At 71.3% G+C, this 461,373-nt stretch carries 333 protein-coding genes and 10 pseudogenes (2 of these 343 only partly in view); 184 read left to right on the top strand and 159 right to left on the bottom strand.

The annotated features are described in order from the left end of the window. Positions 1–156: the start of a hypothetical protein gene (locus tag AC4BEG_RS35285; RefSeq protein WP_490703748.1), read on the bottom strand. It extends 1,026 nt beyond the left edge of the window; only the first 156 of its 1,182 coding nucleotides appear in the window; the start codon lies at positions 154–156; the stop codon falls past the left edge of the window. Positions 157–173: 17 nt separating this feature from the next. Continuing rightward, complete coding sequence (locus tag AC4BEG_RS35280) at positions 174–734, bottom strand: hypothetical protein (protein ID WP_490703747.1); 561 nt, start codon at positions 732–734, stop codon at positions 174–176. Positions 735–937: 203 nt separating this feature from the next. Between AC4BEG_RS35280 and AC4BEG_RS35275 the strand changes: the two genes are divergently transcribed. Then, positions 938–1,510, top strand: coding sequence for a YceI family protein (locus tag AC4BEG_RS35275; RefSeq protein ID WP_490703746.1), 573 nt, complete (start codon positions 938–940; stop codon positions 1,508–1,510). 12 nt (positions 1,511–1,522) lie between these two features. On the opposite strand, the gene AC4BEG_RS35270 is transcribed toward AC4BEG_RS35275, so the two are convergent. Genes AC4BEG_RS35270 through AC4BEG_RS35260 form a run of 3 tightly spaced genes read right to left on the bottom strand, consistent with a single transcriptional unit; the run spans position 1,523 to position 5,705 of the window. Further along, positions 1,523–2,596 (bottom strand): PHP domain-containing protein, encoded by a 1,074-nt coding sequence (locus AC4BEG_RS35270; protein WP_490703745.1) that lies wholly within the window; start codon positions 2,594–2,596, stop codon positions 1,523–1,525. A 20-nt stretch (positions 2,597–2,616) separates the two neighbouring features. After that, the gene (locus AC4BEG_RS35265) at positions 2,617–4,962 is read right to left on the bottom strand and encodes a glycoside hydrolase family 65 protein (RefSeq protein WP_490703744.1); all 2,346 of its coding nucleotides are present in this window, start codon (positions 4,960–4,962) and stop codon (positions 2,617–2,619) included. Next, positions 4,959–5,705 carry an HAD family hydrolase gene (locus AC4BEG_RS35260; RefSeq protein WP_490703743.1) on the bottom strand — a complete coding sequence of 249 codons (747 nt, stop codon included), beginning with the start codon at positions 5,703–5,705 and terminating at the stop codon, positions 4,959–4,961. Before AC4BEG_RS35260 ends, AC4BEG_RS35265 begins: the two co-directional genes overlap by 4 nt. A 258-nt stretch (positions 5,706–5,963) precedes the next feature. On the opposite strand from AC4BEG_RS35260, the gene AC4BEG_RS35255 reads away from it, so the two are divergent. The 3 genes from AC4BEG_RS35255 (at position 5,964) to AC4BEG_RS35245 (ending at position 9,146) form a co-directional block, all read left to right on the top strand. Next, positions 5,964–7,193 carry a YncE family protein gene (locus AC4BEG_RS35255; RefSeq protein WP_490703742.1) on the top strand — a complete coding sequence of 410 codons (1,230 nt, stop codon included), beginning with the start codon at positions 5,964–5,966 and terminating at the stop codon, positions 7,191–7,193. Positions 7,194–7,240: 47 nt separating this feature from the next. Beyond that, on the top strand, positions 7,241–7,744 hold the full coding sequence (locus AC4BEG_RS35250) for a MarR family winged helix-turn-helix transcriptional regulator (protein WP_490703741.1): 504 nt from the start codon (positions 7,241–7,243) through the stop codon (positions 7,742–7,744). A gap of 91 nt (positions 7,745–7,835) precedes the next feature. Beyond that, on the top strand, positions 7,836–9,146 hold the full coding sequence (locus AC4BEG_RS35245; RefSeq protein ID WP_490707307.1) for an MFS transporter: 1,311 nt from the start codon (positions 7,836–7,838) through the stop codon (positions 9,144–9,146). A 118-nt stretch (positions 9,147–9,264) separates the two neighbouring features. On the opposite strand, the gene AC4BEG_RS35240 is transcribed toward AC4BEG_RS35245, so the two are convergent. The 5 genes from AC4BEG_RS35240 to AC4BEG_RS35220 all read right to left on the bottom strand — a co-directional run bounded on the left by AC4BEG_RS35240 (position 9,265) and on the right by AC4BEG_RS35220 (position 12,375). Further along, positions 9,265–9,408, bottom strand: coding sequence for a hypothetical protein (locus AC4BEG_RS35240; RefSeq protein ID WP_490703740.1), 144 nt, complete (start codon positions 9,406–9,408; stop codon positions 9,265–9,267). A gap of 178 nt (positions 9,409–9,586) precedes the next feature. Next, complete coding sequence (locus AC4BEG_RS35235; RefSeq protein WP_490703739.1) at positions 9,587–10,177, bottom strand: hypothetical protein; 591 nt, start codon at positions 10,175–10,177, stop codon at positions 9,587–9,589. 103 nt (positions 10,178–10,280) lie between these two features. Beyond that, positions 10,281–11,486, bottom strand: a complete 1,206-nt coding sequence (locus AC4BEG_RS35230) for a helix-turn-helix domain-containing protein (protein ID WP_490703738.1) — start codon at positions 11,484–11,486, stop codon at positions 10,281–10,283. A 268-nt stretch (positions 11,487–11,754) separates the two neighbouring features. After that, complete coding sequence (locus tag AC4BEG_RS35225; RefSeq protein WP_490703737.1) at positions 11,755–12,132, bottom strand: toxin Doc; 378 nt, start codon at positions 12,130–12,132, stop codon at positions 11,755–11,757. Between the two features lie 3 nt (positions 12,133–12,135). Then, complete coding sequence (locus AC4BEG_RS35220; protein WP_490703736.1) at positions 12,136–12,375, bottom strand: hypothetical protein; 240 nt, start codon at positions 12,373–12,375, stop codon at positions 12,136–12,138. 489 nt (positions 12,376–12,864) lie between these two features. Between AC4BEG_RS35220 and AC4BEG_RS35215 the strand changes: the two genes are divergently transcribed. From AC4BEG_RS35215 to AC4BEG_RS35200, 4 genes are all read left to right on the top strand, one after another. Next, complete coding sequence (locus AC4BEG_RS35215) at positions 12,865–15,117, top strand: MMPL family transporter (RefSeq protein WP_490707306.1); 2,253 nt, start codon at positions 12,865–12,867, stop codon at positions 15,115–15,117. 31 nt (positions 15,118–15,148) lie between these two features. After that, entirely contained in the window at positions 15,149–16,666 is a 1,518-nt protein-coding gene (locus AC4BEG_RS35210) for a streptophobe family protein (protein WP_490703735.1), read from the top strand. A gap of 62 nt (positions 16,667–16,728) precedes the next feature. After that, the gene (locus AC4BEG_RS35205) at positions 16,729–17,487 is read left to right on the top strand and encodes a response regulator transcription factor (protein ID WP_490703734.1); all 759 of its coding nucleotides are present in this window, start codon (positions 16,729–16,731) and stop codon (positions 17,485–17,487) included. Positions 17,488–17,492: 5 nt separating this feature from the next. Continuing rightward, positions 17,493–19,064 (top strand): sensor histidine kinase, encoded by a 1,572-nt coding sequence (locus tag AC4BEG_RS35200; RefSeq protein ID WP_490707305.1) that lies wholly within the window; start codon positions 17,493–17,495, stop codon positions 19,062–19,064. 18 nt (positions 19,065–19,082) lie between these two features. On the opposite strand, the gene AC4BEG_RS35195 is transcribed toward AC4BEG_RS35200, so the two are convergent. From AC4BEG_RS35195 to AC4BEG_RS35170, 6 genes and pseudogenes are all read right to left on the bottom strand, one after another. Next, positions 19,083–20,537 carry an FG-GAP-like repeat-containing protein gene (locus tag AC4BEG_RS35195; protein ID WP_490703733.1) on the bottom strand — a complete coding sequence of 485 codons (1,455 nt, stop codon included), beginning with the start codon at positions 20,535–20,537 and terminating at the stop codon, positions 19,083–19,085. A gap of 95 nt (positions 20,538–20,632) precedes the next feature. Next, on the bottom strand, positions 20,633–21,736 hold the full coding sequence (locus tag AC4BEG_RS35190; RefSeq protein WP_490707304.1) for a CobW family GTP-binding protein: 1,104 nt from the start codon (positions 21,734–21,736) through the stop codon (positions 20,633–20,635). Positions 21,737–21,812: 76 nt separating this feature from the next. Then, positions 21,813–23,883: pseudogene (locus tag AC4BEG_RS35185) on the bottom strand (HelD family protein). 159 nt (positions 23,884–24,042) lie between these two features. Further along, positions 24,043–24,687, bottom strand: coding sequence for a TetR/AcrR family transcriptional regulator (locus AC4BEG_RS35180; protein WP_490703732.1), 645 nt, complete (start codon positions 24,685–24,687; stop codon positions 24,043–24,045). Positions 24,688–24,750: 63 nt separating this feature from the next. Then, a complete protein-coding gene (locus AC4BEG_RS35175) occupies positions 24,751–25,758 on the bottom strand; it encodes an aldo/keto reductase (protein ID WP_490703731.1) in 1,008 nt (335 codons plus the stop codon). 265 nt (positions 25,759–26,023) lie between these two features. Beyond that, a complete protein-coding gene (locus tag AC4BEG_RS35170) occupies positions 26,024–27,055 on the bottom strand; it encodes a PLL family lectin (RefSeq protein ID WP_490703730.1) in 1,032 nt (343 codons plus the stop codon). A 245-nt stretch (positions 27,056–27,300) separates the two neighbouring features. Between AC4BEG_RS35170 and AC4BEG_RS35165 the strand changes: the two genes are divergently transcribed. The 8 genes from AC4BEG_RS35165 (at position 27,301) to AC4BEG_RS35130 (ending at position 35,294) form a co-directional block, all read left to right on the top strand. Further along, positions 27,301–28,305 (top strand): hydroxyacid dehydrogenase, encoded by a 1,005-nt coding sequence (locus AC4BEG_RS35165; RefSeq protein WP_490703729.1) that lies wholly within the window; start codon positions 27,301–27,303, stop codon positions 28,303–28,305. Between the two features lie 90 nt (positions 28,306–28,395). Beyond that, positions 28,396–29,481: a MerR family transcriptional regulator gene (locus tag AC4BEG_RS35160; protein ID WP_490703728.1), complete on the top strand. Its 1,086-nt coding sequence runs from the start codon at positions 28,396–28,398 to the stop codon at positions 29,479–29,481. 240 nt (positions 29,482–29,721) lie between these two features. Beyond that, positions 29,722–29,982 carry an SGM_3592 family protein gene (locus AC4BEG_RS35155; RefSeq protein WP_490703727.1) on the top strand — a complete coding sequence of 87 codons (261 nt, stop codon included), beginning with the start codon at positions 29,722–29,724 and terminating at the stop codon, positions 29,980–29,982. A 128-nt stretch (positions 29,983–30,110) separates the two neighbouring features. Continuing rightward, positions 30,111–30,914 (top strand): ABC transporter substrate-binding protein, encoded by an 804-nt coding sequence (locus AC4BEG_RS35150; RefSeq protein ID WP_490703726.1) that lies wholly within the window; start codon positions 30,111–30,113, stop codon positions 30,912–30,914. A 62-nt stretch (positions 30,915–30,976) separates the two neighbouring features. Next, positions 30,977–31,762, top strand: coding sequence for an amino acid ABC transporter permease (locus AC4BEG_RS35145; RefSeq protein WP_490703725.1), 786 nt, complete (start codon positions 30,977–30,979; stop codon positions 31,760–31,762). Positions 31,763–31,767: 5 nt separating this feature from the next. Further along, complete coding sequence (locus tag AC4BEG_RS35140) at positions 31,768–32,613, top strand: amino acid ABC transporter ATP-binding protein (protein ID WP_490703724.1); 846 nt, start codon at positions 31,768–31,770, stop codon at positions 32,611–32,613. Positions 32,614–33,094: 481 nt separating this feature from the next. Beyond that, entirely contained in the window at positions 33,095–34,063 is a 969-nt protein-coding gene (locus AC4BEG_RS35135; RefSeq protein ID WP_490703723.1) for an acetylxylan esterase, read from the top strand. A gap of 91 nt (positions 34,064–34,154) precedes the next feature. Beyond that, positions 34,155–35,294, top strand: coding sequence for a CaiB/BaiF CoA transferase family protein (locus AC4BEG_RS35130; RefSeq protein WP_490703722.1), 1,140 nt, complete (start codon positions 34,155–34,157; stop codon positions 35,292–35,294). Between the two features lie 23 nt (positions 35,295–35,317). On the opposite strand, the gene AC4BEG_RS35125 is transcribed toward AC4BEG_RS35130, so the two are convergent. Then, positions 35,318–37,135: an ABC transporter ATP-binding protein gene (locus tag AC4BEG_RS35125; protein WP_490703721.1), complete on the bottom strand. Its 1,818-nt coding sequence runs from the start codon at positions 37,133–37,135 to the stop codon at positions 35,318–35,320. 138 nt (positions 37,136–37,273) lie between these two features. On the opposite strand from AC4BEG_RS35125, the gene AC4BEG_RS35120 reads away from it, so the two are divergent. Continuing rightward, the gene (locus AC4BEG_RS35120) at positions 37,274–37,714 is read left to right on the top strand and encodes a MarR family winged helix-turn-helix transcriptional regulator (protein ID WP_490703720.1); all 441 of its coding nucleotides are present in this window, start codon (positions 37,274–37,276) and stop codon (positions 37,712–37,714) included. A 123-nt stretch (positions 37,715–37,837) separates the two neighbouring features. Here AC4BEG_RS35120 and AC4BEG_RS35115 read toward each other — a convergent pair whose 3' ends face one another. Next, on the bottom strand, positions 37,838–39,235 hold the full coding sequence (locus AC4BEG_RS35115; RefSeq protein ID WP_490703719.1) for an alpha-amylase: 1,398 nt from the start codon (positions 39,233–39,235) through the stop codon (positions 37,838–37,840). 260 nt (positions 39,236–39,495) lie between these two features. Continuing rightward, positions 39,496–40,236, bottom strand: a complete 741-nt coding sequence (locus AC4BEG_RS35110; RefSeq protein WP_490703718.1) for a hypothetical protein — start codon at positions 40,234–40,236, stop codon at positions 39,496–39,498. Positions 40,237–40,390: 154 nt separating this feature from the next. Between AC4BEG_RS35110 and AC4BEG_RS35105 the strand changes: the two genes are divergently transcribed. Next, the gene (locus AC4BEG_RS35105) at positions 40,391–42,370 is read left to right on the top strand and encodes an ABC transporter transmembrane domain-containing protein (RefSeq protein ID WP_490703717.1); all 1,980 of its coding nucleotides are present in this window, start codon (positions 40,391–40,393) and stop codon (positions 42,368–42,370) included. Then, the gene (locus AC4BEG_RS35100) at positions 42,367–44,148 is read left to right on the top strand and encodes an ABC transporter ATP-binding protein (RefSeq protein WP_490703716.1); all 1,782 of its coding nucleotides are present in this window, start codon (positions 42,367–42,369) and stop codon (positions 44,146–44,148) included. Before AC4BEG_RS35105 ends, AC4BEG_RS35100 begins: the two co-directional genes overlap by 4 nt. Positions 44,149–44,296: 148 nt before the next feature. Here the strand turns inward: AC4BEG_RS35100 and AC4BEG_RS35095 are convergent, their stop codons facing one another. Further along, on the bottom strand, positions 44,297–45,088 hold the full coding sequence (locus tag AC4BEG_RS35095; RefSeq protein WP_490703715.1) for a metal-dependent hydrolase: 792 nt from the start codon (positions 45,086–45,088) through the stop codon (positions 44,297–44,299). A 136-nt stretch (positions 45,089–45,224) separates the two neighbouring features. Here AC4BEG_RS35095 and AC4BEG_RS35090 point away from each other — a divergent pair, with 136 nt between their 5' ends. Further along, the gene (locus AC4BEG_RS35090) at positions 45,225–47,738 is read left to right on the top strand and encodes a DEAD/DEAH box helicase (RefSeq protein ID WP_490703714.1); all 2,514 of its coding nucleotides are present in this window, start codon (positions 45,225–45,227) and stop codon (positions 47,736–47,738) included. Positions 47,739–47,811: 73 nt separating this feature from the next. After that, positions 47,812–48,672, top strand: a complete 861-nt coding sequence (locus AC4BEG_RS35085) for an acyl-CoA thioesterase (RefSeq protein ID WP_490703713.1) — start codon at positions 47,812–47,814, stop codon at positions 48,670–48,672. A 75-nt stretch (positions 48,673–48,747) separates the two neighbouring features. Here AC4BEG_RS35085 and AC4BEG_RS35080 read toward each other — a convergent pair whose 3' ends face one another. Further along, entirely contained in the window at positions 48,748–49,680 is a 933-nt protein-coding gene (locus AC4BEG_RS35080; protein WP_490703712.1) for a DUF6397 family protein, read from the bottom strand. Between the two features lie 146 nt (positions 49,681–49,826). Further along, positions 49,827–50,231, bottom strand: coding sequence for a roadblock/LC7 domain-containing protein (locus tag AC4BEG_RS35075; protein WP_490703711.1), 405 nt, complete (start codon positions 50,229–50,231; stop codon positions 49,827–49,829). A 117-nt stretch (positions 50,232–50,348) separates the two neighbouring features. Here AC4BEG_RS35075 and AC4BEG_RS35070 point away from each other — a divergent pair, with 117 nt between their 5' ends. Then, positions 50,349–50,777 (top strand): PPOX class F420-dependent oxidoreductase, encoded by a 429-nt coding sequence (locus AC4BEG_RS35070; RefSeq protein WP_490703710.1) that lies wholly within the window; start codon positions 50,349–50,351, stop codon positions 50,775–50,777. 63 nt (positions 50,778–50,840) lie between these two features. On the opposite strand, the gene AC4BEG_RS35065 is transcribed toward AC4BEG_RS35070, so the two are convergent. Further along, on the bottom strand, positions 50,841–52,031 hold the full coding sequence (locus AC4BEG_RS35065; RefSeq protein ID WP_490703709.1) for a zinc-dependent alcohol dehydrogenase: 1,191 nt from the start codon (positions 52,029–52,031) through the stop codon (positions 50,841–50,843). Beyond that, positions 52,000–52,518 (bottom strand): roadblock/LC7 domain-containing protein, encoded by a 519-nt coding sequence (locus tag AC4BEG_RS35060; RefSeq protein WP_490703708.1) that lies wholly within the window; start codon positions 52,516–52,518, stop codon positions 52,000–52,002. The genes AC4BEG_RS35065 and AC4BEG_RS35060 overlap by 32 nt, the downstream gene beginning before the upstream one ends. Positions 52,519–52,832: 314 nt before the next feature. On the opposite strand from AC4BEG_RS35060, the gene AC4BEG_RS35055 reads away from it, so the two are divergent. From AC4BEG_RS35055 to AC4BEG_RS35040, 4 genes are all read left to right on the top strand, one after another. Beyond that, on the top strand, positions 52,833–53,471 hold the full coding sequence (locus AC4BEG_RS35055) for a class I SAM-dependent methyltransferase (protein ID WP_490703707.1): 639 nt from the start codon (positions 52,833–52,835) through the stop codon (positions 53,469–53,471). A 77-nt stretch (positions 53,472–53,548) separates the two neighbouring features. Then, complete coding sequence (locus AC4BEG_RS35050; RefSeq protein WP_490703706.1) at positions 53,549–53,713, top strand: hypothetical protein; 165 nt, start codon at positions 53,549–53,551, stop codon at positions 53,711–53,713. 97 nt (positions 53,714–53,810) lie between these two features. Beyond that, the gene (locus tag AC4BEG_RS35045; RefSeq protein ID WP_490703705.1) at positions 53,811–54,605 is read left to right on the top strand and encodes a hypothetical protein; all 795 of its coding nucleotides are present in this window, start codon (positions 53,811–53,813) and stop codon (positions 54,603–54,605) included. Between the two features lie 456 nt (positions 54,606–55,061). Further along, positions 55,062–55,373, top strand: coding sequence for an immunity protein CdiI family protein (locus AC4BEG_RS35040; RefSeq protein WP_490703704.1), 312 nt, complete (start codon positions 55,062–55,064; stop codon positions 55,371–55,373). A 203-nt stretch (positions 55,374–55,576) separates the two neighbouring features. Here the strand turns inward: AC4BEG_RS35040 and AC4BEG_RS35035 are convergent, their stop codons facing one another. Then, a complete protein-coding gene (locus AC4BEG_RS35035) occupies positions 55,577–55,759 on the bottom strand; it encodes a tail-anchor membrane protein (RefSeq protein WP_490703703.1) in 183 nt (60 codons plus the stop codon). 163 nt (positions 55,760–55,922) lie between these two features. Here AC4BEG_RS35035 and AC4BEG_RS35030 point away from each other — a divergent pair, with 163 nt between their 5' ends. Together AC4BEG_RS35030 and AC4BEG_RS35025 are read left to right on the top strand one after the other, a co-directional pair. Further along, positions 55,923–58,895 (top strand): SCO1167/SCO6262 family helicase, encoded by a 2,973-nt coding sequence (locus tag AC4BEG_RS35030; RefSeq protein WP_490703702.1) that lies wholly within the window; start codon positions 55,923–55,925, stop codon positions 58,893–58,895. Further along, positions 58,892–60,226, top strand: a complete 1,335-nt coding sequence (locus AC4BEG_RS35025) for an SWIM zinc finger family protein (RefSeq protein WP_490703701.1) — start codon at positions 58,892–58,894, stop codon at positions 60,224–60,226. The genes AC4BEG_RS35030 and AC4BEG_RS35025 overlap by 4 nt, the downstream gene beginning before the upstream one ends. A gap of 66 nt (positions 60,227–60,292) precedes the next feature. Here the strand turns inward: AC4BEG_RS35025 and xylA are convergent, their stop codons facing one another. Continuing rightward, positions 60,293–61,465 carry a xylose isomerase gene (xylA, locus tag AC4BEG_RS35020; protein WP_490703700.1) on the bottom strand — a complete coding sequence of 391 codons (1,173 nt, stop codon included), beginning with the start codon at positions 61,463–61,465 and terminating at the stop codon, positions 60,293–60,295. A gap of 135 nt (positions 61,466–61,600) precedes the next feature. Between xylA and xylB the strand changes: the two genes are divergently transcribed. Continuing rightward, complete coding sequence (xylB, locus tag AC4BEG_RS35015) at positions 61,601–63,043, top strand: xylulokinase (RefSeq protein WP_490707303.1); 1,443 nt, start codon at positions 61,601–61,603, stop codon at positions 63,041–63,043. A 58-nt stretch (positions 63,044–63,101) separates the two neighbouring features. After that, positions 63,102–64,349: an ROK family protein gene (locus tag AC4BEG_RS35010; protein WP_490707302.1), complete on the top strand. Its 1,248-nt coding sequence runs from the start codon at positions 63,102–63,104 to the stop codon at positions 64,347–64,349. A 76-nt stretch (positions 64,350–64,425) separates the two neighbouring features. On the opposite strand, the gene AC4BEG_RS35005 is transcribed toward AC4BEG_RS35010, so the two are convergent. Both AC4BEG_RS35005 and AC4BEG_RS35000 read right to left on the bottom strand, forming a co-directional pair. Further along, positions 64,426–64,914, bottom strand: coding sequence for a GNAT family N-acetyltransferase (locus tag AC4BEG_RS35005; RefSeq protein ID WP_490703699.1), 489 nt, complete (start codon positions 64,912–64,914; stop codon positions 64,426–64,428). Positions 64,915–64,994: 80 nt separating this feature from the next. Next, positions 64,995–65,858 carry a phosphatidylinositol-specific phospholipase C/glycerophosphodiester phosphodiesterase family protein gene (locus AC4BEG_RS35000; RefSeq protein ID WP_490703698.1) on the bottom strand — a complete coding sequence of 288 codons (864 nt, stop codon included), beginning with the start codon at positions 65,856–65,858 and terminating at the stop codon, positions 64,995–64,997. Positions 65,859–66,279: 421 nt separating this feature from the next. Here AC4BEG_RS35000 and AC4BEG_RS34995 point away from each other — a divergent pair, with 421 nt between their 5' ends. Both AC4BEG_RS34995 and AC4BEG_RS34990 read left to right on the top strand, forming a co-directional pair. Continuing rightward, entirely contained in the window at positions 66,280–67,692 is a 1,413-nt protein-coding gene (locus AC4BEG_RS34995; protein WP_490703697.1) for a family 2B encapsulin nanocompartment shell protein, read from the top strand. A 71-nt stretch (positions 67,693–67,763) separates the two neighbouring features. Continuing rightward, complete coding sequence (locus AC4BEG_RS34990) at positions 67,764–69,152, top strand: family 2B encapsulin nanocompartment shell protein (RefSeq protein WP_490703696.1); 1,389 nt, start codon at positions 67,764–67,766, stop codon at positions 69,150–69,152. 28 nt (positions 69,153–69,180) lie between these two features. Here AC4BEG_RS34990 and AC4BEG_RS34985 read toward each other — a convergent pair whose 3' ends face one another. The 4 genes from AC4BEG_RS34985 to AC4BEG_RS34970 form a co-directional block, all read right to left on the bottom strand. Beyond that, positions 69,181–69,375: a hypothetical protein gene (locus tag AC4BEG_RS34985; RefSeq protein ID WP_069860708.1), complete on the bottom strand. Its 195-nt coding sequence runs from the start codon at positions 69,373–69,375 to the stop codon at positions 69,181–69,183. Between the two features lie 219 nt (positions 69,376–69,594). After that, positions 69,595–70,731 (bottom strand): acyl-CoA dehydrogenase family protein, encoded by a 1,137-nt coding sequence (locus tag AC4BEG_RS34980; protein WP_490703695.1) that lies wholly within the window; start codon positions 70,729–70,731, stop codon positions 69,595–69,597. Next, entirely contained in the window at positions 70,728–71,933 is a 1,206-nt protein-coding gene (locus AC4BEG_RS34975; protein WP_490703694.1) for an acyl-CoA dehydrogenase family protein, read from the bottom strand. The genes AC4BEG_RS34980 and AC4BEG_RS34975 overlap by 4 nt, the downstream gene beginning before the upstream one ends. Then, positions 71,930–72,934: an NADPH:quinone oxidoreductase family protein gene (locus AC4BEG_RS34970; protein ID WP_490703693.1), complete on the bottom strand. Its 1,005-nt coding sequence runs from the start codon at positions 72,932–72,934 to the stop codon at positions 71,930–71,932. The genes AC4BEG_RS34975 and AC4BEG_RS34970 overlap by 4 nt, the downstream gene beginning before the upstream one ends. 248 nt (positions 72,935–73,182) lie before the next feature. Between AC4BEG_RS34970 and egtA the strand changes: the two genes are divergently transcribed. From egtA to AC4BEG_RS34945, 5 genes are all read left to right on the top strand, one after another. Next, entirely contained in the window at positions 73,183–74,448 is a 1,266-nt protein-coding gene (gene egtA / locus AC4BEG_RS34965) for an ergothioneine biosynthesis glutamate--cysteine ligase EgtA (protein WP_490703692.1), read from the top strand. After that, complete coding sequence (egtB, locus tag AC4BEG_RS34960; protein WP_490703691.1) at positions 74,445–75,788, top strand: ergothioneine biosynthesis protein EgtB; 1,344 nt, start codon at positions 74,445–74,447, stop codon at positions 75,786–75,788. The genes egtA and egtB overlap by 4 nt, the downstream gene beginning before the upstream one ends. Before the next feature lie 46 nt (positions 75,789–75,834). Then, on the top strand, positions 75,835–76,590 hold the full coding sequence (gene egtC, locus AC4BEG_RS34955) for an ergothioneine biosynthesis protein EgtC (protein ID WP_490703690.1): 756 nt from the start codon (positions 75,835–75,837) through the stop codon (positions 76,588–76,590). Then, positions 76,587–77,552, top strand: a complete 966-nt coding sequence (gene egtD, locus AC4BEG_RS34950; RefSeq protein ID WP_490703689.1) for an L-histidine N(alpha)-methyltransferase — start codon at positions 76,587–76,589, stop codon at positions 77,550–77,552. The genes egtC and egtD overlap by 4 nt, the downstream gene beginning before the upstream one ends. Before the next feature lie 132 nt (positions 77,553–77,684). Then, positions 77,685–78,209 carry a GNAT family N-acetyltransferase gene (locus tag AC4BEG_RS34945; protein WP_490703688.1) on the top strand — a complete coding sequence of 175 codons (525 nt, stop codon included), beginning with the start codon at positions 77,685–77,687 and terminating at the stop codon, positions 78,207–78,209. A 3-nt stretch (positions 78,210–78,212) separates the two neighbouring features. Here the strand turns inward: AC4BEG_RS34945 and AC4BEG_RS34940 are convergent. Next, a pseudogene (locus AC4BEG_RS34940) lies at positions 78,213–78,883 on the bottom strand (substrate-binding domain-containing protein). Here AC4BEG_RS34940 and AC4BEG_RS34935 point away from each other — a divergent pair. From AC4BEG_RS34935 to AC4BEG_RS34905, 7 genes are all read left to right on the top strand, one after another. After that, positions 78,874–80,169, top strand: a complete 1,296-nt coding sequence (locus AC4BEG_RS34935; protein ID WP_490703687.1) for an ABC transporter substrate-binding protein — start codon at positions 78,874–78,876, stop codon at positions 80,167–80,169. The pseudogene AC4BEG_RS34940 and the gene AC4BEG_RS34935 sit on opposite strands and share 10 nt — an antisense overlap. Positions 80,170–80,177: 8 nt before the next feature. Next, complete coding sequence (locus tag AC4BEG_RS34930) at positions 80,178–81,077, top strand: carbohydrate ABC transporter permease (protein WP_490703686.1); 900 nt, start codon at positions 80,178–80,180, stop codon at positions 81,075–81,077. A 5-nt stretch (positions 81,078–81,082) separates the two neighbouring features. Continuing rightward, on the top strand, positions 81,083–81,904 hold the full coding sequence (locus AC4BEG_RS34925) for a carbohydrate ABC transporter permease (RefSeq protein ID WP_490707301.1): 822 nt from the start codon (positions 81,083–81,085) through the stop codon (positions 81,902–81,904). A 15-nt stretch (positions 81,905–81,919) separates the two neighbouring features. Then, positions 81,920–83,149, top strand: coding sequence for a glycoside hydrolase 5 family protein (locus AC4BEG_RS34920; protein WP_490703685.1), 1,230 nt, complete (start codon positions 81,920–81,922; stop codon positions 83,147–83,149). Between the two features lie 41 nt (positions 83,150–83,190). Beyond that, complete coding sequence (locus AC4BEG_RS34915) at positions 83,191–85,314, top strand: endo-beta-N-acetylglucosaminidase (RefSeq protein WP_490703684.1); 2,124 nt, start codon at positions 83,191–83,193, stop codon at positions 85,312–85,314. Between the two features lie 64 nt (positions 85,315–85,378). Then, positions 85,379–85,540, top strand: a complete 162-nt coding sequence (locus AC4BEG_RS34910) for a hypothetical protein (RefSeq protein WP_490703683.1) — start codon at positions 85,379–85,381, stop codon at positions 85,538–85,540. A gap of 158 nt (positions 85,541–85,698) precedes the next feature. Beyond that, positions 85,699–86,919 (top strand): transglycosylase family protein, encoded by a 1,221-nt coding sequence (locus AC4BEG_RS34905; RefSeq protein ID WP_490703682.1) that lies wholly within the window; start codon positions 85,699–85,701, stop codon positions 86,917–86,919. 77 nt (positions 86,920–86,996) lie between these two features. On the opposite strand, the gene AC4BEG_RS34900 is transcribed toward AC4BEG_RS34905, so the two are convergent. Both AC4BEG_RS34900 and AC4BEG_RS34895 read right to left on the bottom strand, forming a co-directional pair. Then, the gene (locus AC4BEG_RS34900; protein ID WP_490703681.1) at positions 86,997–87,911 is read right to left on the bottom strand and encodes an SDR family oxidoreductase; all 915 of its coding nucleotides are present in this window, start codon (positions 87,909–87,911) and stop codon (positions 86,997–86,999) included. Further along, a complete protein-coding gene (locus AC4BEG_RS34895; RefSeq protein WP_490703680.1) occupies positions 87,908–88,741 on the bottom strand; it encodes an SDR family oxidoreductase in 834 nt (277 codons plus the stop codon). Before AC4BEG_RS34895 ends, AC4BEG_RS34900 begins: the two co-directional genes overlap by 4 nt. 86 nt (positions 88,742–88,827) lie before the next feature. Between AC4BEG_RS34895 and AC4BEG_RS34890 the strand changes: the two genes are divergently transcribed. The 6 genes from AC4BEG_RS34890 to AC4BEG_RS34865 all read left to right on the top strand — a co-directional run bounded on the left by AC4BEG_RS34890 (position 88,828) and on the right by AC4BEG_RS34865 (position 95,065). After that, entirely contained in the window at positions 88,828–89,583 is a 756-nt protein-coding gene (locus AC4BEG_RS34890) for an enoyl-CoA hydratase family protein (protein WP_490703679.1), read from the top strand. A gap of 8 nt (positions 89,584–89,591) precedes the next feature. After that, on the top strand, positions 89,592–90,452 hold the full coding sequence (locus AC4BEG_RS34885; protein WP_490703678.1) for a CoA transferase subunit A: 861 nt from the start codon (positions 89,592–89,594) through the stop codon (positions 90,450–90,452). Continuing rightward, complete coding sequence (locus tag AC4BEG_RS34880) at positions 90,449–91,189, top strand: CoA-transferase subunit beta (RefSeq protein WP_490703677.1); 741 nt, start codon at positions 90,449–90,451, stop codon at positions 91,187–91,189. The genes AC4BEG_RS34885 and AC4BEG_RS34880 overlap by 4 nt, the downstream gene beginning before the upstream one ends. After that, positions 91,189–92,235 (top strand): NAD(P)H-dependent flavin oxidoreductase, encoded by a 1,047-nt coding sequence (locus AC4BEG_RS34875; protein WP_490703676.1) that lies wholly within the window; start codon positions 91,189–91,191, stop codon positions 92,233–92,235. The genes AC4BEG_RS34880 and AC4BEG_RS34875 overlap by 1 nt, the downstream gene beginning before the upstream one ends. Before the next feature lie 220 nt (positions 92,236–92,455). Continuing rightward, entirely contained in the window at positions 92,456–93,955 is a 1,500-nt protein-coding gene (locus AC4BEG_RS34870; RefSeq protein ID WP_490703675.1) for a glutamate synthase subunit beta, read from the top strand. A gap of 117 nt (positions 93,956–94,072) precedes the next feature. Further along, positions 94,073–95,065 carry an MBL fold metallo-hydrolase gene (locus AC4BEG_RS34865; RefSeq protein ID WP_490703674.1) on the top strand — a complete coding sequence of 331 codons (993 nt, stop codon included), beginning with the start codon at positions 94,073–94,075 and terminating at the stop codon, positions 95,063–95,065. Positions 95,066–95,093: 28 nt separating this feature from the next. Here AC4BEG_RS34865 and AC4BEG_RS34860 read toward each other — a convergent pair whose 3' ends face one another. Further along, positions 95,094–95,402 (bottom strand): DUF7677 family protein, encoded by a 309-nt coding sequence (locus AC4BEG_RS34860; protein WP_490703673.1) that lies wholly within the window; start codon positions 95,400–95,402, stop codon positions 95,094–95,096. Between the two features lie 7 nt (positions 95,403–95,409). After that, the gene (locus AC4BEG_RS34855) at positions 95,410–95,799 is read right to left on the bottom strand and encodes a MerR family transcriptional regulator (RefSeq protein ID WP_490703672.1); all 390 of its coding nucleotides are present in this window, start codon (positions 95,797–95,799) and stop codon (positions 95,410–95,412) included. Between the two features lie 66 nt (positions 95,800–95,865). On the opposite strand from AC4BEG_RS34855, the gene AC4BEG_RS34850 reads away from it, so the two are divergent. The 6 genes from AC4BEG_RS34850 (at position 95,866) to AC4BEG_RS34825 (ending at position 106,214) form a co-directional block, all read left to right on the top strand. Then, on the top strand, positions 95,866–96,969 hold the full coding sequence (locus AC4BEG_RS34850) for an alkene reductase (RefSeq protein ID WP_490703671.1): 1,104 nt from the start codon (positions 95,866–95,868) through the stop codon (positions 96,967–96,969). 189 nt (positions 96,970–97,158) lie between these two features. Next, on the top strand, positions 97,159–97,422 hold the full coding sequence (locus AC4BEG_RS34845) for a GlsB/YeaQ/YmgE family stress response membrane protein (protein WP_490703670.1): 264 nt from the start codon (positions 97,159–97,161) through the stop codon (positions 97,420–97,422). A gap of 186 nt (positions 97,423–97,608) precedes the next feature. Further along, on the top strand, positions 97,609–100,197 hold the full coding sequence (locus AC4BEG_RS34840; protein ID WP_490703669.1) for a hypothetical protein: 2,589 nt from the start codon (positions 97,609–97,611) through the stop codon (positions 100,195–100,197). Next, positions 100,194–101,648, top strand: a complete 1,455-nt coding sequence (locus tag AC4BEG_RS34835; RefSeq protein WP_490703668.1) for a DUF2201 family putative metallopeptidase — start codon at positions 100,194–100,196, stop codon at positions 101,646–101,648. The genes AC4BEG_RS34840 and AC4BEG_RS34835 overlap by 4 nt, the downstream gene beginning before the upstream one ends. A 77-nt stretch (positions 101,649–101,725) precedes the next feature. Next, complete coding sequence (locus AC4BEG_RS34830; protein ID WP_490703667.1) at positions 101,726–103,759, top strand: ATP-binding protein; 2,034 nt, start codon at positions 101,726–101,728, stop codon at positions 103,757–103,759. 73 nt (positions 103,760–103,832) lie between these two features. Continuing rightward, positions 103,833–106,214, top strand: a complete 2,382-nt coding sequence (locus AC4BEG_RS34825) for a hypothetical protein (RefSeq protein ID WP_490703666.1) — start codon at positions 103,833–103,835, stop codon at positions 106,212–106,214. A gap of 123 nt (positions 106,215–106,337) precedes the next feature. Here AC4BEG_RS34825 and lpdA read toward each other — a convergent pair whose 3' ends face one another. After that, a complete protein-coding gene (gene lpdA, locus AC4BEG_RS34820; protein ID WP_490703665.1) occupies positions 106,338–107,738 on the bottom strand; it encodes a dihydrolipoyl dehydrogenase in 1,401 nt (466 codons plus the stop codon). Positions 107,739–107,768: 30 nt separating this feature from the next. On the opposite strand from lpdA, the gene AC4BEG_RS34815 reads away from it, so the two are divergent. Then, a complete protein-coding gene (locus AC4BEG_RS34815; RefSeq protein ID WP_490703664.1) occupies positions 107,769–108,143 on the top strand; it encodes an RNA-binding S4 domain-containing protein in 375 nt (124 codons plus the stop codon). Positions 108,144–108,203: 60 nt separating this feature from the next. On the opposite strand, the gene AC4BEG_RS34810 is transcribed toward AC4BEG_RS34815, so the two are convergent. The 3 genes from AC4BEG_RS34810 to AC4BEG_RS34800 form a co-directional block, all read right to left on the bottom strand. Continuing rightward, complete coding sequence (locus AC4BEG_RS34810; RefSeq protein ID WP_490703663.1) at positions 108,204–109,481, bottom strand: NAD(P)/FAD-dependent oxidoreductase; 1,278 nt, start codon at positions 109,479–109,481, stop codon at positions 108,204–108,206. Next, positions 109,478–110,926 carry an NAD(P)/FAD-dependent oxidoreductase gene (locus AC4BEG_RS34805; protein ID WP_490703662.1) on the bottom strand — a complete coding sequence of 483 codons (1,449 nt, stop codon included), beginning with the start codon at positions 110,924–110,926 and terminating at the stop codon, positions 109,478–109,480. Before AC4BEG_RS34805 ends, AC4BEG_RS34810 begins: the two co-directional genes overlap by 4 nt. 241 nt (positions 110,927–111,167) lie before the next feature. Then, positions 111,168–112,658, bottom strand: coding sequence for an FGGY family carbohydrate kinase (locus tag AC4BEG_RS34800; RefSeq protein ID WP_490703661.1), 1,491 nt, complete (start codon positions 112,656–112,658; stop codon positions 111,168–111,170). 349 nt (positions 112,659–113,007) lie between these two features. Between AC4BEG_RS34800 and AC4BEG_RS34795 the strand changes: the two genes are divergently transcribed. Together AC4BEG_RS34795 and AC4BEG_RS34790 are read left to right on the top strand one after the other, a co-directional pair. Continuing rightward, on the top strand, positions 113,008–114,015 hold the full coding sequence (locus AC4BEG_RS34795) for a hypothetical protein (RefSeq protein ID WP_490703660.1): 1,008 nt from the start codon (positions 113,008–113,010) through the stop codon (positions 114,013–114,015). 130 nt (positions 114,016–114,145) lie between these two features. Then, the gene (locus tag AC4BEG_RS34790; RefSeq protein ID WP_490703659.1) at positions 114,146–115,666 is read left to right on the top strand and encodes an amino acid permease; all 1,521 of its coding nucleotides are present in this window, start codon (positions 114,146–114,148) and stop codon (positions 115,664–115,666) included. 52 nt (positions 115,667–115,718) lie between these two features. On the opposite strand, the gene AC4BEG_RS34785 is transcribed toward AC4BEG_RS34790, so the two are convergent. Continuing rightward, on the bottom strand, positions 115,719–116,966 hold the full coding sequence (locus AC4BEG_RS34785; RefSeq protein WP_490703658.1) for an FAD-dependent oxidoreductase: 1,248 nt from the start codon (positions 116,964–116,966) through the stop codon (positions 115,719–115,721). A gap of 208 nt (positions 116,967–117,174) precedes the next feature. Here AC4BEG_RS34785 and AC4BEG_RS34780 point away from each other — a divergent pair, with 208 nt between their 5' ends. Further along, on the top strand, positions 117,175–117,951 hold the full coding sequence (locus AC4BEG_RS34780; RefSeq protein WP_490703657.1) for a peptidoglycan-binding domain-containing protein: 777 nt from the start codon (positions 117,175–117,177) through the stop codon (positions 117,949–117,951). 11 nt (positions 117,952–117,962) lie between these two features. On the opposite strand, the gene AC4BEG_RS34775 is transcribed toward AC4BEG_RS34780, so the two are convergent. From AC4BEG_RS34775 to AC4BEG_RS34765, 3 genes are all read right to left on the bottom strand, one after another. Beyond that, the gene (locus tag AC4BEG_RS34775) at positions 117,963–119,276 is read right to left on the bottom strand and encodes a CAP domain-containing protein (protein ID WP_490703656.1); all 1,314 of its coding nucleotides are present in this window, start codon (positions 119,274–119,276) and stop codon (positions 117,963–117,965) included. A gap of 125 nt (positions 119,277–119,401) precedes the next feature. Next, the gene (locus AC4BEG_RS34770; protein ID WP_490703655.1) at positions 119,402–120,874 is read right to left on the bottom strand and encodes an NAD-dependent succinate-semialdehyde dehydrogenase; all 1,473 of its coding nucleotides are present in this window, start codon (positions 120,872–120,874) and stop codon (positions 119,402–119,404) included. A 31-nt stretch (positions 120,875–120,905) separates the two neighbouring features. Continuing rightward, complete coding sequence (locus AC4BEG_RS34765; RefSeq protein WP_490703654.1) at positions 120,906–122,165, bottom strand: aspartate aminotransferase family protein; 1,260 nt, start codon at positions 122,163–122,165, stop codon at positions 120,906–120,908. A gap of 191 nt (positions 122,166–122,356) precedes the next feature. Between AC4BEG_RS34765 and AC4BEG_RS34760 the strand changes: the two genes are divergently transcribed. Then, on the top strand, positions 122,357–124,006 hold the full coding sequence (locus tag AC4BEG_RS34760; RefSeq protein WP_490703653.1) for a PucR family transcriptional regulator: 1,650 nt from the start codon (positions 122,357–122,359) through the stop codon (positions 124,004–124,006). A 70-nt stretch (positions 124,007–124,076) separates the two neighbouring features. Here AC4BEG_RS34760 and AC4BEG_RS34755 read toward each other — a convergent pair whose 3' ends face one another. The 6 genes from AC4BEG_RS34755 to AC4BEG_RS34730 all read right to left on the bottom strand — a co-directional run bounded on the left by AC4BEG_RS34755 (position 124,077) and on the right by AC4BEG_RS34730 (position 134,579). Continuing rightward, the gene (locus AC4BEG_RS34755) at positions 124,077–124,754 is read right to left on the bottom strand and encodes a helix-turn-helix transcriptional regulator (protein ID WP_490703652.1); all 678 of its coding nucleotides are present in this window, start codon (positions 124,752–124,754) and stop codon (positions 124,077–124,079) included. A 257-nt stretch (positions 124,755–125,011) separates the two neighbouring features. Next, a complete protein-coding gene (locus tag AC4BEG_RS34750) occupies positions 125,012–127,831 on the bottom strand; it encodes an ATP-binding protein (RefSeq protein ID WP_490703651.1) in 2,820 nt (939 codons plus the stop codon). Then, the gene (locus AC4BEG_RS34745) at positions 127,821–130,628 is read right to left on the bottom strand and encodes an ATP-binding protein (protein WP_490703650.1); all 2,808 of its coding nucleotides are present in this window, start codon (positions 130,626–130,628) and stop codon (positions 127,821–127,823) included. The genes AC4BEG_RS34750 and AC4BEG_RS34745 overlap by 11 nt, the downstream gene beginning before the upstream one ends. Positions 130,629–130,635: 7 nt before the next feature. Next, on the bottom strand, positions 130,636–133,539 hold the full coding sequence (locus AC4BEG_RS34740; protein ID WP_490703649.1) for a helix-turn-helix transcriptional regulator: 2,904 nt from the start codon (positions 133,537–133,539) through the stop codon (positions 130,636–130,638). 360 nt (positions 133,540–133,899) lie between these two features. Next, positions 133,900–134,388, bottom strand: a complete 489-nt coding sequence (locus tag AC4BEG_RS34735; protein ID WP_490703648.1) for an ATP-binding protein — start codon at positions 134,386–134,388, stop codon at positions 133,900–133,902. Further along, positions 134,385–134,579 carry a DUF5999 family protein gene (locus AC4BEG_RS34730; protein WP_490703647.1) on the bottom strand — a complete coding sequence of 65 codons (195 nt, stop codon included), beginning with the start codon at positions 134,577–134,579 and terminating at the stop codon, positions 134,385–134,387. The genes AC4BEG_RS34735 and AC4BEG_RS34730 overlap by 4 nt, the downstream gene beginning before the upstream one ends. A gap of 394 nt (positions 134,580–134,973) precedes the next feature. Here AC4BEG_RS34730 and AC4BEG_RS34725 point away from each other — a divergent pair, with 394 nt between their 5' ends. Further along, positions 134,974–137,277 (top strand): ATP-binding protein, encoded by a 2,304-nt coding sequence (locus AC4BEG_RS34725; protein WP_490703646.1) that lies wholly within the window; start codon positions 134,974–134,976, stop codon positions 137,275–137,277. Between the two features lie 235 nt (positions 137,278–137,512). After that, entirely contained in the window at positions 137,513–139,405 is a 1,893-nt protein-coding gene (locus tag AC4BEG_RS34720; protein ID WP_490703645.1) for a pyridoxal phosphate-dependent aminotransferase, read from the top strand. A gap of 57 nt (positions 139,406–139,462) precedes the next feature. Here AC4BEG_RS34720 and AC4BEG_RS34715 read toward each other — a convergent pair whose 3' ends face one another. After that, positions 139,463–139,927 carry a hypothetical protein gene (locus tag AC4BEG_RS34715; protein ID WP_490703644.1) on the bottom strand — a complete coding sequence of 155 codons (465 nt, stop codon included), beginning with the start codon at positions 139,925–139,927 and terminating at the stop codon, positions 139,463–139,465. A gap of 238 nt (positions 139,928–140,165) precedes the next feature. Between AC4BEG_RS34715 and AC4BEG_RS34710 the strand changes: the two genes are divergently transcribed. The 3 genes from AC4BEG_RS34710 to AC4BEG_RS34700 are packed head-to-tail and all read left to right on the top strand — an operon-like array spanning position 140,166 to position 142,138. After that, positions 140,166–141,026 carry a Sco1979 family transcriptional regulator gene (locus tag AC4BEG_RS34710; RefSeq protein WP_490703643.1) on the top strand — a complete coding sequence of 287 codons (861 nt, stop codon included), beginning with the start codon at positions 140,166–140,168 and terminating at the stop codon, positions 141,024–141,026. A gap of 5 nt (positions 141,027–141,031) precedes the next feature. Beyond that, positions 141,032–141,268 (top strand): DUF397 domain-containing protein, encoded by a 237-nt coding sequence (locus AC4BEG_RS34705; RefSeq protein WP_201871079.1) that lies wholly within the window; start codon positions 141,032–141,034, stop codon positions 141,266–141,268. Between the two features lie 60 nt (positions 141,269–141,328). Continuing rightward, positions 141,329–142,138 carry an SAM-dependent methyltransferase gene (locus AC4BEG_RS34700; protein WP_490703642.1) on the top strand — a complete coding sequence of 270 codons (810 nt, stop codon included), beginning with the start codon at positions 141,329–141,331 and terminating at the stop codon, positions 142,136–142,138. Positions 142,139–142,259: 121 nt separating this feature from the next. Here AC4BEG_RS34700 and AC4BEG_RS34695 read toward each other — a convergent pair whose 3' ends face one another. After that, complete coding sequence (locus tag AC4BEG_RS34695) at positions 142,260–143,423, bottom strand: M20 family metallopeptidase (RefSeq protein WP_490703641.1); 1,164 nt, start codon at positions 143,421–143,423, stop codon at positions 142,260–142,262. 317 nt (positions 143,424–143,740) lie between these two features. Next, positions 143,741–144,577 (bottom strand): MOSC domain-containing protein, encoded by an 837-nt coding sequence (locus tag AC4BEG_RS34690; protein ID WP_490703640.1) that lies wholly within the window; start codon positions 144,575–144,577, stop codon positions 143,741–143,743. Between the two features lie 1,416 nt (positions 144,578–145,993). On the opposite strand from AC4BEG_RS34690, the gene AC4BEG_RS34685 reads away from it, so the two are divergent. Beyond that, complete coding sequence (locus AC4BEG_RS34685; RefSeq protein WP_490703639.1) at positions 145,994–147,229, top strand: transglycosylase family protein; 1,236 nt, start codon at positions 145,994–145,996, stop codon at positions 147,227–147,229. A gap of 134 nt (positions 147,230–147,363) precedes the next feature. Here the strand turns inward: AC4BEG_RS34685 and AC4BEG_RS34680 are convergent, their stop codons facing one another. Further along, positions 147,364–148,098, bottom strand: a complete 735-nt coding sequence (locus tag AC4BEG_RS34680; protein WP_490703638.1) for a DUF429 domain-containing protein — start codon at positions 148,096–148,098, stop codon at positions 147,364–147,366. Positions 148,099–148,212: 114 nt separating this feature from the next. Between AC4BEG_RS34680 and AC4BEG_RS34675 the strand changes: the two genes are divergently transcribed. Next, on the top strand, positions 148,213–148,845 hold the full coding sequence (locus AC4BEG_RS34675; RefSeq protein WP_490703637.1) for a DUF4291 domain-containing protein: 633 nt from the start codon (positions 148,213–148,215) through the stop codon (positions 148,843–148,845). Here AC4BEG_RS34675 and AC4BEG_RS34670 read toward each other — a convergent pair. Then, positions 148,842–149,822, bottom strand: coding sequence for an ArsR/SmtB family transcription factor (locus AC4BEG_RS34670; RefSeq protein WP_490703636.1), 981 nt, complete (start codon positions 149,820–149,822; stop codon positions 148,842–148,844). The genes AC4BEG_RS34675 and AC4BEG_RS34670 overlap by 4 nt on opposite strands. Before the next feature lie 152 nt (positions 149,823–149,974). On the opposite strand from AC4BEG_RS34670, the gene AC4BEG_RS34665 reads away from it, so the two are divergent. The 3 genes from AC4BEG_RS34665 to AC4BEG_RS34655 all read left to right on the top strand — a co-directional run bounded on the left by AC4BEG_RS34665 (position 149,975) and on the right by AC4BEG_RS34655 (position 155,500). Further along, on the top strand, positions 149,975–151,252 hold the full coding sequence (locus AC4BEG_RS34665) for an alpha/beta hydrolase family protein (RefSeq protein ID WP_490703635.1): 1,278 nt from the start codon (positions 149,975–149,977) through the stop codon (positions 151,250–151,252). A gap of 140 nt (positions 151,253–151,392) precedes the next feature. Further along, positions 151,393–151,818: a YchJ family protein gene (locus AC4BEG_RS34660; RefSeq protein ID WP_490703634.1), complete on the top strand. Its 426-nt coding sequence runs from the start codon at positions 151,393–151,395 to the stop codon at positions 151,816–151,818. 148 nt (positions 151,819–151,966) lie between these two features. After that, positions 151,967–155,500 (top strand): phosphodiester glycosidase family protein, encoded by a 3,534-nt coding sequence (locus AC4BEG_RS34655; protein WP_490703633.1) that lies wholly within the window; start codon positions 151,967–151,969, stop codon positions 155,498–155,500. Positions 155,501–155,555: 55 nt separating this feature from the next. Here AC4BEG_RS34655 and AC4BEG_RS34650 read toward each other — a convergent pair whose 3' ends face one another. Beyond that, positions 155,556–156,095, bottom strand: a complete 540-nt coding sequence (locus tag AC4BEG_RS34650) for a tyrosine-type recombinase/integrase (protein WP_490703632.1) — start codon at positions 156,093–156,095, stop codon at positions 155,556–155,558. A gap of 84 nt (positions 156,096–156,179) precedes the next feature. Between AC4BEG_RS34650 and AC4BEG_RS34645 the strand changes: the two genes are divergently transcribed. The 5 genes from AC4BEG_RS34645 to gnd all read left to right on the top strand — a co-directional run bounded on the left by AC4BEG_RS34645 (position 156,180) and on the right by gnd (position 161,153). After that, positions 156,180–156,686, top strand: a complete 507-nt coding sequence (locus tag AC4BEG_RS34645; RefSeq protein ID WP_490703631.1) for a metallophosphoesterase family protein — start codon at positions 156,180–156,182, stop codon at positions 156,684–156,686. Positions 156,687–156,797: 111 nt separating this feature from the next. After that, complete coding sequence (locus tag AC4BEG_RS34640) at positions 156,798–158,243, top strand: MFS transporter (RefSeq protein WP_490703630.1); 1,446 nt, start codon at positions 156,798–156,800, stop codon at positions 158,241–158,243. Between the two features lie 91 nt (positions 158,244–158,334). Beyond that, complete coding sequence (locus AC4BEG_RS34635; protein WP_490703629.1) at positions 158,335–158,907, top strand: DoxX family protein; 573 nt, start codon at positions 158,335–158,337, stop codon at positions 158,905–158,907. 116 nt (positions 158,908–159,023) lie between these two features. Then, positions 159,024–159,506, top strand: coding sequence for a hypothetical protein (locus tag AC4BEG_RS34630; RefSeq protein ID WP_490703628.1), 483 nt, complete (start codon positions 159,024–159,026; stop codon positions 159,504–159,506). 210 nt (positions 159,507–159,716) lie between these two features. Next, positions 159,717–161,153, top strand: coding sequence for an NADP-dependent phosphogluconate dehydrogenase (gnd, locus tag AC4BEG_RS34625; RefSeq protein ID WP_490703627.1), 1,437 nt, complete (start codon positions 159,717–159,719; stop codon positions 161,151–161,153). Positions 161,154–161,248: 95 nt separating this feature from the next. Here the strand turns inward: gnd and AC4BEG_RS34620 are convergent, their stop codons facing one another. Both AC4BEG_RS34620 and AC4BEG_RS34615 read right to left on the bottom strand, forming a co-directional pair. After that, positions 161,249–162,613, bottom strand: a complete 1,365-nt coding sequence (locus tag AC4BEG_RS34620; RefSeq protein ID WP_490703626.1) for an MFS transporter — start codon at positions 162,611–162,613, stop codon at positions 161,249–161,251. Between the two features lie 56 nt (positions 162,614–162,669). Next, positions 162,670–163,821, bottom strand: a complete 1,152-nt coding sequence (locus tag AC4BEG_RS34615) for an XdhC family protein (RefSeq protein ID WP_490703625.1) — start codon at positions 163,819–163,821, stop codon at positions 162,670–162,672. Between the two features lie 51 nt (positions 163,822–163,872). Here AC4BEG_RS34615 and AC4BEG_RS34610 point away from each other — a divergent pair, with 51 nt between their 5' ends. From AC4BEG_RS34610 to AC4BEG_RS34590, 5 genes are all read left to right on the top strand, one after another. Next, on the top strand, positions 163,873–164,466 hold the full coding sequence (locus AC4BEG_RS34610; protein ID WP_490703624.1) for a 2Fe-2S iron-sulfur cluster-binding protein: 594 nt from the start codon (positions 163,873–163,875) through the stop codon (positions 164,464–164,466). Beyond that, complete coding sequence (locus tag AC4BEG_RS34605; protein ID WP_490703623.1) at positions 164,463–165,464, top strand: FAD binding domain-containing protein; 1,002 nt, start codon at positions 164,463–164,465, stop codon at positions 165,462–165,464. The genes AC4BEG_RS34610 and AC4BEG_RS34605 overlap by 4 nt, the downstream gene beginning before the upstream one ends. Then, complete coding sequence (locus tag AC4BEG_RS34600; RefSeq protein ID WP_490703622.1) at positions 165,461–167,626, top strand: xanthine dehydrogenase family protein molybdopterin-binding subunit; 2,166 nt, start codon at positions 165,461–165,463, stop codon at positions 167,624–167,626. The genes AC4BEG_RS34605 and AC4BEG_RS34600 overlap by 4 nt, the downstream gene beginning before the upstream one ends. A 10-nt stretch (positions 167,627–167,636) precedes the next feature. After that, positions 167,637–168,284 carry a TetR/AcrR family transcriptional regulator gene (locus AC4BEG_RS34595; RefSeq protein WP_490703621.1) on the top strand — a complete coding sequence of 216 codons (648 nt, stop codon included), beginning with the start codon at positions 167,637–167,639 and terminating at the stop codon, positions 168,282–168,284. A gap of 248 nt (positions 168,285–168,532) precedes the next feature. Then, the gene (locus tag AC4BEG_RS34590; RefSeq protein ID WP_490703620.1) at positions 168,533–169,426 is read left to right on the top strand and encodes a lysozyme; all 894 of its coding nucleotides are present in this window, start codon (positions 168,533–168,535) and stop codon (positions 169,424–169,426) included. A 193-nt stretch (positions 169,427–169,619) separates the two neighbouring features. Here the strand turns inward: AC4BEG_RS34590 and AC4BEG_RS34585 are convergent, their stop codons facing one another. The 3 genes from AC4BEG_RS34585 to AC4BEG_RS34575 all read right to left on the bottom strand — a co-directional run bounded on the left by AC4BEG_RS34585 (position 169,620) and on the right by AC4BEG_RS34575 (position 174,000). Further along, positions 169,620–170,237 carry an extensin gene (locus tag AC4BEG_RS34585; RefSeq protein ID WP_490703619.1) on the bottom strand — a complete coding sequence of 206 codons (618 nt, stop codon included), beginning with the start codon at positions 170,235–170,237 and terminating at the stop codon, positions 169,620–169,622. 227 nt (positions 170,238–170,464) lie between these two features. Beyond that, positions 170,465–171,709, bottom strand: a complete 1,245-nt coding sequence (locus tag AC4BEG_RS34580) for an acyltransferase family protein (RefSeq protein ID WP_490703618.1) — start codon at positions 171,707–171,709, stop codon at positions 170,465–170,467. Beyond that, positions 171,706–174,000, bottom strand: a complete 2,295-nt coding sequence (locus AC4BEG_RS34575) for a glycosyltransferase (protein WP_490703617.1) — start codon at positions 173,998–174,000, stop codon at positions 171,706–171,708. The genes AC4BEG_RS34580 and AC4BEG_RS34575 overlap by 4 nt, the downstream gene beginning before the upstream one ends. Positions 174,001–174,764: 764 nt before the next feature. On the opposite strand from AC4BEG_RS34575, the gene AC4BEG_RS34570 reads away from it, so the two are divergent. Beyond that, positions 174,765–175,949, top strand: coding sequence for an FAD-dependent monooxygenase (locus AC4BEG_RS34570; protein WP_490703616.1), 1,185 nt, complete (start codon positions 174,765–174,767; stop codon positions 175,947–175,949). 73 nt (positions 175,950–176,022) lie between these two features. On the opposite strand, the gene AC4BEG_RS34565 is transcribed toward AC4BEG_RS34570, so the two are convergent. Both AC4BEG_RS34565 and AC4BEG_RS34560 read right to left on the bottom strand, forming a co-directional pair. Beyond that, positions 176,023–176,877: an ABC transporter permease gene (locus AC4BEG_RS34565; protein ID WP_490703615.1), complete on the bottom strand. Its 855-nt coding sequence runs from the start codon at positions 176,875–176,877 to the stop codon at positions 176,023–176,025. Further along, positions 176,874–179,657, bottom strand: coding sequence for an alpha/beta fold hydrolase (locus tag AC4BEG_RS34560; RefSeq protein WP_490703614.1), 2,784 nt, complete (start codon positions 179,655–179,657; stop codon positions 176,874–176,876). The genes AC4BEG_RS34565 and AC4BEG_RS34560 overlap by 4 nt, the downstream gene beginning before the upstream one ends. Before the next feature lie 175 nt (positions 179,658–179,832). Here AC4BEG_RS34560 and AC4BEG_RS34555 point away from each other — a divergent pair, with 175 nt between their 5' ends. Next, a complete protein-coding gene (locus AC4BEG_RS34555; protein WP_490703613.1) occupies positions 179,833–181,101 on the top strand; it encodes a VWA domain-containing protein in 1,269 nt (422 codons plus the stop codon). Continuing rightward, on the top strand, positions 181,101–181,991 hold the full coding sequence (locus tag AC4BEG_RS34550; protein ID WP_490703612.1) for a hypothetical protein: 891 nt from the start codon (positions 181,101–181,103) through the stop codon (positions 181,989–181,991). Before AC4BEG_RS34555 ends, AC4BEG_RS34550 begins: the two co-directional genes overlap by 1 nt. A gap of 173 nt (positions 181,992–182,164) precedes the next feature. On the opposite strand, the gene AC4BEG_RS34545 is transcribed toward AC4BEG_RS34550, so the two are convergent. After that, positions 182,165–182,695, bottom strand: a complete 531-nt coding sequence (locus tag AC4BEG_RS34545) for a TerD family protein (RefSeq protein ID WP_490703611.1) — start codon at positions 182,693–182,695, stop codon at positions 182,165–182,167. A 160-nt stretch (positions 182,696–182,855) separates the two neighbouring features. On the opposite strand from AC4BEG_RS34545, the gene AC4BEG_RS34540 reads away from it, so the two are divergent. Next, a complete protein-coding gene (locus AC4BEG_RS34540) occupies positions 182,856–183,224 on the top strand; it encodes a BlaI/MecI/CopY family transcriptional regulator (protein ID WP_490703610.1) in 369 nt (122 codons plus the stop codon). Beyond that, on the top strand, positions 183,221–184,126 hold the full coding sequence (locus AC4BEG_RS34535; RefSeq protein WP_490703609.1) for a M56 family metallopeptidase: 906 nt from the start codon (positions 183,221–183,223) through the stop codon (positions 184,124–184,126). Before AC4BEG_RS34540 ends, AC4BEG_RS34535 begins: the two co-directional genes overlap by 4 nt. 69 nt (positions 184,127–184,195) lie before the next feature. On the opposite strand, the gene AC4BEG_RS34530 is transcribed toward AC4BEG_RS34535, so the two are convergent. The 3 genes from AC4BEG_RS34530 to AC4BEG_RS34520 all read right to left on the bottom strand — a co-directional run bounded on the left by AC4BEG_RS34530 (position 184,196) and on the right by AC4BEG_RS34520 (position 185,988). Then, positions 184,196–184,855, bottom strand: coding sequence for a DUF305 domain-containing protein (locus tag AC4BEG_RS34530; protein ID WP_490703608.1), 660 nt, complete (start codon positions 184,853–184,855; stop codon positions 184,196–184,198). A gap of 68 nt (positions 184,856–184,923) precedes the next feature. Further along, entirely contained in the window at positions 184,924–185,406 is a 483-nt protein-coding gene (locus AC4BEG_RS34525; RefSeq protein ID WP_490703607.1) for a DUF6153 family protein, read from the bottom strand. 102 nt (positions 185,407–185,508) lie between these two features. After that, a complete protein-coding gene (locus AC4BEG_RS34520; RefSeq protein ID WP_490703606.1) occupies positions 185,509–185,988 on the bottom strand; it encodes a YflT domain-containing protein in 480 nt (159 codons plus the stop codon). A gap of 381 nt (positions 185,989–186,369) precedes the next feature. On the opposite strand from AC4BEG_RS34520, the gene murJ reads away from it, so the two are divergent. Beyond that, on the top strand, positions 186,370–187,938 hold the full coding sequence (gene murJ / locus AC4BEG_RS34515) for a murein biosynthesis integral membrane protein MurJ (protein WP_490707300.1): 1,569 nt from the start codon (positions 186,370–186,372) through the stop codon (positions 187,936–187,938). 62 nt (positions 187,939–188,000) lie between these two features. Here murJ and AC4BEG_RS34510 read toward each other — a convergent pair whose 3' ends face one another. Then, positions 188,001–188,279, bottom strand: a complete 279-nt coding sequence (locus tag AC4BEG_RS34510; RefSeq protein ID WP_490703605.1) for a hypothetical protein — start codon at positions 188,277–188,279, stop codon at positions 188,001–188,003. A 119-nt stretch (positions 188,280–188,398) separates the two neighbouring features. Between AC4BEG_RS34510 and AC4BEG_RS34505 the strand changes: the two genes are divergently transcribed. Beyond that, positions 188,399–188,767 (top strand): arsenate reductase family protein, encoded by a 369-nt coding sequence (locus AC4BEG_RS34505; RefSeq protein ID WP_490703604.1) that lies wholly within the window; start codon positions 188,399–188,401, stop codon positions 188,765–188,767. 86 nt (positions 188,768–188,853) lie between these two features. Here the strand turns inward: AC4BEG_RS34505 and AC4BEG_RS34500 are convergent, their stop codons facing one another. Then, the gene (locus AC4BEG_RS34500) at positions 188,854–190,491 is read right to left on the bottom strand and encodes an AMP-binding protein (RefSeq protein WP_490703603.1); all 1,638 of its coding nucleotides are present in this window, start codon (positions 190,489–190,491) and stop codon (positions 188,854–188,856) included. Between the two features lie 327 nt (positions 190,492–190,818). Here AC4BEG_RS34500 and AC4BEG_RS34495 point away from each other — a divergent pair, with 327 nt between their 5' ends. Together AC4BEG_RS34495 and AC4BEG_RS34490 are read left to right on the top strand one after the other, a co-directional pair. Beyond that, positions 190,819–191,640 carry a hypothetical protein gene (locus AC4BEG_RS34495; protein WP_490703602.1) on the top strand — a complete coding sequence of 274 codons (822 nt, stop codon included), beginning with the start codon at positions 190,819–190,821 and terminating at the stop codon, positions 191,638–191,640. A 142-nt stretch (positions 191,641–191,782) separates the two neighbouring features. After that, positions 191,783–193,828 carry a M6 family metalloprotease domain-containing protein gene (locus AC4BEG_RS34490; RefSeq protein ID WP_490703601.1) on the top strand — a complete coding sequence of 682 codons (2,046 nt, stop codon included), beginning with the start codon at positions 191,783–191,785 and terminating at the stop codon, positions 193,826–193,828. A 65-nt stretch (positions 193,829–193,893) separates the two neighbouring features. Here the strand turns inward: AC4BEG_RS34490 and AC4BEG_RS34485 are convergent, their stop codons facing one another. Further along, positions 193,894–195,363: a M28 family peptidase gene (locus AC4BEG_RS34485; RefSeq protein ID WP_490703600.1), complete on the bottom strand. Its 1,470-nt coding sequence runs from the start codon at positions 195,361–195,363 to the stop codon at positions 193,894–193,896. Between the two features lie 292 nt (positions 195,364–195,655). Here AC4BEG_RS34485 and AC4BEG_RS34480 point away from each other — a divergent pair, with 292 nt between their 5' ends. From AC4BEG_RS34480 to AC4BEG_RS34440, 9 genes and pseudogenes are all read left to right on the top strand, one after another. Continuing rightward, on the top strand, positions 195,656–196,207 hold the full coding sequence (locus AC4BEG_RS34480; protein WP_490703599.1) for a hypothetical protein: 552 nt from the start codon (positions 195,656–195,658) through the stop codon (positions 196,205–196,207). Between the two features lie 115 nt (positions 196,208–196,322). Then, a complete protein-coding gene (locus AC4BEG_RS34475) occupies positions 196,323–210,605 on the top strand; it encodes a type I polyketide synthase (RefSeq protein ID WP_490703598.1) in 14,283 nt (4,760 codons plus the stop codon). A 47-nt stretch (positions 210,606–210,652) separates the two neighbouring features. Then, complete coding sequence (locus AC4BEG_RS34470; protein ID WP_490703597.1) at positions 210,653–217,297, top strand: SDR family NAD(P)-dependent oxidoreductase; 6,645 nt, start codon at positions 210,653–210,655, stop codon at positions 217,295–217,297. A gap of 34 nt (positions 217,298–217,331) precedes the next feature. Further along, the gene (locus AC4BEG_RS34465) at positions 217,332–223,073 is read left to right on the top strand and encodes a type I polyketide synthase (protein ID WP_490703596.1); all 5,742 of its coding nucleotides are present in this window, start codon (positions 217,332–217,334) and stop codon (positions 223,071–223,073) included. Next, positions 223,066–223,503 (top strand): nuclear transport factor 2 family protein, encoded by a 438-nt coding sequence (locus AC4BEG_RS34460; RefSeq protein ID WP_490703595.1) that lies wholly within the window; start codon positions 223,066–223,068, stop codon positions 223,501–223,503. The genes AC4BEG_RS34465 and AC4BEG_RS34460 overlap by 8 nt, the downstream gene beginning before the upstream one ends. Before the next feature lie 47 nt (positions 223,504–223,550). Further along, positions 223,551–224,018 carry a nuclear transport factor 2 family protein gene (locus AC4BEG_RS34455; RefSeq protein WP_490703594.1) on the top strand — a complete coding sequence of 156 codons (468 nt, stop codon included), beginning with the start codon at positions 223,551–223,553 and terminating at the stop codon, positions 224,016–224,018. Between the two features lie 35 nt (positions 224,019–224,053). Continuing rightward, a complete protein-coding gene (locus AC4BEG_RS34450) occupies positions 224,054–225,484 on the top strand; it encodes an NAD(P)/FAD-dependent oxidoreductase (protein ID WP_490703593.1) in 1,431 nt (476 codons plus the stop codon). A 2-nt stretch (positions 225,485–225,486) separates the two neighbouring features. Further along, positions 225,487–229,527: pseudogene (locus AC4BEG_RS34445) on the top strand (type I polyketide synthase); the annotation flags it as partial. Positions 229,528–229,576: 49 nt separating this feature from the next. Next, positions 229,577–229,915, top strand: coding sequence for an acyl carrier protein (locus tag AC4BEG_RS34440; protein ID WP_490703592.1), 339 nt, complete (start codon positions 229,577–229,579; stop codon positions 229,913–229,915). A gap of 139 nt (positions 229,916–230,054) precedes the next feature. On the opposite strand, the gene AC4BEG_RS34435 is transcribed toward AC4BEG_RS34440, so the two are convergent. After that, positions 230,055–231,314 carry a cytochrome P450 gene (locus AC4BEG_RS34435; RefSeq protein ID WP_490703591.1) on the bottom strand — a complete coding sequence of 420 codons (1,260 nt, stop codon included), beginning with the start codon at positions 231,312–231,314 and terminating at the stop codon, positions 230,055–230,057. A gap of 278 nt (positions 231,315–231,592) precedes the next feature. Here AC4BEG_RS34435 and AC4BEG_RS34430 point away from each other — a divergent pair, with 278 nt between their 5' ends. Beyond that, positions 231,593–232,369 carry an alpha/beta fold hydrolase gene (locus tag AC4BEG_RS34430; protein WP_490703590.1) on the top strand — a complete coding sequence of 259 codons (777 nt, stop codon included), beginning with the start codon at positions 231,593–231,595 and terminating at the stop codon, positions 232,367–232,369. Positions 232,370–232,443: 74 nt separating this feature from the next. Here the strand turns inward: AC4BEG_RS34430 and AC4BEG_RS34425 are convergent, their stop codons facing one another. The 6 genes from AC4BEG_RS34425 to AC4BEG_RS34400 are packed head-to-tail and all read right to left on the bottom strand — an operon-like array spanning position 232,444 to position 287,773. Next, complete coding sequence (locus AC4BEG_RS34425; protein WP_490703589.1) at positions 232,444–237,441, bottom strand: type I polyketide synthase; 4,998 nt, start codon at positions 237,439–237,441, stop codon at positions 232,444–232,446. A gap of 16 nt (positions 237,442–237,457) precedes the next feature. Beyond that, a complete protein-coding gene (locus AC4BEG_RS34420; RefSeq protein ID WP_490703588.1) occupies positions 237,458–249,607 on the bottom strand; it encodes an SDR family NAD(P)-dependent oxidoreductase in 12,150 nt (4,049 codons plus the stop codon). Between the two features lie 42 nt (positions 249,608–249,649). After that, positions 249,650–261,724 (bottom strand): SDR family NAD(P)-dependent oxidoreductase, encoded by a 12,075-nt coding sequence (locus AC4BEG_RS34415; RefSeq protein ID WP_490703587.1) that lies wholly within the window; start codon positions 261,722–261,724, stop codon positions 249,650–249,652. Positions 261,725–261,740: 16 nt separating this feature from the next. After that, entirely contained in the window at positions 261,741–273,803 is a 12,063-nt protein-coding gene (locus AC4BEG_RS34410) for an SDR family NAD(P)-dependent oxidoreductase (protein WP_490703586.1), read from the bottom strand. Between the two features lie 42 nt (positions 273,804–273,845). Further along, positions 273,846–280,505 carry a beta-ketoacyl synthase N-terminal-like domain-containing protein gene (locus tag AC4BEG_RS34405; RefSeq protein ID WP_490703585.1) on the bottom strand — a complete coding sequence of 2,220 codons (6,660 nt, stop codon included), beginning with the start codon at positions 280,503–280,505 and terminating at the stop codon, positions 273,846–273,848. Positions 280,506–280,546: 41 nt separating this feature from the next. Continuing rightward, the gene (locus AC4BEG_RS34400) at positions 280,547–287,773 is read right to left on the bottom strand and encodes a type I polyketide synthase (protein WP_490703584.1); all 7,227 of its coding nucleotides are present in this window, start codon (positions 287,771–287,773) and stop codon (positions 280,547–280,549) included. Positions 287,774–288,019: 246 nt separating this feature from the next. On the opposite strand from AC4BEG_RS34400, the gene AC4BEG_RS34395 reads away from it, so the two are divergent. The 5 genes from AC4BEG_RS34395 (at position 288,020) to AC4BEG_RS34375 (ending at position 293,914) form a co-directional block, all read left to right on the top strand. Next, positions 288,020–288,832, top strand: coding sequence for an SAM-dependent methyltransferase (locus tag AC4BEG_RS34395; protein ID WP_490703583.1), 813 nt, complete (start codon positions 288,020–288,022; stop codon positions 288,830–288,832). Positions 288,833–289,553: 721 nt separating this feature from the next. Beyond that, positions 289,554–290,324 carry an AfsR/SARP family transcriptional regulator gene (locus AC4BEG_RS34390; RefSeq protein ID WP_490703582.1) on the top strand — a complete coding sequence of 257 codons (771 nt, stop codon included), beginning with the start codon at positions 289,554–289,556 and terminating at the stop codon, positions 290,322–290,324. Positions 290,325–290,353: 29 nt separating this feature from the next. Next, positions 290,354–290,584, top strand: a complete 231-nt coding sequence (locus AC4BEG_RS34385) for a DUF5988 family protein (RefSeq protein WP_490703581.1) — start codon at positions 290,354–290,356, stop codon at positions 290,582–290,584. A gap of 81 nt (positions 290,585–290,665) precedes the next feature. Further along, positions 290,666–292,561 carry a Xaa-Pro dipeptidyl-peptidase gene (locus AC4BEG_RS34380; RefSeq protein WP_490703580.1) on the top strand — a complete coding sequence of 632 codons (1,896 nt, stop codon included), beginning with the start codon at positions 290,666–290,668 and terminating at the stop codon, positions 292,559–292,561. A 96-nt stretch (positions 292,562–292,657) separates the two neighbouring features. After that, the gene (locus AC4BEG_RS34375; RefSeq protein WP_490703579.1) at positions 292,658–293,914 is read left to right on the top strand and encodes an IS30 family transposase; all 1,257 of its coding nucleotides are present in this window, start codon (positions 292,658–292,660) and stop codon (positions 293,912–293,914) included. A gap of 265 nt (positions 293,915–294,179) precedes the next feature. Here the strand turns inward: AC4BEG_RS34375 and AC4BEG_RS34370 are convergent, their stop codons facing one another. Beyond that, on the bottom strand, positions 294,180–295,043 hold the full coding sequence (locus tag AC4BEG_RS34370) for a class I SAM-dependent methyltransferase (RefSeq protein WP_490703578.1): 864 nt from the start codon (positions 295,041–295,043) through the stop codon (positions 294,180–294,182). 281 nt (positions 295,044–295,324) lie between these two features. Between AC4BEG_RS34370 and AC4BEG_RS34365 the strand changes: the two genes are divergently transcribed. Next, positions 295,325–296,494 (top strand): CapA family protein, encoded by a 1,170-nt coding sequence (locus AC4BEG_RS34365; RefSeq protein WP_490703577.1) that lies wholly within the window; start codon positions 295,325–295,327, stop codon positions 296,492–296,494. 142 nt (positions 296,495–296,636) lie between these two features. On the opposite strand, the gene AC4BEG_RS34360 is transcribed toward AC4BEG_RS34365, so the two are convergent. Together AC4BEG_RS34360 and AC4BEG_RS34355 are read right to left on the bottom strand one after the other, a co-directional pair. Further along, positions 296,637–299,165 carry an ATP-dependent Clp protease ATP-binding subunit gene (locus AC4BEG_RS34360; protein WP_490703576.1) on the bottom strand — a complete coding sequence of 843 codons (2,529 nt, stop codon included), beginning with the start codon at positions 299,163–299,165 and terminating at the stop codon, positions 296,637–296,639. Between the two features lie 26 nt (positions 299,166–299,191). Beyond that, on the bottom strand, positions 299,192–299,521 hold the full coding sequence (locus AC4BEG_RS34355) for a hypothetical protein (RefSeq protein WP_490703575.1): 330 nt from the start codon (positions 299,519–299,521) through the stop codon (positions 299,192–299,194). A gap of 5 nt (positions 299,522–299,526) precedes the next feature. Between AC4BEG_RS34355 and AC4BEG_RS34350 the strand changes: the two genes are divergently transcribed. Both AC4BEG_RS34350 and AC4BEG_RS34345 read left to right on the top strand, forming a co-directional pair. Beyond that, the gene (locus tag AC4BEG_RS34350; protein WP_490703574.1) at positions 299,527–299,718 is read left to right on the top strand and encodes a hypothetical protein; all 192 of its coding nucleotides are present in this window, start codon (positions 299,527–299,529) and stop codon (positions 299,716–299,718) included. A 280-nt stretch (positions 299,719–299,998) separates the two neighbouring features. Then, a complete protein-coding gene (locus AC4BEG_RS34345) occupies positions 299,999–300,775 on the top strand; it encodes an FHA domain-containing protein (protein ID WP_490703573.1) in 777 nt (258 codons plus the stop codon). 48 nt (positions 300,776–300,823) lie between these two features. Here AC4BEG_RS34345 and AC4BEG_RS34340 read toward each other — a convergent pair whose 3' ends face one another. Beyond that, entirely contained in the window at positions 300,824–301,405 is a 582-nt protein-coding gene (locus tag AC4BEG_RS34340) for a helix-turn-helix domain-containing protein (protein WP_490703572.1), read from the bottom strand. A gap of 66 nt (positions 301,406–301,471) precedes the next feature. On the opposite strand from AC4BEG_RS34340, the gene AC4BEG_RS34335 reads away from it, so the two are divergent. Then, on the top strand, positions 301,472–302,140 hold the full coding sequence (locus tag AC4BEG_RS34335; protein WP_490703571.1) for an AzlC family ABC transporter permease: 669 nt from the start codon (positions 301,472–301,474) through the stop codon (positions 302,138–302,140). Next, complete coding sequence (locus AC4BEG_RS34330; RefSeq protein ID WP_490703570.1) at positions 302,137–302,445, top strand: AzlD domain-containing protein; 309 nt, start codon at positions 302,137–302,139, stop codon at positions 302,443–302,445. Before AC4BEG_RS34335 ends, AC4BEG_RS34330 begins: the two co-directional genes overlap by 4 nt. A 360-nt stretch (positions 302,446–302,805) precedes the next feature. Here AC4BEG_RS34330 and AC4BEG_RS34325 read toward each other — a convergent pair whose 3' ends face one another. From AC4BEG_RS34325 to AC4BEG_RS34310, 4 genes are all read right to left on the bottom strand, one after another. Beyond that, a complete protein-coding gene (locus tag AC4BEG_RS34325) occupies positions 302,806–303,105 on the bottom strand; it encodes a hypothetical protein (protein WP_490703569.1) in 300 nt (99 codons plus the stop codon). Between the two features lie 109 nt (positions 303,106–303,214). Then, a complete protein-coding gene (locus tag AC4BEG_RS34320; protein WP_490703568.1) occupies positions 303,215–303,691 on the bottom strand; it encodes a hypothetical protein in 477 nt (158 codons plus the stop codon). A gap of 186 nt (positions 303,692–303,877) precedes the next feature. Continuing rightward, the gene (locus tag AC4BEG_RS34315; protein ID WP_490703567.1) at positions 303,878–304,204 is read right to left on the bottom strand and encodes an MmcQ/YjbR family DNA-binding protein; all 327 of its coding nucleotides are present in this window, start codon (positions 304,202–304,204) and stop codon (positions 303,878–303,880) included. A 227-nt stretch (positions 304,205–304,431) separates the two neighbouring features. Further along, entirely contained in the window at positions 304,432–305,934 is a 1,503-nt protein-coding gene (locus AC4BEG_RS34310) for an ArnT family glycosyltransferase (protein WP_490703566.1), read from the bottom strand. A gap of 592 nt (positions 305,935–306,526) precedes the next feature. Here AC4BEG_RS34310 and AC4BEG_RS34305 point away from each other — a divergent pair. Continuing rightward, positions 306,527–307,186 carry a PhzF family phenazine biosynthesis protein gene (locus tag AC4BEG_RS34305; protein ID WP_490703565.1) on the top strand — a complete coding sequence of 220 codons (660 nt, stop codon included), beginning with the start codon at positions 306,527–306,529 and terminating at the stop codon, positions 307,184–307,186. Between the two features lie 23 nt (positions 307,187–307,209). Here the strand turns inward: AC4BEG_RS34305 and AC4BEG_RS34300 are convergent, their stop codons facing one another. Together AC4BEG_RS34300 and AC4BEG_RS34295 are read right to left on the bottom strand one after the other, a co-directional pair. Beyond that, positions 307,210–308,145 (bottom strand): pseudouridine-5'-phosphate glycosidase, encoded by a 936-nt coding sequence (locus tag AC4BEG_RS34300; protein ID WP_490703564.1) that lies wholly within the window; start codon positions 308,143–308,145, stop codon positions 307,210–307,212. After that, complete coding sequence (locus tag AC4BEG_RS34295) at positions 308,142–309,266, bottom strand: carbohydrate kinase family protein (protein ID WP_490703563.1); 1,125 nt, start codon at positions 309,264–309,266, stop codon at positions 308,142–308,144. Before AC4BEG_RS34295 ends, AC4BEG_RS34300 begins: the two co-directional genes overlap by 4 nt. A gap of 168 nt (positions 309,267–309,434) precedes the next feature. On the opposite strand from AC4BEG_RS34295, the gene AC4BEG_RS34290 reads away from it, so the two are divergent. The 3 genes from AC4BEG_RS34290 to AC4BEG_RS34280 all read left to right on the top strand — a co-directional run bounded on the left by AC4BEG_RS34290 (position 309,435) and on the right by AC4BEG_RS34280 (position 312,169). Then, the gene (locus AC4BEG_RS34290) at positions 309,435–310,343 is read left to right on the top strand and encodes an ATP-grasp domain-containing protein (RefSeq protein WP_490703562.1); all 909 of its coding nucleotides are present in this window, start codon (positions 309,435–309,437) and stop codon (positions 310,341–310,343) included. Continuing rightward, the gene (locus tag AC4BEG_RS34285) at positions 310,343–311,257 is read left to right on the top strand and encodes an ATP-grasp domain-containing protein (RefSeq protein ID WP_490703561.1); all 915 of its coding nucleotides are present in this window, start codon (positions 310,343–310,345) and stop codon (positions 311,255–311,257) included. Before AC4BEG_RS34290 ends, AC4BEG_RS34285 begins: the two co-directional genes overlap by 1 nt. A 153-nt stretch (positions 311,258–311,410) precedes the next feature. Then, positions 311,411–312,169 (top strand): thioesterase II family protein, encoded by a 759-nt coding sequence (locus AC4BEG_RS34280; RefSeq protein ID WP_490703560.1) that lies wholly within the window; start codon positions 311,411–311,413, stop codon positions 312,167–312,169. Positions 312,170–312,231: 62 nt separating this feature from the next. Here AC4BEG_RS34280 and AC4BEG_RS34275 read toward each other — a convergent pair whose 3' ends face one another. After that, complete coding sequence (locus AC4BEG_RS34275; protein WP_490703559.1) at positions 312,232–313,446, bottom strand: DUF4032 domain-containing protein; 1,215 nt, start codon at positions 313,444–313,446, stop codon at positions 312,232–312,234. A 201-nt stretch (positions 313,447–313,647) separates the two neighbouring features. On the opposite strand from AC4BEG_RS34275, the gene AC4BEG_RS34270 reads away from it, so the two are divergent. Further along, positions 313,648–314,424 carry an SDR family NAD(P)-dependent oxidoreductase gene (locus AC4BEG_RS34270; RefSeq protein WP_490703558.1) on the top strand — a complete coding sequence of 259 codons (777 nt, stop codon included), beginning with the start codon at positions 313,648–313,650 and terminating at the stop codon, positions 314,422–314,424. Positions 314,425–314,499: 75 nt separating this feature from the next. On the opposite strand, the gene AC4BEG_RS34265 is transcribed toward AC4BEG_RS34270, so the two are convergent. Continuing rightward, positions 314,500–316,848, bottom strand: coding sequence for a thiamine pyrophosphate-binding protein (locus tag AC4BEG_RS34265; RefSeq protein WP_490703557.1), 2,349 nt, complete (start codon positions 316,846–316,848; stop codon positions 314,500–314,502). Positions 316,849–317,180: 332 nt separating this feature from the next. On the opposite strand from AC4BEG_RS34265, the gene AC4BEG_RS34260 reads away from it, so the two are divergent. The 6 genes from AC4BEG_RS34260 (at position 317,181) to AC4BEG_RS34235 (ending at position 322,507) form a co-directional block, all read left to right on the top strand. Beyond that, positions 317,181–318,248, top strand: coding sequence for a DMT family transporter (locus AC4BEG_RS34260; protein WP_490703556.1), 1,068 nt, complete (start codon positions 317,181–317,183; stop codon positions 318,246–318,248). 74 nt (positions 318,249–318,322) lie between these two features. Then, complete coding sequence (locus AC4BEG_RS34255; RefSeq protein ID WP_490707299.1) at positions 318,323–319,837, top strand: AlkA N-terminal domain-containing protein; 1,515 nt, start codon at positions 318,323–318,325, stop codon at positions 319,835–319,837. 109 nt (positions 319,838–319,946) lie between these two features. Beyond that, the gene (locus tag AC4BEG_RS34250) at positions 319,947–320,453 is read left to right on the top strand and encodes a methylated-DNA--[protein]-cysteine S-methyltransferase (protein WP_490703555.1); all 507 of its coding nucleotides are present in this window, start codon (positions 319,947–319,949) and stop codon (positions 320,451–320,453) included. Beyond that, positions 320,450–321,178 carry a 2OG-Fe(II) oxygenase gene (locus tag AC4BEG_RS34245; protein WP_490703554.1) on the top strand — a complete coding sequence of 243 codons (729 nt, stop codon included), beginning with the start codon at positions 320,450–320,452 and terminating at the stop codon, positions 321,176–321,178. The genes AC4BEG_RS34250 and AC4BEG_RS34245 overlap by 4 nt, the downstream gene beginning before the upstream one ends. Positions 321,179–321,272: 94 nt before the next feature. Next, positions 321,273–321,854, top strand: a complete 582-nt coding sequence (locus AC4BEG_RS34240) for a hypothetical protein (RefSeq protein ID WP_490703553.1) — start codon at positions 321,273–321,275, stop codon at positions 321,852–321,854. Further along, positions 321,842–322,507 (top strand): alpha-ketoglutarate-dependent dioxygenase AlkB family protein, encoded by a 666-nt coding sequence (locus tag AC4BEG_RS34235; RefSeq protein ID WP_490703552.1) that lies wholly within the window; start codon positions 321,842–321,844, stop codon positions 322,505–322,507. Before AC4BEG_RS34240 ends, AC4BEG_RS34235 begins: the two co-directional genes overlap by 13 nt. Before the next feature lie 85 nt (positions 322,508–322,592). On the opposite strand, the gene AC4BEG_RS34230 is transcribed toward AC4BEG_RS34235, so the two are convergent. After that, a complete protein-coding gene (locus AC4BEG_RS34230) occupies positions 322,593–324,530 on the bottom strand; it encodes an FUSC family protein (protein WP_490703551.1) in 1,938 nt (645 codons plus the stop codon). Between the two features lie 515 nt (positions 324,531–325,045). Here AC4BEG_RS34230 and AC4BEG_RS34225 point away from each other — a divergent pair. The 6 genes from AC4BEG_RS34225 to AC4BEG_RS34200 all read left to right on the top strand — a co-directional run bounded on the left by AC4BEG_RS34225 (position 325,046) and on the right by AC4BEG_RS34200 (position 331,725). Continuing rightward, on the top strand, positions 325,046–326,281 hold the full coding sequence (locus AC4BEG_RS34225) for a cytochrome P450 (protein ID WP_490703550.1): 1,236 nt from the start codon (positions 325,046–325,048) through the stop codon (positions 326,279–326,281). 73 nt (positions 326,282–326,354) lie between these two features. Continuing rightward, positions 326,355–326,552, top strand: a complete 198-nt coding sequence (locus AC4BEG_RS34220; RefSeq protein WP_201874998.1) for a ferredoxin — start codon at positions 326,355–326,357, stop codon at positions 326,550–326,552. Next, entirely contained in the window at positions 326,549–327,757 is a 1,209-nt protein-coding gene (locus AC4BEG_RS34215; protein WP_490703549.1) for an NAD(P)/FAD-dependent oxidoreductase, read from the top strand. The genes AC4BEG_RS34220 and AC4BEG_RS34215 overlap by 4 nt, the downstream gene beginning before the upstream one ends. A gap of 157 nt (positions 327,758–327,914) precedes the next feature. After that, positions 327,915–329,381, top strand: a complete 1,467-nt coding sequence (gene mptB, locus AC4BEG_RS34210; protein ID WP_490703548.1) for a polyprenol phosphomannose-dependent alpha 1,6 mannosyltransferase MptB — start codon at positions 327,915–327,917, stop codon at positions 329,379–329,381. 14 nt (positions 329,382–329,395) lie between these two features. Then, entirely contained in the window at positions 329,396–330,631 is a 1,236-nt protein-coding gene (locus AC4BEG_RS34205) for a glycosyltransferase 87 family protein (RefSeq protein ID WP_490707298.1), read from the top strand. 74 nt (positions 330,632–330,705) lie between these two features. Then, positions 330,706–331,725 (top strand): lysylphosphatidylglycerol synthase transmembrane domain-containing protein, encoded by a 1,020-nt coding sequence (locus tag AC4BEG_RS34200; RefSeq protein ID WP_490703547.1) that lies wholly within the window; start codon positions 330,706–330,708, stop codon positions 331,723–331,725. 10 nt (positions 331,726–331,735) lie between these two features. Here AC4BEG_RS34200 and AC4BEG_RS34195 read toward each other — a convergent pair whose 3' ends face one another. Both AC4BEG_RS34195 and AC4BEG_RS34190 read right to left on the bottom strand, forming a co-directional pair. Further along, positions 331,736–332,365 carry a class I SAM-dependent methyltransferase gene (locus AC4BEG_RS34195; protein WP_490703546.1) on the bottom strand — a complete coding sequence of 210 codons (630 nt, stop codon included), beginning with the start codon at positions 332,363–332,365 and terminating at the stop codon, positions 331,736–331,738. 14 nt (positions 332,366–332,379) lie between these two features. After that, positions 332,380–333,501, bottom strand: coding sequence for a CapA family protein (locus tag AC4BEG_RS34190; protein ID WP_490703545.1), 1,122 nt, complete (start codon positions 333,499–333,501; stop codon positions 332,380–332,382). A gap of 238 nt (positions 333,502–333,739) precedes the next feature. On the opposite strand from AC4BEG_RS34190, the gene AC4BEG_RS34185 reads away from it, so the two are divergent. The 3 genes from AC4BEG_RS34185 (at position 333,740) to AC4BEG_RS34175 (ending at position 337,660) form a co-directional block, all read left to right on the top strand. After that, entirely contained in the window at positions 333,740–335,791 is a 2,052-nt protein-coding gene (locus AC4BEG_RS34185; RefSeq protein ID WP_490703544.1) for a phosphocholine-specific phospholipase C, read from the top strand. Positions 335,792–335,975: 184 nt separating this feature from the next. Beyond that, positions 335,976–336,971, top strand: a complete 996-nt coding sequence (locus tag AC4BEG_RS34180) for an ArsR/SmtB family transcription factor (RefSeq protein WP_490703543.1) — start codon at positions 335,976–335,978, stop codon at positions 336,969–336,971. A gap of 116 nt (positions 336,972–337,087) precedes the next feature. Beyond that, complete coding sequence (locus AC4BEG_RS34175) at positions 337,088–337,660, top strand: MarR family winged helix-turn-helix transcriptional regulator (RefSeq protein ID WP_490703542.1); 573 nt, start codon at positions 337,088–337,090, stop codon at positions 337,658–337,660. A 36-nt stretch (positions 337,661–337,696) separates the two neighbouring features. Here AC4BEG_RS34175 and AC4BEG_RS34170 read toward each other — a convergent pair whose 3' ends face one another. From AC4BEG_RS34170 to AC4BEG_RS34155, 4 genes are all read right to left on the bottom strand, one after another. Continuing rightward, positions 337,697–338,545: a fumarylacetoacetate hydrolase family protein gene (locus AC4BEG_RS34170; protein WP_490703541.1), complete on the bottom strand. Its 849-nt coding sequence runs from the start codon at positions 338,543–338,545 to the stop codon at positions 337,697–337,699. Beyond that, a complete protein-coding gene (locus AC4BEG_RS34165; protein ID WP_490703540.1) occupies positions 338,538–339,458 on the bottom strand; it encodes a 3,4-dihydroxyphenylacetate 2,3-dioxygenase in 921 nt (306 codons plus the stop codon). The genes AC4BEG_RS34170 and AC4BEG_RS34165 overlap by 8 nt, the downstream gene beginning before the upstream one ends. Beyond that, the gene (locus AC4BEG_RS34160; RefSeq protein ID WP_490703539.1) at positions 339,451–340,926 is read right to left on the bottom strand and encodes an aldehyde dehydrogenase; all 1,476 of its coding nucleotides are present in this window, start codon (positions 340,924–340,926) and stop codon (positions 339,451–339,453) included. The genes AC4BEG_RS34165 and AC4BEG_RS34160 overlap by 8 nt, the downstream gene beginning before the upstream one ends. A 69-nt stretch (positions 340,927–340,995) precedes the next feature. Beyond that, positions 340,996–341,799, bottom strand: a complete 804-nt coding sequence (locus AC4BEG_RS34155; RefSeq protein WP_490703538.1) for an acetoacetate decarboxylase family protein — start codon at positions 341,797–341,799, stop codon at positions 340,996–340,998. A 247-nt stretch (positions 341,800–342,046) separates the two neighbouring features. Between AC4BEG_RS34155 and AC4BEG_RS34150 the strand changes: the two genes are divergently transcribed. Together AC4BEG_RS34150 and AC4BEG_RS34145 are read left to right on the top strand one after the other, a co-directional pair. Further along, entirely contained in the window at positions 342,047–343,366 is a 1,320-nt protein-coding gene (locus tag AC4BEG_RS34150) for a glutamine synthetase family protein (RefSeq protein ID WP_490707297.1), read from the top strand. A gap of 332 nt (positions 343,367–343,698) precedes the next feature. Further along, complete coding sequence (locus tag AC4BEG_RS34145) at positions 343,699–344,205, top strand: mycothiol transferase (protein ID WP_490703537.1); 507 nt, start codon at positions 343,699–343,701, stop codon at positions 344,203–344,205. On the opposite strand, the gene AC4BEG_RS34140 is transcribed toward AC4BEG_RS34145, so the two are convergent. The 9 genes from AC4BEG_RS34140 to AC4BEG_RS34100 all read right to left on the bottom strand — a co-directional run bounded on the left by AC4BEG_RS34140 (position 344,202) and on the right by AC4BEG_RS34100 (position 351,903). After that, complete coding sequence (locus AC4BEG_RS34140; protein ID WP_490703536.1) at positions 344,202–344,645, bottom strand: tautomerase family protein; 444 nt, start codon at positions 344,643–344,645, stop codon at positions 344,202–344,204. The two genes, AC4BEG_RS34145 and AC4BEG_RS34140, sit on opposite strands and share 4 nt — an antisense overlap. A gap of 172 nt (positions 344,646–344,817) precedes the next feature. Beyond that, positions 344,818–345,924: a diaminopropionate ammonia-lyase gene (locus AC4BEG_RS34135; RefSeq protein WP_490703535.1), complete on the bottom strand. Its 1,107-nt coding sequence runs from the start codon at positions 345,922–345,924 to the stop codon at positions 344,818–344,820. A gap of 92 nt (positions 345,925–346,016) precedes the next feature. Continuing rightward, complete coding sequence (locus AC4BEG_RS34130; RefSeq protein ID WP_490703534.1) at positions 346,017–346,718, bottom strand: pentapeptide repeat-containing protein; 702 nt, start codon at positions 346,716–346,718, stop codon at positions 346,017–346,019. 130 nt (positions 346,719–346,848) lie between these two features. Continuing rightward, on the bottom strand, positions 346,849–347,439 hold the full coding sequence (locus AC4BEG_RS34125) for a GNAT family N-acetyltransferase (protein ID WP_490703533.1): 591 nt from the start codon (positions 347,437–347,439) through the stop codon (positions 346,849–346,851). Positions 347,440–347,530: 91 nt separating this feature from the next. Beyond that, a complete protein-coding gene (locus AC4BEG_RS34120; RefSeq protein WP_490703532.1) occupies positions 347,531–348,724 on the bottom strand; it encodes a damage-control phosphatase ARMT1 family protein in 1,194 nt (397 codons plus the stop codon). A 38-nt stretch (positions 348,725–348,762) separates the two neighbouring features. Further along, on the bottom strand, positions 348,763–349,596 hold the full coding sequence (locus AC4BEG_RS34115; protein ID WP_490703531.1) for a pentapeptide repeat-containing protein: 834 nt from the start codon (positions 349,594–349,596) through the stop codon (positions 348,763–348,765). A 68-nt stretch (positions 349,597–349,664) separates the two neighbouring features. Next, the gene (locus AC4BEG_RS34110; protein WP_490703530.1) at positions 349,665–349,919 is read right to left on the bottom strand and encodes a hypothetical protein; all 255 of its coding nucleotides are present in this window, start codon (positions 349,917–349,919) and stop codon (positions 349,665–349,667) included. Between the two features lie 69 nt (positions 349,920–349,988). Beyond that, complete coding sequence (locus AC4BEG_RS34105; RefSeq protein ID WP_490703529.1) at positions 349,989–351,131, bottom strand: inorganic phosphate transporter; 1,143 nt, start codon at positions 351,129–351,131, stop codon at positions 349,989–349,991. A gap of 391 nt (positions 351,132–351,522) precedes the next feature. Further along, entirely contained in the window at positions 351,523–351,903 is a 381-nt protein-coding gene (locus AC4BEG_RS34100) for a YybH family protein (protein WP_490703528.1), read from the bottom strand. An 88-nt stretch (positions 351,904–351,991) separates the two neighbouring features. Between AC4BEG_RS34100 and AC4BEG_RS34095 the strand changes: the two genes are divergently transcribed. Beyond that, complete coding sequence (locus AC4BEG_RS34095; RefSeq protein ID WP_490703527.1) at positions 351,992–352,876, top strand: LysR family transcriptional regulator; 885 nt, start codon at positions 351,992–351,994, stop codon at positions 352,874–352,876. Positions 352,877–352,944: 68 nt separating this feature from the next. On the opposite strand, the gene AC4BEG_RS34090 is transcribed toward AC4BEG_RS34095, so the two are convergent. Beyond that, complete coding sequence (locus tag AC4BEG_RS34090; protein ID WP_490703526.1) at positions 352,945–353,637, bottom strand: GNAT family N-acetyltransferase; 693 nt, start codon at positions 353,635–353,637, stop codon at positions 352,945–352,947. A 205-nt stretch (positions 353,638–353,842) separates the two neighbouring features. Between AC4BEG_RS34090 and AC4BEG_RS34085 the strand changes: the two genes are divergently transcribed. Next, positions 353,843–355,309, top strand: a complete 1,467-nt coding sequence (locus AC4BEG_RS34085) for a class II fumarate hydratase (protein WP_490703525.1) — start codon at positions 353,843–353,845, stop codon at positions 355,307–355,309. A gap of 41 nt (positions 355,310–355,350) precedes the next feature. On the opposite strand, the gene AC4BEG_RS34080 is transcribed toward AC4BEG_RS34085, so the two are convergent. Genes AC4BEG_RS34080 through AC4BEG_RS34070 form a run of 3 tightly spaced genes read right to left on the bottom strand, consistent with a single transcriptional unit; the run spans position 355,351 to position 357,878 of the window. Next, the gene (locus tag AC4BEG_RS34080) at positions 355,351–356,091 is read right to left on the bottom strand and encodes a polysaccharide deacetylase family protein (RefSeq protein WP_490703524.1); all 741 of its coding nucleotides are present in this window, start codon (positions 356,089–356,091) and stop codon (positions 355,351–355,353) included. Further along, on the bottom strand, positions 356,088–357,053 hold the full coding sequence (locus tag AC4BEG_RS34075; RefSeq protein WP_490703523.1) for a DMT family transporter: 966 nt from the start codon (positions 357,051–357,053) through the stop codon (positions 356,088–356,090). Before AC4BEG_RS34075 ends, AC4BEG_RS34080 begins: the two co-directional genes overlap by 4 nt. Positions 357,054–357,059: 6 nt before the next feature. Further along, positions 357,060–357,878 carry an SDR family NAD(P)-dependent oxidoreductase gene (locus tag AC4BEG_RS34070; protein WP_490703522.1) on the bottom strand — a complete coding sequence of 273 codons (819 nt, stop codon included), beginning with the start codon at positions 357,876–357,878 and terminating at the stop codon, positions 357,060–357,062. Positions 357,879–358,011: 133 nt separating this feature from the next. Between AC4BEG_RS34070 and AC4BEG_RS34065 the strand changes: the two genes are divergently transcribed. Then, positions 358,012–359,148, top strand: a complete 1,137-nt coding sequence (locus AC4BEG_RS34065) for an MGDG synthase family glycosyltransferase (RefSeq protein ID WP_490703521.1) — start codon at positions 358,012–358,014, stop codon at positions 359,146–359,148. Between the two features lie 378 nt (positions 359,149–359,526). Here the strand turns inward: AC4BEG_RS34065 and AC4BEG_RS34060 are convergent, their stop codons facing one another. After that, positions 359,527–360,282, bottom strand: a complete 756-nt coding sequence (locus AC4BEG_RS34060; RefSeq protein WP_490703520.1) for a prephenate dehydrogenase — start codon at positions 360,280–360,282, stop codon at positions 359,527–359,529. A gap of 383 nt (positions 360,283–360,665) precedes the next feature. Between AC4BEG_RS34060 and AC4BEG_RS34055 the strand changes: the two genes are divergently transcribed. The 3 genes from AC4BEG_RS34055 to AC4BEG_RS34045 all read left to right on the top strand — a co-directional run bounded on the left by AC4BEG_RS34055 (position 360,666) and on the right by AC4BEG_RS34045 (position 363,204). Beyond that, positions 360,666–361,268 carry a TetR/AcrR family transcriptional regulator gene (locus tag AC4BEG_RS34055; protein ID WP_490703519.1) on the top strand — a complete coding sequence of 201 codons (603 nt, stop codon included), beginning with the start codon at positions 360,666–360,668 and terminating at the stop codon, positions 361,266–361,268. After that, on the top strand, positions 361,265–362,137 hold the full coding sequence (locus AC4BEG_RS34050) for an alpha/beta fold hydrolase (RefSeq protein ID WP_490703518.1): 873 nt from the start codon (positions 361,265–361,267) through the stop codon (positions 362,135–362,137). Before AC4BEG_RS34055 ends, AC4BEG_RS34050 begins: the two co-directional genes overlap by 4 nt. A gap of 101 nt (positions 362,138–362,238) precedes the next feature. Next, entirely contained in the window at positions 362,239–363,204 is a 966-nt protein-coding gene (locus AC4BEG_RS34045) for a D-2-hydroxyacid dehydrogenase family protein (RefSeq protein WP_490703517.1), read from the top strand. 18 nt (positions 363,205–363,222) lie between these two features. Here the strand turns inward: AC4BEG_RS34045 and AC4BEG_RS34040 are convergent, their stop codons facing one another. After that, positions 363,223–363,873 (bottom strand): hypothetical protein, encoded by a 651-nt coding sequence (locus AC4BEG_RS34040; protein ID WP_490703516.1) that lies wholly within the window; start codon positions 363,871–363,873, stop codon positions 363,223–363,225. A 51-nt stretch (positions 363,874–363,924) separates the two neighbouring features. Then, positions 363,925–365,430, bottom strand: coding sequence for an FGGY-family carbohydrate kinase (locus tag AC4BEG_RS34035; RefSeq protein ID WP_490703515.1), 1,506 nt, complete (start codon positions 365,428–365,430; stop codon positions 363,925–363,927). Positions 365,431–365,717: 287 nt separating this feature from the next. Between AC4BEG_RS34035 and AC4BEG_RS34030 the strand changes: the two genes are divergently transcribed. After that, on the top strand, positions 365,718–366,830 hold the full coding sequence (locus tag AC4BEG_RS34030) for a hypothetical protein (RefSeq protein WP_490703514.1): 1,113 nt from the start codon (positions 365,718–365,720) through the stop codon (positions 366,828–366,830). A 106-nt stretch (positions 366,831–366,936) separates the two neighbouring features. Here the strand turns inward: AC4BEG_RS34030 and AC4BEG_RS34025 are convergent, their stop codons facing one another. Together AC4BEG_RS34025 and AC4BEG_RS34020 are read right to left on the bottom strand one after the other, a co-directional pair. Next, positions 366,937–368,955, bottom strand: a complete 2,019-nt coding sequence (locus tag AC4BEG_RS34025; protein WP_490703513.1) for a spermine/spermidine synthase domain-containing protein — start codon at positions 368,953–368,955, stop codon at positions 366,937–366,939. Between the two features lie 457 nt (positions 368,956–369,412). Next, complete coding sequence (locus AC4BEG_RS34020) at positions 369,413–370,210, bottom strand: SDR family oxidoreductase (RefSeq protein WP_490703512.1); 798 nt, start codon at positions 370,208–370,210, stop codon at positions 369,413–369,415. Between the two features lie 333 nt (positions 370,211–370,543). Between AC4BEG_RS34020 and AC4BEG_RS34015 the strand changes: the two genes are divergently transcribed. The 3 genes from AC4BEG_RS34015 (at position 370,544) to AC4BEG_RS34005 (ending at position 373,468) form a co-directional block, all read left to right on the top strand. Continuing rightward, positions 370,544–371,542 carry a dihydroxyacetone kinase subunit DhaK gene (locus tag AC4BEG_RS34015; RefSeq protein WP_490703511.1) on the top strand — a complete coding sequence of 333 codons (999 nt, stop codon included), beginning with the start codon at positions 370,544–370,546 and terminating at the stop codon, positions 371,540–371,542. A 74-nt stretch (positions 371,543–371,616) separates the two neighbouring features. Further along, the gene (dhaL, locus tag AC4BEG_RS34010) at positions 371,617–372,312 is read left to right on the top strand and encodes a dihydroxyacetone kinase subunit DhaL (RefSeq protein ID WP_490703510.1); all 696 of its coding nucleotides are present in this window, start codon (positions 371,617–371,619) and stop codon (positions 372,310–372,312) included. Between the two features lie 76 nt (positions 372,313–372,388). Further along, positions 372,389–373,468: an acyltransferase family protein gene (locus AC4BEG_RS34005; RefSeq protein ID WP_490703509.1), complete on the top strand. Its 1,080-nt coding sequence runs from the start codon at positions 372,389–372,391 to the stop codon at positions 373,466–373,468. Positions 373,469–373,501: 33 nt separating this feature from the next. Here the strand turns inward: AC4BEG_RS34005 and AC4BEG_RS34000 are convergent. Next, positions 373,502–374,550, bottom strand: a pseudogene (locus tag AC4BEG_RS34000) (NAD(P)/FAD-dependent oxidoreductase). Positions 374,551–374,635: 85 nt separating this feature from the next. Between AC4BEG_RS34000 and AC4BEG_RS33995 the strand changes: the two are divergent. Continuing rightward, complete coding sequence (locus tag AC4BEG_RS33995; protein ID WP_490703508.1) at positions 374,636–375,229, top strand: helix-turn-helix domain-containing protein; 594 nt, start codon at positions 374,636–374,638, stop codon at positions 375,227–375,229. 27 nt (positions 375,230–375,256) lie between these two features. On the opposite strand, the gene AC4BEG_RS33990 is transcribed toward AC4BEG_RS33995, so the two are convergent. The 3 genes and pseudogenes from AC4BEG_RS33990 to AC4BEG_RS33980 all read right to left on the bottom strand — a co-directional run. Then, on the bottom strand, positions 375,257–375,496 hold the full coding sequence (locus tag AC4BEG_RS33990) for a hypothetical protein (protein ID WP_490703507.1): 240 nt from the start codon (positions 375,494–375,496) through the stop codon (positions 375,257–375,259). Between the two features lie 157 nt (positions 375,497–375,653). Beyond that, complete coding sequence (locus AC4BEG_RS33985; RefSeq protein WP_490703506.1) at positions 375,654–376,640, bottom strand: asparaginase; 987 nt, start codon at positions 376,638–376,640, stop codon at positions 375,654–375,656. A 59-nt stretch (positions 376,641–376,699) separates the two neighbouring features. Continuing rightward, positions 376,700–376,831 (bottom strand): annotated as a pseudogene (locus AC4BEG_RS33980) (MFS transporter); the annotation flags it as partial. A gap of 135 nt (positions 376,832–376,966) precedes the next feature. On the opposite strand from AC4BEG_RS33980, the gene AC4BEG_RS33975 reads away from it, so the two are divergent. Further along, the gene (locus AC4BEG_RS33975) at positions 376,967–378,271 is read left to right on the top strand and encodes a S1 family peptidase (RefSeq protein WP_490703505.1); all 1,305 of its coding nucleotides are present in this window, start codon (positions 376,967–376,969) and stop codon (positions 378,269–378,271) included. A gap of 87 nt (positions 378,272–378,358) precedes the next feature. Here the strand turns inward: AC4BEG_RS33975 and AC4BEG_RS33970 are convergent, their stop codons facing one another. Genes AC4BEG_RS33970 through AC4BEG_RS33955 form a run of 4 tightly spaced genes read right to left on the bottom strand, consistent with a single transcriptional unit; the run spans position 378,359 to position 383,147 of the window. Continuing rightward, positions 378,359–380,458 (bottom strand): xanthine dehydrogenase family protein molybdopterin-binding subunit, encoded by a 2,100-nt coding sequence (locus AC4BEG_RS33970; RefSeq protein ID WP_490703504.1) that lies wholly within the window; start codon positions 380,456–380,458, stop codon positions 378,359–378,361. Further along, the gene (locus AC4BEG_RS33965; protein ID WP_490703503.1) at positions 380,455–381,453 is read right to left on the bottom strand and encodes an FAD binding domain-containing protein; all 999 of its coding nucleotides are present in this window, start codon (positions 381,451–381,453) and stop codon (positions 380,455–380,457) included. The genes AC4BEG_RS33970 and AC4BEG_RS33965 overlap by 4 nt, the downstream gene beginning before the upstream one ends. Next, positions 381,450–382,073 (bottom strand): 2Fe-2S iron-sulfur cluster-binding protein, encoded by a 624-nt coding sequence (locus AC4BEG_RS33960; protein ID WP_490703502.1) that lies wholly within the window; start codon positions 382,071–382,073, stop codon positions 381,450–381,452. The genes AC4BEG_RS33965 and AC4BEG_RS33960 overlap by 4 nt, the downstream gene beginning before the upstream one ends. 21 nt (positions 382,074–382,094) lie before the next feature. After that, positions 382,095–383,147 (bottom strand): NAD(+)/NADH kinase, encoded by a 1,053-nt coding sequence (locus tag AC4BEG_RS33955; protein ID WP_490703501.1) that lies wholly within the window; start codon positions 383,145–383,147, stop codon positions 382,095–382,097. A gap of 211 nt (positions 383,148–383,358) precedes the next feature. On the opposite strand from AC4BEG_RS33955, the gene AC4BEG_RS33950 reads away from it, so the two are divergent. Further along, positions 383,359–384,702: a radical SAM protein gene (locus AC4BEG_RS33950; RefSeq protein WP_490703500.1), complete on the top strand. Its 1,344-nt coding sequence runs from the start codon at positions 383,359–383,361 to the stop codon at positions 384,700–384,702. Between the two features lie 61 nt (positions 384,703–384,763). Here the strand turns inward: AC4BEG_RS33950 and AC4BEG_RS33945 are convergent, their stop codons facing one another. Together AC4BEG_RS33945 and AC4BEG_RS33940 are read right to left on the bottom strand one after the other, a co-directional pair. After that, complete coding sequence (locus tag AC4BEG_RS33945) at positions 384,764–385,330, bottom strand: hypothetical protein (protein ID WP_490703499.1); 567 nt, start codon at positions 385,328–385,330, stop codon at positions 384,764–384,766. 91 nt (positions 385,331–385,421) lie between these two features. Next, complete coding sequence (locus tag AC4BEG_RS33940) at positions 385,422–387,392, bottom strand: APC family permease (protein WP_490703498.1); 1,971 nt, start codon at positions 387,390–387,392, stop codon at positions 385,422–385,424. Positions 387,393–387,557: 165 nt separating this feature from the next. On the opposite strand from AC4BEG_RS33940, the gene AC4BEG_RS33935 reads away from it, so the two are divergent. The 3 genes from AC4BEG_RS33935 to AC4BEG_RS33925 all read left to right on the top strand — a co-directional run bounded on the left by AC4BEG_RS33935 (position 387,558) and on the right by AC4BEG_RS33925 (position 389,710). After that, complete coding sequence (locus AC4BEG_RS33935) at positions 387,558–388,217, top strand: hypothetical protein (protein ID WP_490703497.1); 660 nt, start codon at positions 387,558–387,560, stop codon at positions 388,215–388,217. A 162-nt stretch (positions 388,218–388,379) separates the two neighbouring features. Further along, entirely contained in the window at positions 388,380–388,613 is a 234-nt protein-coding gene (locus tag AC4BEG_RS33930) for a hypothetical protein (RefSeq protein WP_490703496.1), read from the top strand. A gap of 89 nt (positions 388,614–388,702) precedes the next feature. Beyond that, a complete protein-coding gene (locus AC4BEG_RS33925) occupies positions 388,703–389,710 on the top strand; it encodes an SMP-30/gluconolactonase/LRE family protein (RefSeq protein ID WP_490703495.1) in 1,008 nt (335 codons plus the stop codon). A 270-nt stretch (positions 389,711–389,980) separates the two neighbouring features. Here AC4BEG_RS33925 and AC4BEG_RS33920 read toward each other — a convergent pair whose 3' ends face one another. Together AC4BEG_RS33920 and AC4BEG_RS33915 are read right to left on the bottom strand one after the other, a co-directional pair. Next, on the bottom strand, positions 389,981–391,321 hold the full coding sequence (locus AC4BEG_RS33920; RefSeq protein ID WP_490707296.1) for a S1 family peptidase: 1,341 nt from the start codon (positions 391,319–391,321) through the stop codon (positions 389,981–389,983). A 104-nt stretch (positions 391,322–391,425) separates the two neighbouring features. Further along, complete coding sequence (locus tag AC4BEG_RS33915) at positions 391,426–391,935, bottom strand: GNAT family N-acetyltransferase (RefSeq protein WP_490703494.1); 510 nt, start codon at positions 391,933–391,935, stop codon at positions 391,426–391,428. A 318-nt stretch (positions 391,936–392,253) separates the two neighbouring features. Here AC4BEG_RS33915 and AC4BEG_RS33910 point away from each other — a divergent pair. Together AC4BEG_RS33910 and AC4BEG_RS33905 are read left to right on the top strand one after the other, a co-directional pair. Then, positions 392,254–392,301: pseudogene (locus AC4BEG_RS33910) on the top strand (hypothetical protein); the annotation flags it as partial. A gap of 29 nt (positions 392,302–392,330) precedes the next feature. After that, positions 392,331–392,528 (top strand): annotated as a pseudogene (locus AC4BEG_RS33905) (hypothetical protein); the annotation flags it as partial. A gap of 9 nt (positions 392,529–392,537) precedes the next feature. Here the strand turns inward: AC4BEG_RS33905 and AC4BEG_RS33900 are convergent. Then, positions 392,538–393,107: a histidine phosphatase family protein gene (locus AC4BEG_RS33900; RefSeq protein ID WP_490703493.1), complete on the bottom strand. Its 570-nt coding sequence runs from the start codon at positions 393,105–393,107 to the stop codon at positions 392,538–392,540. A 261-nt stretch (positions 393,108–393,368) separates the two neighbouring features. Here AC4BEG_RS33900 and AC4BEG_RS33895 point away from each other — a divergent pair, with 261 nt between their 5' ends. The 4 genes from AC4BEG_RS33895 to AC4BEG_RS33880 all read left to right on the top strand — a co-directional run bounded on the left by AC4BEG_RS33895 (position 393,369) and on the right by AC4BEG_RS33880 (position 396,795). Further along, entirely contained in the window at positions 393,369–393,590 is a 222-nt protein-coding gene (locus AC4BEG_RS33895; protein WP_490703492.1) for a CbtB domain-containing protein, read from the top strand. Positions 393,591–393,639: 49 nt separating this feature from the next. Further along, complete coding sequence (locus tag AC4BEG_RS33890) at positions 393,640–394,422, top strand: CbtA family protein (protein ID WP_490703491.1); 783 nt, start codon at positions 393,640–393,642, stop codon at positions 394,420–394,422. Positions 394,423–394,655: 233 nt separating this feature from the next. Further along, positions 394,656–396,194 (top strand): Rieske 2Fe-2S domain-containing protein, encoded by a 1,539-nt coding sequence (locus tag AC4BEG_RS33885; protein WP_490703490.1) that lies wholly within the window; start codon positions 394,656–394,658, stop codon positions 396,192–396,194. A gap of 133 nt (positions 396,195–396,327) precedes the next feature. Then, positions 396,328–396,795 carry a molybdopterin-binding protein gene (locus AC4BEG_RS33880; protein ID WP_490703489.1) on the top strand — a complete coding sequence of 156 codons (468 nt, stop codon included), beginning with the start codon at positions 396,328–396,330 and terminating at the stop codon, positions 396,793–396,795. Positions 396,796–396,822: 27 nt separating this feature from the next. On the opposite strand, the gene AC4BEG_RS33875 is transcribed toward AC4BEG_RS33880, so the two are convergent. The 14 genes from AC4BEG_RS33875 to AC4BEG_RS33810 all read right to left on the bottom strand — a co-directional run bounded on the left by AC4BEG_RS33875 (position 396,823) and on the right by AC4BEG_RS33810 (position 411,882). Continuing rightward, positions 396,823–398,151, bottom strand: a complete 1,329-nt coding sequence (locus AC4BEG_RS33875) for an MFS transporter (RefSeq protein ID WP_490703488.1) — start codon at positions 398,149–398,151, stop codon at positions 396,823–396,825. 41 nt (positions 398,152–398,192) lie between these two features. After that, complete coding sequence (locus AC4BEG_RS33870; protein WP_490703487.1) at positions 398,193–398,741, bottom strand: glycine-rich domain-containing protein; 549 nt, start codon at positions 398,739–398,741, stop codon at positions 398,193–398,195. A gap of 59 nt (positions 398,742–398,800) precedes the next feature. Further along, positions 398,801–400,039, bottom strand: a complete 1,239-nt coding sequence (locus AC4BEG_RS33865) for a hypothetical protein (protein ID WP_490703486.1) — start codon at positions 400,037–400,039, stop codon at positions 398,801–398,803. A 121-nt stretch (positions 400,040–400,160) separates the two neighbouring features. Then, complete coding sequence (locus AC4BEG_RS33860; RefSeq protein WP_490703485.1) at positions 400,161–400,316, bottom strand: hypothetical protein; 156 nt, start codon at positions 400,314–400,316, stop codon at positions 400,161–400,163. Between the two features lie 185 nt (positions 400,317–400,501). Continuing rightward, on the bottom strand, positions 400,502–401,560 hold the full coding sequence (locus AC4BEG_RS33855) for a 2-aminoethylphosphonate ABC transporter substrate-binding protein (RefSeq protein ID WP_490703484.1): 1,059 nt from the start codon (positions 401,558–401,560) through the stop codon (positions 400,502–400,504). Positions 401,561–401,575: 15 nt separating this feature from the next. Further along, positions 401,576–402,373 (bottom strand): ABC transporter permease, encoded by a 798-nt coding sequence (locus AC4BEG_RS33850; RefSeq protein WP_490703483.1) that lies wholly within the window; start codon positions 402,371–402,373, stop codon positions 401,576–401,578. After that, complete coding sequence (locus AC4BEG_RS33845) at positions 402,360–403,202, bottom strand: 2-aminoethylphosphonate ABC transporter permease subunit (RefSeq protein WP_490707295.1); 843 nt, start codon at positions 403,200–403,202, stop codon at positions 402,360–402,362. The genes AC4BEG_RS33850 and AC4BEG_RS33845 overlap by 14 nt, the downstream gene beginning before the upstream one ends. Positions 403,203–403,221: 19 nt before the next feature. Continuing rightward, complete coding sequence (locus AC4BEG_RS33840) at positions 403,222–404,358, bottom strand: ABC transporter ATP-binding protein (protein WP_490703482.1); 1,137 nt, start codon at positions 404,356–404,358, stop codon at positions 403,222–403,224. A 13-nt stretch (positions 404,359–404,371) separates the two neighbouring features. Continuing rightward, positions 404,372–405,073, bottom strand: a complete 702-nt coding sequence (locus tag AC4BEG_RS33835) for a phosphonatase-like hydrolase (protein WP_490703481.1) — start codon at positions 405,071–405,073, stop codon at positions 404,372–404,374. Positions 405,074–405,078: 5 nt separating this feature from the next. Continuing rightward, the gene (locus tag AC4BEG_RS33830; RefSeq protein WP_490703480.1) at positions 405,079–406,209 is read right to left on the bottom strand and encodes a TIGR03364 family FAD-dependent oxidoreductase; all 1,131 of its coding nucleotides are present in this window, start codon (positions 406,207–406,209) and stop codon (positions 405,079–405,081) included. A 157-nt stretch (positions 406,210–406,366) separates the two neighbouring features. Then, a complete protein-coding gene (locus AC4BEG_RS33825) occupies positions 406,367–407,170 on the bottom strand; it encodes a GntR family transcriptional regulator (protein WP_490703479.1) in 804 nt (267 codons plus the stop codon). Positions 407,171–407,228: 58 nt separating this feature from the next. After that, positions 407,229–407,846: a DUF4352 domain-containing protein gene (locus AC4BEG_RS33820; protein ID WP_490703478.1), complete on the bottom strand. Its 618-nt coding sequence runs from the start codon at positions 407,844–407,846 to the stop codon at positions 407,229–407,231. Between the two features lie 101 nt (positions 407,847–407,947). After that, positions 407,948–408,625 carry a hypothetical protein gene (locus AC4BEG_RS33815; RefSeq protein ID WP_490703477.1) on the bottom strand — a complete coding sequence of 226 codons (678 nt, stop codon included), beginning with the start codon at positions 408,623–408,625 and terminating at the stop codon, positions 407,948–407,950. 437 nt (positions 408,626–409,062) lie between these two features. Continuing rightward, the gene (locus AC4BEG_RS33810; RefSeq protein ID WP_490703476.1) at positions 409,063–411,882 is read right to left on the bottom strand and encodes a SpoIIE family protein phosphatase; all 2,820 of its coding nucleotides are present in this window, start codon (positions 411,880–411,882) and stop codon (positions 409,063–409,065) included. A gap of 431 nt (positions 411,883–412,313) precedes the next feature. Between AC4BEG_RS33810 and AC4BEG_RS33805 the strand changes: the two genes are divergently transcribed. From AC4BEG_RS33805 to AC4BEG_RS33785, 5 genes are all read left to right on the top strand, one after another. Further along, positions 412,314–413,039, top strand: a complete 726-nt coding sequence (locus AC4BEG_RS33805) for a hypothetical protein (RefSeq protein ID WP_490703475.1) — start codon at positions 412,314–412,316, stop codon at positions 413,037–413,039. 104 nt (positions 413,040–413,143) lie between these two features. Next, entirely contained in the window at positions 413,144–413,395 is a 252-nt protein-coding gene (locus AC4BEG_RS33800; RefSeq protein WP_490703474.1) for a hypothetical protein, read from the top strand. A gap of 57 nt (positions 413,396–413,452) precedes the next feature. Then, positions 413,453–413,938 carry an Lrp/AsnC family transcriptional regulator gene (locus AC4BEG_RS33795; RefSeq protein ID WP_490703473.1) on the top strand — a complete coding sequence of 162 codons (486 nt, stop codon included), beginning with the start codon at positions 413,453–413,455 and terminating at the stop codon, positions 413,936–413,938. 62 nt (positions 413,939–414,000) lie between these two features. Further along, entirely contained in the window at positions 414,001–414,969 is a 969-nt protein-coding gene (locus AC4BEG_RS33790) for a DMT family transporter (RefSeq protein WP_490703472.1), read from the top strand. A gap of 167 nt (positions 414,970–415,136) precedes the next feature. After that, complete coding sequence (locus AC4BEG_RS33785; RefSeq protein ID WP_490703471.1) at positions 415,137–415,328, top strand: hypothetical protein; 192 nt, start codon at positions 415,137–415,139, stop codon at positions 415,326–415,328. A 33-nt stretch (positions 415,329–415,361) separates the two neighbouring features. Here the strand turns inward: AC4BEG_RS33785 and AC4BEG_RS33780 are convergent, their stop codons facing one another. After that, positions 415,362–416,645, bottom strand: a complete 1,284-nt coding sequence (locus tag AC4BEG_RS33780) for an APC family permease (RefSeq protein ID WP_490703470.1) — start codon at positions 416,643–416,645, stop codon at positions 415,362–415,364. A 2-nt stretch (positions 416,646–416,647) separates the two neighbouring features. After that, positions 416,648–418,117: a cytochrome P450 gene (locus AC4BEG_RS33775; protein WP_490703469.1), complete on the bottom strand. Its 1,470-nt coding sequence runs from the start codon at positions 418,115–418,117 to the stop codon at positions 416,648–416,650. Between the two features lie 121 nt (positions 418,118–418,238). Between AC4BEG_RS33775 and AC4BEG_RS33770 the strand changes: the two genes are divergently transcribed. Both AC4BEG_RS33770 and AC4BEG_RS33765 read left to right on the top strand, forming a co-directional pair. Next, on the top strand, positions 418,239–418,853 hold the full coding sequence (locus AC4BEG_RS33770; protein WP_490703468.1) for a TetR/AcrR family transcriptional regulator: 615 nt from the start codon (positions 418,239–418,241) through the stop codon (positions 418,851–418,853). 143 nt (positions 418,854–418,996) lie between these two features. Next, positions 418,997–419,443 (top strand): nitroreductase family deazaflavin-dependent oxidoreductase, encoded by a 447-nt coding sequence (locus tag AC4BEG_RS33765; RefSeq protein WP_490703467.1) that lies wholly within the window; start codon positions 418,997–418,999, stop codon positions 419,441–419,443. Positions 419,444–419,495: 52 nt separating this feature from the next. Here AC4BEG_RS33765 and AC4BEG_RS33760 read toward each other — a convergent pair whose 3' ends face one another. Continuing rightward, complete coding sequence (locus AC4BEG_RS33760) at positions 419,496–420,491, bottom strand: ornithine cyclodeaminase family protein (RefSeq protein ID WP_490703466.1); 996 nt, start codon at positions 420,489–420,491, stop codon at positions 419,496–419,498. Between the two features lie 140 nt (positions 420,492–420,631). On the opposite strand from AC4BEG_RS33760, the gene AC4BEG_RS33755 reads away from it, so the two are divergent. The 6 genes from AC4BEG_RS33755 (at position 420,632) to AC4BEG_RS33730 (ending at position 427,402) form a co-directional block, all read left to right on the top strand. Continuing rightward, positions 420,632–420,787, top strand: coding sequence for a hypothetical protein (locus AC4BEG_RS33755; RefSeq protein WP_490703465.1), 156 nt, complete (start codon positions 420,632–420,634; stop codon positions 420,785–420,787). Positions 420,788–420,984: 197 nt separating this feature from the next. Further along, positions 420,985–422,880 carry a molecular chaperone HtpG gene (gene htpG / locus AC4BEG_RS33750; protein WP_490707294.1) on the top strand — a complete coding sequence of 632 codons (1,896 nt, stop codon included), beginning with the start codon at positions 420,985–420,987 and terminating at the stop codon, positions 422,878–422,880. Positions 422,881–423,088: 208 nt separating this feature from the next. Further along, complete coding sequence (locus tag AC4BEG_RS33745; protein WP_490703464.1) at positions 423,089–424,561, top strand: extracellular solute-binding protein; 1,473 nt, start codon at positions 423,089–423,091, stop codon at positions 424,559–424,561. A gap of 2 nt (positions 424,562–424,563) precedes the next feature. Next, positions 424,564–425,490, top strand: a complete 927-nt coding sequence (locus AC4BEG_RS33740; RefSeq protein WP_490703463.1) for a carbohydrate ABC transporter permease — start codon at positions 424,564–424,566, stop codon at positions 425,488–425,490. Then, the gene (locus AC4BEG_RS33735; RefSeq protein ID WP_490703462.1) at positions 425,487–426,350 is read left to right on the top strand and encodes a carbohydrate ABC transporter permease; all 864 of its coding nucleotides are present in this window, start codon (positions 425,487–425,489) and stop codon (positions 426,348–426,350) included. Before AC4BEG_RS33740 ends, AC4BEG_RS33735 begins: the two co-directional genes overlap by 4 nt. Further along, positions 426,347–427,402 (top strand): NAD(P)-dependent alcohol dehydrogenase, encoded by a 1,056-nt coding sequence (locus AC4BEG_RS33730; protein WP_490703461.1) that lies wholly within the window; start codon positions 426,347–426,349, stop codon positions 427,400–427,402. The genes AC4BEG_RS33735 and AC4BEG_RS33730 overlap by 4 nt, the downstream gene beginning before the upstream one ends. Before the next feature lie 232 nt (positions 427,403–427,634). Here the strand turns inward: AC4BEG_RS33730 and AC4BEG_RS33725 are convergent, their stop codons facing one another. Further along, complete coding sequence (locus tag AC4BEG_RS33725; RefSeq protein ID WP_490703460.1) at positions 427,635–428,288, bottom strand: TetR/AcrR family transcriptional regulator; 654 nt, start codon at positions 428,286–428,288, stop codon at positions 427,635–427,637. Between the two features lie 72 nt (positions 428,289–428,360). Between AC4BEG_RS33725 and AC4BEG_RS33720 the strand changes: the two genes are divergently transcribed. Beyond that, positions 428,361–429,323, top strand: coding sequence for a serine/threonine dehydratase (locus tag AC4BEG_RS33720; RefSeq protein ID WP_490703459.1), 963 nt, complete (start codon positions 428,361–428,363; stop codon positions 429,321–429,323). A gap of 239 nt (positions 429,324–429,562) precedes the next feature. Here AC4BEG_RS33720 and AC4BEG_RS33715 read toward each other — a convergent pair whose 3' ends face one another. Together AC4BEG_RS33715 and AC4BEG_RS33710 are read right to left on the bottom strand one after the other, a co-directional pair. Further along, the gene (locus AC4BEG_RS33715) at positions 429,563–430,045 is read right to left on the bottom strand and encodes a VOC family protein (RefSeq protein WP_490703458.1); all 483 of its coding nucleotides are present in this window, start codon (positions 430,043–430,045) and stop codon (positions 429,563–429,565) included. 77 nt (positions 430,046–430,122) lie between these two features. Further along, on the bottom strand, positions 430,123–430,845 hold the full coding sequence (locus tag AC4BEG_RS33710; protein ID WP_490703457.1) for a MerR family transcriptional regulator: 723 nt from the start codon (positions 430,843–430,845) through the stop codon (positions 430,123–430,125). 136 nt (positions 430,846–430,981) lie between these two features. Here AC4BEG_RS33710 and AC4BEG_RS33705 point away from each other — a divergent pair, with 136 nt between their 5' ends. Further along, positions 430,982–433,324, top strand: coding sequence for an ATP-binding cassette domain-containing protein (locus AC4BEG_RS33705; protein ID WP_490703456.1), 2,343 nt, complete (start codon positions 430,982–430,984; stop codon positions 433,322–433,324). Here AC4BEG_RS33705 and AC4BEG_RS33700 read toward each other — a convergent pair. After that, positions 433,287–434,645, bottom strand: coding sequence for an MFS transporter (locus tag AC4BEG_RS33700; protein ID WP_490703455.1), 1,359 nt, complete (start codon positions 434,643–434,645; stop codon positions 433,287–433,289). The genes AC4BEG_RS33705 and AC4BEG_RS33700 overlap by 38 nt on opposite strands. Positions 434,646–434,701: 56 nt before the next feature. On the opposite strand from AC4BEG_RS33700, the gene AC4BEG_RS33695 reads away from it, so the two are divergent. The 5 genes and pseudogenes from AC4BEG_RS33695 to AC4BEG_RS33675 form a co-directional block, all read left to right on the top strand. Next, a complete protein-coding gene (locus AC4BEG_RS33695) occupies positions 434,702–435,256 on the top strand; it encodes a CGNR zinc finger domain-containing protein (RefSeq protein WP_490703454.1) in 555 nt (184 codons plus the stop codon). 503 nt (positions 435,257–435,759) lie between these two features. Continuing rightward, the gene (locus AC4BEG_RS33690; RefSeq protein ID WP_490703453.1) at positions 435,760–435,906 is read left to right on the top strand and encodes a hypothetical protein; all 147 of its coding nucleotides are present in this window, start codon (positions 435,760–435,762) and stop codon (positions 435,904–435,906) included. Further along, positions 435,900–436,109: a thioesterase family protein gene (locus tag AC4BEG_RS33685; RefSeq protein ID WP_490703452.1), complete on the top strand. Its 210-nt coding sequence runs from the start codon at positions 435,900–435,902 to the stop codon at positions 436,107–436,109. The genes AC4BEG_RS33690 and AC4BEG_RS33685 overlap by 7 nt, the downstream gene beginning before the upstream one ends. Positions 436,110–436,377: 268 nt before the next feature. Next, complete coding sequence (locus AC4BEG_RS33680; protein WP_490703451.1) at positions 436,378–437,610, top strand: acyl-CoA dehydrogenase family protein; 1,233 nt, start codon at positions 436,378–436,380, stop codon at positions 437,608–437,610. Between the two features lie 142 nt (positions 437,611–437,752). Continuing rightward, a pseudogene (locus tag AC4BEG_RS33675) lies at positions 437,753–437,851 on the top strand (hypothetical protein); the annotation flags it as partial. 157 nt (positions 437,852–438,008) lie between these two features. On the opposite strand, the pseudogene AC4BEG_RS33670 reads toward AC4BEG_RS33675, so the two are convergent. Then, positions 438,009–438,716 (bottom strand): annotated as a pseudogene (locus AC4BEG_RS33670) (CaiB/BaiF CoA transferase family protein); the annotation flags it as partial. 493 nt (positions 438,717–439,209) lie between these two features. On the opposite strand from AC4BEG_RS33670, the pseudogene fabG reads away from it, so the two are divergent. Then, a pseudogene (gene fabG / locus AC4BEG_RS33665) lies at positions 439,210–439,973 on the top strand (3-oxoacyl-ACP reductase FabG). A 58-nt stretch (positions 439,974–440,031) separates the two neighbouring features. Beyond that, entirely contained in the window at positions 440,032–441,966 is a 1,935-nt protein-coding gene (locus tag AC4BEG_RS33660) for an AMP-dependent synthetase/ligase (RefSeq protein ID WP_490703450.1), read from the top strand. A 70-nt stretch (positions 441,967–442,036) separates the two neighbouring features. Here AC4BEG_RS33660 and AC4BEG_RS33655 read toward each other — a convergent pair whose 3' ends face one another. From AC4BEG_RS33655 to AC4BEG_RS33635, 5 genes are all read right to left on the bottom strand, one after another. Continuing rightward, positions 442,037–443,173, bottom strand: a complete 1,137-nt coding sequence (locus AC4BEG_RS33655) for a serine hydrolase domain-containing protein (RefSeq protein WP_490703449.1) — start codon at positions 443,171–443,173, stop codon at positions 442,037–442,039. A 140-nt stretch (positions 443,174–443,313) separates the two neighbouring features. Continuing rightward, entirely contained in the window at positions 443,314–444,903 is a 1,590-nt protein-coding gene (locus AC4BEG_RS33650) for a sodium/solute symporter (protein ID WP_490703448.1), read from the bottom strand. After that, the gene (locus tag AC4BEG_RS33645; RefSeq protein ID WP_490703447.1) at positions 444,900–445,271 is read right to left on the bottom strand and encodes a hypothetical protein; all 372 of its coding nucleotides are present in this window, start codon (positions 445,269–445,271) and stop codon (positions 444,900–444,902) included. The genes AC4BEG_RS33650 and AC4BEG_RS33645 overlap by 4 nt, the downstream gene beginning before the upstream one ends. A 352-nt stretch (positions 445,272–445,623) precedes the next feature. After that, positions 445,624–446,931 carry a PucR family transcriptional regulator gene (locus AC4BEG_RS33640; RefSeq protein ID WP_490703446.1) on the bottom strand — a complete coding sequence of 436 codons (1,308 nt, stop codon included), beginning with the start codon at positions 446,929–446,931 and terminating at the stop codon, positions 445,624–445,626. 351 nt (positions 446,932–447,282) lie between these two features. Next, positions 447,283–447,729 (bottom strand): spore-associated protein A, encoded by a 447-nt coding sequence (locus tag AC4BEG_RS33635; protein WP_490703445.1) that lies wholly within the window; start codon positions 447,727–447,729, stop codon positions 447,283–447,285. A gap of 343 nt (positions 447,730–448,072) precedes the next feature. On the opposite strand from AC4BEG_RS33635, the gene AC4BEG_RS33630 reads away from it, so the two are divergent. Then, the gene (locus AC4BEG_RS33630; protein ID WP_490703444.1) at positions 448,073–448,969 is read left to right on the top strand and encodes an endonuclease/exonuclease/phosphatase family protein; all 897 of its coding nucleotides are present in this window, start codon (positions 448,073–448,075) and stop codon (positions 448,967–448,969) included. A gap of 22 nt (positions 448,970–448,991) precedes the next feature. Here the strand turns inward: AC4BEG_RS33630 and AC4BEG_RS33625 are convergent, their stop codons facing one another. After that, positions 448,992–450,209: an MFS transporter gene (locus AC4BEG_RS33625; protein WP_490703443.1), complete on the bottom strand. Its 1,218-nt coding sequence runs from the start codon at positions 450,207–450,209 to the stop codon at positions 448,992–448,994. A gap of 306 nt (positions 450,210–450,515) precedes the next feature. On the opposite strand from AC4BEG_RS33625, the gene AC4BEG_RS33620 reads away from it, so the two are divergent. The 6 genes from AC4BEG_RS33620 (at position 450,516) to AC4BEG_RS33595 (ending at position 456,866) form a co-directional block, all read left to right on the top strand. After that, the gene (locus AC4BEG_RS33620) at positions 450,516–451,589 is read left to right on the top strand and encodes a mechanosensitive ion channel family protein (RefSeq protein ID WP_490703442.1); all 1,074 of its coding nucleotides are present in this window, start codon (positions 450,516–450,518) and stop codon (positions 451,587–451,589) included. A 212-nt stretch (positions 451,590–451,801) separates the two neighbouring features. After that, positions 451,802–451,993 carry a putative ATP-grasp-modified RiPP gene (tgmA, locus tag AC4BEG_RS33615; RefSeq protein ID WP_490707293.1) on the top strand — a complete coding sequence of 64 codons (192 nt, stop codon included), beginning with the start codon at positions 451,802–451,804 and terminating at the stop codon, positions 451,991–451,993. A gap of 23 nt (positions 451,994–452,016) precedes the next feature. Beyond that, positions 452,017–452,958, top strand: a complete 942-nt coding sequence (gene tgmB / locus AC4BEG_RS33610; protein ID WP_490703441.1) for an ATP-grasp ribosomal peptide maturase — start codon at positions 452,017–452,019, stop codon at positions 452,956–452,958. A gap of 116 nt (positions 452,959–453,074) precedes the next feature. After that, positions 453,075–454,913, top strand: a complete 1,839-nt coding sequence (locus tag AC4BEG_RS33605) for a glycoside hydrolase family 15 protein (RefSeq protein WP_490703440.1) — start codon at positions 453,075–453,077, stop codon at positions 454,911–454,913. Positions 454,914–454,973: 60 nt separating this feature from the next. Next, a complete protein-coding gene (locus tag AC4BEG_RS33600; protein ID WP_490703439.1) occupies positions 454,974–455,576 on the top strand; it encodes a hypothetical protein in 603 nt (200 codons plus the stop codon). Positions 455,577–455,591: 15 nt separating this feature from the next. Then, entirely contained in the window at positions 455,592–456,866 is a 1,275-nt protein-coding gene (locus tag AC4BEG_RS33595; protein ID WP_490703438.1) for a DUF1266 domain-containing protein, read from the top strand. Between the two features lie 36 nt (positions 456,867–456,902). On the opposite strand, the gene AC4BEG_RS33590 is transcribed toward AC4BEG_RS33595, so the two are convergent. The 3 genes from AC4BEG_RS33590 to AC4BEG_RS33580 form a co-directional block, all read right to left on the bottom strand. After that, entirely contained in the window at positions 456,903–457,478 is a 576-nt protein-coding gene (locus AC4BEG_RS33590; RefSeq protein WP_490703437.1) for a hypothetical protein, read from the bottom strand. Between the two features lie 135 nt (positions 457,479–457,613). Beyond that, positions 457,614–459,227, bottom strand: a complete 1,614-nt coding sequence (locus tag AC4BEG_RS33585; RefSeq protein ID WP_490703436.1) for a GMC oxidoreductase — start codon at positions 459,225–459,227, stop codon at positions 457,614–457,616. Positions 459,228–459,359: 132 nt separating this feature from the next. After that, positions 459,360–460,013, bottom strand: coding sequence for an NADPH-dependent FMN reductase (locus AC4BEG_RS33580; protein ID WP_490703435.1), 654 nt, complete (start codon positions 460,011–460,013; stop codon positions 459,360–459,362). Positions 460,014–460,463: 450 nt separating this feature from the next. Between AC4BEG_RS33580 and AC4BEG_RS33575 the strand changes: the two genes are divergently transcribed. After that, positions 460,464–461,373: the 5' portion of a pyruvate carboxylase gene (locus tag AC4BEG_RS33575; RefSeq protein WP_490703434.1), read on the top strand. 2,468 nt of this gene lie beyond the right edge of the window; 910 of the gene's 3,378 nt are visible here — the first part of the coding sequence; it begins with the start codon at positions 460,464–460,466; its stop codon lies beyond the right edge, outside the window.

Raw genomic sequence — 461,373 nt, 5'->3', positions numbered from 1 at the left:
GAGCAGTGCCGTCCCACCGATCGCGGCGGGCACGCTCAGTGGGTCATCGCCGGTGACCATCACACTGCCGGTGGTGGCGGGCGCCGCGCACACCGGGCCGAGCAGGATCAGCCAGCACATCCGCTCGGCGCGGCGCAGCCGGCGGACGGGGGACACGGTGGCCATGGTGGGCGTTACCCGGCGTCGTCCCCGCCGCTGCCAGGCCCGGATCCGGGTTCAGATGCGGATGCGGGCTCGCCCGCGGGTTCCGCCGCGGCGCGGACGAGGGCTTCCGCCTGGATGCGTACGACGGTCCGTACCGTCTCCGGGTCGACCTCCGGGGGCAGTCTCAGCTCCACCGTCACCCGCTGGGCGAGCGCCACGGTGCCGTCCTCCCCGCCGTCGTCGCCCTCCCTGCCGTCACCACCGCGCAGACACCGTGTGAGGTAGCCGACGGCGTCCCGCAGCCCGCGCTCGATGGCCATGTCGGTCGCCGACGAGAGCACTTTGAAGGCGATCTGGCCGAGCACGGACAGCCCGATGGTGAGATACACATGGGTGTCGACGGCCGGTGCCCCGCTGGCGTCGTCGAAGAACTCCCCCGCGCCCGGCACCCGTCGGCCCGCGCGCAACTCCTCCGCGAACTCCTCGAAGAGCTCCTCGTGCTCCTCCTCGGCGACGGCGAGCGCGGACGCGTCGACCATCGTGAGGATCCGCTCGATCGTGGTGTCGCTGAGCCCTGTCATGTCCGTCACGCGATTCCCCCCGATGCGCCACGCCACGGACGGGCGTGCGCGACGGAATGACGGTAGCCCGATCGAAGGAGAAGATGTGATGACTTACGGCAAATAGGTGAACTCACCGTGCATTTCGTGTATGGCCCTCAAGGTCGCCCCCTCGCTTCTGACGCATGATCGTTCCAGGGGGCCCAGAGCGGATCACACGTCAGGAAGCGGTTATGGCAGTCACCAGATGGTTCTTTGAGCCCGGTCACACGGGCGCCGAGTTCAAGGCCCGGCACATGATGGTCACGTACGTGCGCGGGCAGTTCAAGAACATCGAGGGGTTCCTGGAGGTGGATCCGGAGCACCCGGAGAACGCCCGGGTGGAGGCGACGATCGACGCCACCCAGGTGTACACGGGCCAGCCGCAGCGGGACGCCCATCTGCGCAGCGCGGACTTCTTCGATGTCGAGAACCATCCGACGTGGACCTATTCCGGAACCAGTGTCACGCAACTGAGCGAGACCGAGTTCGATATCGGCGGGGAGCTCACGGTGCGCGGTGTCACCCGCCCCGTGCCACTGCGGGTGAACTATCTGGGGCAGTGGGACACGCCCTGGTGGGAGGGGGACAAAAACCTCGGGCCGCGGCGGCGCGCGGGCTTCCTCGCCACCGCCCAGGTCAATCGGCAGGACTTCGGGGTGTCCTGGAACGACACGGTGGACCGGGGCGGCGTGGTGGTGAGCGACCTGGTGGACCTCACCATCGACATCGAGGCGGTGCTCGACCCCGCCGGCCCGCGGTCCTGAGGTTCCGGGCGGTCAGTTTCCGTCGGCCGTACGCCGGGAGGCACTGCGGCTGGCCGGGCGGCCCGGGGCCTTGCGGGTACGCGTCCACTCCAGCAGCTGCCGCTCGGTCCAGGTGGTGATGATCCGCTCCTGTGGCACCTCGCACTCCGCCGCCCGCGTGCATCCGTTGATCTGCCAGTCGAGCTGGCCGGGCGCGTGGGCGTCGGTGTCGATGGAGAAGAAGGTCCCCGCCGCGACGGCCTCCCGGAGCAGCCGACGCGGCGGATCCAGCCGCTCGGGGCGGCAGTTGATCTCCACAGCGGTGCCCGACTCCACGCACGCACCGAAGACCTCGGCCGGGTCGAAAGCGGACTCCGGGCGTTTACCGCCGAGCAGCCGCCCGGTGCAGTGGCCCAGCACATCGACATGCGGATCGCGGACCGCGGCCACCATCCGGCGGGTCATGGAGCGGGCTTCCATCCGCAGCTTGGAGTGGACCGAGGCGACGACCACATCCAGCCGGTCCAGCAGTTCCGGCTCCTGGTCGAGGGAGCCGTCCGGGAGGATGTCGACCTCGATACCGGTGAGCAGCCGGAACGGGGCGAGGGTCGCACGCAGTGCGTCCACCACGTCCAGCTGTGCGCGCAGCCGTTCCGCCGACAGGCCGCCTGCCACGGTGAGCCGTGGCGAGTGGTCGGTGAGCACCGCCCAGTCGTGTCCCAGCCGTGCGGCCGTACGCGCCATCAGCTCGATCGGTGAGCCGCCGTCGGACCAGTCGGAGTGCAGATGGCAGTCACCGCGCAGCGTCGCACGCAACACTGCCGCCGCGGGGTCGAGTTCCTGGGCGGCCTCGGCGGCCTCGGCTTCGAGCGTGGCCAGGTACTCCGGCACCTCGTCGCGCAGCGCTTCCCGCACCACCTGCGAGGTCTTGGGGCCGATCCCCTTGAGCGAGGTGAGCGTGCCCGCCTGGGCCCGCCGCCGTACCTCCTCCTCGGACAACGCGGCCAGGATGGCTTCGGCGGTCCGGAAAGCGCGTACGCGATAGGTCGGCGCCTGGGCGCGCTCCAGGAGGAAGGCGATCCGGTCCAAGGCGGTCAGCGGATCCATCGCACGCACGCCCCTTCGTCTCAGGCCCGGCGGTCGGGCCGTCGGCCAGGGGGCTGGCGCGGTTCGGGGCGGGCGGTCTGATCGGGGATCTCACAGGTCTTGGGCGCCTTGTCGGAGACGGTGATCGCCCGGCCGTAGTGCCGGATCTCCATCGGGGCGCCCTCGATCAGGGAGTAGATGACGGAGGTGTTGGTGATCTCCACTCTCAGCCGCCGCCGCAGCACCTGCACGGTGAAGGCGAGGCGGGCCAGCTTCTCCGGCAGTTTGGGCGCGAACTCCAGGCTGTCCGCGAAGTGGCGCATTCCGCCGAACCCGGCGACCAGGGCGATCCAGGTGCCCGCGAGTGAGGCGATGTGCAGACCGTCGCGGGTGTTGTGCTCCAGGTCCTTCAGATCCATCAGCGCCGCCTCGCCCAAGTAGTCGTAGGCCAGCCGCAGATGGCCGACCTCGGCGGCGATGACCGCCTGGCAGCAGGCGGACAGGGAGGAGTCGCGGACGGTCAGCGGCTCGTAGTAGGCGAAGTTGCGGGCCTTCTGCTCCTCGGTGAAGCACTCACCGCGCAGATACATCGCCAGCACCAGATCGGCCTGTTTGATCACCTGTCTGCGGTACAGCTCGAAGTAGGGGAAGTGGAGCATCAACGGGTAGTCGTCGGGGCGGGTGTTCTGGAAGTCCCACTCCTGGTGGCCGGTGAAGCCGGTGTGCTGCTCGTGGACATCGAGGGACTTGTTGTAGGGGATGGTCATGGATTCCGCGGCATCCCGCCAGGCGGCGGCCTCCTCGTCGTCGACACCCAGCGCCGAGCCCTTGGCCGGGTGGCGCTCCACCACATCCGCCGCCGCCCGCAGGTTCGACTGGGCCATGAGGTTGGTGTAGACGTTGTCGTCGCCGAGGGCGCTGTACTCGTCGGGGCCGGTCACCCCGTCGAGGTGGAAGCGGCCGTGGTGGTCGTGATGGCCCAGGGAGCGCCACAGCCGGGCGGTCTCCACCAGCAGCTCCACACCGGTCTCGCGTTCGAACTCCTCGTCGCCGGTGGCGGCGACATAGCGCACCACGGCATCCGCGACATCGGCGTTGACGTGAAAGGCCGCCGTACCCGCGGGCCAGTAGGCGGAGCATTCGGACCCGTCGATGGTGCGCCAGGGGAACGCGGCGCCCTCATGGCCGAGTTGACGGGCCCGGTCGCGAGCCGCGGTCAGGGTGGACTGTCGCCAGCGCAGCGCCTCGGCCACGGACTCGGGAAAGGTGTAGGTGAGCAGGGGCAGGACGAAGGTGTCGGTGTCCCAGAAGGAGTGTCCGTCATAGCCGGAGCCGGTGAGGCCCTTGGCGGGGATGGCGCGTTCCTCCGCGCGGGCGCCCGCCTGGAGTACGTGGAAGAGGGCGAAGCGGACCGCCTGCTGGATCTCGGCATCGCCCTCGACCTCCACATCGGCGCGGTCCCAGAAGTCCTCCAGCCAGGCGCGCTGCTGATGGACCAGACCGCGCCAGCCGGTGCTGGTGGCCCCGGCCAGTGCGGCTTCGACCTGGTCGCGTACGGCGGGCAGGGACCGGACGCTCGACCAGCCGTAGGCGACCAGTTTCTCCAGCCGCAGGATCTGTCCCGGTTCGAGGACGGAGGTCACGGTCAGCCGGGCGACATCGTCGCTGCTCTCGCTGGAGTGGCGGGTGGGCGGCGGTCCGGTGATCAGGTGGTCGGCGGCGGCCGCGACCCGCAGTCGGCTTGCGTCGGTGCAGTGGATCAGCCGCAGCCGGTTGCCGCTGGCGTCGTTCTCCTCGGGCAGCAGGGGAGATTCCAGGGCCTCGGCGACCCGGGGATCTCCCGCGAGGCTGGGCAACTGTTCATTCGCGACCAGCTCGGACTGGACCACCACACGGATAGTGGCGTCGAGCGCCTCCACCTCATAGGCGATGGCGGCGATGGCCCGCTGGGTGAGGGAGACCAGCCGGGTGGAGCGCACCCGGACGCTGGTGCCCGAGGGGGAGGTCCACTCACAACTGCGGTGCAGCACACCGCCGCGCAGATCGAGGACGCGCTCGTGGGAGCGCAGCCGTCCGTAGCGCAGATCGAAGGGCTCGTCGTCCACCAGCAGCCGGATGATCTTCCCATTGGTGACGTTGATCATGGTCTGACCGGCCTCGGGGTAGCCGTATCCGGCCTCGGCGTAGGGCAGCGGGCGCCGCTCGTACACCCCGTTGAGGTAGGAGCCGGGCAGACCGTGGGGCTCGCCCTCGTCCAGATTGGCGCGCCAGCCGACATGGCCGTTGGAGAGCGCGAAGACCGATTCGCTCTGGGGCAGCACATCCAGGTGGAGCTCGGTCTCCCGCATCAGCCAGGGGTCGACGGCGTACGAGTCGTCGGTGATCACGAGGGGTCCTCCTCCAGCAGCTCGGCGAGATCCCGGACCACGACATCGGCGCCATGGCGGCGCAGTGCGTCGGCCTGGCCGACCCGGTCCACACCCACCACATGGCCGAAGTGGCCCGCGCGCCCGGCGTCCATGCCCGCGAGGGCGTCCTCGAAGACGGCGGCCGCGTCCGGGGTGGTGTCCAACTCGCGCGCGGCCTCGAGGAAAGTGTCCGGGTGGGGTTTGCCCGGCAGCTTGCGCTCGGCGGCGACCACACCGTCGATCCGCACCTCGAAGAGGTGCTCGATACCGGCGGCGATGAGCACATCGCGGCAGTTGGCGCTGGAGGAGACGACCGCGGTCCGCAGCCCCGCGGCACGCGCCACCTCGCAGAAGCGCACCGATCCGGGGTACGCCTCGACGCCCTCCTCCCGGATCTTGGCCAGGACCAGGGCGTTCTTGCGGTTGCCGAGACCGTGCACGGTGTCCTTGTCGGGTGGGTCGTCCACCGCGCCCTCGGGGAGCTCGATGCCCCGGGAGGCCAGGAAGGTGCGGACACCGTCGGCCCGCGGGCGGCCGTCCACGTACGCGTCGTAGTCGGCGGCCCGGTCGAAGGGGCGGAAGGAGGGGCCGTCGCGGCGCTCGAGGAATGCGTCGAACGTCTGCTTCCACGCCGCCGCGTGCACCACGGCGGTCCGGGTCAGGACCCCGTCGAGATCGAACAGGCAAGCCCGGATAGCCGTCGGAAGGCAGGGCGTGGTCATGGCCCCCGAATCCCCCGCGCGCGCCGGATTATGCGGATGCGCACGGGAATACGCGGGCGGGGCGCCGATCCGCCAGACGGCGCGGGGGACAGGGCTTCGGCCACCGGTGGTAGGCGCCTCACCTGCTTGGACGTCGGCGGGTGCCGGTGGGGGGCGCGGGTGACAATCTTGGGCCACGGCCCACCGTGGTCCGGGCAGCGACCGCATTTCCCTTCACCGCCGGAGTTTCACCACTGGAGTTCACCGCTGGAGGAAACCGTGGCCAGTGGCCCGACCCACCGCTCCCCCGCTCGCTGCCGCGCTGCGGTCCGGGCCGCCACGGCCCTGCTGCTGTGCGGCGCCGCGGTCCCGGCCTGCGCCTCTTCCAGCGATCACGGTCACAAGCGGGACCGGGCGACATCGCGGGCCGAACACAGGGTCCACCCCTCGGCCGCGGCGAAGAAAGCCTCCCGCGCCAAGCTGCTGCCGGGCATGCCCCCGCCGCTGGATCCGCACGATCTGTACGCCGCCGACCGGCCGGGCAAGCTGGCCAACGTGGTCAAGCGCTTCCCGTCGCGGGTGTACGTGCCCAACACCCTGTCGGACACGGTGAGCATCATCGACCCGAAGACCTTCAAGGTGATCCGCACGATCCCGGTCGGTCACCAGCCGCAGCACGTGGTCCCCTCCTGGGATCTGAAGACTCTGTGGGTCAACAACGACCTGGGCAACACCCTCACCCCGATCGACCCGGTCACCGGCCGGGTCGGGCGGACGGTGGACGTCCACGACCCGTACAACCTCTACTTCACCCCCGACGGCAAACACGCCGTGGTGATGGCCTCCAAAGACCGGCAGCTTGTCTTCCGGGACGCGCACACCATGCGCGTGGTGAAAGCGCTGCCGGTGAGCTGCTACGGCGTCAATCACGCGGACTTCTCCCCCGACGGCCGCTACTTCATCGTCTCGTGCGAGTTCTCCGGCGAACTGCTGAAGGTGGACACCGCGCGGATGAAGGTGATCGGGCAGCAGCGGCTGCCGATCGCGGGGGCCATGCCACAGGACGTCAAGATCTCACCGGACGGCCGGAAATGGTACGTGGCCGACATGGTGGCGAACGGGGTGTGGGTGCTCAACGGCGACACCTTCAGCCGTCCGCGGCTGCTGCCCACCGGCAAGGGCACCCACGGTCTGTACGTCAGCCGCGACTCGCGCAGGATGTACATCTCCAACCGGGGCGAGGGCAGCATCTCGGTGCTCTCCTTCGCCACCGGCAAGCTGATCGAGCGGTGGCGGCTGCCCGGTGGCGGCAGCCCCGACATGGGCGGGCTGTCCGCCGACGGCAAGGTGCTGTGGCTGTCCGGCCGCTACAACTCGGAGGTGTACGCCATCGACACCCGCACCGGAAAACTGCGCGCCCGGATCCCGGTCGGCGGCGGCCCGCACGGGCTGGCGGTCTACCCGCAGCCCGGACGCTACTCGCTCGGCCACACGGGGATCTTCCGCTGAGCCCGACACATAGACCACCTATATAGGCCCGTGATACAAATATAAGTGTGGAGTACACACACCAGTCCGATCCGGGTGACACCGACGCCCTTGCCGTCCGCGAAGAGGTCGCGGAGACGCTGGAGCAGCTGGCGTTCCTCGCGATTCGCCATCTGACCAACCGGGACATCAGCTTCACGGCCGCGTCCACCCTCGGCCGGCTGGACCGGGAGGGTCCGTCGCGGCTGACCGCACTGGCCTCGGACGAGGGAGTCACCCAGCCCTCGATGACCCAGCTGATCCAGCGACTGGATCGGCAGGGTCTGGTGACCCGGGTCGCCGATCCGGCCGACGGACGGGTAGTGCTGGTGGCGATCACCGACGACGGGCGCGCACTGCTCGCCGCACGGCGCCGCAGCCGTACCACCCAACTGACCGAACTGCTGGCCACCCTGTCCCCGGAGGACGAAGAGGCACTCGCCACCGCCGTCCGCGCCGCGGGCCCCGCCTTCCAGCGGCTGGTCGCGAGCGCGGGGCGGGCGCGCAGATCTCCGGGGAGCACCGCTTCCTGACCCATCGGCACCCCCGCCGCGCCACGGCTTGTCATGCCGTCACGGCCCGGGTCCTGACCCGACGGAGCCCTTGTTGTCCGCTCACTCCGGCATATCCACCCACCCCGCCCCCGGCACCGACCGGTCCTCCCCTCCCCGCGCCCAGAACCCGTTCAACCAACCGAAGGCCGTCTGGGCGGTGGCCTTCGCCTGCGTGATCTCGTTCATGGGCATCGGCCTGGTGGACCCGATCCTGCCCTCGCTCTCCGCCAAGCTGCATGCCACACCGAGCCAGGTGTCACTGCTGTTCACCAGCTATCTGGTGGTCACGGCCGTCGCCATGCTGATCACCGGTTTTGTCTCCAGCCGTATCGGCGCCAAGCGCACCCTGGTGGCCGGGCTGGTACTCATCGTGCTCTTCAGCGCGCTGGCCGGGGCATCCGGCAGCATCGACGGGATCGTCGGTTTCCGCGCGGGCTGGGGGCTGGGCAACGCCCTGTTCATCGCCACCTCCCTCGCCGTCATCGTCAGCTCGGCCAGCGGTGGTTTCGCCGGGGCGATCATCCTCTACGAGACGGCGCTCGGCATCGGTATCGCCGTGGGACCGCTGCTGGGCGGCGAGTTGGGCAGTATCAGCTGGCGTGGTCCGTTCTTCGGTGTGTCGGTCCTGATGGCCATCGCGCTGGTGGCCACCGTCGTACTGGTCGAACCCACACCGGTCCCGCCACGCCGCACATCCATGACCGACCCGCTCAAGGCGCTGCGCCACCGCGGGCTGCTCACCATGGGGCTCACCGCGCTCTGCTACAACTGGGGCTTCTTCACAGTGCTGGGCTATGCGCCCTTCCCGATGGACCTGGGCACGCATGAGCTGGGCTATGTCTTCACCGGCTGGGGTCTGCTCGTCGCGTTCTTCTCGGTCTTCGGAGCGCCCTGGCTCCAGGCCAGGCTGGGTATCGCGCGAGCGCTGTATCTGAATCTGGCGCTCTTCGCGCTCGACATCCTCGTCATCGGCCTGTTCACCACCTCCCGCACGACGCTGATCGTGGCGGTGATCGTGGCCGGTGCCTTCATCGGGGTGAACAACACCATCACCACGCAGGCGGTGATGACCGTCGCACCCGTGGAGCGTCCGGTCGCCTCCGCGGCCTACGGCTTCGTGCGCTTCATCGGCGGTGGTCTGGCGCCGTACGCCGCGGGCAAGGTGGCCGAACACGCCGGGATCCATATGCCGTTCTACATCGGGGCCGCGGCGGTGGCGCTGGGCATCGGTGTGCTGGCCACGGGCCATTCGCTGCTGGCCACGGCCGAGCGCGCGCAGGCGGCGGAGGCGGCGGAGGCGGCCGGGCACAGCCCGGCCGAGGAGCGGCGCGAAACGCTGGAGAAGCGGGCCGTCGCCGAGGAGTTCGGCTCCACGGGCTGAGCCTGCGCGCCCATCGATCCGTGCCGCGGCCGGGTGCTCCCTCGACCGGACTCCCGGCCGCGGCGGTCGTACGCGGTGTCCGGTAGGGGAGCCCGGACCTGCCAGCGGCCCACCCGGTCTATGGGGCGGCCGGATCGCCCGCGACGCACAGGGCGATGGCGGCGGCGAGGATGCCGAACAGCGCGCCAAGGATCAGTCCGGCACGAGCGCCCCGGACGACGTACAGCCCGGCCCGCGCGGCACGGGCTGTGCGGCGACTCATCCGGCATCACCTGACCGAGCGTGCCGCGCGGCCGCCGTGTACTCGACGAGCAGGGCTTCGCCCCGCTCGCACACAGCACCCGGCGTCTTGCACGTCACACAGCCCGCGGCGTGTTCGATGGCCGCGCGCCACTCCTCTTCGGCGTCACGCGGAAGCGCGTCCTGCTGCGCGGCCGTCATCATCCCCTTCCCAACTGGCGGGCGCGACGCATGGCAGCGGCCTGGGCGACCGGGTCACGCGGCGCCTCTCGCGCATGCCGAGGGCAGGCGTAGACCGTGCGGCCGACACCGCTGGCCGTGTGCTGGATGTCGACCACCACCGGTTCCTCGGTGGGCAGCGCGCACCGGTGGCAGGTCTGCCGACCCTCCGGCGGCGGCCCCAGCTCGGCACGGTCAGCCGTGGCCAGGGCCTCCCACAGCCGCCAGGCGTCGGTCAGGTACCGACCGGGCGCGAGGGGGACGCGCCAGTGGGGCCGCGGTCCTTCGACCCAATGCACAGGGGGCACGCCGAGGTAGGTGCTCTCGTCGGCCAGCTCGGTGAGCACGCGGACTTGGCGGAGGTGCCAGCTGCGGGCGGAGCCGATGGCGACGAGCCAATACAGGGTGCCGAAGCGGTCCTGGATGACGGCGCCGGTGTCGTCGCCGAGGAGTTCCAGCGCGCGTTCGCCGACGGAGTTCTCTGCCCGCACGGCGTCCCACCAGCGCCCTACGGGTAATGGCTCGACATCCCCGGAGGGAGGCGGCTTCCACGGCAGGGTGCTGGTCGTCATGGTCGGCTCCATGTGACGGTCTGTGCGCTGACCGTCACATCGTGCCGAGCTGTCGGGGCGTCAGTGTTCCCCGATACGGAACAATGGCGCCCCTCCCCCGCTGCTACATGCCGACCCAGGCCGCAAGCGACGACAACGACTCAGGCGCCCGCCGCTGCCGACGCACCAGGGTCCCGATCGTCTCCCGCATCAGAGGGTGATACCGAGCCTGCTGCGGAGCCACCCGTCGCGCCCGGATCAGGAACCGTTCGGCAGGTTCGGCCTTGCCCATCTGCGCGTACGCTCGAGCCATCTCGATGTAGTACCGGCCGACCCGCATCCGTGGGTGAGCCTCCGGGAAATGCAACTGCTTCGACAGCTTCACTGCCACACCAAGTTCGCCGAGTTCCACGTTGGTCGCGACGTCGAAGTGCTGCACGTTCGTCAGCCCGAACGAGGACCAGTACACCTCCGGCACATCGCGACCGATCTTCTTGGCGGTCTCGCGCGCCAGACCCATGTACCCGCTGACAGCGTCAGCATCCTTGGCCTGGGCGGCCGCGATGGCCGACGCGAGATGCAGACTGCCCGTCACGGCCAGGGCTTCCACGCCTTCGGGCTGCTCAACCTGATCGATCAGCCCGTGACCGCGCCCGATGACTCGAAGCGACATCTGGTTGTTCCCACGCCGGAGCAGCATGCTGGAGCGCTTGTTCAAACGGATGGCGAGCAGTAACGGGTCCTGCGCTTGCTCGGCCATCCAGCCCATGCGTTCCAGTGCGATCGACGCCAGATCGTGGTAGCCGACCCGATAGGCGAACTCATAGGCGACCCAGTAGCACCAGCTCAGCGACGAGGCCGCCCGCCGGTACTCCTCACCCGGGGGCAGGAGACTGACCATCGTGGTGAGTTCCCCGAGGAGACCGGGCAGCTTCGAACCGATGTCCTTGTACTCCGTAGCGGAGGCCCCGGCACACAACACCTTGACGTCGCCCTCGACTTGGCCGACGGGCCGAGGGGTGATGTGGGGGTCTGGCCCAAGGTCGTAGAGGTCGAGCGCCTCGGACAACGGGGAGATGAGGCGGTCGAGGTGGTCTTGCTGGAGTTCCGAGACATATGGCTGGCCGTTGAGCACGGCGACGTCGACCTGGAGGACTCGGGCGACAGCGGCCACGACCGAGGGTGTGGCCGGGGCCAGGCCCCGCTCGACCTTGGCGATGGTGCTGCGGGCGAGGAACGCGCGCTGCGCGAGAGCGGTTTGGGTGAGCTGGCGCAGCTTCCGGTAGTCCGCGATTCGAGCGCCGGTGTGCTCCTCATGACTCCGTGGCATGCTGAACTCCGTTCTGGCCTGGACACTCAGAACGGTACCCGCGGCCGGCTCCGCGAGTACGACCGACCGGCCCCCGCCTTGGTGGGGGGCCAACGTACGTTCCGAACCCGGGCGCGGCGAAAGGCCCCCTCGCCGGGCCCGAAGGCCAGGGAAGGGGCGAGGCTGTCGGGCGTCAGCGGGCAGGAACGACCGTGATCTCCGCCTCCGAGCAGGCAGCCGCGACTTGCTGGAGCGGCGGCAACGACGGACGAGTCGGCCGTTGCCCAGGTCAGATACGCCAGGAGCGGATACGACCCGCCGCGTCGAAGACATCGGCCTTGCTGGACAGGATGTCCCGGACCAGGTCGATCAGCGCTCCGTACGGCGGGTCGATGCCCTCACCCGAGGCGTGCATATAGGCGACCGCGGTGGCGCTGGCGAACCGCGCGTTGCTCGCAGGAAGCGGTCTGAGCGTGGCCAGTGTGTGCAGCAGGGCGGCGGCCCGCCATGCGGGGTCGGGGTCCACACCCAGACGCGGCGGATCGACCCGATGACGGGCCACGGCGGCGACAAGACCGGAGAAGTCCGAGATGGCCGGCTGTTCCGGCATGACTTCCTCATGCCGCTGCAACAGCCACGGCACGTCGATGTGCAGAAGTGGGGCCATGGGTCAGGCAGCCCGTCCCCTGGGGTCGTGCTCGTCCTCGGGGAACGCGTCGGCGAAGGCGTCGGCGTTGTCCGCGAAGAACCGGCGGAAGACCTCGGCGCCTTCCTGGAGCGCGCGGTGCCGGGCGATGTCGGCCACGGTCGCCTCCCGGACGAGGGCCTTCATGGTGGTGCCGCGCTCCTTGGCGATCTGGCGGAGGTCCTCAAGTTCCCGATCGCTGAATTCCACGTTGAGGGCTGACATGCGGCACACCCTACTTGTCAGGTACCCCGACAGCAATCGCCGCAGCTCACATGATGTTTTTGTAGGTACTTGACAAGACTGAGGAGAGATGAAGACGGACATCGGCGCACCGGCGCGGGCCGCTCCTGGGAATGTCCTGTGAGGAACGGGGCCCGTGGCCCGGGAAAGCGGGAAGGTGCCGCGCCCGGGGGCCGGTGAGCGGCACCGTCCCCCGCGGGGCTCTCAGAAAGCTCCCAGGAACTCTCCGAAAGCGGCCGGTGGCGGCTGTCAGGCTCCGTTGTCAGAGCGGACGGGCCGGTCCCGGTACGGATCGGCGGCACAGCGGGTCCGGACCACGGTCCGGACCGGCCGTCCGCTCGCCGTACCGCCCGACCGGTCCGCGTCACCTCAGCCATGTCCCCTCCTTCAGGAGCGCTGCGGCGGCAGTCGGGGCTCAAGGGCGTGCGGTTTCCGCCCTGTTGAACCACGATCCGACCGGGAGCCATGTCTGTGGCCACCTTCCTGTCCGCGCTGGGCCGCTTCTCCTTCCGACGACGGTGGTACGTCACCGTGCTGTGGACCGGTCTCCTGGTCCTCGCCGGTGTGCTGGCCGCCCAGGCCCCCGCGGCCCCCCAGACCGACTTCGCCATGCCGGGCACGGAGGCGCAGCGCGCCTATGACGTGCTCCACGAGCGATTTCCCGGGCAGAACGCCGACGGGGCCACGGCACGTGTGGTGTTCACGAGCGACGGCGGCCGGGTGACCGAGCCGCAGACCAAGGAGGCCATCGGGCGAACCGTCCGGGAGCTGGGGAAGGACCCGCAGGTCAGCCAGGTGACCGATCCTTTCGTGACCCACTCGGTGAGCAAGGACGGCTCCACCGCGTATGTCCAGGTCACCTATGAGGTGTCCGGCCCCGAGGTGAAGGAGGATTCGCGCACCGCGCTGATGGACACCGTGGAGCAGGCCCGGTCCTCCGCGCTCACGGTCGAGGTGGGCGGCAACGCCCTGTCCGCCTCGAAGGGCGGCCATGCCTCGGAGGCCATCGGGATCGCCGTGGCCGCGGTGGTCCTCGTGATCACCTTCGGCGCGCTGCTCGCCGCGGGACTGCCCCTGTTCACCGCCCTGTTGGGGGTGGGTATCGGCATGAGTGTCATCAAGGTGCTCTCCAGCACACTCGGCCTGGGCTCCACCACCTCCGTACTCGCCACGATGCTCGGCCTGGCGGTGGGCATCGACTACGCCCTGTTCGTCGTCTCCCGGTATCGCGCCGAGCTCGCGGAGTACAAGGACCGGGAGGAGGCGGCCGGACGGGCCCTGGGCACGGCGGGATCGGCGGTGGTGTTCGCCGGACTGACCGTGGTGATCGCGCTGGTGGGTCTGAGTGTGGTGAACATCCCGGTGCTGACGCAGATGGGGCTGGCCGCGGCCGGTACGGTCGCGCTCGCCGTCCTCATCGCCGTCACGCTGGTCCCGGCGCTGCTGGGCATCGCCGGGCGCCGTATCCGGCCCGCCGGACCGCGCCGCGGAAGGCGGTTCGCCAGGACCTCTGGCGCCAAGGCCGCTGGCGCCAAGAGCCCTGACCCGGGTGCCGCTCCCCGGCCCGGGATGGGCGTGCGCTGGGCCCGCTTCGTCACCCGCCGCCCGCTCACCGTCCTGCTCGTAGGGGTGGCCGCCCTGCTCACGGTGGCCGTGCCCGCCGCATCCCTGGAACTGGACCTGCCCGACGACGGCAGCCAGCCGACCTCCACCACCCAGCGCCGCGCCTACGACCTGCTGTCGAAGGAGTTCGGCCCGGGATTCAACGGCCCGCTGATGGTGGTCGTGCAGCCCGAGGGCGGCGCAAGCGCCAAGACCGCCGCGGAGCGCGCCGGCGCCCGTATCCAGCGGATGGACGATGTCGCCCGGGTCAATCCGCCCCGCGTCAACGACTCCGGCGACACCGCAGTTCTCACCGTGGTGCCCGCCACCGCGCCGAGCAGTCAGGAAACGACCGACCTCGTTCACGCACTGCGCGATCCCGGTCTCGAGGCCGACAGTGGCGCGCAGATCATGGTATCCGGCTCCACCGCGATGAACATCGACGTCTCGCAGAAGCTGACCGACGCGCTCGTTCCCTATCTCGCACTCGTGGCGGGCCTGGCGCTGCTGCTGCTGATCGCGGTCTTCCGCTCCCTTCTGGTCCCCCTCAAAGCCGCGCTGGGGTTTGTCCTGTCCATCGCCGCGGCACTGGGCGGGGTCGTCGCGGTCTTCCAGTGGGGCTGGGGTGCTTCCCTGTTCGGGGTGTCCGATCCGGGGCCGGTGGTGTCGATCACGCCGATCTTCATGGTCGGGGTGGTGTTCGGACTGGCCATGGACTACGAGGTGTTCCTGGTGACCCGGATGCGGGAGGCGTACGTGAGCGGGCAGTCGCCGCTCGACGCGATCAGCAGCGGATTCGAATTCGGGGGACGGGTCGTCACGGCGGCGGCCATCATCATGATCTCGGTCTTCACGGCGTTCATGGGATCGGACGAGCTGATGGTGAAGACCATCGGTTTCGGGCTGGCCACGGCCGTCTTCCTGGACGCCTTCATCGTCCGGATGACACTCGTACCGGCCGTCCTGGCCCTGCTGGGCCACCGGGCGTGGTGGCTCCCCCGCCGGCTGGACCGCTGGGTGCCGGACATCGATGTGGAGGGCGCGAAGCTGGGCGCCCCGGAGCGCAACGAACCGGACGAGCCCGTCCGCGCATCCACCGCCCCGGCCGGGCTCGGCTCCTGATCCACCGGAACGGCGAAAGGAAGGATCAGTGATGTCCGTAGCGTCGCGGTCCACGACCGTACGGCCCGGTGGCGCCCTGCGCCACGCCCTCGAAGGCGCACTCGCGGTCCTCGCCGCGGTTGTGGTGATGGCGGTCACCGCGTATCTGGCGCTGCTCGCCCTGTGCGCCGATGAGATCGCCCCCGTGTCCCGGCTCACCTGGGCGGTCACCACCATGGCCACGGGGAGCGGGCTCACGCTCGAGTCCGACTCCCCCGTACCGCTCGGGGAGAACGGCGGGCGCGCGGGCGGCCTGGGCGGTGGCGGCGGTCTGGGCGGCGGTCTTGGAGGACTTGGCGACGGATTGAGTCTCGAGGTGGCGGGCCAGGCGGCCGCGATACCGCTGGGACTGACGTTCCTGGGGGCGGTGGTGCTGGGGTACGGCTTCTTCCGGCCGCTGCGTTCACGCCCCCGCCCGGCCTCCGCACTGCTGCTGGCCCGGATGGGCGGTGCGCTGTGCGCCGCCGCGGTGCTGTTCCCGTCGCTGGCGCTGCTGGCGCATGGCACGCTGCGGCTGCCGGAGGGTGTGGTCGGAGAGGGCGGTGATGGCTCAGGGCAGCAGCCCCTCCGCGGGTTCGGGGACGGCGGCATGTCCGCCCTGCGCTCGATACGGTTCGAGGCCGACCCCGCGATGGCGGCCCTCCTCGGTGTGGTCGGGGTAGCGATGATCCTCGGACTCGGCTGTGTGGCGGTTCGGCGGACCACGCTGCCGAGCGCTCTCGCTCTGAGCCGGCTGCGGCTGAAGTGGCACCCCGTGGCCTCGGCGCTGACCGGTGTGCTCACCACCCTGTGCTGGCTGCCCCTGATCGTCGGGGCGCTGGCCGGTGGCGCGACGCTGGCCGGGTGGGACCGCGCGGCCAAGCCCGCCGGAGCGCTGCTGCTGGCGGGGCCGGATCTGCCGGCCGTCGCACTCACCTCCGGTCTGGGCTCGTCGTGGGAGGCGGGCATCCACCAGCAACAGGGCGAACTCGGCGGACTGCTGGGGATGATGGGCCAGGGTGGCCGGACCGACGGTGGGTTCACCGACCGTACAGTGACCATCGCTGACCGGACCGTGGCCGGGGCACCACTGTGGCTGATCGGTTTGCTCGTCCTCGTCGCTGCTCTGGTGCTCACTGGCTACCGGGCCGCGGCGCGGACCCCGGTGCGTGGAGCGCGCGAGGAAGCCAACGCGCTTCTGGGCCGCCATGTGGAGATCGCTCTGCGGACGAGTTTCGCGGTCTGCGGCACGGCGATCCTGCTCGCCCTGCTCCCTCGAGCCTCCTTCCGGATCGGCGTCAGCGTCATGGGGCAGGAAATGCGCGGTGTCACCGGCGGCCTCGACGGCACTGTGGGCCTGGCCGGGCTGAGCAGCCTCGTCCTCGCCGGGCTCGCGGCATACTGGGGGAGCCGGATCCACGGAACCCGCGCCACGCACCGGAGCCGGACGCGGCCCGACGGCTCCGGACGGCCCCTGGCCGCCCGCGCCCCCGGTCGCCGCCCGCAGGGCAGCTACGACTCGGCATCCTGACCACCCCGTGCTGTGCTGAACAGACCCGGTACCCACAGTCCCCCTAGGCGGCACCCCAGACCATGGCAGAAGCGACAGACCCGCGGCATACGGCGACGGCTCCCCGGCCCCATCTCCTCGTCGTCGACGACGAACCGACCGTCCGGGAACTGCTGCCCGCGGCACTGCGGTACGCCGGGTTCGACGTCGACGCGGCGGCGAACGGGCGGGAGGCGCTGGACATGGCCGCCCATCAGCCCCCCGATCTGGTCCTGCTGGACATCATGCTGCCGGACATGGACGGCTTCGAGGTGATTCGCAGGCTGCGCGCACAGCCGAGGTCCTCCGGTAACGGGCACGGCGGCGCCGTGCCGGTGCTCTTCCTCACCGCGCGCGACGCCGCCGCGGACAAGGTCAACGGGCTGCGGCTGGGCGGCGACGATTACGTCACCAAGCCGTTCGACCTGGAGGAGCTGATCGCCCGGATCCAGGCCGTGCTGCGCCGCACCAAGGGCGAGCCGCCCGCCAGTCTGGTCGTGGCCGATCTGGAGCTGGAGCCGGAGGGGCATCTGGTGACTCGGGCCGGGGAGCAGATCCGACTGTCGCCGACCGAGTTCCGGCTGCTGCACTTCCTGATGGCCAACGCCGGGCGGACGATGTCCAAGGGACAGATCCTGGAGAACGTGTGGGCCTACGACTTCGGCGGTGACCCGAGCATCGTCGACACCTACATCAGCTATCTGCGGCGGAAGATCGACCGGGTGGAGCCCAAACTCCTGCACACCGTGCACGGCGTGGGATACGTCGTCCGCGGACCGCGGAAGCAGGGCGGGCGCCCGTGACCCGGATGGGGCGCGCGCTGACCCGGCTCTCCCTGCGCACACGTCTGCTGTGTCTGTCCATGGCCCTGGTGGCGGTGGGGCTGCTGGCGGCGGGCGTGGTCGTCAGCACCACGCTGCGCGACTATCTCCAGGACCGGATGGACTCGCGGCTCACGCTGACCGCCGAGATCGCCTGCCAGGTGGCCCCTCCCTCGGACCCCCCGCACAGTATGCGGCTCCTCAGCTTCTTCGAGAGCACGACGGTGACGTACGTGGACGACCGGGGTGCCCCGGACGAGGCGTTCGGGGCGACCGCGGCACCCCCCGGCGGCGGCCCGGCACTCCCCCGGCTGGACCGCCAGGCCGTCCTGGCCACACACGGGCGTCCGTTCACGGTGCGCGCGCACCACGGCGACCACACGTGGCGAGTCGTCACCGTGCCCCGGGACGGACCGCGCGGCCTGCCCATGGCGGCCACCTCGGAGCGCTCCGGAAGCGTGATCGTGGCTTCGTCCCTGGACGCGGCCGAGGCCACCGTCACCAGGACCCGGAACGTCTCGCTCACCGCCGGGGCCGCGCTGATCGCCGTGCTCGCTGTGGCCGGATGGTTCGCGGTCCGCTCCGGACTGCGTCCGCTGACCCGGATCCAGGAGACGACGGCGGCGATCACCGCGGGCGATTACTCCCAGCGGATCCCCGAACTGGCGGGCCCGCACACCGAGGTGGGCCAACTCACCGAGTATCTGAACCAGATGCTCGCCCGGATCGACAGCGCCTTCCGCGCCCGAGCCGAGGCCGAGGCGCGGATGCGGCGCTTCTTCGCCGACGGCAGCCATGAACTGCGCACCCCGCTCGTCGGCATCAAGGGCTATACGGACCTGTACCGCATGGGCGCGCTGCCGACCCGCCAGGACATCGACCACACCATGCGGAGGATCGCCGAGGAGTCCGAACGCCTCACCCAGCTCGTCGAGGACATGCTGCTGCTGGCACGGCTGGACGAGGACGCCCATCGCACCGCGGCCGACGCGCACCAGCCGCTCGCCTTCCCGCTGGAGCTGGCCCCGATGGATCTGCGCACCCTCGCGGCCGACGCCCTGCACGACGTACGCGCATTGGACGCCACCCGCGAGGTCACCCTCACCGGGCCCGGCGGCGGCCGGCCGGCGTCCGCACCGGCGCTGGCCGACGAGGCGCGGCTGCGGCAGGTGGTCACCAATCTGGTCGGCAACGCGGTGGCGCATTCCCCTTCCGGCAGCCCCGTCCGCATCGGTGTGGGAACCGAAGGCGCGTACGCCGTGCTCGAGGTGGCCGACCGGGGTCCCGGTCTGTCACCGGAGGAACGACAGCGGGTCTTCGAGCGCTTCTACCGTGCCGATGACTCCCGCAGCCGGAACGCCGGCGGTGGCTCGGGACTGGGGCTGGCCATCGTCCACTCGCTCGTCTCCGCGCACGGCGGGCGGGTGGACATCAACACCGCGCCCGGTGAGGGCTGCACTTTCCGCGTGCTGCTTCCGCTGCCCTCCAGGGGCGAGGAACCGGACCGCGCCGACCCGCGCGAGCGGGCCGACGGGCCGGAGGACGCCGGGGAGGGCTGAGCGTGCGAGGGCGAGGGCTTACCGCTGGAACTCGGTGCCCAGGCCCGCTCCCGGCTCGGCGGCGCCGAGCGTGGCGGGGCCGAAGGAGACCACGCCATCGGTGGTGAGGCCACCGGGCTGACCGCGCAGCACCCAGGCGGCACCGCTGGAGGTGTGGGCGCCGTCCTCCTCGGGGGCGCCCACGGACAGATCGGCCCTGCGGTCGCCGTTGGTGTCGCCGAGCCGTACCGCCGCGCCGAAGTGGTCACCCGCTTCGCCGGCGCCCGGAACACCGGCGGTGTCCTGGGTGAACGCCTGGGCGCCGGTGCCGGACAGACCGCCCGCGCCGCCGTAGAGCTGGACGACGCTGCCCGCGTCCTTGCCGCCGTCGATGTCCTCGTAGGGGATGCCGACGGCGACATCGGCATAGCCGTCGCCGTTGACGTCACCGGCGCTCAGCTCGTAGCCGAACTGGTCGCCGTCCTCATTGGCGCCCGGCACACCCGGGGTGTTCTGGTCGATCACCCTGGTGCGGGTGGTGCTCGGACCGGACGCGGTGCCGTAGAGCACCTTGAGGGTGCCGTGGTCGTACGGCAGGTTCTCCACGACGTTGCCCGGTACGGTGCGCATGATCAGATCGGCGTGGCCGTCCTTGTCGACGTCGCCAATGGCCGCCGAGGCACCGTGGTCGAGCCGGGCGGACGACTTCGTCAGACCGTCCGTGCCGCCCTTCCAGAACAGCGTGGCCTCGGACATCTCCTCGAAGGCGTGGGTGGTGACCACGTCGTCCTTGCCGTCGCCGGTGACATCGCCCACGGTCAGGCTGGTCGGGGCGTCGATCTTCCCGGTGTCGGCGGTGGCGCTGCCCGCGGCGGCGCCGTCGCGGGTGAACGGGCCGAACCGGACGCGCAGGGCGGTCGTTGAATCCGGTTCGGTGCCGACCTGGGTGAGGTCGATCAGGTCGGCGTGGCCGTCGCCGTTGATGTCACCACCGGCGATGATGCTGGAACCGAAGTTGTCGCCGTCGCCCTTGGGCAGCGCGGTGCCACCGCTCAGACCGTTGGCCGAACCCCACAGGACGGTGACGTCCGGGGTGCTGCTGGACTGGACCGCGAGATCGGTGTAGCCGTCGCCGTCGAAGTCGCGAGCGACCGTGCGCTGTCCGAATCTGGCGTCCGCCTCCGGGTCCCCGGGGACGCCGGCGGCGTCCTCCCCGATGACCTGCCGGTGGCCGGTGTTCGCCCCGGACGCCGAGCCGTAGACGACGGCGACATAGCCCGCCTTGGCCTTGCCGCCCACCGTGCCCGTCGGCGCGGAGACGGCGAGGTCGGCGAATCCGTCCTTGTTGAAGTCGGCCTGTGGGGTGGCGGCGGCCGCGGTGGTGCGGGCGGAACCGGCCGCACTGGCGGAGGGGCCGGCTAAGACAGCGGGGGTGGTCACTAGTGCGGCCACCGTCGCACAGCGTGCGACGGCGGAGAGGGAACGGGAACGCACACATCCTCCTGCTTGTTGGCAAGCGTTTACCTCATGTACACCCACCTCGACCCGTGAGACCGCCGAACCGTTGTGCACCCCGCCGCAGAGATTCTCTAGTCCCGTAGGTTTTCGGCCAACGCACCGGCCTCAGCGCGCTCTTCGGGCTCTTCCGGCTCCTCCAGCTCTTCGGTCTGCACATAGCGCAGGACGCCCATCATCTGCCGGTCGTCGACCTCGTCCGGCGCGGTCTCGACGCAGTCCGCGAGACGCTTGGTGAGGGTGTCGGCATCGAGACCGGTGCCGATCATCACCAGCTGGGTGGCGCGGGGTTCACCGCGCTCCCAGGCAACGGGCTGGAACCGGAGGAAGGAACCGACCGCGTGCAGCCCGTACTTGTGGTCGCCTCCGGCGCCCGCGAAGTGCAGGAAACCCTTGATGCGGTAGAGGCCCGCGGGGCGGCTGTCGAGGACATCCATGACACGCCGTGGGTTCAGCGGCTCGGCCGAGGTGAACTCCACGCTCTCGTAGGCGGCGTGGAGATGACGGCTGTGGTCGTCGTGCTCGCCGCTGCACACATCCGCGAAGGAGAGCTGCTGGAAGCGCTCCTCGGCGGTGGTACAGGGCCGGTGGTCGAAGAGCAGGGCGGGGTCGACACGACCGTGTTCGGCGGTGAGGACCGGGATGCCCGGGGCGATCTCCTCCACCGTCTCCAGCACGGCCCGGCGCTCCTGCTCCCCCACCCGGTCGGTTTTATTGAGCACCACGAGGTCGGCGGCGCGCACATGGCGGTCGAGCTCGGGATGGCGCTCGCGGGTACGGGGGAACTCCGCGGCGTCCACGACCTCCACCAGCCCGCCGTAGACGATACGTTCGCTGGTGCTGGACAGCAGCGAACGGATCATGCTCTGCGGCTCGGCGAGACCGCTGGCCTCGATCACCACCACATCGATGCGCAGCGCCGGGTCGGTGAGCCGCTGGAGCATGTCGTCCATTTCGGAGGCGTCCGCGGCGCAGCACAGACAGCCGTTCTCGATGGGGATCATCGAGTCGACCTGGCCCGCGACGGCCAGGGCGTCGATGTTGACGCTGCCGAAGTCGTTGACGATGACGCCGATGCGAGTGCCCGCGCTGTCCCGCATCAGATGGTTGAGCAGAGTGGTCTTCCCGGAGCCCAGGAAGCCCGTGAGGAGGATGACGGGAATCCGTGGTGTGGCCAAGGGTGCGTCTCCGTACGGCGTGGTGGGGTGGGTCGCGAGCGGACCGCTCATGCTATCCGGGCGCCCTCCTCCGCGATCACCGCAGGGCGTCCGGCAGGGGGCGGTGGTGCAGGATGTCGAGCCTCGAGACGGCGCGCGTGAGGACCACATACAGCCGGTGGAGACCGCGTGGTTCGGCGTCCACGATGGCCGCCGGTTCGGCCATGACCACGTGGTCGTACTCCAGCCCCTTGGCCAGGTTCGCGGGGAGCACGGTGACGCGGGCGGCGCTGTCCGGCTCCTCAGCGGCGACGGTCGCGATCCCGGCCTTCTCCAGCGCCTGGCTCAGCCGCGCGGTGTCCGCCGCGGCGGCGATGACGGCGATCGAGCCGTCCCGCTCCAGGGCTTCACGGACCGTTGCCACCGCCTCCTCGGTGAGTGCGGCCGTCCGGCGGATCCGCAGGCTCCCGTCGCGGCGCAGCGAGCGGGCCGCGGGTGCGTCGCCGGCAGCGTCGCCACGAGGCGGTTGGCGAGCTCGATGATGGCTGCCGGGACCCGGAATCCGGTGGTCAGCGGCACCACGACGGTCTCTGGTTTGCCAAGGTGACCCAGGTGTTCGGCCCAACTGCGCGCGGCCCAGGGGGTGGTGCCCTGGGCGAGGTCGCCGAGGACGGTGAGGGAGCCGAATCCGGCGCGGCGGGCGATGGCGCGGCACTGCATCGGGGAGAGGTCCTGGGCCTCGTCGACGACGATATGGCCATAGCCCGCGGGCCGTTCGATGAGGCCGGCCACCTCGTCGAGGAGCACTAGGTCCGCCGCCGACCATCGGGCGCTCTTGGACGATCGCGGGGGTCTGCGCCACAGCAGGGCGGACCGCTCCCGCTCGGTCAGCAGTCCGTCGGCGGCACGGGCCAGCGCGTCGGCGTCGCTGAACAGCTCGGCCACCACCTCCTCGGGGCGGACGGCGGGCCATACGGCATTCACCAACGCGGTCATGGCCGCGGACCGCTCCATCCGGCGCAGCCATTCGGTACTCGGCGGTCCGGCCCGCCGCTCGGCCTGGCGCTGGAGCAGGCCGACCGCGCGGGACCGTACCCGCTCGCGGCCGACCGCGTAGGGCAGTCGGTCGGCGCGAATCTCCTCGACGATCCGCTCCAGTGCATCGAGCGTGATACGGCGACGGTACGAGCCGTCCGGGACGGCGAGCGACTCGGCGGGCGGGCGGACCCGGCCGTACAGGGCGCGGGCGAGCACGCCGGCCATACGGGGGTCGTGCTTGAGCGCCGCGGCGGCCTCGTCATCGGTCGCGCCCACCGGGTGTCGGGCGATCTCGTCCTCCAGGGTGCACTGGCGGATGTCGATTTCTCCGAGTGCGGGCAGGACTTCGGCGATGTAGCGCAGGAAGGCGCGGTTGGGGCCGAGGACGAGCAGGCCGCCGCGCTGGATGCGCTGGGGGTGGGTGTAGAGGAGATGGGCGGCCCGGAGCAGGCCGATGGCCGTCTTTCCGGTGCCGGGGGCGCCCTGGACGCAGACCGATGCGGTGAGTTCGCCACGGACCAGGTCGTCCTGTTCGGGCTGGATGGTGGCGGCGATATCGCGCATCGGCCCGACCCGGGGGCGTTCGATCTCACCGGTGACGTCCGGCCGGGGTCCCGGCGGGCCCGGCCGGAGGTGAGGTGCTCGTCCTCGATACCGGTGAGGTCCGTGGCATCGCCGCGACTGAAGGGCGCCCAGCCGAAACGGCGGCGGACCGCCACCCCCTGGGGATCACGGGGACCGGCCTGGTAGAAGGCGCGGGAGACGGGAGCCCGCCAGTCGAGCACCAGCGGGGGCGCTGAGGGGTGCTCGACGATCCGCCGGCAGCCGATGTGGTAGCGCTGCCCACGGTGGTCCCCCGCCGCGGGGCCGTGGTCGAAGTCGAGCCGACCGAAGAACAGCGGGGTGTCCGGGGCCAGCTCCTTGGCGTAGCTGCGGAGATGGTGGTCGAGGACCTCGGCGTCCGCACCGCTGCCCGAGACGTCCTCACCGGTGAAGACCTGGTCATCGGCGCCGCGCACCATCCGGGCCATCGCCGCGCGGCAGGCGTCGTGGTAGGCGCGCTCCTCGGTGAGCCGGCCGGTGAGCGCGCCTTGAGGACCTGGAGAGCCCGCGGAGCCCACGGGGTCCATGTGGCCCGGCTCGGCGCCGTGGATGTGCTGATCGGCTGTGGTCATGGTTGTGCCCCCTCGTACCGTTCGACCAGGACAGCATAGCGTGACTCAGTTAATTTTGTAACCTAGTCACGTTATTTGTGGAGGGGTGAATCTTCCCGGGGCAGACGTTCCGGGTCAGGCGTAAGCGGCAAGGCCCGAGCGGAGCATGGTGAAGGCGCGTTCGGCGGCGGCGACCGCGTCCGGCTGGACCCCCCAGGCGGGGGCCCCGGCCTCGATGAGGCGCCAGTTCTCCTGCGCCAGGATCCGCTGGACGGCGATGATCTGGCCCGCGGCCAGCCGCGCCGTGATGTCGTCCGGACCGCCCTCCGCCGGCTCCGCCTCCGCGAGGGCGCGTGCGAGCGCGTCCTCCGAGCGGCCGATGTATGCGAAGAGCCGGGCGACCAGACTGGGGGTGCCGTACAACAGCCGGTGGAAGGCGAGGACATCCGTGTCGTCGTTGAGCCCGGTCACCGGGTCATGGCGCTCCAGCCCGGCCAGGAAATGACGCCGCAGCGCCTCCAGCGGCGACTCCCCCTCCGCCCGGTCGCGCACCACCCGCGCCGCCTCGTCCTCGTGGTCGGCGAACCGGTGGAGCGCCAGATCCTCCTTGGAGGCGAAGTAGCGGAACAGCGTGGGCTTGGACACCTCGGCCGCGGCCGCCACATCGGCGACGGACACCTCGTCGAACCCCCGCTGGAGAAACAGCGAGATCGCCGTCTCGGAGATCGTCCGGTACATCCGCTGCTTCTTGCGCTCCCGCAGGCCCGTCTCACCGCTCATGGGTGAACCGTAGCCGCAGCGCCTCCCCGGCGGACGCGCGCCCGACGGGAGGCACCCGGGTCATCAGGGGATCTCCACCCCGGCCTCGGTGGAGAGCCGGTCGATCTCGGCGAGTTCGGCGTCGGTGAAGCCGGGCGAGTCCAGCACGGCGACGTTCTGCTCGAGCTGGGCGACGGAGCTCGCGCCGATCAGCACCGAGACCACCTGCGGGTACCGCAGCACCCATGCCAGCGCCATCTGGGCGAGGGACTGACCGCGCCCCTCGGCCATCTTGTCGAGCGCGCGCAGCAGGGTGAGGCGCTCCTCGGTGAGCGCGTCACGGGTGAGGAAGTGGCCGAGCGCCATCCGGGAGTCGGCGGGCACCCCCTTCAGATAGCGGTCGGTGAGCTGGCCCTGCGCGAGGGGCGAGAAAGCGATGACGCCGACGCCCGCGCGCGCCGAGGACTCCAGCACCCCGCCCTCGACCCCGCGCTCGAGCATTGAGTACGGATGCTGGTTGATCAGATACGGCGTGCGCAGCTCCTTCAGGATCGCGGCGGCCTCGGTGATCGCCTCCGGCGGGTAGTTGGACAGGCCCGCGTAGAGCGCCTTGCCCTGCCGTACCGCGCTGTCGAGCGCGCCCATCGTCTCCTCGAGGGGAGTGTCCGGGTCGAAGCGGTGGGAGTAGAAGACATCGACGTAGTCCAGGCCCATCCGGGACAGCGACTGGTCGAGGCTGGCGAGGAGGTACTTGCGCGACCCCCATTCGCCGTACGGGCCCGGCCACATGAGGTATCCGGCCTTGGTCGCGATGAACAGCTCGTCGCGGTACGGGCGGAAGTCCTGGGCGAAGACGGTGCCGAAATTGGCCTCGGCACTGCCTGGTGGCGGGCCGTAGTTGTTGGCCAGGTCGATGTGGGTGACGCCGAGGTCCACGGCGCGGCGCAGCACCGCGCGCTGGTTCTCGAGCGGGTGGGTGTCGCCGAAGTTGTGCCACAGGCCGAGCGAGACCTTCGGCAGCAGCACTCCGCTACGTCCACAGCGCTGATAGTGCATGGAGTCGTAGCGGTCGTCAGCGGCGAGATGGACCATGTGGCTCTTCCTTGTCCTCGACGGAGGTTCGGGGCGGACGGACCTCCCCGGGCGGAGCTGGGGGTTCCGCCGGGCTGAGCCTGCCAGGTCTGCACCGGGACCGCGACATCACGCCCGGTGGATCTTCCGAATGCGGTGCCCGTCGCGGGCCTTCGTCGGTGCGAGAAGGGCCGCACATGCAAGAGGCCAGCAGTGTGGGCATCACTGCCGGCGCTCGTCACGGCCTCGGGGTGCGCGATGAGGCCGGTCGCGGTGCGGGGGGCGGTCAGACGAACGTCTGGCGCTGGAGCCAGAGGTCTCTGGCGGTTCCGCTGCCCTGGAGGAAGACGTAGAGCAGATTCTCCTCGTTGAGGATGGGGACGCTGATGCCCGCGGATCCGATGGACCCGCCGAGCGACTGGAAGCTGGTGTAGGTCGGGTCGTTCTCGGTGGACTGGACGGCGACCCACAGGGCGTTGTCGGTGGCCTTGATGAACACGTTGATCCGGCCGTCCTGGCCGAGGCCGCAGGTGGGGCGCCAGACGATCTGGCCGCCGAGCTGGACCGGGGCGCCGAACGTCTCGTAGTTGTCGCTCTGGCCCACCCGCCATACCGCGGCGTCGGATCCGCGGAAGAAGATCTGCACCCGTCCCGCCGCGTCCAGGCACACCGAGGGACGGCTGGTGACGTTGTTGGAGGCCAGGGCGAGGGCCTCCCATGTGGTGGAGTTCTCGGCGGTCTGCTGGGTGGTGTAGAGGGTGTCGCCGACACCCTTGACGGCCACCACGATCCGTCCCCCGCCGTCCAGGATGGGCGAGGGGGTGGAGCGGATGCTTCCGCCGATGGAGACCGGTGCGGTGTAGGTCTCGTACAGCAGGTCCTGGTTGCGGATGGACCACAGCGCGCCGTCGGTCCCGGGGAAGAACACCTGGATGCGGCCGTCGGCGTTGAGCACCGCGGCCGGGTCGTCCCCGATGCCGGTGACCAGCACCTGGGGCCCGCTGTAGCCGCCGTTGAGACTGGTCTGGGTGATGACCTCGAGGTTGTTGTTCGGGGTGCGGTAGAAGACCCGGATCCTGCCGTCCTTGCCGCGGATGGGGGCGGGGATGCCGTCGATCGACACACCGATGTACTGGAACCAGCCGAGCCAACTGCCGTCGCGGCCCTCGACCCTGCTCCACAGGGCGTTCGACCCGCCGCGGATGAAGACCTGCACCCGGTCGTCGGCGAACAGGACCGGGGCGGGCTCGGAGTGGATCCCGCCTTGCAGGTTGATCCAGGTGCCCCACACGGTTCCGGGTGTGGTGGAAATGGACATGAGGAACCTCCCTCTTCTCGTGAGGCCCCTTCGCGTGAGGCCACGAGAGCGCACAGGTGTGCGCGGATACACCGTCAGTGCCCAGGGAAAGCATGGCGAATACCTAAAGAGGGGAAGATGCAAGAATATGACTGATTATTAGCAATGACACAGCTATATCGGATTGAGCTGTTTCTCTTTCTTATTGGCCTGTCTCTTCAGGGCGAGAGAGGCTGATCGCATATCGCCTGTGTGACCAGGAGGCCATGGTGCCCGACTCCCCCGCCGCGCTGTTCGTGATGGACCCCGTGCATCTCCCGAGGCTCTTTCCCGCGCCGCTGATGGACCGCCTCACCGCGTTCGTGACGATCCCGCCCGCCGCCGCTGTCCGCCCGTCGGCGGTGACCGGTGCCGACCCGGCCGCCGTGGAGGTGCTGATCACCGGCTGGGGCTGCGAACCGCTGACCGCCGCGGTGCTCGACGGGCTTCCGAAGCTGCGCGCGGTGGTGCACGCCGCGGGCAGCGTCAAGGGACACATCACCCCCGCCTGCTGGGAGCGCGAGCTTCTGATCTCCTCCGCCGCGGCGGCCAACGCCCTGCCCGTCGCCGAGTTCACCCTCGCCACCATCCTGCTGGCCGGCAAGGACACCCTGCGGCTGCGCGCCCTGTACGCCACCGAGCACCGCTTCCCCTCCGCCGGACGGACCGCGCGCATCGGCAACTTCCGGCGCCGGGTGGGGATCGTGGGCGCCTCCCGGATCGGTCGCCGGGTGATCGAGCTGCTGCGCCCGTTCGATCTGGAAGTGTCGGTGTACGACCCGCATCTGGCACCGCCGGAGGCGGAGGCGCTCGGTGTACGCGCACTGCCGCTGGACGAACTCGTGGCCACCAGTGAGGTGTTGAGCCTGCACGCCCCGTCGCTGCCCGCCACCCGGCAGCTGCTCGACAGTCGCAGGCTGGCCCTGATGCCGGACGGCGCCACGCTCATCAACACCGCGCGCGGCGCGCTGGTCGACACCGACGCCCTGCTGACCGAGCTGTCCACCGGCCGGATCTCGGCGGTCCTGGATGTCACCGAACCGGAGCCGCTGCCCGCCGGATCACCGCTGTTCACCCTGCCCAACGTCCTGCTCACCCCGCATATCGCGGGGGCGATGGGCCATGAGCTGGAGCGGCTCGGTGCGGCGGTGACCGACGAGGTGGAACGGCTGATGGCCGGGGCGCCACCGCTCCATCAGGTGCTCCGCACCGACCTCGACCGGATCGCCTAGGGAACCGCCGCCTCGCCGTTGACCTTCCTCCCGGGGGAAGGCTCAGCATCGGCGGTGACCGGGCGAACGCCCGGCTCGAGGAGGGTGGACATGGAGTTGCTGACGATCGGGGCATTCGCGCGAGCGGCGCGGCTGTCCGCCAAGGCGCTCCGCCGCTATGACGAGCTCGGGCTGCTGACGCCCGCCCGCGTCGATCCCTACTCCGGTTACCGCTTCTACGATCCGGCACAGCTGGAGCGGGCACGGCTGGTGGTCTGGCTGCGGCGTCTGGGCATGCCGCTGGCCCGGATCCGGGCCGTGTGCGAGCTGGAGCCCCGGGCCGCGGCCCGGGAGGTCCGCGCGTACTGGTCACAGGTGGAGGCGGACACGGCGGCCCGGCGGGAACTGGCCGCCTTCCTCGAGGACCATCTGTCCGGGAAGGACACCGCGATGTCTTCAGTTCACAGCACCCTGGGAATCCGCTACGCCGTGCTCTCCGACGCCGGCGCCGTCCGCGAGAGCAATGAGGACGTCGGTTACGCGGGTCCGCGGCTGCTCGCCGTGGCCGACGGCTTCGGCGGCGGACGGCATGCCGGCGAGGCGGCGATCGAGGCGCTCAAACCGCTGGAGGCGGAGGTGCCGGGCGGTCAGCTGCTGAGCGCGCTGGAGGACGCGGCACGGCGGGTGCATGAGTCGGTCAACGAACTCGCCGCGTCCGACCCGGCGCTGGCCGGGGTCGGGACGACGCTCACCGCACTTCTGTGGTCGGGCTCCGAGCTGGGTCTGGTCCACATCGGGGACTCCCGCGCCTACCTGCTGCGCGAGGGTGAGCTGTTCCAGATCACCCATGACCACACCCTGGTGCAGTCGATGATCGACGACGGGCGGCTCACCGAGGAAGAGGCCGCATCGCACCCCCAGCGGGCACTGCTGTTGCGGGCCGTGCGCTGCGGAGCGGACTTCGAACCGGACCTGGCGCTGCGGGACGCCCGGGACGGTGACCGCTATCTGCTGTGCTCGGACGGGCTGAGCGGGGTTGTGCCCAACGAGGAGATCCGGCGCGTCCTGGTCGCGCAGTCCGATCCGGGGCGGGCGGTCAGGGAGCTGGTCGCGCTCGCCCAGCGGGCCGGCGGGCCGGACAACGTCACCTGTGTGCTGGCCCATGTGGCGGAGCAGCACGCCCTGGCCTCGGCCTGAGCGGCCCGGCCTCCCCACCACGGCCCAGCCGCCCTCCTCATGGGGCGGCTGGGCCGCCCTCGCCGACCGGGGCTGCTGAGCGGGGTGACCATGATCACGACCCGTCGGACGCGGCGGTCGGCGCCCCGCCTGGTGGGCGTACACGGACGGCAGCGCCGGGACCGGAACTCGGCCGCCGCCCCACACGTTCCCCGTCCGAGGAAGTGTGCCCGAGCGGCACCGGCGGACGGGAGGTGCCCCGTGAGCACCGGATCCACGGATCGAGGACCCGAAGACAACGCGGGCAACGCAGACAACTCGGGCAATACGGACGGCTGGGACGATGTCGTTCTCGACGAGGATTTTGTGCGCGGAGCGGAAGTCTCCGAGCCCACCGCGCGGACCCGCATGCTGAGCGCGCGCTGGCGGCGCGGTGGGCCCGACCCCCAGCCCTGGCGCGCGGACGAGCCTCCGGCCGGGTGGTTCTGGAGCAAGCGCCGCAGGTGGCGGCGGCGTCGCTAGCCGCGGAGCCGTTATCCGCTCGCAACGCACACGGCGGGGACAACCGGGCATCACCGATGGCAGGATGCGCCCATCACACTGATCACGTGTTCGGTGGGGCCGTCCCCCCGACCATGTCCGGAGGTGCCGTGTCCGCTCGCTCCGCTCTGTCCGTCACAGCCATAGCTGCCGCTGTCGCCCTGCTGGCCGGGTGCACCAGTACCGCGTCGTCCGGGTCCGGCGGCTCGGACATCAGCCTGGTGCACTCCGGGAAGCTCACCACCTGCACCCACCTTCCGTATGCCCCCTTCCAGTCGAAGGAGGGCAATAAGGTCGTCGGATTCGATGTGGACCTGGTCGACTTCATCGCCTCGGCGCTGAAGGTGAAACAGGAGATCGTCGACACGCCCTTCGAGGGCATCCAGTCCGGTGAGGACCTCAACGCCAACAAGTGCGATGTCGCCGCCGCCGGAATGACCATCAACGAGGTGCGGGAGAAGAATCTCGACTTCTCCGCCCCCTATTTCGAGGCCACCCAGGCCCTGGTGACCAAGAAGGGCAAGCCCTACTCCTCGCTCGCCGATCTCAAGGGCAAGAAGCTGGCCGTCCAGCAGGGAACCACCGGCGAGGCCTACGCCCAGAAGAATGCCAAGGGCGCGGAGCTGGTCCAGTTCGAGGACCTCGCGCTGCTGCTGACCGCCGTCAAGACCGGACAGGTCGACGCGGGCATCAATGACAACGGCGTGCTCTACGACTACGTCAAGGACAACCCCGACACCAAGGTCACGGCCGAGTTCAACACCGGAGAGCAGTACGGCATCGCCGTGCGCACGGGCAATGACGCCCTCCGCAAGAAGATCAACAAGGTGCTGAAGCAAGTGCGGTCGGACGGCAGGTACGACCGGATCTACAAGAAGTGGTTCGGCACCGCGCCCAAGAAGTCCGCCAGCTAGGCCCTGCCCGCCGCGAACTGACACCAGCGAACCGCCATCGGAGCTGAGGAGTCCGCACAGATATGGCAATGACCCGTCGGCAGCGGGCGCGGGCGATACGGGCGGTGCAGTACGCCGTGCTCTTCGCCGTGCTGCTCGTCTTCGTCCTGGCCGCGGACTGGGGTGAACTGCGCCGCGCGTTCTTCGACGCGGAGGTCGCCCGGTCCCTGTTCCCCGACGTCATCACCACGGCCCTGGTCAACACCGTCGTCTACACCCTGCTCGGCTTCGGTTTCGGGCTGGTGCTGGGGCTGATGCTCGCGTTGATGCGGCTGTCCCAGGTGCCGCCCTACCGGTGGCTGTCGATCGCCTACATCGAGTTCTTTCGCGGGGTACCGGCACTGCTGGTCTTCATCGCGCTGGGCTTCGGTGTGCCGCTCGCCTTCCAGGTGGCCCTGGACCGCTACGTCACCGTGATGCTGGCGCTCGGGCTGGTCGGCGCCGCCTATATGGCGGAGACGATCCGCGCGGGCATCCAGGCGGTGCCCAAGGGGCAGATGGAGGCGGCGCGTTCACTGGGTATGTCCCACGGCCGGGCCATGGTCTCGATCATCATTCCGCAGGCGTTCCGGATCGTGCTGCCGCCGCTCACCAATGAGCTGATCCTGCTCACCAAGGACTCGTCATTGGTCTATCTGCTCGGCCTCTCCCTGGACCAGTACGAACTGTCCAAGTTCGGCCGGGACGCGCTCAACCAGCACCGCAGCCTCACCCCGATCCTGGTGGCCGGGGTGTGCTACCTGGTCATCACCGTTCCGCTGGGACATCTGGTGCGGCGGCTCGAGGCCCGTACGGCGAAGGCGAGGTGAGCAGGATGAAGGAACACAAGGGGCAGAAGGAGCAGAACGCGACGGCACAGCCTGACGGTGTTGCCATCCGGGTCGAGAATCTGCATAAGTCCTTCGGGGAGCTGGAGGTGCTCAAGGGGATCGACCTCACGGTCCGGCGGGGCGAGGTGGTGTGTGTGATCGGCCCCTCGGGATCCGGCAAGTCGACCCTGCTGCGCTGTGTGAACCTCCTGGAGGAGCCCACCTCGGGCTCGGTGACCGTGGCCGGGGCGGAGGTCACCGACCCGGACGTGGACATCGACCGGGTGCGGCGCAAGATCGGCATGGTGTTCCAGGCGTTCAACCTCTTCCCGCACCTCACGGCGCTGGAGAACCTCACCATCGCCCAGCGGCGGGTACTGCGGCGCGACAAGGCGGAGGCCCGGCGCATCGGCCGGGCCAATCTGGAACGGGTCGGTCTGACCGCCAAGGAGGACGCCTATCCGGCACAGCTCTCGGGCGGGCAGCAGCAGCGGGTGGCCATCGCGCGGGCGCTGTCCATGGACCCGGAGCTGATGCTCTTCGACGAACCGACCTCGGCCCTCGACCCGGAGCTGGTCGGCGATGTCCTCGCCGTCATGCGCGCGCTGGCCGACGAGGGGATGACGATGCTCGTGGTCACCCATGAGATGAGCTTCGCCCGGGAGGTCGCGGACCGGGTCGTCTTCATGGACGACGGGGTGATCGTGGAGGAGGGCGCTCCGGAACAGGTGGTGGCCGCGCCACGCCACCCCCGCACCCGGACGTTCCTCAACCGGGTGCTGGACCCGGCCGCGGCCCATGTCGGAGAGGTATCGGACAGCGGGCCGCACGACGCCCGGATCGACCACTGAGGAGCGCGGGGCCGCCGCCACGAATCCCGTTGCGCGGCCCCGCAACGGCGCTGGGGGCAGCCTGTTTGAGCGGTACTACGGCATCGACTGCCGGGCGATCGAGGCCATGGATCCGGCGAAGGGCCGGCGCTCCGGTCGAGCGTACGGCCACCATCCAGTCACTCACGCACGACTCCCGCTTCCCCGGCCATGTCGCCGACCGGCCGGCCCCCGCCCTGGCCGGACTGCGCCTGATCCACCGGGGCCGGGCGTTCTCCGCCGACGGCACCGCGCACAGGGGCCGCGCGCGGCGCTTCCCCGGCTGGACCACCGGCACCCACGCGATCTGACGCCGACCATCGGACGACTCCCCCGCGCGGTCGCCACCACCCCGGGGCACACCATGGCCGCGGTGCCGCGGTGTCCCCTTGACCAGCCCTTCGAACGCTGATCGGATACCCGGACGGCCGCTGGTGTACAGAAACTTCGGAGGTTCTGTCACGTGTTTGTCGATCTGCCCCTGGATCAGCTGCGCGCCTACCGTCCTCCGCTGCCCGAGCCCGAGGGTTTCGACGCCTTCTGGGAGCGCACGCTGGCCGAGGCGAACGCGGCGGACCCGGACGCGGTGTTCACGCCGTACGACGCGGGTCTGACGCGGGTGCACACCGATGCCGTGGAATTCTCCGGTTTCGGCGGGCACCGGATACAGGGTTGGCTGCTGGCGCCGCGGGACGCGGCGGGCCCGCTGCCGTGCGTGGTGCAGTACATCGGCTACCACGGCGGGCGCGGGCTGCCGCACAACTGGCTGCTGTGGCCGTCGGTGGGCTACGCGGTCTTCGTGATGGACACCCGTGGGCAGGGCTGGTCCCAGAAGATGCCCGGCGCCACCCCGGATCCGGCGGGCGGCACCGGACCGGAGGCACCGGGCATGATGACCAAGGGGATCCTCTCCCCGGACGACTACTACTACCGGCGGCTCTACACCGACGCCGTACGCGCGGTGGCGGCGGCCCGGACTCATCCGCTGGTGGACCCCGACCGGATCGTCGTCAGCGGCAACAGCCAGGGCGGCGGGATGGCGCTCGCCGCGGCCGGGCTGGTGCCGGGTCTCGCCGGAGCCCTGGTGGATGTGCCGTTCATGACGCACATCCGACGGGCGCTCGAGATCACCGACGCGGACCCCTACGGCGAACTGGCCCGGTTCTGTGCCGGGCAGCGCGATCTGGTGGACCAAGTACTCAGCACACTGGACCACTTCGACGGGCTCAACTTCGCGGTCCGCGCCCAGGCGCCCGCGCTCTTCTCGACGGCGCTGCGCGATGAGATCACCCCGACGTCCTGCGGTTTCGCCGCGTACCACCACTACGCGGGCGAGAAGGAGCTGAAGGTGTGGCACTTCAACGGCCATGAGGGCGGCGGCACCCATCAGCAGGCAGCGCAGATCACCTTCCTGCGGCGGCTGCTCGGCTGAGCCGAGCACTGTGGCGCCGCGCGCTGAGCCGAGCGCCGTGGCCCCGCGCGGGGAAGCCAGTGGCCTTTATCCGTATCCGAAGGAGTCATCCGTGCCCGCACAGCCGCTGGACGGCATCACCGTCGTAGCCCTGGAACAGGCCGTCGCCGCCCCGTACGCCACCCGCCAGCTCGCCGATCTGGGCGCGCGGGTCATCAAGGTCGAGCGGCCGGGGCGGGGCGACTTCGCCCGTGACTACGACCGCGCGGTGAAGGGGGCCTCGGCCTACTTCGTCTGGACCAACCGCGGCAAGGAGAGCGTTGTCCTCGACATCAAGCAGGACGCCGACCGGGCCGTCCTCGACGCGCTGCTCGCCCGCGCGGACGTCTTCGTGCACAATCTGGCGCCCGGGGCGGTGGACCGGCTCGGCCTCGGGGCCCGGACGCTGCGGGCCCTGTATCCACGTCTGATCACCTGTGCCATCTCGGGGTACGGCGACAGCGGGCCCTACCGGGACAAGAAGGCGTACGACCTGCTCATCCAGTGCGAGACGGGGCTGCTGTCGATCACCGGCAGTCCTGAGGAACCCGCCCGCCCCGGGATCTCGATCGCGGACATCGCGGGCGGGATGTATGCCTACACCGGGATTCTCACCGCGCTGTACGAGCGGGAACGCACCGGTGAGGGGACGGACTTGAGCGTCAGTCTCCTGGACGCGCTGGGCGAGTGGATGGGGCATCCGTACTTCACCCAGGAGTACGGGGGAACGCCCCTCGCCCGCAGTGGCGCCCGTCACCCGTCGATCTCCCCATACGGCGCCTACGCGTGCGGTGACGGCGCGCAGGTGTTCCTGAGTGTGCAGAGCGACCGCGAGTGGGTGGCCCTGTGTGAACGGGTGCTGCGCCGCCCTGAGCTCATCCGTGATCCGCGCTTCGCCGACAATCCGCTGCGCCGCGCCCATGACGAGAAGCTGACGGCCGAGCTGGAGGAGTGCTTCGCGGGGCATACCGCCGAGGGTCTGATCGCGCTGCTGGACGGGGCGGGTATCGCCAACGCCCGGCTGCGGGATGTCGCCGGGTTCGCCGCGCATCCGCAGCTGGCGGCCCGGGAGCGCTGGGGCGAGTTCAACTCCCCCGTCGGACCGCTGCGGGGACTGCTGCCCCCGGTCGAGGTGGCGGGGCGCCGGGCCCCGATGCGGCCCGTGCCCGAACTCGGCGAGCACACGGAGGCGGTGCGCGCCGAGTTCATGTGAACGCCCCGTTGCCAGGCCCTGTCCTAGACGACCGGGGCGGGTGACAACTGGGCGTCACGGCGTACCAGGGCGGCATAGCGGCCGTCCCGGGCCATCAGCTCCTGGTGGGTGCCGCGCTCGGCGATCCGGCCACCGTCGAGGACCACGATCTGGTCGGCGTCCCGCACGGTGGACAGCCGGTGGGCGATGGTGATGGTGGTGCGCCCGGCGGACAGGGCGTCGATGGCGTCCTGGACGGCCTGTTCGGTGCGGGTGTCCAGGGCGCTGGTGGCCTCGTCGAGGATCAGCACCGGCGGGTCGCGCAGAATCGTCCGAGCGATGGCGAGGCGCTGCTTCTCGCCGCCGGAGAACCGATAGCCCCGCTCGCCGACCAGGGTGTCGTAGCCGTCGGGGAGGGATGCGATGTGGTCGTGGATCTGGGCGGCCTCGGCTGCGGCCACGAGTTGTTCATGGGTCGCGTCGGGCTTGGCGAAGCGCAGGTTGTCGGCGATCGAGGCGTGGAAGAGATAGGTCTCCTGGGAGACCACGCCGACCGCGCGGGCGAGGGTGTCGAAGTCGAGGTCCCGGACATCGACTCCGTCGATCAGCACCCGGCCGCCGGTCACGTCGTACAGCCGGGGCACCAGATAGCTGAGGGTGGTCTTGCCGGAGCCGGTCGGGCCGACGACGGCCAGGCTGCCGCCCGCCGGAACGGTCAGCTCGATACCGCGCAGCGTCCCCCCGGCGGAGGCGGAGTCCTGGGAGTCGTAGTCGAAGTCGACGCCGTCGAAGTGGACTTCGCCGCGCACGCTCTCCAGCCGCCGGGGCTCGGCGGGTTCGGTGATGTCGATCGGCAGGTCGAGGTATTCGAAGATACGGGCGAAGAGCGCGAGGGAGGTCTGCACCTGGACACCGGTGGACAGCAGGCTCACCGTGGGCCGGAACAGCCCCTGCTGGAGCGAGACAAAGGCGACGAGGGTGCCGATGGAGATCGACGGGCCGCCCGTCTGGAGAGTGACTCCGGCGGCCCAGTAGATGACGGCGGGCATGGCCGCCATCACGATACCGATGGTGGACATCCGCCAGCGGCCCGCCATGCTGGAGCGCACCTCGAGGCCGACCAGGCGCTCGGACTCCCGGGAGAACTCCTCGGTGAGCGAGGCGGACCGGCCCATGGTGCGGCCGAGCAGGATGCCGCTCACCGACAGGGATTCGGTGACCATCGCGGACATCGCGGCCATCTGCTTCTGGCGCTGCGAGGTGATCTTCTTGCGCTCGGCGCCGACGCGGCGGCTGATCCAGACGAACAGCGGCAGCAGGAGCAGCGAGACCACGGTCAGCCGCCAGTCGAGGGCGAGCATGGCCACGACCGTGGCGACGACGCTGGTGAGGTTGGAGACCAGCGAGGTCGCGGTGGAGGTGACGGTGGCCTGCATCCCGCCGATGTCGTTGGCGATCCGGGACTGGACCTCGCCGGTGCGGGTGCGGGTGAAGAAGGCCAGCGGCATGCGCTGGAGCCGGTCGTAGACGGCGGCGCGCAGATCGTGCATCACCCGCTGGCCGACGGTGGTGGAGATGAGGGTCTGGAGCACTCCGAAGCAGCTGTTGACGACGGCCGCGGCGATCATGCCGAGGGCCAGGAGGGTCAGCAGTCCGGTGCGGCGCTCGGGGATGGCGGTGTCGAGGACCTCGCGCAGCAGGAAGGGTGAGGCCACCGAGACCAGCGCGGAGGCGGCGACGAGCAGACCGACCACGGCGAGACGGCTGCGGTAGGGGCGGAAGAGCCGGAGGATGCGCCGCACTTGGGCGGGGCGCTCCGGTTCGGCGGACGACGGGGTCCGTGACGCATCGTCGTGGTGCATGGGCTCCTTCTGGTGGCAGGGTCCGGCGGCGGAAGAGACGCGGCCGGGGACCGGGCGGTCCGGTCGTACGAAGCCACCGGAGCATAGCTCATTGTTACCTAAGCTCACAATGAACCTGGTCCTGATAGACTGCCGATCATGCCCGAGCCCGAGACCTCCGGCCTCCTGGCGGAGCAGCTGCTGCGCCTGACCCGGAAGCTGCACCGCGCCCAGAAGCTCCATTTGGAGCCCCTGGGTATCACCCCTGCCCAGTCCCGGCTGCTGCGCACCGTCGCACACACCGACGAGCCCCCGCGGATGGCGGATCTGGCGCAGCGGCTGGAGGTGGTGCCACGTGCGGTGACCACGCTGGTGGACGCCCTGGAGGCACATGGTTCGGTGCGCCGGGTACCGGATCCGACCAATCGGCGGGTGGTGCGCGTCGAGCTGACGGACACCGGCCGCTCGACGCTCCGGGCACTGCACGACGCGCGCCGGGCGGCCGCGGAGGACATCCTGGCGCCGCTCAGCCCTGAGCAGCGGGAGGTCCTCGGCGGACTGCTGGACACCCTCTCCACCACTCACGGCCGTCACTGCTGAGGCCGCGCACGACCGCCACCACTGAGGCCGCTCACGACCGGCCTTCCCGCGGCACCGCACGCACCCCGCGTACGTCGGGCGCGTACGCGGGGCGCTTGGGCGGGACCCGGAGCCGGCGGGCGTTCAGCCCTTGGCGCCGGTGTGCAGCGCCAGTGCGCTCTTGGCCGGAAGGGTGGTGCGCACCGTGCCGTCGCCGGCAACCGTCACCGTATGGCCGTCGCAGTGTTCCGGTGCCGCCTTGGCCACATTGCAGTAGGTACCGGCGGGAAGCGAGGTGCGGAAGGTCTCGCTCAGCTCGCCGTCGCCACTGTTGAGGGCGACGAAGCCCTTGTCGCCACGGCTGAAGGCGAGGGCGCTGCCGCCGTTGTCCCACCAGTCCTTCAGCTCGGCACCGGCGACCCGGTTGTGGAAGCCGACCATGCCGGTGATGTCGGTCCTGGCGTGAGTACAGGTCCAGCCGCTGCCGTTGCCGCAGCTTGCCGCGCCGCCCGCGGGCGGGCCCGCGTCCTTGTCGGTCCACTCGTAGCCGGAGTACACATTCGGCGAACCGTAGGGCGAGGCGAGCATGAAGACGTTGGCGAGGGTGTAGGACGCGCCGTCCTTGTAGGTGAGGGTGGAGCCGTTGCGCTCGGTGTCCCAGTTGTCGACGAAGGTCCGGGCCTTGTCGCCGCTCAGCTTGCCGTCGGCCACCGACTTCAGCTGGGCGATGTCCCCGCCCTGGAACGCGCTCTTGAGGTGGCCACCGTAGCGGAACTCGTCGACGTCGCCGATTCCGGTGTACTCCTCGGGCGAAACGGCCTCCCCCGCACCGTGGATGACCTCCGATACCCACAGGCCCGGGTCGGCCATCCTCCCCTTGATCGCGGCCAGGTCATCGGCGGCCATGTGCTTGGCGGCGTCGATGCGGAATCCGTCCACGCCCAGCGAGCGGAGGTCGCTGAGGTAACCGGCGATGACGCCGCGGACATCGTCGCTGCCGGTGTCGAGGTCGGCGAGGCCGACGAGTTCGCAGTTCTGGACGTCGCCGCGGTTGCCGTAGTCGGTGATGTCCTCGCGGCAGCCGTGGAAGTCCTGGTCCTGATACGTGCCCGGGTAGGTGTACTTGGCGTACGGCGTACCGCCGGTGCCGGTGCCCGAACCGGACGACATGTGGTTGATGACCGCGTCGGCGAGCACCTTCACACCCGACTGATGGCACGCGTCCACCATATTCCTGAAGGCGTCCCGGTCGCCGAGTCGGCCGGCGATCCGGTAGCTGACGGGCTGGTACGAGGTCCACCACTGTCCGCCCTGGATGTGCTCGGAGGCGGGCGAGACCTCCACATAGCCGTAACCGGCAGGGCCCAGTGAGTCCTTGCACGCCTGCGCGACCGCCTCGTACTTCCACTCGAAGAGGGTGGCGGTGACCGTCTTGTCGCCCGGTGGGGTGGCCTGGGAGGGCCAGGGGGCGACGGTAGTGGCGGCTGCTGCGGTGAGCAGCCCGGCCAGCGCTCCGCCCAGCAGACGGGACCGGTGTCGCATAAAGCGGCTCCTTCGGAATCCGGGCACCGAAGTGCCCACGAAGGCAGCCACGCGCCAGGCCACCGTGGGGGGAAGCGGAACTGCCGCACCGGGGGCGGTGGTTCCGGATGGCAGCCTGTCGGGCTGGCGCTGAACACGTCAAGACATGACGCAAATGTTTCCAGTCACTTGCAGAAACATTTTGCGCATGTGACGTACCTGTGTACGCACATCTGTCGTGAGCGACAGGACATATGTCGTGACGTCAGACGGACGGAGTCTCAGGCGGCCAGATGCGCCCTGTCCCCCATGACAACAACAGGGTGCTGCTTGGGGTCGAGGTTCTTCAGCAGATACTCCATGCCGGACTTGGAGATACTGACGCAAGCCGAGGTACCGCTGCCGTGGTCCATATGCAGCCAGATGGACCCGCCCTTGCGCTGCCCTTCGGGCCGCGTCGGATCCAGCGGTGAAGCGCCCTTGACGCGGTTGTAGTCAATCGCGATGACGTAGTTGAAGTCGGTCCAGTGCGACTCGGGCCAGGAGTGGGGCGCGGCGAAGGAGTTCGACGCGGTGTAGGGCAGCCGAGCGCCGGGGTCGGGCAGCACCCCGCCCGCGTCGCTGAGCGTGTAGACGCCCACTGGGCTGCGCTTGTCGCCCTCGTGATGGCTGGTCGTCCAGCCTCGCTTGCCGTTGTGCGCCGCCCAACTGCGGGTGCGCTCCCAGGACTTGCCCTGCTTGGTGTAGAGCACGACGGTGGAGTCCGCGGAGTTCACCCCTTCGCCGTAGACCGCGACGACCTGGCGGGCATTGGCCGGGATCCGGGACTGGAGGGTGTCGCCGACCTTCGGGATACGGGTGGGGTCCGGCGCGGACGCTCCGCCGTGCAGCGCCTGCTTCTTACTCTCATCACCGCCCTTGTTGCCACCGCTGTCACCGCCACCGCCGCAGGCTGTGAGGAGGAGCAGCGCGGCGGCGGTCGCGGCCGCGGTACGCATGGACATCGTGCCGGACATTCGCATGTCTCCCATGGTCCCATCCCGGCGCGGAGGCACCGCACGCGGATTGGCGTGTTCCCTGCTCCTTGAGGAAAAACCAGTTGAATTCGTACCCCTCGGAGGGCGACTCTGGCTCGTCTCTCCGCCCGCCCGCTCACCGCCCGAGACCTGGGACCCCATGCACATTCGCGATCTTCCGTACCCCGACCCCGGCAGGCCCGACGTACGGTCAGGCCCCCGGTTTCTCCTCTGGCTGGGCAGGAACCAGCTGGGCGGGCAGATCAAGGCCGCGCTGTGGGGGCTGCTCCACATGGCGGCCCTGGTGTGCTTCCCCGTGGCGATCGGCTTAGGGGTGCAGGCGGTGGTGGACCGCTCCGGTGGGCGGCTCGCGCTGGCCGGGGCGCTGATGGTGGGGCTGACCGTGCTCACCGCGCTGGGGGACGCGATGGTCCACCGCGCGGCCGTCACCAACTGGATCACCGCGGCGGCGCGGGTGCAGCAGCTGCTGGCCCGCAAGGCGGTGGAACTGGGCTCGGCGCTGACCCGGCGGGTGGCGGCGGGCGAGGTAGTGGCCGTCTCCACCGGCGATGTCGAGAAGATCGGCTGGTTCGTGGAGACGCTGTCCCGCTTCACCGCGGCCGCGATCACCACGATCGGGGTGTGTGTGGCCCTGGTGATCTACCAGCCGGCGCTGGGCGTGATGGTGGCCCTCGGCGTGCCTGCCCTGGCGCTGGCCGTGCTGCCCCTGCTGCCGCCCGCGGCCCGTCGGGCCGATGAGCAGCGGGAGAAGGCCGGGCGGGCGACGGAGCTCGCCTCGGACACCGTGGCCGGGCTGCGGGTGCTGCGCGGTATCGGCGGCGAGGAGCTGTTCCTCGGCCGCTACCGGCGCGCATCGCAGGAGGTGCGGGTCGCGGCGGTGCGCAGCGCGCGGATGTGGGCTCTGATCGCGGCCGTCCAGGTGGCACTGCCGGGGCTGCTGCTGATCGGTGTCGTCTGGTACGGGGCGGCACTGGCCCAGGACGGGCGGATCGCCGTGGGTGAGCTGGTCACCGTCTACAGCGCGGTCACCTTCCTGCTCTTCCCACTCCGCCACTTCGAGGAGATCGCCATGGCGTACTCCTTCTCCCGGCCGTCCGCGCGGCGCGCGGCGCGGGTGCTGGCGCTGGAGCGCCCCGCACCGGGTCGTCGCGGCGACGCCGACGGCACGCCCGGCGGGGGAAGCGGGGACGACGACGGGGCCGACGGGACGGCAGCGTTCGGTGGCGATCTGTACGACCCGGCGAGCGGCATGCTCGCATCGGCCGGACGGCTGACCGCGGTGGTCTGCGGTGACCCGGACGCGGCGGGGCGGCTGGCCGACCGGCTGGGCGGACATCCCCCGGAGCACATCACGGACGCCGACGGCTCCGACCGGGGGCCGTCGGCGCTGCTCGGCGGGGTCGCGCTGGACGAGCTGCCGCTGGCTGCGGCGCGCGGCACGGTGCTGGTGCAGGACAAGGACCCGGTACTGCTGTCGGGGACGCTGACTGAGCTGCTCGATGTACCGCGGTCGGGACGGGTCACCGCGGAGCAGGCACTGGACGCGGCCCAGTGCGGCGATGTGCTGGACGCGCTGGCGCAGGCGTCCCTCGACGAGGCGGGCGAGGCGGACGCGCTGCGCACACGGATCACCGAGCGCGGCCGATCGCTGTCGGGCGGCCAACGGCAGCGGCTGGCACTGGCCCGTTCGCTGGTGACCGACCCGGAGGTGCTGGTGCTCGACGAGCCCACCTCCGCCGTGGACTCGCACACCGAGGCGCGGATCGCGCAGGGGGTGCGACGGCTGCGGGAGGGGCGGACGACGGTCGTCCTCACCTCCAGCCCGCTGCTGCTGGACCGGGCCGACCGGGTGGTCTTCGTGCGCGACGGCGGGGCGGCCGGGGTGGGCACCCATCGGGAGCTGCTGAAGAGCGACCCCGCGTACCGCGCGGTCGTCACCCGTGAGCCGGACGACGAGCCCGGCGGCCGGACGGCGTCGCCGGACGGGCCGGACAGTACCAAGCGGCTGGCGGGTGCCAAGCCGGTGAACGGCACGGCGCCACAGGGCGGTTCAACGCCGGACGACAGCGGACTCGCGGACATCGACCGGATCGAGGAACAGATCGAGGAGTCGGCATGATCGGCGTGGCACCCCCCGGCTACGACCCGGCCGCGCCGGAGTCGGCGACGACCCTGCCCGTCGGCACGCCCACGACCGTCCGGGCCTATCTGCGCGAGCTGCTGCGGCGGCATCGCCGGGCGTTCATCGTGCTGATGGCGGTGAACGCCACCGCCGTCCTCGCCTCGATGGTCGGCCCGCATCTGCTCGGCGGCCTGGTCGAGGATCTCTCGGAGAGCCGGAACGGTCCGCCCATCGGGCGCACGATCGCGCTGTTCGCGGTGGCACTGGCGGTGCAGACAGTGTTTGTGCGGATGGTGCGGCTGCGCGGTGCGGTGCTGGGCGAGCAGATGCTCGCGGATCTCCGGGAGGACTTCCTCGTACGGTCGGTGGGTCTGCCGCCGGGTGTGCTGGAGCGGGCCGGGACCGGTGATCTGCTCTCCCGGATCACCACCGATATCGACCGGCTGGCGAACGCGATGCGCGAGGCCGTACCGCAGCTGACCATCGGTGTGGTGTGGACCGGGCTGCTGCTGGGCGCCCTGACCGTGACCGCCCCGCCGCTGGGGCTGGCCGTGCTGGTCGCACTTCCGGTGCTGGTGGTCGGCTGTCGCTGGTACTACCGCCGGGCGCCGAGCGCCTACCGCTCGGAGGCCGCCGGATACGCGGCGGTCTCCGCGTCCCTCACCGAGACGGTGGACGCCGGGCGCACCATCGAGTCTCACCGACTGGGCGACCGGCGGATCGCCCAGTCCGAACTGCGTATCCAGCGATGGACCGCGTGGGAGCGGTACACACTCTGGCTGCGCTCGGTGCTGTTCCCCGTGATCAATGTGACCTACACGCTGATCACCGGATCGGTGCTGATGATCGGCGGCGTCTGTGTGATGCGGGGCTGGATGTCCATCGGGGAGCTGACAACGGGGGCGCTCCTGTCGCAGATGCTGATCGAACCGATCGGGCTGATCCTGCGCTGGTACGACGAGCTCCAGGTGGCCCAGGTGTCGCTGGCCCGGCTGGTGGGGGTGCGGGAGATCGAGCAGGATCCCGGGGACGGTGATGTGACGCCGGAGGGCCGGGATGTGCGGGCCGACGAGGTGCGCTTCGGCTACCGGGCCGGCAGCGATGTGCTGCACGGGGTGTCCATGAAGGTGCGGCCAGGGACCCGGCTGGCGCTGGTGGGGCCGTCCGGGGCAGGCAAGTCCACCCTGGGACGGCTGCTCGCCGGGATCTACGCGCCCCGGGCGGGCGAGGTGACCCTGGGCGGTGCGGAGCTGGCACGGATGCCCGCGGAGCGGGTGCGTGAGCATGTGGCCCTGGTCAACCAGGAACACCATGTCTTCGTGGGCTCGCTGCGGGACAACCTGCTGCTGGCCCGCTCCTCCGCACAGGACGCGGAACTGTGGGCGGCGCTGGGCGCGGTGGACGCCGACGGCTGGGCACGCGTGCTGGAGAACGGCCTCGACACCGAGGTGGGCTCGGGCGGGCTGGCGCTCACCCCGGCGCAGGCGCAGCAGATCGCGCTCGCCCGGCTGGTGCTCGCCGATCCGCACACCCTGGTGCTGGACGAGGCGACCTCACTGCTGGATCCGCGGGCGGCCCGCCATCTGGAGCGCTCGCTGGGCCGGGTGCTGGAGGGCCGGACCGTGGTCGCCATCGCCCACCGGCTGCACACCGCACATGACGCGGATGTCATCGCCGTGGTCGAGGCGGGTCGCATCAGCGAACTCGGCAGTCACGACGAACTCGTCGCGGCGGACGGGGCGTACGCGGCGCTGTGGCGCTCCTGGCACCAGTGAGTCCCAGGTGCGGATGAGCGACGGCTGACCGCCCTGGCCCGGGTCCATCCGTACCGGGGCGGTCGGATCCGCATGCGAGGCGCTCGGATCCGAGCCGGGGCGGTCGGATCCGAGGTGATCGGAACCGGGGCGGTCGGAACCGGGGCGGTCAGATGATGCCGAGGGCGCCCAGTCCGCCCAAGCCGCCGAGCACCATGAAGACCGGCATCAGCACCTTCAACTCGACCCAGCTGCCCGCCCGGAAGCGCATCCCCTTCGGCGGGCCGAGCGGGTACCAGCGCTTGCGGCCGATCGGGATGGGCCACAGGATCGGGCAGCCGGAGACGGTCAGGGCATCGCCGATGTCGTGCACCAGGGCGCCGAGGACAATCGGCAGTCCCAGCCAGAGGTACTCCTGACCGGGCGCTGTGAACAGCCAGTCCGCACCATTGCCCGGTTTGTTCAGAATGTCCGCGAGGATCCAGGCACTTGTCGCGCCGAGCAGCCAGACCAGGACATCGCTGGAGACCCGGGCCGCCCGCCACAGCAACCCCTCGACGGCCAGCACCATATGGACGAAGAGGATGCCGAGGACGGCCCAGCGGCCGCCGACCATGGCGAACACCGAGGCACCGGCGCCGATGAGGACGGCCCAGACCCAGGTGTGGGTGAGGGTGCGATGCCCTCCCGTACGACGGGGGTCGCCGGGCTTCCTGGTCGCTTTGTAGACGGCGTACGAGATCTTGTCGATCACTTCGCACAGGCCCCGGGAGATCGGCCCGAAGGCGCGGGATATCGTCGCCGCCTTGTGGTCGAGGTCGGGGGCGAGCGCCGCTCCGGCGCAGATCAGCGCGCCGACGACCAGCACCGGCCAGGGCATCTCGTGGCCGGTCGCCGCGGCGGCCGCCCCCACCCCCAGCCAGGCCGCCGCTCCGGACAGCGAATGCGCCGGTCCCATCATGGTCGTACCCCGCCCCTGTTCGTGCCCGCGCCCAGGCGGGAGTTGGTTGCTTCGGCGCGCCACAGCCTAGCCGCGGACGATCTTCGCCCGCACAGCCGGTTCCCGTCCCGCCCGGGAAACCAGGCAGTATAGGGACGTGACTCTTATCGATCAGCTGCCGAGCGACGCCGACCCCGACGCCCTTTTCGAGGCCTTCTCGTCCTGGGTCGAGGAGCGGGGCATCTCGCTCTATCCCGCCCAGGAGGAAGCGCTGATCGAGGTGGTGTCGGGCGCGAACGTCATCCTGTCCACCCCTACCGGTTCGGGGAAGAGCCTGGTGGCGGCGGGCGCCCACTTCGCCGCCCTGGCCCGTGACGAGGTCACCTTCTACACCGCGCCGATCAAGGCTCTGGTCTCGGAGAAGTTCTTCGAGCTGTGCAAGCTGTTCGGCACCGAGAACGTCGGCATGCTGACCGGTGACGCGTCGGTCAACGCGGATGCGCCGGTCATCTGCTGTACGGCCGAGGTCCTGGCGTCCATCGCCCTGCGGGACGGCAAGGACGCCGATATCGGCCAGGTCGTGATGGACGAGTTCCACTTCTATGCGGAGCCGGACCGGGGCTGGGCCTGGCAGATCCCGCTGCTGGAGCTTCCGCAGGCGCAGTTCATCCTGATGTCCGCGACACTCGGCGATGTGAGCCGGTTCGAGGAGGATCTGACCCGGCGCACCGGGCGGTCCACCGCGGTGGTGCGGTCGGCGACGCGGCCGGTGCCCCTGAGCTACGAGTACCGCACAACGCCGCTCACCGAGACGCTGACCGAGCTGTTGGAGACCCGGCAGGCACCGGTCTACATCGTGCACTTCACCCAGGCCGCCGCGGTGGAGCGGGCCCAGGCGCTGATGAGCATCAATATGTGCACACGCGCGGAGAAGGACGAGATCGCCTCGCTGATCGGCAACTTCCGGTTCACCACCAAGTTCGGCCGGAACCTGTCCCGTTACGTCCGGCATGGGATCGGAGTGCATCACGCGGGCATGCTGCCGAAGTACCGGCGGCTGGTGGAGAAGCTGGCGCAAGCCGGACTGCTCAAGGTCATCTGCGGTACGGACACCCTCGGAGTGGGCGTCAATGTGCCGATCCGCACGGTGTTGTTCACCGCGCTGACGAAGTACGACGGGCAGCGGGTGCGGACGCTGCGGGCACGGGAGTTCCACCAGATCGCGGGCCGCGCCGGCCGAGCCGGTTTCGACACCGCGGGCTTTGTGGTGGCACAGGCGCCCGAGCATGTCATCGAGAACGAGAAGGCGCTCGCGAAAGCCGGGGACGATCCGAAGAAGCGCCGCAAGGTGGTCCGCAAGAAGGCACCGGAGGGCTTCGTCAACTGGGGCCAGAACACCTTCGAGAAACTGATCGCCGCCGACCCCGAACCGCTCACCTCCCGCTTCCGTGTCACCCACGCGATGCTGCTGTCGGTCATCGCCCGGCCGGGCAACGCTTTCGAGGGAATGCGCCGGCTGCTCGAGGACAACCACGAGCCACGCAAGAACCAGCTGCGGCACATCCGCCGGGCCATCGCCATCCACCGCTCGCTGCTGGACGGCGGGGTGGTCGAACGGCTCAATACACCGGACGCCGAGGGCCGCATCGTCCGGCTGACCGTGGATCTGCAACAGGACTTCGCGCTCAACCAGCCGCTGTCCACCTTCGCGCTCGCCGCGTTCGAGCTGCTGGACCCCGAATCGCCGTCCTACGCCCTGGACATGGTCTCGGTCGTGGAGTCGACCCTCGACGATCCACGGCAGATCCTGGCCGCGCAGCAGAACAAGGCGCGCGGTGAGGCGGTCGCGGCGATGAAGGCGGACGGCATGGAGTACGAGGAGCGCATGGAGCGCCTCCAGGACGTCTCCTATCCCAAGCCGCTGGAAGAACTGCTCTCCCACGCCTACGGCCTCTACCGCAAGAGCCATCCGTGGGTCGGGGACCATCCGCTGTCGCCCAAGTCGGTGATCCGCGACATGTACGAGCGGGCGATGACCTTCACCGAGTTCATCTCGTTCTACGACCTCGCCCGGACCGAGGGCATTGTGCTGCGCTACCTGGCCAGCGCCTACAAGGCCCTGGACCACACCGTGCCGGACGATCTGAAGTCGGACGACTTCGAGGACATCATCGCCTGGCTCGGTGAGATGGTGCGCCAGGTCGACTCCAGCCTGCTCGACGAATGGGAACAACTGGCCAATCCGGAGGAGGAGTCCGCGGAGGAAGCACAGGAGCGCGCCGACCAGGTGCGGCCGGTCACCGCGAACGCCCGCGCCTTCCGTGTCCTGGTGCGCAATGCCATGTTCCGCCGGGTGGAGCTCGCCGCGCTCGACCAGGTCGCGGAGCTCGGCGAGATGGACGCGGACGCCGGCTGGGACGAGGACGCCTGGGCGGAGGCGATGGACAAGTACTGGGAGGAGTACGAGGAACTGGGCACCGGACCGCAGGCCCGCGGGCCGAAGCTGCTGCGGATCGAGGAGCGGCCGGAGGACGGGCTGTGGCGGGTGCGGCAGACCTTCGACGATCCGAACGGCGACCACGACTGGGGCATCTCGGCCGAGGTGGATCTGACCGCCTCCGACGAGGAGGGCCGCGCCGTGGTCCGGGTCACCGACGTGGGTCCGCTGTAGCCTCGGTAGCCTCCTGAGCCCCGTCCCCGCCGCGAACCACCTCACGAGCCCCCTCAGCGAAGGAACGCCGCAGATGACCAATCCCGCCGAGCGTCTGGTGGATCTGCTCGATCTGGAGCGGATCGAGGAGAACATCTTCCGCGGTCTGAGCCCCGATGAGTCGCTCCAGCGCGTCTTCGGCGGACAGGTGGCCGGGCAGGCGCTGGTGGCCGCCGGGCGGACGACCGACGGGCAGCGCCCGGTGCATTCGCTGCACGCGTACTTCCTGCGCCCGGGGCGGCCGGGCGTGCCCATCGTGTACCAGGTGGAGCGCGTCCGGGACGGGCGCTCCTTCACCACCCGCCGGGTCGTCGCCGTGCAGCAAGGTCGGACGATCTTCAATCTGACAGCCTCCTTCCACCGTCCGGAGCCGGGCATCGAGCAGCAGCTGCCGATGCCCGGAGTGCCTGAGCCGGAGAGCCTGCCGAAACTCGCCGACGAGATCCGCGCCCATCTGGGGACCCTCCCCGAGGCGCTCGCGCGGATGGAGCGCCGCCAGCCCTTCGACATCCGCTATGTCGAGCGGCTGCGCTGGACGGACGACGAACTCAAGGGCGCGGAGCCGCGCAGTGCCGTCTGGATGCGGGCGGTCGGCCCGCTCGGGGACGATCCGCTGGTGCACACCTGCGCGCTCACCTACGCCAGCGACATGATGCTGCTGGACGCGGTGCGGGTGCCGGTCGAACCACTCTGGGGCCGCCGGGGCTTCGACATGGCCTCACTGGATCACGCCATGTGGTTCCACCGTCCGTTCCGCACCGATGAGTGGTTCCTGTACGACCAGGAGTCTCCCGTGGCCACCGGCGGCAGGGGGCTGGCGCGCGGCCGGATCTACAACCGCGAGGGACAGCTGCTGGTCTCGGTAGTGCAAGAAGGGCTCTTTCGTCCTGTCTAGGACGTGCAAGACCTTCCCGAGAGGTCTCCGCCCACTCCGCTGCCCCCACCGTGAGAGCGCCGAGGGCGCCATGGCTCAGCGCCTGCCGGTCAGCCTGCGCCACAGTCCCCGCGGACGGTCCGGGGACCGGTGACGGCCTCCCCGCTGCGGAGGCTCCTCCGCCTCCGGGCACGGTGCGGGCAGCGCCGCGCGGGCGTCCCGCAGGGCTTCGGTGAGCGCGGCCCCGTAGCGCCGGATCTCCCGTGGGTCGTCCGCTGTCACCGTCCTGTCGATCACATCGCGCACCGGACCGCTGTCGGGGCGGACCCGGACCAGGGCGGGACGCAGCTCCCGCAGTTGACTCCGCTCGTGCGGATCGCCGACGACGGAGGCGAGGTCGTGCGGCGCGAGGGCGGAAGCGAGGACCGCGGCCCGGGCCCAGGGCTCCTCGGTCCGCGCGAGCAGCTGCTCGATCCGGCGGCGGCGCCAGGACTCAGCGCGCCGGTCCTCCCCCGCGGTCAGCGCCGCGCTCAGCCCCGGCGGGGTGCGGCCGGACAGCAGCTCCGGTCGGCGTGCGGCCAACTCGCTGAGATCCGCCGCCAGATAGATCCACACCACCACCCGATAGCGGTTCACATAGAAGCGGACCGGGGAGAAGAAACCGCCGCGGGCGAGCCGGGTGAGTCGCCCAGGGCTGATGCCCAGCAGTTCGGCGCCGTCCGCAGTGCCGACCACCCGGAGCCGGGCGGCCAACTCTTCCGGAAAGCCCTCGGCGGTGGTCAGCCGCGCCAACTCCGCGTGCGCCACCTGGGGTCGAGCGCCGGTGCCTACGGTGTGCACCTCTCCCAGCTGCACGGCGAGCTCCAACTCGCGCGGCTTGAGCCCCAGAGCGCGGGCCGCCGCGCCGAACGCGACGCCCTCCCTCTCCCCTGACGAGCGAGGCTCCCCCTCGGATAAACCGGGCTCCGGACCGGCCGGTCCCCACGGCCCCTGACGCTCCTTCAGCCCCACGTACATCTGCACGGTCATGGCAATGTCCTCCCCCGCGACCCATCAATCACTGACAGTGACGACGATAGCCGCGTGGCGCGACAGTGCGTCAGGGCTGTGGATAACTTCCGCGGGCGCAGGTCAGCGCCTCGTCAGCACCGGCAGGGGCCGCCCACCGCTCCCGGTCAGCTGGACGCGGCGCTCTCCTGTCTCACCTCGACGCCCAGGTGCTCTCCCACCCGGTTGACCAGCAGCGTCATTTCGTAGGCGACCTGGCCCACATCGGCCTCCGGCCCGCTGAGCACGCACAGGCAGCTGCCGTCACCAGCCGCCATGACGAAGAGGACCCCCTCGTCGTATTCGACCATCGTCTGCCGCACCCGGCCGGTCCTGAAGTGCAGACCGGACCCCTTGGCCAGGCTGTGCAGCCCGGAGGCGACCGCCGCCAGATGCTCGGCGTCCTGGCGCTCGAGCGTGGAGCTCGCCCCCGTCACCAGCCCATCGTTCGACAGCACCAGCGCGTGCTGTATCTGCGCGATCCGCTCGGTCAGGTCGTCCAGTAACCAGTCGAGCCCCTTGTTGAGTGCCATGTCTGTTCCTCCCCGATTCCCCAGAACTGCGTGCCAGCCTTTCTCACTGCCGCCGTCTGGGCAACCCGCCCTGTCCGTCATCACGGGGATGTGGACCGTTTGACGCAGGATGGAGACATGGCACAGAAAATGACCAAGGATCAGTGGCAGAAGTTCGTCTCCGAGGGCACTCGCACCGGCAAGCTGTCGACCGTACGGGCCGACGGAAGCCCGCACATCGCACCCGTCTGGTTTCTGCTCGACGGCGACGACCTCGTCTTCAACACGGGCCAGGACACGCTCAAAGGGCGCAACATGGCGCGGGACGGCCGGGTCAGTCTCTGCGTGGACGACGAGCGGCCACCGTTCTCGTTCGTCACGGTGCAGGGCCGCGCCGAGCTCATCGATGACATGGCGCAGGTCCGCGACTGGGCGACCCGGATCGCCGCGCGGTACATGGGCGAGGACCGCGCGGAGGAGTTCGGCGCACGCAACGGTGTACCGGGTGAACTGCTGGTCAGGGTGCGTATCGAGAAAGTCGTCGGGTTCGCCGACATTGCTGACTAGCCGCTGACTGATGAGATTCGACCGAAATCCTTCGCTTCGTGGCGGACTGTTGTCCCTCCACCCCTAAGGTCGTAGCAGAACTTTGATCGCTCCGTCCTCCTTGTGCTGGAACAACTCATAGGCACGGGGCGCCTCGTCCAGCGGCATGCGGTGGGTGGCGAATCCATCGACGTCCAGCGGGTCCTCGTCCGTCAGCAGCGGCAGGATGTGATCGACCCAACGCCGAACATTCGCCTGACCCATCCTCAGCTGGATCTGTTTGTCGAACATCGTCATCAGCGGCATCGGATCGGCCATACCGCCGTACACCCCGCTGAGCGAGAGGGTGCCGCCGCGCCGTACCAGCGCGATGGCCAGGCGCAGCGCCGCCAGCCGGTCGACGCCGGCCTTCGCCGTGAGCCGGGCGGCCCAGTCCCGCGGGAGGAAACCCGCGGCCCGCTGGGCCGTCCTGCCGACCGGGCTGCCGTGGGCCTCGGTGCCCACGGCGTCGATAACCGCGTCCGGTCCACGGCCGTCGGTGACGGAGACGACGGCCTCGACGAGATCTTCCTGCTGTTCGTAGTCATGGAGGTCGAACACCTCCACACCGTCGGCGCGCGCCCGTCGCAGCCGCTCGGGCACCAGGTCCACGCCGATGACCCGGCCGGCTCCCTGCACCGTCGCGATCCGGCAGGCCATGCTGCCGATGGGGCCGAGCCCGAGGACCGCGACCGTGCCGTCCTGCGGGACGGCCGCGTAGTCCACCGCCTGCCATGCCGTGGGCAGGACGTCGGAGAGGTACAGGAAACGGTCGTCCGGTGGCCCTTCGGGCACCTTGATCGGTCCGTAGTGGGCCTGGGGCACGCGCAGATACTCCGCCTGGCCGCCCGGGACCGCGCCGTAGAGCTTGCTGAAGCCGAACATCTCCGCGCCCATTCCGTGCTCGACGACCTGGGTGGTCTCGCACTGCGTGGGCAGACCTGAGCGGCACATCCAGCAGTTTCCGCAGGCGATCTGGAAGGGCACCACGACGCGGTCGCCGGGGCTGAGGTTCGTCACCTCCGGTCCGGTCTCCTCCACGATTCCCATGGGCTCGTGGCCGAGGATGTCGCCGGGGGTCATGAAAGGCGTCAGCACCTCGTAGAAGTGGAGATCGGACCCGCACAGCCCGGTGGTGGTGATCCGGACGATCGCGTCCGTGGGCTCCTTGATGATGGGGTCGGGGACCGTCTCCACGCTCACCTCACGCCGGCCCTGCCAGGTCACCGCTCGCATCGCCGTGTCCCTTCGCCGTGGTCTTCGGCAGGTCCCTCCGGGTACCCCAGGGAGACCGGCCGAAGCGGCGCCGGGGCCACGAGCCGCGCCGCCCGCGCAGTTGTGCGCGCGCCCGCTCCACCAGCCGGACCGTCTCGGCGGCGACGGCTGCCGGGTCGGCTCCGGCGGTACCCAGGACGGCCAGACACCCGCCGTCGCCGACCGCCGCCACGCAGAGGTGGCCCCCTTCCGTCTCGATCACCGCCGGACGGGCCCGACCGCCGCGGGCTCGGCGCCCGGCGCTCCTGGCGAGGCTGTGGAACCCGGAGGCGACGGCGGCCAGGTGCTCGGCCTCCGCGCGGGAGAGTCCCCGGGACGCGCTCACCGTGGTCCCGTCGCCGGAGAGGATGACCACATGGCGTACATCGCGGGTCCGGTCCACCAGATCGTCCAGCATCCGATCGAGGTCGGTCAGGGAGCGGGCGTCGGTGCCACGGCGCTTGGTCATGAGCGGTCTCCCTCGGTCAGCGCCCACCGCACCGGCGGCGCTCCGGCTGTCCCCTGGGCCAGGTGTCCCCCTTGGGCTCGGGACGCTAGACCTGGTCGGGGCGCATGAGAGGAACGGGTTACGGAATCTGCCGGATATTGACAGGGTCAGATGCCAGAGCGATCGATCGATGCCCGAATGTGTACGTCAACGGAGGTCGGCCATGGCTTCCGCTTCACCGAGAGTGGTGCACTGGGAGCACCGGGAGTGGTCCGTCGATGGTGATCCGCCGGATACGGTTCCTGCACGGTGATCCGCCGAGAGCAAGGAGCGTCATGCCCCAGGACGAGCACCAGCAGCACCGCCACGGCCCCGGTGCGGGCGGCGCGACCGAGGTGAGGGAGTTCTTCACTCCCCGGGCCGCCGACTGGGACAGCCGTTTCCCCGACGATGGGTCCGCCTACGCGGCCGCCGTCGCCGAGCTCGGGCTGCGCACCGGAGACGCGGTGCTCGACGCGGGCTGCGGCACGGGCCGGGCGCTGCCCGCCCTGCGCACCGCCGTCGGACCGGAGGGCACCGTCCTGGGAGCCGATCTCACCCCCGCCATGCTGGAGGCCGCCGTCCGCGCGGGACGGGACGGCGCGGCGGCGCTCGTCCTCGCCGATGTCGCCCGGCTGCCTCTGCGTGACGGCGGTCTGGACGCGGCGTTCGCCGCCGGGCTGATCTCGCATCTCGGCAAACCCGGCCCCGGGCTGCGCGAACTGGCCCGGGTGGTGCGCCCCGGCGGACGGCTCGCGCTGTTCCACCCGGTGGGCCGGGCCGCGCTCGCGGACCGTCACGGCCGCCCGCTGACCCCCGAGGATCTGCGGGCCGAGCCCAATCTGCGGCCATTGCTGGCCCGTTCCGGCTGGCGACTGGAGTCGTACACGGATGAGGACACCCGCTTTCTGGCGCTGTCGGTGCGGGAGGGCTGAGGGTCGTCAGGGGCGCTTCAGGTCGCGGCCGGGCAAGGACCGGCTCAACCCCGCGCGGTGAGCCCGGATCTGATCCCGTGGCCGGGCAGGTCGACGAGGAGCGACCGGCGTCCGGCGAGAACCGGGACGGCGGCGATACGTTCCGGCACGGCACCCCCACCATCGCCCGCGCCACCGGCCGGGCCGAACCGTCCCGGCTGCGGAGCACCCCGGCGACCCCGCGGGCCACTTCCGGCGACTGACCTGGTCGCAGCCATCTCGACGCCATGGCTACTGGCTGGTTAAGGTGCGCCGACGACGGATCGCCCATCGGATCCGGGACCGCAAGAGGAGGCTGCCGTGCCCGCCACGGAGGAGTCAGGCGACGACGCGCTGTACGTGCTGACCGCGGTGCTGCTGACACCCGCTCAATTCCCGAGCGTGCTCGGCGACGACTACCCCGAGGCATGCGCCGCCCTCGGTCTGCGGCCCTACGAGCTCGGCTACGGCCTGGTGCTGGGGCAGGACGGCCGCGGGGCGCGCTGGACGGTGGTCACCAACGACGTCTCACTCGTGGCCTGCGCCATCGCGACATGGGACTGCGGTATGGAGTACGACCTGTCCCTCGACGAACGCACCATGGTCGCCTCCCTCCCCGGCTGGCCGCTCGCCGTGGCCGTGGCCGCCCCGGGCGTCCCCGCACCGCACGACCCCGAGCCCGATCCCGAACTCGGGGACACCGCCCGGCCGCCGCTCGCACCGCCGGACTCCGAGCGGTGGGGCCCGGCACAGCGGCGGCTCGGCGCGGACGAGATCGCCCTCCAGTGGGCCATCTGGCGTGAACAGGTGGACAGCGACGTCACGTTCGTCGCCCCCGGCGAGAAGCCGCACGGAGGGGTGCGACGGGTGCTCGAAGAGGTGCGCGGCTATCTGGACACGCCCCCGCCGCTCGGCCGGATCCGCTCCGCGTTCGCCGCGGGTGACGCGCGGACCCTGCGGGCCGACGGGCCGGGCTGGAGCATGGTGGCGCGCACCGACGACATCGCGTTCGTCCTGCTGGACGACGCACCGGGCGAGGTGCTTCCGGTGGGGCGCGGCCCCGAACTCCCGGGGCTGCTGACGGCGCTGGACGAACTGGCCGTACGCCCCAACTGAGGCCGGGGCAGCTGGTCGAAGTGGCCCCGGAGCCAGGAAGAGGTCAGCGGTTGAGATGTTCCGCCCCGCGGGACCCGGCACCACGGTCTGCGGCGGCTCGCTGATCCCGGCCATGGCGGGGCTGATCGACGGACGCCGCGCGACCAGCCACCATCTGGCGCTGGGCAACCTGGCGGAGACCAGTGCGGTGGCGGTTGACGCACGGTCGTCGACGGCGGCGACCTGGTGGCCGGTGCCGGAGCTTCCTCCGATCTCGATGTCGGGCTGTATCTGCTGGAACGTGCGCTGGGCCCGCGGATCGCGCACGCCGCACAACAGATGCTCGCCCATGAGCGGCGTGGTGTCGTGTGGCGTTCGGCAGGTATCGCCCCGGTCGCGGCATGGGCCTTAGGGATGGTGGCCGAGATACCGCCACTATTCTGTGGAGCACCAGCGGACGCCGTGAGACCGTGCGGTATGCCCGAACGCCTTCGCTTCTTCTTCGAGGCTGGTGTCCCGCACACCCCGCTGTGGCCATGTGACATGGACAGCCCGTACGGCTACCCCACCGAGCTGGATCGGCTGCCGATCAGCGTGGCCACCCGGACCGAGCTGGCGCAGCTGTGCGAGTGGTACCAGTCCTCGCTCGACTGGGACTATCCACCGGATCCGTCACCCTGGCCCGAAGAGGAGTGGCAGGCGTTCCGGGAACGGGCACACGCCGCACTGGCGGCTCTGCGCCGTGAGTTGGGTGATGACTGGACGGTACTGGACCAAAGCCTGCTGTGACCGCGATGGTTCCCGGCCCTTGCCGCGGCGGGTGCGGCGGTGCGTGTCCGCACTGCCGCGCCCGCCGCGACCATCCCTCTCCCCGTCTGGCCGGGTCCCGTATGGGACGCCGGGCGGCCCGCGATCGGTGCTGCACGGTCACTCCCAGGTGCGTGTCGCCGTGGGCCCCGAGCCCGGCCAGCGGTCCTTGGCGGCCGCCGAGGTCAGCGGCCGAGCTCCTTCCGGGAGACCCCGCGCAGCCTGCGGCGCTGGGAGGGGTCCAGCAGCAGATAGGCAGCCGCGGGCACACCGACGAGCACCAGCAGAGCCGCCCAGAAGGGCAGCAGCCACATCAGGATCACACCTACCGCCACACCTCCGGCGGCGACCTTCGCGCGCGTGGACATCTCACCCGCCTCCTCTACGGCCCCGAGCCGCTTCTTCACGGCTCTGAGCCGCGTTCACTCCTCACAACGCACACCGGCGGCCTCCGGTTCCTCAATCGTCCCCCCGTCCTGTACCCTCGACCGCCCCGGTTCACTAGTCAAATTTGAGGAATAAATCAGCGCTGTGACACCTCCTCGCGCGGCGACGCCCTCCGAGATCGCCGAACTCTGCCGTTCCACCACGGTCTTCCTGCCCGCCGACCCGGCACGCACCGGACGGGTCGCCTTCTGGTCCCCGGACGGCCCGCCCCCATCCGGCCCCGGCTCCACCGAGGAGCTGACCGTCGTCGTTCCAGACGTGACGGCTCCGGACGTCCCTCAGGTCTCCGACGGCCCGGACGGCGCCCCCGACGATGGCCGCACCGTCCGCACCCGTACCGTCCCGGCGCTCGTCCTGCCCCTGAGCGCCGCGTTGCCCGTCCTCACCCGAGCCCGCGCACGGGCCGCCGCCCGCGCGGCGGACAGTACGGCCGACACCGACCCCACCGCGGCGTTCTGGGGTGCCGCCGCCGTGCTCGCCCTCCAACTCGCCGCCCGCGGACGGCTGCTGCCCGGTCTCACCGCCACCGACCACGACGCCTGGCGCGTCGGCCCGCTCACCCCCGAGGATCTGGAGCGGCTGCGGGAGCTGGCCGCCGCCATGCCTCCCGCCGCGCACGCCCTGCCGCTGCCCGGCACAGAGCCCGTTCTGCTGCCCGAGCCCGAGCGGCATCTGCGTGCGTTCCTGGACGCGGTGGCGGACGGACTGCCGCGCACCCCCGCCGCGTCCCTGGCCGCGGGCGGCCCCGCGTTCGCCGCCGCGCCGCCCGTGCGCCTGCCCGAACAGCGTGCCTGGGCGGCCGATGTGGCCGCCGGACACGACGCCGGGGTGCGGCTGTCGCTCCGCGTCGAGGTGCTGCGCGGCGACATCCGGGCCGCCGACGGCGACCACGCCCCTGCGGGGCCGGACTTTCGCGCCGTCCTCCAGCTGCACAGCCTCACCGACCCTGCCCTCGTCGCGGACGCCGCCGACGTCTGGGCGGGCACCACTCCGGTCGGCGCGGCGCTGGGCTCGCGCGCCCGGATGGACGCGCTGCTCACCCTGCGGCGCGCGGCCCGCGCCTGGCCGCCGCTCGCCCCGCTGCTGTCGGCCGCCGTGCCCGATGCGATCGACCTCGCCGACGAGGAGGTCACCGAGCTGCTCGGCCCGGCGGCGGAGGCACTGGACGCCGCCGGGGTGCAGGTCCACTGGCCCAGGGAGCTGGTGCGCGGGCTCACCGCGCGCGCCGTCATCGGCCCCGACGAGGACGGCCGGGCCGAGGACGGCCTCGGCCCCCGGATGCCGTCCTTCCTCTCCGCCGACGCGCTGCTCCGCTTCAGCTGGCGGTTCGCCATCGGCGGCCAGGACCTCACCCGCGAGGAGCTCGACCGGCTCGCGGAGGCCAGTCGTCCGGTGGTGCGGCTGCGCGACCAGTGGGTCGTCCTGGACCCGGAGTCGGCGCGCCGGGCCCAGGATCGCACGGACCGAAAACTCACCCCCATCGACGCACTCGACGCCGTCCTCACCGGCCGTACGGAGGCCGACGGCACCGCCGTGGACGTCGAGCCCACCGGCTGGCTCGCGGCGCTGCGCGACCGGCTCGCCGACCCCGAGGGGACCGCCCATCCCGAGCAGCCGCCTGTCGCCCAGCCCGCGGCGCTCACCGCCACCCTGCGCGACTACCAGCTGCGCGGTCTGGACTGGCTGGCCCGGATGACCTCGCTCGGCCTGGGCAGCTGTCTCGCCGACGACATGGGGCTCGGCAAGACCATCACCCTGATCGCGTTGCATCTGCACCGTCAGGGCGTCCCCGAGGCGGCCGGGCCCACCCTCGTGGTGTGCCCCACGTCCCTCATGGGCAACTGGCAGCGCGAGATCGAGAAGTTCGCGCCGGGCACCCCCGTGCGCCGCTACCACGGCACCGCGCGCAGCCTGGACGACCTCGCCGACGGGGAGTTCGTCCTCACCACGTACGGGACGATGCGGCTGGACGCCCAGCGCCTTGCCGGGGCGGGGCCCTGGGGCATGGTGGTCGCGGACGAGGCCCAGCACGTCAAGAACCCGTTCTCGGCGACCGCGAAACAGCTGCGCACCATCGGGGCCAAGGCCCGCGTCGCACTGTCCGGAACACCCATCGAGAACAACCTGTCCGAGCTGTGGGCGATTCTCGACTGGACCACGCCGGGGGTGCTGGGCACCCACGGCGCGTTCCGCAGGCGCTACGCCCAGGCCGTCGAGAGCGGCAGCGATCCGGCCGCCGCCGCGCGGCTGGCGAAACTGGTCCGGCCCTTCCTGCTCCGGCGCCGCAAGTCCGACCCGGGCATCGCCCCCGAACTGCCGCCGAAGACCGAGACCGACCGCGCGGTGGCCCTCACCACCGAACAGGCCGGGCTGTACGAGGCGGTGGTGCGCGAGATCCTCGCCGAGATCTCCGGCACCGACGGCCTGGTCCGGCGCGGGCTCATCGTCAAGCTGCTCACCGGTCTGAAGCAGATCTGCAACCATCCCGCCCAGTATCTGAAGGAGGAACGCCCCGTCCTTCCCGGCCGCTCCGGAAAGCTGGAGCTGCTCGACGAACTGCTGGACACCATCCTCGTCGAGGGCGCGAGCGTGCTGGTGTTCACGCAGTACGTCCAGATGGCGCGGATCCTCGAAACACACCTGGCCACGCGCGGGGTGGCGACCCAGCTGCTGCACGGAGGCACCCCGGTGGCAGGGCGCGAGGAGATGGTGCGGCGCTTCCAGGACGGCGAAGTGCCGGTGTTCCTGCTGTCGTTGAAGGCCGCGGGCACCGGGTTGAACCTCACCCGGGCCGAACATGTCGTGCACTACGACCGCTGGTGGAACCCGGCCGTCGAGGCGCAGGCCACCGACCGCGCGTACCGCATCGGGCAGACCCAGCCGGTGCAGGTCCACCGCATCATCGCGGAGGGCACGGTGGAGGACCGGATCGCCGCGCTGCTGGAGCGCAAGCGGGAGCTGGCGGACGCGGTGCTCGGCACCGGCGACGCCGCGCTGACCGAACTGACCGACGCCGAACTGGCGGAGCTCGTGGAGCTGAGGGGGAGCGAGCGATGAGCCATGACCGGAACACCGAGGCCGTCCCGACCGGTGCCGTCCCCCGCGCGGAGCGTGTCTTCGACGCCCTGCCGCCCGCCCACGGCCGCGGGTTCGCCCGGACCTGGTGGGGCCAGGCGTGGCTGAAGGCCCTGGAGGACACGGCGCTCGACGGCCAACAGCTCAAGAGCGGCCGCAAGCACGCCCGCGAGGGCGCGGTCGGCGCGGTCAGCGTCCGGCCGGGCCGGATCACGGCGGTGGTGCGGGACCGGGACCGTACACCCTACCGCTCCGACGTCCTGGTCCAGGAGTTGAGCGAGGCCGCATGGGACCGGCTGCTGGAGGTGGTGGCGGACCGTTCGGGCCATATCGCCGCGCTGCTGGACCGCGATATGCCCCCGCAGCTCGTCGAGGACGCGGCCGCCGCGGGCGTCGATCTCCTGCCGGGGATCGGCGATCTGGAGCCGGAGTGCGCATGCGAGGCGTGGGACCACTGTCCGCACACCGCCGCGCTCTGCTATCAGCTGGCGCGGCTGCTGGACGAGGACCCGTTCGTTCTGCTGCTGATGCGCGGGCGCGGGGAGCGGGAGCTGCTGGACGAACTCCAGGTACGCAGTGTGGCGCGTGCCGCGCGGCGCGCCCCGGCCGAGGACGCCGCCGCAGGACCGGACCCGCTGCCCGGTGCGGCGGGCATACCGGCCCGGGAGGCGTTCGCCGCGCCCGACCCGGCGGCGCTGCCCGCGCCTCCGCCCTCGGTGGTCACGCCGGGCCGTCCACCGGCGCTGGTCGGCGGCGCGGAACCGGCGCCGGGGCTGGATGTGGCCGCGCTGGAGTTCCTCGCCGCGGACGCGGCCGTACGCGCCCAGCGGCACCTGGCCGAGGCGCTGTCACCCGGCCACGCCGCCGCGCCGGTCACCCCTGGGGTCCCGGACGCGCTCACGGTGTGGCAGGACACGGTGCGGCTGATGGCGGCCGGGCCTCCGGAGGAGGTCGCGGGGCGGCTCGCGGCGGGCTGCGGCCGCGATCGCGCCGAACTGGCACAGGCGGTCAGGGCGTGGGGCCACGGCGGACCCGCCGCCCTCGCGGTCCTGGAGGAGGAGTGGACCCCGGACGCGGAGGCGCTGACCCGTGCCCGCGCCCGGCTCTCCGCCGCCTGGGAGGACGGCGAGCGGGCGCCGCGGCTGCGGATGGCGGGCAACCGGTGGACCGTCGTGGGCTCCGACACCCAGGTGCGTCTGGGGCGTGACGGCCGGTGGTGGCCGTACCGCAAGGAGCGGGGCCGCTGGTGGCCGGCCGGTCCGTCGGCCGATGACCCGGCGGCGGCGCTGGCGGGCCTGGAGGCGTCCGACTGAGGGCAGGCGCCCGGCGTACCCCGGTGGTGGCCCGTGCTGTGCGGGCCACCACCGGGGCGGCGTCCCTCAGCCCCGCGCCCGCAGCAGATGGTCCATGGCCAGCTGGTCGAGGCGTTCGAAGGCCATACCGCGTTCGGCCGCCGCCTCGAGGTCGAAGTCCTCGAAGGCGGTGCGGTCCGCGAGCAGGGCCGCCGGGGTTTCGCCCGCGTCGAGGGTGGGCCGGGACAGCTGGTCCAGACGGGAGGCGCGCAGCGCCCGCTGGACCTCGGGATCCGCGCGGAAGGCCGCGGCCCGCTCCTTGAGGATCAGATAGTTCCGCATGCACCCGGCGGCGGAGGCCCAGACGCCCTCCATGTCCTCGGTGCGCGGCGGTTTGAAGTCGAAGTGGCGCGGGCCCTGGTATCCGGCCGTCTCCAGCAGGTCGACGAGCCAGAAGGCGGCCCGCAGATCGCCCGCGCCGAAACGCAGGTCCTGGTCGTACTTGATACCGGACTGACCGTTGAGGTCGATGTGGAAGAGCTTGTCCGCCCACAGCGCCTGGGCGATGCCGTGCGGGAAGTTCAGCCCGGCCATCTGTTCATGGCCGACCTCCGGGTTCACCCCGAACAGCTCGGGCCGCTCCAGCCGCTCGATGAAGGCGAGGGCGTGGCCGACGGTCGGCAGCAGGATGTCACCGCGCGGTTCATTCGGCTTGGGCTCGATGGCGAAGCGCAGATCGTAGCCCTGCTCGGCGACATACGTGCCGAGCAGGTCGAACGCCTCCTTCATCCGGTCCAGCGCGGCCCGTACGTCCTTGGCAGCACCGGACTCCGCGCCCTCGCGGCCGCCCCAGGCCACATACGTCGTGGCGCCCAGCTCGACGGCGAGGTCGATGTTGCGGAGGGTCTTGCGCAGGGCGTAACGGCGTACGTCCCGGTCGTTGGCGGTGAAGGCGCCGTCCTTGAAGACCGGATGGGTGAAGAGGTTGGTGGTGGCCATGGGCACGGTCATCCCGGTGGCCTCCAGGGCCTGCCGGAAACGTTTCACCCGGGCTTCGCGCTCGGCCTCCGGGGCGCCATGGGGGATCAGGTCGTCGTCGTGGAACGTGACGCCCCAGGCGCCGAGTTCAGCGAGCCGGGTCACGGTCTCGACGGGGTCGAGCGGCGGACGGGTGGCGTCGCCGAACGGGTCCCGGCCCTGCCAGCCGACTGTCCACAGGCCGAAGGTGAACCTGTCCTCGGGAGTGGGGGTGTGGCTCATCGCGGCTCCCTCGCCTATTTCGTCATGGCAGTTTACAAATTAGTATGCGCAAGCAATCCGGGGAAGCCCCGCAGCATCCGCACCCCACCCGCACACCTGGGACGCAAGGGAGAGCCCGAGATGGCAGCAGCAGCCATGCCCGTGCCGGAAGGACCGCTGGTCGTCGGCGTGGACAGCTCCACACAGTCGACCAAGGCACTGGTCGTCGACTCCGCGACGGGGCGGGTGGTCGCACGCGGGCAGGCCCCGCACACCGTCACCGCCGGCCGCGACGGCGCCGGCAAGGAGTCCGTGCCGGAGCAGTGGTGGGAAGCGCTGGCCGAGGCCCTGCGCCAGTGCGGGACCCCCGCCCACGAGGCGGCCGCGGTCTCGGTCGGCGGCCAGCAGCACGGTCTGGTCACCCTGGACGCCTCCGGCCGCTCGGTGCGCCCCGCGATGCTGTGGAACGACGTGCGCTCGGCGCCGCAGCGCGACCGGCTGGTGACGGAGCTGGGCGGCCCGAAGGCGTGGGCGGAGCGGATCGGCAGTGTGCCCGCGCCCGCCTTCACCGTCACCAAGTGGGCCTGGCTCAAGGAGAACGAACCGGAGGCGGCCCGCGCCACCACGGCCGTACGCCTCCCCCACGACTACCTGACCGAGCGGCTGACCGGTCATGGCACCACCGACCGCGGGGACGCCTCGGGCACCGGCTGGTGGGCGTCCGCGACCGAGGCGTACGACGAGGAGATCCTCGAGCGGGTGGGACTGGCCCCTGAGCTGCTGCCGCGGGTGCTGCGCCACGGCGAAGCCGCCGGGACCGTACGGGACCTCCCGGACCTTCCGCTGCCCAGCGGCGCCCTGGTGGCCACCGGTACGGGCGACAACATGGCAGCCGCACTCGGGCTCGGGCTGCGCCCGGGGCAGCCGGTGCTGAGCCTGGGGACCTCCGGCACCGTGTACGCGGTCTCGGCGCACCGGCCCGCGGATCCCACCGGCGTGGTCGCGGGGTTCGCCGACACCCGGGACGCCTGGCTGCCGCTCGCCTGCACCCTCAACTGCACCCTGGCAGTGGACCGGATCGCCGCGCTGCTCGGCCGGGAGCGGGAGGCGGTGGAACCGGGCGGCTCGGCCGTGCTGCTGCCCTTCCTGGACGGCGAGCGCACCCCACATCTGCCGGATGCCTCCGGCCTGCTGCACGGGCTGCGCCATGACACCACGCCCGGCCAGGTGCTCCAAGCCGCCTACGAAGGCGCCGTGTTCGCCTTGCTCACCGCCTTGGACCGGGTGCTGGACGGGGACGGCGCGTCCGACACTCCGCTGCTGCTCATCGGTGGCGGCGCCAAGGGCACGGCATGGCGGGAGACGGTGCGCAGGCTCAGCGGCCGCCCCGTCCAGGTGCCGCGCGCCCAGGAGTTGGTCGCCCTCGGTGCCGCCGCCCAGGCCGCAGGGCTGCTGCTGGGCGAGGATCCCGCGGCGGTGGCCCGGCGCTGGGCGACGGCACAGGGGCCGTCCTACGATGCGGTGCCGCGCGACGAAGCGACGCTGGAGCGGGTCGCGGGGGTGCTGTCCGACGCCGACGGTCTGCTCCACCGGACCTGACGCACCACGAGAGGAGACCACGACGGTGGCAGCGCCACTGCCCAACACCCAGCAGGCGATGCGCCGGCGCAATCTGTCCCTGGTGCTGCACGCCGTGGCCGCACGGGGCCCGCTGTCCCGCGCGGCCGTCGCCGGTGAGGTGGGGCTGACCCGGGCCGCGGTGTCCACCCTCGTCGACGAGCTGATCCGGGACGGGCTGCTGGTCGAGCTGGGCCCCTCCCGGCCCGGTACGGTCGGCCGCCCCGGCAGCGCGCTCCAGCTCGACGAGCGGGGTCCGGCCGGGCTCGGCGCGGAGATCGGCGTGGACCGGCTGGCCGTGTGCGCGGTGGACCTGCGCGGACGGATACGGGCCCGGACCGAGATCGCGGCGGCGAACCGGGACCGCGCCCCGGAACCGGTTCTCGGTCAACTGGCGGACCTGGTGCGGACGGTGGCGGCCGACGCCAAGGGCGCGGGGCTGCGCCCGGTGGGTCTGACGGTGGCAGTGCCCGGTCTGGTGGCCCGTGGCTCGTCCCTGGTCGTACGGGCCCCCAACCTCGGCTGGGAGAGCGTGGACATCGGCCCCGGACTGCGCGCCGAACTGCCCGACCTCCCCCTGACGGTCGGCAACGAGGCCAACCTGGGCGCGCTCGCCGAGCTCTGGCGCGGTGGCCACGATCCGGAGCTCCGTGACTTCGTCCATGTCTCGGCCGAGATCGGCATCGGTGCCGCGGTGGTGCTCGACGGTCGACTGCTGCGCGGTACGCGCGGTTTCGCGGGCGAACTGGGCCATGTTCCGGTCCGTCCGGAGGGGCCCGAGTGCCCGTGTGGCGGACGCGGCTGTCTGGAGCGGTACGCGGGTGAGGAGGCGGTACTGCGGGCGAGCGGGCTCTCCCCCGAGCAGGCCGCGGCCGAACATCCCGGCCCCGGCGGCCGGATCGCCCTGCTGGCCGTGAGGGCCGCCGCGGGCGACCGCCGGGTGCGGCGCGCGCTCCGGGACGCCGGCGCGGCCCTCGGGATCGTGCTCGCGGGCACGGTGAATCTGCTGGACCCGCAGAAGGTGGTGCTCGGCGGAGCCCTCACCCCGCTGGCACCCTGGCTGCTGCCCGCTCTGGAACGGGAATTGGGGCGGCGGGTGGCGGATCCGGCCCGGCCGGGTCAGGAGACGGTCACCGTCTCCCGCCTGGGCGCTGAGGGCCCGCTGCTCGGCGCGGCCCACTCCGTCGTCCGGGCGGTCCTCGACGATCCCGCGGCGTTCAAGGACCCGGGAGCCGCCGCCGGTGCCCGAGGGAACCGCGCGGTGGACACCGCGCGGCGGCGATCGTAACCGCCCGGTTCCGCGGCGGCGTCGGACCGCTCCCAGCTCGACGGTCCGACGGCGAGGTCCGGTGGCCCGGCCGCGCTCACAGGTGCTGATGCATGATGTGGAGTCCGACATAGCCCTTCGTCGGGTGCTCGAACGCCTCCGGGACGGTGCCCACCACCTCGAAGCCCAGTGAACGCCACAGCGCGACCGCCCGGGTGTTGCTCTCCACGACGGCGTTGAACTGCATGCCCCGGTAGCCTTCGGCCCGCGCCCACTCCAGGACATGTTCGCCAAGGGCCCGTCCGACCCCGCGTCCGGCCTGCTCAGGCGCCACCATGAAGCTGGCGCTTGCGATATGCGAACCGGGACCCATGTGGTTGGGGTTCATCTTGGCCGAACCGAGCACGGTGCCGTCGGGGTCGGTGGCCACGACGGTACGGCCCGGGGCCGTCAGCATCCAGAGGTCGCGCGCCTGGTCCTCGTCGAGGTCGCGTGGATAAGTGTAGGTCTCGCCCGCGGCGACGATGCGGTGCAGGAAGGGCCAGATCGAGGGCCAGTCCTGAGGGGTGGCAGTCCTGATGAGCATGACCGACAGCATGACGCCGGTGACCGCGGAACGCGACGGGTTTTTGCGTTCCGCCGCCACCGGTCCGGTCAGCTGTCCGGTCAGCGGGTGCCGCGCAGGAAGTCCTCGAGACCCGCCAGGTCGTCGGTGTTGAGGAGGTCGATGTCGGCGGCCAGCAGTTCGCGCCACAGGGCGTCGCGCTCCGGCCCCGCCACATCGGGTGTGGCCCAGAAGCGCACCCGCTGACGGTCGTGGTGCGCGGCGCCGACGATCTGCCGCAGCCTCTCCCGCTCCGCCGGGGGCATGGTGCCCGCGCCCTGCCAGGTGAAGGTCTTGTTCCAGTCGGCGCTGATGAGCGGGATGAAGGAGGCGGGCACTCCCGTGCCGAGGTCCTCCAGGCGTCCGTCGTAGAAGGCGTGGCGCACCTTCTCGGCCTCCATGGGGGCGCGGGCGCCGCGGTCACCGGAGATGACGGCGGTCACCGGGCCGCGGCGCACCCGGCCGCCGACCCCGCCGTAGGCGGCGCTGAACATCGGGCCGTAGCGGCGCAGCCGTTCGGCGAGTGCGCGGTAGGTGGCCTCGCCCGGGGTCTTGAGGTCGATCAGCAGCTGGAGGGAGAGGTCGTAACCGCGGTAGACCCGGCCGCCGTTGGCCTTCACCCGCCGGGCCAGCGGGTGGAGGTAGAGCGATTCGAGGGTACGGGTCGGGTCCAGGTCGGTGGCGTCGTGGGCGACCAGCAACGCGCCGTCCACCAGCCAGATGTCGGCCTCGACACTGCCGAAGCCGTGGGAGAGCGCGTCGGTGAGCGGGCGGGGGTGCTCGTAGTCGTTGTGCGCATGGGCTCTGCCCAGGGGCGGTGCGGGCCTGCCCGTGGCCGCCGTACCGGCGAAGGCGGGTGTGGCCACACCGCCCGCCACGGCGGCTCCGAGGGTGACGACAAAGGCGCGGCGCGTACGGCGTTCCATGATGCCTCCCGGCTCTCGTCCCGGCGTGCTGCTCGGCTGTGCGCGGTGACGCCAGTGAGTATCGGGGGGCCGTGGCCCCAAAGGGCAGAGCCGTGCGAAGAGTTCGGCGGGCGGACTCCGGCCATTTCCCCGCTGTTCCCGCGCGGCCGGGGTGCGGGGCGCGCCAGAGTCGCCCCAGGGTGCCTGGAGGGTGCGACGCGCCGCGCCGAACGCGAAGGGGCCGCGGCGCGGACGCGCCGAACGGCGGCACGTACGGCTGCCCCGCGGAGCCGGAGTATTTACCCATTCCTCGCGTGCGTCCGAACCCTTCGGGTGGCCACACTTTTGAGTGAATGCACAGGCCCAAAGGCCGCTGCTAGCTTGTGAGTTGCTCGGGAGGAATTTCTCTTGAGGTCCGTCCAGGGGTGGGTGAGCATGCACGATGACGACGTCCGTTGAACCGGGTTCCGGTACCGACAATTCGCAGCCGCTGTCGAGTCTCGGCACGGCGGCCGCGCGGAATCTGGCGACGACGACCAAGTCCGTTCCGCAGATGCAGGGAATTACCTCGCGATGGCTGCTGCGCATGCTGCCGTGGGTGCATGTGCCGGGCGGCACCTACCGGGTGAACCGGCGGGCCTCGCACACCCTCGGGGACGGCAGGGTGGAGTTCACGACCACCGGCGCCGAGGTCCAGGTCATCCCGGTCGAGCTGCGGGAGCTTCCGCTGCTCCGCGGCTTCGAGGACACCGAGGCCCTCGAGGCGCTGGCGAACCGGTTCACCCAGCGTGAGCTGGCTCCCGGCGATGTGCTGGTGGAGGCCGGGCGTCCGGCCGATGAGCTGTATCTGATCGCCCATGGCAAGGTCGACAAGCTGACCGAGGGAGCCTTCGACGAGCCCGCGGTGGTCGGCACGGCCGCCGGCGGTGACCACCTCGGCGAGCGGGAGCTGGCTTCGGCCGATGTCGGCACCTGGGGCGTCACCGTCAAGGCGGTCACCTCCTGCACCGTGCTGGCGCTGCCCCGCCAGGAGTTCGAGGAGCAGATGGACCGCTCGGGGGCACTGCGGGAGCATGTGGAGGCGGTGCGGGCGGCGCCCGAGCCCCCGCGGAACGAGCACGGCGAGGCGTCCATCGAGCTGTCCTCCGGCCATGCGGGCGAGCCTCTGCTGCCGGGCACCTTCGCCGAGTACGAGCTCGCCCCCCGCGAGTACGAGCTGAGCGTGGCCCAGACCGTGCTGCGGGTCCACACCCGGGTCGCCGACCTGTACAACGACCCGATGAACCAGGTGGAGCAGCAGCTCCGGCTGACCATCGAGGCCCTGCGGGAGCGCCAGGAGCACGAGCTCATCAACAACTCCCGGATCGGCCTGCTGCACAACGCGGACCTGTCCCAGCGCATCCACACCCGCGGCGGCCCGCCCACCCCCGACGACCTCGACGCCCTGCTGGCCACCGTATGGAAGGACCCGGGGCTGATCCTGGCGCATCCGCGCGCGATCGCCGCGATCGGCCGGGAGTTCAACAGCCGCGGCATCTCCCCGCAGAGCGCGGAGGTGAACGGTCATGCGATGCCGGCGTGGCGCGGTGTGCCCATTTTCCCGTGCAACAAGATTCCGGTGACCCGCAGCGGAGTCACCTCCGTTCTCGTCCTGCGCACCGGCGAGGAGAACCAGGGGGTTATCGGGCTGCATCGGACCGGAATTCCCGATGAATACCAGCCGAGCCTCTCCGTGCGGTTCATGGGAATCAGCGAGCAGGCCATCATCTCGTATCTCGTCAGCGCCTACTATTCCGCGGCCGTTCTGGTCCCGGATGCGCTCGGAATCCTGGAGAACGTGGAAATCGGCCTCTGACGGCCCGCCACACCTTGCGGTGGCCCTCGTATACGTTCCCGAATACATACCGAAATGAGTGATGAGCACAGATGACCACTTCCGTGGAGTCCGGCGAGCAGCCGCTGAGTCTGGGCACGGCCGCCGCACGGAATCTGGCGACCACGACCAAGTCCGTTCCGCAGATGCAGGCCATCTCGTCCCGATGGCTGCTGCGGGTCCTGCCCTGGGTGCAGGTGTCGGCCGGCACTTACCGGGTGAACCGGCGGCTGAGCTACACGGTCGGTGACGGGCGGGTGGAGTTCGTCACCACTGGGTCGCAGGTGCGGGTCATCCCGCCGGAGCTGGCCGAGCTGCCGACGCTGCGCGGCTTCGAGGACACCTCCGTGCTGGAGTCGCTGGCCGACGCCTGCGTCCAGCGGGAGTACGCGCCGGGGGATGTGCTGGTCGAGGCCGGTCGCCCGGCCGATCAGGTGTATCTGGTCGCCCATGGCAAGGTCCGGCAGATCGCTCCCGGCGCCTATGACACCGATACGGCGCTCGCGGTGCTGGCCGATGGGGAGTACTTCGGCGACGCCGCGCTCACCGGGCCGGAGCAGACCTGGGAGTTCACCGTCCGGGCGGTCACCCGCACCACAGTGCTCACCCTCCCCCGCCGTGCCTTCCAGGAGGCGGCCGACCGGTCGGGGGCGCTGCGCGCCCATCTCGAGGAACGGGAGAACCGGCCGGAGCCCGCGCGCAACCGTCGTGGCGAGGCCGATATCGCGATCACCTCGGGCCACTCGGGCGAGCCGGTGCTGCCGGGGACGTTCGCCGAATACGAGCTGAGCCCGCGGGAGTACGAGCTGAGCGTGGCCCAGACCGTGCTGCGGGTCCACACCCGGGTCGCCGATCTCTACAACGACCCCATGGACCAGGTGGAGGAGCAGCTCCGGCTGACCATCGAGGCGCTGCGAGAGCGTCAGGAGCACGAGCTCATCAACAACCGGGAGTTCGGCCTGCTGCACAATGCCGATCTGTCCCAGCGCATCCACACCCGCAGCGGGCCGCCCACCCCGGATGACCTCGATGAGCTGCTGTCGCGGCGCCGCAAGACGCAGTATCTGCTGGCCCATCCGCGCACCATCGCGGCCTTCGGGCGTGAGTGCAGCAGCCGAGGGCTGTATCCGCAGGGCATCGAGATCGGCGGGGTGGCGGTGCGGGCCTGGCGCGGGGTGCCGCTGCTGCCGTGCAACAAGATCCCGGTGAGCGAGTCCGGCACCAGCTCCATCCTGGCGATGCGCACCGGGGAGGAGGGCCAGGGCGTTGTCGGGCTCCACCAGACCGGGATCCCCGATGAGTACGAGCCCAGTCTGAACGTCCGGTTCATGGGCATCAATGCCCAGGCCGTGACGTCGTATCTGGTCAGCGCCTACTACTCGGCGGCGATTCTGGTGCCGGACGCGTTGGGTGTCCTGGAGGACGTCGAGATCGGCCGCTGAGCGGTGCCGCCGTCACCGCGGGCGCGGGTCAGGGGCGGACGCTGCTGACCACGTCCGCGGTGGCGGCAAGCCCTTCGGAGATGGTGGGCGCCACACTGCTGCTGGCCAGATAGAAGCCGAGCGTCACACAGACCAGGGCATGGGAGATACGCAGCCCGCCACTGCGCAGAAAGACCACCGCCAGAATCAGAAGCAGCAGGACCACGGAGATGGAAATGGCCATGGGAGCCTCCTCGGCCGCTACGGAGGATCGGAATCCGGCCGTCAGTGTGGCCCAGAATCGCCCATGCCCCGCCGAACCATGGTGCTCCGGACGAGTGCCGATCTGTTGTTCGGTATGGCGGATGGGGGCCGCGGTGCGGAACCGGTCCGCCGCGGGGCTGGGACGCCGGTCCGCCCCGGCGCCAGATGCCGGGGCGGACCCCTACCGCGCCCGGGGCGGTCAGCCGGTGGGTGCCGGGAGGGCCACCAGCCCGGCCAGGAGCTGACGGTGACGGCCGGGTGTGCCCAGCGCGATCTCGTCGCTCTTGGCCCGCTTGAGATAGAGATGGGCCGGGTGTTCCCAGGTCATCCCGATACCGCCGTGCAGCTGTACGCATTCCTCGGCGGCGTGCACGGCCACTTCGGCGCAGTACGCCTGGGCGATGGCCACCGCCACCGGGGCGTCCGGACTGTCCGTGGCCAGGGCGTCGGCGGCGTACCGGGCGGTGGCGCGGGCGGAGACCAGCTCCAGCCACAGTGCCGCCATCCGGTGCTTCAGCGCCTGGAACGAACCGATGGGGCGGCCGAACTGATGGCGCTCGCCGGTGTGGCGCACGGTCTCGGTCAGACACCATTCGGCCACCCCCAGCTGTTCGGAGGCGAGCAGCCCCGCCCCGGTCAGCAGGGCGCGCCGGACCGCGGACCAGGCCCGGTCCGCTCCGGCCACCCGGCGCGCGGGCGCCCCGTCGAGGGTCACCGTGGCCAGCGGCCGGGTGAGGTCCAGGGAGGTGAGCGGGGCGACGGTGACACCGGGCTCGGTGGTCTGCGCGGCGTACAGCCCGTAGCCGTCCGGCCCTTCGGCGGGGATCAGCAGCACCTCGGCTCCCAGCGCGCCAGCGACGCCGCGGACCTCACCGCTCAGGGTTCCGTCGCCGCCGGTCCGTACGGTGGCGGGCGGGGTGTCCTCGCCCGGTGTGCCGGCCAGCGGAAGGGCCAGAGCTCCGGTGGTCCGGCCCTCGGCGAACCCTCGGAGCAGCCGCGCCACGGCCTCGTCGTCGGTGTCGCAGCCGAGCAAGGTGGTGACGGCCAGGACGGCGCTGGTGAGATAGGGCACGGGGGCCACGGCACGGCCGAGTTCCTCCATCACCACCGCCACCTCGCGTGCGGTGGCGCCCTGTCCGCCCAGCTTGTCGGGGACCAGCAGCCCGGCCGTGCCCATCTCGGCGCCCAGCGCCCGCCATACGGCGGGGTCGTACGGCCGGTCGCTCTCCGCCTGGGCGAGCACCGCCGGGGCCGGGCAGCGGTCGGTCAGCAACGCCCGTACGGCCGCGCGCAGATCGTCCTCGGCCTCGGAGTAGAGCAGGTCCGGGGTGCTCATCGGGGCAGGTCCTTCCACGGGACGTCCTTGTCGGTCCGCGGCTCGGGCGGCAGGCCCAGGACGCGTTCGGCGATGATGTTGAGCAGCACCTCCGAGGTGCCGCCCTCGATGGAGTTGCCCTTTGCGCGCAGATAGCGGTAGCCGGCCTCGCGGCCGGTGAAGTCGACGTGTTCGGGGCGGCGCAGGGTCCAGTCGTCGTAGGCCAGCCCCTCCTCACCCAGCAGTTCCACCTCCAGCGCGCTGAGCCGCTGGTTGAGGCGGGCGAAGGCGAGTTTCATGGCCGAGCCCTCGGGTCCGGGCTGGCCCAGGGCGAGTTGCTGGCGCAGCCGTTCGCCCGCCAGCCGGGCCGCCTCGGCGTCCACCCACAGCCGCAGCAGCCGCTGGTGGAGGTCGTGGGTGCGCAGCTCGGGCCGGTCCCGCCAGGTCTTCGCGACCAGGCCGACCATGCCGCCTTCTCGGGGGATCCGGTCGCCGCCGATGGCGACCCGCTCGTTCATCAGGGTGGTCTGGGCGACCCGCCAGCCCTCGCCGACCTCGCCGAGGCGCCGGCTGTCGGGGATGCGCACCCCGGTGAGGAAGACCTCGTTGAACTCCGCCTCGCCGGTGATCTGGCGCAGCGGGCGCACCTCGACCCCGGGGTCGGTCATATCGCAGATGAAGTAGGTGATGCCGCGGTGCTTGGGCAGTTCAGGGTCGGTGCGGGCGATGAGGATGGCCCAGCGGGCGAGATGCGCGCTGGAGGTCCACACCTTCTGGCCGTCGACCACCCATGCGTCGCCGTCGCGCACCGCGCGGGTGCCCAGGGCCGCGAGATCGGATCCGGCGCCGGGTTCGCTGAACAGCTGGCACCACACCTCCTCGCCGGTCCACAGCGGGCGCAGCAGCCGGGTGCGCTGCTCGTCGGTGCCGAAGCCGAGGATGGTGGGGGCGGCCATCCCCAGGCCGATGCCGATGCGGCGGGGGTCGTTGTCGGGTGCCCCGGCGGCCTCGAGTTCGGCGTCCACGACGGCCTGGAGGGAGCGTGGGGCGTCCAGGCCGCCGAGCCCCGCCGGGTAGTGGACCCAGGCGAGCCCGGCGTCGAAGCGGGCGCGCAGGAAGTCCAGACGGTCGGTGGTGGCCGGGGGGTGGGCGTCGAGGAGTGCGCGGACGCGGCGGCGCAGTTCGGGGGCGTCCACGGCGGTCCGGTCCCGGGCGGTGGTCATCGGGGGCCTCCCGTCGTCTGGCCGGGGACGACCACCACCCGGCCGGTGGTGACGCCGTCGGCGACGCGCTGGACGGCGTCGGCCGCGTCCGCGAGCGACACCCGCTCGCTGACCAGGGGCCGTACGGTGCCCTGGGCGGCCAGCTTGGTCAGTTCGTCGTGGCAGGAGCGGACGGCGGCCGGGTCTTTGGTGTTGTACAGACCCCAGTGGAGGCCGAGGATGGCGTAGTTCTTGACCAGGGCGTGGTTGAGGGCGGCCTGGGGGACGACGCCGCTGGCGAAGCCGACGACCACGATGCGGCCCTCGAAGGCCACGCACTTGACGGACTTGGCGAAGGCGTCGCCACCGACGGGGTCGTACACCACATCGGCGCCGCGTCCGCCGGTGGCCTCCTTGACCGCGGCCACGATGTCGTCCGTGCGGCGGTCGAGCACGAGGTCACAGCCCACCTCACGGGCCACCCGCGCCTTGTCCTCACCGCCGACGACGCCGATGACCCGGGCGCCGACCGCCTTGCCGAGCTGGACGGCGGCGGTGCCCACCCCGCCCGCGGCGGCGTGCACCAGCAGGGTCTCGCCCGATTGCAGCCGGGCCCGGCGGTGCAGACCGAACCAGCCGGTCTGGTAGCCGATGTGCAGTGCCGCGGCCTCGGCGTCGTCCAGAGCGTCGGGAGCCGGGAGCACACTCGACGCGTCCACCGTGACCAGTTCGGCGAAACCGCCTGCGGGCAGGGCGGGGGTGGCCACGACGCGGGTGCCCACCTCGCCCTCGGCGCCCTCGCCGACAGCGACGACCTCACCGCACAGCTCGACGCCCGGGGTGAACGGCAGTGGCGGCCGGACCTGGTAGTGGCCGCGACACAGCAGGGCGTCGGGGAAGTTGACGTTGGCGGCCAGGACCCGCACCAGCAGCTGTCCCGGGCCCGCCACCGGATCGGGCACCTCTTCCAGGCGCATGACCTCACGCGGCTCGCCGTTGTCGTGCACTCGCCATGCCTGCATCCGGTGGCCTCCACAAAGCTGTCGGTAGCGGCGTTCCCTACGCCGAGGCGGCACATACTAACCAGTCGGTACGACGGTGGAAACCGCCCTGTGCTGTGGCCTCAGCCATCCTGCCGTTCCCGTCCGGCGGGGTGAGAACTCCTGTGCAACTCTGGATGCACCCTTGAGCCCGGCGCGTCCGCAGGTGAGAGTGAGCGGCACAGATCGGTTCGCAGCACGGCGAGCCGATCGCCGGAACGGGACGGGAGATGACGACTGTGCCCGACAGCAAGGCCATCAGCGAGGCCGAGATGGAGGCCAGGCTGCACGGCATCTGTTTCAAAACAGGGCCGCCGCGCCGTATCGGTGTCGAACTGGAATGGCTCCTGTACGACCCGCACGACCCCGCACGACCCGTGGAGGCGGCCCGGCTGGAGGCCGCGGTCACCGCTCTGCGCGGACTGCCGCTCCGGTCCGCGATCACCTTCGAACCCGGCGGCCAGTTGGAGCTGAGCTCCCTCCCGGCCGACTCCCTCACCGCCTGCGTGGAGTCCGCCGCCGCCGATCTGGTTCTCGTACGCACCCTTCTCGCCGGGCTCGGTCTCGGTATCGCCGGGCATGGCCATGACCCCTGGCGGCCGCCGCGCCGGTTTCTCACCACGCCCCGCTACGACTCCATGGAGACCTATTTCAACCGCCGTGGCCCGGCGGGACGGTCCATGATGTGCAGCACCGCCTCGGTCCAGGTGTGCGTGGACGCCGGGCAGGAGGAGCCCGGTCCGCTGGGCCTGGGGCGGCGCTGGCGGCTCGCCCACCTCCTGGGCGCCGTCCTGACCGCCACCTTCGCCAATTCACCGCTGCGCGAGGGCAGCCCCACCGGCTACCGCTCCACCCGGCAGGCGCTGTGGGCGTCGATGGACCCCGGCCGCACCCTCGCCCCGCCCGACGGACGCGACCCCCGCACCGCCTGGGCCCGCTATGTGCTGGACGCGCCGGTGATGGCCGTCCGAGCCGAGCACGGGCCGTGGACCGTACCGGACGGGCTGACCTTCCGGCAGTGGGCCCGGACCGCCCTGCCCCGGCCGCCCACCCTCGACGATCTCGACTTCCACATCTCCACCCTCTTCCCGCCCGTCCGGCCGCGCGGCCATCTCGAACTGCGCATGATCGACGCGCAGAGCGGCGACGACGGATGGATCGTCCCCCTCGCCGTCACGGTGGCGCTCTTCGATGACCCCGAGGCCGCGGAAACCGTCTACCGCGTGGTGAAACCGCTCGCCGAGACCGCGGGCACCCGGCCCGCCCCGTGCAACCCGCTGTGGCTGAGCGCGACCCGGGACGGCCTGGCCGACCCCGAACTGCGGAGCGCCGCCGCCACCTGCTTCGCCACCGCGCTGGAGGCACTCCCCCGGCTGGGCGCCTCCCCCGCCATCACCTCCGCCGTGGCCGACTTCACCGACCGCTATGTGGCCCGTGGCCGATGTCCCGCCGACGATCTGCTCGCCCCCGTCCCCGGGAAGGAGGAACGGCCATGACCGCTTCCGACTCCGACCTCCTCGACCTCGACCCCGATGCGCTGCGCATGCGCGCCGAGAGCGCGCTGCGCACCGCGCGGGAACGCACCCACACCCTCACCACCTGCGTGGACGACCACGATCTCACCGCCCAGCACTCCCCCTTGATGTCCCCGCTGGTGTGGGACCTGGCGCATATCGGCAACCAGGAGGAGCAGTGGCTGCTGCGCGCCGTCGACGGACGGCAGGCCATGCGCCCGGAGATCGACTCGGTGTACGACGCCTTCGAGCATCCACGCGCCGAGCGGCCCTCGTTGCCGCTGCTGGCGCCTGCTGAGGCCCGGGGCTATGTCTCCGAGGTGCGCGGCCGGGTGTTCGACGTCCTGGAACGCATCGAGCTGCGCGGCGCCCCGCTGGTCGACGCGGCCTTCGCCTTCGGCATGATCGCCCAGCATGAGCAGCAGCACGACGAGACCATGCTCATCACCCACCAGTTGCGCCGCGGGCCCGCGGCGCTGACCGCTCCCGCGCCGCCGGACACCGCCGACGCGGCCGCGCTGCCCGACGAGGTCCTGATCCCCGGCGGCCCGTTCACCATGGGCACCTCCACCGAACCCTGGGCGCTGGACAATGAACGGCCCGCCCACCGGCGGCTGGTCCCGCCCTTCTGCATCGACACCGCCCCGGTGACCAACGGCGCGTACGCCCGGTTCATCGCGGACGGCGGCTACACGGAGCGCCGCTGGTGGACACCGGAGGGCTGGGCGCATATCCAGGAACACGGTCTGAGCGCACCCCTGTTCTGGCGGCGCGAGGGCGGGCAGTGGCTGCGCCGCAGGTTCGGGGTGACCGAACCGGTGCCGGAGAACGAGCCGGTGCTTCATGTGAGCTGGTACGAGGCGGACGCCTACGCCCGTTGGGCGGGGCGCCGGCTGCCGTCCGAAGAGGAGTGGGAGAAGGCGGCCCGCCACGACCCGGCCACCGGCCGGTCCCTGCGGTATCCGTGGGGCGACGAGGACCCCACCCCCGACCACGCCAACCTCGGCCAGCGCCATCTGCGGCCCGCGCGGGCCGGAAGTTATCCGCGGGGCGCCTCCCCGCTCGGCGTACGGCAGCTGATCGGCGATGTGTGGGAGTGGACCTCCAGCGACTTCCTGCCCTATCCGGGGTTCCGCGTCTTCCCGTACCCCGAGTACTCGCAGGTCTTCTTCGGGCCCGCCTACAAGGTGCTGCGCGGAGGTTCCTTCGCGGTGGACCCGGTGGCCTGCCGGGGCACCTTCCGCAACTGGGACCTGCCGATCCGGCGGCAGATCTTCTCGGGGTTCCGCACCGCCCGCGACGCCGCCCCGGAGGCCGTGTGAGGGCCGCCGCCGGAGACGCCGTCCCCGCTGCCGGGGGGTGGCGCTGATGTGCCGGCATCTCGCCTATCTGGGGCCCGAGACCGCCATCGGCGACGTGGTCAGCGCTCCGCCGCACAGTCTGTTCACACAGTCCTGGGCGCCGCGGCGGCAGGCCCACGGCACCGTCAACGCCGATGGGTTCGGGGTCGGCTGGTACGCGCCGGACGACGCGGTGCCCGCGCGCTACCGCCGCGCCGGGCCCATCTGGGGCGATCTGTCGTTCGCCGATCTCGCCCGGGTGGTACGCACCGGGGCGCTGATGGCGGCCGTGCGCGATGCCACCGAGGCGAGTGCGGACGGGGAGGCGGGGGCCTCACCCTTCGCCTCCGGGGTCTGGCTGTTCAGCCACAACGGCGCGGTGCGCCAGTGGCCGCAGTCGCTCGCGGAGGTGGCCGCGTCCCTGCCGCCCGCCGATCTGCTGAGCCTCGAAGCGCGCTGTGACTCCGCGCTGGTGTGGGCGCTGGTGCTGCACCGGCTGCGGCGGGGGCACGCACCGGCCGAGGCACTGGCCGTGGCCGTCGAGACGGTGGCGGCGGCCGCGCCCGGTTCACGGCTGAACCTGCTGCTCCTGGACGGCTCGACGATCGCCGCCACCGCGTGGGGCGACACCCTGTGGTACCGGGCCGACCCGGGCCGCGCGGTGGTCGTGGCCTCCGAGCCGTACGACGACGATCCGCACTGGACGGAAGTCCCCGACCGCACCCTGCTGACCGCCACCCGTACCGATGTTCTCCTCTCTCCCCTCAAGGAGGCTTCCGCGTGAGCCCCTTCACCATGACCCGGACCCTGCCCGTGGACTCCACGACCGCCGCACTGCGCGACGATGTGGCCGACGGGCTGACCCGCACTCCCAAGCGGCTGCCGCCGAAGTGGTTCTACGACGCCCGTGGAAGCGAGCTCTTCGAAGAGATCACCCGGCTGCCCGAGTACTATCCGACCCGCGCGGAGCGGGAGATCCTCATAGCGAGGGCGGCGGAGATCGCCGAGGCGACCGGGGCGAGAACCCTGGTCGAACTGGGCTCCGGCTCCTCGGAGAAGACCCGGCATCTGATCCGGGCGCTGCCGGATCTGCGGGTCTACGTCCCGGTGGACGTGAGCGAGAGCGCCTTGGAACCGGCCGGGCGCGCCCTGCTCACCGAGCATCCGGAGCTGACGGTGCACGCCATGGTGGCCGACTTCATGCACGGGCTCACCCTCCCCGACGACGCCCCCGGGCCGCGGCTGGTGGCGTTCCTCGGCGGCACCATCGGCAATCTGCTGCCGCCCGAGCGCCGGGAGTTCTTCACCGCGGTGAGCGCGATGCTGGCGCCGGGCGACGCGCTGCTGCTCGGCACCGATCTGGTCAAGGACGAGGCCACACTGATCGCCGCGTACGACGACGCACAAGGGGTCACCGCGGCGTTCAACAAGAACGTGCTCGCGGTGCTCAACCGCGAGCTGGGTGCTGACTTCAACCCGGCGGACTTCGACCATGTCGCGGTCTGGGACGCCGAGGAGGAGTGGATCGAGATGCGGCTGCGGGCCCGCAAGGAGCTCACCGCGAAGATCCCCGCGATGGACCTCGCGATCCACTTCGCGGCCGGTGAGGAGATCCGCACCGAGGTGTCGGCGAAGTTCCGGGAGGAGAAGGTACGGGCCGAACTGGCCGCCGCCGGGCTGGAGTCGCGGCGCTGGTGGACCGATGCCGAGGGACGCTTCGCGCTGTCGCTGGCGGTACGTACATAACGGCACCGGGGGTGTTTCCGGTGGCCGCCGCCCGCGTCCGGGCGGCGGCCACCGCTGTGCGCACGAGCCCGGGTCTTGTCGGTCGGACCGGGGCCACCGCCACGTGGCGTACCTCTGTGCGAAGATCACGGCGTGAACGATCTGAGCTTCCGCCGTGCCGAGGATGTCGACCTTGCCGCTGTGGTGCGCCTGCGCGACGACGCCGCCCGCTGGATGCTCGCCCAGGGCGTCACCGGCCAGTGGCACCCCGGCGAGCTGGGCGAGGACCACTTCCGCCGTATCGCGAAGAGCGGTGAGCTATGGCTCGCCGAGGTCGCCGGACGCGTCGTCGGGGCCTGGGAGCTGTGGTGGGAGGACGAGGACGCCTGGGGGCCGCAGCCGCCGACGGCCGGATATGTGCACCGGCTGATGGTCGACCACAGCAGCGTCCCGCCCGGCACCGGACGCCGACTCCTGCGTGTCGCTGAGCGCTGTATAGCCGAGGCAGGCCGGACACTCGCACGCCTGGACTGCCTCGCCGGCAACGAACGCCTCACCGCGTACTACCTCGACGCCGGCTACCGGATCGTCGGACGCAAGGACGGAAAACCACAACCCGGCGGCGCACCCAAGTCGTTCACGCTCCTCGAAAAGTCCGTAGCGGAGGCCGGAGGATAGGAGCTAGCCGGGCGGGGCGGCGGTGCTACCGCGGAGGGCCCGCCTCGGGGCGTCGTCTTGGACCCGGACCGCCGGCCCACCGTCGAGCAGCGCGATCAGCCGCACCGCGGCATGCCGCCCGAACGCCGCGGTGTCACGCACCAGGGCGGTCAGGGAGGGGTGGGTGCTGCGGCACAGTACGGAGTCGTCCCAGGCCACGATGGACAGATCGGCCGGGACGGACAGACCGCGCTCGGCGGCGGCGAGTCCGGCGACCGCCATCACATCGTTGTCGTAGACCAAGGCGGTGGGCGGCCGGTCCCGGACGGGTCGACCACGAGGACCCCGTCCACCCGGTGCTCGGCCCACCAGCGGCGGTAGGTGGCGCATTCCGCGTCCAAGTCCTCCACCACCTGGAACAGCAGACCGAGGCGGCGCGGGGAGAGCGCTTCCTGCACCCCTGAGACCACTTGCAGGAAGAAGGACTCGACACCGAGGGTGCCGGCGGGCCGGGCGAGCACCAAACCGACGGTGGCCGAGCCCTCGCCGGACAGGGCACGGGCGGCCGTGCTGGGCTGCCAGCCGGGGGATGTCTTGACGCAACTCCCGCTCCGGGTGCAGTTTTTGGTCCGCCCCTCCCGATCCCACCGGCCTTGTGCCGGCTCATCGAAGGAGCTCGTCGGCCATGCCCATATCCCGTAGAGCGACCGCCGCCATCCTCCCCCTTCTGCTCTCCTCCATGGCTCTGACCAGTTGCAATGGGGATGACGGTGGAGGCGGTTCACGCGCGGACGGTGCGATCGAGGGCGAGATCCGCTTCCAGACCTGGAATCTCCGGGCCAACTTCAAGGACTACTTCAACGGTCTGGTCGACGCTTTCGAGGAGAAGTACCCGAACGTCAAGGTCACATGGCTGGATCAGCCCGCCGAGAACTACGCGGAAAAGCTCAGCGCGGACGCCGGATCCGGCAATCTCCCCGATGTGGTCAATGTGTCCCCGGACCTCGCCCATCCACTGGCCAAGGCCGGGGTGCTCATGAATCTGGACCAGGAGAGGGCCAGCTCTCGCTTCCGCTCCGATTACACCCCCGAGGCATGGAAGGGGAATGCCCTCCCCGGTCTTGACGGGACCTATGCCTTCCCCTGGTACCTCAACACCGGCCCGATGTTCTACAACAAGGCGCTCTTCCGTAAGGCGGGGCTCGATCCGGACAAGCCGCCGCACACGTACGACGCGTTGTTCTCCGCCGCCGACACCATGGCCTCGACGTCCGGCACCAAGGTGGCCACCCTCGCGGGCACCCCGTCCATCGAGGACTTCGGCCGCTACGGCGTGGCGCTGATGAACGACGACGCCACCGCGTTCACCTACAACGAGCACCAGGGTGTGGAGCTGCTGACCCGGTACAAGCAGCTCTACGACAAGGGCGGTCTTGACGGACAGGCGCTCACCAACACCCCCGAGAAGGCGGGGCAGAAGTTCCTGGAGCAGAAGGTCGCGATGAACCCGGGCAGCGCCCACGACCTGGAGACCTTCAAACGGGACGCGCCCAGCCTCTACAAGAACCTCGGCATCACGGAGGCGCCCAACAACACCGGCAAGCCCAACATGTATGTGATGGGTCTGGCGGTGAAGGAGAACAGCGAGCACAAGGCCGCGGCCATCGCGTTCGCGCACTTCGTCACCAACCGGAAGAACCAGGAGTCCTTCGCCCACAAGGTGGCCATCTTCCCCAGCACCAAGGGGTCGCTGGACAAGCCCTACTGGACCAAGGACGACGGCACCGACGAGGGCCGGGTGCGGGTCGCCTCCGCGAAGCTGCTCAAGGGCGCGGTGAACTACACCCCCGTGGTGATGAGCGACGAGATGAAGACCGTGCTCCAGAACGAGGTGGCCAAGGCCCTCCAGGGCAAGAAGTCGCCCAAGAAGGCGCTGGACGACGCCGTGGCACAGAGCAACCAACTGCTCCAGCAGGGTTAGGGGCACCGATGAGCCGCCGCCCCGCCGCTCCCTCCTCACGGACGCACCGGGCCGCGAGCCCCTGGCTCTTTCTGCTCCCCGGGCTCGGAGTGGTCTCCGCGTTCACCCTCTATCCGTTTCTGACCACCGTGTACCAGGCGTTCACCGACACCCGGACGCTCACCGGCGGCTCCTGGGTGGGTCTGGAGAACTTCCGGACCATGCTGGACGACGAGCAGTTCACGGTGGGGCTGCGCAACAGCCTGCTGTACGTGGTGATGGTGGTGCCGTGCACCGTGGTGCTGCCGCTGCTGCTGGCCCTGCTCGTGCGCAAGCAGGTCCCCGGTGTCGCCTTCTTCCGGGCCGCCTTCTACACCCCGGTGGTGGCCTCGGTGGTCGTGGTCTCCCTGATCTGGGGGTGGATGCTGGACGACCGCGGCCTGATCAACGGCATCCTCACCTTCCTCGGCGCCAGTCCGGTGGCATTCCTCGGCGACCAGTGGCTGCTGCTGTTCAGCGCCATGGCGCTGACGGTATGGAAGGGACTCGGCTACTACATGATCATTTACCTTGCCGCACTGGCGAACGTACCGCCCGAACTCCACGAGGCCGCCGCCGTGGACGGCGCGGGCGCGGTCCGCCGCTTCCTCAGCGTCACCGTCCCGGCGGTCCGCTCCACCATGGTGCTGGTCGGCGCCCTCTCCTCGGTGGCCGCGTTCAAGGTGTTCTCCGAGGTCTATCTGCTGGCCGGGCCCACCGGCGGCCCGGCCGGACAGGACACCACGCTGGTGATGCTGGTGCAGCGGGTGGGCACCGGGCTGAACGGGCGGGTGGGCTACGCCTCCGCGCTCTCGCTCGTCGTCTTCGCCATCACCCTTGTGCTGATGCTGCTGGTGCTGCGCGCCGACCGGCGGGAGGAGCTCGGGTGAAGCGCATGTCCGGCTGGGAGAAGGCGCTGCGCTATCTGCTGCTGCTCACCGTGCTGGCGCTGACCGTGGGCCCCTTCCTGTGGCAGCTGTCCACCTCGCTCAAGAGCACCACCGAGGACATCTACACCTCACCGCCCGCCTTCCTGCCCGCACACCCCACACTCGACAACTACTCCGGGGTCGCGGACATCGTCCCGGTGTGGGACTACGCGCTGAACTCGCTGAAGGTGGCGGTGGCCAATGTGCTCACCAACTGTGTGGGCGCGGCGATGGCGGGATACGCGCTGGCGCGGCTGCGGTTCCGGGGCCGTAAGGCGGCCGGTCTTGCGTTTGTGATGGCGCTGCTGGTGCCGCTGGAGTCCATCATCATCGCCCAGTTCACCACCATGCGGGATCTGGAGCTGAACAACACCCTCATCGCCGTGGTGCTGCCGGGAGCGGTGAGTGCGCTGAACGTCCTGCTGATGCGGAACGCGTTCGCCCAGCTCCCGTACGAGATCGAGGAGGCCGCGGTCATCGACGGGGCCAATGTGTGGCAGCGGTTCGTACGGATCGGATTGCCCGCCGTGAGGGGCACCCTGGCGGTGGTCGCCATCTTCGCCTTCATGGGCGCCTGGGACGACTTCCTGTGGCCGCTGATCGTGCTCTCCGACTCCGACAAGTTCACTCTGACCGTCGGCCTCAACTATCTGCACGGCACGTTCGCCAACAATCCACGGCTGGTCGCGGCGGGCACCATCATCGCGGTCGCCCCGCTGATCGTGATGTTCGCCTGTCTCCAGCGGTACTTCTTCCGTGGCGTCGGCGAGGGCGCCATCAAGGGCTGAAGGGATCGATCTTCCGTGCGCTTCGGCGTCAACTACACCCCCACCCGCGGCTGGTTCCACCACTGGCTGGACTTCGACCTCGACGAAGTGCGCACCGATCTGGACTCCGTCGCGGCCCTGGGCCTGGATCACATCCGGGTCTTCCCGCTGTGGCCGGTCTTCCACCCCAACCGCTCCCTGATCCGCCCCCGCGCGGTCGAGCAGCTGGTCCAGCTCGTCGACGCGGCGGCCGAACGCGGCCTCGAGGTGAACGTGGACGGCTTGCAGGGCCATCTGTCCAGCTTCGACTTCATCCCGTCCTGGACCACCACCTGGCACCGCCGCAACCTCTTCACCGACCCCGAGGTGGTGGAGGCCCAGGCGGAGTATCTGCGCACGCTGGCCGCCGCCCTCGCCGACCGTCCCGCGTTCCTCGGCATGACCGTCGGCAACGAGTTCAACCAGTTCTCCGCCGCGCCCCACCCCGACCCCGACCGCATCACCTCCGCACGGGCCGGGACATGGCTGCGCGCCATGCTCGACGCGTGTGAGCAGGGGGCGCCGGGGCGGATGCATCTGCACGCCTCCTACGACGCCGCCTGGTACCACGACGACCACCCGTTCACCCCCGCCCACTCGGCCCGGCTCGGCGCCGCCACCGCCGTCCACTCCTGGGTGTTCAACGGCACGGCGCAGCGCCACGGGTCCACCGGCTCCGCCACCGGACTGCACGCCGCCTACCTCATCGAGCTGTCAAAGGCGTGGGCGACGGATCCGCACCGCCCGGTCTGGTTGCAGGAAGTCGGCGCGCCCGCGCCGCACATCCCGCCCGAGCGGGCCGCCGCCTTCACCAGGACCACGGTCGCCCACGCTCTGGACTGCCCGGATGTGTGGGGCGTGACCTGGTGGTGTTCGCACGATGTGGACCGCGGCCTCGCCGACTTCCCCGAGCTGGAGTACGGGCTCGGGCTGCTCACCAACGACCGCCAGGTCAAACCCGCCGGACGGGCACTCGCCCGGATCGTCCGGGAGTGGCGGGAGCGGCCTCCCGCCCCGCGCACCACCGCGCTGGTGGCGGAGGCCGGTGAGGAGGCCGGCCGGGGGCGTTCGGCGTGCGCACCGGGTGGGCGGTTCTTCGAGGCATGGATGCGCGCCGCCGGCCAGGGCCTGCGACCGGCCGTGGTGCTGGCCGAACGCGCCTCGGACACCGCGCACTTGGCCGCTCGCGGCATCACGGAGGTGCTGACCGTCGACGCCCTCGGATAAGCCGTCCACCATCACCTGACCTCCCAGCGAAGGAGACCGGCGTGTACGACAGATCCGCAACGCCCGGCACGGACACCGCTCGCCCCGGCCGCCGCCGGGTCCTGGCAGCGGGCGCGGCCACGGCGGCGGCCGCCGCCCTGCCGATGGGCACCGCGACCGCCGCGGGCCGGATACGCCCGGCCGCCGCTGCCGCCGCTGCCGCCGGGGACCTGCGGCCGTACGCCTCGTACTGGTTCCCCGACAGCCTGCCCTCCGGCAGCCCGGGGGAGGGTGTCGTCTGGCGCAGCCTGACGTCGTGGACACCGGAGTCCGATCCGGATCTCGCCTTCAACACCGCGACCGTCCCGCTCGACTCCCGTTTCGCGCCGGTGGCGCCCAACACCACCGCGCGCACCGGTCACGCGCGGGTGTCCGCGCTGGCCGCCTTCGCGCCCACCGCCGGCAACCCCTCCCAGGGGTCCGCGACGGCCGATTTCTACGCGCTCACCCACTGGGCCTATCTCGACGAGCTGGTGTTCTGGGGCGGTTCCTCCGGCGAGGGGGTGATCCTGGCGCCCAACGCCCCCGTCGTGGACGCCGCCCACCGCAATGGTGTCCCCGTGCTCGGCACCGTCTTCCTGCCGCCCGTGGCGTACGGCGGGCAGTTGCGCTGGACACGGGATCTGGTCCAGCGCGGCAGTGGCGGCGGGTTCCCGATCGCGGACAAGCTGATCCAGGTGGCGCGGGCATACGGTTTCGACGGCTGGTTCATCAACGCCGAGACCGACGGCGGGGACACCCGACTGGCCACCGATATGCGGGACTTCCTGCGCCATCTGCACGACCACGGCGAGGGATTGCGGATCACCTGGTACGACGCGATGGTCGACAGTGGAGCCGTGAGCTGGCAGAACGCACTCAACGACCGCAACTCCACCTTCTTCCGCGCCTCCGGCACCATGTTCCTGAACTTCGACTGGAGCCGGTCGGGGCTGGCCTCCTCGGGGCGGCTGGCGCAGGACCTGGGACGCAGCCGCTATGAGCTGTGGGCCGGGATCGACGTCGAGTCCCGTGGCTATGACACCCCGGTGAACTGGGACGCCGTGGTGCCCGCCGGCGCCGCGCACACCACGGCTTACGGCTTTTACCGTCCCGAGTGGACCTGGACCAGCTTGCCGTCAGGGCAGCGGACACCGGCGGCCTTCCACGCCCGCGACGACCGCTTCTGGACCGGTGCCTCCCTCGATCCGTCCGCGCCGGGCAGTGGCGCCGGAGGGTGGCGGGCGCCCGCCGTCTCCGTAGCCGACCGCTCCACGATCACCGCGCTGCCCTTCGCCACCTCCTTCAACACCGGCCACGGCCTGCGCTGGTACGAGGGGGGCGAGGCGGTGTCGGACACGGCCTGGAACCATCTCGGACTCCAGGACCGGCTGCCGGGGCGCCGCTGGGTGGTGCGGACGGCCGGTGCCCGCCCCACCGTCACCTTCGACTTCGCCGACGCCTGGCGCGGCGGCAACAGTCTGCTGGTGGACGGCGCGCTGGGCGCGCCCACGACCGTCGAGCTGCACTCGGTGCGGCTGCCGCTGTCTGCCGCCACCGTGGTGGAGCTGGCCCATCGCGCCGACGCCGGTTCGGCGGCGGTCCGGGTGGAACTGGCGGTGGCCGTACGGGAACCGGACATCCCGGGCGGTGCGTACGACTTCGCCTACCTTCCGGCGGGCACACCGCGCGCGGGCGGTGGCTGGACCACCGCCACCCTGCGGATCGGACGGCGGCTGCGCGGACTCCGGGCGGAGTCGGTGCGCGCCCTCGGGGTGCGGCTGACGGCGCGCAGCGGTGGCACCGTGCGGTGGCGGCTGGGCGCGCTCGCTGTACGCGACGCCACGCCCGAGGCGCCGGACGCTCCCGGAGCGCTGACGGTGACCGCGTCCCGGCCCGGCGGCGAGGCCGGAACGGCCGCGCTGCGGCTGTCCTGGGGGCGCTCGTCCGGTGCGGTACGCCACTACGAACTGCACCAGGTGCTGCCGGGCGGTGGCCGCCGCTTCCTCGGCGGCACCTGCGGCACCGCCTTCTACGTCCCCGCGCTGCGACGGGCCGACGGCGAGCGGGCGTCCCGGCTCGATGTGCGGGCCGTGGACGAGCTGTTCACCTCCTCCCCGCCCTCGTCCACCACGTTCACCTGGTAGCGCCCGACTCGACCTGCGGCTACGAGGTCACGCGTACGGGGCACACGACCAGGGGACGCACCGCTTGCGGACCCGGCTGACCGCCGGATTCCCGCTGTCCGGCACCGCGTTCCGCGATCTGCTGGAGCGGTCGGCCGGACCGGCCGAAGTCCAGGGCCCGCACTGCCCGCTCGCGCTCCGCCCGTTCGAGATCGTCACCCTGCGTCTCTACCGCACCACCGAGTGAAATAATGTGACACACATCACACCACCCGGTGAGGGTTGCAGCACAGCGCGGTGCGGCTCTCCTTCCGGGTCAACTCCCTCTTGTTGTGGCCGAATCGGGCCCTTATGTTTGGCGCGCCCGGCAGCTCGCCGCACTGGCAGCAGGAGAAGGAGCCGTCCATGCCCTTACGGGGACGCCACCGCCGTCCGAAGCCCCACCGCATCTCCCGTGCCTCGCTGAGCGTCACGGCGGGCGGCGCCGGTATCGCCGCCCTGCCACTGGTCGGCGCCACGGGCGCGCACGCGGCCTCGGAGGGGACCTGGGACAAGGTCGCCCGGTGCGAGTCCACCAACACCTGGGACATCAACACCGGCAACGGCTTCTACGGCGGGCTCCAGTTCACCCAGAGCACCTGGAAGGCGTACGGCGGAACCGCCTATGCGGCACGGGCCGATCTGGCCACCAGGGACCAGCAGATCGCCGTTGCGGAGAAGGTGCTCGACGCCCAGGGCCCCGGGGCCTGGCCGGTCTGTTCCGGCACAGCGGGGCTGACCCGGGATGCCGCCGCGCCCCACAGCGCTCCCGAGGCCATCACGGCGTCCGCTCAGAAAACCAAGGAGAGCAAGCAGAAGCAGAGCATGCCCACGCCCACCCGGCTGCCCGGCCAGGCGCCGTCCGGGTCCGGCCGCTATGTGGTCGTCAGCGGCGACTCGCTCTCCCGGATCGCCAACGACCAGAATGTGCGGGGCGGTTGGCGGACACTGTACGAGACCAACCGGGAGACCATAGGCGGCGATCCGGATCTGATCTACCCCGGTCAGAAACTGGCCTTGAGCGGCAACGGCAAGACCGCACCGAAGGCGGACACCACGCCGAAGGCCACACCGAAGCCGCAGCCCGAGACCCACCACAAGGCCAAGCCCAAGCCGCAGCCGCATCCCCAGAAGCAGCACTCCAGCCGCCACCGGTCCGGCGCCAAGCCCGCCACCGGCTCGGGGTTCACCGCGCCGGTCAGCGGCGTCAGCCCGACCACCTCCTACCGGGCATCCGGTTCCAGCTGGTCCAGCGGCCATCACACGGGTGTGGACTTCCCCGTGGGCGTGGGCACCTCGGTAAAGGCCGTCACCACCGGCCGGGTGGTCTCGGCGGGCTGGGCCGACGCGTACGGCTACGAGGTGGTGATCCGCCACCCGGACGGCAGATACAGCCAGTACGCCCATCTCTCCCAGCTGTCGGTGCGAGCGGGGCAGAGCGTCAACGGCGGTCAGCAGATCGGCCGTTCCGGTTCGACGGGCAACACCACCGGCCCGCATCTCCACTTCGAGATCCGCACCGGCCCCGGCTACGGCTCCGACGTCAACCCGCTCTCCTATCTGCGCGCCCATGGCGTCAGCATCTGAAGACACCTCCCGCCTCATTCGCACCGGGCCGTACGCCGAGGCGCCGGGAGCCGAGGGGGCCTGGCGGGAACAGGACGTCAAAAGGCCCCGTACACCGGCTCCGGCGGCTCGGCGGCGGCGAGCAGTTCTTCCGCTGCCTCGCCCGCCTCGGCGGGGGTCCAGCGGGCGCCCTTGTCGGCGGTCGGCCCCCGGCGCCAGCCGTCCATGACGGTGATGCGCCCACCGTCGGCCTCGAAGACCCGGCCGGTGACCCCGGCGCAGGCGGCGGAGCCGAGCCAGACCACGAGCGGTGAGACATTCGCGGGGGCCATGGCGTCGAAGGCGCCGGGCTCGCCGGGGGCGGCCATGGTGTCGGCGAAGGTGGCCTCGGTCATCCGGGTGCGGGCGGCCGGGGCCACGGCGTTGACCTGGACGCCGTAGCGGTCCAGTTCGGCCGCGGCGACGAGGGTGAGACCGAGGATCCCGGCCTTGGCCGCCGCGTAGTTGCCCTGACCGACGCTGCCCATGAGCCCCGCCCCGGAGCTGGTGTGGACGACGCGGGCCGCCGGTGTGCGCCCGCCCTTGGTCTCGGCGCGCCAGTGCGCGGCGGCGTACCGCAGCGGCAGGAAGTGGCCCCTGAGGTGGACGCGGATCACCGCGTCCCACTCGTCCTCGCCGAGGTTGACGAGCATCCGGTCGCGGAGGAAACCGGCGTTGCTGACGAGGGTGTCGAGCCGGCCGTAGGTGTCGAGGGCGGCGGCGACCAGGGAGGCGGCCCCGTCGGTGGTGGCGATGTCCGCGGTGTGGGCGACGGCCTCGCCGCCCGCGGCCTGGATCTCCGCCACGACCTCGCGGGCCGGGTCCGCCGACCGGCCGGCGCCGTCCAGGCTCGCGCCGAGGTCGTTGACGACAACTTTCGCGCCCTCGGCGGCAAAGGCGAGCGCGTGGGCACGGCCGAGGCCGCGGCCCGCTCCGGTGACGACGGCGACGCGTCCGCCGCACAGTCCGCTCATCTCACTCCTCCTGGATGGTCGGGTCCTGGGTGCTCGTTCGGGGTGGTGGGATCGGCCGCGTTCGCCGTGGCCGCGTCGAGGAAGGCCGGGCGCTCCCCGCCGCCGTGCACGGCGAGGCTCGCGCCGGTGATGTAGCGGGCGAGACCGGAGGCGAGGAAGACACAGGCGTCACCGGCCTCGGCGGGTTCGGCCAGCCGCCGGAGGGGCACGGTGCGGCCGACGGCGGCGACGCCGTCCGCGTCCCCGTAGTGCAGATGCGACAGTTCGGTGCGGACCATGCCGAGGACGAGGGTGTTGACCCGCACGGTCGGGGCCCATTCCACGGCCAGGCTGCGGGCGAGGTTCTCCAGGCCCGCCTTGGCGGCCCCGTAGGCCGCGGTGCCAGGGGAGGGCCGGGTTCCGCTGACACTGCCGATCATCACGAGGGAGCCACCACCCTCCTGATGGCGCATCAGCTCGTGGGCGGCGAGGGCGACGGTCATGGGCGCCGTCAGATTCAGCTCCAGAACACGGGCGGCGCGGCGCGCACCGGTGGCGGCGATCAGCCCGTAGGGGCTGCCCCCGGCGTTGTTGACCAGCAGGTCGAGATGTCCGTACGTGTCGCGAAGCCAACCGAAGAAGCCGTCGACGGCATCGGCGTCACGGACGTCGAGCGGCCGGAATCGCGCGGTGCGCCCGGCGGCCCGGACCGGGGAGCCGGGGGCGCGGCGGGCGCACACCACCACCTCGGCTCCGGCGGTGAGCAGGGCCCGCGCAATGCCCGCCCCGACACCGCGCGTTCCTCCGGTGACCACGGCGACCTGCCCGGCCAGGTCGATGGTGACGGCCACACGACACCTCCCGCTGTGCGGTGAGCACTGCTACCTTCTACCTTCACGCCTAACAAATGTTTGGTGGAAAGGTAGCGGATCTGCTCATGGGTGTCTCCACCACCGCCCCGGAAGCGGGCGTCGCCGTTGTCACCATGGACTTCCCACCCGTCAACGCCCTTCCCGTGCACGGCTGGTACGCGCTGGCCGCGGCCGTGCGCACCGCGGGCGCCGACCCTGAAGTGCGCTGTGTGGTCCTCACCGCCGAGGGCCGGGGGTTCAACGCGGGCGTGGACATCAAGGAGATGCAGCGCACCGAGGGGTACGGGGCTCTCCTCGGCGCCAACCGGGGCTGTGCCGAGGCGTTCGCCGCCGTCTACGACTGCCCGGTGCCGGTCGTCGCGGCCGTACAGGGCTTCTGTCTCGGCGGCGGCATCGGCCTGGTGGGCAACGCGGACGCGATCGTGGCGAGCGAGGACGCGACCTTCGGCCTGCCGGAGCTGGACCGCGGCGCGCTGGGGGCGGCCACCCATCTGGCCCGGCTGGTACCGCAGCATCTGATGCGGGCCCTGTACTACACCGCGCGCACCGCCACCGCCGAGGAGCTGCACCGGCACGGCTCGGTGTGGCGGGTGGTGCCACGCACCGGACTGCGCACCGCCGCGCTGGAGCTGGCGCGGGAGATCGCCGCCAAGGACGGCGCACTGCTGCGGCTGGCCAAGGCCGCGATCAACGGTATCGACCCGGTCGATGTGCACCGCAGTTACCGTTTCGAGCAGGGATTCACCTTCGAGGCGAACCTCGGCGGGCTCTCCGACCGGCACCGGGACGCCTTCCTCGCACAGGGCGGTGAGCGGCGGTGAGGCCGGGCATGGACAAGCGGATGGGCGCGGCGGAGGCGGTCAGCCGGATCGAGAGCGGCATGACGGTCGGTATCGGCGGCTGGGGTTCCCGGCGCAAGCCGATGGCGCTGGTGCGGGCCCTGCTGCGCACCGGCGTCACCGATCTGACGGTGGTCTCCTTCGGCGGTCCGGACGTGGGGCTGCTGGCCGCGGCCGGGAAGATCCGCAAGCTGGTCACCGCCTTCGCGACGCTGGACTCGATCCCCCTGGAGCCGCACTTCCGGGCGGCGCGCGAGCGCGGCACCCTCGAACTGGTCGAGCTGGACGAGGCGATGGTCATGTGGGGGCTGACCGCCGCGGTGCACCGGCTGCCGTTCCTGCCCGTCCGCGCGGGCCTCGGCTCGGACGTGATGACGGTCAACCCCGCTCTGCGGACGGTCCGTTCGCCGTACGAGGACGGTGAGGAGCTGGTGGCGGTACCGGCGCTGCGGCTGGACGTGGCCCTGGTGCACCTCAACCGCGCGGACGCCGCGGGCAACGGCCAGTACCTGGGCCCCGATCCGTACTTCGACGACCTGTTCTGCGAAGCGGCGGAGCGGGCGTATGTCTCCTGTGAACGCGTGGTCGACACCGCGGAGTTCGCGGCGGCGGGCGGCCCGCAGACGCTGCTCGTCGCCCGGCACAGTGTGACCGGTGTGATCGAGGCCCCGCACGGCGCCCACTTCACCTCCTGCGTCCCCGACTACGGGCGCGACGAGGCGTTCCAGAGCGCGTACGCCAAGGCCGCCGCCGACCCCGGGGCATGGCGGGAGTTCAGCGCGCGCTTCCTGTCCGGGGACGAGGACGCGTACCGGGCCGCGGTGGCGGACTTCGGGAGGGAGGGCCGATGACCGAGGGTGTGAGCCGCGCCGAGACATGTGTGGTGGCGTGCGCGGAAGCGTGGCGGGGCGACGGGGAGATCCTGGCCGCGCCGATGGGCATGGTGCCCCGGATCGGCGCACAGCTGGCCAGGCTCACCTTCGCGCCCGGTCTGCTGCTGACCGACGGCGAGGCGATGCTCATCGGCGACGACCCGGAGGTGGTGGAGGGCTGGCTGCCGTACCGCCGCCATCTGGCGCTGGTCAGCGGTGGCAAACGCCATGTGATGATGGGCGCGAGCCAGCTCGACCGCCACGGCAACCAGAACATCTCGTGCGTCGGCGACTGGAAGCGGCCCCGGCGGCAGCTGCTGGGCGTGCGCGGAGCGCCCGTCAACACCCTGAACAACCCGACGAGTTACTGGGTGCCCCGGCACTCCCGCCGGGTGTTCGTGTCACAGGTGGACATGGTCTGCGGTGTCGGCTACGACCGGGCGGAGGCCGCCGGGCCGGCGGCGAGCCGCTTCCACCACCTGCGGCGCGTGGTGACCGATCTCGCCGTCCTGGACTTCGCCACCCCCGACCGCACCCTGCGGGTGTGCTCCCTGCACCCGGGGGTGACCGCGGATCAGGTGCGGGAGGCCACCAGCTTCCCGCTGACCATCGCCGACGACGTCCCTCGCACCCGTGAGCCGAGTGAGACCGAGCTGCGGCTGATCCGGGAGGTCATCGATCCGGAGGGGCTGCGCGAGCGGGAGGTGCCGTCCTGATGGACACCGCGCTCACCGCGCTCACCGGTGTCCGCCATCCGATCGTCCAGACCGGTATGGGGTGGGTGGCCGGGCCCCGGCTGGTGTCCGCCGTGGCCGACGCCGGGGCGCTGGGCATCCTCGCCTCCGCCACCATGTCCCCGGACCGGCTGCGGGCGGCGGTACGGGAGGTCGCCACGCGCACCGACGCGCCGTTCGGCGTGAATCTGCGGGCCGACGCGGGCGACGCCCCGGAGCGGGTGCGGATCATCATCGAGGAGGGCGTACGGGTGGCGTCCTTCGCGCTGGCCCCCACCCGCGAGCTGATCGCCCGGCTGAAGGACGCGGGCGTGGTGGTCATCCCGTCCGTCGGCGCACGGCGGCACGCGGAGAAGGTGGCGGCCTGGGGCGCGGACGCGGTGGTGGTGCAGGGCGGCGAGGGCGGCGGCCACACCGGTGAGGTGGCCACCAGTGTGCTGCTCCCCCAGGTCGTGGACGCGGTGGACATCCCCGTGGTGGCCGCGGGCGGCTTCCACGACGGACGGGGTCTGGTGGCCGCGCTCGCCTACGGGGCGGCCGGGATCGCGATGGGCACCCGCTTCCTGCTGACCTCCGACAGCACGGTGCCGGACGCGGTGAAGGCCCGCTATCTGGCCGCGGCGGTCACCGATGTCACCGTCACCACGGCGGTGGACGGAATGCCGCACCGAATGCTCCGCAGCGAGCTTGTCGAGGCCCTGGAGCGCTCCGGGCGCGCGGCCGCGCTCGTCCGCGCCGTGCGCCACGCCGCCGCCTTCCGGCGACTGTCAGGGATGGGCTGGGCGCGGATGGCGCGCGACGGACTGGCCATGCGCCGCGGCCGGGAGCTCACCTGGAGCCAGGTGCTGCTGGCCGCCACCACCCCGATGCTGCTGAAGGCGTCGATGGTGGACGGGCGGACCGACACCGGGGTGATGGCCTCGGGCCAGGTGGCGGGGGTGATCGACGATCTGCCGTCCTGCGCGGAGCTGGTGGACCGGGTGATGGCACAGGCGGAGGCGGTACGCGCCCGGCTGCCGGCCGGGTAGCGGTCCGCCCTGCTGCGGGTCGGGGCGGCAGTTTGGTGGTCTGGTGGCGGCGGTCCGGAACGCCCTGGTCAGCCCGTGGACGGCGGTCCGGCCCTGTTGCGCGGCACCGGTCGTACAGTGGGGAGAAGCGCGTGGCGGCGCCGTACGCCGCCGCCACGCCGGGAGCCCGGTGGACCGGGCCCTCCCTGGCCAGACCATGACAGGGGTAACGGAGGCCGTCATGGCCGACCCGAAGGGTTTTCTCACCACACCACGCCGCCTTCCGCCGCGCCGCCCGGTGCCCGAGCGGGTGCGGGACTGGGACGAGGTCTACCAGCCCGGCGGACTGCTGCCGATCATCAGCGCCCAGGCGGATCGCTGTATGGACTGCGGTGTCCCGTTCTGCCACCAGGGCTGTCCGCTGGGCAATCTCATACCCGAGTGGAACGACCTGGTCTCGCGGGAGGACTGGCTGCGGGCGATCGAGCGGCTGCACGCCACCAACAACTTCCCGGAGTTCACCGGACGGCTGTGCCCAGCCCCGTGCGAGAGCGCGTGTGTGCTCGCCATCAACCAGCCCGCGGTCACCATCAAGAACGTCGAGGTCGCCATCGCCGACCGGGCGTGGGAGAGCGGCCGCGTCCCGCACCGGCCCCCGGAGCGGCTGACCGGCCGGACCGTCGCGGTGATCGGCTCGGGCCCCGCGGGGCTTGCCGCGGCGCAGCAGCTGACGCGAGCGGGCCACACCGTGGCGGTGTACGAGCGGGACGACCGGGCGGGCGGTCTGCTGCGCTACGGCATCCCCGCGTTCAAGATGGAGAAGCACCACCTGGACCGGCGGCTGGCGCAGATGTGCGCCGAGGGCACCAAGTTCCGTACCGGGGTGAGCGTGGGCACCGATGTGGACGCCGCCGAACTCAGGTCCCGTTACGACGCGCTGGTGATCGCGGTGGGCGCGCGGGCCTGGCGGGAGCTGCCGGTGCCCGGCCGGGAGCTGGCCGGGATCCATCAGGCGATGGAGTTCCTGCCGATGGCCAACCGGGTCCAGGAGGGCGACTACCTCCGGCCGCCGATCACCGCCGAGGGCAAGCATGTCGTGATCGTCGGCGGTGGGGACACCGGCGCCGACTGTCTGGGCACCGTACTGCGCCAGGGCGCCGCCTCGGTGACCCAACTGGACATCCACCCCCGGCCGGGCGACGAGCGGGACGAGGGCGAGCCCTGGCCCACCTACCCCAAGATCTACCGGTTGTCCGCGGCGCACGAGGAGGCGGAAGAGCTGGCGGCCGCCCCGGAGGCGGACGTGGACGCCCGGGTGTTCTCGGCCACCACCGTCCGCTTCGACGGCACCGCACCGGACGCGGCGCGGCCGCACGGCAGCGTCCGGGCGCTGCGGCTGGTCGGAGCGGAGTGCGAGGGAGGGCCGGAGCCGGGCGGCGAGCGGGTGCTCCGCGCCGATCTGGTGCTGCTCGCGCTGGGGTTCCGCGGTCCGGAGCGGGACGGGCTCTTCGACCAGCTCGGGCTGGAGGTCGACGCCCGGGGGAACATCGCCCGCGATGCGGACTTCGGCGCCGGGGCGGACGGGGTCTTCGTGGCCGGGGACGCGGGCCGCGGCCAGTCGCTGATCGTCTGGGCGATCGCCGAGGGCCGGTCGGCCGCGGCGGCCGTGGACCGCTATCTGACGGGGTCCACGACCCTCCCGGCGCCGGTCGAACCGGCCGACCGGCCCCTCACGGCATGACAACCGCTGTGGCCTGGCCATCCCGATGGGAACGATGGCGGGATGACGGGAAGGCGCGAATGACGGGATGGCGCGATGTGTCCGTCATCCGGCGCGGCACCCGGAATACTGGCGTCCATGCTCTCGCAGTCGCCGCTCATCGCCCTTGCCGACGGAGTCCACCTGTGGTCCCCCACACCGAGCACCGGATGGGGGCTGGCCAACTGCGGTCTGATCGTCTCCCCCGACGGCGCCGCGGCCTGGGTGGACACCCCCTACGACCGCCGAATGGCCCTGGACTTCCTGGAGCGCAGCCGGACTTTGCTGCCCGACGGCGGCCGTATCGGCCGGGTGATCGTCACCCATGCCAACGGTGACCACCTGTGGGGCGCGGAAGTACTGCCGGACCCGGAGGTCGTGGCCACCCGTGAGGCGCTCGGCCATATCGCCTGGGAGCCGGAGCCACGGCAGTTGCACGCCCTGGTGCACGGCAGCGATCCGGAGACACCGCTCGGCTGGTACCTCCAGCACCACTTCGGACGGTTCGACTGGTCCGCCACCGATGTGGTCGAGCCCACGCTGACGTTCACCGGTGAACTCGATCTGCGTATCGGGCAGGTGCCGGTCCAGCTGTTCGCACTGCCCTCCGCGCACACCACCGGCGATCTGATCGCCTATCTGCCACAGCAGCGTGTGGCGTTCACCGGCGATGTCATCTTCGCCTCCGGTCCGGGCGACCCGGGCGACCACGCGGTGCACTGGGCCGGACCGCTGAGCCAGGTGATCGCCGCCTGTGAACGGGTGCTGGCCACCGGGGCGGAGATCATCGTCCCCGGCCACGGTCCGGTGCTCGACCCGGAGGGCGTCCGCGATCACATCCGCTATCTCGAGCACCTCCGCGACCGCGCCCATCAGCTGCACTCGGCCGGAGTCCCCGCCCTGGACGCGGCCCGCACACTCATCGGCGAGAACACCTTTCCGCGGCTGGGGCTGCCCGAACGGATGGTCATCACGGTGGCCACCGAGTACCGCCATCTCGACGGCGCGACGAACAGTCCGGACATCCTCGCCGTCATGGCCGATCTCGCCCAGGTCGCCTGGGAGCGGCGGGATGTGACGGTGGCGGACTGAAGCGTGGTGGGGATGGCTCCTGACGCCGTCAGGGACCGTGGAGTTCGGTCTCCCAGGGCTGAAACGGCGGCTCGACCCGGTAGCCCGGATCGCAGTGGGCTCGGATCCACTGGGCGGCGCGGTACTGCGCCTCTCCGTCGTTCAGCACCTGCCCGTTCTCGTCGAGGCGCAGTACGTTGCCGTAGATCGCGAACACCTGCTCCAGAACGGAACCGTACTGGAAGAGAGCCGGTCGGTAGTCGATACCGTCGAGCAGGTCGACGTCGACGGTGCCGTTCGCGAGGTAGAAGGCGAAGAACCGGAGCGAGGCGCGCACGTCCACGGGAAGGTGTTCCACCGTCCCATCATGCATGTCCTCCGCGGGCCGCCGGCCCCGGGGAGTCCGACGCCGCGGCGATCACCTCGTCCAGGACATCGCGTGACCGGATCAGATCGCCGATCGTGCGGTCGATGCGGTCCCGTTCCCCGATGAGTTCGGTGACCAGCCGCTGAGTGGCGATCTCGGACGGACCGCCGTCCCCGTCCCGCATACAGGGCAGCAACTGGGCGATCTTCGTGCTGTTCAGCCCCGCGGCCAGCAGCTCCTGGATGCGGATGACCCGGTCGACGGCCCAGTCGCCGTACTCGCGGTGGCCGCCTGGTGTGCGCTCCGCCCGCAGCAGTCCTTGCTGTTCGTAGTAGCGCAGCGAACGCTCGCTCACCCCGCTCCGCCGGGCCAGTTCACCGATGCGCATCGCCCCACCTCGCACGCCGACTCACGACTTGAATCTGACACTGATGTCAACTCCTACCGTACCGGCATGACGAACGCCTCAGTGGACTCCCCGCTATTCGCCCCCTCCCGCCTCGGCCCCCTGCGTCTGCCCAACCGTCTGGTGATGGCACCGCTGACCCGCAACCGGGCAGGAGCAGACGGGGTACCGCAGCCCATGATGACGACCTACTACGCACAGCGCGCCTCCGCGGGGCTGATCATCGCCGAGGCCGCCACGCCGAACGCCGTGGGGCAGACCTATCCCCATATCCCCGGGATCCACACCGGCGCACAGGTGGCCGGATGGCGGCAGGTGACCGACGCGGTCCGCGCCGCCGGTGGCCGGATGTTCTTGCAGTTGCAGCACGGAGGACGGGTCGGCCACCCCGATACCCACGGCCTGACGCCCGTCGCGCCGTCACCCGTCCCGCTCCCGGAGACCATTCACACCCCGCGCGGACGTCAACCCGCCGTTCTGCCACGGGAGATGACCGCCACCGACATCCGGTCCACCGTGGCCGACTTCGCCTCCGCGGCCCGCAATGCCATCGACGCCGGGTTCGAGGGTGTCGAGGTGCACTCGGCCAACGGCCATCTTCTGCACCAGTTCCTGGCCAAGAACACCAACCACCGCACCGACGGTTACGGCGGTCCGGTGTCCGGACGTATCCGCTTCACCGTCGAGGTGGCCCGAGCCGTCGCCGACGCGATCGGCCCCGAACGGACGGGAGTGCGCATCTCCCCCGGAAACACCGTCAACGGCATCGAGGAGGGCGACACCGACGCGATCTACCCGGCGCTGGTCCGGGCGCTGGCCGGCACCGGCCTGGCCTATCTGCACATCGTGTTCGCCGATCCCGGCCAGCCGCTCTACCAGGACATCCGGAGTGAGTGGCCGGGCACTCTGATCGCCAACCCGGCGCTGGGGCGGGGGCCGTTGCCCACCGACGGCGGCCGTCACGCGGGCGAACGGCTGCTGGCCGCCGGAGCCGATCTCATCGCGCTCGGCCGCGCGTTCATGGCCAACCCCGACCTGGTCGAACGGCTGCGCATCGGCGCACCCCTCAATCCGGTGCGGGACCGGTACGCGATGTACACGGGAGGCGAGACCGGCTACCTCGACTACCCGACCCTGGCGGCCACCACATGAGAACACATGCATCGCATCGCGCAACTCCCTGAGAGACCGTTCTGCTCCTGGCCAAGTACGCCAACACCGTGACCTGAGGAGAAACCCCACGGGGGCCGGTGACGTCATCCCTATCGCCATGGCCATCGGCGCCCCCGCCGTCGGCGGCCCCGGCACCTCCGAACTTCACAGGGCAGAAAAGAGAGGTATATGGAGATCTCCGGGATCGTCAGCGCCGTTGTCTTCGGCGTCGTCATCGGCACGATGGCACGGTCGGTGCTGCCGGGCGGACAGCGTCTGGACGTGGGGTGGACCATCGGCGTCGGTGTGGTCGCCGCGCTCATCGGCACCGGTATCGCCGCCGGGCTGGGGGTGGCGGACACCGAGGGCATCGACTGGATCGAGTACCTCCTCCAGATGGTGTCGGCGGCCGCGGGCACAGCCGCACTCAGCCGAGTCAAAGCCCGCGATTGACCACAGTCCCCCGTCGCCCGCACGGGTGTTCCGGAGGGGGACCCCACGGTGTCGTACCCCGCCGATAACGTGTGTGGTGTTGCGGGGGAAGACAGGTCACCTGCCGAGGGAGCGTCATGCTCCCCGGCCGGTCACCCTGTCCTGGTTCCCCGCGCCCTGTGAGCGCCGACGAGAGGACCAGGCCAGATGACCGGATTGCCGCTCCGACCCGCGTTCGGGCCGCTGCTCGACCGCGGCCGTCCGGAGGATCTGCGGGAGTTGCTCGAGCGGACGCCCGATCTGCTGAAGCCGGTGGTGCGGACAGCCGAGTGGATCCCGTCGGCGCTGGTGGACGCGGTGCTGGCCGAGGCCGGACCGTGGCTGGAGCTGCTGGCCGGGAACAAGCATGCGACGGCGGCCGATGCGACGCTGCGCGCGCGGCTCGCGGCGTCCGGTCATCCGCTGGTGGCGGCCAAGGCGTTCCACGACGGCTCGTGGACACTCGCCGAGCTGCGTACCGTCCTGGCTGCGGCGGATCCCGCCGACCGCTTCTGGTTCGACAAACCGGGTCCGGCGGCCGGGCTGTTGACGGTAGGGGCCTCCTCGGCCGGGCACCGGCGGCTGGCGCTGCGGGCCGCGGTGGTCTCTCCGTTCCGCGATGTGGTGGCGCACGCCCTCGACGCCCTGTGGCAGACCGGTGAGCTGACGCGTGGCGAGCGGCTACGGGGCATGCTCTCCCTCGTCGTCCACGGTGGTTCGGACCGGCTCACGGAGCTGCTGGACGCCGTGCGCGCGCCCGATGGCGGACACGACGAGGAGGACATCGCGCTGGGCCTGGCGGCCGTGGCCGGTCCGGAGGGAGTGGAGGCCCTCCGGACCGCGGTGGAAGCGGCCGAGGGACCGGCAGGGCTGCTGGACGAGGTGTGCGGCCCGCCGAAGGGCGTGCCCGAAGCGCTGGGACTGCGCGCCGAGCTGGACTGGGCGGGGCTGGTGGGCGCACATCGCACACAGCCGCTGGCACCGGGGGTGGTGGCCGCGCTGATCGCCAGGACCGACTGTCCCGCCGAGGCGCTGCCGGTGCTGTGCGAGGGGCACCCCGACGCCGCGACGCTGCTGACGGAGCTCGGGCGGCCGGTGCCGCTGGCCGCGCTGGACGCGCTGCCCGCCAAGGAGGCCCGGAAACTGCTCCCTTCACTGGTGCGGGAGGGGCTCGGGCGGACCGTGTCCGCCGATGAGCTGCTGGCGCTGCGCCCGGCGATGGCGGCGCTGACCTCGGTTCAGCCCATGACGACCACCCGTGAAGGACACGAGCGGGCCGCCGGGTTCACCGCGAAGCTGACCGCTCTGGTGGCGGAGAAGCTGGGCGACGACGTGGCCGCCTGGCGCGTGGTACGGGCCCGGCTGGCCCGGTTCCGCGGCACGGTGGCCGAGCTGCTGGACGACGCCGTGGCCAGGGCGGCACGCGGGGAGGGCGCCGACGGACCGTGGCCGGAGGCGGCCGAGCGACCGGCGTTCACCGAGGCGGTGGTCCCCAAGGGCGCCCGCGCGGCGTTCCTGGTGCTGCTCGACACCGCCGACACCGCGACCCAGTGGCGGCTGCTGCCGCATCTGGACGACCGCACCGCGTACGACCTGCTGGTGCTCTGCCGGTTGCGGACCGAATGGCCGGCACGGGCGCTGGCCGCCCCGGGAAACCGGGAGCGGGTGCTGCTCTCCCGCCGCCGCGATCTGTCGGCGGAGGTGGTGACAGCGCTGGCGGCTCTGGACGATCCGGCGGTCAACGCGGGTCTGGTCTATCAGCGCTCGGTGACCTGGGAGCAGCGATTGGCGCTGGTCACCGGAAAGCCGTTCACACCGGGACGGACCGATCGGCTGCCGGTCGACGAGGCGTTCCGCGCGGACCTGGAGCGGAGCACCCGCCGGGACCAGAAGGTGTGGTTCGCGCCCTGGACCGCCAGTGGCGACCCGTGGATGACCGGGCATGTGCTGCACAAGGTCGCGCTGAACTCGCAGCATCTCCAGTGGCGGTTCGCATGGGGGCTGTGGGAGCGCCAGGGGCCGGAGCAGCTCGGGGAGCAGCTTCCGAACTGGTTCCAGCCCACCGTGCGCACCACCGTCGCGGAGCTGCTGGCGGACCCCGACCAGGACGGTGCGCGGGAGCGGCTGCGGGAGCTGGCGCGGAAGGCCGGGTCGGCCAAACAGCTGGCCGGACGGCTGCGCCATCCGACCATCGACCGCACGCTGGACTGGCTGCTGGCCGAGGGGTTCGACTGGGACTGGGACACCCTGCTCACGGAGCATCTGCGCTCCCCGCTGCCCCGCTACTACCTCTCGGAGCTGGCCGAACTCGACGGCTGCCCCGAGCTGTTGCGGCTCGCGGTCGGGCGGATGTCCCGCTCGGAGCAGACCGCCTACCGGAAGCTGGTGGAGGGCGAGGACCCCTCCCGGGTGCTGGCGAAGGCCACCCTCTCCACACCTGACGACGGGGTGTCCTGGGTGGAGATGGCGATCCGGCGGAAACTGCTCACCCGTGCCGAGGTGGTGGACACCGCCAAGCCCGCCCACTGTGTGCTGGCCCTCGTGCGGGAGGCGGAGCAGCGGGGCGAGACGGACGGCGGCGGGGAGCACCTCGAGGCTCTGATCCGTCAGCATCTGGACGGCAGCGCGGAGGCGTGGACGCTGGGCTTGCGTCTGCTCCCGGAGTTCACCGGCACCGTACCGGAGTTGCTGCGGACCGCGGGGCTGGCTGCCCTGGCCCCCGTCGGCCCCGGAGCGGGGCGGGAGGACAAGGCATGACGCAGGTGGCGGGACGGAGCCGGCACGCCCCGGCACGCCCGGTCGTGGACCTGGCCGACCGGCGGGCACTGCTGGCCTGTCAGGTGGACGATCCGGAGGTGGCCGAGGAGGGGCGCAGACTCAAGGAGGCGGCGCTGCTGGACTTCGGGGTCAAGGACAGCGTGGTGTCCTCATGGCTGTTCGCCAAGTGCCACTACCAGATCCCGACGGCCGCGGTGGACACCGCGGCGGTGGTGGCCACCGGCGACGGCACCTGTCTGCTGCTGTACAACCCCGGGTTCTTCGTGGCCATCGGGGCGAGCGGGGTGCGGTTCGTGCTGTTCCACGAGGCGCGTCATCTGATCCACCGCCATCTGTACGTGGAGGAGGAGCTGCGCGCCGATCCGGTCTTCGATCTGGCGGCGGAAGTGGCCATCAACCATGTGGCACTCATCCGGCTGGGGCGCACGGAGCTGCCGACCCGGGCGGTGCCGGACGGCGAGGGGGGCACCCGGCGGGAGCCGGTGGGTGTCGATCCGCGCGAGGTGCACCGGATGTACCGGGCCGATCTGCGGGAACAGGGTCTTCAGCCGCTGTCCTACGAGGACTTCACCGTGACGGATCTGACGATCTACGGCGAGCTGAAGCGGATGCGCAACCCCCCGGTGCCACCGGTGCTGTGCGTCCACATGGGCGCGGGCGGGGACGAGCAGAGCGGGGTGCCGATGGATCCGGAGACGGTGTCCTCGGTGGTGGACCGGACGCTGGCCGAGCTGATGCGCCGGGCGCTCCGCGGTGAAGAGCTCGCTCGCGAGGAGCTGTTGACCCTCGCGGACCGCAGCGCGGACGGCGGCAAGCGGCTGGAGCGGATGTGGGGCCGGATGGGGCTCGGCGCACTGCGCGGCGAGACCCAGCGCACCCGCCGGGTGGAGTGGTGGCGGCGCTGGCTCCACGATGTGCTGGCCTCCAAGCTGCGGGAGGGCGAGCGGCTGATCTATCCGAAGAAGCAGGGGGCGGTGCTGCTGGCGCTCGGCCATGACCCGATGCTGTCCCGGCGTGGTGCCGAGCGCACCAAGGTGGTGGTCGTGGCCCTGGACACCTCGGGGTCGATGCCTCAGGAGGTGGTCGACTGGATCACCTCGCTGGTGGGCCGGACCGAAGGGGTGGAGAGCCACTGGCTGAGCTTCGACGGGACGGTGATGCCCTTCGCTCCCGGGGAGCGGGTGCACGGCGGGGGCGGCACCAGCTTCCAGGCGGTCGTGGACTACGTCGAGGGTCGGCTCGCGGTCAGTGGACGGCGGTTCGAGGAAAGCGCCGATGCGGTGATCATGGTCACCGACGGCTACGCCCCCGCCGTCACCCCGGAGCGGCCCGACCGATGGATCTGGCTGATCACCGATGGTGGTGACGACTGGCCGGAGCGGCATGACCCGCCGATGGCATGCCATCGCGTGGTCACCGGCGACAGCTGAACCGAGAGATCTCCCCGCGGCCGTGCGCACGGGGACGCAGACAGAACAACCGGAACGGGATGAGGGAACAGGCCACCGTGAGCAGTGTGGACACAGCGGCACCCGCGGGGGACGCGGAGGCGGAACAGCGGCAGCCGGCGGCGAAGCGGACCGCCCGCACGAGGTCGAAGACCACCGCGAAGACCACTGGCACGACGACCGCACGTACCGGAAAAACCAAGGCCGTTGGCCGCGGATCGGCCCGGCGCGACGGCGCCGGGGACGGCTGGCGGGCCACCGCCACGTACCCCGAACCGCCCCGGCGGACCGGCACGGCCAAGGGCGGTTCGCGTCTCGAGCGGTTCATCAGCGCCATGATCGCCATGGGGCAGACCGGACAGGTCTTCGGTGAGCACGGCATCGGGAAGACATCGACGTTCCTGTCCTACATACCGCGGGCGCATCCGGGGACCGATGTCATCCTCGTCCCGGCGGCCAATCTGACCCCGGACGATCTGCTGGTGAACGCGCCGGTCCGGGACGACCGCACCGGGGAGCTGGTCCTCACCCAGCTGATCATGCGTCAACTCAACCCAGGCAAGCCCTTTGTGCTGCTGATCGACGACTCCTTGCAGGCCGGGGAGACCATCCAGTCGCAGTTGATGCAGATCGCCTGCAACTGGACGCTGGGCGAGCACGATCTGCGCAAGCTGGGCTGCGTCGGCGTCTTCCTCGCGGACAACGAGTCGCTGACCGAGACCAGCGCCCGCCGCAGCGATCTGGCGGTGCTGGACCGGATGGTCACCCTGCGGATCACGGCCAATGACACCGCCTGGCGGGAGAAACTGGCCGAGCGCTACGAGGACTGGGATCTGACCGAGGTGTTCCGCGTCTGGGCCGGACTGACCCCGTATCTGCGGTCGTTGCTGTCCCCCCGCACCCTCCAGCACATCCTGGACTGCGCCCGCGCCGAGTTCCCGCTCGCCTGGGGCCTGCCCCTGGTGGGCGGCACACGGCTGCGGCTGCGGGACCGCAAGGCCGATGGCACACCGGGAGCGGACCGCACCACCGAGTTGCTCGACGCCATCGCCGGGGCCCTGGGCCGCCCCAACCCCGCCTCCATCCCCGACCCGGTGCGCCGGATCCTGCGCACCGCGGTCCGGGAGAACTGGGCCGTACTGCTCCAGGGGCCGCCCGGCTGCGGCAAGACGGAGATCACCAAGACGGTGGTCCGCGAGGAGAGCGGCACCGACCCGGTGTACTTCTCGCTGCCGGTCACCAATGTCGAGGACCTGTGCGTACCGGTCCCCACCCCCGACGGCACCCTGGACACCCTGCTGAGCCGCTCACTGACCGGCCCCGACCCCAAGGTGATCGTCTGGGACGAGTACAACCGGCCCAAGGACAAGGCCACCTTCGCCAAACTGATGGAGATCACCCAGGAGTGGTCCCTGGCCGGGCGGCCGATCCCGGGGCTGCGCGCCCAGGTCGCGCTCCAGAACCCGCCGTACCACCTGGGCCGCAAGCTGCTGGTGAGCAGCAACAACGTGGCACAGGCCAGCCGTTTCACGGTCAGTTACGAGGTGCGGCCGGAGGACATCCCCGCCAATGAGTGGCTGATCTCCACCTACGGCGAGGTGGCCGAGACGGTGCTCGACTGGTGGAAGAACGACATCGACGACGAGGGCCGGGACTGGATCACCAAGCGCACACTCGAGCGGCTGATCAAGCTGCATCTGGCCGAACAGCCGCTGGAGACGGGGCTGATCTATCTCGGCGAGGGCGAGTACGCGCCGGTGCCGCTGTCCCGGCTGGAGGCGCGGCTCTCCGAGAACGCCGAGCAGCAGGTCATCGGGCTACGGGAGATCGCCCGGGAGGTGGACCGCTGGGAAGCCCGGCTGGCCGCCGCGTCCGAGACCTCGGCCGAGGGCACCAATGACACCGATCTGGTGCACCAGGCGTTCGCCAACGCCGAGGTGTCCCAGCTGAAGCGGCACGCCGAGGCGGTCGCGCGGCTGCTGCGCCATCTGCCGCCGAAGCTGCGCGCCACCCATCTGGTGGGCCAGACCCCGGAGCGGCAGCGCTTCTGGGTCGGCGCACTGGCCCGGATGGCCGAGCTGGGCACCGAGTGACCCCCACCCGCCCCACCGTTCTTTCCCTCTTCCCGCCACGGCGGCGGGATCTGACGATCGGAGACTTGCCGGCGTGGCGCCTCTCCCCCCTGTCCTGCTGTCCACACTCCTCGGGCTGGCCGGACGGTCCCGCGCCCCGGACCTCATGGCGCGGCTGCGCGAGGAGACCCTCGCCATGCTCCAGTCCTCAGCGCCCCGGCCCGGCCATGTGGTGAACCACGTGATCGCCTCCGGGGACCGTGAACTGCTGACGGCCCTGGCCAAGGGGACGCCGCCACGCCAACTGCCCGTCCTGCTGCGGCTGGCCGCGTTGGGCGACCCTCGCCTGGCCCGTACGCTCTACGGACGGCGGCTGCGCCAGGACCTGGAGACGAGGCTGCGCCGCGCGGTGCTCGCCGGAGCCGCGGAGAACCTGGAGGACCCCGGATGGCGCGCTCCGGGCGGTCTGGTGAGCTTTCTGCTGTCCACCCGCGCGTCCGACGATCTCGTCCCGGCGCTCAGCGCGCCGTTCCCCGAGGTGGTACGGCATGCGACCGCCGTACTGGAGGCGGGCGTACCGGAGGCGGGTGTTCGGCCCGAGAGCGCCCCGGCACCCGACGACGGGGACCTGGTGACCCGGCTGCGGACAACAGTGGGCAGGTATCAGGTGTTCTCTCTGGAGGACATCGACGTCAACTGGGAAGCGATCCTGGCCGAGCACCGCACCAAGCCCTTCCCGGACGGGGCGCTGGCCACTCTGGCGTCCCGCCCGGACTGCCCGGAGGAACTGGTGCTGGCGGCCTGGCGCGAGTGCCAGGGGACGAACGAACAACCCGTCCTCCCCTGGGCGCTGTTGCGCGGGACCGACCGGGCCGACGACTCGGCGTACGGGCTCCGCCTGTTGCTCGCGCGCGGCATCGCCGACGGCCGCTATCCGGCCCACGGGGTGCTGGCCGAAGTCCGGCCCGTCCGCCAGGTGCTGGCCGCGCTCCCCTTCCGGGAGGAGACGGTCCGTCAGGCGATGACCGAGCTGGTCCGCCCGCTCGGGAAGGACTTCGCCTGCTGGCGCGCGCTCTACGCGCTGCTCCCCCGGTTCACCGGAACGGCCACGGAGCTGGTGGCCGCGGCCGTGGAGCAGTCGGTCAAGCACCGGGGCAAGGACTGGCCCCGACCACTCGGTCCCGAGTTCCCCGCCAAGCACCCCGAGGGCGGCCGCGCGGCGTTCCTCCGGCTGTTCCACCATGCCTCCGATGACGTCCAGTCGGCGGTCGTGGAGCATCTGGACCTCCGGTCCGTACAGCATCTGCTGCTCTTCCACCCGCCCTCGCCCGCCGTGCGCGACCGCGTGGTCGCACTCCACGGCCGGTCGGTGCTCGCCCTCGTGGCGTCGCGCTGGGATCTGCCCGCGGAGCGGATACAGGAGCTGATCGTCCATGACGACCCCGAGATCAACACCTGTCTGTACGTCCACACCGAGCTGACGGACGAACAACGCAGAGGCATCCTCGTGGGCAGGCGGTTCGGGACGGGCGGGGGTACCGAGCCCCTGCCGGTCACCGAGGAGCTGGTCCAGGAGCTCGAGTGCAGCGGACGCCGCCACTGGCTGCTGCCGATCCGCGACTCCGGCGATCCCCGCCTGGTGCGGATCCTGCTGGGCAAGGTCAAACTGCAAACGCCGGCCGGGCAGTTGCTGCCGCTGGTGCGGATGTGGGAGCGGTACGGCGCATCGGACGTGGCGGCGCTGCTGGACGAGACCGAGTTCGGCGGCCGAGAGCGGCGCAAACATCCGCTGCCCCCCGAAACGCACACCGTGGTCCGGAAGGCGCTGGCGACGCCGGACGGACTGGCCGTGCTGCGTGAGGAGTTGGCGACGGCGCAGGCGCCCGCCGCCCAGGCGGCGATCCTCCGCGGACTGGGGCGTCAGGCCCCCGGGGAGATCGACACGATGCTGGACCGGCTGTCCGAGGAGACCGGCCTCTCCTGGGAGGGACTGACCGAGGAGCACGACCGGGATCCGCTGCCGGACAACGTCATCGTCCAGATCGCACGGCGGGAAGACTGCCCGGAGGACCTGCGCCGGCACAGCGCCCCGGCCGACCTGCGGCTGAGGCATGACGCCCACCCTCATGACCTCACCGGCTCCCGCCCCAGTGCCCGTGATCTGCTGCGCCACCACCGGCTGCCCCGCTCCAGGCCGGATGAGTGGCTGGGCCTGGCGCTCACGCACGGGCAGCTGACCCTGCTGGACGTGGTGCGCGAGGCACGTCCGGCCGGGCCCGCCGTGCTCTTTCTGGCCCATCGGCCGCTGAATGCCCGAGAGCGGGCGGATGTTCCGGCGTACCGGGAGCTGCGGAAGCTGGTCGCCACGCATCTGGGCGATGACCCGGAGGCGTGGGCGGTGGCGCTGCGGCTGCTGCCCGACTTCCCCGGCACCCTCCCGGAGCTCCTGACCACCACCGCGGCTGTCGTCAGCTGACACTCAGCCCGGGGGCGAGCTACCTGCCCGCCTCCACTGCGTTCACCCGGCGCAGAACAGGGTTTCACATGAAACTGTCTCGCATATTCTCATACATCACATCTCGTGGTCGCCGGTGGCGGGTCACATGTTGACCATGTGTCCCGCCAGCCCGTGGACCGCTTCCTTGACGGCCTCGCTGAGCGTGGGATGGGCGTGGACGTTGCGGGCCACCTCGTGCACGGTCAGATCCCACTGCTGCGCGAGGGTGAGCTCCGGGAGCAGCTCGGTGACCTCGGGGCCGATGAGATGGCCGCCGAGCAGCTCGCCGTGGCGGCCGTCGCTGATGAGCTTCACAAAGCCCACGGGGTCACCCAGACCGTGGGCCTTGCCATTGGCGCTGAACGGGAACTTGGCCACCCGGACATCGAAACCGCGCTCCCGGGCCTGGGCCTCGGTCCAGCCGAAGCTGGCGATCTGCGGCTGGCAGAAGGTGGCACGCGGGATCATGACGTAGTCCAAGGCCATGGTCTCCGCGTCGGCGATCGTCTCGGCCGCGACGATGCCCATGGCCTCGGCCGCGTGGGCGAGCATCAGCTTGGCGGTGACGTCCCCGACCGCGAAGATGTGCGGCACGCTGGTGCGGCAGTGGCCGTCGACGTCGATGGCGCCGCGCTCGGTGAGCCGGACGCCGGTGTTCTCCAGGCCGTAGCCCTCGACCCGGGGCCGGAAGCCGATCGCCTGGAGCACCCGCCCGGCCTGGAGGGTCTGCCGCTGACCGCCGGTGGTGACCATGACCTTGACGGCGGAGCCCGCGTCGTTGATCGCCTCGACCCGGGTGGAGGTCAGGACATGGATGCCCAGCTTGCGGTAGCGGCGGGCCAGCTCGGCGGAGACCTCCTCGTCCTCCAGGGGCACGATTCGGTCCAGGAACTCCACCAGTGTCACCTGCACCCCGTAGCTGTGCATGATGTACGCGAACTCGACGCCGATGGCGCCCGCGCCCGCGATCAGCACACTGCCGGGCAGCTCGGGTGAGAGGATCTGCTCCTCGTAGGTCACCACACGGTCGCTGAGCGAGGTGCCGGGCAGCAGATTGGTGGACGCGCCCGCCGCGATCACACAGTGGTCGAAGGTCAGGTTCTCGGTGCGGCCGTCGGTGAGGGTGACCCGCAGGCCGTGGGGGCCGGTGAAGGTGCCCCGTCCGTCGCACTGGGTGATCTTGTTCTTCTTCATCAGGTAGTGGATGCCGCGGACCCGGCCGTCCGCCACCTTCCGGCTGCGTTCGAACGCCGCCCGGTAGTCCAGGGTCACATCGCCGGTCACCCGGAACCCGAAGGTCGCCGCCTCATGGGTGAACAGATGGGCCAGCTCCGCATTGCGCAGCAGCGCCTTGGACGGAATGCAGCCCACGTTCAGACAGACGCCGCCCCAGAAGCGTTCCTCCACGATGGCCGTGGTCAGACCGAGCTGGGCGGCGCGGATCGCCGCGACATAGCCGCCCGATCCCGCTCCCAGGACCACGACGTCGAAATGTGCGCTCATGCGTCGCACCTTAGACATTAGAGTCGGAGTATGGCTTCTGATGAGGGGTCCGTACGGGTGGACAGCTGGATCTGGTCCGTGCGGCTCACCAAGACGCGTTCGATGGCCGCCTCGGCCTGCCGCGCCGGTCACGTCCGTGTCAACGGCGAGCGGGTCAAGCCTGCCCACGCGGTGCGCGCCGGGGACGAGGTGCGGCTTCGCCACGGCGGGCGGGACCGGGTCGTGGTGGTATCGCGGGTGGTGCGCAAGCGGGTCGGAGCGCCCGTCGCGATCGAGTGCTATGTGGACAACAGCCCGCCACCGCCACCGCGCGAGCAGGCGGTGCCGATCGGACTGCGCGACCGTGGCACCGGGCGGCCAACCAAGCGGGACCGGCGGGACATGGACCGGCTGCGCGGACTGTGAGCGCGCGGAGGAGTCCGGTTTGCTGTCGCGGGCCGAGACCCCGACCGGGGGCCGAGCCGGTCAGTCCACCGTGACCAGCACCGGCCCGCCGCGCGGATCCGCCGCGCCGATCCAGTCGGCGCCGAGGTGGAGCGGCCGGCCGGGGGCCACGGTGCGCGGCACCCGCCGTCGGTGCAGTGTCCGGCCGTCCTGACGGACGGTGAGCACCGGCCGGGTCAGGAACGCGGCGGTGCGCAGGGTGAACCGGTCCAGTGGCGGACGGGGGCCGCCGGGGTCGATGCGGTTGGGTGCGATCCAGCGCAGCGGCGCACCGACGCGCACCGGCAGCGGATCCGCGGGCCATTGCCGGTCGGTCAGATGGCGCAGCACCGGTCCGGCCGCCAACCGGCCGTCCAGGGCGGCCACATCGGCCGTTTCGACGGGGTGCAGCAGATTGCCCACGGCGAACACCCCGGGCTCTCCGGTGCGGAACCCGGTGTCGGCCGCGGGGCCCCGGGTGCCGTGGTCGAGGGCGATTCCGGCGCTTCGGGCCAGTTCGTGGTCGGGGATCCAGTCGCCGGTGAACACCACGGTGTCGCAAGGGATGGTCGCGGTTCTGCCGTCGCGGTGGCGCACCCGCACACCGGCCAGCCGTCCCCGTCCGGTCAGCCCGGTCACGGTGGTGTCGGTGAGCAGCGGGAAAGGGTGGCACAGCCGGGTGCCGAGGTCGAACGCGGACACGGTCTGGTGGCGCGGGAGGTCGGTGACCATGGCGGCCACGTCGGCCCTGGCGTGGCGCAGGGTGAGGACGGCGGAGTAGCTGATGTGTTCGGCGCCGACGACCACCGCCCGGCGGCCGACGGTCTGCTGGTGCACATGGACGGCCTGCTGGAGCTGTCCGGTGGTGAACACACCCTCCGGGCGGTCGCCGGGGACCAGCCGTGCGGCGCGCGGCCGTTCACGGGCTCCGGTGGCGAGGACCACGGCCCGAGCGGTGATCCGTTCCAGACCACCGGGCCCGGTGGTGTCCAGGGTGCGCGGGCCCGCCCATCCGGTGGCGGTGACACCGGTGCGCAACACCGCCCCAGCGCGCAGGGCGGCGGCGATGGAGTGGCGGGCGTAGTCCGGCCCGCTCATCATCCGCCGCAGATCGCGCAGGCCGAATCCGGTGTGGTGGCAGTGGCGGGGTACGCCACCCGCGTGGAGCTCGCGGTCCAGCACCTCCACCCGGTCCACCCCGGCGGCCGCCAGCCGGGCGGCGAGGGCGAGTCCGGACGGTCCGGCGCCGACGATCAGTACATCGACGGCGCGCCGGCGGCGGCCGGGCGCGGCGGTGGCGGAATCGGTCGGGGTGGTCATCGCCGGGCCTCCGTCGGTGACGTGCCGGGGCTGTGGCGGGGTGCGCCGGGTCCGCCGTGCCCGTCGAACTGGGCGCGTACGGCGGCTCCGCAGGAGAACCCCTGGCAGCGGCCGCCGAGCGCGCGGGTGCGGCGCTGGAGGCCACCGAGGGAGCCGGGCGGCACGGTGCTGCTGAGGGCGTCCCGGATCTCGCCGCGGGTGACGCGTTCGCAGTGGCAGACGACGGTGCCGTAGGCGGGGTCGGCGGCGATGAGGTCGGCCCGCTGGTAGGGGCGCGGGAACGCCTCGCCGATGTTGGGCATCCGTACCGGCTCGAGCTTCCGCGCGGGGCCGGGGTCCAGTCCGCATCCGGTGAGGATTTCGGCCACATGGGCGGCGATGGCGAGGGAAGCGGTCAGCCCGGTGGAGCGGATGCCGCCGACGGACACATAGCGCTGGGCGGGGTGGGCGCGGATTTGGTAGTCGCCGTGTTCGGTGGCCGCGCGCAGTCCGGCGTAGACCGCGGTGATCTCCTCGCCCAGCAGCTCCGGCATGATCCGTGCGCCCTTCTCGCGGAGGAGGTCGAGCCCGTCGGCCGACGATCCGGTGGCACGCTTGTCGTCGAGATCCTCGGCAGTGGGGCCGAGCATCACATTGCCGTAGACGGTCGGCGTGACCAGCACCCCCTTGCCCAGCTTGGTGGGTACCGGCAGCAGGATGTGGTTCACCAGGCCGCGGGCGAACTTGTCGAAGACGATGAGCTGGCCGCGGCGCGGGGTCACGCTGAACTCGGTGTGGCCCAGCAGCCGGTCGATCTCGTCCGCGTACAGGCCCGCGGCGTTGACCAGATGACGGGCGCGCAGCACACCCCGGGTGGTGGCCACCTGGTGGTGTTCGCCAGGGGTGACGGCCCGTACCGCGCAGTGGAGATGGAGGTGGACACCGGCGCGCACCGCCTGGGTCGCGTAGGCGAGCGTGGTCGTCCAGGGACAGATGATGCTCTCGCCGGGGACGTCGAGAGCGCCGAGGGCGCCCGGCCCCAGATGCGGTTCCCGGGCGTAGACCGCGTCGGCGTCGAGGATCCTGGTCTCGTGGCAGCCGTTGCGCGCCGCCTTGTCGGCGAGGGCCGGGAGCGCGGTGAGCTGGTCGGTGTCCCAGGCCACCAGGAGGGCGCCGAGCGGTTCCACCGGGATGCCCGCCTCGGCGGCGTACGCGTTCAGCCTCCGGTAGCCGTCACGCACCAGCCGGGCTTCCAGTGTGCCGGGGGTGGCGTCGAAACCGGTGTGCAGAATGGCCGTGTTGGCCTTGGAGGTGCCGTTGCCCACGTCGTCGGACGCCTCCAGCAAGGCGATCCGCAGCCGGTGTGCGGCCAGTTCACGGGCGATGGCGGTGCCGACCACCCCGGCGCCGACGATGGCCACGTCGTAGACCTCGTCCGGGAGGTCGCCCGTGGTGGTGACGGTCATGCTGGTTCCCCGTTCGCTTGTTCGCTGCGGCTTGTGTGTGATGGCGGGTGGTCAGGCCCTGTCCTAGGCCCTGTCCTGCCGATCTTCGCGGGCCCGCGACGCCTGGCACCGCGCCTCGCCGCGTTGTCGGGATCTTCCGAGTACGCCCAGTACGAGGACGACCCTCCGCCTTGCGATCCACGGCACCAGTCACCGCGGGCTGATCCACGAAGATCGACAGGACAGGACCTAGGTGGCGGTGTCACCCGGCACCCGGTGGCGCGGGGTCCGGCAGCGCGGCCACGGCCGAACGGAAGCGCGCCAGCCGCTCGGCGGCCTGGGCCGCGCCGATCCGCGGCTCGTAGACCGCGGACGGTTCCCAGGCCGGGACGGCCCGTTCGGCATCGAGGCCGGGGTCGAGTCCCAGCCGGGCGGCGGCGGCCACGCCCAGCGCGGTGACATCGGGCAGCGCGGACACCTCGACGGGCCGTTGCAGCAGATCGGCCTGGGTCTGCATGAGCAGGGCCGAGCGGGTCAGTCCGCCGTCGACGCGCAGGCTGGTGAGCGGGGCACCCAGGTCGGCGCAGGCGGCGGTGGCGATCTCGGCGACCTGGGCGGCGATGCCCTCGCACAGCGCGCGCACCAGATGGCCCGCGGTGGTGTCCAGTCCCAGGCCGGTCAGCGACCCCCGCGCGTCGCCGCGCCACCACGGCGCGGCCAGACCGGCGAGCGCCGGTACGAAGGTGACTCCTCCGGTGTCCGGCACACTTCCGCCGACCGGGTCGAGGTCCTCGGGCCCGCCGATCACCTTGAGGTCGGTGAGCCAGCGCACCGCGGAGGCGGCGGTGTACACCTGCCCGTCCAGGCAGTAGCTGGTGCGCCCGCGGAGCCGCCAGGCCACACAGCTGACCAGGCCGTTGCTGCCGCGGCGGGGCCGAGGGCCGGTCTGCGCGAGGAGGAAGGCACCGGTGCCGTAGGTGCACTTGGCGGCGCCCGCCCGGGTCACCCGCTGGGCCAGCAGGGCGGCCTGCTGGTCGACGAGCAGCCCGGTGAGCGGGATCTCGGCGCCGAAGGCGGTGGTGGTCCCGACCGCGGTGTCGGCGTCGACGACCCGCGGCAGCCGCTCGGCGCTCAGCCCGAAGAGGTCCAGGGCCCTCGGGGACCACTCCACCCGGTCCAGGTCGAGCAGTTGGGTGCGGCCCGCGGTGGCGGCGTCGGTGACAAACGCTCCGGTGAGCCGGTGGACCAGCCAGACGTCGCTGGTGGTGACCACGCCTTCGCGGGTGAGGTGGCGGCGGATCCATGCCATCTTGGGCGCGGCGAAGTACGGGTCGAGCGGCAGTCCGGTCAGTTCACGCAGGGTGTCCGCGTGGGGGGCCAGGTCGGCGCACACCGTCTCGGCCCGGCGGTCCTGCCAGACCAGTGCGTCGGTCAGCGGGGTGCCGGTGGCGGGGTCCCAGGCGAGCACGGTCTCCCCCTGGTTGGCCAGACCGACCGCCACGACCGGTTCGCCCGCCTCGCTGAGCGCCTGGCGTCCGGCGTCGACCACCGAGGTGAGCAACGCGGCGGGGTCGACCTCGACCAGTCCGCCGGGCAGGAAGCGGGGGCGCACGGTGGCCGCACCGGTGCCGATCACACCGCGCTCGGGACAGACGACCAGCGCCTTGGTACCCGAGGTGCCCTGGTCGACGGCGAGCACCGGGCCGCTCGAGGGGTCGGCCGGGGTGGGTGCGCGGCGCTCTGCTGGCAACATGTCCCGTTCTCCGCGAGGGAGTTGGCCGATCGCGTAGGGTGCGACCGGGGCTCGGTCGATCGTGCGGTTATCGATGATCGCGCACAGCAGCCTGGTGGCAGCGCCGGGGCGGCGTCAAGAGCGGCTCTGGACCGGTGCCATTTCTCCACACCACCGGCCGAGCGTGGCCGGACGCGGATACGCGGTCATGTACCGGACACCGCGATGCCCTAAGATCCCCACATCCAACGATCTGCCGAGCACGCCCGGAAGCGAAATCTCCGGCGTGCCCGCATATATGACGATCCATCAGCAACATCCCCGCTCCACATCAGGTACGTCTACGTCAGCTCCGCACGAAAGTCACCCGATGGCCGAGGAAGAGTTCCGCCCCGTCTACCACCCGGCGGGCTACGACGACGGGCTGCGCATCGCCTTGCAGGACCTGCGGACCGGCCGCTGGATCTCGATGCGCAACCTGCTGGCGGAGACCCCGACCTGGACGCTGTGGACCCAGCGCACCCAGGTACTGGCCGCGGTGGCCGCCGGATCCAATGTGGTGGACGCGTGGCGGGCCGAGGAGCCGGACAGCGTGGCGGCGCTGGTGATGCACACCCGGGTCGTGGTGGAACGGGCGGTCCGCGCCCGCCGGGAGGGACACCAGCGCACCCAGGAGCTGTGGCAGGAGGCGTGGGAGTGCTGCCGGATGGCCGCGCACAACTCCGCTGCGGACCCGGTGCCCTGGGTGTGTCTGCTGGCCCTGGCACAGCTCGACACCGATCAGCGGATGGCGGAGCACCGGATGGAGCCGCCGGGGCCGCTGCTGTTCCCCGGGCCCTGGGGGCTGCTGGCGGAGGCCGACCGGCGCGATCCGTACAACCGCGAGGCGTACCACCGGATGCTCCAGTTCGTGTACATGCGGCGGGCCGGCGGATCGCTGGCCGAGGCGGTCAACTTCGTGCAGTGGGTGGTCTCGGGCGCGCCCGAGGGGTCGCCGCTGCATGTGCTGCCGCTGTACGTCCATGTCGAGCGGTACCGGGAGGAGCGCGGTTTCGAGAAGGCGCTGGACCTCCACTGGGCCACCCGGGACGCGGCCCGGGACGCCAACCGGGCGCTGCGCGGCTGGTTCGACCACGCGGACCGGACCACCAGCTCGCTACTGGACCTCAACCATCTGGCGCACGCGCTTTGGGGAGCGCTGCAATTCCCGGACGCGGCCCGGGTATTCGAGGCGCTGGGACCGTACTTCACCCCGCTCCCCTGGGCCTATCGCACCCCCGATCCGTCGGACCGCGCACTGGCCGAGGACACCTTCCTGCGCGCCCGGATCCGCTGTCTGGCGGGCGCCCGCGGGCCCAGACCCGGGCCCAGCGGCTGAGCGCCACCGCTCGGTCCCCCCCTCACCTTCAGTTGAACCACCTTCAGTTAAACCACCTTCCGTTAAACCACCTTCCGTTGAACCACCTTCCGTTGAACGTTCCCCGCTTTCCCCCTACGGAGGTACCCTCATGTCCACCGCATGGTCGCAGTCGGGGCCCGCCCCACAGCAGGACGACGAGCAGCGGCTGCGGGAACTCGGCTATCAGCCGGTCCTGGCCCGCCGGATGGGCGGCTTCGGCAACTTCGCCATCAGTTTCTCGGTGATCTCGATCCTGTCCGGCTGTATGACGCTGTACGGCTTCGGGATGGGCGCCGGCGGTCCGGCGGTGATGCTGTGGGGCTGGGCCGGGGTCGGCCTGTTCGTCCTGTTCGTCGGGCTGGCGCTGGCGGAGGTGACCAGCGCGTATCCCACCTCCGGTGCGCTGTACTACATGGCCGACCGGCTCGGCGGCCGGGCCTGGGGCTGGTACACCGGCTGGCTCAATCTGCTGGGGCTGCTGGGGGCGATCGCCGGAATCGACTACGGCGCCGCGCAGTTCACCGGCGCGCTGTTCCAGCTCCAGTGGGGTTTCGACCCCACGCCGGAATCGACCATGGTCATCTTTGTCTGCATCCTGCTGCTGCACGGGGTGCTGAACCTGTTCGGGGTGCGGCTGGTCAGTCTGCTCAACTCGATCAGTGTGTGGTGGCATCTGGCGGGTGTTGCCGTGATCGTCGGGGCGCTGGCGATCGTCCCGTCCCACCACCAGTCGCCGGAGTTCGTGTTCACCGAGTTCGTCAATGACACCGGCTGGTCGAATCCCCTGTATGTGGCGGCGATCGGACTGCTGCTCGCGCAGTACACCTTCTCCGGGTACGACGCCTCCGCGCATCTGTCCGAGGAGACCTCCAACGCCTCGGTGTCCGCCGCGCGCGGGATCGTCCGGGCCATCTGGGTGTCCTGGGCCGCCGGTTTCGCGCTGCTGGCCGGGCTGACGTTCGCCATCCAGGACTACGCCGGGGCCCAGAACAGTGAGACCGGGGTGCCCCCGGCGCAGATCCTCATCGACGCCCTCGGCACCGGCGGCGCCACCGCCATGCTGCTCATCGTCATCGTGGCGCAGCTGTTCTGCGGCAACGCGGAAGTGGCGGCGGCCAGCCGGATGGTGTTCGCGTTCAGCCGGGACGGCGCGCTGCCCGGGTCCCGGCTGTGGCAGCGGGTGAGCTCCCGTACCCAGACCCCGGTGCATGCGGTGTGGTTGTCGGTGACGGTCGCGTGTGTGCTGGCGCTGCCGTCGCTGTATTCGGCGACCGCCTACGGCGCGGTGACGGCCATCAACGTCATCGGGATCACGCCCGCCTACGCCATCCCGATCTTCCTGCGGCTGCGCGCCGGGGACCGGTTCCGTCCGGGGCCGTGGCATCTGGGCCGCTGGAGCAAGCCGGTGGGCTGGGTGGCGGTGGTGTGGGTCGCCTGTGTGACGGTGCTGTTCTGTCTGCCGCAGTCCAGCCCGGTGACGGTCGACTCGATGAACTATGCCTCCATCGCGCTGGCCGTGGCGCTGACCCTGGCCACCATCTGGTGGTTCGTCGCCCGCCGTTCGTACCAGACCCCCACCGGCTACGGGACCGCCCGTGAGCAGGCGGAGATCGCGGAGGGCATCGTCTGACCGGTCCGGGCCCCACGGTCCGCACCATCCGGCTCCGTGCCGCCCGCCCGGTTCAGTCCGGGCGGCGCAGCGACACGGCGGGCGGGCGCTCGCGCATCGCGCCGTAGGCGAGGAAGTACGCGGGCGCCCGCTTCAGCCACGGCGCCCTGGTGACCAGATCGGCCAGCCGCAGGGCCGTTACGTCCTTGCCGACCGGTGAACGCCCGCTGAGCAGCGGTTCGATGACCCGGGCATGGGCGATCCGCTGGAGTGCCTGGGTCGCGGCCGTGGTCGGCCACCGGCGGCGCTGGACCGCGCGGACGTCATACAGACCGACGATGCCCTCGCGCAGCGGCCCCACGAGATGGCGGGCGGCGGCGACGGCGTCCTCGACGGCGAGGTTGATCCCGATTCCGAAGACGGGCGACATGGCGTGTGCGGCGTCGCCGATGCACAGCAGGCCGGGGCGGTGCCAGCGGCGGAGCCGTTCGAGCCGTACGTCCAGCAGCTTCACCTCGTCCCAGGACTCAAGCCCCGGTTCGCGGTCGGCGATCCACGGGGTCGCCTGCGCGAACTCGGCCAGGAACCGGTCGAGTCCGGCGGCGCGGCGTTCTTCGTCGGTGCCCTTGCGGATGAGGACGGCGCACTGCCAGTAGTCACCGCGGTCGATCATGGCCGTCACAAAGCGGTCGCCCGCGTTGCCCACCACGCCCCGCGGATCGGACTCCCGCCGCGGCAGCCGGAACCACCAGGCGTCCATCGGACAGGGGAAGGCCCGCAGCCCCAGTTCGGGCAGGGCCCTGGCCAGGGAGCCCCGGCCGTCGCAGGCCACCGTGAGGGTGGCGCGCAGTTCGCCGGTGGTGCCGTTCGGGGTGCGCTCCCGATAGCGCACCCCGGTGATCCGTCCGCCCTCCCGGAGGAAGGAGATGGCCTCGGTGTTCATCCGAAGGTGGAACGAGGGCTCCCGCGCGGCCTCGTCCGCCAGCAGGTTCAGCAGATCCCACTGCGGCACCATGGCGACGTAGTTGTACGGGCCCGAGAGCGCGCCGATGTCGCCCACGGTGACCAGGTCGCCGCCGGGCCCGATGGGCAGCCGGACGGTCTGCACATGCCGTTGGGGCAGCGCGGCGAACAGCTCGGCCAGACCCAGGTCCTCCAGGAGGCCCAGGGTGCTGGGGTGCACCGTGTCACCGCGGAAGTCACGCAGGAAATCCCCATGCTTCTCCAGGACGGTCACCTCGACGCCCGCTCTGGCCAGCAGCAGACCGAGGACCATCCCGGCGGGGCCGCCGCCCACCACACAACACGTGGTCCGTTCCATCAGATGCGCTCCCTTCGATGTGTCAGGACACAGGGCAACACCTCGGGATCCGTACCCCGGGGAGCCACGCCCTACCGATCTCCGGTGCCGGGGGCGGAGAGACCAGTGGAATCACTGATGCGCGGCCTTCGGTGGGCGGCCCGCTTGAGACGTCCCGGACTTCCGTCCGTATGTCCCCTTGACGGTATGGGGCGCAGAAGGAGGTTGTATGGCAGCCGAACACGATCCCGGCCGGCGGACCGGGCGTCGGATGATCCAGCCGACCGGCAGCACCTTCCGCCCGGTCCCCGCGCCCGGCCCGGCCCCGGAACCCCGCGCGGCGCGCGAACCGGACGCGGCGCAGGGCCCTCCGGTCCCGGAGTGGATGGAGGATCTGCGTCTGTTCCGTCCGCCCGGCGCCCCGCTGCCGCGGGACGCCCACCGGATGGCCGAGGCCGACACCCAGGAGATGGAGCCGGGGCCGGGAGTGCCGGGGTCCTGGGACGCGGTGCCCACCGCGTCCGCGTACGCGCCCGGCACCGTTCCCCTGCCTGGGCCCGGCCCGGTGGTGCGGCGCCGCTCGCGGGCCGCCGCACTGCTCGTGGGCGGGCTCGCCGTGGGGGTCGCGCTGACCCTCGCCCTGGTGCTGCCCCGCGACGCGGCGACGGGGGCGGCGCCTCCGGTGACGGGCGGGGTGAGTTCACCGCCCGTCACCGGAGGCGCCACTCCACCGTCACAGCCCCCGGCGCGGACACCCGACGGGCAGTGGCAACGGCAGGCGCATCCGGGCATCCTGACGCTCGGGGACAGCGGTCCGCAGGTCACCGACCTCCAGACCCGGCTGCTGCGGATCCCGGACGTCTATCAGGGCGGGCCGGTCAACGGCCGGTACGACCAAGCCCTCGCGGAGGCCGTGTCCCGCTTCCAGGTCTGGTACGGGATCCGCGGTGACGCCAACGGGGTGTACGGGGATGCCACCCGGCGCGATCTGGAGTCGCGCACCTGACCGCCCGCTCCTCAAGCGGCACCGAAGACCTGCGTCCAGTAGGTACCGGCCCGGCTGCCGGTGGCGTAGCCGACGCCGATATGGGTGAAGTCGGGCTTGAGAATGTTGGCGCGGTGGCCCGGACTGTCCATCCAGCCGCGGACGACCTCCGCCGCGGAGCGCTGACCGCAAGCGATGTTCTCCCCGATGCCCCGGTGGCTTGCTCCGGCGGCTCGGGCCCGGTCCCAGGGCTGCTGCCCCTCGGGTCCGGTGTGGGAGTAGAAGTCACGGGCCACCATGTCGTCGCTGTGCCGCTGCGCGGCCGTCGTCAGCCGCGGCTCGGGGTTGAGCGGGGCGAGCCGGGCGGCGGCCCGCTCGGCGTTGGTGAGCGCGATGACCTCGGAGCTGAGCCGGGTCAGACCGTCCGGGGTGAACGGCTGTGCCCACACCGCGGTCCAGTAGACATCCCCGCCGGGGCCGACCGCCCGGCCGAGCCCGAGGTGGACCACGGCCGGGTCACCGAACGGGCCGCGGCGCTCCGCGCCGGAGAGGCAGTAATCCACGAACTCCTCGGCGTTGCGCGGCCCGGAGACCAGATGCTCATCGACCGTCAGGCAGCGGTAGCCCGCGGTGGCGATCCGGTGGAACAGCGAGCTGCCGTCCGGGCCCTCCACACCCAGCCGCCCCGCGGCGGCCATGGCCCCGGCATGTGACTCGGCCGCCGCGGTCAGCCGTGGGTCGGTGGTCAGCGGTGGCGCTCCGGCCCGTGCCCGCGCCGCGTTCACCACGTCCAGCGGCCCTCCCGGCGCGCTGTGGTGCCCCCGCGGCGGGGGCGTTGACGGTACCGGGGCGGCGGGCGGGGGCGGTTCGTCGGCGACGTCCACCCCGAAGTCCCGGGCCACCCCGGCCAGTCCGTCGGCGTATCCCTGGCCGAGCGCCCGCACCTTCCACCGGCCGCCGCGCCGGTAGACCTCGGCGAGCAGCAGCACCGTCTCCTGGGCGGGGCGCGGCGGAGTGAACCGCGCGACCGGCGCGCCGCCGTCCGCCAGAACGGTCAGCACGGGCACCGGCAGCCGCCCGAGCGGGGTGGCGGGGTCGGCGGGGCTGACGACGACGGTGATCCGCTCGGCATCCGGGCGCAGCCGCCCAGGGTGGAGGGTGAGGGTGTCGCCGTGCAGCCGGGCGCCGGGCGCCGAGGGCTGGTTGAAGAAGACGAAGTCGGCGTCGCCCGCGACCTTTCCGTCCGCACCGGTGATCAGCGCGGACAGATCGAAGGGGCCGGGCACCCTGATCGTCAGCGCGCCGTCGGGCAACGTCAGATTGCCGCCGGGGACCAACTCGCCCATCTCCGCTCCTCACCACCGTGTTCATGGGGGCAACGCCCCGGCGGGGCCGGTGGTTCCGGAACGGGTCCGCGCCCGCCCCGGGCCGTGGGGCCGGGGCGGGCGCGGAAGGAGCGGGCGGGCAGCGGTCAGACCGGGACCGCGACGTACTTGTACTCCAGGAACTCATCGATGCCGACCCGGCCGCCCTCGCGGCCGAGCCCGGACTGCTTGACCCCGCCGAAGGGGGCGGCCGGGTTGGAGACCAGTCCGGTGTTGAGGCCGACCATGCCGACCTCGAGCCGTTCGCTCATCCGCAGCGCGCGGTTGAGCTCCTGGGTGAACACATAGCCCACCAGCCCCCATTCGGTGGCGTTGGCGGTGGCCACGACCTCGTCCTCGTCGTCGAAGGTGAGGATGGCCGCGACCGGTCCGAAGATCTCGGTCTCCATCAGCCGGCTCGCGGGGTCCACTCCGGTGAGCACCGTGGGCGGGTAGAAGCAGCCGGGTCCCTCCGGGGCGCTGCCGCCGACCAGTACCTCGGCGCCGCGGGCCACCGCGTCGGCGACCAGGTCCTCGACCTTCTCCCGGCCCGCCCGGTCGATGAGGGGACCCACGTCGACACCGGGGCGGCTGCCGGGGCCCACCTCGAGCGCGCCCATCCGGCGGGCGAGCCGGTCGGCGAACTCGGCGGCGACGGACCGGTGCACAAAGAACCGGTTGGCCGCGGTGCACGCCTCCCCCATGTTGCGCATCTTGGCGGTCATGGCGCCCTCGACCGCGACATCGAGGTCGGCATCGTCGAAGACGACGAAGGGGGCGTTGCCGCCGAGTTCCATGGAGGTGCGGACGACGGCGGGCGCGCACTGGGCCAGCAGGGTGCGCCCGACCTGGGTGGAGCCGGTGAAGGAGAGCTTGCGGATGTGTCCGCCGGTCAGCAGCGGTTCCACCACCTCTCCCGCCCGTGAGGTGGTCACCACGTTCAGGACGCCCGCCGGAAGACCGGCCTCCGCCAGGATCCCGGCGAGTGCGAGGCTGGACAGCGGGGTCTGGGGTGCGGGCTTGAGCACCATGGTGCAGCCCGCGGCGATCGCCGGGCCGATCTTGCGGGTGCCCATGGCGAGCGGGAAGTTCCACGGGGTGATCAGCAGGCAGGGGCCCACGGGGCGGCGCATGAGCAGCATGCGGTTCTTGCCGTCCGGCATCGTGGCGTAGCCACCGTCGATACGGACGGCCTCCTCGGAGAACCAGCGGAAGAACTCGGCGGCGTAGGCGGCCTCTCCGCGCGCCTCGGCCAGCGGTTTGCCCATCTCGGCCGTCATCAGGGCGGCGAGCGCGTCGGCGCGCTCCAGGATCAGTTCATAGGCGCGGCGGAGGATCTCGCTGCGGGCCCGGGGCGCGGTCGCGGCCCACTTCTCCTGGGCGTCCTCGGCGGCGGCGAGCGCGCGCTGGCCGTCGGCGGGGCCGGCGTCGGCGACCTCGCACAGCGGCTCACCGGTGGCCGGGTCGTCGACCGGCATGGTCAGGCCACCGGCCGCGTCGGACCACGATCCGGCGATGAAGAGCTTCTTGGGCACCGTGGCGAGCACATCGGCCGCGGCGGGGAACGAGGGGGTGGACATGGCGGCAGTCTCCTTCGAGGTCCGGGGCGCGTCAGGAGCCCGCTGTTCCGGCGCTCACGGCGGCGGACCAGGCGCGCAGACCCTCGTCGATCGCCGCTTCGTCGACGACCAGAGCGGGGATCATCCGGACGACATGGTTCCAGGCGCCGCACAGCAGCAGCAACAGCCCTTCGTCCACGGCGGCCTTCTGCACCCGGGCGGCGGTCGCCGGGTCCGGCTCGCCGTCCTCGGTGACGAACTCGCTGGCCTGCATCAGCCCGAGACCGCGGACATCGCCGATGGCCGGGGTCTTCGCGGCCACGTCCTCGAGCCCGCTGCGCAGCCGTGCGCCCATGGCCGCGGCGTTGGCGACGAGGTTCTCCTCGCGCACCACGTCGAGGGTGGCGGCCGCGGCGGCGCACGCCACCGCGTTGGCGCCGTAGGTGCCGCCCTGGGAGCCGGGCCATGCCTTGCTCATCAGCTCCTCGGAGGCCGCGATGCCCGACAGCGGGAAGCCGCTGGCCAGGCCCTTGGCGGTGACCAGGATGTCGGGGCGGACCCCGAAGTGGTCATGTCCCCAGAACCGGCCGGTGCGGCCGACGCCGGTCTGCACCTCGTCCAGGATGAGCAGGATGCCGTGCCGGTCGGCCCGCTCGCGCAGCCCCTGGAGGAAGCCCTCGGTGGCGGGTACGTAGCCGCCCTCGCCGAGCACCGGTTCGACGATGACCGCCGCGGTGTCGTCGGGGTGGGAGATGCTCTGGAGGACGTAGTCCAGCTCGCGCAGGGCGAACCGCGTCGCGGTCTCCTCGTCCCAGCCGTACCGGTAGGCGGTGGGGAACGGGGTCACCACCACACCGCTCATCAGGGGCGAGAAGCCGGAGCGGAAGCGGGTCCCGGAGGTGGTCATGGACGCGGTGGCGACGGTACGTCCGTGGAAGCCGCCGTGGCAGACCAGGACGTTCGGCCGTCCGGTGGCCTGACGGGCGAGCCGCAGGGCCGACTCGACCGCCTCGCTGCCCGAGTTTGCGAAGAACAGACTGTCCAGCTCCGGGGGCAGCACCTCGCCCAGCTTCTCGACCAGCCGGCGCAGCGGCGGGTGCATCACGGTCGTGTACTGGCCGTGGATGAGGGTGCCCACCTGCTCCTGCGCCGCGGCGACGACCCGCGGATGGCAGTGTCCGGTGCTGGTGACACCGATGCCCGCGGTGAAGTCGAGATAGCGCCGGCCGTCCTCGCCGTCGACATGGACGCCCTCTCCACGGACGGCGACGACGGGAGTGGCCTGGCGAAGCTGCGGCGACAGATTGGTCATGTTCTCTCCCACACCCAACAGGTCGGCGTTTGCACGGACTCTTCGAGCGTGCGGGAGCGGGCCGGGCCAAGACAATGATCGTTGTGTCGCTCTGTGGTGATCGGTATGGACGATCTGTCAACGGCTCCGCACGGGCACCGTGTCAAGAGGGCCCGTTGCGCACGGGACGCGAGCTTGTCAGAGTGATCCGCATGGACGGCTCCGGCGGTAGCACGTACGAGGCCGGCGCGCCGCTCACGCTCGACGCCGCGCTGCGGCTGCCGGTGCTGGCCGCGGGGCTGCCGGAGGTGGTGTCCGGGCAGCGGCAGCTGTCCCGTCCGGTGCGCTGGGTGCACATCACCGAGCTGCTCGACCCGGCCTCGTTCCTCAAGGGCGGGGAGCTGGTGCTCACCACCGGGATGCCACTGCCGGAGGAGGACCCTTCGCAGGTCAGGCGCTATGTGGAGGAGCTGGCGGACATCGGCGCGGCGGGGCTGGTGATAGAGCTGGTCCGGCGCTACCACCGGCCGCCGAAGGAACTGGTGCGCGCCTGTCTGGACCGGGACTTCCCGCTGGTGCTGCTCTCCCGGAGCGTGAATTTCGTGGAAGTCACCCAGATCGTCCACTCCATGATCATCGGCAGTCAGATCGAGAGTCTGCGGCGGGCCCATGATGTGCATGACACCTTCACCGCGCTGACCCTGCGCGGCGCCGAGCCCGATGAGGTGGTGGGCATGGCGGCCGAGATGAGCGGGCATCCCGTGGTGCTGGAGAACCTGGTGCACCAGGCCGTGATCTGCGGTCCTCCGGGCGCGGGGGTGGAGGCGGCGCTGACCGGCTGGGAGCGGCGGTCCCGCGCCACCCCCTCCCCCGACCGCACCGAGCTGAGCGGTCCGGAGAACTGGCTGGTGACCGCGGTGGAGTACCGGGGGGAGCGCTGGGGCCGGCTGCTGATGCTCCCGGACGCCTCCGGCACCCCGGCCACCGGCCCCGAGCACGCGATGGTCTTGGAGCGTACGGCCACCGCCCTGACCATCGCGCGGCTGACCCAGCACATCCGCTGGGAGCGGCGGGCGCAGCGCACCCTGCTGCTGGACCTGGTGGAGCAGCGCTGCCGGTCCACCGGGGAGGCCAGGGCGCGGGCCGAGGCGCTGGGCGCACCGGTGCGGGGCCGCCGATTCATCGTCGCCCTGGTCACCCTCGCCCGGGGGCCGGGATCCGAGGAGTCGGCGGAGCTGGAGGACCGGCTGACCGCCGAGCTGGCGGTGGGCGGGACGTCCGTGCTGGTCGGAGCGGTGCCCGGGGATCACATCGGAGTGCTGCTCGGCTTTCCCCCGGCCACGTCCTGGCGGCCGCTGGCGGAGCGGCTGAGCCGTGCGGTGCGGGAGTCCCGGCCGGACGCGGTGGTCAGTGTGGGCTCCGAGGTGGCGGATCTGTCCCAGCTCGCGCGCTCCTTCCAGCAGGCGGCCCGGGTCGCGGACGCCGCCGTGCCCGGCACCCCGGACAAGCCCTTCCACGAGCTGTCCGATATCGGACTGCGGCAGCTGCTGTACGCCCTGCGCAGTGATGTACGGGTGCAGGAGTACGTGGAACGGCAGCTGGGACGGCTGGTCGACTACGACGAGCGGCATGGCACCGATCTGCTGTCGACGCTGCACGCCTATCTGGACGCGGCGGGCAACAAGACCGTGGCCGCCAAGCGCGCGAACCTGTCACGTCAGGCGTTCTACCAGCGGCTGCGTTCGATCGAGCGGCTGCTCGGCTGCGATCTGGAGTCGGGCGGCCGGCGCACCGAACTCCATGTCGCGCTCACCGCTTTCCATGTGCTGCGGCTGTCCCACGGCCCCTCTTCCGCGTCCTGAGCCGCGGAGCGGCCACAGCCGGTCGGCAAGGGACCTGCTGTGGCCGCGTGTCGCCCACCCCTCGGCAGGGTCACTTGAGGTAGTCGTCGACGACCTTCGGAGGCCAGGAGCCCACATTGAGGACGCCCATGGAGTAGGCGCGGGAGACCAGGGCCGCGCGGTTGGGCACCCGCAGCTTACGGAGCAGCCGGGTCACGTGGTACTCGACGCCCTGCCGGCTGAGGTAGAGCCGCGCCGCCAGGGGGACCGTCGACACACCGGCGGCGATCCCCTCGAGGATGCGTGCCTCGATCTCGGTGAACTGCTTCGTGCGCTCGGGGACCATGTCCGCCTCGCCGCCCGCGGTGGGGCGCAACAGCACGAGGATGGAGGCGACATGGGAGCGGCCCTCGCGTACCGCCACGGCCGTGAGCACACTGTTGAAGGCCGAACCCTGGGGTCCGACGAGCGTCGTGCGGACGGCGAAGCGATGACGGGAGCCGTCGAGGAGACCGGTGAACTGGCGTCGCAGGGCCTGCCGGACGCTGGGGAGCACCAGATCGCAGAAGCGGCGGCCGCAGACATCGGCCGAGGCGTCGTCGAATTGACGGAAGAACTCCCTATTGGCCTGCTGAACCGTCAGGGAGGGGTCGAGACATACGACGCACACCCCCGGCTGGTCGAATTGGCGCAGGAGATCGGCGTACTCGGCCTGTTCGCATCCGCGCTCGTGGGGGGTTGGCCGAGCCGAATCTGCCAGTACGGACATTACCAAGGGACTGCCATCCCTTCCTGAATTCTTAATCTTCGGGGGAATTGCGCGCGCAATTCTTTTTTCGAATGTGATTTCAGAATGGAGACTAGGGAGGAGCGGCTGATCGAGTCAACTTCATCAGGGGCGTTGTCGCCCAATCCCGTGGTGGGCGGGGGCCGGTGGTTCGGTCCGCACCTTCGGGGTTCGGTGGGTCGGTTCGGTGGTTCACCGGGGGGCGCGGATGTCCGCGGATCGTCACTTAATTACCGCCGTTAACTGCCGTTTTCCGGTTGAAGGCGGGGCAGCATACGGATGAGTTCGCGGCGGCCGGAGACGCCCAGCTTGCGGTAGGCGTTGGTGAGGTGCTTCTCGACGGCGCGGGAGGTCACACCGAGGTCAGCGGCGATCTCCTGATTGGTGAGCCCGCGGCCGACGAGGGAGATCACGGTGCGTTCGGTGCGGGTGAGCCCGGCCTCCGGCCGGGCGGCGGGCGCGGTACGGCCGTTCCGGGTGCGGGCCCGTTCGGCCAGCCAGGGCGCGCCGCAGGCGGCGGCGAGGGAGGCCGCCTCCTGAAGCACGGCCTCCGCCTCGGTGCCGCTGCGCAGCCGTCTGCCCAACGTCAGGAGCGCGCGGGCGAGTTCGAGTTCATTGGCGGAGGCGCGCAGCACATCGACGGACTCCCGCAGGAAGTTGATCCCCCGGGTTCCGCCGTGCAGCCGCCCCTTGAGCCGCAGGGCGCGGCCGATGGCCACCGGCGCTCCCCACTCCTGGGCCCGCAGATGCTCCTCCTCGGCGAGGGCGAACGCCGCGGGGGCGTCACCGACGCGCAACTGGAGGGCGGCGGCGCGCGGGCGCCACGGGAACAGCACGGGATTGCGCCAGCCCGACGCCTCCAGCTGCCGTCCGCAGGCGAGCAGGGTCTCCAGCGCACCGGACCAGCGGCCCTGCCCGGTGTCCTGCGCCGCCTTGAGGAGCTGGAGCGCGGCGGTCAGGGCCAGCCCGGCGGAGCGGCGCCGTCCGAGCCGGTCCAGGATCCGTTCGGTCAGCGCGGGGTCCCGCAGTTCCAGGGCGACCCCGGTGAGGGCGATGGTGGACATGACACCGAGCTCCTGCCAGTGCGCCTCGGCCAGCCGCGCCGCGCGCTCGGCGTGGTCGAGCGCCTTGGCGGCCCGTCCACGGGCGGTGAGCATCATCGCCTGCTCGAGATGGACGAAGGCGTCCACGACGGTGGCGTCCTGCCGCGCGGTGTGACGCTCGGCGGACAGCCAGGAGCTGATACGGCGCACCGAGTCGGAGGCGGCCAGGGCGATGACCACGAGCGGCAGCGCCGAGTGGACCCGCGCGGAAGTGGCCGGTTCACGCTCCAGGATGCGGTGGGCGAGCCCGGTGACCCGGTCGGCGGGCAGCCGGGCGGTGAGCGTCGCCGCGGCGAGCAGTACCGCGGTCAGCTCGCGTTCGGCGGCCGAGCCGAGCGATGGCTCCTCCCCCATCCCGCTCAACCGGGCCACGGCGACAGCGAGTTCGGCCGGGTCCTCGTTCCCGGCGTGCCGCAGTCGCGCCTCCAGCCGCAGGGACAGATCGCGCGCGGCGCCCTCCAGCGAGGCCGTCGGGCCCAGGTCCTCGGCGACCTGGTGCAGCAGATCGAGGACGGACGGCGGTGTCAGCCCGACGATGGTCGGGGAGATCCGCAGGGCGGCGGCGGCCCGCTGCCGGGCGGAGGGCAACAGGGGTATCGCCTGGGAGATATGGCGTTCGCAGGCGGCCGGGTCGAAACCGCGCTCCGCGGTGGCCAGGTCGATCAGCAGCCGCGCCCGACTCTCGCCCGACAGAGAGCCGTCCAGCAGGGCGCGGCGCAGATAGCGGGCGGCGATGTCCGGTGCGCCGCGGCCCAGCGCGGTGTCCGCGGCGGCCCGGAGCGCCCCCACCGACCAGGGGTGCCGCGAAGTGGTGACAGCCATCAGCTGGGCCGCGACCAGCTCCGCGGGGCATCCGCCGCGGTACAGCAGGGCGGCGGCCGCGTCGTGCAGCCGCTCACGCTCGGCCACGGTCATGGAGGACTCGATCGCGTCCTGTACCACACGGTGGGCGAAGCGCGGTTCCTGTTCCGCGGCGAGCAGCCCCAGTTTGTGGAGGGCGCGCAGCGCGGCGGTGTAGCCGATCGCGTCCAGCGCGGCGAGCGGGGCCATCAGATGGGGTACGCCCTCGTCGCCGAGGACCGCGATGGCCGCGGCCAGGTCCCGCACCGCCCGCGGCTGGGTGCGCATACAGCCCGCCAGCCGCTCCCGCAGCTGGGAGGGGCGCAGTTCGCGGGCGGCGTCGACGTGGCCCGCGGTGGGCCGGTGGCCGCCCATGGCGAGGCCGGCCAGCACCGACAGCAGGAACAGCGGGTTTCCCCCCGAGATTTCGTGGCAGGCGCGGACGAACTCCTCGTCGCCCGGTTCGCCGAACTGCTCCCGGATCATCCTCTGGGTGCCCTCGACAGTGAGGGGCGCGGGTCTCAGCACCCGCGCGGCCGCGTCGGTGACCTCGCTGAGCAACGGGTGCCCGGCGCGCGGATCACCGTCGCGCAGGGTGCACACCACAGCGACGCGCAGCCCGTGCAACCGCTTGACCAGGTAGGCGAGCCAGCGCAGCGAGGGGGTGTCCACCCACTGGAGGTCGTCGACGAGGATCAGCAGCGGGCCGTCGGCGCAGACGTCGGCCAGCAGGGAGCGCAGACCGTGCAGAACGGCCTCGCCGGCGGCGGACGCCCGGCCCTCCCCCGCCGGGACGGCGTCGTCGTCGAAGACCATGCGCGCGAAGCACCCGTGCTTCCGCAGCCGACGTTCGCGGCCCTCCTCCGGGGCGCCGGTCAGCAGACTGTCGAAGAGCTGGCGCACCACGCCGAAGGCGAATTCCTGCTCCATCGGCGCAGCGTTGGCGCGCAGCACCCGTACATCGGTGTCCTGCGTGTGGGCGGCCAGGTGGTGCAGCAGCGCGGTGCGGCCGATGCCGAGCGGGCCGGTGAACAGCAGCAGTGACGAGTCTCCCGCGCGCGCGGCTCTCAGAGCCTCCGCGACCTGTGCCGTCTCGGCATCTCGCTCAAGCAACATCCGTTCCGTACCCCTCTGTTGCCCGGATCAGCGTGCGCAGTTCCGCCCGCCCGCGGATCCGCAGCTTTCGGTACGCGCCGGTGAGCCGCAGCTCGACGGTGCGGATGGTCACCGACAGCAGTTCGGCGATCTCGCGGTTGCCGCGGCCGTGTCCGGCCAGGGTCGCGGTGCGCCGTTCGGCCTCGGTCAGCGTGGCCCACTCCGGATGCGGGACGGTGCCGGACGCGGCGGGCCGGCCCACCTTCCCGGTGAGCGTGCGTACCCGCTCGGCCAGTCTGCTGGAGGGGTGGTGGATGGTGATGAGGGTGGCCAGTTCGGTGACGAGCGCGGAGGCCGCGCAGCGGTCCCCGGCGTCGAGTTCGGTTCTGGCCAGCTCGGTGAGCGCACCGGCGAAGGCCAGCAGGGCGGGGGTGCCGCGCAGGGTGCGCACGGCATCGCGGAGCCGGTCGGCGCGCTGTTCGCGGGCCACCCGTCCGGCGCCCAGCTGGGCCCAGCCGAGCGTGCTCGGCGCGCTCCACCGCCGGGCCAGCGCGAGTTCCTCCCGGGTCAGCCGCCCGGCCTCCTCATGGTCCCCGGCCGCGTGGCAAGCCCGGGCGGCCATCGAACGCCAGGGCATCAGCGCGGGGTTGAGGTGGCCGCGGCGCAGCAGCCGTCGTCCGGCGGAGAGAAAGCGCTCTCTCGCGTCGCTGACGCGACCGTCCGACTGGTCGACCATCCCCTGGGCGAAGAGCAGATACGCCCAGGCCGTGCCCTGCCGCTCCGCGGTGGGCGGGGCGGTGGCGGCGAGCGCCCGGGCCCGGTCGGTCCGGCCGCTCTCCAGGGCGACGACGATCTGCACGGCGGTCAGATAGGGGACGGTGTCCGGATGCCAGCGGGCGTGGGGCAGGGCGCGCTCGGCGGCCGCGACGTCCCGTTCGGCCATGTCCAGCCGTCCACGCCGCAGATGGAGTTCGCCGCGGATGGCGAGGGCGAGCGCGGAGGCGGCGCGGGCGTGGCGGCGGCGCAGTTCGGTGTGGAGGACATCCAGCCGGGTCTCGGCCTCCTCCACGTCGTCGGTCAGGAGCAGGGCGCGGACCGCGGCGAGCCGGGGCAGGATGAGCGCGCCATCGCCTTCCTGGCCGGCGAGCGCGTGACGGGCCACCTCCCGGGTCAGCGGCAGGTTCTCGGCACGCCGGGCGAGCTGCCAGGCGCGCGCGCCGGCCTGTGCCGGGCACGGGGGGCGGTCGGGCATCGGGGGGACGTCGGCCAGCGCCAGCCCGGTGTCGTCCTCGCGCACCTCCTCGGAGAGCCAGAAGAGGGCGACCAGCTCGTCGCGCTCCGCATCGCGGGCCGCGGGGAGCGCGCTCAGCAACGCGCGGCGCAGCCCCTCGGCCCCGCCGCGGGTCAGCCCCAGATCGGCGGCGCGGGTACGGGCCCGGGCGAGGTGGTCGCCCTCGGTGCGGATGATCTCCTCCAGACGGCGGTTCGCGGCCTCGGGCGAGGCCAGCACCTCGATGGCGGCCAGTTCGAGGCCCAGCCGGGCCCGCGATCCGGACTCCATGGGCTCTTCCAGCGCTCTGGTCAGACAGGCGATGGCCTCGGCGGACCGTCCGGCGCGCAGGGCGGCGGCACAGGTGCGGCGCAGGGTGTGGACGGCCCAGGGCTCTCCGGCCGGACGTGCGGACAGCAACAGACGGGTGATGTCCTCGTCGGGTACGGCGGCCCGGTGGGCCAGTTCGGCGGCGCGGGTGAAGAGGTTGGCGCGCTCGGCGGCGGTCATCTCCTCCAGGACCCGGGCCCGTACGTCGGCGTTGCGCAGCCGCAGACCGGTGCCGGAGGCGACGGTGAGCCCGGTGGCCTCCAGGGTGGCGCGCAGCCCCGGTTCCCGTGCCGCCCGGGGTCCGGCGAGGGTGTGCACCAGGGGCAGGTCCAGCAGTTCACCGCAGACCGCGAGCGCGCGCAGCACGGCCACGGCGGATTCCGGCAGTCCGCTCAGCACCCGGGTGGTGTGCTCGCCGGTGACGGAGGCGATGAGCGCGCGGAGTTCGGGCACCCGCGCCGCCAGCGGCCGGTGGCCGCGCTCGGCGAAGCGGCGCAACGCCTCGTGCGCCACCGCGGGGTCGCCCCCCGTGGCCTCCGCGGCGGCCGCGTTGAACGTCTCCTCACCGGGCTCACGGCAGATCTGCGCCACGACGGTGGCGATGTCCCGGTCGGTCAGGGGGGACAGGGTGAGCTGGGTGACGGGTACCGGGCCGAGGGCGGAGGTGATGTGGCTCCAGCCTGGGTGGTGGCCGCCGGTGCTGCTGGCCAGGACCGCGAGGGGAGTGCCGGGCAGTCTGCGTATCAGGGCTCCGCACCAGCGCAGTGAGGCCGGGTCCAGCCGGCCCACGTCGGCCACGGTCACCAGGGTGGGCCGGTCGTGTGCGGTGCGCAGCAGTTCAGCCAGCCCCGGTAGCCGGCCGTCCGGGCCTGGTTCGGCCAGGGCCCGCCGGATGCCGTGGCCGGACTCGTCCAGGGGGGCCAGCAGTTGGTCGACGGCGCCGTAGCGCAGCCCGCTCTCGCCGAGGGTGGCTTCGGCACGCAGGACGCGCAGTCCGCGGTCGGCGGCGAGCCGGGCCGCCCATCCGAGCAGTGCGCACTGCCCGAAGCCGGGTCGCCCGGCGATCGTCACTACCGCGGGCAGCCCCCTGCCGAGGTCGGTGACGACCTCCGCCAGCGCCGCCTGCTCGCGTTCATGTCCAGGGAACGGGAGCCCGTTGAACTGCATGGGGTGACTATAAGTCTGGCGCATCCCCCAGAAGCCGAGCCGAGCGGTCACGTCGCGCTCAGTACCGCCCACGCGCGGCGGAGACCCAGGCCGGGGCCCGTGAATCGGGAACGCTGGGGGTGTGCAGCACCGAGGCCAGCTCGGTGCGCTGGCTCACCCCCAACTTGCGGTAGACGCTGGTGAGATGCGTTTCGACAGTGCGTACCGTGACGAACAGCGACTCGGCGATCTCCCGGTTGCCCGCGCCCCGCGCGGCGAGTCCGGCGACCGTGCGCTCGGTGCCGGTGAGCAGATCCACCGGCGAGGCGGTGATCTCGCGCATCCGGCCGCCCGCGGCGACCAGCCGCCGACGGGCGTCCCGGGCGAGGGCGAGGGCACCACAGCTCTGAGCCAGGTCGGCGGCGTTGCGCAGATGCTCCCGCGCACCGCGCGGATCGCCGGTGTCCAGCAGGGCGCCGCCGAGGAGCAGTTCGGCCCGGGCGTACTCGGCCCGCCCGGGTGAGACGGACAGCTGGTCGACGGCCTCGGTGAGCAGTTCGACGCCGGGTGCGCCAGGGGTGATCACTCCGCGGGCGAGCGCGGCGAGTCCGAGCGCGCGGGGGGTGTTCCAGCGCCGGGCCAGTTCGGTGCCGTGGTCGACGGCGTCCCGCACCCGGTCGGGGCATTTCTCCGCGGCGCAGATACAGGCCGCCTCGGCCCACCAGGCGACGAACACCGCGTTGGTGATCCCGGCTTCGGCCAGCGAGGCACCGCAGTCGAACAGCAGACGCAGCGCGGTGTCGCCGTCGCCCAGTGCCCACCGGGCTCGTGCGCGGGCCATGAGATACGAGTGGTACTCCAAGGCGAACAGCTCGATGTTCGGCCGGGTGATCCGCGCCAGCAGCTCGTCGGCCCGCTCGGGCTCGCCGCGGTCGATCAGCACGGTGCCCAACGCGGTCTGCGGCAGGGTCACATGGGAGCTCCACCGCTCCTCGCCGATGATCTCGAGGGAGGTCTGAGCGTCGGCGAGCGCGTCGGCCATCGCCCCGAGACCGTGCAGCACCAGGGAGCGGCTGGAGAGGGCGACCACATACGACCACACCGCCGCGTTCTCCTGGCTGCACCGCAGCGAGCGGTTCAGCGCCGCCAGCGCGCCGTCGGCGTCGTCGGCCAGGCTCAGGCCGACCGAGGACAGCACCAGCGACCAGTTGTCGACCTCCACCCCCGAGGAGCTGAGGGTTCGCCGGGCCAGCCGCGCCGTCTGCTCGGCGGAATGGCCGTCCAGCGCGCGGTACAGCGTCATCGCGGCCAGGATCTGCCGCTGTGCGGGGGTGTCCCCCGGTGGCTCGGGCATCCGCGCGAAGCGCTCCCGGACCGCGACGATGGTCGCCTTCTCGTCGGAACCGGTGATCAGCAGGGCGGACCGGACGAGGGTGAGCAACTCCGTGTCGGCCGGGTCGGGTTCGGGCCCCGTGGCGGCCTCGAGCGCGTCCAGCACCTCGGCGAGCACCCGGACGGCGCTCCGCGAGCGCTGCACGGGCAGACAGGTCATGCCGTACTGCACGGCGATGGGCGCCTTGGCGCGGAGGTCGGAGGTCAGTGACAGTGCGTGCTCGAGCAGCCGGACCGCTTCCAGCGGGTTGATCTCCGCCAGCGCCCTGGCGAGTTGGACCCGGACCGGGACGCTGTCCGGCTCGGCCTCCAGGACGCGGTACAGATAGCGGGCGGTGGCCTCGGGAGCGCCCCGGTGCTCGGCCTGCGAGGCGGCCTCGCGCAGCACCACACGCATCCACGGCTCGGGGGTGCCGGGGACCAGCAGCACCTGGTTGGCGATCTCTTCGGCGGGCCGCCCGATATCGCTCAGCAGCAGGGCGGCCTTGGCACGCAGCGCGGCCAGGGCGGGAGCGCCGGCGGCCCCGAGCACCGCCGAGCGCACCACGTCATGGGCCAGGTCCGGGCGGTCCGGCGCCATCACCTCGGCGCCGCGCAGCAGCGTCACGGCCTCCTCGACCCGGGCGGCGGGGACCCCGGCGAGCGCGCCGATGTGTTGCGCGTCCTCGTCGCCGAGGACCGCGATCGCGGTGGCCACGTCCCGGACCCAGCCGGGCCGGTGGTCGAGCAGGGCGCGCACGGACAGGGCGACCACGCCACGGCCGACCTCGTCGATCTGCCGGATACCGCGCTCGTCCGGCGGTACGCCCCTGGCGCGCAGCTCGCGCAGCAGCCGGGCGACGGTGAGCGGGTTGCCGCCGCAGACGGCCGCCGCGCGCTCGGCGAAGGTCGGCGCGACGGGGGCGGGGAAGACCAGGCGCGCCATCTCCCCCACATCCCCCTCGGTCAGCGGGTCCAGGCGGAGCACCGAGGTACGGGGCTGGGCGACGATATCGGCCAGGGCGGCGGGTGCGGTGGGCTCGGCCTCGGTGCGCTGGGCGAGCACCACAAGCAGCGGGAGGTGGTCGGCGCGCCGCAGCAGGAAGGCGATCCAGCGCAGTGACCGCTCGTCGCACCAGTGCGCATCGTCCAGTACGAGCGCCAGCGGACCCTGGCTCATCAGATTGGCGGCGAGCCAGTACAGCCCGTGCAGCACCGGATAGGCGGCGGCCGCGCAGGGCTCGTCAGGACCGGGGTCGGGGGTGAGCGCGGGGAGGGCACGGGCCGCGCCGCCGCGCAGCAGCGGGGAGTCCCCGGCGTTCTCGTGGGTGAGTCCCAGGACGGCGAAGAGGGCGCGGACACCGCCGTAGCCCGTGCCGGAGGCGACCTCACGGCAGCTGCCGTGCAGCACCGTCATCTTCCGGCAGGCATCGCCGCCGAGAAAGGCACGGAGCAGGCTGGTCTTACCGATTCCGGCCGGTCCGCTCAGCAGCACCAGTCCGGATCGTCCGGCGATAGCGGACTCGGCATGGCCGGTGAGGGTCGCGAGTTCCCCGGTGCGGCCGACCAGTCTGCCGGAGGGGCCGGAGGCCGTGGTCCGCTCATCCCCCACGGCAGCCCCCTCAGCCCCACACGCCGCATAAACTATGAAAAATACGAAAACTACACTACTCGGTGCGATCGTCAGGCTACATGAACCGTATGACGACGATCAATTACCAAACAATGACGTACGCAGAGGCTCCTGTAGCGAACAAAGGCCCCGGCTTCCGGCGCTCAGCGACCCGGGGCGGGTCGGTGTGGTGAGGGCATACACCTTCCGCTTCCCCGGGCCGTGCGGTTTCACCGTGTGGGTGAGGCGTGGAGTTCTCTATGGCGTCTCCTTTCGTCGAATCACGGTTCTTATCGGGTCACGTTTCTTGCGGAGTCATATGTGATCGCTGATATATGACCGTTCGCACGGGCCGCCGGTTCACGATCGGGTCATACCGCTCAGGGCGGTCACAGGATGCAGTTCGAACCAGACGACCTTGCCCACCGCCGTGCTGGTACTGCCCCAGCAGCGGGAGAGCAGCTCCAGCAGGTGGATCCCGCGCCCTCCTTCGTCGTCCTCGCCCGCCCGGCACAGCCGGGGCCTGCCGCAGTCCTCGTCCGCGACCTCGCACCGGAAGGCACGGTCGGTCGCGCACAGCGAGAAGGTCAGCCGGACCGGTCCGCAGGCGTGCCGCACCGCGTTCGTGACCAGCTCGCTCACCAGCAGCTCGGCATCGTCGATGCGCTCGTGGAGCGCCCACGCCGCCAGCTGCGCGACCGTGAGGCGGCGGGCCCGGGACACCGAGGCGGGTTCGGAGGGCAGCAGCCACGACGTCCCGCCGCTGGTGGCCGGGGCGTACCGGACCGGCCGCCGCGCCGCGCTCATGGACGCCGGCGGGGCGACGGTGGTGAGGGTCGAGGCGTTCATTTCAACCGGTCGGGACTGACCCGGGGAGCCGGGACAACACGCCCGTCGGGGAGCAGTTCACCCGTGTCCGCGAAGATCACCACTCCGTTGCAGAGCAGGCTCCAGCCCTGCTCGGGATGGCAGGCCACCAGACGCGCGGAATCATGGTCGGGCGCGTCCGCGGAGGGACAGGGGGGCTGATGGAGGCACATGGCTGAACCTTCGCTTTTCCGCCGACGGTCGGCAGAACTCTTTCGAGGCGTCCAGCATGGGCCGCCGCCGCGGAGCACGGCGAGGGGAGATATCCCCGCATCGATACCCGATCCCAACCCCCGGCCCCCGGGGAGATCACATCCGGCCACCACCGCTCACCGTCGGTACCGAAAACGCACACCGTGCGTATGGCGCCGGTCATGATGTGTCATGCGCTGAGGAAGAAGGGGCATGCGGTGGCCCCGGCAGAGGCATAGCCTGGGGGTATGGGGTCGGTCCGCGCGGGTGGAGTCGCCCGCCCGAGGCTGGTTCGAGGCATCGATGGGTGCGGTGGCAACGGACACCTCGACCGGACGGCAGACCGGCAGGCTGCCGTCGGAGGTGACAAGTTTCGTGGGGCGTCGGCACGAGGCGGCCGAGGTCAAGCGGATGCTGTCCGCATCACGTCTGGTGACGCTCACCGGGGTCGGCGGCGTCGGGAAGACCCGGCTGGCCCTGCGGGTCGCCGACGACGCGCGCCGGGCCTTCTCCGACGGCGTCTGGCTCGCCGAACTCGCCGAGCTGGACAACCCCGCACTGCTCGCCCAGAGCGTCACCGAGGCCCTGGAGATCCGGGACCACTCCGCGCGCCCGCCGATGGACGTCCTCATCGATCATCTGCGAGACCGGCAGACCCTGCTCGTCCTGGACAACTGTGAGCATCTGCTGCACGCCTGCGCGCTGCTCACCGACCGGCTGCTGCGCGAGGCTCCCCGGCTGCGGGTGCTGGCCACCAGCCGCCATGTGCTGGGCATCGGCAGCGAACAGACACTCGCCGTCCCCACCCTGACGCTGCCCGACGCCTCCGGGCCGCGGCTGTCCACCGGGGCGTTCGCCCAGTGCGACGCGGTACGGCTGTTCACCGAGCGGGCCCGGGCGGCACTGCCCGGCTTCACCGTCACCGACGCCAACCGGGACGCCGTGGAAGGGATCTGCCGGCGGCTGGACGGCATTCCGCTCGGCATCGAGCTGGCCGCCGTACGGCTGCGCGCCCTGTCCGTCCAGCAGTTGCTGAGCCGGCTCGACGACCGCTTCCGGCTGCTGACCACCGGCTCCCGGGCGGTGCTCCCCCGCCACCAGACGCTGCGGGCGCTGATCGACTGGAGCTACGACCTGTGCACCGAGCGCGAGCAGCTGCTGTGGGCCCGGGTCTCGGTCTTCGCCGGAAGCCTGGACCTGGAGGCGGCCGAGGCGGTCTGCTCGGGCGACGGCCTGCCTCGCGAGGAGATCCTGGACCTGGTGACCGAGCTGGTGGGCAAGTCGGTGCTGCTCCGCGAGGAGCACGGCGCGACGGTGCGCTACCGGATGCTGGACACCCTGCGCGCGTACGGCCGGGAGCGGCTGGAGGCGGCCGGTGAGGAAGCCGTCCGGCTGCGCTGCCACCGCGACTACTACCGGCAGCTGGCGGCGGACGCGCGCGCCGCGCTCTTCGGACCGGCCCAGGTCCAGTGGTTCACCCGGCTCCAGCTCGAGCACGCCAATCTGCGCACCGCGCTGGAGTTCTGCTACGACGACCCGGCGGAGTGCGCCCGCGGTCTGGGGATCGCGGCCGATCTGCTCTACCACTGGATCACCAGCTACTACCTCAGCGAGGGGCGCCGCTGGCTGGACGACGGGCTCGCCGTCTGCCCCGAGCCGACCGGTGCCCGGGCGCGGGCGCTGTGGACCAACAGCTGGCTGGCCATCATCCAGTCCGACACCGACGCCGCCTCGGCCATGCTCGAGGAGAGCCGGGCCATCGGGGAGCGGCTGGATCTGGAGCCGGTACTCGGCTACACCGCGCTGTACTCCGGCATGGTCGCGATGTACCGGGGCGACGCCGAGGCCGCGATCACGCTCTACGAGGAGGCCGTCCGCCGCCACCGCGCCACCGGCGACCCGGTGGGGCTGGCTCTGGCGCTCATCCGGCTCTCGCTGGCCCACTCGTTCATCGGTGACTCCCAGCGCGCCATCGCGCTGGGCGAGGAGTCGCTGGCGGTGTGCGACGCCTACGGCGAGGGCTGGCACCGGGCCTACACGATGATGGCGCTGGGGGTCGAGGTGTGGCGGCAGGGCGACACCGAGCGCGCGGCCGCCCTGGAGCGGGAGAGCCTGAAGTTCAACCGTTCGCTCGACGACCCGCTGGGCGTCGGGGTCAACCTCGAGGTGCTGGCCTGGATCGCCGCCACCGAGCGGGACTTCCCGCGTGCGGCCCGGCTGCTGGGCGTGGTCCGGACGGTCTGGCGGGCGGTGGGCGCCCCGCTGTCCGGCTACGGCCATCTGGTCCACTACCACGAGGAGTGCGAGGCCGCGGTGAGCCGGGCGCTGGGGAAAACGGCCTTCAACGCCACGGTCAAGGAAGGCTCCCGGCTCTCCTACGACGAGGGGCTGGGCTACGCCCTGGAGAACGAACTCCCCACGACGGAACCGGCGGTGGGCGAGCGGCCGTCTCCCCTGACGCGCCGGGAGTCCGAGATCGCCCAACTGGTCGCCCAGGGGCTGAGCAACAAGGAGATCGCCGCGTCCCTGGTGATCGCCCAGCGCACCGCCGAGGGCCATCTTGAGCACATTCTGAGCAAACTCGGTTTCACCTCGCGTGCACAGGTGGCGGTGTGGGTAGCGGAACAGAGCCGGACCGCACGCGCCGATGGGGAAACCCGGTCCGACACCGCGCCCTGAGCGGACGGAGACCGCATGCCCGGTGAAACTACCCGGTGAAGTTCACTGGCGAAAGACTCCGGAAGGGAAGCGAGGGGCGGAATTCTATTCGATCCAGGCCCACTTGTCCTCAATTTCTTCACAGACGACAAACCAAACGTTACCTGCCCCGCGTTCGAGGGATCATGCGTCAGGCTCGAGGGACGAGCCGCAACGGTCGTATCAGCACGACCGACGCGACCGAGGAGGTCCCGCCGTGACTGTTGCCGCAGTCGGCCATACCGGTGATGCCGCGGAACTCTTCCGTGGCACCGCCCACAGCCCGTCGTACTTCGCGCTCAACCGCGCCGGGGTCACGGGCGGCGGACAGGAGCTCGTGGACTTCTGCATCCCCTGCAACCCGTACTTCCCCACCCCCGCGATGTTCGCCGTGATGGCGGTCAGGCTGCGCGACATCCTCACGTACTACCCCAGCTCCGCGGAGACCATCACCGCCGAACTGGCCGATGTGCTCGGGCTCCAGCCGCAGACCATGGCGATGGGCAACGGCTCGACGGAGCTCATCACCTGGATCGACCATCTGCTGGTCAAGGAGAGCCTGGCGGTGCCGATCCCCACCTTCGGCCGGTGGACCGACCAGCCGATGGAGACCGGCAAGCGGGTGGACATGTTCCAGCTCCCGGAGATGAGCGGCTTCGCCCTCGACCCGTCCGCGTTCGTCTCCTTCGTGCGCTCGCGGGGCTCACGGGTGGCCGTCATCTGCAACCCCAACAACCCCGACGGCGGGCTGCTGTCCCGGCAGGCCGTCATCGGCATGATGGACGCCCTCGCCGATCTCGACCTGGTCGTGATCGACGAGTCGTTCCTGGAGTTCGCGGACTCCAAGGCGTATCCGAGCGTCGTGGACGAGGCCGTCCTGCGCCCCAATGTCATCGTGCTGCGCAGCCTCGGCAAGAACTTCGGGCTGCACGGCGTCCGGTTCGGCTATCTGGTGGCCAACCCGGCGCTGGCGGTGCAGATCCGCTCCCGGCTGCCGAAGTGGAACCTCAACTCCTTCGCCGAGGTCATCGTCTTCATGCTGAAGCGGTACCGGCAGGAGTACATGGAGAGTCTGCGCCTGATCAGCCTGGACCGGCAGCAGATGACCACCCAGCTGGCCGGACTGCCCGGGATGACGGTCTATCCCTCCCAGGGAAACTTCGTCCTCGTCAAACTCCCGGCGGGCCTGGACGGTACCTGGGTCCGGGACCAACTTCTCTCCCAGCACGGCGTCCTGGTCCGCGAATGCGGCAACAAACTGGGCAGCAGCAGTCAGTTCATGCGGCTGGTGGTGCGCTCGCAGCCGGATGTGCAGCGGCTGCTCACCGGGCTGAGCACCGTGATGTACGGGACGTCGTTCTACGCGCCCCAGGTCAGCTGGGAGCAGCAGACACCGCTGAACTCCGTGCCGCAAGCGCAGTTCGACCCGCTGTACCAGCAGATGCCGCAGCTGTCCGGCGCGCCGGTGGCGCCCGAGCAGGTGTACACCGCGGCCGCCCTGCCCATGGCAGGCGGCACGGCGCCCGCCTATGCACAGGCGTCGTCGTACGGTACGGGCTCGGCGGGCTTCGCGGTACAGCAGCCCATGGCGGAGCTGGCCCCGGCCTATGTCGCCACTCCGCCGGTGCAGATGGCCCCGTACCCGGCGGCGCAGGCGCAGATACCCCCGATGCAGTCGGCGCGGAGCCGACTCGACCAGCTCCAGGCGCAGTTGCAGGCCGAGCAGCAGGCGCAGGTCGCGCAGATGCGGACGGCTCCGGCGCCCCAGCCGCCGGGCGCCCAGCTCCAGACCGGGCAGATGGTGAGCGCACAGGCCCAGACCTCGGAGATCCCGGCGGTCCGGACCGGGACACCGGCCACGGCCTATGCGGCGCAGAACTCCCCGGAAGACACCACCATCGACCAGATCCCCGTCTACGACCAGCAGCGGGACACCTCCGCACCGGAGGAGTCCTCGGTGGAGCGGACCCAGGCCATCGCCTACGACCCCGCGGAACTCCGGGCCACCGCCCGGCCCGTGGTGGACGACGACCCCGACGGCCTCACCCCGGCCCTCCAGCGCTATCCGCGCCCCGCCGCGTACCTCCAGAGCGATGACAGCCTGACCTGAGCCGGCACCCTGACCTGAGCCGACACTCCGACCGTGAGCTGACGCCCGGACCGTGAGCTACGGACGCCGGTCCTCACGCGGCCAGGCCGGGGCCACCCCGGCCACCGCGCAGACGGCGATATGCAGCAGCAGCGGATGGGTGTACGGCTCGCGGTCGTCGGGCGCGTGCACCACCCAGGGCTCCTCGTCCACGGCACCGGCCCGCCCCTCGGATCCATCGGACACCATGCCGCCGACCGCGTACAGCGCGATCGGCGGCCACTCGACCCCGACATCCGACTGCGGGGGCACGATCCACCACCAGCGGCCCCCGTGGGCGAGCACACATCCCGCCCGGGGCAGCAGCTCCATCACCCGGCGCCCGTCGCGCTCGGCCAGCCCGACCGCGTCGTAGTCGCGGCTCGTCCGCAGCGCGGGCGGCAGTGCCAGTCGGCGGCGGCCACCCGGTTCCGGGCGGGAGCCCCACTGCCGGAACCGGCCGCGGGGGAGGCCGGGCAGCGCACCGGCGAAGGCGTGAGTCATCTACGGGCACATCGCAAAGGTCGGGCCGCTTACACCTGCGCGGAGTGCGGCGGCGTCACGGCCGCGGTCCGGGACGGGTCCCGGCCACGGCTGCGCTAACGGGATCATGACGCCACTATGCGCACCGCCCCTCACACTTGGCAAGGGGCACTCTGGAATGTGCAGAGTCGTAAGTGCAATGTGTCTGCGCCGTACTGGGCATGGCACACTGCGAACATCAGCTAGGGGGAGGTATCTGGTGAGCGAACCGCGGTCGGCCCCGACCGTGGGCCAAGTCGTCCTCGGCAGGCGGTTGCAGGACCTGCGGGAGAAGGCGGGGCTCAAGCGTGAGCAGGCGGCCAAGGTGCTGCGGGTCGCACCCGCCACGGTACGCCGGATGGAGACCGCCGAGGTCGCACTGAAGGTTCCCTACGTTCAACTCCTGCTGACCGCATACGGAATCGGCGGCGCGGAGCTCGAGGCGTTCATCACCCTGACCGAGGAGGCCAACCGGCCCGGCTGGTGGCAGCGGTTCCACGACATCCTCCCGGACTGGTTCAGCGTGCATGTGAGCCTGGAGGGTGCGGCCGAGATGATCCGGGCGTACGAGCCCCACTTCGTCCCCGGCCTGCTCCAGACCGAGGAGTACGCCCACGCGGTGATGGAGACCGGCGCCGTCGGCCGGGCCGCGCCCGGTGACGCCGAGCGCCATGTGGCGCTGCGGATGGAGCGTCAGAGGCTGCTCGCTCGCCCGGACGCGCCACGGCTGTGGGTGGTGATGGACGAGACGGTGCTGCGCAGACCGGTCGGTTCCGCGGCGGTGATGCGCCGCCAGGTCGACCGGCTGCTGGAGTCCATCGAGCATCCCCACATCACGCTCCAGATCACGGAGTTCGCTTCCGGACACCACCCGGGCACCTACGGGCCCTTCGTCCTCTTCCGCTTCGCTGTCCCCGAACTGCCGGACATGGTGTACGTCGAGTACCTGACCGGCGCCGTCTACCTCGATGAACGCATCGAGGTGGCCGCCCATCTGGAGGCCATGGACCGCATGGCCGCACAGGCGGCAAACGCACGACGCACAAAGGAAATCCTGAAGGATTTCCGCAAGGAGCTCTGATCTGGATGAATCGCATTCACAACGGCATGCGCGCGTCCGACCTCGGCAGCGAGGGCTGGCACAAGCCCTGGAGCGGTGGCAACGGCGGAAACTGCGTCGAAGCTCTGAAGCTGGACGACGGGCGGGTGGCGCTGCGCCAGTCCACCGATCCGGACGGTCCCGCGCTGATCTACACCCACAGCGAAATCGTCGCCTTCATCCAGGGCGCCAAGGCCGGCGAGGCCGACTTCCTCGTCTCCTGACCCGCGTCCTCGTCAACCCGCACATCTCCACAACTCGCGCCGACCCCCATGGAGCGCAGCATGCCGGAACTGGAGCCAGGGCTCAGCCGGATCGACACCAGCAGACCACATCCCGCCCGCGTCTACGACTACATCCTGGGCGGTAAGAACAACTATCCCGTGGATGAGGAACTGGCGAAGCGGATGCTCGCCATCGACCCCACGGTCACGACTTCCGCGCGGACCAACCGCGCGTTCATGCGGCGTGCCACCGAGTGGCTCGCCGAGGCGGGTACCCGTCAGTACCTCGACATCGGCACGGGTATACCGACCGAGCCGAATCTGCACCAGATCGCCCAGGCCGTCGCCCCCGACGCCCGGATCGTCTACACGGACAACGACCCCATCGTGCTGTGCCACGCCGAGGCGCTGCTGCGCAGCACACCGCAGGGGGTCACGCACTATCTCCAGGCGGATGTGCGCGAACCGGAACGGATCGTCCAACAGGCCGGGGAGGTACTGGACTTCGACGAGCCCATCGCCCTCTCCCTCATCTCACTGATGCACTTCATCGACGACGAGGACGGCGCCTACGACCTGGTGCGCCGTCTGGTGGACGCGCTCGCTCCCGGCAGTCATCTGGTGCTCTCGCACGCCACGGCGGATGTCGAGCCGAAGGCGGCTGAGGAGGTGGTCGAGCTCTACCGGAAGTCCGGTGTGACCCTGCGGCCACGTTCCCACGCCGAGGTGGCACGGTTCTTCGAGGGGCTCGAGCCGGTGGGCTCCGGGCTGGTCCTGGTCTCGGACTGGCGGACGGACACCGCCGGGGGCACCCTGCTGCCCGCGGGTGAGCAGGTCTCCGTCTACGCGGTCCTCGCGCGCAAGCCGTAACCGGGCGGGGACATCCTGTCCGGGTCGGTGGGGGCCTCGCCCGTCACCGGCACGGACCACCGCGGCCGCCGCCGTCCCGCACGGCGGCGGCCGCACCCCGGACCGGACGGGCCCGCCGGGCTCACGCGGTTTCCGGATCCGCCACCGCCAGGGCCCGCATGAGGCCGACGGTGAGCGCTGTACGGGCCGGGACCGGAGCCAGCACGGTGTGCTCGTGGCGGGCGTGGGCACCGGAGCCGAGGGCGCCGAGGCCGTCGAGGACCGGCCGCCCGAGCCCGGCCACGAAGTTGCCGTCGCTCGCCCCGCCGACCGCCGTTTCCTCCAGTGCCCAGCCCTGCTCGGCGGCGACGGCGCGGGCCTGCTTGTACAGCCGCCGGGACGCGTCGTCGGGCACCATCGGCGGCCGGTTCCACTCGCCGGTGACGGTCAGCCGCACCCGCGGATCGGAGGGGGTGAGGGCCCGCAGCGCGGCGTCGATCCGCGCCATCTCGGCGGGTTCGGCGATCCGGACGTCGATACCGCAACTCGCCCGCGCGGCCACCACATTGCGGCCGGTGCCGCCGCTGATCAGCCCCACGTTCACCGTGGTCCCCCGCTCCGCCGAGCCGAGTGCCGCGATATGCGGGATGACCTCGGCGAGGGCGTGGATCGCGCTGGCTCCGGCGAACGGGTCGAGCCCCGCGTGCGACTCGACACCGTAGACGGTCACATCGAACAGACCGACACCCTTGCGCGAGGTCTTGACCGCCCCGTCGAGCGACGCCTCGAAGACCAGGGTGGCCAGCACGTCCTCACTCAGCCGCTCGATATGGCGCCGGGAGACCGGGCTGCCGATCTCCTCGTCGCCGGTGAGCAGCAGTCGCGCCGAGGGGTGCGGAAGACCCAGCTCACGCAGCAGCCGCACGGTCCACACCGCCTGGACGATCCCCGTCTTCATGTCGAACACACCCGGTCCGCAGGCCCGGCCGTCCACCACCTCGAAGGGCCACTCGGCGAGCGTCCCGGCAGGCCAGACCGTGTCGTAGTGGCACAGCAGCAGCACGGTTCCCGGCGCGGTGCCGCGATAGGTCACCGCGAGCACATCGCCGTACTCCCCGCAGTCGTGCCGCTCGGTCGTGTCCGGCGCGCCGAGCCGCTCGTCGATCCAGTCGCTGATGGCGGCGAGCCCGGCGGCGAGCAACCGCTTGTCGTTGCTCGGCGTCTCCAGCTCCACCAGGGTCCGGAGGTCTTCGATCATCTCGGGGAGCGCCCGCTCAGTGGCGGCGGCGAGCTCGGTGGGCGTCATCGAGGAGATCCTTCCCGAAGGGGGCGGCGGTGGTCCATGGGAGAGATCATGACGGAACGGGGCGATCACCGGGGGTGAGGCCCGGTGCGCGCATCAGGATGTCGGGACGGGGAGGGAGAACGACCGATGAGTTCTGCCCGCTGCCCGGGGCTGACCCGGTGACGACATGCTTCCGCGCACCGAGGAGACCCCTATGAGCACCGCCGAGATGACCCTCACCGGGAGGCGCCCATGGTCATGACCGCCACCCTCACCGGCCTCGGCGGCCGTACCGAGATCGTGCCTTCGCCACGGTGGTGGCGGACGCCTGACCGGTCTCACTCCGCCGGGGGCGGCCCGTCCCAGCTGCCGACGGCAACCTCGTCCCCCACCGCCATGGTGCCGGTACGGGTCACGGAGAACTTGGCGCCGAAGATGGTGCCACCGCCCTCGGGGGACCTGCGGTAACGGGCCAGGGTGCGCAGCGGCTCCGGGCCCGCCTTGAGCCCCTTGTCCTGGTCGACCGTGGTGACCACACACCGGACGGCCGTCTTGGCGAAACCCAGCTCGGTGTCGCCGATGGTGATCTGCCGGGCCCGGTCCTCCGTATGCGGCTCGGTCCATCCGTCGACCACCACATTGGGCCGGAAGCGGGCCATCGGCAGCGGCTCGCCACCCTCGCCGGTGAGCCTCCGGTTGAGCTCGTCCAGGCTGGCCCGGGAGATGATGTGCACCGCATTGCTGTCGGCGTAGCCCGAGGTGCCCGGGGTGAGCCCGTCCGCCACCCGGTCGTGCTCCGGCGGCACCCGCACCAGCCTGCATGCCACGCCCAGCACGTCTGACAGCCATCCGGCCACCGCGTCGCCCTGGTCGATGCCCTGGTACGGCGAACCGAAAAGCACGACCTCGCGCCGCGCGGACACCGTGTCGATACCGATGCTCAGCTCCTCGGCGCCGGGCGCCGACAGGGTGAGCCGCGTACCGTCGGGGGCGACGTGGGGGCGGATGAGCGCGAGCCCGGGATGCCGCCGCTGAGTGCGGAAGACTCCGTCCTCGTCGGTGACCATGAAGCCGCGGTCGTGCGGCAGCCCGGCCTCCGCCAGCGACGCCTCGGTCAGAGACACTCCGGCGCATGCCTTGATGGGATAGGTGATCAGCTCAACGACTCTCGCCACATGGGCACTTTACCCGCCGCGCCAACCGGGCCGCCGTGGTGTGGATCACGGCCGCCCGCGCCGTGGACGGTCCGGCCGGTCCGCCGCCCGGGGTTCGACAGGTGTGTCATGGCAAGCTCCGGGGCCCCTGTGCGCCCCCTCGATCGCGTCCACCCCTCGGACGTAGCACCGGGTACGACCGTTGGCAGACCGTGGTGGGTCCCTGACAACCGGCATACGGCGTAGCCGCGCTGCGCATCCCCGGGGCCGTGATCCCCCCCGGCGCACCGTTTCCCCGAGCGGTGCACAAGGCCGTACAGAAATCACGCACCGGTGTCGCTCGGCTCCCGATCGCGCGGGGCGAGGGGGTGAAATTCTCGGGGCCGCTCCAGCGGGCGGTCCCCGGGAGGAGGTGGAGAAGTGGAGGTGAGGCAATGATATGACCGGCGACGTGGTTCCCGCTATACACGGACCACGTGCTTCTCCGTCAGTTTTCCGGCCTTGCCGACCCGCCGATTTCCGGATCGCCACCGCACGTACACGAGCGGTACGGGAGACGATACGCGGCCGGACATTTGGCAAACGGAAAGTCAAGTTGCTATCTCCACCTGGGCGTTGACCACGGCCAGGCACCCGGTACGTCTTCTCCCCCGGCCTTGGCGGGGGTTCGGCGGCTCCGGACCGCCCGCCGGTTCCGGGGCCGGGGCCCGGATACCTCGCCGTACCGCGCGGCCGTCCCATTTCCCGGCGCTTCCCCTCTTCCCCGCTCTCTCCTTCTGGGCCTTCGTGGCCTTCTCGCTCTCCGGCCTCTCCTCCGCCCCCTCCCGGCCCCGCCCGCTTTCGGCAGCCCGGAGCGAAGCGAGGAACGGCCGGTTCCGGCGCGGAACCGCGCGGTTACGGGCGACCGGCCGACCCCATCTGCCAACAGACCGATCTTGGGCCGGTGGCCGCCGCAAAAGCGCGCCCGAAGATCCGGTCCCCCGCGAACGCCCGATACCCGGCCCCGCATTGGGCCACCGAGCGCCGAGCCGAGGCCCAACCACGGGCACCGCGCACGCAATTCGCCCGGCCGACCGCCGGGCATCCGCGACGGATCACCCGGAAACCAATGCGGCGGAATAGCATCCGCCACCGAACGCGGCCCGAAAATCATTTCCAGTTTCCCCCCGACCGCCCACTGCCGGGGACCACCGACCCGGCCCCACCACCCGGCCCCCTCCCCGTCGGCCGTGTCCGTGCGCCCCCGCCCCTCCACGCGCCCACCCCTACGCAACTGAGGGCGCATCAGACCCAGCAGGGGGTGGAACCCGACGGCGCACGGCGGTCCATGAGGCCCCCTGCGCCTTGTGACCGCCCAAGCCCGGCTGCCGTACTCGTATCGCCCACCGGGGCCTCCGGAGGGCGTGTCGAGAGCCGTTGTGGAGAGGAACCAGCCCCATGGCCGTACGAGGAAGTCACCGTCGCCCCGCCGCGCCCAGCCGGGTCTCCCCGCTGCGCGCCGCCCTGACCGCGGGCAGCGTCGGCATCGTCCTGCCGATCCTCGGCACCGGTGTCGCCGCGGCGGCTCCGGTCGACAGCTGGGACCGGGTGGCCAAGTGCGAGAGCGGAGGCAACTGGCGCATCAATACGGGCAACGGCTACTACGGAGGGTTGCAGTTCACCCAGCACACCTGGGCCGCGTACGGCGGCACCGCCTACGCCCCGCGGGCCGATCTGGCCACCAAGGGCCAGCAGATCACCGTGGCCGAGGCGGTCCTCTCCGCGCAGGGGCCGGGCGCCTGGCCGGTCTGCTCGGTACGCGGCCGGCTGACGCGGTCCGGCCCGCCCGCCGCGGTGGCGAACCCCGGAGGGTCCCGGAGCGCCAAACCGCCATCCGGACACCAGACCGAGCGCCCGGCCGCGCCCCATCACCATCCGTCCACCGCGGCCTCTGGAAAGGGCTCCGCGACCTCATCCGGGAAGACCCCCGGCAAGGACCCCGGGAAACCTCACGCCGAGCGGCCCGCCAAGCGGCCCGCGACCTCCGGGTCGTACACGGTGCTGCGCGGGGACACGTTGTCCGGCATCGCGGGGCGGTCCTCCGTCAGCGGCGGCTGGCGGCCCCTCTACCAGGCCAACCGCCGGACCATCGGCGCGAATCCGGATCTCATCCGCCCGGGGCAGCGGCTGGCCCTCCCCTCGGCACCGCGCCGCGCGCACCACACGGCGGCGCCACGACGCGCCGCCACGGCGGCCTCGCGCCACGCGGCCGTACGGAAGTCCGCCACCAACCACCATGTGACCCCGGTCAGCGCACCGGTCAGCGCGGCGTACGGAACCCGCGGCGGGCGCTGGGCAAGCGGCCATCACACAGGGGTGGACTTCGCGGTCCCGGTCGGCACCGCGGTGCACGCGGCGGCCGGCGGCAAAGTGGTGGCCGCCGGGTGGGGCGGCGCCTTCGGTTACCAGGTGGTCATCTGGCACACCGGGGGCCTGTACACCCACTACGCGCATCTGTCGGCGGTGAACGTGCGCGCCGGGCAGACCGTCGAGGCGGGCCGGCGGATCGCCCGCTCGGGAAGCACCGGCAACACCACCGGACCACATCTGCACTTCGAGGTGCGCACCGGCCCGGGCTACGGATCGGATGTCGACCCGCTCGCCTATCTGCGCGCACACGGCGTCCACCGCTGACCCCCGCGACGCCGGTTGGACCACGGCCCTGAGAACCACATCCGGGGGTGGGGAAAAGGGAGGCCGCCCGAGGCACGGCTCGGGCGGCCTCCCGCCTTGCGTCGTCGGAGCACCCCGGCGAATCGGGCCGGGCGTCAGTACCAGATGGCGACGGGCAGTTCGGTGGCCGTCAGCTCGGGCGGATCGGGCAGGCTCCGGGCGGTGCCCCGCGCGATGCGGTGGGCGCTCCAGGCCGCCGCGGCGGCGTCCAGAAGGTCGTCGGTCGGCACCCGCCCGGCCGGGCCGAGCTCATCGGGCAGCGCGATGCCCTCGCCGACCAGCAGCCCGCGGCGCACCGCCTGGCCGTTCCAGCTCTTCTTGCTCCAGGCCACCGGCTGGGCGTCGTTCATGGCGGCGAAGGAGACCTCGGGATGGACCTCGTGCAGCCGGTAGTCACCGCCGTCGCGGTGGGCGTTGGCCTCGCGCAGCTTGGCCGCGAGCCCCCAGGTCTGACGGCTGATTCCACGTCCGGTGAGCCGTCGGCAGCACTGGTTGGCCGCGGCGTAGTCCTCCTCCCCCCACACCTCGCTCGGCGGCACCGGGAAGACCCGGGACCGATGCGGAGCCATGATCGAAACGGCCAGTGTGTCCGCCTGCCGCAGACCGGTCTCCAGCAGCCCCAGCGGCATATCGACGGCCACCACCTGGGCGTCCGACATCCGGGAGAGCAGTTCGGCCAGCCCGCTGGCGGTCTCGGCACCGGCGAACGCGCCCGCACGGAGGATCACGGCGACCCATCCGGTGGGACAGGCATCCACCCCCACGACGGTCGGGGCGGCGGCTCCGCCGGGGGCGGGGGCGGTATGCGGAACATGGCGTCGGGAACCCATGGCCCGTATCCGACCACGCGAAAGGGGCGAGCGCGCGCCAGAACGGCACATCGGACCGGCCCGCGTCAAAAACCGGTGGCCGACGGGCGCCGAACCCGGCCACCCTGGGTGCCCATGGAAGAACCGCACCACCACGGGCCGGAAGAGCCACGGCACGACCGGCCCCGTCATGAGATCCGCGCGCTGCACACTGACACCACGGTCACCGTGTACCAGGCGTACGGCCCGCACATCGGCCGCCCCGCGGCCCGCGACGGCCGGTTCCCGGCCACCTGGAAGCGCGACCGGATGACCTGGATCAAACCCTCGTTCCTCTGGATGATGTACCGCTGCGGCTGGGGCGAGAAAGTGGGGCAGGAGACGATCCTCGCCATCGAGATCACCCGCGAGGGCTTCGCATGGGCGCTGCGCAACGCCTGCCTGTCACACTACGCCCGCGGTCTGCACGCCGATCAGGCGTCCTGGAAGCGGCAGTTGCGCCAGGCGCCCTGCCGCGTCCAGTGGGACCCGGAGCGCGATCTGCGGCTGGCTCCGCTGCCCTACCGCTCCCTTCAGCTCGGGCTCTCGGAAGAGGCGGCCCGCCGGTACGCCGACGAGTGGACGGTGGCCATCCGCGATGTCACCCCGCTCGCCCAGGAGATCCACGCGCTGGTGCGCCAGGACAAGCCGACCGCGGCGGCCGCGCTACTGCCCGAGGAGCGCCCCTTCCCGGCCGACGACGACCTCTTGGCCCCTCTGCGCGCTTAGAGCCCGTCCCCTGAACCGTCGCGACGCGTCAACAGGACGCCCAGCGCGGTGCGTTGGTGCAGTACGGCACGACCGGCGCGGACCGTGGTGATCAGGCCCGCGCCGCGCAGCGCGGCGGCGTGGGCGGAGACGGTGGCGTTGCTGACCCGCAGTCGCCGGGCCAGGCCACTGGTGGTGTGCTCCTGCGCGAGCAGGAGCAGCATCTCGACGCGGGTACGGCCGAGCACCGCGGCCAGCGCGTCGCCGTCCGCCCCGGCCACCGGTGGCACCAGCGGAACACCCGGCCCGGCCGGGTAGGTCAGGAACACCGGGCTGCCGGGCAGATCGGAGAGGAGCGGGCCGCCGGTCCAGTGGAAGGTGGGCAGCAGCACCAGGCCACGGCCGGCCAAGGCGATGTCCCGTTCCACGGGTGCGTCGATCTCCCAGCCGCTCCCACACCAGCGGGCGCCGGGGACGAGGGCGGCCAGGGCGGTGCCGACCCCGTGTTCGGCCACGGTCAGGGCATGACGGCTGAACTCCGCCCGGTGCAGATCCTGCACCTGCGACCACACCGGGCGCACCAGGGTCTCGAACGCCGTGTGCTGGGCGCGGCGCAGCAGCTGCCAGGCTCCGGTCTCGCCCCGGTGCAGATCGTGGAGCCACGTCGGTGCGGGGCGCGGATGAGGGGCGTAGACCCGCTCGAGCTCGGTGCGGACCAGCTCGCTCGGTGTGGCCCGGACGGTCTCCAGACCCTCGTCGAGATCGTCGCTGAACACATCGAGGAAGCTGGGCGCGACCGCCGCCGGGACCAGGTCGGCCAGCGGCCCGACGGCCGCCGGGAGCGAGCGCAGCGCCCGCCGCCTCCAGCGGCCGAAGAGCAGTTCACCGTCCCCGCGGCACATCATGCTCAGGGCCGCGTTCAGCTCCTGCAACGGGGCTGGCCGGGGCGCGAACCGCACCCGGGCGACATCGGCGGCCGTGCCATGGATCCGGATCACTACTCCCCCTGACAGCGCCGCGCCAGCCTTGAGGCCAGGGCCTCAACGATCGCCCGTTCCTCCCCTTCACGGACAGGATTCAGCTCACCGCCGGGCGGCACAAGGACCGGCATCACACCGGATCAGCCGGATGGGATACAGAGGGAGCGAGCATGTCGTTCAAGGATGTCACCGACGGGGAGCGCGGCGGAGTGAGCCGACGGACCGTCACCGCCTCGGCCGTACTGGCCGCCGCCGCACTGCTCACCGGAGCCGGAGCCGGGAGCGCGGCCGGGGGCGCGGCCCAGGCCCGGCCGACCGGCCGCGGCGACATGATGACCGTAGAGCTGCCCGCGCCCACCGGTCCGCACCGGATCGGGGTCACCACGCTGCATCTGGTCGACCGCACCCGTCGTGACCCGTGGAAGGCCGGGATTCCGGTCCGCGAGGTGATGGTGACGGTGTGGTACCCGGCCCATGGCGGCCGCGCCCGTCCGGTGGCGCACCAGATGACCGCGCGTGCCGCCCGCTCGTTCGGGCAGACCGCGCCCCTGATGCGTCCGGGGCTGCCACCGAAGGGTGTGGACTGGGCCGCCACCCTGACCCACGCGCACATCGGCGCGCCCGCGCAGCGCGCACCGCGTCCGGTGCTGCTGTACAGCCCCGGTGGCGGTGACCCCCGCACCCTGGGCACAGGGCTCGCGGAGGAACTGGCGAGCCACGGCTACGTGGTGGTGACCATCGACCATCCCGGCGACGCGAGCGAGGTCGTCTTCCCGCGCCCGGCCGCGTACCGCGGAAGGCTGCGCCAGACCGTCTTCCGGGGAGACCCCCGGATGGATCCCCGCCAGTTCCACACCGCGATCGCCACCCGGATCGCCGACACCCGGTTCGTCCTGGACCGGCTGGAGGCCCTGGCGGCGGGGCACAACCCCGACGCGGAGCGCCGCCCGCTGCCGGAGGATCTGCCCCGACTGCTGGACCTGGAGCGGGTAGGTGTCTACGGCCATTCGGCCGGTGGCACCACGGCGGCCCAGACCCTGTACGAGGACCGGCGCCTCGCCGCCGCGGTCAACCTCGAAGGCTTTCTGGACGAGGCACCGGCCGCGCCGGACCGGCCGGGGGACCTGCTGCCGGTCGCCCGCCACGGCACGGACCGGCCGCTGCTTCTGCTGCACACCGACGGTTTCAGCGAGCGGGCGGCACTGGAGCGCTCCTGGTCCTCTCTGATGGCCCATTCGCACGGACGCGCCTCCCGGGCACGGCTGGACGACGCGGCGCACTGGGTGTTCACCGACTACGCGGCCGTCGTGCCCCAGCTGTGTGCCGCCGGGCTGATGTCCGCCGAGGCACGGGGCCGGCTGATCGGCACGGTGGATCCGGCGTGTTCGGTACCTGCCGTGCGCGGGCGGGTACGCACCTTCTTCACCCGTCATCTGCCGACCCACTGACCGGCCCACTGACCGGCCCGCCGACCGGTTCGCCGACCAGCCCCGGCCCCGACCCCGACCGCGGGCTGTCCGGCTCCGGTCGTCCCGGGTGGCGCCCCCGCCCGGGACGACCCACCGGTCCCACCCGTCACAATGGACCCATGTCCCGACGCAAGCGACCGCCACGGCCGCCTCGCCGCACCACCCCCACGGCCTGCCCCTGCGGGCTGCCCGCCCCGTACGACGACTGCTGCGGGCGGCTGCACCGCGGAGCGGCCCAGGCGGCCACCGCGGAGCAGCTGATGCGCTCGCGCTACAGCGCCTTCGCCGTCGGGGACGAGGCGTATCTGCTGCGCAGTTGGCACCCCACCACCCGGCCGCCGCGGGTGGTCCTGGACGCCGGGACGCGCTGGACGGGGCTGGAGATCCTGGGCACGACGGACGGTTCGGCGTTCCACTCCACCGGCACCGTGGAGTTCCGCGCGCACTACACCGAAGGCGGCCGTGCGGGTGAGTTGCGCGAAAACAGCCGGTTCACCCGTCATGAGGGGGCCTGGGTCTATCTCGACGCCCTGACCAGCGGCTGACGCCTCTTCCACGGCAGCCGTCCGGGGCGGCGCGGACAGATGTTCCCCAGGATGTCGCCGACGCCTTCTGGTGCCCGGTCAACTCCACCGCGATGCTGGGGCGCTGTGCGTGTGAACCACGCGAGTCCCATGGCCTCAGGGAGTTGCCATGCGTCCTGTCGCGTTCACCAGACCCCTGGCGGTGCTGGCCGCGGTCTCCGCCCTCGTCGCGGGCGCCGCGGGACCGGCCGCCGCCGACAACACCCCCGCCCCGGCCCCCGAACCCCTGGCCCGGGACGCGGCCGAGATGCTGCGCCCGATCGCGCCGCCACCGGCCGCCGCCGCGGAGGGTGAGAAGGGCGCCGCGGACACCGCGTCCGTGGCCGACGGGGACGGCTTACAGACCGCCCACACCTCACATCCCGTCGCCCCCGGGATCAAGCTGACCTCCTACGACCGGCTGGAGTCCGACAAGTGGCTGCGGGTGGACTCGCTGTCGGTGGACCTCACCGCCGGGTCAAAGGTCGACTATCTGCACCCGGACAAGGTCGCCAAGCGCGTGGTCGTCTCCGAACTGGCCGCCGGGCACAACGCCGGGCCGGGCCGCCGTACGGTGGCCGCGATCAACGGTGACTTCTTCGACATCAACCAGACCGGAGCGCCCGAGGGCATCGGCATCGGCGACGGTCAGATGGTCAACTCCGCGTCCGCCGCGGGTCCGGGCAAGGCCGTCGGCATCGGCCCGCAGGCCGCGGGCCGTCTCCTCCAGCTCTACTTCGACGGCGCCCTCACCCTCCCCGACGGCGACCATCCGCTCGCCGCGCTCAACTCCGCCAACGTGCCGTCCAACGGCATCGGCGCGTACAACGCCCAGTGGGGCGAGGCGAACCGGGCCCAGACCGTGGACGGGGCACGGCGCACCGCCGAGGTGGCCGTCGTGGACGGCAAGGTCAGCCGGGCGGCGTCGGCCCCCGGCAAGGGCGCCGTCCCGGCCGGTACCACCCTGCTGGTCGGCCGGGACGAGGGCGCCGACACCCTGTCCGCACTGGCCGTCGGCGACAGCGTGGACATGGAGTACCGGCCCCGCGCGGCCGACGGAGACCTTCCCCGCACCGCCGTCAGCGGCCGCGAACTGCTCGTCGTCGACGGCAAGCCCATCGGCCACGAGGGCGAGGGCAACAACACCGCCGCCCCCCGCACGGCCGTCGGCTTCTCCCGGGACGGCCGCCATATGCAGGTCATCACCGTCGACGGACGGCAGGCCGACAGCGGCGGGGTCACCCTCACCGAACTGGGCCTGATGATGAAGGAGGCGGGCTCCTACGGCGCGCTCAACCTCGACGGCGGCGGTTCGTCCACCCTGGTCGCCCGCGAACCCGGCAGCGACCGGGCCCGGGTGGAGAACAGCCCCTCCGACGGCAGCGAACGCACCGTACCCAACGGGCTTGCCTTCACCGCCCCCGACGGCAGCGGACGGCTCAAGGGCTTCTGGGTGGAGACGGCGGCCGACCCCGCCGACGCGCCCACGGTGGACCCGGTCCGCGGCGGCCACCCCGAACGTGTCTTCCCCGGGCTGACCCGCCGTCTCACCGCCGCCGGTTACGACGAGACCTACGGTCCCGCGGAGGGGGCACCGCACTGGCGGACGGCTGATCCGCGCGTCGGACGGGTCGCCGCCGACGGCACCTTCACCGCCCGCCACGGCGGCACGACCACGGTCACCGCCCGGCGCGGCACGGCCCACGGCGCACGGGAACTCACCGTGCTGGACCGTCTCGACCGGATCCGGCCCACTACCCGGCTGCTCGGCCTTGCCGACGCACAAGCCACCGGCCGCTTCGGGATCGTCGGACTGGACGCGCACGGCGCCAGTGCCCCCGTCGAGCCGTCCGATGTCCATCTCGACTACGACCACTCGCTGTTCACCATCGCGCCGGACCCGGCGACCGGCACCTTCACCGTCACGGCGCGCGGCGAGGAGGTCGCGGGCCGGGTCACGGTCCGCGTCGGGGACACCAGCACGGTGCTCGCCGTCACCGTCGGTCTGCGCGAGCGGCGGGAGGCGGTCTTCGACGACGCGGCTGAGTGGCGCTTCAGCCAGGCGCGCGCCTCCGGTTCGGCCGAGGCCACCCCCGACGGGCACACCGGCACCGGGTTGAGCCTGACGTACGACTTCACCCAGTCCACCGCCACCCGCGCCGCCTATGTCACCCCGCCACGGCCGATCGATGTGGAGGGCCAGCCACAGTCATTCGGCCTGTGGATCAAGGGGGACGGCAAAGGCGCATGGCCGACCTTGCATCTGAAGGACGCGGCGGGCTCGGACCAGCTGCTGCGCGGCCCGTATGTGAGCTGGACCGGATGGCGACATGTCGACTTCACCGTACCGGCCGGGGTCGCCTATCCACTGACGGTCAACCGCTTCTATCTCGCCGAGACCGGCCCGGCCCGGCAGTACACCGGCGGCATCGTCATCGACGACCTCACCGCCCAGGTGCCGCCCGCCGTCGACCTGCCCGCGGAGAAGGCCGACCCGGATCCGCTGATCGACAGCGCGGCGCGGACCGGAAGACGCGACTGGCGGTTCGCGGTGATGTCGGACGCGCAGTTCGTGGCGCGCGAGCCGAACAGCCCGATCGTCGCCCAGGCCCGGCGCACCCTGCGGGAGATCAAGGCGGCCCGGCCCGACTTCCTCGTCGTCAACGGGGACCTGGTGGACGAGGGCTCGCCCCAGGACCTCTCCTTCGCCCGTACGGTGCTGACGCAGGAACTCGGCGACACCGTGCCCTGGACCTACGTACCGGGCAACCACGAGGTCATGGGGGGACGGATCGACAACTTCACGGCCGAATTCGGGCCCGCGCACCGCACCTTCGACCACCGGGGCACCCGTTTCATCACCCTGGACACCTCCAGTCTCGGACTGCGCGGCGGGGGCTTCGACCAGATCAAGGATTTGCGCGCCCAGTTGGAGGCGGCCACCCGCGATCGGAGCGTCGGTTCGGTCATGGTGATCGAACACGTTCCGCCGCGCGACCCCACTCCGCAGCAGGGCAGCCGGCTGAGCGACCGCAAGGAGGCCGCGCTGCTGGAGAACTGGCTCGCCGACTTCCGCCGGACCACCGGCAAGGGCGCGGCGTTCATCGGCAGCCATGTCGGCACCTTCCACGCCTCACGGGTGGACGGCGTCCCGTATCTGATCAACGGCAACTCCGCCAAGTACCCCGCCACTCCGGCCGACCGTGGCGGCTTCACCGGCTGGTCGATGGTCGGGGTGGACCATGTGCCCTCGAAGGCGCAGGCGGAGAACCGCCGCGCGCCGTGGAAGGGCGGGCCCGACTGGGTGTCGGTCCAGACCCGGCCGCATACGGACGGGCTGACCGTGACCGCCCCGGCCGAACTGCGCGCCGGGCAGGACGCCGCGGTCACGGCCGACGTCATCCAGGGCGAGGGTCCCAGCGCCCGGCGGGTGCCGGTCCGCTTCCCCGTCAGCGCCGACTGGAGCGGATCGCCCAACGTGTACATCGGCGATGCGTCCCAGGCCGGGCGCCGTCATGTGGCGGCGTACGACCCGGTGAGCGGCACGCTCACCGCGCTCCGCCCGGGAACGGCCACACTCACGGTGAAGGTCAACGGCGCGGCGGCGCAAGCGCGCTTCAGCGTGACCGCTCGCGCGGGGGCGGTGGCGGGGGGCAGGGCCTAACCGACGGCAGGGGGTGGGGTCGCGCGGGCGGCCCCGCCCCTCGGGCATCCCGGGCTCAGCTGTCCCACGCGCGGCGTACCTGTTCGAAGCGAGTGGGCAGCGGCGGCCGCCGGGCCGCGTACCGGGCGTTGGTGCGATGGGCGAACCGGCGCCAGGAGAGCACCAGTCCCTGCCGGGTGATGGGCAGCCCGGCCGCCACGGTCACTCCGTGGTCGTGGGTGTGGTGCACCGTCAGCAGCAGCGCGTCCGGCACCGAGCCCTCCAGCTCGGCGCAGAGCTCCTGGCGCACCAGCAGCCAGCGGCGCAGGACCAGGACGGTGCCGCGGTCCAGGCCGTGGCGGCGCGGGACACGGTGCTTGCCGTGTTCGAGCGTCACCCATCCGGCGTCCAGGTCGAGCGCCCCGACCGTGCAGCGCAACAGGCCCCCGTAGCGGGCGCCACTGGCCCGGGCGAGCCCCACCACCACCGCGAGCCGCACCGTCTCCGGTTTGGCGCCCTCCTCCAGCGCCTGCACCGACAGCAGCCGCCACACCCACTCGGCCTCGGCCGCCGAGACCGGCGGCCGTGGATACCGGTCCCCCGTCGTGTCCGCCATCGTCGCCTCCCCGTGCGTCGGCATCTGCTTGGCACACTATTTCACCTCGGTCGGACACCCACCGGAAAGCGATACGGTCCCCCTGTGCGTCTCCTCCTCATGTCCGACACCCATCTGCCCCGGCGGGCCAAGGCGCTTCCTCAGGAGCTGCTGGAGCAACTCCCGTACGCCGATGTGGTCTTCCACGCGGGTGACTGGGTCGACACCGCCACCCTCGATCTGCTGGAGGCGCGGTCGACACGGCTGATCGGCGTGTACGGCAACAACGACGGGCCCGAGCTGCGGGCGCGGCTGCCCGAGGTGGCCCGGGTGGAACTGGACGGGCTGCGGTTCGGGGTGGTGCATGAGACCGGGGCGGCGCGGGGGCGGGAGCGGCGCTGTGCCGAGCGGTTCCCCGATGTGGATGTGCTGGTGTTCGGCCACAGCCATATTCCGTGGGACTCCACCACGGACGACGGGCGGCTGCGGCTGCTCAATCCCGGCTCCCCCACGGACCGGCGCAAAGAGCCGTACTGTACGTTCATGACAGCCGCGATCGAGGCCGGTCGGCTGACCGCCGTGGAGCTGCACCGGCTGCCGCCCCGCCACTGACCGATCGCCGTTCTCTCCACGGGCCCACCGGCCCGCTTCACACCCTTTTCCCCTCGTCCTTACTTCAGCCCCGCGTCCGTCCTGTTTCCCGTGGGTGCCGAGGAGTGAGTGATGGCGGTGGAAGGTGTGCTCTCCGCTCGACGGCGGTCGTTGGTGGCCGTGTCGTTGGGAGTGTTCTGCGTCCAACTGGACGCGTTTGCGTTGAATCCGGCCCTGCCCGGGATCGGCCGGGACCTCGGGGTCACCGGCGCCGGGCTGTCCTGGGTGGTCAGCGGATATCTGCTGACGGCCGGCGCGCTGATGCTGGGCGCGGGGCGGCTGGGCGATCTGCTGGGGCGGCGCGCGGTGCTGACGGCGGGTCTGGTGGTGTTCGCCGTGGCGTCCCTGGTGTGCGCGGTCGCTCCGTCGCTGCCGGTGCTGGTGGTCGGACGGGTGATCCAGGGCGCGGGCGGCGCGCTGACCATGCCGGTGGGGGTGGCGCTGCTGACGAACGCCTATCCGCCCGCGTCGCGCGGCCGGGCGCTGGGGTGGGCACTGGGCGTCGGCGGCACCGCCACCGCGTGCGGCCCGTTCGTCGGCGGTGTGCTGACCGAGGCGGTGTCCTGGCGGGGAGTGTTCTGGGTCAATGTGCCGGTGGCACTGTGGGCCGCGGTGTGGGCGGCGCGGGCGGCGGACTCACGGGACACCGCGGCGCCGCCGACGGTGGACGGCAACGGGCTGCTCACGGCCACCGCGGCGGTGGCCGGGCTCGCGGTCCTCGTCGACCGCGGGCCGGTATGGGGCTGGTTCTCGGGCCGCTCGGCGATCACGCTGGCGCTGGTCGTCGTGATGCTGACGGTGTTCGTCCGGTGTGCCCGCGTGGCGGCAAACCCGCTGGTGGGGCTCGGGCTGTTCCGCAATAGGCACTTCGTGGTGCTCACCGCGGCCGGGGCGGTGAGCAACGCCGCCACCGTGGTGTTCCTGTTCGTGGTGCCGCTGGCGCTCCAGGGGCCGTGGGGGCTGTCGCCTGCAGCGGCCGGGGCGGTGTTTCTCGCCCCCGCGACGGCGATGGCCCTGGCCGGTCCGGTGGCCGGACGGATTCCCCGGGCGAGCGCGGTACGGACGATGGCATGGTGTCTGGCGCTGGGTGCGGCGGGTCTGGGCGCGGTGCCGATGGTGCCGACGCTGCCGGGCCGTATCGCGGCGGCCACGGTGTGCGGAGCGACTCTCGGGATGGCCAACGCGCTGACGCTCATCGCCACGCAGACGGCTGTGGCGCCCGAGCGCGCCGGTGAGGCGTCAGGGGTGACGAAGACGGTGATCACCGTCGCGGCCGGGCTGGGCGTGGGGCTGTGCGGTCCGGTCGCCGGGCCGTGCGGCGCCCCGGTGTCCGCACCGGCCCTGGGTGGCGCCCTGACGCACGCCGCGCTCTGCTGTCTGGCCGGTGCCCTGCTGCTGGGGCTCGGGTTACAGCCCTGGCGGCGGCTCAGCCGGGGCGGGTTACCAGGGGCCCAGAAGGGCCGAGGCGGATGCCATGGCAAACCTTCCCCTCGTGGGGGACACCGGGGGACGGATTGAAGCCACCTGCCCGGTGGAATAAAAAGTACTTAAGGTGCATAGCGCACATCCGGCTCGGCGAGCCCGCCGGGCCCGACCAGACGAGGGCGCCATGTCTTCTTCTCACCGCGGAAACGCCGCCTCACCGGAACCGGCCGCGGGCCCCGCTCACGCGCACGCCTCCCGGTCCGCCGCGGCCGTGCTCACCGCCCATGACGTCGGTCTACTGGTGGTGCGGCTCGGCGTCGGGCTGATCATCGCCGCGCGCGGCGCACAGCATCTGTTCGGCTGGTGGGAGGGTCTTGGGGTCGACAGGACCGCCGTGGCCTTCGCGCAGTTCGGCTATCCGGCGCCGAAGGCGATGGCGGTCATCTGCGGGCTGACCGAGACCTTCGGCGGTCTCGGCATCGCGGTGGGGTTGATCACCCCGCTCGCCGGTGCCGCCGTCGCGGGCACGATGGCCAACGCCGTGGCCGCGTCCTGGGGGCTCGGCCTGTTCGGCGGCTTTGAGTTTCCGCTGCTCATCGGTGTCGGCGCGGCCGGGCTCGCGCTCAGCGGCGCGGGCCGGATCTCCATCGACGCGCTGATCCCCGGTCTGCGCTCGCAGCGGCTGGTCTACGGGGTGGCGGCGCTGGTGCTGGCGGCCATCCTGGCGACCATCACGATCCTGCTCAGTAAAACCTGACCCGGCTCCGGCTCGGGTGAACGGGACGAGCCGGTTCTCCGTATGCCTGGACAGGCGCGTCCCGGCAGTGGGGCGCACCACGCCGCGCAGGACGATCCGAGACCGGAGGACCGCACATGAACGACCGGTTCAACCCTCCCATCCAAGCCCTTCCCGACGGAGAGGCAGAAGTCCGGCTGGAACTCCATCTGCCCTGGGAGGTTGTCGCCGCGCTCGGTCAGGAAGCGGGCCGGCTGGCCGCCCAGCTGGGGCGTCCGGTGAGTCTGGACGAGTCGGTGAGTCATCGGCTGCGCACCCAGTTCGGCGGCGGCCACGCCAAGCACGCCCAGGAGCGCAGTCAGCCCGCGGCCGCGGCAGGCCAGACACCGCCGCCGCTCGCCGCGCGCTCCCCCGGTGAGCAGGCCCGGCAGGCGATAGAGAAGATCAACGGCTCGAACTCCTCTCCCAACGGCGGCGGGACGCCGGCCGCGGAGACCCCGGCCGGTCCCCAGCCGGTCCCGGTGCGCGAGTCGGCGCCCGCCGATGCCCGGGGCATCCTGGAGCGTCCCACCCGGGCCACCGGAACCGTGAACGGCACCTCGTCCGAGATGCCGAGATAGCGGATTTACCTCCGCCCACGGGTACGGGGCCGCCGTCCGCGGGGGACGGTGGCCCTCGTATCCGCCGGTCCCGGCCGTGCCGTCCTGGCGTCGTGAGTGGCGGCCGGGCGGGGTACCCGGGACGCTGTGCGCACGGCGCGTGTCCGATGTATCCGATGCATCCGACGTGTCCAGGATGACGACGACTGAGACAGGCAGGAGTGGCCGACCATGGCGGAGCAGGCTCATATCGGGGTGACCGGACTGGCGGTGATGGGCAGCAATCTGGCCCGCAACTTCGCCCGGCACGGCCACACCGTGGCCGTGCACAACCGGACGCCCGCGAAGACGAGGGCCCTGGTGGAGGAGTTCGGCGGTGAGGGCCACTTCGTGCCCGCCGAGACGGCCGAGCGGTTCGTGGCCTCGCTGGAGCGCCCGCGGCGCCTGGTGATGATGGTCAAGGCGGGGGCGCCGACCGACGCGGTGATCGAGGAGTTCGCCCCGCTGCTGGAGGCCGGCGACATGATCGTCGACGGTGGCAACGCACACTTCGAGGACACCCGGCGCCGGGAGGCGGCGCTGCGCGAGCGCGGCCTGCACTTCGTGGGCACCGGTATCTCCGGCGGCGAGGAGGGCGCGCTGCACGGCCCGAGCATCATGCCGGGCGGTTCGAAGGAGTCGTACGAGGCGCTGGGCCCCCTGCTGGAGGACATCTCCGCCAAGGTGGACGGCACCCCCTGCTGCACCCATATCGGTCCGGACGGGGCCGGACACTTCGTGAAGATGGTGCACAACGGCATCGAGTACGCCGATATGCAGCTGATCGCCGAGTCCTACGACCTGCTGCGGCGCGCTCTGGGCATGGCCCCGGGCGAGATCGCGGAGGTGTTCCGCACCTGGAACCGGGGGCGCCTGGAGTCGTATCTGATCGAGATCACCGCCGAGGTGCTGGCGCACACCGACGCGGCGACCGGCAAGCCGTTCGTCGACGTGGTACTCGACCAGGCCGAGCAGAAGGGCACCGGCCGCTGGACCGTGCAGACCGCTCTGGACCTGGGCGTTCCGGTGAGCGGGATCGCCGAGGCGGTGTTCGCGCGCTCGCTGTCCGGCCACGCGGAGCTGCGGGACGCGGCGCAGGGGCTCCCGGGACCGTCGGCGAAGGGGCTCACGGGCGCGGCGGCGGAGCGGTTCGCCGACGAGGTCGAGCAGGCGCTGTACGCGTCGAAGATCGTGGCGTACGCGCAGGGCGTCCACCAGATCCAGGCGGGCAGCCAGGAGTACGGCTGGGACATCGACCCGGGCGCGGTGGCGCGGATCTGGCGCGGTGGCTGCATCATCCGGGCGCGGTTCCTGAACCGGATCACCGAGGCGTACGCGCGGGAGCGGACCCCGGTGACCCTGCTGACCGCCGACTACTTCACCGAGGCGCTGGGCGCGGCCCAGGACGCCTGGCGGCGGGTGGTGACCACCTCGGCCGAGCTGGGCGTACCGGCTCCCGGGTTCTCGGCGGCGCTGGCGTACTACGACGCGCTGCGCTCCGAGCGGCTTCCGGCGGCGCTGGTCCAGGGGCAGCGGGACTTCTTCGGCGCGCACACCTACCGGCGCACCGACCGCGACGGCTCGTTCCACACACTCTGGGGCGGGGACCGCGGCGAGCGCCCGGCCTGAGCGGTCCCGGTCGTGCACACCTCCGCGGTGCGGGGGGTGTGCACGGCCGGGACCGGTCGAGCGGGACGGCGGCCGGGCCCGGATCGGCCGGTGGATCAGGCGGTGTACCGCCGGAAGGCCGGCACCGCGGCGGCCAGACCCAGGGTGCTGATGGCGACGAGCAGCCCGCCCGCGGTGACCGCGGCGCGCGGGCCGATCAGGGAGCCGACGGTGCCGTGCAGCAGATCGGCGAGGCGCGGACCGCCCGCCACCACCACCGTGAACACGCCCTGCATCCGGCCGCGCATGTCGTCGGTGGCCGCGGACTGGAGGATCGCCCCGCGGAACACCATGGAAACCATGTCGGCCACGCCCGCCAGCGCCAGGAACGCCACCGCCCACCACAGGTTGGCACTGAGCCCGAACCCGGTGATGGCCACGCCCCAGGCCACCACGGCCGCCGTCACCATGAGGCCGTGGCGGCGGGCGCGGGAGAAGGTGCCCGACATCAGTCCGCCGGTGACCGCGCCGAGGGGGATGGCCGCGAAGAGCAGCCCGAGCGCGAACCCCTCGCCCCAGGGTGCGTAGGTGTGCGCGGCGAGTTGGGGGAACAGCGCCCGGGGCATTCCGAAGACCATGGCGATGATGTCGGCGAGGAAGGACAGCAGCAGGATCCGGTGGGTGGCGATGTAGCGGAATCCATCGGCCACGTCCCGCCATCCGGCCCGCCGCTTCGACCCGTCGGCCCCCTCCCCCGCGGGCTCGGTGAGCGGTGGCAGGGCGGGCAGCAGCCAGACGGCCCCCAGCGCGACGCAGAGCGCGATGGCGTCGATCAGATAGAGCACCGGGAGGCCGAGCACGGGAATCAGGGCGCCCGCGAGCAGCGGGCCCACGATCATGCCGGTCTGGGCCACCGTGGACTGGAGGGCACCGGCCGCGGGCAGCTCATGGGCGGGGACGAGACGGGCGATCGACGCCTGCCGGGCCGGGGAGTTCATCCCGAAGAAGCCCTGCTGGGCGGCGAGCAGCACCATGAGCAGCGCCACCGAGTCCAGCCCGGCGAAGGACTGCGCCCAGAAGAGCACCGAGGTGACGGCGATCCCCGCGTTGGTGAGCAGCATCAGGGTGCGCCGGTCCATCCGGTCGGCGATGACCCCGCCCCACAGCGCGAAGACCACCAGCGGCAGCAGACCCGCGAAACTGGCGTAGCCGACCCAGGCCGAGGAGCCGGTGATGTCGTAGATCTGCTTGGGCACGGCCACGGCGGTCAGTTGACTGCCGACGGCGGTGACCGTCGTGGAGCTCCACAGCCGCCGGTAGGGGCGGTGGCGCAACGGCCGGGTGTCCATCACCCAGCGGCGCCAGCCGGTCTTCGGCGGGGCGTGCGGGGCGGTGGTGTCCTCGGGGGTGGCGGTGTTGGCGGTGGTGTCGTCGGTATTGCGCGCGGTCTCCACGGCGGTGGTGTGTCCTCCTGCGTCCATGTGCCCATCGGTCGGGGACCATTGTGACCACCGCGCCGAGCGGCGGTGACACCGTCTCAGCCGCCGGCCGCCGAGGGCATCGGACGGTCGCCGTGGATCCGGCCGCCGAGGGAGGTGAGACGGGTGCCGCTACCGCCCCAGCGATCGGCGATGATCTCGGCGGCGATGCTGACCGCGGTCTCCTCCGGGGTCCGGGCGCCCAGGTCCAGGCCGATCGGTGAGGCCAGCCGGGCCAGTCGGTCCTCGCCGAGCCCGGCCGCGCGCAGCCGCCGGAGCCGGTCGTCGTGGGTGCGGCGGGAGCCCATGGCGCCGACGTACGCCAGCGGGAGCCGCAGCGCCTCCTCCAGCAGCGGTACGTCGAACTTGGGGTCGTGGGTGAGGACGCACACCACGGTGCGCTCGTCCACCCGGCCCGCCTCCGCCTCGGCGCGCAGATAGCGGTGCGGCCAGTCGGTGACCACCTCGTGGGCCTCGGGGAAGCGGCGCTCGGTGGCGAACACCGGTCTGGCGTCGCAGACGGTGACGTGATAGCCGAGGTAGACCCCCATCCGGGCCATGGCGGCCGCGAAGTCCACGGCGCCGAAGACCAGCATCCGGGGCGGCGCGGCGTGCACCGACACGAACAGGGTCAGCTCCTCGTCGGTGCGAGTGCCGTCGTAGCCGTAGGCCAGGGTGCCGGTGCGGCCGCCCGCCAGCAATCCGCGGGTGTCCTCGGCGACGGCCGCGTCCAGCCGCGCCGAACCCAGTGAGCCGGAGGTGCCGTCGGGCCGGACCACCAGCCGCCGGCCCAGCCGCCCGTCCGGGTCGGGGCCGGCGACGGCCACACAGATCACCTCGGCCACCGGCTCCCCGGCGGCCACCGCCTCGGCCACTCCCCCGAACTCGGGGAAGCCGTCGGGGTCGACGCGCTCCACGAAGACGTCCATGATGCCGCCGCAGGTCAGCCCGACCGCGAAGGCGTCGTCATCGCTGACCCCGTAGCGCTGGAGCACCGGAGTGCCCGCGGCGGTCACCTCCTGGGCCAGTTCGTAGACCGCCGCCTCGACACAGCCGCCGGAGACGCTGCCCACCGCGGAGCCGTCGGGTCCGACCAGCATGCTCGTACCGGGCGGCAGCGGCGAGGAACGCCAGGTCGCGACCACCGTGGCACGGGCGAAGGGCTCACCCTCGCGCCACCACCGGTGCATCTGCGCTACGACGTCTCGCATGGGACCCAATTCTCCTCGCACCCGATGTAAGAGGTTGATACATTTCAATGTATGAGCCTCTCACATCAATCACCGAGCAGCGACATCACTTTGCGGATCAATGGCACGGACCACCCTCTGACCATCGACAACCGAACGACCCTGCTTGATGTGCTGCGCGAGCGGCTCGGCCTGACGGGCACCAAGAAGGGCTGCGACCACGGCCAGTGCGGTGCCTGCACCGTGCTGATCGACGGCGAGCGGGCGAACAGCTGCCTGATGTTCGCGGTGACCGCCGAGGGGCGGGAGATCGTGTCGATCGAGGGCGTGGCCGAGCTGGACGGCGGCGTCGGACTCCACCCGGTGCAGCGGGCGTTCCTCGACCACGACGGGCTCCAGTGCGGCTACTGCACTCCGGGCCAGATCTGCTCGGCCATCGGCGCCCTGGGCGAGGCCCGGCGCGGCTGGCCGAGCCATGTCACCGAGGACACCGCGGCGGGCGTGGCCGACGTGGCGGAGCTGGACGCGCGGGAGGTGCGCGAGCGCATGAGCGGGAATCTGTGCCGCTGCGGCGCGTACAACGGCATCGTGGAAGCCGTCCTGGAGGCCGCGGGCGCGCCCGCCGACGGCACCGCCACCGCGAGCACGGCCGGGGGCGCGCGATGAAGGAGTTCGCCTACGCCCGCGCGGGCGACGCCCAGGAGGCGGCCGAGCTGATCGCCCAGCGCCCCGACGCCACCTATCTCGGCGGCGGCACCAATCTGGTGGACCTGATGAAACTGGGGGTCACCGACCCGGGTCTGCTGGTGGACGTGTCCCGGCTGCCGTACGACCGGATCGAGCACCGCGACGACGGTTCGGTGCTGATCGGCGCCACCGTGCGCAACGGCGAGCTGGCGGGCGACCCGGGGATCCGCGACCGCTTCCCGATGCTGTCCCAGGCGCTGCTGTCGGGCGCCTCCGGGCAGTTGCGCACCGTCGCCACGGTGGGCGGCAATCTGCTCCAGCGCACCCGCTGTGTGTACTTCCAGGATGTGGCCAAGCCGTGCAACAAGCGCGAGCCGGGCACGGGGTGCCCGGCGATCCAGGGTGCCCACCGCGATCTGGCTGTGCTGGGCACCTCCGACCACTGTGTGGCCTCCCATCCGTCGGACATGGCGGTGGCGCTCGTGGCGCTGGACGCGGTGGCGCATCTGCGGTCGGTGGACGGTGCCACCCGCACCGTGCCGGTGGCCGAGCTGTATCTGCTGCCCGGGGACACCCCGCAGCGGGAGACCGTCCTCGAGCACGGTGATCTGATCACCGCCGTCGAGCTGCCCGCGCCGCCACCGGGCGCGGCGATGCGCTACCGCAAGGTCCGGGACCGCTGGTCGTACGCCTTCGCCCTGGTCAGCGTGGCCACTTCGGTATCGGTGGCCGACGACGGCTCGCTCACGGACGTCCGGATCGCGCTCGGCGGAGTGGCGCCGCGGCCGTGGCGGGCGAGCGTCGCCGAGGAGCGGCTGCGGGGGCGGCGGCCGGACGAGGAGACGCTGCGCGAGGCGGCGCGGGCCGAACTGGCCGCCGCGCGCCCGCTCCCCGACAACGCCTTCAAGGTCGATCTGACCGTGGATCTCATCGTCGCGGGCCTCCGCGACCTCATCGCGAGGAAGGACCGCGCATGACCACCATCGAGCGGACGGTCGGCGCCCCGATGACCCGGGTCGACGGCCTGGACAAGGTGACCGGGGCCGCGCGCTACGCCTATGAGTTCCCGATCGGGGACGTGAGCTATGTGTGGCCGGTGCAGGCCACCATCGCACGTGGCCGGGTGACCGGGGTGGACACCGCCACGGCGCTGTCCCGGCCGGGTGTGGTGGCGGTGCTGGACTCCGGCAACGCCCCGCGGCTGAACGCGGAGGCCGAGGTGAGCGCGGATCTGTTCGTGCTCCAGTCCCCCGAGGTGGCGTACCACGGCCAGATCGTGGCCGCGGTGGTGGCCACCTCGCTGGAGGCGGCGTGCGAGGGCGCGGCGGCGGTGCGGGTGAGCTATGAGCAAGAGCCGCACGATGTGGTGCTGCGCGCCGACGACGAGGCCGCCGAGATCCCCGAGACGGTGACCGACGGCACCCCGGGCTTCGTCGAGCGCGGGGATGTCGAGGCCGCGTGGGCCGCCGCCCCGGTCCGCGTCGACCACGTCTACACCACGCCGGTGGAGCATGTGAGCCCGATGGAGCCGCACGCCACCATCGCGCGGTGGGACGAGGACCGGCTGACGCTGTACAACTCCGACCAGGGCCCGTTCATGAGCGCCCAGTTGCTGACCGGGCTCTTCGGGCTCGAGGACGGCGCGGTGGAGGTCGTGGCCGAGTACATCGGCGGCGGTTTCGGCTCGAAGGGCATTCCGCGCTCCCCCGCGGTCCTCGCGGCGCTGGCCGCGCGGGCCGTGGGACGGCCGGTGAAGATCGCGCTGACCCGGCAGCAGATGTTCGCACTCATCCCCTACCGGGCGCCCACGATCCAGCGGGTGCGTCTCGGTGCCGAGCGGGACGGCCGGCTGACGGTGATCGAGCACGAGTCGGTGCAGCAGCGTGCGCGGCTGGTGCCGTTCGCCGACCAGACGGTGAGCTCGTCGCGGATGATGTACGCCGCGCCCAGCGCCCGGACGACGGTCAAGACGGCGCCGCTGGATGTGATGACACCGGCCTGGTTCCGCGCCCCCGGCCATACACCGGGCATGTTCGCGCTGGAGTCGGCCATGGACGAACTGGCCGAAGAGCTGGGCATGGACCCGATCGAGCTGCGGATCCGCAATGAGCCGGAGGTCGACCCGGGCACCGGCAAGCCGTTCAGCAGCCGCAGCCTGGTGGAGTGTCTGCGCCAGGGAGCCGCCCGGTTCGGCTGGGAGCGGCGCGATCGGGCGCCGGGGATCCGGCGCGAGGGCAGCTGGCTGGTGGGCACCGGGGTGGCCGCCTCGCACCACCCCGACTACACCTTCCCCTCCTCGGCGCTCGCGCGTGCCGAGGAGGACGGGACGTTCCTGGTCCGGATCGGCGCGGCCGACCTCGGCACCGGTGCCCGTACGGCGATGACGCAGGTGGCGGCGGACGCGCTGGGCATTCCGCTGTCGCGGCTGCGGCTGGAGATCGGCCGTGCGTCGCTGGGCATGGCTCCGTTCGCCGGTGGCTCGCTGGGCACCGCGTCCTGGGGCTGGGCGGTGGACAAGGCGTGCCGGGCGCTGCTGAAGGAGCTGGACACCTACGGCGGTGTGGTCCCGGACGGGGGTCTGGAGGTGCGGGCGGACACCACCGAGGACTTGGGCAACCGTCCGGAGATGTCCCGGCACACCTTCGGTGCCCAGTTCGCCCAGGTACGGGTGGACCGTGACACCGGTGAGATCCGGGTGGACCGGATGCTGGGGATGTTCGCGGCCGGGCGCATCATCAATCCGCACACGGCGCGCTCGCAGTTCCTGGGCGCCATGACGATGGGTCTGTCGATGGCCCTGCTGGAGATCGGGGAGGTCGATCCGGTCTTCGGCGACTTCGCCAACCACGACTTCGCGGGCTATCACATCGCCGCCCACGCCGATGTGCCCAAGCTGGAGGTGGCGTGGCTGGAGGAGCGGGACAACAGCCCCAATCCGATCGGCGCCAAGGGCATCGGCGAGCTGGGCATCGTGGGCGCGGCGGCGGCGATCGCCAACGCCTTCCACCATGCGACGGGGCAGCGGGTGCGCGATCTGCCGATCCGTCTGGAGCGCTCCCGCGAGGCCCTGCGAGCGACCCGGGCCGAGGACGAAAAGCGCAGGCCGGCGGGGGGTGAGCAGCCGGACCGGGTCGGATAGGGTCGGCCGGATGGCAGCCACCGGGAAGGGACGCGACACCTACCACCACGGCGATCTGGCCGCGGCGCTGGTGCAGGCCACCCTGGAGATCGTGGACGAGGTCGGGGTGCGTGGCTTCTCCGTCGCGGAGGCCGCGCGCCGCACCCGGGTGAGCCCGGGGGCGCCGTACCGTCATTTCGCCGACCGTGACGCCCTGCTGGCAGCCGCCGCCCTGGAGGTCTCGCGGCGGCTGCGGGCGATCCACGAGGAGGCCATCGCCACCGTCGAGACCCCTCACGAGCGACTGGCCACGATGGCGGGCAGCTATGTGCGCGCGGCTGCCCGCTACCGGGGCGGGTTCGACATCCTCAACGCCCCCGGACTGCGCGCCTCCCGCCCCGAACTGCGGGATGCCACCAGGGAGTTCGTCGATCTGCTGCTGCCGAGCGCCTTCGAGGCGCTGCCGCCCGGCCGGGGGGCGGAGACGGCGGTGGCGCTGCTGGACGCGCTGCACGCGCTGGCCCGGGGCTATGTGGCGCTACTGCTCGACGGCAAATTCGGCGATCCCGGCGAGGTGGCGGAGGCCATCGCCGCCCGTGCGATCGGGGCGGCGCGGGCGCTGGTGGCGGGGTACTGCGCACCGGACGCCCCGCCGGCGGGCGATCCCCCGGTGCGCTGATGGATTCCACCTCTGCCACGGATGGCGGAACATTCCGCGAAATTCTTGGACGTTGACGTGAATTCACGGTTTCCCACCGCATAGCGGGTTGCGCTGCCCCTCGATTGCCGTGGGGCACCGCCGCGACCTCTGGTTCGGCTCCCCTGCCGCGGATCTGCGCGTACCTTCGAATGCGGAACGGAGGCACCGTCCTCCTCGGTGTCTTCGCACCTGCTCTCCCCCACGGAGCACCCATTCCGGAGGCATATATGTCCTTGAAATCCGGTAAGGGCGCGCACCGGGCCCCATCCTCGCCGCGCTCCCCCTACGCCCTCGTCGGACTGGGGGCCGCGGTCACCACCGCCGTCCTCGCCACCCTGGGACCCGCCCTGGCCTCGACACCGGCTCCGGGAGCCGGTCCCGCCGCCGGACCCCCGTCGCCCTCGCCGCTCACACATCCCGAGCAGGACTGGATGGGCTCGACCATCGCCGACCACGAGGCCACCGACCCCGACGCCACTCCCAAAGCCACCCTCACGGCCGGTGTGGAGGGGGTGGACGTGAGCAACCATCAAGGAGAGGTCGACTGGGCCGCCCTCCGGGACGCGGATGTCCGGTTCGCCTACGTCAAGGCCACCGAGAGCACCGGCTACAAGAACCCCTCGTTCTCCGCCCAGTTCAACGGAGCCGCGGAACAGGGCATGATCCGCGGCGCGTATCACTTCGCCCTGCCCGACCGGTCCAGTGGCGCGGACCAGGCGGAATACTTCGTGAGCAACGGCGGCGACTGGACGGACGACGGCACCACACTGCCACCCGTACTGGACATCGAGTACAACCCGTACGGAACATCCTGTTACGGGCTGACCCAGGCCCAGATGACCGACTGGATCAAGGGCTTCAGCGGGACGGTGGCGGAGCGCACCGGGCGTACTCCGGTGATCTACACCACCACCGGCTGGTGGACGACCTGCACCGGCAACAGCCCGGATCTGGCGGAGAATCCGCTGTGGCTGGCACGCTACGACGCCACTCCCGGACCACTGCCGGCCGGATGGTCGTCCCACACTCTGTGGCAGTACACCTCGACCGGGCCGGTGGTGGGCGACCACGACCGTTTCAACGGCGATCTGGACGCCCTGAGGGATCTGGCGAAGGGGTAGGCCCTGTCCTGCCGATCTTCACGGGCCTGCGACGCCTGGCACCGCGCCTCGCCGCGTTGTCGGGATCTTCCGAGTACGCCCAGTACGAGGACGACCCTCCGCCTTGCGATCCACGGCACCAGACGCCGCGGCCTGATCCACGAAGATCGACAGGACAGGACCTAGGCGTCCAGCCGCCGGGCGCACCCGGGCGTCAGCCGCCGAGCGCACCGCCGATGCCGCCGATCACACCGTCGAGGGTGTCGCCGACGCCGTCCACCACACCGTCCACGACGCCCTTGCCCTTGGGCTGCGGCGACGGCGACTGCTCACTCGGCTCGTCCGAGGGCCCGGTCGGATCGGCGCCGGGGGTCCGGCTCATTTCGGTGTGCCCGGTGGACACCTGGTCGGCACGCTGGGCCGGAGGTGTGGCGGTGTCCGACGGAGTGTCCTTCGTGGCGCTCTCGGACGGGGTGCCGGACGTGGCGTGCCGTCCGGAGCCGCCGTCGGTGTGCGTACCGCGGCCGGAGGACGAGGCGTCCGGGGTGTTCCGAGTGTCCGAGGTGTTCGGGGTGTTCGACACGGGCTGGGGCTCGGCGGAGGCGGACGGGGTGACATGGCTGCCGGTGGGCGTGTTGTCCTCCGACGGATCGGCGTCCGGCGACTGCTTCTGCGCCGAGTTCACATCGGAGCGCGCCTCGACGGACCGGTCACCGCCGATGGACGAGTGCAGGCCGAAGGCGATGGTGCCCGCCACACCGAGGGCGGCGGCCGCCTTGAGCGTGTTGGCGCGCGCCTGCTGCGCTGGTGTCGGTCGGCTGTGTCGCCCCATGGTGTCGCTGTCTCCCGTTGTGCGCGGCTTGTGCACTGCGTTGCCCGGCTGGTTGCGGCGCACCAGTAAAGCCTGATCACAGCGGTGAAGGACAGCCCGATGCGCAGTTGTTACACACTCAACAACATGGCGGATGGTATCCCGTGACCCTGCCGCGCCGCAGCGGGCGGGGCGTACATGGTGTCCGGTCCCCGGTGTGCGATGGCCACACACCGGGGACCGCGGATTCACGACCGGGCGGCCGCTTCCGGATAGAACTCCCGCGGACGGCCGCGGGAATCCTTCAGCCGTGCCAGCAGACTCGCCGGGTATTCGATGGCCCAATAGCTCAGCAGCGCCGCCGGGACGGCCACCGCGAGCACCACCACCACGGCGAGGGGGAAGCCCTCCTGGCCCGACGGAGGCAGCAGACCGCCCCGGTAGAGCGCGAGCATGATTGGCTCATGCCAGACGAAGAGGCTGTAACTGGCCATACCCACCAGGGTCAGCCAGCGGGTCGTCAGCCATGCGCTCCACCGCCCGTGGCGCCGTACATGGACGGTGCTGAACAGCAGCAGGGTCCACAGCAGGGCGGACAGCGGATGGTAGAAGACGGTGGCGGGGTCCTGCGCCTTCTCACCGGTCAGCGACAGGGTGTACAGACCCGCCGCCGCGACCAGCCGCAGGGCGATCGCCGAGCGCGGGCCGAGCTTCCCGCGGTCGCCGAGGGCGACCGCCGCCACCGCGAGGCCCATACCGGCCGCGAACGCGCCGAAACGGGCCTGCGGCCCGAAGTACACCGGCCATTCGGTGTGCGGCACCTGGAATCCGTAGCGGGCCACCGCGATCCAGAGGAACGGACCGATGTACAGCAGCGCGCACCCCACGGCGCACACCGCCACCCGCGCGGACCTCCGCTTCAGCGGCCGGGTGGCGCGGACGGCCAGGGGGCCGAGCGCCACCAGCGCGAAGTAGAACATGATCTCCAGCGACAGCGACCACGTGGGGCCGATGGTGTAGAAGATCTGCTCCTTGTCGAACACCTGGGTGAAGGTGAGGTGGCGGACCAGATCCGTCCATTCACCGGGCAGGGTCGGGTTCCGCGTCGCCCAGACGAACGCGACCGCCAGGAAGTACAGCGGCACGATCCGCACCGCCCGCCGGAACAAGAAGGTGCGGGCCGGCCGTGTGGAGGCCCCGTCGATCGCCGCCTTCGCATAGGACAGCGTCAGCAGGAACGCCGACAGCACGAAGAAGAAATCGATCACCTCCAGCGAGACCAGCGCGTTCGCGTACCGGTTGGCCACCGGCGGGTGTGCGCCGTCCCGGTCGTAGGTGAAGTACTGCTGCCAGACATGGAAAACGACCGTGGAGAGCGCGGCCAGTCCGCGGAACCCCTGGATCTCTCCGTTGCGGGCACGGACGGGCTGCTCCGGCCGCTTCGGCGCGGCGGGCGGGGCGGGACGGACCGGCGCCGTGGACACCGTGCTCATGAGCGGGCCACCGCCTTGCCGTCGCCGGGTCGCGGGGTGACCCGCCACTGACGGTCCCGCAGCACCTCCTTCAGCAGCGCCTGCCGGGCCACGAAGTTCTTGAAGTGGCTGTAGAAGAAGGTGGACACCAGCAGATAGCGCCAGAACCACCCCTTGCGGCGGCGCAGTTCGGGAACGGCCAGCCGCCATGCGAACAGCGCCTGCACCACTCCGGCGGACAGCGTCAGCAGAGTGGCCAGCAGACAGATCGGCACCGCCCAGTCGAGCTGGTCCACACCGCCCGCGCGCCACGCCGAGTACAGCAGCACGGGCAGGATCTGGAGGGTCAGCCACGGCTGGATCTCACGCCATCCCAGCAGCACCAGCAGCCCGGCCTTCTGCCGGGCGGTGAACGCCTTGGAGCGCAGCGCCCCGCGCAGATACTTCAGCGACACCTGGAGCCAGCCCTGCGCCCACCGGGAGCGCTGGTTCCACAGCGCCGTGAGGGTGGTGGGCGCCAGCTCACGCGAGACCAGGGTGCGGTCGGTGGCGATCCGGGCGCCCTCGTGCAGAGCGCGCATGGTGGAGTCGATGTCCTCGGTGAGCATCGTGCTGTGCATCCGGGTGCGGGCGAGCAGATCGGTGCGCCAGAAACCGTTGGAGCCGCCGAACACACCGAAGGTGTAGAGCCGGGTGCGCCCGGGATGGCTGACGGCGTAGATCGCCTCGAACTCCACACCCACCAGCTTCGACACCCATGAGCTGTCGCCGTTGCGGACCACACAGTGGCCCTGGACGACGTCATAGCCGTTCGAGAGCCAGTGCCAGGCGTGCTGGAAGGCGTCGGGGGCCGGGTGGTGGTCGGCGTCGAAGATGCCGACCACCTCACCGCGCACCCGGGTGACCGCGGCGTTGATGTTCTGGGCCTTCGAGGTGCTGCCCGCCACCGGCAGCAGCACCAGCCGGGGGTCGCGGCGGGCCATCTCCCGCAGGGTGTCCTCGATGGGCATGGGGTGCGGCGTGTTGTACGCCAGCACGATCTCCAGCTCGTTGGGGTACTCCAGGCGCAGGAACGACTCGACGGTGTCCACGATGGTGGCCGCCTCGTTCGGCAGATACGCGGCGATGACCGCGCTGGCCGGTGGATACGGCTGTGCGGGGCGCTCGGGACGGGGGGTGGCGTCGAGCGAGAAGAGACACTCCAGCACGATCAGCCCGGCGGAGAGCACCAGGCCGGACACCACCACCCAGTACGCCGCCGAGCCGACGTCCCAGCCCAGCTTGTACATCTGCTGGTAGAACACGAACGGAATGCCCACGCCGAGCACCAGCACCAGTAACGGCGACAGCGCGGAGAGCAGTCCGCGGACGGCCTCGGTGAGGGCGCGGCGGCCACGGGGCGCGCCGCGCATCCATGCCGCGTACTTGACCGGCCGCAGATCGCGGTGGCGGATCGACTCGGCCACCGCGTCCCGGGCCCGCTCCACCGCCTGGAGACGGTCGGGGCAGTCGGCCAGCGGAACCCATCCGATCGCGGGGGTCAACCGGACGTTCTCGTCGGCCACCACAAAGCGGGTGCCGGCCACCGCGTTGGCGAACTTCTGAAGATTGCCGCGGGCAGTGTCCTCGTCGACACCCGGCATCAGCATCAGCAGCCGGCCGTCCTCGTCCCAGCCGAGCCGGTCGCAGAAGTCGCCCAGTTTCTCGGCCACTCCGGCCAGCCGCTCGGCCACCTCACGGCGTACCCGCGAGCCCAGCCGGGCTTCCAGGGCGGGCATCTCTGCCACGGCCACCATGGCCACCACACCACCGATGCGGCTGGTCTCCACCCGCCGCAGTTCCCGGTCGAGTTCGCCGAGGAAGTGGCGCTGGGAGTACAGACCGGTGCGCGGATCGAGCAGCAGGTTCTCGACCGGAACCGGAACGCGGCGCAGCTTGGCCTCGATCCGGGCGGACAGTTCCACGGGGTCGGAGGTGTCGGGTACGCAGTCGTCGGCGCCACCGCGCAGCAGGTCCGCGACATCGTCGGGACCGGGGGCAGTGGTCACCATCACCAGCGGCAGGGCCCGGCCGGCGGGGGCGGCGCGGACCTCGCGTATCACCTCCAGACCGCGCTGGGTGTCATCGAGCGCGACAATGGCGTCCGGGGGCGACTGCCGCACCTGGCGGTCGATGTCGCCGGGCACCGCGTGGCTCACCTCGTGCCCGGTCGACCGCAGGGTGTGGGTGAGTTGGTCGAGCCGCGGTCCGGGGGAACCGACCGCCAGCACATGCCCGCTCTGGCCCGGTGTGCCGTTTCGGGGGGCGGGCACGGCCCGTGGGGACGTTTCGCGTGATCGTGGCTGGTGCGAAGTGAGCACCTGATCCGTTTCCTTTCTTGCAGATGTGCGTCACCGAACGGCCATGGGCACGCCGGACCGCCGGCCGGGCGGGAGAAGACCGCCGGGCCCGTCGTGGCTGCGGACCGGCAGGAGCCGGTAGGGAGGCGTCGCCGAGGAGCCGGCCCGCCGGTATGGGGGCGGCGGACACATCAAAGTGCCGCCGCGGTCCCGGATCGGGCCGGTCTCGCGGTGGATCTGCCGTTCGGCAGGGACTTCGGCGGCTACGCCGTGGCCATGACCGATCCGCGCGGGGAGAGGTGAGGTCTCCGGCGGGGTCCGGGACAGGCGCGCGCTGCGGCGTCAGGCCCTCGGGACACGCGAACGTGCTCCAGTGAAATCTTCATGTGGTCCCATCCTGTTCGGATCGTGGGGGGCGGACCGAACATCACCAGTGCGACCGTACCGGCGTTTTTGGTCTCGCCGGTCGGAAACACCAGTCTCATCGATCACAGTGGGACCTCACAACACATCGACGTAACACTCTCGTTAATGGCTCACTTCCCCATGATGTCCGCACACGCGATGGTGTGCGTTTGGAACTCCGTTGTGCGGGAGGTGTGTTGAGCGTGGGGAAGGCGTGTCGGTGGAGCGTCGGTGTGCCGTCGGTGGGCATCGGTCCGCTGTCGGTCGCCTGTCGGTGTGTTCCGGAACTCTTCGGATATCAGTGAAAACCCCAGGCCGAAACGGAGAACACGATGCGCGGGACGAGGGTTCTGATTTCCGGCGCCAGTATCGGCGGACCGGCACTCGCCTACTGGCTGGACCGCTATGGATACGAGGTCACCGTGGTGGAACGGGCCGCGGGGCTGCGTCCGGGCGGGCAGGCGATCGATGTGCGGGGGCCGGCACTCGAGGTGTGCGAACGCATGGGCGTACTGGCCGAGATTCGCCGCCGGAGCACAGGACTGCGCGGCATGTCGGTGGTCGACGACGACGGCAAGGAACTCTTCAGCACCACCGAACGGACGGCCTCCGGCGGGGAGCTCGCAAGCCCCGATGTGGAGATCCTGCGGGACGATCTGGCCTCGATCCTCTTCACCGCCGGCGGCAGCGGGATCGAGTACCTCTTCGACGACTCGATCGCCGCGCTCACCCAGGGCGGTGACGAAGTGGCCGTCACCTTCCGGCGTGGCGCCGAGCGCGCCTTCGACATCGTGGTGGCCGCGGACGGGGTGCACTCCAGCACCCGGGCGATGGTCTTCGGACCGGAGGAGAACTACCTGCGCCACCTCGGGGTCTATCTGGGGGTGTGGACGGTGCCGAACTACCTCGAGCTGGACCACTGGCAGGTGATCTACCGCACCCCGGGCCATGCCTGGGGCGGGATGGTGATGAGTGTCCGCGACAACACCGAGGCCCGTGTGTTCGTCGGCTACGCCTCGGACGATCCGCCCACCCGGGTGCTCGACGGCTCGACGGTGTCGGACCGGAAGCGGCTGGTGGCACAGGCATATGCGAACGTCGGCTGGGAGATGCCACGGATGCTGGAGTACATGTGGGGCGCGCCCGACTTCCACTTCGACTCGGTGTCCCAGATCCGGATGGACTCCTGGTCACGCGGCCGGGTGGCGCTGCTGGGCGACGCGGGCTACTGCGGCTCACCGTTGTCGGGCCAGGGCACCAGCATGGCGCTGATCGGCGCCTACGTCCTGGCGGGTGAGCTGAAGGCCGCGAACGGCGATCACACCACGGCCTTCGCGGCCTACGAACGGGAACTGCGTGACTACATGACGGCCAATCAGGACTTCGCGCTGTCCAACAAGGAGCGGATGGACGCCGCCTTGTCACAGGATCCGGCCACGGTCGACCCGGAAACGATGGTGGACGAGCCGGCCGACGCCCAGGAGATGATCAACTCGCTCACCCTGAAGGACTACTGACCCGCGCCTCCCGTAGCGGCCCGGAATCCCGGTCACGACGGGAGGCTCGCGTTCATGGCCCCAGATGCCGTATTCACGACACCACGTCCTTACGCCCGAAGCCACGGAAGGCGAGGGCGATGAGCACCAGCGCGTAGGCGACGGACACCGACGCCCCCTTCACCATGCCACCCCACTCCAGATGCGGCTGAAGGGCGTCCACCCAGGCGAACTGCCAGTGCGCCGGGAGGAATTCGCGCCAGGACCCGAGGGCCGTGACGGCGTCCAGCACACTGCCCACGATGGTCAGCCCGACCGCGCCGCCCACCGCGCCCAGTGGTGCGTCGGTGAGGGTGGAGAGCCAGAACGCGAGGGCGGCGGTGACGAGTTGGGAGGTGAAGAGATAGGCCACCGCCAGCCCCAGTCTGGCCAGGCTGTCCCCCGTGGCCAGTTCGCCGCCGGTGGGGATCCGCAGCGGTCCCCATCCGTAGGCCACTGTGCCGACCACCAGCGCGACCAGCGGGAGCAGCAGCATGGCGGCCGCGCTGAACACCAGCCCGATGGTCAGTTTGCTCGCCAGCAGCCGCGCCCGGGGCACCGGGGCCGCCAGCAGATAGCGCAGGGATGACCACCCGGCCTCGGCGGCGACCGTGTCACCGCAGAACAGCGCCACCGGCACTACCAGCAGAAAGGCGGCGGAGACAAACAGCGCGGTGGCGGCGAGATTGGCGCCGGAAGCGGTCGCGGTGGTCATCAGGGTGATCCGGTCGTCCTGCCCCTCGGGGGCGCCACCGATGGCGAAGGCGGCCACAAGGACGAACGGCAGCGCGGTCAGCACCACGGCCATCACCAGCGTCCGGCGGCGCCGCAGCTGCCGTACCGCCTCGACCCGCAGCGGCAGGGTGTGGCGGGCCCGGTAGCCGGGGGCCGCATCCATCACGGAGCTCATGCCGAGCCTCCTTCGATCAGCGTCAGGAACGCGTCCTCCAGGCGCCGGTGGGGCCCGAAGCTGGACACCGGGATCTCCAGCCGCACCAGTTCGGCCAGCAGCCGTGCCGGGGCGGCCCCGTCCAGCAGCACCAGCAGTCCGCCGTCGGTCCGCCGGGCGGACACGATGCCCGGCAGCGCGGCCACCTTGTCCACGACGGCATCGCTCAGCTCCCCCTCGTGGCCCACCAGCACACTGCCACCGGTACCGGTGATCTCGGCGACGGGTCCCGCCTGGACCAGACGGCCGCGGTCCATGACCACCAGATGGGTGCAGGTCTGCTCGACCTCCGCCAGGAGATGGCTGGAGACGATCACGGTACGGCCGTCGGCCGCGTACCGGATCATCACCTCGCGCATCTCCCGGATCTGCGGCGGGTCCAGGCCGTTCGTGGGTTCGTCGAGGATCAGCAGATCCGGCAGGCCGAGCATGGCCTGTGCGATGGCGAGCCGCTGACGCATGCCCTGGGAGTAGGTCCGTACGGCACGCTCCAGGGCGCTGCCGAGGCCCGCGATCTCCAGCGCCTCTGCGAGGTGTGCGTCCTCCGCTGGGCGTCCGGTGGCCTGCCAGTACAGCTCGAGGTTGGCCCTGCCGGTCAGATGGGGAAGGAAGCCCGCTCCCTCGACGAACGCGCCGACGCGGGAGAGGACGGGGGCGCCGGGCCGGACGGCCTGTCCGAAGACCCGGATCTCACCTTCGTCGGGGGCGATCAGACCCATCAGCATCCGCAGCGTGGTGGTCTTGCCCGCGCCGTTCGGTCCGAGCAGTCCGAGCACCTGCCCCTGCTCGACCCGGAAGGACAGATCCCGTACCGCGTAGCGGTCGGCGGAGCCGGCATAGCGCTTGCTCAGTCCGGTGATCTCCAGGGGCACATCGGCCCGTTCGGGGTCAGGGGGCGGAGCGGCCGTCCGGCGCCTGCCGGTCAGCAGCAGGGCCAGCGCCACCACGGCTCCGCCGAGCGGCAGCCCCCACACCCACCAGGGCAGCGGTGCGGGCTGGGTGTGCACCCCGGGCGCGGTGGGCGCCGTGATGCGGCGGTCGGCGAGTGTCACGGTGTAGGTGGCGGGCTCGGTCGGCGAGGCGTAGCCGAGATCGGTGGAGGAGAGCACCAGCCGCAGCCGGTGGCCCGCGGTGACCTCGTGGTCGATCGCGGGAAGCCGGAGGGTGACGGTACGGCCCGCCCTCGCATCGCGGACCCGCACGGGGGTGACGAGTTGCGCGGGCAGCGCCTGGTTTCCGTCCGGCCCGACGTCGTACACCTTGGCGAACAGCACGGCGTCGTCCGCGTCCGCCGTCACCCGCACGGTGACCTCCGGCGATCCGGTGATGCGCAGGGGCCGGTCCAGCGGTGCGGAGTCGAAACGGGCGAACTGGCCGGGGACATCGCTGGAGAGGCCGACACCGAACGAGGCCGCCTGCGACAGCCCGCCCACACCGGGCACCGTGGACACCGACGGCGGCCCCGCGCCGGGCGGATTGACGAACGACTGCTCACGTCCGCGCAACCGTACGGTCCGTGGGCCGTCCGCCAGTCCCGGGTAGTGGTCACCGGTGGCGCCGCGCATCTGGACGGCGCCGTTGGTGGAGTCCACACCGCCGGTACGGGTCACCCGGAAGGCGGGGCCGGTGTCCACGCCCCGGTCGTTCTTGAGGTGGCGGTCGAACCAGGCGCGGACCCGTCCCTCAACACGTGAGGTCTCGGGGTCACCGCCATCGTGTCCCCCGGCGATCCAGTCGACGGCGACCGGTGCGCCCTGGGCCTTGATGGCCTTGGCCATCGCGTCGGCCTGGCCGAGGGGGAAGAGCGAGTCGGTCTGCCCCTGGAGGATCAGCGTGGGGACCTTGATGCGGTCGGCCACGGCGGACGGGCTGCGCTTCTCCAGCAGCTTCCGGGCCGCGGCGTCCGGTTTCCCGGCAACGGCGACCCGTTCGTACATCGCGCACAGCCGCTTCTCGAACCGTCCACAGCCTCCGTCCCCGCCGCCCGCCGGGCGCGGTGTGCCCTGCCCGCCGGGTGCCGCGGGACCCTCCTCCCCTGCCCCCTGTCCGCCCGGCTGCTGCGACTCCCCCTCCGGCTCCGCCTGGCGCCCGGAGAGGTCGGCCGAACCGGTGGTGAAGAAGAGCCCGGCCCACAGCTTCTTGAACACCCCGTTGGGGAAGAGCGCATCGGCGAGGTTCCAGTAGGTGATGGCGGGCGCGATGGCGTCGACCCTCCGGTCGTACCCGGCGGCCAGCAGTGAGACCGCCCCGCCGTAGGAGGCACCGGCAACACCCACCCGCGGATCCCCCCGGTGGTCGAGCCGCACCTCCGGCCGCTTGGCCAGCCAGTCCACCATGCGCCGCACATCGGCCACTTCACGGTCCGGGTCATTGAGCCCGATCTTCCCCGTGGAACGGCCGAAGCCACGCGCGGACCAGGTCAGTACGGCATAGCCGTCGCGGGCCAGCTCCTCGGCCTGGCCACGGACATCGTCCTTGGACCCGCCGAAACCGTGGGCGAGCAGCACCGCGGGCCTGCGGCCACCACCCGTGGTGAAGTACGAGGTGTCCAGGCGCGCGCCCGGCATGTCCAGCACACGGTCCTCGCGGTGCACGGACGGCCGGCCGCCGGAGGCGGCGACCGCGAAGGTGCCCACCCCCGCGAGGACGGTGACGGCCGCCGCCGAGGCGAGCAGCCGCCGGCCCCGCGAACGGGCCGGCCGGCCCCAGGGCCACCGCAACCGGGTCTTTCGGAGATCCATGTCTGCACCCTAGACATGCCGGACCGACAGCGGAGCTGACAACAGACGGATTCTCATCCCCTCCCCGGGGAGTATCCGGACACGCGCCGTACACCCGGCGCGGTACGGACGTGCTCGCCACCACGCCGCGTTACGGCTTTTGGAGCAGTCACATGATGCTCCATAGGATGCCGCGGTGATCATAAAGAAACGTCTGGTGACAGGCGCTGCCGGGCTGCTCGCGGCCCTCGCCTGCGGCCTGATACTCCCACCCACCGCCACCGCCGACGAACCGTCGCGCCCCTCCCCCAAGGTCGAACTGGTCCTGGACGTCAGCGGGTCCATGCGGGCCCGCGACGTCGACGGCGCCTCGCGGATGTCGGCGGCGAAGCAGGCGTTCAACGAGGTGCTGGACGCCACGCCCGACGAGGTCCGGCTCGGTATCCGCACCCTCGGCGCCACATACCCCGGCAAGGACCGCAAGGTCGGCTGCCAGGACAGCAAGCAGCTGTATCCGGTGGGCCACGTGGACCGCACCGAGGCCAAGGCCGCTGTGGCCACACTGCGCCCCACCGGCTGGACACCGATCGGCCTGGCACTGCGCGGGGCCTCCAAGGACCTCGCGGGCGACGACGCCACCCGCCGGATCGTGCTGATCACCGACGGCGAGGACTCCTGTGGCCGGCCAGACCCCTGTGATGTGGCACGTGAACTGGCCGCCGACGGAACCCATCTGGTCGTGGACACCCTCGGGCTGACCCCGGACCGCAAGGTCCGTGAACAGCTGAGCTGTATCGCCGAGGCCACCGGCGGCACCTACACGGCCGTCCAGCACACCGATGAACTCTCATCGCGGATCAAGCAGCTGGTGCGCCGCACCGCCGAGACGCCGGTGCAGACGCCCACGGGGGTGCAGGGCGCGGCGCAGTGTGCCAAGGCCCCCGAGCTGGGCACCGGCCTGTACAACGACCGTGAGCGCTTCGGTGAACACCGCTGGTACCGAACGAAGGTGGCTCCCGGCAAGGAGCTGCGGGCCTCGGTGAGCGTGGCGGCGGACCGTGCCGTCGACCCCGACTACGGCGTCCTGCTGCGCGCGGTGACACCGGGCGGCCGGGAGCTGGTGCGCGGCAGTGAGGCGGGCAGCGGCCGTACGGACGTCATCTCCACCGGGCTGCGCTACCCGGTGGCCGACGCGGACGACGACGAGGACACCACGCCGCGGACGGTGTGTCTGGAGCTGAGCCAGTCGTTCTCGGCCCCCGCGGGCGTCAAGCGCACTCCTGGCCTGCCGGTCGAGCTGGCCGTGGACGTGGTCGACAATGACGAGCCTCCGGCGGACGTGGCCGCCTTCGGTCTGGGACGCGGATGGGTGCTGCTGGGCGTGCTCGCCGTGACCGGCCTGGTCGCGGGATTGGTGTGGGGCTGGGTGGCCCGCTGGCGTATCACCGTCTGGAGGTCCAACTGATGCGAGCCCTTCGGAAGGCGGGCGCCGCGCTCGCCCTGTGCGCCGCCGCACTGTTCACCGCCGCTGCCCCGGTCGTCGCGGACGGCAATGACGGCAAGGACGCCAAGAACGGCAAGGACGGTCTGACGGAGGCGGGGACGAACTTCCGTACCGCCACCGCGGTCGAGCAGGGCGAGAAGGCCACGGCCACCGCGTCCACCGGTGATTATCTCTACTGGGTGGTGCCGGTGGCCGCCGGACAGGTCCCCACGGTCGAGGCGAAGGTCAAACTGCCGGACGCGTCCGCCCGCCACGGCGGCGCCACCTGGCAGCTCGATGTGTACGACGGGCTGCGCCGCCACCAGCCGTGTGCGTCGGGCAGCCCGACGCATCACGCGGACCAGCAGGACACGTCGGTGAGCCTGACCTGCACCGTGCGTCAGGTGCGGTCGTGGTCCGAGCGCTGGGCCAACGATCCGCTGCCGGGCGCCTATTACCTGCGGCTGACCGTGCTGGATCTGCCCGAGCAGGACCTCGGCCTGCCGATCGACGCGGAGGTCACGACGACCGCGCGGGACGCGGGCGGCAAGCACGCGGACGGCGGGGAGCTGGCTGAGCCGCTCAATCCGTCGCTGCGGGCGGGGACCGTCGCCGCACCGGACTCCGAACCGCCGAATGACTCCGACTCCGGCTCCGGCTCCGACTCCGACTCCGACTCCGACTCCGGCGATGCCGATGAGGACTCGCTGCGGGCGGTCGCCGAGCCGGAGGACGGCTGGGGTTCCGGCTGGTGGTCGGACCGCTGGGTGTGGACCGTGGGCGGTGGGGTCCTGGGGGCGCTCGCCGCGGTGGGCGGCTACACCCTGACCCGGGGGCCGCGCTCATCGGGCCGTCCACCGGGTGACGCCTGACGGCAGCGCCGTAGACGCCGCTGTTCCGTCCCTGCCGGGCGGAACAGCGGCGCCGTCACCTCTTCTTCCCATGGCGGACACGCCACGCGCTCAACCGAAATACGCGGTACCGCTGTTCTGCGCGTCAATGATTCATAGAGAACCGTGAGAGCGGCCGGGCGACGACAACTCCCTCAGGAATAGTCCTTGCCCATCAGTCCCGCGAATTCACCCGGGTCCACATCGAAGCCGCGAATGGCACTCTGCATTCTCCATTCCCCCGAGTCGTCACGGGTGAATACGGCAATGGTGGCGGCGGTGGCCGCGGGGACACCGGAGAGGTCGCTCTTTATCAGCTCGGTGTACCCCTCGGCAATCCGGACGCTGGTGCCCCCGACCTCGTCGAAGGTCTTCCGTCCGGCACCCTGCTGGATGGCCACGCCCACGACGACCCGGGTGTACTCGGTCGACAGCCGGTCGAACTCCAGGGTCATCGCCTCGTCGACACCAAAGCCCTGACCGGTACGGCTGTCCCGGTTGAGGGTGATGGTGCCATCGGGAGAGCGGCTGTCGAAGTGCACAAGATACGCGGGCTCACCGAACGGATCGGCGGCCCGGTAGGTCGCGGCGACGATGTCGAGATCATTGGGCGGCTCACCTGCGGGGCTGGGATCCCACTTGAGTGCCACCTCGATTTTCCGGAGACCCTTGTTGAGACCAGTCACACAGACTTCCCTTCTTCGGATCGTTCTCCGTTGTCGCGTACGGATGCCGTCAATCCTATCGCGCGGCAAGGGGAGTTGAGGATTTCCCGGAGGTGCCCGCGGTGCGCCCATGAGGGGTCTCTACTATGGAGCTGCGTACAAACGGAGGAAGGAAGCGTCCATGCGACGGTTGGGGGAGCTCGAGGCGGAGATCATGGACCGCCTCTGGACGTGGCAGCGTCCCACGACGGTGCGGGACATCGTGGACGACATCAATGAGCACCGCCCCGTCGCCTATACCACGGTGATGACGGTGGCCGGCATCCTCTACAACAAGGGCTGGCTGCTGCGCGCCAAGGAGGGCCGCGCCTGGGTGTACTCGCCGGTGCGCAGCCGCGAGGAGTACACCGCCGCGCTGATGGAGGACGCGCTCGGCACCAGCGAGGACCGGACGGCCGCCCTCGCCCACTTCGTGCGGCAGATGGGCCCGGAGGAGGTCAACGCCCTGCGCAAGGCGCTGCGGACGGCCGTACGGCGGCCCCCGGCGTGACCGACGCGCTCGCGCTGGTCTGCTATGCGGCCGTGGTCGGCATTCTGGTTCCGAGGGCGCTGTCCCGCGGCACCTGGTCGTATCACTTCCCCGCCCCGGCTGTTGCGTTGTGGCAGGGTCTGGCCGGGTCGTTCACGATCGCGGTGGCATTGGCCAGTTACCACCTCATCACCCCAACCGGGCATCTTCATAATGGAATGTCCGGCTTACTCCAGTTCTGTGGGCTGGCGCTGCACACATATGTCCCCGGTCTCACGGGCGTTCCGGCCGTGGCCGTACCGATCGGTGTGACACTTCTCCCACTGATGTGCTTCGGTCATCACCTCCTGCGGGCCGGGCGCGCCCGCGCCCGCCACCGGAGCGTGCTGGACCTGGTGGGCCGCCGGTCGACGCGACTGCGTGCCACGGTGCTCGACCACGAGACACCGGTGGCGTACGCACTGCCGGGCCGCCGGCCCCGGATCGTCGTCAGCTCCGGCGCGTTGCGGGTGCTGTCGCCCGCCCAGCTCGACACCGTGCTGGAGCACGAGCGCGCGCATATCGCGGGCCGCCACCATCTGGCACTGGCCGCGGCCGAGGCGTTCGCCACGGCGTTCCGGTGGCTGCCGCTGGCGCGTGCCTTCAGGGAACAGACGACGCTGCTGCTGGAAATGGCGGCGGACGACCGCGCGCTGCGCCGCCATCCGCGCGAGGTGCTTGCCTCGGCCCTGTACGCCATGGCGGCGGAACAGACGCCGCAGGGCGCGTTCCCGGCCGGCGGCACGGACGCCGTGGTCCGGCTGCGGCGGATGCTGACTCCGCCCAGGAGCGCGCATCCGGCGCTGCAGGGGGTGGTGGCGGCCGGGGCCGCAGCCGTACCGCTGCTTCCGCTCGTGGTCGGCTGTCTGCCCGGTCTCACCTGAACCCGCGGGGCTGCGCAACGGCCCCTGTCGCTCCGGTCCCGGCGGGCCGGAGCGACAGGGGTGCGTGCGTCAGAGCCGGTCGAGGATGGTGCGCAGCGTGGCCACTTCCGCCGACTGACCGGTGACGATGTCACCGGCGAGCTTCTTGGCCGCGGTGTTCCGCCCGCCCTTCTGTTCGTCCTTCGCCATCGCGATCGCACCCTTGTGGTGCTCGATCATCAGACGGGCGAAGTCACGGTCGAAGGTGTCGCCCTTGGCCGCCTTGAGCCGGTTCATCTCCTTCTGTGACATCATGCCGTCCTTGGCGTGCCCGTCACCCGAGCCGTGGTCCATGCCCGGCATACCGTCCGCAGGGGTTGTCGGTTGCGGCTTGCCCCAGGACTTCAGCCAGCCGCTCATGGTCCTGATCTCCGGGTCCTGGGCCTTCTCGATCTGCGCGGCCAGTCGCTTGACCTGCGCGTCCGACGCCCGGCCGGCCGCCAGGCGGGCCATATCCAGCGCCTGCTGGTGATGGGGAATCATCATCTGCGCGAAATGGACATCCGTCTCATTGAAGGCGCCCTTCGGGGAGCGCGTGGTAGCCGAGGAGTGTGCGCTCCCGTGTTCCGCGCCCTCCTTGCCGTCCTGGCCGCCGCAGGCGGCGAGCAGCAGCCCCGCCGCGACGGCGACGCTCACCACCGCGAGCCGGCGACGGAGCGGCCCCCGCGGGGCATGGGTGATTGCGGTCATGTCGATGTACCTCGTTTGCCGTGATGGTCGGTTCTGTGGTCGTTCCTGCGCGGTGGCGCGGGTTCGGCCTATATCCGCAGAACTGACAGGGCGACGAGGTCGGGCCCGGGTGCGGGAGGACGCTGCCGCACGGCGGCGGAGAGCGGGGTGGAAGACCCCGGGGGCGGTCCACGACGACGAGTGAAGGCCGCACACAGCAGTCCCGTGAGCACCCAGACACCGAGCACCGCCACACACAGCGAGGCCATGTCCATCGCGGCCATGGGCTCGCGCGGCTCGGCCATGGGCGCGGAATCCCGATCTCCTGCCATCGACTCCGCCTGGTGGTGTCCGTCCTGAACGGACAGGGCACTGACGCGGCCGCCGTGAGCCGAGTGGTCGGGCGTGGAGTGTGAGGCAACGGACACATGGTGCGCCGAGCCGCCCCCACCCGAGCCGGAGTCACCGTCGGGATGGCCCACGGTGTGCATCACCAAGACACCCGTGGCCAGCACGACCATCAGCAGGAGTCGGGGGAGCACACCCCCGCGCACACATCCGCCGATGGTCACCACTACCCCTCCACATGCCGACATGAGCCGTCTCGGAGAGCCACTCTACTGCTAAGGGGGTTAGTACGCGCGAGGGGGGTGGCACGACGGCACCCGGAGACGTCAGCCCTCTCGCCAGCCGAGTTTGATCAGCATGTTCTTCGCCTCTTCGGCCACCTCGGCATCGGCGACCACGTCGTACCGGGCGGCCACGATCTGGCTGCGTGAGGCGAAATCGCGCCGCCCGCCACTGAGGGCGTGTCCCACAAAGCCGAAGATCGCGCCGAACACCGCGCCGTAGACGATACCGCTGATGATCAGCACGAGCACGTTGTGGCGACCGGCCGCGAACACCGACAGCAGCAGCCCGATCAGCAGACCGAACCAGGCACCGGTACCGACACCGGCCAGCGCCGCACGGCCACGGGTGAGCCGCCCGAGCACCGTTTCCACCATGCGCAGATCCGAGCCGATGATCGCCGTGTGTTCCACCGGGAACTTGTTGTCGGACAGGAAGTCGACGGCACGCTGGGCTCCGGCGTAGGTCGCGTACGAGCCGACGACCGGACGGTCGACCACCGACGGCGGCGGTTGCTGGGTCATCGCAGGTCTCCCTCCGTCAAGGAGAGCCTGCGTCCGCGCCGCTTCCCTCGCAACGGGAAGCGACATAGCAGGACATATCAGCTAAAATACGCATCTACTCCTGAGACCCAGGCGCCGACGCTTCGCCCCTCCGACGGTGTCAGGGGAATTCCAGCAGCATTCCCTTACCCGCCCGTCTCCGCATTTCCTTCCCGGCGGAAAACGGACCCCCACCGGTCCACCGGCGGAATGGCATCCCGCGCGCCCCGGTAGATTGCCCCCATGATCGAGAAGACAGGTGCGGAGACGGATTCCCGGTCACGGGGGAAGCACGAACGGGCGCGGCACACCACCCGAGGGCAGGACGGCGCCCAGGGCGGGCTGATGCGGTCCTCCGTACTGATGGCGCTCGGCACGACGGTGTCCAGAGCCACGGGGCTGATCCGGCAGGTGCTCCAGGCCGCGGCGCTCGGCACCGGCCTGCTGGCCAGTACGTACAACACCGCCAACACCGTGCCGATGAGCCTGTACACACTGCTGATCGGCGGCGCCCTCAACTCCGTGCTGGTGCCCCAACTGGTGCGTGCCCGCGCCGAACAGCCCGACGGCGGGCAGGCATACGAGCAGCGCCTGGTCACCCTGGTGCTCTGTGTGCTCGGTGTGGGCACACTGCTCTCCGTATGGGCGGCCCCGGAGATCGTGAGCATCTACCGGGACGACTCGCCGCACACCCATGCCGCCTTCGAGCTGACAGTGGTCTTCGCGCGCTTCCTGCTGCCGCAGATCTTCTTCTACGGCGTGTACTTCATCATGGGCCAAGTCCTCAACGCCCGGGGCAAGTTCGGGGCGATGATGTGGACCCCGGTACTGAACAACGTCATTCTCATCGCCATGTTCGGGTGGTACGTCGGACTGCTGACCGTGCCCGAGCGGGTGGAGGACATCACCGCGGCGCAGGTGCGGCTGCTGGGGATCGGCACCACCATCGGTATCGCGCTCCAGGCCCTCGCGCTCGTGCCCTACGTCCGTGCCGCGGGCTTCCGCTTCCGGCCGCGCTTCGACTGGCGGGGCACGGGGCTGCGCAAGAGCCTCGTGGCGGCCCGCTGGACACTGATGCTCGTGGTGGCCAACCTGGTGGCGCTCGCGGTGGTGACCAACTTCGCCAACGCGGCCGACCAGCAACTGCCCACCTCCGGTGTGGGCTACTCCGCGTACTCCTACGCCCAGACCATCTGGCTGCTGCCGCAGTCGATCGTCACGGTCTCACTGGTCACGGCGCTACTGCCGCGGATGAGCCTGGCCGTGGCCGAACACCGGCTGGACGATCTGCGCCATGACCTCTCCCGCGCGCTGCGGACCAGTGGTGTGGTGATCGTGCCCGCCGCCTTCTTCTTCCTGGCCTTCGGTCCGCAGGTCGCCCAACTGCTGTTCGCGCACGGCTCCTCGGACGCCACCACCGCACTGCCGCTGGGCCAGATGCTCCAGGCGTTCGGTCTCGGTCTGATTCCGTATTCCGCGCAGTATCTGCTGCTGCGCGGCTTCTACGCCTTCGAGGACACCCGCACGCCCTTCTGGATGGCGATGTGGATCAGCGGGGTGAACATCGCCCTGGCTGTGGCCTGCCATCTACTGCTCCCGGCACGCTGGTCGGTGACCGGGATGGCCGCGGGCTACGCCGTGTCGTACGCGGTGGGGCTGCTGTTCACCGCGCTGCGGCTGCGGCGCCGGCTGGAAGGGCGGCTGGACGGCAAGCGGCTGTGCCGCACCTACGGCAAGCTGACCGCTGCGGCGGTGGCGGCCGCCGGGCTCGGCTGGCTGGTGGCCCGCGGCTGCTCCAGCGCCGTGGATTCCTCGGCCTGGGCTCCCGTACTGGGTCTGGCCGGAGGGTGCGTCACCATGGCGCTGCTGTTCGTCGTGCTCGCCCGGGTGCTGCGGATCGGCGAACTGCGGAGCCTGCCGGGGCTCGGCTGATCCGGCGCGCTACGGAGCCGCCCGCCGAGCCCGGCAACGGGCGCGGCGGGCGGCCGGGGTGGTCAGTGGCTGTCGTGGCGGATCAGGGAGCGCACCATACGGCAGGTGGTGTCGGAGGGCGGATGCACTCCGATCCGGACCGCGGTGGTGCGTATCCTGCGGTTGGGTGCCTGCTCGGCGCGGTACACACCGGAGTTGAGCAGGGCGATGGCCAGGCGCATGGCCTTCAGCCGACGGTTGTGGGACTCGTACCACTCGCGCGGACGGCCCGCGGGCATCCGCTTCTTCGGCAGGGTCGGAAAGCTCGGCAGGTCCGGAAGAGGTGTTGCGGCAGTGGCCATCGGCATCCTCCTGAGACGGTCGGGATCCTTCCCTTTCACTGCCTTCATTCTACGGCTGGGCACTGACAAAGCCCCCTGGTCAGAACCGGTCTGAGCGGTCTCGGGGTACGGTGTCCGGCATGGAGATCTGGATCAATCCGGCGTGCTCGAAGTGCCGCAGCGCGCTCACTCTGCTCGACGCGGAGGGTGCGGGGTACACCGTCCGCCGCTATCTCGACGACGTACCGAGCCAGGACGAGATCAGGGCGGTGCTGTCCCGGCTCGGGCTCGAGCCCTGGGACATCACCCGGACCCAGGAGGCGGCCGCGAAGGAGCTCGGGCTGAAGGACTGGCCGCGCGAGGAGAGCGCGCGGGACCGCTGGATCGCGGCGCTCGCGGAGCACCCCAAGCTGATCCAGCGGCCGATCATCACGGCGGACGACGGCTCGGCGGTGGTGGGACGCACGGAGGAGGCGGTGTGCGAGGCGCTCTCGCGCTCCCGGACCTGATCGTGTGCCGACCGTGTGAACGGCCCCGGCTCACGTGCGGCGCACGGAAGCCGGGGCGGCGGTCGGGCGATGGCGGAAGCCGAGGTTCAGCGGCCCCGGCCGGAACCCGCTTGCGGACGCAGCAGGAAGCGCTGTGTCTTACCGCTGGAGGTTTTGGGGAGTTCCGTCACGAAGTGGATGCTCCGCGGGTAGGCGTGCTTGGCGAACCGCTCCCGCACCAGCTGCTGGAGTTCGGCGGCGAGCCCGTCGCCGGGCTCCGCGTCACCGGGGCGCAGCACCACGAACGCCTCCACCATCTCGCCGTACTCCTCGTGGGGCACACCGACCGCGGCCGCTTCCGCCACGGCCGGATGCTCCAGCAGCACACTCTCCACCTCGAACGGGCCGATGCGGTAGCCCGCCATGAGGATGACGTCGTCGCCGCGGCCGGAGAAGAACAGATCGCCTTCCTCGTCCCGGGCCGCGGTGTCACCGGTGTAGAACCAGCGTCCGTCGGGGCTGAACTTCTCGGCGGTCTGCTCGGGGGCGTCCCGGTAGCCCTGGAACCACATCAGCGGGCTGGCGGGGATGTCGATCACAACGCGGCCGGGGACGTCCGTCTTGGCCATGGCGGAGTTGGTGTCCTCGCGGAGCACCTTGACCGCCCAGCCGGGCATCGGACGGCCCATGGCACCGAGCTTGAGGTCGGTACGCAGGGCCGGGTGCCAGGCGTGGCAGATGGCCATGCCCAGTTCGGTGGAGCCGTAGTGGTCGCGCACCGGCACACCGAGCGTTTCCCGCGCCCACTCCACGACGTCCGGGGGCAGCGGCTCACCGGCCGCGGAGCAGCAGCGCAGCCGCAGGTCGTCGGGGGCGGGCAGCTCCGATCCGCGCAGCTTCCGGTAGACGGTGGGGCCGGCGGTGAAGTTGGTGACGCCGTAGCGGGAGAGCACCGCCCAGGTGGACTCGGCGGAGAACAGGCTGTTGAACAGCAGGCTGCGCTGCCCGGTGGCGAGGGGCCCGATGATGGCGTAGTAGAGGCCGTAGGCCCATCCCGGGTCGGCGGCGTTCCAGAACACGTCCTCGGGACGCTGGTCCAAGCCGAATTCCTGGTACATGACGAAGCCCGCGACCGCCCGCAGCGGGATCGGGACGGCCTTCGGAGTGCCCGCGGTGCCGGAGGTGAACAGCTCCACGATCGTCGCGTCGCCGCCCAGGGCCACCGGCTCGGCCTGTGGTGCGGATCCGGCCTCCAGCTCGGTGAAGCCCAGGTCGTCCCCCTCGACCGGACCGGTGGTGACAATCCGCCAGGGCCGCTCGGAGGGGAAGCCGGACTCCGGGTCCAGCTTCGGACGCTGATCGGCATCGGTGATCACGACCTTGGTGCCGTTGCCCGTGGTCCGCAGCGCGATGGCCGGCGGTGCGAACGCGGTGAACAGCGGGACCTGGACGGCCCCCAGGCGCCAGATCGCGAGGGTCGCGACCAGCAGTTCGGCGGACTTGCCCATCAAGGTGGCGACGCGGTCGCCGACTCCCACCCCCAGGTCGGCCAGCGCGCCGGCCATGCGCGCCGAGCGGTCGCGCAGCTCACCGAACGTCATGTCATGGCCGGTCAGGTCCTTGCCCACCAACGTGAACGCCACGGCGTCGGCCGGGTGCCTGTCGCACAGCAGGTGCGCAGTGCTCGCCGCTGGCTCACCGAAGGTCTTGAGCAGGTCAGCCATGCGCTGTTCTGGGCTGGTCAAGAGGGCTCCTAGTGCTGGTATCCACGAGTCGCGCCAGACGGGAAGCCGCTCGGTGAAGCCGCCCAGCCTGGAGGAGCGCGGGTGCACCTCGCCTTCCGGATGTGCTGATCCCGGGTGTGATGAGCCACGTCCCCGGGCCGTACGGCAGCCTCCCGTTGGCTTGTACACGCTATCGCGCTTTGTCGCCCGCCCGGCAGCCGTCTACGGGTACGGAACGCCGCACGGGGGCGATCCGCGTCCGCTTCGCCCCCAACGCCCGCATGGCCCGCCCCCACCGCGGGCGTCCCGGTGCGCCGGCCCCACCGCCGTGTGGGTAGCGTGGCCCGCATGTGTATCTCGATGGCCCCGGCCAGGTTCTCCGGCACCACGGTGTACGCGGGGCGCCGTCACCACCCGGAGCACGGTCTGATCCATGTGCTGGGCTATCAGAACACCGCGGTCAATCTGGCCACCGGGCCCAACGCGATGCTGCTGCATCTGCCCGCCCTCCCCATGACCCGGCAGAACTTCCTGTCGGCGGGGAGCTCCGACGACATCCTGAAGCGCATGGTGGACGCGGTGCGTCCGGTCCCGGTGGCCGCGCCCTCGGAGATGATCTGGATGAGCCGGGGCCCCGCGCCCGTGGTGGAGGTGTTCGACCACGACGTCTACACGGTGCTGCTCGCCCGCGATCCCATCGCCATCACCGAAGCGCTGTACCAGGTGGCGCCCCGCAAGCGGCCCCGGATCGATCCGCGGCTGCTGGAGTTCTACGCGGAGCGGTACCCATGCCACACCATCGCGGTGTGCTGCTTCGACAACGCCGACGCACAGCGCGCCAAGCCCCTGCTGATGTGGTACGAGCCGCTGGAGCCGGACCAGTTGACCCTGCCCGCGCTGGACTGCCACACCGGCGGGCCGCCCGATCTGGACGCCGAGGTGTCGGTGGACCACTGGGTGCTGTTCGGTACCGACGAGGCTCCGGAGGGCTGGGGCGAACCCGTCGACTATCCCGCGGGGATGCGCCATGAGCTGCGGCGGTTTCTCCCCGACACGGTGATGGGCGCCTATTTCGGCCAGGACGCGCTGCCCAACGGGGACTTCGCCCTGGCACACGACGATCTGCTCGCCGGGGACCTGGACCGCATCCGGCGGCTGCGGCCGGTGTGATCCCGGGGCGGGCATCCTGGGCAGACGTCACAGCGGCACTCTGGCGCCACCCCCTCCACCGGCTTACCTTGGGCAGCGGTAGGCATACCGTTCGCACGGCTTGTCATGTCTGAGCCCCAAGACGCCCGACAAGAGGTGAGCCTTGTTTCTCCGCCGAAGACGAGCCCGCCGCTTAACGCTCGTCGCCACCGCCCTCGCCACTCTGGCGGCCGTCGCCGCCGGACCCGCCCGCGCCACCGCGGACGGCACACCGTCGGCTCGGCCCACCGGACCACCGCTGGTCCAGCCGATCGACCCCCAGAACTGGCGCAACCCGGACGATATGACCTGGGCCGACTACCGCGCGGTCCCCGGCACCGACTGGGCCGATCCGTCGGTCGAGCCCACCCAGCGCACCTTCAAGGGCGCCCTGGTCCTCCTGGACTACCCCGACGAGGAGTTCACGGTCAGCAAACCGGCCGGATCGAACCGGTTCGGCAATCCGCAGCCCACCGCCGCCGGTATCCCCCGTGACCGCCTCCCCGGCTTCTACCGGGACTTCCTCAACAAGCCAGGCCCGCTGAACCACGGTCACACCATCAACGAGTACTGGATGGAGGACTCTGGCGGACGCATCGGTGTCGATCTGACCGCCTTCGGGGTGTACCGCATGCCCTGGAAGTCGTATCAGTACGGCGTCGAGAACGGGATGAACCCGGGCGCCTGCCCTGCCGGAGACAGCTGTGGCAAGGACATCCGCGCCGACGCCAAGGCGGCCTGGACCGGCGACATCGGCTCCGACGAGGCGGGGAAGTTCGACTTCGTCTTCTATCTCACCGCCGGGGAGGACGAGTCCTCCACCTGGCAGGAGTTCGGCCAGATGAAGTTCGCGAGCGCGGGCGACGTCCCCGCGGTGTGGGGCCCGCCGATCCCCACCGGGAACAACGCGGCCACGACCCGTTATGTCCCCTGGACCTCCTGGCAGGCCGCCGCCCGTATCTGGCCGAACGCCGCGGACGGTTCGTCCCTCCAGGCCGAGAGCTCCGGCATGGCCGTCTACGCCCATGAGTTGAGCCACATCCTGGGCATCGGGGACAACTACAACAACCCGTACGGCACCCCGCTCAGCCGCGCCTACACCGGTATCTGGGGGATGCTCTCCCGGGGCTCGTTCAACGGCCCCGGAGGTCCGCACACCCGCTGGCGGATCCCCGCCACCGCGGGCGCTTCGATGGGCGCCCAGCATGTGCTGCGCGACAAGCTGAAGCTGGGCATCGTGGACGAGCGCAATGTCCTGCGGCTGGACCGTGCCGCCCTGAAGGACTCCGGGCTCATCACCGCCCGGGTCACCGCGCGCTCCGCCCCACCGGGGAAGAAGGGGCTGTCCGGTGTCACCATCGCCATGGACAAGGACCTCTCCCCGCCCTGCGACCGCGACACCGATCCGCTGTGCGACGGCGGCGGCTACGACCACTACACCCTCGAGGTCGTGGACCGGATGGGCATGGACTCCTTCACCCCGGACCACGGAGTGCTGCTCAGCAAGACCAAGGAACAGGACAGGGCACCGTTCGCCTGGGTCATCGACGCGCATCCCGAGGACATCGACCTGGTGGACTTCAAGCGCCCCGACGGCACCCCGCAGAAGATCACCATGGGGGACTACCGCCAGCTCAGCGACGCGCTCTTCCACGCCGGGGCCGACTCCGGCAGCAAGTACGAGTACATCGACAAGGCCAACCGGCTGCACTTCTACGTCCTCGATCCGCACCGGAACCGGTCCGGGGTGCTCTCGTACACCGTGGCCGTCCGCTCCCTCGACGGCGACGGGACACAGCGGCGTGGGCTGGCCGTAGGCCGTGGCCAGGCGACGGGCAAGCCGTCCGAGGGCCGGGCCCGGTGCACCTTCGCCCTCGCCAACACCGGCGACACCACGGCCGAAAAGGGTGATCGGCCCGGGAACACCAGCGCCTCCACCACCTCCGATGTGTACCGGCTGTCGGCCACGGCCGCCGGGCGGGGCTGGTCGGCCTGGCTGCCCAACCGGCTCACCACCGCCGAGGCCGGAACCTCGGTGGACGTGGAGGTGGCCGTGACCGCGAAGAAGGGCGCCGACCGGCACGGCAAGGTGCTCCTCACCGCCCGTTCCGAAAGCGACCCCCGCAAGACCGCCACGGCCCGCTGCGCACTGACGGCGTCGGGCCGCTAGAGACTGCGCATGGGGGGAGGACGGCCCGCCGGATCCCGGCGAGCCGTCCTCTCATCTGCACGGCGCTACTCCGTCGTGTCCCTGGTGTCCGAGGTGTCCGTCGTGGCCTGTGCGTTCTCGATCGGCACCCGGAGAGTGTCCGGTTCACAGCCGACGGTCCCGGCGATGATCCGTGCCGCCCCCATGGTGAGGGGCACCAGGCTCTGCTGATCGACCTTGTCCGGGGTGTCCCGCGGATCGAAGATGTACATCGGCGTGGTGATCAGCTGCACCAGCGGCACCCCGGTGTAGTAGAAGTACGCGCCATCGGTCGCGGGGTTGGGCGCGAAGGCGGTCGGCGACAGGATCCATGAACGCCGCAGGTCCTCCGCCGCGATGGACTCGGCCACCAGCCGCTCCAGCCGCGGCGCCTGGGTGGTGAACCACCAGCGCACCTCGGGATCGTCGGTGGGCACGACCTCCCCGTCGACCACCACCGCCTCCCGCGCGGCGTGCTCCAGATGCATCTCCAGGACGACCTTGGGGAACAGCTCGGGATGCGCCGCGATGAAAGCCTGGGTACCCGCGGCACCCGCCATGTGGCCGGAGGTCAGCACGAACAGCATGTTGTGCGGCCTCAGTTCCCGCGGCACCGAGGCCCAGAACGTGGCCTGCGCCAGGACGAGGGCGACACCGGAGGCGTCCTCGACCGCGGAGGCCCACGGACCGTCGTGGTGGGAGCCGACGATGACCCAGTGGTCCGAGGCTCCGGGAAGTGTTCCCACCACATTGTGGGTGGTCTCCTCGGTGATCGTGGCATCGGAGACGATCCGCCCCTCGCACTCACCGGACGCCATCAGCTCACGGACCTTCGCCCCGTCCTCCCCGCTCAGCCAGATCCCGGGGATCGACCGCCGCTCCGCGTCGTAGGGCCAGTAGAAGTCACTGGTCTCCCAGGGCAGTCCGGTGAGCAGTCCGACATAGGCGGTCGCGCCGTCCTTGATGGCGATGTCGAAGTCCAGCACATGCGGAAGGTCGAACGGGACGGTCTGGACGAGATCGGGAAACACACCCTCGGGGTCGTAACAGTCGGTGGCCCGGGCCTGCACCTCCGTCTGCGGAAGCCGGGTGAAGCCGATCTCCTGTACGGCGATACGGCCGCGCAGCTCCCCCTCCTCCCCGTCCCCCATGCGGATGAGGTGTCCCTCGGTCCCCTCGGTGGGGGTGGTGTACGGCAGGGCGAGCCCGGAGAAGCGGATGACGTCATCGGGACGGTCCACCGGCCATAGCTCAAAGGTGGCGGATCGCGGTCGCCAGATCGGTGTGTCCAACGGCTCCAGCCGGACGTCCTCGAGCCCCGTCTCCCGGAACTGGTCGGCGGCCCACTCCTCGGTCCAGCTGTCGGCCGGATAACCCGCCCGGCGAATACCCTGGCTGACGATCGATTCGATCCAGGTCATCATCTCCTTCGAGCTGGGTGCCCGGTCGATGTACTTTTCCAGGGCCGGCCAGCCATGTGTGACCGAGGACTCACCCAGTCCGCCAGAGTCGCCCATCGCCATCCTCCTTATCGCGAACGTCCGGTTCATGGTCCGCGATATCACTAAAGCTGGACTAAGGCGAAGGACCTAGCGGCGCGTTAGATCACCTTTAGTGCGGACGCAAATGATGGTCGCCGTATCGGCGCCCGCTGATCCGCCGGGCGCTGGACCGAAGGTCAGGCCTCGATTACCGGTGGAGTTGAGTGTGCGTACCCACAGAACAGAAGGACAGGATCCGCTTCCCCCGGCGCGCGGGGCGAGGCGGATCCGGCGACGCGTCCCCGTCGGTATGGTCGGTCTGGCCGCCGTGAGCGTGGTCGCGCTCACCATGAGCCCGGTGAACGCCGAACCCGACCCCCAGGGAAAGGAGCCGCCGCGGTCCACCAATCCGCTGCCCGCGCCGCCCCAGATGCGCGATCTGGACTTTCTGCTCGGCACGTACACCTGTGACTACACACCGCCGCCGGGCGGAAAGCCGGCGGTGCTGCGCATGACCACGAAGAAGGCCATGGGAGGCCATTACTACTACACCGACGCCACCCTGGAACCCGGAAAAGTCGCCGGACGTTCCTCCTTCGGTTGGAATCCCGTCGACAAAACCTTCATCAACCAGTACCACGACAACTGGGGCTCGTCCGGCAATTACTCCTCCCCGGGCTGGAAGAACGGGCATCTCATGTTCAAGGGCCCGCTCAGCCAGGTGGTGACTCCGGACGCCGACGGCAACACCGAGGGAATCAAACTGGGTCTGGTCGACGATTACCAGATCCTCGGTCCTGGACATTTCAGGGACAACACGAGTTTCACCTTTCCCGATGGAACCGTGCTGCGGGGAAGCTACGACTGCCACCGTCGGTAAAGCACCGGACGGGCCATACGTCCGGCCCTGACCGGGCACGTTCTGCAGCTCGTTCGGCCCGTCCAACGAGACATGAGGTCGCCGGTTCTCGTCGAGGGAAGTGGGTACGCCGCCAATGGCGAACAACGAAGAGAGGCTTCTCGACTACCTGAAGCGCGTCACGGCGGACCTGCGTCAGACTCAGCGCCGTCTGAAGGACGCCGAGTCGGCCGGATCCGAGCCGGTCGCCATTGTCGGGATGTCCTGTCGATTCCCCGGGGGCGTACGGTCCCCCGAGGAACTGTGGGAGCTGGTCGCCGCCGAGCGGGACGCCATCACCGAGCTGCCGACGAACCGCAACTGGGACCTGGACAACCTCTTCCACCCCGACCCGGAACACCCGGGCACCAGCTATTGCCGCGAGGGCGGCTTCATCGACGACCCCGCCGGATTCGACGCCGCTTTCTTCGGCATCAGCCCGCGCGAGGCACTGGGGATGGCACCGCAGCAGCGGCTGGCCCTGGAAGCGTCGTGGGAGGCCATCGAGTACGCCGGTATCGATCCTGAATCGCTGCGGGGCAGCCGCACCGGCACCTTCATCGGCTGTGACCACCTCGACTACTGCTCGGACGTCTCGCAGGTGCCCGAGGGCTCCGCCGGATACTTCACGATCGGCAACTCGGCCAGTGTGGTGTCCGGCCGGGTGGCGTACACCCTGGGTCTCGAGGGCGCCGCGGTGACGGTGGACACCGCGTGTTCCTCGTCGCTGGTGGCCATGCATCTGGCGTGCCAGTCGATCCGGCAGGGCGAATGCCAACTCGCCCTGGCGGGCGGTGTCGCCGTGATGTCCTCGACGGCCCCGTTCATCGGCTTCAGCGAGCTGCGCGGCCTCGCCCCGGACGGCCGGTCCAAGGCGTTCTCAGCCGACAGCGACGGAATGACGCTGTCCGAGGGCATCGGCGTACTGCTGCTGGAGCGGCTGTCCGACGCACGGCGCAACGGCCACCGGGTACTGACCGTGATCCGGGGCACGGCCGTCAACCAGGACGGTGCGAGCAACGGTCTGACGGCACCCAACGGCCCGTCGCAGCAGCGGGTGATCCGGCAGGCACTCGAGAACGCCCGGCTGTCGCCGTCGGAAGTGGACGCGGTCGAGGCACACGGCACCGGGACCACGCTGGGCGACCCGATCGAGGCCCAGGCGCTGCTGGCCACCTACGGCCAGGAACGCCCCGACGGCCGACCGCTGTTGCTGGGATCCATCAAGTCGAACATCGGCCACGCACAGATGGCCGCGGGCGCGGCGGGCGTGATCAAGATGGTGATGGCGATGCGGCATGAGCTGCTGCCCGCCTCACTGCACATCGATCAGCCGACCCCGCATGTGGACTGGACGGCCGGGCACATCCGGCTGCTCGCCGAGGCCGCACCATGGACGCGGGCCGGCCATCCGCGCCGGGCGGGGGTGTCCTCCTTCGGTATCTCCGGTACCAACGCCCACCTGATCCTGGAGCAGGCTCCCGAGCCGACCGACGCGGACGAGGCGAAGCCGGTGAACGCGGGACCACCGGCCGGGCCGGTGCCGTGGGTGGTGTCGGCGCGGAGCGCGGAGGCGTTGCGGGACCAGGCGGCGGCGCTGGCCAGGCGGGTCGAGGACGGCGATGCCGATGTGGGCGCGGCAGAGGTGGGCTGGTCGCTGCTGACCTCGCGGACGTTGTTCGACCACCGGGCCGTGATGGTGGGGACGGAGCGTGGAGAGCTGCTGGCGGGTCTGGAGGCACTGGCCGCCGGTGAACCGCACCCGGGCGTCGTGGGGCCGGGCGAGGCCGTGGCCGGCGCGGGCCACACGGTGTTCCTGTTCAGCGGCCAGGGCAGCCAGCGGCCGGGCATGGGCGCCGGACTCTACGACCGCTTCCCCGTCTTCACCGAAGCCTTCGACGAAGTGTGTGCGCTCCTCGATCCGCATCTGGAGCATGCACTGCGCGATGTGGTCTTCAGCGATGGCACGGAGCAGGCGGATCTGCTGGATCACACGACGTATGCGCAGGCGGGGCTGTTCGCGCTGCATATCGCGTTGGCGAGGCTGCTCGCCTCGGTCGGTGTCCACCCGGACGCGGTGATCGGCCACTCCATCGGCGAGATCGCCGCAGCACACATCGCCGGGGTCTTCGACCTCCCCGACGCCTGCCGACTCGTCGCCGCACGCGCCACCCTCATGGGCCAACTCCCCACCGGCGGAACCATGACCACCATCGCCGCCACCCCCGACGAACTCACCCACGACCTCGCCCAAACCGACGGACAAGTCAGCATCGCCGCCCTCAACACCCCTGGCAACACGGTGATCTCAGGACCCGAAGAACTGGTGAACGCCATCAGCGCGGCGTGGGCAGAACGCGGCCGCAAGACCCGAACACTCAGCGTCAGCCACGCCTTCCACTCCCCCCAGATGGAACCCATCCTCACACCATTCACCCAAGCCATCACCGAACTGACCTACCACCCACCCACCATCCCCCTCATCAGCAACCTCACCGGCCAACCCGCCGACGACTCCATCACCACCCCCGACTACTGGGCCCAGCACATCCGCCAACCCGTCCACTTCCACCCCGCCATCACCCACATCGCCCCACAAACCACCACCTTCCTCGAAATCGGCCCCGACCCCATCCTCACCACCGCCACCCAACACACCCTCCACCACCTCGCGAACGACCATCCCACGCCCCTGGTGACAGCGGTCCTCACCCGGAAGCAGCCCGACACCTACGCACTGACCCACGCACTCGCCCGCCTCCACACCACTACCGGCACGGACATCGACTGGACCCGCTGGTACCCGGCGGATCCCACCCCCCGGGTGATCGACCTGCCGACATACGCGTTCCAGCACCAGCGTTTCTGGCTGGCGCAGCCCACCGCACGGGCCGGCGGAGGTGGCTGTACGGGCGAGGATCCGGCCGAGGCGCAGCTCTGGCACGCCATCGAAGAGCTCGACGTGGACACCTTGAAGTCCACCCTCGGGCTTGACGAGGACAGTCCCGGCATCGACGCCCTGCTGCCCGCCCTCCCCGTTCTCTCGGCTTGGCGGCGTCGGCATCGCGAGCAGACCGTCATCGACTCCTGGCGCTACCGGGTCACCTGGCAGCAGCTGCCCGAGCCGGACACCGCGGAGCTGACCGGCACCTGGCTGGTGGTGATGCCCGCCGACGGTGCGGAACACATCGCGGTCCGGGCCGCCGTGCAGGCCCTGCACTCCCACGGCGCCACCACGCTCGCCCTCCCGCTCAACTCCCAGGAGGTCGAGCGCGCGGATCTGGCGGAACAGCTCGCCCAACTGGCCGAGGACACACCGCTCTCGGGAATCCTCAATCTGCTCGCGCTCGACCAAGTGCCGCACGCCGCATACCCCGCGGTAGCCACCGGAGTCGCCGCGACGACGGCGCTCATCCAGGCGCTCGGCGACGCCGGGATCGCCGCACCGCTGTGGTGCCTCACGCAGGGCGCCGTCGCCACCCGGAATGGCGACGTTCTCCCGCACCCCGGTCAGACACAGATCTGGGGGCTGGGGCGAGTGGCCGCCCTCGAGCATCCTCGGCGTTGGGGCGGTCTCATCGACCTGCCCATGACGATCGGCCATCAGACGGCGAGCCGTCTCGCCGCGCTGCTGGTGTCCGGTCAGCCCGAGGACCAGGTCGCCATCCGCGCGTCGGGCAGCTTCGCCCGCCGTCTCAGCCACGCCACCACACCGGCCACGACATCCACGGCACCCACGACCTGGCAACCGTCCGGCACCACCCTGATCACCGGCGGCACCGGCGGCCTCGGCGCACAGATCGCCCGCTATCTCGCCCACCACGGCGCACCCCGACTCCACCTCGTCAGCCGCAGCGGACCCGACGCACCCGGCGCCCCCCAACTCACCCAAGAACTCACCGCACTCGGCACCGACATCACCATCACCGCCTGCGACGTCTCCCACCGCGACACCCTCCGCGAACTCCTCGACACCATCCCCACCGAACACCCCCTGACCACCGTCATCCACGCCGCGGGGACGATGGAGCTGGCTCCGATCGCCGAGCTGTCCCCCGCGGAGCTCGAACGTGTTCTGCGGTCGAAGGCGCAGGCCGCCGCCCATCTCCATGAGCTCACTCAGGACCACGAACTCACCGCCTTCGTCCTCTTCTCGTCGAACTCGGCCACCTGGGGCAGTGGTCAGCAGGCCGCCTACGCCGCGGCGAACACCTACCTCGACGCCCTCGCCGAACACCGCCGCGCCCGGGGGTTGCCCGCCACCAGCCTGGCCTGGGGCCCCTGGAGCGACGCCGGGATGGCCGCCGACCAAACGGCCCTCACACACCTCAAGCGACGCGGTCTCTCACCCCTTGGCACCGACCTCGCCCTGAAATCCCTGCACCATGCCCTGACGCAGAACGACACGGCCGTCACGATCGCCGATGTCGACTGGAACCGGTTCGCGGGGGCGTTCACGGCACAACGGCCGAGTCCGCTGCTGGCCCGGCTCACCACGTCCGATGGGGAGCAGCCCGCATCGCCGAGTACAGCCGACGGCACAGCCGTGGACAGTCCGCTGCGGCACCAGCTCGACGCCGCCACCGCCGATCAGCAGCTCCAGATCCTCGTCCGGCATATCCAGACACTCGCGGCCACCATCCTCGGCCACAGCGGCATCGACGCGATCGCGCCCGCCCAGCCCTTCCAGGAACTCGGCTTCGACTCGCTGACCGCCGTCGAACTCCGGAATCAGCTCACGGCCGCCACCGGGCTGAGCCTCGCACCCGCGCTGGTCTTCGACCACCCCACGCCGAGCGCCCTCGCCACATATCTGCGCGCCGAACTCATGGGCCAGAAGACGGCCGTCAGTACGCATACGCCGTCGGCGGTCACGGACGACGAACCGATCGCGATCGTCGGCATGGCGTGCCGCTACCCGGGCGGGGTGAGTTCACCGGAGGGGCTGTGGGAACTGGTCTCCACGGGCCGGGACGCCATCGCGGAGATGCCCACCGACCGCCATTGGGACCTGGACACCCTCTTCCACCCCGACCCGGATCGTCTGGGCACCAGCTACGCGCGCGAGGGCGGATTCCTCTACGACGCGGGCGAGTTCGACGCCGCCTTCTTCGGCATCAGCCCGCGTGAAGCACTCGCCATGGACCCCCAACAGCGGCTGCTCCTGGAGGCCGCCTGGGAGACCTTCGAGAGCGCGGGCCTGGACCGGGACACGCTCCACGGCAGCAGCACCGGTGTGTTCACCGGTGGCACCTACCAGGGGTACGGCGCGGCCGGGAGCTCCTCGGCGGAAGAGGTCGAGGGCTATCTGCTGGCGGGCGGAACCCCGAGCGTCATGTCCGGGCGCGTGGCGTACTCGTTCGGCCTGGAGGGGCCCGCGGTGACGGTGGACACCGCGTGCTCGTCGTCGCTGGTGGCCATGCATCTGGCCGCCCAGGCGCTGCGGCAGGGCGAATGCACCCTGGCCCTGGCCGGTGGTGTGACCGTGATGGCCACCCCGACCACCTTCATCGAGTTCTCGCGGCAGCGCGGGCTGGCCGCCGACGGCCGCTGCAAGCCGTTCGCGGCGGCGGCCGACGGCACCGGCTGGGGCGAGGGCGCCGGTCTGCTGCTGTTGGAGCGGCTGTCCGACGCACGGCGCAACGGCCACCGGGTGCTGGCGGTGCTCCGGGGTTCGGCGGTCAACCAGGACGGCACCAGCAATGGCCTGACGGCGCCCAACGGCCCGTCACAGCAGCGGGTGATCCACCAGGCACTCGCCAACGCACGGCTGTCCCCCGCCGAGGTCGACGTGGTGGAGGGCCATGGCACGGGGACCACGCTGGGCGACCCGATCGAGGCTCAGGCGCTGCTGGCCACCTACGGCCAGGAACGGCAGGACGGGCAGCCGTTGTGGCTCGGCTCGATCAAGTCCAACATCGGGCACACCCAGGCCGCCGCGGGTGTGGCGGGCGTCATCAAGATGGTGATGGCCCTGCGGCATGGCCTGCTGCCCGCCTCGCTGCACATCGATGAGCCCAGCCCCCATGTGGACTGGAACGCGGGCGAGGTGCGACTGCTGACCGAGGCGACACCTTGGCCCCGGAGCGAACGGCCGCGCCGGGCGGGGGTCTCGTCCTTCGGCATCAGCGGCACCAACGCCCATGTCATCGTTGAGCAGTCCCCCGAGGTGTCCGAGCCGGTCGCGACGGAACTGATGGGCGACGGGCCACCGGCCGGGCCGGTGCCGTGGGTGGTGTCGGCGCGGAGCGCGGAGGCGTTGCGGGACCAGGCGGCGGCGCTGGCCAGGCGGGTGAACAACGCCCCGGAGATGGCGCCGACCGAGGTGGGGTGGTCGCTGCTCACCTCGCGGACGCTGTTCGACCACCGGGCCGTGATGGTGGGGACGGAGCGCGATGAGCTGCTGGCGGGCCTGGAGGCGCTGGCCGCCGGTGAACCGCACCCGGGTGTTGTGGGGCCGGGCGAGGCCGTGGCCGGCGCGGGCCACACGGTGTTCCTCTTCAGCGGCCAGGGCAGCCAGCGGCCGGGCATGGGCGCCGGACTCTACGACCGCTTCCCCGTCTTCGCCGAAGCCTTCGACGAAGTCTGCGCACTCCTCGACCCCCACCTCGAACAGCCGCTACGACAGGTTGTGTTCGACCTCGACACCGAGCGGACCGGGTTGCTCAACCATACGACGTATGCGCAGGCGGGGCTGTTCGCGCTGCACATCGCGTTGGCGAGGCTGCTCGCCTCAGTCGGTGTCCACCCGGACGCGGTGATCGGCCACTCCATCGGCGAGATCGCCGCAGCACACATCGCCGGGGTCTTCGACCTCCCCGACGCCTGCCGACTCGTCGCCGCACGCGCCACCCTCATGGGCCAACTCCCCACCGGCGGAACCATGACCACCATCGCCGCCACCCCCGACGAACTCACCCACGACCTCGCCCAAACCGACGGACAAGTCAGCATCGCCGCCCTCAACACCCCTGGCAACACGGTGATCTCAGGACCCGAAGAACTGGTGAACGCCATCAGCGCGGCGTGGGCAGAACGCGGCCGCAAGACCCGAACACTCAGCGTCAGCCACGCCTTCCACTCCCCCCAGATGGAACCCATCCTCACACCATTCACCCAAGCCATCACCGAACTGACCTACCACCCACCCACCATCCCCCTCATCAGCAACCTCACCGGCCAACCCGCCGACGACTCCATCACCACCCCCGACTACTGGGCCCAGCACATCCGCCAACCCGTCCACTTCCACCCCGCCATCACCCACATCGCCCCACAAACCACCACCTTCCTCGAAATCGGCCCCGACCCCATCCTCACCACCGCCACCCAACACACCCTCCACCACCTCGCGAACGACCATCCCACGCCCCTGGTGACAGCGGTCCTCACCCGGAAGCAGCCCGACACCTACGCACTGACCCACGCACTCGCCCGCCTCCACACCACCACCGGCACGGACATCGACTGGACCCGCTGGTACCCGGCGGATCCCACCCCCCGGGTGATCGACCTGCCGACATACGCCTTCCAGCACCGGCGCTTCTGGCTGGCCGCCTCCTCGACGGGCACGGCCGCCCCCGACTCGGCGGCGTCGGCCGACCGGGAGTTCTGGGAGGCCGTGGAGCGCGAGGACCTCGAGGCACTTGCGGCGACACTCGACTCCCCCACGGATCAGCGGACCATGCTGGGCGCGGTCTTGCCGACCCTGTCGGCCTGGCGGCGGCACCACCGTGAGCAGTCGGTCATCGGTTCCTGGCGGTATCGGGCCACGTGGAAGCATCTCTCCGAACAGTCCACGCCTCCGGCGCTCTACGGCACCTGGCTGCTGATCATCCCCGTAGGCCACGCGGACCATCCCACCGTACGAACCGTGACGCAGGCCCTTACCACCCATGGCGCCACTCCTCTCCCCCACACCATCGAGCCCGACAGCGCCGCCCGGGACACGCTGGGACACCAACTCGGCTCGTCAGTCTCAGGCGCCGACATCGCCGGGGTAGTGAGCCTGCTCGCGCTCGCCCAGGAGCCGCATCCGGACCACCCCGCCGTGCCCGCCGGGCTCGCCGCCACCCTCACACTCCTACAGGCTTTGGGCGACACCGAGATCGCCGCGCCCCTGTGGTGCCTCACCCAAGGGGCCGTAGCCGTGGTCCCCGGGGAACCGCTGCCCCACCCACTCCAGTCACAGATCTGGGGGCTGGGCCGTACGGCCGCCCTGGAACACCCCCGAAGCTGGGGCGGTCTGATCGATGTCCCGACCGTCATCGACCATCACACCGCCCGCCGTCTGGCCACGCTCCTCGCCCCCGGCCAACCGGAGGACCAGGTGGCGATCCGCACCACCGGCTGCTTCGCCCGCCGTCTCAGCCACGCCACCACACCTTTCACGGCGCCCATCACCTGGCAGCCGTCCGGCACCACCCTGATCACCGGCGGCACCGGCGGCCTCGGCGCACAGATCGCCCGCTATCTCGCCCACCACGGCGCACCCCGACTCCACCTCGTCAGCCGCAGCGGACCCGACGCACCCGGCGCCCCCCAACTCACCCAAGAACTCACCGCACTCGGCACCGACATCACCATCACCGCCTGCGACGTCTCCCACCGCGACACCCTCCGCGAACTCCTCGACACCATCCCCACCGAACACCCCCTCACCACCGTCATCCACGCCGCCGGGACATCCGACACCGAGCTTCTGGCCGATCTCGGACCGGACCGGTTGCAGCATGTTCTGGGCCCCAAGGCGCTGGCCGCGACCCATCTGCATGAACTCACCCAGGATCTGGACCTCTCCGCGTTTGTGCTGTTCTCGTCCGGTGCCGCCGCCTGGGGCGGCAGCCGACAAGGCGCCTATGCCGCGGCGAACACCTATCTCGACGCCCTCGTCGAACACCGCCACGCCCGGGGGTTGCCCGCCACCAGCATCGCCTGGGGCCCCTGGAGCGACGCAGGCATGGCCGCCGATGAAACGGCCCGCTCCTTCTACAGCCGACGTGGGCTGTCGCCGCTCAGCCCGGAGCTGGCCCTCGCATCGCTGCATCACGCGCTCAATCACCGCGACACCACCGTGATCATCGCGGATATCGACTGGGCGACGTTCCCCGTCACCTTCACCGCTCAGCGCCCCAGCCCCCTGCTCTCCGAGCTCATCCCGGCCACCGGCGGCCTGGCCGATCCCCAGGGCGGAGCGACCGCCACCCCGCTGCTTCAGCAGCTCAGCGGCTGCACTGCGGCCGAACAACACCAACTCCTCCTGCACCGGATCCAGTTCCTGGCAGCCACGATCCTCGGTCATGCCGGACCGGACGCCATTCCGCCCGCCCAGCCTTTCCAGGAGCTCGGCTTCGACTCCCTCACCGCGGTCGAGCTGCGCGATCAACTCACCACCGTCACCGGCGTCGAGCTGCCACCCACCCTGGTCTTCGACCACCCGACACCCGACGCCCTGACCGCGTACCTGCGCACCGAACTCACCGGCGGGCAGACGGCCGTCGCTCCGCATACCCCCACCGTGGCCGCCCTCGACGAACCGATCGCCATCGTGGGCATGGGCTGCCGCTTCCCCGGCGGCGCCCGTAGCCCGAAGGACCTGTGGGATCTGGTGGTGGCAAGCCGTGACGCCATCGGGGAGATGCCCACTGATCGCCACTGGGAGCTGGACGCGCTCTTCCATCCCGACCCCGAGCACCTGGGTACGAGCTACGTCCGAGAGGGCGGGTTCCTCTACGACGCGGGCGAGTTCGACGCCGCCTTCTTCGGCATCAGCCCGCGGGAAGCACTCGCCATGGACCCCCAGCAGCGGCTGCTCCTGGAGGCCGCCTGGGAGACCTTCGAACACGCGGGCCTGGACCGGGACACGCTCAACGGCAGCGACACCGGTGTCTTCGCGGGTGTGACATCGCAGGACTATCTCTCGCTCACCGGTGACACGGCGAGTGATGTCGAGGGCTACGTCGCCACGGGGAACATCGGCAGTGTGGTGTCGGGTCGGGTGGCGTACTCGTTCGGTCTGGAGGGGCCCGCGGTCACGGTGGACACCGCGTGCTCCTCATCGCTGGTGGCGATGCATCTGGCCGCCCAGGCGCTGCGCCAGGGCGAATGTGCGCTCGCCCTGGCGGGCGGAGTCACGGTGATGGCCACTCCGGGCGCGTTCATCGAGTTCTCCCGGCAGCGAGGGCTGGCCTCCGACGCCCGCTGTAAACCGTTCGCCTCGGCCGCCGACGGCATGGTGTGGGGTGAGGGTGTCGGTCTGGTGCTGCTGGAGCGGCTGTCGGACGCTCGGCGCAACGGCCACCGCGTACTGGCTCTCGTCCGCGGTTCGGCGGTCAACCAGGACGGCACCAGCAATGGCCTGACCGCGCCCAACGGGCCCTCCCAGCAACGGGTGATCCGCCAGGCACTCGCCAACGCCCAGCTCGCCCCCGCCGACGTGGACGCCGTCGAAGCACACGGCACCGGCACCACCCTCGGCGACCCCATCGAGGCCCAAGCGCTGCTGGCCACCTACGGTCAGCAGCGGGGCGACGGCCAACCTCTGTTGCTGGGTTCCATCAAATCCAACATCGGCCACACCCAGGCCGCCGCCGGAGTGGCGGGCGTCATCAAGATGGTGATGGCGATGCGCCACGGCCTGCTGCCCGCGTCCCTCCATATCGATGAGCCCAGCCCCCATGTGGACTGGAACGCGGGCGATGTACAGCTGCTCAGCGAGGCCACGCCCTGGCCCGAGCGCGAACGGCCACGCCGGGCGGGTGTGTCCTCCTTCGGCATCAGTGGCACCAATGCCCACCTGATCCTTGAACAGGCCCCTGGATCCCGGGAACCCCACGGGGCCGCCCCCGCAACCACACCTATCGGTGGCGTGCCATGGCTGCTGTCCGCCCAGAGCGACCGGGCGTTGCGCGGGCAGGCGGCCGCGCTCGCCGGACTGCTGAGTCATGCCCCGGAGGCGGCACCGGTCGAGGTGGGTTGGTCTCTGCTCACCTCTCGGTCGCAGTTCGACCACCGGGCCGTGGTGATCGGGTCGGAACGCGATGAGCTGCTGGCCGGCCTGGAGGCGCTGGCCACCGGTGAACCGCACCCGGGGGTGGTAAGCCCGGCGAAAGTCATGCCCAGGACGGGCCACACCGTGTTCCTCTTCAGCGGCCAGGGCAGCCAGCGGCCGGGCATGGGCGCCGGACTGTACGCCCGTTTCCCCGTCTTCGCCGAAGCCTTCGACGAGGTCTGCGCACTCCTCGACCCCCACCTCGATCGTCCACTCCAAGAGCTGGTCTTCAGTAGCGGCCCCGAAGACGCTCAGCTCCTGGATCACACGACGTATGCGCAGGCGGGGCTGTTCGCGCTGCATATCGCGTTGGCGAGGCTGCTCGCCTCGGTCGGTGTCCACCCGGACGCGGTGATCGGCCACTCCATCGGCGAAATCGCCGCAGCACACATCGCCGGGGTCTTCGACCTCCCCGACGCCTGCCGACTCGTCGCCGCACGCGCCACCCTCATGGGCCAACTCCCCACCGGCGGAACCATGACCACCATCGCCGCCACCCCCGACGAACTCACCCACGACCTCGCCCAAACCGACGGACAAGTCAGCATCGCCGCCCTCAACACCCCTGGCAACACGGTGATCTCAGGACCCGAAGAACTGGTGAACGCCATCAGCGCGGCGTGGGCGGAACGCGGCCGCAAGACCCGAACACTCAGCGTCAGCCACGCCTTCCACTCCCCCCAGATGGAACCCATCCTCACACCATTCACCCAAGCCATCACCGAACTGACCTACCACCCACCCACCATCCCCCTCATCAGCAACCTCACCGGCCAACCCGCCGACGACTCCATCACCACCCCCGACTACTGGGCCCAGCACATCCGCCAACCCGTCCACTTCCACCCCGCCATCACCCACATCGCCCCACAAACCACCACCTTCCTCGAAATCGGCCCCGACCCCATCCTCACCACCGCCACCCAACACACCCTCCACCACCTCGCGAACGACCATCCCACGCCCCTGGTCACCGCAACCCTCACCCGCAAACAACCCGACACCCACGCCCTCACCCACACACTCGCCCAACTCCACACCACCACCAACACAACCATCGACTGGACCGCTTGGTACCCGGCGGATCCCACCCCCCGGGTGATCGACCTGCCGACATACGCCTTCCAGCACCAGCGTTTCTGGCTGGCACCGCCCACCCGCCCTGTCACCAACGATGGCGCGAGCCATGGAGACTCGGCCGAGGCGGAGCTCTGGCACGCCATCGAAGAACAGGACGTCGGCACCCTCACCACCGCCCTCCGGCTCGACAAGGACAGCCCCGGCATCGACGCCCTGCTGCCCGCCCTCCCCGTTCTCTCGACCTGGCGACGCCGACACCGCGAACAGAGCACCATCGACTCCTGGCGCTACCGCATCGCCTGGCAGCGCCTGCCGGAGCCCGCCACCGCTCCGGCACTCACCGGTACCTGGCTGATCATCGTCCCCTCGGGACTGGAGGACCACCCGACTGTCCACGCCACCACCCAAGCGCTCCATGCCCATGGTGCGGCCCACGAGACGCTGGCCGTCAACGGCACGGCCCTGCACCGCGACGACCTGGCACGGCAACTCATCTCCACGACGGCGGAGTTCACAACCTCGGGAATCCTGAGTCTGCTCGCGCTGGACGAGTCGCCCCATCCCCACCATCCATCCGTGCCCATCGGGCTGGCCGCCACCACCGCCCTCGTCCAAGCCCTCAGCGCGGCCGAGGACACCGGGCCACTGTGGTGTCTCACGCAGGGAGCCGTGGCGACCGGCGCCTCCGATCCGCTCCCCCATCCCCATCAGGCACAGATCTGGGGATTCGGCCGCGTTGCCGCGCTGGAGCACCCCCGGCTGTGGGGCGGGCTCATCGATCTTCCGACGGCGATCGATGCCGAGACCCCGGCTCGTATCGCGAGGCGCCTGGCCGAGGGCCGGTCCGAGGACCAGATCGCCATCCGCTCCGGTGCGTTCGCCCGCCGTCTTGAACACGTCCCGGCCACCGTCCCGCCGACCACCGGTTGGCGGCCATCCGGTACGACCCTCATCACCGGCGGCACCGGTGGTCTCGGCGCTCATGTCGCCCGCTGGCTGGCCGCCCACGGCGCGCCTCGTCTTCAGCTCGTCAGTCGCAGCGGTCCGGATGCCCCCGGCGCCATCGGACTCACCGAGGAGCTCACCTCATTCGGCACCGACGTCACCATCACCGCCTGCGACGTCTCCGACCGCGACGCCCTCCGTGCCCTTCTCGACACCATCCCCGCCGAACACCCCCTCACCACCGTCATCCATGCTTCCGGCATCCCCGAGAACGCGCCACTGGCGGAGCTCGACCTCGCTCATGTCGACGATGTGCTGCGGCCCAAGTCGCTCGCGGCCACGCATCTCCATGAGCTCACGGCGGACTTGGACCTCTCCGCGTTCGTGCTCTTCTCCTCCGGTGCCGCCGCCTGGGGCGGCAGCCGTCAGGCGTCCTACGCCGCCGCCAACGCGTATCTCGACGCCCTCGCCGAACACCGCCACGCCCAGGGCCTTCCGGCCACCAGTCTCGCCTGGGCTCCGTGGAGCGAGGCGGGCATGGCGGCGGACGACGCCGTCACCGAGTACTACCACCGGCGCGGGATGAGGCCGCTGACCACCGATCTGGCAATCAAGTCCCTTCAGTGCGCACTCGACCAGGGCGACACCACCGTCACGATCGCGGACATCGACTGGCGGACGTTCCCGGCCGGTTTCACCGCACAGCGCCCCAGTCCGCTCCTCTCCTCGCTGTCACCCAGCGCTCCGCCGAACGCCGAGACCGCGGACTCCTCTGCCGCCTCCAGCGCGCTCCGGCAGCAGCTCGCCGAGGGCACCCTCGCCCAGCAGCACCACCTTCTGCTGCGCCATATCCAGACGCATGCCGCGGCCATCCTCGGCCATTCCGGTATCGATGCCGTTCCGCCGTCCCAGCCCTTCCAGGAGCTCGGCTTCGACTCCCTCACCGCGGTCGAGTTCGGCACCCGGCTCTCGGCCACCACCGGCGTCGACCTTCCGCCCACCCTCATCTTCGACCACCCGACGCCCAAGGAGATGGCTGACTTCCTGCGTGAGCGGCTCGTCGACGCCGAGGTGTCGTCCGAGGGACGGCTGCTGTCGGAGCTCGACCGGTGGGACGCCGTGTCGAAGCCATCGGGGTTGAACGCGTCGGCCCGTCGGAGGATCGCCGGACGGCTGCATCTGCTGCTCGCCAAGTGGGACGACACGGACCGCGCGCCCGAGCGGTCCACGACGCACAGCGCACTCGAGACAGCGACGGCAGAAGACATCTTCGAGCTCATCTCCGACGAGTTCGGGAAGTCGTGAGCCCGATGACCTCCACCCTCCGCGCCGCGCCAAGGAGCCCCAGCTAGATGTCGAATGAAGAGAAGCTGCTCGACCACCTCAAGTGGGTCACCGCTGAGCTGCGCCAGACCCGTGAGCGGCTGCGCGAGGTCGAGTCCGCCGAGCCGGAACCCATCGCCATTGTCGGGATGGCCTGCCGCTATCCGGGCGGAGTGCGGTCACCCGAGGAGCTGTGGCGGCTGGTGCGGGACGGCGATGACGCGATTTCCGCGTTTCCCACGGACCGAGGGTGGGCCACCGAGGAGCTGTACGACCCGGATCCCGAGCGGTACGGGAAGTCCTATGTGGACCAGGGCGGCTTCTGCCACGACGCGACCGAGTTCGACGCGGCGTTCTTCGACATCAGTCCGCGCGAGGCGCTGGCCATGGACCCCCAGCAGCGGGTGCTGCTGGAGACCGCGTGGGAGGCGTTCGAGCGGGCCGGGCTCAACCGCCGTGCCCTGAGCGGCAGCAACACCGGCGTGTTCGCCGGGGTGGGCTCTCATGACTACCTGTCGGTCATCGGCAATATCACCAGCGAGGTGGAGGGCTACGTCGGGGCCGGGAACCTCGGCAGTGTGGTGTCCGGCCGGGTGGCGTACACGCTCGGTCTGGAGGGGCCCGCGGTCACGGTGGACACCGCGTGTTCCTCCTCGCTGGTGGCCATCCATCTGGCGTGTCAGGCGCTGCGCAACGGCGAATGCGATCTGGCGCTGGCCGGTGGTGTGGCCGTGATGGCCACACCGGGCGCGTTCATCGAGTTCTCGCGGCAGCGGGGGATGGCCCCGGACGGCCGGTGCAAGCCCTTCGCGGCCGCCGCGGACGGTACGGGCTGGGGCGAGGGTGCCGGGCTTGTTGTGCTGGCGCGGCTCCGTGACGCGCAGCGCCGTGGCCATCGTGTGCTGGGTATGATCCGCGGCTCCGCCGTCAATCAGGACGGTGCAAGCAACGGCCTGACCGCGCCCAACGGGCCTTCCCAGCAACGGGTGATCCGGCAGGCGCTCGCCAACGCCCGGCTGTCGACCGCCGAGGTGGACGCGGTGGAGGGACACGGCACGGGAACCACCCTGGGCGATCCGATCGAGGCCCAGGCGCTGCTGGCCACCTACGGGCAGGGGCGGGCGGAGGACCGGCCGCTGTGGCTGGGGTCGATCAAGTCCAACCTCGGCCACACCCAGGCCGCCGCGGGCGCGGCGAGCGTGATCAAGATGGTGATGGCGATGCGGCACGGGTTGCTGCCCGCCTCACTGCACATCGACGAGCCCACCCCGCACGCGGATTGGAGCGCCGGTGAGGTGCGACTGCTGGCGGAGGCCCTCCCGTGGCCGGAGGGCGAACGCCCACGACGGGCCGGGGTGTCGGCCTTCGGCATCTCCGGGACCAACGCACATCTGATTCTGGAGCAGGCGCCCGCAACGCCCGAGGTGTCTTCGTCCGAGAACGTGTCGCAGCACGATGGCGCGGGCGGTGTGGTGCCGTGGGTGGTGTCGGGGCGTACCGGTGTGGCGCTGCGGGGTCAGGCGGCGGCGCTGGCCGAGCGGGTGGCGCGCGACGCGGACTTGTCGCCCGCGGCGGTGGGCTGGTCGCTGATCAGCACCCGGTCGGTGTTCGACCACCGCGCCGTGGTCATCGGTGAGAACCGCGAGGAGCTGATGGCCGGGCTGAAGGCCCTGGCCGCCGGAGAGACCCACCCTGAGGTGGTCGAGCCGGGCGGTACGGCGGCGGTGGGAGGTCCGGGCGCGGGCGGCGTCGGCCCGGTGCTGGTGTTTCCGGGGCAGGGGTCGCAGTGGGTGGGTATGGGCGCCGGACTGCTCGACGCCTCCCCCGTCTTCGCCGCCCGGGTGGCCGACTGCGAACAAGCCCTCGCCCCCTTCGTCGACTGGTCCCTCACCGACGTCCTCCGCGACGGTGTCAACACCGCCGACCTCAGCCGAGTCGACGTCGTCCAACCCGTCCTCTGGGCCGTCATGGTCTCCCTGGCCGCCGTCTGGGACGACTACGGCATCACCCCCACCGCCGTCATCGGCCACAGCCAAGGCGAAATCGCCGCCGCATGCGTCGCCGGAGCACTCTCCCTCGACGAAGGCGCCCGCATCGTCGCCCTCCGCAGCAAAGCACTCCGCCGCCTCACCGGCAACGGAGCAATGGCCTCCCTCAGCATGAACCAGGAACAAGCCGAAAACCTGCTCACAGAATGCGGCAAACACACCGAAGCAGTAGGCATCGCCGCCATCAACGGACCCAGGTCGATCGTGGTATCCGGCCCCCCGGAACAGGTCACACACACCGTGACCACCAGCGAGAAAGCAGGCCACCGCGCACGGCTCATCGACGTCGACTACGCCTCCCACAGCGCCCAAGTCGACGACATAGCCGATGAGCTACGGGAAGTCCTGGCGGGTATCGAGCCGGTCCAGGCGGAGGCGGCGTTCTACTCCACCGTGACCGCCCGGCGCATGGACACCAGCGGGCTGGACACCGCTTACTGGGTGCAGAATCTGCGGGAGCGAGTGCGGTTCGCGGACGCGGTGCGGGCACTGCTCGACGACGGCCACCGCGTGTTCATCGAGGCCAGCACCCACCCCGTCCTCACCATCGGATTGCAGGAGAGCTTCGAGGAAGCGGGTATCGCAGCCGCAGCGGTCCCGACCCTCCGCCGAGACCACGGCGACCGCACACAGCTGATGCGCTCGGTGGCGCAGGCGTTCGCGGCGGGGGTCGAGGTGGACTGGACCCGCTGGTTCGGTACCGACCCGGCCCCGCCCGTGGTGAATCTGCCGACGTACGCCTTCCAGCGCGAGCGGTACTGGCTGGAGGGCCGTGGTGGCCAGGGCGATGATCCCGGCGACCTCGGTCTGGTGGCGGCCGGGCATCCGCTGCTCGGCGCCGCCGTGGAACTCGCCGAGGGCGGAACACATCTGCTGACCGGCCGGCTCTCCCCGCGCACCCACCCCTGGCTGAATGATCACCGGGTGCTGGACACCGTACTGCTCCCGGGGACGGCCTTCGCCGAACTGGCGCTGCACACCGCCGCCCGGACCGGCTGTGACGGGGTGTCGGAGCTGACACTGTACGCACCGCTGGTGATCGCGGAGGGCGAGGCGGTCGATGTGCAGATCGCGGTCGCCGCCCCCGAGGCCACCGGTGACCGGGGGCTGACCATTCACTCCCGTCCGGCGGACGACAGCGGCGACGCGGTCTGGACACGGCATGCGACGGGTGTGCTCACCGCCTCGTCCGCGACCGACACCACCGACACCGACACTGGCGAATCCGATTCTGTCGACCCCGCCGGGATGAGCCGTGTCTGGCCGCCTCAGGGCGCCACACCGCTGCCCGTGGCGGACTTCTACCGCGGTCTGGACGACCACGGCTATGGCTACGGTCCGTCCTTCCAGGGCCTCACCGCCGCATGGCGCCTCGGCGACCGGCTCTACGCCGAGGTGGCCCTGCCCGAGGAGGAGCGTGCCCACGCCACCGCCTACGGCATCCACCCCGCGCTGCTCGACGCGGCCCTGCATGTCCGTGCCCTCGCCGTCGACCCCGCTTCCGAGGAGGCACACCGGGTTCTGCTCCCCTTCTCGTGGAGCGGTCTGCGGCTGCGGGCGACCGGTGCGGATACGCTGCGGATCCGGCTCACCCCCACCGCGGCGGACCGGCTCTCCCTGACCGCCGCCGACCCGGTCGGCGCACCGGTGGTCACGGTGGACGAGCTGGTGCTGCGTCCGGTGGCGGACGGTCAGCTGGGCCGGACGCGTTCAACGGGCCGGAACACACTGTTCCAGCTGCTGTGGGAGCGGGTATCGGCGGCCGCGAGCTCCTCCGCCCTCCGTTCGGCCATCCTCGGATCCGACGGCCGTCCGCCCGCCACCGCGCTGCCCGAGGGGCCGTGTTATCCGGACCTCACCGCGCTACGGACGGCCGTGGCGGACGGAGCTCCGGCACCCGACGTGGTGTTCGCCTGCTGCACCGTTCCCAGTGGCGAAGACGGGCCCATCGCGGACACCCACACCCTCACCGCCACCGTTCTGTCGCTGGTGCAGGACTTCCTGGCCGCACCCGAACTGGCGGACACCCGGCTGGCCGTCGTCACGCACGGCGCGGTGGCCACCCAGCGCCACGACGACGTCCGCGATCTGTGCGGCGCCGCCGTATGGGGCCTGGTACGCAGTGCCCAGTCGGAGAGCCCGGGACGGCTGCTGCTGCTCGACCTCGACGGCCAGGACACCTCGCTCGAGGCGGTGGCCAAGGCAGCGGCCTCCGGCGAACCGCAAATCGCCCTCCGCGACGGTGTGTTGTACGTACCACGCCTCATCCAGGACGACGCCGCACAGCGGCTTTCCTCGCCGGAGGGTTCGGCCGCATGGCGTCTTGGGCTCACCGGGCACGGCAGTCTGGATCATCTGGCGCTGGTCGACTGCCCGGAGAACACCCGCCCGCTGGGACCCGGGGAGGTGCGGGTGGCGCTGCGCGCGGGCGGGGTGAACTTCCATGACGTGGTCGTGGCGCTGGGTATGGTCGAGGACCCCCGTCCACTCGGCGGCGACGGCGCGGGGCTGGTCGTGGAAGTGGGGCCGGACACCGACCGGTTCACCGTGGGCGACCGGGTCATGGGGCTGTTCAATGGCACCGGCCCGCTGGTCATCACCGACAGCCGTCTGATCACGCCTATCCCGCCCGGGTGGTCGTACGCCCAGGCGGCCACCACCCCGTCGGCGTTCCTCACCGCCTACTACGGCCTCGCCGATCTCGCCGGGCTGCGCGCCGGGGAGAAGCTGCTGCTGCACGCGGCCACCGGCGGTGTCGGCCTGGCCGCCGTACAGCTGGCCCGCCACTGGCAGGCCGAGGTCTTTGCCACCGCCAGTCCGGGGAAGTGGCATGCGCTGCGCGGACGTGGCTTCGACGACGCGCATATCGCCTCGTCCCGCAGTCTGGACTTCGAGGAGCGGGTGCGCGACGCCGCGGGATCCGTCGATGTGGTGCTCAACTCCCTGGCCGCCGACTTCACCGACGCGTCGCTGCGGCTGCTGGCTCCGGACGGGCGCTTCATCGACATGGGCCGGACCGACATCCGCGACCCCGAGCAGGTCGGCAACGAGTATCCCGGGGTCACCTACCGTGCGTTCGACCTCGTCAGCGGCGCCGGTCCGGACCGTATCCAGCGGATGCTGGCCGAGCTGTCGGCCATGTTCGAGGACGGCATTCTGCAACCGCTGCCGACCACGGTGTGGGACATCCGCCGGGCCCCCGAGGCGTTCCGGCACTTCAGCCAGGCACGCCACATCGGAAAGATCGTGCTGACCATCCCGACCGCCCTCGACCCGGACGGGACCGTACTCATCACCGGCGGTACGGGCACGCTCGGCGCCGCCACCGCACGCCATCTGGTGGCCTGTCACGGAGTGCGGCGGCTGCTCCTGGTCAGCCGCCGCGGACCGGACGCTCCGGGCGCCACCGAGCTGGTCGCGGAGCTGACCGGACTCGGCGCCGAGGTGACGGTCGCGAGGTGTGACATCGCCGACCGGACGGCCCTGGCCACGTTGCTGGAGGGGGTACCCCGTCGGCATCCGCTGACCGCGGTCGTGCACGCGGCCGGGTTGCTGCACGACGCCACCGTCGAGGCACTCACTCCCGAGCAACTGGCCGCCGTGCTGCGGGGGAAGGCCGACGCGGCATGGCATCTGCACGAACTCACCCGCGATCTGGGGCTGTCGGCGTTTGTGCTGTTCTCCGCGGCGGCCGGGCTGCTCGGCGCGGCGGGGCAGGGAAACTACTCGGCGGCCAACGCGTTCCTGGACGCCCTCGCCCATCACCGCCATGCCCAGGGGCTGCCCGCAACCTCGCTGGCCTGGGGCTACTGGGCGCAGGCGACGGGGATGACCGGGGGGATGACGGACGCCGACCGAGCGCGGCTGGCGCGGGCCGGAATGGTGGGGTTGGGCACCGAGGAGGGCTTGGCGCTGCTCGATGCCGCCCTGACCAGCGGTCTGCCCACACTGGCGCCCATCCGGCTGGACCTGGCCGCCCTGCGCGGTCGGGGCGGGGCCGATGACCTTCCGGCCGTCTTCCGGAGCCTGGTGCGCGGCACGCCGCAGGCAGCCACCGGTGTCGTCGTGTCGGGGGCGGTGTCCGGTGCGGGGTCGGCGGAGGTGTTCGCCGCGATGACGGAGGAGGACCGGCAGCAGGCGCTGCTGAAGCTGGTGCGGGCGCACACCGCGACGGTCCTGGGGCATGGTTCGGCGGAATCCGTTCACCCCACGCAGAACTTCCGGGAGCTCGGCTTCGACTCCCTGACCGCCGTGGAGCTGCGGAACCGGCTCGGCGCCGCCACCGGCCTCCGGCTGCCCGCCACCCTGGTCTTCGACCACCCCACTCCCACCGCCGTGGTCCGGTTGCTGCGAGACCTGCTGGCACCGGCCGCCGGGACGGTGTGCGAGGCGCTGCTCGCCGATCTCGACGCCGTCGAGGCGGCCGTGGATTCGGTGCTCGGGGACCGGGAGCAGCGGGCGCGGATCGCGTCCCGGCTGCGGAGGCTGCTGCGCACGGTGGACGGCGGTCCCAGCAGCGCGGACCCGGCGAACGGCCAGCAGGATCTGGGGTCGGCCAGCGACGAGGAGTTGTTCCACGTGCTCGACCACGAACTGTGTGTCCCCTCCGACGACAGTCTCCGATGACTCACGACGGCCGCAACGATCGGGTTGATGCGACATGACGGATGACGAGAAGCTGCGCAGCTATCTCAAACGGGCGACCGCCGATCTGCGGCTGGCCAGGCGGCAGTTGCGGGAGCTGGAGGACCGCGCCCACGAGCCCCTCGCCATCATCGGGATGGCCTGTCACTTCCCCGGTGATGTGGAGACACCCGAGGATCTGTGGCAGGTGGTCATCGACGGTGTGGACGTCATCTCGCCGTTTCCCACCGACCGCGGCTGGGATCTCGAGGGCCTCTACGACCCGGATCCGGAGAACGCCGGGACCAGCAGCGCCCGGGACGGCGGCTTCCTCCGCAACGTGGCCGATTTCGACGCCGACTTCTTCGGGATCAACCCACGTGAGGCGGCGGCGATGGACCCCCAGCAGCGACTGCTGCTGGAGACCGCGTGGGAGGCGTTCGAGCGGGCGGGGCTGGACCGGGGCACCTTGAGCGGCAGCGACACCGGTGTGTTCGCCGGGGTGGACTCGTACCACTATCTGTCCCTCATCGGCCAGGCAAGCGGTGACTCGGCGGGCTATGTGGCCACCGGAAACCTGGGCAGTGTGGTGTCGGGCCGGGTGTCCTACTCGTTCGGCTTGGAGGGGCCCGCGGTCACCGTGGACACCGCCTGCTCATCCTCGCTGGTGGCCACCCATCTGGCGGCGCAGGCGCTGCGCCAGGGCGAGTGTTCGCTGGCGCTCGCGGGCGGGGTGACGGTGATGGCCACGCCCGGTGGCTTCACCGAGTTCTCCCGGCAGCGTGCGCTGTCCCCGGACGGGCGCTGCAAGGCGTTCGCGGCGGCGGCCGACGGCACCGGTTTCTCGGAGGGTGTCGGTCTGGTGCTGCTGGAGCGCCTGTCCGACGCCCGGCGCAACGGCCGCCGGGTGCTCGCGGTGATCCGCGGCTCGGCCGTCAACCAGGACGGTGCCAGCAACGGGCTCACCGCGCCCAACGGGCCTTCTCAGCAGCGGGTGATCCGGCAGGCGCTTGCCAACGCCCAGCTGACTGCCGCCGAGGTGGACGCCGTCGAAGCACATGGCACCGGCACCACCCTCGGCGACCCGATCGAGGCCCAGGCGCTGTTGGCCACCTACGGTCAGGAGCGCCCCGGCGACCAGCCGCTGTGGCTCGGCTCGATCAAGTCGAACATCGGCCACACCCAGGCCGCCGCGGGTATCGCCAGTGTCATCAAGATGGTCCAGGCGTTGCAGCACGCCCATCTGCCCGTCACGCTCCACATCGACGAGCCGACCCCGCATGTGGACTGGAACGCGGGCCATGTGCGGCTTCTCGCCGAGCCCATGTCCTGGCCGGACCGTGGCCATCCGCGGCGGGCCGGTATCTCCTCGTTCGGTATCAGCGGCACCAACGCCCATCTGATCCTCGAACAAGCCCCCGACCCGGCCGAGACTCCGGACATAGCGGAGGACGCGCGGGGCGAGGGTACGGTCGCGGGCAGTGTGGTGCCGTGGGTGGTGTCCGGGCACAGTGGTCAGGCGCTGCGGGGTCAGGCGGCGGCGCTGGCCGAGCGGGTGGCGCGCGACGCGGACTTGTCGCCCGCGGCGGTGGGCTGGTCGCTGATCAGCACCCGGTCGGTGTTCGACCACCGCGCCGTGGTCATCGGTGAGAACCGCGAGGAGCTGATGGCCGGGCTGAAGGCCCTGGCCGCCGGAGAGACCCACCCTGAGGTGGTCGAGCCGGGCGGTACGGCGGCGGTGGGAGGTCCGGGCGCGGGCGGCGTCGGCCCGGTGCTGGTGTTTCCGGGGCAGGGGTCGCAGTGGGTGGGTATGGGCGCCGGACTGCTCGACGCCTCCCCCGTCTTCGCCGCCCGGGTGGCCGACTGCGAACAAGCCCTCGCCCCCTTCGTCGACTGGTCCCTCACCGACGTCCTCCGCGACGGTGTCAACACCGCCGACCTCAGCCGAGTCGACGTCGTCCAACCCGTCCTCTGGGCCGTCATGGTCTCCCTGGCCGCCGTCTGGGACGACTACGGCATCACCCCCACCGCCGTCATCGGCCACAGCCAAGGCGAAATCGCCGCCGCATGCGTCGCCGGAGCACTCTCCCTCGACGAAGGCGCCCGCATCGTCGCCCTCCGCAGCAAAGCACTCCGCCGCCTCACCGGCAACGGAGCAATGGCCTCCCTCAGCATGAACCAGGAACAAGCCGAAAACCTGCTCACAGAATGCGGCAAACACACCGAAGCAGTAGGCATCGCCGCCATCAACGGACCCAGGTCGATCGTGGTATCCGGCCCCCCGGAACAGGTCACACACACCGTGACCACCAGCGAGAAAGCAGGCCACCGCGCACGGCTCATCGACGTCGACTACGCCTCGCACAGCGCCCAAGTCGACGATATAGCCGATGAGTTAGCTGAGGTGCTGGCCGGAATCACCCCGGTCCGGTCGACGGTGGCGTTCTATTCGACGGTCACCGGTGGCCGGATGGAGACCAGCGGGCTGGACACCGCTTACTGGGTGGCAAATCTGCGGGAGCGAGTGCGGTTCGCGGACGCGGTGCGGGCACTGCTCGACGACGGCCACCGCGTGTTCATCGAGGCCAGCACCCACCCCGTCCTCACCATCGGATTGCAGGAGAGCTTCGAGGAAGCGGGTATCGCAGCCGCAGCGGTCCCGACCCTCCGCCGAGACCACGGTGGTCCGCGCCAACTGGCCCGTTCGGTGGCACAGGCGTTCACGGCCGGGGTGGCGGTGGACTGGGCTCGCTGGTTCGCTACGGATCCGGCCCCGCCCGTGGTGGATCTGCCGACGTACGCCTTCCAGCGCGAGCGGTACTGGCTGGACCCCGAGGGCGGGCCGGGTGGCGATCCGGCCGGTCTGGGGCTGGCGGCCGCGGGCCATCCGCTGCTCGGCGCCACCGTCGAACTGGCCGATGGCACCACGCGGCTGCTCACCGGTCGGCTGTCCGCGCGCACCCACCCCTGGCTCGCCGAACATGTGGTGGCGGGTGCGGCGCTCGCGCCGGGCGCGGTGCTGGTGGAGTGGGCGCTGCGGGCGGCCGACGAGGTCGGCGGCGGCTCGGTGGAGGAGTTGGCGCTCCAGGCCCCGCTGGTGCTGCCCGAGTCCGGGGCACTGCGGGTGCAGGTGGTGGTGGCCGCCGCTGGGGAGGACGGACGGCGCGAGGTGCGGATGTACTCGTGCCCGGACCGGGTGGCCGGATCCGGCGCGGACGTGGAATGGGTGTGCCATGCCACCGGGGTGCTGGGCCCGCCGGCCCCCGGCCCCGAGCAAGCCGAGGGCCTGGCCGGGGTGTGGCCTCCGGCGGGTGCGGAGCCACTGGACATCGATGGGTTCTACGAGCAGGCGGTGGCGGCCGGTTATGGCTACGGCCCGGCGTTCCAGGGGCTGACGGCCGCCTGGCGCGACGGGGGGGATGTGCTGGCCGAGGTCGAACTGCCCGACGCGGCCGGTGACCGGGGCGGTTTCGGGATCCATCCGGCGCTGCTGGACGCGGCGCTGCACACCTCGCTGCTGGTGGACCGGCCGGAGGGGCAGGAGGACGACGGCCAGATGTGGCTGCCGTTCGCGTGGAACGGGGTGTCCCTGTGGGCGGCCGAGGCGACCACGGTACGGGTGCGGCTGTCGCGGGACGAGCAGCGGCAGGCGCTGCGGCTGACCGTGGCCGACGCGGTGGGCGCCCCGGTGCTGACGGTGGATTCGCTGGTGACGCGCCCGGCCGGAACGGATCGGCTGCGGGCGGCGGCCGCTCGCGGTGTGGACGGGCTGTTCACTCTGGACTGGACCGCCCTGCCCGCGCCCGCACCCGGTGGACCGTCGTGGTCGGTGGCCGGTGACGGCGGCTGGGTGGTGTTGGGCGAGGACCGGTGGGGACTGGCGGAGGCGGCCGGTGCGGGCCCGGAGGCCCCGTCGGTGGTGCGCCACCGTGATCTGGACACGCTGCTCGCGGCGATGGAGGACGGTGAGGCCGCGCCCTCGGTCGTGCTGACCTCGGCTCGGGCCGACGATGAGGATGACCGCGACGGACTGTGCGTGACGGAAGAGTTGCTTGCTCTCGTCCAGGGCTGGCTGGGGCGGCCCGCACTGGCGGACGCGCGGCTGGTGGTCGTCACCCGGGGCGCGGTGGCCGCCGGGACCCCGTCCGACACCGCCGGAACCGACCCGGGCGGTGCCGGTGCGTGGGGGCTGATCCGCAGTGCGCAGTCGGAGAACCCGGGCCGGTTTGTCCTCCTCGACCTCGACGGGAGCCCCGGGAATGTGGCGGCCGCGGTGCTACAGGCGCTGGAGCTCCAGGAACCGCAGGTGGCGATGTGTGAGGGGCGGGTGCTGGTCCCCCGGATGGCGCGCGCGGGCGCGGGCGCCGCGGCGGTTGCGGACACCGGGACCACACCGGAGGTCTCCGATGTGCTCGACCCCGAAGGCACCGTACTCATCACCGGTGGCACCGGCACCCTGGGCGCGCTGGTGGCCGACCATCTGGTGCGCACCTGGCGGGTCAGGCATCTGCTGCTGGTCAGCCGACGGGGTCCGGACGCGCCCGGCGCCAAGGAACTCGCCGACAAATTGAAGGAGTTGGGTGCGCGGGTGCGGATCGTCGCGGCCGATGTCACCGCTCCGGAGGAGGTGTCCGGTCTGCTCGACGGGATCGACCCGGCGCATCCGCTGACCGGTGTCATCCACGCCGCGGGAGTGCTGGACGACGCCGTTGTCACCTCGCAGACCCCGGAACGGCTGGCCCGCGTCTGGCGACCGAAGGCCACGGCGGCCACCGTACTGCACACCGCGACCGCGAAGCTTCCGCTGCGCATGTTCGTGATGTTCTCCTCGACGGCGGGCACGCTGGGCGCCTCCGGGCAGTCCAACTACGCCGCGGCGAACGCGTACTGCGACGCCCTCGCCGCCCACCGGCGTGCCCAGGGACTGCCGGGAGTATCGGTGGCCTGGGGACTGTGGGCCGACGCCAGTGGGATGACCGGCCATCTGGAGGACGCGGACCGGGCCAGGCTGACCCGCTCGGGGATCGGCGCGATGTCCCGCGAACGGGCCCTCGCCCTGCTGGACGCGTCCGTTCTACACGGCGCCCACCAGCTCATCGCGATCGATCTGGAGGTGCGGGCGCTGGCCGGTCAGCCCGCGCTGACCCTGCCCGCTCCGCTGCGTTCCCTCACCGGTGGCGGTACGGCGCGGCGCACCGCGGCCGCCGCACGGCCGCACACCGACTGGGCCGGGTATCTGGCCGCTCTGCCGCCGGCCGAGCAGCATCGCACTCTGCTGGATCTGGTGCTCACGCACGCCGCGGCGGCCCTCGGCCACGCCGATCCCGGCCGGATCCACACCGAGCGCGGTTTCCTGGAGCTCGGCTTCGACTCGCTCACCGCGATCGAGCTGCGCAACCGGCTGACCGCGGTCACCGGACTACGACTGGCCACCACCCTGGTGTTCGACCATCCCAATCCGGTGGCGCTGGCGGCGTATCTGCACACCGAGCTGGCGCCCGAGAAGGCCGATCCGCTGCCCGCGCTGCTGGGTGAGCTGGAGCGGCTGGAGGGCGCCCTGCTCGCCGCCGCCCAGAACGAGGTGGCACGCGGCACCCTGCGCCAGCGTCTCCGGACGACCGTGGCGAAGCTGGCCGGGCCGGACGGCGGCGAGCCGGAGGACGCCACGGTGAGCGGCCGCATCCACGACGCCTCGACAGACGAGATCTTCCAGTTCATCGACCGGTACCTCGGCCGGGGCGACAGCGACGGAGAGCACACGGGAGTACACGGTGATTGACGAGCGAAGCCGGAAGAAGCTGATTCTCGAGCACAGCCGTCGGATGAACGCCGCGGATGTCGACGGGCTCCTCGAACTCTACGCGGACGAGGTCTGCTTCGAGGATCCGGTCGGCTCCGAGCGCAGGTCCGGGCGCGACGCACTGCGCGCGCATTTCGAGGAGCTGGTGGCGGCGGAGATCGAGGAGGTGCCCGGACAGCCGGTCGCGGGCCAGGACGGTGCGCATGTCCTGGTGCCCGTCACCGCCACCATGAACTACCTCCCCCTGGGCCCCGTGTTCGCCGGCCGTGGCTGGCTGACGGAGCCCGTGTCGCCCGAGAACAAGCGCATCACCTGGGACTACGTGGTGATGATGCGGGCGGGGGCCGGGGGGCTGATCCAGGAGTTGCAGATGTTCTGGGGGAGGTCGGACATTGGCGTCGCGGACTGACTTCCGGACCGGCACCCCACCACCCCGGCCCCGTACAGGAGGCGGTCATGGCCGATGAGGCGACCCTCAAGAAGATGGCGCTGGAGTACGCGGCGCGGATGAACGCCGGTGATGTCGAGGCCGTCCTGGAGCTGTTCTCGGACGACATCGTCTTCGAGGACCCGGTGGGCGCTCCACCCCTGGTCGGCAAGGACGCACTGCGCGAACACATCGCGTGGTCCATCGAATGCCAGGTGCACGAATCCCCCGGCCGCCCGGTCACCTCGATGGACGGACGGCGGGTGGCGGTGCCGACGACGGTCAGGGTCCGCTCACCGGCCAAGCTGACCTTCAGCATCATCGGTGTGATCGAGCTGGGGGACGACGGACTGGTCCACCACGCCCAGGCGTTCTGGGGGATCACCGACACCAAGGTGGGCGACGGCCCCGAACTCACCGGTGTCGCCCACTTCATGGCCGTCACCCAGAACCTCGCTCAGATGGTCAACGCCAAGGGCAGCCCGAGCCGGACGTGACCGGCCGCAAGCGGTGAAGGGACACGAGCAGAACCATGACCGAACGGAAGCACGGAATCGTCTTGGGCGGAGGCTGGGCGGGGTTGCTGGCCGCCCATGTGCTGGCCCGCCACCTGGACAGCGTCACCGTCGTGGAGCGCGATGTGCTGCCGGACGGGCCCCGGCACCGCAAGGGGTCGCCCCAGGCGCGCCATGTCCATGTGCTGTGGTCCAGCGGTGCGCGGATCGTCGACTCGCTGCTGCCCGGCACGATCGACCGGCTGCTGGACGCGGGCGCCCGCCGTGTCGGATTCCACCAGGACCTGGTGACCTTGACCTCCCACGGCTGGCAGCACCGCTTCCCGCCGCGGCAGTACGCCCTCATGTGCACCCGCCCGTTCCTGGACTGGATGGTCCGCGACCGGATCCTGGGCACCGGACGGATAGCGCTGCGGCAGCGCACGGAGATCCTCGACCTCGTGGGCGACGCCAAGCGGGTCACGGGGGTGCGGCTGCGCGACCTGGACAGCGGCGCGGTCGAATCCCTGGACGCGGACCTGGTGATCGATGCCTCGGGGCGTGGCTCGCGGCTGCGGCACTGGCTGTCGGCGCTGTCGCTGCCCCCGCTGGAGGAGGACGTGGTCGACGCGGGTATCGCGTACGCCACGCGTGTGTACCAGGCGCCGCCGGGCGCCGCCGCCGGATTCCCCGCGGTCAATGTGGCGGCCGACCACCGGCTGCGCGAGCCGGGTCGCTTCGGGGTGGTGTATCCGCAGGAGGACGGCACCTGGATGGTGACACTGTCCTGCACCCGGGGCGCGGGACTGCCCACGCAGGACCGCGACTTCCTGCCCTACGCCGAGACCCTGCGGCATCCGCTGGTCGCCGATCTCATCAGCCGCGCGGAGCCGCTGACCTCAGTGGCCGTGTCACGGGTGGGTGCCAACCGGCGGCTGTATCCGGAGCGGCTGGTGGGCTGGCCGGAGGGGCTGCTCGTCCTCGGGGACGCGCTGGCCGCGTTCAACCCCATCTACGGCCACGGTCTGAGCGCCGCCGCGCGGGCCGCCGCCGCCCTGGACGGTGAACTCCGGGAGTCCGGGGACGCTCCGGGGGCCACCCGCCGCGCCCAGCAAGCCATCAGCGCCGTGGTGGACGATCCGTGGATCATGGCCGCGTCCAAGGACGTGGAGTACGTCAACTGCCGTGCGAACACGACCGATCCACGGCTGAGCGGCGGGGTAGCGGCGCGCCGGCGCTTCTCGGATCTGATCGCGGACCGGTCGATCCGCTCCTCCGCGGTGTGCGATGTGGTGACCGATGTCATCAGTTTGACCGCTCCCCAGTCCGAGCTGGCCTCGAGCCGGTTCCTGTCACTGATGCACAAGGACCGGGTGCTTCCTGAGCTGACCGCGCCACCCCTGACCCCTGATGAGCTGGCCCTGGTCGATCTGAATCCACGCAGCACGGTGGGTGTGGGCGGCTCATGACGAACGAAGAGAAGCTCGTCGACTACCTGAAGTGGACCACGGCCGAGCTCCACCGCACCAGGCAGCGGCTCGAGGAGGCTCGGTCGGAGCAGCAGGAGCCGATCGCCATCGTGGGCATGGCCTGCCGGTTTCCCGGTGGTGTGCGCAACCCCGCGCAGCTGTGGGAGCTGGTGGCCGAAGGGCGGGACGCCGTGTCCGCCTTCCCCACCGACCGCGGCTGGGATCTGGAGAACCTCTACCACCCCGATCCGGACCACCACGGCACCTCCATCGTGCGCGCGGGCGGCTTCATCCACGACGCGAGCGCGTTCGACGCGGACTTCTTCGGCATCGGCGCCCAGGAGGCGGCGGCCATCGAACCACAGCAGCGGATGCTGCTGGAGCTGGCCTGGGAGGCCGTGGAGAGCGCGGGTATCGCCCCGGCCACCCTGCGCGGCAGCTCCACCGGGGTGTACACGGGGGTGATGTACCACGACTACGCCTCCCGGCTGGACGAGATCCCCGAAGGTCTGCTGGGCCCGGTGGGCAACGGCAACGCCGGAAGCGTCTCGTCGGGGCGGGTGGCGTTCACCCTCGGCCTCCAGGGCCCCGCGGTCACCCTGGACACCGCGTGCTCGTCGTCGCTGGTGGCGATGCATCAGGCGGGGCAGGCGCTGCGCCAGGGCGACTGCACACTCGCATTGGCCGGCGGAGCGGCCGTCCTGTACACCGCGAGCGTGTTCCAGGTGGCCTCCAGCCGGCGTCAGCTCTCCCCCGACGTGCGGTGCAAGGCGTTCGCGGACGCCGCCGACGGCATGGTGTACGGCGAGGGGGCCGGGCTCGTCCTGCTGGAGCGGCTGTCGGACGCGCGGCGCAACGGCCACCGGGTGCTGGCGGTCATCCGCGGCTCGGCGGTCAACCAGGACGGCGCCACCACCGGGATGGCCGCGCCCAACGGACCGGCCCAACAGCAGCTGATCCGGGAGGTGTTGACCCGCGCCCGGCTGTCCACGGCCGATGTGGACGCGGTGGAGGCGCATGGCACCGGTACCGCGTTCGGCGACTCCATCGAACTCCAGGCGCTGCTGGCCACCTACGGACAGGACCGGCCGGAGGACCGGCCGCTGCTGCTGGGCTCGGTCAAGTCGAACATCGGGCACACCCAGGCGGCCGCCGGTATGGCGGGTGTGATCAAGATGGTGATGGCGATGCGGCACGGTGTGCTGCCGCGGTCGCTGCACATCGACCGCCCCACCCGCCTGGTGAGCTGGCGCAAGGGCACCGTACGCCTGTTGACCGAGCGGATGGAGTGGCCGCGGGTCGGGCGGCCGCGCCGGGCCGCGGTGTCCTCGTTCAGCGCGAGTGGCACCAATGCCCATGTGATTCTGGAGCAGCCGACGTCCGATCCGGCGGAAGCCGGGGTGGACGGCCGCACGGCACCGGTGGCGGGTGTGGTGCCCTGGGTGCTGTCGGCGCGGAGTGCGGCGGCGCTGCGGGGGCAGGCTCGGGCGCTGGCCGTGCATACGGCTGCCGATGAGTGTCCGTCACCGCTCGATGTGGGCTGGTCACTGGCCACCACCCGCTCGGTGTTCCAGCAGCGTGCGGTGGTGGTGGGGCAGAGCCTGGCCGAGCTGCGGGCGGGGCTTGCCGCTCTCGCCGAGGACGAACCCCATCCGGCCGTGGTCGGGCCGGGTCTGGTCCCTGCGGGCACGGCGGCCGCCGCGGGCAGGACGGTGTTCGTCTTCGGCGGCGAGGGCGAGGGCCGTGCCGGTGCGGGCGCGGAGCTGTACAAACGCTTCCCGGTGTTCGCCGCGGCGTTCGACGAGGTCTGCGGTCTGCTCGGGGTGCAGGGTGGGCCCGGGTCTCCCGCTTCGCGGGCCGGGCTGTTCGCACGGCATATCGCGGTGGCCCGGCTGCTGGAGTCGCTGGGGGTACGCCCCGACGCGGTGATGGGTGATGCGCTGGGCGAGATCGCCGCCGCGTATGTCGCCGGTGTGCTGGATCTCCCCGACGCCTGCCGCCTGGTCGCCGCCGACTCCCCCTCCGGGGTCAGTGGCGTGGCCTGTCAGCAGCCTGTCGTTCCGGTCCTCAGCGGTGTCACCGGCCGCCCCGTCGACGAGCGGATCGCCACCTCCGAGTACTGGTCACGGCAGGACCGGGAGGCCGATCCGGCTTCCGCGGAGCATCCCGTCGACGCGCTGGACGACGTGGCCGTGGTCTGGGATTTCGGGTCCGAGCCCATCCCGTCGACCACCTCGGCTCTGTCGCCCTTCCACGGCGAGCGGTCCGAGGTGCGGGAGCTGATCCGCGCCCTGGCCCGGCTGCACACCGCGGGGGCCACCGTCGACTGGGCCGCGCTCTTCGACGGCGACCCGGCCCCCCGCACGGTCGAGTTGCCCACCTACGCCTTCCAGCGCCGCCGTTTCTGGCTGGAGAACCAGTTCCCGGCGGACGGACCGGCGGAGGTGGAGACATGGGTCGACAGCGCGTTCTGGGAGGCCGTGGACACCACCGATCTGCCGGAGCTGGCGCAGGCCCTCGATCTCCCGGCGGATCGCCATGCCGCCCTGAAGGAGGTCCTTCCGGCACTGGCGGCCTGGCGGCGGCAACGGCGGTGGCGTTATCGCATCGCCTGGAAGGCACTGGCCGATGTGGTGGCACCGCGGCTGTCGGACACCTGGCTCGTGGTGTCCTCCGACGACCGGTCGGCCGAGGCCCTGACCACCGCTGTCACGGACGCACTGCGCGGCCACGGTGCGGACGTTGTCGTCTGCTCGGACGCCTTCACCCGCGAGGACACCCCGGGAGACGGCCCTGGTACCGAAGCCCGGTGGATGTCCGAGGCCGTCGCCGGGCGTCCGGTCGCGGGTGTGCTCTCGCTGCTGGCCGTGGACGACGGCCGACCACCGGCCGACAACGGGCCGAGCCCGGCGCTCGCCCCCACGATCCGGCTGGTGGAGGCGCTGGAACAGGCGGGGATCGGAGCCCCGTTGTGGATCGCCACGCGCGGCGGGGTGAGCGTGGACATCGGAGATGCGATGGTCCGGCCGGACCAGGCACAGATCTGGGGCCTGGGTGGCGCGCTGGCCACGGAGCACCCCGGGCGCCGGTGTGGTCTGGTCGATCTGCCGGAGCGGTTCGACGAGCGGACCGGGCGGCGGCTCGCGGGTGTGCTGACGGCGCATCACAGCGAGACGGAAGTGGCCGTACGCGCCGACAGCTGCTTCGCGCGACGCCTGGTGCGTGCCACCCCCGGACGGCACGCGCCGGGTGACCGGACATTGCGCGGCACCGTGCTGATCACAGGCGCGGACACGGCGTTGGGCGCGCATACGGCCCGCTGGGCGGCGGGCGCGGGCGCCAGGCATCTACTGCTCGTGGGCACCGCGGCACCGGCCGACGGGCTGGTGGCCGAGGTGACCGCCTCGGGCGTCCAGGTGTCCGTAGCCGCCATCGACCCGGCGGACGCCGAAGCCCTCGCCACCGCCGTCGCCGGCATTCCCCAGGAGTGTCCGCTGACCGCCGTACTGCATCTCGCGGCGCCCCTGGGCGGAGGAGCGGGACCGCTGGACCCGGCAGACATCACCCGGGAATGGCCGGCCGTGGTGGCCGGGGCCGCGAATCTGTGCGCGCTCACCCGGACCACCGAGCTGTCGGCGCTGGTGCTCTGCTCCTCGGCCGTGGGGGTCCTGCCCGTACCCGGACTCGGCAACCAGGCCCCCGCCCACGCCCATCTGCACGCGCTCGCCCAGGAGTGCCGGGCGCGCGGGGTACCGGCGGTGTCGGTGTGCTGGGGGGCGCTCGACGGCGCCGGTACGGCTCCCGAATTCACCGAACGGCTGCGCGGCCACGGGATGTCCGCACTCACCCCGCACTCCGCTGCCGCGCTGCTGCGGCAGGCGGTCATGGCGGACACCGCGTCCGTGGTCCTCGCGGACCTCGACGAGAAAGGGCTCACGGCACAGGCATCCGAACGGGGAACGGATCGGCTCTTCGATGACGTTTCCGGCCTTCAGCCCCCATCAGGCGGGAGATCCCATGAACGTACACAGCGCAGTCAATGACCACGCCACCGGCGACGCCACCCAATCCCGACGACCGAACGGATCCGCCATGCACACGGACAACAGCGAGGCCGAACTCGACGGTGCGGCACTGCACCAGGCACTCTCCATCGCCACCCCGGAGGAGCGCGAGGACATCCTGCGGGAGACCGTCCGGACGCAGCTCGCCGACATCCTGGACCCCAGGCCGATCGACGGCGACAGCAACTTCCTGGAGAACGGTCTCACCTCACTGACCGCGCTCGAACTCACCCGCAATCTCATGACCCTCACCGATGTGGAGATCCCCCTCGTCGCCATCCTCGAGTACCCCACCCCCGCCCAGCTCGGCCACTATCTGGCCGAGGCGTACACGGCGGTCAACTCCAGTGATGGGGCCACGGCGTAGCAGGGCGGCCCACGACGGCGACGCGGAGTGGCCGGGGAGCGTTCCCCGGCCACTCGGCGTCTTCGGGATGTCCCGGAACATGATGTCCCGGAACATGATGTCCCGGAACTGATGTCCCGGAACCGATGTCCCGGAATCCTCAGAACGTGCACTGCACATGCTTGATGGCCTCGACGAAGCTGGCCACCAGCCGCCGGGGCGCTCCGGCGGTGCGGATCTCCGGGAGCCGGGTGAACAACTCGCGGAAGAGCACGGTTACCTCCATCCGGGCGAGATGGGCGCCCAGGCAGAAGTGCGGTCCGACGGAGCCGAAGCTCATATGGGGATTGGGGTCCCGGGTGATGTCGAAGCGGTAGGGGTCGGTGAAGACGTCCTCGTCCCGGTTGGCGGACCAGTAGAAGAGCAGCAGCTTGTCGCCCTCCGTGAACCGGTTGCCGTTCACTTCGCAGTCGCGGGTGACGGTGCGGCGCATCCAGTTGATGGGCGTGGCGACCCGCAGGACCTCCTCGACCGCGCCGGGAGCGTACTTCTCGAAGTCCGACAGCAGGAGTTCGCGCTGGTCCGGGTGTTCGGTCAGCAGCACCAGTCCGCGGGAGATGGCGTTGCGGGTGGTCTCCATCCCGGCGACGACCAGAAGGATGAAGAAGGAGGACAGTTCCTCGGGGCTCAGCCGCTCTCCGTCGATCTGCGCCTGCACCAGCCGGGTGATGAGGTCCCCGGTCGGATTGCGGGTCCGGTCCGCGGCGAGCCGGGAGATGTAGTCCGCGAGTTCGTGCGAGGTCTTCAGCAGGGCCGCCGTCGCCTGATCGGGGTGCGGTACGTATTCGGGGTCGAAGGTTCCGACGATGACATTCGACCGGTCGTAGATGAACTCGTAGTCATCGCTCGGAATCCCCATCATCCCGCTGAGCACCGCGATCGGCATGATCGCGGCTACCTTGCGGACGAAGTCACCGGGACCCTCCGCGATCAGATCGTCGACGATCTGCCGTGCCGCCTTGTGCGAGGCCGCCTCGAACTCCGCGGCCATACCGCGGCCGAACGCGCGGGAGACCAGCCGCCGCAGCCGGGCGTGCTGGGGATTGTCCATATTGATCATCGATCCGAAGAAGCTGTTGAACTCCTCCGGGAGATCGACGATGCTGATGGCGGTGGGCAGCGAGCCGAAATCCTGTGGCCGCCTGCTCACTTCGGCGATATCGGCATGGCGCACCATCGCGTAATAGCCGGACCCATGAGCGAACCCGGGCAGGGCCGGTTCATGGAAGAGTATGGGCTCCGATCGTCGGCGCAGCGCCGCGAAGGCCGCGTCGCGATCGCCGTAGGGCCGGGCCCAGAAGGACAAGTCGGTGAGGTCGATGTTCTCGACGCGGGCGAACCTGGATTCCGGGGGATACACGGCGCCTCACTTCAGGCTCGGAGTCTACGGTCGACAATATGCGCGAATCGCCTGGCGGCGATTTCACATCCGACGGAACCAGCTCAGGGCAATTGTCCCGCACCTCCCTTAAGTGGCGCTAAGCTGCGCGGACATCACATCCCGCAGCCCTCGAACGTTTTCTGACACCGGGCTAGAGTTTCTTCATGGATATTTCCGTGCCCGTAACCGACGATGTGAAATTACATTTCCGGCACCGGCCGGGAACCGCGGCGCTCCCCTTCCTCCTGGTACACGGAATGGCCTCCAGCGCACGGCTGTGGGACGAGGTCGCCGACCATCTGGCCGCCGCGGGGCATCCGGTGTACGCGGTCGATCTGCGTGGCCATGGAGAGTCCGACACCCCGGAGGAGGGGTACGACACCCCGACGGCGGTGGCGGATCTGGTGGCGGCGGCCGATGCCCTCGGACTGACCCGGGTGGTTGTCGCCGGACACTCCTGGGGTGGCAATGTCTCCGTCCGGCTGACCGCCGAGCACCCCCGACTCGTGGCTGCTCTGGCCCTGGTGGACGGCGGCTGGCTCGAGCCGGCCACGTCCTTCAACTCCTGGGAGGCGTTTGTGGGGGCGCTGCACCCGGCCTCGCTCGAGGGCGCCACGGTGCAGAGCGTCAGCGACTACTTCCGTGCCATCCATCCCGACTGGTCCCCGGCCGCCATCGACGCCGCCGTGGCCACCATGCGGATCAACCCGGACGGTTCGCTGTCCCGGCGCATGTCCACCGAGCAGCACATGTCGATCCTGCGGAGCATCTGGAACGAGCCGCCGGGGCCCTGGTACCCGGCCATCGAGGTGCCCACCCTGCTGATGCCCGCCATCCCCAAGGGGGCGGACCGGCGCTGGGCGGAACGCATCCGCTCGCGCATCCTGAACACCACGGCGGCGCTGCGCAACGCGACCATGCGGGAATACCCCGACTCCGAACACGATCTGCACGCCCAGCATCCCGAGCGGGTGGGTGACGATCTGCTCGACCTCGCCCGTACAGCCGGGCAGACGGCCCACGGCACACCTTGACGGCAGACGCGGCGAACCCCCCGTACGAAGCCGCCGTACGGGGGGTTCGGGGCGTGTGGCGGCTGCCTGGGTGATCAGGCTCCCAGCTCACGGTCGATGAGCGCGAACATCTCGTCGGCGGTGGCCGCGGTGAGGTCGTCCCCGTCCGCCGCCTCCCCGGTGGTCCCGTCCGTGGCGTCGGTGTACTTCCACAACAAGGCCTGCAACCGGTTGACCAGGCCGGCCCGGCGCGGATCCCCGGCGGGCAGTCCGGCCAGTGCCGACTCCAGCCCCTCGACATGTCCGAGTGCCGGGTGGTCCGTCGCCGACTGCTCCGGGAGCACTTGGACCAGCAGACAGCCCGCGAGTGCCTCGGGCGTCGGATAGTCGAAGACCACCGTCGTGGGCAGGCTCAGCCCGGTGGCGGTGCGCAGCCGGTTGCGAAGCTCGACCGCCGCGATGGAGTCGAATCCCAACTCCTTGAAGGGCCGGTCCGGTTCGACAGTCTCCGGCGACGGATAGTGGAGGACGGCCGCCACCTGCTCGCGGACGAGCGCCAGCAGCCTGCCGGTCCGCTCGTTCTCGGGCAGCGCGGCTACTTCCTGCCGCAGGGCCGCGGCCTCGTCGCCGCCGCCACCGTCGTCGGGGCCGTGTCCGGTCCCGACGGCCTGCCGGGCGGCCGGTACCCCGTCGAACAGCCTGCTCGGCCGGGCCAGGGTGAACAGGGAGGCGAACCGCTCCCAGCCGACATCCGCGATGGCCAGCGCGGGGTCGTCGTGGTCGAGCGCCTGGCGCAGGGCGGTCAGCGCGAGCCGCGGGTCCAGGGGCGACAGCCCCTGACGTCGAGACCGCTCGGCGTGGACGCCCAGTGCGTCGCCTCGGCCCTCATCCGCCACGTCGCCGCCGTCCGTCAGATCCCACAGTCCCCAGGCGAGGGACACTGTGGCTGCCCGGCCTTCAGCGCGTTGCCGCTGGGCCAGTGCGTCGAGGAAGGCGGTGGCGGCCGCGTACGCGCCGTGCTCCTTGCTGCCCCACACGGTGGCGACGGTGGAGAAGTGGACGACGGTGTCCTCGGGGTCCAGTCCGCAGAGCTCCGCCAGATCCGGCCCCGCATCGGCCAGATGGGCGGAGATCTCCCGCACCAGCCGTTCCGGTGTGAGTTCCGTCAGCGGGGTCAGCTCGCCGGAGGCCGACGTATGGACGATGGTGCGTACGCGGTCACCGGACGCGGACAGCTCCTGGACCAGGCGGACCACACCGTCCCGGTCGGCGGGCGCGCAGTCGGCGATGGTCAACTGGACGCCGAGCGCGGCGAGTTCGACCGTGAGCTCGACGGTTCCGGGGCCGCTGCCCCCGCCGGGGCCCAGCAGCACCACATGTCGTGCGCCCTCGGCGGCCATCCAGCGGGCGACATACGCGGCGGGACCCTCGGCGTCCCCCGTGATGAGCACCGCGTCCCGGGGCGTCCAGGACCGCCGCGGGACACCACCGCCGACCGGAGCGGGCACCAGCCTGCGGCCGAACGCGCCGTCCGCGCGCAGCGCCACCTGGTCCTCGCCGGAGACCCCGGTGAGCAGGCCACGCAGCCGCTCCGGGGCGGCGTCGTCCGGAGCGGCGGGCAGATCCAGCAACCCGCCCCATAGCTCGGGACGCTCCAAAGCCGCCACCCTGCCGAGTCCCCACAGCTGAGCCTGTGCCGGAGCGTCCAGCGGATCACCGTCACTGGTCGAGACCGCGCCACGAGTGGCACACCACAGCGGTGCGCCGAGACCCGCGTCCGCCAGCGCCTGCACGAGGGAGAGCGTGCCGGTCAGCCCGGGGGCCACCTCGACAGCGGGCGCGCCGCCCTTCTCGTCCAGGGCCAGCAGCGACAACACCCCCGTCAGCGGCTGCTCCGTACCGGCGTGGGCGGAGCGCAGCAACTCGGCGAGCGCGTCGCGGTCGACGGTATCGGCCACGTCCAGCCGACGCACCCGGCCTCCGCCCGCTCTCAACGCGTCGGCGCACACCTCCGCCCAGCCGTCGGCACGGCCCTCCGGCCGCAGCACCAGCCAGGAGCCCACCTCCCCCGGGTCCGTGTCGTCCAACCGCTGCCATACGACGCGATAGCGCCAGGAATCCACGGTGGTCCGCTCACGCCGCGCCCGCCGCCACTCGGCGAGCACCGGCAGCACCTCGCCCAGTGACGAGCAATGACCGCCGTCCGTGGTGAGGCGCAGTGTCTCGCCGAGCGCGTCCAGATCCCCGCCTTCGACGGCGGCCCAGAACCGCGTCTCGTCCTCGTCGGCCGTGGCTGCGGTGTCGAAGGACACCGAGTCGGCCAGCCAGTACCGCTCGCGCTGAAAGGCGTAGGTGGGCAGGTCGACGACGCGTGGGGACCCGGGGCCGGAGGGCCAGAGCGCGGCCCAGTCGACGGCGGCCCCCGCGGTGAACGCCTGCGCGAGCGACCGCGTCAGCTGGGCTCTGCCGCCGTGGTCACGGCGGAGCGTGGGGACGGTGACGGCGTCGGCCTTCATCTCCTCGAAGGTCTCCTGCATCCCGACGGTCAGCACTGGATGGGTACTGGCCTCGATGAACACCCGGTGGCCATCGGCGAGCAAGGCCCGTACGGCGTCGGCGAAACGCACCGGCTCCCGCAGATTGGCCACCCAGTAGCCGGTGTCCAGCCCGGTGGTGTCGGTACGGCCACCGCTGACGGTGGAGTAGAACGCCACGGTTGACGGGAACGGCCGGATCCCGGCCAGCACCTCCGTCAGCTCGTCGGCGATCTCGTCCACCTGGGGGCTGTGCGAGGCGTAGTCCACCTCGATGAGCCGGGCCCGGTCACCGTTCCCCTGGCATATGGCCACGGTACGGGCGACCTGCTCGGGTGGGCCCGAAATGACCGTGGACACCGGTCCGTTGACAGCCGCCACCCCGACATCGGCCGCCTGGTCGCCCAGTCCGGCGAGCAGCTCGGCGGCCTGGTCGTGGCCCACGCCGAGGGACGCCATGGCGCCGCCACCGGCCAGCCGCCGCAGCGCCCGACTGCGCAGGGCCACAACCTTCGCACCATCCTCCAACGACAGCGCACCCGCCACCACCGCCGCCGCGATCTCGCCTTGACTATGGCCCACCACCGCAGCGGGCCGCACACCGTGTCCGGCCCAGACCGCCGCCAACGACACCATCACCGCCCACAACACCGGCTGCACCACATCAACACGACCCAGATCAGCGGCACCCTCGGAACCCCGCAGCACCTCCGTCAACGACCAGTCCACATACGGAGCAAGCGCACACTCACACTCGGCCACCCGCGCAGCAAACACCGGCGACGCATCCAGCAGACCCGCACCCATACCCACCCACTGCGAACCCTGCCCCGGGAACACCAACACCGGACCCAGGTCCGTGGCCGTCGCGGGTCCACCGGCGTGGACCACACCCGGGTGGGCCTCCCCCGCCGCCAGTGCTTCCACGGCCGCGAGGAGCGCCTGCCGGTCCTCCCCCAGCACCACGGCGCGGTGGTCGAACACCGACCGGGTAGTAGTCAGCGACCAGCCCACATCGGATACCGACAGCCGCGGATCGGCCGCCGTACGCGCCGCGAGCGCGGCCGCCTGGGCCCGGAGGGCACGCTGTCCGCGCCCCGACAGCACCCACGGCACCACACCGGACGGACCGCCGCCCTCGGACTCAGTAGGCTCGGTGGGCTCGCTCGGCTCGGGTGCCTGCTCAAGGATCAGATGGGCGTTGGTGCCGCTGATACCGAAGGAGGACACGCCCACACGGCGCGGGCGCTCGCACTTGGGCCACTCCACCGACTCGGTCAGCAGCCGTATCCCGCCACCGTCCCACTCCACATGCGGGGTCGGCTCGTCGATGTGCAGGGTGATCGGCAGCCGCTCGTGCCGGAGCGCCATCACCATCTTGATCACGCCCGCCACCCCGGCGGCGGCTTGGGCATGTCCGATGTTGGACTTGAGCGAGCCCAGCCACAGCGGCCGGTCCGTGGGCCGCTGCTGTCCGTAGGTGGCCAGCAGCGCCTGGGCCTCGATCGGGTCGCCGAGTGAGGTCCCGGTGCCGTGTGCCTCCACCGCGTCGACCTGGTCGGGTGCGAGCCGTGCGTTCTCCAGCGCCTGCCGGATCACCCGCTCCTGCGCGACGTCGTTGGGCGCGGTCAGGCCGTTGCTCGCGCCGTCCTGGTTGATGGCCGAGCCACGGATGACGGCCAGGACGTGGTGTCCGTTGCGCCGGGCGTCCGTCAGCCGCTCCAGCAGCACCAGGCCGACACCCTCGGAGAAGCCGGTGCCGTCCGCCCCCGCCGCGAAGGACTTGCAGCGCCCGTCGGGAGCCAGTCCGCGCTGCCGGGAGAACTCCGCGAAGGCGGTCGGAGTGGTGAGCGCGGTGACCCCGCCGGCGAGTGCGAGTTCACATTCGCCCTGGCGCAGCGCCTGGCACGCCAGATGCATGGCGACGAGCGACGAGGAACAGGCGGTGTCCACCGTGACCGCGGGGCCCTCGAGGCCGAAGGTGTACGCCACCCGGCCCGACACCACGGAGGTCAGGCTGCCGGTCGTGGCATAGCCCTCGAACCCCTCGGGGACATGGGGCATCCGGGACAGATAGTCCTGGCTGGACACGCCCGCGTACACCCCGGCCGGGGTGCCCTTCATCGTGACCGGATCGATGCCCGCCCGCTCGAACAGCTCCCAGGACACCTCCAGCAGCAGTCGCTGCTGAGGGTCCATCGCCAGCGCCTCCCTCGGGCTGATGCCGAAGAAGTCCGCGTCGAAACGGTCGGCGTCACGGAGGAAACCTCCGTGCCGGACATAGCTGGTGCCCGGGTGGTCGGGGTCGGGGTGATAGAGCCCCTCCAGGTCCCAGCCGCGGTCGGTGGGGAACGCGCTGATCCCGTCGCCACCGGAGGAGACCAGCTCCCACAGCTCCTCCGGACAGCTCACTCCGCCCGGATAGCGGCAGGCCATGCTCACCACGGCCACCGGCTCCTGGGACCGCTCCTCGACCTCGCGCAGCCGTTGCCGAGCCTGTCCGAGATCGACCGTGACCCGGCGCAGATACTGGCGGAGCTTGTCTTCCGTATCCGACATCAGTCCTCACTCGCGGTCAAGAGGGCAGTTCCCTGTCGATAAACTCGAACAACTCGTCGTCCGACGCGGACTCGAGGGCACCGTCGTCCACGGTGTGCCCGGCGGTTTCGGCGGAGCCGTCGGTCAGCCGCCACAGCAATGTCTCCAGCCGTTTGGCCAGCCTGGCGCGCGCCTCCTCGTCGGGGGCGTAATCCGCCAACACCGCCTCCAGCTGCTCCAGTTCGCCGAAGCCGGGCGCCGGGGCGGCCTCCTGTTCGGGGCACAGCTTCTCGCGCAGCTCCCCGGCGATGGCCGACGGTGTGGGGTGCCGGAACACGAAGGTGGCGGGCAGGCGCAGTCCGGTGTCCGCGGAGAGCCGGTTGCGCAGTTCGACGGCGGTCAGCGAGTCGAATCCCATGTCCTTGAACGGGGTGTCGCCGGACACCGCTTGCATATCGCTGTGGCCCAGGACGGCGGCCGCCTGGGTGCGGACGAGGGTGAGCAGGACGTGGTGCTGCTCGTCCGGCGGAAGGGTGGCGAGGCGGCTGACCAGACCGGCGGCTGGCCGGCCTGTGGCGGCGGTACGCCGGGTGGCCGTGCCGCCGGCGGTCAGGGTGCGGAGCAGAGCGGGCAGGGCGCCCGCGGGCCGGGAGGCCAGGGCGCGTACATCCAGTTGGACCGCGGCGGGCTGGGGATCGCCGTGCCAGCAGGCGGCGTCCAGCAGCTCCAGCGCCTGTTCGCCGGGCATCGCCGCGATCCCGGAGCGGGCCATCCGGGCGAGGTCGGCCTCGGCGAGGTGGCCGGTCATACCGCTGGTGTCGGCCCACAGTCCCCATGCCACGGACACTCCGGACAGGCCACTGGCCTGGCGGTGAGCGGCGAGGGCGTCACAGAAGGCGTTGGCCGCCGCGTAGTTGGCCTGCCCGGGGCTGCCCATCACCCCGGCCGCCGACGAGAACATCACGAACATGCCGAGCCGCAGATGTGCGGTGGCGGCGTGGAGGTGGGCGGCGGCGGTGGCCTTGGTGGCCCACACCCGCGCGAGCCGTCCCGGGGTCTGTGAGGTGACCACGGCATCGTCCAGAACACCCGCCGCGTGGATCACTCCGGTCAGCGGATGTGCCGGGTCGATGTCCGCGACGAGGCGGTTGACGGCGGTGGCGTCGGTGACGTCGGCGGCGACGATCCGTACGTCGGCGCCGAGCTCCTCGAGCCGGGCCGCCTGTTCCTTCGCGCCGGGCGCGTCGGGGCCACGGCGGCTCACCAGGAGCAGATGGCTCATGTTCCAGCCCCGGACGAGGTGTTCGGCGACGAGACCGCCCAGGGTGCCGGTGCCACCGGTGATGAGTACGGTGCCGTCGGGGTCCACCGGGGCGGGCACCTCCAGCACCAGCTTGCCGGTGTGCTTGGCCTGACTCAGACAGCGCAGGGCGTCCCGCGCCCGGCTCAGCGGCCAGGACCGCACCGGAAGCGGGTCCAGCACCCCGCGGTCGAACAGCTGGGTCAACGTGTGCCACATCCGGTGGATGAGGTCCGGGCCCGCACCGGTGATCAGGTCGTAGACCTGATACGTCACACCCGGGTGGCGGGCGGCGATGTGCTCCGGATCGCGGATGTCGGTCTTGCCCATCTCCAGCAGCCGGCCGCGGTCGGCGAGCAGTCGCAGCGAGGCGTCGATGAACTCTCCGGTGAGGCTGTTGAGCACCACATCCACACCACGTCCGCCAGTGGCTTCGCGCAGGACGTCCTCGAAGTCCAGGTCGCGGGAGGAGGCCCGGTGTGCGGCGTCGATGCCCATGGACTCCAGCACCGGATGCTTGCCGGGGGCGGCGGTGGCGTAGATCTCCGCGCCCAGATGACGGGCGATCCACACGGCCGCCGTTCCCACACCACCGGTGGCAGCGTGGATGAGCACCGATTCACCCGTCCTGAGGCCGCCCAGCTCGACCAGCCCGTACCAGGCGGTCAGATACGCCACCGGGGCGGCGGCCGCCTGCTGGAAACTCCAGCCGTCCGGGATCGGCGCCACCAGCCGCGCGTCCGTGACCGCCAGGGGGCCGAACGACTGGTCGAGGACGCCCATGACCCGGTCGCCCACCGCGACATCGGTGACATCCGGGCCGACGGCCACCACCACACCGGCGCCCTCCCCGCCGAGGCCGGTCTGTCCCGGCACCATGCCCAGACTCACCAGCACATCACGGAAGTTGACACCGGCAGCGTGAACGGCGATACGCACCTGCCCCGCTTCCAGGGGCTCCAGCACCTCGGGGCACGCCACCGGGGCCACGTTCTCCAGCGTCGCGGTACCCGCGGTGTCCAGCCGCCAGGCCGCCGGCTGCCGTACCGGGCCGACCAGCCCGGCGCCACCGGCACCGGCACGGACGAGACGTGGCACCAGGACCCGCCCCGCGCGCACCGCCAGTTGGGGTTCGTCCGCCGCCACAGCCCGTGTCACGGCGGCACGTACGCTGTCGTGGCTCATACGGCTGCCGTCGACGCCGGGGCCGTGGTGGTGGCCGTGGTCGATGTCGGCCAGGACGAACCGCCCGGGGTTCTCCGACTGTGCGCTGCGGACCAGGCCCCATACGGCCGCGGCCGCCACGTTCGTACGGGCCCCGGTGGACGGGTTGCCCTCGGCGCCGTGCACCGCGACCGCGCCGCGCGTCAGCACCACCAGCCGGGCGTCGGTCAGCCGCGGCTCGGCCAGCCAGCACTGCACCAGCTCCAACGTACGCTCCGCGAGCGCCAGACCCTCGGCCGCCGCCCTCTCGGCGTCGGCTCCGGTGTCCCCCAACGGGTCGGTTCCCGGGGCCGGGTCGCTGGATAAAACGTCGGCGAGAACCACCGATGGGACGGGCTCGCCCTCGTCGAGCGCCGTGGTCAGCGCTGCCAGGTCCGGATGGCCCGCACCGCCCAGAACGGCCCAGTCGGCGCCCTCGGCCACCGCGGGGTCCGCAGCCCCTGGTTCGAGCGGCATAGGAGTCCAGCCGACGGTGAACAGGCCGTCCGTGCGGTGTGCCTTCGCCGTACGCAGCTGGTCCACACTCGCGGGCCGCATGGCCACCGACTCGACCGTCAGCACCGGCGCACCGACGGCATCGGCCATGGTCATCCGCAGTCCACGCTCGCCCTCCGCGGTCTGCGGATGGGGTGTGAGCCGGACCCGCACAGTCGTCGCCTCGGCCGCCCACAGCGCCACACCGTTCCACGCGAACGGCAACCACACCCGGCTGTCTGCGGGCTCGGTGTCCGTGGTGTCGAGTTGGCCGATGAGCAGGGCGGGGTGCAGTGCGGCGTCCAGCAGCGCCGGGTGGATACCGAATCCCGCCTGATCGCCCGCGGTTTCGGGGAGTGCCACCTCGGCGAGCACATCCTCACCGTCCCGCCAAGCGGCGCGCAGCCCCTGGAAGGACGGCCCGTACGCGTACCCCGAGGCCGCCACCCGCTCGTAGAAGCCCGCCACGTCCAGCCGGCGCGCGTCTGCCGGTGGCCACACCGCGTCCAGGCCCGATGCCTCGTGCGCACCGTCGGCGGGCGGGCTCAGCACACCCTCCGCATGGCAGACCCATCCGGCGTTCACGGTGGTGTCCTCGGGGCGCGAGTAGATCTGTACATCACGGCGACCGTCGTCCCCGCTCGTGCCAACGACCACCTGCACCCGCAGCGCGCCGCCCGACTCCGGTAGCCGCAATGGGAGTTGGAGCGTCAGCTCCTCCACACCGCCGCAGCCGACCTCGTCGGCAGCGCGCAGCATCCACTCGGCCAGGGCCGCCCCCGGCACCAGCACCGTGCCCGCCACCACATGGTCGCCGAGCCAGGCGTGCGCACGTGCGGAGATCCGGCCGGTCAGCACATGACCGCTGCCGTCGGCGAGTTCCACGGCGGCGCCCAGCAGCGGGTGTCCGGCAGAGGTCAGCCCCAGATCGGAGGGGTCGCCTGCCGTGCCTCCGCGGCTGTCGAGCCAGTACCGCTCGCGCTGGAAGGCGTAGGTGGGCAGTTCCACCACGCGCGGCGGCGGAGAGGTGGGGTAGAGGGAGGTCCAGTCGACGTCGATCCCCGCGATGAACGCCTGGCCGAGCGACCGCACCAGCTGCTCCCGACCACCGTGGTCGCGGCGCAGCGTCGGTACCGTCACCGCCTCAACGCCCGTCTGTTCAAAGGTTTCCTGCATCCCGAGCGTCAGGACCGGATGCGTGCTCGCCTCGATGAACACCCGGTGACCACTGGTCAGCAGCGCCTCGATCGTGTCAGCGAACCGTACCCGCTCCCGCAGATTGGTCACCCAGTACGCGGTGCCCAGGGTGGCGGTGTCAACCGGCCCGCCGGTCACCGTCGAGTAGAACGCGGTTCCCGAACCGGATGTGCCGACGGGGCCTACGCCGTCGCCGACGGGGCTGACGCCGTCCAGGACGCGCATCAGCTCGTCGCGCAGGGTATCGACCTGGGGGCCGTGCGAGGCGTAGTCCACCTCGATCAGCCGAGCCCGGTCACCGTTCCCCTGGCATATGGCCACGGTACGGGCGACCTGCTCAAGTGGGCCCGAAATGACCGTGGACACCGGTCCGTTGACAGCCGCCACCCCGACATCGGCCGCCTGGTCGCCCAGTCCGGCGAGCAGCTCGGCGGCCTGGTCGTGGCCCACGCCGAGGGACGCCATGGCGCCGCCACCGGCCAGCCGCCGTAGCACCCGACTGCGCAGGGCCACAACCTTCGCACCATCCTCCAACGACAGCGCACCCGCCACCACCGCCGCCGCGATCTCGCCTTGACTATGGCCCACCACCGCAGCGGGCCGCACACCGTGTCCGGCCCAGACCGCCGCCAACGACACCATCACCGCCCACAACACCGGCTGCACCACATCAACACGACCCAGATCAGCGGCACCCTCGGAACCCCGCAGCACCTCCGTCAACGACCAGTCCACATACGGAGCAAGCGCACACTCACACTCGGCCACCCGCGCAGCAAACACCGGCGACGCATCCAGCAGACCCGCACCCATACCCACCCACTGCGAACCCTGCCCCGGGAACACCAACACCGGACGTGTATCGCTCGTGTTCAGGGCGGCGCCGGACAACACAGGGCCCGCATCCGGCTCACCGGTCGCCAGTGCTCGCATCGCGGCGATCAGATCATCACGGCCCTCGCCCATGACCACCGCGCGGTGCTCGAACAGCGAACGCGTTGTGATCAGCGACCAGCCGATCTCGGCGGGTGTCGTCTCGGCGTCTTTCGCCAGCTGTGCCGCGAGCGCTGTGGCCTGGCCGCGCAGGGCCTCGGCGCTGCGTGCGGACAGTACCCAGGGAACAACCCCGGCCGGGCCGGCAGTAGGCTCCACCGTCGATGCCGTTTCCTCCGGGACGTGTTCAAGGATCAGATGGGCATTGGTGCCCGAGGCTCCGAAGGAGGACACACCGGCCCGACGCGGACGACCCGCCCGCGGCCACTCCACAGACTCCCTCAGCAGCCGAACCGCACCACTGCCCCAGTCCACATGCGGCGTCGGCTCATCAATATGCAGCGACGCGGGCAGCACACCACGCCGCATCGCCTCCACCATCTTGATCACACCCGCCACACCCGCAGCCGCCTGCGTATGACCAATATTCGACTTGACCGACCCCAGCAACAACGGACACTCCCCCGACCGCTCCTGCCCATACGTGGCCAACAGCGCCTGCGCCTCAATCGGATCACCCAACCTCGTCCCCGTACCATGCGCCTCCACCGCATCCACCTCCGACGCAGACAACCGGGCACTCGCCAACGCCTGACGAATCACCCGCTGCTGCGACGGACCATTCGGCGCCGTCAGACCATTCGACGCACCATCCTGATTCACCGCCGAACCACGAATCACCGCCAACACCCGACGACCATGACGCCGAGCATCCGACAACCGCTCCAGCAACAAAAGCCCCACACCCTCGCCCCAGCCCGTACCATCCGCCGCCGCCGCGAAGGGCTTGCAGCGGCCATCAGGGGCCAGACCACGCTGACGCGAAAAACCGGTGAACACATCAGGCGTGGCCATCACCGTCACCCCACCAGCCAGAGCAAGCGTGCACTCACCACGACGCAACGACTGCGCCGCCAAATGCATCGCCACCAAAGACGACGAACACGCCGTGTCCACCGTCACCGCCGGTCCCTCAAGACCCAGCGAATACGCCACCCGACCCGACACCACGCTCCCCGAACCAGCGAGCATCGCATAGCCCTCGAGCTTCGCATCTGTTCCGCTGCTCAGTCCGGCCGCGTAGTCGTGGTACATGACGCCGGCGTAGACGCCGGTGGGGCTGCCCTTCAGGGACAGCGGGTCGATACCGGCTCGCTCCAGAACCTCCCACGACGCCTCCAGCAACAGCCGCTGCTGCGGATCCGTCGCCAACGCCTCCCGCGGATTGATCCCGAAGAACCCCGCGTCGAACTCATCCGCGGCATGGACGAAGGCACCCTGGTCGGAGTAGCTCGTGCCGGGGTGATCCGGGTCGGGATGGAAGAGACGGTCCAGGTCCCAGCCCCGGTCGGACGGAAAGTCCCCGATGACGTCCCGACCGGAAGCGACCAGGTCCCAGAGTTCTTCCGGGGAGTTGGCGTCACCGGGGAATCGGCAGGTCATGCCGATGATGGCTACCGGCTCGTCGGAGTCGGACACGGCCAGTACAGGAGTGTTCGTCCCGCTGCTCTCTCCCGTCAGCCGGGTGCAGAGATACTCGGCCAGCACACGCGGAGTCGGATAGTCGAACACCATCGTCGCCGGAAGACGCAGACCCGTCGCCACCGACAACCGATTACGCAACTCCACCGCCGTCAAAGAATCAAAACCCAACTCCTTGAACGCCACCTCAGCCCGCACCTCACCCCCACCACCAAACCCCAACACCACCGCCACAGCACCACACACCACCTCCAACACCACACTCAACCGACCCGCCACATCCAACCCAACCAAACGCCCCACCAACCCCGGCACCTCACCACTAGCAGCAGCCAACCGCCGCCGACCACCACCCACCAACCCACGCAACACACCCGGCACATCCCCACCCACCAACCCCGCCACATCCAGGTCAACAGCCACCACCAGGGGGTGCGGCAGACGGCAAGCGGCATCCAGCAGCGCAAGTCCGCGTTCGGAGGAGAGCGGCCGCATACCACGCAGCCGGGTCAGCTCCCTTCGGCCCATGTGCCCGGTCATGGCGCTGGCCTGGTCCCACAGCCCCCAGGCCACCGACAGCCCCGGGAGCCCACGGGACCGACGGTGGGCGACCAGGACGTCGATGAACGCGTTCGCGGCCGCGTACCCGGCCTGACCCGCGTTCCCCACCACTCCGGCGGCCGACGAGAACATCACGAACATGCCCAGCCGCAGATCCGCCGTCGCGGCATGCAGATGAGCCGCGACGGTCGCCTTCGCCGCCCAGACCCGCGCCACCTGCTCCGGCGTCTGCGAGGTGATCACCGCATCGTCCAGGACCCCCGCCGCATGGACAACACCGGTCAGTGGATGCTTCGGATCGGCCCCGGCCACCAGCTCCGCCACCGCGACCGCATCCGTCGCATCCACCGCGGTGATACGCACGCGCGCGCCCAGCTCTTCCAGCCGGGCGGCCAACTCCCCCGCACCCGGCGCCTCCGGACCACGACGGCTCACCAACACCAGATGCCGAACCTGCCACGAACGCACCAGATGCTCGGCCACCAGACCACCCAGTAGCCCCGTGCCACCGGTGATCAGCACGGTGCCGTCCGGGTCCAGCGCACCGGGAGTGTTCTCCAGCTCCGCTACGTCCGGCTCTTCACCTTCGGTGCCACGAGCGCGCTTCAGCCGGGGCACCAGCAGTTGCCCGCCGCGCAAGGCGATTTGCGACTCGTCCATCCGCAGAGCGCGGGCCACGGTGTCGACCACGCCGCCGTCAGCGATGTCAGGCGGGTCAACGGCAACGTCACAGTCGTGGTCGAGGTCACGGTCGAGGTCGAGAAGCAGGAAACGGTCCGGGTTCTCGGCCTGGGCACTTCGCAGCAGCCCCCAGACCCCCGCCGCGGCCACATCCAGCTCATCGGCACCGGACGATGACACGCTCTCACCGCCGCGGGCATCGACCGCGCCCCGGGTCACCACCACCAGCCGGGCGTCGGCCAACCGCGGCTCGGACAGCCAGCCCTGCACCAGCTCCAACACCCGCTCGACGGCGGTCAATCCATCAGCCGCCCAGGCGGCGGCATCCATGCCACTCGGGTCGACGGCGGACGACAGGTAGGTCATGACCACGGATGGCGGAGCAACACCATCCTCAATAGCGGCGATCAACGCGTCCAGATCCGGGTGGCTTACGACACCTGAACCCCCCGAGCCGGTGGCCCGCCCCAACACCACCCAGGTTCCCTCATCAGTGCTTCCCTGGGCCGCCGCCTCGGCCGGGAAGGGAATCCACTCCAGGGTGAGCAACCCATCCTTGTCCCGTCCGCTCACGGCCCGCAGTTGTCCGGCGTCGGCCGGGCGCATGGTCAAGGAATCGACGGTCAGTACGGGCTCGCCAGCGGCATCGGCGACCACGACGCGCAGCCCGCGCTCACCATCGGCGCCGTTCCCGCGAGGAGAGATCCGGACCCTGATCGTGGTCGCTTCGGCCGCCCACAAGGACACACCGTTCCACGCGAACGGCAGCCACAGCCGCTCGTCGTCGTCCGGAGCACCGGCGGTGGCCGATCGATCCGCCAGGAACACGGGATGCAGGGCGGCGTCCAGCAGCGCCGGATGGATGCCGAATCCGGCGTGGTCTCCGGCGGCCTCGGGCAAGGCGATTTCGGCGAGCACATCCGCACCGTCACGCCACACCGCTCGCAGCCCCTGGAACGATGGCCCGTAGGCATATCCAGAGGCCACGGCACGTTCATAGATGCCGTCGACGCTCACGGACTCCGCACCGGCGGGCGGCCACACCTCGCCCAGGGCCTCCGGCCGCATCCCCGGGGACGGCGGACTCAGCACACCTTCGGCATGGCACACCCACCCCGCGTCGGCACCAGGCTCGGCATCCCGGTCGGGGCGGGAGTACATCCCCACCTCACGTCGCCCGTCCTCGGCGGCCTCGCCCACGACCACCTGGACGCGGAGCCCGCCCGTCTCGGCGAGGACAAGGGGGATCTGGAGCGTCAGTTCCTCCAGTCCACCGCACCCCGCCTCATCGGCCGCGCGCAGAGCCCACTCCACCAGTGCCGCGCCCGGCACCAGTACGGTGCCCGCCACCGCGTGCTCGTTCAGCCATTGATGGCCGCCGCCAGCCGAGAGTCGTCCGGTGAGCACCAATCCACCGTCGACGAGCCCTACCGCAGCGGGCAACAGCGCATGCTCCACCCGCTGCAATCCGGCAGCTCCCACATCGCCCATTCCGTCCACGGAGGTGGCCCAGAAACGCCGACGCTGGAAGGCGTAGGTGGGCAGATCGACGGTCCGGGGCCGGGGCTCGGCAGGGAACAGTGCCGTCCAGTCCACCTCCACCCCAGCGGTGAACGCCTGGGCCAGCGACTGCACCAACTGCCGCTGACCACCCTGACCACGCCGCAACGTCGGCACCGTCACCGCCGCAACATCCACCACCTCAAACGTCTCCTGCATCCCCACCGTCAACACCGGATGCGTACTCGCCTCGACAAACACCCGATAACCATCAACCAACAACGCCTCGACCGCGTCACTGAACCGCACCCGCTCCCGCAGATTCCGCACCCAATACCCCGCGTCCAACGAGAACGTATCGACCCGGCCACCGGTCACCGCCGAGTAAAACGCCACCCCCGACTCAGAGATCGGCTCAATGCCGTCCAGCACACACATCAGCTCATCGTGGATCTCATCCACCTGCGGACCGTGCGAGGCATAGTCCACTTCGATCAACCGCGCCCGCTCACCACTCTCCTCACACGCCGCCACCACAGCCGCCACCTGCCCCGGCGGACCCGACACCACCGTCGAGACAGGCCCATTGACCGCCGCCACACCCACACCGGCAGCCTGCTCCCCGAGTTCCCCCAGCAACTGAGCAACCCGGACCTCCCCCACACCAAGCGACGCCATCGCCCCGCCACCAGCCAACTTCCGCAACGCCTGGCTCCGCAACGCCACAACCCGCGCGCCATCCTCCAACGACAACGCACCCGCCACCACCGCCGCCGCAATCTCACCCTGCGAATGACCCACCACCGCAGCAGGCCGCACCCCAAACCCCTCCCACACCGCCGCCAACGACACCATCACCGCCCACAACACCGGCTGCACCACATCCACACGACCCAAATCAGCAGCCCCTTCGCCGCCCCGCAACACCTCCGTCAACGACCAATCCACAAACGGCCCAAGCGCACGCTCACACTCCGCCACCCGCCCCGCAAACACCGACGACACACCCAACAACCCCGCACCCATACCCACCCACTGCGAACCCTGCCCCGGAAACACCAACACCGGACCCACACCACCCACCACCACACCACCAACACCAGAACACACCACCCCCGCATCCGACCCACCCACCGCAAGAGCCCCCACACCCGCCACCAACCCAGCCCGATCCTCCCCCAACACCACCGCACGATGCTCAAACACCGAACGCCCCACCACCAACGACCAACCCACATCCACCGGCATCAACCCAGCATCACCCGACACCCAACCCGCCAACGCCCCCGCCTGCCCCCGCAACGCCTCCACACTCCGCCCCGACACCACCCACGGAACCACCCCACCAACACACACCCCACCCCCCGGCACAGGCCCCTCCACCCCACCCCTACCAGGAGCCTCCTCCACAATCACATGCGCATTGGTACCGGAAATACCGAAGGAGGACACTCCCGCCCGACGCGGCCGATCGCCAGTGGACCAAGCGACCGCTTCGGACAGCGGTCGTACTCCACCACCGTCCCACTCCACATGCGGGGTGACCTCATCGATGTGCAAGGTCGCGGGCAGCAACCCATGGCGCAGCGCCATCACCATCTTGATGACACCCGCCACACCCGCCGCACCCTGCGTATGACCGATGTTCGACTTCAACGACCCCAGCCACAACGGCCGGTCTTCCGGCCGGTCCCGGCCGTAGGTGGCGATCAGCGCGTCCGCCTCGATCGGATCGCCCAGCCTGGTGCCCGTGCCATGTGCTTCGACCGCGTCCACTTCGGTGGGGGCGAGCCGGGCACTGGCCAGGGCCTGCCGGATGACACGCTGCTGCGAGGGCCCGTTCGGCGCGGTGAATCCGTTGCTCGCACCGTCCTGGTTGATGGCCGAGCCACGGATGACGGCAAGCACCTGGTGACCGTTGCGCCGCGCGTCGGACAACCGCTCCAGCAGCACCAGGCCGACGCCTTCGCCCCAACCCGTACCGTCCGCGGTGGCCGCGAACGCCTTGCAGCGTCCGTCCGGGGAGAGTCCGCGCTGCCGGGAGAAGCCGGTGAACACTTCGGGGGTGGTCATGACCGTCACCCCGCCGGCGAGTGCGAGGGTGCATTCGCCCTGCCGTAGCGCCTGGCAGGCCAGGTGCAGCGCAACCAGCGAAGACGAGCAAGCCGTCTCGACGGTGACGGCGGGTCCCTCCAGACCCAAGGTGTAGGACACCCGGCCGGACAGGAGGCTCGGGGCGTTGCCCGCGTATCCCTCGCCGCCCTCGTGCGAGTCACCCGTGGAGGCCCCGCCTGTGGTCGCCGTTCCGGCGTAGACACCGGTCGGGGAGCCCTTGAGGGACAGCGGGTCGATACCCGCGCGCTCACATGCCTCCCAGGCGGTTTCCAGCAGCAGTCGCTGCTGTGGGCTGGTCGCCAGGGCCTCGCGCGGGCTGATACCGAAGAACTGAGGGTCGAACTGGTCGGCCCCATCGAGGAATCCGCCGCGGCGGACATAGGTGGTGCCGGGGTGGTCCGGGTCCGGGTGGTAGAGGCCGTCGAGGTCCCAGCCGCGGTTGGTCGGGAAGTCGGTGATCGCGTCCACACGGTCGGCGACCAAGCGCCACAGTGCTTCCGGGGTGTCCACTCCCCCCGGGAATCGGCAGGCCATGCTCACGATGGCCACCGGCTCCTGGGATCGCTCCTCCGCCTCACGCAGACGCAGTCGCGTATCGTGCAGATCCGCGGACACACGCTTGAGATACTCGACCAGCTTCTCTTCGTTCACGCTCACCATGAGGGTTCACCCGGCCTTCAGCGATCGTCGCGCCCGGCACATTCAGGACACACCAAGTTCGTTGTCGATAAAGTCGAGAACCTGGGCCGCGGACGCGGACTCCAGCCTCTCCGCCGCGGTTTTCTCCTCCGCGGTTCCTGCCGGATTACGTGTCGCCTTCCACTTCGCCAGCAGGCTCTCCAGGCGCGCCGTGACCGTCACCGAGGCGTCGTCCGCCACGTCAAGGCCTACCAGCGTGGCTTCCAGCCTGGCCAGCTCGTTGAGGACGGGATCAACACGGTCCGGACCCGCCGAGCCACCGTCCGCGGGGGCGATGCGCTCCAGCAGGTAGTCGGCTACGACGCGCGCCTCCGGATAGTCGAAGACGAGGGCGGCGGGCAGTCGCAGGCCGGTGGCGGCGGAGAGGCGGTTGCGCAGTTCGACGGCGGTCAGGGAGTCGAAGCCGAGCTCCTTGAAGTTGGCGTCCGCCTGCACCGCTTCGGCGTCGGCATGTCCGAGCACCGCCGCCACATGACCACGGACCAGTTGGAGCACGGCCCGATGGCGTTCGTCCGCGGACAGCCCCGCGAGCCGTCCGGACCAGTCCGCCGGGCGCACATCGGCGGCGGTCGCCGTACGCCGCCCGGCCGGGCCACTGACACTCATGGCGGCGAGGGCGCGGAGTGGGGCGGGCAGGCTCTCGGCGGGCTGGGCGGCCAGGGCCCGTACGTTCATATCCGCCGCGATCAGCTGGTGGCCGCCGTGTTCCACAGCGGCGTCGAGCAGCCCCAGCGCACGTTCGCTGGACATCGGGGTGGCGCCCGAGCGGGACATCCGGGCCAGGTCGGCTTCGGTGAGATTGCCGGTCATGTCACTGGACTCGGCCCAGAGGCCCCATGCCACGGACACCGCGGGCAGTCCTTCGGCCTGGCGGTGGGCGGCCAGGGCGTCGCAGAAGGCGTTGGCCGCCGCGTAGTTGGCCTGCCCGGGACTGCCCATCACCCCGGCCGCCGACGAGAACATCACGAACATGCCCAACCGCAGATGCGCCGTCGCGGCGTGCAGATGGGCGGCCGCCGTGGCCTTGGCCGCCCACACCCGCGCCAGCCGCTCCGGGGTCTGTGAGGTGACCACCGCGTCGTCCAGAACACCCGCCGCGTGAATCACTCCCGTCAGTGGATGTGCCGGGTCGATGTCCGCCACCAGCTCCGCCACCGCCGTGGCGTCGGTGACGTCGGCGGCGACGATCCGTACCCCGGCACCCAACACTTCGAGACGTGCGGCCAGTTCGGACGCGCCGGGGGCATCCGGGCCACGTCGGCTCACGAGCGTCAGATGGCGGGTCTGCCGCGTCCGGACGAGATGTTCGGCGACCAGCCCGCCCAGGGTGCCGGTGCCACCGGTGATGAGGACGGTGCCATCGGGGTCCACCGGCGCTGGGACGTCCAGCACCAGTTTGCCGGTGTGCTGGGCCTGGCTCAGACACCGCAACGCCTCCCGGGCACGGCTCAACGGCCAGGACCGCACCGGAAGCGGCTCCAGCACCCCGGCCTCGAACAACCGGCCCAACTCACCCAGCATCCGGCCGATGAGATCCGGTCCGGCGTCCGCGATCAGGTCGTAGACCCGATAGCTCACATCCGGGTGGGTGGTTGCGATGTGTTCCGGGTCGCGGATGTCGGTCTTGCCCATCTCCAGGAAACGTCCGCCGTCGGCCAGCAAACGCAGTGAGGCGTCGATGAACTCCCCGGCCAGGCTGTTGAGCACCACATCCACACCACGACCACCGGTCGCCTCCCGCACGCTGTCCTCGAAGTCCAGATCACGCGAAGAGGCACGGTGAGCGGCGTCGATACCCATCGCCTCCAGCACCGGATGCTTCCCGGGACTCGCGGTGGCATAGATCTCCACACCCAGATGACGAGCGATCCGCACCGCCGCCATCCCCACACCACCAGCCGCGGCATGGATCAGCACCGACTCACCCGCACCGATACCACCCAGCTCCACCAGCCCGTACCAGGCCGTCAGAAACACCACCGGCACCGCGGCCGCCTGCTGGAAACTCCAGCCGGTCGCGATGGGCGCCACCATACGGACGTCGGTCACCGCCCACGGGCCGAAGGCGCGGTCGAAGACGCCCATGACCCGGTCGCCCACCGCGACATCGGTGACGTCCGGGCCGATGGCCACCACCACACCGGCGCCTTCGCCACCGAGTCCGGTCTGACCAGGGACCATGCCCAGACTGATCAGTGCGTCGCGGAAGTTGACACCAGCGGCGTGCACGGCCACCCGCACCTGCCCGGGACCGGGGGGCTCCAGCACCTCGGGGCACGGCACCGGCTTGACGTTGTCCACGGTCGCCGTGCCCATCAGCTCCAGCCGCCACGCCGGGTGTCCGACCGGGCCGGTCACCCCACCGCTGCTCGGGCCACCGGCGCGCATCAGCCGCGGCACCCACACGTCTCCGGCCCGCACCGAGATCTGGGGCTCGTCCATCTCCACGGCGCACATGACGCCGTTCAGCACGTTCCGTGCCGGTGTCTCGTGCGACTCGTGGTCCGGGTCCAGAACTACCAGAGGGTCCGGGTCCAGATCGACCAGGAGGAAACGCCCCGGGTTCTCCGCCTGTGCGCTGCGCACCAGCCCGCAGACCGCGGCTCCGGGGACATCCACCATTCGTCCGTTCCCGGGGGTGTCCGCCTCGGTGACGAGGGTCGCGCCACGTGTCACGATCACCAAGCGGGAATCCGTCAGCCGCGGTTCGGCCAGCCAGCCCCGCACCAGCTCCAAGGCCCGCTCCGTCACGGCGAGACCATCGGCCGGAGTGCCGCCGGCGTCCGACAGTTGCGCGAGGGCCACTGATGGGGCGGGGGCGCCACCGTCGAGCGCGGCCGTCAACGCCTCGAGATGGGGATGGCGTACGGCCCCGGGGAGCAGCGGTGCGCAGTCGTCGGCGCACAGCTCCGCCCAGTCACCACCGTCGCCGGTCTCCGGTCCCGCCGCGTGAGCGTCGTTGTCCGCCTCCGGCATGGGCAGTGGGGTCCAGTTCACGGTGAACAGTCCGTCCAGGTCGGGGGCGCCTGGCGACCGCAACTGCTCAACATCGGCAGGGCGCATCAGCAGTGCGTCCACCGTCAGCACGGGGCCGCCGACGGCATCGGCCACGACCACCCTCAGGCCGCGTTCGCCGTCGGTACCGTCCTCACGGGGAGAGAGCCGGACGCGTGCGGTCGTCGCGCCAGTTGCCCACAACGACACACCGTTCCAGGCGAACGGCAGCCACACCTGGGCGTCGTCCCGCTCCTCGTCCGGCCGGTCCAGAAGCAGCGCCGGATGGAGCGCGGCATCCAGCAGTGCGGGGTGGATACCGAATCCGTCCGCGTCACCCGCGTGCTCGGGCAGTGCCACCTCGGCGAGCATGTCCTGACCCTCCCGCCACACCGCGCGCAGCCCCTGAAACGACGGCCCGTACGCATATCCCGAGGCCGCCACCCGCTCGTAGAAACCGTCCAGCCGTACGGGCTCGGCGCCCGCGGGAGGCCACACCGCGCCGAGCTCTTCCACGGGGCCGTCGTGGGACCGCGGGCTCCCGGGGGACGGCGGGCTCAGCACACCGTCTGCGTGACACACCCATCCGGCATCCGTACCGGGTTGGGTGTCGCGGTCGGGACGGGAGTACACCCGCACATCGCGCCGCCCGTCCTCGGTGACGGCGCCCACCACCACCTGCATCCGTAGCCCGCCCGACGCGGGCAGGATCAGTGGCACCTGAAGCGCCAGCTCCTCCACACCACCGCATCCCGCCTCATCCGCGGCGCGCAGGGCCCACTCGACGAGCGCAGCGCCGGGCACCAGGACGGCGCCCGCCATCACATGTTCGGCCAGCCACCGGCCTCTGCCCCCGGTCGAGATGCGGCCGGTGAGCACGAGCCCTCCGTCGGCGAGCCCCACCACGGCGGGCAACAGCGCATGCTCCACGCGCTGCAATCCGGCGGCGGCCACATCACCGACCCCGCCACCGGCGGCGAGCCAGTAGCGCTCCCGCTGGAAGGCATAGGTGGGCAGATGCACCGTCCGTGGCGCCGGATCGGCCGGGAACCAGCGGGTCCAGTCGACGTCGTGGCCGTGGGCATGCAACTGGGCGAGGGTGTGCAAGAGGGCATGGTCATCGGGGCGCTTACGGGTGAGGGTGGCCGCTACGAGCGGTCCGGGGCCCTCGTCGGCCGCCGCATCCCCGGCACAGGACGTCGTGGCTCCACCCTCTGACGTGTGTTGAAGGATGTGCTGGGTGGCGAAGGCCAGAACCGGGTCGGGTCCGAGTTCGAGGAAGACACCCGTCTCGGGGGCGATGTGAGTGACGGCGGGGTGGAACAGCACCGGCTGCCGGATATGACGAGCCCAGTAGCCGGGTGTGGCGATCAGCTCGTCGGCGGGCTCGCCGGTGAGATTGCTCAGCACCGGAATGGTGGGCGGATGGTAGGTCAACCCCTCGATGGCTTGGGTGAACGGCTCCAGGATGGAATCCATCAGCGGGGAGTGGAAGGCATGGCTCACCGTGAGGGTCTTCGTCTTGCGTCCCTTCGCCGCCCAGTTGGCGCTGATGCGGTCGACGAGTTCGACAGGTCCGGAGATGACGGTGCTGCCAGGAGTGTTCAGCGCGGCGACGCCGACCTGGCCGTTGTGCGCCGCGAGATCATCGGCGAGTTCATCGGCGGTGGCCGCGATCGAGGCCATGCCACCGCCCGCCGGGAGCTGTCCCATCAAGGTGGCGCGGGCGGCGACCAGTCGGCACGCGTCCGCCAGGTCGAACACTCCGGCCGTATGAGCGGCGGCGATTTCCCCAATCGAGTGGCCCAGCACCACATCCGGGGTCTGCCCCAAGGAGGCCAGCAGCCGGGCCAGTGCGATATGCAGGGCGAACAGACCTGCCTGCGCATAGGTGGTGTGGTCCAACAGCTCGGGCCGATCGGCCACGCCCGTGAAAACCGCCTCGCGCAGCGGGTGTTCGAGATGCGGGTCGAGCAGCCCGCAGACCTCGTCGAACGCCATGGCGAACACCGGGAACCGGTCGTACAGTTCGGCTCCCATACCCAGGCGCTGGCTCCCCTGGCCGCTGAACATCCATACGGTCTTCCCGGCGGTACTGATCCCGGCCCCGGGACGTACGACCGACGGATGTGCTTCATCGGCGGCCAGGGCTTCCAGGGCTGCCGACAGTTCATCGCGTTCCTCGCCGAACACCGTCGCTCGGTGCTCGAAAATCGATCGGGTGGTGACGAGCGACCAACCGACGTCCGCCGCCGACGCCTCGGGGTCCGTTTCCAGCTGTGCCGCCAGTGCGGTGGCCTGGCCGCGCAGGGCCTCGGCGCTGCGTGCGGACAGTACCCAGGGAACAACCCCGGCCGGGCCGGCAGTAGGCTCCACCGTCGATGCCGTTTCCTCCGGGACGTGTTCAAGGATCAGATGGGCATTGGTGCCCGAGGCTCCGAAGGAGGACACACCGGCCCGACGCGGACGACCCGCCCGCGGCCACTCCACAGACTCCCTCAGCAGCCGAACCGCACCACTGCCCCAGTCCACATGCGGCGTCGGCTCATCAATATGCAGCGACGCGGGCAGCACACCACGCCGCATCGCCTCCACCATCTTGATCACACCCGCCACACCCGCAGCCGCCTGCGTATGACCAATATTCGACTTGACCGACCCCAGCAACAACGGACACTCCCCCGACCGCTCCTGCCCATACGTGGCCAACAGCGCCTGCGCCTCAATCGGATCACCCAACCTCGTCCCCGTACCATGCGCCTCCACCGCATCCACCTCCGACGCAGACAACCGGGCACTCGCCAACGCCTGACGAATCACCCGCTGCTGCGACGGACCATTCGGCGCCGTCAGACCATTCGACGCACCATCCTGATTCACCGCCGAACCACGAATCACCGCCAACACCCGGTGATCATTGCGCCGAGCATCCGACAACCGCTCCAGCAACAAAAGCCCCACACCCTCGCCCCAGCCCGTACCATCCGCCGCCGCCGCGAAGGGCTTGCAGCGGCCATCAGGGGCCAGACCACGCTGACGCGAAAAACCGGTGAACACATCAGGCGTGGCCATCACCGTCACCCCACCAGCCAGAGCAAGCGTGCACTCACCACGACGCAACGACTGCGCCGCCAAATGCATCGCCACCAAAGACGACGAACACGCCGTGTCCACCGTCACCGCCGGTCCCTCAAGACCCAGCGAATACGCCACCCGACCCGACACCACACTGCCTGAGCTGGCGAGCATGGCGTAACCCTCCAGCCGTGGGTCACCACCGCTCAGTCCGGCCGCGTAGTCGTGATACATGACGCCCGCGTAGACGCCGGTGGGACTGCCCTTCAGGGACAGCGGGTCGATACCGGCCCGCTCCAGAACCTCCCAGGACGCTTCCAGCAACAGCCGCTGCTGCGGATCCGTCGCCAATGCCTCCCGCGGATTGATCCCGAAGAACCCCGCGTCGAACTCATCCGCGTCGTAGAGGAAGCCGCCCTTGCGGGTGTAGGACGTGCCGGAGTGGTCCGGGTCGGGATGGAAGAGAGCGTCCAGGTCCCAGCCCCGACCGGTGGGGAATTCCCCGATGCCTTCGCCGCTCGTGGCAAGCAGCTCCCACAGTCCCTCGGGAGAGCGCACCCCGCCTGGGAAACGGCAGGTCATCGCGACGATCGCCACAGGTTCATCCGACTCTGCCGACACCGCCGACACCGCCGATGCACTGGAACCGCCTGTCTCTCCGGTCAGCCGGGTGCACAGATACTCGGCCAGCACACGCGGAGTCGGATAGTCGAACACCATCGTCGCCGGAAGACGCAGACCCGTCGCCACCGACAACCGATTACGCAACTCCACCGCCGTCAAAGAATCAAAACCCAACTCCTTGAACGCCACCTCAGCCCGCACCTCACCCCCACCACCAAACCCCAACACCACCGCCACAGCACCACACACCACCTCCAACACCACACTCAACCGACCCGCCACATCCAACCCCACCAAACGCCCCACCAACCCCGGCACCTCACCACTAGCAGCAGCCAACCGCCGCCGACCACCACCCACCAACCCACGCAACACACCCGGCACATCCCCACCCACCAACCCCGCCACATCCAGGTCAACAGCCACCACCAGGGGGTGCGGCAGACGGCAAGCGGCATCCAGCAGCGCAAGTCCGCGTTCGGAGGAGAGCGGCCGCATACCACGCAGCCGGGTCAGCTCCCTTCGGCCCATGTGCCCGGTCATGGCGCTGGCCTGGGCCCACAGTCCCCAGGCCACCGACAGCCCCGGGAGCCCACGGGACCGACGGTGGGCGACCAGGACGTCGATGAACGCGTTCGCGGCCGCGTACCCGGCCTGACCCGCGTTCCCCACCACTCCCGCCGCGGACGAGAACATCACAAACATGCCCAGCGGCACATCCACCGTAGCGGCATGGAGAAGAGCCGCTGCCGTGGCCTTCGTCGCCCACACCCGCGCCACCTGCTCCGGCGTCTGCGAGGTGATGACCGCGTCGTCGAGCAGCCCCGCCGCATGGATGATCCCCGTCAGTGGATGCTCCGGATCGACCCCGGCCACCAGCTCCGCCACCGCGCCCGCATCCGTGACGTCCACCGCGGTGATGCGCACCCGCGCACCCAGCTCCTCCAGTCGGGCAGTCAACTCCCCCGCACCCGGTGCCTCCGGACCACGACGGCTCACCAACACCAGATGCCGAACCTGCCACGAACGCACCAGATGCTCGGCCACCAGCCCGCCCAGGGTGCCGGTGCCCCCCGTGATGAGCACGGTGCCATCCGGATCGATCCCCGCGGACACGCCCTGTCGCGCATCGTCGTCGACGGTGGCGCGGACCAGGCGAGGTACCAGAGCCTCACCGTCCCTGACCGCGAGTTGTGTCTCATCCCGCTCGACCGCGCGGCCGACGGCGCTCCGCACGCCCTCTTCCGCCAGATCGGTCCCAGGGGCGAGGTCGAGCAGGACGAAGCGTTCCGGGTGCTCCGCCTGTGCGCTGCGAACCAGACCCCACAGCGCGGCGGCCACCACATCAACGCCGGTTGTCGCGGGGGCACCTGCCGCGACAGCACCCCGCGTCAGCAGCACCAGCCGGGCGTCGGCACAACGCGGTTCGGCCAGCCAGCCCTGAATCAGGCCCAACGCCCGTTCCACCAGCGCGAGGCCCTCATCCGCCATCATGTCCTCGTCGCCAGGGTGCTTCAGGTCAGCGAAGACCACTGACGGGACGGCTTGGTCGCCATCGAGTGTCGCGACAAACGTGTCCAGGTCCGGATACGGCCCTTCGGCGTCCAGCACCGCCCAGTTGCTCATCGGCTCCATGGCCCCGGAGGCCCGCGGCAAGGGAGTCCATTCCAGGGCGAAGAGGCCATCGCCGACGCGCCTTCCTGCGGCCTGGAGCTGGTTGACCGAGGCCGGGCGCGTCACCAGCGAGTCGACCGTCAGAACTGGATCGCCCATGACGTCGGCCACGACCATCCGCAGCCCCCGTTCGCCTTTCGCGTTCTGCCGCTGAGGGGTCAGCCGCACCCTGACGGTGGTCGCTCCGGCGGCCCACAGGGACACGCCGTTCCACGCGAACGGCAGCCACACCTGGCCATCGTCCCGCTCCCGCTCGGATTCGGCGATGAGCAGGCCCGGATGCAGTGCGGCGTCCAGGAGCGCGGGGTGGATACCGAATCCGTCCGCGTTGCCCACGTCTTCGGGCAGTGCCACCTCGGCCAGGACGTCCGTACCGTCGCGCCACACCGCGCGCAGCCCCTGGAACGACGGTCCGTACGCGTAGCCCGATGCCGCGGCGCGTTCGTAGAACCCGTCCAGATCTACGGGGGTCGCTCCTGCTGGGGGCCAGACACCTCCTAGCTGCTCCGGCGGGGCGGCCTCTTCAGGGGACGGGCTCAGGACACCGTCCGCATGGCATACCCATGTCCCGGCGCCATCGGGACGGGAGTACACCCGCACTTCGCGCCGCCCGTCGTCGTCCGCCACGCCGACCACCACCTGGATACGCAGCCCGCTCGACTCGGGCAGCACCAGCGGCACCTGGAGCGCCAACTCCTCGATTCCCCCGCAGCCGACCTCGTCGGCCGCTCGGAGTACCCACTCCACCAGGGCCGCTCCCGGGGCCAGTACGGCGCCCGCCACCACATGTTCGGCGAGCCAGCCGTCTCCGTCACCCGGGGCGATACGGCCGGTGAGCAGATGTGTACTGCCGTCGGCCAGTTCTACGGTGGCGCCCAGTAGCGAGTGTTCGGTGGAGTCCAGTCCGAGGTCGCCGGGGTCGCCGAGCCCGCCCGAAGCCGCCATCCAGAAGCGCTGGTGCTGGAAGGCGTAGGTGGGCAGATCGACGGTCCGGGGCCGGGGCTCGGCAGGGAACAGTGCCGTCCAGTCCACCTCCACCCCAGCGGTGAACGCCTGGGCCAGCGACTGCACCAACTGCCGCTGACCACCCTGACCACGCCGCAACGTCGGCACCGTCACCGCCGCAACATCCACCGCCTCAAACGTCTCCTGCATCCCCACCGTCAACACCGGATGCGTACTCGCCTCGACAAACACCCGATAACCATCAACCAACAACGCCTCGACCGCGTCACTGAACCGCACCCGCTCCCGCAGATTCCGCACCCAATACCCCGCGTCCAACGAGAACGTATCGACCCGGCCACCGGTCACCGCCGAGTAAAACGCCACCCCCGACTCAGAGATCGGCTCAATGCCGTCCAGCACACACATCAGCTCATCGTGGATCTCATCCACCTGCGGACCGTGCGAGGCATAGTCCACTTCGATCAACCGCGCCCGCTCACCACTCTCCTCACACGCCGCCACCACAGCCGCCACCTGCCCCGGCGGACCCGACACCACCGTCGAGACAGGCCCATTGACCGCCGCCACACCCACACCGGCAGCCTGCTCCCCGAGTTCCCCCAGCAACTGAGCAACCCGGACCTCCCCCACACCAAGCGACGCCATCACCCCGCCACCAGCCAACTTCCGCAACGCCTGGCTCCGCAACGCCACAACCCGCGCGCCATCCTCCAACGACAACGCACCCGCCACCACCGCCGCCGCAATCTCACCCTGCGAATGACCCACCACCGCAGCAGGCCGCACCCCAAACCCCTCCCACACCGCCGCCAACGACACCATCACCGCCCACAACACCGGCTGCACCACATCCACACGACCCAAATCAGCAGCCCCTTCGCCGCCCCGCAACACCTCCGTCAACGACCAATCCACAAACGGCCCAAGCGCACGCTCACACTCCGCCACCCGCCCCGCAAACACCGACGACACACCCAACAACCCCGCACCCATACCCACCCACTGCGAACCCTGCCCCGGAAACACCAACACCGGACCCACACCACCCACCACCACACCACCAACACCAGAACACACCACCCCCGCATCCGACCCACCCACCGCAAGAGCCCCCACACCCGCCACCAACCCAGCCCGATCCTCCCCCAACACCACCGCACGATGCTCAAACACCGAACGCCCCACCACCAACGACCAACCCACATCCACCGGCATCAACCCAGCATCACCCGACACCCAACCCGCCAACGCCCCCGCCTGCCCCCGCAACGCCTCCACACTCCGCCCCGACACCACCCACGGAACCACCCCACCAACACACACCCCACCCCCCGGCACAGGCCCCTCCACCCCACCCCTACCAGGAGCCTCCTCCACAATCACATGCGCATTGGTACCGGAAATACCGAACGCGGACACTCCCGCCCGACGCGGGCGTTCATCGCGCGGCCACGGCACCTCCTCGGTGAGCAGCCGCACCGCACCGCTCTTCCAGTCCGCGTGCGGTGTCGGCTCATCGACATGGAGGGTGGCGGGCAGCAACCCATGGCGCAGCGCCATCACCATCTTGATGACACCCGCCACACCCGCCGCACCCTGCGTATGACCGATGTTCGACTTCAACGACCCCAGCCACAACGGCCGGTCCTCCGGCCGGTCCCGACCGTAGGTGGCGATCAGCGCGTCCGCCTCGATCGGATCGCCCAACGTGGTGCCCGTGCCGTGAGCCTCCACGGCGTCCACCTCGGCGGAGGACAACTGGGCGTTGACGAGGGCCTGCCGGATGACACGCTGCTGCGAGGGCCCGTTCGGCGCGGTCAGTCCGTTGCTCGCACCGTCCTGGTTGATGGCCGAGCCACGGATGACGGCAAGCACCTGGTGACCGTTGCGCCGCGCGTCGGACAACCGCTCCAGCAGCACCAGGCCGACACCTTCCGAGAAGCCCGTGCCGTCCGCGCTTGCCGCGAAGGGTTTGCAGCGGCCGTCGGGTGCCAGCCCGCGCTGGCGGGAGAACTCCACAAAGGTGTTGGGGGTGGTCATGACGGTCACGCCGCCGGCCATGGCCAGGGTGCATTCGCCCTGGCGCAGCGCCTGACAGGCCAGGTGCATGGCCACGAGGGACGACGAGCACGCGGTGTCCACGGTGACGGCGGGTCCTTCGAGGCCGAGGGTGAAGGCGACGCGGCCGGAGAGGACGCTGAGGGTGTTGCCGGTGAGGAGATAGCCTTCGGCGCTCTGCTCGATGTGCGGGGTGCCGAAGCCGAGGATGCCGGCGCCCGCGTAGACGCCGGTGGGGGTGGCTTTCAGCGTGCGGGGGTCGATACCGGCGCGTTCGAGCAGTTCCCAGGAGACTTCGAGGAGTTGGCGCTGCTGCGGTTCGGCCGCGAGGGCTTCCCGTGGGCTGATGCCGAAGAAGGTGGCGTCGAAGCCGTCGGCGTGGTCGAGGAATCCACCGCGGCGGACATAGCTGGTGCCGGGGTGGTCGGGGTCGGGATGGTGGATGCCGTCCAGGTCCCAGCCCCGGTCGGCGGGGAAGTCGCCGATGGCGTCGCCGCGCGACGCGACCAGCCGCCACAGGTCCTCGGGCGAGGCGATCCCGCCCGGGAAGCGGCAGGCCATGCTCACGATGGCCACCGGCTCCTGGGCCCGCTCCTCCACCTCGCGCAGCCGCTGCCGTGTCTGCCCCAGGTCGGCGGTCACACGCTTGAGGTACTGGCGGAGCTTCTCTTCCGTACCCGACATCAGTTCCGCTCCTCCATCAGGGCAGTTCTCTGTCAATGAGCTCGAACATCTCGTCGTCCGACGCGGACTCCAGGCCGCTGAAGTCCGTCATGGCGGCAGGGTCGGTGGCACCGCCGTGCCACTTCGCCAGCAGCCCGCTGAGCCGTTGGGTGATCCGCTGGCGGCCTTCGTCGTCGGTGACCAGGGCGGCGAGGGTGGCGTCCAGCCGGGCCAGCTCGTTGAGGACCGGGTCCACGCCGTTCCGGCCGTCGGTGGTGGCTTCGCCGGGTGTCAGCCGTTCCAGGAGGTGTTCGGCGAGCGCGGCGGCTTCGGGGTAGTCGAAGACCATGGCGGCGGGCAGCCGCAGTCCGGTGGCGGCGGCCAGCCGGTTGCGCAGCTCGACGGCGGTCAGAGAGTCGAAGCCGAGCTCCTTGAAGCTGGTGTCCGCCTGGACCGCGTCCACATCGGTGTGGCCGAGCACGGTGGCCGCGTGGCCGCGGACCAGGTTGAGCACCTGGCGGTGGCGTTCGGTCGCGGACAGCCCGGCCAGCCGTGCGGCCCAGTCGACCTGCTGGCGGCCGTCGCCGGTAGCCGCCGTGCGCCGGCCGGTGCCGCCCGCGCCGCTTGTGGCGGCCAGGGCGCGCAGGGTGGCGGGGACGGTGTCGGGGGGCAGCCCGGCCAGGGTCCGGGTGTCCACGTCGGCGGCGACGAGGTGGTCGGCGCCGTGCCGCACCGCGGCGTCGAGGAGAGTGAGGCCGTGCTGTGCGGTCAGGGCGCGGATTCCAGTGCGGGCCATCCGGGCAAGGTCGGCCTCGGCGAGGTGGCCGGTCATCCCGCTGGCCTCGGCCCACAGCCCCCACGCCACCGATACCCCGGGCAGTCCGGCTGCCCTGCGGTGGGCGGCCAGGGCGTCGCAGAAGGCGTTGGCCGCCGCGTAGTTGGCCTGCCCGGGACTGCCCATCACCCCGGCCGCCGACGAGAACATCACGAACATGCCCAACCGCAGATGCGCCGTCGCGGCGTGCAGATGGGCGGCCGCCGTGGCCTTGGCCGCCCACACCCGCGCCAGCCGCTCCGGGGTCTGTGAGGTGACCACCGCGTCGTCCAGAACACCCGCCGCGTGAATCACTCCCGTCAGTGGATGTGCCGGGTCGATGTCCGCCACCAGCTCCGCCACCGCCGTGGCGTCGGTGACGTCGGCGGCGACGATCCGTACCCCGGCGCCCAACACTTCGAGACGTGCGGCCAGTTCGGACGCGCCGGGGGCATCCGGGCCACGCCTGCTGACCAGCACCAGATGGCCGGTGTGCCAGGTGCGTACAAGGTGTTCGGCGACGTGGCCGCCGAGGGTGCCGGTGCCGCCGGTGATGAGTACGGTGCCGTCCGGATCGACGCCCGCGGGTACGTCCAGCACCAGCTTCCCGGTGTGGCGGGCCTGGCTGAGCTGCCGCAGTGCGTCGCGTGCCCGGCTCAGCGGCCGGGTCGTCACGGGTGCGGGCCGCAGCTCCCCGGTGGCGAACAGCGCGCTCAACTCGCGAAGCATCGCCCCGATGCGGTCCGGTCCGGCGTCGGGCACCAGGTCGAAGGCGCGGTAGCGCACCCCCGGGTGGGCGGTGGCGATGTCTTCGCGATCGCGGATGTCGGTCTTGCCCATCTCGGAGAGCCGTCCGCCGTCGCTCAGCAGCCGAAGCGAGGCGTCCACGAACGGTCCGGCGAGGCTGTTCAGCACCACATCCACACCGCGTCCGCCGGTGGCTTCGCGCAGTTCCTCCTCGAAGCCGAGATCGCGGGAGGAGGCGCGGTGGGCGTGGTCGATGCCCATCTCCTCGAGCACCGTGTGTTTGCCGGGTCCGGCCGTGGCGTAGATCTCGGCGCCGAGGTGGCGGGCGATCTGCACGGCGGCCATGCCGACACCGCCGGTCGCGGCGTGGATGAGCACCGATTCGCCCGATGTCAGCCCTGCCAGGTCCACCAGGCCGTACCAGGCGGTGAGGAACACCACCGGTACGGCGGCGGCCTGCTGGTAGCTCCAGCCCTCCGGGACCGGCACCACCATGCGGGCGTCCGCCACCGCGTACGGGCCGAACGCGCCCTCGAACAGGCCCATAACCCGGTCCCCGGGCTCGAGCCCGGTCACCTCGGCGCCCATGTCCAGGACCACTCCGGCGCCTTCGCTGCCCCGGAACACCCCGCCACCGGGGTACATGCCCACGACGATGAGGGCATCCCGGAAGTTGAGGCCCGCGGCGTGCACGGCGATACGGACCTCGCCGGGGCCCAGGGGTTCCAGGACCTCGGGGCAGGGCACCGGTGTCACGTTCTCCACGGTGGCGGCGCCCCGCACCGCCAGCCGCCACGCCCGCTCGCCCACCGGAGCGACCAGGCCACCGCTGCCGGGGCCACCGGCGCGTACCAGCCGGGGGGCCAGGACACGGCCGGCCCGCACCGCCACCTGTGGTTCGTCCAAACCGGCGGCGCGCAGCACTCCGTCCACCACATCGACGGCGGTTTCATCCGGATCGGCCGCGGCACGGGGGTCGAGGTCGAGCAGGATCAACCGGTCGGGGTTCTCCGACTGCGCGCTGCGCAGCAGCCCCCATACGGCGGCACCCGCCGGGTGCGCGGCCTGGTTGCCGGGGTCCTCGCCCGGGGTGTCACCGGCGGCTACGGCGCCGCGGGTCACCACCACCAGACGGGCTCCGGCCAGCCGGGGTTCGGCCAGCCAGCCCCGCACCAGGCGCAGGGTGTGCTGGGCGGTGGCGAGGGCGTGGGCCTCGTCCGCCTCCGGCCGTGCCTCAGCGGCCGGAACACCGGCCAGGACCACGGCGGGTACCGGGGTGTCGGTGTCGAGCGCCGCGATCAAAGCCTCCAGGCCGGAGTGGCGCGCCAGGTCGGCGGGGTGCCAGTCGGTGTCCTCGGGACCGAGCACCACCCAGGTGCCGTCGCCGATGCCCGGGGCGGGCAGCGTGGTGTCGGTGCCCGAGGCGGGTGTGGGCAGGGGGATCCAGTCGAGGGTGAACAGACCGTCGGTGCCGGAGCGGCCCGCGGTCCGCAGCTGGTCGGTACGGGCGGGCCGCAGTTCCAGCGCGTCGATGGTGAGGACGGGAGCGCCGACGGCGTCGGCCACGGTCACGTGCACTGCGCGCCGGGTGTCGGTGTCCTGTGCGTGGGGCGACAGCCGGACCCGTACGGTGGTCGCGCCGGACGCCCACAGGGTCACTCCGGTCCAGGTGAACGGCATCCACAGCGAGTCGGTGTCGGGGGTCTTCCCTGGCGGGTCGACGAGCACGGCGGCCGGGTGCAGTACGGCGTCCAGCAGCGCCGGGTGGATCCCGAATCCCCGCTGGTCTCCGGCGGCTTCGGGAAGTGTCACTTCGGCGAGGACGTCGGTGCCGTCCCGCCAGAGCTTCCGTACACCGCGGAAGGCGGGCCCGTATCCGTATCCGGTGGCCGCGGCATGTGCGTAGAGCGTGTCCGCGTCGACGGGTTCGGCGCCCGTGGGAGGCCATGTGCCGGTGGCGGGCAGGGTGTTCGCCGTGCCGTCGCGGGGCGGGCCGAGCACTCCGGTCGCGTGGCACACCCAGCCGGTGGTGTCGGTGGTGTGGTCCGGCCGGGTGTACACGCGTACGTCGCGCCGGCCGTCGCCGGTGGCGTCGCCCACGACGACCTGGACCCGCAGCCCGCCCGTGTCCGGCAGGACCAACGGCACCTGCGAGGTCAGTTCCTCCACCGTGCCGCAGCCCGCCTGGTCGGCGGCCCGCAGCGCCCATTCGACCTGTGCGGCGCCGGGGACGAGCACGGCGCCGGCCACCGTGTGGTCGGCGAGCCAGCCCTCGCCGCCACCGGCCGCGAGCCGGCCGGTGAGGAGCTGGCTGCTGCCGTCGGCGACTTCCAGGGCCGCGCCCAGCAGTGGGTGTTCGGCGGTGACGAGGCCGAGGTCGGCGGGGTCGCCGCCGCGGCCGCCGGTGTCCTCCAGCCAGTAGTGGTCGCGCTGGAAGGCGTAGGTGGGGAGGGCGACCGTGCGCGGCGCCGGGTCCGAGGGGAACGGCCCGGTCCAGTCGACCTCGATTCCGGCGGTGAACGCCTGGGCCACCGAGCGCAGCAGCTGGGGCAGATCGCCGTGGTCGCGGCGGAGTGTGGGCACCGTGACGGCCTCGATCGCGGTGTCCTCGAAGGTCTCCTGCATCCCCACCATCAGCACGGGGTGGGTGCTGGCCTCGATGAACACCCGGTGGCCGTCGGTCAGCAGCGCTTCGACGGCATCGGCGAACCGCACCTGTTCCCGCAGATTGCGCACCCAGTACGCGGTGTCCAGAACGGTGGTTTCGGTCCTGCCCCGGGTCACGGTCGAGTAGAACGCCACCTCGTCCGGGGGCACCGCGACCGGTTCGATTCCGGCCAGCACCGTGGTGAGTTCATCGGCGATCCGGTCCACCTGGGGGCTGTGGGAGGCGTAGTCCACCTCGATCATCCGGGCCCGCTCGCCGGACTCCCGGCACGCTGCCGCGGCCGCGGCCACCTGGGCGGGAGGTCCGGACACCACGGTGGACGCCGGTCCGTTGACCGCGGCCACCACCACCGAGGCGACACGGTCGCCGAGTCGGTCCAGCAGCGCGACCGCCTGCTCCTCGCCGATGCCGAGGGAGGCCATCGCACCGCCACCGGCCAGGCGGCGCAGCGCCTGGCTGCGCAGGGCCACGATCCGGGCGCCGTCGTCCAGGGACAGCGCCCCGGCCACGCAGGCGGCGGCGATCTCGCCCTGGCTGTGGCCGACGACCGCGGCGGGCCTGACACCGTAGCCCTCCCATACGGCGGCGAGGGACACCATCACCGCCCACAGCACGGGTTGCACCACGTCCACCCGGCTGAGGTCGGCGACGCCTTCGGTGCCGCGGAGCACATCGGTGAGCGACCAGTCGACATACGGTGCCAGGGCGCGTTCACAGGCGGCCGCGTGCTCCGCGAACACCGGTGAGACATCCATCAGCCCCGCGCCCATGCCGATCCACTGGGAGCCCTGGCCGGGGAAGACCAGCACCGGTCCCTTGCCGCCGTGGGTGGCGGCAGTGCCGGAGTGGACCACGCCCGGATGGGTCTCGTCGGCCGCCAAGGCCCGTACGGCCGCCAGGAGTTCGGCGCGGTCCCTGCCGACCACCACGGCCCGGTGGTCGAAGCGGGTGCGGGTGGTCAGCAGCGACCAGCCGATCTCGGTGGGTGACGGAGCGTCTTCGTCGGTCAGCCACTCGGCGAGAGCCCGAGCCTGGTCACGGAGGGCGGCGGCGCCGCGCGCGGAGAGCACCCAGGGCACCGCGCCGGTGGCGGGCACGGCCGGTGCGGAACCGTCGTCCAGCGCTTCGGGCGCCTGCTCGAGGATCACATGGGCGTTGGTGCCGCTGATACCGAAGGAGGACACACCGGCGCGGCGGGGCCGCTCGGCACGGGGCCATGCGACGGCTTCGGTGAGCAGCCGCACCGCGCCGTCGTCCCAGTCGACATGGTGGCTGGGCGAGTCGATGTGCAGGGACGGAGGCAGCAGGCCGTGGCGCATCGCCATCACCATCTTGATGACACCCGCCACCCCGGCGGCGGCCTGGGTGTGGCCGATGTTCGACTTCACCGAGCCCATCCACAGTGGCCGGCCGTCGGGGCGTTCCTGGCCGTAGGTGGCCAGCAGCGCCTGGGCCTCGATCGGGTCACCCAGGGTGGTGCCGGTGCCGTGCGCCTCCACCACGTCGACCTCGGACGGAGCGAGGCGCGCGGAGGCCAGCGCGGCGCGGATCACCCGCTGCTGCGAGGGGCCGTTGGGGGCGGTGAGCCCGTTGGAGGCGCCGTCCTGGTTGACGGCGGAGCCACGGATCACGGCCAGCACCTGACGACCGTTGCGCCGGGCGTCCGAGAGGCGTTCGAGGACGAGCAGGCCGATGCCCTCGCCCCAGCCGGTGCCGTCGGCCGCCGCCGCGAACGGCTTGCAGCGACCGTCGGCGGCCAGCCCGCGCTGCCGCGAGAACTCGACGAAAGTGTTGGGGGTGGCCATCACCGTCACACCACCGGCCAGCGCCAGGGTGCATTCCCCCTGCCGCAGCGCCTGGGCAGCCAGATGCATCGCCACCAGCGACGACGAACACGCGGTGTCCACCGTCACCGCGGGCCCTTCCAGACCGAAGGTGAACGCCACGCGCCCCGAGGCGATGCTCGGTGTGCTGCCGGTCATCAGACGTCCCTCGACGCCTTCCGGTGTCCGGCCCAGGAAACGGCTGCCGTAGTCGTCGTACATGACACCGGTGATCACCGCGCTCTGGCTGCCGCGCAGACCGACCGGGTCGATACCCGCGTTTTCGAATGCCTGCCAGGCGGTTTCCAGCAGCAGTCGCTGCTGGGGATCGGTGGCCAGCGCCTCGCGCGGACTGATCCCGAAGAACTCGGCGTCGAACCTCGGGGCGTCGTACAGGAATCCGCCTTCGCGGGCATAACTGGTGCCGGTGTGGTCAGGGTCCGGGTCGAACAGATCCGCCAGATTCCAGCCGCGGTCCGTGGGGAACTCACCGATGGCGTCCGCCCCTTCGGCCACCAGCCGCCACAGTTCCTCCGGCGAGCTGACGCCGCCCGGATAGCGGCAGGCCATACCGACGATGGCGATCGGATCGTCATCGGCCGCCACCGCCACGGCGGCCGGTACGCCCGGTGGCGTGGCCGGGTCCGTGCCGAGGAGCTGGTCGCGCAGGAAACGGACGAGGGCGTCGGGGGTCGGGTAGTCGAAGATGACGGTGGCCGGGATCCGGGTACCGGTGGCCGTGCCCAGGCGGTTGCGCAGATCGAGCGCGGTCAGCGAGTCGAAGCCGAGCTCCTGGAAGGCCCGGCCCGGCTCGATGTCTTCCGGGTCCGGATGAGCGAGAACGGTAGCGATCTGGTCGCGCACCAGCTCGGCGAGGGCCCGGTCCCGCTGCTCGGCGGAGAGCCCGGCAAGCCGCGGGGCCCAGGACCCCGCGCCGGTGTCCGCGACAGCCCGCGCCGGTGTGCGCACCAGACGCCGCAGCACGGGTGGCAGGGGCCCGGTGGCCGCCCGGGTGCGCAGCGCCACGGTGTTGAACCTGGCCGGTACGACGGTGGGGTGGGAGGTGGTCAGCGCCGTGTCGAGGAGTGCCAGCGCCTGTTCGTCGGAGACCGGGGCGTTGCCGGAACGGGCCACCCTGGCGAGGTCGGTCTCGTCGAGGTGGCCGGTCATACCCCCGGCCACGGCCAGCAGCCCCCAGGCCAGGGTGTGTGCCGTCCGGCCCTCGGCCCGGCGGTGTTCGGCGAGCGCGTTGAGGAACATATTGGCCGCGGCGTAGTTGGCCTGGCCCCCGTTGCCCATGACGGAGGCGGCCGAGGAGAACATCACGAACGCGGCCGGATCCCGGTCGCGGGTCAGCCGGTGCAGATGCCAGGCGGCATCCAGTTTGGGGGCGAGGACGGTGTCGAGTTGCTCGGGTGTCATCGCGGTGACCACGCCGTCGTCGAGCACCCCGGCGGCATGGACGACGGCCGTCAGGGGGTGGTCGGCGGGGATGGTGGCGAGCAGGTCGGCCAGCGCGTGCGGATCGGCGGCATCGCAGGCTGCGACGCGTACCCGGGCGCCCAGTGCGGCCAGTTCACCGGTGAGGGTGTCGATGTCGGGTGAGCCGCCGCCACGTCGGCTGACCAGCAGCAGGTGCCGTACGCCGTGTGCGGAGACCAGATGGCGGGCGACAAGCCGTCCCAGAGCACCGGTGCCGCCGGTGATCAGGACGGTGCCGTCCGGGTCGAGGGCGGGGAACACGGCGTCCTGGCCGGGGCGCACCGTGACCAGACGTGGTACGCGGACCTCCCCGGCCCGCAGGGCCAGTTCAGATTCGTCGGCCTTGATGGCGGCCGGGAGCGCGGTGCGCAGGGCCTGACGGGTTTGGGGGTGGCGGTCCAGGTCCAGGAGCAGGACACGCCCGGGGTGTTCGGCCTGTGCGGCCCGGACCAGGCCCCACAGCGGCGCGGTGATCAGACCGGCGGGCGGGTCCTCGGGGCCGGTGGCCACGGCGCCGTGGGTGACGACGGCCAGCCGAGCGGACGTGAACCGCTCGTCGGTGAGCCAGGTGCGCAGGGTGGTGAGCAGCTGATGCGCGGCGGCCCGCACCTGTGCGGGGATGTTCTCGGGCTCGCTGTCGGTGTCCTGGGGGTGCTGTGTGCCGTGGCATTCCACGACGACCAGGTCGGGGACGGGCTGTCCGCCGTCGACGGCGGCGTTGAGCGCGGTCAGGTCGGGATGGACGATGGTGTCCGGTCCGGTGGCCAGGCCCAGGGGATCCGGTCCGACCACCGCCCACCGTTCGGCGGGTGACGGCTCGCCGATGGCCTGGGGGCCGGGTTGCCAGTCCAGCCGGTACAGCGGGGTGTCGGCCGCAGCGGCTCGGGCGGAGCGCCAGCGGTCGGCGGAGATCTCACGGAGGCCGAGCGACGCGACGGTGGCCACGGTCGCGCCCTGTTCGTCGGTGAGCGTCAGGGTGACCGCCTCCGGGGCGGTCGGGGTGATGCGGACGCGCAGCCGGGCAGCACCGGTGGCGTAGAGCCGTACACCGCTGAAGGAGAACGGGAGCCGCACGGTGGGTGCCGTGGTGTCCTCCGGTTCCCGGCCACCGGTGAAGAGCTCTTCGATGGGGTGCAGGGCGCTGTCGAGCAGGGCGGGGTGCAGTCCGTAGGTGTCCGCCTCGCCGCGGTGTTCGGCCGCGAGACGTACCTCGGCGAGCATCTCGTCGCCGTGTTTCCATGCGGCGTGCAGTCCGCGGAAGGCCGGTCCGTAGGCGTAGCCCTGGTCGGCCAGCCGCTGGTAGAGGTCGGCCACATCGACCGGTACGGCGCCGGGCGGCGGCCATGCGGCCACCGGTGGTTCGGCCGCGGCGGCTGACGTGGTGGGGGTGAGGACGCCGGTGGCATGGCGGACCCAGGCGGTTTCCCCCGCCTCGTTCTCCTCGCCCTCGGGCCGGGAGGACAGGGTGAGCGAACGCCTGCCGGAGGTGTCGGGGGCGGTGACCGCGAGCTGGATGCGCACCGCGCCCGCGGCGGGCAGCAGCAGCGGTGTCTCCAGTGTGAGGTCGTCGATGAGTTCGCAGCCGGTCCGGGCCCCGGCGAGCAGGGCGAGTTCGAGGACGGCCGTACCCGGCAGGGGCACGCTGTCCGCGATGGTGTGGTCGGTCAGCCAGGCGTGGGTGTGCGGGGACAGCCGCCCGGTGAGCAGCAGTCCGCCGTCGGGTGTCTCCACGGCGGCCTGGAGCAGCGGATGGTCGGTGGCGCCGAGGCCGACCGCGCGCATATCGGCGGTGGCGGTGGGCACGGGCCGCCAGTAGCGCTGCCGCTGGAACCGGTAGGTGGGGAGGTCGACGTGGCTCGCCGTGTCGGGAAGGGCGGCGGCGAAGTCGACGGTGGCGCCGTCGAGGTGCAGGGTGGCCAGCGCGGCCAGCAGGGTGCGCGGTTCGTCGCGGCCCGCGCGCAGGGTGGTGGCGAACACGGGCGCGGTGTCCGGTGTGACATCCCCGTCGCTCAGACCGTCCTGGGCCATGGTGGTGAGGACGGCGTCCGGCCCGAGCTCGAGATAGCGGGTGGTGCCCTCGGCGTGCAGGGTGCGCAGCCCGTCGTGGAAGCGTACGGGCTGCCGGACGTGGCGTACCCAGTACTCGGGATCGCACAGCTGACCGGCGGCGGCCGGTTCGCCGGTGAGGTTGGAGATCACCGGGATCCGCGGCGGATGGTAGGTGAGTCCGCGGGCCACGGTGCGGAAGTCGTCGAGCATGGGGTCCAGCAGCGGGGAGTGGAAGGCGTGGCTGACCCGCAGCCGCTTGGTCCGGTGGCCCTGTTCCTTGAGGGTGCGGGCGATGTCCTCGACGGCTTCGGTGTCCCCGGACACCACTACGGCGGTGGGGCTGTTGACGGCGGCCAGCGCGATCCGGTCCGCACGGCCCGCCAGCAAGGACAGGATGTGATCCTCGGTGGTCTCGACGGCGGCCATGGCGCCACCGGCCGGGAGCGCCTGCATCAGCCGTCCCCGGGCGGCCACGAGCGTGCAGGCGTCCGGCAGCGAGAGCACACCCGCCACATGGGCGGCCACCAGTTCCCCGACGGAGTGCCCGGTGAGGAAGTCGGGGACCACGCCGAAGGACTCGACGAGCCGGAAGAGGGCGGTTTCCAGGGCGAAGAGGGCCGCCTGTGTCACCCCGGTGCCGTGCAGCGCCCGTGCTTCACCGGAGCCCTCGACGGCGAGCACCAGGGCGCGCAGTGAGCGTCCGAGCAGGGGGTCCATATGGGCACACACGGCGTCGAAGGCGGTGGCGAACACCGGGTACGTCCGGTACAGCTCACGGCCCATCCCGGCCCGCTGGCTGCCCTGTCCGGTGAACATGAAGGCGGTGCCACCGGAGCGGATGGGGGCCGTGGCACGGACCAGCGCGGGGTGGTCGTCGCCTTCGGCCAGGGCCCGTACCGCCGCGAGCAGTTCCGCACGGCTCCCGGCCACTGCCACGGCCCGGTGTTCAAAGGCGGAGCGGGTCCGGGCGAGCGACCAGGCGACATCGGTCTCGGACTGCCGCGGATGGGCGGTCAGATGGGTGGCGAGTGCTTCGGCCTGGGCGCGCAGCGCCTGATTACCGCGTCCGGACAGGGCCCAGGGGACGAGGGCGCCGTCCGGCGGCTGGGCGGACTCAGCCGGTACGGGCGGGGCGGGTGGCTGCTCGAGCAGCAGATGGGCGTTGGTGCCGGAGATACCGAAGGAGGACACCGCGGCGCGGCGCGGCCGGTCACCGCCCGGCCAGTCGACGGATTCGGTGAGCAGACGTACCGTACCGGCATCCCAGTTCACATGCGGGGTGGGCCGGGTGAGGTGCACAGTGGCGGGCAGTGTGCCGTGCCGCATCGCCATGACCATCTTGATGACACCGGCCACACCCGCCGCTCCCTGGGTGTGTCCGATGTTCGACTTGACCGAACCCAGCCACAGGGGGCGGCCGTCGGGCCGGTCCTGACCGTAGGTGGTCAGCAGTGCGTGGGCCTCGATGGGGTCACCGAGCCGGGTGCCGGTGCCGTGCGCCTCGACCGCGTCCACCTCGGCCGGGGACAGCCGGGCGTTCGCCAACGCCTGGCTGATGACGCGTTGTTGGGAGGGACCGTTGGGCGCGGTGAGGCCGTTGGACGCACCGTCCTGGTTGATGGCCGAGCCCCGGATGACCGCGAGGACCCGGTGGCCGTTGCGCCGGGCGTCCGACAGCCGCTCCAGCAGTACCAGACCGACGCCCTCGGAGAAGGCGGTGCCGTCCGCTTCCTCGGAGAACGCCTTGCAGCGGCCGTCGGGCGCGAGGCCGCGCTGCCGGGAGAACTCGGTGAACACGTTCGGGATGGCCATCACCGTGACGCCGCCCGCGAGTGCCAGACCGCATTCGCCCTGGCGCAGCGCCTGGGCGGCCAGATGCATCGCGACCAGCGACGACGAACACGCCGTGTCCACCGTCACGGCCGGTCCCTCGAGACCGAGGGTGTACGCCACTCGGCCGGACAGCACACTGGGGGCGTTGCCGGTGACCAGATAGCCTTCGGCGTTCTTCTCGATGTGCGGGGTGCCGAAACCGGGGAGGGCGGTGCCCGCGTAGACACCGGTCGAACTGCCCTTGAGCGAGGCGGGGTCGATCCCGGCGCGTTCGAGGACTTCCCAGGACACCTCCAGCAGCAGTCGCTGCTGGGGGTCGATGGCCAGTGCCTCACGCGGGCTGATGCCGAAGAATTCGGGGTCGAAGCGGTCGGCGTCGTAGAGGAAACCGCCTTCCCGGGCGTGGCTGGTGCCGGGGTGGTCGGGGTCCGGGTGGAAGAGCCCTTCCAGGTCCCAGCCACGGTCGGTGGGGAACGCGCCCATCGCGTGTTCACCGGCGGCGACGAGCCGCCACAGTTCCTCGGGCGTGGTCACGCCCCCCGGATAGCGGCAGGCCATGCTGACCACGGCCACCGGTTCCTGCGCGCGGTCCTCCATCTCCCGCAGCCGTCGGCGGGTTTCGTGCAGATCACCGGCGACTCGCCTCAGATAGTCGACCAGCTTCTCTTCCTCAGCATGCGCCACAGCGGGTCACCCGGCCTTCAGCGAAGAGGCGCGCCACGTTGTTCATGACAGGCCAAGCTCGGTGTCGATGAATTCAAGAACTTGATCGGCGGTCGCGACCTGGAGCCGTTCCACGGCGTTGTCTTCGTCGGGCGGCGTGCACATCGCCTTCCACTTCGACAGCAGGGTTTCCAGTCGTGCCGTCACCACGCCGGAGTCCATGTCCTCCACGACCACGGCGGACAGGCTGTTCTCCACTCTGGCCAGCTCGTTGAGGAGCGGATGGAGTGCGTCGGGGCCGGGGGCCGCTCGGGTGTTGTCCCCCGGTACCAGCTGCTGTCGCAGATGGTCGGCCAGGACGGCCGCCTCCGGATGGTCGAAGACCAGGGCCGCGGGCAGCCGCAGTCCGGTGGCGGCGGCGAGCCGGTTGCGCAGTTCGACGGCGGTCAGCGAGTCGAAGCCGAGGTCCTTGAACGACGCGTCCGCGTGGACGACGGAGGCATCGGCGTGTCCCAGGACGGTGGCGGCGTGTGTGCGGACGAGGTTGAGCAGCAGCCGGTGCTGTTCGGAGGACGGCAGCCCGCTGAGCCGGCCGGCCCAGTCGGTGGGTTGAGCCCCGGCGGTGGCGGTCGGCCTGACGCGTCGGCCACCACCCGTGGCCGCGAGGGCGCGCAGGGGTGTGGGCAAGGAGGTGACGGCCTGGGCGGCCAGTGCCCTGGTGTCCAGGTTGAGCGCCAGCAGATGGGGGTGGCCGTGGTGGCAGGCGGCGTCCAGCAGGGCCAGGCCCTCTTCGGTGCTGTTGGCTTTGATGCCGAGGCGGGCGATCCGGGCCAGGTCGGTATCGGCCAGCCGCGCCGTGAGACCGCTGGTGTCCGCCCACAGCCCCCACGCCACCGACAGTCCCGGCAGGCCCGCGACCTGGCGGTGGGCGGCCAGGGCGTCGCAGAAGGCGTTGGCCGCCGCGTAGTTTGCCTGGCCCGGGGTGCCCAGATCGGAGGCGAAGGAGGAGAACATCACGAACATCCCCAGCCGCAGCCGGGCCGTGGCCTCATGAAGCTGGGCGGCGGCCCCGGCCTTGGCGGCCCAGGCCCGTGCCAGCCGCCGCGGGTTCTGGGACGGCAGCATGGCGTCGTCCACGACGCCCGCGGCGTGGATCACGCCCGTCAGCGGATGTGCCGGGTCGATGTCCGCGAGGAGACCGTTCACCGCGGTGGCGTCGGTGATGTCCAGCGCCTCGACACGTACCGCGGCGCCCAGACCGGTGAGGCGCAGCGCCAACTCCCGTGCGCCCGGGGCGTCGAGGCCACTCCGGCTCACCAGCAGCAGATGCCGGATGTGCCGTGTGCGGACGAGATGCTCGGCCACATGCCCGCCCAGGGTGCCGGTGCCACCGGTGATGAGGACGGTGCCATCGGGGTCCACCGGCGCGGGGACGTCCAGCACCAGTTTGCCGGTGTGCTGGGCCTGGCTCAGACACCGCAACGCCTCCCGGGCACGGCTCAACGGCCAGGACCGCACCGGAAGCGGCTCCAGCACCCCGGCCTCGAACAACCGGCCCAGCTCGGCCAGCATCCGGCCGATGAGATCCGGTCCGGCGTCCGCGATCATGTCGTAGGGGTGGTACCGCACATCGGGGTGGTCGTGCTCCGGGTCGCGGATGTCGGTCTTGCCCATCTCCAGGAAACGTCCGCCGTCGGCCAGCAGACGCAGTGAGGCGTCGATGAACTCCCCGGCCAGGCTGTTGAGCACCACATCCACACCACGACCACCGGTCGCCTCCCGCACGCTGTCCTCGAAGTCCAGATCACGCGAAGAGGCACGGTGAGCGGCGTCGATACCCATCGCCTCCAGCACCGGATGTTTCCCGGGACTCGCGGTGGCATAGATCTCCGCACCCAGATGACGAGCGACCTGCACCGCCGCCATCCCCACACCACCAGCCGCGGCATGGATCAGCACCGACTCACCCGCACCGAGACCACCCAGCTCCACCAGCCCGTACCAGGCCGTCAGAAACACCACCGGCGCCGCGGCCGCCTGCTGGAAACTCCAGCCGGAGGGGACGGGTACCACGGTGCGCGCGTCCGCGACGGCCACCGGCCCGAAGGCGCCCTCGAACAGGCCCATGGCCCGGTCGCCCACCGCGAGGCCGGTCACACCCGGACCCACTTCCCGCACCACACCGGCGCCCTCACTGCCCCCGAACTCCGCGCCACCGGGATACATCCCCAACACGATCAGCACGTCGCGGAAGTTGAGGCCCGCGGCGTGGACGTCGATCCGTACCTGCCCGGGACCCAAGGGCTCCAGCACCTCAGGGCAGGCCACCGGCCGTACGCTGTCCACCGTCGCGGTGCCCTCGGCCCCGAGCCGCCACGCGGACACCCCCGCAGGGGGTACGAGGCCGGATGCGGATCCCGCGTGTACGAACCGGGGCACCAGCACCCGGCCGTTCCGCAGCGCGAGCTGCGACTCCTCCAGCTCCAAGGCCCGTACCACACCGTCCGTGAGATGGTCGGTGCCGGAGGCGATCCCACCGTCGTGCGACGTGCCGCCCGGATCGAGGTCGAGCAGCAGGAACCGGCCCGGGTTCTCCGTCTGCGCACTGCGCACCAGGCCCCATACGGCGGCTCCGGCCACGTCCGCGGGCTCGGACCCCCCGCCCGTGAGGCCACCGGTGGCAACGGCTCCGCAGGTCGCCACCACCAACGTCGCTTCCGCCAGCCGCGGTTCGGCCAGCCAGCCCTGGAGCAGTGCGAGGGTCCGCTCCGCGGAGGCCAGTCCGTCGGCCGCCAGATCGCGCACACCGCCATGGGTCGGCGCCGCCATGGACGCCACCACGACGCCCGGGGTGGGCGCGCCGTCGTCAAGTGCGCTGATCAGCGCCTCCAGATCCGGATGGCACACCGCGGTGGGCGTCGCCATCGGCGCCTTGGCTCCCAGCACCACCCACGCCGGGCCACCACCGTTCGGCGTCGCCGCAACCGGCAGGGGCGTCCAGTCCATGGCGAACAGCCCGTCCGCGACGGGAGTGCGGACCGCCCGCAGCCGCTCGGCGCCGGCCGAACGCAACACCACCGCGTCGGCGCTCAGCACCGGGGCCCCCACGGCGTCCGCCACGCTCACCCGCAGCGTGCGCTCGCCGTCCGCACCGCTCTCATCGGGGGACAGCCGGATCCGTACCCGGGTCGCCCCACCGGCCCAGAGTGACACTCCGTTCCAGGTGAACGGCAGCCACACCCGGCCCTCGACCGGTTCGGCGTCGGTCATCGGCCGGTCGCCGAGCAGCACGGGGTGCAGGGCCGCGTCGAGCAACGCGGGGTGGACACCGAAACCGGACGGCTCCCCGGCCGCCTCCGGCAGCACCACCTCGGCCAGCAGGTCGGCACCGTCCCGCCACACGGCGTGCAGCCCCTGGAACGCGGGCCCGTACGCGTATCCCGACGCCGCGAGCCGCTCGTAGAACCCCGCCAGATCCACGGGTTTCGCACCCGCCGGAGGCCATACGCCGCCCTGGTCCGCCGCGGGGGCCGGGGCGTCGGACGGCGGACTCAGCACACCTTCCGCATGGCACACCCATCCGGCGCCGGAGCCGGAGCCGTCATCGGGGCGCGAGTACATCCGCACCTCCCGCCGCCCGTCGGCGCCCTGTTCACCGACGGCCACCTGGAGGCGGAGTCCACCCGACGGCGGCAGTACCAGCGGCACCTGGAGCGCCAGTTCCTCCACACCGCCGCTGCCGACCTCGTCGGCGGCGCGCAGGGCCCACTCCACCAGGGCCGTGCCAGGAATGAGGACGGTGTCCGCCACGACATGCTCACCGAGCCAGTCGTGTGTCTGTGCGGCAAGCCGACCGGTCAGCAGCCTGCCGCCACCGTCGGCCAGTTCCACCGCCGCGCTCAGCAGCGGATGTCCGGCGGGCATCAGTCCGAGGTCCGCCGGGTCGGTGCCACGGTCGCTGAGCCCGTCCAACCAGTAGCGCCGGTGCTGGAAGGCGTAGGTGGGCAGATCGACGGTACGGGGGCGGGGATCGGCGGGAAACAGCGTTGTCCAGTCCACCTCCACCCCGGCCGTGAACGCCTGCGCGAGCGACCGCGCCAGCTGTCGTCGATCCCCTTCGTCACGGCGCAGCGTCGGCACCGTCACCGCCCGGACATCGGCTTGCTCGAACGTCTCCTGCATCCCCACCGTCAGCACCGGATGTGTGCTGGCCTCGATGAACACCCGGTGTCCTTCGGCCAGCAGCGCGGCGATGGCGTCGGCGAACCGTACGCGCTCGCGCAGATTGGTCACCCAGTACGCGGTGTCCAGCGCGGTGGTGTCGGCGCGGCCACCGGTCACCGTCGAGTAGAACGCCACCTCGGATGTGGTGTTGGGGCGGATTCCGCTGAGAACCGTGTGCAACTCGTCGGTGATCCGGTCGACCTGGGGGCTGTGCGAGGCGTAGTCCACCTCGATCAGCCGTGCCCGGTCACCGTTCTCCCGGCATGCCGTGACCACCGCGGCCACCTGCTCCGGTGGACCCGATACGACCGTGGAGGCGGGCCCGTTGACCGCCGCGATCCCGACTCCGGCGGCCGTCTCCTCCAGCCCGGAGAGCATCCGACGGGCACGCTCCTCACCCACGCCGAGCGAGGCCATGGCTCCGCCACCGGCCAGCTTCCGCAGCGCCTGGCTGCGCAGCGCCACGATCCTGGCGCCGTCCTCCAGGGACAGCGCCCCCGCCACCACCGCCGCCGCGATCTCGCCCTGGCTGTGGCCCACCACCGCGGCGGGCCGCACACCGTGTCCGGCCCAGACCGCCGCCAACGACACCATCACCGCCCACAACACCGGCTGCACCACATCGACACGGCCCAGATCAGCGGCGCCCTCGGCGCCCCGCAGCACCTCCGTCAACGACCAGTCCACATACGGGGCAAGGGCGCGTTCGCACGCGGCCACCCGTTCCGCGAACACCGGTGAGACATCCAGCAGCCCGGCGCCCATGCCCACCCACTGCGAACCCTGGCCCGGGAACACCAGCACCGGGCCGATGTCGCCGGTGGCCACGGTGATACCCGAGGTCATCACACCGGGATGTGCGTCGCCTGCTGCCAGGTCCTCGACGGCCGCCACCAGTTCCGCGCGGTCCGCGCCCAGCACCACCGCGCGGTGCTCGAACACCGCACGGGTGGTGATCAGCGACCATCCCACCTCGACGGGCCCGGCCTCGATGTCCTGTGCCAACCGCCCGGCCAGTGCCGCGGCCTGCCCCCGCAATGCCTCGGTGCTGCGCGCGGAGAGCACCCACGGGACCACGCCACCGGTACAGCCGCCCACCGCGACCGGCTCATCCGTCTCGGGCGCCTGCTCCAGGATCAGATGGGCGTTGGTGCCGGAGACCCCGAAGGAGGAGACCGCGGCCCGGCGCGGCCGGTCCAGTGCGGGCCACGCGGTGGGCCGGTCGAGGAGCCGGATACCGCTGCCGTCCCACTCCACATGCGGGGTGGGCTCGTCGAGGTGGAGATTGGCGGGCAGTTCCGCGTGGCGCAGGGCCAGCACCATCTTGATGACACCCGCGACACCGGCCGCCGCGTGGGTGTGGCCGATGTTGGACTTGAGCGAGCCCAGCAGCAGCGGGCGGTCGTGGGGCCGGCCCTGACCGTAGGTGGCCATAAGCGCCTCGGCCTCGATCGGGTCGCCCAGTGTGGTACCGGTGCCGTGTGCCTCCACCGCGTCCACATCGCCCGGCCCCAGCTGGGCGCCGGCGAGAGCCTGCCCGATGACCCGTTCCTGGGCGACGTCGTTGGGCGCGGTGAGCCCGTTGCTGGCCCCGTCCTGATTGATCGCCGAACCGCGGATGACCGCCAGCACCCGGCGGCCGTTGCGCAGCGCGTCCGACAGCCGTTCCAGCACCACCAGGCCGACACCTTCGGAGAAGCCGGTGCCGTCGGCGGTGGCGGCGAACGACTTGCAGCGGCCGTCGGGGGCGAGCGCTCCCTGCCGGGTGAACTCGGTGAACATGATGGGAGTGGCGAGTGAGGTGACACCTCCGGCCAGCGCCAGGGCGCATTCGTTCTGCCGGAGCGCCTGACAGCTCAGGTGCATGGCCACCAGGGACGCCGAGCACGCGGTGTCCACGGTCACCGCGGGCCCTTCCAGGCCCAGGGTGTAGGCCACCCGTCCCGAAATCACGCTGGTCAGGCTGCCGGTGGTGGCGTATCCCTCAAAGCCCTCGGGGATCCGTGGCGCACGGGCCAGATAGTCCTGGCTGGACACCCCGGCGTAGACACCGGTGCGGGTGCCCTTCAGAGAGTGGGGGTCGATACCGGCGCGCTCGAGCGCTTCCCACGCGGTCTCCAGCACCAGCCGCTGCTGCGGGTCCATGGCGAGTGCTTCGCGGGGGCTGATGCCGAAGAACGCCGCGTCGAACCGGTCGGCCGCGACAAAGCCGCCCTGGCGGACACAGCTGGTGCCGTAGTGCTCCGGGTCGGGGTGATAGAGGCCGTCCAGATCCCAGCCGCGGTCCGTGGGGAAATCACCGATCGCGTCGACTCCCGAGACCAGCAGGTCCCACAGCTCCTCCGGAGAGGTGACTCCGCCGGGGAAACGGCAGGCCATGCCCACCACTGCCACCGGCTCCTGTGCCCGCTCCTCCATCTCACGCAGCCGCAGCCGCGTGTCGTGGAGATCGGCGGAGACACGCTTGAGGTATTCGACGAGTTTTTCTTCGTTCGCCATGAGGGTCACCCGGCCTTCAGCGTTCGTCGCGCCCGGCACATTCAGGACACACCAAGCTCGTTGTCGATAAAGTCAAGGACCTGATCCGCGGACGCGGACTCCAGCCGTTCCGCCGCGCTCAGTTGGGCCGCGGGACGACGGGACGTGCGGGGTTGCACCGGTACGGCCACCGGGGCGGAGGCGCTGGACGTGGCGGTGGTGGTTTCCTCGGGTGCGAGCCGCCGCACCAGATGGTTCACCACCCCCGCCGGGGTCGGGTAGCGGAAGATGAGTGCCGCGGGCAGCCGCAGCCCGGTGGCGGCGGCGAGGCGGTCGCGCAGTTCGACGGCGGTCAGGGACTCGAAGCCCAGTTCCTTGAAGCTGACGTCGGCGTGTACGGCGTTGGCGTCGGTGTGCCCCAGCACCGTGGCGGCGTGGTCACGAACCAGATGGAGCAACTGCCGGTGTCGGTCCGCCGCCGACAGCCCCGTCAGCAGGGCGGCCCAGTCGACGGACCGCTCGCCGGTGGCGGCCGCGGTGCGCCGCCGCACGCGCGTCCCGCCGTTGGCGGTGGCCGCGGTGCGCGGGGCCGTGGCCTTCAGCTGGTCGGCCGCGGCCGGACGCGTCACCAGCGCGTCGACGGTCAGCACCGGCGCCCCCACGGCGTCGGCGACGACCACCCGCACCTCCCGTCCACCGTCCGGGCCGGGCGGTGGCGCGGTGAGCCGTACGCGGACCGTGGTCGCCTCGGTCGCCCACAGCGACACCCCGCTGAAGGCGAACGGCAGCCGCACCCGCCCCTCCGGTTCACGGGTATCGTCCAGCAGTACCGGGTGCAGTACGGCGTCCAGCAGCACCGGGTGGACACCGAACCCGCCCGGTTCCCCGGCGGACCGCGGCAGTTCGACTTCGGCCAGCAGATCGGTACCGTCGCGCCACAGCGCACGCAGCCCCTGGAACGCCGGACCGTATGCGTACCCCGAGGCGGCGAGGTGTGCGTAGCACCCGTCGATGTCCACCGGCCGCGCGCCCGGCGGCGGCCAGGCCACGGTCAGCTCCGCCGTCCGGTCCTCGGGGACGGACGGGCCGAGCACGCCCACGGCGTGGCAACTCCAGTCGGTGTCCGCGTGCACGCCGTTGTCGGGGCGGGAGTACACCGCCACGTCGTGGCGCCCGTCGTCACCCACCGGGCCGACCACCACCTGTATCCGGAGGCCGCCCGTCTCGGGCCAGATGAGTGGCTGCCGCAGGGTGAGCTCCTCCACCGCGTCGCAGCCGGCTTCGTCGGCGGCCCGCAGCGCCCACTCCACCACAGCGGCCCCGGGCACCAGTGTCATCCCGGCCACCGTGTGCTCGCCCAGCCAAGGATGGGTCTGTGCCGAAAGCCGGCCCGTCAGCACCTGGCTGCTGCCGTCGGCGAGCCGTACGGCGGCGCCCAGCTGCGGATGCCCGACGGCGGTCAGTCCGAGGTCGGCCGGATCACCGCCCCGGCCACCGGTGACGTCCAGCCAGTAACGGTCGCGCTGGAAGGCGTAGGTGGGCAGTTCGACGGTTCGGGGGCGAGGCTCTGCTGGGAACAGCGCCGTCCAGTCCACGTCCACCCCAGCGGTGAACGCCTGCGCCAACGACCGTGTCAGCTGGGCCGGATCGCCGTGGTCACGGCGCACGGTGGGTACCACGACGGCGTCGATCCCGGCCTGTTCGAACGTCTCGCGCATGCCCATGGTGAGCACCGGATGGGTGCTGGCCTCGATGAACACCCGGTGGCCATTGGCCAGCAGCGCTTCGACCGCGTCGGCGAACCGCACCTGCTCCCGCAGATTGCGCACCCAGTACCCGGTGTCGAGCTCCTCAGCGGCCACCCGGCCACCGGTCACGGCCGAGTAGAACGCCACCTCGTCAACGGGTGACGTGAGGGGTTCGACTCCGCCCAAGGAGGCGGTGAGTTCATCGGTGACGCGGTCGACCTGGGGGCTGTGGGAGGCGTAGTCCACCTCGATCGGCCGCGCCCGTTCCTCCTCCTTCCGGCACTCCTCCACCACCGCCGCCACTTGCTCGGGCGGGCCGGACACCACGGTGGACTCAGGCCCGTTGACGGCCGCCACCACCACCGCGTCCGCCCGGTCGCCGAGGCGCGACAGCAGCTCCGTCGCGCGTTCCCGGCCGAGTCCGAGCGAGGCCATGGCGCCACCGCCCGCGAGCTGCCGCAGCGCCCGGCTGCGCACGGCCACGATCCGGGCGGCATCATCCAGGGAGAGGGCGCCCGCCACCACGGCCGCCGCGATCTCGCCCTGGCTGTGGCCCACCACGGCCGCGGGGCGCACACCGTACGCGGCCCATACGGCGGCCAGGGACACCATCGCCGCCCACAGCATCGGCTGCACCACGTCCACCCGGCCCAGGTCCGCCGCACCCTCGGCGCCGCGCAGCACATCGGTCAACGACCAGTCCACATACGGGGTCAGTGCCCGCTCGCACTCCGCGACGCGCGCCGCGAACACCGGCGAGGTGTCGAGCAGTGCCGCGCCCATCCCCGCCCACTGCGATCCCTGTCCCGGAAACACCAGAACCGGTCCCCCGCCGTCTGCCGTGCCGGTGCCGGGACGGATCGCTCCGGGCCCCACCACAGCCGGGTGGTTCTCCCCCGCGGCCAGTGCCGCGACGGCCGCCGCCAGCGTGGCGCGGTCCTCGCCGACCAGTACGGCCCGGTGCTCGAACACCGACCTGGTACTGATCAGCGACCAGCCGAGGTCCACCGGCGATGCCCCGGGGGCGGTGGCCAAGTGATCGGCCAGCGCCCGGGCCTGGCCGCGCAGGGCTTTCGCGCTCCGCGCGGACAGCACCCACGGCAACACACCGTGCGGCATCCCCTCCGGCGCGGCGGCACCGGCCGCGTCGGAGGGGGGAAGTTCGGGGGCCTGTTCCACGATCAGATGCGCGTTGGTGCCGCTGATACCGAAGGAGGACACGGCCGCCCGGCGGGGACGTTCGGTCTCCGGCCAGACGACCGGTTCGGTCAGCAGGCGCACCGCACCGCTGCCCCAGGCGACATGGGGGCTCGGTGCGTCGATGTGCAGAGAGGCCGGCAGGGTGCCGTGGCGCAGCGCCATCACCATCTTGAGGACACCGGCCACCCCGGCCGCGGCCTGGGTGTGGCCGATGTTCGACTTCAGGGAGCCGAGCCACAGCGGCCGGTCGTCCGGCCGGTCCTGTCCGTAGGTGGCCAGCAGCGCCTGGGCCTCGATCGGGTCGCCGAGTGTGGTGCCCGTCCCGTGTGCTTCGACGGCGTCCACCTCGGCGGGCGCGAGTCCTGCGGTGGCGAGGGCGTGGCGGATCACCCGCGCTTGCGAGGGTCCGTTCGGGGCGGTGAGCCCGTTGGACGCGCCGTCCTGGTTGACCGCGGAGCCTCGGATCAGCGCCAGCACCGGGTGGCCGTGGCGCCGTGCGTCGGACAGCCGTTCCAGCAGGACCAGGCCCGCTCCTTCGGCCCATCCGGTGCCGTCGGCCGCCGCGGCGAACGGTTTGCACCGTCCGTCGGGGGCGAGTCCGCGCTGCCGTGAGAAGCCGGTGAACATGCCGGGGGCGGCCATCACGGTGACCCCGCCCGCCAGCGCGAGCGAGCACTCACCCCGGCTCAGGGACTGCGCGGCCAGGTGCAGGGCCACCAGCGAGGAGGAGCAGGCGGTGTCCACGGTGACCGCGGGTCCCTCGAGTCCGAAGGTGAAGGCCACCCGGCCGGACACCACACTCGGGGTGCCACCGGTGAGCAGATGGCCGTCGAGCCCCTTGGGCGCTTCGTGCAGCCGCGGTCCGTAGTCCTGGGGCGTCACCCCGACGAACACACCGGTCGGGCTGCCCTTGAGGGCGGTGGAGCGGATGCCCGCCCGTTCGAACGCCTCCCACGCGGTCTCCAGCAGCAGCCGCTGCTGCGGATCGGCCGCCAGTGCCTCGCGTGGGCTGATGCCGAAGAACTCCGCGTCGAAGCAGGCCGCGTCGTACAGGAATCCGCCCTCGTGTGCGTGGCTGGTACCGGGGCGGTCCGGGTCGGGGTCGAAGAGCGCGGCCAGGTCCCAGCCGCGGTCGCGGGGGAACTCCCCGATAGCGTCCACGCCGTCGGCCACCAGCCGCCACAGCGCCTCCGGCGAGTCGACGCCTCCCGGATAGCGGCAGCTCATGGCCACGACGGCGATGGGGTCGTCGTCCAGGTGCGCGGCGGCCGGTGCGGGGGCGGACGGGGTGGCCGGGGTGGCGGCGGTGCGCAGATGTGCGGCGACGGCGCGTGGGGTGGGGTGGTCGAAGGTGAGGGTGGCGGTGAGGGGCAGACCGGTGGCCTCGGCGAGCCGTTCGCTGAGTTCGGTCGCGGCCAGTGAGTCGAAGCCGAGCTCTTTGAAGGTCAGGCCGGGTTCGACGGCACGCGGATCGGTGTGTCCGAGGACGGCGGCCGCATGGGTACGGACGGTGTCCAGCATCCCGGCCGCGCGCGCCGGGGCCGGGCTACGGTCCTGTCCCGCGCTGTGCTCGGCGGCGGGTGGGATGCCCGGGACGGGCTCGGGGGGGAGCGCGGTGTCGGGCCAGTGGCGCTCGCGCTGGAAGGCGTAGGTCGGGAGAGTCACGCGTCGGTGGGAGCGCTCGGCGAAGGCCCGCTCCCAGCGCACATCGGCGCCGCGCACATACGCCTGGGCCAGCGCGGTGGCGAAGGTCCGGCTCTCGGAACGGTCGCGGCGCAGTACCGCCAGGGCGGCGGGGCGGGGCCGGCCGGGGGCCGTGCCGGGGCGTGCGGCGAGGCATTCACGGGTCATGGCGGCGAGGAGGGCGTCCGGGCCGAGTTCGATGAACGTGGTGGCGCCGGTGTCGCGGAGGGTGTGCACACCGTCCATGAACCTGACCGCGTCCCGGGCGTGCCGCGCCCAGTAGTCGGGCGAGGCGAGCTGTTCGGCGGTGGCGAACCGGCCGGTCACGTTGGAGACGATGGGAATGGCCGGGGTTGTGAAGGTCAATCCGGCGGCGACGGTGCGCAGTTCGTCGAGGACGCCGTCCATGTGGGGTGAGTGGAAGGCGTGGCTGACCTTGAGCAGATGGGCCTTGCGGCCGCGGGCCCGCCAGGTGTCGGTGGCCTGGTGGACGGCGTCCCGGTCGCCGGAGACCACCACGGACGAGGGGCCGTTGACGGCGGCGATGGCGAGGCGGCCTTCCGCCCCCGCGAGGGCCGCGGTGGCTTCGTCCACCGTGGCCTGCCAGGCTGCCATCGCGCCGGAGGCCGTCACGGACTGCATGAGCCGGCCGCGGGCGGCGACCAGGGTGCAGGCGTCGGGCAGGGGGAGCACTCCGGCCACATGGGCGGCGGCGAGCTCGCCGATGGAGTGGCCCATCAGCCAGTCGGGGCGCAGTCCCCAGGTCTCGGCCAGCCGGAACAGGGCCACTTCGACGGCGAACAGCGCGGGCTGGGTGTACGCGGTCCGGTCCAGGGCCACGGTGTGCCGGTCGAACACCACCTCGCGCAGGGGCCGGTCCAAGTGGCGGTCCAGGTGCGTGCACACCTCGTCCAGGGCGGTGGCGAAGGCCGGGTGGGCGGCGTACAGCTCCCGGCCCATGGCGGGGCGCTGGCTGCCCTGGCCGCTGAAGAGCACCGCGAGGCCGCCGTCCGCCGCCTGGCCCCGGGTCAGCCCGGTGGTTTCGGTGTCCTGGGCGAGGGCGTCCAGTCCGCGGGCCAGTGCGTCAGGGTCGTCCTCGCCGCCGAGGATGACGGCGCGGTGGGGGAACGCCGTCCGGGTGGTGGCCAGGGCGTGTGCGATGTCCTCCGGGGTGTCACCGGGGTGTTCGACCGCGTCGAGGCGGTCACGCAGCCGTACCGCCTGGGCGCGCAGGGCCGCCGCGCTCTTCGCGGAGATTACCCACGGCACGGCGGCGAGTTGCGCCGCGGGAGCGGGGGCTTCGGCCGGGACGGGTGGCTGGACGACAGCGGGGGGTTCGACCGGGGCGGGTGGTTCGGCGAGTACCAGGTGGCAGTTGGTTCCGCCCATGCCGAAGGAGCTGACACCGGCGAGCAGCGGCCGGTCGGGGCGGGGCCAGTCGGTGAGGCTGTCCTGGACCCGCAGTCCGAGGTCGGCCAGTGCGATACGCGGGTTAGGGGTGGAGTAGTGGAGGCTGGGCGGGAGTTGCCGGTGGTGGATGCTGAGGGCGGTCTTGAGGAGTCCGACGATTCCGGCGGCGCCTTCCAGGTGGCCGACGTTGGTCTTGGCGGAGCCGACGAGCAGCGGGGTGCCGTCGGTCCTGGCGGTGCCGAGGGCGGCACCGAGCGCGGCCGCTTCGACCGGATCGCCCACGGGGGTTCCGGTGCCGTGGAGTTCGACGTACTGGACATCGGCGGACGCGACCCCGGCCCGCAGGTGTGCGGTGCGTATCACCTCTTCCTGTGCCGCCGCGCTGGGAGCCGTGAGACCGTCGGTGGAGCCGTCGTTGTTGACCGCGCCGGAGCGGATGACGCAGTAGACGGCATCACTGTCGCGGACGGCGGCGTCGAGTGGTTTCAGCACCACGATCCCGCCGCCCTCGCCGCGGACGAAGCCGTTGGCGCGGGCGTCGAAGGTGTGGCAGCGGCCGTCCGGGGAGAGTCCGCCGAACTGGGCGGCGGCGGCCTCCATGCTGTCCTCGCTGAGGATGAGGTTGACTCCACCGGCCAGCGCCAGGACGCATTCCTGTCGCCGCAGGCTCTCGCACGCGGTGTGCACGGCCACCAGCCCGGAGGACTGTGCGGTGTCCACGGTGATGCTGGGGCCGCGCAGCCCGTATCCGTAACTGATGCGGTTGGCGATGATGCTGCGGTGCACTCCGGTCATGGCGTGCCGCGGCCGGGCGTTTGTGGTGTGGCGGCGCAGCAGGTCGGCGTACTCGTCCCAGATGGCGCCCACGAAAACACCGGTGGCGCTGCCGCTCAGTGTCCCAGGGCGGATTCCGGCGTCCTCCAACCCCTCCCAGGCGAGTTCGAGCATCAGCCGCTGCTGGGGGTCCATGGCCACCGCTTCGCGCGGCGCGATGCCGAAGAAACCGGCGTCGAAGGTGTCGACGCGGTCCAGGAATCCGCCGGACCAGGCCGTCTCCGGACGGTCGTGGCCGGTGGTGGCCCCGGGGCGGCGGCGGTCGGCCGGCATCGCGGTGATGGCGTCGACACCGTGCCGCAGCAGCCGCCAGAACGCCGACGGGCTGGGCGCCTGGGGCAGTCGGCAGGCCATTCCCACCACGGCGACGGGCTCCGCGGGCCGAGGTGTCGGGGTGGGCGCGGCGCTATCCATCACACCGCTGGGGGCGCTGGGAAATCGTGAGCGTGTCCTTGGTCATGGGAGGCACTCCCGCTCCGGATTGATGATCGGTGCGAGCACTTCGCCCATCCTGCGGCGCAGGTCTAAAGGCAGACCAAAAGGTTCTGCGGCCGGTGACTTTAGAGACGCGTTAACGGCACCCCGGATCATGACTTGACGGGTGGGCCCGACCGGGCCCTTGATGGCCGACCGGATCTTCCGAGAATCAGGAGGAGTGCCATGACATCCCCCTCATCCGTACCGCCGGACGGCACGGTGTCGGACTACTACAGCACGCTCGGGCCGTTGTTGCAGATGGCGTGGGACGACAACTTCCACTTCGGCTACTGGGACGGCCCGTCAGACACCAGTTCCGTGCAGGAAGCCACGGATCGTTTCACCGATCTGCTCATCGAACGGCTGCGGGTGGGCCCTGGAGACCGGGTGCTGGATGCCGGCTGCGGTATCGGGAAACCCGCGCTGCGGGTGGCATCGGCCACCGGCGCCCATGTTGTGGGCATCACGATCAGCGAGCTCCAGGTCAAACAGGCGACCGAATCCGCCCGAATCGATCAGCTGTCCGATCGGGTGTCCTTTCAGTACGCCGATGCCATGGCCACGCCTTTCGACGACGCGTCATTCGACGCCGTCCTCGCATTCGAATCGATCAATCACATGGACCGTCCAACGGCACTGCGGGAGATGGCCCGCGTGCTGAGGCCCGCAGGGCGGCTGGTGCTGACGGATGTCACGCCGCCGAGCGACGGCAGCTACCGGCCGGAGGACGACCCCAAGGTCGTCACCTCGCTGACCCGGCTTGCGGACTGGCCCGGTCTGATCAGCGATGCCGGGCTGACACTCGATGAACTCACCGATGTCACCGAACACACCAAGGACACCGCCAACCGCATGATCGACGGCATCCTCCGTTGCCGCCGGGAGTTCGAGCAGCGGCACGGTGTCAGCGTCCAGGAAGTACTCGACGCCGCCAAGTCCGCGCTGCCGACGGTACCCAGCGCGGGGTGTGCGATCGTGGTCGCGCACAAACCATGAACCAGACAGATTCCGACGTTTATCCCAAACGTTCGGTAGGGCACCGGACCTCTGGAGTCCGGGATTACCCACTCCTCATCATCGGCGCGGGCAACACCTAGAGCTCGCTGGAGACCGCTTGTCCCGGCCGAGTCGGTCCGCGTATTCTCTTCGCTGGCTACAACGCCTGCCGATCCAAGGAATCCGGACCCCGATCTTCTGGACTGCTCCGAGAATAACCATCGGTCCGTACTGACCATGCTGAACGGCATCAAGATCTCGTATCACATGGTTGTCCCCGTCAACGAGAGCACCGTATTCTCTCGGCCGGGTGCAGCGGCTCGAGGATGCGTATATCCGGATTCAAGGCGGGGTGGATAGTCATAAGAGGCGCTTACGATCTGGGGTACCTGCCGTAGCACAACTCGCTCGTCCGTTCTCCCAATCACCGGCAGGTCCGCGATAAATGAGGGGTGAGTAATGGCAGTCGCGAACGACGTGAGTCGGCGGCTCCGGCGGCACCGTCCGTCACCGTGCCGCGAGGCACACTCGGACCACTTTTCACACGTGGGCGGCTCGGCGGTTTCCTGCTTCTTCCCATCCCCCTCGGGGCGGCGCGGCCCCGGGACCGACAGACCGCCATGCCCCCCGGGCAGTCGGGGCCGGCGACCTGATCGACACACCAGAGCCCGTCCCAGCTGCCCGCCAACCGCACCCGTCGGATACTGGGATGGGACGTACCGTGCGATATGAGATCATGGGCCCCCTCCGGGTGGTCGAGGGGGAGAAGAAATTAACCATCAGGGCCCGAAAGATCGAGGTCCTGCTGACCGTTCTTCTGGTCCGCGCTGACCAGGTCGTTCCGATCGACCAGCTCATCGCGGAGATCTGGGGAGAGGATCCGCCGCGGCGGGCCGTCGCGGGACTCCATGTATATGTCTCGCAGATTCGAAAGTTCCTGCGCCGCCCCGGTCGGAGCGAAAGCCCCGTACAGACCCGGACCCCGGGTTATGTCCTGCAACTGGGCCCCGACGAACTCGACTTCCATTGTTTCGAACGTCTGGTGGGCGAGGGCCGGAACCATCTTCGGGAAGGCCGCTACAAGCAGGCCACCGCCGCCTTCGAATCCGCACTCGACCTCTGGCGCGACCCGCTGCTGGACGACGTTTGCCATGGACCGATCCTGGAGGGATTTCAGACCTGGTTGAAAGAGGCCCGTCTGGAGTGCGTTGAGATGCTCACCGATTCCCGGCTTATGCTCGGCCGCCATCGTGAACTGGTGAGTGACCTCTACCAGCTGACCACCGAGCACCCCCTGCGGGAAGCTCTGCACCGCCAGTTGATGCTGGCGCTCTACCGCTGCGGCCGCCGGGCGGATGCCCTGCACGTCTACCAGGCAGCACGCAAAACACTCAACGAAGAACTCGGGCTGGAGCCCTGCCGGGCCCTCCAGGACATGCAGCGGGCCATCCTCACCTCGGATGACCGGCTTGAACTTCAGGTCCCCGCATAGGAAATCCGCGGATGAACCGAGGGGTACAGATGAACGAACACATCGGATTCCTGGCGGACGACACCGAGGTCGATGTCGTTCTCGAAGGCGGTCCGGACGATCTGCCACGGGCGCACCAGACCGAGCGATCGTCCCTCACCTCCAGAAAGCTCAAGATCCAGCATCGCGATGGATATGAGCATTTCGAACTCGTCGGCACCGCGGATGACTTCACCCCGGCGACCTTCCGCTGGACCGGGCGGACGAAGATCGCGGAGTAGCTCCCCTCCGGCCCGGGGACAGCCACGGTTGGCTGTCCCCGGGCCGGACCTTTTGTGTTTCCCAGCGACCAGGAGGTCCGCGTGCTCACCTCACGATGGTGGCGGGTCGTGATCGCCGCGTCCGCGGTATCGGCATGTCTCGCCACCCTCCTCGCCGGGCCGTCGTCGGCCCGCACCCCGGAGACGCCGTCCATCCGTGTGGCCCATGGCCGCACCCAGCCGGTCTTCTCCTACCAGGATGCCGTCCGCGAACACATCATGGTCCAGACCCCCGTCGACAGCGACGTTGACGGCCACCAGGACCGGGCGGCCGTCGACATCATCCGCCCCAAGGAGACGCAGCAGGGGCTCAAGGTGCCGACCATCATGATGTCAAGCCCCTACAGCGACACCGTCGGCCGCGGATTCGAGGCGGAGAAGAAGTCCTGGGACGACCACGGCAACCCGGTGAGTTTCCCACTGTTCTATGACAACTACTTCGTACCCCGCGGCTACGCCGTCGTCGATGTGGACTCGACGGGGACCGGCAGGTCCGACGGCTGCCCGACCGTCGGAGGTACCGCCGATGTGGCGGCGGCCAAGGCGGCCATCGACTGGCTCGGCGGCCGCGCCACCGCGTACCGGCCGGACGGCAGCGAGGTCAAGGCCACCTGGTCCACCGGCAAGGCCGGAATGATCGGCCACTCCTTCGAAGGCACCCTGGCCAACGCCGTGGCGGGGACGGGAGTGGAAGGGCTGGAGACCATCGTCCCCATATCGGCGATCAGCTCCTGGTACGACTTCGCCCGCCACAACGGCGCCAAGCACTGGAACGGCTTCGGGCCCTGGCTGGCCGGTGAGCTGGACTCCGACCCCGACACCAAGTGCCAAGCGGTCCGTGACGCACTCGCGGCCGGTGAGGACGACGCCACCGGCAACTACAACGACTACTGGCACGAACGCAATTACCTCGCGCCACCGGCGCCCGAGGCGAGCAAGGTCCGCGCCAGTGTGTTCGTGGTCCACGACACCAACGACTACAACGTGCGCATCGACCAGTTCGCCAACTGGTGGGCGCCGCTGACGCAGCGCGATGTGCCGCGCAAGCTCTGGCTCGGACACTACGGGCACACCGATCCCTTCGACTGGCCCGGACGGCGTGCGCGCTGGGTCTCCACCGTGCACCGCTGGTTCGACCACTGGCTGTACGGCCTGCGGAACGGGATCACGGACGAACCCCGGGTCGACCTCCAGACCGGGCCGGACAGTTGGACGACTCAGGCCGACTGGCCCGCGCACACCTCCTCGGTGTCCCTGCGTCCGGCACCCGACGGCTCGCTCTCACCCCAACCCGCCCAAGGCACCGGCTCCTTCACGGACACCAAGCTGAGCGAGGCCGATCTCATCACCGACCCCTCGGTGGCCCGGCCCGGACGGCTGGCGTTCGTCACCCCGCCGCTGCCGCATGCGGTACGACTGTCGGGTACCCCCACCGTGGATCTGCGGGTCTCCCTGGACAGGTCGACCTCGAACCTCACGGCCCTGCTGGTCGACTACGGCGAGGACGAGCGGATCGACTGGGCGCGGAACGAACCGCAGAACGGGATCCACGACGGTCTGCGAGGGCTGGCCAAGGAGTCGTGCCACGGTGAGAGCACTGTCCAGGACAACGCCTGCTACAAGAAAACCGCCCATGTGACGGCCACCAAACCGTTCGAGGTGATCGCCCGTGGCTGGATGGACGCGCAGAACCGCCACTCGGCCAGCACCCCCGAGCCGATGCCCCCCGGAGAGTACGCCCGGATCACCTGGCGGACCCTGCCCAACGACTACCGGATCAAGCCGGGGCACCGGCTCGGACTGGTCCTCGGCGGCACCGACGCCGACTTCCTCTACTTCGAGAACGCCACCGCGGCGAAGGTGACGGTGGACCTGGGCGCCAGCCGGATCGCCGTGCCGGTGACCCCGACAAAGGGCCTCAACGCACCGCACAAATAAGGGCGTTGAGTCACGTTCACCAGAACGACGAGACTGAGGCCCGAGCCGAAAGCTTGAGTTCTAGTGGTCGTCGCAACACCCCACTTCAGGGGTGCGATGGACTTCAAGATCCGGGACGACCGGAAACCGCAGGGCCGGAAGCAGTTGGTCCGGGAGCGGGAGGAATACCTTCGGCTTGTGGATCAAGGAACCCCCTATGAGGACGCCTGCCGGATCGTCGGCATCAACTCGAAGACCGGCAGGCGATGGCGTAACGGCCGCAGTGCGTACCGCCATCAAAAGGCGGCACTACCTATCACCGGGGTGGTGCCGCCTCACCTCGTTCCCGTGGCTGAGGGGTCAGCCGGCCCCTCGCGCTACCTGCGTGAGGCCGACCGCATCCACATAGCCGACCGGCTGCGGGAAAAGGCCACCGTCCGGACGATCGCGGCCGAGCTCGGCCGCAGCCCCTCAACCATCAGCCGGGAGATCCGTCGAAACCGGACCACCCTCCCCGACGGTCGTTGGTACTACCGGCGCCACGCCGCCCAGCGCCGGGCGGACAAGCGCCGACCGAGGCCCAAGCCAGCCAAGATCGGGCAGAACCCCGAGCTGCGCGACTTCATCCAGGACCACCTGGCCCGGCGGTGGAGCCCGGAGCAGATCTGCCAGGCTCTGCGCAGACAGTTCCGTGACCGGCCGGAGATGCACGTGGTCCACGAGACGATCTACCAGGCCCTCTACGTCCAAGGCCGCGGTGAACTCCGACGCGAGCTGACCCGCGCACTGCGGACCGGACGAGCCGTCCGCAAGCCCCACCGCCACTCCGCCCGCCGCAGACAGCGATTCCCGCACCCCATGGCGATGATCAGAGAGCGGCCCGCCGAAGTGGCTGACCGGGCTGTCCCCGGCCACTGGGAAGGCGATCTCATCGTCGGCAGCAACTCCCGCTCAGCCATCGCCACACTCGTCGAACGCAGCACCCGCTACCTCATGCTGGTCCACCTCCCGAACGGCCACGCAGCATCGGCCGTCCGCCAGGCGCTGGCCGACACCGTCCAGACCCTGCCGCCCCACCTGAAGCGGTCTCTGACCTGGGACCAGGGTGCCGAGATGGCCGCCCATCACTCCTTCAGCCTCGCCACCGACATCCCGGTCTACTTCTGCGATCCGGGCAGCCCCTGGCAACGCGGCTCGAACGAGAACACCAATGGCCTGCTGCGGCAGTACTTCCCCAAGGGCACCGACCTGTCCCGACACAGCCGGGACGACCTCGACACCGTCGCCGCCGAACTCAACAGTCGCCCACGCAAAACGCTCGACTGGGAAACCCCAGCCGAGCGCCTCGCTAAGCTCCTGGCGACAGCCAGTTGATCACTGTGTTGCTACGACCCCTGGAATTCGCCAAAGCGGCTCGGGCCTCACCCCCTGCGTCTGATCAGCGCCTGATGGACGATCTGGTGGATCCACGCCATCAGCTGTCCGATCTCAGGGACACATCCGACATACATCTCGGGCACTGGGCCGCGACCCGTCAGTGGGAACACTCCCTCATCGTGCGGGGTGCGGCTTGAGTGCCCCTAGGGTCCGTCTTGAAAGGGGGCGTCCGGCGGCCCCTTTGAAGACGGGCCCTCGTGCCTCAGCGGATCGCGGACCGCCAGGTGTGCACCACACGGGCTCCCATGTCCGAGGACACCTCGGCCGTATCCGCGTCTGCCCCGCCCGTGTAACGCGCCGCGAGATCGCCGTAGCGGATGTCCTCGATCGCCGAGAAGCGCAGGCTGTGGAGGGCGGACACCAGCTCCTCCGGGGTGAAGTAGCTCAGGAACGGCTCACCTGCCTCGGCCACCCACGCCGCACGCGCCTCGCGTACGGCGCGCTGCTCCGGCGGCAGGGATCCCGATGGCTCTCCGTAGTCGAACACCACTCCGGACCCGGCGGGCAGCCCCGCGATGAAGCCGAGTGTGTCGAAGACGGCGGCGCGGGTCAGATACGGCACCACACCCAGCCAGAGGAAGAACGCCGGACGGCCCGCGTCGAATCCCGCCGCGCCCAGCCCCTCGGCCGGACCCGACTGCTCGAAGTCGACCGGTGCGAAGGTCAGGGACGGCGGTACGGCGATCCCGGACTCGGCCAGCCGGTGCCGTTTCCACTCCTGAGTCGCGGGATGGTCCACCTCGAACACCCGCAGACCGGCCGATGTGTGCGGATTGCGGCAGCCGAAGGTGTCCAGCCCCGCCCCCAGCACCACACACTGCCGCACCCCGCGCTCCACGGCCGCCGCGACCGCGTCCTCGGCGAAGCGGGCGCGGGCGGCCACGGTCAGCCGGCTCCGCTCCCCCTCGGGCCGGAATGCCACCGCGACCACCGGATCGTCGGTGTCGGGACCCAGGATGCGAAGCGCCAGCGGGTCGTGGAACACCCGGCCCCCTTCCAGCTCCTGGTGGGCCGCGCGTAAAGCGGCCGCCGCACGGGCGGTGATGCTGGGCTGACCGACCTGCACGGTGCTTCCTCCCCCTGACGTGGCGTAGCGCCGCCATCCTCTCAGCTCGGCGATCCCAGCACCATCAACCTGCTGTGACATAAGGGGAGTTCACCCGACCTTCACAGGTGGCCGGGACTGCCACACGACCGCCGGGCGGCCTCGCGCGCCTGTGGTCGGCTCGGGTGCATCTGGTCCGCCGATCCGGTGAAGCTCCGCACCACTCCGCAAGGACCCCCCACTCGGTGCATATAAATATGACAATCCGACCGATATTCCCCCATACGAGTGCGGAGTGAACCGTGTCCCCTCACCGACGCCATCGGACGGCGATCCTCGCCGCCGCATTGATCGGAACCGTCAGCGCTTGCAGCGGCGGGACATCCGCCGGCCCGGACGCCGAGGAGAAGCCCTCCAAGTCGGCCGCCGCGCTCAAGGGAAAGCCCACCAGGGACTTCACCCTGGTGGCCACGGGTGACCTCCTCGTCCATGACTCGGTCATCCGTCAGGCGCGGGCGGACGCGGGTGGCAACGGCTATGACTTCCGGCACATGATCGCCGCGGCGGCGCCCACCGTCGCCCAGGCCGATCTGGCGATCTGCCACATGGAGACGGTCTACGGCGCCGATGAGGGTCCGTTCACCGGCTATCCCACCTTCAAGACCCCGCCCCAACTCGCCCAAGCCGTCAAGAAACTTGGCTACGACTCCTGCTCCACCGCCTCCAACCACACGCTGGACGCCGGAACGGACGGGGTGGTCCGCACCCTGGACGCGATGGACCGCGCCGGGCTCAAGCACGCCGGTTCGGCGCGCTCCGCCGCCGAGAGCACCCGCCCCGCCCTGATGGTGGCCGGTGGCGCCAAGGTGGCGCAGCTCGCGTACACCTACGGCACCAATGGCATTCCGGTGCCCGAGGGCAAGCCATGGCTGGTCAATGTCATCAACCCGAAGCGGATCATCAAGGACGCGCGGGCCGCCCGGCGGGCCGGGGCCGATGTGGTCGTGGTGAGTGTGCACTGGGGCACCGAGTGGCAGCAGGACCCGGACAAGCTCCAGCTCTCCCTTGCCAAGAAGCTCACCGCGTCCGCCGACCACGGTCGCCGTGACATCGACCTCATCATCGGCACCCACGCCCATATCCCGCAGGCGTACGAGAAGGTCAACGGCACCTGGGTGGTGTATGGCATGGGTGACCAGATCGCGGGCGTCATGGGTGACAAGCGCGGTCAGATGGGCTCGGCGGCTCGCTTCACCTTCTCCCCTCCCGCCGCCGAGGGCAAGGCGTGGCGGGTGAAGAAGGCGGAGTACATCCCGCACGCCGTGGACAACGACCCGATCTCCTTGGTGAACCTGCCCCGCGCACTGGAGAAGAGCCCCGGCGACGGTGGCTGGAGCAGCGCACTGAGCACCATCCAAGAGGCGGTGCTCAGCCGTGGCGGCAAGAAGGACGGGCTCGCCATGGGCCGCTGACACCGCTGAGGTGTCCCTGCCCGGCGTCCGGACTGTTCGGACTGGATGGGCTGGATGGGCTGTTCGGACTGGATGGACATGGCCCAACGCCCCTGTACCCGCACAAAGGTGGGTACAGGGGCCGTCGCCCACGTGACGGGCCTCAGCTGTTCCCCGTGTGGAACGCCAGCTTGCCGTCCTCCACGTCCACTTCGACCCGCCGGTGCGGACGCAGGGTGCCGCCGAGCAGCATCCGGGAGAGCGGGTTGTCCACCTCGCGCTGGATGGTGCGGCGCAGCGGCCGGGCCCCGTATTCCGGCTGGTGTCCGCGCTGCGCGAGCCATTCGACCGCGGCCGGGGTGAAGTCGACGGGGACGTCCTGGGCGCGCAGCCGGCGCCGGGTCTCCTCCAGCAGCACATCGGTGATCTGGCGCAGCTGTTCGTCGGCGAGACGTCGGAAGATGACGGTTTCGTCCACGCGGTTCAGGAACTCCGGCCGGAAGTGTTCGCGCAGCGGCCGCAGCACCCTTTCCTTGCGGGCCTCCTCGTCGGCCTCCTCATCCCCGCCGCCGAAGCCGAGGACGGCGCCGCGTCCGATGATGGCCTCGGAGCCGAGGTTGCTGGTCATCACGATGACGGTGTTCTTGAAGTCGATGGTGCGGCCCTGCGCGTCGGTGAGCCTGCCGTCGTCGAGGACCTGGAGCAGGATGTTGAACACGTCCGGGTGGGCCTTTTCCACCTCGTCCAGGAGCACCAGTGAATAGGGCTGCCGGCGCACCGCTTCGGTCAGCTGCCCGGCCTCTTCGTGGCCCACATAGCCGGGCGGGGCGCCGATGAGACGGCTGACGGTGTGCTTCTCCTGGTACTCGCTCATATCGAGGCGGATCATCCCGTCCTCGCTGCCGAAGAGCGCCTCGGCCAGGGCGCGGGCGAGTTCGGTCTTGCCGACGCCGGTGGGGCCGAGGAAGAGGAAACTGCCGCTGGGGCGGTCGGGGTCGGAGAGACCGGCGCGGGAGCGCAGTACGGCGTCGGACACGGCCGAGACGGCCTCCTCCTGCCCGATGACCCGCTGGTGGAGGTGTTCCTCGAGGCCGAGCAGCCGGTCCCGCTCCTCCTGGGTGAGGCTGCTGACGGGGATCCCGGTCTGCCGGGACACGATGTCGGCGACGTCCTCGACGGCGACCTCGGACACCCGGGTGCCGTGGAACTGGGTGCCGGACCCTTCGGTGATCCGGGCGCCCAGCTCGGCGATCCGGTCGCGCAGCGAGGTGGCGCGCTCGTACTGCTCGGATGCCACGGCCTGGTCCTTGTCCCGGGTGAGCTGTTCGACTTCGCGCTCCAGGGCGCGCAGATCGGTGCCCCGGGCGCTGGAGCGCAGCCGGACCCGGGCTCCGGCCTGGTCCATCAGGTCGATGGCCTTGTCGGGCAGGAAGCGGTCGGTGAGATAGCGGTCGGCGAGTTCGACGGCCGCGAACAGCGCCTCGTCGGTGTAGCGGACCTGGTGGTGGGCTTCGTAGCGGTCGCGCAGCCCGTGCAGGATGGACACGGCGGCCGCGGTGGTGGGCTCGGGGACCATGATGGGCTGGAAGCGGCGGGCGAGCGCGGCGTCCTTCTCGATGTACTGGCGGTACTCCTGGAGGGTGCTCGCCCCCATGACATGGAGTTCCCCGCGGGCGAGTGCGGGCTTGAGGAGGTTGCTGGCATCCATCGAGCCGCCTTCGGAGCCTCCTCCGGCGCCGACGACGGTGTGCAGCTCGTCGATGAAGATGATCAACTCGTCGGAGTTGGCACGGATCTCGTCGATGATGCCGGTGAGCCGCTGTTCGAAGTCACCGCGGAAGCGGGTGCCCGCCACGATGCCCGCGAAGTCGAGCTGGATGACCCGGCGGCCGAGCAGGATGTCCGGCACATCGGCGTCGGCGATCCGCTGGGCCAGTCCCTCGACGACGGCGGTCTTGCCGACCCCGGCCTCGCCGATGAGCACCGGGTTGTTCTTGCCCCGGCGGGCGAGCACCTCGATGCTCTGGTCGATCTCCTCTTCGCGGCCGATCACCGGGTCGATGCGCCCCTCGCGGGCCAGCTCGGTCAGATCGCGGCCGAAACGGTCCAGGCTGGGGGTGTTCCGGCGGTCCATCACGGGCCGCTGGTCCACCGGGCCGGCTCCCGCCGCGAGACCGCCCTGAGGGCTGGGCCGGGGTTCGAAGCGGGCGGCGTTGAGGATCTGGCCCGCCGTGGAGTCCCGGTTGGCGGCCAGCGCGATCAGCACATGTTCGGGGCCGATGTAGGAGGAGCCCCGGGAGCGGGCTATTTCATGGGCGTCGAGCAGGGCCCGCTTGACCGCGGGGGTGACGGCCACCGAGTTGCGCGGCGGGCCCTCCCCCGCCTCCCGGTCGATCTGCTCGGCGAGCCGGTCGGGGTCGGCTCCGGCGCGGCTGACCATCGTGCGGGTGGGTTCGGCGAGGAGCGCCGCCCGCAGCAGATGCTCGGTGTCCAGGTCGGTACTGCCGTGCTCGGCGGCGTACGACGCGGCGGAGGAAACCAGGTTCCGTGCCGTCTCGCTCATCAGACGGCCAAAGTCGACATGGCGGGAGTCGGACCGCTGCCCGGCCGGCCCGGTCCCGAGGAAGCGTGCGAGGAAATCGCCCAGTGGGTCTGGCCCGAAGTCTTCAGGCCCGTCGTTGCCGCTGCCCATATCACTATTTTACGGGTGATCGCTGTCTATGCCCCGCCGTCCGGGTGCGCCACGGCCGCCGTGATCGCGCTGAGCTGCCCCCTCCGGGTTTCCAGGCCCGGGGCGAAGGCCGCGGCCGCCGAGCCGACCGTGAACGCGTCCGCTCCGGCCGCCGCCAGGTCCCGAACCCAAGTCGCCGCCCGCGCCACGCGGACCGGCCCCACCGCCCGCCGGGTCGCCATGGACGACCGCCGCGAACTGCCGTACGACCGGCTGGTGTACGCGCTCGGCAGCCGCACGCCGACCCCGGCGAACTGTCGGCGGTCGGTGGCGGGCCGACCGGACTCGAACTGGCCTCCGAGATCGCCGAAACACATCGTGAGTGGCGCGCCCCGAGGACCTCGACCCGGACACGGCGGTCTGGGCCGCCACCATGGCCGCGAACACGGAACTCGTGCTGCGCGGTGGCATGGCAGCCCGGGTCAAGGGACAGGTGGTGCGCTGCACGATCCGCCTGCTGCGGCCGGCCGCCCGTCACCCGGGAGCGATCGCGCATCTGCCGGGCTTCGGCTGACTCTGTCGTGGGCATGATGGAGAGCATGGGCCTCCATCGCGCTCTGCTCACAATCTCCGCACACATGGTGATGATGTGAGCGGAGTGTGAATCAGCCTTGCACCGTATGTAAGCGCAGCACCCCCGCTTCCCTCACCCAGTAGGTTCGATCCGCGCGCTGTCCGCAGCGGAGATCCGGCTATGGGTGCGGGGAGCCACGGTGCGCTCTCGCCCGCTCGGCCGCCGCGGCGCTGCGTTCGGCCTGACGCCGCCACTGATCCGACCGCCAAGGAGAGCCAGGATGAACCACCCCCGGAGTCTCGCCTACGGCGTCACTCCCTCCCGGCCGGGCACCCTGCACGCGCGTTCGCTCACCGGTGGGCTCGCGGTGGCGCCGCGGCCCGGCGCGACCATCCGGTTCGGGCGCGGCGGTGAGCCGGAGATCGATCTGCGGGTCGGCGAGGACGACCTCCGGGTGAGCCGGCGCCACGGCGAACTCACCTACCACGACCGGCAGTGGTGGCTGCGGAACACCGGACAGCAGTTGCTGCGGCTGCCTCGCGGCCAAATGATGCACACCAGTACCGAGCCGATCCCGCTGGCCGCCGGATACACCCCGCTGTTCGTGAAGGGCTCGGGTCCCCGGGAACACCTTGTCGAGCTGTATGTGACCGACCACGAGGGCGACGGGCTGGTGCCCCGTCACGCCGCCATCACAGTGCCGCCCAGGCGATGGCATCTCGAGGAGGACGAGCGGCTGGTCCTGGTGGTGCTGGGCCAGCGCTATCTGCTGTACGAGGCGGGCCCGCGGCCGCTGTGCTACCGGGAGGCGGCCGCCGAACTCGCCGGTCTGCGCCCGGCCGCGAAGTGGTCCAAGCGCCGGATCGAGCACAAGGTCGAGGCCGTGCGCCACCGGCTGTCCAAGGGCGGCGACTTCCCCTATCCGGTGGTGCGGGACCGGGAGTCCGCCGGTCCGAGCGATCACACTCTGCTGCACAACCTCCTCAAGGGGCTGGTGGAGTCGACGACGCTGGTACCGCCCGATCTGGAGCTGATCGAGGACGAGTTCCCCGGCTGAGGGACCGCGCGACCGCCACGGGCCCGCCACCGCACCGGCGGCCGAGGCTCACAGGTGCTGCATGATCATGACGCAGGTGGTGCCCGGCTCCAGCGCCTGGCAGATGTGCGGCACATCGCCCGGGTACGACAGATAGTCCCCGGCCGCGAGCTCGACCGGCTCATCGCCCGGCCCGGCCAGCACCCGCCCGGTCCCCACGATCAAGTGCTCGACGGTGCCCGGCATATGGGGGTCCGACTCCCGCGCGGGGCCGGGCTCCACCCGCAGGAAGTACACATCCCGCCGTGCGCCCGGCGGACTCGAAGACAGCAGGGTGGCGCGGTAGTCGGCGCGCTCCGAGGGCACGGAGGGGCCCTCGCCCGCGCGGATGAGCTGGACCGCGGGACGCGGCGGGTCGACCAGGGCACTGAACGGCACATCGAGCGCCACGCTCAGCGCCCACAGTGTCTCCACGCTGGGGTTGCCGGTCCCCGACTCGAGCTGGGACAGCGTGGACTTCGCGATCCCGGCGCGCTTGGCCAGCTCGGAGAGGGAGATCCCGGCCCGGGTGCGCTCATGGCGCAGCGACGCGGCGATCCGCTCCAGCGGCACACGAGGGGCGGGGGCGGGGGCGGGGGCACCATCAGTCATCGTTCGCTCCAGAAGTACGATCGTTCGCCTTGACGAACAACTTCCCATGCGTCCATTGTAGAAAACATGCGTTCGTTTTGCCGAACAGACGATCCCCGTCTGCTGCGTGATGTAGCCCTGGTCTGTCTCGCCGATGGCGTCATCGGCCTCTCCTTCGGCGCCATCGCGGTCGCCGGGGGCATGCCCGCATGGCTGCCCGTGGCCATGTCGCTCGTGGTCTTCGCGGGCGCGGCCCAGTTCAGCGCGGTCGGCATTCTGCTGACGGGTGGCAGTCCGCTCGCCGCCGCGGCCACCGGACTGCTGCTCAACACCCGCACCGTGCCGTTCAGTCTGACGCTCGCCGACTCGCTGGGGTCCAGCCGGGCCGCCCGGCTGCTCGGGGCTCATCTGATCACCGACGAGACCGCGGCCTTCGCCCTCGCCCAGCGCGATCCGGCCCGCCGCCGGGCCGCCTTCTGGCTCTCCGGTCTCGCCCTCTTCGCCACCTGGAACGTCGGTGTGCTGGCCGGGTCCCTCGCCGGGAACGCGCTGGGCGACACCGACGCGCTGGGGCTGGACGCCGCCTATCCGGCCGTCCTGCTCGCCCTCACCCTCCCCGCCCTGCGGGACACCCGCACCCGCCGTGCCGCGCTCACCGGAGCCGCCCTGGCGCTGGCCGCCACCCCCTTCCTACCCCCGGGGCTGCCGGTGCTGCTCGCGCTCGCCGGGCTGCTCGCCGCCGGGAGGACGTCATGACCCTGATGGCTCTTCTCCTGCTGGCCGTGGGAACGTACGGCTTCCGGCTGGCCGGTCCCCTGTTGCACGGCCGGTTCCAGCCGTCCGCCGAGGCGCAGCGGCTGCTCTCCATCGGGGCGGCGGTGCTGCTTGTCGCACTGCTGGCAACCGCCGCCCTGGCCCAGGGACACGGCTTCGCGGGCTGGGCCCGTCCGGCGGGCGTGCTGACGGGGGCCGTTCTCGCCTGGCGGAAGGCCCCGTTCATGGCCGTGGTGGCCGCGGCGGCCACCACCACCGCGCTGCTGCGCCTCGCCGGTGTCCCCTGACCCGTCCGACCGAGGGGTGGATAGGACGGTCAACGAGCAGGCGGTACAGCCCCGTTGTCCGACCCGGTCGGCAGACTGGGGAGCGACGGGGAACCGGGCCGCATCCCTCGAAGTCCTGGACAGACAAGCGGAGGCGCCGACTCCCGGCTACGCCTGGGCCGTGGCGCAGCGCGAGAGACTCCTGTCGAACGGACGGTCAGGGACCGGCGCTTGAAGAGCCGGACCAATGCCGTGACGGGCGCGCCGGCCGGTCATCGGCCCCGGTGCGCGCGGTCGGGGTCATCGGTCCGTGAACACGGCCGATGTGCAACGCTCTTGGGTGAGCGGTCGTCGCACACCGGTGGTGTCCTACGGGTGGTGTCACCGTTCCCCGGCTGGTCCGCTCCGGACCAGAGGGAACGACCAGATCCGCCGCAGGGCGTGCAGCAGGGCCCGGAGACGGTACGGCCTCGGCGGACGCCGCCGCGGCACGTTCGCCGGGACCGCCACGGCGGCGGTGACCGGCCGCGAATCCCCGGTGGGATCGGGAGGGTCCATCATCGGGTCCTCCGGGTCGATCGCGGGCAGGGGCGGCGGGGTGGCGTTGGTCGGGACGGACGGGCACCGGGCCGCTTCGGCTCGCATCAGTGCCCGCATGGCGGCGTGGACATCGAGAGGCATGGCTGTACTCCTGCGCTGTCGGACGTCTGACTGCTGACCGGCAGGGCGGACCGTCCCCGCAGCCCGCGGGGCACCCACGGCGAGCGGGATACGGACGGCCCGGGGCCGGTCAGCAGCGCAGAACGACGCTGCGCGAGGAGAACTGGAGGGCCGACGGCTCCGGCCCGGTGTCGAAGGTGCCGGTGCCGGAGGTGTGGTCGGCGAGTCGTCCGCGGGCCGCGGCGAGGACCACATGGCCGGGCGCGGTCGACAGCGAGCGGGCACCGGCGACCGAGGTGGCGCAGGCCCGTCCGGCATGACCGGCGTTTCCGGTGTGCCCGGCCCCGGCGGGGTGGCCGTCGGTCTCCCGGACAGGCAGCGCGGCGGGCCGCGCCGCCTCGGAGGGCTCATCCTCGGCGCGCGGCGCGGTGGCGGTCGGGGCCGGGACACGGAACGCACCGCAATGGCCCAGGTCAGGGGACGGGGCCTGGGAGGCGCCCAGGGACAGCAGGGTGTGCAGCAGTGTCATCGCCAGCAGCACGACCAGTACGGTCGCGCAGGGTCCGCGGCGCTCCGCGGAGCGGCTCGTCCTGTGGCCGTGCACCATGCGGCCTCCCTTGCCGATCCCTCTCCAGGGAACCCCGCTCAGCGGAATCCAGCACTCCGATAACCCAGAAGTGGCCCCGCTTTCACCCGTGTCGGTGACGTCCTCGAACGGAAATACCGGCGCATTTCGAGGAATGACGTGATTGCGGGGGCGATGCGGAGAGGGATGGCGCGCAGGTGCCCGGATTCAGCCCAGCAGCCTGGTGGGGGCGGCCTGCCGCCAGGAGTCGAGAATGATGTCCCGCAACTCCTCGAGGTCGTCCAGCGCACCGAGCCGGACCCGGACCCAGGCGAATCCGGCCTCGTGGTCGGCGATCCAGAACTTCTCCGGCTCCGCGAGCACGAGTTCGTCGCGCTCCACCTTGGGGCATCGGACAGCCATCGACGTCTCGTCCTCGGGAAGCGTGGCGAACATCTTCCCGGCGACCCGGAACGTGGGCATGGCCCAGGCGACCTTCTCCGTCGTCTCGGGCAGCGACAGAGCGATCTCGCGGACATCGTCGGACGTCGTCATGGCTCGACCGTAAGGCACCCCACCGACAACGGGGCCAGGTCCTGTCCGGTGGATCTTCACGGATCAGCCCGCGGCGTCTGGTGCGGTGGATCGCAAGGCGGAGGGTCGCCCTCGTACCGGGTCGTACTCGGACGACCCCGACAACGCAGCGAGGTGCCGTGCCAGGCGTCGCGGGCCCGCGAAGATCCGCCGGACAGGGTCTACTAGCCCCGGTGCGCACCCGGCCGTCAGTAGTAGTGGCGCAGCGAGGGCCACAGGGCCGACCACGGTGCGCGAGTCCCCGAGCACAGCTCGACGGCCGCGTGCTGCTCCTCGTTGTCCAGGTCGTGGTGGTTGTCGACGCGGGCGGCCTCACGGCAGCCGGTGAAGTGCCGTGCGATGCGCCGGTCTCCGTCCTGGTGGACCAGCAGCACCGGACCGTCGGCAGAGTCGGGGGGCGGCCCCCAGTCGGCGTAGCTCATATGGCCGGAGTAGACCGGGGGCAGGCCCCGCCCCGGGCCGTAGTGCCCGATCGCTCCCGCTTCACCGTAGTTCTGGGCGAAGATCACCGCATGGTCGCGCCGGTCGGCGGGAATGAGGGACCACCCGTCCCGGACGGCGCTCACCAGCGTGGGCCAGCCCACCTGTTCGCCCTGTTCCGGGTTGACCGCCTGAGCCACCGCGAGGGCGCCGGTCGGCAGCACCGGCAGTCCGATCACGGCGCTCACCGCGGCCGTCACCGCCACCGCCGCCCCGGCGGTCCAGCCTCGCACGGCACGCCGGCCCGCCCGGGTCCACGCGGCCACGGGCTCGCACCCGGCGGCCATGAGCACGATGAGCAGCGGAATGACGTAGTACCCCCTGCCCCCGGCCACCAGCACCAGTGCGCACAGCAGCGGATACGCCAGCGCCGTCGGGCGGGCCCAGCGCAGAGCGGGGTCGCGCCACAGCCGTAGCCAGCCCGCCACCCAGACCGGTACGAACACCGGGGACAGAAACAGGATCTGCTGCGGGACGAACATCGCGCGGTTCTCGGCCCCGTCGTCGGCCCGGATGCCGTCCGCGACGGTCAGCTGCGGCCACCCGTGCCGGGCCTGCCACCACAGCTGGGGCAGCACGAGGACCAGCGCGACCGCCGCACCGGCCACCGGCCACCCGCCGCGCAACACCCGCCGCGGGCCCACCGCGAGCAGCGCGGCCACCACGACGGCGATCAGCAGTACCACCAGGTACTTGTTCTGCACGCCGATCCCGGAGGCCGCTCCGACCGCGAGCCACCAGCGGCCGTCCCCCGTACGCAGCAGCCGTAGCACCAGCCAGCAGACCAGCAGCCACACGAGCAGGTCGAGGGTGGAGGTGGAGAGCATATGGCCGATCCCCAGCACATATCCCGACGTCGCCGTGGTCACCGCGGCGATCACCTGCGCGCGACGCCCCCCGCCGAACTCCCGGGCCAGCGCGGCGACCACCACGACGGTGACAGCGCAGCAAAGCGTGGCGGGCACCCGCAGCGCGGCCGGGCTGTTCCCGAAGACGGCGGTGGCGGCCCTGGCCACCAGCGGGGTCAGCGGTGGCTGGTCCACATACCCCCAGTCCGGGTGATCGCCAGCGGCGAGGAAGTACAACTCGTCGCGGTGAAAGCCGTACCGCCCGGAGAGGGCGGTCAACACCCCCGTGAGTACGGCGGCGATGCCGAGGACCGGGACGGCGGCGAAGCGCGCCACCCCCGGCCGGTCACCCGTCACACTCATGGCAGCAATCCTCCGGGACGGACACGGCACCCCCTGTACCGTGCGGCCCGTTCGCAGCGTACGGGCGCGATGAGGGCTCCGCACTCGGAATGCCCCCGTCCCCCTCCCGCAGCCGGGAACGTCCCGGCCCCGCGCCCTGGTTGCCTACACGTTCCGCGAGGCGGGCGCGGAAGGCGACCAGCGCGGTAGAGGCCCCGGCCGCGCCACTCCGGCACCGTACCTCCGCCCCAGAGCCCGGCCGAACGGGGCGCCTGGTGTCAGCTCCAGCCGCTCCGCGCTCACCGGGTAGTTACCGGCCGTGGCGAGCACCGCGACGGCGGTGTCCGGCGCCTCGGCGAGCCGGGCGAGCAGCCGGTGCCGAAGACGCCCGCTGTCGGGGCCGAAGACCCGTTCGCGCGCCTGGAAATCACCGCCTCCACTTCGGCCGCTCCCAGTACCGGGCGCAGCCGGACGTGCGTATCGAGCTTCCACTCGACTTCATGGCCCCGGGCGGAGAAGTGGCGAATCTGCGCGGCGATCAGCAGGCCCGTGGCGCCCGGCAACCGGTTTGCGACCGGATCGCTCCACCTCGCGATCATGTTTGAATGCCGGAGTGACAGACCTCGACGTACTCAGGGTGTTCTGCGGGCCTTACGGCCGCGGCGGCAACGTACTCGGTGTGCTGCGTGACGGCCGCGCGGTGACCGGCGAGCGGGAGCGGCAACGGGTCGCGGCTCAACTGGGCTTCAGTGAGACCGTGTTCGTGGATGACCCGGAGCGCGGCATCGTGGACATCTACACCCCGAGCGCCCGGCTGCCCTTCGCGGGCCATCCCCTGGTGGGCACCGCCTGGCTACTGGATCTGCCCGAGCTGCTGCCGCCGGCCGGTGAGGTCTTCGCCCGCCAGGACGGCGAGTTCACCTGGGTCACCGGCCGCCCCGAGTGGGCCTCGGGGCGGCGCATCCAGCGGTACGCCTCCGCGGCCGAGGTCGACAGCCTCCCCGCACCGCCGGAGGGCGAGGGCTGGCTGTACGCCTGGGCGTGGCTGGACGAACCGGCCGGGCGGGTACGGGCCCGTGGTTTCCCGCGCCGGGGAGACGCGATCGTCGAGGACGAAGCCACCGGCTCGGCCGCACTGGCGCTGTCGAGCGAGTTGGGTCGATCCCTCAACATCAGCCAGGGGGCGGACTCGCAGATCCTCACCAGCCCCCAACCGGACGGTTCCATCGAGATCGGTGGCCGGGTCGTCCTCGTCGAGACCCGCACGCTGTAGCGGCACGACCCACCTGGACCCATTTAGACCGAGGTGTCCGCCGCCTCCGCGTAGCTGATCGCGATCCGGGCTCCGAGCCGCGCGTTGTTCTTGACCAGGGCGATATTGGTGGCCAGGCTCTCCCCCTTCGTCAGCTCGACGATCCGGCCGAGCAGATAGGGGGTGGCGTCCTTGCCGGTGACACCCGCTTCCGTCATCTCGGCGAGCGCCCGCTCGATGATGCCGTCGATCCGCTCGGCCGGGATCTCGTCGTCCTCGGGCACCGGGTTGGCGATGGACAGTCCCGCCGTCAGGCCCAGGTCCCACTGGGCGCGCATGATGGCGGCGATCTCCTCGGGGGAGTCGGCGCGCAGCGGGGAGGGGAAACCGCTCACCCGGGAGTAGAAGGCGGGGAAGTCGTTCGTGCCGTAGCCGAGGACGGGCACGCCCAGGGTCTCCAGGGTCTCCAGGGTCAGCCCGATGTCGAGGATGCTCTTCACCCCGGCACTGATGACCGCCACCGGGGTGGTGGAGAGTTCGGTGAGGTCGGCGCTGATGTCGAAGGAGGTCTGCGCTCCGCGGTGCACTCCGCCGATGCCACCGGTGACGAACACCTTGATACCGGCGAGCGACGCGATCCGCATCGTGCTCGCCACGGTGGTGGCGCCGTGCCCGCCGCGCGCCATCACCTGGGCCAGGTCACGCACGCTGACCTTGCGCACCTCGGGGCTGGTGGCCAGCAGTTCGAGGTCGTCCCGGTCGAGTCCGACGCGGGGCCTGCCGTGCAGTACGGCGATGGTGGCGGGGACGGCGCCCTGGGCACGGATGATCTCTTCGACTTCGGTGGCCATCGCCACGTTCTGCGGATACGGCATCCCATGGCTGATGATGGTGGACTCCAGCGCGACCACGGGGCGGCCGTCGCGCAGCGCGTCCCGGACCTCCTCGCCGAGGGTGAGCCGGGGGTGCGGGCTGGTCATGGGGTCCTCCGCAGGGGGGCGTTCAGCGCGTCCTCGATCAGACGCGGGGTCAGGTCGGGTCGTACGGTGGCGGTGGAGGCCACGGTCAGCGCGGCCGCGGCGTGGCCGAAGCGGGCTGCCTCGACCGGTTCGGCGCCGGTGAGCAGGGCGTGGACGAAGGCGCCGAGCATGGCGTCACCGGCGCCGGTGACGTCGTGCACCTCGGCCGGGATCGCGTCGAGGAAGGTGTGGCCCGCGTCGGGGGTGCTGAGCAGACTGCCGCGCTCCCCGAGCCGTACCCACACGTGCTGGACCCCGCGCTCGTGGAGGGCGGCCACGGCCGCGAGCAGTTCGCGGTCGTCCCCGCCGACCGGGTGGCCGGTGAGGGCGCCGAGTTCGGCCAGGTTGGGGGTGACGGCGAACACCGGGCGCGCATCGGAGAACAGCGGGGCGAGCAGTGCCGCCTTGGGCACGCTGACCGGGTCGATCAGGGTCTGGACACCGGTGGCGGACGCGATGTCCAGCGCGTATGCCAGCACCTGGGGGGAGAGATTGCCGTCGAGCACCAGCATGCTCGCATGGCCGATGAGCTCCCGCGCGTGGTGCAGATGTTCGGGGCTCAGCCCGTCGGTGGCGGCCATGTCGGCGATGGCCACCACCAGATCGCCGTCGGCGTCCAGCACCGCCGTGTAGGTGCCGGTGGGATGGGTGCTGCGGTGCACATGGTCCACCCGCACCCCGGTGGCCTGAGTCTCGCTCAGCAGCCGCTCCCCCGCCGCGTCCTGGCCGACGGCGGCGATGAGATGGGTGGGGGTGCCCAGCCGGGCCAGGTTCTCCGCGATGTTGCGGGCCACCCCGCCGGGGCCGGTGTGGGACCGGCCGGGGTTGCTGGTGTGGTACGCGACCGGGGCGAGGCTGCGCACCTTGACGTCCACGTTGGCGCCACCGATGACCACCACCGCGTGCTCCTGGCGCAGGATGTAGCCGCGGCCCAGGATGGCGCCTTTCTTGCCCAGGTTGGACAGATGGACATTGACCGCCGCCCGGGTGGTCCCGAGGGCGTCGGCGATGGTCTGGGGTCCGGCCAGCGGCTCCCGTCGCAGCAGCGCGAGGATTTCGCGCTCCCGGCGCGTCAACATCATGTTCAGCAGAGTAAAGGAAACTTACTCGCATAAACAGAGCCCGGTGGGTGGCGTTCGACGGGCCAGAAGATCGCGCCGGAACGACGGATGACATCCTGAGGACCTTGGCTGGCCGGACTCCTCGGCGACAGCCCGGGGAGATCTGTCCGGTAGTGAGGAAGAAGGCCGATGAGACTCTGCTTTCTGGTGGAGGAGCGTTATCGCCACGACGGGATGCCCCGTGAGGTGATCCATCAGCTCTCCGCCTGGGGGCATCAGGTCGATGTGATCCGCCCGGGCACCTCCCTGACCCGGATCTCGGACGCGGTACGGGCGGGCAGCCATGACGCCTGGGTGCTCAAGACCGTCTCCGGCGGCCCCGGTCTGACGCTGCTGGAGGCCGCGGCGGCGGTCGGGCTCACCACCGTCAATGACGCGCGCTCGATCCGCGGGGTGCGGGACAAGGCCCTGGCGGCGGCCATCGGACACAGCCGCGGACTGCCGGTGCCGCCGACCTGGACGGCGGCCCGACCGGAAACCCTGGCCGAGATACCGGAGTCGGCGTATCCCCTGGTGGTCAAGCCCGCGGACGGCAGCTCGGGGCGGGCGGTGCGACAGGTGGCCTCACCGCGGCGGCTGGCCGCGCTGAGCCCCGAACTGGCAGCGGAGGGCGTGCTCATCGCCCAGCCCTATGTGCCCAACTCCGGCATCGACCTCAAGGTGTACTGCGTCGGCGGCGAGCTGTACGGGACCGAGCGCCCCTCACCGCTCGGCCCCGAACGGGGCGTACGCGGGCGGCGGGTGGCGCTGCCCACGGAGGTGGCCGCCCTCGCCGCCGCGGTCGGGGCGGTCTACGGCCTCGATCTGTACGGGGTCGATGTGCTGCTGGGGCCGGACGGCCCGGTCGTCGTCGATGTGAACGACTTCCCCAGCTTCCGGGAGGTGCCGGACGCGGCGGCACGGGTGGCGCGTGCGGTGCTGGAGCTGGCGCGTGGCGACGGCGCCCGGCCGCCCCTTCGGGATGTCGTGGCCGTGCCACCGGCGGGAGCTCCGGTACCGGTGCACGCGGCGGCGGTGACGGCGGTGAGCGGCGGCTGATGCGTATCGGCCTGATCACCTCCGACCCCGGTCATCAGCTTCTCGCCGACACCACGGCCCTGCTGACACCCCGCCATGAGGTGGTGGCCGTGGACCCCGCCACCCACGACATCGCGCCACCCGACGCGGTCTCCCCCGGTGCCCTCGCCGATGTGTATCTGCTGAAGGCCAGAACACCCCGGGCGCTGACGCTCGCCCACACCCTGGAGCGACGCGGTGCCCCGGTGGTGAACTCGGCCGCGGCCACCGGACTCTGCCAGGACCGGACGGCGATGGCCGAACTGGCCCGCCGCGCCGGGCTGCCGTTCGCCGCCACCCGTACGGTGACGAGGCTCGGCGGGATGGCGGCGGAGCGGCTCGGCGGTCCGGTCGTGGTCAAGAGCCGGCACAGCCGTCGGCACGATCTGGTCGCACGGGCCGATGACACCGCGGGCTTGCGCGCCCTGGCCGCCGCCTGGCCCGATGAACCCGTGGTCGTCCAGGACTTCACCCCGAACGACGGCTGGGACCACAAGCTCTGGGTGATCGCGGGCACGGTGTTCGCCGCGCTCCGCCGCTCGGAGCTGGCGCCGGGCGGCCGAGGACCCACCCTGCCGCTGCCGCTCGGCGAGCTGCCGCGGGGCTGGCTGGAGCCGGTGCTCGAGGTCGGCTCGGTCTTCGCGCTGGAGGTGTACGGCGTGGATGTGATCGACGCGGGCGGAGGCACCCCGCTGATCGTGGACATCAACGCGTTTCCGGGGGTACGCGGGCAGGCGGGCGCCCCGCGCGCGCTGGCGGAGCTGGCGCTGCGCATCGCCGCGCACGGCGCACCCGACCGGCTCGACAGCAACGGCGGGCGCCCAGAGCGCGACGGCGGAGGCACGCTCCCCTGCCTCCCGACATCCCTGGTGGGCGAGGGGCGGACCGGCCCTTGAGGGAATGGGTGTCCGGAAAGCGACGTCCGAAATAGGGGTTGTCAGCGCTCCATTGGTCCCGGCAGGCTGAAACTCGCCTCCGCGCGAGGTCCAGTATGTGTACGACGGTCCGCACCAGCGGCCGGTTGATTCAGTGGTACGAAAGGACGTCAGGTGACCGCACAGCCCACCGGCACCAGCCTGTGGATCAGGCAGTTCCATCCCGCGCCGGACGCGGCGACGCGACTTGTCTGTTTACCCCACGCGGGCGGTTCGGCCTCCTACTTCTTCCCCGTCTCCAAGGCGCTCTCCCCGAAGGTCGACGTTCTCGCCGTCCAGTACCCGGGTCGGCAGGACCGCCGCAACGAGCAGTGCATCGATTCCATCCGCGACCTGGCCGATGCCCTGGTCCCGGAGCTGCTGCCGTGGACCGACAAGCCCATCGCGCTGTTCGGCCACAGCATGGGGGCGACACTCGGCTTCGAGGTCGCGCTGCGCCTGGAGCAGAAGGGCGTGATACCGGTCACGCTGTTCGCCTCGGGTCGCCGCGCGCCGTCCGCCCACCGCGACGAGACGGTGCACCAGCGGGACGACGAGGGGCTGATCGCCGAGGTGAAGTCGCTCAGCGGCACCGACTCCCAACTCCTCGGCGACGACGACATCCTGCGGATGGTCCTGCCCGCCATCCGCAATGACTACAAGGCCGCGGAGACCTACCGCTTCACCTCGGGGCCGCGGCTGGCCGCCCCGATCCAGGCCCATGTGGGTACCAGCGACCCCAAGGCGACGGTCGAGGAAGTCCGCGCCTGGAGTGAGCACACCTCGGGTGGATTCGCGCTGCACACCTACCCCGGCGGCCACTTCTATCTGAACAGCGAGGCGCCGCGCGTGATCGCGTCGATCTCCGAGACGCTGTCCTCGCCGCCTTCCTGACACCGACACCTCGCGGCTCACGGCGCCCGGGGCGCAAGCGGGCGCCCGGGGCGCAAGCGGGTTCAGCTGTGCGGGCGTCCGGCCGGCACGGTCCGGGTGTAGTCCTCGACGGTGGCGTCCAGGCCCACGTCCCGGCCGGCCCGCTCGGACAGCAACCAGCGGTGTTCCAGCAGCTCGTAGTAGATCTGCGCGGTGTCGGTGGCACCGCGCAGCTCCAGCGGAACGGCGCGTACGGTCGGCCGGAAGACATCGCGCACCCAGCGGTGCGCCAGTACTTCCGGCCGTGCGCCGAGCGGATCGCCGGGCGCGTAGTCGTCCTGGGTGGCCATCCAGGTCTCCAGGTCGTTCAGCAGACTGCGGGCCTGGTTCTCCTCCGCGTCCAGACCGGTCAGCCGCAGCAACTGGCGCTGGTGGTGGCCCGCGTCGACGACCTTGGGCACAAAGGTGACCGTGTCTCCGTCGGGCGAGCGCTCGATCTGCATCTCGGCCACATCGAAGCCCAGGTCGTTCAGGCGCCGCACCCGCCGGTCGATGTAGTGGCGCTTGGCCGTCGGATACACCGACTGCCGGGTCAGCTCGTGCCACAGCTCGGCGTACCGCTCGGCGATGGCCTGGCCGAAGAGCACCGGGTCGACCGAGGGGTGGAGCGAACCACTGGCCTCCAGGTCCATCAGCTCGCCCGCGATGTTCACCCGGGCCACCTCCACGTCGTACTCCCGCTGTCCAGTGGTCAGCCGTGGCTGGATCTGCCCGGTCTCGGCGTCCACCAGATACGCGGCGTACGCGCCGGCGTCCCGCCGGAAGAGGGTGTTGGACAGCGAGCAGTCGCCCCATGCGAAGCCCGCGAGGTGCAACCGCACCAGGAGTACGGCGAGCGCGTCGAGCAACCGCTTGATGGTGCTCGGCCGCATCGTCGTCTCGAACATCGAGCGGTACGGCAGCGATCCCACCAGATGCCGGGTGACCAGCACCGGTTCCAGCGATTGACCGCCCTCGCCGGTGCGTCCGGTGACCACCGCGAGGGCGTCCACCGCGGGGATGGCGAGCCGGTCCAGATCCCGCAGCAGCCCGTACTCCCGGACCGCCGCCCACTCGCCGACCTCCTTGACCGCCACCACTTCGCCGCCCGCGCGGGCGAACCGGACGACATGGCGGGAGATACCACGGGGCAGCGACACCAAGTGCTCGTCCGGCCACTCCTCCAGCGGGATGTGCCAGGGCAGATCGAGGAGGGATGCCGGATGCTCGGGCGAGGTGGCGGTGATCTGCAACTCCATGACACACCAGTGTGCGGTACGGAGGCGCGATCGGGGATGGTCGGGGATGTCCGCAACTCTGGACAGAATTGGACAGGCTCTGTCCACATATCTACGCTGCGGGGAGTTAACCGGACATGATCGGTCCGTTTACCGGGGGTCGATCTCCGCCTGTCCGACGGCTCTCCGCACTGTCCGTCCACCCTCGAAGGGAACCCGGTCTTGCCCCATCTCGTCGGCACCACCGCCGTGATCACCGGTGGCAGCGAGGGCCTCGGCTACGCCATCGCCGACGCGTTCGCCACGGAGGGCGCCGGCCTGGTGCTGATCGCCCGCGATCAGGACGGACTGAACCGAGCCCGGCAGACCCTGTCCTGCCACGGGACCACGGTGCGCACGCTCTGTCTCGACCTGGCCGATCACGGCGCCGCGACCACCGCCGCACAGCACGTGCTGGAGCTGACCGACCGGGTGGACACCCTCGTCAACAACGCGGGGACGGCGCACTTCAGTCCGCTCGCCCAGACCTCCGCCGACACCTTCGACACCATGCTCCACCTCAATGTGCGGGTGCCGTTCCTGCTCGCCCAGGCGCTGCTTCCGGCACTCACCGCCGGACGCGGCAGCATCGTCAACATCACCAGCTACTGGGCGGATTCGACGGGCACCGGCCGCCCGTCCGCCGCCTACTCCGCCACCCGCGGCGCGATCAACGCGATGACCCGGGCGCTCGCCGGTGAACTCGGCCCGTCCGGCGTCCGGGTCAACGCCATCGCCCCGGGCGCGGTGCGCGCCCCGGCGTACGAGCGCGAGCACATCGTCCCGACGAGTGCCGAGCAGCGCGAGGAACACGAGCGCCGCACCGGTGACGCCTATCCCCTGGGCCGTGTCGGGGCGCCGAGGGAGGTGGCCGCCGCCGCGGCCTTCCTCGCCTCTCCGCAGGCCGGTTGGACGACCGGCACCATCATGAACGTGGACGGCGGGCTGGCGGTCCGCTGAGCGCTCCGCGGCAAGTGCCGCGCCCGTACTACCGCCGTGCCCACCGCCCGTTCTACCGCGTGGCCCGCGGGCCGGTCAGCACACGTCCAACGCGGCGCCGACGATGCTGTCGGCGTCCAGACCGTGGTAGCGGTACACCGACTCCAGATCGCCGGACTGCCCGAACCGGGTCACCCCGAGGTGAGTGGCGCGTACCTGGTTGATGCCACTGAGGAACGCCAGCGTGTGCGGATGGCCGTCGAGGACGGTGAGCAGGGGTGCCGCCCGGTGCGCGGGGAACGCCGCGTCCAGGATCCAGCTGTCGCCCTCGCCCCGGCCGGAGCGGGCCTGTACCGCCTCGAAGAGCAGACCGGGGCTGGTCACACAGACCACGTCGGCGGGGGTGCCCTGCGCTTCCAACCGCTCGGCCGCCAGCAGCGCTTCGGGCACCACGGCGCCCATCGCGGCGATCGTGACCGCGGGCTGCCCGGCGGAGCGCACCAGCGGATACGCCCCGGCGACGGTCTGCCGGCGGCGGCGCTCACGGGCCGCCGGATCGGTGGGCACGGCGGCGAGGCTCTGGTCCACCGGGCGGGTGGAGAGCCGCAGATAGGCGGAGGTGCCGTCGGGCCGCCCGAGCCGGGCCAGCGAGGCCAGCAGCGTCCACTCGACGTCGATCGCGAAAGCGGGCTCGTAGGTGACACAGCCGGGCTGTTCGAGCCCGACCGAGGGGGTGGTGACCGACTGGTGCGCCCCGCCCTCGGGAGCCAGGGTGACCCCGGAGGGCGTACCGACCAGGATCGACTGGCCGCCCGCGTAGATCCCGAACGACCAGGGCTCCAGCGCCCGTTCGACGAATGGATCGTAGAGCACCCCGATGGGCAGCAGCGGCTGACCCCAGCGGCTCCAGGTGGCGCCCAGCTCGGCGAGCAGCCCGACCAGGTTGCCTTCGGCGATGCCGAGTTCGAGGTGCTGGCCGGTGGGCCGCTCCCGCCAGTGCAGGATCGTCTCGGGGTCGTCCTCGAACCAGTCGCGGCGTTCGTCGGCCGCCGACCAGACCCCGACCTTGTTGACCCAGCCGCCGAGGTTGGTGGAGGAGCTGACGTCGGGGCAGAGCGTCACCACACGGCGCGCGGCCTCCGGGGCGGCCCGGGTGAGGTCCAGCAGGGCGCGGCCGAGCGCGGCCTGGGTGGTGGCCTTTCCGTGGGGGGTGCGGCCGATGTCGGTGGGCAGCTCGGGGACGGGGGTGAGGGTGACGGGTTCGCGCCGCAGCCGGGCGGCCACCCGGGTGCAGAGCCGACCCGCAGCCGAGTCCGGGGCGAACCGCTGCCACGGGTCGTCGAGCGACATGCCCACCCGCTGCCCCAGCTCGGCCATCTGCTCGGCCGACAGCAGTGAGGAGTGGTTCTGCGGATGGCCCTCGGTGGCCAGCCCGTTCCCCTTCACCGTGTACGCGAAGATCACGGTGGGCCGGGTGTCGTCGATGGCGCCCAGCGCCTCGTCGAGCGCGCGCAGATCGTGTCCGCCGAGGTTACGGAGGGCGGCGTGCAGGGTGGCGTCGTCCAGCGGCGCTATCAGGCTGTGCAGGGCGGCGGCTTCGGGGCCGTCGCCGGGCAGCCGGGTGCGCAGCTGCTCCGGGGTGCAGCGCAGCAGCCGCTGGTACTCGGGGTTGGTCATCTCGTCGATCCGCCGCCGCAGGGCGTCCCCGCCGGGCCGGGCGAACAGCTCCCGCAGCAGCCGTCCGTACTTGACGGTGAGCACCTGCCAGCCCGCGGCCTCGAACATGCCCTGCAAGCGCTTGGCGCCGATGTTGGGCACCACCCGGTCCAGGGACTGCCGGTTCACATCGACGATCCAGCAGATCTCACCCAGCTCGCCGACCATCGGGTCGAGGATCGCCTCCCAGCAGGCGCCCTCGTCCAGCTCCGCGTCCCCGACCAGCGAGTACTGCCGCCCGGTGCCCGCGCCGCCCGCCACGGAGTCGGTGTAACGGCGGGCCAGCGCGCCCCAGATCGGCGCGGTGGCGCCGATGCCCACCGAACCGGTGGAGTAGTCGACGGGATCGGGGTCCTTGGACCGCGACGGATAGCTCTGGAGACCGCCGAACTCCCGCAGCGTGGTCAGATACCGCTCGTCCAGCTCCCCGAGCAGGTAGTTGATCGCATGCAGCACCGGAGAGGCATGCGGCTTCACCGACACCCGGTCCCCCGCCCGCAGTCGGTCGAACCACAGCGCCGTCATGACCGTCGTCATCGACGCGGACGACGCCTGGTGCCCGCCCACCTTCAGCCCGGTGGGGTTGGGCCGTACCCGGTTGGCGTGGTCGATGATCGCGGTCGCCAGCCAGAGCACCCGCTGCTCCACCTCGCGCAGCAGCGCGTCCTGCGCCGCGAGCGCGTCGGAGACCTCGGCCTCGGGTGTTGTCGCGCTGGTCTTCGTGGTCATGAGGGTCGGTCTCCTCGGCATTCGGGCCCGTCGTGGTGGGACGGCGTATTCGTCAGGCGCGGTCTGGTGGGAATGCGCCTCGGTCGTGCGCGGCCTGGTGGGCCGCGTCATGGCCGGCGGATTCGGAGATCACCAGCGAGACGTAGTCTCCGTTCCGCCCGCGCACTCCGCAAGGGCTGCACGTCCCGATCCCCCGGCCCGGCCCTGTCGCCTCCCGCTCCCCGCCTCCGACAGTGCCGCGCGCCGCATCCCGCGCGGGGGCGCGTTCTACCGTGTCGGGCCGGTGGCGTAGCCTCTCAGCCGCCCATCGCCCCGGTACGAGAGGATCCACGATGTACGCCGTCTGGGTGCTGCTCGCGGTCTTCTCCGGTGGGCTCATCGCCGTACAGTCGCGTCTCAACGGGGAGTTGGCGCACGGGATGCACGACCCGTACGTCGCGGCACTCATCTCCTTCGGCTCCGGGCTGGTGGTCATAGCCGCCGGGCTGCTCATCGCGGGTGCCCGGCGGGCGGGGCGGCGGGATGCCGCGGAGGGGCCTGGGCGTACCGGGCCGGGTGCGGTCGTACGCGTGGTGCGGGAAGGCCGACTGATGTGGTGGCAGGTGCTCGGTGGCTGCGGTGGCGCTTTGCTGGTGCTCTCGCAGGCGCTGACGGTCACCGCGCTCGGGGTGGCCCTGTTCACGGTGGCCGTGGTGGCCGGACAGACCGCGGCCGGGCTGGTCTTCGACCGCAAGGGGATCGGACCCGCGGGGCCGCAGCCGCTGACGGCGCCGCGGATCATCGGCTCCGTCCTCGTCCTCGCGGCGGTCGGGGTGTCCACGGCGGGCAAGCTGAGCGCGGACTTCCCGCTCTGGATGCTCGCCCTGCCACTGGTGGCCGGGGCCTGTGTGAGCTGGCAGCAGGCCGTCAACGGCCATGTGCGCGTCGCCACCGGCTCGGCCCCGACCGCGACCTTGACCAACTTCGCGGTCGGTGCCACCGTCCTGGCCACGGTGTTCGCCGTGCACTCGGTCGCGGTCCATCCGCCGCGTACGTTCGCTCCGGACTGGTATGTGTACTGCGGCGGGCCGATCGGCCTCGTCGTCGTCGGGATCGCCATCGCGGCCGTTCACCAGCTCGGTGTGCTCATCCTCGGGCTGGCCACCATCACCGGCCAGCTCCTGGGATCACTCGCGCTGAACATGGCCTTCCCCCGGGCGGGTGCCGAGGTGACCGGCTCGACGTTCGCAGGGATCGCCGTCGCGCTCGTGGCCATCACGATCGCCGCTCTTCCCCGGCGACGCGGCCGGGGCTCACGGACGGTGGCCACCGGCGCCGCGAACACCACCGCGGCCCCGTCCACCGTGTCCCAGTTCACCGCGGATCAGTCCGCCGCCACCGAGTCCCGGGCACGGCGCTGAGCGTCATGGCCTGAACACGATGTCCGATTTCCGCCAGCACCGCTCCCCCGGCATGGCCCACAGTGGACACCGTGATGACGGAGGACGGTAGGTACGAGGCGGTGCGTGGCCGGGACGCGCGGTTCGACGGTGAGTTCTTCTTCGCCGTGGCCACGACCGGTATCTACTGCCGGCCGAGCTGTCCGGCGACGACGCCCCGGCGGAAGAACGTGCGGTTCTTCCCCACCGCGGCGGCGGCGCAGGGCGAGGGGTTCCGGGCGTGCCGTCGCTGCCGCCCGGACGCCGTGCCCGGTTCGGCAGCGTGGAACACCCGCGCCGATGTGGTCGGGCGCGCGATGCGGATGATCGGCGACGGGGTGGTGGACCGCGAGGGTGTGGCGGGGCTGGCCCACCGGCTGGGCTACAGCCCGCGTCAGGTACAGCGGCAGCTCAACGCCGAACTGGGTGCGGGGCCCATCGCCCTCGCCCGCGCCCAGCGCGCCCACACCGCCCGCATCCTCCTCCAGACCACCGGTCTCCAGGCCACGGAGATCGCGTTCGCCGCCGGATTCTCCAGTGTGCGGCAGTTCAACGACACCCTGCGCGAGATCTACGCGGCCACCCCGAGCGAACTGCGCGCCGCCCGGCCACGGACGGGGCGGACGAGGCGGACGGGACAGCCGCGGCAGGGCGGCGCACGGCCCGGGGTGGCGCTGCGGCTCGCGCATCGCGGGCCGCATGCCACCACCGAGGTGTTCGACTATCTGGCCCGGCGCGCCCTCACCGGGGTGGAGGAGGTCATCGGCGCCCCCGGCGCCCGTACCTACCGGCGCACCCTGCGACTGCCGCACGGCCACGGCATCGCCGAGGTCGACGAAGGCCCCGGCGACGACGGCTGGCTGGAGTGCCGGCTGCGGCTGACCGAGCTGCGCGATCTGACAACGGCCAGCCAGCGGATGCGGCGGCTGTTCGACCTCGACGCCGATCCGTACGCGGTCGGCGAGCGGCTGGGGGCCGACCCCGCGCTCGCGCCCCTGGTGGCCGCACGGCCGGGGCTGCGCTCCCCGGGCACCGTCGACCCGGGGGAACTGGCCGTGCGCGCCGTCCTGGGCCAGCAGGTCTCGGTGACCACGGGACGCGGTCTCGGCGATGCGCTGGTCGCGGCGTACGGCGAGCCTCTCGCCGACCCCGACGGGGCGCTCACCCATCTCTTCCCCCGCGTCGAGGACCTGGCCGACGCGCCGCTCACGGAGCTCGGGATGCCCGGGAGCAGACGGGCGACCCTGCGCACCCTCGCCACCGCGCTCGCCGACGGCACCGTACGTCTCGATGCCGGAGCCGACCGGGAGCAGAGCGAGCGGGAGCTGCTGGCGCTGCGCGGAATCGGCCCGTGGACGGCCGGTTACCTCCGGATGCGGGCGCTGGGCGACCCCGATGTGCTGCTGGCGGGCGATGTCGCGATACGGGCGGGGGCGCGCCGTGCCGGGGTGCGGCTGGAAGACGCGGAGAGCTGGCGGCCATGGCGCTCGTACGCCATGCACCACTGCTGGAACGCCCCGGCCGCGGCCCCGGTCACCGCGCTGGAAAGCGCCCCGGCCACCCGCGGCTGACCGCCTCCCGGCACCATGAACACGATGTCCGAATCCCGCCAGCATCCGGTGTCCGATTTCCGCAGACTGGACAGCGATCAGGACACTTCACAGGAAAGCGATCAAAACCATGACGGTCTACACCATGTTCCACAGCCCTCTGGGCGAACTGCTGCTGGCGGGAGAGGAGTCCGCGACCGCCCCGGGCGGTGTCGCACTGACCTCGCTCTCGGTGCCCGAGCAGCGGGGCGGGGCGACGGTCGGTGACGACTGGCGGCGCGACGACGCGGCGTTCACCACGATCGTGGAGCAGCTGCGAGCGTATTTCGCGGGGCGGCGCACCCGGTTCGACATCGAGTTCACGCCCGCCGGCACCCCGTTCCAGCAGCGGGTCTGGCAGGCGCTCGAGGAGATCCCGTACGGCACGACCCTCAGCTACGGCGCGCTCGCCGAGCGGGCCGGGGCGTCTCGCACCGCCGTGCGCGCGGTCGGTACGGCCATCGGCCGCAATCCGCTGCTGGTCGTGCGCCCGTGCCACCGGGTCATCGGGGCCGACGGTTCGCTGAGCGGCTACGCGGGCGGGCTGGATCGCAAGCGCGGTCTGCTGCGGCTCGAGGGCATCAGGGACCACGCATGATCACCAAGAACACGGCCACCCGGGCCCGCCGCGCCCTGGACTCGGCCGACTGGCGGGCCCTGGCCGGGGAGCTGGACACCTACGGCTGTGCGCTCACCCCACGGCTGCTCAACGCCTCGGAGTGCCGCTCCCTGGCGGGGCTGTACGACGAGGAGGCACGCTTCCGTTCCACGGTCGACATGGCCCGGCACCGCTTCGGCTCCGGCCAGTACCGGTATTTCAGCCATGAACTGCCCGCGCCGGTAGCGGAGTTGCGTGCCGCCTTCTATCCGCATCTGCTGGCGGTGGCGCGCGACTGGGCGGCCCGGCTGGGGCGCCCCGCGCCCTGGCCGGACACCCTGGACGCGTGGCTCACGCTGTGCCACGCGGCGGGGCAGAGCCGGTCGGCCCAGATCCTGCTGCGTTACGGGGCGGGCGACTGGAACGCCCTGCACCGTGATGTGTTCGGCGACATGGTCTTCCCGTTGCAGGTGGTCATCGGGCTCGACGAGCACGGCACCGACTACACCGGCGGAGAGTTCCTGCTGGTGGAGCAGCGGCCCCGAGCCCAGTCGCGCGGCACGGTCAATGTGCTGAAGCAGGGCCACGGCCTGATCTTCACCACCCGCGACCGGCCGGTGCGCTCAGCCCGCGGCTGGTCCGCCGGGGCGATGCGGCACGGAGTGAGCACCGTGCGCTCCGGCCACCGCCACGCCCTGGGCCTGGTGTTCCATGACGCCTCCTGAGCGCGCCCGTGGCGATGGCCGACGCCCCGGGCTCCCCGCGTACGTACACACTGCTGGGCGCCGACGGCCGTCCGTACCGCACCACGGAACCGTCATGAACACCCCGCGACACATCGACGAACGGCCCGTCTCGCCACTGCTCGGCGAGGACGAGGAGACGGCGTACGGCCCGCTGCCGTGCCCCGCCCCGCACACCGCGGCCGAACTCACCGCCGTCATCGGCATGGTGGACCTCCTGGCGCCCCGCACCGGGACGGTGGCCGTCGGCCACAGCCGCGACACCGCCTCGCGCGCCGCCGCCACGGCGTTCGGCACCGCCTGGCAGGAGCGGGGCGGGCAGGTCGTCGCGGTGGTGGACTGGCCCGAGACCGCCGCGTCATGGCTGCGCCCGTCCCGTCGGCTGACCGCACCGGCGCCGGACGCCTGGGTGGTGGCCGCGGCGCCGCTGGGCTGGGTCCGGATGAGCCGCCGACTGCGGCACAGCACCGTATGGGATCCGTCGCGCACCGTCGCGTTCGCCTCGCTGCGGGACCCCCGCGTCCCGGCGCTGGCCGGTCCGGAAACGCTGCACGGGCTGCGCGGGGCCACCGCCGACGGGGGAACCTGGGACATCCGCCACCGCTGGGTCACCTCCCACCCGGCGCGGGAGGGCGGTGGCACACCGTGGACGCGCTGATCCCCCGGCCGCGGATGAGGGTGGCCCCCGGCGCCGTTCATGTGCCCGGCTGGCTCGGCCTCGACGAACAGCGCCGCCTGGTCACGGCCTGCCGCGCCTGGGCCACCGGCCCGGTGCCGATCCGCCGCACCCGGCTGCCGAACGGCGGGGTGATGTCCGTACGCACGGTGTGCGTGGGGTGGCACTGGAAGCCGTACGCCTACACCCGGACCGCGGACGATGTGAACGGCGCGCGGGTGGCCGCGTTCCCGGACTGGATGGTGGAGCTGGGCCGCCGCGCGCTGGCCGCGGCGTACGAGGACGAGCGGGCCGGTGACGGCTACACCCCCGACACCGCGCTCATCAACTTCTATGACGCGCAGGCGAAGCTCGGCATGCACCAGGACAAGGACGAGCGCTCCAGCGCACCGGTGGTGTCCCTCACCGTCGGTGACACCTGCGTGTTCCGCTTCGGCAACACCGAGACCCGCACCAAGCCCTACACCGATCTGGAACTCGCCTCCGGCGATCTGTTCGTCTTCGGCGGCCCCTCGCGCTACGCGTATCACGCGGTGCCCAGGATCCTGCCCGGCACCGGTGATCCGGCCACCGGGCTGGCCGCGGGGCGGTTGAACATCACCATGCGCGTCACGGGGCTGACGGAGCGGGGCTGAGGAGGCCGGGCTGAGGCACCCGTTTGCGGTGTCCCGGCGGGGGACCCCGACGCCGCGTGCGCACCCCGGCGCGCACCAACCTGCCCTAAGGGGCGGCCAGTTCACGCGCCCGGCGCAGCCCCGCGGTGACATCCGCGAGCGTGGCGCAGTCCTCCACCGCACCGCCGGCGGGCAGTGTCAGGTCCGTGGGAGGGCGGCGGGTGGCGACGGCGTCGGCGAGGTCCGACAGCGCGGTACGCAGCCGCTCGGCCAGTTCCGGGTCGGGGGCCGCGGCACCCTGGTCGAGCCGGACACCGCAGGCCGTCGCGGTGTCCACGATCTCCTCGAGCGCGGAGACCACCGGGGCCCATACCGCCAGATCCCGTCCGAAGGGCGGGTGTTCGGCGCTGGCCACCGCCACCGCGCGGCGGGCGTCGGCCAGGGCGCGGTACGCCTCGCGGCGCAGCCGGAGCCGTACCGCGTAGGGGGCGTCGGTGGTCAGCACCCGGTCGAGGTGGTCGCGGGTGGCGCGCACGGCGAGCGAGAGCCGGACGGACACCTGGGCCCGTGGACCGCCGAGTCCGGGCAGCGCTCCGGCGGCCAGCACCACCACACAGGCCAGCAGGGTGGCCATCAGCCGGGTGTACTCGGCGTCCGTGTCCCCGCCGAGGTAGACCAGGGACAGCAGCAGCGGGGTGAGGACGGCGGTCTGGAGCGCGAAGTGGCGTACGGAGACGGGGATCAGCGCCGAGCAGAGCGCGGCCACGGCCACCGGCCAGACGCCCGGCACCCCGGCGAGCGGACCGAGGAGGGCGGCGAGCGCGCCGAAGACGGCCACCCCCACCGCGGTGCCCAGGGCCCGTGAGACGGCGCGGGAGAACAGCGGGCCCATGTCCGGTTTGACGAGGAACGCGGCCGTGACGGGGAGCCAGTACCAGTAGTCGCCGGGGAGTTCGCGGCCGAGTGCGGTGCTCACCCCGACGCACAGCGCCACCCGGGCCGCGTACTCGCGCCCGGCCGCGCCGAACGCGCGGCGCAGCCGCTGCCGGAGGCCGGGTCCCACGGGGCCGACGTCGGGCGCCGGTTCGCCGTCGAAGACACGGGCGGCGAGCAGCACCGCACGGTGCACCGCGACTTTGCCCGCGGTGTCCGGGACGGGCGCGGGCAGCGGGCCGGGGGGCTGTCCGGTCCGTATCGAGCGGGCCAGCCGGGCGGGGGTGCGTGCCAGCTCGTCCGGCAGGGGCACGTCCTCCCACAGCAGGGTGAGGGCCGCTTCGCTGAGCGCTCCGGCCACCGCGAGGCGGTCGCGCAGCCCCCGTTCGCGGGTGTCGGGCCGGTACCGCGGCAGCCGGTGGGCGTAGAGCGCTTCGTAGGCGGTGTCGTACGCGGTGGTCAATCGGCGCCGGGCGGGGCGGCCGCCTTCGGTGCCCACCGCGGCCATCAGCTCCGAGAGGGCGTCGTAGACGGCGGCCACGACCTCACCCGCGTCGGCGCGGGCGGCCGGGCGGCGGCGGGCCGGCCGGGGCAACCGGGGCAGCAGCGCCGCCATGGCGATCACCCAGGCGGCACCGGCGAGGACCAGCCCGCCGCGTCCGGCCGGGTCTTCCGGCAGTGGCATTCCGGCGCCGACGACACACAGCACCATCAGCTGCACTCCGGCCGCCGAGCACACGGGCCCGATGGCGCTGAGCGCGCCCGAGACCAGTCCCACGGCGGCGAGCGCGCCCGCGATCCCCGCGCCGAGGCCGAGGGTGCCCAACCAGACCCCGATAAGCATGCCGACGGCTCCGGCGAGGGCGGGCAGCCCGATGCGGACGACCCGCGTGCTGCGCGTCGCGGGGCGGTCGTTGATATGGGCGAACATCGCGCCGAGCCCGGCGGTGACCCCGGCGGAGGTGTGTCCCGAGGCGACTCCGGCGGCCACCACGGGGCCGACGCCGAGTGCCCCGCGGACGACGGCGCCCCAGTTCACGGGGGTGCCGGTCCCCCACACCCCGCGCAGGGGATGGATCAGCCAGTCGGGCAGGGTGGGGCGAACGCGCAAGGATCCTCCGTGGTGCTGTGCGGTGCGGGTACCGCGTCGGTGCGGGTGCTGCGGGCATGGCGGCGCGGCGGCCGTGCGGGCGCTGTGTCGGAATCTCGGTCGGGTGGAATCAGGCCAGGTCTCCTCGACCGTAAGGTAGTCATGCGGAACTTCCGTAACCTGCGCATTTCCGCCATGTGAGATGTGGGTGATCCGGGGGCGTCCGACGGTGGTCGTGCGCCGGAGCGGGGAGGCACGCGGGGCGGCCGGTCAGCTGCGGGATGAGCGGCGCGCGATCGGCGCGATCGAGGTGATGACAGAACCCGATCACACAGCTTTTCAAAGCGCACATGCCAGGCTCATATGTGTCCGAGGCGTGGCCATCTTTAGACGGAGCGTGTTGTGTCCGCACCTGGAGCCAACTAGCCTCCGTAACCGTCGCGTTACCGAACGCACTTTTCAGTATTCGCGTTCAGCACCGTTCGGTATACGCGTCCACCCACTGCTCCAGGCCCGATACCGGCAACGGAGGAGAGATGACCGACACCCTCACGGACACGGCGAGCGACACCGGCCCGGAACCGGGTTACCCGATCGACAGGAGCCCCCGCTGCCCCTTCTCCCCGCCCGCCGGGCTGCGGGAGTTACAGACCACGGCGCCGCTGCGGAAGGTCCGGCTGTGGAACGGCAGCAGTGCCTGGGTGGTCACCCGGTACGAGGAACTGCGCGCCCTCGCCGGAGACCCCCGGATCAGCAGTGACATCCTGCGCCCCGGCTTTCCGCACGTAAGCCTCGGCAGTCTGGAGCGCGCCCGCCGCCAGACGTCCTTCCTCGTGATGGACGACCCCGCCCATGCCCGGCTGCGCCGGATGGTGACCGGGCCGTTCGCGGTCAAGCGGATCCAGGCGATGCGTCCGGAGATCCAGCGGCTGGTGGACGAGCTGATCGACACCATGCTGGCCGGGCCCTCCCCCGCCGATCTGGTGCGGGAGTTCGCGCTGCCGCTGCCGTCCCTGGTCATCTGCCGCCTGCTCGGCGTTCCCTACGCCGACCACGCGTTCTTCCAGCGCAACAGCGCGGCCCTGCTCAGCCGGAACTCCGCGGACCGGGCCACCGAGGCCCAGCGCATCCTGACGGACTATCTGGACGGGCTGGTCGGTGAGAAGCTGGCCCGCCCCGCCGACGATCTGCTCTCCGTCCTGGCCACCGAGCAGGTGGCGACCGGTCTGCTCGAGCGGCGTGATCTGACGGCCATCGCCATCCTGCTCCTGGTCGCGGGGCACGAGACCACCGCCAACATGATCGCGCTGGGCACCCTCGCCCTGCTCCGCCACCCCGACCAGCTCGACGCCCTGCGGGCCACGGACGACCCGGCGCGTATCGCCGCGGCGGTCGAGGAACTGCTGCGCCAACTCACCGTCGTCCAGACCGGGCTGCGCCGGCTGGCGCTGGAGGACATCGAAATCGGCGACCAGGTGATCCGCGCGGGCGAGGCGGTCATCCTGGCCATCGACGCCGCCAACCATGACGCGGCGGTGTTCTCCGAGCCCGACCGCCTGGACCTCGACCGCGACGCCCGCCACCACGTGGCCTTCGGCTACGGCGTCCACCAGTGTCTGGGCCAGCAGCTGGCCCGGGTGGAGCTCCAGGTCGTCTACGGCACGCTCTACCGGCGTATCCCCACCCTGCGCCTGGTCGGTGATCCGGCCGAACTCCCCTACAAGCACGACTCCATCGTCTACGGGGTCCATGAACTGCCTGTCGCGTGGTGAGGGCGGATTCCACCGCCGTCACCATCGCCGCTGCCGACAACCCCCCACCCCCGATCGAGGAGAAGAAAGCCCTATGCGGGTGACCTTGCACCAGGACAAATGCGTGGCCTCCGGCCAATGCGTGCTCGCCGCGCAGGAGGTGTTCGACCAGCGTGACGAGGACGGTGTCGCGGTCCTGCTCGACGACAACCCGCCAGCCGAAGCCCACGACGACGTCCGTCACGCCGCCGCCGTCTGCCCCGCCCTCGCGATCACCCTGGCAGAGTCGTGAACACCACCCGCAACGTGGTCATCGTGGGAGCCTCCGTCGCCGGGCTCACCACGGCCGTGACCCTCCGCACGCTCGGCTACGACGGCCGTCTCACCCTCATCGGGGACGAGCCGCACACCCCGTACGACCGGCCCCCGCTGTCCAAGCAGATCCTGGCGGGCACCTGGGAACCGGACCGCATCAAACTGCGCACCGACGAGGAGCTGTCCGCGCTCGACGCCGAGTTGCTCTTCGGCAGGTCCGCCACCGGTCTGGACATCGCCGCCGGGCGGGTACTGCTGGACGGAGGTGACAGCGTGGCCTACGGCTCGCTCGTCATCGCCACCGGGGTGAACGCCTGCCGGCTGCCCGGCGTCGAGCTGGCGGGAGTGCATCTGCTGCGCACCCTCGACGACGCCCTCGCCCTGCGCGCCGCGATGCTGCGCGGGCCCAAGGTGGCCGTGGTGGGCGCCGGTTTCCTCGGTGCCGAAGCGGCCGCGGCCGCCCGTGGGATGGGGCTGGAGGTCACCCTGATCGACCCCCGGCCGGTGCCCATGCGGCGCCAGTTCGGCGACCGCGTCGGCGCGCTCGTCGGACAGCTCCACGAGGACCACGGTGTGTCCGTGCGCTGCGGCACCGGGGTGAACCAGTTCCTCGAGTGCGACGGCCGGGTGACCGGTCTGGAACTCACCGACGGCATCAAGCTGGACGCGGACCTCGTCGTGGTCGCGGTCGGCGCCACCCCTGCCACCGGCTGGCTCCAGGAGTCCGGACTGCTGCTGACCAACGGTGTGGAGTGCGACGCCACCTGCCGGGCCGCCCCGGGGATCTACGCGGCCGGGGACGTGGCGTCCTGGCACAACAGCCACTTCGACGCCCCGATGCGGCTGGAGCACCGGCTGAACGCGACCGAGCAGGCCCAGGCCGTGGCCCGCAATGTGCTCGGCGAGCAGCTGCCGTTCGCCCCGGTGCCGTACTTCTGGACCGACCAGTACGACGCGCGTATCCAGGCGTACGGCATCTTCCCGGCCGACGCGGACCTCGCCGTGCTCCACGGCGAGCTGGAGAACCGCCGCTTCGTCGCCGCCTACGGCCATCGGGGCCGGGTGGTCGGGGTGCTCGGCTGGAACTGCCCGCGCGAACTGCGCAAACTGCGCCGACTCGTCGTCGACCGGGCGCCGTGGTCGTCGATCGGGGCACAGGAGTGCCTGACCGCCGCATGGTGAGAGCCGGGTGAGAGCCCGCTGAAGCCGGGTGAGAGCCCGCTGAAGGCCGCACCGGGGGGCGGGACGTCGCCTCTGGGAGGCGGGCCGACACCTCGCGGTCAGCCGCCGGTGACCGCGACGTCAATTTTCCGCCATGCGCGCTGGTGAGGCTGGTCGGATGCTCGTCCGTCGTGTTCTCGTCCAAGGCGTCACCGTCGCTCCCCACCACTGCCGACTGCTCGGGCTCGCGGGCTCGGTGGCGCTGGCGCTGGGGGGAGCGACGGCCGGAGCGCTGCCGGTCGCGGACGCCCTCACACCCGACTCCGGCAGGGCCGCCCTCGGCCTGGTCAGCACCTACTTCGGACTGGTGCTGCTGATCGCAGCCTGGTGGTGGCTGGGGCGCGCGGTGCGCGGACCGCGTCCGCCCGGCATCCGGAGCCTGCTCCTCACCCTCGCCGTCTGGGCCGCTCCGCTGCTGCCCGCTCCCCCGCTGTTCAGCCGGGACGTGTACAGCTATCTCGCCCAGGGCGCGATGGTGCACGCCCAGATCGATGTGTACTCCCACGGCCCGATCCAGCTGGGCGGACCGCTCGCGGCCGAGGTGGCGCCGGTGTGGCAGCACACCCCGACCCCGTACGGACCGGTCTCCCTGGCGTTCGAGACCGCGGTCGCGCACGCCTCGCGCGCCGAGCCGTCCCTCGGGATTCTGTGGCTGCGGCTGGTCGCGCTGCTCGGTGTGGCACTGATGGTGCTGGCGCTGCCGGTGCTCGCCCGGCGCTGCGGCACCGATCCGGCCGGTGCGCTGTGGCTCGGGGCGCTCAACCCGCTGTTGCTGCTGCATCTGGTGGGCGGGGCGCACAACGACGCCGTGATGCTCGGACTGCTGGGCGCCGGTCTGGTGGCCGCGACGGGCCGGTGGCCCGCGTGCGGCGCGGTGCTGGTCACGCTCGCCGCCCTGGTCAAGGCACCGGCGGCGCTGGGGCTGCTGGCCGTGGCCTCGCTGTGGGCACGCCGGGTGGAGGGCCGCCGACGGCGGGTGGGAGCCGTACTGGCCACCGCCGCGCTGGCGCTCGCCACGACCGGCGCGGCCACGGCCGTCACCGGTACCGGATATGGCTGGATCAGCGCGCTGGGCACCCCGGCCTCGCCCGACAACTGGGCGCTGACCAGCGCCCTCGGACGTGCCACCGGTGCCCTGCTGGAGGCGGTCGGCAGCGGTCTGGCCCCGCTGGCCACCCCGGCGTGGCAGACCCTGGGGCTGCTGGCCACCGCCGTGGCCGTGGTGGTGGTCTGGCTGCGCCCGCCCCGGCGGCGGCCGCTGTACGCGCTCGGGCTGAGCCTGACGGCGGTGGCGTTGCTCGGCCCGGCGCTGCGGCCCTGGTATGTGCTGTGGGGACTGTTCCTCATCGCGGCGGCGGCGCCGGCCGGAGCGGTGCGCCGCGCGGTGGCCGCGGGCAGCGGGGTGCTGGCCCTGGCCGTACTGCCGAGCGGATTCGCCCCGGACGCACGGCAGTTGACGTTCGCGGTGTGCGGAGGGGCGCTGGCGCTCTTCGTGCTGTGGGGTGCCGGGCACACCCCGGGGTTCACCACCGGACCTGCCCTGTCCGCCGCGTCCGGCGGCCACCGCCCGGAGCGTGCCGTATGAGCGGGCCCATCCGTATGAGCGGGCCCGCCACCCGACGCGGACGGCTGCTGCTGGCGGCCGGGCTGACGGCGGCCGTGGCGCTGTTCCTGGTCACGGTCCCGCTGCACCGGCACTGGTTCGACCTCAATGTGTACTACGGGGCGGTCGGCCACTGGCTGCGGGACGGCCGTATCTACGAGTTCACCACTCCCGGGGCGGACGGCGCGGACTACGGCTTCACCTATCCGCCGTTCGCCGCCCTGTGCATGCTGCCGATGACCCTGGTGAGCTGGCCGGGTGCGGTCACCATCAGCACGGCGCTCAATGTGGCCGCCTCCGCCACCGTGCTGGGCTGGCTGATCGGCCCACTGGTGCGCAGGCAGGGCTGGATCCCGTGGTTCGCGTTCACCGTGGCGGCCTGTCTGTTCGCGCTGCTGGAACCGGTGCGCGACACCTTCAGCTTCGGCCAGGTCAATCTGCTGCTGCTGGTCCTGGTGCTCTTCGACGCGTGGCTGCTGTCCAGCGGGCGCGGCCGGTTCGCCGGATACGGCACCGGCCTGGCCGCGGCCATCAAACTCACTCCGGCGATCTTCATCGTCTATCTGGCGGTGACCCGGAGGTGGCGTGCCGCCGCCACCGCCGCGGGCACCGCCGTGGCCGCCACGCTGCTGGCCGCCTGGGTGGCGCCGGGCGCCTCGCGGGAGTACTGGACCGAGGCGCTGTGGGACACCGACCGCATCGGTGTGCTCGCCTATGTCTCCAACCAGTCCTGGGAGGGGGTACTGGCCCGGCTCGTCGAACCGCTCCAGCCGAGCGGGGTGTTGTGGGGACTCGGGGTGCTCGCCGTCCTGGCCGTCTGGGCGTACCGGGTGCGCGGCGCGGCCGCCGCCGGGGACGAGACGGCCGGTTTCGCGCTGACCGGTGTGGCCGCCTGTCTGATCAGCCCGATCACCTGGGTGCACCATCTGGTGTGGCTGATCCCGGCGTTGGCGGTGCTCGCCGAGTCCGCGCTGCGGCCCGACGCGCCCCCGGCCCGCCGCCGGACGCTGCTGCGGACTGCCGCGGTGGTCCATGTGCTGCTGTGCAGCAGCCTGGTGTGGCTGTGGCGGTTCGACTCCACGGGGGTGGGCGGATTCCTCGGCAGCAACGCCTATGTGTGGATCTGTCTGGGGCTGCTGATCGCCCTTCCGCTGCGCGACACACTGCCGGAGACGGGCCCGGCACCGGCCGGGGGTACTGGGCGCCGGATGACGGGGCAGACGGAGCGATGAGCACGGAACCTGGCCCGGACCGTACTCCAGGATCAGAGATGTCCGGACCCAAGCCGGAAGCGAGGTCGCGGCCCATGTCGCAAACGATGTCGCGGGCACTGCCGCAGACACTGCCGCAGGCACCGCCCCACCCGGTGCCGCAGCCGGCACGCCGCCCCGTGTACCGCCGGGTTCCGGTGCGCCGGATCCTGTGTCTGCTGCCGCTGGCCGCCGTCGCCGTGTGGGTGCTCCAGCACCGGTCGCTGATCGGCTCCGGCGCCCGTCAGATGCTGACCGCCGATCCCTGGTGGCTGCTGGTGGCGGTGGCGACGACCGGGTTCGGCTGGGTGGCGGTGTCGTTCGCCCGGCAGGGCACGGTGCTGGAACGGCTCCCGGCGCGGCGGCTGTTCGCCACCCAGTTCGCGGCGGGCGCCGCCAACCACCTGCTGCCGTCGGGGATCGGCGCCAGCGCGGTGAACATCCGCTTCATGACCGGCTGCGGCCTGACGACCGCCCGTTCCTCGGCCGCGCTCGCGCTGTACTTCCTCGCCGAGGGGGTGACCCGGGTCGGTCTGCTGGCCGTGCTGTTCCTCGCCTTCCCCGAGGCGCTGCGGCTGGGCCCGATACTGCCCGACCGGTCCGGCGCCGTGGTGGTGGCGGTGGTGGCGTCCGGGGCGGTTGCCCTGGTGGCGGGGGCGCTGCTGATCCGCCCGGTGCGCCGACTGGCCCGGACGTTCCTGGGGACCGCGCTGTCCGACGCGAGGTCGCTGCACAAGCGGCCGTCCCGGGCGCTGGCCCTGTGGGGCGGTTCGCTGGCCTTTCCGCTGCTCCAGGCGGCGGGGCTGGTGGCGGTGGCGCTCGCGCTGGAGCTGGAGGTGCGGTCGGCGCATGTGATGCTGGCGTATCTGGCCGCCACGGCGGTGGCCTCTCTGGTCCCCTCCCCCGGTGGTATCGGTTCGGTGGACGCCGCACTGGTCATCGCGCTGGTCGCGGCGGGCGCACCGGTCGAGGCCGCCACGTCCACCGTGCTGGCCTACCGCTTCATCACGCTGTGGCTGCCGCTGCTGCCGGGTGCGCTGGTGCTGGGCGCCCTGGTGCGCGCGAAGATCCTCTGACGCCCTCGGTTCAGCTGCCGGGGTGGTGCATCAGCAGCTGTACGGCGGGGCCGAGCACGCGGCGTTCGCGCAGGGTGAGCTCGACACCGCCGAATCCGGCCCGGGTCGCCTCGGTCACCAGGCGCTCGGGCGGAATACCGAGCACATGGCGGTGCACGGTGAGCACCATCCGTCCGCCGGGGCGCAGCACCCGCAGCAGTTCACGGAATCCGGCCGGGCGGTCCCAGTGCATGACGTTGTTGACGGACAGCACGGCGTCCACCGCGGCGTCCGGGCATCCGGTGCGTTCCGCGGTGCCGTCGCGGACGTCGAGCGTGCCCGCCGCGATCCGGGTCGCACAGCGCCGGATCGCCATCCGGCGCATGGTGGCCGACGGGTCGACGGCGATGACCCGGCCGCCCGGTTCCACGGCGGCCACCGCCGGTGCCAGTCCGACGCCCGGACCGGGCCCGACGACCAGCACCCTTTCGCCGGGGCGCAGCGCCGCCCGGTCCACGGCCCAGCGCTCCTGCGAGGCGTTGAGTCGTGCCATCACCACGCCGCCCACGGTGCCCAGGGGGCCGCGCGGACGGCCGAAGGCCTCGTCCAGCAGACGGTGGGCGGGCTCCGGGTGTTCTTCGGGGGGCTTGTCGCGGGACATGGCCGCCTCCTCGCTCATCCGTGCCGGAGGGTCAGGACGTCGTACGGCGCGTCGTGTGCGACGTCCACGCGGGTGCCGAGGCGGGAGCTCACCCGGTCGAGGGTGCTGCCGAGCCAATCCGCGTCCCGGCGCGTGGCGTGGCACAGCCGCATCCGCCGCGACTGGAGGGGCACCATACGCAGGTCGACCAGGCGTCCGCTGCCGGCCGCCACGCGGACCAGGTGGAGCAGCCGCAGATCGTCCCGGTACCGCTCATAGCCGGTGATGCCCTCGTAGTCGTCGATGAGGTCGCCGCAGCCGTAGAGGATCAGCTTGCCGCGGTACACCTCGGCCGGACGGGGGTGGTGGGAGGAGTGGCCGTGGACGAGGTCGAGCCCGCCGTCGATCAGTGCGTGGGCGAAGCTGACCTGGTCCGGGGGGATCTCGTAGCCCCAGTTGCCGCCCCAGTGGATCGAGGCGACCGCGATATCGCCGGGCCGCTTGATCCCGCACACCCGGGCCGCGATCGCGGCGGCGCCGGCGTCCGTCAGCTCGGGCACGAAGTCAACCCCGGGGCGGTCGTCGGTGGCGGCCCAGCGGTACGGGATTCCGCTGGAGGGGGTACCGAAGGCGAAGACCAGGATCCGCCGGTTCTCCCCGGCCGGGACGACAGCGGGGCGCCGGGCGGCGGTGATGTTCCGTCCGGCTCCGGCCACCCGGAGCCCGGCCCCGGCAAGCGCGTCGAGGGTGTCCTCGAGGCCGTGCGGGCCGCTGTCGAGGACATGGTTGTTGGCCAGGACGCATACATCGGGCCGGGCCGCGGCCAGGCAGGGGAGGTTGGCCGGGTTCATGCGGTAGTGGAGCTCCTTGCCGAGTGCGTATTCACCACCGGCTGTGACGCTGGTCTCCAGGTTCAGCACCCGGGCATCGGGCGCGGCCTCGTCCAGTACCGCCAGCGCGTCGCCCCACGGCCAGATGAAGTCGACCGGTCGCGGAATCGGGCCGTTCCGCTCCTCGGCCAGCCCGACATAGGCACGGGAGTCACGGATGTACGGCTCCCGCAGCTCCGGGTCGCCGGGGTGCGGCAGGATCTGGTCGACGCCGCGGGCGAGCATCACATCGCCGCAGAGGAAGAGCGTCAAGGCGTCGCCGTCCATGGTTTCAACGTACTGCCTCGGCCACCGGGACGCCTGTCGCCCACCGACGGCCCTCGCGGGGCGCGGACAACCAGTAAGGACAAACAGTAAGGATGACAGCTCTCGCGGCGCAAATGACCAAGGTTTACTGAGCCTTTCCCGCCGATTCTCCTCCTGGCCGTTGTGCCGAGCGGTCAGACCGGAACAGACTGCCCCGGTTGCTTCCCCCGCCTCGCACACCACAGGAGACCGGACCGATATGACCTCCATCGACCGTCGCAGATTCATGCAACTGGCCGGTACCAGCGCGACCCTGTCCCTGCTGTCCACCAGCATCGCCCGCGCCGCCTCGATTCCGGCGAACCGTCGCACCGGCAGTCTGCGGGACATTGAGCACATCGTGGTGCTTATGCAGGAGAATCGTTCCTTCGATCACTACTTCGGAACTCTGAACGGGGTGCGCGGGTTCGGCGATCCGCATCCGGTGCGGCTGCCCAGCGGCAAGCCGGTCTGGCACCAGTCCGACGGCAGCAAGGAAATCCTGCCGTTCCGGCCCGAGGTGGACGACCTGGGGCTCCAGTTCCTCCAGGACCTCCCGCACGGCTGGCCCGATACCCACGCCGCGTTCAACAACGGCGCCTACGACAAGTGGGTTCCTGCCAAGTCCGCCACCACCATGGCGTACCTGACCCGCAAGGACATCCCGTTCCACTACGCGCTGGCCGACGCGTTCACCATCTGCGACGCGTACCACTGCTCGTTCATGGGCTCCACCGACCCCAACCGCTACTACTTGTACACCGGTTACACCGGCAACGACGGCAAGGGCGGCGGTCCGGTCCTGGACAACGCCGAGCTCGGCTACGGCTGGACCACCTACCCCGAGCGGCTGGAGAAGGCCGGGGTCTCCTGGAAGGTCTACCAGGACATCGGCGACGGGCTGGACGCCAACGGCGGCTGGGGCTGGATCGACGACGCCTACCGGGGCAACTACGGCGACAACTCGCTGCTGTTCTTCAACCAGTACCGCAACGCCAAGCCCGGCGACCCGCTCTACGACAAGGCCCGCACCGGCACCAACGCCAAGAACGGCGACGGCTTCTTCGACATCCTGCGGGCGGACGTGCGGGACGGGAAGCTGCCCCAGATATCCTGGATCGCGGCGCCCGAGGCCTTCACCGAGCACCCCAACTGGCCCGCCAACTACGGCGCCTGGTACATCGCCCAGGTCCTGGACGCGCTGACCTCCAACCCCGAGGTCTGGAGCAAGACCGCGCTGCTCATCACCTACGACGAGAACGACGGCTTCTTCGACCACGTGGTCCCGGCGTACGCGCCCGCCAAGGACCGCGGCGCCTCGACCGTGGACACCACCGAAGAGCTCTACCCGGGCTCCGCGAAGTTCGCCGCGGGCCCCTACGGCCTGGGCCAGCGAGTGCCGATGCTGGTGGTGTCGCCGTGGAGCACCGGCGGCTATGTGTGCTCCCAGACGCTGGACCACACCTCGATCATCCGCCTCATGGAGGAGCGCTTCGACGTCGAGGAGCCGAATATCTCGCCGTGGCGGCGCGCGGTGTCCGGGGATCTGACGGCGGCGTTCGACTTCTCGCGCACCGACACCAAGGTCCCGTCGCTGCCGGACACCGACGGCTATCTGCCGCCGGACAACGAGCGGCACCCGGACTATGTGCCCACGCCCCCGGCCCAGGGCTCCCTGCCCCGTCAGGAGTCCGGTCTGCGGCGCGCCCGGCCGCTGCCGTACGACCTGTCCGCCAACGCCACCGTGGCGGACGGCAGCCTGCGGCTGGACTTCGCCAACCGCGGCAAGGCCGGCGCGCACTTCCACGTCACCTCCGCGAGCCACCCCGACGGGCCGTGGGGCTACACCGTCGAGGCGGGCAAGCAGCTGTCCGGCACCTGGCGGGCCGCCGCGGACAAGGACACCTACGACGTCGAGGTGCACGGGCCGGGCGGCTTCGTCCGCCACTTCACCGGACACATCACCGGCCGCGGTCCGGAGGTGACGGCCCGTCATGACCGGGCGACCGGCGATGTCGAGCTGACCCTGACCAACCAGGGCGACAAGACCGTGCGGCTGACCGTCACCGACGGCTACCGCCACCAGAAGACGGCCGAGTACCGGCTCCGGCCGGGTGGCCGGACCGTGCACACCGTGGACACCGGGCGCAGCCACCAGTGGTACGACGTGTCGGTGACCTCCGACGCGGACAGCGGCTATCTGCGACGGCTGTCCGGCCACGTCGAGACGGGCAGGGCGGGAACCAGCGACCCCGCGCTGTCCGCGGGCTGACCTCCGCGCCCGGCGCACTTCCGCGCGCGTCCGCCCGGCGGCTTCCGCCGGGCGGACTCGTGTGCGTACACCGGTATTTCATTCAAGACTGAAACACGACGTGTCGTCGCACGACCCGTTACGGCCCCTGGCCTGAACGTGATACGGAGGTAAAGGAAGCAGGCGGTGGACACACGGGGGCGCTGTGCTACGCATTCATTTCACCGGTCAGGATCTGGGACTCACCCACGTGGCCGCGGGACCGGTCGCGATGTGGGAGACCATGCTGAGTCTGCACAGTCTCCGGCAGCAGAACGGGGGGCTGGTCCCCGCGCAGTGGCGGCGGTCGGTCGGCCCCAAACTGCCCCGCTCGACCGGTCTGTTGACCGCCCTGGTGCCGGCAAGGGGCTATTTTCCGGACTTTCTCACCCCGGCGGCCCCGCTGTACGACGCGGACGAAGGTCTCGACGCGGTGCTGAGCACTCCGTGGGCCCAGCTGCGGCGCGATCTCACACTGCTCGCCGGAGGGCGGCGGCTGCCCCCGTGGGCACGTTCGCTGGCCGAGGGCGACGGCGATGCGCTGGCGCTGCTCGGACGCGCCGTCGAGGCGTACCACGAGGTCGCCATCGCCCCGTACTGGGAGCGCATCCGGGCCCAGGTCGACCATGAGCGGTTACGGATGTCCACACCGATGCTCAGCGGTGGCACCGAGGCGCTGCTGTCCGCGCTGCCGCTGTGTCTGCGCTGGCGGCGGCCGGTGCTGGAGGCGGACTACCCCGTCGACCGCGATCTGCGGCTCGGCGGCCGCGGACTGCTGCTCATCCCCTCGTTCTTCTGCCGGCGCACCAGCATCACCCTGCTGCACCAGGACCGGACACCGGTGCTGGTGTATCCGGTACAGCACCGGCTGCTCGACGAGGGCCCCGCGGCCCAGGGCCGCCCCTCGCTGGCCAAGCTGCTGGGGCCGACCCGGGGCGCCGTGCTGGAGGCGGCCGAGGGGAGCTGTACGACCGGTGAACTCGCCCGGCGTGTGGGCATCCTCGTCTCCTCGGCCAGCCAGCACGCCACGGTGCTGCGCAACGCCGGACTGCTCACCAGCAAGCGGATGGGCAATACGGTGGTGCACTCGCTCACTCCGCTCGGCAGCCAGCTGCTGTACCGCGGGACCGTGCCGCTGACACTGACCGAACCGGGGCGGTGAACGAGCGGGCCCGCACCATCCGCGCTCACCCCTGGCACGGTAGATTCGACCTCGAACGATGGAACCGCCGGTTCGCCGTCGCGTCAGCGTTCGCAGCCGATGTGAGGAGCCCGCCCGTGTCCGGCCACCGATCCATTACCGACACCGAGAAGCTGGTCGCGGCCAAGCTCGGCGGCATTCCGGTCCGCCGTGAGCAGATGGCCATGGTGTCCAACATCTACCGGGCCGCGTCGGCGGTGCGACAGCATCTGGAGAACTCGGTGCTGCGCGGCTGCGATCTGACCTGGACGGCCTTCGTGGTGCTCTGGGTGGTGTGGATCTGGGGCGAGTCGGAGACCCGCAACGTGGCGGAGGAGGCGGGCATCTCCAAGGGCACGCTCACCGGAGTCGCCCGCACGCTGGAGTCCCGCGGTCTGATCCGGCGCTCCGGCCACCCCAGCGACGGCAGGCTGGTGCTGCTGAGCCTCACCGAGGAGGGCGAGGCGCTGATGCGCCGGGTCTTCCCGGAGTTCAACGAGGAGGAGGCGTTCGTCGCCGGGCAGTTGTCCGACGAGGAGTGTCTGCGCACCGCGGAGGCGCTGCGCCGGGTGGTGCTCCAGGTCGAAACACACGGCGAGGAGCGCAGGCTCGCCCTCCTGGACGGCGCCGAACCGGCCCCGCGCCGCAGCGGACGCCGTCCGAAGGCGTAGGCCCGGTCCGGGCACGATCAGCGGCGCTCGCGGGCGTCAGCCACGGCGCGGCGGGCGGATGCCGCGGTACTCCCAGTCGCCGCCGAGGGCGGTGGACAGCACCTCCTCCGACTGAGTGGGCTGGGCTCCGACATCGGTACGGATCGGGGTGGGCCCGGCCACGATGTGGTTGCTGAGCCTGCCAAGTCCCTCCACCTCGACCTCGACCACATCGCCTGGCCGCACCGGGCGGGAGCCGGCCGGGGTGCCGGAGAGCAGCACATCGCCGGGGTGGAGGGTGATGGTGCGGGCGATGTCGGCCACGAGGTAGTGCATGTCCCACTCCATCTCGTCGGTGCAACCGTTCTGCACCATCAGCCCGTTGACATAGGTGCGCAGATACTTGCCGCGGAAGTCCCAGTCGGTGACCAGCCCCGGGCCGAGCGGGCAGAGCGTGTCCGAGCCCTTGACCCGCAGCATGGATCCGGCGTCGGTGTCCCGGAAGTCGTGCAGCCCGTAGTCGTTGGCCACGGTGTATCCGGCGATGTACCCGCCCGCCTCGTCCGGGGACACATTGCGGCAGGTCCGGCCGATGACGATAGCCACCTCACCCTCGTAGTTGAGCCACTTGCAGCCCTCGGGACGGACCACGGCGCCCCGGTGGGCGTTGAGCGCCGAACTGGGTTTGTGGAAGTAGGTGGGGGCAGCGGCCGGCGCGATCTGGAACTCCGCCGCGCGGCTGCGGTGGTTGAGGTGGACGGCGATCACCTTGGTGGGCATCACGGGCGGCAGATGGTGTGCCTCCTCGGCCTTGACCCGCCGGCCGTCCCCGGCGACCAGCTCCTCGCCGTCGCGGACGGCCTGGACAGCGGCGCCGTCGAGGAGGATACGGCGGTACTCAGGCATGGGCGGACTCCTGTGTCAGGGTGCGGGGCGCGGTCCAGCCGGCGGTGGGCCGGTCGAACCAGAGATGGGCCTGACCGGTGCCGACGGAGTTCTCGTAGCCGCCGTACTGGCGGGCGGTGGCGGTGCACTCCGCCCCGCCGAGGGCCCCGGCCATCATCAGGTAGTGGGAGAAGCGGGCCTCGGGCTTGTGGGCCAGGAACTCCGGCATGGTGCGCAGCACTTCCTCGTGGCGGCCCTCCGTGAACCATGCGATGCGCTGCTCGTCGGCGGCGCGGGCCTCGGGGGTGAAGATGTGCGCGGGGTCGCTGGACTCGTGGTCGCGCAGTTCACGCAGCGGCCAGAAGGTGTGCGAGAGCGCGCCGGAGGCGATGAGCAGGACCCGGCGGCCGGGAGTGGCGGCGATGCCGTCGGCCAGGGCCCGGCCGAGCCGCAGATGGTCCTCCATGTCGCCGGTCTGGCAGACGCCGATGGACACCCAGCGTTTGCCGGGGAGGCCCGCGCCCAGGAACGTCCACAGATTGATGGTGGCGTAGTGGACGGGCAGATACGGGTCGTCGATGGCGGTGATCCAGGTGCCGTGCTTCTCGGCGAACCTGGCCACGTTGTAGGCGAGTTCGGCGTCGCCGGGGAAGTCGTAAGGCATCCGGCACATCCCGCGCGGCAGTTCCTCGGAGGTGAACAGCCCTGCGCGGCGCGGCTGGGCGGTCACCACGAACTCCACGGTGGTGGCCCAATGAGAGTCGAGGACCACCACCGTGTCGTAGATGTCGCGCTTGAACACCTCACGGCGGAGCCGCTCGAGCCCGGTGACGAGGGTGATCTCTCGGCCCTCGTTCAGCCGCAGCCGGTCCTCCTTCGGGAGCACGATGGTCGGCACATGGGCGAGCAGCCCCGCCCCGGCGATCTCACCCATGGCTCCGCCATCCCTCCGGGGCCGTGACGGTGTTCTTCAGGTCGCAGTAGAAGTCGAAGCTCCAGGTGCCGCCTTCGCGGCCGATACCGGAGCTGCGGGAGCCGCCGAAGGGGGCCTGGAGGTCGCGGACGAAGAAACAGTTGACCCAGACGGTGCCCGCGACGAGCCGGTCGGCCACCCGTTCGGCGCGTTCGCGGTCGCCGGTGGCGAGGGTGGCGGCGAGGCCGAACCGGGTGTCGTTGGCGAAGGTGACGGCTTCGTCCTCGGTGTCGAAGGTCTGGAGGGTGAGCACCGGCCCGAACACCTCCTCCTGGACGATCTCGGAGTCCTGGGCGACATCGGTGAGCAGGGTCGGCCGGTAGTGGAGACCACCGAGGCCGGTGTGGGGGCCGCCGCCGACGACCGCGCGCGCTCCCGCGTCCAGGGCGCGGCGCACAAAGCCGTCGATCCTCTCCAGCTGGCGGGCGTGGATGACGGGGCCGAGGTCGGTGGCCTCGTCGCGCGGATCGCCCTGGACCAGTGCGGCGGCCTTCGCGGTGAACCGTCGGGTGAACTCCTCGGCCACGGAGGTCTCGACGAGCAGCCGGGTGGCGGCCAGACACACCTGCCCGGCGTTGTCGTACTGCTCCACCGCCAGGTCCACGGCCAGGTCGAGATCGGCGTCGGCGAACACCAGCAGCGGCGACTTGCCACCGAGTTCCAGGCTGAGCGGGGTGAGATGGTCGGCGGCGGCTCGGGCGATCCACCCGGCCGTGGGCACCGAGCCGGTGAAGCTGATGCGGCGTACCCCGGGGTGGGAGACCAGGGCGCCGCCCGCCTCGGCGCCGTGGCCCTGGAGGACGTTGAGCACCCCGGGCGGCAGACCGGCCTCGGCGGCGATGTCGGCGAGCAGGGACGCGGTCAGCGGGGACCACTCGGCGGGTTTGAGGACCACGGTGTTCCCCGCGGCGAGGGCCGGGGCGACCTTCCAGGTGGCCAGCATCAGCGGCGCGTTCCACGGGGTGATGAGGGCGCAGGGTCCGGCTGGGTCCCAGGTGATGTGGTTGGTGTGGCCGCAGGTGGTGAAGTCCTCGTGCTCGCGGTCCAGTGTGAGCAGCCAGTCGGCGAAGAAGCGGAAGTTGTGGGCGACCCGCGGCATCACCCCACGGCGGTGGGAGCGCAGCAGCGCGCCGTTGTCGGCGGTTTCGACGGCCGCGAGGTCCTCGAGCCGCTTCTCGACACCGTCGGCGATGGCGTGCAGCACCCGGGCCCGCTCGGCGCGCGGGGTCGCGGCCCAGGCGGGGAAGGCGTCGCGGGCGGCGGCCACGGCGGCCTCCGCCTCGGTGGCACCTCCGCGGGCGATCTCGGCAAGGGGGGTGTCGTCGATCGGTGAGACATCGGTGAAGGTGTCCGGGGAGGCGACGCGCCGGCCGCCGATCCAGTGCCGGGTGTCGACGGGGATTCCGGCAACGGTGGTCCGGTGGGTCATCCTGCGCTCCGTGTGACGGGGGGTGGAATCGGGTGGCCCGGGGCGGGGTACGGCGGGGTGGTGGAGCGCTTAGGCGCCCGAGGTGCCGGACTCCAGCAGTCGGCCGCCGTCCCAGACGACGCCGACCTGGCGGTGGTACGCGGCGATCGGTTCGCGGATCTCCAGCCGGGCCAGCTCCTCGGTGGGCGCCTCGAAGAGCTCCAGTTCGGCGTCGCCCCGCCATGCCGGCCCGGCCTCGAACTCGGCCGCGCCGGAGGCGATCAGCTCGTCCAGGGCCAGCCCCTTGCCCTTCTCGATGGAGGGGAGCCAGCGGTGGTGGGCCATGGGGTGGCCGTTGACAAAGCCCCCGGTCTCCGAGGGTTCGCGCAGGGTCAGCACCGCCTGGGCCAGTCGGCGGTCCGCGGCGGCCAGGGTGGCACCGAAGCGGGCGCCGGGGGCGATCCGGGGGGCCGGGCCGTAGGGGTGGGGGCGGGTGAGGTGCACCGAGCCCAGCTTCTTGGGATAGCCCTGGTGCAGTCCGCGGGCGATGGCGAAGTCCTTGTCGACCCAGATGTAGACACAGCGCGAGTAGGTCTGTCCGCGGTAGGCGCAACGGACCACCGCGAACACCTCCTTGTACTGGGCGCGCACCGGGTCCAGCAACTCTTCCTTCGTGGCGGAGCACGACTGCCAGTCGGCCCAGATCAACGCGACCGCGCCGGGGTCCTCCTCGGCGAGCTCCAGTGGTCCGGGCAGCAGTTCCCGCACCCGCGCGGGGTCGGTGCGGTACTCGACGGTGAGCAGATCGCCGGAGTAGTGCCAGGGCGGGGAGGGGATGAGGGACGACGCGCCGGTCGCCGTCTTGGGGTGGAAGTAGCCGCGGAGGCCGGACATGGTCTCGCTCCTCAGACAGTGGCGGGAGTGGGGACGGCGACCCCGTTATTCGTTTGACTTCAAACAAGATAGGCAGCCATCGAATCCTGGTCAATGCCCGCCCGGATGGACAAATATGAGGCCCAACCCCCTTGCGGGGCGAGACCTCCCTCCATACCGTTTGGGATCAAATGAACGCCCTGAGGCATCCGACCCGCCCGAGGAGGCATCGGTGACCGCCCATGACCCCGCGCACGTCCGCCGGCACATGGACCGGCTCGCCGCCGAGGGCATCGATGTGGTCCGGGTGTCCTTCCCCGATCTCATCGGGATCGACCGGTCCCGCGATGTCCTGCTGGAACATCTGCCCACCTCCTGCGCACACGGGCTGGCCTTCTGCCGCGCCGTCTACCACACCAGCCCGCAGGGAGATACGGTCCCGGTCTCCGGCGGACTCGACGCGGGGATGCCCGATGTGGTCGTCACCCCCGATCTGGACACCCTGGTCACCCTGCCCTGGGAGCCCGGGGTCGCCTGGTGTCTCGGTGACACCGCCGATCCCACCACCGGCGCCCCGGCTCCCGAGTCACCGCGCGATCTGCTCCGCTCCGTTCTCGCCAACTGCGCGGACGCCGGGCTGCATCCAGTCGTCGGCCCCGAGCTGGAGTACTTCCTGCTGGAGCCGGACCCGGCCGCCCCCTCGGGCTGGCGCCGCCACTCGGAGGTCCCCGGCGCCGTGTACACCGCGGGGCTGTGCGCCGACCCGGGCAACCATCTGCTGCGCACCCTGCGGTTGCTGCGCGACCTCAACATCGGTGTGGTCACCGGCAACCACGAATTCGACGGTGGGCAGTACGAGATCAATCTGACCCACTCCGCCGGTCTGGACGCCGCCGACCGCGCCTTCCGCTTCAAGTCCGCCGTCAAGGAACTGGCCCGCAAGGAAGGCAAGTTGGCCACCTTTATGGCCAAACCGCGCAATGACGCGAACGGCTCGGGCTTCCATCTCCATCTGTCCTGCGACACCCCCGAGGGTCGCAACGCCTTCACGGACCCCGCGGCCCCCTTCGGTCTCTCCGACACCGCGCGCCACGCCATCGCGGGCATCCTCGCCCACGCCCCGGCGCTGGCCGCGCTGCACAACCCGACCGTCAACTCTTACAAGCGCTTCGGCCCCGACACCCTCGCCCCCTGGCTCATCGACTGGGGCCTGGACAACCGCAGCGCCATGGTCCGGATACCGCCCGAGCGCGGCGCGGGCACCCGCCTCGAACTGCGCCTCGGCGACGCGGGGGCCAATCCCTACCTCGCCATCGCGTCCGTGTGCGCCGCCGCGCTGCTCGGTGTCCAGGACGCCACGGAGCCACCCGCCCCGCTCGAGGGCTACGGCTACGGCCCCGAGAAGTCCCCGATCCTGCCGCGGACGCTGGGAGCCGCACTGGATGCCCTGGAGGCCGACGAGGCGCTGACCGGTGTCCTCGGCAAGGACTTCACCGCGTCCTTCCTCGCCTACAAACGCAATGAGGTCCAGCGCTTCGAACGCCACGTCACCGACTGGGAGTTCGCCGAGTACGCCTACCACCTCTGACAGCCGCGACGAGCCGGCCGCGGACGGCCCCGACCGCGAAGGAGTCAGTGTGACCTCCCCCGCCACCGCTCCCACCGGAGTGCCCGAACCTCTCCCCCTCGACGAGGTGGACCTGACCGACCTCGACGCTTCGACTTCGTCCAGGAGGTGTCCGCGGACTTGCCCTCGCACCGGCTCGCCTCGGTGACCGGGGACCGTGCGGTACTCGCCCGGTTTTTCACCCTCGTGCCACCGGTCTGAGCCCACGGGTCCGCCGCCCCGGGGTGCAACGATGGTTCGCGGGCCGAGCGGCCGAGCGACCGAACACCCGCCGAGCGACGAAGGAGCCCCGCATGAGGAGCGCAGATCTGCTGGCCGACGCCTTCGACCGGGTGTCCGAGGCCGTACACATGGCCGTGGACGGCCTCGGCGAGGACGAGCTGACCGAACGGCTCGACGCCGGGGCCAATTCCATCGCCTGGCTGGTGTGGCATCTGACCCGCATTCAGGACGACCATGTCGCCGATGCCGCGGGCACCGAGCAGCTCTGGACGGCCGACGGCTGGTACGAGCGGTTCGGACTGCGGTTCCCACCGGCGGCCACCGGCTACGGCCACCGCGGCAAGGACGTGGCGGCGGTCCGGGCGGATGCCTCGCTGCTCACCGGGTACTACGACGCCGTCCACGAGAACACGCTCGCGTATGTACGGGGGCTCCGTAACACCGACTTCGACCGCATCGTGGACGAGGCGTGGACCCCGGCGGTGACCCTCGGCGTCCGGCTGGTCAGCGTTATCGCGGACGATCTGCAACACGCCGGACAGGCGGCCTTCGTCCGCGGGGCGCTGCGGCGGCGTTAGGACGCGCCGCTCGCGGTGTCCTCCGACTCGTCCTCCAACGAGTCGGTTTCCTCCGACGAGACGGCGTACTGGGCGATCCCGTGGCCGAAGGACCAGTCGATCGACTCGTTCTCAGTGACCGTGATGAACACATTGCGCGGCTCGGTCTCCGCGTACTCCTCTGCCAGCTCCGCGATCCGCCGGTACAGCGCCCGCTTCCGCTCGGGCGGCCGCCCGGAGCGCATGGTGATGGCGATGAACACGATGCCGTCGTCGCGGCGCACACCCAGATAGTCGTCGTAGCGCAGGGTGCCGCTGGTGCCGTCGTGTCCGGTCAGGATCTGGAACCGGTCGTCGGGCGGAAAGCCGATCGTCTCCACGAGGGCGTCGTGCACGGCGCGGCCGAGCGCGTCCAGCCGCTCGCTGTCGGCCCTCAACGCGTCGATACGGACCAGGGGCATGGCGGAGCTCTCCTTCGTCGATCGCCGATCACGGCCATTGCGACCGACTGTACATACTAGTAGGTACAACACTTCACAGTTGTTCGGGCATCGCCGATGTGGTCAGCCCTGGCTGATGACCCGCTGACCGGCCGCCGCGACACCGTCGGCGGTTGCGCGCGCACCGGAAGTCTCAGGGCGTGGTGGCCGGTGCCGTGGCGGGATTGGCCGCCGTGCCCTCGGTGCTCAGCAGCACGAGGGTGGCCGCCGGCCCGAGTCCGAGCGCACCACGGCGGTCGTCGGCGCCCTGCCCGGTGAGAGCGGCGCGCACCCCGGCCAGCGAGGCGGCGCCGCACGGCCCCGAGGAGATACCGAGGGCGGCGAGGTCGCGGGAGGCACGGGCGCTGTCGGCATCGGTGATGGCCACAGCGGCGTCCAGCCCGTCGCGCAGCACCGGCCAGGCGAGGCTGGAGGGCGTGCCGCAGTTCAGGCCCGCCATGGTGGTCTCGCCGGTTTCCACGGCGACCGGCTCCCCGCGCACCAGGCTCGCCAGCACACATGCCGCGGCCACCGGCTCCACGGCCAGCAGAGCGGGAGCGGGTCCGGTGGGGCGGCTCCGGTAGTGGGTGACGGCGGCCTGGGCGAGCGAGCCCACCCCCACCGGAACGGCGAGCAGATCCGGCAACTCGACGCCCGCGCTGTGCAGTTGCTCATCGATCTCGTGGAACAGGGTGGCGTATCCCTCGACGATCCAGCCCGGGATCTCCTCGTAGCCGGGCCAGGCGGTGTCCTGGACCAGTACGGCCGGAGGGCGCTCCGCGGCCTCGGCCGCGCGCCGTACCGCCGTGTCGTACGGCCCGTCCACCCGGGTCACCCGCGCGCCCTCGGCCTCGATCGCGGCCACCGCGTCGGGGTGCACACCGCGGGGGACGAAGACATGGGTGGGCCGTCCGTTCAACCGCGCCATCCGGGCCACGGCACGGCCGTGGTTGCCGTCGGTCGCGGTCACCAGCCGTACGGGAGCGTCCGGCGACCGCCCCGACAGGACCCGGTGGACCGCCCAGGACGCGCCGAGCGCCTTGAACGCGGGCAGCCCGAGGCGGGACGACTCGTCCTTGACGAACACCCGGCCGACGCCCAACTCTGCGGCGAGCGCGGGATGTTCGGACAGCGGAGTGGGCGCGTAGCCGGACCACGCGGCGTGGAAGCGGCGCACGCCGTCCGGGGCAGGCGCACACCTCCAGGTCCGGGCGGCGGGCCGGGCGAACCACCTGGCGGGAGGCTGAGCGGGAGAAGGCATGGGGTGCACCCCACCACCGTGCCGTCCGCCCCTGTCCCCGGTCCAGCACCTGGCCCCGGGGTGTCCATCGCAGCCCACCCCCGGGTCGGCCATCAGCGTCGTCCGCTGCGCCGGTCCGGCGTACGGCGCGACGCGACGGTTCCGGTGTCCGCCACCCTCACCCCGAGCACATCGGCGAACATCGGGGCGAGTTCCAGCAACTGCGCGCCGGTGATCACCGACCCGCGCAGCGCGTCATGGCCGTCGGTGATCTCCAGCCGGGTGGCGTCCCGCAGATCGGCACCGTCCATCCGGGCCCCGGCGAACCGCACGCCCTCCAGCGCCGAGCCCGGGAACTCCGCCCGTGTCAGCGCGGCCCCGCTGAAGTCGACGTCCCGCAGCAGACAGTCGGCGAAGGTGACCTCCCGCAGGGTGGCGGTGCGGAGGTTGACCGACTCGAGCTTGCAGCGGTGGAAGGTGACCCGGTGCAGCTTCGCGCCGAACGTCTCCAGACCGGCGAGCACACAGCCGATGAGCTCGGCGTCCAGCCAGTCCGTCTCCGCCAGGTCGGTGCCGACCCAGCGCACTCCGTCCAGCCAGACGTCGTTGAACCGGGCGCCGCGCAAGCGCCCCGCGGTGAAGTTCACGGAGGAGAACGCGCACTCGAGGAACCGGGCGTTGCCACCCTCCGCTCCGTCGAAGTCGGCGCCGTCCAGATGGACGGTGTCGTAGTCACCCTCGTCGGTGAGGGGCCCGTCGTACGCGCGCAGATGGCGTGCGTACGGCAGATCGGCGAGCCGGCGAGGGGACGGCATGGGAACTTCTCCTCCGGACAGCGGGACGCGGGGCTTCACGTGTGTGCGGCTTCCATCATGGGGGTACGGGCCGCGCCACCGTGCGCGGTCCGGCCGGGTGCGGGGTCCTCTCCCCGCCCTGGCATTCCGGTTACGGATGGCCGCGGTGTGCCGCCCACTCCCGGTCCAGCACGGACATCATCACGGCGTCGATCCACGCGCCCTCGTACCGCAGCGCCTCGCGCTCCACCCCTTCGGCGACGAAGCCGACCTTCTCGTACGCGCGACGGGCGCGGGGGTTGAAGGCGAAGACGCCCAGCGAGATGCGGTGCAGCCCGAGCCGCTCGAAACCGTGGGCGACGATCAGCCGGGTGGCCTCGGTGCCAAGCCCCCGGTCGCGCCCCCGCGGGCCGAGCAACGCGCGGAACGCGCAGCTGCGGTTGGGCTCGTCCCATTCGTAGAGCACCACCTCGCCCACCAGCGCGCCGTTCGCCCGGTCGACGACCGCCAGGTCCAGCCGGTCCGTCTGCGCACCGCGGCTTCCGTACCACTCCCGCAGGCGCCGTTCCTCGAAGGCGGGGGCGCTCGCCTCGCCGGTGAACGTGCGGACTTCCTCGTCCTCGAGGATGACGGCCATCTCCGGCGCGTCCTCTTCGGTGAACGGGCGCAAGCGCACCTTCTCGCCGACGAGGACGGGTTTGGTGGCGAAGTCGGCCGTCGGGCCGGAGGGCAACGAGGTCATCCGTGGATGATGCGCGAGGGGCGGGCCGTTCGCCACGGGATTTCGCGATCCGCCCGCTCCCCGATGGGTCCGGTACCGCGCCGGTGGCGTTTCACCGTCGGCGCGGACCGGGATCGACCTGGATCAGTGCATGGGTGCCGGTGGTGCGCCAGCCCTCCGGGTACGCGGTGTCGAGCGCGGCCACGGTGGGTTCGTCGAGGCCCACGATCACATCGGACTTCAGGGTGCGCAGTGCGGCCACCGGGCCGGGGAAGTACGCGGTGCATGCGGTGAAGGGCGTGGTCGGCGGCCACAGCCGGTCGCCCACCAGGCGGCGGTAGTTGAGGTCGCCCTTCATGACGGTCACCGTGGCCGAGGCGAATGCACGCCGCAGACTGCCGGGCATGGCGGCGTAGGGCAGCGGAGCGCGGAAGAAGTCATGGGCACCGATGGTGAGTTGCCCGTTGCCCATCGCCGACCACAGTCGGCTGCCGACATCGGCGACGGCTCCCTGGGCCCGGGTCAGACGGCGCAGACAGTCGAGGACATCGGCGGTGGTGGCATCGGAGACGTAGTACGGATACGGCTTCACCGCCAGCACGGCCCGGTCGGCGCGGCCGTGGTACAGCAGATGGTCGAGGAGGACGAGGTCGGGCAGCAGTTCCCGCCCGGCGTTGTCCGCCACCAGATACACGGTGGCCGGGGAGCCGCCGGGCAGCAGTGACCACAGGGCCTCGGTGGCGTCCGCCACAAGGGGCGGCGCGTCGGCGGCATCCGCCGCGTCACCCGTGGTGGAGAGCCGGAAGCCGAGGTCCGCGCGGTTGCCCCAGAGCGAGCCGTGCACCAGTGCGTTCGCCTGACGCTCGGCGGATGAGCGCAGCACGGCCTCGAGCGCGGCCAGTTCTTCGGCCGCCTCGGGGGTGTGCAGTTCGGCGTGTTTGAAGGGGCGGAACGGATCGATGCCCTGCCAGGGGCCGGGCCCGAAGTAACCGACGGCTTCGAGGAGCTGACGGTAGAAGTAGCTCTCGGCCCACAGGAAGGGCACATCGAACCATGACCGGCCGAAGTGCTCCCGCCCCCACTCCTGCCATCGGTCGTGGTCGTACGCGGTGGCGGGGAGCGGCGCGATGACACCCTCGGTGCACTCCTGGTGCAGGGTGTCCAGCGCACGGTGCTGTTCGGGGCCGTAGGGGAAGGCGGCGCGGACCTTCTCGATGAGCGCCGGATGCCGCTCGGCGAGCACACTCCGGGCGAACGATCCGGGCGCGTCGCTCAGAATCTCGGGCGCGTCGGATGCGTCGGGCATGGCAGTCAGGATTCCACACCGTGCCCGGGGACGCGGCGCTACCAGTGCGCGGGGCGGGTGAGCGCGCCGGGCACCCGGGTGGCGGCGTCGCCCCGTGCCGCGTTGAGCTGGGCCTGGGTGAGGAAGAGGGCGCCGGTGAGATCCGCTCCGCTCAGCTCGGCGTCGCGGAGGTCGGCGCCGATCAGATCGGCGGCGCTCAGATCGGCCCGGGTGAGGTCGGTCGCGATGAGCAGCGCCCCGCGGAGATTGGCGCCACGCAGATCGGCACCGCGGAGCCGGGCTCCGATGAGATCTGCTCCCCTGCGGTTCTTCTTCTTTCCGGGGACCGTGGCCCGTACCCGCTCGCTGGTGCGCAGCAGCAGCCCGCTGACCTTCTCCCGGTGGGCCGCGACGTCCAGCCGCCGCAACTCATCGGCACTGCCGCGGGTGAGCCGTTCCGTCTCGTGCAGCGCCGCGCGCAGCTCGGTGTGGAGGGGCCGGGCGGCGGGAAGCGTCAGGGACTCGGTCAGGTACCACAGCAGTTCGTGGAGCACACGCATCACCGGGAACACCGCGAACATATCGGCGGCGGTGTGCGGGTGGCGGCGCCAGTCGCGCCCGGCGAAGGTGTGGCGGGAGACCTTCTGTCCGGCGCCGAAGCAGTCGAAGACCGTGCAGCCGGAGAAGCCCTTCTCCCGCAGCCGGGCATGGACACCGCAGCGGAAGTCCTCCCGCAGATTGCGGCAGGGCCGCCCCGCGTCCTTGGTGAACGCGAAGTCCGTCGAGGCGGCGAAGGGCAGCGCGACACAGCAGAGCGCGAAGCAGCTGCCGCAGTCGGCCCGCAGGTCGAGGCGGTCCACCTCGCCGGAGGGGGCTTCGGGCTGGTGTGACACCGTGTGTGATCTCCCGTTTCCGCAGTGCGCCACGGGTTGGGTGACGCTGGGCACAAGGGCCCATTGTCTCAGTCGGGAATGATCAGGTCGATTCCATAAGCGGCTACCGCCAGGCAGGCGGCGAAACACACCACGGCGGTGGCCGCGGCCACCGTGCCGGAGCCGCGGTGCAGGACACCGCGGCGGGTGGCGCCGGAGCGTTCGCCGTACGCCTCGGCACGGCTCCACGCGGCGATACCGAGCGAAAACATGACGACCACCACCACGGTGATCCCCAGACTCACTCCGAGGACCCCGCCAAGGCTGCCCCATTCGATGTCCATCCCGTCAGGCTCCTCCCGTCACCCGGTGTCCCTGTCGTCCGCGATCCGTCCGGTCTCCTCTCGCCGGTGTCAGGCGGCCGAGCGCGCCACGCTCTCGGCGGCGCCGGGAACGGGCAGCTCATTGACGTTGTCCGGGTTGACCGGCCGACGGCGGGAGAGTGCGTAGAAACCCGCTGCCGCCGCCACGGCCACGCTCGCCACCAGCGCCACCCCCGCGGTGCCCCGGCCGGCGACCCAGGCGGCGGTGCCTCCCACGGCCGCCGCCGCGGGCAGGGTGAGCAGCCAGGACGCGGCGATCCGCCCGGCCACCCCCCAGCGCACATGGGCCAGCTTGCGGCCAAGCCCGGCACCCAGAATGCTGCCGGTGCAGACCTGGGTGGTCGACAGCGCGAAGCCCAGATGCGAGGAGGAGAGGATGACCGCGGTCGCGCTGGTCTCGGCCGCGAAACCCTGGGGCGGCTGGATATCGGTCAGCCCCCTCCCCATGGTGCGGATGATCCGCCAGCCACCGGCATAGGTGCCCAGCGAGATCGCGAGACCGGCGCTGAGCACCACCCACCACGGCGGGCCGGCGCCATGGCTGAGCGCACCGCCGGAGATGAGGGTGAGGGTGATGACCCCCATCGTCTTCTGCGCGTCATTGGTGCCGTGGGCGAGGGCCACCAGGGAGGCCGAGCCCACCTGTCCGGCGCGGAAGCCCTTGCGCACCGTGCGGCCGGACACCCGCCGGGTGATCACGTAGGCGAGGTAGGTCGCGAGTACGGCGACCAGACAGGCCACCACCGGGGACGCGAGCGCCGGAAGCACAACCTTCTCAGCGATGGCGTCGAACCGCACCGCCGAACCGCCCGACCCCACCCACACCGCGCCGATCAGCCCGCCGAAGAGGGCGTGCGAGGAGCTGGAGGGCAGTCCGGCGAGCCAGGTGATGAGATTCCACAGGATCGCCCCGACCAGCCCCGCGAAGATCATCACCGGGGAGACCTTGGCATCGTCGACGATGCCGTTGGAAATCGTCTTGGCCACCTCGGTGGACAGGAACGCCCCGGCGAGGTTGAGGAGTCCGGCCACGGCCACGGCGACCCGGGGGGTCAGCGCCCCGGTGGCGATGGAGGTGGCCATGGAGTTGGCGGTGTCGTGGAAGCCGTTGGTGAAGTCGAAGGCGAGCGCGGTGAGAATCACAGCGACGAGAAGGAAGGTGACAGATTCCACTCGGACCTCCCACACTCACGCGCCGGACCGTCCAGGCGAAGACCACTGTCTGATTCCACGCTAAGCGCGGAGCCGGACGGCCGCCACGCGGTGCGGAGCGCGGCCCCGAGGCCGCTCCCAGCGACGCGTCGGGCTCGGGGAGAGGCGGGTGTTGAGCTCCCGCAAGGCGCCCCCGGCGACCCAGCCCGCGCGGTTCCAGGGCACGTCCCCGGCCGGCGGCACGGGCGGGGACATCCGCACCTGGCCGACCCGTTGATGCGGTCGCGCCCGACCGGATACGCGACCGGTTCCACATCGCCGTCGCGCACGATCACCTTGGAGGTGCGGACGCGTTCCGCACCTCCAGTCGCTCACGGACCGCCGCCGGTCCCGGCCCCGGCGATGAGGACGGTCAACCCTCGCCCCGGTCCGGGGAACGGACCTCGGGGCGGTCCATGATCCGCAGCCAGGTGCCGTCCGGCAGGCGCCGGGCCACCTGCACCCGGCCACCGGTGTTGTCGGCGGGGCGGGTCGAGGTGAGGGCGAGGTCTCCGTAGCGGACGGTCGGCAACGCCTCCTCCAGCTGGAAGGGCTCGGTGGTGTGCTCGAGCATCCGCTCGCACACCGCGCGGATGGCGTCCCGGCCGACGGTCGCGGACCCCGGCGGATACGCGAGCACCGCGTCCGGCGCGTACAGCTCGGCCAGACCCTCGGCGTCCCCGGCGTTGGCCCGCTCCACGAACAGCCGGGCCAGGTCCTCGGGGGTGGTGGCGCGTTCACGGGTCTCGGTCATGATCGGCTCCTTTCGTCTGCCTCCACTCTCGTTCGGCCGCCACCAGAAGTCCAAGAGATAGTTGATCTGCTTGCTAGAATCATTGGTTATGGAACTGCGACAGCTCGCCTACTTCGTGGCGGTGGCCGAGGAGCGGAACTTCACCCGGGCCGCGGAGCGGGTCCATGTGGCGCAGCCCGGGGTCAGCGCGCAGATCCGGCGACTGGAGCGGGAGCTCGGACAGGAGCTGCTGGACCGTTCCGGCCGCTCGGTGCGGCTCACGGAGGTGGGCGCGGCGGTCCTCCCCTACGCACGGGCCGCGCTGGCCGCCGTGGAGGGCGCCCGGCTCGCCGTCGACGAGCTGACCGGACTGCTGCGGGGGCATGTGGCGGTGGGCACCGTGACCTCGCACAGTGTCGATCTGCCGGGGCTGCTGGCGGAGTTCCACGACGCCCATCCGGCAGTGGAGATCACCCTGACCGAGGCCACGTCCGACGAGCTCGTCGACGGACTGCGCAACGGCCGGCTGGACGCGGCGATCGTCAGCGTGGGTCCCACGACCCCGGCCGGTCTGGAGATGGCAGTGATCACCGACCAGCCGATCGTCGCCGCGGTGAGCCACGACCACGAACTGGCCGTCCACTCGGCCATCTCCCTGGACACTCTGCGCGGGCGCGCGCTGATCAGCCTGCCGTACGGCACCGGGCTGCGCACCCGGCTGAACGAGGCGTGCGCCGCGGCCGGTTTCACCCCGCATATCGCCTTCGAGGCCAGCGACCCCGAAGTGCTGGCCCAGCTCGCCGAGCGTGGACTCGGCGCGGCCATCCTGCCCCGCGCGTTCGCCGAGTCGCGGGCGGACCGGCTGCGGACCGTCGCCATCGACCCGCCCGCGCTGCGCGGACGGCTGGCCTTCGCCTGGCGGGCGGGCGGCCCGAGCGGTCCGGCCGGACGTGCTCTGATCGCCCGCGCACGCGAGACGGTGGCCGGGGCGTAGACACCCCGGCCAACTCATCACGGATGGCCAACCCAACTCATCCCGGATGCGACCGCACTGACCGAAAATCAGACCTTCGGTGCGGCCGAGGGGTTGAGGATGAGGCCGGTGAGCGGGGCGTCGGTACGCCACCCCAGCGACTCGTACAGCGCCCGCCCCTCGATCGTAGCCCCGAGCACCGCGGACCGCGCGCCCGCCGCGAGGGCCTCATTGGCCAAGGTGCGCATGACGAGGCTGCCAAGGCCCTTGCGGCGTTGGTCCGTGGCGGTCTCGATCTGGTCGACCACCGCGGTGTCGGCGCTCGGCGGAACCGCCACCTGGCCACGGGCGGCGAAGGTGCCGTCGGCGGTGACCACCAGCACCCGGGTGAGACCGCCCCGTGTCCAGGTGCGCATGCGATAGCCGTCGGGCACCGGTGCGGACACCGGGGCCAGCGGTGTCGACATCAGGAAGCCCGGAGTGTCGAAGTCCCAGCCGGGCGCCATCCATGGTCCGACGACCTCCCGCGGAAGCAGCGTCTTCAGCCAGGTGCCGGGGGCCGTGAGGGTGCTGGTGAGCTCGCGTACCAGCGTTTCGTTCGCGTCGGGCAGGACATGGCGGGTCACCTGACGGGGCTGCGTGCCCACATCGAAGACAAACCCGTACGAGGTCCGCTCCGGCGGTGACGCCAGTCGCGAGATGACCCAGCCCTCGACCCAGGCCCGCACCAACTCCGGGTCCGCCGGCCCGGCATCCACACGGTCGGCCGCCATCTGATACATCGCCACACCATCCCCCGGATGTAATAGGTAATTGCACCCAGCACACATTACATGGCTGTGGCGGCGCAGCGCGGGGAATTCCAGAATCGCCCCCCTGACCCGGCGCCGTACGGGCCGGATGCGGCCCGGCCGGTGCGGGGCGACACTGGCAGGGGGAGGTGGATCTCTGTGATGCGGGGTGTGTGCGTATGGGTGGGCTGCGGCGATGACCAAGCGCCCCGAGCCCCAGGGCGGGGAGGGCGTCCCACAGGTGCGGGACCTGCCCACGCGTATCGACGCCACCGGCCGCCGCCGCGAGTCGGACGCTCTGGGGACGATCGAGGTGCCCGCCGACCGGTACTGGGGTGCCCAGACCCAGCGGGCGCTGGTCCACTTCTCGATCGGCGAGGACCTGATGCCCAGGGCCGTCCACCACGCCTACGGCTCCATCAAGAAGGCGGCCGCGCTGGTCAACGGCCGTGAGGGGCGGCTGGCGGGCTGGCAGGCCGATCTGATCGCCCATGTCGCCGACGAGGTGGTCTCGGGCGCGCTGGACGACCACTTCCCGCTCCATGTGTGGCAGAGCGGATCCGGCACCCAGGTCAATATGAACGTCAACGAGGTCATCGCCAACCGTGCGATCCAGTTGGTCGGCGGTGTGCTGGGGTCGAAGGACCCGGTGCACCCCAACGACCACGTCAACATGTGCCAGTCGTCCAACGACACCTTCCCCACGGCCATGCACCTCGCCACCGTGCGCTCCCTGCACGACCATGTGCTGCCCCGGGTGAGCCTGCTTCAAGAGGCCATCGCCGCCAAGTCCCGCGCCTGGTACGACGTGGTCAAGACCGGCCGCACCCATCTCCAGGACGCGGTCCCGCTCTCCGTGGGGCAGGAGTGGTCCGGCTACGCGGCCCAGCTGTCCGACGCCATCGAGGGGCTGCGCGCCACCCTGCCCGGCCTGTACCAGCTGGCCATCGGCGGCACCGCGGTGGGCACCGGCCTCAACGCGCCCGAGGGCTTCGGAGCAGCGGTCGCCCGGGAGCTCGCACAGGCGACCGGACATCCGTTCCGGGTTGCGGTCAACTCCTTCGCGGCCCAGGGCAGTCTGGACGCCATGGTGGCCGCGTCCGCGGGGCTCCGGGCCCTGGCCGTTCCACTGATGAAGATCGCCAATGACATCCGCTGGATGGCGTCCGGCCCCCGCTGCGGTATCGGGGAGCTGATCCTGCCGCCCAACGAACCCGGGAGTTCCATCATGCCCGGCAAGGTGAACCCCACCCAGTGCGAGGCGATGATGATGGTGTGCGCCCAGGTGCTGGCGGAGGACAGCAGCGTGGCCCTGGCGGGCGGCCAGGGCAATTTCGAGCTCAACACGATGCGACCGCTCGTCATCAACAACGTGCTGCACTCCGCCCGGACCCTCGCCGACGCCTGCGAGAAACTGCGGGTCCACTGCGTCGAGGGCGCGGAGCTGAACCGTGAGCGGATCGACGACCAGGTGGCGCGTTCCCTGATGCTGGTCACCGCGCTCTGCCCGGAGCTCGGCTACGACAGGGCGAGCCAGATCGCGCACATGGCGGCCGACGAGGGAACCACGCTGCGCGAGGCCGCCATCGCCAGCGGCCATATCGGCGCCGAGGACTTCGACCGTATCGTCGACCCCCGGAAGATGGCCCGGCTCACCGAATAAGCCCGGAGACCCGGCTCACCGGATGAACCCGGGGGCCCGGCTCACCGGATGGATCCGGGCGGTCCGTGGTCGGCCAGCGGCCCGACCCCCAGGCCGTTCGCCCGGCATTCGGCCACCAGCGCGGGCAGCGCCGCCAGCGTGGCGCGCCAACAGCCCGCCGCTGCGGCCCGGTCGGAGTCGTGCAGCAGCACGGTGGCGCCGCCGCGCAGATCGCGCCGTACGGCGGCGAGCACCGAGCGGGGCGTGGCGTCCGCGGACCAGTCGCGCCCCCAGGCCGACCACAGCACCGGCCGGAGACCGGCCCGGAGCGCCGCGAGCCAGCGGCCGCCGGTCAGAATGCCGTACGGCGGCCGGTACCACAGCGGCACCGAGCCGGTGGCCATCCGCACGGCGCGGGCGGCCTGGGCGACCTCACGGACGTCCCGGGCCACCGTGGGCAGCCACGGGCGGCTGTGGGTCCAGCCGTGGACGGCGAGTTCATGGCCGCGGCGGGCGATGTCGAGCGTGGTCCGCGGATAGCGCACCACACTGTCGCCCAGGACGAAGAAGGTGGCCCGTACCGCCAGTTCGTCGAGGACGTCGAGGAAACGCGGGGTGGACCGGGGATCGGGGCCGTCGTCGAAGGTGAGGGCCACATGGTCGGAGCGGCCGGAGCCCGCGAGCCCGGGGAACAGGGCCCGCCGCGGCCCCGCCAGCCAGGTACCGGTCGGGACGGCGTGGGCGGCGGCCACCAGCAGCGCCGTGTTCCGCACCATCGCCCGGGGCCGGTGACGGACGTTCATGAGGTCCTCCCCCGCTCCCCGGGACCGTCCCGCCACCCGGGGATGTCCGCCGTCGGGGCGGCGGACGGTTCCGGCCCCGCGGGTGCGTCGGTGTCCCAGCCGCCCGCCATGGCGGGCGAGCGGGTCAGCCCGACGATCCCCACGGCCATCAGGGCGACACCGATGGCCTCCGGCAGGATGCGCAGCCCCAGTTCGACCCGTTCACCGAACAGCACCCAGCCCAGCACGATGCTCACCAGCGCGTCGCCGAGGGTGAGCGCGGGCTGCGAAGCCGCCAGGGTGCCCGCGCGCAGGGTGCTCTGCAACAGCAGGAAACTCAGCAGCCCGACCACGCACACGGCGTAGAGCGGCCAGCTGGTGAACACCGCGGCCACTCCGCCGGCGAACCGGCCGGTGAACTCCTTGATCAGGGCCGCGGTGCAGGCGAAACACGCGGCGGTGGCGCAGCCGAGGACGGCGGCGCGGGCGGCGCCGTGCAGGGCACGGGCCACCACGGCCAGGACGGCCACGGCGAGCGCCACGGCCACACCCACCGGGAGCCAGCGGCCGTTCTGCGCCGTGGCCTGTCCATGCGAGGGGTCGGCGGCGAGGAGGAACAGCGCGAGACCGGCGGCGAGCATCACAAACGCCAGCCAGGTGCGGCCGTCCGGGTACTGCCGGAACACCAGACTGCCCACCACCAGCGTGAACAGCAGCTCGCTGACGAGCAGTGGCTGGACGACGGAGAGCCGTCCCACGGCCAGCGCACCCACCTGGGCCACCGCCGACACCACCATCGCCGCGCCCCCGGCCAGCCAGTAGGGGCGGCACAGCAGCCGGCCGAGCCGCCGTACGGCGTGGCCGAGACCCTGTCCGCCCGGCTGTTCCCGCTCCTGATCCATCGCGGCCCGCCGCTGGAGCACCGACGCCGCTCCGTTGCCCAGCGCGGACAGCAGGGCCAGCAGGACGGTCAGGACGTTCACCGGGTGTCACCCGAAGCGGGAGGCCAGCCGGTGGTAGAGCCCTGGTGCCGCCCCATGGATCAGTGCGGGCAACCGCAGCCAGGCGGGTACGTAGACCTCGTCGCGGCCCCGTGCCACGGCGTCCCAGACCGCGTCGGCCACCCGCTCGGGCGGCAGCGGACGGGGGTGTGCGCGGGTGTACGGGGCCCCGCGGCGGGCGAAGAACGGGGTGTCCACCACACCGGGGACCACATGGGTGACACGTACTCCGGCCCCGCGCAGTTCGTAGCGCAGGGAGTCGGCGAAGGCGCCGAGCGCCGCCTTGGCGGCCGAGTACACCGCCTCGCCACGGACGCCCACACTGCCCGCGATCGAGCCGATCAGCACGATGTGTCCGCGCCGCCGGTCGAGCATATGCGGCAGGGCCGTGCGGACGAGCCGTACGGCCGCCAGCAGATCGACGCCGACCACCCGGTCGATGGCGGCCGGTGGCATACCGGCGAACGATCCGGCCCAGCCCACGCCCGCCCCCGCCACCAGCAGATCGATCCGGCCGGCCGCGCCGAGAGCGTCGCGCACCAGGTCCTGACTGCCCTCAGGGGTGGCCAGATCGGCGGGCAGGGCGATGGCCGAGGTCCTCCCGGCCACCCGGGCCAGCCGTTCCCGATGGCGGCCACTGACCAGCAGCCGCCAGTCGTCCGCTGCGGCGAACCGGTCGGCGACGGCTGCGCCGATACCCGAAGAGGCGCCGGTCACCAGCGCGATCCTGGTCCCGGTGCCGGTGTCGCGCCCTGTCTCCCGGCCCGTACCGTGGTGGAGGTGTGCGTCCGGGAGGGGGCGGATCATGGCATCTCCCTGTCTCGCTGCGGGCCGGCGGGTGGTCGGGACACCGGCCGTCGGGTGCGCGGTTTGACGGCACGCGGAGCGGTTACCTCCAGTGAGCCATGTCCCGGCGCGCCTCGCACCATCGGAGGTGTTCATGCGGCCCCTTCCCAACCGCTCCGGCGCCCCCGCCACCGGCCGTCTGCTGGTGGTGAGCGCCGGGATGGGAGCTGGGCACGACGCGGTGGCGGGCGAGCTGGTGCGCAGGCTGGAGGCGATGGGGCACCGGGCGGACCGGGTCGATGTGCTGGATCTGCTGCCCGCCGGTGTGGGGGCGGGGCTGCGCTCCTTCTACCGGACGACGATCCGCCGCGCGCCGGTGGTGTACGCGGGGATCTACCGGGCCTTCTTCCGTCCCGGCCGCGGACCGCGGCCCGGCGCCGCTCCGCTGGCCGGGCTCGCCGAGGGCCGTTTGCTGGACACCGTGGAGCGGCTTCGGCCGGACGCGGTCGTCCCGGTGTTCCACCTCGCCGCGCAGCTCACCGGGCGGCTGCGGAAACGCGGTGCGCTGACCGCGCCTAGCACGGTCGTCGTCACCGACTTCTCGGTGCACCGGCAGTGGCTGCATCCGGGCAACGACCGGTATCTGTGTGTCTCCGCCGAGGCCGCGGAGACCGTGCGCCGGGCGCTGGAGCGTCCTGCCACGGCCACCGGCCCGGTGGTGGCGGCGCGGTTCTTCGCCCCGGCGGAGGGCGCCGATGGCTGGGGGCGGCGGTTCGCGGCCCTGACGCCCGGGAAGCCACCGGTGCTGCTGTCGGTCGGCGCGTGGGGGGCCGGGACACGGGTGGCGGAGACGGCGCGGCTGCTGTCCGGCGGCGGCTATCTGCCGGTGGTGCTGTGCGGCCGGGACGAGCGGCTGCGCCATGGACTGGCGCGGTGGCCGGAGGTGCTGGCCCTCGGCTGGGAGCCGGACATGCCCGGGTTGCTGGCGGCCTCACGGGCCCTGGTGGACAACGCCGCCGGGCAGACCGCGCTGGAGGCGCTGGCGACGGGTGTGCCCGTGGTGGGCTACCGCCCGATCCCGGGGCACGGCCGGGAAGGTGTCCGCAGGATGGCCGCCCTGGGCCTGTCGGACCATGCGGCGGACTCATGGGATCTGCTGCGGCTGCTGGATGTGCTCACCGTGCCCTCCGGGACACGTGAGCGCCGGATCGCTGCGGGCCGTGAGCTGTTCGCGGACGACGCCGCCGCACGGATCGCCGAGACGGTGCGGGACACGACGACGCCACGCTGACGGGGCGCCGGGACGGCCATCAGCCCGGTGGCCGCGGGGGTGTTGCGGTGGCGAGCGGTGTCGTGGTGCCGACGGCACCCCGCGAACGGGGTGACCGCGGCTGACGGCGCCGACGAGGCGGCGCGGGGATGGGCGGGAGAGGATGGCCCGTGTCTTCGGTGGGTTCCGGACCGCCGAAGCGTGACGGATCCACCCTCTCCCGGGGCCCTGCGCGCCGACCGCCGACTCCGCGGACCACTTCAGCCACGTCCTCGGTTGCCCGGAGCCGTCGTCGCCGACACCGCTGCCCGTGGGTGGCGGTGAGTGGCGGCGCAGCGGCCAGGGTGGTGAGGAGGGTTGTGCGGTACGCGGGTGCCGACCGGGCGCGACGCCAGGCCGTCAGCTCGTGGCCGCGGCCTCGTACAGGCCACGGCCGGAGCGCTGGGCCCGGTCCGTCGAGCGCAGCCGCTCGAGGGTGTTGCGCACCGAGTTGACGTTGGTACGCGTCTCCTCGCGCCCCAGCGCGTCGTTGACCTCGGAAGCGCGCATCGGGCGACCGGCCTTACGCAGGGCGGCCAGCACGTTGTCCGTGAGCCCGCTGGTTCGCTCGGAAGCGGTACCCGCTTCCTTGGCCTTGTCGGCGGCCTTGGCGGCCTTGGCGACGGTCTTGGGTGCCTTCGTGGCCTTCACCGCGGCCTTGGCGGACTTCGGGGCCTTGGCCGCGGCCTTCTTGGTGGCCTTCTTGGCGACCGCGGTCTTCTTCGCCGCGGTCTTGGTGGCCCGTCCGGTGGCCGACTTCGCCTTGCCCCTGGTGCGCTGACGGCCGATGGCTGCCTTGCGGGTGGCGGCCGCCTCGGCATCGGCCTCCTCGGTCACCTCGGTGGCCACGTCCGCGATGGTGGCGGCCGTGTCACCGGTGGCGGGCTCGGAAACCGACGCGGCCACGGCCACGGCGGTCGCCACCTCCGCGGACACCGCTCCGGTGGAGAGCAGCTGAAGGCTGCTCAGCGCGGTGCTGACCGCCTCCAGCCGCTTGGTGACGGCGTCCAAATCGTCCTTGAGGGCCTGCTGTTGCTTCTGAAGCTCAGGGAGTTCCGCCTCCAATGCCTCGATGGTGGATCCGACACTGCTGTCCGCGCTCAATGTGTGCGCCATCGTTCGTCCCCTTTCTGGGCCTCTGCGCCCATCGCAGCTGCGATTATGCCTGCTGTCAGGAGTGTGCGGTGCCCGGTGTGCAACGACGCAAAACAACTGGAGCCGTCCGGATCCCTCGTGAGAGGCCAACTTCCGGTGAAGAAGCGGGCCCCGGACACCGTGTGCGGACCCCGGATGTCATCCGGAAGAGTGGCGCCGCAAACACGATGACGAGACGTCAGAACACCTGATGTTGGCGCGGGTTGCGGTGATGGCGCAGCGTGGCGGATCGGTCGCCACCCCGCCCCATCGGCGAATTAATCGATGTGCACACGCACACTTCCTGCGTATCCTAGCTTTTTCCCTAGGATCCCTAGGTTCTACCAGCAACATGGAGGTGGCACATGGTTCGTGCCGGTCTGACGACCGAGCGCGTGGTGCGGGCGGCGGCGGATCTGGCGGACATCGTCGGACTGGACAACGTCACGATGTCCGCGCTGGCGCGGAGTTTCGGCGTCAAGGACGCGAGCCTGTACTCGCACATCCGATCCGTCTCCGAGCTCCGGGCACGGATCGCCCTGCTGGCCGCGGACGAGATCGCGGACCGCTTCGGGGCGGCGGTGGCGGGCCGTTCGGGCCGGGATGCCCTGGTGGCGTTCGCCGATACCTACCGTGGCTACGCGCTGGAGCGACCCGGCCGGTACGCCGCCACCCAGATCCGGATCGACCCCGCACTGGCCGCCGAATCGGCAGGCGGGCGGCGCAAAATCGACCTCACCTACTCGATGCTGCGCGGCTACGGGCTGTCGGAACCCGATCTGACCGACGCGGTACGGCTGCTGCGCAGCACCTTCCACGGCTTCGTCAGCCTCGAGGCCAACGGCGGCTTCGGACACCCCCGTGACCTCCAGGCGTCATGGGAGCGGACCGTTGAGGCCCTGCACATCGCACTGGAGCACTGGCCCTCTTCCGGGTCCCGAACGAGCGGAAAGCGACGCACCTCATGAGCACGCACACCAGCGGCGAACCCACGACCGGCAGCCTGCGGGTGCCCGGCGCGACCCTCCACTACGAGGTGCGCGGCAGCGGCCCGGTGCTGCTGCTGATACCGGGCGGATCCGCCGACGCCGCCCTCTTCGACGCGGTGGCGCCCGTCTTCACCGACCGCTGGACGGTGGTCTCCTACGACCCGCGCGGGATGTCCCGCAGCTCACTCGACGGCCCGCTGGAGGACCAGCGGGTCGAGCGCCACAGCGAGGACGCGTACCGTCTGCTCGAGGAGGTGGCGCCGGACGGCGCACCTGCCTGTGTGTTCGGCACCAGCTCCGGCGCCATCGCCGCGCTGGACCTGCTGGCCCGCCACCCGGAGCGGCTGCGGCTGGTGGTGGCCCACGAGCCTCCGGTGGTGGAACTGCTGCCCGACGCCGAGCGCCACCGGGCGTTCTTCGCCGAGGTGCACACGGCGTACCGCCGTGAGGGAGTCGCGGCGGCCATGGCCGTGATGAGCGCCGGAACCGGCGGCGGGGACCAGGAAAGGGAGCGGCAGGAGGACCGGCCCGCGAGTCCGCCGGTGGATGAACTGCCGCCGCATCTGGCCCATATGGTCAGCCGGATGCATGCCAATACGCCGTACTTCCTGGAGCACATCCTGCGGCAGTTCACCACCCACGTCCCGGATGTGGCCGCGCTGGAGAGGGCGGCGGACCGGCTGGTCCTGGCCGGGGGCCGGGAGTCCCGGGGACAGCTCCTCCGGCGTCCGGCCGCGCTGCTCGCGGAGCGATTCGGCGGCGAGGTGGTGGAGTTCCCCGGTGGCCATGTGGGCCTCGCCGAGCATCCGGCGGAGTTCGCCGAGGCGCTGTCCGCGACCCTGGGGTGAACCCATGGCCGCTTCCACCGGGTGGTAGAGCCGGGTGGTAGAGGTAGGTGGGAGAGCCCGGTGATAGAAACGAGATACCCCTACCAGGCGGAAGGACAGCGATGAAGCGGCGCTGCGCGGTGCTCGACGACTACCAGGACGTGGCGCTGTCGATGGCCGACTGGTCTCAGCTGCGCGACACGGTGGACGTGGTCGTGCACCGGCACCACATCGCGGATCAGGACGCCCTGGTCGAGGCGGTCGGGGACTGCGAGATCGTGGTCATCATGCGGGAGCGCACCCCGTTCCCCGCCGAGGTGTTCGCCCGGCTGCCACGGCTGAGGCTGCTCGTCACCACGGGGATGCGCAACGCCTCCGTGGATCTGGCGGCGGCCGCCCGGCACGGGGTGACCGTCTGCGGTACGGCGAGCAGTTCGGAGCCGCCCGTCGAGCTGACCTGGGCGCTGATCCTCGGACTCGCCCGCCATGTGGTGCCCGAGAGCACCGCGCTGCGCGACGGCGGACCGTGGCAGAGCACGGTCGGCACCGATCTGCACGGCAGCCGCCTCGGATTGCTGGGGCTGGGCAAGATCGGCGCCAAAGTGGCACGGATCGGCCAGGCGTTCGACATGGAGGTGGCCGCCTGGAGCCGGAATCTGACGGCGGAGCGGGCGGAGGCCGAGGGTGTCCAGCTCGCCTCGTCCCTGGAGGAGTTGCTGGAGACCAGCGATTTCCTCTCGGTGCATCTGGTGCTCAGCGACCGCAGCCGCGGACTGCTGGGCGCCGCGGAGCTGCGGCGGATGCGGCCCAGCGCGTTCCTCGTCAACACCTCGCGCGCGGCGATCGTGGATCAGGGCGCGCTCGCGGACGCCCTGCGCGGTGGATGGATCGCGGGCGCGGGGGTCGATGTCTTCGACGAGGAGCCACCGGCCCCGGACCACCCCTACCGTTCGCTGCCAAATCTGCTGGCCACACCGCATCTGGGCTATGTCACGCGGAACAACTACGAGCGGTTCTTCACGCAGGCGGTCGAGGACATCCGCGGCTACCTCGCGGACGATCCGGTCCGGGTGCTGACCCCGCGGTAGGGGGTTCCGCCGCAGCCGTCAGTAGATGTGCACCGCGGCCCCGCACAGGCCGAGTCCGGCCGCCGCGGCATCGCGCCACTGCCGCAGCGGTCCGTCGAACACGCTCTCCTCGTCCGCGGAGTAGTCGAGCCAGTCCTGCTCCTCCGCGGCGGTGCGCTCCTCGGGGGTGAAGCCGAGCGCGCGCTCCACCAGCGGCAGGGTCTGCCTGACCTGGGCCGAGGTGAGCAGGAAGTTGCCGCACCAGCCGGGCAGCAGGGCCGCCCGGCTGGGCCCGATGGCGTGGAAGAGGGACGCCACCGCGTAGTCCTTCCTGTGCGCCGAGAAGAACATCCGGTCCGGGTCCGCACCGCGCTCCCACACATCGTCGACGATCCAGAAGAGGTCGTCGTCGTCCCGGTCCCCGCCGCTGTAGAGCTCCTGCATGTGCTCCCCGACGGAGGTGAGCCGGGCGAAGGAGAGCAGATCCTCACGCTCCGTCTCGTCGTGGCACCCGAAACTCTCGTACCACGCCCGCCAGTCGGGCAGCGGCCGCTCCTGCCAGCGCCGCCACTGCCGCTGTGCCTCGGGCTCGGCGCGCTCCGCCACGATCAGCGGCAGCATCCGCGGGGCGAGGGTGTCGATGAACGTGTCGTGGTGGGCGCTGATGGCCCAGGCCGAGGTCACTCCCATGTCCCGCACGGTAGGCGGTGACACCGACAGCGGTGCCACCGCCGTGGGCGCTTACAACGGCGGCCCGTCCGCTGCGGCGTGCTGACGCGCGGCCAGGGCATGCGCCACGTCACGGGTGGCCGGGTACAGCTCGCGGTAGAGACGGTAGAGCTCGTCGTACGTCCCCGCCGTCGCCGGATTGGGTTCCACCGTGTGCGCGACCGGATTCCACGCGGCGATGTCCGCCGCCACCGCACGGCCCGTCCCGACCGCCGCGAGGAACGCGTCCCCATAGGCCGCGCCCGTGGTGTACCGGGGGACGTCCTGGGCCCGTCCGGTCACATCGGAGACGATACGGGTCCACAGCGCCCGGGCGCCGCCGCCCACTGCCGTCACCCGGCGGATGTCCCCGCCCGCCGCCTCCATGGCGGCCAGGTTGTGCCGCACCCCGAAGGCGGTGGCCTCCAGCGCCGCGCGGTAGAGGTGTCCCCGGCCGTGGCGCAGGGTCAGCCCGAGGACGAGTCCGCGGGCGTCGGGGTCGAAGAGCGGTGTGCGCTCACCCGCGAAGTACGGGAGCATCAGCAGCCCTTCGGCGCCAGGGGCGATGGCGGCGGCCTCGGCCACGAGGGTGTCGTAGTCCGCGCCGGTGAGATCGCGCAGCCATCCGGTGACGGCGCCGGAGGTGGCCATGCCCGCCGCCAGGCAGTAGGTGTCCGGGAAGGCGCCCCGGGTGGACCACAGGCGGGGATCGGGGGCGGCCTCGGCGACCACGTTGACCAGGAACATCGTGGTCCCGTACATCAGCATCAGATCGCCGGGCACGGTGGCCCCGACGGCCGTGGCCTCGGCCCAGGCGTCGATGGTGCCCGCGATCACCGGGGTGCCCGCGGGAATGCCGGTGGTGCGCTGGGCCTCCGGGGTCACCTCGCCGACCACCTCCGACGGCCAGACCAGACGCGGCCATGGGAGACCCGGCGCGATCTCCTCGCACCACTCCTCGATCCAGGCGCCGCGCCGCAGGTCGTACAGCGGGGTGCACTGGCTGGCGGAGTGGTGGTCGAGGATGTACGCACCGGTGAGCCGGTGCACCAGATACGAACTGGCCATGAACCAGCGGCGGGTGCGGGCCCAGACCTCGGGCTCCCGCTCCCGCACCCAGGCCAGTTTGGGACCGATGGCCTGGCTGGTGAGCGGTGAGCCGCAGCGTTCCAGCACCTGCCACTCGCCGTAGCGTTCCCGCTGGGCGGCGATCTGCTCGCCCGCGCGGGTGTCCACCCCGTACAGGATCGCCGGGCGCAGCGGGGTGGCGTCGGCATCGGTGGGCAGCAGACAGGGGCCGATACCGCTGACACCCACCGCGCCGATCCGCTCCCCCGCCGGGGCGGCGGCGAGCAGTTCGGCGCTGAGCTCCGTCAGCTCCCGCCACCACACGGTGCGGGCGTCGTGTTCGGCCCAGCCGGGGCGCGGGGTGGCGGTGGTGTGCTCCCGGGACGCCCGGGCCAGCAGGACGCCGTCGGTTCCGACCAGGACGCCCTTGGAGCCGGAGGTGCCGATGTCGATGCCGATCAGCAGGGTCATATGTTCCTCGGGGCCTCTCGTGGAGCCGGATCGTCTTCCTGGTCATCAGGGTGCCCCCGGCTCCGCGACCGTCAGCCCCTTGTCCGGCCCGCAGCCGCGTAGCGGCGGTCCGCGACCGTGGCGTGGCACACGGTACGTATCCCCCGATTGCTCTTCGTCACACAGTGGCCATCGTTCCGTTTCGCCTCCGGTCGTTCCGGAGAGGCTCGAGGGCACGGACAGCCCCATCGGCCCGCAGAACAGACCCGGGTGCCCGGCCCCTCCCGGGCACCGCGGACGGAGGGAACGTGGCTCACAGCACATCGGGGAAGACCGCACCGGATGACGATGCGTCTGCCCGGCGGGAGGCCCGGCGGCCCGGGTGCGGCGCGGACCGCCCCGGGACATCGCCGCCGACCCGGCGCGGACTGCTCACGGCGACGGCGGCGGCCGGACTCGGCCTGGTCGCCGGATGCGGTGAGCAGGGCAGCACGGTAGGTTCGGACGCACCCGCGAAGGGTTCGGCGTCCGCCCGGCCGTCCACGTCCCGAGGGCCTTCCAGAGGTGCCGAACGCTCTCCCTCGGGGTCCGGCCGCAGCGCCCGGACCACCCACCCGGCCAAGCGCCGCCCCGAACTCCCCCGCGGTGGCCGGGAGCTGTCGCGGTACCGGCTGGTGGGCTACTGCGGGCTGCCCGGGGCGGCGGCGCTCGGCCGCCTGGGCACCGGCGATCTCGACGACCGGGTCGCCGAGATCGAGAAGACCGCACGCGCCTACGCCGCCGGGCGGGAACCGCAGCCCGTGCTGGAGCTCCTCGCCGCCGTCGCCAACAGCAGCGCGGGCCCCGACGGCACCTACCGCTCGCGGACGCCCGAGACCACGATCCGCCGCTTCCACCAGGCCGCCAAGCGCCATCGCGCCCTGTTGCTGCTGAACATCCAGCCCGGCCGGTCCTCCGCCCTGGACGAGGTGAAGGCGCTGCGCAACTGGCTCATCCATCCCGATGTGGGCATAGCACTGGATCCGGAGTGGGACATGGGCCCCGGGGAAGTGCCGGGCGACACGTACGGCCACACCAGCGGCAAGGAGCTGACCGAGGTGGCGCGCTATCTGTCGAAGCTGGTGGCCGAGCACGATCTGCCACAGAAGCCGATGGTCTACCACCAGGTGGCCGTCTCCGTGGTACGCGACCAGTCGGCACTGCGCCCGCAGCCCGGTGTGGTGGTGATCAAGAGCGCGGACGGGATCGGATCGCCCGATATGAAGCGGAGTACCTGGCGCAAGCTGGTCAAGGACCAGCCGGAGGGGCTGCGCACCGGTTTCAAGCTCTTCTACGACGAGGACGCCGAGGGCAGTCGGCTGATGACCCCCAAGGAAGTGCTGGCCCTCCGGCCGCGGCCGGACTACATCATGTACGAGTGAACCCCGTGTCCACATGGGACCGCACAGGAGACCGCCCCCGTCCCCCGGAGTGTTCCGGGAGACGGGGGCGGCGGTGGGAAGTGGGCCAGGGGTTCGGTGTGGGGAATCAGGTACGGGGCGCCGCGGGCACCGTGAGCGGTTCCTTGACCGGGGCCTCCGGGGAGCCGGGCCGGGTGAACCGCATGGTGATGCCGGCGCCCGCGTAGAGCACGGCCACCACCAGCAGCAGGGCCTGGTAGCCGGTGAGGAGGGCCAGGTACTCCAGGGCACCGCCGGTGAGGGCGCCCAGCAGATTGGCCCCGAAGGCCGCCGTGGGATCGGAGGCCGCGGCCAGCCGGTCGGAGAAGATGAGGTTGGCGCAGAAGATGGGTGCGAAGGCCAGGGCGATCGCGGCGGCGAGACGTCCCGCGAACGGCAGCCCGAGCACCAAGTGGGTCGGGATCAGCCAGGCGATGGCCAGGGTTGCGAAGAGCAGCAGTTGCAGGGCGAGCTGGTTGACCCTGCGCATCCGGCGCCGTACTTCCACCGCACACAGGACGGCGACCAGCACACCCGCGAACACCATGGCATTGACCAGCCAGGTGGTGCCGAAGTAGAGCGCGAAGCCGATCACGTTCTTGGTCTCGAGGAGCATGAAGGCGGCTCCGAGCAGGAACATGTCGGCGTAGGCCGCGGTGCGCCGGATGCGGACACCGGTCATCCGTACCGACACCAGGGTCACCAGCAGGATCGCGCTGAGCACACCGATGTAGAGGCCGGGGATGGTGCGGTGCAGCAGATAGGGGAACGGGTGGTCGTCGGTGGCGGCGGTGGGCACCTTGCCCGAGGGCTGCCACGTCGAGTGGGCGCAGGACTGGTCGCGCGCGGTGACGCCCGCCACCATGACCGCGGCCCGCTTGTTGCCGTAGTGGGTGATACAGGGCGCGTGGCCGAAGACGGAGGCGAGAGTGGATCCGAACCGGTCGATGAGCCAGTTCTGCCGGTAGTAGTTGTACATGGCGAACGCACCGTCGGGGGCGAGGTGGCGGTGTGCCGCCTCGAATGCCTGACGGGTGAACAGATAGCTCTCCAGACGCAGATTGCTGGCCCCCGACACCAGGGTCAGGGAGTCCGGAAGCGCGAGCACGATCAGGTCGTAGCGGGTCTTAGTCTGCTCCAGGAAGGCCCGGCCGTCGTTGATGTGCACGTGCACCCGGGGGTTGTCGTACGGGCGGGCCGGATGCAGCGAGGCGCCGATCTCCTGCAACCGGGGGTCGATTTCCACGGCGTCCACCCGCTTGGCGCCGTGGGCGAGGGCGAGGGCCACGTCATTGCCGTTGCCCGCCCCGATGACCAGGACGTTGCGGTGGGGGTTGCGCGGTGTCTCGCGGTAGGGCTGGTTGTACGGTGAACCGGGTTTGGTCAGCGCCTTCAGCGGGGCGATGCTCTGGTGCGGCACCCCGTTGGCGGAGATGTTGTAGTCGCGGGCGGTCGAGGTCGAGCGCTTGGTCTCGATCTTGTAGTACGGGGACCAGGAGATACCGCTCGCCACCGTCTCCAGGGCGAGAACCGCCACCATCACCCCGAGCGGGATGGTGTACCGGATGGTGTTGCGGCGGCCGCCCAGGACGAGCAGTGCCACCGCCGCGATCACTCCCCACACCACCGACGGGGCGCGCAACCAGGACAGCAGCGCGAAGGACACCGATCCGGTGAGCGAACCCAACAGGTCGAAGCGGTACGCCTCCAGCGACGGCAGACGGCGGAACAGGTCCGCGGTCATCTTCCCGATCGCCATCATGATGAGCGCGGTCAGTCCGAACAGGACGGGCAGCGTCACCCACTGGGGCAGTCCGGTGGTTTTCACGGCCGTGAAGTAGATGACCTCACCGCTGCTCTGCCGCACCTGGACGGGGAACTCCCGTACCAGGACGACCAGGACGGCCAGCGGAATGGGCGCCCAGCGGGTGAGCCACTGCCCGCGGCCGGCGGGAATGAGGAATCCCAGGCCGATCCCGAGGAACGAGCCCAAGAGGATGAAATTCGAGAAATAGCTCAGATGGACGATATTGGCGCCGGTCCACCGGATCAGCGCCAGCTCGACGAAGAGCATGGTGGCGCTGGCCAGCAGCAGCCTTGCGCGCACGTTTTGCGGTCCAGGGCTGTGCTCCATGTCGGCCCACGCTGTCATCCGAGACCGGGCAGGTCGAGCACCCGCACGGCCCGTGCCGTGGGCCGGACGGCGGCTCCGCGGAACACCAAAGTACGCCACCGGGGCGTACGCCCACCAGCCTTCCGACACCTCGTCATACGGCCGCCGTCAACAGCCATATCGAGCGTTTACGCAGGTCAGCGCTCCGGTCTGCGGGCGGGGACACCCGGTGCGCGCCATCCGGAGAACACACCGCCACCATGGGCGGACACCTGCGGATCCACCCGCCGAAGTACGGCGTTCGTGTGATTCCCGGGATGCCATCCGTCACCTGATGAGCGCAATGGCCACTGCGCGGTGGCGAACCCCGGGCACACTGCCCGCACCCGGCGGTACAGAAATACCGAGGCGGCCGAGGCGGCAGCCACCGCCTCGGCGCCGTCCTCCCCGGTCAGTGCGGTTGAGCCGTCGGCCGCACCAGGATCTCGTTGATCGCGGCGTGCGGCGGCTGGGTGACCATGAAGGTGATCGACCGGGCGATGTCCTCGGCCTGGAGCCACAGCTCCCGCGGCATACCGCGGGCCACGGCCCCGGTGGTGCTGTCGGCCGTCATCTCCGTGGCCGTCATACCGGGTTCGACCACCCCGACCCGCACCCCCCGCGCGGTCACCTCCTGCCGGAGGGCCTCGCTGAAGGCGCCCACCGCGTGTTTGGTCGCTGAGTAGACGGCGTTGTGGGCCCGCGCCAACCGGCCGGCCACCGAGCCCACGCTCACCAGGTCGGCCACCCCGCGCGGGCCCTCCGCCGCGGCCCGCAGCAGATGCGGCAGCGCCTTCTGCGAGGTGTGCAGCACCGCCCTGACGTTGAGGTCGATCATCCGCTCCCAGTTCTCGGGGTCGCCCTCCTCGATATCACCGGTGGCCACGAACCCCACGCTGTTCACCAGCACATCCAGCCTGCCGAACCGCTCCGCGGCGTCCTCGACCGCCTGACGGGCCTGTGCCGAGTCCCGCAGATCGGCGGTGAGGGCGACACAGGAACGCCCCTGCTCCCGGATGCCGGACGCCAGCTTCTCGAGCCGGTCGGTGCGACGGGCGACCAGCGCCAGATCGGCGCCCTGCCGGGCCAGCGACCGGGCGGTGGCCGCCCCTATGCCGCTGGAGGCGCCGGTCACCAGCGCAGCGCACCCCGCCAGCGGGGCGTCGGCCCCTCCGGCTCCCCCGTCGTTCCCGGTCCACGTCTCCGCCACCCTGACTCCCTGTTCGCGCGGACGATCATCTGCCGTCAACATGCTCGCACCCACGCCCGTCCACGGACACGGCAGAGGTCCGGTACCCCGATCCCGCCCGCGGATCGCTCTTGTTGCTCCCTTCGGACCAGGACCGGCAGGCTCGTCGGAGCAGTACGGAAAGCACACGACCGGCGTATGAAAGTAGGCCGTTGGGGTCGCGCTGCTGTCCAGCCTGAGCACCCTGCCGCCGTGTCGCGGCGACCATCGTTGGCTGAGGCACCGCATCGCCGAGTCCGGCGCATGGCCACCGAGTCCACCCCGTCCGCCCCACTCGCTCAGGGAGCCGCGTTCATGCCCCAGTACTTCCGTGACTCGCCCGAGTCCCTCGTTCCCGACGCGCTCGCGGGCTTCGCCGCCGCCCACGCCGACCTCGTCGCGTACCACCCCGACCACGGCTATCTCCGCGCCCGCCACCCCGCGCCCACCCGCCGTGTCGGGCTGGTGTCCGGGGGCGGTTCGGGGCATGAGCCGCTGCACTCCGGTTTCCTCGGCATGGGGATGCTGGACGCCTCCTGCCCCGGCCGGATCTTCGCCTCGCCGCACAACCGGCAGATCTTCGAGGCCAGCCGTGCCGTCGCCGGGCCCGGCGGTGTCCTGCACATCGTCAAGAACTACACCGGTGACCGCATCAACTTCGGCATCGCCGCCGAACGCCTCCACCACGAGGGGGTCGCCTGCGCTCGCGTCCTGATCGACGACGATCTCGCCACCGACTCCGACGCCATCGCGGTCGGCCGCCGCGGCACCGGCGCCACTCTGCTCGTCGAGAAGATCCTCGGCGCCGCCGCGGACGAGGGACGCGGGCTGGACGAACTGGCGGCCCTCGGCGCCGAACTGACCGGCCGGGCCCGCAGTCTGGCCGTGGCCGCCGCCGCGCACACCGCGCCCGCCTCCGGCGCCCCGGCCTTCGGTCTGCCCGAGGGCGTCCTGGAGTTCGGGGTGGGCATCCACGGAGAACGCGCCGAGGGCACCACCCCGCACGCACCGCTGGGCAAGCTGGTGGAAACCATGACCGACCAGCTGCTGGCCGCACTTCCCGACGGGTCGCGGTCGCGGGTGCTCGGGCTCGTCAACGGGCTCGGTTCGATCACCTCCCTGGAGCTGTACGGGATCCGCCACGCCCTCGCCAAGGCCCTCGACACTCGTGACGTCGCCCTGGACCGCTCGCTCACCGGCACCTTCGTCAGCGCCCTCGACATGCGTGGCTTCTCGCTGACCCTGCTCGCCTCCGACGCCGAGACCCTGCGGCTGTGGGACGCCCCCGCCCGCACCCCCGCCTGGCCTCTGTGACCCCGCGTAACACCGCGCCGTGTCAGAACACCGTGCCACGCCCTTCCCTCACGACCGCCCCGAGGAGCCCTTCCATGTCCGAACGCCCCGGCCGACACGCCCTGACCCATGACAGCGTCGCGGAGTGGCTGACCCGTTTCGCCGCCACCGTACGCTCCGTCGAACCCGAGCTCACCGCCCTCGACCAGCAGGCGGGCGACGGTGACTTCGGCGCCAACCTGGCCACCGGTATGGACGGTGTGCGCCGCGTCCTCGACGCCCTGACGGCCGCTCCGCGGTCCGCCGACGACGGCCCGGCGGCACCGCTGGCCGCCGCCGCACGGGTCTTCCTCGACGAGGTCGGCGGCACCAGCGGCCCGCTGTTCGGGCTGCTGTTCCAGGAGCTCGCCGACGCGCTGTACGACGCCTCCCCCGCCCTGCCCGGCACCGCCGCGCTGGCCACCGGGACCGCCGCCGGAGTGGCCGCGATCCAGCGCGTCGGGGAGGCCGATGTCGGCGACAAGACGATGGTGGACGCCCTCGTCCCGGCCGCAAAGGCACTCGCCGAATGCCCGCCGACCGCCGACCCGGCGGCCGCGCTCCATCTGGCCGCGGTCGCCGCCCACCAGGGCGCCCGCTCCACCAGCGGTCTGCGCGCGCGGCGCGGACGGGCCAGTTACACCGGCGACCACTCCCGCGGGGTCCCCGACCCCGGCGCCCTGGCCGTCGCTCTGCTGTTCGCCTCCGCGAACGAGGAGGTCACCGTACTGGACCGGCTCCCGAACCGCTGATTCCGCATGGACCGGGCCGAGCCGGGCAGGCGCACGGGACGCGTTGCCGTCTTCACCGAAGGTGCCCGGGAAACACATGCAACAGGACACGACCGCCCGAGTGACCACACCACCGGCCGCGACACGGCCCAAGGGCGGTGACGGATCCGGATCCAGAACCCGCGACCCGTACTTCGACAATGCGAAGTACCTCACGATCGTGCTGGTGGCCTGCGGCCACGCCTGGGAACCGCTCACCTACGACAGCCGCGCCGCCACCGCGATCTATCTCATGGTGTACGCCTTCCATATGCCCGCCTTCGCGCTGATATCGGGCTACTTCTCGCGGAGTTTCGATCTGGCGCCCGGCCGGGTGCGACGGCTCATCAGCGGTGTGGTGGTGCCGTACCTGGTCTTCGAGGTGGCGTACACCCTCTTCTCCCGGTGGGTGCTGGACAACCCGGGGGAACCGTTCAGCCTGCTGGACCCCTGGTATGTGATGTGGTTCCTGGCCGCGCTGTTCATCTGGCGGCTCACCACACCCCTGTGGCTGGCTCTGCGTTATCCGGTGCCGGTCGCGCTGGCGGTGGCCGCGCTCGCCTCCATCTCGCCGGACTCCGGCGGCGATCTGTCGCTGCAACGGGTGCTGGCGTTCCTCCCCTTCTTCGTGGTCGGACTCACCCTGCGGCCGGGCCACTTCGCACGGCTGCGCACTCGCAAAGCCCGGCTGGTCTCCCTGCCCTTCACCGCCTTCGTGCTCTGCGCGGCGTACGCGGCGGCGCCGTGGTTCGATCCGGAGTGGTTCTACCACCGCAAGAGCGTCGCCGGGCTGGACGTCCCGCGCTGGGCCGGTCTGCTCACCACCCCCGGGCTGTTCCTGCTGGCGCTCGCCCTGACGGCCTGCTTCCTGGCCTGGGTGCCGGGGCGGGCGATGTGGTTCACCACGCTCGGCACAGGGACGCTCTACGGCTATCTGCTGCACGGTTTCCTCATCAAGGCGTCCCGCTTCTGGGACTGGTACGACCATCCGTGGCTGCACACCCCGTGGGGTGAACTGACGGTCACCGCGGCCGCCATGGCGGTGATCACGGTGCTGTGCGGCGGGCCGGTGCGGCGGGTCTTCCACCCGCTGGTGGAACCACGGATGGACTGGGTGTTCCGGCGCACGAAGACATGAGACGGGGTGCTGCCCGGAGTCAGCCGAGGGCGTTCACAGTCCGTGGCGGCGGTCGCCCAGCACACGGGCACACACCTCGCGTTCCCGCGCGGCGGAGAACGAGGAGAACGAGGACTGCCGCGCGGCCACCGCGCGGCGGGTCTCCTCGGCCACCAGATCGGCGTTGATGGCCGCGGCCGCGTGCACCCCCGAGGCGGCGGCGCCGGCCACCTTCTCGAGCGGGTCGGCCACATTGCCCGCGACCCACACCCCCGGGACGGCGGTGGCGCCCGTCGCGTCGGCCTCGATCCTGCGGGCGATCTCGTGGCCCGCCATCTCCTGACCGGTCGGCTCCAGACCGAGCGAGGCCAGGACGTCCGCGCGGGCGGCGAAGTACGGGGCGGTGACCAGCGCGCGACAGGCGATCACCGGCCCGTCGGCGAGACGCACCCCGGAGAGCCTGCCACCGGCCGTTTCCAGTGCGGCCACCGTGCCGTCCACCACGGCGACACCCCGTGCGGCGAGTTGCTCGTACTCCTCCTCCCCCGGCTCGGGCCCGGGTGCAGGAAGAGGGTGATGTTCTCGCTCCACTGCCGCCAGAGCAGTGCCTGACGCACCGCGTGCGGCCCCGTGGACAGAACACCGATCGCCTGGTCGCGGACCTCCCAGCCGTGGCAGTACGGGCAGTGCAGCACATCGGTGCCCCACAACTCGGCCACCCCGGGCACCGCGGGCAGTTCGTCGAGGAGGCCGGTGGTCACCAGCAGTCGTTCGGCGCGGACCGCGGTGCCGTCGGCGAGGGTGACGCGGAAACCGCCGGTGACACGGCGTTCGGCCGCCACCACGGTGCCGTCCACGATCTCGCCGCCGTAGCCGCGCACCTCGGCGCGGCCCTTGGCCAGCAAGGTGGCGGGTGGTGTGCCCTCGTGTCCGAGAAGGCCGTGCACCCCTTCCGCGGGGGCGTTGCGCGGCTGCCCGGCGTCGATCACCAGCACCGAGCGCCGTGCCCGGCCCAGGGTGAGCGCCCCGCTCAGCCCGGCCGCGCCACCGCCGACCACCACGACGTCGTAAGCCCGCTCGCCGTGTTCCTCGTATCCGTTCATGTGCGGTACCTCCGTTCGTGGAAGGAGCGTGCGCGCGACGGCCACCGCTTGACAAACGTCTTTGCCAGGGCGGCAAATGGACGCTATGGCTGACAACGACCTCGCCGATGTGCTCACCGCCGTGGGACCCCGGCTGCGTGCGCTGCGGCGGACACGTGACTTCACCCTGGCGCGGCTCAGCGAGACGACCGGGATCTCGCTGAGCACCCTCTCGCGGCTGGAGTCGGGGCAGCGCAAACCGACCCTGGAGCTGCTGCTGCCGCTGGCCAAGGCCTACGGTGTGCCGCTGGACGAGCTGGTGGGGGCGCCCGCCACCGGCGATCCTCGGGTCCATCCCCGGCCCTTCACCCGGAACGGCCAGACGTTTGTGCCGCTCACCCGCTATCTGGGCGGGCTGAACGCCTACAAGCTCATTCTCCCGCCCTGGCCGGCCGCCGAGCGCGGCCGCCCCGAGCAGCGGGTGCACGAGGGCTATGAGTGGCTGTATGTGCTCTCCGGGCGGCTGTGGCTGGCGCTGGGCGAGCACGATCTGGTGCTCACTTCGGGCGAGGCCGCCGAATTCGACACCCGGACGCCACACGGCTTCGGCAACGCGGGAGAGCAGCCGGTGGAATTCCTCTCCCTGTTCGGGGCGCAGGGCGAGCGGATGCATGTCCGGGCCCGCCCCTCCGCCACCTGACGCGCACCGCCACCGGTATGCGGGGGCTCAGCCCGAGGGTTCGTCGGGGACGGGCTGTTCGGGGTGGACGCTTCCGGTCTGGGGCTTCCCCCGCCGTCCGGCGCCGGACTCGTCCAGGTCGGGGACGTCCTCGGCGTGGTCCGGCGCCTGGTCCGCGCCCGCCACGTCCAGTGGATCGGGTCCGTCCTGCGCCTGCTGGTCGGGCAGGTCCCGCGGAATGGCGCGGCCGTCCTCTCCGGGCTCTTCACGCCGACGGTCCTCGTTCACGGTGACGCTCCTCTCCTCGGCGTGTGCAAGGGCATATCACGGCCCGTACCCAGAACATCCACACCGATGCACGGCCGCGCCCCCGCAGCTGGTCGCGTACCCGTGCGGCGCGGCAGCCCGGTGGCGAAGGCCCGGCGGGGCCGCTCCTCCGTGGGTCTCAGCCGTGTCGGGCGAAGGCGGCGGTGATGGCGTCGCGGTCCGCGCCCGAGGCCAGCAGCAGCCGGAGCAGCACCCGTGCCTTGTACGGATCGAGCAGTCCGCCGTCGATCAGTCCGCGCCGCCGCAGATCGGTCTCGGAACCGACCGCGCCGTAGGTGTTGCGCAGGACCGAACCGCTGCCGGATCGCGAGGTCAGCACCACGGGGATGCGCTCGGCCAGGGCGCCGAGCACCGGTGCGAGGGTGCCCGGTACGTGGCCGACTCCGAACCCCGCGACGACCAGGCCGTGGTGGGTTCCGGCGAGCCCGTCGAGCAGCACACCGTCGTCGTCGAGCGACACGGTGTACAGCGCCACCCGGGCGGTGTCGCCGTCCGCCGCCCTGGACGGGACCGGCCGGGGGTCGTGCCGCGGTGGCCTGGTGAGCAGACGGACCCGGCCCTCGATGACATGGCCGACCGGTCCGGTGTTCGGGGAGGCGAAGGTGGCCGTACTGGTGCTGTGGGTCTTGCGCACCCAACGCGCCGCGTGGATCTCGTCGTTGAAGACGACCAGCGTCCCCAGCCCACGGGCCCCGGACGCGGCGGCGACACGGGCGGCCGCGAGCAGATTGGCCGGGCCGTCCGCTCCCGCGAGGGTCGGATTGCGCATGGCGCCGGTGAACACCAGCGGTGCGTCATGGGCCCACACCAGATCGGCGAGATAGGCCGTCTCCTCCAGGGTGTCCGTGCCCTGGGTGACCACCACACCCTCCGCTCCCTCGGCCACCGCACCCGAGGCGGCCTCGACCACCGAGAACAGCTGCGGGAACGTGAGATGCGCACTGGGCACGGCATGGGTGTCCCGTATATCCAGCGGTACACCGAGTTCGGCGAGGCCGGGCACCGCCGCGGTGAGGTCGGCGCCGGTCAGCCGGGCCACCACGCCGCTGCCGCTCTGTCCGGCCATGGCGATGGTGCCCCCGAGGGTGAACAATGCGATGCTCATCCACCGACTACATCAGGAAACGGCGGCTGCGGGGAAGAGCGACGGCACCTCGTCGGCCGGTCCGGATCGGGGTAGCCAAGCCCGGCGGAGATCACCAGGCCGCCGAGCCAGGCCGAGAGCGCGTTGCCCAGGTTGACGGCGCCGATGTTGACGGCGGAGGCGAGGGTGGGGGCGCCGGCTTGGTCGCGGCGGTTCCGGGGAAGCCGCCGGAAACCCGGCCAAGGTCACTCTGAACGCAACTCGCGCACCGCGCGTATCAACTGCCGGGTCGAGCCTCGTCCGTTGCGGACGAGCGAACTCGGTACCCCCTGACAGGAGGTCATGAGTTGAGCCATAAACGCGTACCGAAGCGCAAGGTTGTCTTCGCGGGGGCCGGTGCGGCCGCCGTCGTCGCGGCGGCGATCCTGCTGCCGAACGCCAACGCCTCGCAGGACAGCGACAAGACCGACCTCCAGCCCAAGAAGGTGAACGCGGCGTCCGCGGCGGACATCGCCTCGCAACTGGCGTCCAAGCTGGGCGAGGCGTTCGCCGGGGCCTACTACGACAAGGACAAGCAGCAGGTCATCGTGAATGTCGTCGGAGACGGCAACGATGTGGACGTGGAGGTCAAGAAGGCCGGGGCGGTGGCCAGAAACGTCAAGAACAGCACCGCCGACCTCAAGTCCGCGGCGCAGACGCTGAAGACGAAGGCGACCATCCCCGGCACCGCGTGGTCCGTCGATCCCAAGACCAACGAGATCCGGGTCACCGCGGACCGCACCGTCACCGGCGCGAAGTGGGACACGCTCGAGTCCACCGTCAACTCGCTGGGCAAGGGCGTGGCCACCGTCAAGAAGTCCCAGGGCACGTTCAAGCCGTTCGCCGAGGGCGGTGACGCCATCTTCGGCGGCGGGTCGCGGTGTTCGCTCGGGTTCAACGTCACCACGGACAGTGGCGCACCCGGTTTCATCACCGCCGGTCACTGCGGTGTCGCCGCCAAGGAGTGGTCGGACTCCCAGAACGGTGCTCCGATCGGCACCGTGCAGGACGCCACCTTCCCCGGTGACGGCGACTTCGCGCTCGTCACCTACGACGACCCCAACACCGAGGCCCCCAGCACGGTCAACACCGGTGACGGCAAGACGGTGAACATCGCCAAGGCGGCCGACGCCACGGTGGGCCAGCAGGTGTCCCGGATGGGCAGCACCACGGGGCTCAACGACGGCTCGGTCACCGGTCTGGACGCCACCGTCAACTACCCGGAGGGCACGGTCAGCGGGCTCATCCAGACCGATGTGTGCGCCGAGCCCGGCGACAGCGGCGGCCCCCTGTTCAGCCAGGACGGCAGCGCCATCGGGCTGACCTCGGGCGGCAGCGGCGACTGCACCTCCGGTGGCGAGACCTTCTTCCAGCCGGTGACGACCGCGCTGAAGGCGGTCGGCGCCACGATCGGTGACGACGGCGGCGCGGCCGGAGGCGATGGCGGCGGAGCGGCCGGTAACGGCGGTGGCGCGGCGGACGACCAGGGCGGCGCGGCCGGTAACGGTGGCGCAGCCGGTAACGGTGGCGCAGCCGATAAGGGTGGCGCAGCCGATAAGGGTGGCGCGGCCGGTAAGGGTAAGAAGCAGGGCGGTGCGGCCGACAAGGGCTGATCATCCGCGTACTCCGTCACACCATGGGTGTCCCGCGCCGTCACCGCGGGACACCCGGATGACATCGGTCCACCGGTCGGGCCACGGTCAGGTGCGCAGCCCCGCCCGCACCCGCTCCAGGGTGATCGGCAGATCGCGGACGCGGACGCCCGTGGCATGGTGCACGACGTTGGCCACCGCCGCGGCCGTACCGACGATCCCCAGCTCACCGACGCCCTTGGTGCCCAGGGGGTTGAGTTCGCCGTCCTCCTCCTCGAGGCAGTACGCCTCGACATCGCGCACATCGGCGTTCGCCGCCACGTGGTAGCTCGCGAAGTCGTGATTGGCGAAGTCGCCGTAGTACGGGTCCATGTCGAGCATCTCGTGCAGCGCCATGGACAATCCCATGCACATGCCGCCGCGCAACTGGGAGCGTGTGGTGCGGGGGTTGATGATCCGTCCGGCCGTGAACACCCCCAGCAGCCGGTCGACCCGCACCTGGCCGGTGACGGCGTCGACCCGTACCGCGGCGAACTGGGCGCCGAACGAGCAGCGGGTGAGCTTCTTCTGTGCCTGGACGTCCTCGGTGGTGTCCGCGCTCAGCTCCAGTCCTTCGGGCGGAACAGGGCCGGAGGTCTGATCGAGCCGTTCGGCGAGCGCCCGGCACACCTTGCTGACCGCCCACCCCCAGGAACTGGTGCCCATGGAGCCGCCCGCCATCGGAGCGTTGCCGTAGACACTGCGGCCGATGTCCAGGGTGACCCGGTCCAGTGCCACGCCGAGTTCATCGGCGGCCACCTGGGTCAGCATGGTGCGCGCGCCGGTGCCGATGTCCGCCGCGGCGATCCGCACCACAAAGCTCCCGTCGGGTTCGGCGCGGGCGGTCGCGGTGGCGGGCATGGTGTAGACGGGGTAGTTGCCCGCCGCCACTCCACTGCCCAGCAGCCATCGCCCGTCCCGGCGGCGGCCGGGCACCGGATCACGCCCCTCCCAGCCGAAGCGGGCCGCGCCCTCGCGCAGACACGCCACCAGATTGCGGCTGCTGAACGGGCGTCCGGACTCGGGGTCCACGGCGGGTTCATTGACCACCCTGAGCCGCACCGGGTCCATGCCCAGCGCGTACGCCAGCTCGTCCATCGCGCTCTCCAGCGCGAACATCCCCGGTGCCTCGCCGGGGGCGCGCACCCAGGAGGGGGTGGGTACGTCCAGCTGGGCCAGCCGGTGGATGGTGCGGCGGTGCGGCGCGGCGTACATGATGCGGGTGGCGGCCACGGTCTGCTCGCAGTACTCGGTGAGCCGGGAGCTCTGCTGGAGCGCGTTGTGCGAGATGGCGGTGAGACGGCCGTCCCGCTCGGCGGCGAGTCTGACGCGCTGCACGGTGGGTGTCCGGTACGACACCATGCTGAACATCTGCTGTCGGGTCACCGCCAGTTTCACCGGGCGGCCCACGGCACGGGCGGCCAGCGCGGCGAGTACTGTGGGCGGCCGGGGCACCGCCTTGGAGCCGAAGCCACCGCCGACGTGGTCGGCCACGATCCGTACGCTGCCCCCGGGCAGGCCGAACAGCTCGGCGAGCGCCTCGGCCGTCATCCAGGGGCCCTGGTCGCCGTTGTAGAGGGTGAGCGCGTCACCGTCCCAGACCGCGATGGTGGCGTGGGGCTCCATCGGGGCGGCGTGTTCGGGGGGTGTGGTGTACGTGGCGTCGACGGTCACCGGCGCGGTGGCGAAGGCGGTGTCCACATCGCCGCTCTCCAGCAGCCCGGGGTAGCCCGCGTTGACCGTGTCCGGGACGAAGGCGTTCGGATCGTCGTCGCGCAGTTCGACCTCGTGGCCGTTCTCCTCGTACTCCACGCGCACCGCAGCCGCGGCCTGGCACGCGGTCTCGTAGGTGTCCGCGACCACGGCCGCCACGATCTGGCCGCGGTAGGCGATGTCGGTGGACTGGAGCACGGAGAGTTCGGGGTCCTCGGTGGGGTGCAGCCGCTGCACATTCCCGCTGTCGAGCACGGCCACCACTCCGGGCAGCGCCAGCGCCGCGCCGCCGTCGACACCGCGCACCCGGCCGCGGGCCACGGTGGACTGCACCGCCCAGGCGTAGAGGGCGTCCCGTACCGGGTATTCGTACGCGTAGAGCGCGGCGCCGGTGACCTTGTCGCGTCCTTCGATCCGGGTCACGTCGGCGCCCACGGTCCTCTCGAGCGTGGTCATCGACCTTCCCCTCCGACGAGCTCCAGCACGGTGGCGGTGATGAGGTCCACCGCGAGGTCGATCTTGAACGCGTTCCTCGGCAGCGGACGCGCCGACGCGAACTCGGCCCGGGCCGCCGAGCGCAGCGCCTCCTCGGCCGGACGGCGGCCGGCGAGCTGCTCCTCGGCCCGGCGGGCCCGCCAGGGCAGCGGCGCCACTCCGCCGAGTGCCAGCCGGATCTCGCTCAGCGTGCCGTCGGGCGCGGTGGCGGCCACGGCGGCGACGGACACCAGGGCGAAGGCGTAGGACCAGCGGTCGCGGACCTTGCGGTAGCACATGGCGGCCCCCGCGGGTGGCGGTGGCAGCTCCACACCGGTGATCAGCTCCCCGGCTTCGAGCACGGTCTCCCGCTCCGGGGTGTCGCCGGGCAGCAGATAGAAGTCGGTCAGCGGCACCGAGCGGGCGTCTCCTCCGGTGCGCCGGAGGTGGACGACGGCGTCGAGCGCGGCCATGGGCACCGCCATGTCGGACGGGTGCGTGGCCACGCAGGCGTCGGAGGTGCCGAGGACGGCGAGGTCGCGGTGGCTGCCATCGAGGGCCGAACACCCGCTCCCCGGCTCGCGTTTGTTGCACGCCTTGGTGACGTCCTGGAAGTACACACAGCGGGTGCGCTGGAGCAGATTGCCGCCGGTGGTGGCTCTGGTGCGCAGCTGTCCGGAGGCCCCGGCGAGCACCGCCTCGGCCACCGCCGGGAAGCGCCCCCGGATCCCGCGGTCGCCGGAGAGCACACTGTTGGACACCAGCGAGCCGATCAGCACGCTGCCGTCGGGACGGTGCTCGATGCCGTCGTACGGCAGACCGGTGATGTCGACGAGCAGGGTGGGTTCGGCCACGCCCAGCTTCATCAGGTCCACCAGGTTGGTGCCACCGGCCAGATACATGGCGTCGGCGGTGTCCGCGACACGTGTGGCGGCGGCCTCGGGCGCGGTGGCGCGTTCGTAGGCGAAGGGTTTCATCGGGCACCGCCCGGTGCCGTGGCGCGCGCGGCCCCTCCGCCGTTGCCCCCGGAGACCTCACGGATCGCGTCCACGATGCCCCGGTAGGCGCCGCAGCGGCAGAGGTTGCCGCTCATCCGCTCCCGGATCTCATCGGTGTCCAGGGGCTGCGCCGCGGGGACGCCGGCGGCCACGTCCTCGGTGACATGGCTGGGCCAGCCGCGCGCGGCCTCGGCGAGGGCGCCGACCGCCGAGCAGATCTGGCCGGGTGTGCAGTAGCCGCACTGGAAGCCGTCGTGATCGAGGAACGCCTGCTGGAGCGGGTGGAGTTCACCCGTCGCCGCCAGCGCGGCGATCCCCTCGATGGTGGTGATGTCATGACCGGCCGCCGCCACCGCCAGCACCAGACAGCTGTTGACGCGCTCGCCGTCGAGGAGGACCGTACAGGCTCCGCACTGCCCGTGGTCACAGCCCTTCTTCACCCCGGTCAGCGCCAGGTGTTCGCGCAGGGCGTCCAGCAGCGTCACCCGGTTGTCGAGCGTGAGGGCCCGGTCAGCACCGTTGACACGCAGGGTGAGATCGGTGTGATACGTGTGCGCTGTCACACCCTTCAGCGTGGCACCGGGGTGAGGGCGCCGCATCTCCAGCGGACCGCCCCACGGTCATGTGTCGGGTGGCGGGGGCAGCCGCAGATGGGCCAGGTCGGCGGGGACCGGGGTGCGCGGGCGGTAGAACGGCGGGGCCGGGTCGGCCGCGGGCGAGTCGGCCAGCCGGAAGCGTTCGCGCAGCCGCCGGTAGAACTCCATGGGCGCCAGCCGCACCAGCCGCAGCCGGTCCGGCGCCCGGTAGGCCGCCACCCAGTCGCCCGGCTCCAGAACACCGCGCAACTGGCCGTCGATGCTCACCGCCACCCGCCCCGAATGGGGCAGCACCCGTACGGCGACGGCCTCGTCGACCGCGGCCACGACGGTGCGGTCGAAGGCGATGTGCGGGGCCACCGGGGTGAACACCAGCGCGTCCATGGACGGGGAGACGACGGGACCTCCCGCGGCGAAGCTGTAGGCGGTGGAGCCGGTGGGCGTGGCCACGATGATCGCGTCGGCCGAGTAGGACGCGAGCAACTGACCGGCCACATACACCCCGAGGCTGGCCTGCCGGTCACGGGCCAGCTTCTCGAAGACCACGTCGTTGACGGCGACCACATCGAGGGCGACGCCCCAGCCGACCTCCTCCGGGCTGCCGGGGCGGACCTTCGGGGGCGGCAGGACGGGGCCGCGGCCGTAGCGCAGCAGCGCCTCCATACCGACGGGCAGCTCCAGGAGCCGCGAGGCGCGCAGGGTGAGCAGCATGCGTTCCTCGACCGTGGCGCCGCCCGCGTGCACGGTGTCCAGCGCGGCTTCCACCTGGTCGGGGGTGATTTCGGTGAGGAAGCCGACCCGGCCGACGTTCACCCCCAGCGCGGAACCCCCGTCCTTGGCGGCGATGCGGGCACCGCGCAGAAAGGTGCCGTCTCCGCCGAAGGTGACGATCAGATCGGGGTGCCCGGCGGCGTCGGCCTCCTCCTGGGCGCTGCGCCGTGGGTGGTCGCCGCGCCATACGTCGATCTCGGTGCAGGGGAGGTCCTGGGCGGCGGCCCACGCACTCGCGGCACGGGCCGCCGCGACGGCGGCGGGTCGGGCCCGGTGGATCACCAGGCCGAGCCGGGTGACAGTCATGACTTCCACCGTAGAGCGGGCCGCCGCGGAGCGCGCCCCGGTCGGTGTCCTGGGCGGGGTCGCGTGTCCGGGTGCGCGGCGCCACACCGGGATACCCGAAGGTGAACGGACGTTCTGATCTAAGGTGTTGAGTACAGAGACCTGCCACAGGTACCACCACATCCATACGGGGCCCGGACGAGGCCAGGCAGAGTCAGGGATGGTGCAGTTGATGGAGAGCCCAGGACGTACCGCGCTGGTCGAGGACCTGATGGAGCGCTTCCCCCAGGTGCCCCGGGAAGCCGTCCTCAAAGAGGACCTGTTGCGCGGTGGCATGGCCTTCGACGAGTCGGCGCTCAGCGGCAACGAGGACGGCGATGTCAAGCCGAAGTCGTATTTCATCTTCTCCTTCGACCACCGCACCCTGCCGGAGCTGGGCGCGGCGTCCCTGAACCGGCCGCCCGAGGAGATCGTGCTCACCGGCGGGCCCTACGAGCTGCGCCGCACCGTGGTGTCCGTGCGGGTCAATCCGGCGTCGCCGTATGTGGTGCGGGCCGGGGAGGACGGGGCCCTGGGCCTGTATCTGGACGGCCGCCGGATCGCGGACGTGGGTCTGCCGCCGATGCCGGACTACTACCGCCACACGCTGGCGAACGGCAAGTCGGTGATGGAGGTGGCGCCGACCATCCAGTGGGGCTACCTCGTCTATCTGACGGTGTTCCGGGTGTGCCAGTACTTCGGCGCCAAGGAAGAGTGCCAGTACTGCGACATCAACCACAACTGGCGTCAGCACAAGGCGGCCGGGCGCCCGTACACCGGCGTGAAACCGGTCGAGGAGGTGCTGGAGGCGCTGGAGATCATCGACCGGCATGACACCGGCCGCACCTCCCAGGCGTACACGCTCACCGGCGGTGCCATCACCTCGCATGTGGGCGGCCGGGACGAGGCCGACTTCTACGGCCGGTACGCGAAGGCCATCGAGGAGCGCTTCCCCGGCCGGTGGATCGGCAAGGTGGTGGCGCAGGCACTGCCCAAGGCGGACGTACAGCGGTTCCACGACTACGGGGTCCGGATCTACCACCCCAACTTCGAGGTGTGGGACCAGCGTCTGTTCGAACTGTACTGCCCAGGCAAGGAACGCTACGTCGGCCGTGACGAATGGCACCGCCGCATCCTGGACTCGACCGAGGTGTTCGGCGCCCGCAATGTGATCCCCAACTTCGTGGCGGGCGTGGAGATGGCCGAGCCCTTCGGCTTCACCTCGGTGGGCGAGGCCATCGACTCGACCGCCGAGGGGCTGCGGTTCTTCATGTCGCACGGGGTGGTGCCCCGCTTCACCACCTGGTGTCCGGAGCCGACCACACCGCTGGGCAAGGCCAATCCGCAGGGCGCCCCGCTGGAGTACCACATCCGGCTGCTGGAGACCTACCGGGCGACCCTGGAGGACTTCGGGCTGACCTCGCCTCCCGGTTACGGCCCGCCGGGGCCGGGCCGGGCGGTGTTCTCGGTGAGCTCCTTCATGGACAGTCTGCCCGCCGCGGAGCCGGAGCCGGACGCGGAGCCGGTGGCGCGCTGATCCACGCGGAGCGCGCGTGCCACGCGACCGGGCCTCCCCCGCCGCGTGGCAGGTGCGCGTCTCAGTCCAGTCCGGATGCCTTGAGGATCTCGCGGGCGGTGCCGCCGTCGATGCGTTCGCCCAGCCGGTCCAGTACGGCGGCGCCCTGCCGCAGGGTGCCGCGCTGACGGGAGCGGCGGGCGCCCGCGTCCAGCCGGTGCCACAGCAGGGGATTGGCCACCAGCACATCGGGGTCGAGCTCCACCGCATGGCCGTGCGCATCACGCAGCACCAGCCGGGTGGAGACGGATCCGTACTCCATCACCGAGACCAGGGCGTCGGTGCGCACCCGACGTTCGCACAGCAATCCGCGGACGGCGAGCCAGCCATCGCCGGCGGTGACCCGGACCGGGCGGAGCACCATGAACACCACGGCACCGATCAGCGCCCACAGATCGGCACGGCCGACGGTGAGCCCGCCCGAGCCCCAGTCGAGCAGGGTGGTCAGCGCCACGAACGTCAGCGCGCAGTATGCCGCGCACCGGGCGTCCCCGCGCCACCGGCGGTCGCTGTCGCAGTGCGCGGACACCGGGTGCCCGGCGCGCTGCCCGCCGGGCACCGGGGCCGGTCGTTCCGTTCCCCGTCCCATGTCTCCACGCTAGGCCGAACGGGGGTCCGGTGCCTGTTGTGCTGACGCGTTCCGTACGCCGGACGGCCCGGCCTTGACGGAACCCTGACGCTCAGCCGACGTGGACATGGGGGCGGCGGGCGCGGTCGGGTTCGGCCTCCCGCAGCACCTCACGGGTGACGGGCGCGACCTCGCCCTGTCCGAAGAGGAAGAAGCGCAGGAAGTGGGCGATCGGATTGCCCTCGGTCCACTCGAAGTAGATGTGCGGCCGCTGTCCGGTCTCGTCCCGCACCCGCAGCAGCAGAGCGGCCAGTGCGTTGGGGATGGTGGCGCTCTGGAGGGTGAGCACCCGGTAGCGGCCGTGCACGACCTCTCCGCACACCCGCAATTCGCTCTCGAACTCCGACGGGTCGGCGACGGTGACCTCGACGAAGATGATGTCCTCCTCCGGCGGGATGTCGTTGTCGGAGCGGATCTGGTGCTGCTTATCGCGGTATTCGGCCAGGTCGCGGCGTTCGGGCTTGTTGGCGATGAAGCGGATCCTGCGGTGGGCGATGTCACGGATGAACCGCTCGGCCATGGCGTCGAAGGTCACGCTGGTCACCCGTAGCTCGAAGGCGCGGGCGACACGGGAGAGCAGGGACACCGCCATGATGCCGCCGATGAAGCAGGCGCCGATCTTCACACCGTCGGGCCGCTCGATGACATTGACCGCCGTGGTGTACAGGAAGATCAGCGAGATGACCCCGAATCCGATGCTCCAGCCACGCTGCCGGGCCCGCCGGGCGGCGATGGTGACGGCGATGGCGGCGGAGGTGATGAGCACCAGGACACCGGTGGCGTAGGCGCCGCCCTGGGCGTCCACGCTCGCCTTGAAGATCCAGGTAACGAGGAACGCGACGAGGATGAACACCAGCACCATCGGGCGGACCGCGCGCGCCCAGTGGGGAGCCATGCCGTAGCGCGGCAGATAGCGGGGCATGAGATTGAGCAGCCCGGCCATGGCCGAGGCCCCGGCGAACCAGAGGATGGCGATGGTGGAGGCGTCGTAGACGCTCCCGAAGGCCGATCCCAGGTACTCGTGGGCGAGATAGGCCAGGGCGCGGCCGTTGGCCGGGCCGCCCTCCTCGAAATCCTTCTGCGGGATCAGCAGGGTGGTGATGAAGCTGGAGGTGATCAGGAAAACACTCATGATCACCGCGGCGGTGGTCAGCAGCTTCCGGGCGCCGTGGATCCGCCCGGTGGGGTGTTCCTCGGTGTCCCCGGGCTTGCCCTCGATATGCGGCATCACGGCCACGCCGGTCTCGAACCCGGACAGGCCCAGCGCCAGCTTGGGGAAGATGATCAGAGCCACCCCGACCATCACCAGCGGACTGCCGCGTTCGGCGGTCAGGGCGTGGGACCAGTCGGGGATGACATGCGGGGCGGTGAACACATGCCACAGTCCGACCGCCACCACCACGGCGTTGAGCAGCAGATACACCCCGACCAGGGCCACCGCGAGCCCGATGGCCTCGGTGAACCCCTTGAGGAACACCGCGCCCAGCATGCCGATGAGGATCAGTGTGACGGCCACCTCATGGCCGCGCAGGGCGCTGGTGAGATGGGGGTTCTCCACCAGGTGGGCGGTGGCGTCGGCGGCCGAGAGGGTGATGGTGATGAGAAAGTCGGTGGCGGCGAAACCCAGCAGGGTGAGGACGAACACCTTGCCCTTCCAGAAGGTGAGCAGCCGCTCCAGCATGGCGATCGACCCCTGGCCGTGCGGGCTCTCCTCGGCCACCCGCCGGTACACCGGCAGCGCGCCCACCAGGGTGACCAGCACCAGCACCACGGTGGCCAGCGGGGAGAGCAGTCCGGCCGCCAGCGCGGCGATACCCGGCTGGTAACCCAGTGTGGAGAAGTAGTCGAGACCGGTCAGGCACATCACCCGCCACCAGGGCTGTCCGTTGTGCGCGGACTCCGGCTGGGCATGGGGTCCGGGCTGACGCCTGGCCATGTCCGTCAGCCCCTCCAGCAGCCACGCGCGGAAGCGGTGCCGCGGTCCGCCGTCGGATACGGCGCCGTCGTGGGTGGGGCCGGCCACGATGTGCTCCTGTCGTCCAGCGAAGGTTTTCGGCCAACGGTGAGACGCTGCGGCCAGCGTAAGCGGACCGGCCGATCTCCACCCGGTCGGCGCCGGCGATCCGGTGCGCTGGGATGACATCGCTTTCTCAGCGGACTCTCATCTTCGGTCCCTACGGTCCGCACCATGGACACCACCACCAGGACCGACCATTCGACCGACCCCGTGAAGGCCGGGGATGCACCCGAGGACGCCGGGCAGAAGACGGCCGAGGGTGTCCCGGAGGCAGTCGAGGACCGCACGGAATCCCCTGACGGGGATCAGGCCACGGACGACCACCACCCGGACCACGATCCCGCCGGGGACGACCGGGACGACCAGGAGGACCGGGACGATCACCCCGCGCCGCGGGCGGCCACCCCCGGGGTGCTCCCGGGCGCCGCCGCGGTCGTCGCCGCGGGCCTGGGCTTCGCCTCGGTCAGCGGCACCTGGCTCGGCACGATGTTGCAGGAGCGCAAGCAGCTGACCGGGCAGATCGCGGCTCAGACCGGCTCGGCCGGAGACCAGATCTCCGCGTTGTACGGCACTCCGTGGCACACCGCCGCCCTGGTCAACGGGTTCTTCGCGCTGGCCGCCGTGGTGATCGCCGCGGTGGTGCTGACGCGCCGCCGCCCGTCGGCCCCGGACACTTCCCCGGCCCCGGCCGCCGCCCCGTGGATCGCGGCGGTGGCCTGGGGCGCCGTGGCGCTCGGCATCCTCGGGCTGCTCATCGCCGCGGCGATGGGTCTCGATCTGTTCACCGCGCTCCCCACGGTTCCCGCCTCACCCGGCGGCGCCACCGGCTGACCCTGGCCGGAAACGCTCCATGGGCCGGATCGCTCCCGAGGGGGCGATCCGGCCCTCGCGTCGCGGCGGCTGGCGCGGGCACGGGGGAATGACACCGCCGGGTGCGGGTACCCGGCTTCGCGACAGCCCGGATCAGCCGACTTGTGTACGGAGGCACTATCCATGGGCATGGGCGGTTGCATACTCATGATCGCGGTGGGGGGTATTCTCACCTTCGCTACGGACTGGGACGCCGATGGCTTCAACGTCCAGTTGGTGGGCCTGATCCTGATGGCCGTCGGTGTCATCGGGATGGCCGCGTACGTCAGCGTCTACAAGCGACGGCGTGTGATCACGCCGACGGCGGCGACACCGGTGGTCGAGGACCCCGAACACCGGCACCACCACACCTACTGAGTCCGCGGCCGAGTCCGCGGCGCCCCTTCAATCCGAGATGGCTCCCGTGCCCGCGGGGGCCGTCTCCGCTGTGGTATCCCGGAGGCGAGATGACCGAACCCCTGCCGTATCCGCGGGTGCTGGCCCCCGAGGCGCATGGGCCGGAGCATGTGGCGCTCGACGCCGAGGGGCGGATCCTGACCGGGACCGCGGACGGGGCGGTTCGGCGGCTCACGCTATCCCCCGCGCGGGACCGGGCCGGGTCGGAGGTGATCGCGCGCACCGGTGGCAGACCGCTGGGGCTGGCCCCTTCCCCTGACGGCGAGGTGCTGGTGTGCGACGCCCGCCGCGGACTGCTGGCCGTCTCCCCGGCCGACGGTGGGGTACGGGTACTGGCCGACGAGGTGAACGGCGAACCGCTCCGCTTTTGCTCCAATGTGGCCGTGGCGGGTGACGGCACCGTCTACTTCACCGTCTCCAGCCGCCATTACGCCCTGGAGGACTGGCTCGGTGACATCCTCGAGCACCGGGGCACCGGGCGGTTGCTGCGGCTGACTCCGGGCAGCCGCCTGGAAGTACTGCTGGACGGGCTCCAGTTCGCCAACGGCGTCGCGCTGGCCGAGGACGGGTCGTTCGTGGCCGTGGTGGAGACCGGCGCCTACCGGATCAGCCGTCTGTGGCTGACCGGTCCCCGGGCCGGACGGCGGGACACCCTCCTCGGGGGTCTGCCGGGCTTCCCGGACAATCTCACCCGTGGTCCCGGCGGGCTGTTCTGGGTCGCCCTGGCCGGACCGCGAGAACCCGCCGTGGACTGGTTGCACCGGGCCTCACCCGTCGTCAGAAGGGCGGCGTGGCGGGCGGTGCGGCGCTTCGCCCCCGGCCCGCGGCCGACGGTACGGGTCCTCGCCGTGGGCGCCGACGGCCGGGTGGCCCACCACCTGGTGCACCGCCGGTCCCCGTACCGGATGGCCACGAGCGTCTGTGTCACCGGCCGCCATCTGGTGCTGGGGAGCCTGGTGGAACGGGGGGTGGCGGTATGCGACCTGGGCGCCCCGCCGGTGCCCGGGCCCCAGCCCGGTCCGGGGCCCGGCGCTCAGGGCAGGATCGCGTCCTCATAGCCGCCTAGGCCCTGTCCTGCCGATCTCCGCGGGCCCGCGACGCCTGGCACCGCACCTCGCCGCGTTGTCGAAAGTCGCCCGAGTACGCCCAGTACGAGGGCGATCTTCCTGCGATCCTCCCCCAGCTACCGCTGGGAGGTGCCCCCTCACCAGACGCCGCGGGCTGATCCACGAAGATCGACAGGACAGGACCTAGTGGCAGATAGTGGCGGATCAGCCGTACGGCGCTGAGCACGTTGGTGTCGAGCGCCGTCGTCCCGGTCCGTGGGATCACCCCCAGCCGGTGGAGTAGTGGTCGCGGTAGCGACGCCGTCGGCCGGGGACGGCGACGGTGGACAGCAGGCCCACCAGACCGGCGCCGATGATCAGCGCACCGGGGCCGAGGTCACGGAAGCGGTTCACCACACCGTCGACGGACAGGGAGCGGTCCTCGGCTCCGATGCCGCCGGGGGCCGCCGCGCTGCCCGCCGCGGGGCCGACCGGCGCACCGCCCGCCTTGGCGCCGCCGGGCTTGGTGCCCGGGATGGTCACCCCGAGTGCGGTGAGCGCCTTGGTGACGGGCTGGAAGAACGTCACTCCGCCCTTGTCGCAGTCGCCACTGCCGCCGGAGGTGACCCCGAGCGCCACGCCCTGGGCGAGCAACGGCCCGCCGCTGTCACCGGGTTCGGCGCACACAGTGGTGCGGATGAGTCCGCTGACGGTGCCCTCGGGGTAGTTGACGGTGGCGTTCAGCCCGGTCACCCTGCCGGAGCGGAGTCCGGTGGTGCTGCCGCTGCGGAACACCTCCTGACCCACCACGGGGTCGGCGACGCCGGTGATACGCACTGTCCGGCCGCCGCCGACGTCCACCACACCGCTCTGGTCCAGGGCGCGGTTGTCGTAGCGGATCAGGGAGAAGTCATTGCCGGGGAAGCTGCTCTGGACCGTGGTGCCGATACCGGTCTTCCCCGAGGCGTCGGTGAACCAGTTGGTGCCGTTGGGGCCGCAGTGTCCGGCCGTCAGGATGTAGCCGTTCTGTCCGTCGGTGACGTTGAACCCGGCCGAACAGCGGCTTCCGCTGGCGAAGATGGGCGCGGCGCCGGTGGTTCTGGTGGTGAACGCGCCGGTGGTGCGCTCCATCCGCACCTCCCCGCCCACTTCGGAGGCGACGCCCTTCATCCGGGACCAGCGGTCGGCGGAGACGGTGCTGTCGCCGAGCACCACCACCTTGTTGGAAGTGGGGTCCACCATCCACGCGGTTCCGGCCACCCGGGGCGCGGCACGCAGCGTCCGTGTCGCGGAGTCCAGCTCCTTCATGCTGTAGCGCACCTGTTTGGGCCGCGCCCCGGCCCGGGTGACCTCGGCGGCGGCCTCCTCGTCGGTCACCGCGACGACCGTGCGGCCGTCGGCGCCGATCCAGCTCCCTGCCGTACGGGAGGCACCGAGCCTGGTCTCCAGGCGGCCACCGAGGCCCGCGTCCCGATCGCCCAGGACCCTGGGCGCATCGCCTCCCGCCGCCCCCTGGACGGATCCGTTCGACACGGACTGCGAGACCATCAGTCCACCCGCCACCAACGCCCCGACGGCCGCGAACCGTACGCCACGGCGCACGCGTCGCCGCGTGTGCTTCACCACCCTGCCTCCTTCACGTCGATCCGGCCCCGGGCCCCGGACGGCGAGGACCCTCCCCCTATACGGGCCGAACCGGCGTGACGCTCACCGCGAGCGCGGGATGCTCACTTCGTGCTCGGAATGGGCCGGTGGAAGCAGACCCGGTGCTGCCCCGGACCGTCGTAGTCACCGTGAACGGGGAGACCGTCGAGCTCGCGGTCACCCTGCTCCAGGGCGAAGCCCATGGCCCGGTGGAAGGCGATGGAGCCGGTGTTCTGCGGGGAGGTGATGGCGCGGACCTCACGGCGGCCCGCCTCGGCGGCGCGCCGGAAGAACTCGGTGTACAGCTCGCGGGCCACGCCCTGGCCGCGCAACGCCGGGTCCACGCCCACGAAGTGGATATACGCCTCGTCGTCGTGGTCGGCGGAGTAGAAGCCGACCAGGAAGGCGGCGACGGATCCGTCCGCGTTCTCCCGGACCAGGCTGGTGCCGGAGAAGAACTGGAGAAACAGCTTGGGCAGCAACAGGGACAACTCACGGGCCTGTTCGGGGGTGCGCGAGTCGCCCCACCACGTCTGGACGCGCTCCACGATCGCGCGGTGATCGGAGACATGGGCCCGTCGTACCTGGGACATGCGGTTCAGCTCCCTCTTCTGACATCGGTCGGGATGACGTGTAGAGATCATTCCGCCGGAGCGAACTCCCGCGCCAGCGGGCCCGTTTCCCCTGGGCCGCAGCGCCGCTGCGAGTGCTGGGTCCATGGGCCGATGACGCTGGTGCTGCCCGCTCCAGGAATCAGCCGGGGGTGGTGCGACCCGGCTCAGCCGGCCGGCTCTGCCGTGCGCTCCGAGGCAGGTCCCCGGACGTGTCGATGACCCGGCGGGCATCTGTGGGACCGATCCGCTGCCGTGGGGCAAGCGGGTGTGGGCAGAGCTGCACGGGAAGGAACGAGGATGTGCACGCGGGCAGTGATCCGGCACGAGACGTGGCTCCTGGAGTCCGACCGGGAGCCGGACGCCGAGCCGGTGACGCACCGTGGGTGCCCGGGGCCGATGAGGCGGCCGCCCTGCTGCGCGGGGGGCTCATGGCCGTTCCGCCCGAACGGCTGTGGGTCAACCCGGACTGCGGGCTGAAGACCCGCGACCGGCCCGAGGTCCGGGCCTCGCTGGAGAACCTGGTGGCCGCCGCCCGCGCGGTGCGGGCCACACTGCCGGGCCGCACCGGCTGAGGCTCCGGCTCACTCCGCCGCCGTCAGCGGCCGCCCGCAGCGCAGATTCCAGCGCCCGGAGCGGCCGCTGAGTTCGGTGGCGGTCAGCGGGGCGGTGTCCAGCCGCCAGAAGGCCGGGGCGGGCACGCCAAGGGCGTGTACCAGCGCCGCCCGGACCACCGGGGGGTCCGCGACGGCGAGCACGCTCTCCTCGTTCTCGGCCCGGCCCTCCAGCCAGCCCCCGACCCGTTCCAGCAGCTCCAGCAGTGATTCGCCACCGTGCGGAGCCGCCGCCGGATCGGCCAGCCAGGCGGCCACCTCCTCCGGTGCCCGGCGGCCGACCTCGTCCAGCGAGCGGCCCCGCCAGCGGCCCACGTCCAGATCGCGTAGTTCCTCCTCCACCGCGGCGTCCAGGCCCAGCGCGGTCGCGGTGGAGCGGCAGCGCTCGGAGGGGGCGGTCAGGCTGATGCCGTGGCGCGGCAGGGAGCCCGCGGCGGCCTCGGCGCGGCGGGCGGCCGACGGGTCCGGCGGGGCGTCGTCGAACCTCACCTGCCGCAATGCGGCGTTGACCGCGGGCGTCACCAGAGTGATACGCACCACCTTGTCCCCCTCGTCTGCCCCATTCGCCCACGTAGGGGCGCACATTCTGGTACCCGCGCCGTAGCGGTGAACGACTGTCACGCGCTACCGTCTCATGACAACGACGGCGCGACGGAAGTCCGGTGAGAGCCCGGCACGGTCGCGCCACTGTGTGTCCGTCGGAGGACCCCGCGCCTGGGGAGCCGCCGCCGGACGAGTCAGACCCGGCGCCGTCGTTCGAGTACCCACGACCGGGACGCGTGTTCCCCAGGAGGTTCGACCATGGCTCAGTCCGTTCCCGCACCCAGCGCCCAGCCGGTGCCGGAGATCACCCCCATCTCGCTCAAGGCCGTCGCCCCCTGGGCCGTCTTCTTCGGCATTCTCATGCTGGTCCTGCTCTACTTCATCGGCGCGGAGCAGGGTGCCACCGCTCTCGTCTCCGGCGAGGGTGTGCACGAGTGGGTGCACGACGGTCGCCACCTGCTCGGTTTCCCCTGCCACTGACCCCGGCTCCACTCTCGTCACATCCCAGTTCAGGGGAAGCGGAACCGTCATGAATTCCATATCCGTCCGGGCGTTGCTCGTCCGGGGCATGCTCGCGGGCCTCGCCGCCGGGGTGCTGGCCCTTGTCGTCGCGTATCTGCTGGGCGAGCCGCGCATCGACTCGGCTATCTCCTTCGAGGATGCGCACAGCCATGAGCACGGCGGCGTCGAACTCGTCAGCCGTACCATGCAGTCCACCGGCGGTCTGGCCACCGGTGTGCTGATCTACGGTGTCGCCTTCGGCGGCATCGCGTCCCTGGCCGTCTGTGTGGCCCTCGGCCGCATCGGCCGGTTCGGGCCGCGCGCCACCGCCGCCCTGGTCTCGCTCGGCACGCTGGTGGCGGTCTACCTGGTGCCGTTCTTCAAGTATCCGGCCAATCCGCCGTCCGTCGGTGACCCGTCCACCCTCGACCAGCGCACCACGCTGTATTTCCTGATGGTGGTGCTGGGCGTGCTGCTGTCGGTGGCTGCGGTTATCCTCGGCAAGCGGCTCGCACCGCGGCTGGGCAACTGGAACGCCACCGTGGCCGCTTCGGTGGCCTTCGTGGCGGCCGTCGGTCTGGCCTATGCGTTCCTCCCGTCCTTCAACGAGGTGCCCGAGCACTTCCCGGCGACCCTGCTGTGGCAGTTCCGCCTGGCGGCCCTCACCATCCAGTGCACGCTGTGGATCTCCTTCGGGCTGATCTTCGGCCATCTCGCCGAGCGTCAGCTCATCCCGCGTCCGGCGGCCGGTACGGCTGCCCGGACGGCGGAGGCGACCGGCGCGAACAGCGCCGCCACCGCCGCCCGCTGACCCCGCGGTCGAACGCTCGGGCCGCCGCCGCTTCCGGATTCCACCGGAAGCGGCGGCGGCCCGGCGCGTTTTCCGGCACCCGATGACGGGGCCTTGGTGGCGCCCCTTCGCACCGTGGTGACCCGGGTGGCGGACCGCCGCCACCCGCGGGGCGCAACTACGGGTGCAGACCCCATAAAACCCAGACACGGTTGACATATCCGATGTTGCCTAACTGGCTGGGGTGCTGTGGTATGCGCGTAACCGGACTGGGGCATGCTGGACTGTTCATCGAGACCGCCGCGGGATCGGTGCTCTGCGACCCCTGGGTCAACCCCGCCTTCTTCGGCTCATGGTTTCCGTTCCCGGACAACACCGACCTGGACTGGGTGCACTACGGGCGGTCGGCCGACTATCTGTACGTCTCCCATCTGCACCGGGACCACTTCGACGCGGAGAATCTGCGACGGCATGTCCGCAAGGACCTCACGGTGCTGCTTCCCGCCTTCGCCACCGATGAACTGGAGCGTGAGCTGCGGGACCTCGGGTTCACCCGGTTCCTGCGCACTCGGACCGGTGTCCCGGTGGAGCGCGACGGCCTGCGCATCATGATCACCGCGCTGACCGGCCCCGGTGACGGGCCCATCGGCGACTCCGCGCTCTCGCTCGACGACGGGCAGACCGTCCTGCTCAACCAGAACGACGCGCATCCGCTGGACATCGCGGCCATCCGGGAGTTCGGCGAGGTGGACGCGTACTTCGTGCAGTTCTCCGGAGCCATCTGGTATCCGATGGTGTACCAGCTGCCGCTGTCCGCGAAGAAGGAGTTCGCCGCACGCAAGCGGAAGGGCCAGTTCGATCGGGCGCTGCGCTACATCGACGCGGTGCAGGCGAAGCATGTGTTCCCCAACGCCGGTCCGCCGTGTTTCCTCGACGAGGCGCTGTTCGAGCACAACGGCACCGGGCGGGACGGCGAGAGCATCTTCGTCGACCAGCGGGAGTTCCTGGGTGAACTGGCCGGGGCGCGGCCGGAGGTGCAGGCACATCTGCTGCTGCCGGGCACGGTGGCGGAGCCGGAGGACACCGCGTGCAAGCTCACCCACCGCTACACCGACAAGGAGATCGACCACATCTTCCGCAACAAGCGCGACTATCTGCGGGACTTTGCCCGCAGACAGCAGGATGTGCTGGCCGCCGAACGTGCCGCGCGCTCCCCCGAACTGCCCCGCGACCAGCTGCTGGCGCAGCTCAAGGAGTGGTGGGAGCCGCTGCTGGCGCGGGCGGAGCACATCTGCACGGGAGTGGGCGGCCCGGCTCGGCTGGATGTGGGAGAGGTGCCGATCGTGATCGACTTCCCGGGGCGGGAGGTTCGGCTGTGGGACGGGGAGCGCTGCCGCTACACCCTGTCCACCACGGGGGATCTGGTGGCCACCAACATCGCACGGCGTGAGGTGGACTGGTCCAACAGCCTGCTGCTGTCGATGCGGTTCACCGCGAGCCGGATCGGGCCCTACAACGAGTTCCTGTATGTGTTCTTCAAGTGCCTGTCCATGGAGCGCATCGAGTACGTGGAGAACTACTACGACGCGAGTCAGGACGACGGCCAGGACATCGAGACCGGCGGCTGGCGGATCCAGCGTCGCTGCCCCCATCTGAGCGCCGATCTCGGCCGGTTCGGGCAGATCGACGGCGAAGTGCTCACCTGCACGCTGCACGGCTGGCGCTATGACCTGTCCACCGGGCGCTGTCTGACGGCCGACGGCCATGACATCAGGGCAACTCGGGTCCGCTGATTCCCGCTTTCCGCAGATGCGAGCACCTTGCGTGACAGGTGCTCGCATCTGCTGTTCGAGCAGGGGATTCGATGTGCATATGCGTTTGCGTGGACCGGCACCGCGGGTACCGTCATCCGGGAGGTGGATGCCCATGAGCCAGTCCCTCGCACCCGCCGGTCCGTTGGCCGCGGTCGTCCTCACCGGCGATCTCGCCCGCCCGGCTCGGCTGACGGTGGCCGATCTGCTCAACTGGCCACAGCATCGGGCGCAGGTGAGCTTCGAGTGCGCGACCAGCGGTGTCCAGCGCCACCGTTTCGAGGGCCCGCTGCTGCATGAGGTGCTCCTCGGCGCGGGGCCGGGGTTCGACCGGACCCGGCGCAAGGACCGGTTGCGTTTTCTCATCGCCGTCAGCGGTGCGGACGGTCATCGCGCCCTGCTGTCCTGGGGTGAGATCGACCCGGACTTCGGGCAGGCGCCGGTGCTGCTGGCCACCCGGATCGACAGCACCCCGCTGGACTGCCATGGCCCGCAGCTGGTGCTGCCCCAGGACCGGTGCGGTGCCCGGCATGTCAGCGGGATCACCGCCATCCGGGTCGACGGCGGCTATCCGGTGGTGTGAGAACGGCCTGGTGCCCGCGGACCGGCGTCAGGTCCGTGGCCGTGGCCGGGGCCGCGTGGCCAGGGCGAGGACCGGAATGACCGTCAGCGCGAGGATGCCGCCACCCGCCGCCAGCCAGCCGTAGCCACCGCCCGCCACGACCAGCCCCGAAGCCAGCCCGCCGGTGGTGCCGGCGATGGCCACTCCGACGTCGACCAGCCCCTGGACGGCCGCCCTGCTGTCCAGCGGTACGGCGTCGGTGATGATGGCCGTGGCGCTCACCAGCCCCATGTTCCAGCCCAGGCCCAGCAGGACCAGCGCGGTGGCCAGGGCGGGCACACTGTGCGGGGAGGCGAGCGCGGCGAGCAACCCGGCGGACAGCAGCACGGCGGAGCCCGCCGCCGCGACGCGCAGTCTTCCGACCCGGTCCGCGAGCAGACCGCTCAGCGGCGACGGCAGGAACATCGCTCCCACATGGAGCGCGATGACCAGCCCGGCCGCCTGGGTGCTGTGGCCGTGGTCCTTCATATGCACCGGGGTCATCGTCATGATGGCGATCATCACCAGCTGACCGACGACCATCACCGTGGCGCCGGTGATCACACCGGGCGCGGGGCGGTCACCGGTCTTCCCCGTGGCGGGACCGGCGGCCGGACCATCGGTCCCTTCATCCGTCCCCTCGTCCGTCCCCTCGTCGGTTTCCGACGTCGCCCGGCGCTCGGCGAGTTCACGGGCGAGCAGGAGCGGATCGGGTCGCAGCCACCCCGCCAGCACACAGCTGCCCAGTGTGTACGCCACGGCGGCCAGCAGGAAGGGACCGACGAGCCGTGGCATGGCCCAGGAGTGTGCGAGGTCCCCGGTGACGCCCACGAGGTTGGGCCCGAGGACGGCTCCGAAGGTGGTGGCCAGCAGAACCGTGCTCACCGCCCGTCCGCGCCGCTCGGGCGGCGCCAGATCGGCTCCGGCGTAGCGCGCGAGCAGATTGGTGGCGCTGCCCGCGCCGTAGAGCACCAGGGCGAGGAAGAGCAGCGGCACACTGTCCACGGTGCCCGCCACCACCACACCGAGGCTCCCCGTCGCCGCGGTGGCATAGCCGAGGGCCAGTCCGGGGCGGCGGCCCCAGCGCTGGGAGAGCCGCCCGATGGCCATGGCCCCCAGGGCGGCGCCCGAGGTGAACAGGGCGGCGGGCAGACCCGCGAGTCCGGTGGTGCCGAGCATGTCCTCGGCGAGCAGCGCCCCCACGGTGATGCCCGCGGCCATCCCGGCACCGCTGAGGATCTGGGCCGTCACCAGGACGGTCAGCACCCGTCGCTGCTCGGGTATGACCCCCGGCTCCGTGGCGGCGCGAGCGGTCCGCCCGGCCGGTGTGACGCTCATGGTCTCCCCCTTCACATGGCCGGAGTTCGGCCGTCGGCAGGTTATCCGGCGGCGAGCGGACCCACTGGTTCCAGCGGTTCGAGCGGTTCGAGTGCCGAGATCTCCGCCAGCGACATGTTCATCCGGGTATGGAGGAAGCGCACCACGGTCCAGTGCGGCAGCGCGCCCTCGTCGAAGGGCCCGAACGCCGCACGGTAGAGGGGGATCCAGCGCAGCGCCTCCTCGATGGCCCGCTCCCGGCCCGGCTCCCGCTGGTAGTCCCCGTAGGCGATGCTGCGGTGGTGGATGAAGCAGCGGCCCGGCAGCCGCTCCTCGCACAGGGTGCGGTACTCCCGGGTCTGGAGGATCAGATAGTGCCAGATCTCGTCGATGTCCTGCTCGACCGGCAGGAAGAGCCCGCTGAGCCGGTCGCGGTGGCGGGAGACGAGATAGAGGTAGCGGAGGCATTCGAGGACCTGGCGCTCGGCGTACTCCGGGCCGGCGTCGGTCCTGCCGGTGGCGTAGCCCACCACCTCGTGGTGCAGTCGTTCGCCGAGGAGGCCGGTCAGCTCCTCCGCCGACACCTGGGGCTGGGTGCTCTGTGGGGTCATGGGCCGTCCGTGTGTGGTCGGGGGGCGGGTGGTCGGTGCTCGGGAGCGGTACCCGGGGCTCAGCGCTCGGTGGCGAGCCAGGCGTACTTGCCGGACGTGCCGATGGGCAGCTGGGTCCGGTGTTCCAGGACGCAGTGGAGTCCGGTCAGTTGGGCCGTGCCGTGCTCCAGGACGGCGGTCTCCTCGGCCTCCAGGGGGCGGTCGTCGAAGGTGGTGTAGCGCAACCGGCACTCCTTCTCCCCCGTGAGCACCAGTTGGTGGAGGAAGATCCGGGGTGAGACGGAGTCGATGCGGTCGTCGAGGTCGGCCTGCGCCACCGGCCCGCGCGCGGTGTTCAGCAGTTCCTTCTCACGGCCGCAGAAGGCGGCGACCCTTCCGGGGTCGGACGAGCCGTCGAGGGTGCGGACGCAGTCGCCCGAGTTGTAGCGGATCAGCGGCATATAGGGATTGCGCACACTGGTGACCACAAGCCGGTGGATATCGCTGTCGGGCGCCACGGGGAGCAGTTCGACGCTCATCCGGTCCAGATAGGGGTGATAGCGGCCGTCGCGGTCGCTGTAATAGAGATAGCCCAGCTCGGTACTGCCGAAGAGGTCGATGACGGGGCAGTCGAAGTGCTCGCGCAGATACCGCCGTACGCCGCGCGGGGTGTACTCGTAGGCGTGGATGATGCTGGCGGGCCGGGGGAAGTCGTCCCACATCCCCCACTGGTCCGCCTTCCGTACCAGATGGGCCAGATGGTAGCCGGAGCAGTCGAGGTGATAGCGGCCCTGGGGGTGGGCGGCGCAGACGCCGCGGATCTCGGTGAGCATCCGCTCCACCTCCGCACGTTCCCAGAGGGCGGGGTCCAGCCGGAGGTTGAGATAGAGCGTGCGGTCGTCCAGCCGCCGTTCCGCGGGCGAGGGGACCTCCTCCGGTTCGCCGCCGCGCTTGGCGGCGTTGACCCGGGCGACGTGTTCGGTGGCGAGCACGGTGGTCAGCGAGACCCGTTGGCATCCGTCGTGCCAGGTGTGGGCGATGTCCGGATGTTCGCTCCACAGCCGGTAGTAGGAGTGGAGCAGGAAGTACGGGGGCCGGATGAGCCGCATCCGGGCGTGGTTGGTGCCGGTGGACAGCACATACTCCGCCGCGCCGGTCTCCAGGGCGCGGGCGAGCTCCGGTGTCATCCAGTTGTGCGGGAAGTGGCGGGCTATCTCCGTCTTTTCCAGTACGGGAAAGTGTCCCCGCTCGATCGACTCGCGGTAGAGCGGGATGTCCCGTACGTGGTCGATGATGTCCGGTGTCGGCTGGTCGTCCATGGCCACCTTGGGTGTCCTCGAAGAAGCGAAGGCCCCGCACGGGCGGGGCGTGAGCATGCCGAAGTGGGGCCGCCGGTCCGCTTGAGCCCGGCCGCCCCACCCCGGTTCGGGGAGCGACGGGTCAGGAGATGCAGCCCGTCTTGCCCGCCGCGCTGATGCAGCCCTCCTTCGGGGACGCGCTGATACAGCCGTCCTTGGCGCCGCCCTGCGCGGAGTTGGCGGCGACCCAGCTCTTCCAGACCTCGTCCTGAGCCATCTTCTTGATCAGCTGCTCCATCTGACACCTCCGGAATAGGGAAGGGGGAAGGGTGGGCGGTTGAAGTTGATGTTGCTGCCGCCGCGTTCAGACAGTAAAAGAATCGTCAATGGGGTGTCAACAGACGGTCAAATCAAGCCAGTTGGCCAAACCAAAACGGTCCATGGCGCGCACTCAGCGCCATGGACCGCTTCGATCCCGGGACATCAGCTGCCGGTGGCCGACTTCCAGCCGTCGATGTACGCGTCGAGGTGGTCGTCAATGTCCTTCCAGTCCGGGTGGAAGATCTGGACGCCCTTCATGATCTCCGCCAGCGCGCGGGCGTTGGCGTCCGTGGCCTTGATGTCCGTACGGGCCGAGAATCCGCCGCCGATCTCACTGACCTGCTTCTGGGCGGCCGCGGTAAGCATGAAGTCCAGCAGCTTCTTGGCGTTGCCCTCGTGGGGCGCGTTCTTGACCAGCCCGGCGGCGTAGGGCAGCGGGAAGGTGGTGGGCTTGCCGCCTCGCTTGGCCGGGAACCATATGCCGAGGTTCGGCATGGACCGGGACTGGGCGTAGTTCATCTGGACATCGCCGTTGGCGACGTGGACCTCGCCCTTGTCGACCTTCGGCGCCAGCTTGCTCGTCGAGGAGGACGGGCCGACGTTGTTGGACTGGAGCTTCTTCAGATAGTCCAGCGCCGGTTCCTTGCCGCCGAAGTCATGGATGGCCTTGATGACCACCGCCGTACCGTCACCCGCGACCCCGGGGGTGCTGTACTGCACCTTGCCCCGGTACGAACCGTCGAGGAGCTGCTCCCAGGTGGTGGGCGCGGTCTTGAGCCGCTTCTTGTTGTAGATGAACCCGGCGTAGTTGTTGACGACGGAGGTCCAGGTGTCCTCGGCGGACTTGTCGGAGGCGGCCACCTTGTCCGACCCCTTCGGCGCGTAGCGGCCCAGCAGCCCCTTGGCGTCGGCCTGCTGGATGAACGGCGGCAGGGTGACCAGCACATCGGCCTGGGTGTTGGCCTTCTCGCGGACGGCGCGCTGCACGATCTCGCCGGAGCCGCCCTCCACGTACTTGACCTTGATACCGGTCTGCTTCTCGAAGTCCTTGAAGACCTTGTCGTACCAGCCGTCACCGCTCTCGCCCTTGAGCCCGTCGGCGCTGTAGACGGTGACGACCTTGGCGTGGGGATCGGCGGTGGCACCACCGCAGGCAGTGAGGGAAACGGCGAGGACGAGGACCCCGCCGACGGCGGCGATCGGCTTGAGTGCGCGGGACATGACGTTTCGCTTCTCCTAGCGGAAGGTAGCTCTGGTGCGGATGCGGGAGACGGCGAGCAGGACGAGCAGCGTCGTTCCCATGAGGACGACGGCGACCGCGGAGCCGGTGAAGAGGGAGCCCCGGTCGGTGGCCGAGAAGATCCGGACCGGCAGCGGCAGCCAGTCCGGCGGATAGAGCATCATCGTGGCGCTGAGCTCGCCCATGGACAGGGCGAAGCACAGCCCCGCCGCCGCGGTGAGCGACGGGAGCAGCAGGGGCAGTGTGACCCGCCACAGCACATAGCCGGGGCGGGCGCCCAGACCCGCGGCCGCCTGTGCGTAGGCGGGGTCCAGCCGGGCCAAGGCCGCCGAGACGGACTGGTAGGCGAAGGCGGTCACCAGGACGGTGTGGGCGACGATCACGATCGACGGGGTGCCGTTGAGCAGCATCGGCGGCTTGCTGAACGCCACCAGCACGGCGAGGCCGACCACCACGGACGGCACGGCCACCGGCAGCATGAACAGCGCTTCGAGCACCCGGCGCGTCCGCCGCCCGGCACCGGAGGCGGCGAGCGCGGCCCAGGTACCGGCGGCCAGGGCCAGCAGGCTCGCGGCCACGGCCGTGATCAGGCTGGTGGTCAGCGCGGTGAGCGCGTCGCCGTGGACGGCGGAGGTGTAGTGGGCGCCGGTCGGCCCGGACGGCAGCACACCGCTCCATGAGCGCGACAGCGAGGCGGCCACGATGACGAGCAGCGGCAGGGCGAACAGGGGCAGGAAGAGCAGCAGGAACACGGTCCAGACGCCCCAGCGGGCGGCGCGGCTATGCACCAGCACGACGGCTCACCACCCTGTACAGGCCGTAGAGGCCCACCGAGAGAAGGACGTTGACGACGGCGACGGCGCAGGCGGAGGGGTAGTCGGACTCGAGGATGGCCTTGGTGTAGACGAGCATTGGCAGGGTGGTCACGCCCTTGGCCCCGGTGAAGAGCACGATGCCGAACTCGTTGAGGCACATCACCAGCACCAGGCTGCCTCCGGCGGCGAGCGCGGGCAGCGCCTCGGGGAGGATCACCCGCCGCACGATCCGCAGCGGGCGTGCGCCGAGCGAGGACGCGACATCGAGCTGTGCGGTGTCGAGCTGGGAGAAGGCGGCGAGCAGCGGACGCATCACGAAGGGCGTGAAGTAGGTGATCTCGGCGAGCACCACACCCCAGGGGGTGGTGAGGAAATCGAAGGGTCCGGTGGCCGCGCCGGTGGCGCCGGTCCACAGCCCGTTGGCCACGCCGGTGGTGCCGTAGAGGAACAGCAGCGCCAGGGTGATCAGGAAGGAGGGGAAGGAGAGGAAGACATCGATGAACTTCGCCACCGCCTTCCCGCCGGGGAACGGCACGAAGGCGATGACGAGGGCGAGCGACAAGCCAAGCGCCAGACAGCCCGCGGTGGAGGCGAGGGCGATCCAGACGGTGGTGGTCAGCGCCTCGTGGAAGACCTCGGAGGCGAACAGCTCGGTGTAGGGCTGCGTCGAGGTGCCGCCCTCGTCCGGGGTGAACGACTGCTGGATGACGAGGGCGAGCGGATGGAGGAAGAACACCCCGAGCGCGGCGACCGGCGGCAGCGCCCACAGCCGGCCGGACACCGAACGCCCCGCGGTCTTCCGGGCCATGGCGGGCCGTCGCAGCACCTCAGCCATGGCCGCCACCGCCCAGGACCGCTTCGGGCGCGGCGGTGGCCGGGAGCAGCACCGCGTCCTCGGCGGCGAAGTGCAGCTCCACCTCGGCTCCGAGCGCGGGCGGGGTGCGCAGTTCACGGACGTCGGCCTTGAGCCGGGCGCCCTCGATGTCCACCAGCAGGCGGTGGGTCGCGCCGCGCCACTGCACCTCGGCGACGGTGCCGCGCAGGGTGTTGGGGCCCGGTCCGAGCCCGACCAGATGTGGACGTACGCACAGGGTGGCGGTGGCACCGGGGGAAGCGGGCGCTCCACCGCCGTGGACCCGTAGCCGGGTGGCGCCGAGGGTGGCGCCGACGGTGCCGTCGGGCCCCGCCTCTCCCAGGGTCACCGGCAGTAGATTGGCGTTGCCGACGAAGGAGGCGGTGAACTCGGTACGCGGGCGCCGGTAGAGCTCCCGCGGGGTGCCGCAGTCCTGGAGCCGGGCGTGGTCCATCACCGCGATCCGGTCGGCGAGGGTCAGCGCCTCGATCTGGTCATGGGTGACATAGAGGATCGAGACATCGGGCAACTCGCGGTGCAGCCGGGCCAGTTCGGCGAGCATCCCGGAACGCAGCCGGGCGTCGAGTGCGGACAGCGGTTCGTCCAGGAGCAGCACCGAAGGACGGATCGCCAGGGCGCGCGCGATGGCCACACGCTGCTGCTGTCCGCCTGACAGTTCGCGCGGATACCGCCGGGCGTACGCCGCCATGCCCGTCATCTCCAGTGCCTCCGCGACCCGTTCGGCGATCTCCCGGCGGGGCGACTTACGGGCCTTGAGCCCGAAGGCGACGTTGTCCGCGACCCGCATATGCGGGAAGAGGGCGTAGCCCTGGACAACCATCCCAATGCCCCGCCGGTGCGGGGGAAGCGCGGTGACGTCCCGGTCGCCGAGGAACACCCGTCCGGAGACGGGCCGGACGAATCCGGCGACCGCGCGCAGGGCGGTGGTCTTGCCGGAGCCGGACGGGCCGAGGAGGGCCATCAGCTCCCCGGGTGCCACGGTCAGATCGAGTCCGTCGAGCACGGTCTGCTTGCCGTAGGCGACGGACACCCGGTCGAAGCGGATCCCGGCCGGGCGGCTGTCGACGGCGGCCGGTGCGGCCTCGGACATGGCGGCGGTCACCTCAGGCCGCCCGGGCGGCGAGGAGCTCGGGCAGACCGGCGATCGAGGGCAGCACATGGGTCGCCCCGGCCCCGGTCAGCTGTTCCCGCCCGTGCGCCCCGGTGAGGACGCCCGCCACGACGGACGCGCCCGCGCGTCGCCCGGTGAGCATGTCGTACGAGGTGTCGCCGCACACCGCGACCGATCGGACGTCGTCGGTGCCGGTGCGCAGCAGCGCGGTGAGCACCATGTCGGGGTAGGGGCGGCCACGTCCGGCGTCGGCGGGGCACAGGGTGAGATCGGCCAGCTCCCGCCAGCCGAGGGCGTCGAGGATGCGGTCCTGGGTGGCGCGGGAGAACCCGGTGGTGAGCACCACCTTGGTCCCGGCCTTCCGCAGGGTCTCGATGGCCTCGGCGGCCCCGGGCAGCGCGGTGCACCGCCCGCCGTCGACGAGGTCGTGGTACGCCTCCTCGAAGGCGGTGTTGGCCTGCTGGGCACGCTCCTCGTCGCCGAAGAGATGGCGGAAGACGGAGATCTTGGACTCCCCCATCGTGGCGCGGACATAGTCGAGTTGGCGGGTGTGTTCCGGGGAGCCGGGAGTGACGCCGAGCCGTTCGGCGGCCGCGGCGAACGCCTGCTCCACCAGGCCGCCGTCGGCGACCGTGGTACCGGCCATGTCGAGTACGGCGAGGTCGATGGCGGGGGTGTTGTGGTTCTCGGTCATGTCTCCTACCAGCCCAGTTCGTCTGCGGTGGTCTCGGCGATGGCGGGGGCGCAGGTCATTCCGCGGCCGCCCGGACCGGTGACCAGCCACACTCCGTCGCGTACCTGCTCCCGGTGGATCACCCGGGAGGTGTCGGTGCACTGCGCGTACACCCCGGCCCAGCGTCGGTGGATCCTCGGCAGGGGGCGGCCGAGGACACCTTCGACGGTCGCGGTGAGGTGGTCGTACGGGTCCTCGACGACGTCGAAGTTGAACGGGTCCTCGTACTCGTGGGTGTCGCCGATGGTGAGCCCGCCGTCCTCGCGCTGCACCATGAGCAGTTGCATCCGGTGTGCGGCGGCGACGGGTGGCTGCGGCCGGGCGGCGGCCAGGGTGTCCAGGGCGGCGCCGCCGTAGGCCGGGTAGTAGCGGAAGCTGTCGGCGTCGGCGACGGAGGTGGTCAGCTCCTCGCCGAGCGGGGCGGTCTGCATCATCTGCAACCGGACCCGGCGCACCGGCAGTTCGGGGGCCAGTTCCCGGACCAGCCCGCCCAGCCAGGCTCCGGTGCACAGCACCACGGTGTCGCCGAGGTGCACATCGCCGTGGTCGTCGCGGACGGCGGGGCCGCTCGAACCGTCGCACACCTCGCGGACCTCGCGCCCGCCGAGGTAGGTGTAGCGGCCGGAGGCGAGCAGCGCGGTCTTCAGCGCCCGCTGGGCGGTGCGCGGTTCGACCGCGGCGTCGCGCTCGCACCACAGGGCGCCGAGCAGCGGACCGCGCAGGGCCGGGTTGAGCAGCCGCGTCTCGTCGGGGCCGAGCAGCTTGTAGCCGCGGGCGGCGGCGTCGGGGCGCTGTGCGGCGGCCTCGGCGACCGCGAGTTCGGTCTCGTCGCGGACGACGGTGAGGGAGCCGTTGGGCCGGAAGCCCAGGGCGGGGACCCGGTCGCCGATGGTCTCCCACAGCACCCGGGCGCGCAGTGCGGTCTCCAGCTCCTCGCCACCGGCGCGACCGCTGACCCACACCAGACCGAAGTTGCGCAGGGAAGCGCCCCTGGCCTCCATCTCGCGTTCGATGTGCAGGACTTCATGGCCGCGTTCCACGGCGTGCCAGGCGTGCATGGTTCCCACCACGCCGGCTCCGACGACTATCACTCGCATGTCTGTGACGCTCCTTTGGTCGGGTGGACCGGACTCATCCGGTTGGCAACGCCATGGTGAACGGGCACCCAATCTTGGCCTAGACCCGTTATCATTCCGTAATAGAAAAAGGGGCACCCTGGCCTGCCGGGCGCCCCTCTTGGCGGGATTTGTACCGTTAGTTCTTGTCATCCACGTCCGGCCCGCTGTCCGACGTTCCGGCCCGCTGCCCGAGATGCGTCGTGAAGCTGAAGCGGTCGCCCCGGTACAGCGACCGGACCCGCTCCAGCGGACGCCCTTCGGTGTCCCGCGAGACCCGGTGGATCAGCAGCATCGGCAGCGCGGGCGGGGTCCCGATCAGCAACGCCTCGCGGGGCGTGGCCAGCACCGTCTCCAGCCGTTCGTCCGCGTCGCCGAAGGAGATGCCGAGCCGGTCGCGGAGATAGCCGTAGAAAGACGAATCGGGGTCGAAGTCGGTGTCCAGCCGCGGCACCCGCGCCACCGCGACATAAGTGCTCTCCAGGCCGACCCGCTCATCGTCCGCGAGCAGCACACGCTCCAGGTGCCACACCGGTTCGCCGCGCTCGAGCCCGGCCTCGTCCGCCAGCCCTTGCGGACACGGGAACCGGTCGAGGCAGATGAGGGTACGCCCCGGGTGCAGCCCCTGACGCCGTACGCCCTCGGTGTAGCTGGCCAGCGCCAGCGGCTGCGCCAGCTTCGGCCCCGCCACCACAGTGCCCCGTCCGGCCCGCCGCACCCGGCCTTCGAGCAGCAGCTCGCGCAGCGCCTGCCGTACGGTCTCGCGCGCGACCTCGTACCGCTCCGACAGATCGCGCTCGGTGGGCAGCAGGCCGCCCTCGCCGAGGTCGTCCAGGAGTGCGGCGAGTTGTGTCTTCACCGCGTAGTACTTGGGCACACGGCCGTGTTCGGGGATACCGGCGCGGACCGGGGCGCCGGGGGCCTGATCATTGGGGTAGTCCACGTCAGTGATCGTCGCAGACGGAGGTCCCGGCGGAGCGGACGGCCCCGCCGCCCGGCCGTCAGCCCTTGCGGACCGCCCACTGGCCGGTCTCGTCGGCGGCGCCACCGCTCGGGATGAACTGGAGCGAGGTCACCGCGGCCCCCTTGGGCACCTCGGCGACCACCCAGCCCACGGCCTTGGCACCGGTGGCCAGCTTCAGATGGGTCGCCATCGAGGATCCCGCGGCGATATCGGCGACGGTGGCGTCGTAGCGCTGCCCCTCGGCGTCCGCGACCCGGACACAGTCCGGCGGAGTGTCGCGGTAGGTGGCGGAGCCGGTGTTGACGAGCCGGATCTGTGCGGCGACCCAGCGCTTACCGAGCGAGGGGATGGTGTGACGGTCGGCGCTCTTGGCGGGGTCGAGCCACTTCACCAGGGTGACATCCAGTTTCTCGCCGTCCTCCGCACCCTTGAGGCTGATGGTGTCACCGACGGTCGACACCCCCGGACCCAGGGATCCACCGGTGGCGGGTTCGTCCCGCGGGATGTCCGCGGCGCCGGCGCCCTCCGGGTTCCCGGCGGCCGAGGCGGAGGACCCGGCCCGGGGTGTGACGGTGGCGCCACCGCCCTCGGTGCCGCATGCGGTCAGCGACAGGCCCAGGACGGCGACGAGGAGCGCCGGGGTGCGGATGGACATACGTCCCCCTGTATGTGGTGGTTGGTGCTCGTGGGGGGAGAGGTACTGTATCGGGCGAGCGGGACGATGTGTAGGGATCAGACCGAAATGCCGGGCCATGTCTAGAAGCTGAGCTGACCGAGCAGCCCCTCGTCCTGGACATAGGTGACAACCAGCCATGAACCATCCTGGAAGCGCAGCCGGTTGAGACCGGACCGCTCGGGCAGCGGGGTCTCGATGGCCACCTCCTCCAGAGGTATCCGCTCCAGCACCCGCGACTTCCTGAGGGTTCCGGTGCTCACCCGCCCCCGTGGGCCGGCGATCACCAGATGGGTGTCGGTGCGCAGCAGCAGCCTCCGGGGGTATCGGGACATCCCGTACCAGCGCAGCAGGAGCTGTCCGGCGCGGCCGTTCCAGTCGCCGTCGAAGGTCTCGTCGAGCCGGTGCGCGGTCAGTTCCGCGGCATCGCGCTCCTCCTTCTCCTTCCGCTCCGCCCGCTCACCGCGCGCCTTCTCCCGCGCGGTGGCCGAGAACGCCCGGTGGACGGCGTCCACGGCGCCCCCGAGCAGGGCGAGACCGAGGGGGATCGCCAGGCCCAGCAGGATGAGCGGTGCCACGAGCAGATAGCCGAGCAGCACATGCGGACGGATGAACCCGGGCCGCAGGCGCCCGCCTCCGGCGGCGATGCGCACCTCGGCGGGTGGCGGGGGAATCCGGCCGATCCGGCACCAGGTGCCCCAGTCGGCCGGGGAGTCGAGCCGTCCTTCGATCCGCTTGAGCTCATACGGCTTCAACTCCACCGGAGTTCACCTCGGCACCTGGGGGTCATGGGGTCCCACGAAGATATCGGGGCGGCCGTCGCCACTGGTCAGTGGGCGGTTACCGGCAGCCGGGAGCATCCGACACCACGCGGTGCGCGGACGTAAAGGTCGCGTCAAAACCGTGGCGATCCGGTGTCAGAGGCGCGACAAGGGAATTGCGCAGGTGGCCGGGGCGGGGTGAGAGTGGTGGCGCGCGGCGGAGAGAGCCGCGGAACGGGCGCTCCGCCGTACGGGCGGGCCCGGCGCGATGACCAGCACCGTCGCCGCCGAGCACCGCGGCCCGACGTGCTCACGGTGCCCCGCACCGTACCTGAGTGCGCGTCGGTCCCCCCGTCGGCGGTGGCACGTTCCGCCCTCCCCGCTCTCCCCGCCGCCCCCTACGGCAGGCGGACGCACACCACGGGCGTGGGCGCCGGTCAGCACGGGGGCAGTGTCTGCTCGGTCCAGATGCACTTACCGGTGGCGGTGTAACGGGTGCCCCAGCGCTGGCAGAGCGCGGAGATCAGCTGGAGTCCGCGGCCGCCCTCATCCGTCTCCAGGGCGCGGCGGATCCGCGGGGTGGTCAGACTGCCGTCGGAGACCTCGCAGACCAGACTGGCGCTGCGCAGCAGCCGCAGCCGCACCGGCCCCTTGGCATGCCGCACCACATTGGCGACCAACTCGCTGACCAGCAACTCGGTGGTCATGACCAGTTCGTCCAGACCCCAGAGGGTGAGCTGTTCACGGACGTGCTTACGGGCCTCCCCCGCCGCCTGCGGATCCTCCGGGAGCGGCCAGGAGGCCATCTGCCCGGCGGACAGGGCGTGCACCCGGGCCACGAGCAGGGCGGCGTCGTCGGCGCTCTGCTGCTCGACCGGGAGCAGACCGGCGGTGACGGCGTCGCAGACGCGGTGCAGATCCAGCTTGCGGGAATCGCGCAGCAGCCGGGCGAGCCGCGCCATGCCCTCGTCGATGTCGCGCTCCGCCGACTCCACGAGTCCATCGGTGTAGAAGGCGAGCAGACTGCCCTCGGGCAGGGTCAGTTCGACGGTGTCGAAAGGCGGGACGGCGGCCCCCAGCGGTGGGTCGGGGATCACGCCGGGGAAGTACGCGGTGCCGTCGGGGTGCACCACGGCCGGTGGCGGATGTCCGGCGCGGGCGAAGGTGCAGCAGCGGGTGGTGGAGTCGTACAGGGCGTACAGACAGGTGGCGTAGGAGTCCGAGCCGAGGCCGACCACGATCTCGTTGAGATGGCTCATGAGCTCATCGGGCGGCAGCTCGAGATGGGCGAGGGTGTGTACGGCGGTGCGCAGCCGCCCCATGGTGACCGCCTCGGACAGCCCGTGACCCATCACATCGCCGATGACGAAGGCGACCTGCTCCGCGGAGAGCGGGATGATGTCGTACCAGTCGCCCCCGACCTCCATGCCCTGTCCGGCGGGGAGATAGCGGGCGACGGCCCGGCAGGCGGGCGGCGAAGGGAGTTCCCGGGGCAGCAGACCCCGCTGCAACTCCTGGGCCCGGGTGTGCTCGGCGTCGTAGAGCCGGGCGCGCTCCAGGGCCTGGGCGACGAGGGCGGCGATCGCGGTCAGCAGGGTGCGTTCCTCGCCGTTGAGGCGGCGCGGCTGGTCGAAACTGATCACACAGGCGCCGAAGGGCCGACCGGAAGCGGTCAGCGGCAGAAACGCCCAGGACTGCTTGCCGACGGTGTGGGGACGGTCGGCAAGCGTCGGAAAGCGGTCGACGTACTCCTGAACGGAGGAGACGAAGAGGGGCTCTCCGGTGCGCATCGCGTGCGCGATCGGGGTGGACTCCGAGACGGGGTCGCCATCCATCTCCGCCAGGAACTCGCGGGAGTATCCGACGGCTCCGACGTTGTAGCCGCGGTTGTCCTCGATGGCCTGCACGATCAGACCGCTGGCGCCGAACGGCGGCAGCACCCGGCGCGCCACCGCGTCCACCACGTCCCGGGAGGTGGTCGCCTTGGCGAGGGCGGCGGTCAGTTCGGAGATACGGGCGGCGCGGCGGGCGGCTGCGCGTTCGGCGGCCCGGCGCTCCGCGTCATGCCGCCGCCGCTCGGTGACATCGGAGAAGTAGCAGGTGGTGCCGCCCGGCGCGGGGACCAGGCGCAGGTGGTACCAGCGTCCGGTGTCCGGCAGCTCGATCTCGAAGCCGGACGGGGTGGCGGTGGCGGTGGCTTGCCGGCAGCGCTCCTCGAGGCCGGACACCCGCCGCAGGGTGGGCAGTTCCCACAGCACCCGGCCGATCAGTTCCTCCTTGGAGGACCCGAGGGTGCGCTCCGCCTCCAGGTTGACGAAGGTGATCCGCCCGGTGTCGTCGAGGGCGAGGAAGCCGTCGGTCATATGGCGCAGGGCGCGGCTGAGCGCGTCGGAGGTCGAGCGGGCCTCGTTGCTGTCCCATCCGTGGCCGACCATCCGCACCGGTTCGCCCTGGTCGTCGACGATCACCCGGGCACGGGCCTGGGTCCAGCCGTAGCTGCCGTCGGGACGGCGTACCCGGTACTCGGCCTCGAAGATGCCGCGGTCGCGGATCGCCTGCTGGGCGGCGGCCAGGGTGGAGGGGAGGTCCTCGGGATGGACGACCTTCAGCCAGCTCTCGATGCTGGGGACGAAGTCGGCCGGGTCGGTGCCGAAGACCTTCATGGCCGCCTCGTCCCAGGCCAGTTCGCCGGTGCGGATGTTCCAGTCCCAGGTGCCGACCTCCACGATCCGCCGGGCGGCGGTGAGGTGGTTGCCGATCGACTCCTCCTGCGGCGGGCGGACCGGCGGGGGCGCCTGGCTCATCCGCTCCTCGGCCCATGCGGCCACGGCGCGCAGAAAGGCCCACTGCTCATCGGTCGGCTCTCCGCGGTCCCCTCTCAAGACCGTGACCGCCCCGGCGGTGCGGTCACCGTCGAAGATGGGGACGGCGGCCATACCGGTTCGGGGCTCCAGGTCGTCCGGCAGCTCCGCCGCCGCCTCCGGCGCGGACTCGGGCACCCAGACCTGGTCACCCCGGCGGACGACCTGGGCGGGCGCGGCCTCGCTCTCCTGGTCGACGATCTCCCAGGGCAGGGTGTACGCCGGGGGCAGCCCGGCCGACGACACCAGACGCAGCGCGGACATGGGGCCCCGGAGGTGGACCATGCCGCCGAGACCGCCGAGCTCGGCCACCGCGTGCTGAAGGGCCAGCCGGAAGGCTTCGCTCTCCGTGGTGTTCCGATCCACGGCAGCAAGCAGGGCAAGTCGCCCATTCATAGCAAAAACCCTACATCACACGGGGCGTTGCGTTGATCTTCGGCGGCCGGTCTCCATCGCGGCGCGCCCCGCCCGGCGGGAACGGAAGCACCCCTGCGGGTGCAGGCGCCGGTTGTCTACCGGAAATCGGCACCACCGCGCCGCCTGCGGATCCGCGGAAACCACCTTCCGGAACACCTTCCAGCGGTCCGGAATTACTGGCACATCCGAGCCGCCATCGGCACTCACAAGTGCGCTGACCTGGTCAAGCGCTGCCCCTGGCAGTCCACCTTAAGGCTTCATTAACGCTTAAGACTTCTTTAAGGTACCGCCCGGAATGCCCCGTCCGTTCAATCCTCAAAAATATTCGTGACAGAAATTTCCGAGCGCTCTGAAACGACTCCCTATCCCGCCCGTATGGAGATGCGGGCAATCAGAAAAAGGAGTCGGAGATGACACGCAAGAGGACCCTCAGCCGCAAGAAGAAGCTCGGCCTGCTGGTCGGCTCGCTCGCCCTGGCAGGCACCGGCGCCGGGGTGATGGCGGCGACGAGCAACGCCAGCACCGAGGGTGCGGCCCAGTCCTCCTCGGCCTGCGCCGGGCTGACCCAGGCCCTGGCCAACAACGAGAAGTTCATCGCGGACCAGAAGGCCAAGCCGGACGCGCAGTCCCAGGCGCGCATCGAGAACCGCGAGGCCGTGATCAAGGAGATCAAGCGCCAGCAGGAGGCGTCGGGCTGTGAAGTCGGCGAGAGCGCGGGCCAGGCCGGGGCCAAACCTCCGGCCGACGCGAGCGCGGGCCACCAGGGCATGGGCAACGAGGGCATGGGCGACCAGGGCATGGGCAACGAGGGCGGCGCCGGTGACCAGGCCGGCGGGGGCGCGGACGAGCAGGCGGGCGGCGGTGACGCCGGTGGCGATGCCGCCGCGGGCGAGGTCGTATGCAAGGGCTCGACCGTGACGCTGTCCGGCGAGGCCGGGGCCCCGGCCGCCTCCAGCGGCGACTTCCCGGTCGGCACCAAGCTGAAGGTGACCAACCTGGATAACAACAAGTCCACTACCGTCTCCGTCACCTCACCCTCGGGCAGCTGCGCCCTGCTCAACAACGCCGCGTTCGAGCAGGTCCGCGAACCCGGGAAGAACCTGATCCGCAATGCCCGGATCGAGCGCGTGGGCTGATTCCGCCGCCCCGCCGCGGCCCCCGCCTCCGCTGTACGCGGCGGCGGGGGCCGCGGCTGCGCCCCGAAGGGGCGCGGGGCTGTATTGATGTGCGGCTCCGCCGCGTGGGTGCGCGACCAGCCACGACGCGGCCGCAGACGAACGACGGCGCCTCGCGTGCCCGGCCCTGGTACGCCGGCCGGCTGCTGCGCCGTCTCGGCGAGGGCCGGCGCTGGGCCGAGACGCTCGTCCGCACCCGGGCGACCGGGCCGATCTCCGACGACCACTTCCGCGATCTGTCGGCGTACACCCACGAGGACCCCGCCGTGCTCGGCCCCTGGATCGTCACCCGAGGAGCCCGCACCGGCCCCCGGTGACAGACTTTTCACGGCCTCAGGGTGTTCTCACCGTGGATCTGCCGGTACTGTGGCCGAATGACCGAGAGTCTCGATGCCACTGACTGGTCGATCCTGTCCGAGCTCCAGCAGGACGGCCGACTGCCGATCACCGAGCTGAGCCGCCGGGTCGGCCTGAGCGCCTCCGCGACCACCGACCGCGTCAAGCGGCTGGAGTCACTGGGCGTCATCACCGGGTACCGGGCCGAAGTCGACCTCGAGAAGGCCGGATTCCCACTGCTGGGGCTGGTGCGCCTGAAGTACTCCGGTCATCAGCATCAGCCGCTGCACCGGGTGCTCGAGGAGCGCCGGGAGATTCTGGAGTGTCTGCGCACCACCGGCGACGACTGCTACACCGTGCGCGTGGCCGCGACCTCCATGGGTCATCTGGAAGAGGTCGTGGACGAGTTGGCCCGGTTCGGCTCCACCACGACCAGCGTGGTCTTCAGCCGGACCCTGCCCTACCGCGGCCCCGTCGAGCCGCCCAAAGAGCCCAAGGAGCCCAAGGAGCCCAAGCAGCCCTAGCCGTACCGGCGTTCGCCATATTTCGTTGAGAGCCGAAAGGAACGGGGCCTAGCCTCGCCGCCATGACGATCAGCAACACCACGGACACCCGCTCCGACCAGCAATGGCCCGCGCTGGCGGCGGCAGCCGTCACCGTTCTCCTGTGGGCCTCGGCCTTCGTCTCCATCCGCAGTGCGGGCGACGCGTACTCCCCGGGCGCCCTGGCGCTGGGGCGGCTGCTCACCGGCACCCTCGCACTGGGCACGATCAGTCTCATACGCCGGGTGGGGCTGCCGCCCCGCGCCGCCTGGCCGGGCATCATCAGCTCGGGAGTCCTGTGGTTCGGCCTCTACATGGTGGCGCTCAACTGGGGTGAGCAGCAGGTCGACGCGGGCACCGCGGCCATGGTCGTCAATATCGGGCCGATCCTTATCGCGCTGCTGAGCAGCAAGCTGCTGGGCGAGGGACTGCCGCGACCGCTGCTGGCCGGGATGGCGGTGTCCTTCGGCGGTGCGGTGGTCGTGGGGTTGTCGATGTCCGGGTCGGGCGGGTCGTCCGTACTCGGGGTGCTGCTGTGCGTACTGGCCGCGGTGTCCTACGCGACCGGTGTGGTCTCCCAGAAGCCCGCGCTGGGGCACGCCGGGGCGCTCCAGGTGACCACCTTCGGCTGCCTCATCGGCACGGTGGCCTGTCTGCCGTTCACCGGCGCTCTGGTCTCGGACGCCGCGGACGCGCCGCTGTCCGCCACGCTCAACATGGTCTATCTGGGGCTCTTCCCGACCGCCCTTGCCTTCACCACCTGGGCGTTCGCCCTGGCCCGCACCACCGCGGGGAAGATGGGCGCCACCACCTATGTGGTGCCCGCGCTGGTGGTGCTCATGTCCTGGCTGTTCCTGGACGAGGTGCCGGCGCTGCTGACCCTCGCGGGCGGCGCGCTGTGTCTGGCCGGAGTGGGGGTCTCCCGGCGCCGCTCGCGCACGGCGCCGACCACGGTGGTGGCGGTGTCCCGGCCCACCACCGCGCCCCGTGAGGAGCCGTCCCCGGCCGACTGATATCCGGGGGTCTACGGGCGTACGGATGGGTGTCCCGCTTCCCCGGTGTCTCCGGTGTCTCCGGTGTCTCCGGTGTCTCCGGTGTGTCCGGCCGTGAACTGACCGTGATGTCCGAGGTGTGACCGGTATCGCAGGATGAGCCCGGCGCGCGTGGGTACCCGTCGCCCATGGACAGAAATGAGCAGCCCCTGCTCACCCCCGATCTACCGCCTCTGGTCGAGGTACCGGACCTGACGTTCCCCGCCCGGGGAAGCCGGGCGGACGGTGCGACGGCCGCGGTGGAGCGGAACGGCGACAAGGAGTCCAGCACCCCCTCCCCCACCCCCGGCCACGCCGCCGGACACCCCCTCGCGGCATAGCCCCCACCGGACCTCCATCCGACCTCAGCACACTCACGACGCCGGCGCCCTCCGCAGCCCGTACAGACCGGCCCCGAGGACCAGTACCGCGGCCCCCGAGAGCACCGAGGTCAGCGGCAGGGCGCAGGCCAGGGCCGCACACCCGGCCAGGCCCAGCGCCGGCACCGCGCGTACCGGACGCCCCTCGGCCGGGGTGAGGGTCCAGGCCGCGGCGTTGGCGATGGCGTAGTAGACCAGCACGCCGAACGACGAGAACCCGATCGCCCCGCGCAGATCCACCGTGGCCGCCAGGACCGCCACCACGGCTCCGACAGCCACCACCGCGTGGTGCGGCACCCCGAACCGCGGATGGACCGCGGCCAGCGCTGACGGCAGCCGCCGGTCGCGTGCCATGGCCAGGGTGGTCCGCGAGACTCCCAGGATCAGCGCCAGCAGCGAGCCCAGCGCACCCACCGCCGCGCCCACACGCACCACCGGCACCAGACCCGGCAGCCCGGCGGCGCGGACGGCGTCGGCCAGCGGGGCCGTTGCCCCGGCCAGCCCGTCAGCGCCCAGCACACTCAGCACCGCGATCGCGACCGCCGCGTAGACGGCCAGGGTGATACCCAGCGCCAGCGGTACGGCGCGCGGGATGGTGCGTGCCGGATCGCGCACCTCCTCGCCGAGGGTGGCGATCCGGGCGTACCCGGCGAAGGCGAAGAACAGCAGCCCCGCGGCGCGCAGCACCCCGCCGGGGGTGGTGTCGCCGCCCGGGTCGAGCCGGGCGGCGTCGGCCGCGCCGGAGGTGAGCGCGCCGGCCACCACGGCGGCCAGCACCGCCAGCACAACGGCCACGATGACCCTGGTCAGCCAGGCGGCCTTGCGGACACCGAGGTAGTCGACCGCGGTCAGCGCCACCACGGCCGCCACCGCCACCACCCGCGCGTGGTCCTGCCAGACGTACGCCCCGACGGTCAGCGCCATCGCCGCGCAGGACGCGGTCTTGCCGACCACGAACGCCCATCCGGCAAGATGGCCCCAGAACTCCCCCAGCCGCTCACGGCCGTACACATAGGTGCCGCCCGACGCGGGGTAGCGGGCGGCCAGCCGCGCGGAGGAAGTGGCGTTGCAGTACGCCACCACCGCGGCCACCGCCAGGCCGATCAGCAGCCCGGATCCCGCGGCATGTGCCGCGGGGGCGAGGGCGGCGAAGATCCCGGCGCCGAGCATCGCGCCGAGGCCCACCACCACCGCGTCGAACACACCGAGCCGGCGTCCCAGCTCCGACGGTGGGCCGGCGGAGCCGGGGACAGCGGACTCGGTCGGCGGCTGGCTCATGACTACTCCCGGGCGGCGCGGCTCCTGCGGTTGAGTCGCAGCGTAAGGCCCTGTGGCAGCAGCGTGAGTCGCTCGGTGACCCGGAGCCGGTAGCCGGGGTCGGGGTGCAGATCGTAGCGGCGCACCAGCAGCCCCAGCACCAAGGTGGCCTCATGGAGGGCGAACTGGCGGCCGATGCAGGCGCGGGCCCCGGTGCCGAACGGCTTGAACACCTGGGCGGGACGGGCGCGTACCGCCTTCGGCGCGAAGCGGTCCGGGTCGAACGCCTCGGGGTCCGGCCCCCACACCTCAGGGTCGCGGTGCAGCATCGCGGTCAGTACCAGCGCCCAGGCACCGCGCCGCATGGGGTGGATCCCGCAGAGCATGGTGTCGTGGAGCGCTTCGCGGGCGTACGCGGGAGCGGTGGGCCACAGTCGGAGCGATTCGTCCAGGACCCGGCGCAGATAGCGGACCTTGGCCACCTGCTCGTACGCGGGCTCGTCGGTGTCGCCCCACACCTGGTCCACCTCGCGCTGTGCGCGCGCCAGGACATCGGGGTGGCTCGCGAGGTAGTGCAGGGCGAAGGACAGCGCGCCGGAGGTGGTCTCATGGCCCGCGACCAGGAAGGTGATGACCTGGCGGCGGATGTTCTCCGCGGACAGCCGCTCACCCGTCTCCGGATGGGCCACCTCAAGCATCCGGTCCAGCAGGTCGGCGTGTCCGCGCGGGGCCCCGTCGGCGCGGCGGGCGGCGACGATGGCGTCGACGGTGCGGTTGAGGTACGCCATGTCGGCCGCGTTGCGCCGCTCGGCGCGCCGCATCAGGGGGGCCGCTCCGGGCGGGAGGACATTGCGGCGCTGGGCGTGGGAGAGCGTGCCGACCATCGCGGAGACGAAGGGGTGGGGCCGGTCGCGTTCGAAGGAGCCGAAGTCGTGGCCGAACCCGGTTCTGGCGATGGTCTCGAGCGTCAGCTTCGTCATGTCGCCGGGCACGTCCACCGCGGCGCCCGCCTTCTCCCGGCCGTCCCAGGTGTCCGTCAGCCGGGCGGCGACGTCCAGCATCGCCCGATGGTAGCCCTCCATGGCGGTGCGGCTGAACCCGGGCGCCAGGATGTCGTGTGCCAGTTGCCAGTTGGGCTCGTGGTTGTAGGCGGTGAACAGCCCGTCGCCCACCACGGGGCGGAGGTTGGCGACCCCGAGGCCGACGTGTTTGGCGAACCGGGACTCGTCGGCCAGGTCCGCGGCCGGCTCCGCGCCCCAGACGAAGACGATCTCCCGGCCGAACGCCTTCCGCCGGAACACCGGGCCGAGCCGGCGCGCCATCCGCATCGAGTCCTGGACCGGAGTGCGCGGGTTCACCCCGAGGACATCGCCGAGCAGTGGCAGCCGGCGCGGCGGACGCGGGATGCGGTGGAGCTCGGGCCAGCCCAGCTCCGCGCCGCGGAATCCGCTGGGCACCGTGGCGCCGTCCGCCGCTCCCGCCGTCTGCGCCATATGTGCCATCTCCCTCGTGCGCGGCGGTCCGTGGGGAGGTCCCCGCCGCTTGTTATACGTGGATTCAATAGCGCGTTCAGTCTGATCCTGGTGTTGAACCGGCGTCAAGTAGGGTGCTGCCATGGCCGCCAACCCCTGTGGGCGCACCCGTCGCCGGATGAGCACCGAGGAGCGCAAGGAGCAGTTGCTGTCGGTGGGGGCGCGGCTGTTCGCCCAGCACCCCTACGACGATGTGTGGGTCGAGCGGGTGGCCGAGATCGCGGGAGTTTCCCGGGGGCTGCTGTATCACTACTTCCCGACCAAGCGGGAGTTCTTCGCGGCGGTGGTCCGCCGGGAGAGCGAGCGGATGCTGACGCTCACGGAGGCGGTGCCCGGACTGTCGTTCCAGGAGCAGATCACCACCGGCCTGGACACCTTCCTCACCCATGTCGAGCAGCACGCCTCGGGTTTCCGCACCTTCCACCGCGCGGAGGCGGCGGGCGATCCGACGGTGCGCGCGGTGCACAAGCAGTATCTGGCGGGGGTGGAGGAGCAGATCCTCGAAGCCCTCGCGGCGGACCCCTCGGCGGTGGACCCGCCCCGGGACCCGCGCGCGCTGCGTCTCGCCGTACGCGGCTGGCTGGCCTTCATGGTCGCCGTCTGTCTGGAGTGGCTGGACGAACCCGGTCCGTCCCGGGAGCAGGTGCGCGAGCTGTGCGCAAGGGCGCTGATGGGGGCGCTGGCACCCGCCCCATGAGCCGCCCGGGTGGGCGCGCGAGCGGTCGAGGCGCTCCGGAATGGCCGGGCGGCCGGTCGGTGTTACGGGAGTGTCACCGCCGGTGCGGCGCACCGGACGCATGTCGCCGGGCGACCGGCGACCGACCGACGAGGAGGCGGACCATGCCGCTGCAGGGCGAGTACCGGCCGAGCCCGGAGAAGTGGGTGCGTGACCAGGTCGAGCTGATCGAGAGCTCCGGGGGCACCAAGGGCACGACGATCAGGGGCCTGCCCGTCGTGCTGCTGACGACGCGGGGCGCGAAAAGCGGCAAGATCCGCAAGACCCCGCTGATGCGGGTGGAGCACAACGGCCGCTATGCCGTCGTCGCCTCGCTGGGTGGCGCCCCCAAGCACCCGGTCTGGTACCACAACGTGGTGGCCGACCCCAGAGTGGAGCTGCGGGACGGCCCGGTGCGCCAGGACATGACGGCACGCGAGGTCACCGGCGATGAGAAGGCGCTGTGGTGGGAGCGTGCGGTCCAGGCGTACCCCGACTACGCCGACTACCAGCGGAAGACGGAGCGGCAGATCCCCGTCTTCGTACTGGAACCCGCGGCCACGCCGCACTGAGCCACGCCCCCACCCCGGTATCCGGGCCACGCCGGCCCCCTGAGGTCCGGCGTCAGAGCGAGACCTTCCGCCCCACTCCGTGCTCCCGCGCGGCGGCCAGCACCAGTGCGGCCGCGGCAGCGTCCTGCACCGCCACGCCCACCGACTTGTAGAGGGTGATCTGGGTATCCTCCGTACGGCCGACGGCCGTTCCCGCCACCAGTTCCCCCAACTCGGCCCGAACATGGCCGGGGGTGATCAGACCGCTGTCGATCGGGTCGGCGAGATCGCGGTTAGGAGGAACGGCGGACAGCGCCGCCGCGCGCGACTCCACGAACAGCAGCGCGTCGGCCACGGTGGCGTCGTCGATCTCCCGCCCCCGTGGGTTGTAGCCGACGGAGGTGATGTGCGTGCCCGGTGCGATCCAGGAGCGGCGGACGACCGGTTGATCGGCGTAGGTGGCCGCGCAGACGACATCGGCACCGTCCAGTGCCTCCTGGTACGACGCCGCGGCACGCACCGCCGCCCCGCTCGCCGCCGCCTCCTGTGCGATCTCCCGCGCGAACGCCGCAGTCCTGGTGCGGTCCCGGCCCGCGACGCGTATCTCGCGGATCGGCCGCACCCGGACGGCCGCGAGCGCATGGGCCCGCGCCTGCGGCCCGGTACCCAGGACGGCCAGCACGGAGGCGTCCTCACGGGCCAGCAGCCGGGCGGAGAGCGCGGAGCAGGCTCCGGTGCGGGCCGCCGTGATCCAGGTGGCGTCCATCAGCGCCGCGGGAGCTCCGGTGTCCGGGTCGAACACCAGCATCACGCCCTGCCGCACCGGGACCGGGCCGCCCGCGTTGCCGGGGAACACCGACACCGACTTGCTGATCAGAGCCCGGGTCGAGGGCACATAGGCGGGCATGTCCACCAGCATCGTCGCCGGGTCTTCGGGGAGCGCCGCCCCGGTGCGGGCGGGGACGACAGCGCGCCCGGCGCTGAGGTCGGCCATGGCCGCGGCGAGCGCGTCGATCAGCGCATCGATGTCCAGCAGGGCGGCGACGTCATCGTGGCCGAGGATCAGCATGGGGGCAGCGTAAACGACGCCCGCGCGGTGGCGATGCACACCGTGAGGCCCGCCACAGCGGTCACGACGCATGCGTGGGCGCGGGCCGGGTAGCGGAAGCCGAGCAGAGTCAGATCCTGATCAAGAAAGACATATCAACCATGACAACCGCGAACACATCCGGCCTCGTACCCATTTACGACAGCATGGTGGCCGAGCACGGGGATGTGCCCACCCAGACCCGCGAGGCCGCGGAGCAGATCCTGCGGGAGGTCGCGGAAGTCCTGGACTGGAACCGGCTCCGCCCCCGCGACTGACGCCGACGCCCCCGTGTGCGGGGCGGCGGCAACGCCGCCCCCACTCGATCCCAGCATTTCCCCACCCCTTCCTTGGATAAGATCGTGATGACGCACCGCACTTGATGTCGTCGACGCTTATTTCACGAGGGGAATCAGTGACTACAGGGATCGAAACCTTCGAGTTTCAGGTCGAGGCGCGCCAGCTGCTCCAGTTGATGATCCATTCGATTTACTCGAACAAGGACGTCTTTCTCCGTGAGCTCGTCTCCAACGCCTCCGACGCGCTCGACAAGCTGCGGCTGGAATCGCTCCGCGACGGAAACCTCGAGGCGGACACCTCTGATCTCCACATCGCCATCGAGGTCGACAACGAGCAGCGCACCCTGACCGTGCGCGACAACGGCATCGGCATGTCGCACGACGAGGTGGTGCAGCTGATCGGCACCATCGCCAACTCCGGTACCGCGAAATTCCTCCAGGAATTGAAGGAGTCGAAGGACGCGGCGGCCTCGCAGGATCTCATCGGCCAGTTCGGTGTCGGCTTCTACTCCAGCTTCATGGTGGCCGACGAGGTCACCCTGCTGACCCGGCGCGCCGGGGAGAGCCAGGGCACCCGCTGGGAGTCCAGCGGTGCGGGCACCTACACCATCGCACCGGTCGACGACGCCCCACAGGGCACCGCGGTCACCCTGCGGCTGAAGCCGGAGGACACCGAGGACGCGCTCTACGACTACGCCTCTCCCTGGAAGATCCGGGAAATCGTCAAGCGGTACTCGGACTTCATCACCTGGCCCATCCGGATGGCGGCCGAGACACCGTCGAAGGTCGCGGCGGACAGCGAGGAGGCCGGTGACGACAGCGCCGAGGAGGCAGCCGCGCCGGAGGCCGAGACGGTCAACTCGATGAAGGCGCTGTGGGCGCGTTCGAAGGACGAGGTGACCGACGACGAGTACCACGAGTTCTACAAGCACATCAGCCACGACTGGAGCAACCCGCTCGAGACCATCCGCATGCAGGCGGAGGGCACATTCGAATACCAGTCGCTGCTGTTCATCCCGTCCCGCGCACCGCAGGACCTGTATATGCGGGACCACAAGCGGGGCGTTCAGCTCTACGTGAAGCGCGTCTTCATCATGGACGACTGCGAAGCGCTCATGCCGGAGTATCTGCGCTTCGTCAAGGGTGTGGTCGACGCGGCGGACCTGTCGCTGAACGTATCGCGGGAGGCCCTTCAGCAGGACCGCCAGATTCAGCTGATGCGCCGGCGTCTGGTCAAGAAGGTGCTGTCGACGGTGAAGGACATGATGTCCGGCGCCCCGGAGCGCTACACCACCTTCTGGAAGGAATTCGGCCCCGTCCTCAAGGAGGGTCTGCTCGGCGACTTCGAGAACCGCGAGACGATCCTCGGCCTCTGTTCGTTCGCCACCACCCGGGACGCGGAGGAGCCGACCACCCTGCGCCAGTACGTGGAGCGGATGAAGGAGGGGCAGGAGCACATCTACTTCATGACGGGCGAGTCGCGCTCGATGGTGGAGAGTTCGCCCCATATGGAGGCGTTCCGGGACAAGGGGTTCGAGGTGCTGGTCCTCACCGACCCCATCGACGAGCTGTGGGTCGACGCGGTCCCGGAATTCGACGGCAAGCAGCTGCGGTCCATCGCCAAGGGCCAGGTCGACCTGGACACCGATGGCGAGAAGGACGAGGAGGCGGAGGCCGAGCGGGAGCGGCAGAAGCAGGACTACGCCGATCTGCTCTCCTGGATGACCACGACGCTCAGCGACAGTGTCAAGGAGGTGCGGCTCTCCTCGCGGCTCACCACCTCCCCGGCGTGCATCGTGGGCGACGCCCATGACGCCTCCCCACAGCTCCAGAACATCTACAAGGCGATGGGGCAGGAGCTGCCCGAGGTCAAGCGGATCCTGGAGCTGAACCCCACGCATCCGCTGGTGATCGGGTTGCGCACGGCCCATGGCGAGCGCGAGGACGACGCCGGGCTGGCCGAGACCGCGGAGCTGCTCCACGGAATGGCCCTGCTGGCCGAGGGCGGGGAGCTGACCGACCCCGCACGCTTCATCAAGCTGGTGGCCGGACGACTGGAGAAGACGCTGTAACCCGCGAAACAAACATTCCGGGCATATCACCAGGGGTGGGCCACGATGGCCCGCCCCTGGTGGCGTCCAGGCCCCGGACGACGAGAGAGTGCGAGAAAATATCTCGCACAATGTGTTAACTCTTGCTCGATCTTCTGCTAACAATGTCGTCCGTCAGAGTTCGCGCCGACCCACTTCCCGGGTCGGCCCACTCCAAGGGACGTACGACATGGGCTCTCCCCCACCCTCCTCCGCACCGCGGCCCTCCCCACCGCTCAGCCGGCGCTCCGTGCTGCGCGGCGCCGCCGGGGCAGGGGCCATGGGGCTGCTGGCCGCCTGCGGCGGCCGGTCCGACGCCGCTTTCCACGCCGACGCCGGCCCCTGGCGCCGGTACGCCGGGACCACGGTGAACTTCATCTCCGAGAACACCGCCCCCACCGCCGCGATCGCCGCCGATCTGAAGCCCTTCACCGAGCTCACCGGCATCCGCGTCAACATCGTCACGCTCGAGTTGTCCGCACTCGCACAGAAAGTCGCCCTCGACCTCGCCTCGGGCAACGGTGAGTACGACGTGGTGTACGCGGACCCGTACCAGGTGCTGGCCCCCTACGCACCGGCCTTCGCCGACCTCAGGGAGTTCGCTGAGGATCCCGGGCTGCCCCGGCTGCCCGGCGGCTTCGACGACTTCATCCCCACCCATCTGGACGCGGCGGGCCGCTTCGGCGGCGACGGCAAGATCCTCGCGCTGCCCTACGACTGCCCGACCATGGTCTGGCAGTACCGCGCCGATCTCTTCAAGCGGTACCGCGACCGGATGGCGGACGACCTCGGCTTCGATCCGATGCCCTCCGACGACACGACGTGGGAGCAGTACTACGCCATCGCCACGTGGTTCAACGACAAGACCGACGAGGTGCGCTACGGCACCGGCCACCAGGCCAAGCAGCATGACGCGCTGATGTGCGACTTCTCCAATCTGCTCTGGTCCTACGGCGGTGACTACTTCGACGGCGGAACCCGGGTCGGCCGCATCGGCACCCTCGACCCCGGACCGTGCCGGCTGGACTCGGACGCCGCGATCGCGGGCGCCGACTTCTACCAGCGGCTGCTGAAGATCGCCGACCCCGGCTCCCGCACCTGGGACTGGGACGGACTCGGCTCCGCCTTCCGCGCCGGACGCATCGCCATGTGCCCCAACTGGCACGAGTACGCGGCGTCCAACGAGGCCGCGATGCCCGGCAAGGTCGGCTACGCCCGGCTGCCCAAGGGCCCGGCCCGCTCGGCCGGAATGTACGGCGGCACCGGCATCGCCGTATCCAACGTGATCCCCGAGCGGCGCCGCCAGGCGGCTTGGCTCTTCGTCAACTGGGCCACCGCGCCGAAGACCCAAGTGGCCAACCTGGCCAGCAAGGTCGGCGGTGGCACCCCCACCCGTACCTCCGTCTACGGGATGCCACGGGTCACCGCGGCTCAGCACCGGCCCTCGAAGATGGCCAACATGCTCTCCGCGGCCGCGGTCAAGAAGACCTGGCGGTCCGACACCATCGGCCTGCGGCCGAAGATCCCCATGTGGGCGGAGTGCGACACCGCCGTCTACACCCAGCTGTCCGGCATGCTCGCGGGCGACGCCTCGCCGGAGTCGGCCATGCGGGCCGCCGGCAGCCGTATCGACCGTATCGTCGCCCGAGGGTGGGTGAACTGACCATGGGTTCCCTGACGACCGGCCTCCACCGGGCCGAGCGCTCCTCCGGCCGCCGTATCCGGCTGTCCCTCCCCGGCTTCCCCGGGCGCATGATGGCCCCCGGCCTGCTGGTGCTCGCCGGTGTCTCCCTGCTGCCGTTCGTGGCCGTGGTGGTCATGAGCTTCTCGCGGGTGCATCTGCTGGGCGGACCGCGGCTGGAGGGTGCCGGAGCGGACAACTGGACCCGGCTGTTCACCGACCCCGACATGGCGTGGGCCTGGGTCAGAACCGCCGGGTACTTCATGCTCACGGTGGGCGGCGAGATGGTGCTCGGCACCGTACTGGCGATCTGTCTGTGGCGGCTGCGGCACGGGCGCAACGCCGCGCTCAGCCTACTGCTGCTCCCGATGTTCGTGGCGCCCGTCATCGTCGGACTGCTGGGCCGCTTCCTCACCGACTCCACCTTCGGGCTCTACTCGTGGCTGCTGGGCCAGGTCGGCTACCACGGCGATCTGATGGGCGACAAGACGACCGCGTTTGTCTCGGTGACCCTGATGGACATCTGGGAGTGGACCCCGCTGGTCACCCTGATCGCACTGGCCGGGCTGACCTCGGTGCCCTCCAGCGTGCTGGAGGCGGCGTCCCTCGACGGCGCCGGAATGCCACGGACCCTGCGTCATATCGTGCTGCCCGCCATCGCCCCGGTGCTGCTGGTAGCACTGCTGATCCGGTCGATGGACGCGCTGCGCTACTTCGACATCATCTGGAACACCACGGGCGGCGGACCCGCGGACGCCACCAAGACGGCGTCCATCAAGCTCTATGAAACCGCCTTCCGCTTCTTCGACTTCGGCTACGCCGCGGTGGCCGGACTGCTGATGCTGGCCGTCACCACCGTCGTCGCCCGCTACTTCGTCCGTCTCCTCGACCGGAAGGGGCTGGCCCGATGACCGCCTCCACCACCGGTGCCGGGCCGCTGGAGCGCGGCAGCCGCGGCTCACGCGTCCTGGTCCGTGTTCTTGTCGCCATCGCGCTGATATGGACGCTGATCCCGCTGGGCTGGATGCTGCTGTCGTCCCTCAAGCCCACCGCGGAGGTCACCGCGGCCACCCCCGATGTGTGGTTCGGCCCCACCCTGGACAACTACCAGAACCTGTTCAGCGGCGGCAACAACCTGTGGCCGTATCTGCGCAACAGCGTGGTCGCCGCGGGCTGTTCCGCCCTGCTGGCCACCGCGCTCGGCGCGCTGGCCGGATACGGTCTGGCCCGTACCAAGGCCCGGGGCAAGCACCATCTGTCGTTCTGGATCATCTCCACCCGGATGGCGCCGATCGCCGCCGTGGTACTGCCGATCTTCCTGATCTTCCGGGTGCTGGGGCTGATCGACACCCTGCCCGGTCTGGTACTGGCCTACCTCAGCTTCAATCTGCCGTTCGCGATCTGGCTGCTGAACGCCTTCTTCGCCCAACTCCCCCCATCGCTTGAGGAGTCGGCCCAGGTGGCCGGGTGCACTCCGTGGCAGGCGTTCCGCCATGTGGTCCTGCCGCTGACCCGCCCGGGTCTGGTCACCACCTTTGTGCTGTGCCTGGTCTTCTCCTGGAACGACTACGCCTTCGCCCTGGTCCTCAGCGGACCGCGCACCCAGACCCTGCCCATCGCCGCGAGTCAGCTGGTCACCCAGACGGGTATCGACTGGGGTCAGCTGACCGCCATCGGCACCGTCGTGGTGGTCCCGATGATGCTCGTCGGCCTTGCCGTACGCCGGTGGCTGGTCACCGGCCTGACCATGGGAGCCGTGACCGGAGAATGAGCGCCGACGCCCTGCCCTCCGACATCCCCGACACCATGCGCGCCGCGGTGCTCCACGCCCCGAAGCAGCTGGAGATCCAGCGGCGCCCGGTGCCCCGCCCCGGCCCCGGCCAGGTCCTGGTCCGGATCGAAGCGGTCGGCATCTGCGGTTCGGATGTGCACTACTACGAACACGGCAGGATCGGCGACTTCGTCGTCCGCGCCCCCATGGTGCTGGGCCATGAGCCCAGCGGCACCGTGGTCGCGCTCGGCCCCGGTGCCCGGCGCCACACACCGGGCCAACTGGTGTCCCTGGAACCGGGTGTACCGTGCGGCCGGTGCGCCCAGTGCCGCCACGGCCGCTACAACCTCTGCCCCGAGGTGTCCTTCTACGCCACTCCGCCGGTGGACGGCGCCCTGTGCGAATACGTCGCCGTCGACGAGGACTTCGCCCATCCGGTGCCGGACTCCCTTGAGCCCGAGGCGGCCGCCCTGCTGGAGCCGCTGTCGGTCGGGGTGTGGGCATGCCGCAAGGGCCGTGTCACCGCCGGTTCCCGGGTGCTGGTCACCGGCGCCGGGCCGATCGGTCTGATCGCCGCCCAGACGGCACGGGCGTTCGGCGCCGCCGAGGTCGTGGTCACCGATGTCGAACCCCATCGGCTCGCCGCGGCAAGGGAGTTGGGCGCCACCGCCACCGTCGATGTGCGCGCCACCCCGCTCACCGACACCGGTTTCACCCCCGATGTACTGGTGGAGTGCTCCGGGGTACCGGCGGTGGCCGACGAGGCCATCCGCACCGTCGGACGGGCCGGGCGTGCGGTGCTGGTCGGCATGGGCGGGGACTCGGTCCCACTGCCGCTCGCGCATGTGCAGAACTTCGAGATCGAGGTCACCGGCACCTTCCGGTACGCCAACACCTGGCCGACCGCGATCGCGCTGGCGGCCTCCGGTGAGGTGCGGCTCGATCCGCTGGCCACCCATCACTACGGCCTGGCGGAGGCGGAGCGGGCACTGACCGTGGGCGCCCAGGACCCGACGGCCCTCAAGGCGGTGGTGCGTCCGCGGACCGGCTGAGCACACCATCACCCCGCTGCGGGCGCGCCTGAGCTGCACCGATGTCCGGGTGCGCTGAGCGCTCCGCGAGACGTGCCGCGTGCCGTCTTGCGGCTGCGGCCCTGTCGTGGCTGGTCGCGCCCACGCGGCGGAGCCGCACATCGACACAGCCCCGCGCCCCTGCGGGGCGCAACCACACCGCACCGGACTGAGCGGTGCCACTCACCGGCACCCCGCCACGGGCCCGTCCGCCTCACAGCTGGTCGGCCACCGCGGCGTCGATCAGCCGACGCAAGCCGTCTGTGTAGATCCGGTGGTCGGTCAGCGCCGGGAGGACCACGTCCAGATGGCCGGTCAGCACGGGGAAGTCCTCGGGGTCCAGTGCGGCCAGCGCGGTGCGGGCGGTGGCCGTCGCCCGCTTGGTGTCGCGGTGGTCCACGAAGGCGACGGCGCCGAGGGTGAACAGATACATCTGCCGGTAGGTCTCGATCGCGGCCCGCGGTGTCATCCCGGCGGCGAGGCTGTGGGCGAGCTGCGGTTCGACGAGCCTGCCGAGCATCCGCGGACCGAACCAGGCATGGCCCGCGCGCAGCGCCGCCAGCCCCGGATGGGCGTTGAGCACCTCGTAGAGCCCGTGGAACCGGGTCTCGGTGGCGGTGGCCCAGTCGGCATCCGCGGCCACCTCGGGCAACTCGGCGGCGAGGCGGTCCGCGCAGGCGGCGAGCAGTCCGTCCAGATCGCCGCAGCGCCGGAAGACGGTGGCGTGGGAGACGCCGAGCCGCTGGGCCACGGCGCGAAAGCTCAGGGCCTCGGGCCCGTCCTCGTCGATGACCGCCAGGGCGGTGTCCGCGATCTCGTCCAGCGTCGGCCGATCGGCCTCCGGGGGTCTTCTGCGCGCGCTCCTCACGGGGGACAAGCGTAGCGAACGTTCGGAACAGCGGAACATACACTGGTTGAAACAGTGTTTCAGCGCCAGGAGGTGTCCCGGTTGACCGTGAGCTATCAGGACGTACGGGCGGCGGCGCGGCGGGTGGCGGGGCAGGTACGGCCCGTCGCCCTCGCCCCGGTGGAGGAGGGGGCGCTCGGCGCGGCACGGGGCTGGCTGGCGCTGGAGTTCCTCCAGCACACCGGCTCCTTCAAGGCCCGTGGCGCATTCACCTTCGTGCGTGGCCACGCCGAGGCGGGCACTCTGCCGGAGGCGGGTGTGGTGATCGCCTCGGGCGGGAACGCCGGTCTGGCGTGCGCATGGGCGGCCGCGCGCCACTCCGTGCCCGCCGCGGTGTTCGTGCCCGAGACCGCGCCCGCCGTGAAGGTGGCGAAGCTGCGCCGGCTCGGCGCGGAGGTCCATCAGGTGGGCACCGAGTACGCGGACGCGCTGGACGCCTCGCGGAAGTACGCCGCCGAGACCGGGGCGCTCCCGTCGCACGCCTATGACCATCCGCTGATCGCCGCCGGGGCGGGCACCCTCATGGAGGAGATCCACCAGCGGCTGCCGGAGCTGGACACCGTGGTGGTGTCGGTCGGCGGTGGCGGTCTGTTCACCGGGGTCGCGGTATCCGCGCTGAAGCACGGGGTCAAGGTGGTAGCGGTGGAGCCGGAGCGCTGCCGGGCCCTGAACGCGGCGCTGAAGGCCGGCGAGGTGGTCGATGTCCCGGTCGACTCGGTCGCGGCGGATTCCCTCGGTGCGCGACGGGCGTCGGCGATGGCTCTGAACTGGGCCCGGAGGGACGGGGTGCGGTCCGTGCTGGTGCCCGACGAGGCGATCGTCTCGACGCGGCAGGCGCTGTGGGACGACCGCAGGCTCGCGGTGGAGCACGCCGCGGCCACCGCGCTCGCGGCCATCACCTCGGGTGCGTACGTCCCCCGCCCTGGGGAGCGGATCGCCGTGGTGCTGTGCGGCGCCAACACCGACCCGGGCGATCTGGTGCACCGCGCGGCCTAGGTCCTGTCCGGTGGGTCTTTGAGGAGCAGCCCGCGGCGTCTGGTGCCGTGGATCGCAAGGCGGAGGATCGCCCTCGTACTGGGCGTACTCGGGCGACTTTCGACAACGCAGCGAGGTGCGGTGCCAGGCGCCGCGGGCCCGATAAGACCCGCCGGACAGGGCCTAGTGAGGACACCCGGCTGCGCGCCGGTCCGGGTGGTTCACGGACCGGCGAGGAGCCGAACAGGTGGCGCGGCCGGTCACTCGCCCGCGTGCGCCTTCTTCAGAGCGGCGATGTCGAGCTTCTTCATCGTGAGCATGGCCTCGGTGGCGCGCTTGGCCTTCTGCGGGTCCTCATCGGTGACCAGGTCCAGGAGGACGGACGGCACGACCTGCCAGGACACCCCGAACTTGTCCCTGAGCCAGCCGCAGGCGACCTCCTCGCCACCGCCCTCGGTGAGCTTGTTCCAGTAGTGGTCCACCTCGTCCTGGTCGGCGCAGTGGATCTGGAACGAGATGGCCTCGTTGAAGGTGAACTCGGGGCCGCCGTTGAGGGCGACGAACTTCTGGCCGTTGGCCTCGAAGTCGACGGTCAGCACCGAACCGGCGGGGCCGGGCCCGGCCTCGGTGTAACGGCTGATACGGCCGATGCGGGAATTCTTGAAGACCGAGACGTAGAACTGGGCCGCCTCCTCGGCCTGGCCGTCGAACCACAGGCATGTGGTGAATCCGTCAGTGGCCATCGGTGCCTCCTGCTGGTGGGAGTGTTTACCTGTACCGACTGCCGCCGCCGGGCAAACTCATCGGTGCTCGACGGGCCCTAGGACACCTGATGTCCGGTGATGTAGTCGTGCAGCCGTCCGGAGCCCTCGAGCATGTCGGTGGCGCGCCGGGTCAGCTCCTCATGGCGCCGGGCGATGGCGGCGCGCAGCGCCTCGCTGCTGCCCGTCCGGCGCAGTCCGTCGAGGACGGACCGGATCTGGGGCAGGGGGTAGCGGCTCTGCCGGAGCAGGCTGACCATGCGTGCGTCCCGTACGTCGGCGGGGGTGTAGCGGCGGTAGTGGGTCATCGGCTCGCGCTGCGGGGCGATCAGTCCGAAGTCCTCCCATACGCGCAGGGCGGAGGTGCGGACACCGAGCCGGGCGGCGACCTCCCCGATGCGCAGACCCGAGCGGGGTACCGAGGTGGAGTCCGGGGCCTGCCCGGCGATCGTCTCCAGCGCCTCGCCCGCGGCCCGGAGGGAGAGCCGCTGTTCGTGCAGGGCGGCGTGCGCGGCGTTGACGAGGGTGAGGGCCCCAGGCAGGTCGTCGTCGTGGACGGCGCACATCACCGCGCGGGCGGTGTCCGGCCCGTACCCCTTCAGCAGCGCCCGGTGGGCGAGCAGCGCCCCGCGGTGCCGGGTGTCGAGCCTGCGGTAGCCGGAGTCGGTGCGCTCGGCCGGGGGCAGGATCCCCGCGTCGACGTAGTTGCGGATCTGCTGGGTGGAGACACCCACCAAACGCGCCAGATCGATCGGGCGCAGTGCGGTGTGCGGGGCGCTCATGGCCACGGCCCTCCCAACGGGGCTTGTCTGTCAGGGGTTCACGGGGAGTTGAAGGTTATCGCCCCCGCTCTCCCGCTGGATCACGGTGGATCGCGGCCCAACTGTCTACGGGCGGTTCAATGAAACACTTGAAGCCATGGAGCTCAGCCACAGCAACTCCGTTCTTTCCCCCTGCTCTCAGCCGATAACGGACTCGGCGCCCCCTGCCCCGGCCCGCACCGCCGCCGCCGCCGACAGCCATGACCTGATCCAGGTGCGTGGCGCCCGGGAGAACAACCTCACCGGTGTCTCCCTCGACATCCCCAAGCGGCGGCTCACCGTGTTCACGGGGGTCTCCGGTTCCGGTAAGTCCTCACTGGTGTTCGACACCATCGCCGCGGAGTCGCGGCGGCTGATCAATGAGACCTATACGGCGTTCGTCCAGAACTTCATGCCGTCCCAGTCCCGTCCCGATGTGGACGGGCTGCGCAATCTGAGCGCCGCGATCATCGTGGACCAGGAGCGGATGGGCGCCAACTCCCGTTCCACCGTGGGCACCGCCACCGACGCCCACACCCTGCTGCGGATCCTGTTCAGCCGGATCGGCTCCCCCATGGTCGGCCCGCCGACGGCCTTCAGTTTCAACATGGCCGAGGGCATGTGTCCCTCGTGCGAGGGTCTGGGCCGCGTGTCCGAGATCGACATCGATCAACTGGTGGACCGGGAACTGTCGTTGAAGGAGGGTGCGATCACCGTCCCCGGGTTCGCGGTGGACAGCTGGCACTGGCAGGTGATGGCGCAGTCCGGCTTCTTCGACCCCGACCGCAAGCTCAAGGACTACACCCCCCAGGAGTGGCGGGACTTCCTCCACAAACCCGCCACCAAGATCAAAACCGGTTCCCAGCAGCTCACCTACGAGGGCCTGGCCACCAAGGTGCGCAGGCTCTATCTGACCAAGGACCGGGAGTCGATGCAGCCCCAGGCACGGGCGTTCGCCGACCGGGCGGTCGCGCTCACCGGCTGCCCGGACTGCCACGGCACCCGGCTGAACGAGGCGGCCCGGTCCTGTCTGATCGACGGCCGCTCGATCGCGGACTGCTCGGCGCTCCAGATCAGCGATCTGGCCGCGTTCGTCCGGTCCATCGAGGACACCTCCGTCGGACCGGTCCTGGAGACACTGCGGGAGACGCTGGACTCCCTGGTGGAGATCGGCCTGGGCTATCTGAGCCTGGACCGGGAGTCGGGAACGCTCTCCGGCGGTGAGGCCCAGCGGGTGCGGATGGTCCGACACCTCGGTTCGGCGCTCACCGATGTCACCTATGTGTTCGACGAGCCCACGGTGGGTCTGCATCCGCATGACATCGAGCGGATGAACGAGTTGCTGCTGCGGCTGCGCGACAAGGGCAACACGGTGCTTGTGGTGGAGCACAAACCGGAGACCATCCGGATCGCCGACCATGTGGTCGATCTCGGTCCCGGGGCGGGCGTGGCCGGAGGACATATCACCTACGCGGGCGACCTGGCCGGGCTGCGCGCCTCGGACACCCTCACCGGCCGCTGTCTGGACCGCCGGGTCCCGCTGCGGGAGAAGGCGCGGCGGCCGGCCGGACACCTCCCGATCCGGGGCGCACGGACGCACAATCTGCGCGATGTGAGCGTGGACATCCCGCTGGGGGTGCTCACCGTGGTCACCGGTGTCGCCGGATCCGGCAAGAGCTCGCTCATCCACGGCTCGCTCACGGGGCGGGAGGGGGTGGTCGTGGCGGACCAGTCGGCGATCCGCGGCTCCCGCCGCAGCAACCCCGCCACCTACACCGGGCTGCTGGACCCGGTCCGGGCGGCGTTCGCCAAGGCCAACCGGGTACGGCCGGGCCTGTTCAGCGCCAACTCCGAGGGCGCGTGCCCCGCCTGCAAGGGCATCGGCCTGATCTACACCGATCTCGGCATGATGGCCGAGGTGGCCTCGGTGTGCGAGGAGTGCGGGGGCAAGCGGTTCCGGCCGGAGGTGCTGGCCTACCGGCTGCGCGGCAAGAACATCAGCGAGGTCCTGGCGATGTCGGTGACCGAGGCCCGTGACTTCTTCAGCACCGGCCATGCCCGGGTGATCCTGGACCGGCTGCTCGCGGTGGGGCTGGGCTATCTCGGGCTCGGCCAGCCGCTGTCCACCCTGTCCGGCGGGGAGCGCCAACGGCTCAAACTGGCCATCCACATGGCCAGGAACGGGACCACCTACATCCTGGACGAGCCGACCACCGGACTCCATCTGGCCGATGTGGACCAGTTGCTGGAGCTGATGGACCGGCTGGTGGACGACGGCAACACGGTGATCGTGATCGAGCACCACCAGGCCGTGATGGCCCACGCCGACTGGATCGTGGACCTCGGCCCGGGGGCCGGACACGACGGCGGCCAGGTGGTGTTCACCGGCACCCCGGCCGACCTGGTCGACACCGGCACCACGCTCACCGCCCGCCATCTGCGCGCGTACACCGGGGGCTAGCCACCGGTGGTCCCGGGGCGCCCCCGGGATCACCGGACGCATCGCGGCGCTCTTTAGCGACGCATGGTGTCCGCGCACCCGGTGCAGGACGGCGGCGGGACCCGCGGGACATCAGGGTGTGGACGAGGGCCGCGAGCACCCCGAATCCGGCGGCGCTCAGCAGCGCCCCGGGGAGGGAGCGGGCCGCGATCGGTCCGGCCAGGCCCGCCCCGAGAGCGAAGCCGGTGATCTTCAGGCTGGCGCCGGTGGTGACGATCTGGCCGCGCAGCCGCTCCGGCGACTCCCGGTGGCGCACCGCGAACAGGGCGGTGAGGCCGGGCCCTTCGGCGGCTCCGGCGAGGAGTGCGGCGGCGATGACCGCGGCGGGCCGACCGGTGGCCGCCAGCAGCGACGCCATGGCAAGGACCAGGGCGCTGCCCCCGATGACGGCGTCGGGACGCAAGCGCCCCGGGCGGCGGGAGAGCAGCGCGCCCGCGGCGAGCGAGGCGGCGGCGGAGGCGGACAGCAGCAGCGTTCCGCGATCCGCCCCGCCGAGGACTTCGGCGCCGAGCAGCGGACAGCAGGTGACGAACGCGCCCTCGCCCGCGCAGGTGATCACAGATGTGGCGGTGGCACGGGCCAGCGCCCGGTTGCGCAGGATGGTCCGTACCCCGGCGGTGAGTTCGGCGGGGACCGAGCGCTCGGGAGGTGAGGGCGGCGCGGCCGGGCGGTCCGGGGGCGGAGCGTGGCAGCCGGGCGACGGACCCGGGCCTTCCGGCCGCCGGATGCTGGGCAGTGTCCAGGCCGCGGGCAGCGCCAGGCAGAGCAGGCCCACGGCCACCGTCACCGCGGCCGGTGCCCCGGCCAGGGCCGCGACCGCTCCGGCGAGGGCGGGGCCCACCAGGGCTCCCAGGCTGAAGGTCATGGCGTCCAGCGCGTTGGCCCGCGGTACGGCCTTCGGCGGTATCAGCCGGGGCAGTTGGGAGGTCCAGCCGCCCGACAGCACCGGGCCCACGAGCCCCGCGCCCAGCGCGATGCTGAGGGTGACGGTGAACGGCGCCCGCCCGAGGCTCAGCAGGAGCGCGGCGAGCGCGAGGGCGTGCAGAGCGAGGGCTACGGCGAGCACCCGGCCCGGCCGGGCGGACCGGTCGAGCAGTGCCCCGGCCACGGGGCCGCCGGCCGCCGCCGCGACGGTGAAGCCCGCCAGCAGGGACGACGCCGAGGACGCCGAGCCGGTGAGGGTGAGCCCGGCCAGCAGCAGCGCGGGCCCCGCCGTCTCGTCCCCGGTGCGAGCGGCGGCCGCCCCGAACAGATACCTCCCGAGCGAGTAACGCTTTTTCATGCACGGCACGTTACGGAGGTAACGCAGAACTCCACCAGGTGCGTTACATTGAGGCCATGCCGCCCTCGCACGACGACTGGTCCACCCGGCATTCGGTGCAGGCCACCGCGCGCCGTACCGCCGCCTTGGTCAACGCCCTGGCGGAGGAGCGCCCCGAGCCCGCCGCCATCGCCGAGGTGCTCCTCGCCCACGGCGAACCGGACCCCCACAAACTCTCCGCCGAGGACGTGGCCGCGATGCGGGCCGCCGCCCTACGGCTGCGCGAGGTCTTCGCCGCGGCGGACACCGACCGCGCCGCGTCGGTGCTCAACTCCCTGCTGCGGGAGGGCACCGGCCGGATCCGGCTCAGCTCGCACGACGGCACCTCCCCCTGGCATCCGCATCTCGACAGCGACGACGACGCCCCGTGGGGCGAGTGGTTCCTCGCCTCGTCCTGTATGGCGCTGACCGTGCTGATCTGGGACCGTCAGCGCCCGCCCGGCGGCGTGTGCGCCTCGCCGAACTGCCGCGCTGTCTTCCTCGCGCTGGGCAGTGGCTCCGAGCGCCGCTACTGCTCCCGGCGGTGTGCCACCCGCGAGCGGGTCGCGGCCCACCGGCGGGCCCGGGCCTGACGGGGGTGATGTCCGGCGACCGCCACCGGCGGTCCTACGGATGCGGTGGCCCCCGTGGTGGCCGAGGCTGAGGGCTCTCTCGTTGGCCCGAAAGAGGCAGCATGACTTCAGCCGTGCGCGCGGCGGCGCCCCCGATCTCCCCGGGTCCCGTACCGGGACCGCTCGGCCCGGCGGTGTCCGAGCGCCCGCCCCTGACCGGACGTGTCCACCGGCGACGAACGGGCGCTGGGCCGGGCCTGCCGGACCCTGGCGGAGTGCGGGCCGTGAGCTGAGCGCCCTGCTGCCCGCCTGAACCCGCTGTGCCCTCCCGGTGGTTTCCGCGCGCGCGATGGAGTAGCCCTTGCTCACCCCCGCGCGCCGCGCACCCCCTAACGTGAGTTGATCAGCACGGCGGAGCAGGGAGACAAGCGCGTATGACGGAGTTGGCGGTCACCTACCGGGGGCCGGGCACGGTCTACCCCTGGCACTGCGACCACATGTGACATATGAACGTCATGTGGTACGTGGGCAGATTCGATGAGGCCACCTGGCAGTTGATGGCCTCCGTCGGCATCACTCCGGACTATCTGCGCTCCGAGGGCCGTGGCGCCGCCGCGGTGGACCAGCGAATCTCCTACCGGCGGGAGCTGCACGCCGGGGACACGTGCTGATCCGCTCGGCGTTCCTGGAGGCCAGTGCGAAGGTGGTGCGCTTCTGCCACCGCATGGAACACGCGGTCACCGGTGAGCTCTGCGCGGTCACCGTGCTGACCGGGGTCCATATGGACACCGTGGCGCGCAAGGCGGTCCCGATGCCGGATCACCTGCTGGAGGCGGCCCGTAAGGCGGTCGTCGACCTGGACCCCTGGGAGTGACCCGCCCCTCCCGGCGGATGGCCACGATGGATTAGCGATCACTCATCGCCGTGGCCGGGGACGGTGGTCCACTGGATGTGGCGGCCGGGCCGTGGGGACGGAACCCGGGCCGCGAGCCCCGGCGGTGTCAGACCGGCCAGGGGCTACCCCGCTCCGCCCCCGAGCGGGGCCGAAGCGGCGGCTCCCGGGGGCGGACGCGGGTCCACACCGGATCAGTGCGCCGGGCCGTCGAGCCCGGCGCCCGCCCCCTCCCCGAAAGGCAATCCGCATGGCATCAGCACAGCCGGCGCGCGGCGCGCGGACGGACCAGCCGTGGACGGCCGACCGGCTCAGGTCGGCCGTCCACACCGTCGTGTCCGCCCATGACCCGGCCACGACCGACCCGGTGGAGTTCCTGGGCGCGCTGTTCGACGCCGGGCTCGCCTGGGTGCACTTCCCGCCCGGACACGGCGGGCTGAGCGCGCCACGCGCCCTCCAGTCCGTGGTGGACGACGAACTCACGGCCGCCGGAGCGCCACAACGCGCCTCGGGCCTGCACACCATCGGGCTGGGCATGGCCGCCCCGGTGCTGCTCGCCTTCGGCGACGAGGCACAGCGGAAGCGGTTCCTGCGGCCGCTGTTCACCCGCCAGGAGGTGTGGTGCCAGCTCTTCAGCGAACCGGGCGCCGGTTCCGACCTGGCGGCGCTGGCCACCCGGGCCGAGCAAGACGAGACGACCGGGGACTGGGTGGTGAGCGGCCAGAAGGTGTGGACCTCGGTGGCACACGAGGCGCATTGGGGGCTGCTGGTCGCCCGGACCGCTCCCGAACTGCCCAAGCACCAGGGGCTGAGCTACTTCCTGGTCGACATGCGGGCCCCGGGCGTCGAGGTGCGGCCGCTGCGCCAGGCCACCGGTGAGGCCGAGTGCAACGAAGTGTTCCTGACCGATGTGCGGATCCCGGACACCCACCGGGTGGGCGCGGTCGGCGACGGCTGGAAGGTGGCGTCCGGCACGCTGATGAACGAGCGGGTCGCCATCGGCGCCGGAGCGATGCCGCGCGAGGGCGGTCTGATCGGCGGTCTTGCCCGGCTCTGGCGGGAGCGGCCCGAACTGCGCACCGCCGGGCTGCACTCGTCCGTGGTGCGTGCCTGGGTGGACGCCGAGGCGCTGCGGCTGACCGCGGAACGGCTGCGCCAGCAGCTGGCCGCCGGACAGCCGGGCCCGGAGGGCTCCGCCGCGAAGATCGCGTTCGCCGGTCTCAACCAGCGGATGTCCGGGCTGGCCCTGGACATCCTCGGCGAGGAGGGGCTCGGCTACGACGACTGGACGTTCCGGCGGCCGGAGCCCGACGACGACTTCTCCACCCGCTCGTACGGCTTCTTCTACCTGCGGACGAAGGGCAATTCGATCGAGGGCGGCACCACGGAGATCCTGCGCAATGTGATCGCCGAGCGGGTGCTCGGACTGCCGCCGGAGCCCCGGACCGGCAAGACCATCCCGTGGAAGGACCTCCCCAGGTGAGCACCGAACCCGCAGCCGATCTGCTGTACAACGAGGTCGAGGACGAGCTACGGCTTCCGCTGCGCGCCCTGCCGGCCGACCGCTGCCCGACCGGTGCGCTGCTCACCCGGCTCGAGAGTGACGAGCCGTACGACACCGAGCTGTGGCGCGCGCGCTCGGTGCCGAGCTGGGGGTGACGGGTCTGAGCGTGCCCGAGGAGAGGGGCGGCGCGGGCGCGGGCTGGCGGGAGACGGGCGTGGTCCTGGAGGAACTGGGCCGGGCCGTGGCGCCGGTGCCGTATCTGGGCAGCAGTGTGCTCGCGACGGCCGCGCTGATGGCGGCGGACGAGACCCGGGTGCTGGGTCGAAGCCGAGGGTTTGGAGCATCACACGCTGGAACTGCGGTTCCACGGCGCCGAAGGACACATGTCGGCGGTCGGCGGTCTCGTAGGTGTCGTAGAAGTGCGCACCGCCGTCCAGCCAGTTGGTGCCCGGCTGGGACGACCAGGCGCCCCGCTGGGAGAGCGCGTAGAAGATGCCCATCCGCTGCGCCACGCCGTCGGTCATCGCCGCGTCCACCACCTGCCCGCGGCCGGTGGCGGCGCGCGACTGGAGCGCGGCGAGGATCCCGACAACCAGCAGCATGCCTCCGCCGCCGAAGTCGGCGAGCAGGTTCAGCGGGATCACCGGCCCGCTGCCGGGCCATCCGATGGCGGCCAACGCCCCGGAAAGTGCGGTGTAGTTGATGTCGTGTCCGGCGGCCATGGCGAGTGGCCCGTCCTGGCCCCAGCCGGTCATCCGGCCGTAGATCAGCCGCGGATTGCGCTCCAGACAGGCGTCGGGGCCGAGTCCGAGGCGCTCCATGACACCGGGGCGGAAGCCCTCGATGAGCACATCGGCGCTGCCGAGCAGCCGCATCGCCACCGCCGGCCCTTGCGGATGCTTCAGGTCGACGGCCACCGAGCGGCGGCTGCGGCCCAGGATCACATCGTCGAAAGGTTTGCCCACCTGGGCCGGGCGGTCGATCCGGATGACCTGGGCGCCGAGGTCGGCCAGCACCGTCGCACCGAACGGACCGGGCCCCTGGGCACCGATTTCGACTACCTTCAGGCCGGTCAACGGCCCCATGTTCGCCTCCTTGCGCCGCACCGCCGGGGCACCCCCAGCCGCTGGAACACGGTGGGGGCACGGGGTGCGGAGGACAGTGGATCTGCCGTGCCGGCCGGGTTCGCGGGGACACGGATGGGAAGCGACCGCGGATCCGAGGCGGCCCACCCGGTGCGCCTGCGGTGCGTACCGGAGGTGTGGGGCGTGGTGGCCGGAGGGATCCGCGGTGGGTGACCGCCCGCTCGGCGGGCGCCGCTGGCCTCAGTGTTACGAGCCGGTAGCCACGATGTCCAGCGGTCCGTTGCGCCCGGTGGCCGGACCAGTAGTCCTACGGATTCGCACCCCCGGCGGCGGACGTTGGATGGCGGAAGCACAGGCGGTGCCGCCCAGGGTGACGGCGCCACCGTCGAGGCGACGGGCCCCTGGTACGCCGGGCCGGCAGACCCCGCGTACCGGGCCGAACGCAACCGACACGTCGCTCCGCAGCGACCCACCGCTTCGCAGGAGGAACACCATGCCGGACTCCCCCCGACGCGTCGCCATCGTCACCGGTGCCGCCCGTGGCATCGGCGCCGCCACCGCCAGACGACTGGCCGCCGACGGTATGGCGGTCGCGGTCTGGGACCTGGACGGCACCGCGTGCGCGTCCGTGGCCGACGAGATCGCCGAAGCCGGTGGCACGGCCCTGGTGGTGACGGCGGACGTCTCCGACAGCACCCAGGGGGGAGGCGGCCGTCACCCGGGTGGCGACCGAGCTGGGCCCGCCGGTGGTCCTGGTGAACAACGCCGGGGTGCTGCGCGACAACCTGCTGTTCAAGATGTCCGAGCCGGACTGGGAGACGGTGATGGGCGTCCATCTGCGCGGCGCCTTCCTGGTGACCCGCGCGGCCCAGCGGTACATGACCGAGCTGCGCTGGGGCCGGGTGGTCAATCTGTCCTCGACCCTCGGCCCTGGGCAATCGCGGCCAGGCCAACTACTGGGCCGCCAAGGCGGGTCTCCAGGGCCTCACCAAGACCCTCGCCATCGAACTGGGCACGTTCGGCATCACCGCCAACGCGGTGGCGCCGGGCTTCGTGGACACCGAGATGACCCGGGCGACCGTGGCCCGGGTGGGCATGGACTTCGAGGAGGTGCGGCGGCACATGTGCGAGCGGATCCCGGTGGCCAGGATCGGACGGCCGGAGGACATCGCACACGCCGTTTCGTTCCTGGTGAGTGAGGACGCGGGGTATGTCTCCGGACAGGTCCTGTATGTCTCGGGCGGCCCTCAGGGATGAGAGCGCCGGGTACGCGTACCACCGGCGCGCCGCGCCGCCACCCTTCTGAGAGGTGACCGTGAATCAACCTCCGTCCATCGACAACCGCCCGGTCTCCCTCGCCCACTTCTTCCTGTCCCGGGTGCGGGCGAGCCCCGACGCGGAGGCGTACCGCTTCCCGGTGCCCGCCGCGCCGAGCGAGACCGCGCCCGGGGAGGCCGCGCCGGGAGGGGGCGAGCGGTGGCACTCGCTGACCTGGGCGCACACCGGGGAGCGCGCGGCGGCGATCGCCGCCGGGCTGATGTCCCTGGGCATCCGTCCGCAGGACCGGGTGGGGATCGCCTCCGGGACCCGGGTGGAGTGGATTCTGGCCGATCTGGGGGTGATGTGCGCCGGAGCGGCGACCACCACCGTGTACCCCACCACCGACGCCGAGGAGACGGCGTACATCCTCGCGGACTCCGGAAGCCGGGTGCTGTTCGCGGAGGACGCCGGGCAGCTGGCCAAGGTGGTGCGGCACCGGGCCGAGCTGCCCGAGCTCACCGCCGTGGTCACCTTCGAGCCGGTGGCGGGAACGGCGGCCGGGGAGACCGGCGGGGACGGGCCGGGGGTGCTCTCGCTCGAGGAGCTGGAACGGCGGGGCGCGGATCTGCTGCGCGAGCGGCCGGACGCCGTCGAGGAGACGGTGGCGAGGATCGACCGGGAGGACCTCGCCACCCTGATCTACACCTCGGGCACCACCGGGCGCCCCAAAGGGGTGCGGCTGGCCCATGACTGCTGGTCGTTCCAGGCACAGACCGCGCTCGATCTCGGTCTGCTGTCGCAGGAGGATCTGGAGTTCGCCTGGCTGCCGATGGCGCACGCCTTCGGCAAGAACCTGCTGTGCGCGCAGATCGCGGTCGGCTATCCGCTCGCGGTGGACGGCCGGCTGGAGCGGCTTCCGGCCAATCTGCGGCTGTTGCGGCCGACGGTGATGGCCGCGGTCCCCCGGGTCTTCGAGAAGATCTACAACTCGCTGGCCGCCGTGGCCCGTCGGACGGGCGGGACGAAGGAGCGGATCTTCGACTGGGCGGTGCGAGTGGCCCGGGAGTACGCCCGTGCCGCGCAGACCAAGGGCGCCGCGTGCGGGGAGGGTATGGAGAGCGGCAAGACGCTGGTGCCGTTCTGGCTCTCGGTCCGGCATGTGATCGCCGACCGGCTGGTCTATGCCCGGGTGCGCGAGGTCTTCGGCGGCCGGATCCGCGGCTGCACCAGCGGCAGCGCACCGCTCGCCCCCGACATCGGGCTGTTCTTCTGCGGCGCGGGCATCCCGATCCTGGAGGGGTACGGGCTCACCGAGTCCTCGTGCGGCGCGTCGATGAGCCTGCTGGAGTACCGCACGGGCGTGGCGGGCCGTCCGCTGCCCGGGGTCGAGGTGCGGATCGCGGACAACGGGGAGATCCTGATGCGCGGTCCGAACATCATGCGCGGCTACCACCACCTCCCGGAGAAGACCGCCGAAGTCCTGGACTCCGACGGCTGGTTCCACACCGGCGATCTGGGCGAGCTGACCGAGGACGGCTATCTGCGGATCACCGGCCGGATCAAGGAGCTGATCAAGACCTCCGGCGGTAAGTATGTGGCACCGCTGGAGATCGAGAGCCGGCTCAAGGGCGCCTGTCCCTTCGTCAGCAATGTGGTGGTCGTGGGCGATCACCGCCACTACTGCACCGCGCTGATCACCCTGGACGAACCCACGCTGCTGGCCTGGGCGCGGGAGCGGGGGCTGACCGATCCGAGCTACGCCGGGCTGTGCGGCTCGGAGGAGGTGCGGGCGCTGGTGGCGGGCTATGTGGACGAGGTCAACGCCGGGCTTCAGCGCTGGCAGACCCTTAAGAAGTTCACGGTGCTGCCCCGCGACTTCGACCAGGCGCACGGCGAGGTGACGCCCAGTATGAAGGTGCGCAGGCCGCAGGTGCAGTGCAGCTTCGCGGCGGAGATCGACGCCATGTACGAGGAGGCTCGCACCTCCTGATTCCTTCACCGGACACGACGGTGGCCGTGCGGTTCTCCGCACGGCCACCGTGGTGTTCCGGACCGGGTGATCAGCTCGCGAGGGAGGCGTAGACGGTGGCCAGCAGTGTCATACAGCGGTTGTCGGTGGCGGCGCCCTCGTCCACCATGCGGTTGGGGACGTAGGAGAAGGCCATCCGGGCGTCGAGGTCGACCACACAGCCGGAGCCGCCCGCGCCGCCCCAGAAACCGGCGCGCGGATTGGGCGAGAGCGGGAACGCCTCGGTGGGCAGCGCGAAGCCGAGGCCCCAGCGCACCGGGAACTGGAGGATGAGGTCGAGGCCGTCGGTGCGGGTGCGGAAGACGGAGTCACAGGTGGCCTCGGACAGCAGCCGCACTCCGCGCGCCTCACCGCCGTTCGCCAGAACGGACTGGATCGCGGCGATGGCCTCGGCATTGCCCTGGCCGCCGAAGGCGGGCAGTTCGGCCTCGCGCCATTCGGGGGTCCAGGCGACCTTGTGACCGGTTTCGAATATCGGCGGATTGTTGAGCGCCTGCGCCATGGGGTGATCCATGTCGATTCCGCCCGCGATGAGCGGCGGCGGAATCACCGGGGAGATCCGGTGGTGCTGTTCCCGCTCCAACCCGAAGTGGAAGTCCGCGCCGAGCGGCCCGGCTATCTCCTCGGCCAGAAAGCGGCCTACGCTCACTCCGGTGACCCGGCGGACGACCTCGCCGATGAGATGGCCCTGCGTGTAGCCGTGATAGCCGCCGGCGCTGCCGGGCTTCCAGCGCGGGGTCTGCCCGGCCAGCAGTGAGGTCGACTTCTCCCAGTCGTAGACGTCCTCGAAGGACACCTTCTCGTCCCAGGCGGGGAGCCCGGCGGAGTGCGCGAGCAGATGCTCGACCAGTACGTCTTCCTTCCCGGCCTGGGCGAACTCCGGCCAGTAGCGGGCCACCGGAGCCTTGAGGTCCAGCACTCCGCGGTCGACGAGGACCAGCGCGCACAGCACGGAGACCGTCTTGCTGCTGGAAAAGACATTGGTGAGGGTCCGCCGTTCCCAGGGCCGAGTGCGATCCGCGTCGAGATAGCCGCCCCACAGGTTGATCACGGGTTCGCCGTCCAGGTACAGGGCAACGGACGCACCCACGTCCGTACCATTCTCCAGATTTTCCTGGAACACCTTCTTGACGGCCGTGAAACGCTCGTCGCAAAGAGCCATGGTCATGGCGGCCAATGTAGATGCGTCTCACGGCATCGACATCGGCCTCGGCCTGGGAATATCGAATTGGAGTAGCCCTTACTCACAAGGGCGTACAAAGACCGTACGGGGGCCGGCCGCCCTCGATTCGGTCGGCCCCCGTACGGTCAGCCCGGGTACATGGCGTAGGGCGCCGGGTCCGGCTCGGGCCGCTGTATATGACGCGGCTGCCGCCCGAAGCGGGATCCGGCCCAGCCGAGCGCGAAGCCCGCGGGGATGGTGAACAGGCCGGGGTTGTTCAGCGGGAACCACTGGAAGTCGTGGTGCGGGAAGACCGCGAGCGGGGTGCCGGAGATCGACGGCGAGAAGGTCATGGTGACGACGGTGAGGATCAGTCCGCCGTACAGCGACCAGCGCAGTCCGGTGGTGGTGAACCCGGACCACATCGTCCCGTAGAACAGCGCGGGCAGCAGCGCGGAGGCGGCGGCCGCGAAGGTGAAGGAGATCAGCACCTGCCGGTTCCAGTCCTGGGTCGCCACCGCCAGGATGACGGCCAGCACCCCGACGACGACGATCGCCGTACGGGCGGCCGCGAGTTCGCGGTCCGGGGAGAGCCGCCCCCGGAAGACGACCTTGGCGAGTCCGTCGTGGGCGAGGGCCGCCGCGGCGGCCAGGGTGAGTCCGGCGACCGCCGCCAGGGTGGTGGCGATGACCGCGCAGGCGACGATGGAGAAGAGCAGACTGCGGTGGGCCGCCTCGGTCCCGGGGTCGAGTGCGCGGGTCAGCACCAGCAGGGTGTCGTTGCCGGTGGGGTCGGCGGTGCGCAGCCGCGCGCCGCCGACGATGGCGGCGGCCCCGGCACCCACGATCACGATGAGCACCAGGAGGGCGGTGACCGCGCCGACGGCCCAGGTGGTGGCGGCCCGGGCGGCTCGCAGACCGCGGATCGGATGCAGCCGCATGGTGATGTGGGGCATACAGCAGGCACCCAGGGCGACGGTCAGCTGCACACTGAGGACGTCCAGCCGCCCGGCGGCGGAGTCCCCGTACTGACGGCCGGACTGCCAGAAGGTACCGCCGAAGCCGCTGGTGTCCGCGGCGGTCCCGAAGAGGCTGACCGGGTTCCAGGAGAACCGCTTGAGCACCAGCACGGCGAGCAGGATGAACGCGGCGAACAGCACGAAGGTCTTTACGATCTGGATGAAGCCGGTGCCCTTCATCCCGCCGAGCGCGGCGTAGCAGACCATGAGCAATCCGATGAAGACGGTGCAACCGGTGACCGCCGCCTCCCCGGGGATGCCGAGCATCACGGCCAGCATCGACCCCGCGCCGTTCAGCTGGACCAGCAGCAGCGGCAGGATGACCACCACACAGACGACGGCGGTGTTCACGCGCGCGGGGCGTTCACTCAGCCGCTCCGAGAGCACATCGCCGAGGGTGAACCGGCCGTGGCCGCACAGCGGACCGGCCATCACCAGCATGAACATCAGGATCGAGAGCACGGTGGAGGAGGCGATGAGCACCCCGTCGAACCCGGCCAGCGCGATGGTGCCGGTGGTGCCGAGAACGGTGGCGGCGGAGATGTAGTCGCCCGCGATGGCCAGGCCGTTCTGCATCGGGCTGAGCCCGCTGGTGCCGAGGTAGAACTCGGTGGGGTCGTCATTGCCGGTGGCCGCGAGGATGCACAGCAGGAAGGACACGGCGATGAAGCAGGCGAAGAGCACAAACGCCAGGGTCCGCGGGTCGAGGTAACTCACCGCTCCGCCTCCCCCTCGGCGGTGGACTGGCGTTGGGTCCGGGCCAGCACGGTGAGCAGCACCGTCGCGTCCAGGGCGACCAGCAGGGCGCCCAGGGTGAACCCGCTGCCCTGCCCGATGTCGACCACGCCCTCCGCCGCACAGTTGACCACCACGGCCGCCACATGGCAGGTGAGGGCCGCACAGGCGGCCCGCGCCGTCCAGGGCCACGGCCGCTGCCAGGGCGTCTGCCGCAGGCCGCGGGAGACCGTCGGCGGGTGGGTCGGCATCGGGGGCACGGAGGGTGCCGAGCCCTCGGCACGAGCCGAGGGCTCGGCAGATGCCGGGAAGACGGCCGCTGCCGGGGGTGCGGCCGTGATTCCCGACATGGCATAGATGGCGGGCATCGCCTGCCGGGCGGACATCGCCGTGCTCTCGGGTGGCGATGGCATGGCGGGGCGCACTGAGGCGCTACGACCTGCCGCTGCCGCGTGGTGTCCGGGCGCAGCCGTGGGCATGCGCATCGGACGCTGCCTCACCGGTGGCGCCCAGGGCTGATCGTGATCGGACATGTCGCGGCTCCTCGTGGGGGTCCGCCCCGTGGTCCGGTGGGGCGGGACCGCCACAACAGCAGCTCACCAGGGAGCTCGTACACCCCGGTGGCCAACTGCGTGGCAGGGGCACATGATCCGCACGGGGCGATTGTGCACGCCCACATCGCCGCCGGTGGCGGCGGACGGATCAGGTGTTCAGCAGCCGGTGGGCGGAGAGCGCGAGCGACAACTCCACCACGTCGCGCGGGCGGTCCAGTGAGCGCCCGGTCAACTGCTCGTAGCGGCGCAACCGGTTGAGCACCGTATTGCGGTGGCAGAACAGCAGCTCACCGGCGCGGCGGGCGGATCCGTCGGCCTCCAGCCAGATGGCCAGGGTGCTCAGCAGCACATCGCGGTCGCCCGCTTCCAGGGCGAGCACGGGGCCGAGCATGCGGGTGGCGAGGGCGGACCCCAGCTCCGGGGAGGAGATCACCAGCGCCTCCGGGTAGTGGTCCTCCAGCAGTGCCGCCCGCCCGGTCACCGGGCAGGCGCGCAGGGCCGTATCGGCGAGCCGCCGCGCCGTGTTGACCGCGGCCAGACCGTTCACCTCGGGGCTGACCCCGGCCCGGCCGCCCGGTGGCACCACCAGATCGCGCACCAGCTCCGCCGGGCCGGTCTCGCCCAGCAGCACGATGGCGTGGGCGGCGCCCTCACGGGTGTGCCACACCGTGCGGCCGCCGCCGCGCACCTCCGGTGGGCGCGGGGCGCGGGGCGAGGAGTCGGCGTCCTCCAGCGCCACGACCACATAGCGCCCCTGCTCCGGAAGGCCGAGGACGGCCTCCGCCTCCGGGAAGTCGCTCACCCGGGCGGTGCCGTCGAGCAGCGCCCCGACGATGATCCGGTAGCGGTTCTCACGGTGCCAGGCGAGCTGCCGCCCGACCTCGTGGTACGCCTCGGCGACGAGGGTGCAGTGCTCGTCGACGAAGTTCCACACGTCGGCCGCGACATGGACCAGCGCCTGAGCGCCGTGCGGATCGTCGCGCGAGGCGGTGTCCAGGAGGTGTTCCCAGACGACGGTGCAGCCGATGCGGTACGCGTGCAGCAGCGCGTCCAGCGGAAAGCCCTGGGCGGCACGGTCGGCGCCGATCCGCCAGGACACCGAGCGGGCCGCCTCCCGGGCCTCCTTGGGGTTCAGCAGTGAACGGACGTTGATGCTCAGCGAGTCGTGCACCTCGCGCCACACCTCGTGCGGATCGACGCAGGTGACCCGGTAGGCGGGCTCGCGCTCCTTCATCAGGGCGACGATCCGGTCCGTCAGCCGCGGCAGTTCGTCGACCAGCACCCGGGTGGTGCGGTGCAGCAGCGCGATGGTGTCCGCGTCGGCCCGGGACCGGATCGGCGGCCGGGCGGCGGGCATCCGGGGCAGGGCCCGGACCCGGTTGGTGGACAGGCGGGGAGCGGGGCGCCCCACGGCGGGGACGGCGGGGCGGGAGCCGGAGACGGTGACTGGGTGCATGACGTTCCTCCACCTGTGACGTGCAGTGCCGCTCAGCGCGGCATGATGAGGCAGCGACCCGCTCCATGGCCAGAGCCTCACCGCAATTGCACCATCGGCATACCGCCTGGTCGGTGTCCTCCGCGATTTCGTTACAGGTCCGCTGCCCCACTCCCACTATCGATCATGCCCTCGCCCCATCCGAACGCCCCCTCCCCTTTCCACCTGCGCATATCGCCCGGGACACCCCTTCGGGCCTGCCCCGTTGCGAGCCGCGCGGCTGATTCCCGGAGTGTGCGGACGAGTGGCGGCGGGGGCACCGTGGAGTGGTGCCCCCGCCGCCGTCCCGGTGGTGTACGACCGGGAGCGGGATCACCAGCCCTTGGTGACGCGGTGCGCCTTCAGCGAGCCGCAGTTCGAGCCGTAGGTCCAGGTGGACTGGTTGCCGATGCCACCGGCCCAGTCGATGCACTTGCCGCGCCCGTAGGTGTACACCGGTCCGGCGTACGAGCGGTACAGGCCGCTGTCCTCGACCGACTCGGAGGCCCCTTCGGCGTAGAGGTAGGCGAACATCTCCACCGGTGAGCCCGCCGCGTTGCGCACGGTGACCACACAGTTCTTGCCCTTGGAGGAGTTGTAGGTGAGGAAGACGGTGCCCTTCGACCCGATCGGCGCCGAGTTGACCACCGAGTAGCCGCTTCCGCAGGCCCCGTTGTACGCGGCCTTGGCGGCGGCTGACGCCTGCGGGGCGAGGGCCGCGGTGCCGGCGATGGCGGACGCCAGGACGGCGGTTGCTGCGATACCTCGAGAAATCTTCATTTATCCCCCTTGTCTCGTAGACACTTTTTGCGTCTGAAACAAGTGACATGTTGGTGCCGAAGAAGGTTGTACTGCCTTGAACCGCTTATGCATTCGATCGTTGACCCGGTGGTGCGACGGCCCCGTTCCGGAATGAACGCCGCACCGCCGCACCCCGCGACGGCCGAATCGCTGAACGGCCCATCGCAGCACCGGACTTCGCACCTCCCACGATCCCAGGGGGCTCCGCCTCTTGAGGCCGTCGGCGTGTGGTCGTACGTTCCTCCACACGGTCTCCGCAGGACACTCCGCCCACACCGTGCGACCCGAGACTGAAGGGTCAACGCCGGACCTTGGAGGAGCCATGCCCGCACCTGTGTTCAGCCGTCGTCACGGTATGCGTGCCGCGGCCGCCACCGCCCTCGCGCTCCCGCTCGTCACCCAGGCCCAGCACGCCGCCGCGGACGCCCCCTCGGGCGACGGCCCGCGGCTGACCGCCATGACCTTCAACCTCCGCTACGCCTCCGATTCCGAACCCATCTCCTGGGCCCAGCGCCGCCCCGCCATGCGTGAACTGCTGCGCCGGACCCGGCCGCAGCTGCTGGGCACCCAGGAGGGGCTGTACGGGCAGTTGCGTGATATCGCCCATGACCTCGGACCGCGCTACACCTGGCTCGGCACCGGCCGGGCGGGCGGCAGCCGGGACGAGTTCATGGCCGTCTTCTACGACATCGACCGGCTGGAACCGCTGGAGTACGACCACTTCTGGCTCTCCGACACCCCGTATGTGATCGGGTCGAACACCTGGGGCGGGGCCGTGGTCCGCATGGTCACCTGGGTCCGCTTCCTCGACCGCGCCAACGACGGGCAGTTCTACGCCCTCAACACCCATCTGGACCACCGCGGTCAGCACGCCCGGGAGCGTGCCGCGGCACTGATCACCGAGCGGCTGCACGGACTCGACAAGGCCCTTCCCCGCATCGTCACCGGAGACTTCAACGTGGCCGCCCACGGCAATCCGGTCTACGACGCGATGCTCGACGGCGGGGCGCTGGTCGACACCTGGGACTCCGCCGAGCAGCGCGGCAAGCTGTACGGCACCTTCCACGGCTACGGTCCGCTGGTGCCCGACGGGGACCGGATCGACTGGATCCTGACCTCGCCTGGGGTGCGCACCCGTCACGCCGTCATCGACACCTACTCCCGCGACGGCCAGTTCCCCAGCGACCATCTGCCGGTACGGGTGGTGCTGGAGCTGTGACCGGGGCGAGCCCGTGACGCGCCTATCGGCGCCGGTGCGCCATGGGCCGCTCCTCCAGGTCGCCGTGGCGCGGCAGCCGGAGCAGGGTGGCGGTTGCCAGCAGGGCCACACAGCCGGTGAAGATCAGCCCGGCGGTGCGTACGCCGACCGCGACGGACAGCGCCCCGACCCCGATCACCGGGATCGAGATCGCCAGGTACATCAGCACGAACAGCGCGGAGGTGACCTCGGCGCGCCGCGCGGCCGGGCTCCGCCGGGTCACCGCCCGCACCGCGGCGTGGAACGACAGCCCCTGGCCGGTGCCCGCGACCACCGACCCGAACACCAGCAGCGGCAGTGAGGCGGCGGCCAGCGAACCGGCGATGGCGGCCATGCCCGCCACCAGCAGGGCGCACCCTCCGGGCAGTGCCCGCCGGATGCCCAGCCGCTGTGCCAGCAACTGACCGCCGAGGGAGGCGGCGAACACCGAGAACACCACACCACCGGCGACGGCGAGATCCCGTTCGCCCTCCACCTCGAACAGGAACGTCGGGGTCACGGAGGTGAACAGCCCCAAGGTGGCGAAGCCCGCGAACCCGGCCATGGCCGCGGGCACGAAGGTGGAACGCATCTCGCGGGGCACCCGCAGCCGCTCCGGCCGCACCGGTGGACGGCCGGTGCGCCGTACGGTCTCGGGGAGGGCCAGCACTCCGGCCGCCGCCGGCGTCACCAGGACGAGGTCCACCACGAACACCAGCCGCAGTGGCGCCGGGGCCCATTCCGCGAGCACGCCCGCCAGCAGGGAACCGAGGCCCAGCCCGCCCAGATTGGCCACGGTGGCGACGAGGGTGGAGGCGTTCCGCAGCCGCGGTGGCGCCAGTTCGATGACGGTCACCGTGGCGGTGCCGGTGATCAGCCCGGCCGAAAGCCCCGACAGCGTACGGCCCGTGAACAGCTCCGGCAGTCCGTGCGCGGTGAGGAAGCACAGCGCGCTGGCCGCGGACAGCACCAGGGCGGCCAGCATGACAGGGCGTCGGCCGACGGCGTCGGACAGATGGCCGAACAGCAGGAGCGCGACGATGACACCGAGGGCGTAGACGGCGTAGATCACGGTGGACATGAACGGGGAGAAGCCCAGCCGTCGCTGGTAGAGGTCGTAGAGCGGGGTGGGCAGAGTGGTGCCGACCATGGTGGCCACAAAGGCGTAGGCCGCCACGACGAACGGCCAGGTCCGGTCCGCCTCGTACTCCTGAGTCCCCATGCTGCGTCATTTCACCACAAAGGGACAGGAATCCAGCCGCCCCGTAGGGCCGTGCCCGTCACCGGATCCGCTCCGGCAGGCAGGCCCCGGTCACCCCGCTGACCAGCGATGACCGGCCTTGACCGGGGTCGCCCCCGGGGCCGTCCTGAACCACTCACCGCATGGGGCAGGATAGGCACCTTGCGCCGGGGCCGAACTGATGTGCCCCGGCACGACCCGTAGTTTCCCGGATCGAGCAGGTGACAGCGTGACAGAACAGCACTCCGGACGGCGCTCCGCCCCGGCGGCAACAGGGGGTGGTGGCCGATGAACCGCGCACTCACCCTGCACGACATCATCGTGGTCGGCGCGGCGCTGCTCGGCAGCATGGCGGTCGGCCTGCTGCTGCGGTGGGGCCTGCGCTGGCTGGGGGTGCGGGCCCGGAGAACCCGGTGGAGCGGCGATGACATCATCGTCGACACCCTGTGCAGCCTGGCACCGTGGGCCGCGCTGGCCGCGGGCGCGTCGGCGGCGGCCGCGGCGCTGCCGCTGACCTCGTCGGTCGGCCACGATGTGAACCAGGTGCTGATCGGGGTGCTGATCCTGGTCACCACGGTCACGGCGGCGCGGGTGGTGGCCGATCTGGTGCGGACGTTGGCGCTGTCCCGCTCGGGGGTGGCCGGAACCGCCACCATCTTCGTCAACATCACGCGGATAGCGGTGCTGGCGATGGGCGTGCTGGTGCTGCTGGAAACGCTGGGCGTCTCGATCGCGCCGCTGCTCACGGCGCTGGGCGTGGGCGGTCTGGCGGTGGCGCTGGCCCTTCAGGACACCCTGGCCAATCTGTTCGCGGGGGTGCACATCCTCGCCTCCAAGACGGTGCAGCCGGGGCACTACATCCGGCTGAGCAGCGGAGAGGAGGGCTATGTCGTGGACATCAACTGGCGCAACACCGCGGTGCGTCAGCTCTCGGACAACCTCGTCATCATCCCGAACGCCAAACTGGGCAATACCATCATGACCAACTTTCACCAGCCGGAGCAGCAGATGTCCGTCATGGTGCAGGGACGGGTCGGTTACGGAAGTGACCTCGCCCATGTCGAGCGCGTAACGCTCGAGGTGGCCGGGAAGGTGATGGCCGACGTCTCCGGCGGGGTCGCCGACCACGAGACGACCGTGCGGTTCCACACCTTCGGCGAGTCGGGCATCGACTTCTCGGTGTTCCTGCGCGCCCTGGAGTTCAGTGACCAGTACCTGATCAAGCATGAGTTCATGAAGGAACTGCACAGCAGGTTCCACGCGGAGGGCATCGAGATCCCGCTGCCGACCCGCACTCTTCTCCTCCCCCAGCAGGAACAACCGTCGGCCGGACCGGGGTTCATCTCCTCTTCCTCACTCTGAGTCGCGACTTCGCTTCATACGCACTCCGTATGACTTCCCGTCCGACGATGAAGTGGGCATGACCTGATGTACCCGAATGAGCTCAGGGTTGCCTCTTGTGACGTATTTCATACCGCCATAGAAATGACATAACAGTTCGCAGAGAGTCTCCTACACTTTTGTGCGTACTGTCGTGACGGTTGGAACAATTCATGGAGCACCAGAGGTCACTCATGCAGCCTTTTGCACTGGGCCACGCAATCCCGGCCGACCAATCGCCGGTGATTGTTCCCTACTCGTATAACGTCGCCCTCCAGTTGAATGTGCTTTGCGACGGGCGTCCGGCCATCGCCGACCGGGCGGTGCTTCTGGCCACCGGTACGACCACCTCAACAGCTGGTTCGAAGACGCACTTCGACGACTGACCGACTGAACCAAAAGAACTTCGATGACGGTACTCATCCTGACGTGCCGCCAGGATGTGACGGCGGACCTGGTGGTGGCGGAGCTGCGCGAACGCGGCGTCCCCCTCCTCCGCTTCGATCCCGCGGACCTTCCCAAGGACGCCGCCCTGTCGGCCGACTTCGACCGTGGTGACTTCACCGGCTATCTGTCGACCGGCGGGCGCCTGATGAGCATGCACGGCCTGCGCTCGATCTGGGTACGCAGGCCGGGACAGCCCGCGGCGAACGCCAACGAGCCCTCGGAGTGGCTGACCGCCGAGTGCGGCCAGGCCCTCTACGGGATGCTCTACTCCACGACGGCCCGCTGGATGAACCACCCCGGCGCCGCCGTGCTGGCGCGCTGCAAACCCTTCCAGTTAAGGATTGCCCAGCGGAGCGGTTTCGCCGTTCCGGCCACTCTCGTCACCACGTATCCCCGGGCGGCCCATGAGTTCGCGGCCGAGTTCCGCGACATCGTCGTGAAATCCACCTCCGGCCCGCCCAGCGTCGATCCTCCGGTCACCCTCCCGACCACCCGCATCGGGCCTGACACGGATTTCTCGGACGTCGCCGCCGGGGCCACCCTTCTCCAGCGGTTCATTCCCAAGCAAGCCGACATCCGGCTGATCTGTGTGGGTGATCAGTTGTTCGCAGCGCGTAAGGTCTCCGCCGCCGACCAGGTGGATGGCCGCTTCGGCTGCCATGGACATCTGTGGGAGCCGGTGGAAGTGCCCGACAGAATCGTTCGTGCGGTCCACGAGTACATGTCACTCACCAATCTCGCCTACGGAGCCTTCGACTTCGCCGAGGACGAAGAGGGCCTGTGGTGGTTCCTGGAGTGCAATCAAGGTGGCCAGTTCGGCTTTATCGAGCTGGAGACCGGCCAGCCCATCGCGGCGGCCGTCGCCTCCTGGCTGGCCGCGCCCCGCGATGCCGACGGCTGCTGACCCGCACCGCCGAGGGCAGACCCGTACCGCCCGGCGGCGACTGATTCGTCGCCCCGGCCGGCCGGTCGTACCCTGAGAACGGAAGAGTTCCTGCCCCGTCAGCGCGGGAGGTCCGGATGACCGCGCCCGAAGGGTTTCTCCGCCCCAGCAAGGCGGACGCGCCCCGCTACCTCCCCATCGCCGAGCACGGACTGATCGGCGATCTGCGGACGGCCGCGCTCGTCGGCACGAACGGCACCATCGACTGGTACTGCTGCGCCCGGTTCGACGCCCCCAGCGTCTTCGCGTCGATCCTGGACGCCGACCGCGGCGGGGCCTTCGAGCTCGCCCCTGACGTGCCGGTGCGCAACAAGCAGTTCTACTTCCCCGACACCAACATCCTGATCACCCGGTTCTTCGCGGACGACGGCGTCGCCGAGGTCCAGGACTTCATGCCGATCATGGACGACTCCCGCGAGGCCGACCGGCACCGGGTGATCCGCCGGGTGTTGTGCGTCCGCGGATCGATGCCGTTCACCGCACGGGTGGCACCCCGCTTCGACTACGGCCGGCGGACCCACACCCTGGACATCGGACACGACCACACCGTCTTCGCCTCCCCGGAGCTGTCGCTCGCGCTGACCTCCAGCGTCACCCTCGAGGCCGACGGCCAGGACGCGGTGTCCACCTTCAAACTGGTCGAGGGCGAGACCGCGGTCTTCGCACTGGACCGGATCGGTGACTCGGTACAGCCCCGGGCCTGCCCGCTGGCCGAGGCCGAGGAACAGTTCGGCGCCACCGTGCGGTACTGGCGCCGCTGGCTGTCCCAGTCCCGCTACCGGGGGCGCTGGCGCGAGATGGTGCACCGCTCGGCGCTCACCCTCAAGCTCCTCACCTACGCCCCGACCGGTGCCATCGTGGCCGCGCCCACCGCCGGTCTGCCGGAGTTGATCGGCGGCACCCGCAACTGGGACTACCGCTACGTCTGGATCCGTGACGCCGCGTTCTGCATCTACGCGATGCTCCGGCTGGGCTTCACCGACGAGGCCGAGGACTTCGTCCGCTTCCTGTCCGAGAACACCCGCCTCCAGGAGGGCCCGCGCGGACCGCTCCAGATCATGTACGGCATCGACGGCCGCAGTGACCTCCCTGAGGAGGAACTGCCCCATCTGGAGGGCTACCTGGGTTCGGCCCCGGTCCGCATCGGCAACAAGGCGGTCGAACAGCTGCAACTGGACATCTACGGCGCCCTGGTGGACTCCCTCTACCTCTACGACAAATGGGGCCAGCCACTGTCCAGCGAGCACTGGGACACCATCGGCGAACTGGTCGGCTGGGTCTGCGACCACTGGGACCAGCCCGACCGTGGCATCTGGGAGAGCCGCGGTGGGGCCCAGCGGTTCCTGTACTCGCAGTTGATGTGCTGGGTCGCGATCGAGCGGGCCATGCGGATCGCCCGCCATCGTGGGCTGCCCGCGGACACCCCCCGCTGGGCACACGCCCGCGACACCATCTACCGGCGGATCATGCGCAACGGCTGGTCCCCCGAGCGGCGGGCGTTCGTCCAGCACGAGGGCGATGACGTCCTCGACGCCGCGGTGCTGATGATGCCGCTCGCCAAGTTCATCTCCCCCACCGACCCCAAGTGGCTGTCCACACTGGACGCCCTGGGCGAGGAGCTGGTGTCCGACTCGCTCGTCTACCGCTACGACCCGCAGCGCAGCCCCGACGGGCTGCCGGGCGAGGAGGGCACCTTCTCGATCTGCTCGTTCTGGTACGTGGAGGCGCTGGCCCGGGCGGGCCGGGTGGACGAAGCCCGGCTGGCCTTCGAGAAGATGCTGACGTACGCCAACCACCTCGGGCTGTACGCGGAGGAGATCGGCCGCACCGGTGAGCAGAGCGGCAACTTCCCACAGGCGTTCACCCACCTCGCCCTGATCAGTGCGGCGTTCAACCTCGACCGGGCGCTGGGCTGACCGGAGGGCATGGACGATAGGTTTGACCTGTCCATGTACATGTCTTTCCGAAGGACGTTCATGTCACAGCCACCACCGCCCGGGAATCCCTACGGCGCGGTTCCCGGAGCCGGATACGGGGCGCCCCAGGCACCGGCGGCCCCGCAGGTGCAGGCGCCGCCACAGCCGGTCCCCGGCGCCCCGGCCCAGCCCGGGGCATACGGGCAGCCGGGCCCGTACGGTCAGCCGGGCCCGTACGGTCAGCCCGGGGCGTACCCGCAGGCCGGCGCCCACGGTCAGCACAGCTGCCGGATCTGTGGCGGCTTCCCCGCGGCCGATGTCACCATCCGCGCCCACCAGGGAATGCTGGTGATGATGACCTTCCGCAAGCTGGAAGGGCCGTTCTGCCGGATCTGCGGCACCTCGGTGTTCCGCGACATGATGAGCAGGACGCTGTGGCAGGGGTGGTGGAGCCCGTTCTCGGCGGGGCTGTTCAACCCGTTCACCATCATCGCCGACCTGGTGGCACGTTCGAAGATCAACAAGCTGCCGGACCCCGGGCACGACCAGTTCGGGGCGCGCCCGGACATCGGTAGGCCCGTTTTCCAGCGCCCTGCCTCGTTCGTGGTGCTCCTGCCGGTGTTGTGGCTGCTGACCGTGTTCATGGTCATCCTGCTCGGATAGATAAGGTTGACCGTCATGGGGAACGGGGAGGGGCTCACCGCCGGGCCGGAACAACACGGCGGTCATGGGGCGACGGCGGCATGGCAGGCGCCCAGCCGTGTCGAGCGGGAGCTGTACGAGGCGAAGAACCGCGGTGACTGGCCGGCGTACTTCGATGTGCTGGCGCGCACGGATCTGTTCGTGGCCGACTCATACACCCGGCTCCAGGCGCATCCGAGGACGGTGCGGTTCACTCCGTACTTCTATCCGCAGGTCGGGGCGGAGTGCCTGCCGGTGCTCACCGAGGGCATGCTCCCCGCTCCCCATCCGGAGACGGTCTTCCTCTCGCAGTCCCTGGGCTGGTTCGCCGACGAGTGGCGGCACGACGATCCACGGTGGATCGTGATCAACCCCGGCACCCCGTGTGAGACGTTCTTCCCCGCGGGACCCGCGCAGCGGGCCCTGTGGAAGCAGCACGCCCAGAACACCACCGGCTGCGGCCACTCCCATCTCGAACTGCGCGGACTGGACTTTGGCGGGGCCACGGAGGGGCCGGTGGCCCATGGCCTGGCCTGCGCGGCACTGCTGTTCGTGAAGAACGGCGAGCTGTGGAACGCCATGGCCTACCACGGCGGTGGCTACACCAGCGAGCGCAACCGGCTCAAGGAGTGGTGGGGAGTCACCAGCCGCGAGGAGTGGCAGCGCACCCAGGAGGCGCTGCTCGCCGCCGAGATGATCAGCGGCGTCTGGGAGTTCGCGCTCGGTGTCCGCCGCTCACTGGCCCTGGACTTCGCCGGGCCGGTCGGAGTGGACCACTGGCGGGCGGTGGCCGAGCGGGTGCTGCGCCGCAACGCGGCCGAGGCCGAGTTCCGGATCACCCCCGACGGGGTCACCAAGACCGAGCCCCGGGAGAACGCGGAGCTGGAGGCGCAGGTCGCGGGAATCCAGCGGCTCATCGGGCGGATCGCACGGTACGAGGCCCGGTTCCGCGCGGACGGGCTGCTGGCCGAGGGGAAGTTCATCCGGACCGTGGAGGCCTGGGACTACGGCCGGGCCTCGGGGATGGCCCGCTGGGGGCTGGCCGCCCGGTTCTGCGCCCTGCCCGAGGCCGAGCACGCCGTACTGCGGGCGAGCCGCGCGGCCCAGGCCAACTACCGCTCCTGGGAGGAGTTTTCCGCCGCGTACATCCTCGGGCGCTGTCTCCACTTCGACGAGGAGGAGTTCGGCAGCTGGTACGAGGACATGCTCACGGCGCATCGCATCCTGACCACCGACCCGGCCAGCCCCTGGCTCACCCTCCCCTTCACATAGGCCGTGTCTCAGCGCCACGCGGGGCGGTCGGCGGTGTCATCGCCGCCGCTGCCCGGCGAGGAACACGCTCCCCCCGGTGAGCGCGAACAGCCCGGCGGATATGCCCAGTCCGGTGAGGTCGGGGGCGCGGTCGCCGGAAGTGTCGGCGAACGGATCAAGCAACCCCGCCGGATCCTTGTACAGGATCACATGCTGACCGGTCCTGAACTGGCCGAAGCAGTTCTGCCGCTGGGAGATGTGGTGGATGCCGCCCGAGGTGTCGACCACGGTACAGCTCTCCAGCGGCTTGCCCCGGAGGGACTTGCGGTGCCCGGTCTTGGTCACCACGGCGTCGACCGGGTCACCCGCCTTCTTCGCGTAGAGCTCGTAGAGCGCGGGCCCGGCGAAGAACGCGAGCACGAGCGCCGCGATGCCCGCCACGGCGGCCGCGCCCCCACGGTGCCACAGGCCCCCCACGACGACCGCGGCGGCACCGGCGGCGAAGAACACCAGCGGGATGCCGAGCCACATGCCGTACGGGTACTGGGAGAAGCAGCCCGCCAGAGTGCTCAACACCGGGATGAGCACGGCCCACTTGAGCGAGGAGGGCCAGGTACGGTCGGGGCCGGACACCACCGATGTTGATGTGTGCCCGGTGCCCCCTGAGTTCCGCGCCGCCGCGACCGTACCCATCATTTCCTCCGACGCCCCTGGCACCTGATCGTGTTGCGACAACATACCTGCCGGCCAGGGGTGTCCGGACGGTGGCTACCCCACGTCGTCCTCGGCCAGCACACGGGCCATGGTGCGCTCGGCCAGGGCCGTGATGGTGACGAAGGGATTGACTCCGATGGACCCCGGGATGAGTGAACCGTCCGTGATGTACAGCCGCTCGTACCCGGCCGCGCGGCCGTAGATGTCGGTGGCCCGGCCCAGCACACAGCCGCCCAGCGGGTGGTAGCAGAAGTCGTCCGCGAAGGCCCGGGTGTCACCGAAGAGGTCGTGCCGGTAGATCGTGGCATTGGCCCAGTTGACCCGGTCGAAGAGGGCCTTGGCGGCGGCCACGGAGGGGGCGCTCTGGCCGCTGCTCCAGTTCAGGACGACGGTGTCCTGCGCCGCGTCGTAGGTGAAGGTGCCGCGTTCGGGGTTCTTGGTGATGGCGAGGTAGAGGCTGACCCAGGTCTCGAGCCCGGCCGGCAGCGGCGCGATCTCGGCGAACACCGGATTCTTGGCGTCGGACCAGGCGTCGATCGCCATCACCGGGATGGTGGACTGATGAGCCCCGGTGGGGTTCCAGACGTGGTTGGCGCGGCCGAGCATCACATTGCCGTTGCCGCCCCAGCCCCGGCCCACCTCCGCGCTCAGCCGGGGCAGCGCGCCGGTCTCGCGGGCGCGCAGCAGCAGTTCGGTGGTGCCGAGGCTGCCCGCGCCGAGGAAGAGCGAACGGCAGGCGATCTCGTCGGTTGCGGTGACGGCGCCGGTGTCGTCGATGCGGTCGACGGTCAGGACGTAGGAGCCGTCGGTGTCCTGCCTCACGGCCCGGACGCGGCTGAGGGTGTGGAGGGTGACGTTGCCGGTACCGAGGGCCGCCGCGAGATAGGTCTTGTCGAGGCTGCGTTTGCCGAAGTTGTTGCCGTAGATGACCTCCTGGCCCAGGGCGGACTTGGTGGCGGTCCCGGCGGCCTCCCGCTGCATGTAGTCGAAGTCGTACACATTGGGCACAAACACGGTCTTCAGCCCCGCGCGCTGCGCCTGGGAGCGCGCGACCCGGGCGTAGGCGTACCACTCGGTGGACTCGAACCAGGCGGACGGCACGGTGGCCGTGCCGAGCATCCGGTTGGCCAGCGGGTAGTAGCTGCCGTACATCGTGTCGGCGTCGACGCCCGGCAGCACCTCCTCGAAGTACGCGCGTGGCGGGGTCACGGCGATACCGCCGTTGACCAGTGACCCTCCGCCGACGCCACGGCCGACGTAGACGGACATCCCGGGGTAGCGGACCCGGTCCAGCACACCGGGGTAGGGGCTGATGTCCCGGTTGATGACATCCAGCCACAGGAAGGTGGACAGGGGCGCCTCGGTGCGGTGTTTGAACCACATGGAGCGCCGGTCGGGGGAGGTCATCGAGCAGTACACCCGGCCGTCACCGGCGGGGGCGTCCCACAGCCGCCCCATCTCGATGACCAGGGTGCGGATACCCGCCTCGCCGAGCCGCAGCGCGGCGACCGCGGCCCCGTAGCCGGAACCGACCACAACGGCGGGGACCTGGTCGGCACTCGTGGCGGCTGCCGCCGGGGTGAGACCGATACGGGTGAGACCGAGGGCGGCGGCGCTCTGTAGCGCGGCCAGCCCAAGAATATGACGACGTGTCAGATTCGCTGGCATGGCGGCATGATGCGCGGCGAGTCTCCAAATGGCCATGACCGGGCGCATGGTCGTTTCCGCAGCCCACCGCGGCAGCCTTGCCGGTGCGCGGAATAATGGGTCATTAATGATGACTGCGCGGCCGGACCGGGCTCAGTCCTCGGCCCGCTGCGTGACCGGCGCCTCGGTGCGGTCGCCCAGGAACTCGTACCACCGGCGCTGGAGGCAGCCGTAGCGGGTGTCCGCCTCGACCAGGCTGAGGAAGCCTCGGACGGTCTCGGCGAGCCGCTTTCGCAGTCCGGGGTCGGCGAGGTCCCCGCTCTCGGTGAACCCCTCGTGCGCCTTGGCGAGACTGAACATGTCCGGGTAGACACGGGTGCCCAGGTGTTCCAGCGGCACCCGCAGCACCCACAGCCCGCGATTGCCACCCGCCATCGACGGGGAGGCGGACACCAGCAGCGCGTGCTTGGTCTTGAACGGCTGCGGCCGGACCCGGGAGACCCAGTCGATGGCGTTCTTCAGCACCCCGGGCACCGACGCGTTGTACTCGGGGGACGCGATCACGAAGGCGTCGCTCGACCTCACCCGCTCACACAGGGCCAGCGCACCCGGTGGCAGTCCGTGTGCCTCCTCCACATCGCCGTTGTACAGCGGCATGTCGAACTCGTACAGCGGGGCGAGGTCGGCGGTGGCACCGGTGTCGTTGATCAGGCGGGCCACCAGGGAGGCGAGCCGAATATTGGTCGACCCCTTGCGCAGCGCGGCGCCGATGACGAGGACACGCAGCGGGTGGGGTTCCCTGGTCATGGCGGCGTCCTTCCGGCGTCCGGACCTTGCCGTGCGGTGCCCCGCCGGAGCCGGGCACCCCCTGCGAACCAGTGTGCTGCGCGTCCGGCCGCCCCGCCATAGGGGTCCGGCACGGGCTGTCCGGGGCGGCTGGGCGGTCCGGGGAGCGCCGTCACCGATACGTACCGGACGACCACGGACGGTCAGTATGCCCAGCAGGTGGTACAGAGTGGACAGAACGGGCGGCGGCGTACCACCGTATATGCGCCGGGGAGCGTGACGGTCGCCACCCAGGCGTCTCACATAGTGGCGAGATGTTTCCGGGCGGCTGGGTAGGAGCACGGCATACATTCACGAGAAGTGGATCACACGGGGGCGGCCGGTGCGCAACTCGGCGCTAGTGTCGCCCGCGAGCTCACGCCCGTACCGGGCAGGCTTGTGGTCGTACGGGCAGGTAGAAAGGGATCGGGCATGTTCCGCAAGGTGCTGGTCGCCAACCGTGGAGAAATCGCCATTCGCGCTTTCCGCGCCGGCTATGAGCTGGGGGCGAGGACGGTTGCGGTCTTCCCCCACGAGGACCGCAATTCGCTGCACCGGCTGAAGGCGGACGAGGCCTACGAGATCGGTGAGCCCGGGCATCCGGTGCGCGCCTATCTGTCGGTCGAGGAGATCGTCTCCGCCGCCCGCAAGGCCGGGGCGGACGCGGTCTACCCGGGGTACGGCTTCCTGTCCGAGAACCCCGACCTCGCGCGCGCGTGCGAGGAGGCGGGGATCACTTTCGTCGGCCCCAGCGCGGAGATCCTCGAGCTGACCGGTAACAAGGCGCGCGCGGTGGCCGCGGCGCGCGCGGCCGGGGTTCCGGTGCTCGGTTCGTCCGAGCCCTCCACCGATGTCGACGAGCTGGTGCGGGCCGCGGAGGAGCTCGGCTTCCCGGTGTTCGTCAAGGCGGTGGCCGGTGGCGGCGGGCGCGGTATGCGCAGGGTCGAGGACGCCTCCACGCTGCGTGAGTCCATCGAGGCGGCGTCCCGCGAGGCCGATGCCGCCTTCGGCGATGCCACGGTGTTCCTGGAGAAGGCCGTGGTCGAGCCGCGCCATATCGAGGTGCAGATCCTCGCCGACGGCGAGGGCAATGTCATCCACCTCTTCGAGCGCGACTGTTCGGTGCAGCGCCGCCACCAGAAGGTGATCGAGCTCGCACCCGCGCCCAACCTCGACCCCGAGCTGCGCGAGCAGATCTGTGCCGACGCGGTGAAGTTCGCCCGGCAGATCGGCTACCGCAACGCGGGCACTGTGGAGTTCCTGCTCGACCGCGACGGTCGGCATGTATTCATCGAGATGAACCCGCGCATCCAGGTCGAGCACACGGTGACCGAGGAGATCA

This window comes from Streptomyces sp. JLBJ103 (assembly GCF_058215575.1).
The sequence above is the reverse complement of the archived record's forward strand: the minus strand, read 5'-3'. Positions and strand labels throughout refer to the sequence as shown.

What these genes read in the sequence shown, in the direction of transcription:
- AC4BEG_RS35275 (WP_490703746.1), top strand. Translation starts at nt 938, where the DNA reads ATGGCAGTCACCAGATGGTTCTTTGAGCCCGGTCACACGGGCGCCGAG.
- AC4BEG_RS35270 (WP_490703745.1), bottom strand. Translation starts at nt 2,596, where the DNA reads ATGGATCCGCTGACCGCCTTGGACCGGATCGCCTTCCTCCTGGAGCGC.
- AC4BEG_RS35260 (WP_490703743.1), bottom strand. Translation starts at nt 5,705, where the DNA reads ATGACCACGCCCTGCCTTCCGACGGCTATCCGGGCTTGCCTGTTCGAT.
- AC4BEG_RS35240 (WP_490703740.1), bottom strand. Translation starts at nt 9,408, where the DNA reads ATGAGTCGCCGCACAGCCCGTGCCGCGCGGGCCGGGCTGTACGTCGTC.
- AC4BEG_RS35235 (WP_490703739.1), bottom strand. Translation starts at nt 10,177, where the DNA reads ATGACGACCAGCACCCTGCCGTGGAAGCCGCCTCCCTCCGGGGATGTC.
- AC4BEG_RS35230 (WP_490703738.1), bottom strand. Translation starts at nt 11,486, where the DNA reads ATGCCACGGAGTCATGAGGAGCACACCGGCGCTCGAATCGCGGACTAC.
- AC4BEG_RS35225 (WP_490703737.1), bottom strand. Translation starts at nt 12,132, where the DNA reads ATGGCCCCACTTCTGCACATCGACGTGCCGTGGCTGTTGCAGCGGCAT.
- AC4BEG_RS35220 (WP_490703736.1), bottom strand. Translation starts at nt 12,375, where the DNA reads ATGTCAGCCCTCAACGTGGAATTCAGCGATCGGGAACTTGAGGACCTC.
- AC4BEG_RS35210 (WP_490703735.1), top strand. Translation starts at nt 15,149, where the DNA reads ATGTCCGTAGCGTCGCGGTCCACGACCGTACGGCCCGGTGGCGCCCTG.
- AC4BEG_RS35205 (WP_490703734.1), top strand. Translation starts at nt 16,729, where the DNA reads ATGGCAGAAGCGACAGACCCGCGGCATACGGCGACGGCTCCCCGGCCC.
- AC4BEG_RS35200 (WP_490707305.1), top strand. Translation starts at nt 17,493, where the DNA reads ATGGGGCGCGCGCTGACCCGGCTCTCCCTGCGCACACGTCTGCTGTGT.
- AC4BEG_RS35180 (WP_490703732.1), bottom strand. Translation starts at nt 24,687, where the DNA reads ATGAGCGGTGAGACGGGCCTGCGGGAGCGCAAGAAGCAGCGGATGTAC.
- AC4BEG_RS35175 (WP_490703731.1), bottom strand. Translation starts at nt 25,758, where the DNA reads ATGGTCCATCTCGCCGCTGACGACCGCTACGACTCCATGCACTATCAG.
- AC4BEG_RS35170 (WP_490703730.1), bottom strand. Translation starts at nt 27,055, where the DNA reads ATGTCCATTTCCACCACACCCGGAACCGTGTGGGGCACCTGGATCAAC.
- AC4BEG_RS35165 (WP_490703729.1), top strand. Translation starts at nt 27,301, where the DNA reads ATGGTGCCCGACTCCCCCGCCGCGCTGTTCGTGATGGACCCCGTGCAT.
- AC4BEG_RS35160 (WP_490703728.1), top strand. Translation starts at nt 28,396, where the DNA reads ATGGAGTTGCTGACGATCGGGGCATTCGCGCGAGCGGCGCGGCTGTCC.
- AC4BEG_RS35145 (WP_490703725.1), top strand. Translation starts at nt 30,977, where the DNA reads ATGGCAATGACCCGTCGGCAGCGGGCGCGGGCGATACGGGCGGTGCAG.
- AC4BEG_RS35140 (WP_490703724.1), top strand. Translation starts at nt 31,768, where the DNA reads ATGAAGGAACACAAGGGGCAGAAGGAGCAGAACGCGACGGCACAGCCT.
- AC4BEG_RS35125 (WP_490703721.1), bottom strand. Translation starts at nt 37,135, where the DNA reads ATGCACCACGACGATGCGTCACGGACCCCGTCGTCCGCCGAACCGGAG.
- AC4BEG_RS35120 (WP_490703720.1), top strand. Translation starts at nt 37,274, where the DNA reads ATGCCCGAGCCCGAGACCTCCGGCCTCCTGGCGGAGCAGCTGCTGCGC.
- AC4BEG_RS35115 (WP_490703719.1), bottom strand. Translation starts at nt 39,235, where the DNA reads ATGCGACACCGGTCCCGTCTGCTGGGCGGAGCGCTGGCCGGGCTGCTC.
- AC4BEG_RS35110 (WP_490703718.1), bottom strand. Translation starts at nt 40,236, where the DNA reads ATGCGAATGTCCGGCACGATGTCCATGCGTACCGCGGCCGCGACCGCC.
- AC4BEG_RS35105 (WP_490703717.1), top strand. Translation starts at nt 40,391, where the DNA reads ATGCACATTCGCGATCTTCCGTACCCCGACCCCGGCAGGCCCGACGTA.
- AC4BEG_RS35100 (WP_490703716.1), top strand. Translation starts at nt 42,367, where the DNA reads ATGATCGGCGTGGCACCCCCCGGCTACGACCCGGCCGCGCCGGAGTCG.
- AC4BEG_RS35095 (WP_490703715.1), bottom strand. Translation starts at nt 45,088, where the DNA reads ATGATGGGACCGGCGCATTCGCTGTCCGGAGCGGCGGCCTGGCTGGGG.
- AC4BEG_RS35085 (WP_490703713.1), top strand. Translation starts at nt 47,812, where the DNA reads ATGACCAATCCCGCCGAGCGTCTGGTGGATCTGCTCGATCTGGAGCGG.
- AC4BEG_RS35080 (WP_490703712.1), bottom strand. Translation starts at nt 49,680, where the DNA reads ATGACCGTGCAGATGTACGTGGGGCTGAAGGAGCGTCAGGGGCCGTGG.
- AC4BEG_RS35075 (WP_490703711.1), bottom strand. Translation starts at nt 50,231, where the DNA reads ATGGCACTCAACAAGGGGCTCGACTGGTTACTGGACGACCTGACCGAG.
- AC4BEG_RS35070 (WP_490703710.1), top strand. Translation starts at nt 50,349, where the DNA reads ATGGCACAGAAAATGACCAAGGATCAGTGGCAGAAGTTCGTCTCCGAG.
- AC4BEG_RS35065 (WP_490703709.1), bottom strand. Translation starts at nt 52,031, where the DNA reads ATGCGAGCGGTGACCTGGCAGGGCCGGCGTGAGGTGAGCGTGGAGACG.
- AC4BEG_RS35060 (WP_490703708.1), bottom strand. Translation starts at nt 52,518, where the DNA reads ATGACCAAGCGCCGTGGCACCGACGCCCGCTCCCTGACCGACCTCGAT.
- AC4BEG_RS35055 (WP_490703707.1), top strand. Translation starts at nt 52,833, where the DNA reads ATGCCCCAGGACGAGCACCAGCAGCACCGCCACGGCCCCGGTGCGGGC.
- AC4BEG_RS35040 (WP_490703704.1), top strand. Translation starts at nt 55,062, where the DNA reads ATGCCCGAACGCCTTCGCTTCTTCTTCGAGGCTGGTGTCCCGCACACC.
- AC4BEG_RS35035 (WP_490703703.1), bottom strand. Translation starts at nt 55,759, where the DNA reads ATGTCCACGCGCGCGAAGGTCGCCGCCGGAGGTGTGGCGGTAGGTGTG.
- AC4BEG_RS35025 (WP_490703701.1), top strand. Translation starts at nt 58,892, where the DNA reads ATGAGCCATGACCGGAACACCGAGGCCGTCCCGACCGGTGCCGTCCCC.
- xylA (WP_490703700.1), bottom strand. Translation starts at nt 61,465, where the DNA reads ATGAGCCACACCCCCACTCCCGAGGACAGGTTCACCTTCGGCCTGTGG.
- xylB (WP_490707303.1), top strand. Translation starts at nt 61,601, where the DNA reads ATGCCCGTGCCGGAAGGACCGCTGGTCGTCGGCGTGGACAGCTCCACA.
- AC4BEG_RS35010 (WP_490707302.1), top strand. Translation starts at nt 63,102, where the DNA reads ATGCGCCGGCGCAATCTGTCCCTGGTGCTGCACGCCGTGGCCGCACGG.
- AC4BEG_RS35005 (WP_490703699.1), bottom strand. Translation starts at nt 64,914, where the DNA reads ATGCTCATCAGGACTGCCACCCCTCAGGACTGGCCCTCGATCTGGCCC.
- AC4BEG_RS35000 (WP_490703698.1), bottom strand. Translation starts at nt 65,858, where the DNA reads ATGGAACGCCGTACGCGCCGCGCCTTTGTCGTCACCCTCGGAGCCGCC.
- AC4BEG_RS34995 (WP_490703697.1), top strand. Translation starts at nt 66,280, where the DNA reads ATGACGACGTCCGTTGAACCGGGTTCCGGTACCGACAATTCGCAGCCG.
- AC4BEG_RS34990 (WP_490703696.1), top strand. Translation starts at nt 67,764, where the DNA reads ATGACCACTTCCGTGGAGTCCGGCGAGCAGCCGCTGAGTCTGGGCACG.
- AC4BEG_RS34985 (WP_069860708.1), bottom strand. Translation starts at nt 69,375, where the DNA reads ATGGCCATTTCCATCTCCGTGGTCCTGCTGCTTCTGATTCTGGCGGTG.
- AC4BEG_RS34980 (WP_490703695.1), bottom strand. Translation starts at nt 70,731, where the DNA reads ATGAGCACCCCGGACCTGCTCTACTCCGAGGCCGAGGACGATCTGCGC.
- AC4BEG_RS34975 (WP_490703694.1), bottom strand. Translation starts at nt 71,933, where the DNA reads ATGACCACCGCCCGGGACCGGACCGCCGTGGACGCCCCCGAACTGCGC.
- AC4BEG_RS34970 (WP_490703693.1), bottom strand. Translation starts at nt 72,934, where the DNA reads ATGCAGGCATGGCGAGTGCACGACAACGGCGAGCCGCGTGAGGTCATG.
- egtA (WP_490703692.1), top strand. Translation starts at nt 73,183, where the DNA reads ATGACGACTGTGCCCGACAGCAAGGCCATCAGCGAGGCCGAGATGGAG.
- egtB (WP_490703691.1), top strand. Translation starts at nt 74,445, where the DNA reads ATGACCGCTTCCGACTCCGACCTCCTCGACCTCGACCCCGATGCGCTG.
- egtC (WP_490703690.1), top strand. Translation starts at nt 75,835, where the DNA reads ATGTGCCGGCATCTCGCCTATCTGGGGCCCGAGACCGCCATCGGCGAC.
- AC4BEG_RS34935 (WP_490703687.1), top strand. Translation starts at nt 78,874, where the DNA reads ATGCCCATATCCCGTAGAGCGACCGCCGCCATCCTCCCCCTTCTGCTC.
- AC4BEG_RS34930 (WP_490703686.1), top strand. Translation starts at nt 80,178, where the DNA reads ATGAGCCGCCGCCCCGCCGCTCCCTCCTCACGGACGCACCGGGCCGCG.
- AC4BEG_RS34925 (WP_490707301.1), top strand. Translation starts at nt 81,083, where the DNA reads ATGTCCGGCTGGGAGAAGGCGCTGCGCTATCTGCTGCTGCTCACCGTG.
- AC4BEG_RS34905 (WP_490703682.1), top strand. Translation starts at nt 85,699, where the DNA reads ATGCCCTTACGGGGACGCCACCGCCGTCCGAAGCCCCACCGCATCTCC.
- AC4BEG_RS34900 (WP_490703681.1), bottom strand. Translation starts at nt 87,911, where the DNA reads ATGAGCGGACTGTGCGGCGGACGCGTCGCCGTCGTCACCGGAGCGGGC.
- AC4BEG_RS34890 (WP_490703679.1), top strand. Translation starts at nt 88,828, where the DNA reads ATGGGTGTCTCCACCACCGCCCCGGAAGCGGGCGTCGCCGTTGTCACC.
- AC4BEG_RS34885 (WP_490703678.1), top strand. Translation starts at nt 89,592, where the DNA reads ATGGACAAGCGGATGGGCGCGGCGGAGGCGGTCAGCCGGATCGAGAGC.
- AC4BEG_RS34880 (WP_490703677.1), top strand. Translation starts at nt 90,449, where the DNA reads ATGACCGAGGGTGTGAGCCGCGCCGAGACATGTGTGGTGGCGTGCGCG.
- AC4BEG_RS34875 (WP_490703676.1), top strand. Translation starts at nt 91,189, where the DNA reads ATGGACACCGCGCTCACCGCGCTCACCGGTGTCCGCCATCCGATCGTC.
- AC4BEG_RS34870 (WP_490703675.1), top strand. Translation starts at nt 92,456, where the DNA reads ATGGCCGACCCGAAGGGTTTTCTCACCACACCACGCCGCCTTCCGCCG.
- AC4BEG_RS34865 (WP_490703674.1), top strand. Translation starts at nt 94,073, where the DNA reads ATGCTCTCGCAGTCGCCGCTCATCGCCCTTGCCGACGGAGTCCACCTG.
- AC4BEG_RS34855 (WP_490703672.1), bottom strand. Translation starts at nt 95,799, where the DNA reads ATGCGCATCGGTGAACTGGCCCGGCGGAGCGGGGTGAGCGAGCGTTCG.
- AC4BEG_RS34850 (WP_490703671.1), top strand. Translation starts at nt 95,866, where the DNA reads ATGACGAACGCCTCAGTGGACTCCCCGCTATTCGCCCCCTCCCGCCTC.
- AC4BEG_RS34845 (WP_490703670.1), top strand. Translation starts at nt 97,159, where the DNA reads ATGGAGATCTCCGGGATCGTCAGCGCCGTTGTCTTCGGCGTCGTCATC.
- AC4BEG_RS34840 (WP_490703669.1), top strand. Translation starts at nt 97,609, where the DNA reads ATGACCGGATTGCCGCTCCGACCCGCGTTCGGGCCGCTGCTCGACCGC.
- AC4BEG_RS34835 (WP_490703668.1), top strand. Translation starts at nt 100,194, where the DNA reads ATGACGCAGGTGGCGGGACGGAGCCGGCACGCCCCGGCACGCCCGGTC.
- lpdA (WP_490703665.1), bottom strand. Translation starts at nt 107,738, where the DNA reads ATGAGCGCACATTTCGACGTCGTGGTCCTGGGAGCGGGATCGGGCGGC.
- AC4BEG_RS34815 (WP_490703664.1), top strand. Translation starts at nt 107,769, where the DNA reads ATGGCTTCTGATGAGGGGTCCGTACGGGTGGACAGCTGGATCTGGTCC.
- AC4BEG_RS34810 (WP_490703663.1), bottom strand. Translation starts at nt 109,481, where the DNA reads ATGACCACCCCGACCGATTCCGCCACCGCCGCGCCCGGCCGCCGCCGG.
- AC4BEG_RS34805 (WP_490703662.1), bottom strand. Translation starts at nt 110,926, where the DNA reads ATGACCGTCACCACCACGGGCGACCTCCCGGACGAGGTCTACGACGTG.
- AC4BEG_RS34800 (WP_490703661.1), bottom strand. Translation starts at nt 112,658, where the DNA reads ATGTTGCCAGCAGAGCGCCGCGCACCCACCCCGGCCGACCCCTCGAGC.
- AC4BEG_RS34795 (WP_490703660.1), top strand. Translation starts at nt 113,008, where the DNA reads ATGGCCGAGGAAGAGTTCCGCCCCGTCTACCACCCGGCGGGCTACGAC.
- AC4BEG_RS34790 (WP_490703659.1), top strand. Translation starts at nt 114,146, where the DNA reads ATGTCCACCGCATGGTCGCAGTCGGGGCCCGCCCCACAGCAGGACGAC.
- AC4BEG_RS34785 (WP_490703658.1), bottom strand. Translation starts at nt 116,966, where the DNA reads ATGGAACGGACCACGTGTTGTGTGGTGGGCGGCGGCCCCGCCGGGATG.
- AC4BEG_RS34780 (WP_490703657.1), top strand. Translation starts at nt 117,175, where the DNA reads ATGGCAGCCGAACACGATCCCGGCCGGCGGACCGGGCGTCGGATGATC.
- AC4BEG_RS34775 (WP_490703656.1), bottom strand. Translation starts at nt 119,276, where the DNA reads ATGGGCGAGTTGGTCCCCGGCGGCAATCTGACGTTGCCCGACGGCGCG.
- AC4BEG_RS34770 (WP_490703655.1), bottom strand. Translation starts at nt 120,874, where the DNA reads ATGTCCACCCCCTCGTTCCCCGCCGCGGCCGATGTGCTCGCCACGGTG.
- AC4BEG_RS34765 (WP_490703654.1), bottom strand. Translation starts at nt 122,165, where the DNA reads ATGACCAATCTGTCGCCGCAGCTTCGCCAGGCCACTCCCGTCGTCGCC.
- AC4BEG_RS34760 (WP_490703653.1), top strand. Translation starts at nt 122,357, where the DNA reads ATGGACGGCTCCGGCGGTAGCACGTACGAGGCCGGCGCGCCGCTCACG.
- AC4BEG_RS34755 (WP_490703652.1), bottom strand. Translation starts at nt 124,754, where the DNA reads ATGTCCGTACTGGCAGATTCGGCTCGGCCAACCCCCCACGAGCGCGGA.
- AC4BEG_RS34750 (WP_490703651.1), bottom strand. Translation starts at nt 127,831, where the DNA reads ATGTTGCTTGAGCGAGATGCCGAGACGGCACAGGTCGCGGAGGCTCTG.
- AC4BEG_RS34735 (WP_490703648.1), bottom strand. Translation starts at nt 134,388, where the DNA reads ATGAACGCCTCGACCCTCACCACCGTCGCCCCGCCGGCGTCCATGAGC.
- AC4BEG_RS34730 (WP_490703647.1), bottom strand. Translation starts at nt 134,579, where the DNA reads ATGTGCCTCCATCAGCCCCCCTGTCCCTCCGCGGACGCGCCCGACCAT.
- AC4BEG_RS34715 (WP_490703644.1), bottom strand. Translation starts at nt 139,927, where the DNA reads ATGACTCACGCCTTCGCCGGTGCGCTGCCCGGCCTCCCCCGCGGCCGG.
- AC4BEG_RS34705 (WP_201871079.1), top strand. Translation starts at nt 141,032, where the DNA reads ATGAATCGCATTCACAACGGCATGCGCGCGTCCGACCTCGGCAGCGAG.
- AC4BEG_RS34700 (WP_490703642.1), top strand. Translation starts at nt 141,329, where the DNA reads ATGCCGGAACTGGAGCCAGGGCTCAGCCGGATCGACACCAGCAGACCA.
- AC4BEG_RS34695 (WP_490703641.1), bottom strand. Translation starts at nt 143,423, where the DNA reads ATGACGCCCACCGAGCTCGCCGCCGCCACTGAGCGGGCGCTCCCCGAG.
- AC4BEG_RS34685 (WP_490703639.1), top strand. Translation starts at nt 145,994, where the DNA reads ATGGCCGTACGAGGAAGTCACCGTCGCCCCGCCGCGCCCAGCCGGGTC.
- AC4BEG_RS34680 (WP_490703638.1), bottom strand. Translation starts at nt 148,098, where the DNA reads ATGGGTTCCCGACGCCATGTTCCGCATACCGCCCCCGCCCCCGGCGGA.
- AC4BEG_RS34675 (WP_490703637.1), top strand. Translation starts at nt 148,213, where the DNA reads ATGGAAGAACCGCACCACCACGGGCCGGAAGAGCCACGGCACGACCGG.
- AC4BEG_RS34665 (WP_490703635.1), top strand. Translation starts at nt 149,975, where the DNA reads ATGTCGTTCAAGGATGTCACCGACGGGGAGCGCGGCGGAGTGAGCCGA.
- AC4BEG_RS34660 (WP_490703634.1), top strand. Translation starts at nt 151,393, where the DNA reads ATGTCCCGACGCAAGCGACCGCCACGGCCGCCTCGCCGCACCACCCCC.
- AC4BEG_RS34655 (WP_490703633.1), top strand. Translation starts at nt 151,967, where the DNA reads ATGCGTCCTGTCGCGTTCACCAGACCCCTGGCGGTGCTGGCCGCGGTC.
- AC4BEG_RS34650 (WP_490703632.1), bottom strand. Translation starts at nt 156,095, where the DNA reads ATGGCGGACACGACGGGGGACCGGTATCCACGGCCGCCGGTCTCGGCG.
- AC4BEG_RS34640 (WP_490703630.1), top strand. Translation starts at nt 156,798, where the DNA reads ATGGCGGTGGAAGGTGTGCTCTCCGCTCGACGGCGGTCGTTGGTGGCC.
- AC4BEG_RS34635 (WP_490703629.1), top strand. Translation starts at nt 158,335, where the DNA reads ATGTCTTCTTCTCACCGCGGAAACGCCGCCTCACCGGAACCGGCCGCG.
- AC4BEG_RS34630 (WP_490703628.1), top strand. Translation starts at nt 159,024, where the DNA reads ATGAACGACCGGTTCAACCCTCCCATCCAAGCCCTTCCCGACGGAGAG.
- gnd (WP_490703627.1), top strand. Translation starts at nt 159,717, where the DNA reads ATGGCGGAGCAGGCTCATATCGGGGTGACCGGACTGGCGGTGATGGGC.
- AC4BEG_RS34620 (WP_490703626.1), bottom strand. Translation starts at nt 162,613, where the DNA reads ATGGACGCAGGAGGACACACCACCGCCGTGGAGACCGCGCGCAATACC.
- AC4BEG_RS34615 (WP_490703625.1), bottom strand. Translation starts at nt 163,821, where the DNA reads ATGCGAGACGTCGTAGCGCAGATGCACCGGTGGTGGCGCGAGGGTGAG.
- AC4BEG_RS34610 (WP_490703624.1), top strand. Translation starts at nt 163,873, where the DNA reads ATGAGCCTCTCACATCAATCACCGAGCAGCGACATCACTTTGCGGATC.
- AC4BEG_RS34605 (WP_490703623.1), top strand. Translation starts at nt 164,463, where the DNA reads ATGAAGGAGTTCGCCTACGCCCGCGCGGGCGACGCCCAGGAGGCGGCC.
- AC4BEG_RS34600 (WP_490703622.1), top strand. Translation starts at nt 165,461, where the DNA reads ATGACCACCATCGAGCGGACGGTCGGCGCCCCGATGACCCGGGTCGAC.
- AC4BEG_RS34595 (WP_490703621.1), top strand. Translation starts at nt 167,637, where the DNA reads ATGGCAGCCACCGGGAAGGGACGCGACACCTACCACCACGGCGATCTG.
- AC4BEG_RS34590 (WP_490703620.1), top strand. Translation starts at nt 168,533, where the DNA reads ATGTCCTTGAAATCCGGTAAGGGCGCGCACCGGGCCCCATCCTCGCCG.
- AC4BEG_RS34585 (WP_490703619.1), bottom strand. Translation starts at nt 170,237, where the DNA reads ATGGGGCGACACAGCCGACCGACACCAGCGCAGCAGGCGCGCGCCAAC.
- AC4BEG_RS34580 (WP_490703618.1), bottom strand. Translation starts at nt 171,709, where the DNA reads ATGAGCACGGTGTCCACGGCGCCGGTCCGTCCCGCCCCGCCCGCCGCG.
- AC4BEG_RS34570 (WP_490703616.1), top strand. Translation starts at nt 174,765, where the DNA reads ATGCGCGGGACGAGGGTTCTGATTTCCGGCGCCAGTATCGGCGGACCG.
- AC4BEG_RS34565 (WP_490703615.1), bottom strand. Translation starts at nt 176,877, where the DNA reads ATGAGCTCCGTGATGGATGCGGCCCCCGGCTACCGGGCCCGCCACACC.
- AC4BEG_RS34560 (WP_490703614.1), bottom strand. Translation starts at nt 179,657, where the DNA reads ATGGATCTCCGAAAGACCCGGTTGCGGTGGCCCTGGGGCCGGCCGGCC.
- AC4BEG_RS34550 (WP_490703612.1), top strand. Translation starts at nt 181,101, where the DNA reads ATGCGAGCCCTTCGGAAGGCGGGCGCCGCGCTCGCCCTGTGCGCCGCC.
- AC4BEG_RS34540 (WP_490703610.1), top strand. Translation starts at nt 182,856, where the DNA reads ATGCGACGGTTGGGGGAGCTCGAGGCGGAGATCATGGACCGCCTCTGG.
- AC4BEG_RS34530 (WP_490703608.1), bottom strand. Translation starts at nt 184,855, where the DNA reads ATGACCGCAATCACCCATGCCCCGCGGGGGCCGCTCCGTCGCCGGCTC.
- AC4BEG_RS34520 (WP_490703606.1), bottom strand. Translation starts at nt 185,988, where the DNA reads ATGACCCAGCAACCGCCGCCGTCGGTGGTCGACCGTCCGGTCGTCGGC.
- murJ (WP_490707300.1), top strand. Translation starts at nt 186,370, where the DNA reads ATGGCGCTCGGCACGACGGTGTCCAGAGCCACGGGGCTGATCCGGCAG.
- AC4BEG_RS34510 (WP_490703605.1), bottom strand. Translation starts at nt 188,279, where the DNA reads ATGGCCACTGCCGCAACACCTCTTCCGGACCTGCCGAGCTTTCCGACC.
- AC4BEG_RS34505 (WP_490703604.1), top strand. Translation starts at nt 188,399, where the DNA reads ATGGAGATCTGGATCAATCCGGCGTGCTCGAAGTGCCGCAGCGCGCTC.
- AC4BEG_RS34495 (WP_490703602.1), top strand. Translation starts at nt 190,819, where the DNA reads ATGTGTATCTCGATGGCCCCGGCCAGGTTCTCCGGCACCACGGTGTAC.
- AC4BEG_RS34485 (WP_490703600.1), bottom strand. Translation starts at nt 195,363, where the DNA reads ATGGGCGACTCTGGCGGACTGGGTGAGTCCTCGGTCACACATGGCTGG.
- AC4BEG_RS34475 (WP_490703598.1), top strand. Translation starts at nt 196,323, where the DNA reads ATGGCGAACAACGAAGAGAGGCTTCTCGACTACCTGAAGCGCGTCACG.
- AC4BEG_RS34470 (WP_490703597.1), top strand. Translation starts at nt 210,653, where the DNA reads ATGTCGAATGAAGAGAAGCTGCTCGACCACCTCAAGTGGGTCACCGCT.
- AC4BEG_RS34465 (WP_490703596.1), top strand. Translation starts at nt 217,332, where the DNA reads ATGACGGATGACGAGAAGCTGCGCAGCTATCTCAAACGGGCGACCGCC.
- AC4BEG_RS34455 (WP_490703594.1), top strand. Translation starts at nt 223,551, where the DNA reads ATGGCCGATGAGGCGACCCTCAAGAAGATGGCGCTGGAGTACGCGGCG.
- AC4BEG_RS34450 (WP_490703593.1), top strand. Translation starts at nt 224,054, where the DNA reads ATGACCGAACGGAAGCACGGAATCGTCTTGGGCGGAGGCTGGGCGGGG.
- AC4BEG_RS34440 (WP_490703592.1), top strand. Translation starts at nt 229,577, where the DNA reads ATGCACACGGACAACAGCGAGGCCGAACTCGACGGTGCGGCACTGCAC.
- AC4BEG_RS34430 (WP_490703590.1), top strand. Translation starts at nt 231,593, where the DNA reads ATGGCCTCCAGCGCACGGCTGTGGGACGAGGTCGCCGACCATCTGGCC.
- AC4BEG_RS34425 (WP_490703589.1), bottom strand. Translation starts at nt 237,441, where the DNA reads ATGTCGGATACGGAAGACAAGCTCCGCCAGTATCTGCGCCGGGTCACG.
- AC4BEG_RS34420 (WP_490703588.1), bottom strand. Translation starts at nt 249,607, where the DNA reads ATGGTGAGCGTGAACGAAGAGAAGCTGGTCGAGTATCTCAAGCGTGTG.
- AC4BEG_RS34415 (WP_490703587.1), bottom strand. Translation starts at nt 261,724, where the DNA reads ATGTCGGGTACGGAAGAGAAGCTCCGCCAGTACCTCAAGCGTGTGACC.
- AC4BEG_RS34405 (WP_490703585.1), bottom strand. Translation starts at nt 280,505, where the DNA reads ATGGCGAACGAAGAAAAACTCGTCGAATACCTCAAGCGTGTCTCCGCC.
- AC4BEG_RS34400 (WP_490703584.1), bottom strand. Translation starts at nt 287,773, where the DNA reads ATGGATAGCGCCGCGCCCACCCCGACACCTCGGCCCGCGGAGCCCGTC.
- AC4BEG_RS34395 (WP_490703583.1), top strand. Translation starts at nt 288,020, where the DNA reads ATGACATCCCCCTCATCCGTACCGCCGGACGGCACGGTGTCGGACTAC.
- AC4BEG_RS34385 (WP_490703581.1), top strand. Translation starts at nt 290,354, where the DNA reads ATGAACGAACACATCGGATTCCTGGCGGACGACACCGAGGTCGATGTC.
- AC4BEG_RS34375 (WP_490703579.1), top strand. Translation starts at nt 292,658, where the DNA reads ATGGACTTCAAGATCCGGGACGACCGGAAACCGCAGGGCCGGAAGCAG.
- AC4BEG_RS34360 (WP_490703576.1), bottom strand. Translation starts at nt 299,165, where the DNA reads ATGGGCAGCGGCAACGACGGGCCTGAAGACTTCGGGCCAGACCCACTG.
- AC4BEG_RS34355 (WP_490703575.1), bottom strand. Translation starts at nt 299,521, where the DNA reads ATGTGTTTCGGCGATCTCGGAGGCCAGTTCGAGTCCGGTCGGCCCGCC.
- AC4BEG_RS34345 (WP_490703573.1), top strand. Translation starts at nt 299,999, where the DNA reads ATGAACCACCCCCGGAGTCTCGCCTACGGCGTCACTCCCTCCCGGCCG.
- AC4BEG_RS34340 (WP_490703572.1), bottom strand. Translation starts at nt 301,405, where the DNA reads ATGACTGATGGTGCCCCCGCCCCCGCCCCCGCCCCTCGTGTGCCGCTG.
- AC4BEG_RS34335 (WP_490703571.1), top strand. Translation starts at nt 301,472, where the DNA reads ATGCGTTCGTTTTGCCGAACAGACGATCCCCGTCTGCTGCGTGATGTA.
- AC4BEG_RS34330 (WP_490703570.1), top strand. Translation starts at nt 302,137, where the DNA reads ATGACCCTGATGGCTCTTCTCCTGCTGGCCGTGGGAACGTACGGCTTC.
- AC4BEG_RS34325 (WP_490703569.1), bottom strand. Translation starts at nt 303,105, where the DNA reads ATGCCTCTCGATGTCCACGCCGCCATGCGGGCACTGATGCGAGCCGAA.
- AC4BEG_RS34320 (WP_490703568.1), bottom strand. Translation starts at nt 303,691, where the DNA reads ATGGTGCACGGCCACAGGACGAGCCGCTCCGCGGAGCGCCGCGGACCC.
- AC4BEG_RS34315 (WP_490703567.1), bottom strand. Translation starts at nt 304,204, where the DNA reads ATGACGACGTCCGACGATGTCCGCGAGATCGCTCTGTCGCTGCCCGAG.
- AC4BEG_RS34310 (WP_490703566.1), bottom strand. Translation starts at nt 305,934, where the DNA reads ATGAGTGTGACGGGTGACCGGCCGGGGGTGGCGCGCTTCGCCGCCGTC.
- AC4BEG_RS34300 (WP_490703564.1), bottom strand. Translation starts at nt 308,145, where the DNA reads ATGACCAGCCCGCACCCCCGGCTCACCCTCGGCGAGGAGGTCCGGGAC.
- AC4BEG_RS34295 (WP_490703563.1), bottom strand. Translation starts at nt 309,266, where the DNA reads ATGATGTTGACGCGCCGGGAGCGCGAAATCCTCGCGCTGCTGCGACGG.
- AC4BEG_RS34290 (WP_490703562.1), top strand. Translation starts at nt 309,435, where the DNA reads ATGAGACTCTGCTTTCTGGTGGAGGAGCGTTATCGCCACGACGGGATG.
- AC4BEG_RS34285 (WP_490703561.1), top strand. Translation starts at nt 310,343, where the DNA reads ATGCGTATCGGCCTGATCACCTCCGACCCCGGTCATCAGCTTCTCGCC.
- AC4BEG_RS34275 (WP_490703559.1), bottom strand. Translation starts at nt 313,446, where the DNA reads ATGGAGTTGCAGATCACCGCCACCTCGCCCGAGCATCCGGCATCCCTC.
- AC4BEG_RS34265 (WP_490703557.1), bottom strand. Translation starts at nt 316,848, where the DNA reads ATGACCACGAAGACCAGCGCGACAACACCCGAGGCCGAGGTCTCCGAC.
- AC4BEG_RS34260 (WP_490703556.1), top strand. Translation starts at nt 317,181, where the DNA reads ATGTACGCCGTCTGGGTGCTGCTCGCGGTCTTCTCCGGTGGGCTCATC.
- AC4BEG_RS34255 (WP_490707299.1), top strand. Translation starts at nt 318,323, where the DNA reads ATGACGGAGGACGGTAGGTACGAGGCGGTGCGTGGCCGGGACGCGCGG.
- AC4BEG_RS34250 (WP_490703555.1), top strand. Translation starts at nt 319,947, where the DNA reads ATGACGGTCTACACCATGTTCCACAGCCCTCTGGGCGAACTGCTGCTG.
- AC4BEG_RS34245 (WP_490703554.1), top strand. Translation starts at nt 320,450, where the DNA reads ATGATCACCAAGAACACGGCCACCCGGGCCCGCCGCGCCCTGGACTCG.
- AC4BEG_RS34240 (WP_490703553.1), top strand. Translation starts at nt 321,273, where the DNA reads ATGAACACCCCGCGACACATCGACGAACGGCCCGTCTCGCCACTGCTC.
- AC4BEG_RS34225 (WP_490703550.1), top strand. Translation starts at nt 325,046, where the DNA reads ATGACCGACACCCTCACGGACACGGCGAGCGACACCGGCCCGGAACCG.
- AC4BEG_RS34220 (WP_201874998.1), top strand. Translation starts at nt 326,355, where the DNA reads ATGCGGGTGACCTTGCACCAGGACAAATGCGTGGCCTCCGGCCAATGC.
- mptB (WP_490703548.1), top strand. Translation starts at nt 327,915, where the DNA reads ATGCTCGTCCGTCGTGTTCTCGTCCAAGGCGTCACCGTCGCTCCCCAC.
- AC4BEG_RS34205 (WP_490707298.1), top strand. Translation starts at nt 329,396, where the DNA reads ATGAGCGGGCCCGCCACCCGACGCGGACGGCTGCTGCTGGCGGCCGGG.
- AC4BEG_RS34200 (WP_490703547.1), top strand. Translation starts at nt 330,706, where the DNA reads ATGTCGCAAACGATGTCGCGGGCACTGCCGCAGACACTGCCGCAGGCA.
- AC4BEG_RS34195 (WP_490703546.1), bottom strand. Translation starts at nt 332,365, where the DNA reads ATGTCCCGCGACAAGCCCCCCGAAGAACACCCGGAGCCCGCCCACCGT.
- AC4BEG_RS34190 (WP_490703545.1), bottom strand. Translation starts at nt 333,501, where the DNA reads ATGGACGGCGACGCCTTGACGCTCTTCCTCTGCGGCGATGTGATGCTC.
- AC4BEG_RS34185 (WP_490703544.1), top strand. Translation starts at nt 333,740, where the DNA reads ATGACCTCCATCGACCGTCGCAGATTCATGCAACTGGCCGGTACCAGC.
- AC4BEG_RS34170 (WP_490703541.1), bottom strand. Translation starts at nt 338,545, where the DNA reads ATGCCTGAGTACCGCCGTATCCTCCTCGACGGCGCCGCTGTCCAGGCC.
- AC4BEG_RS34165 (WP_490703540.1), bottom strand. Translation starts at nt 339,458, where the DNA reads ATGGGTGAGATCGCCGGGGCGGGGCTGCTCGCCCATGTGCCGACCATC.
- AC4BEG_RS34160 (WP_490703539.1), bottom strand. Translation starts at nt 340,926, where the DNA reads ATGACCCACCGGACCACCGTTGCCGGAATCCCCGTCGACACCCGGCAC.
- AC4BEG_RS34155 (WP_490703538.1), bottom strand. Translation starts at nt 341,799, where the DNA reads ATGTCCGGCCTCCGCGGCTACTTCCACCCCAAGACGGCGACCGGCGCG.
- AC4BEG_RS34150 (WP_490707297.1), top strand. Translation starts at nt 342,047, where the DNA reads ATGGACCGGCTCGCCGCCGAGGGCATCGATGTGGTCCGGGTGTCCTTC.
- AC4BEG_RS34145 (WP_490703537.1), top strand. Translation starts at nt 343,699, where the DNA reads ATGAGGAGCGCAGATCTGCTGGCCGACGCCTTCGACCGGGTGTCCGAG.
- AC4BEG_RS34140 (WP_490703536.1), bottom strand. Translation starts at nt 344,645, where the DNA reads ATGCCCCTGGTCCGTATCGACGCGTTGAGGGCCGACAGCGAGCGGCTG.
- AC4BEG_RS34135 (WP_490703535.1), bottom strand. Translation starts at nt 345,924, where the DNA reads ATGCCTTCTCCCGCTCAGCCTCCCGCCAGGTGGTTCGCCCGGCCCGCC.
- AC4BEG_RS34130 (WP_490703534.1), bottom strand. Translation starts at nt 346,718, where the DNA reads ATGCCGTCCCCTCGCCGGCTCGCCGATCTGCCGTACGCACGCCATCTG.
- AC4BEG_RS34125 (WP_490703533.1), bottom strand. Translation starts at nt 347,439, where the DNA reads ATGACCTCGTTGCCCTCCGGCCCGACGGCCGACTTCGCCACCAAACCC.
- AC4BEG_RS34120 (WP_490703532.1), bottom strand. Translation starts at nt 348,724, where the DNA reads ATGCCCGACGCATCCGACGCGCCCGAGATTCTGAGCGACGCGCCCGGA.
- AC4BEG_RS34110 (WP_490703530.1), bottom strand. Translation starts at nt 349,919, where the DNA reads ATGGACATCGAATGGGGCAGCCTTGGCGGGGTCCTCGGAGTGAGTCTG.
- AC4BEG_RS34100 (WP_490703528.1), bottom strand. Translation starts at nt 351,903, where the DNA reads ATGACCGAGACCCGTGAACGCGCCACCACCCCCGAGGACCTGGCCCGG.
- AC4BEG_RS34095 (WP_490703527.1), top strand. Translation starts at nt 351,992, where the DNA reads ATGGAACTGCGACAGCTCGCCTACTTCGTGGCGGTGGCCGAGGAGCGG.
- AC4BEG_RS34090 (WP_490703526.1), bottom strand. Translation starts at nt 353,637, where the DNA reads ATGTATCAGATGGCGGCCGACCGTGTGGATGCCGGGCCGGCGGACCCG.
- AC4BEG_RS34085 (WP_490703525.1), top strand. Translation starts at nt 353,843, where the DNA reads ATGACCAAGCGCCCCGAGCCCCAGGGCGGGGAGGGCGTCCCACAGGTG.
- AC4BEG_RS34080 (WP_490703524.1), bottom strand. Translation starts at nt 356,091, where the DNA reads ATGAACGTCCGTCACCGGCCCCGGGCGATGGTGCGGAACACGGCGCTG.
- AC4BEG_RS34070 (WP_490703522.1), bottom strand. Translation starts at nt 357,878, where the DNA reads ATGATCCGCCCCCTCCCGGACGCACACCTCCACCACGGTACGGGCCGG.
- AC4BEG_RS34065 (WP_490703521.1), top strand. Translation starts at nt 358,012, where the DNA reads ATGCGGCCCCTTCCCAACCGCTCCGGCGCCCCCGCCACCGGCCGTCTG.
- AC4BEG_RS34060 (WP_490703520.1), bottom strand. Translation starts at nt 360,282, where the DNA reads ATGGCGCACACATTGAGCGCGGACAGCAGTGTCGGATCCACCATCGAG.
- AC4BEG_RS34055 (WP_490703519.1), top strand. Translation starts at nt 360,666, where the DNA reads ATGGTTCGTGCCGGTCTGACGACCGAGCGCGTGGTGCGGGCGGCGGCG.
- AC4BEG_RS34050 (WP_490703518.1), top strand. Translation starts at nt 361,265, where the DNA reads ATGAGCACGCACACCAGCGGCGAACCCACGACCGGCAGCCTGCGGGTG.
- AC4BEG_RS34045 (WP_490703517.1), top strand. Translation starts at nt 362,239, where the DNA reads ATGAAGCGGCGCTGCGCGGTGCTCGACGACTACCAGGACGTGGCGCTG.
- AC4BEG_RS34040 (WP_490703516.1), bottom strand. Translation starts at nt 363,873, where the DNA reads ATGGGAGTGACCTCGGCCTGGGCCATCAGCGCCCACCACGACACGTTC.
- AC4BEG_RS34035 (WP_490703515.1), bottom strand. Translation starts at nt 365,430, where the DNA reads ATGACCCTGCTGATCGGCATCGACATCGGCACCTCCGGCTCCAAGGGC.
- AC4BEG_RS34015 (WP_490703511.1), top strand. Translation starts at nt 370,544, where the DNA reads ATGCCCCAGTACTTCCGTGACTCGCCCGAGTCCCTCGTTCCCGACGCG.
- dhaL (WP_490703510.1), top strand. Translation starts at nt 371,617, where the DNA reads ATGTCCGAACGCCCCGGCCGACACGCCCTGACCCATGACAGCGTCGCG.
- AC4BEG_RS34005 (WP_490703509.1), top strand. Translation starts at nt 372,389, where the DNA reads ATGCAACAGGACACGACCGCCCGAGTGACCACACCACCGGCCGCGACA.
- AC4BEG_RS33995 (WP_490703508.1), top strand. Translation starts at nt 374,636, where the DNA reads ATGGCTGACAACGACCTCGCCGATGTGCTCACCGCCGTGGGACCCCGG.
- AC4BEG_RS33985 (WP_490703506.1), bottom strand. Translation starts at nt 376,640, where the DNA reads ATGAGCATCGCATTGTTCACCCTCGGGGGCACCATCGCCATGGCCGGA.
- AC4BEG_RS33970 (WP_490703504.1), bottom strand. Translation starts at nt 380,458, where the DNA reads ATGACCACGCTCGAGAGGACCGTGGGCGCCGACGTGACCCGGATCGAA.
- AC4BEG_RS33965 (WP_490703503.1), bottom strand. Translation starts at nt 381,453, where the DNA reads ATGAAACCCTTCGCCTACGAACGCGCCACCGCGCCCGAGGCCGCCGCC.
- AC4BEG_RS33960 (WP_490703502.1), bottom strand. Translation starts at nt 382,073, where the DNA reads ATGCGGCGCCCTCACCCCGGTGCCACGCTGAAGGGTGTGACAGCGCAC.
- AC4BEG_RS33955 (WP_490703501.1), bottom strand. Translation starts at nt 383,147, where the DNA reads ATGACTGTCACCCGGCTCGGCCTGGTGATCCACCGGGCCCGACCCGCC.
- AC4BEG_RS33950 (WP_490703500.1), top strand. Translation starts at nt 383,359, where the DNA reads ATGGAGAGCCCAGGACGTACCGCGCTGGTCGAGGACCTGATGGAGCGC.
- AC4BEG_RS33945 (WP_490703499.1), bottom strand. Translation starts at nt 385,330, where the DNA reads ATGGGACGGGGAACGGAACGACCGGCCCCGGTGCCCGGCGGGCAGCGC.
- AC4BEG_RS33935 (WP_490703497.1), top strand. Translation starts at nt 387,558, where the DNA reads ATGGACACCACCACCAGGACCGACCATTCGACCGACCCCGTGAAGGCC.
- AC4BEG_RS33930 (WP_490703496.1), top strand. Translation starts at nt 388,380, where the DNA reads ATGGGCATGGGCGGTTGCATACTCATGATCGCGGTGGGGGGTATTCTC.
- AC4BEG_RS33925 (WP_490703495.1), top strand. Translation starts at nt 388,703, where the DNA reads ATGACCGAACCCCTGCCGTATCCGCGGGTGCTGGCCCCCGAGGCGCAT.
- AC4BEG_RS33915 (WP_490703494.1), bottom strand. Translation starts at nt 391,935, where the DNA reads ATGTCCCAGGTACGACGGGCCCATGTCTCCGATCACCGCGCGATCGTG.
- AC4BEG_RS33895 (WP_490703492.1), top strand. Translation starts at nt 393,369, where the DNA reads ATGGCTCAGTCCGTTCCCGCACCCAGCGCCCAGCCGGTGCCGGAGATC.
- AC4BEG_RS33890 (WP_490703491.1), top strand. Translation starts at nt 393,640, where the DNA reads ATGAATTCCATATCCGTCCGGGCGTTGCTCGTCCGGGGCATGCTCGCG.
- AC4BEG_RS33885 (WP_490703490.1), top strand. Translation starts at nt 394,656, where the DNA reads ATGCGCGTAACCGGACTGGGGCATGCTGGACTGTTCATCGAGACCGCC.
- AC4BEG_RS33880 (WP_490703489.1), top strand. Translation starts at nt 396,328, where the DNA reads ATGAGCCAGTCCCTCGCACCCGCCGGTCCGTTGGCCGCGGTCGTCCTC.
- AC4BEG_RS33875 (WP_490703488.1), bottom strand. Translation starts at nt 398,151, where the DNA reads ATGAGCGTCACACCGGCCGGGCGGACCGCTCGCGCCGCCACGGAGCCG.
- AC4BEG_RS33870 (WP_490703487.1), bottom strand. Translation starts at nt 398,741, where the DNA reads ATGACCCCACAGAGCACCCAGCCCCAGGTGTCGGCGGAGGAGCTGACC.
- AC4BEG_RS33865 (WP_490703486.1), bottom strand. Translation starts at nt 400,039, where the DNA reads ATGGACGACCAGCCGACACCGGACATCATCGACCACGTACGGGACATC.
- AC4BEG_RS33860 (WP_490703485.1), bottom strand. Translation starts at nt 400,316, where the DNA reads ATGGAGCAGCTGATCAAGAAGATGGCTCAGGACGAGGTCTGGAAGAGC.
- AC4BEG_RS33855 (WP_490703484.1), bottom strand. Translation starts at nt 401,560, where the DNA reads ATGTCCCGCGCACTCAAGCCGATCGCCGCCGTCGGCGGGGTCCTCGTC.
- AC4BEG_RS33845 (WP_490707295.1), bottom strand. Translation starts at nt 403,202, where the DNA reads ATGGCCCGGAAGACCGCGGGGCGTTCGGTGTCCGGCCGGCTGTGGGCG.
- AC4BEG_RS33840 (WP_490703482.1), bottom strand. Translation starts at nt 404,358, where the DNA reads ATGTCCGAGGCCGCACCGGCCGCCGTCGACAGCCGCCCGGCCGGGATC.
- AC4BEG_RS33835 (WP_490703481.1), bottom strand. Translation starts at nt 405,073, where the DNA reads ATGACCGAGAACCACAACACCCCCGCCATCGACCTCGCCGTACTCGAC.
- AC4BEG_RS33830 (WP_490703480.1), bottom strand. Translation starts at nt 406,209, where the DNA reads ATGCGAGTGATAGTCGTCGGAGCCGGCGTGGTGGGAACCATGCACGCC.
- AC4BEG_RS33820 (WP_490703478.1), bottom strand. Translation starts at nt 407,846, where the DNA reads ATGTCCATCCGCACCCCGGCGCTCCTCGTCGCCGTCCTGGGCCTGTCG.
- AC4BEG_RS33810 (WP_490703476.1), bottom strand. Translation starts at nt 411,882, where the DNA reads ATGAATGGGCGACTTGCCCTGCTTGCTGCCGTGGATCGGAACACCACG.
- AC4BEG_RS33805 (WP_490703475.1), top strand. Translation starts at nt 412,314, where the DNA reads ATGACACGCAAGAGGACCCTCAGCCGCAAGAAGAAGCTCGGCCTGCTG.
- AC4BEG_RS33795 (WP_490703473.1), top strand. Translation starts at nt 413,453, where the DNA reads ATGACCGAGAGTCTCGATGCCACTGACTGGTCGATCCTGTCCGAGCTC.
- AC4BEG_RS33790 (WP_490703472.1), top strand. Translation starts at nt 414,001, where the DNA reads ATGACGATCAGCAACACCACGGACACCCGCTCCGACCAGCAATGGCCC.
- AC4BEG_RS33785 (WP_490703471.1), top strand. Translation starts at nt 415,137, where the DNA reads ATGGACAGAAATGAGCAGCCCCTGCTCACCCCCGATCTACCGCCTCTG.
- AC4BEG_RS33780 (WP_490703470.1), bottom strand. Translation starts at nt 416,645, where the DNA reads ATGAGCCAGCCGCCGACCGAGTCCGCTGTCCCCGGCTCCGCCGGCCCA.
- AC4BEG_RS33775 (WP_490703469.1), bottom strand. Translation starts at nt 418,117, where the DNA reads ATGGCGCAGACGGCGGGAGCGGCGGACGGCGCCACGGTGCCCAGCGGA.
- AC4BEG_RS33770 (WP_490703468.1), top strand. Translation starts at nt 418,239, where the DNA reads ATGGCCGCCAACCCCTGTGGGCGCACCCGTCGCCGGATGAGCACCGAG.
- AC4BEG_RS33765 (WP_490703467.1), top strand. Translation starts at nt 418,997, where the DNA reads ATGCCGCTGCAGGGCGAGTACCGGCCGAGCCCGGAGAAGTGGGTGCGT.
- AC4BEG_RS33760 (WP_490703466.1), bottom strand. Translation starts at nt 420,491, where the DNA reads ATGCTGATCCTCGGCCACGATGACGTCGCCGCCCTGCTGGACATCGAT.
- AC4BEG_RS33755 (WP_490703465.1), top strand. Translation starts at nt 420,632, where the DNA reads ATGACAACCGCGAACACATCCGGCCTCGTACCCATTTACGACAGCATG.
- htpG (WP_490707294.1), top strand. Translation starts at nt 420,985, where the DNA reads ATGATCCATTCGATTTACTCGAACAAGGACGTCTTTCTCCGTGAGCTC.
- AC4BEG_RS33745 (WP_490703464.1), top strand. Translation starts at nt 423,089, where the DNA reads ATGGGCTCTCCCCCACCCTCCTCCGCACCGCGGCCCTCCCCACCGCTC.
- AC4BEG_RS33740 (WP_490703463.1), top strand. Translation starts at nt 424,564, where the DNA reads ATGGGTTCCCTGACGACCGGCCTCCACCGGGCCGAGCGCTCCTCCGGC.
- AC4BEG_RS33735 (WP_490703462.1), top strand. Translation starts at nt 425,487, where the DNA reads ATGACCGCCTCCACCACCGGTGCCGGGCCGCTGGAGCGCGGCAGCCGC.
- AC4BEG_RS33730 (WP_490703461.1), top strand. Translation starts at nt 426,347, where the DNA reads ATGAGCGCCGACGCCCTGCCCTCCGACATCCCCGACACCATGCGCGCC.
- AC4BEG_RS33715 (WP_490703458.1), bottom strand. Translation starts at nt 430,045, where the DNA reads ATGGCCACTGACGGATTCACCACATGCCTGTGGTTCGACGGCCAGGCC.
- AC4BEG_RS33710 (WP_490703457.1), bottom strand. Translation starts at nt 430,845, where the DNA reads ATGAGCGCCCCGCACACCGCACTGCGCCCGATCGATCTGGCGCGTTTG.
- AC4BEG_RS33705 (WP_490703456.1), top strand. Translation starts at nt 430,982, where the DNA reads ATGGAGCTCAGCCACAGCAACTCCGTTCTTTCCCCCTGCTCTCAGCCG.
- AC4BEG_RS33700 (WP_490703455.1), bottom strand. Translation starts at nt 434,645, where the DNA reads ATGAAAAAGCGTTACTCGCTCGGGAGGTATCTGTTCGGGGCGGCCGCC.
- AC4BEG_RS33695 (WP_490703454.1), top strand. Translation starts at nt 434,702, where the DNA reads ATGCCGCCCTCGCACGACGACTGGTCCACCCGGCATTCGGTGCAGGCC.
- AC4BEG_RS33680 (WP_490703451.1), top strand. Translation starts at nt 436,378, where the DNA reads ATGGCATCAGCACAGCCGGCGCGCGGCGCGCGGACGGACCAGCCGTGG.
- AC4BEG_RS33655 (WP_490703449.1), bottom strand. Translation starts at nt 443,173, where the DNA reads ATGACCATGGCTCTTTGCGACGAGCGTTTCACGGCCGTCAAGAAGGTG.
- AC4BEG_RS33645 (WP_490703447.1), bottom strand. Translation starts at nt 445,271, where the DNA reads ATGTCGGGAATCACGGCCGCACCCCCGGCAGCGGCCGTCTTCCCGGCA.
- AC4BEG_RS33640 (WP_490703446.1), bottom strand. Translation starts at nt 446,931, where the DNA reads ATGCACCCAGTCACCGTCTCCGGCTCCCGCCCCGCCGTCCCCGCCGTG.
- AC4BEG_RS33635 (WP_490703445.1), bottom strand. Translation starts at nt 447,729, where the DNA reads ATGAAGATTTCTCGAGGTATCGCAGCAACCGCCGTCCTGGCGTCCGCC.
- AC4BEG_RS33630 (WP_490703444.1), top strand. Translation starts at nt 448,073, where the DNA reads ATGCCCGCACCTGTGTTCAGCCGTCGTCACGGTATGCGTGCCGCGGCC.
- AC4BEG_RS33625 (WP_490703443.1), bottom strand. Translation starts at nt 450,209, where the DNA reads ATGGGGACTCAGGAGTACGAGGCGGACCGGACCTGGCCGTTCGTCGTG.
- AC4BEG_RS33620 (WP_490703442.1), top strand. Translation starts at nt 450,516, where the DNA reads ATGAACCGCGCACTCACCCTGCACGACATCATCGTGGTCGGCGCGGCG.
- tgmA (WP_490707293.1), top strand. Translation starts at nt 451,802, where the DNA reads ATGCAGCCTTTTGCACTGGGCCACGCAATCCCGGCCGACCAATCGCCG.
- tgmB (WP_490703441.1), top strand. Translation starts at nt 452,017, where the DNA reads ATGACGGTACTCATCCTGACGTGCCGCCAGGATGTGACGGCGGACCTG.
- AC4BEG_RS33605 (WP_490703440.1), top strand. Translation starts at nt 453,075, where the DNA reads ATGACCGCGCCCGAAGGGTTTCTCCGCCCCAGCAAGGCGGACGCGCCC.
- AC4BEG_RS33600 (WP_490703439.1), top strand. Translation starts at nt 454,974, where the DNA reads ATGTCACAGCCACCACCGCCCGGGAATCCCTACGGCGCGGTTCCCGGA.
- AC4BEG_RS33595 (WP_490703438.1), top strand. Translation starts at nt 455,592, where the DNA reads ATGGGGAACGGGGAGGGGCTCACCGCCGGGCCGGAACAACACGGCGGT.
- AC4BEG_RS33585 (WP_490703436.1), bottom strand. Translation starts at nt 459,227, where the DNA reads ATGCCAGCGAATCTGACACGTCGTCATATTCTTGGGCTGGCCGCGCTA.
- AC4BEG_RS33580 (WP_490703435.1), bottom strand. Translation starts at nt 460,013, where the DNA reads ATGACCAGGGAACCCCACCCGCTGCGTGTCCTCGTCATCGGCGCCGCG.